This window comes from Porphyrobacter sp. CACIAM 03H1 (assembly GCF_002215495.1).
Classification (GTDB): Bacteria; Pseudomonadota; Alphaproteobacteria; order Sphingomonadales; family Sphingomonadaceae; genus Erythrobacter.
The window spans coordinates 1-332,216 of sequence record NZ_CP021378.1 but is presented as its reverse complement, the minus strand read 5'-3'; the positions used below and the strand labels follow the sequence as shown (position 1 = coordinate 332,216).

326 protein-coding genes, 3 tRNA genes and 3 pseudogenes are annotated in these 332,216 nt (G+C 66.8%); 173 read left to right on the top strand and 159 right to left on the bottom strand.

The genetic code is table 11. The features are described 5' to 3' along the window. The 3 genes and pseudogenes from CBR61_RS17120 to rfbB all read left to right on the top strand — a co-directional run. Positions 1-375, top strand: a pseudogene (locus CBR61_RS17120) (hypothetical protein); the annotation flags it as partial. Continuing rightward, a complete protein-coding gene (locus tag CBR61_RS01610; RefSeq protein WP_233996804.1) occupies positions 372-548 on the top strand; it encodes a sugar nucleotide-binding protein in 177 nt (58 codons plus the stop codon). The pseudogene CBR61_RS17120 and the gene CBR61_RS01610, both read left to right, overlap by 4 nt. Continuing rightward, complete coding sequence (gene rfbB / locus CBR61_RS01605; RefSeq protein WP_088912798.1) at positions 541-1,587, top strand: dTDP-glucose 4,6-dehydratase; 1,047 nt, start codon at positions 541-543, stop codon at positions 1,585-1,587. The genes CBR61_RS01610 and rfbB overlap by 8 nt, the downstream gene beginning before the upstream one ends. Positions 1,588-1,808: 221 nt before the next feature. Here the strand turns inward: rfbB and CBR61_RS01600 are convergent, their stop codons facing one another. The 4 genes from CBR61_RS01600 to CBR61_RS01585 form a co-directional block, all read right to left on the bottom strand. Further along, positions 1,809-2,399, bottom strand: a complete 591-nt coding sequence (locus CBR61_RS01600; protein ID WP_157696463.1) for a hypothetical protein — start codon at positions 2,397-2,399, stop codon at positions 1,809-1,811. Positions 2,400-2,644: 245 nt separating this feature from the next. Beyond that, positions 2,645-3,451 (bottom strand): enoyl-ACP reductase FabI, encoded by an 807-nt coding sequence (fabI, locus tag CBR61_RS01595; RefSeq protein ID WP_088912796.1) that lies wholly within the window; start codon positions 3,449-3,451, stop codon positions 2,645-2,647. Continuing rightward, positions 3,452-4,339: a YihY/virulence factor BrkB family protein gene (locus tag CBR61_RS01590; RefSeq protein WP_088912795.1), complete on the bottom strand. Its 888-nt coding sequence runs from the start codon at positions 4,337-4,339 to the stop codon at positions 3,452-3,454. 21 nt (positions 4,340-4,360) lie between these two features. Continuing rightward, on the bottom strand, positions 4,361-5,332 hold the full coding sequence (locus CBR61_RS01585; RefSeq protein WP_088912794.1) for a DnaJ C-terminal domain-containing protein: 972 nt from the start codon (positions 5,330-5,332) through the stop codon (positions 4,361-4,363). A 121-nt stretch (positions 5,333-5,453) separates the two neighbouring features. Between CBR61_RS01585 and pdxH the strand changes: the two genes are divergently transcribed. Continuing rightward, positions 5,454-6,110, top strand: coding sequence for a pyridoxamine 5'-phosphate oxidase (gene pdxH, locus CBR61_RS01580; protein ID WP_088915389.1), 657 nt, complete (start codon positions 5,454-5,456; stop codon positions 6,108-6,110). 8 nt (positions 6,111-6,118) lie between these two features. Beyond that, positions 6,119-6,913, top strand: coding sequence for a PhzF family phenazine biosynthesis protein (locus CBR61_RS01575; protein WP_088912793.1), 795 nt, complete (start codon positions 6,119-6,121; stop codon positions 6,911-6,913). Here the strand turns inward: CBR61_RS01575 and CBR61_RS01570 are convergent. Beyond that, entirely contained in the window at positions 6,904-8,043 is a 1,140-nt protein-coding gene (locus CBR61_RS01570) for a serine hydrolase domain-containing protein (protein ID WP_088912792.1), read from the bottom strand. The genes CBR61_RS01575 and CBR61_RS01570 overlap by 10 nt on opposite strands. A 35-nt stretch (positions 8,044-8,078) precedes the next feature. Here CBR61_RS01570 and CBR61_RS01565 point away from each other — a divergent pair, with 35 nt between their 5' ends. Then, entirely contained in the window at positions 8,079-8,426 is a 348-nt protein-coding gene (locus tag CBR61_RS01565) for a hypothetical protein (protein WP_088912791.1), read from the top strand. On the opposite strand, the gene mnmA is transcribed toward CBR61_RS01565, so the two are convergent. Further along, a complete protein-coding gene (mnmA, locus tag CBR61_RS01560) occupies positions 8,423-9,595 on the bottom strand; it encodes a tRNA 2-thiouridine(34) synthase MnmA (RefSeq protein WP_088912790.1) in 1,173 nt (390 codons plus the stop codon). The genes CBR61_RS01565 and mnmA overlap by 4 nt on opposite strands. A gap of 143 nt (positions 9,596-9,738) precedes the next feature. Here mnmA and CBR61_RS01555 point away from each other — a divergent pair, with 143 nt between their 5' ends. The 6 genes from CBR61_RS01555 (at position 9,739) to CBR61_RS01530 (ending at position 17,211) form a co-directional block, all read left to right on the top strand. Next, positions 9,739-10,188, top strand: coding sequence for a hypothetical protein (locus CBR61_RS01555; RefSeq protein WP_157696462.1), 450 nt, complete (start codon positions 9,739-9,741; stop codon positions 10,186-10,188). Next, positions 10,185-10,484: a DUF1153 domain-containing protein gene (locus CBR61_RS01550; protein WP_088912788.1), complete on the top strand. Its 300-nt coding sequence runs from the start codon at positions 10,185-10,187 to the stop codon at positions 10,482-10,484. The genes CBR61_RS01555 and CBR61_RS01550 overlap by 4 nt, the downstream gene beginning before the upstream one ends. Positions 10,485-10,611: 127 nt before the next feature. After that, positions 10,612-10,884 carry a GlsB/YeaQ/YmgE family stress response membrane protein gene (locus CBR61_RS01545; RefSeq protein WP_088912787.1) on the top strand — a complete coding sequence of 91 codons (273 nt, stop codon included), beginning with the start codon at positions 10,612-10,614 and terminating at the stop codon, positions 10,882-10,884. Between the two features lie 195 nt (positions 10,885-11,079). Next, entirely contained in the window at positions 11,080-12,270 is a 1,191-nt protein-coding gene (locus CBR61_RS01540) for an efflux RND transporter periplasmic adaptor subunit (RefSeq protein ID WP_088912786.1), read from the top strand. 79 nt (positions 12,271-12,349) lie between these two features. Further along, positions 12,350-15,871: an efflux RND transporter permease subunit gene (locus CBR61_RS01535; protein WP_088912785.1), complete on the top strand. Its 3,522-nt coding sequence runs from the start codon at positions 12,350-12,352 to the stop codon at positions 15,869-15,871. Between the two features lie 47 nt (positions 15,872-15,918). Further along, positions 15,919-17,211 (top strand): DUF445 domain-containing protein, encoded by a 1,293-nt coding sequence (locus tag CBR61_RS01530; protein ID WP_088912784.1) that lies wholly within the window; start codon positions 15,919-15,921, stop codon positions 17,209-17,211. A 6-nt stretch (positions 17,212-17,217) separates the two neighbouring features. On the opposite strand, the gene CBR61_RS01525 is transcribed toward CBR61_RS01530, so the two are convergent. The 6 genes from CBR61_RS01525 to sucC form a co-directional block, all read right to left on the bottom strand. Then, positions 17,218-18,093, bottom strand: a complete 876-nt coding sequence (locus CBR61_RS01525; RefSeq protein ID WP_088912783.1) for an energy transducer TonB — start codon at positions 18,091-18,093, stop codon at positions 17,218-17,220. 112 nt (positions 18,094-18,205) lie between these two features. Beyond that, positions 18,206-19,066: an energy transducer TonB gene (locus CBR61_RS01520; protein WP_088912782.1), complete on the bottom strand. Its 861-nt coding sequence runs from the start codon at positions 19,064-19,066 to the stop codon at positions 18,206-18,208. 87 nt (positions 19,067-19,153) lie between these two features. Beyond that, entirely contained in the window at positions 19,154-20,023 is an 870-nt protein-coding gene (locus CBR61_RS01515) for an energy transducer TonB (protein ID WP_157696461.1), read from the bottom strand. A 72-nt stretch (positions 20,024-20,095) separates the two neighbouring features. Next, positions 20,096-21,025, bottom strand: coding sequence for an electron transfer flavoprotein subunit alpha/FixB family protein (locus CBR61_RS01510; RefSeq protein WP_088912780.1), 930 nt, complete (start codon positions 21,023-21,025; stop codon positions 20,096-20,098). Positions 21,026-21,146: 121 nt separating this feature from the next. Next, positions 21,147-21,896: an electron transfer flavoprotein subunit beta/FixA family protein gene (locus CBR61_RS01505; protein WP_088912779.1), complete on the bottom strand. Its 750-nt coding sequence runs from the start codon at positions 21,894-21,896 to the stop codon at positions 21,147-21,149. A 156-nt stretch (positions 21,897-22,052) separates the two neighbouring features. Then, positions 22,053-23,252 (bottom strand): ADP-forming succinate--CoA ligase subunit beta, encoded by a 1,200-nt coding sequence (gene sucC / locus CBR61_RS01500; RefSeq protein WP_088912778.1) that lies wholly within the window; start codon positions 23,250-23,252, stop codon positions 22,053-22,055. 112 nt (positions 23,253-23,364) lie between these two features. Between sucC and CBR61_RS01495 the strand changes: the two genes are divergently transcribed. Next, positions 23,365-24,141 carry a 3'(2'),5'-bisphosphate nucleotidase CysQ gene (locus tag CBR61_RS01495; protein WP_088912777.1) on the top strand — a complete coding sequence of 259 codons (777 nt, stop codon included), beginning with the start codon at positions 23,365-23,367 and terminating at the stop codon, positions 24,139-24,141. Between the two features lie 170 nt (positions 24,142-24,311). Here the strand turns inward: CBR61_RS01495 and CBR61_RS01490 are convergent, their stop codons facing one another. Further along, complete coding sequence (locus tag CBR61_RS01490; protein WP_088912776.1) at positions 24,312-25,010, bottom strand: OmpA family protein; 699 nt, start codon at positions 25,008-25,010, stop codon at positions 24,312-24,314. A gap of 201 nt (positions 25,011-25,211) precedes the next feature. Between CBR61_RS01490 and CBR61_RS01485 the strand changes: the two genes are divergently transcribed. Continuing rightward, positions 25,212-26,516 carry a hemolysin family protein gene (locus tag CBR61_RS01485; protein ID WP_088912775.1) on the top strand — a complete coding sequence of 435 codons (1,305 nt, stop codon included), beginning with the start codon at positions 25,212-25,214 and terminating at the stop codon, positions 26,514-26,516. Between the two features lie 126 nt (positions 26,517-26,642). On the opposite strand, the gene CBR61_RS01480 is transcribed toward CBR61_RS01485, so the two are convergent. From CBR61_RS01480 to CBR61_RS16970, 9 genes are all read right to left on the bottom strand, one after another. Beyond that, positions 26,643-27,059 carry a DUF3035 domain-containing protein gene (locus CBR61_RS01480; RefSeq protein ID WP_088912774.1) on the bottom strand — a complete coding sequence of 139 codons (417 nt, stop codon included), beginning with the start codon at positions 27,057-27,059 and terminating at the stop codon, positions 26,643-26,645. Next, positions 27,052-27,588 (bottom strand): signal peptidase II, encoded by a 537-nt coding sequence (lspA, locus tag CBR61_RS01475; protein ID WP_088912773.1) that lies wholly within the window; start codon positions 27,586-27,588, stop codon positions 27,052-27,054. The genes CBR61_RS01480 and lspA overlap by 8 nt, the downstream gene beginning before the upstream one ends. Next, positions 27,585-30,677: an isoleucine--tRNA ligase gene (ileS, locus tag CBR61_RS01470; RefSeq protein WP_088912772.1), complete on the bottom strand. Its 3,093-nt coding sequence runs from the start codon at positions 30,675-30,677 to the stop codon at positions 27,585-27,587. Before ileS ends, lspA begins: the two co-directional genes overlap by 4 nt. A 110-nt stretch (positions 30,678-30,787) precedes the next feature. After that, positions 30,788-31,729 (bottom strand): bifunctional riboflavin kinase/FAD synthetase, encoded by a 942-nt coding sequence (locus tag CBR61_RS01465; protein WP_088912771.1) that lies wholly within the window; start codon positions 31,727-31,729, stop codon positions 30,788-30,790. Further along, a complete protein-coding gene (locus tag CBR61_RS01460) occupies positions 31,729-32,250 on the bottom strand; it encodes a dihydrofolate reductase (protein WP_088912770.1) in 522 nt (173 codons plus the stop codon). Before CBR61_RS01460 ends, CBR61_RS01465 begins: the two co-directional genes overlap by 1 nt. Then, on the bottom strand, positions 32,247-33,314 hold the full coding sequence (locus tag CBR61_RS01455; protein WP_088912769.1) for a 5-(carboxyamino)imidazole ribonucleotide synthase: 1,068 nt from the start codon (positions 33,312-33,314) through the stop codon (positions 32,247-32,249). Before CBR61_RS01455 ends, CBR61_RS01460 begins: the two co-directional genes overlap by 4 nt. Next, positions 33,314-33,805, bottom strand: coding sequence for a 5-(carboxyamino)imidazole ribonucleotide mutase (purE, locus tag CBR61_RS01450; RefSeq protein WP_088912768.1), 492 nt, complete (start codon positions 33,803-33,805; stop codon positions 33,314-33,316). The genes CBR61_RS01455 and purE overlap by 1 nt, the downstream gene beginning before the upstream one ends. Next, positions 33,805-34,491 carry a 2,3-diphosphoglycerate-dependent phosphoglycerate mutase gene (gpmA, locus tag CBR61_RS01445; RefSeq protein WP_088912767.1) on the bottom strand — a complete coding sequence of 229 codons (687 nt, stop codon included), beginning with the start codon at positions 34,489-34,491 and terminating at the stop codon, positions 33,805-33,807. The genes purE and gpmA overlap by 1 nt, the downstream gene beginning before the upstream one ends. A gap of 35 nt (positions 34,492-34,526) precedes the next feature. Further along, entirely contained in the window at positions 34,527-34,676 is a 150-nt protein-coding gene (locus tag CBR61_RS16970; protein WP_172835906.1) for a hypothetical protein, read from the bottom strand. Positions 34,677-34,765: 89 nt separating this feature from the next. On the opposite strand from CBR61_RS16970, the gene CBR61_RS01435 reads away from it, so the two are divergent. From CBR61_RS01435 to CBR61_RS01395, 9 genes are all read left to right on the top strand, one after another. Continuing rightward, a tRNA-Thr gene (locus CBR61_RS01435) sits at positions 34,766-34,840 on the top strand. A 126-nt stretch (positions 34,841-34,966) separates the two neighbouring features. Beyond that, positions 34,967-35,404, top strand: a complete 438-nt coding sequence (locus CBR61_RS01430) for a hypothetical protein (RefSeq protein WP_088912765.1) — start codon at positions 34,967-34,969, stop codon at positions 35,402-35,404. 162 nt (positions 35,405-35,566) lie between these two features. Next, on the top strand, positions 35,567-37,384 hold the full coding sequence (locus CBR61_RS01425) for a glycoside hydrolase family 15 protein (protein ID WP_088912764.1): 1,818 nt from the start codon (positions 35,567-35,569) through the stop codon (positions 37,382-37,384). A 92-nt stretch (positions 37,385-37,476) separates the two neighbouring features. After that, complete coding sequence (locus CBR61_RS01420; RefSeq protein ID WP_088912763.1) at positions 37,477-38,241, top strand: SDR family NAD(P)-dependent oxidoreductase; 765 nt, start codon at positions 37,477-37,479, stop codon at positions 38,239-38,241. 99 nt (positions 38,242-38,340) lie between these two features. Continuing rightward, positions 38,341-39,309: a thiamine pyrophosphate-dependent dehydrogenase E1 component subunit alpha gene (locus tag CBR61_RS01415; RefSeq protein WP_088912762.1), complete on the top strand. Its 969-nt coding sequence runs from the start codon at positions 38,341-38,343 to the stop codon at positions 39,307-39,309. Then, the gene (locus CBR61_RS01410) at positions 39,309-40,295 is read left to right on the top strand and encodes an alpha-ketoacid dehydrogenase subunit beta (protein ID WP_088912761.1); all 987 of its coding nucleotides are present in this window, start codon (positions 39,309-39,311) and stop codon (positions 40,293-40,295) included. The genes CBR61_RS01415 and CBR61_RS01410 overlap by 1 nt, the downstream gene beginning before the upstream one ends. Continuing rightward, positions 40,295-40,531 carry a biotin/lipoyl-containing protein gene (locus tag CBR61_RS01405; protein ID WP_088912760.1) on the top strand — a complete coding sequence of 79 codons (237 nt, stop codon included), beginning with the start codon at positions 40,295-40,297 and terminating at the stop codon, positions 40,529-40,531. The genes CBR61_RS01410 and CBR61_RS01405 overlap by 1 nt, the downstream gene beginning before the upstream one ends. A 5-nt stretch (positions 40,532-40,536) precedes the next feature. Continuing rightward, the gene (locus CBR61_RS01400) at positions 40,537-40,923 is read left to right on the top strand and encodes a nuclear transport factor 2 family protein (protein ID WP_157696460.1); all 387 of its coding nucleotides are present in this window, start codon (positions 40,537-40,539) and stop codon (positions 40,921-40,923) included. A gap of 94 nt (positions 40,924-41,017) precedes the next feature. After that, positions 41,018-41,881, top strand: a complete 864-nt coding sequence (locus tag CBR61_RS01395) for a sterol desaturase family protein (protein ID WP_088912758.1) — start codon at positions 41,018-41,020, stop codon at positions 41,879-41,881. 288 nt (positions 41,882-42,169) lie between these two features. Here CBR61_RS01395 and CBR61_RS01390 read toward each other — a convergent pair whose 3' ends face one another. Then, positions 42,170-42,790 (bottom strand): M23 family metallopeptidase, encoded by a 621-nt coding sequence (locus CBR61_RS01390; RefSeq protein ID WP_088912757.1) that lies wholly within the window; start codon positions 42,788-42,790, stop codon positions 42,170-42,172. An 87-nt stretch (positions 42,791-42,877) separates the two neighbouring features. After that, entirely contained in the window at positions 42,878-45,142 is a 2,265-nt protein-coding gene (locus CBR61_RS01385) for a DUF305 domain-containing protein (RefSeq protein ID WP_088912756.1), read from the bottom strand. Between the two features lie 279 nt (positions 45,143-45,421). On the opposite strand from CBR61_RS01385, the gene CBR61_RS01380 reads away from it, so the two are divergent. Beyond that, entirely contained in the window at positions 45,422-46,453 is a 1,032-nt protein-coding gene (locus CBR61_RS01380) for a serine hydrolase (protein ID WP_088912755.1), read from the top strand. Positions 46,454-46,547: 94 nt separating this feature from the next. Here the strand turns inward: CBR61_RS01380 and CBR61_RS01375 are convergent, their stop codons facing one another. Further along, positions 46,548-46,835: a hypothetical protein gene (locus CBR61_RS01375; protein ID WP_088912754.1), complete on the bottom strand. Its 288-nt coding sequence runs from the start codon at positions 46,833-46,835 to the stop codon at positions 46,548-46,550. Positions 46,836-47,062: 227 nt separating this feature from the next. On the opposite strand from CBR61_RS01375, the gene polA reads away from it, so the two are divergent. Beyond that, the gene (gene polA, locus CBR61_RS01370; RefSeq protein ID WP_088912753.1) at positions 47,063-49,915 is read left to right on the top strand and encodes a DNA polymerase I; all 2,853 of its coding nucleotides are present in this window, start codon (positions 47,063-47,065) and stop codon (positions 49,913-49,915) included. 24 nt (positions 49,916-49,939) lie between these two features. On the opposite strand, the gene CBR61_RS01365 is transcribed toward polA, so the two are convergent. Next, positions 49,940-52,246, bottom strand: coding sequence for a CDC48 family AAA ATPase (locus tag CBR61_RS01365; protein WP_088912752.1), 2,307 nt, complete (start codon positions 52,244-52,246; stop codon positions 49,940-49,942). A gap of 473 nt (positions 52,247-52,719) precedes the next feature. On the opposite strand from CBR61_RS01365, the gene CBR61_RS01360 reads away from it, so the two are divergent. From CBR61_RS01360 to CBR61_RS01340, 5 genes are read left to right on the top strand one after another with little or no spacing between them, the layout of a single operon-like run. Next, a complete protein-coding gene (locus tag CBR61_RS01360) occupies positions 52,720-53,442 on the top strand; it encodes a CoA transferase subunit A (protein ID WP_088912751.1) in 723 nt (240 codons plus the stop codon). Further along, complete coding sequence (locus CBR61_RS01355; protein WP_088912750.1) at positions 53,442-54,353, top strand: hypothetical protein; 912 nt, start codon at positions 53,442-53,444, stop codon at positions 54,351-54,353. Before CBR61_RS01360 ends, CBR61_RS01355 begins: the two co-directional genes overlap by 1 nt. Continuing rightward, the gene (locus CBR61_RS01350; RefSeq protein WP_088912749.1) at positions 54,350-55,003 is read left to right on the top strand and encodes a CoA transferase subunit B; all 654 of its coding nucleotides are present in this window, start codon (positions 54,350-54,352) and stop codon (positions 55,001-55,003) included. Before CBR61_RS01355 ends, CBR61_RS01350 begins: the two co-directional genes overlap by 4 nt. Next, on the top strand, positions 55,003-55,887 hold the full coding sequence (locus CBR61_RS01345) for an alpha/beta hydrolase (protein WP_088912748.1): 885 nt from the start codon (positions 55,003-55,005) through the stop codon (positions 55,885-55,887). Before CBR61_RS01350 ends, CBR61_RS01345 begins: the two co-directional genes overlap by 1 nt. Positions 55,888-55,890: 3 nt before the next feature. Next, a complete protein-coding gene (locus CBR61_RS01340; RefSeq protein ID WP_088912747.1) occupies positions 55,891-57,042 on the top strand; it encodes a CaiB/BaiF CoA transferase family protein in 1,152 nt (383 codons plus the stop codon). Here CBR61_RS01340 and CBR61_RS01335 read toward each other — a convergent pair. The 7 genes from CBR61_RS01335 to hisS all read right to left on the bottom strand — a co-directional run bounded on the left by CBR61_RS01335 (position 57,039) and on the right by hisS (position 65,587). Continuing rightward, positions 57,039-58,232, bottom strand: a complete 1,194-nt coding sequence (locus tag CBR61_RS01335; protein ID WP_088912746.1) for a DUF418 domain-containing protein — start codon at positions 58,230-58,232, stop codon at positions 57,039-57,041. The two genes, CBR61_RS01340 and CBR61_RS01335, sit on opposite strands and share 4 nt — an antisense overlap. 22 nt (positions 58,233-58,254) lie before the next feature. After that, the gene (gene metK, locus CBR61_RS01330; protein WP_088912745.1) at positions 58,255-59,502 is read right to left on the bottom strand and encodes a methionine adenosyltransferase; all 1,248 of its coding nucleotides are present in this window, start codon (positions 59,500-59,502) and stop codon (positions 58,255-58,257) included. A 98-nt stretch (positions 59,503-59,600) separates the two neighbouring features. Then, positions 59,601-61,217, bottom strand: coding sequence for an apolipoprotein N-acyltransferase (gene lnt, locus CBR61_RS01325; protein WP_088912744.1), 1,617 nt, complete (start codon positions 61,215-61,217; stop codon positions 59,601-59,603). A 5-nt stretch (positions 61,218-61,222) separates the two neighbouring features. Beyond that, complete coding sequence (locus tag CBR61_RS01320) at positions 61,223-61,972, bottom strand: DUF4167 domain-containing protein (protein WP_088912743.1); 750 nt, start codon at positions 61,970-61,972, stop codon at positions 61,223-61,225. 262 nt (positions 61,973-62,234) lie between these two features. Continuing rightward, entirely contained in the window at positions 62,235-63,056 is an 822-nt protein-coding gene (gene prmC, locus CBR61_RS01315) for a peptide chain release factor N(5)-glutamine methyltransferase (RefSeq protein WP_088912742.1), read from the bottom strand. A 112-nt stretch (positions 63,057-63,168) separates the two neighbouring features. Then, complete coding sequence (gene prfA / locus CBR61_RS01310; RefSeq protein WP_088912741.1) at positions 63,169-64,236, bottom strand: peptide chain release factor 1; 1,068 nt, start codon at positions 64,234-64,236, stop codon at positions 63,169-63,171. 115 nt (positions 64,237-64,351) lie between these two features. Further along, on the bottom strand, positions 64,352-65,587 hold the full coding sequence (gene hisS, locus CBR61_RS01305; protein WP_088912740.1) for a histidine--tRNA ligase: 1,236 nt from the start codon (positions 65,585-65,587) through the stop codon (positions 64,352-64,354). 129 nt (positions 65,588-65,716) lie between these two features. Between hisS and ppa the strand changes: the two genes are divergently transcribed. Then, positions 65,717-66,247 (top strand): inorganic diphosphatase, encoded by a 531-nt coding sequence (gene ppa / locus CBR61_RS01300; RefSeq protein WP_088912739.1) that lies wholly within the window; start codon positions 65,717-65,719, stop codon positions 66,245-66,247. 242 nt (positions 66,248-66,489) lie between these two features. Here the strand turns inward: ppa and CBR61_RS01295 are convergent, their stop codons facing one another. Further along, entirely contained in the window at positions 66,490-66,867 is a 378-nt protein-coding gene (locus CBR61_RS01295) for a hypothetical protein (RefSeq protein ID WP_088912738.1), read from the bottom strand. 253 nt (positions 66,868-67,120) lie between these two features. Here CBR61_RS01295 and lptB point away from each other — a divergent pair, with 253 nt between their 5' ends. The 6 genes from lptB to trmB all read left to right on the top strand — a co-directional run bounded on the left by lptB (position 67,121) and on the right by trmB (position 71,935). Continuing rightward, positions 67,121-67,900: an LPS export ABC transporter ATP-binding protein gene (gene lptB, locus CBR61_RS01290; protein WP_088912737.1), complete on the top strand. Its 780-nt coding sequence runs from the start codon at positions 67,121-67,123 to the stop codon at positions 67,898-67,900. A 123-nt stretch (positions 67,901-68,023) separates the two neighbouring features. Continuing rightward, positions 68,024-69,523 carry an RNA polymerase factor sigma-54 gene (gene rpoN, locus CBR61_RS01285; RefSeq protein WP_088912736.1) on the top strand — a complete coding sequence of 500 codons (1,500 nt, stop codon included), beginning with the start codon at positions 68,024-68,026 and terminating at the stop codon, positions 69,521-69,523. Positions 69,524-69,727: 204 nt separating this feature from the next. Beyond that, positions 69,728-70,423, top strand: coding sequence for a response regulator transcription factor CtrA (gene ctrA, locus CBR61_RS01280; protein ID WP_086737421.1), 696 nt, complete (start codon positions 69,728-69,730; stop codon positions 70,421-70,423). A gap of 245 nt (positions 70,424-70,668) precedes the next feature. Further along, the gene (locus CBR61_RS01275; RefSeq protein ID WP_088912735.1) at positions 70,669-70,875 is read left to right on the top strand and encodes a DUF2945 domain-containing protein; all 207 of its coding nucleotides are present in this window, start codon (positions 70,669-70,671) and stop codon (positions 70,873-70,875) included. A gap of 3 nt (positions 70,876-70,878) precedes the next feature. Next, positions 70,879-71,202 carry a hypothetical protein gene (locus CBR61_RS01270; RefSeq protein ID WP_199797450.1) on the top strand — a complete coding sequence of 108 codons (324 nt, stop codon included), beginning with the start codon at positions 70,879-70,881 and terminating at the stop codon, positions 71,200-71,202. Between the two features lie 31 nt (positions 71,203-71,233). Then, positions 71,234-71,935, top strand: a complete 702-nt coding sequence (gene trmB, locus CBR61_RS01265; protein WP_088912734.1) for a tRNA (guanine(46)-N(7))-methyltransferase TrmB — start codon at positions 71,234-71,236, stop codon at positions 71,933-71,935. Positions 71,936-71,938: 3 nt separating this feature from the next. On the opposite strand, the gene CBR61_RS01260 is transcribed toward trmB, so the two are convergent. The 3 genes from CBR61_RS01260 to CBR61_RS01250 all read right to left on the bottom strand — a co-directional run bounded on the left by CBR61_RS01260 (position 71,939) and on the right by CBR61_RS01250 (position 74,798). Further along, complete coding sequence (locus CBR61_RS01260; RefSeq protein WP_088912733.1) at positions 71,939-72,970, bottom strand: endonuclease/exonuclease/phosphatase family protein; 1,032 nt, start codon at positions 72,968-72,970, stop codon at positions 71,939-71,941. Then, on the bottom strand, positions 72,971-74,317 hold the full coding sequence (locus CBR61_RS01255; protein WP_233996802.1) for a metal-dependent hydrolase family protein: 1,347 nt from the start codon (positions 74,315-74,317) through the stop codon (positions 72,971-72,973). It abuts the gene before it with no gap. Between the two features lie 76 nt (positions 74,318-74,393). Beyond that, a complete protein-coding gene (locus CBR61_RS01250; protein WP_088912732.1) occupies positions 74,394-74,798 on the bottom strand; it encodes a hypothetical protein in 405 nt (134 codons plus the stop codon). 144 nt (positions 74,799-74,942) lie between these two features. Here CBR61_RS01250 and CBR61_RS01245 point away from each other — a divergent pair, with 144 nt between their 5' ends. Further along, the gene (locus CBR61_RS01245; RefSeq protein WP_088912731.1) at positions 74,943-75,443 is read left to right on the top strand and encodes a DUF892 family protein; all 501 of its coding nucleotides are present in this window, start codon (positions 74,943-74,945) and stop codon (positions 75,441-75,443) included. 45 nt (positions 75,444-75,488) lie between these two features. Here CBR61_RS01245 and CBR61_RS01240 read toward each other — a convergent pair whose 3' ends face one another. Next, entirely contained in the window at positions 75,489-77,762 is a 2,274-nt protein-coding gene (locus CBR61_RS01240; protein WP_088912730.1) for an NADP-dependent malic enzyme, read from the bottom strand. Between the two features lie 152 nt (positions 77,763-77,914). Here CBR61_RS01240 and mutS point away from each other — a divergent pair, with 152 nt between their 5' ends. Further along, a complete protein-coding gene (mutS, locus tag CBR61_RS01235) occupies positions 77,915-80,578 on the top strand; it encodes a DNA mismatch repair protein MutS (protein ID WP_233996801.1) in 2,664 nt (887 codons plus the stop codon). Between the two features lie 26 nt (positions 80,579-80,604). Then, positions 80,605-80,991, top strand: a complete 387-nt coding sequence (locus tag CBR61_RS01230) for a hypothetical protein (RefSeq protein ID WP_088912729.1) — start codon at positions 80,605-80,607, stop codon at positions 80,989-80,991. Positions 80,992-81,013: 22 nt separating this feature from the next. On the opposite strand, the gene CBR61_RS17035 is transcribed toward CBR61_RS01230, so the two are convergent. The 5 genes from CBR61_RS17035 to gluQRS form a co-directional block, all read right to left on the bottom strand. Further along, positions 81,014-81,499: a hypothetical protein gene (locus CBR61_RS17035; RefSeq protein WP_199797449.1), complete on the bottom strand. Its 486-nt coding sequence runs from the start codon at positions 81,497-81,499 to the stop codon at positions 81,014-81,016. 86 nt (positions 81,500-81,585) lie between these two features. After that, complete coding sequence (locus CBR61_RS01220) at positions 81,586-82,455, bottom strand: 3-hydroxyacyl-CoA dehydrogenase NAD-binding domain-containing protein (protein WP_088912728.1); 870 nt, start codon at positions 82,453-82,455, stop codon at positions 81,586-81,588. 76 nt (positions 82,456-82,531) lie between these two features. Continuing rightward, positions 82,532-83,107, bottom strand: a complete 576-nt coding sequence (locus CBR61_RS01215) for a cob(I)yrinic acid a,c-diamide adenosyltransferase (protein ID WP_088912727.1) — start codon at positions 83,105-83,107, stop codon at positions 82,532-82,534. Between the two features lie 13 nt (positions 83,108-83,120). After that, a complete protein-coding gene (locus tag CBR61_RS01210) occupies positions 83,121-83,351 on the bottom strand; it encodes a hypothetical protein (protein ID WP_088912726.1) in 231 nt (76 codons plus the stop codon). 25 nt (positions 83,352-83,376) lie between these two features. Then, positions 83,377-84,207 (bottom strand): tRNA glutamyl-Q(34) synthetase GluQRS, encoded by an 831-nt coding sequence (gene gluQRS / locus CBR61_RS01205; protein ID WP_088912725.1) that lies wholly within the window; start codon positions 84,205-84,207, stop codon positions 83,377-83,379. 142 nt (positions 84,208-84,349) lie between these two features. Here gluQRS and CBR61_RS01200 point away from each other — a divergent pair, with 142 nt between their 5' ends. From CBR61_RS01200 to CBR61_RS01170, 7 genes are all read left to right on the top strand, one after another. Next, complete coding sequence (locus CBR61_RS01200) at positions 84,350-84,958, top strand: HNH endonuclease (RefSeq protein WP_088915385.1); 609 nt, start codon at positions 84,350-84,352, stop codon at positions 84,956-84,958. Positions 84,959-85,309: 351 nt separating this feature from the next. Then, a complete protein-coding gene (locus CBR61_RS01195; RefSeq protein ID WP_088912724.1) occupies positions 85,310-86,680 on the top strand; it encodes a glycoside hydrolase family 16 protein in 1,371 nt (456 codons plus the stop codon). A 170-nt stretch (positions 86,681-86,850) separates the two neighbouring features. After that, positions 86,851-87,786, top strand: coding sequence for a ribose-phosphate pyrophosphokinase (locus CBR61_RS01190; RefSeq protein WP_088912723.1), 936 nt, complete (start codon positions 86,851-86,853; stop codon positions 87,784-87,786). After that, the gene (locus CBR61_RS01185; RefSeq protein ID WP_088912722.1) at positions 87,786-88,142 is read left to right on the top strand and encodes a ribose-phosphate pyrophosphokinase; all 357 of its coding nucleotides are present in this window, start codon (positions 87,786-87,788) and stop codon (positions 88,140-88,142) included. Before CBR61_RS01190 ends, CBR61_RS01185 begins: the two co-directional genes overlap by 1 nt. Continuing rightward, positions 88,129-88,734: a hypothetical protein gene (locus CBR61_RS01180; protein WP_088912721.1), complete on the top strand. Its 606-nt coding sequence runs from the start codon at positions 88,129-88,131 to the stop codon at positions 88,732-88,734. The genes CBR61_RS01185 and CBR61_RS01180 overlap by 14 nt, the downstream gene beginning before the upstream one ends. Continuing rightward, positions 88,731-89,501 (top strand): histidinol-phosphatase, encoded by a 771-nt coding sequence (gene hisN / locus CBR61_RS01175; RefSeq protein ID WP_088912720.1) that lies wholly within the window; start codon positions 88,731-88,733, stop codon positions 89,499-89,501. The genes CBR61_RS01180 and hisN overlap by 4 nt, the downstream gene beginning before the upstream one ends. Positions 89,502-89,596: 95 nt before the next feature. Beyond that, positions 89,597-90,796 (top strand): glycosyltransferase family 87 protein, encoded by a 1,200-nt coding sequence (locus tag CBR61_RS01170; RefSeq protein ID WP_088912719.1) that lies wholly within the window; start codon positions 89,597-89,599, stop codon positions 90,794-90,796. Positions 90,797-90,800: 4 nt separating this feature from the next. On the opposite strand, the gene CBR61_RS01165 is transcribed toward CBR61_RS01170, so the two are convergent. Genes CBR61_RS01165 through CBR61_RS01150 form a run of 4 tightly spaced genes read right to left on the bottom strand, consistent with a single transcriptional unit; the run spans position 90,801 to position 94,315 of the window. Then, a complete protein-coding gene (locus CBR61_RS01165) occupies positions 90,801-91,184 on the bottom strand; it encodes a copper resistance protein CopC (protein WP_088912718.1) in 384 nt (127 codons plus the stop codon). Positions 91,185-91,208: 24 nt separating this feature from the next. After that, positions 91,209-92,183 carry a copper resistance protein B gene (locus CBR61_RS01160; protein WP_088912717.1) on the bottom strand — a complete coding sequence of 325 codons (975 nt, stop codon included), beginning with the start codon at positions 92,181-92,183 and terminating at the stop codon, positions 91,209-91,211. Further along, positions 92,180-93,886, bottom strand: coding sequence for a copper resistance system multicopper oxidase (locus CBR61_RS01155; RefSeq protein ID WP_088912716.1), 1,707 nt, complete (start codon positions 93,884-93,886; stop codon positions 92,180-92,182). The genes CBR61_RS01160 and CBR61_RS01155 overlap by 4 nt, the downstream gene beginning before the upstream one ends. Positions 93,887-93,892: 6 nt before the next feature. After that, positions 93,893-94,315: a MerR family transcriptional regulator gene (locus CBR61_RS01150; protein WP_088912715.1), complete on the bottom strand. Its 423-nt coding sequence runs from the start codon at positions 94,313-94,315 to the stop codon at positions 93,893-93,895. A 76-nt stretch (positions 94,316-94,391) separates the two neighbouring features. On the opposite strand from CBR61_RS01150, the gene CBR61_RS01145 reads away from it, so the two are divergent. Both CBR61_RS01145 and CBR61_RS01140 read left to right on the top strand, forming a co-directional pair. Continuing rightward, positions 94,392-95,141, top strand: a complete 750-nt coding sequence (locus CBR61_RS01145; RefSeq protein WP_088912714.1) for a glutaredoxin family protein — start codon at positions 94,392-94,394, stop codon at positions 95,139-95,141. Positions 95,142-95,429: 288 nt separating this feature from the next. Continuing rightward, positions 95,430-95,858: a hypothetical protein gene (locus tag CBR61_RS01140; protein WP_088912713.1), complete on the top strand. Its 429-nt coding sequence runs from the start codon at positions 95,430-95,432 to the stop codon at positions 95,856-95,858. Here CBR61_RS01140 and CBR61_RS01135 read toward each other — a convergent pair. The 5 genes from CBR61_RS01135 to CBR61_RS01115 form a co-directional block, all read right to left on the bottom strand. Further along, positions 95,855-96,757 carry a hypothetical protein gene (locus tag CBR61_RS01135; RefSeq protein ID WP_088912712.1) on the bottom strand — a complete coding sequence of 301 codons (903 nt, stop codon included), beginning with the start codon at positions 96,755-96,757 and terminating at the stop codon, positions 95,855-95,857. The two genes, CBR61_RS01140 and CBR61_RS01135, sit on opposite strands and share 4 nt — an antisense overlap. Next, complete coding sequence (locus CBR61_RS01130) at positions 96,754-99,867, bottom strand: fimbria/pilus outer membrane usher protein (protein WP_088912711.1); 3,114 nt, start codon at positions 99,865-99,867, stop codon at positions 96,754-96,756. The genes CBR61_RS01135 and CBR61_RS01130 overlap by 4 nt, the downstream gene beginning before the upstream one ends. A gap of 91 nt (positions 99,868-99,958) precedes the next feature. Next, positions 99,959-100,723: a molecular chaperone gene (locus CBR61_RS01125; protein WP_088912710.1), complete on the bottom strand. Its 765-nt coding sequence runs from the start codon at positions 100,721-100,723 to the stop codon at positions 99,959-99,961. A gap of 195 nt (positions 100,724-100,918) precedes the next feature. After that, complete coding sequence (locus tag CBR61_RS01120; protein WP_088912709.1) at positions 100,919-101,470, bottom strand: fimbrial major subunit CsuA/B family protein; 552 nt, start codon at positions 101,468-101,470, stop codon at positions 100,919-100,921. Positions 101,471-101,512: 42 nt separating this feature from the next. Further along, entirely contained in the window at positions 101,513-102,064 is a 552-nt protein-coding gene (locus CBR61_RS01115) for a hypothetical protein (protein WP_088912708.1), read from the bottom strand. 548 nt (positions 102,065-102,612) lie between these two features. Here CBR61_RS01115 and rpmI point away from each other — a divergent pair. The 11 genes from rpmI (at position 102,613) to CBR61_RS01060 (ending at position 113,817) form a co-directional block, all read left to right on the top strand. Beyond that, complete coding sequence (gene rpmI / locus CBR61_RS01110; RefSeq protein WP_026092007.1) at positions 102,613-102,816, top strand: 50S ribosomal protein L35; 204 nt, start codon at positions 102,613-102,615, stop codon at positions 102,814-102,816. Between the two features lie 47 nt (positions 102,817-102,863). Then, a complete protein-coding gene (gene rplT / locus CBR61_RS01105) occupies positions 102,864-103,223 on the top strand; it encodes a 50S ribosomal protein L20 (RefSeq protein WP_086737378.1) in 360 nt (119 codons plus the stop codon). Between the two features lie 132 nt (positions 103,224-103,355). Further along, on the top strand, positions 103,356-104,285 hold the full coding sequence (locus CBR61_RS01100) for a helix-turn-helix domain-containing protein (RefSeq protein WP_088912707.1): 930 nt from the start codon (positions 103,356-103,358) through the stop codon (positions 104,283-104,285). Between the two features lie 91 nt (positions 104,286-104,376). After that, positions 104,377-105,477, top strand: coding sequence for a phenylalanine--tRNA ligase subunit alpha (pheS, locus tag CBR61_RS01095; protein ID WP_088912706.1), 1,101 nt, complete (start codon positions 104,377-104,379; stop codon positions 105,475-105,477). Beyond that, positions 105,474-107,864, top strand: coding sequence for a phenylalanine--tRNA ligase subunit beta (pheT, locus tag CBR61_RS01090; RefSeq protein WP_088912705.1), 2,391 nt, complete (start codon positions 105,474-105,476; stop codon positions 107,862-107,864). Before pheS ends, pheT begins: the two co-directional genes overlap by 4 nt. Further along, positions 107,861-108,613, top strand: coding sequence for an SDR family NAD(P)-dependent oxidoreductase (locus tag CBR61_RS01085; RefSeq protein ID WP_088912704.1), 753 nt, complete (start codon positions 107,861-107,863; stop codon positions 108,611-108,613). The genes pheT and CBR61_RS01085 overlap by 4 nt, the downstream gene beginning before the upstream one ends. Beyond that, complete coding sequence (locus tag CBR61_RS01080; RefSeq protein ID WP_088912703.1) at positions 108,610-110,130, top strand: peptide chain release factor 3; 1,521 nt, start codon at positions 108,610-108,612, stop codon at positions 110,128-110,130. The genes CBR61_RS01085 and CBR61_RS01080 overlap by 4 nt, the downstream gene beginning before the upstream one ends. Positions 110,131-110,253: 123 nt before the next feature. Beyond that, positions 110,254-111,123, top strand: coding sequence for an alpha/beta fold hydrolase (locus CBR61_RS01075; protein WP_088912702.1), 870 nt, complete (start codon positions 110,254-110,256; stop codon positions 111,121-111,123). A gap of 241 nt (positions 111,124-111,364) precedes the next feature. Beyond that, positions 111,365-111,928 carry a pyridoxamine 5'-phosphate oxidase family protein gene (locus CBR61_RS01070; protein WP_088912701.1) on the top strand — a complete coding sequence of 188 codons (564 nt, stop codon included), beginning with the start codon at positions 111,365-111,367 and terminating at the stop codon, positions 111,926-111,928. Positions 111,929-112,110: 182 nt separating this feature from the next. After that, entirely contained in the window at positions 112,111-112,449 is a 339-nt protein-coding gene (locus CBR61_RS01065; RefSeq protein WP_088912700.1) for a P-II family nitrogen regulator, read from the top strand. A 45-nt stretch (positions 112,450-112,494) separates the two neighbouring features. Further along, entirely contained in the window at positions 112,495-113,817 is a 1,323-nt protein-coding gene (locus CBR61_RS01060) for an ammonium transporter (RefSeq protein WP_088912699.1), read from the top strand. A gap of 272 nt (positions 113,818-114,089) precedes the next feature. Here CBR61_RS01060 and CBR61_RS01055 read toward each other — a convergent pair whose 3' ends face one another. From CBR61_RS01055 to CBR61_RS01040, 4 genes are read right to left on the bottom strand one after another with little or no spacing between them, the layout of a single operon-like run. Continuing rightward, positions 114,090-115,679, bottom strand: a complete 1,590-nt coding sequence (locus tag CBR61_RS01055) for a GMC family oxidoreductase (protein WP_088912698.1) — start codon at positions 115,677-115,679, stop codon at positions 114,090-114,092. Positions 115,680-115,703: 24 nt separating this feature from the next. Beyond that, on the bottom strand, positions 115,704-116,666 hold the full coding sequence (locus CBR61_RS01050; RefSeq protein WP_088912697.1) for a sterol desaturase family protein: 963 nt from the start codon (positions 116,664-116,666) through the stop codon (positions 115,704-115,706). Continuing rightward, positions 116,659-117,066, bottom strand: coding sequence for a hypothetical protein (locus tag CBR61_RS01045; protein ID WP_088912696.1), 408 nt, complete (start codon positions 117,064-117,066; stop codon positions 116,659-116,661). The genes CBR61_RS01050 and CBR61_RS01045 overlap by 8 nt, the downstream gene beginning before the upstream one ends. Before the next feature lie 11 nt (positions 117,067-117,077). Further along, positions 117,078-117,509 (bottom strand): TIGR01244 family sulfur transferase, encoded by a 432-nt coding sequence (locus CBR61_RS01040; protein WP_088912695.1) that lies wholly within the window; start codon positions 117,507-117,509, stop codon positions 117,078-117,080. 259 nt (positions 117,510-117,768) lie between these two features. Between CBR61_RS01040 and CBR61_RS17250 the strand changes: the two genes are divergently transcribed. From CBR61_RS17250 to CBR61_RS01005, 7 genes are all read left to right on the top strand, one after another. Further along, positions 117,769-118,542 (top strand): cold-shock protein, encoded by a 774-nt coding sequence (locus CBR61_RS17250; RefSeq protein WP_088912694.1) that lies wholly within the window; start codon positions 117,769-117,771, stop codon positions 118,540-118,542. Positions 118,543-118,675: 133 nt separating this feature from the next. Further along, entirely contained in the window at positions 118,676-119,875 is a 1,200-nt protein-coding gene (locus CBR61_RS01030) for an aspartate aminotransferase family protein (protein ID WP_088912693.1), read from the top strand. Next, a complete protein-coding gene (gene argF / locus CBR61_RS01025; RefSeq protein ID WP_172835905.1) occupies positions 119,872-120,822 on the top strand; it encodes an ornithine carbamoyltransferase in 951 nt (316 codons plus the stop codon). Before CBR61_RS01030 ends, argF begins: the two co-directional genes overlap by 4 nt. 54 nt (positions 120,823-120,876) lie before the next feature. Beyond that, positions 120,877-121,776, top strand: a complete 900-nt coding sequence (locus CBR61_RS01020; protein WP_088912691.1) for an Hsp33 family molecular chaperone HslO — start codon at positions 120,877-120,879, stop codon at positions 121,774-121,776. Between the two features lie 86 nt (positions 121,777-121,862). After that, positions 121,863-122,285: a DUF3617 domain-containing protein gene (locus CBR61_RS01015; RefSeq protein ID WP_088912690.1), complete on the top strand. Its 423-nt coding sequence runs from the start codon at positions 121,863-121,865 to the stop codon at positions 122,283-122,285. 45 nt (positions 122,286-122,330) lie between these two features. Next, a complete protein-coding gene (queC, locus tag CBR61_RS01010; protein ID WP_088912689.1) occupies positions 122,331-123,023 on the top strand; it encodes a 7-cyano-7-deazaguanine synthase QueC in 693 nt (230 codons plus the stop codon). Positions 123,024-123,073: 50 nt separating this feature from the next. Beyond that, entirely contained in the window at positions 123,074-124,633 is a 1,560-nt protein-coding gene (locus tag CBR61_RS01005; protein ID WP_088912688.1) for a spinster family MFS transporter, read from the top strand. A gap of 236 nt (positions 124,634-124,869) precedes the next feature. Here CBR61_RS01005 and CBR61_RS01000 read toward each other — a convergent pair whose 3' ends face one another. The 4 genes from CBR61_RS01000 to CBR61_RS17090 form a co-directional block, all read right to left on the bottom strand. Continuing rightward, complete coding sequence (locus tag CBR61_RS01000) at positions 124,870-126,015, bottom strand: OmpA family protein (protein ID WP_088912687.1); 1,146 nt, start codon at positions 126,013-126,015, stop codon at positions 124,870-124,872. 169 nt (positions 126,016-126,184) lie between these two features. Continuing rightward, on the bottom strand, positions 126,185-127,051 hold the full coding sequence (locus CBR61_RS17270; RefSeq protein WP_157696459.1) for a DUF2793 domain-containing protein: 867 nt from the start codon (positions 127,049-127,051) through the stop codon (positions 126,185-126,187). After that, positions 127,048-127,284 carry a hypothetical protein gene (locus CBR61_RS17095; RefSeq protein WP_233996799.1) on the bottom strand — a complete coding sequence of 79 codons (237 nt, stop codon included), beginning with the start codon at positions 127,282-127,284 and terminating at the stop codon, positions 127,048-127,050. Before CBR61_RS17095 ends, CBR61_RS17270 begins: the two co-directional genes overlap by 4 nt. Before the next feature lie 39 nt (positions 127,285-127,323). Next, complete coding sequence (locus CBR61_RS17090; RefSeq protein WP_233996798.1) at positions 127,324-127,527, bottom strand: hypothetical protein; 204 nt, start codon at positions 127,525-127,527, stop codon at positions 127,324-127,326. A 275-nt stretch (positions 127,528-127,802) separates the two neighbouring features. Here CBR61_RS17090 and CBR61_RS00985 point away from each other — a divergent pair, with 275 nt between their 5' ends. Then, a complete protein-coding gene (locus CBR61_RS00985; protein WP_088912686.1) occupies positions 127,803-128,072 on the top strand; it encodes an usg protein in 270 nt (89 codons plus the stop codon). Positions 128,073-128,110: 38 nt separating this feature from the next. Here CBR61_RS00985 and spt read toward each other — a convergent pair whose 3' ends face one another. Both spt and CBR61_RS00975 read right to left on the bottom strand, forming a co-directional pair. Then, positions 128,111-129,337 carry a serine palmitoyltransferase gene (gene spt / locus CBR61_RS00980; RefSeq protein WP_088912685.1) on the bottom strand — a complete coding sequence of 409 codons (1,227 nt, stop codon included), beginning with the start codon at positions 129,335-129,337 and terminating at the stop codon, positions 128,111-128,113. A 14-nt stretch (positions 129,338-129,351) separates the two neighbouring features. Then, complete coding sequence (locus CBR61_RS00975) at positions 129,352-129,594, bottom strand: acyl carrier protein (RefSeq protein WP_088912684.1); 243 nt, start codon at positions 129,592-129,594, stop codon at positions 129,352-129,354. A gap of 134 nt (positions 129,595-129,728) precedes the next feature. Here CBR61_RS00975 and CBR61_RS00970 point away from each other — a divergent pair, with 134 nt between their 5' ends. Continuing rightward, positions 129,729-130,304, top strand: coding sequence for a Pycsar system effector family protein (locus CBR61_RS00970; protein ID WP_172835904.1), 576 nt, complete (start codon positions 129,729-129,731; stop codon positions 130,302-130,304). Positions 130,305-130,307: 3 nt separating this feature from the next. Here CBR61_RS00970 and CBR61_RS00965 read toward each other — a convergent pair whose 3' ends face one another. Both CBR61_RS00965 and CBR61_RS00960 read right to left on the bottom strand, forming a co-directional pair. Next, positions 130,308-131,237, bottom strand: coding sequence for a hypothetical protein (locus CBR61_RS00965; protein ID WP_088912683.1), 930 nt, complete (start codon positions 131,235-131,237; stop codon positions 130,308-130,310). A gap of 85 nt (positions 131,238-131,322) precedes the next feature. Continuing rightward, entirely contained in the window at positions 131,323-131,685 is a 363-nt protein-coding gene (locus CBR61_RS00960; RefSeq protein ID WP_088912682.1) for a response regulator, read from the bottom strand. Between the two features lie 95 nt (positions 131,686-131,780). Here CBR61_RS00960 and CBR61_RS00955 point away from each other — a divergent pair, with 95 nt between their 5' ends. From CBR61_RS00955 to CBR61_RS00935, 5 genes are read left to right on the top strand one after another with little or no spacing between them, the layout of a single operon-like run. After that, the gene (locus tag CBR61_RS00955) at positions 131,781-132,017 is read left to right on the top strand and encodes a DUF3572 family protein (protein WP_088912681.1); all 237 of its coding nucleotides are present in this window, start codon (positions 131,781-131,783) and stop codon (positions 132,015-132,017) included. Further along, positions 132,014-132,634, top strand: coding sequence for a hypothetical protein (locus CBR61_RS00950; protein ID WP_088912680.1), 621 nt, complete (start codon positions 132,014-132,016; stop codon positions 132,632-132,634). The genes CBR61_RS00955 and CBR61_RS00950 overlap by 4 nt, the downstream gene beginning before the upstream one ends. Positions 132,635-132,637: 3 nt before the next feature. Then, complete coding sequence (locus tag CBR61_RS00945; RefSeq protein ID WP_088912679.1) at positions 132,638-133,093, top strand: RidA family protein; 456 nt, start codon at positions 132,638-132,640, stop codon at positions 133,091-133,093. Further along, entirely contained in the window at positions 133,090-133,818 is a 729-nt protein-coding gene (locus CBR61_RS00940; RefSeq protein ID WP_088912678.1) for a glycerophosphodiester phosphodiesterase family protein, read from the top strand. Before CBR61_RS00945 ends, CBR61_RS00940 begins: the two co-directional genes overlap by 4 nt. Further along, on the top strand, positions 133,815-134,963 hold the full coding sequence (locus CBR61_RS00935; protein WP_088912677.1) for a GNAT family N-acetyltransferase: 1,149 nt from the start codon (positions 133,815-133,817) through the stop codon (positions 134,961-134,963). Before CBR61_RS00940 ends, CBR61_RS00935 begins: the two co-directional genes overlap by 4 nt. Here CBR61_RS00935 and CBR61_RS00930 read toward each other — a convergent pair. Further along, the gene (locus CBR61_RS00930; protein ID WP_088912676.1) at positions 134,948-135,268 is read right to left on the bottom strand and encodes a hypothetical protein; all 321 of its coding nucleotides are present in this window, start codon (positions 135,266-135,268) and stop codon (positions 134,948-134,950) included. The two genes, CBR61_RS00935 and CBR61_RS00930, sit on opposite strands and share 16 nt — an antisense overlap. A 276-nt stretch (positions 135,269-135,544) precedes the next feature. Here CBR61_RS00930 and dksA point away from each other — a divergent pair, with 276 nt between their 5' ends. The 6 genes from dksA (at position 135,545) to kynU (ending at position 140,580) form a co-directional block, all read left to right on the top strand. After that, the gene (gene dksA, locus CBR61_RS00925) at positions 135,545-136,003 is read left to right on the top strand and encodes an RNA polymerase-binding protein DksA (RefSeq protein WP_088912675.1); all 459 of its coding nucleotides are present in this window, start codon (positions 135,545-135,547) and stop codon (positions 136,001-136,003) included. A gap of 189 nt (positions 136,004-136,192) precedes the next feature. Then, the gene (locus CBR61_RS00920) at positions 136,193-136,570 is read left to right on the top strand and encodes a PilZ domain-containing protein (RefSeq protein ID WP_088912674.1); all 378 of its coding nucleotides are present in this window, start codon (positions 136,193-136,195) and stop codon (positions 136,568-136,570) included. A gap of 69 nt (positions 136,571-136,639) precedes the next feature. Next, a complete protein-coding gene (locus CBR61_RS00915; protein WP_088912673.1) occupies positions 136,640-138,103 on the top strand; it encodes an ABC transporter substrate-binding protein in 1,464 nt (487 codons plus the stop codon). A 5-nt stretch (positions 138,104-138,108) separates the two neighbouring features. Beyond that, on the top strand, positions 138,109-138,531 hold the full coding sequence (locus CBR61_RS00910; protein ID WP_088912672.1) for a DUF4112 domain-containing protein: 423 nt from the start codon (positions 138,109-138,111) through the stop codon (positions 138,529-138,531). Positions 138,532-138,568: 37 nt separating this feature from the next. Continuing rightward, a complete protein-coding gene (locus CBR61_RS00905) occupies positions 138,569-139,360 on the top strand; it encodes a tryptophan 2,3-dioxygenase (protein WP_088912671.1) in 792 nt (263 codons plus the stop codon). After that, complete coding sequence (gene kynU / locus CBR61_RS00900) at positions 139,357-140,580, top strand: kynureninase (protein ID WP_088912670.1); 1,224 nt, start codon at positions 139,357-139,359, stop codon at positions 140,578-140,580. Before CBR61_RS00905 ends, kynU begins: the two co-directional genes overlap by 4 nt. Before the next feature lie 112 nt (positions 140,581-140,692). Here kynU and CBR61_RS00895 read toward each other — a convergent pair whose 3' ends face one another. The 12 genes from CBR61_RS00895 to CBR61_RS00840 form a co-directional block, all read right to left on the bottom strand. Further along, positions 140,693-141,592: an SDR family oxidoreductase gene (locus CBR61_RS00895; protein ID WP_088912669.1), complete on the bottom strand. Its 900-nt coding sequence runs from the start codon at positions 141,590-141,592 to the stop codon at positions 140,693-140,695. 11 nt (positions 141,593-141,603) lie between these two features. Further along, positions 141,604-142,812, bottom strand: coding sequence for an acyl-CoA dehydrogenase family protein (locus tag CBR61_RS00890; protein ID WP_088912668.1), 1,209 nt, complete (start codon positions 142,810-142,812; stop codon positions 141,604-141,606). Positions 142,813-142,866: 54 nt separating this feature from the next. Next, positions 142,867-143,622, bottom strand: a complete 756-nt coding sequence (locus tag CBR61_RS00885; protein ID WP_088912667.1) for a ThuA domain-containing protein — start codon at positions 143,620-143,622, stop codon at positions 142,867-142,869. Position 143,623: 1 nt separating this feature from the next. Then, the gene (locus tag CBR61_RS00880) at positions 143,624-144,391 is read right to left on the bottom strand and encodes an SDR family NAD(P)-dependent oxidoreductase (protein WP_233996797.1); all 768 of its coding nucleotides are present in this window, start codon (positions 144,389-144,391) and stop codon (positions 143,624-143,626) included. Positions 144,392-144,393: 2 nt separating this feature from the next. After that, a complete protein-coding gene (locus CBR61_RS00875; RefSeq protein ID WP_088912666.1) occupies positions 144,394-145,548 on the bottom strand; it encodes a thiolase family protein in 1,155 nt (384 codons plus the stop codon). After that, entirely contained in the window at positions 145,545-145,970 is a 426-nt protein-coding gene (locus tag CBR61_RS00870; RefSeq protein WP_088912665.1) for a Zn-ribbon domain-containing OB-fold protein, read from the bottom strand. The genes CBR61_RS00875 and CBR61_RS00870 overlap by 4 nt, the downstream gene beginning before the upstream one ends. A 24-nt stretch (positions 145,971-145,994) precedes the next feature. Then, positions 145,995-147,077: an acyl-CoA dehydrogenase family protein gene (locus tag CBR61_RS00865; RefSeq protein ID WP_088912664.1), complete on the bottom strand. Its 1,083-nt coding sequence runs from the start codon at positions 147,075-147,077 to the stop codon at positions 145,995-145,997. A 6-nt stretch (positions 147,078-147,083) separates the two neighbouring features. Then, on the bottom strand, positions 147,084-148,325 hold the full coding sequence (locus CBR61_RS00860; protein WP_088912663.1) for a cytochrome P450: 1,242 nt from the start codon (positions 148,323-148,325) through the stop codon (positions 147,084-147,086). Positions 148,326-148,423: 98 nt separating this feature from the next. After that, on the bottom strand, positions 148,424-148,801 hold the full coding sequence (locus CBR61_RS00855; protein WP_088912662.1) for a limonene-1,2-epoxide hydrolase family protein: 378 nt from the start codon (positions 148,799-148,801) through the stop codon (positions 148,424-148,426). Then, complete coding sequence (locus tag CBR61_RS00850; RefSeq protein WP_088912661.1) at positions 148,798-149,565, bottom strand: ThuA domain-containing protein; 768 nt, start codon at positions 149,563-149,565, stop codon at positions 148,798-148,800. The genes CBR61_RS00855 and CBR61_RS00850 overlap by 4 nt, the downstream gene beginning before the upstream one ends. Beyond that, the gene (locus tag CBR61_RS00845) at positions 149,565-150,575 is read right to left on the bottom strand and encodes an NADP-dependent oxidoreductase (RefSeq protein ID WP_088912660.1); all 1,011 of its coding nucleotides are present in this window, start codon (positions 150,573-150,575) and stop codon (positions 149,565-149,567) included. The genes CBR61_RS00850 and CBR61_RS00845 overlap by 1 nt, the downstream gene beginning before the upstream one ends. 106 nt (positions 150,576-150,681) lie before the next feature. Next, entirely contained in the window at positions 150,682-152,823 is a 2,142-nt protein-coding gene (locus CBR61_RS00840) for a molybdopterin-containing oxidoreductase family protein (protein WP_233996796.1), read from the bottom strand. 133 nt (positions 152,824-152,956) lie between these two features. On the opposite strand from CBR61_RS00840, the gene CBR61_RS00835 reads away from it, so the two are divergent. Further along, the gene (locus tag CBR61_RS00835) at positions 152,957-153,961 is read left to right on the top strand and encodes an NADP-dependent oxidoreductase (protein ID WP_088912659.1); all 1,005 of its coding nucleotides are present in this window, start codon (positions 152,957-152,959) and stop codon (positions 153,959-153,961) included. 96 nt (positions 153,962-154,057) lie between these two features. On the opposite strand, the gene mobA is transcribed toward CBR61_RS00835, so the two are convergent. Genes mobA through CBR61_RS00820 form a run of 3 tightly spaced genes read right to left on the bottom strand, consistent with a single transcriptional unit; the run spans position 154,058 to position 155,331 of the window. Continuing rightward, positions 154,058-154,597: a molybdenum cofactor guanylyltransferase gene (gene mobA, locus CBR61_RS00830; protein ID WP_088912658.1), complete on the bottom strand. Its 540-nt coding sequence runs from the start codon at positions 154,595-154,597 to the stop codon at positions 154,058-154,060. Then, entirely contained in the window at positions 154,575-154,916 is a 342-nt protein-coding gene (locus CBR61_RS00825; protein WP_088912657.1) for a putative quinol monooxygenase, read from the bottom strand. Before CBR61_RS00825 ends, mobA begins: the two co-directional genes overlap by 23 nt. Before the next feature lie 4 nt (positions 154,917-154,920). Beyond that, the gene (locus CBR61_RS00820; RefSeq protein ID WP_088912656.1) at positions 154,921-155,331 is read right to left on the bottom strand and encodes a nuclear transport factor 2 family protein; all 411 of its coding nucleotides are present in this window, start codon (positions 155,329-155,331) and stop codon (positions 154,921-154,923) included. 128 nt (positions 155,332-155,459) lie between these two features. Here CBR61_RS00820 and CBR61_RS00815 point away from each other — a divergent pair, with 128 nt between their 5' ends. Further along, on the top strand, positions 155,460-156,269 hold the full coding sequence (locus tag CBR61_RS00815) for an SDR family NAD(P)-dependent oxidoreductase (protein ID WP_157696458.1): 810 nt from the start codon (positions 155,460-155,462) through the stop codon (positions 156,267-156,269). Positions 156,270-156,488: 219 nt separating this feature from the next. Here the strand turns inward: CBR61_RS00815 and CBR61_RS00810 are convergent, their stop codons facing one another. After that, positions 156,489-157,265: an SDR family NAD(P)-dependent oxidoreductase gene (locus CBR61_RS00810; RefSeq protein ID WP_088912655.1), complete on the bottom strand. Its 777-nt coding sequence runs from the start codon at positions 157,263-157,265 to the stop codon at positions 156,489-156,491. Between the two features lie 203 nt (positions 157,266-157,468). On the opposite strand from CBR61_RS00810, the gene CBR61_RS00805 reads away from it, so the two are divergent. After that, on the top strand, positions 157,469-159,088 hold the full coding sequence (locus CBR61_RS00805; protein WP_088912654.1) for an FAD-dependent oxidoreductase: 1,620 nt from the start codon (positions 157,469-157,471) through the stop codon (positions 159,086-159,088). A gap of 82 nt (positions 159,089-159,170) precedes the next feature. Here CBR61_RS00805 and CBR61_RS00800 read toward each other — a convergent pair whose 3' ends face one another. From CBR61_RS00800 to CBR61_RS00790, 3 genes are read right to left on the bottom strand one after another with little or no spacing between them, the layout of a single operon-like run. Beyond that, positions 159,171-160,505: an aromatic ring-hydroxylating oxygenase subunit alpha gene (locus tag CBR61_RS00800; protein ID WP_088912653.1), complete on the bottom strand. Its 1,335-nt coding sequence runs from the start codon at positions 160,503-160,505 to the stop codon at positions 159,171-159,173. Further along, entirely contained in the window at positions 160,505-161,767 is a 1,263-nt protein-coding gene (locus CBR61_RS00795) for a cytochrome P450 (RefSeq protein ID WP_088912652.1), read from the bottom strand. Before CBR61_RS00795 ends, CBR61_RS00800 begins: the two co-directional genes overlap by 1 nt. Then, a complete protein-coding gene (locus tag CBR61_RS00790; protein ID WP_088912651.1) occupies positions 161,767-162,354 on the bottom strand; it encodes a carboxymuconolactone decarboxylase family protein in 588 nt (195 codons plus the stop codon). The genes CBR61_RS00795 and CBR61_RS00790 overlap by 1 nt, the downstream gene beginning before the upstream one ends. A gap of 140 nt (positions 162,355-162,494) precedes the next feature. On the opposite strand from CBR61_RS00790, the gene CBR61_RS00785 reads away from it, so the two are divergent. The 3 genes from CBR61_RS00785 to CBR61_RS00775 are packed head-to-tail and all read left to right on the top strand — an operon-like array spanning position 162,495 to position 164,722. Continuing rightward, entirely contained in the window at positions 162,495-163,787 is a 1,293-nt protein-coding gene (locus tag CBR61_RS00785) for a cytochrome P450 (RefSeq protein ID WP_233996795.1), read from the top strand. A gap of 15 nt (positions 163,788-163,802) precedes the next feature. Continuing rightward, entirely contained in the window at positions 163,803-164,204 is a 402-nt protein-coding gene (locus CBR61_RS00780) for a putative quinol monooxygenase (protein ID WP_088912649.1), read from the top strand. Further along, entirely contained in the window at positions 164,201-164,722 is a 522-nt protein-coding gene (locus CBR61_RS00775) for a nuclear transport factor 2 family protein (RefSeq protein WP_157696457.1), read from the top strand. Before CBR61_RS00780 ends, CBR61_RS00775 begins: the two co-directional genes overlap by 4 nt. Before the next feature lie 96 nt (positions 164,723-164,818). On the opposite strand, the gene CBR61_RS00770 is transcribed toward CBR61_RS00775, so the two are convergent. After that, positions 164,819-165,169 carry a nuclear transport factor 2 family protein gene (locus CBR61_RS00770; protein WP_088912647.1) on the bottom strand — a complete coding sequence of 117 codons (351 nt, stop codon included), beginning with the start codon at positions 165,167-165,169 and terminating at the stop codon, positions 164,819-164,821. A 124-nt stretch (positions 165,170-165,293) separates the two neighbouring features. On the opposite strand from CBR61_RS00770, the gene CBR61_RS00765 reads away from it, so the two are divergent. Together CBR61_RS00765 and CBR61_RS00760 are read left to right on the top strand one after the other, a co-directional pair. Further along, on the top strand, positions 165,294-165,827 hold the full coding sequence (locus tag CBR61_RS00765) for a carboxymuconolactone decarboxylase family protein (RefSeq protein ID WP_088912646.1): 534 nt from the start codon (positions 165,294-165,296) through the stop codon (positions 165,825-165,827). Further along, positions 165,824-166,189, top strand: a complete 366-nt coding sequence (locus CBR61_RS00760; RefSeq protein ID WP_088912645.1) for a hypothetical protein — start codon at positions 165,824-165,826, stop codon at positions 166,187-166,189. Before CBR61_RS00765 ends, CBR61_RS00760 begins: the two co-directional genes overlap by 4 nt. Positions 166,190-166,277: 88 nt before the next feature. On the opposite strand, the gene CBR61_RS00755 is transcribed toward CBR61_RS00760, so the two are convergent. Together CBR61_RS00755 and CBR61_RS00750 are read right to left on the bottom strand one after the other, a co-directional pair. Next, the gene (locus tag CBR61_RS00755) at positions 166,278-166,796 is read right to left on the bottom strand and encodes a VOC family protein (protein ID WP_088912644.1); all 519 of its coding nucleotides are present in this window, start codon (positions 166,794-166,796) and stop codon (positions 166,278-166,280) included. A gap of 1 nt (position 166,797) precedes the next feature. Next, positions 166,798-168,390: a fatty acid--CoA ligase gene (locus CBR61_RS00750; RefSeq protein ID WP_088912643.1), complete on the bottom strand. Its 1,593-nt coding sequence runs from the start codon at positions 168,388-168,390 to the stop codon at positions 166,798-166,800. Positions 168,391-168,476: 86 nt separating this feature from the next. Here CBR61_RS00750 and CBR61_RS00745 point away from each other — a divergent pair, with 86 nt between their 5' ends. Next, positions 168,477-168,884, top strand: coding sequence for a PaaI family thioesterase (locus tag CBR61_RS00745; RefSeq protein WP_088912642.1), 408 nt, complete (start codon positions 168,477-168,479; stop codon positions 168,882-168,884). On the opposite strand, the gene CBR61_RS00740 is transcribed toward CBR61_RS00745, so the two are convergent. Both CBR61_RS00740 and CBR61_RS00735 read right to left on the bottom strand, forming a co-directional pair. Then, complete coding sequence (locus CBR61_RS00740) at positions 168,881-169,420, bottom strand: nuclear transport factor 2 family protein (protein WP_088912641.1); 540 nt, start codon at positions 169,418-169,420, stop codon at positions 168,881-168,883. The two genes, CBR61_RS00745 and CBR61_RS00740, sit on opposite strands and share 4 nt — an antisense overlap. Next, positions 169,417-170,418 (bottom strand): NADP-dependent oxidoreductase, encoded by a 1,002-nt coding sequence (locus CBR61_RS00735; protein WP_088912640.1) that lies wholly within the window; start codon positions 170,416-170,418, stop codon positions 169,417-169,419. The genes CBR61_RS00740 and CBR61_RS00735 overlap by 4 nt, the downstream gene beginning before the upstream one ends. 146 nt (positions 170,419-170,564) lie before the next feature. Between CBR61_RS00735 and CBR61_RS00730 the strand changes: the two genes are divergently transcribed. After that, the gene (locus CBR61_RS00730; protein WP_088912639.1) at positions 170,565-171,512 is read left to right on the top strand and encodes an SDR family oxidoreductase; all 948 of its coding nucleotides are present in this window, start codon (positions 170,565-170,567) and stop codon (positions 171,510-171,512) included. 740 nt (positions 171,513-172,252) lie between these two features. Next, the gene (locus tag CBR61_RS16685; RefSeq protein WP_157696456.1) at positions 172,253-172,840 is read left to right on the top strand and encodes a HEPN domain-containing protein; all 588 of its coding nucleotides are present in this window, start codon (positions 172,253-172,255) and stop codon (positions 172,838-172,840) included. Positions 172,841-172,854: 14 nt separating this feature from the next. Here CBR61_RS16685 and CBR61_RS00725 read toward each other — a convergent pair whose 3' ends face one another. The 3 genes from CBR61_RS00725 to CBR61_RS00715 form a co-directional block, all read right to left on the bottom strand. Further along, on the bottom strand, positions 172,855-174,084 hold the full coding sequence (locus CBR61_RS00725; RefSeq protein ID WP_088912638.1) for an aromatic ring-hydroxylating oxygenase subunit alpha: 1,230 nt from the start codon (positions 174,082-174,084) through the stop codon (positions 172,855-172,857). Positions 174,085-174,223: 139 nt separating this feature from the next. Beyond that, on the bottom strand, positions 174,224-176,647 hold the full coding sequence (locus CBR61_RS00720; protein ID WP_088912637.1) for a TonB-dependent receptor: 2,424 nt from the start codon (positions 176,645-176,647) through the stop codon (positions 174,224-174,226). Between the two features lie 213 nt (positions 176,648-176,860). Continuing rightward, positions 176,861-178,174, bottom strand: coding sequence for an aromatic ring-hydroxylating oxygenase subunit alpha (locus CBR61_RS00715; RefSeq protein ID WP_233996794.1), 1,314 nt, complete (start codon positions 178,172-178,174; stop codon positions 176,861-176,863). A gap of 130 nt (positions 178,175-178,304) precedes the next feature. Between CBR61_RS00715 and CBR61_RS00710 the strand changes: the two genes are divergently transcribed. Beyond that, the gene (locus tag CBR61_RS00710) at positions 178,305-179,084 is read left to right on the top strand and encodes an SDR family oxidoreductase (RefSeq protein WP_088912636.1); all 780 of its coding nucleotides are present in this window, start codon (positions 178,305-178,307) and stop codon (positions 179,082-179,084) included. Positions 179,085-179,115: 31 nt separating this feature from the next. Next, positions 179,116-180,360, top strand: a complete 1,245-nt coding sequence (locus tag CBR61_RS00705; RefSeq protein ID WP_157696455.1) for a spinster family MFS transporter — start codon at positions 179,116-179,118, stop codon at positions 180,358-180,360. A gap of 82 nt (positions 180,361-180,442) precedes the next feature. On the opposite strand, the gene CBR61_RS00700 is transcribed toward CBR61_RS00705, so the two are convergent. Further along, positions 180,443-181,222 carry an SDR family NAD(P)-dependent oxidoreductase gene (locus CBR61_RS00700; protein ID WP_088912634.1) on the bottom strand — a complete coding sequence of 260 codons (780 nt, stop codon included), beginning with the start codon at positions 181,220-181,222 and terminating at the stop codon, positions 180,443-180,445. Then, a complete protein-coding gene (locus CBR61_RS00695) occupies positions 181,222-181,869 on the bottom strand; it encodes a glutathione S-transferase family protein (RefSeq protein WP_172835903.1) in 648 nt (215 codons plus the stop codon). Before CBR61_RS00695 ends, CBR61_RS00700 begins: the two co-directional genes overlap by 1 nt. A 129-nt stretch (positions 181,870-181,998) precedes the next feature. On the opposite strand from CBR61_RS00695, the gene CBR61_RS00690 reads away from it, so the two are divergent. Together CBR61_RS00690 and CBR61_RS00685 are read left to right on the top strand one after the other, a co-directional pair. After that, positions 181,999-182,505 carry a PH domain-containing protein gene (locus CBR61_RS00690; protein WP_088912632.1) on the top strand — a complete coding sequence of 169 codons (507 nt, stop codon included), beginning with the start codon at positions 181,999-182,001 and terminating at the stop codon, positions 182,503-182,505. After that, complete coding sequence (locus CBR61_RS00685; RefSeq protein WP_088912631.1) at positions 182,502-184,049, top strand: PH domain-containing protein; 1,548 nt, start codon at positions 182,502-182,504, stop codon at positions 184,047-184,049. The genes CBR61_RS00690 and CBR61_RS00685 overlap by 4 nt, the downstream gene beginning before the upstream one ends. On the opposite strand, the gene CBR61_RS00680 is transcribed toward CBR61_RS00685, so the two are convergent. Continuing rightward, complete coding sequence (locus CBR61_RS00680) at positions 183,995-184,312, bottom strand: GNAT family N-acetyltransferase (protein WP_088912630.1); 318 nt, start codon at positions 184,310-184,312, stop codon at positions 183,995-183,997. The two genes, CBR61_RS00685 and CBR61_RS00680, sit on opposite strands and share 55 nt — an antisense overlap. 53 nt (positions 184,313-184,365) lie before the next feature. Here CBR61_RS00680 and CBR61_RS00675 point away from each other — a divergent pair, with 53 nt between their 5' ends. Then, positions 184,366-185,385, top strand: coding sequence for a threonine aldolase family protein (locus CBR61_RS00675; RefSeq protein WP_088912629.1), 1,020 nt, complete (start codon positions 184,366-184,368; stop codon positions 185,383-185,385). A 26-nt stretch (positions 185,386-185,411) separates the two neighbouring features. After that, complete coding sequence (locus CBR61_RS00670; RefSeq protein ID WP_088915379.1) at positions 185,412-186,335, top strand: DMT family transporter; 924 nt, start codon at positions 185,412-185,414, stop codon at positions 186,333-186,335. A 47-nt stretch (positions 186,336-186,382) separates the two neighbouring features. Here CBR61_RS00670 and CBR61_RS00665 read toward each other — a convergent pair whose 3' ends face one another. Then, positions 186,383-187,222, bottom strand: a complete 840-nt coding sequence (locus CBR61_RS00665; protein ID WP_088912628.1) for an NAD(P)-dependent oxidoreductase — start codon at positions 187,220-187,222, stop codon at positions 186,383-186,385. A gap of 129 nt (positions 187,223-187,351) precedes the next feature. Between CBR61_RS00665 and pepN the strand changes: the two genes are divergently transcribed. From pepN to CBR61_RS00605, 12 genes are all read left to right on the top strand, one after another. After that, on the top strand, positions 187,352-190,012 hold the full coding sequence (gene pepN / locus CBR61_RS00660; protein WP_088912627.1) for an aminopeptidase N: 2,661 nt from the start codon (positions 187,352-187,354) through the stop codon (positions 190,010-190,012). 4 nt (positions 190,013-190,016) lie between these two features. Then, on the top strand, positions 190,017-190,766 hold the full coding sequence (pgeF, locus tag CBR61_RS00655; RefSeq protein WP_233996793.1) for a peptidoglycan editing factor PgeF: 750 nt from the start codon (positions 190,017-190,019) through the stop codon (positions 190,764-190,766). A gap of 229 nt (positions 190,767-190,995) precedes the next feature. Continuing rightward, positions 190,996-191,559: a ubiquinol-cytochrome c reductase iron-sulfur subunit gene (gene petA, locus CBR61_RS00650; RefSeq protein WP_088912626.1), complete on the top strand. Its 564-nt coding sequence runs from the start codon at positions 190,996-190,998 to the stop codon at positions 191,557-191,559. A gap of 67 nt (positions 191,560-191,626) precedes the next feature. Beyond that, positions 191,627-193,003 (top strand): cytochrome b, encoded by a 1,377-nt coding sequence (locus tag CBR61_RS00645; protein WP_088912625.1) that lies wholly within the window; start codon positions 191,627-191,629, stop codon positions 193,001-193,003. A gap of 54 nt (positions 193,004-193,057) precedes the next feature. Continuing rightward, a complete protein-coding gene (locus CBR61_RS00640; RefSeq protein ID WP_088912624.1) occupies positions 193,058-193,915 on the top strand; it encodes a cytochrome c1 in 858 nt (285 codons plus the stop codon). 97 nt (positions 193,916-194,012) lie between these two features. After that, the gene (locus tag CBR61_RS00635) at positions 194,013-194,564 is read left to right on the top strand and encodes an adenine phosphoribosyltransferase (RefSeq protein WP_088912623.1); all 552 of its coding nucleotides are present in this window, start codon (positions 194,013-194,015) and stop codon (positions 194,562-194,564) included. A gap of 142 nt (positions 194,565-194,706) precedes the next feature. Continuing rightward, the gene (locus CBR61_RS00630) at positions 194,707-197,541 is read left to right on the top strand and encodes a monovalent cation/H+ antiporter subunit A (protein ID WP_088912622.1); all 2,835 of its coding nucleotides are present in this window, start codon (positions 194,707-194,709) and stop codon (positions 197,539-197,541) included. Beyond that, positions 197,538-197,921 (top strand): Na+/H+ antiporter subunit C, encoded by a 384-nt coding sequence (locus tag CBR61_RS00625; protein ID WP_088912621.1) that lies wholly within the window; start codon positions 197,538-197,540, stop codon positions 197,919-197,921. The genes CBR61_RS00630 and CBR61_RS00625 overlap by 4 nt, the downstream gene beginning before the upstream one ends. Then, entirely contained in the window at positions 197,918-199,435 is a 1,518-nt protein-coding gene (locus CBR61_RS00620) for a monovalent cation/H+ antiporter subunit D (RefSeq protein WP_088912620.1), read from the top strand. The genes CBR61_RS00625 and CBR61_RS00620 overlap by 4 nt, the downstream gene beginning before the upstream one ends. Continuing rightward, a complete protein-coding gene (locus CBR61_RS00615; protein ID WP_088912619.1) occupies positions 199,432-199,920 on the top strand; it encodes a Na+/H+ antiporter subunit E in 489 nt (162 codons plus the stop codon). The genes CBR61_RS00620 and CBR61_RS00615 overlap by 4 nt, the downstream gene beginning before the upstream one ends. Beyond that, positions 199,913-200,182, top strand: a complete 270-nt coding sequence (locus CBR61_RS00610; protein WP_088912618.1) for a K+/H+ antiporter subunit F — start codon at positions 199,913-199,915, stop codon at positions 200,180-200,182. Before CBR61_RS00615 ends, CBR61_RS00610 begins: the two co-directional genes overlap by 8 nt. Then, a complete protein-coding gene (locus CBR61_RS00605; protein ID WP_088912617.1) occupies positions 200,179-200,601 on the top strand; it encodes a Na+/H+ antiporter subunit G in 423 nt (140 codons plus the stop codon). The genes CBR61_RS00610 and CBR61_RS00605 overlap by 4 nt, the downstream gene beginning before the upstream one ends. Here the strand turns inward: CBR61_RS00605 and sdhD are convergent. From sdhD to panC, 3 genes are all read right to left on the bottom strand, one after another. Next, entirely contained in the window at positions 200,598-200,984 is a 387-nt protein-coding gene (sdhD, locus tag CBR61_RS00600) for a succinate dehydrogenase, hydrophobic membrane anchor protein (protein WP_088912616.1), read from the bottom strand. The two genes, CBR61_RS00605 and sdhD, sit on opposite strands and share 4 nt — an antisense overlap. Positions 200,985-201,139: 155 nt before the next feature. Continuing rightward, positions 201,140-201,213: transfer RNA gene (locus CBR61_RS00595), tRNA-Gly, on the bottom strand. Between the two features lie 55 nt (positions 201,214-201,268). Continuing rightward, positions 201,269-202,129, bottom strand: a complete 861-nt coding sequence (panC, locus tag CBR61_RS00590; RefSeq protein WP_088912615.1) for a pantoate--beta-alanine ligase — start codon at positions 202,127-202,129, stop codon at positions 201,269-201,271. Positions 202,130-202,226: 97 nt separating this feature from the next. Here panC and CBR61_RS00585 point away from each other — a divergent pair, with 97 nt between their 5' ends. The 7 genes from CBR61_RS00585 to CBR61_RS00555 all read left to right on the top strand — a co-directional run bounded on the left by CBR61_RS00585 (position 202,227) and on the right by CBR61_RS00555 (position 211,729). Next, a complete protein-coding gene (locus CBR61_RS00585; RefSeq protein WP_088912614.1) occupies positions 202,227-203,084 on the top strand; it encodes a division plane positioning ATPase MipZ in 858 nt (285 codons plus the stop codon). 4 nt (positions 203,085-203,088) lie between these two features. Continuing rightward, positions 203,089-203,400: a J domain-containing protein gene (locus tag CBR61_RS00580; RefSeq protein WP_088912613.1), complete on the top strand. Its 312-nt coding sequence runs from the start codon at positions 203,089-203,091 to the stop codon at positions 203,398-203,400. A 170-nt stretch (positions 203,401-203,570) separates the two neighbouring features. Continuing rightward, complete coding sequence (gene pgmG / locus CBR61_RS00575; RefSeq protein WP_088912612.1) at positions 203,571-204,986, top strand: phosphoglucomutase/phosphomannomutase PgmG; 1,416 nt, start codon at positions 203,571-203,573, stop codon at positions 204,984-204,986. A gap of 47 nt (positions 204,987-205,033) precedes the next feature. After that, positions 205,034-206,749 (top strand): Hsp70 family protein, encoded by a 1,716-nt coding sequence (locus CBR61_RS00570; RefSeq protein ID WP_324616821.1) that lies wholly within the window; start codon positions 205,034-205,036, stop codon positions 206,747-206,749. Next, the gene (locus CBR61_RS00565; RefSeq protein WP_088912610.1) at positions 206,746-208,326 is read left to right on the top strand and encodes a hypothetical protein; all 1,581 of its coding nucleotides are present in this window, start codon (positions 206,746-206,748) and stop codon (positions 208,324-208,326) included. Before CBR61_RS00570 ends, CBR61_RS00565 begins: the two co-directional genes overlap by 4 nt. Positions 208,327-208,409: 83 nt before the next feature. Beyond that, positions 208,410-209,213: a DUF2059 domain-containing protein gene (locus tag CBR61_RS00560; RefSeq protein ID WP_088912609.1), complete on the top strand. Its 804-nt coding sequence runs from the start codon at positions 208,410-208,412 to the stop codon at positions 209,211-209,213. A 38-nt stretch (positions 209,214-209,251) separates the two neighbouring features. Beyond that, positions 209,252-211,729, top strand: coding sequence for a ligase-associated DNA damage response DEXH box helicase (locus CBR61_RS00555; RefSeq protein WP_420705710.1), 2,478 nt, complete (start codon positions 209,252-209,254; stop codon positions 211,727-211,729). 120 nt (positions 211,730-211,849) lie between these two features. Here the strand turns inward: CBR61_RS00555 and CBR61_RS00550 are convergent, their stop codons facing one another. The 4 genes from CBR61_RS00550 to CBR61_RS00535 form a co-directional block, all read right to left on the bottom strand. Next, complete coding sequence (locus CBR61_RS00550) at positions 211,850-212,281, bottom strand: ExbD/TolR family protein (protein ID WP_088912608.1); 432 nt, start codon at positions 212,279-212,281, stop codon at positions 211,850-211,852. Between the two features lie 30 nt (positions 212,282-212,311). Beyond that, positions 212,312-212,842, bottom strand: a complete 531-nt coding sequence (locus CBR61_RS00545; protein WP_172835902.1) for an ExbD/TolR family protein — start codon at positions 212,840-212,842, stop codon at positions 212,312-212,314. Positions 212,843-212,968: 126 nt separating this feature from the next. Beyond that, positions 212,969-213,739, bottom strand: coding sequence for a MotA/TolQ/ExbB proton channel family protein (locus CBR61_RS00540; protein WP_088912606.1), 771 nt, complete (start codon positions 213,737-213,739; stop codon positions 212,969-212,971). A 75-nt stretch (positions 213,740-213,814) separates the two neighbouring features. Further along, positions 213,815-214,495 carry an energy transducer TonB gene (locus tag CBR61_RS00535; RefSeq protein ID WP_088912605.1) on the bottom strand — a complete coding sequence of 227 codons (681 nt, stop codon included), beginning with the start codon at positions 214,493-214,495 and terminating at the stop codon, positions 213,815-213,817. A 450-nt stretch (positions 214,496-214,945) separates the two neighbouring features. Here CBR61_RS00535 and CBR61_RS00530 point away from each other — a divergent pair, with 450 nt between their 5' ends. Together CBR61_RS00530 and CBR61_RS00525 are read left to right on the top strand one after the other, a co-directional pair. After that, positions 214,946-215,758 (top strand): hypothetical protein, encoded by an 813-nt coding sequence (locus tag CBR61_RS00530; RefSeq protein WP_088912604.1) that lies wholly within the window; start codon positions 214,946-214,948, stop codon positions 215,756-215,758. A gap of 84 nt (positions 215,759-215,842) precedes the next feature. Continuing rightward, positions 215,843-217,171 (top strand): homoserine dehydrogenase, encoded by a 1,329-nt coding sequence (locus tag CBR61_RS00525; RefSeq protein ID WP_088912603.1) that lies wholly within the window; start codon positions 215,843-215,845, stop codon positions 217,169-217,171. A gap of 4 nt (positions 217,172-217,175) precedes the next feature. Here CBR61_RS00525 and CBR61_RS00520 read toward each other — a convergent pair whose 3' ends face one another. Then, positions 217,176-217,859 carry a hypothetical protein gene (locus CBR61_RS00520; RefSeq protein ID WP_088912602.1) on the bottom strand — a complete coding sequence of 228 codons (684 nt, stop codon included), beginning with the start codon at positions 217,857-217,859 and terminating at the stop codon, positions 217,176-217,178. 20 nt (positions 217,860-217,879) lie between these two features. After that, entirely contained in the window at positions 217,880-218,530 is a 651-nt protein-coding gene (locus CBR61_RS00515) for a hypothetical protein (RefSeq protein WP_157696453.1), read from the bottom strand. A gap of 51 nt (positions 218,531-218,581) precedes the next feature. Between CBR61_RS00515 and glpX the strand changes: the two genes are divergently transcribed. Both glpX and CBR61_RS00505 read left to right on the top strand, forming a co-directional pair. Next, a complete protein-coding gene (glpX, locus tag CBR61_RS00510; protein ID WP_088912600.1) occupies positions 218,582-219,598 on the top strand; it encodes a class II fructose-bisphosphatase in 1,017 nt (338 codons plus the stop codon). Between the two features lie 110 nt (positions 219,599-219,708). Beyond that, complete coding sequence (locus tag CBR61_RS00505) at positions 219,709-220,701, top strand: glycosyltransferase (RefSeq protein WP_088912599.1); 993 nt, start codon at positions 219,709-219,711, stop codon at positions 220,699-220,701. Between the two features lie 49 nt (positions 220,702-220,750). On the opposite strand, the gene CBR61_RS00500 is transcribed toward CBR61_RS00505, so the two are convergent. The 5 genes from CBR61_RS00500 to groES all read right to left on the bottom strand — a co-directional run bounded on the left by CBR61_RS00500 (position 220,751) and on the right by groES (position 225,287). After that, a complete protein-coding gene (locus tag CBR61_RS00500) occupies positions 220,751-221,941 on the bottom strand; it encodes a zinc-dependent alcohol dehydrogenase (protein WP_088912598.1) in 1,191 nt (396 codons plus the stop codon). Continuing rightward, positions 221,941-222,603: an SRPBCC family protein gene (locus CBR61_RS00495; protein ID WP_088912597.1), complete on the bottom strand. Its 663-nt coding sequence runs from the start codon at positions 222,601-222,603 to the stop codon at positions 221,941-221,943. Before CBR61_RS00495 ends, CBR61_RS00500 begins: the two co-directional genes overlap by 1 nt. Positions 222,604-222,761: 158 nt before the next feature. Next, on the bottom strand, positions 222,762-223,169 hold the full coding sequence (locus tag CBR61_RS00490) for a host attachment protein (RefSeq protein ID WP_088912596.1): 408 nt from the start codon (positions 223,167-223,169) through the stop codon (positions 222,762-222,764). A gap of 145 nt (positions 223,170-223,314) precedes the next feature. After that, complete coding sequence (groL, locus tag CBR61_RS00485) at positions 223,315-224,946, bottom strand: chaperonin GroEL (protein WP_088912595.1); 1,632 nt, start codon at positions 224,944-224,946, stop codon at positions 223,315-223,317. A 53-nt stretch (positions 224,947-224,999) separates the two neighbouring features. Then, positions 225,000-225,287 (bottom strand): co-chaperone GroES, encoded by a 288-nt coding sequence (gene groES, locus CBR61_RS00480; protein WP_088912594.1) that lies wholly within the window; start codon positions 225,285-225,287, stop codon positions 225,000-225,002. Between the two features lie 211 nt (positions 225,288-225,498). On the opposite strand from groES, the gene CBR61_RS00475 reads away from it, so the two are divergent. Next, positions 225,499-226,362 carry a mechanosensitive ion channel family protein gene (locus CBR61_RS00475; protein WP_088912593.1) on the top strand — a complete coding sequence of 288 codons (864 nt, stop codon included), beginning with the start codon at positions 225,499-225,501 and terminating at the stop codon, positions 226,360-226,362. Here CBR61_RS00475 and CBR61_RS00470 read toward each other — a convergent pair. The 7 genes from CBR61_RS00470 to CBR61_RS16680 form a co-directional block, all read right to left on the bottom strand. After that, a complete protein-coding gene (locus CBR61_RS00470; RefSeq protein WP_088912592.1) occupies positions 226,359-227,744 on the bottom strand; it encodes an MATE family efflux transporter in 1,386 nt (461 codons plus the stop codon). The two genes, CBR61_RS00475 and CBR61_RS00470, sit on opposite strands and share 4 nt — an antisense overlap. Before the next feature lie 153 nt (positions 227,745-227,897). After that, positions 227,898-228,548, bottom strand: coding sequence for a hypothetical protein (locus CBR61_RS00465; protein ID WP_088912591.1), 651 nt, complete (start codon positions 228,546-228,548; stop codon positions 227,898-227,900). A 93-nt stretch (positions 228,549-228,641) separates the two neighbouring features. Continuing rightward, a complete protein-coding gene (rplL, locus tag CBR61_RS00460; protein ID WP_088912590.1) occupies positions 228,642-229,019 on the bottom strand; it encodes a 50S ribosomal protein L7/L12 in 378 nt (125 codons plus the stop codon). A 72-nt stretch (positions 229,020-229,091) separates the two neighbouring features. Beyond that, entirely contained in the window at positions 229,092-229,607 is a 516-nt protein-coding gene (gene rplJ / locus CBR61_RS00455; RefSeq protein ID WP_088912589.1) for a 50S ribosomal protein L10, read from the bottom strand. A gap of 325 nt (positions 229,608-229,932) precedes the next feature. Beyond that, a complete protein-coding gene (locus tag CBR61_RS00450; protein ID WP_233996790.1) occupies positions 229,933-230,175 on the bottom strand; it encodes a helix-turn-helix domain-containing protein in 243 nt (80 codons plus the stop codon). Continuing rightward, complete coding sequence (locus CBR61_RS00445) at positions 230,175-230,723, bottom strand: DUF2975 domain-containing protein (protein ID WP_088912587.1); 549 nt, start codon at positions 230,721-230,723, stop codon at positions 230,175-230,177. Before CBR61_RS00445 ends, CBR61_RS00450 begins: the two co-directional genes overlap by 1 nt. A 26-nt stretch (positions 230,724-230,749) precedes the next feature. Continuing rightward, entirely contained in the window at positions 230,750-230,887 is a 138-nt protein-coding gene (locus CBR61_RS16680; protein WP_157696452.1) for a hypothetical protein, read from the bottom strand. 427 nt (positions 230,888-231,314) lie between these two features. Here CBR61_RS16680 and rpoB point away from each other — a divergent pair, with 427 nt between their 5' ends. From rpoB to CBR61_RS00350, 19 genes and pseudogenes are all read left to right on the top strand, one after another. Next, positions 231,315-235,505, top strand: coding sequence for a DNA-directed RNA polymerase subunit beta (gene rpoB, locus CBR61_RS00440; protein ID WP_088912586.1), 4,191 nt, complete (start codon positions 231,315-231,317; stop codon positions 235,503-235,505). Between the two features lie 70 nt (positions 235,506-235,575). Further along, a pseudogene (rpoC, locus tag CBR61_RS00435) lies at positions 235,576-239,728 on the top strand (DNA-directed RNA polymerase subunit beta'); the annotation flags it as partial. Between the two features lie 323 nt (positions 239,729-240,051). Further along, entirely contained in the window at positions 240,052-240,492 is a 441-nt protein-coding gene (locus CBR61_RS00430; protein WP_088915376.1) for a DNA-directed RNA polymerase subunit beta', read from the top strand. Positions 240,493-240,532: 40 nt separating this feature from the next. Beyond that, the gene (gltX, locus tag CBR61_RS00425) at positions 240,533-241,891 is read left to right on the top strand and encodes a glutamate--tRNA ligase (RefSeq protein WP_088912584.1); all 1,359 of its coding nucleotides are present in this window, start codon (positions 240,533-240,535) and stop codon (positions 241,889-241,891) included. 495 nt (positions 241,892-242,386) lie between these two features. After that, complete coding sequence (locus CBR61_RS00420; protein ID WP_157696451.1) at positions 242,387-242,632, top strand: helix-turn-helix domain-containing protein; 246 nt, start codon at positions 242,387-242,389, stop codon at positions 242,630-242,632. Between the two features lie 277 nt (positions 242,633-242,909). Further along, complete coding sequence (locus CBR61_RS16675) at positions 242,910-243,959, top strand: hypothetical protein (RefSeq protein ID WP_157696450.1); 1,050 nt, start codon at positions 242,910-242,912, stop codon at positions 243,957-243,959. Continuing rightward, complete coding sequence (locus tag CBR61_RS00410; protein ID WP_088912581.1) at positions 243,940-244,560, top strand: thermonuclease family protein; 621 nt, start codon at positions 243,940-243,942, stop codon at positions 244,558-244,560. Before CBR61_RS16675 ends, CBR61_RS00410 begins: the two co-directional genes overlap by 20 nt. A gap of 164 nt (positions 244,561-244,724) precedes the next feature. Beyond that, entirely contained in the window at positions 244,725-245,513 is a 789-nt protein-coding gene (locus CBR61_RS00405) for a type IV toxin-antitoxin system AbiEi family antitoxin (protein ID WP_088912580.1), read from the top strand. Between the two features lie 4 nt (positions 245,514-245,517). Then, positions 245,518-246,435, top strand: coding sequence for a nucleotidyl transferase AbiEii/AbiGii toxin family protein (locus CBR61_RS00400; RefSeq protein ID WP_088912579.1), 918 nt, complete (start codon positions 245,518-245,520; stop codon positions 246,433-246,435). 487 nt (positions 246,436-246,922) lie between these two features. Beyond that, entirely contained in the window at positions 246,923-247,114 is a 192-nt protein-coding gene (locus CBR61_RS00395; RefSeq protein WP_023836545.1) for a helix-turn-helix transcriptional regulator, read from the top strand. Between the two features lie 44 nt (positions 247,115-247,158). Continuing rightward, positions 247,159-247,680, top strand: a complete 522-nt coding sequence (locus CBR61_RS00390) for a hypothetical protein (protein WP_157696449.1) — start codon at positions 247,159-247,161, stop codon at positions 247,678-247,680. Then, a complete protein-coding gene (locus CBR61_RS17085) occupies positions 247,604-248,269 on the top strand; it encodes a YbaK/EbsC family protein (protein ID WP_233996789.1) in 666 nt (221 codons plus the stop codon). Before CBR61_RS00390 ends, CBR61_RS17085 begins: the two co-directional genes overlap by 77 nt. Further along, positions 248,266-250,110 (top strand): type IV secretion system DNA-binding domain-containing protein, encoded by a 1,845-nt coding sequence (locus CBR61_RS00380; protein WP_088912576.1) that lies wholly within the window; start codon positions 248,266-248,268, stop codon positions 250,108-250,110. The genes CBR61_RS17085 and CBR61_RS00380 overlap by 4 nt, the downstream gene beginning before the upstream one ends. Continuing rightward, positions 250,110-252,857: a MobF family relaxase gene (gene mobF, locus CBR61_RS00375; protein ID WP_088912575.1), complete on the top strand. Its 2,748-nt coding sequence runs from the start codon at positions 250,110-250,112 to the stop codon at positions 252,855-252,857. Before CBR61_RS00380 ends, mobF begins: the two co-directional genes overlap by 1 nt. 223 nt (positions 252,858-253,080) lie before the next feature. Continuing rightward, a complete protein-coding gene (locus CBR61_RS00370) occupies positions 253,081-253,959 on the top strand; it encodes an ArdC family protein (RefSeq protein WP_088912574.1) in 879 nt (292 codons plus the stop codon). 116 nt (positions 253,960-254,075) lie between these two features. Next, positions 254,076-255,002 (top strand): DNA methyltransferase, encoded by a 927-nt coding sequence (locus CBR61_RS00365; protein ID WP_233996788.1) that lies wholly within the window; start codon positions 254,076-254,078, stop codon positions 255,000-255,002. Continuing rightward, positions 254,999-256,654 carry an Eco57I restriction-modification methylase domain-containing protein gene (locus tag CBR61_RS00360; protein ID WP_088912572.1) on the top strand — a complete coding sequence of 552 codons (1,656 nt, stop codon included), beginning with the start codon at positions 254,999-255,001 and terminating at the stop codon, positions 256,652-256,654. Before CBR61_RS00365 ends, CBR61_RS00360 begins: the two co-directional genes overlap by 4 nt. Further along, positions 256,635-259,226: a DEAD/DEAH box helicase family protein gene (locus tag CBR61_RS00355; protein ID WP_233996787.1), complete on the top strand. Its 2,592-nt coding sequence runs from the start codon at positions 256,635-256,637 to the stop codon at positions 259,224-259,226. The genes CBR61_RS00360 and CBR61_RS00355 overlap by 20 nt, the downstream gene beginning before the upstream one ends. Positions 259,227-259,279: 53 nt before the next feature. Beyond that, positions 259,280-261,031 carry a DUF262 domain-containing protein gene (locus CBR61_RS00350; RefSeq protein WP_088912571.1) on the top strand — a complete coding sequence of 584 codons (1,752 nt, stop codon included), beginning with the start codon at positions 259,280-259,282 and terminating at the stop codon, positions 261,029-261,031. 271 nt (positions 261,032-261,302) lie between these two features. Here CBR61_RS00350 and CBR61_RS00345 read toward each other — a convergent pair whose 3' ends face one another. The 6 genes from CBR61_RS00345 to CBR61_RS00325 form a co-directional block, all read right to left on the bottom strand. Continuing rightward, complete coding sequence (locus CBR61_RS00345) at positions 261,303-262,340, bottom strand: hypothetical protein (protein WP_088912570.1); 1,038 nt, start codon at positions 262,338-262,340, stop codon at positions 261,303-261,305. 1 nt (position 262,341) lies between these two features. Further along, positions 262,342-262,560, bottom strand: coding sequence for a KTSC domain-containing protein (locus CBR61_RS17030; protein ID WP_199797448.1), 219 nt, complete (start codon positions 262,558-262,560; stop codon positions 262,342-262,344). A 5-nt stretch (positions 262,561-262,565) separates the two neighbouring features. Beyond that, positions 262,566-264,470, bottom strand: a complete 1,905-nt coding sequence (locus CBR61_RS00340; RefSeq protein WP_199797447.1) for an ATP-binding protein — start codon at positions 264,468-264,470, stop codon at positions 262,566-262,568. Beyond that, positions 264,457-265,659: an SIR2 family NAD-dependent protein deacylase gene (locus CBR61_RS00335; RefSeq protein WP_088912569.1), complete on the bottom strand. Its 1,203-nt coding sequence runs from the start codon at positions 265,657-265,659 to the stop codon at positions 264,457-264,459. The genes CBR61_RS00340 and CBR61_RS00335 overlap by 14 nt, the downstream gene beginning before the upstream one ends. 127 nt (positions 265,660-265,786) lie before the next feature. Further along, positions 265,787-266,989: a tyrosine-type recombinase/integrase gene (locus CBR61_RS00330; RefSeq protein ID WP_088912568.1), complete on the bottom strand. Its 1,203-nt coding sequence runs from the start codon at positions 266,987-266,989 to the stop codon at positions 265,787-265,789. 177 nt (positions 266,990-267,166) lie between these two features. Beyond that, positions 267,167-267,253, bottom strand: a tRNA-Leu gene (locus CBR61_RS00325). A 361-nt stretch (positions 267,254-267,614) separates the two neighbouring features. Here CBR61_RS00325 and CBR61_RS00320 point away from each other — a divergent pair. Together CBR61_RS00320 and phoU are read left to right on the top strand one after the other, a co-directional pair. Beyond that, the gene (locus tag CBR61_RS00320) at positions 267,615-268,586 is read left to right on the top strand and encodes a complex I NDUFA9 subunit family protein (RefSeq protein ID WP_088912567.1); all 972 of its coding nucleotides are present in this window, start codon (positions 267,615-267,617) and stop codon (positions 268,584-268,586) included. A gap of 169 nt (positions 268,587-268,755) precedes the next feature. Then, positions 268,756-269,421 carry a phosphate signaling complex protein PhoU gene (gene phoU / locus CBR61_RS00315; protein WP_088912566.1) on the top strand — a complete coding sequence of 222 codons (666 nt, stop codon included), beginning with the start codon at positions 268,756-268,758 and terminating at the stop codon, positions 269,419-269,421. A 24-nt stretch (positions 269,422-269,445) separates the two neighbouring features. Here phoU and CBR61_RS00310 read toward each other — a convergent pair whose 3' ends face one another. Then, complete coding sequence (locus tag CBR61_RS00310) at positions 269,446-270,945, bottom strand: porin (protein ID WP_233996786.1); 1,500 nt, start codon at positions 270,943-270,945, stop codon at positions 269,446-269,448. A gap of 223 nt (positions 270,946-271,168) precedes the next feature. On the opposite strand from CBR61_RS00310, the gene CBR61_RS00305 reads away from it, so the two are divergent. Genes CBR61_RS00305 through arsB form a run of 4 tightly spaced genes read left to right on the top strand, consistent with a single transcriptional unit; the run spans position 271,169 to position 273,544 of the window. Then, on the top strand, positions 271,169-271,507 hold the full coding sequence (locus tag CBR61_RS00305) for an ArsR/SmtB family transcription factor (protein WP_088912564.1): 339 nt from the start codon (positions 271,169-271,171) through the stop codon (positions 271,505-271,507). Continuing rightward, entirely contained in the window at positions 271,507-271,977 is a 471-nt protein-coding gene (locus CBR61_RS00300) for an ArsI/CadI family heavy metal resistance metalloenzyme (RefSeq protein ID WP_088912563.1), read from the top strand. Before CBR61_RS00305 ends, CBR61_RS00300 begins: the two co-directional genes overlap by 1 nt. Positions 271,978-271,997: 20 nt before the next feature. Further along, positions 271,998-272,489 carry an arsenate reductase ArsC gene (locus tag CBR61_RS00295; protein ID WP_088915374.1) on the top strand — a complete coding sequence of 164 codons (492 nt, stop codon included), beginning with the start codon at positions 271,998-272,000 and terminating at the stop codon, positions 272,487-272,489. After that, the gene (gene arsB, locus CBR61_RS00290; protein ID WP_088912562.1) at positions 272,489-273,544 is read left to right on the top strand and encodes an ACR3 family arsenite efflux transporter; all 1,056 of its coding nucleotides are present in this window, start codon (positions 272,489-272,491) and stop codon (positions 273,542-273,544) included. Before CBR61_RS00295 ends, arsB begins: the two co-directional genes overlap by 1 nt. 40 nt (positions 273,545-273,584) lie before the next feature. Here arsB and CBR61_RS00285 read toward each other — a convergent pair whose 3' ends face one another. The 6 genes from CBR61_RS00285 to CBR61_RS00260 all read right to left on the bottom strand — a co-directional run bounded on the left by CBR61_RS00285 (position 273,585) and on the right by CBR61_RS00260 (position 281,258). Next, positions 273,585-274,652: a M14 family metallopeptidase gene (locus CBR61_RS00285; protein WP_088912561.1), complete on the bottom strand. Its 1,068-nt coding sequence runs from the start codon at positions 274,650-274,652 to the stop codon at positions 273,585-273,587. Then, positions 274,649-275,896: a DUF3526 domain-containing protein gene (locus CBR61_RS00280; protein ID WP_199797446.1), complete on the bottom strand. Its 1,248-nt coding sequence runs from the start codon at positions 275,894-275,896 to the stop codon at positions 274,649-274,651. Before CBR61_RS00280 ends, CBR61_RS00285 begins: the two co-directional genes overlap by 4 nt. Then, the gene (locus CBR61_RS00275) at positions 275,893-277,329 is read right to left on the bottom strand and encodes an ABC transporter permease (protein WP_088912560.1); all 1,437 of its coding nucleotides are present in this window, start codon (positions 277,327-277,329) and stop codon (positions 275,893-275,895) included. The genes CBR61_RS00280 and CBR61_RS00275 overlap by 4 nt, the downstream gene beginning before the upstream one ends. Then, positions 277,326-278,045 carry an ABC transporter ATP-binding protein gene (locus tag CBR61_RS00270; protein WP_088912559.1) on the bottom strand — a complete coding sequence of 240 codons (720 nt, stop codon included), beginning with the start codon at positions 278,043-278,045 and terminating at the stop codon, positions 277,326-277,328. The genes CBR61_RS00275 and CBR61_RS00270 overlap by 4 nt, the downstream gene beginning before the upstream one ends. A 20-nt stretch (positions 278,046-278,065) precedes the next feature. Next, entirely contained in the window at positions 278,066-280,219 is a 2,154-nt protein-coding gene (locus CBR61_RS00265; protein ID WP_088912558.1) for a TonB-dependent siderophore receptor, read from the bottom strand. A gap of 160 nt (positions 280,220-280,379) precedes the next feature. Further along, on the bottom strand, positions 280,380-281,258 hold the full coding sequence (locus CBR61_RS00260) for a dienelactone hydrolase family protein (protein ID WP_088912557.1): 879 nt from the start codon (positions 281,256-281,258) through the stop codon (positions 280,380-280,382). Positions 281,259-281,406: 148 nt separating this feature from the next. On the opposite strand from CBR61_RS00260, the gene CBR61_RS00255 reads away from it, so the two are divergent. Both CBR61_RS00255 and CBR61_RS00250 read left to right on the top strand, forming a co-directional pair. After that, positions 281,407-283,581, top strand: a complete 2,175-nt coding sequence (locus CBR61_RS00255; protein WP_088912556.1) for a PQQ-dependent dehydrogenase, methanol/ethanol family — start codon at positions 281,407-281,409, stop codon at positions 283,579-283,581. Between the two features lie 25 nt (positions 283,582-283,606). After that, positions 283,607-284,713 carry a WD40/YVTN/BNR-like repeat-containing protein gene (locus tag CBR61_RS00250; protein WP_088912555.1) on the top strand — a complete coding sequence of 369 codons (1,107 nt, stop codon included), beginning with the start codon at positions 283,607-283,609 and terminating at the stop codon, positions 284,711-284,713. On the opposite strand, the gene CBR61_RS00245 is transcribed toward CBR61_RS00250, so the two are convergent. From CBR61_RS00245 to CBR61_RS00210, 8 genes are all read right to left on the bottom strand, one after another. Further along, entirely contained in the window at positions 284,710-285,111 is a 402-nt protein-coding gene (locus CBR61_RS00245; RefSeq protein ID WP_088912554.1) for a VOC family protein, read from the bottom strand. The genes CBR61_RS00250 and CBR61_RS00245 overlap by 4 nt on opposite strands. Positions 285,112-285,187: 76 nt before the next feature. Further along, positions 285,188-285,613: a hypothetical protein gene (locus CBR61_RS00240; RefSeq protein ID WP_088912553.1), complete on the bottom strand. Its 426-nt coding sequence runs from the start codon at positions 285,611-285,613 to the stop codon at positions 285,188-285,190. A gap of 67 nt (positions 285,614-285,680) precedes the next feature. After that, positions 285,681-286,547 carry a formyltetrahydrofolate deformylase gene (gene purU / locus CBR61_RS00235; protein WP_088912552.1) on the bottom strand — a complete coding sequence of 289 codons (867 nt, stop codon included), beginning with the start codon at positions 286,545-286,547 and terminating at the stop codon, positions 285,681-285,683. A 1-nt stretch (position 286,548) separates the two neighbouring features. Further along, on the bottom strand, positions 286,549-287,562 hold the full coding sequence (locus CBR61_RS00230) for an NAD(P)H-dependent flavin oxidoreductase (protein WP_088912551.1): 1,014 nt from the start codon (positions 287,560-287,562) through the stop codon (positions 286,549-286,551). Between the two features lie 11 nt (positions 287,563-287,573). Continuing rightward, positions 287,574-288,758: a formate-dependent phosphoribosylglycinamide formyltransferase gene (gene purT, locus CBR61_RS00225; protein WP_088912550.1), complete on the bottom strand. Its 1,185-nt coding sequence runs from the start codon at positions 288,756-288,758 to the stop codon at positions 287,574-287,576. A 42-nt stretch (positions 288,759-288,800) separates the two neighbouring features. Beyond that, a complete protein-coding gene (locus CBR61_RS00220; RefSeq protein WP_157696448.1) occupies positions 288,801-289,649 on the bottom strand; it encodes a GGDEF domain-containing protein in 849 nt (282 codons plus the stop codon). 337 nt (positions 289,650-289,986) lie between these two features. Then, positions 289,987-290,676 carry a helix-turn-helix domain-containing protein gene (locus CBR61_RS00215; protein WP_088912548.1) on the bottom strand — a complete coding sequence of 230 codons (690 nt, stop codon included), beginning with the start codon at positions 290,674-290,676 and terminating at the stop codon, positions 289,987-289,989. Between the two features lie 103 nt (positions 290,677-290,779). Then, complete coding sequence (locus CBR61_RS00210) at positions 290,780-292,051, bottom strand: aspartate kinase (RefSeq protein ID WP_088912547.1); 1,272 nt, start codon at positions 292,049-292,051, stop codon at positions 290,780-290,782. A 51-nt stretch (positions 292,052-292,102) separates the two neighbouring features. Here CBR61_RS00210 and ubiG point away from each other — a divergent pair, with 51 nt between their 5' ends. After that, positions 292,103-292,840: a bifunctional 2-polyprenyl-6-hydroxyphenol methylase/3-demethylubiquinol 3-O-methyltransferase UbiG gene (gene ubiG / locus CBR61_RS00205; protein ID WP_088912546.1), complete on the top strand. Its 738-nt coding sequence runs from the start codon at positions 292,103-292,105 to the stop codon at positions 292,838-292,840. Here the strand turns inward: ubiG and CBR61_RS00200 are convergent. From CBR61_RS00200 to CBR61_RS00180, 5 genes are all read right to left on the bottom strand, one after another. Then, positions 292,821-293,201: a hypothetical protein gene (locus CBR61_RS00200; protein WP_088912545.1), complete on the bottom strand. Its 381-nt coding sequence runs from the start codon at positions 293,199-293,201 to the stop codon at positions 292,821-292,823. The two genes, ubiG and CBR61_RS00200, sit on opposite strands and share 20 nt — an antisense overlap. After that, positions 293,191-294,228 carry a glycerophosphodiester phosphodiesterase family protein gene (locus CBR61_RS00195; protein ID WP_088912544.1) on the bottom strand — a complete coding sequence of 346 codons (1,038 nt, stop codon included), beginning with the start codon at positions 294,226-294,228 and terminating at the stop codon, positions 293,191-293,193. The genes CBR61_RS00200 and CBR61_RS00195 overlap by 11 nt, the downstream gene beginning before the upstream one ends. Beyond that, positions 294,207-294,554, bottom strand: a complete 348-nt coding sequence (locus CBR61_RS00190) for an arsenate reductase (protein WP_088912543.1) — start codon at positions 294,552-294,554, stop codon at positions 294,207-294,209. Before CBR61_RS00190 ends, CBR61_RS00195 begins: the two co-directional genes overlap by 22 nt. 13 nt (positions 294,555-294,567) lie before the next feature. Beyond that, positions 294,568-295,041, bottom strand: a complete 474-nt coding sequence (gene ruvC, locus CBR61_RS00185; RefSeq protein ID WP_088912542.1) for a crossover junction endodeoxyribonuclease RuvC — start codon at positions 295,039-295,041, stop codon at positions 294,568-294,570. Positions 295,042-295,137: 96 nt separating this feature from the next. Next, positions 295,138-295,881, bottom strand: coding sequence for a YebC/PmpR family DNA-binding transcriptional regulator (locus CBR61_RS00180; RefSeq protein ID WP_088912541.1), 744 nt, complete (start codon positions 295,879-295,881; stop codon positions 295,138-295,140). Positions 295,882-295,961: 80 nt separating this feature from the next. On the opposite strand from CBR61_RS00180, the gene CBR61_RS00175 reads away from it, so the two are divergent. Then, complete coding sequence (locus CBR61_RS00175; protein WP_088912540.1) at positions 295,962-296,663, top strand: type II CAAX prenyl endopeptidase Rce1 family protein; 702 nt, start codon at positions 295,962-295,964, stop codon at positions 296,661-296,663. Between the two features lie 16 nt (positions 296,664-296,679). On the opposite strand, the gene CBR61_RS00170 is transcribed toward CBR61_RS00175, so the two are convergent. From CBR61_RS00170 to CBR61_RS00155, 4 genes are all read right to left on the bottom strand, one after another. Continuing rightward, positions 296,680-297,135 carry a GNAT family N-acetyltransferase gene (locus CBR61_RS00170; protein ID WP_088912539.1) on the bottom strand — a complete coding sequence of 152 codons (456 nt, stop codon included), beginning with the start codon at positions 297,133-297,135 and terminating at the stop codon, positions 296,680-296,682. A 5-nt stretch (positions 297,136-297,140) separates the two neighbouring features. Further along, positions 297,141-297,488, bottom strand: a complete 348-nt coding sequence (locus CBR61_RS00165; RefSeq protein WP_172835901.1) for a heavy metal-binding domain-containing protein — start codon at positions 297,486-297,488, stop codon at positions 297,141-297,143. An 83-nt stretch (positions 297,489-297,571) separates the two neighbouring features. After that, complete coding sequence (locus CBR61_RS00160) at positions 297,572-297,808, bottom strand: DUF2312 domain-containing protein (protein WP_088912538.1); 237 nt, start codon at positions 297,806-297,808, stop codon at positions 297,572-297,574. 83 nt (positions 297,809-297,891) lie between these two features. Next, complete coding sequence (locus CBR61_RS00155) at positions 297,892-298,203, bottom strand: DUF1244 domain-containing protein (RefSeq protein WP_088912537.1); 312 nt, start codon at positions 298,201-298,203, stop codon at positions 297,892-297,894. A 65-nt stretch (positions 298,204-298,268) separates the two neighbouring features. On the opposite strand from CBR61_RS00155, the gene pyk reads away from it, so the two are divergent. Continuing rightward, positions 298,269-299,729 (top strand): pyruvate kinase, encoded by a 1,461-nt coding sequence (pyk, locus tag CBR61_RS00150; protein WP_088912536.1) that lies wholly within the window; start codon positions 298,269-298,271, stop codon positions 299,727-299,729. A 22-nt stretch (positions 299,730-299,751) separates the two neighbouring features. Here pyk and CBR61_RS00145 read toward each other — a convergent pair whose 3' ends face one another. Continuing rightward, on the bottom strand, positions 299,752-301,371 hold the full coding sequence (locus CBR61_RS00145; RefSeq protein ID WP_088912535.1) for a ShlB/FhaC/HecB family hemolysin secretion/activation protein: 1,620 nt from the start codon (positions 301,369-301,371) through the stop codon (positions 299,752-299,754). A 182-nt stretch (positions 301,372-301,553) separates the two neighbouring features. Between CBR61_RS00145 and CBR61_RS00140 the strand changes: the two genes are divergently transcribed. The 13 genes from CBR61_RS00140 to CBR61_RS00080 all read left to right on the top strand — a co-directional run bounded on the left by CBR61_RS00140 (position 301,554) and on the right by CBR61_RS00080 (position 314,089). Continuing rightward, positions 301,554-302,936, top strand: a complete 1,383-nt coding sequence (locus tag CBR61_RS00140) for a FecR domain-containing protein (RefSeq protein ID WP_172835900.1) — start codon at positions 301,554-301,556, stop codon at positions 302,934-302,936. Between the two features lie 19 nt (positions 302,937-302,955). Beyond that, a complete protein-coding gene (locus CBR61_RS00135) occupies positions 302,956-305,313 on the top strand; it encodes an EAL domain-containing protein (RefSeq protein WP_088912533.1) in 2,358 nt (785 codons plus the stop codon). 90 nt (positions 305,314-305,403) lie between these two features. After that, positions 305,404-305,736 carry an I78 family peptidase inhibitor gene (locus tag CBR61_RS00130; protein WP_233996785.1) on the top strand — a complete coding sequence of 111 codons (333 nt, stop codon included), beginning with the start codon at positions 305,404-305,406 and terminating at the stop codon, positions 305,734-305,736. Next, positions 305,733-306,122: a RidA family protein gene (locus CBR61_RS00125; protein ID WP_088912531.1), complete on the top strand. Its 390-nt coding sequence runs from the start codon at positions 305,733-305,735 to the stop codon at positions 306,120-306,122. The genes CBR61_RS00130 and CBR61_RS00125 overlap by 4 nt, the downstream gene beginning before the upstream one ends. Positions 306,123-306,133: 11 nt before the next feature. Beyond that, positions 306,134-306,721 (top strand): DUF1214 domain-containing protein, encoded by a 588-nt coding sequence (locus CBR61_RS00120; RefSeq protein WP_233996784.1) that lies wholly within the window; start codon positions 306,134-306,136, stop codon positions 306,719-306,721. Then, positions 306,718-307,251, top strand: a complete 534-nt coding sequence (locus tag CBR61_RS00115) for a DUF1254 domain-containing protein (RefSeq protein WP_088912530.1) — start codon at positions 306,718-306,720, stop codon at positions 307,249-307,251. The genes CBR61_RS00120 and CBR61_RS00115 overlap by 4 nt, the downstream gene beginning before the upstream one ends. A gap of 54 nt (positions 307,252-307,305) precedes the next feature. Continuing rightward, positions 307,306-308,451 carry an acyl-CoA dehydrogenase family protein gene (locus tag CBR61_RS00110; protein ID WP_088912529.1) on the top strand — a complete coding sequence of 382 codons (1,146 nt, stop codon included), beginning with the start codon at positions 307,306-307,308 and terminating at the stop codon, positions 308,449-308,451. A 17-nt stretch (positions 308,452-308,468) separates the two neighbouring features. Further along, complete coding sequence (locus CBR61_RS00105) at positions 308,469-308,846, top strand: VOC family protein (RefSeq protein ID WP_088912528.1); 378 nt, start codon at positions 308,469-308,471, stop codon at positions 308,844-308,846. After that, positions 308,843-309,901, top strand: coding sequence for an enoyl-CoA hydratase/isomerase family protein (locus CBR61_RS00100; protein WP_088912527.1), 1,059 nt, complete (start codon positions 308,843-308,845; stop codon positions 309,899-309,901). Before CBR61_RS00105 ends, CBR61_RS00100 begins: the two co-directional genes overlap by 4 nt. Before the next feature lie 103 nt (positions 309,902-310,004). After that, positions 310,005-310,802 carry an enoyl-CoA hydratase-related protein gene (locus tag CBR61_RS00095; protein ID WP_088912526.1) on the top strand — a complete coding sequence of 266 codons (798 nt, stop codon included), beginning with the start codon at positions 310,005-310,007 and terminating at the stop codon, positions 310,800-310,802. Between the two features lie 26 nt (positions 310,803-310,828). Next, a complete protein-coding gene (gene mmsB, locus CBR61_RS00090; RefSeq protein WP_088912525.1) occupies positions 310,829-311,713 on the top strand; it encodes a 3-hydroxyisobutyrate dehydrogenase in 885 nt (294 codons plus the stop codon). A gap of 1,235 nt (positions 311,714-312,948) precedes the next feature. Next, a complete protein-coding gene (locus tag CBR61_RS00085; protein ID WP_088912524.1) occupies positions 312,949-313,167 on the top strand; it encodes a hypothetical protein in 219 nt (72 codons plus the stop codon). A gap of 403 nt (positions 313,168-313,570) precedes the next feature. Continuing rightward, positions 313,571-314,089: a hypothetical protein gene (locus tag CBR61_RS00080; protein ID WP_157696446.1), complete on the top strand. Its 519-nt coding sequence runs from the start codon at positions 313,571-313,573 to the stop codon at positions 314,087-314,089. A gap of 324 nt (positions 314,090-314,413) precedes the next feature. Here CBR61_RS00080 and CBR61_RS16670 read toward each other — a convergent pair whose 3' ends face one another. The 4 genes from CBR61_RS16670 to CBR61_RS00065 all read right to left on the bottom strand — a co-directional run bounded on the left by CBR61_RS16670 (position 314,414) and on the right by CBR61_RS00065 (position 317,696). Beyond that, on the bottom strand, positions 314,414-314,617 hold the full coding sequence (locus CBR61_RS16670; protein WP_157696445.1) for a hypothetical protein: 204 nt from the start codon (positions 314,615-314,617) through the stop codon (positions 314,414-314,416). A gap of 210 nt (positions 314,618-314,827) precedes the next feature. After that, positions 314,828-315,418: a TetR/AcrR family transcriptional regulator gene (locus CBR61_RS00075; RefSeq protein ID WP_172835899.1), complete on the bottom strand. Its 591-nt coding sequence runs from the start codon at positions 315,416-315,418 to the stop codon at positions 314,828-314,830. A 770-nt stretch (positions 315,419-316,188) separates the two neighbouring features. Beyond that, a complete protein-coding gene (locus CBR61_RS16665; protein WP_157696444.1) occupies positions 316,189-316,572 on the bottom strand; it encodes a hypothetical protein in 384 nt (127 codons plus the stop codon). Between the two features lie 683 nt (positions 316,573-317,255). Next, complete coding sequence (locus tag CBR61_RS00065) at positions 317,256-317,696, bottom strand: response regulator transcription factor (RefSeq protein ID WP_157696443.1); 441 nt, start codon at positions 317,694-317,696, stop codon at positions 317,256-317,258. 429 nt (positions 317,697-318,125) lie between these two features. Between CBR61_RS00065 and CBR61_RS00060 the strand changes: the two genes are divergently transcribed. The 4 genes from CBR61_RS00060 (at position 318,126) to CBR61_RS00045 (ending at position 323,798) form a co-directional block, all read left to right on the top strand. After that, positions 318,126-320,177: a TadE/TadG family type IV pilus assembly protein gene (locus tag CBR61_RS00060; RefSeq protein WP_233996783.1), complete on the top strand. Its 2,052-nt coding sequence runs from the start codon at positions 318,126-318,128 to the stop codon at positions 320,175-320,177. A gap of 35 nt (positions 320,178-320,212) precedes the next feature. Continuing rightward, positions 320,213-320,782 (top strand): TadE/TadG family type IV pilus assembly protein, encoded by a 570-nt coding sequence (locus CBR61_RS00055; RefSeq protein ID WP_172835898.1) that lies wholly within the window; start codon positions 320,213-320,215, stop codon positions 320,780-320,782. Beyond that, on the top strand, positions 320,779-321,447 hold the full coding sequence (locus tag CBR61_RS00050; RefSeq protein WP_088912517.1) for a hypothetical protein: 669 nt from the start codon (positions 320,779-320,781) through the stop codon (positions 321,445-321,447). Before CBR61_RS00055 ends, CBR61_RS00050 begins: the two co-directional genes overlap by 4 nt. Positions 321,448-321,617: 170 nt before the next feature. Then, positions 321,618-323,798: an EAL domain-containing protein gene (locus tag CBR61_RS00045; RefSeq protein ID WP_088912516.1), complete on the top strand. Its 2,181-nt coding sequence runs from the start codon at positions 321,618-321,620 to the stop codon at positions 323,796-323,798. Positions 323,799-324,200: 402 nt separating this feature from the next. Here the strand turns inward: CBR61_RS00045 and CBR61_RS17080 are convergent, their stop codons facing one another. From CBR61_RS17080 to CBR61_RS17190, 3 genes are read right to left on the bottom strand one after another with little or no spacing between them, the layout of a single operon-like run. After that, a complete protein-coding gene (locus CBR61_RS17080) occupies positions 324,201-324,437 on the bottom strand; it encodes a hypothetical protein (RefSeq protein ID WP_233996782.1) in 237 nt (78 codons plus the stop codon). Next, positions 324,438-324,584 (bottom strand): twin-arginine translocation signal domain-containing protein, encoded by a 147-nt coding sequence (locus tag CBR61_RS17075; protein WP_233996781.1) that lies wholly within the window; start codon positions 324,582-324,584, stop codon positions 324,438-324,440. A gap of 45 nt (positions 324,585-324,629) precedes the next feature. After that, on the bottom strand, positions 324,630-324,752 hold the full coding sequence (locus CBR61_RS17190) for a hypothetical protein (protein ID WP_267890703.1): 123 nt from the start codon (positions 324,750-324,752) through the stop codon (positions 324,630-324,632). Positions 324,753-325,062: 310 nt separating this feature from the next. Between CBR61_RS17190 and CBR61_RS00040 the strand changes: the two genes are divergently transcribed. Continuing rightward, on the top strand, positions 325,063-325,551 hold the full coding sequence (locus tag CBR61_RS00040) for a hypothetical protein (protein WP_157696441.1): 489 nt from the start codon (positions 325,063-325,065) through the stop codon (positions 325,549-325,551). Here the strand turns inward: CBR61_RS00040 and CBR61_RS16655 are convergent. From CBR61_RS16655 to CBR61_RS00025, 4 genes are all read right to left on the bottom strand, one after another. After that, positions 325,548-325,715 (bottom strand): hypothetical protein, encoded by a 168-nt coding sequence (locus tag CBR61_RS16655; RefSeq protein ID WP_157696440.1) that lies wholly within the window; start codon positions 325,713-325,715, stop codon positions 325,548-325,550. The two genes, CBR61_RS00040 and CBR61_RS16655, sit on opposite strands and share 4 nt — an antisense overlap. 207 nt (positions 325,716-325,922) lie before the next feature. Further along, entirely contained in the window at positions 325,923-326,375 is a 453-nt protein-coding gene (locus CBR61_RS00035; RefSeq protein ID WP_157696439.1) for a hypothetical protein, read from the bottom strand. A gap of 603 nt (positions 326,376-326,978) precedes the next feature. Continuing rightward, the gene (locus CBR61_RS00030; protein ID WP_172835897.1) at positions 326,979-327,398 is read right to left on the bottom strand and encodes a PilZ domain-containing protein; all 420 of its coding nucleotides are present in this window, start codon (positions 327,396-327,398) and stop codon (positions 326,979-326,981) included. A gap of 820 nt (positions 327,399-328,218) precedes the next feature. Further along, positions 328,219-328,578, bottom strand: a complete 360-nt coding sequence (locus CBR61_RS00025) for a PilZ domain-containing protein (protein ID WP_157696438.1) — start codon at positions 328,576-328,578, stop codon at positions 328,219-328,221. Between the two features lie 665 nt (positions 328,579-329,243). Here CBR61_RS00025 and CBR61_RS00020 point away from each other — a divergent pair. The 4 genes and pseudogenes from CBR61_RS00020 to CBR61_RS00005 all read left to right on the top strand — a co-directional run. Continuing rightward, positions 329,244-329,885 carry a response regulator transcription factor gene (locus CBR61_RS00020; protein ID WP_233996780.1) on the top strand — a complete coding sequence of 214 codons (642 nt, stop codon included), beginning with the start codon at positions 329,244-329,246 and terminating at the stop codon, positions 329,883-329,885. A gap of 488 nt (positions 329,886-330,373) precedes the next feature. Next, positions 330,374-331,279 (top strand): glucose-1-phosphate thymidylyltransferase RfbA, encoded by a 906-nt coding sequence (gene rfbA, locus CBR61_RS00015; protein WP_088912511.1) that lies wholly within the window; start codon positions 330,374-330,376, stop codon positions 331,277-331,279. After that, positions 331,276-331,821: a dTDP-4-dehydrorhamnose 3,5-epimerase gene (rfbC, locus tag CBR61_RS00010; protein ID WP_088912510.1), complete on the top strand. Its 546-nt coding sequence runs from the start codon at positions 331,276-331,278 to the stop codon at positions 331,819-331,821. The genes rfbA and rfbC overlap by 4 nt, the downstream gene beginning before the upstream one ends. After that, positions 331,818-332,201, top strand: a pseudogene (locus CBR61_RS00005) (SDR family oxidoreductase); the annotation flags it as partial. The gene rfbC and the pseudogene CBR61_RS00005, both read left to right, overlap by 4 nt. Positions 332,202-332,216 lie beyond the last annotated feature (15 nt).

The window sequence follows — 332,216 nt, the reverse complement described above, 5'->3', positions numbered from 1 at the left end:
GATCCGTCCGCTCACCACGGCCGACTACCCGACGCCCGCGCGGCGTCCGGCCTTCTCGCTGCTCCTGTTGACGCGCATTCCGCTGATCCGTCCGCTCACCACGGCCGACTACCCGACGCCCGCGCGGCGTCCGGCCTTCTCGCTGCTCTACCCGACGCCCGCGCGGCGTCCGGCCTTCTCGCTGCTCGACTACCCGACGCCCGCGCGGCGTCCGGCCTTCTCGCTGCTACGGCCGACTACCCGACGCCCGCGCGGCGTCCGGCCTTCTCGCTGCTCGACTACCCGACGCCCGCGCGGCGTCCGGCCTTCTCGCTGCTTGGGCGACACCCGACGCCCGCGCGGCGTCCGGCCTTCTCGCTGCTCTCGGCCTGTTGACGCGCATTCCGCTGATCCGTCCGCTCACCACGGCCGACTACCCGACGCCCGCGCGGCGTCCGGCCTTCTCGCTGCTCGATTGCCGCAAGACGCGTGCGACGCTTGGCGAGGAAGCGGTTCACTGGCGCAGCAACCTGCGCCTGATGCTCGAAGAGGAAACAAAGCTTGGCTAACCTACTCGTGACCGGCGGTGCCGGGTTCATTGGCGGCAATTTCGTGCATTACTGGAACGCGAAGCACCCCGAAGACCGGGTGATCGTGCTCGATGCGCTGACCTATGCCGGCAACCGCTCGACCACGCAAGACGCGTGCGACGCTTGGCGAGGAAGCGGTGACATCCGCGACACCGAGCTCGTGGAGCGCCTGCTGCGCGAGCACGGGATCACCACGCTGGTGCACTTTGCCGCCGAGAGCCATGTCGACCGCTCGATCACCGGGCCCGATGCCTTCATCGACACCAACATCCTTGGCACCAACAGCCTGCTCAAGGCCGCGCGCGCGGTCTGGCTCGCGGGCGACGGCATCCCCCACCGCTTCCACCACATCTCGACCGACGAGGTGTTCGGCTCGCTGGGTCCCAGTGATCCGGCGTTCAGCGAGACCACGCCCTATGCGCCCAACTCGCCCTACTCGGCCTCGAAGGCAGCCTCGGACCACCTTGTGCGCGCCTATCACCACACCTTTGGGCTCGAGGTGACGACGAGCAACTGCTCCAACAACTACGGTCCCTACCAGTATCCCGAGAAACTCATCCCGCTGTTCCTCCTGAACGCGCTCCACGGTCGCAATCTGCCGATCTATGGCGACGGGATGAACGTGCGCGACTGGCTGCACGTCGAGGATCACTGCCGCGGGATCGAGGCCTGTCTGCTCAAGGGCCAACCGGGCGAGACCTACAACATCGGCGGCGGGGCGGAACTGCCCAACATGACCGTGATCGACACCATCTGCGCCGAGGTCGACCGCGCCTTCACCGAGATCGACGGCCTCGCCGCGCGCTATCCCGACGCCCCGGCAGCCAAGGGCGAGCCCACCAGCAGCCTCAAGACCTTCGTCACCGATCGCGCCGGCCACGACCGCCGCTACGCCATCGATGAAACCAAGGCTCGGGCCGAACTCGCCTATGCGCCGGCCCACGGTTTTGAGGATGGTCTGCGTCAAACGCTGCGCTGGTACCTCGACAACGAAGCCTGGTGGCGCCCGCTGCTCTAGAGGGCGGCGTTCGCTCATTAATCGAATGAGCCCAGAACCGCTTGCGGCAAATCATAGACGATGCTGCGTAAATTTTGGCAGATTAAAGACTCTTTTGGTATAGCTGAGAGAGGCCGATTTAAGGCCTGGGCATAGCCTTTACCCCTGAAGACGGTGTAATCGTCGATTCTTATAAAATAGACTCCAGGCTGCAAAGTGTCTTGAGACTAAAGGCTATTCCTTCAAATGTCTTCAAAGCTGTTGGTCTCTTCGGCTACTGGCTGTCCAATTTGCCTCAAGCGTCGATCACGCTCGTCCCGAAGATCTCTCAGCGTTTCCTTGATCTGCCTCCCGAGCATGCCTTGATACCGCCCCACCAGATATTGATTTGCTATCGGCACGTTGCGCGAGCCCGAGCCAAATGGACTGCTCGAGTTTGCGTAAATCAGATTCGCTTGCTCAGCTTCTGCAGTCGCTAGGCGACGCTCCCGCCAGAACAACATGGCCAGCCGTTCGACCAAAAGCGACTCCAACGCAGTCTCGGGTTCGTATTCTGCAACGAGGTCCGTCAGCAGGCGGGTAAAGACCTCGTAATTCTCGTGGTCAGCGATGAAACGATTGCTCAGTATGCCGTGCCTCAAGGCATTGGCGCTACTTGCAGCCCGCCCTTCCGGCGAAGATGGTCCTGTGCTTCGTGCTGCATTTCGGCGATTGGCTTCTATCTGTCGTCTGCTTGTCATCCCCCGTTTCAAGCACGCCGTTGAAATCGCGTCGACTCGTATTTGCAATCTGTTGGGGATTTGTCCGCTTTGCCGCTGCAGCTTCGCCGCCAACCGGCCACAGCGTTATGCAACATAAGGCTGACCCAAAGACTATTGGACCGGCTAACGAACCAAACGAACCCAATTGCCACTAAACCTATCAGACAATGGAGGTTTTTGGCATCGATAGGAACTTCCTGCAAGCGCCCGGAGCGTCACTCCGATGACTGTCGGAGACCTTGACCCAAGAGGCCTCGCGCAGACTGAAGAGTTCAGAGTCAGGAAGTGCGGCATGACCTGCTCAAGCGAAGCAAGTTTCACCCTAGCGCGATATCCGGCGCGTCTTCCTGCTTCATCCCGACCACGTGATAGCCGGCATCGACATGGTGGGTCTCGCCCGTGACGCCCGACGACAGGTCGGACAGCAGGTAGAGTCCTGCGCCGCCGACATCCTCGATGGTCACGTTGCGGCGCAGCGGCGCATTGTATTCGTTCCACTTGAGGATGTAGCGGAAATCACCGATCCCGCTCGCGGCGAGCGTCTTGATCGGCCCTGCGCTGATCGCGTTGACGCGGATGTTGCGCGGTCCGAGATCGTTGGCGAGATACTTGACGCTGGTCTCCAGCGCTGCCTTGGCGACGCCCATGACGTTGTAATGCGGCACGACCTTTTCGGCGCCGTAGTAGGACAACGTGAGGATCGCGCCCCCGCTTTCGGGCATCATCGCCCCAGCACGCTGGGCGATCGCGACCAGCGAATATGCCGAGATGTTCATGGTGTTGAGAAAATTCTCGAGGCTGGTGTCGACATACTTGCCGCGCAGCTCGTTCTTGTCGGAATAGCCGATCGCGTGGACGACGAAGTCGATCGTCTCCCACCGTTCCTTGAGGGCGGTGAAGGCAGCATCGAGCGAATCCATCTTCGACACGTCGCATTCGAAGGTGAAATCGCTGCCCAGTTCGGCCGCGAGCGGGATCACCCGCTTGGCGAGCGCCTCGCCCTGATAGGAAAAGGCAAGGCTTGCGCCCTGTTCGGCGAGCTTCTTCGCGATGCCCCAGGCCAGTGACTTGTCGTTGGCGAGCCCCATGATGAGACCGCGCTTGCCTGCCATCAACCCGTTCATCTACGCCTTCTCCTCGCTTGCCTCGCCCGCGCGCCTGTCAAGCCCCTCCGGCGCCAGCGCCGCATTCAGTTCCGCGCCGATAACGAGGCCAAGCCCGACAAGCCAGAAAAACAGCAGCGTCACCATGCTACCGGCAAGGCTGCCATAGGTGAGGTCATAGGTGAAGACGCTGCGCAGCACGATCGGCAGCGCCGCGGCGACTGCCAGCCACCACAGCGCCGTGAACAGCGCGCCGGGCCATTTGGGGCATCGGCGGCCGCGGAAGGCGGGCGGGGTGAGCGTCACGAACAGCACCCACAAAGATGCCGCCAGCCCCAGCGCCGGCACGATCCGCGACAGACGCAGCGTGCCGATCCATTCGCCGAGCTGCGGGAAGGCGGCAGCGATCACTTCCTGTGCGCCGCCGATCATCACCTGCGCGAACAGCGACAGCATCAGCACCACCACCGCGGCAAGGATCAGCCCCGCAGACAGCAGCCGCGTGCGCCAGAACGCCTGCACGCTGCGCACACCATAGGCGCGGCGCAGGATGTCGCGGATGGTCTCGATCAGGCTCGACACTGTCCAAAGCCCGACGGCGCCGCCCGCCCAGAGCAGCCAGCCCGAACGGGCGTAGATCACGTCCTCGGCCACCGGCACGATGGTGTCGGCCACCGATTGCGGCATCGCCTGCGCGACCGAGAGGATGATCGTTTCGGCATTGTCGCGCCCGCCGATCAGGTCGAACAGCGCCGCGCCGAGGATGAAGAAGGGGAAGATCGCCAGCATGCCGAGATAGGCGAGGTTGCCGGCGTGGATGAACCCGTCGTTGAAGGTGTCGGTCGCCACCTGTCCGACCACGGCCCAGAACCGGGGCCGCAGATTGGAGGGGGGTGGGGTGTCGCCCATGATCAGCCTCGCGCCCGGCCGCTACAGGCCGAACTTCTCCCGTGGCCGCGCAGTGTCGATCCAGCCCTCGAGCCGCTCGGTCAGCGGGCCGAGGTCGGCAGGGAGCTGGATTTCCAGCGTCACCAGCTGGTCGCCGCGTTCGTGCTTGCCGTCGACGAGCCTGGCGTTCTTCTTCGTCCAGCCCTTGCCGGCGAGGCGTAGCACCGTGCCGCCCGAGCTGCCCGGCCGGATCGTCAGCATCACCGCACCATCGACCGTGGGGCACTTGACCTTGGCCCCGCGCACCGCCTCGTCGAGGGTGATCGGCAGGTCCATGCGGATATTGTCGCCCTCCCGGCGGAAGAAGGGGTGGGAGCCGACCTCCACCATCACGATCCCGTCGCCATTGCCGCCGGGGCCGGGGTGGCCCTTGTCCTTGAGGCGCATCATCGTGCCGTCCTCGACACCGGCAGGCAGCTTCAGGCTGATCGCCTTGCCGTCGGCGAGGGTGATGCGCTGGTCGCGGCCGGCGGCAGCATCGACGAAAGGCACCGCAAGCCGGTACTGGATATCCGCGCCGCGCTTGGGCGGGGGCGGCGGGGGCTGGCGTCCGAAGCCGCGCCGCGGCGGCGCCTGCTGGCGGTTGCGTCCGCCGAACAGGCCTTCGAACAGGTCGCCGAGATCGACATCGTCGCCCCCGAACCCGCCGAAATCGCCACCCCCCGGCCCGCCGCCATAGCCGCCGCGGCTGTAGCCGGGCCGCGCGCCCATGCCGGCGAAGGGATTGGCGGGATTGCCGTCGGCATCGATCTCGCCCCGGTCGAACTGCGCGCGCTTGGCCTTGTCCGACAGCAGGTCATAGGCGCGTGTCACCTCAGAGAACTTCTCCGCCGCCTTGGGATTGTCCTTGTTGCGATCAGGGTGCAACTCCTTGGCGAGCTTGCGATAGGCGCTCTTGATGTCCTGCTCGGACGCCGTGCGGGGAACGCCAAGAGTGCTGTAAGGGTCGCGCATGGCGTATTAGCTAGGTGAGACAGCGGCCTCGCGCAAGCCGCGGGCGAAATTGCATGTCCTGCACTTTCATCGCCAGCCTTGCGCGCCTATGTCCCGCGCGGATCAGCAAGGACATTCGCGCATGAGCAGTGCCACCCCCCTCGACGATGCCCAGTTGGCCGACAGCGTGCTGCCGGCGAGTGTCGATCCCTTCGACCTGTTAGAGGAATGGTTCGCCGCCGCACAGGTGGGCGAGATCAACGATGCCAACGCGATGGCGCTCGCCACCGCCACCCCCGAGGGTGCGCCCTCGGTGCGGATGGTGCTGCTGAAGGGCCACGGCAAGGGCGAGATCGCCGGGGGCGGCTTCACCTTCTTCACCAATGCCGAGAGCCGCAAGGGCGGGCAGATCCGCGCCAATATGCAGGCCGCGCTGCTGTTCCACTGGAAGAGCCTGCGCCGCCAGATTCGCATCGAGGGCCCGCTGACCGAGGTTAGCCCCGAACGCGCCGACGCCTATTTCCACTCGCGCCCTTACAAGAGCCAGGTCGGCAGCGCCGCCAGCGACCAGTCGCGTCCCCTGCCCGAGCGGCAGGCCTATATCGACCGGGTGCAGGAAATCTGGGCCGCGCACGAGGCCGAGGGCAAGGTTCCCCGCCCGCCGCACTGGACCGGCTTCACCCTCTCCCCCCGCCGCATCGAGTTCTGGATCGACCGCGACAACCGGCTGCACGACCGGCGCGAATTCACCCGTTCCGGCCCTGACGCGCCGTGGTCCGACACGCTGCTTTATCCTTGAGGCCCCCCATGCCCCAGAAGATCCTCTACTGGCACGTCGATGCCTTCAGCGCGCAGCCCTTCGGCGGCAACCAGGCCGCGGTCATGGTGCTGGACGAGTGGCTGCCCGATGATGTGCTGGTGAAGATCGGGGGCGAGAACCTCTTCGCCGAGACCGCCTTCGTCGTGCGCGACACCAGGGGCGCGGCTGACTGGGAGCTGCGCTGGTGCACGCCCACTTATGAAATCGCCCTGTGCGGCCATGCAACGCTGGCGAGCGGACACGTCCTCTTGCAGCGCGACGGCGGCGAGCGGATCACCTTCCGGACCCGCAAGTCGGGCATTCTCGAGGTGGTCAGGGCCGGTGACGGCTACGAACTGGCGCTCCCCGCCATCGCAACCGCCCCGCGTGACTACCCCGAGGCGGTCGCCCTGCTCGGCGCGCAGCCGCTGGAGGTGTGGCGCAACGACAGCCGCTACAACATTTTCCTGTTCGAGAGCGAAGCGGCGATCCGCGCGCTCGATCCGGATATCCGCGGGCTGGGGGCACTGGGCACCGACCAGTTCATCTGCACCGCGCCGGGCGACAGCACCGACATCGTCAGCCGCGTCTTCGTGCCCGGCGGCGGGGTGGACGAGGACTCCGTCACCGGTTCCGCCCACGCCGTGCTCACGCCCTATTGGGCGAAGAAGCTGGGGCGCGACAGCTTCACCGCGCACCAGGCCTCGCAGCGCGGTGGCGACCTCACCCTGCGCCTCGACGGCGACCGGGCGTGGCTCGGCGGACCCTGCGTCACCGTGGTCGAGGGCGCTTTCTACCTCTGAGGGTAAAGCTCCAGCACGTCCGCGGCCTGCTGGAGCATCGCCTTGCGCTCCTCGGTGTTCGAATGGCCGAGACGGACCAGTGTCACGCGCTGCTCGGGCGAGACGAGCACATACTGCCCGACGTGCCCGATCAACGAGAACAGGCTGGCGGGCGCGCGGTCGGGGAACAGGGGCTGCTCCTCGCCCTCGGGCAGTTTGCGGTTGAGCCAGATCTGGAAGCCGTAATTGGCCCGCGCCGGGCTGGGCGTCACCATCGCCTCGACCCAGCGCTGCGGCACGAGCTGCTCGCCGCCCGGGGCGCGGCCCTTGAGGCGCAGCATCTCGCCGAATTTCGCCCAGTCGCGTGCGGTGGCGTGCATCAGGCTGCCGCCGATCAGCGTGCCGCTGGCGTCGAATTCGGGCACCATGCTGTCCATCCCCAGGGGTGCGAACAGGCGTTGCTGGAGATAGTCCGCCACCGCCTTGCGCCGCGCCTCAGGCCGGTCGCTCGTCGTGAGCGCCCGCGCCGCGATGTCGGCGAGGATCACGCTGGTGTTGCTCGAATATTCGAACTGCTTGCCCGGCTCGGCCTCGAGCGGCTGCTCCTCGGCCCAGCGCGCCATGTCGTCGCGGCCGTCGAGGAAGATCATGCGGACCTCGGATGATTCGTAGGGCGGATCGCCGCTTTCCGTGTGCCTGAGGCCCGAGCGCATCTGGAGCAGCTGGCGCACGGTAATCTCGGCGCGCGGGTCGCCGGGGCGCTGCCACAGCGGAACGGGGGCGGGCGCATCGAGCGCCAGCAGGCCGTCGGACACCAGCATCCCGATCAGCACCCCGGTGACGGTCTTGGCCATCGACCAGCTGACAAAGCGCGTGTCCTTGTCGTAGCCCGGCGCGTAGCGCTCGGCGGCGATCTTCCCGTCGGCCATCAGCACCACGGCGCGGGTCTCGCCCACGTCCGGAGCGGTGAAGAGATCGTCGATCTCCCGCGCGAGCTGGTCCTTGGGCGCGCCCGCATCCGCGGTGACCGCCCCGAGCGCGGCCTCGGTGAGGGGTGCCTCGGCGGGCGGAGTGGCTCCGCAGGCGGCGAGCATCAGCAGGGCTGGCGCGAGGCAGGTCGCGCGGTTAAGGACGGCGGCTGGCAGGGTCATCGCGCCCTCATTTCCCGAAGCAACAAGGCTTGGCAATGGCGAAATCACCCGCAGGCTCGTCCTCCCGTCCGCGCTGGGGCCTGTGGCTGCTCGCGATCCTCGCGCTGGCGATTGCCGGGACGGCCTGGGCCTTCCGCGAACCCATCAACGGCTACGGCAGCATCGCCTCGGCCTATTCGGCCCGGGTCGCCTGTTCGTGCCGCTTCGTCGCCGGGCGCAGTCTTGAGGATTGCGCCAAGGACAAGTTGCCGGGCATGGAGGCCGTCACTCTGGTCGAGGACGTGGAGGCGAGGAGCGTCACCGCGCGTTTCCCGCTGGTGGCGCAGGCGACCGCGACATACCGCAAGGGCTATGGCTGCGTGCTGGAGCCCTACGAGAGCTAGGTTTCGACCTTCTCGGTCGTGTCGATCCAGCCGCCGCCGACCACGCGCTCGCCGGCGTAGATCACCGCCGCCTGTCCTGGGGCGACGCCGAACTCGGGTTCGGCGAAGCGGATCCTCACCGCCCCGCCGTCACCCAGCTGTCCTTCGAGCGTCACCGGCACGGGCCTGGCAAGGCTGCGGACCTTCGCGGTCAGCAGGGCATCGGGCAGGGGGCCGATGCGGTTGGTCTCGGTGAGGTGTGCGGCGGTTACGGCGAGCATGCGCTTGGGCCCGACCCGCACCTCGCGCGACGCGGCGTCGAGGCCGATCACATAGAGCGGCTCGGGCTGTCCGCCGATCTCGAGACCCTTCCTCTGGCCGACGGTGAAATGGACGATACCCTTGTGATCGCCAAGCTTCTCGCCGGTGGCGGCATGGACGATCGCGCCGGGAGCCGCGCCCTCGGGGCGGACCTTGGTGACGATCTTCGCGTAATCGCCATCGGGCACGAAGCAGATGTCCTGCGAATCCGGCTTGGCCGCATTGCGCAACCCCGCCGCCTCGGCGAGCGCGCGCACCTCCGTCTTGGGCATGCCTCCAAGAGGGAAGCGCAGGTATTCGAGTTGCGCCTCGGTGGTGCCGTAGAGGAAATAGGACTGGTCGCGCGCCGGATCGTGGGCCCGGTGCAGCTCTAGGCCGCCACCCGCGCCCCGCACCCGGCGCACATAATGCCCGGTCGCAAGGCAATCTGCCCCAAGCTCGCGCGCCATGCGAAACAGGTCGGTGAACTTGGGCCCCATGTTGCAGCGGATGCAGGGGACCGGGGTGCGCCCGGCGAGATAATCGTCTGCGAACTGTTCGACCACTTTCGCGCGAAAGGCGCTTTCGTGATCGAAGACGTAATGCGCGATCCCGAGCCGGTCGGCCACGGCGCGCGCGTCGCGAATGTCGTCGCCCGCGCAGCAGGCGCCCTTGCGGCCTGTCGCCGCGCCGTAATCGTAGAGCTGGAGGGTGATGCCGATCACCTCCGCGCCGCTCGCGTGGGCCAGCGCCGCGACCACCGATGAATCGACCCCGCCGCTCATCGCGACGACGATTCGGCAATCGGCGGCGGGGCGGGGCAGATCAAAAAGGGCGGCGGCCTTAGCCGCGGCCATCGAGCCGGTTTCGGGAGGGGCTGGGGTATCCATGAGTGCCGCCGCATATAGCGAGGGCGGGCCCGTTTCGCCAGTGCGCCTCACCCTCTTGCTCTTGCCGGATCCGCCCGCACTAATCCTAAGCCGAAGTAAATGGCAGCTTTACGGGATTTTGACGCACACGGCTTAGAAGCTGGATGATGTTCGAGAAACCAAAGCCACCCCATGGGCATTCCGGCGCCCCTGTCGGCGGACTTACCGCCGAGGAGCGGGCGCGTCTGCGCGCTCTTGCCGGATCCGGCAGAGACGAGCGATTCGGCGTCCGTCCGGCGCGGCGCGCGGGCGATGCCATGCGCGCTCTCGAGTGGAGCGAGCTCACCGCTCGCCTTAACGCCGCGCGCGACCTGCGGCTGCTGCTGCGCAGTGAGGCCCATGCCCCGATCGAGGCGGTCGCGGCCAGCTTCGGCGATGCCGCTGCGAGCTACTTCGCGCTTCTCGACCAGAGCGAACCTCGCCTTAACCATGATAGTTTAGGGCAATTGAAAGGACCTGGTGCCAACATCGCTAGCAACGATGTGAACCGCCCGGGTCACGCCAAAGGACTTACCTCCGACGCGCCCCGCGGCGATGCGAGAGACACGAAATGATTGAGAACCAGGACATTCGCCCCGCACATGTCATCGGCCCACTCGGAGAGCCGCTGACCCTCGCCGACCTGCCTTCTCCCGACACCAAGCGCTGGGTGGTGCGGCGCAAGGCCGAAGTCGTGGCCGCCGTCAACGGCGGGCTGCTGACGCTCGACGAGGCGCTAGCGCGCTATGGCCTGACGCTCGAGGAATTTGCCTCGTGGCAGCGTGCGGTCGACCGTTCGGGCATGCACGGGCTGCGCGTCACCAAGATCCAGCACTACCGCGACCTCTACGAGCGCCAGCTCAAGTACTGATCCCTGCAAGCAGTCCATGCTTCGGCCCGCCGCCCTTCCGGGGCGTTGCGGGCCGCTGTCGATTCGTGCCACATTCCTTGCGCGGGGGCGCGCCTCGGTGGCGCGGCCGGAACGGGGAGTGACCGGAATGCTGGGATTCATCTGGTTCATCGTGATGGGCGGCGTCATCGGCTGGCTGGCCAGCCTGATGATGAAGCGCGATGCCTCGATGGGCATCATCGCCAATATCGTCGTCGGGATCGTCGGTTCGTTCATCGGCAACGGGCTTTTGTCCTTCATCCTCGGTGGCGGGCGAATCGGCGCCTGGCCGCCGGACTGGTCGGGGGTGTTCGGCGCGCTGGTGGGCGCGGTGATCCTGCTCGGCATCCTCAACCTAATTCAGCGCGGCCGGATGCGCTGAATCGCGGCTGAACCCGGCACACAGGGAACCTGACGCGCCTGTCCTTCGTCTAGGCTGAAAGTCATCGGTCGATGCACGCATTGCGGTGCAGCACGTGCTATTCTATCAGCCGTTGCTCTTGGTGACTTATACGAGTAATACACTCGGGGGCAGGGCGCGCGCCGCGTGACCCTTGCCCGAGCGAGGACGCAGTCGATGAATTACGAGACGACGATCAGGGCCGATGCCGCAGACGGGGTTGCGACCGAATATGTCGGTGCGCGCACGCTCGCCGCGCCGGCGATCCCGCGCTGGCTGATCGTCGGCGGGCTTGGCCTCTTTGCCCTGCTGCTGGCAGTCGCTGCGTGGTTCGCGCTGGCGGGCGGCGAGCCCGTGGCGGTGGACGACGACAATTCGCAGGCCCCTTCGGTGACGGTGGTCACTCCCGGCCGCACCACCGTGGCTGGCGAGATCGAAGCGCCCGGCACGCTTGCCGCGCGCCGTCCTATGCCGGTCGGCGTGGTCGGTGAAGGCGGGCAGGTGCTGCGCGTCACCGTCGATGCGGGCGACTGGGTGCAGCAGGGCCAGGTGCTGGCGGTGATCGACCGCTCGGTGCAGGTCCAGCAGGCCGAGGCTCAGGCCGCGCAGATCGAGGTCGCGCGGGCCGATGCCAATCTCGCCCAGGCCAATCTCGACCGTGCGCTGCAACTGGTGGCGCGCGGCTTCGTCTCCAAGGCCGATGTCGACCGCCTGACCGCGACCCGCGATGCGGCCGTCGCGCGGGTCAAGGTCGCGCAGGCGCAGCTCGCCGAGCAGCGCGCGCGCAACCAGCGGCTCAACATCCTCGCGCCGGCGACCGGCTATGTCCTCTCGCGCGCGGTCGAGCCCGGCCAGACCGTCGGTGCGGGCACCCCCGCGCTGTTCACCATCGCCAGCGGCGGCGAGATGGAGATGCTGGCCCAGCTTTCGGAAGAACAGCTCGCCAAGCTCTCGGTCGGCACCATGGCGACGATCACGCCGGCCGGGTCGGACCAGCGTTTCTCGGGTCAGGTGTGGCAGATCGCGCCGGTGATCGACCAGACCTCCCGGCAGGGCACCGCGCGCATCGCGCTGAGCTTCGCCCCCGAACTGCGCCCCGGCGGCTTTGCCACCGCGCGCATCAACAGCGGCAGCTTCAGCGCGACCGTGCTGCCCGAAAGCGCGGTGCTGGCCGACGACAAGGGGAGCTTCGTCTATGTCGTGGGCGAGGACAACAAGGCCGTGCGCCGTCCGGTCAAGACCGGCGCCGTCACCGCCAACGGCATCGCCATCACCGAAGGGCTGAACGGCACCGAACGCGTGGTGCTGCGCGCCGGCGGGTTCCTCAACCCCGGCGAATCCGTCAATCCGCAGCCCCTGAAGAAATAAGGCATCCATCCCCGCCGCGGTTCGCCGCGTAACTCTGTGCGGGGACGGCCGAGAACGGCGAACAACAGGCAGGAACATCATGGCACTCCGCGACATCTCGGCCTGGTCGATCCGCAACCCGGTGATCCCGCTGGTGTTCTTCACCGGCCTGCTGATCGCCGGGATCGTCAGCTTCATGCGGATGGACGTGACCAACAACCCGGATGTCGATTTCCCGGCTGTGATCGTGCAGATCGCGCAGCCCGGCGCCTCGCCGACCGAGATCGAGAACCAGATCACCCAGCGCGTCGAGAGCGCGTTGCGCTCGATCGCCGGGGTCAACTCGCTCCAGTCGACCGCGCGCGAGGGCAGTTCGCAAACCTTCGTGGAGTTCGAGATCGGCACCGACCTGATCGAGGCCGTGAACGAGGTCGAGACCGCGATCGACGGGGTGCGCGGCAGCCTGCCCGACGGCATCCTCGAGCCGCAGGTGCGCAAGGTCAACGTGGTGGGCGAGCCGATCGGCTATGTCGGGGTCGAGGCCAACGACATGACGCTCGAGCAATTGAGCTGGTTCGTCGACGATACCGTCGCCAAGCGGCTGCTCAAGATCGACGGCATGGCCGAAGTCCAGCGCATCGGCGGCGTCGACCGGCAGATCGAGGTGATCCTCGATCCGGCCAAGATGCAGTCCTTCGGCGTCACCGCCTCGCAGATCAACGCGGCGCTGCGCCAGTCGAACCTCGATGCGGCCGGCGGTCTCGCCGAGATCGGCGGCACCCGCCAGTCGCTGCGCGTGCTGGGCAATTCGGACACCGCCTACCAGCTTTCGCAGACCCAGATCCAGCTCGGCGGGGGGCGCACCGTGCGCGTCGCCGACATCGCCAAGGTGCGCGACGGCTATTCCGAACGCACCTCGATCAGTGAGGTGAACGGCAAGGAGGTCGTGAACTTCCTGATGAACCGCGCCCGCGGCGCATCGGACCTCGCGGTCTATGACGCCGCGCTCGAGGAGATGGACAAGATCGAGGCCGAGAACCCGGGCGTGAAGTTCATCAAGTTCTCGACCAGCACGACCTACACCCGCAGCCAGTACAAGTCCTCGATGTGGGCGCTGGTGGAAGGCGCGGTGCTGGCCGTGGTCGTGGTGTTCCTGTTCCTGCGCGACTGGCGCGCGACCTTCATCAGCGCGGTCGCCATCCCCCTGTCCGCGATCCCGACCTTCTGGTTCATGGACCTGCTGGGCTTCAATCTGAACTTCCTGTCGCTGCTGGCGCTGGCGCTGGTGGCGGGGGTGCTGGTCGACGATGCCATCGTGGAGATCGAGAACATCGTCAGGCACATGCGGATGGGCAAGACCGCCTACCAGGCCTCGATCGATGCCGCCGACGAGATCGGTCTGCCCGTGGTCGCCACCAGCTTCTGCATCGTCGCGGTGTTCCTCCCCGTGGGCCTGATGCCGGGCGTGTCGGGCCAGTTCTTCCAGAACTTCGGCATCACTGTGGTTGTCGCGGTGCTCATGTCGCTCGCCGTCGCGCGCATGATCACGCCGCTGATGGCGGCCTATTTTCTCAAGTCGAAGGGCCATGCCGAACATGGCGAGGGCCCGGCGATCGACGCCTATATGCGCGTGCTGTCCTGGACGCTCGACACCGGCCGGATGGCTGTGCGCCGCGCCGGGCTGACGGGGCCGCGCCGCCGGGCGCTCTATGTGCCCGCGCTGCTGCTGACGGTGATTGCGCTGCTGATCGTCCCGGCGCTGACGATGTTCGAACTGGCGAGCGGTTCGGTCACCGGCGCCTGGAAGGGCCTTATCGGGCTGGGCGTCCACAAGGAGATCGCCGCCGCCGTCGAAGCCGATACCAACGCGGTCGTGAACACGATCGTCGCCAAGGTGTTCGAGGTGGTGATCGTCCTGCTCGTCTCGCTGCTGTCTTTCCTCGCCGCCCTCCTCGCCTTCAAAGCGATTGAGGCGCCCGCCCGCGGCGACAGCGGCCTTGCCCGCGCGACCCGCTGGATGACCGCGCGCTTCTACGATCACCGCGTGTGGATGCTCGGCATCGGCTGGTTCTCGCTGCTGATCACCATTGTGCTGTTCGGCCAGATCCCCGGCCAGTTCCAGCCGACCATCGACGACGAGAACAGCCGGGTCGAGATCGAGATGGTGCCCGGCACCACGCTCGCCGAGACCAAGCGGGTGGTCAACACCGTCGCCAACCGCCTCCGCCAGGAGCCCGAGGTCGAGCGCCTGCTCGAACGCATCCGGCTGGGCGACACCTCGTCTATCTTCCTCAAGCTGCGCGATGACCGCCAGCGCACCTCGATCGAATTCGAGCGCGAACTGGCGCCCGAACTGGCGCGCTTCCCCGATGCCCGGGTGCGCTTCCAGTCGCAGTCCGGCGGGTTCGGCTCGGGCCGCGACATGACGGTGATGCTTGCGGGCAGCGATCCCGTGCTGCTCGACCAGACCGCCGCGCGGCTGGTCGAAGAGATGAAGGGCCTGAAGTCGCTGGTCGCCCCGCGCATCAGCGCCGACCTCAACCGACCCGAGATCATCATCACCCCGCGTGACAAGATCGCCGCCGAACTGGGCGTCACCACCGCTGCCCTGTCGCAGACGATCCGCATCGCGACGCTGGGCGAGATCGAGCAGAACGCGGCGCGCTTCTCCCTGTCTGACCGCCAGATCCCGATCGTGGTGCGCCTGTCGGAAGAGGCGCGCACCGATTTCCGCACGATCGAGAACCTTCCCGTGCCGCTCGCCAACGGTGGCTCGGTGCCGCTCAGCCGCGTCGCCGACATCACCTTCGGTTCCGGCCCGACCGCGATCCAGCGTTACAACCAGAACCGCCGCGTGCTGGTGGGGGCGGACCTTGCCGCGGGCGTGCTCAAGGGCGAGGCGCAGGCGCAGATCGATGCCCTGCCGGTGCTCCAGGACCTGCCGCTCGGCGTGATCCGCGACGTGGTGGGCGAGGAGGAATGGCAGGCCGAGCTGATCACCAACCTCATCATCGCAATCATCGCGGGCGTGCTGCTGGTCTTCGCGGTGCTGGTGCTGCTCTACAAGCGCCTGATGAGCCCGCTGGTCAACATGACCTCGCTCGCGCTCGCGCCGCTGGGCGGGATCCTGCTGATCTGGCTGCTCGGCCAGCCGCAATCCATGCCGGTCTATATCGGCATCCTGCTGCTGCTCGGGATCGTGTCCAAGAACTCGATCCTGCTGATCGACTTCGCGATCGAGGAGATGAACAAGGGCGTCGGCAAGCTCGAGGCGATCCTCGATGCCGGGCACAAGCGTGCCCAGCCGATCGTGATGACGACCGTGGCGATGACGGCGGGGATGGTGCCGGTGGCGCTGTCGCTGTCGGGCGACGGGGCGTGGCGCCAGCCGATGGGCATCGTGGTGATCGGCGGTCTGGTGCTCTCGACCATGCTGACGCTGCTGATCGTGCCGGCGGGCTTCAGCCTTGCCGACGGGTTCGAGAAGCGCGTCGGGCCGTGGCTGCGCTCGCGCCTGCTGACCTACAAGCCGGGCGACGAGAGCCGCGGCATCGAACGCACGCCGGAGTTGCCCTTCCCCGGCCTTGCCAACCGCCCGGCGGGCGGCGAGCCGGCCGAGTGACGGGAAAGGGGTGACGGACCGGCCCCAAGCGGGCTAAGGCCGCTCTCATGGCAACGCGTCTCTCGAGGCCCCTGACCTTCGGCGCCCAGCCGCTCACTGTCGACCGCGCGAAGCGGATGCGCTGGACGGCGACGGGCATGCTCGCCGCGATGGCGGTGATCTTCGTCGCCACCCACGGACTCGCGGTCACCGGCCACCCGGCCTGGGGCTATGTCAACGCCTTCGCCGAGGCGGCGATGGTGGGCGGTCTGGCGGACTGGTTCGCCGTCACCGCGCTGTTCCGCCATCCGCTCGGCCTGCCGATCCCGCACACGGCGATCATCCCCGAGAACAAGGACCGCATCGCCGACACGATGGCGGCCTTCCTGCGCGAGAACTTCCTCACGCCGGCGGTGGTGGCGCGGCGTATGTCGGCGATGAATGTCGCCAAGGCGGCAGGCGAGTTCCTCGCGGGCTCACCCGGACGGGGCGGGCAGGACGAACGCTCGCGCATCACCAGCGGCGCTGCGGAATTGCTCGCCGAAGTGCTCGAATCGCTCGATCCCGACCGGCTCGGCAATCAGGTGAGGAGCGGCCTTGCGGGGCAGCTCGCCAAGCTCGACATCGCCCCGCTCGCAGGCCGGATGATCGAGAGCGCGATGGTCGACAAGCGCCACCAGCCGCTGATCGACGGCTTCGTGCGGTGGGCCGGCCTGACGATCGAGGACAACGAGGAGACCCTGCGCGAGATCATCCACCAGCGGGTGTCGGGCGTGCTGCGCTGGGCGGGGATCGACAAGACCATCTCCTCGAGCGTGCTCGACGGGCTCTACAAGCTGCTCGCCGAGGTGCTGGTGAACCCCGATCACCCCCTGCGCGCCAAGATCGAGGAAGGGCTGGCGAAGCTCGGGCAGGACCTGCAGCACGACCCCGAGACCCGCGCCAAGGTCGAGGACATGAAGCGCGATCTCATCGCCAATCCCGCCGTCGCGGTGTGGTGGACCGGGGTGTGGGAGCGTATTCGCCAGTCGCTGATCCGCCGCGCCCGCGATCCCGAAAGCGGGATGGGCGAGGAAATGCGCGCGATGCTCGCCGAGCTCGGCCAGGCGCTCCAGCAGGACGCGCGACTCCAGCACCAGATCAACCGCTTCGCCCGCCGCACGATGGTGGGCGTCGCGACCCGCTATGGCGACCAGATCGTGCGGCTGGTGTCGGAGACGGTGAAGCGCTGGGACGCCACCACCATAACGGGCCGCGTCGAGGGCGCGGTGGGCCGCGACCTCCAGTTCATCCGCATCAACGGCACGCTGGTGGGCGGGCTCGTCGGCATGACGTTGCACTTTCTTACGACGGTGCTCTAGGCTCCGTCACCGCATCCGGTAGGTGATCGAGGTCGCGTAGAGCGAGCGGAACGGGGTTCCGTTGGCATCGCGCGCCGGATCGAACTGCGCGCGCTGCATCACCTCGCAGGCGGGACTCTCGAGCCGCTCGGTCTTGGTCGCGCTGATGATCGTGCAGCTCTCCACCGACCCGTCTGCCGCAACGATCACCCGCATCCGCATGATCCCCTGCTCGCCCTGCATCCGCGCATCGCGCGGATAGTTGGCGACGATCCGGCGTGTGAGCGCCTCTTCGTTCCGCCAGCGTGGCCCGTTCTGCGCCGTGAGGTGGCGCTCGGGATCCAGCCCCCAGTCGCGCAGCAGGTCGAGCGTGCAGGCATTGAGCGCCGCGAAGGCCGCGTCCATCGGACCGGTCTCGAGCCGCACCGTCCGCCCGCCCTGCGCGAGTTCGAGGAACACCGCCTGCTTGCCCAGCGTCGGGTCCAGCTGCGGCAGGCCGGGCTTGCCGGTCTCGCCGGTGACGTTCTGCTCGGGCTCGCCCCGGTCGGGCCGAAGGTTGGAGAAGATCACCCCCGGGCCGTAGCTGCCGACCGTTCCGGTGAAGGGCGTCGTCGCAAAGGGCGTCTGCGTCTCGGAAAAACGGACATCGGTGCGCGCGAGGCTGCGGAAGCGGTCGAAGCCGGGGCCGGCGACCGTCACCCCAGCCTCGGGGGCGGGCCAGTATTGCTGGAAGGCGAGGAAGTGCGTGTCCTTGCCCTCGCCGAAGAGGCGCGTGAGCAGGCATTTCTCGTCGGCGTAATCGAGGTTCCACGAACCGTTCGGCTGGAGCACGACCGGATCCGCCGCCAGCGTGGGCGTGGTGGCAGTGGCGAGGGCGGCAAGGGTGGCAAGCGTGCGATGCATGGGGAGCCTCCGGCAGGGGAGGCAATCGTGCCGCAGCCCTGTTACCGAATAAAGTCCTTTGCGACGAAGCGCTTGCGCTGCTCGCGACAGGCCTGCCTCCCTGGGGCACACCTCAATCCGTGGGACCCGTCCCCAACGTGAGGGCATTTCTCCGCCTGTCCTTGAAGCTCGCCGTGTAGGCGGCGCGGACCGGCTTGCCCTCGTCATCGAGCGCGGGCGCGAAGCGGGCCTTGCGCATGATCCGGCAGGCGCGGTCGTTCGGCGCCGCGCCGGTGGTGCCGTAGACCACGGTGCAATCTTCCGGCTGCCCCGCCTCGTTCACGATCACGCGGACATGGGCGATCCCGTCGGTATGGGAATACCAGCGCCAGTGCTCGGCGAAGGAGTTGCCGATGCCGCGGCGCACGGCGGCTCCGTTGAGCAACCGGGGCCCGCTCGTCACGTCGCCGAACCGCGCCACATCGAGGCCCCAGCTTGCCGCTAGGCCTCGCGCGCAATCGTCGAGCGCGGCGACCACCTCGCCCAGAGCGCCGGTTTGGAGGCGCAGCCTCTGCCCGCGCTGGGCGAGCGTGACGACTTCCTCGGCATCTGACGCCTCCGCTCCGCCGCGCGCGAGGTCGATGCCGGACAGCTTGAGCCCGGCACCGAACCCGTCTACTTCTCCCAGAAGCGGGATTACACGGACGGGGGGTGCGGCGTCCGCGAGATCGAGTTCGGCCCGGGTCTCGTCGGTGAAGTCGGTGATCGCCGGTCCGGCGAGCGTGACGTGCACACGGTCACCCGGCGCCATGCGGTCCAGCATCAGGATGTGGCGGGCATCGCCCTCGCCGAAGACCCGGCTGATCCGGCAGCGGTTCCCGTCGCTCTCGCGCTGCCATGCGGCGCTCGGCAAAAGGAGCACGGTCTGCGCGGCGGCCACCCCCGGAAGGGCGGCGAGCAGCAGCGGCACGAGAATCCGAATGGTGCGACCCATGGGAAACCTCCGTTGATGATTGAAAGTTACCGGAGGTCTATCATGTTTTCAAGAGCTTGATAGGCACCCTTCCGTGACGGATGCACCTCACGACATGGTGAAGCTGATCCCGTGGAAGTAATAGGAGGCGACCGGCTCGCCTGCCGCGTTTCGCGCCGGTTCGAAGCGCGCCCGCTTCATCAGCCCGAGGCAGACGGCGTCGTCGAACAACTGCGGCTTGTTGCTCTCGGTTACGAAGCAGGAGCTTGCCCGCCCTTCGCGATCGACGGTGAGGCGCACGGTCACTCGCCCTTCCATCTGGGCGCGTGCGAGCCAGCCGGGGTAGTCGACCGCGGTGAGCCAGCTATCCGGCTTGATGGCTACGGGCGGCTTGGCCTCACCGGTGAGCGGACGCCCCGCTTCCGACAGTATCCCCGAAAGCTTCGCCCCGCACAGTCCGAGCACGCCGAAGGTTTCCAGCATCGGGCCTATCGCGAGCCGGATCGGCTGGCGGATCGAGGTCCTGAGATCGAGCGTGGTGATGGCGTTGGCATCGCCGATGTCGAAGCCGAGGTCCGGCGCCTCCTCGTCGCCGTCGCGCTGCATCTTCGGCTGCCTGACCGTCACCCCGTACATGGTCAGCACCGGGCGGCCCTTGCTCGATTCGGCGGCGATGTAGCTGCGAATGAATTCCGGATTCTCGCCGAACCGCACATGGATGCCGGCGCCATAGGGGTTGCGCAGCGGCTGGCCGATCAGGGTGACGTTGTAGATCGGTTCGAGTCCGCCCTGCTCGATCCACAGGGTGGTGCGCTGCTCGCCCTCGCCGAATTCCCGACTGGCACGGCAGCGGTCCTCGTACTCGCGCAGTTGCCAGGGGGAGGCAGGCTCAAGCAGCAGCCTTTCGGCAGCGGTGGCCGGTGCAGCGAGGATGGCTGCGGCGGTCGCGGCGAGACAGGAAAGTCGGATGATGCGCACGAAAAACCCCCGGCAGCCGCGCAGCTTGCCGGGGGTTTCTTGCAATATCAAGTCATTGCGGGAGCCCGCGCCTCAGAGCGCGTTGGTGAGCTCCGGCACGGCGGTGAACAGGTCGCCGACAAGGCCGATGTCCGCGACCTGGAAGATCGGGGCGTCTTCGTCCTTGTTGATGGCGATGATGACCTTGGAGTCCTTCATCCCCGCAAGGTGCTGGATCGCGCCCGAGATGCCGATGGCGAAGTAGACTTCGGGGGCGACGATCTTGCCGGTCTGGCCGACCTGGTAGTCGTTGGGGACATAGCCCGCATCGACCGCCGCGCGGCTCGCGCCGATGGCGGCGCCGAGCTTGTCGGCGAGCGGGGTGATGGTCGCCTCGAAGGTCTCCGCGTCCTTGAGGGCGCGGCCGCCCGAGACGATGATCTTCGCGCTGGTCAGTTCCGGACGCTCGCTCTTGGCGATTTCCGAGCTTACGAAGCTCGAGGTGCCCGCGTCGCCCGGGCCGCTGACGGCCTCGATGGTGCCCGAGCCACCCTCGGTCGCGGCCTTCTCGAAGGCGGTGCCGCGCACGGTGAGGACCAGCTTGGCATCGGTCGATTCGACGGTGGCGATGGCGTTGCCGGCGTAGATCGGACGGGTGAAGGTCTTGGGGCCTTCGACTGACAGGATCTCGGAGACCTGCATCACGTCGAGATGGGCGGCGACGCGCGGGGCGACGTTCTTGCCCTGCGTGGTGGCGGCTGCGAGGAAGGCGTCGTGGTGGCCCATCAGCTCGGCAGCGAGCGGGGCGACGTTTTCGGCAAGGCCGTTGGCATAGGCCGCGTCGTCGGCGACGTGGACCTTGCCCACGCCCGCGATCTTGGCGGCAGCCTCGGCGACCGCGCCGCAATTGTGGCCGGCGACCAGCAGGTGCACTTCGCCCAGCTTCGATGCGGCGGTGACGACAGCCAGCGTCGCGTCCTGCAGCTTGGTGTTGTCATGTTCGACGAGAACCAGAGTCTTCATCTCGTTATCCTCTTTCAACCGTTCGGCCTGAGCTTGTCGAAGGGCCGCACTTCCTTTTTCCCCGCGCGCCTCAAGAAGGACGGTGCTTCGACAAGCTCAGCACGAACGGGGGTGGTTCAAATCAATCGGCGATGCCGAGGGTCTTGAGCTTGCCGACCAGTTCGGCGACGTCGGCGACCTTGACGCCGGCCTGGCGCACGGCGGGTTCCTGCACCTTCAGCGTCTTGAGGCGCGGGGTGAGGTCGACGCCGTAATCGGCGGCGGTCTTGGTCGCGAGCGGCTTCTGCTTGGCCTTCATGATGTTGGGCAGCGAGGCGTAGCGCGGCTCGTTGAGGCGCAGATCGGTGGTGACGATCGCGGGGAGGGCGAGCTTCACGGTCTGGAGGCCCCCGTCGACTTCGCGCTTCACGGTGACCGAGTCGCCCTCGACTTCGACGGTGTTGGCGAAGGTGCCCTGCGGGCGGCCCATCAGGGCGGCGAGCATCTGGCCGGTCTGGTTCGAATCGTCCGAGATCGACTGCTTGCCGAGGATGACGAGGCCGGGGGCTTCTTCGTCAGCGATGGCCTTGAGGATCTTGGCGACGGCCAGCGGCTCGACCTCTTCCTCGGTTTCCACCAGGATCGCACGGTCGGCGCCCATTGCCAGCGCGGTGCGCAGGGTTTCCTGCGCCTTGGCCGGGCCGATCGAGACAGCGACGATCTCGGTCGCCGCGCCCTTTTCCTTGAGGCGGATGGCTTCCTCGACGGCGATCTCGTCGAAGGGGTTCATGCTCATCTTGACGTTGGCAAGATCGACGCCCGTGCCGTCGGCCTTGACCCGCGGCTTGACGTTGTAATCGATCACCCGCTTGACGGGGACGAGGATCTTCATGGGGCTTGTCCTTCCTCTCAAAGAATCACGTGACGCACTTCGCGCCTTGGCCGCCCGCCTAGCTTGCGTTTACGTAAACGTCAAGCGAGGCGGGCTGCAATCAGGCCGGGCGAGCGTGATACGCGGCCACGCTCGCCCGGGATGTCGAGGCCCGTGTCAGGCCGCCTTCTTCACTTCCGCGACGATCTTCTTCGCCGCATCGCCGAGGTTGTCGGCCGGCACGATCGCGAGGCCCGAATTGGCGAGGATCGCCTTGCCCTCGGCCACGTTGGTGCCTTCGAGGCGCACCACCAGCGGGACCTGGAGGTTCACGTCCTTCGCTGCCTGCACGATGCCGTTGGCGATCACGTCGCACTTCATGATCCCGCCAAAGATGTTGACGAGGATGCCCTCGACTGCCGGGTCCTTGAGGATGATCTTGAAGGCCGCCGTCACCTTCTCGGTGGTGGCGCCGCCGCCCACGTCGAGGAAGTTCGCCGGGAAAGCGCCATTCAGCTTGATGATGTCCATCGTCGCCATGGCGAGGCCCGCGCCGTTCACCATGCAGCCAATGTTCCCGTCGAGCTTGATGTAGGCGAGGTCGTATTCGCTGGCTTCGATTTCCGCCGGGTCTTCCTCGGTCTCGTCGCGCAGGGCTTCGATGTCGGGGTGGCGGTAAAGGGCGTTGCCGTCGAAGCTCATCTTGGCGTCGAGCACCAGCAGCTTGCCGTCTTCGCTTTCGACCAGCGGGTTGATTTCCAGCATTTCGCAATCGGTGGCGAGGAAAGCGTCGTAGAGCTGCTTCGCCAGCTTCTGCGCCTGCTTGTTGAGATCGCCCTGGAGCTTCAGCGCGAAGGCCACCGCGCGGCCGTGGTGCGGCTGAAAGCCCTGCGCCGGGTCGACGGTGAAGGTGGTGATCAGCTCGGGCGTGTCATGCGCCACGGTCTCGATGTCCATCCCGCCCTCGGTCGACACGACGAAGGCGACGCGGCCGGTGGCGCGGTCGACCAGCAGCGAGAGGTAGTATTCCTTGGCGATGTCGACGCCGTCGGTGATGTAGAGGCGGTTGACCTGCTTGCCCGCTTCGCCCGTCTGGATCGTCACCAGAGTGTTGCCGAGCATTTCCTTGGCGTGAGCTTCCACTTCATCGAGGCTCTTGGCGAGGCGCACGCCGCCCTTGGCGTCGGGGCCCAGTTCCTTGAACTTGCCCTTGCCGCGGCCACCCGCGTGGATCTGTGCCTTCACGACATAGAGCGGCCCGGGCAGCTTCTTGGCGGCCTCAACCGCTTCTTCGACGCTGAGAGCGGCATGGCCGGCGGGCACCGCGATGCCGTGCTTGGCGAGCAGTTCCTTGGCCTGATATTCGTGAACGTTCATTGCGTATCGATCCCTTCAATGCATTCCTGGGGAGAGGTTCGTCCACGCGGGGCCTAAGCACGGATCGTCCCTCTTGAAAAGTGCCCTGTGCAGGGGCAACAGCAAGCCTCTCATGATTGACAGGGCGCACCTTCAGACCATCGTCCGCGAGGCGGGCAGGATCGCCCTTTCGCGCTGGCCGGGGTCTGGGCACGCGCTGCACAGCTGGGACAAGACGCCGGGCAATCCGGTGAGCGAGGCCGACCTCGAGGTCGACCGCTTCCTCAAGCGCGAGCTGCGCCGGCTGCTACCATCCGCCGCGTGGCTTTCCGAGGAAACCGCCGACGACAAGCTGCGCACCCGGAGCGGCCTTATCTGGCTTGTCGATCCGATCGACGGCACCCGCGATTTCGTGCGCGGGCGCGATGGCTGGGCGGTTTCGGTGGCGCTGGTAAGTGCCGGAAAGCCGCTGATCGGAATGCTCGCCGCGCCGGCCCGGGGCGAGGAGTGGATCGCGGTGGCGGGGCAGGGCGCGACGCTCAACGATGCCCCCATCACGGCGAGCCGGCGCACCGAATTCGCCGGCGCCCGCGTGCCGACCCACAGCTTGCCCAAGGAGGACAGCGATCTCGTCGCGGTCGAGCAGCCCAACTCGATCGCGCTCCGGATCGCGATGGTGGCCGACGACCGAGCCGATCTGGTGGCGACGCTGCGCTGGGGCTACGAATGGGACATCGCCGCCGCGACCCTGATCGCGCGCGAGGCGGGGGCGGAGGTCACCGACGCCTTCGGCCGGCCGCTCGCCTACAACAAGCACGACCCGCGCGATTTCGGCGTGCTGGTGTGCTCACCCGCAATCCATGCGGCGGCGGTCGAACGGCTGGCGGAACGGGCGAGGGCGCTGCGCTGAAACGGGCCGCCCGTCAGGGCGACCCGCAAGGCCGAACGGCCGCTCGCAGCGACGCGACCTTGAGGTCGCATGAGCGAGGATTTCGCGGGCCGGAGGGCGCGCGCAGCCGAACAACCAAGACGGGCCGCCCACCGGGGGCGACCCGTCCAGAATTCACGTAATTCCCTCGATCAGCGGCCCGCGCGCGCGGCGTTCACGTCGTCCTGGCTGACCGGGATGATCTTGATCTCGACCCGGCGATTGAGCGGCTCGTTGACGTTGTCGCCGGTCTTCACGCGAAGGTGATCGTAGCTCTCGCCGAAGCCCCTGGTCGCCATGCGCGCCCGCGCAACCCCGCGCGCGGCGAGATAGTCGGCGACGGCCTGGGCGCGCTGTTCCGACAGGCGCTGGTTGGTCGCCGGCGAGCCGGTGGTGTCGGTGAAGCCGTAAACGTCGATCAGGCTGTTGGGATACTTGATGAGCGTCTCGGCGACCGAGTTCAGCGTGTCGTAGAAGCCGGGATTGATCGCCGCCGAGCCGGTGGAGAAAGTCACTCCGTCGGGCAGGCGCACGAGGATCGCGTCCTGATCACCCACTTCCTCGACATCCACGCCGCTGCCCGCGGTCTGTTCCTTCAGCTCGCGGATCTGGTCGTCGTACTGCTTGCCGAGGATCGCACCGGCCGAACCGCCGATGCCGGCGCCGATGATGCGCCCGGTGTCCCCGCCGATCGCCCCGCCCAGCAGATAGCCGAGCGTGCCGCCGAGACCGGTCCCGATCGCGGTGCGGGAGACCTTCTTCTCGCCGGTGTTGGGGTCGGTGACGCAGGCGCTCGTGCCCAGCAGCGCGACGGCTGCGGTGCCCGAAAGCAGGATACGTGAAATGTTCATGACGTTGCCTCCCTCTTTACTCTTCGCGACGATGCCATGTCGCCTCAGCGGCGACAAGCCGTCGATCCGGCGCGACGCTAAGGTTCTTGAAAGTCCTTTCCTTGACCCATGTTGAACAAACCCGCCACGCCGTGCGCCCGCGCGGCTCGTTGCACTGTTGCAAGGCTGGCAAGCGACCCGGATTGTGCTAGCGCGAAGGGCGTGACACCCTTTCCCTGGACAGATCTGTTCATCATCCTCGCGCTCGTCGTGCTCAACGGCGTGTTCGCCATGTCGGAGCTGGCGATCGTCTCTGCCAAGACCAGCGCGCTCGAGGCGAAGGCGGAAGCAGGATCGACGTCGGCGCGCATCGCGATCACGCTCGCGGCGGACCCGGGCAAGTTCCTCTCGACCGTGCAGATCGGCATCACGCTGATCGGGATCATCGCCGGCGCCTATTCGGGCGCGAGCCTCGGCGGCCCGGTGGGCGAGCGGCTTGCGGCGTTGGGGGTTCCCGAACGCTACGCCGACGAAAGCGGCTTCGCGCTGGTGATCGCCGTCACCACCTATCTCAGCCTGATCGTCGGCGAGCTGGTGCCCAAGCAGCTGGCGCTCCAGGCGGCGGTGCCGGTCTCGCTGGTGATGGCGCGCCCGATGGCCTTCCTCGCCAAGGCCGCAGCACCGCTGGTTTGGGTGCTCGATTCGAGCTCCGCCGCGATCATCCGCCTGTTCGGCATCCGCAGCGGCGACGAGGGCCGCGTCACCGCCGAGGAACTGCGCATGATCTTCGCCGAGGCGACCCGGTCGGGCGTGATCGAGGCGGAGCAGCGCCAGATCCTCACCGGCGTCGTGCGCCTTGCCCAGCGACCGGTGCGCGAGATGATGACCCCGCGCACCGAGGTCGACTGGATCGATGCCGATGCCGACGCGGCGGAGATGCGCGAGACGATCGAGGAAAGCACCCACTCGCTTCTGCCGGTCGCGGAAGGCTCGCCCGACACGATCCTCGGCGTCGTCAAGGTGCGCGATGTGCTCGCCGCGCTGGTCGCCGGTCGGCCCGTCGCGCTGCGCGCAATGATGCGCAGGGTGGAGGTCGTCCCCGATCAGCTCGACGCGATGGATGCGCTGCGCGTGCTGCAATCCGCCGAGGTGGCGATGGCGGTCGTGCACGACGAATACGGGCATTTCGAAGGCATCGTCACCCCCGTCGACCTGCTCACCGCGATCGTCGGCAACTTCGCCAGCGACAGCGACGACGGCGACCTGCCGAGCGTGGTGGAGCGCGAGGACGGATCGCTGCTGGTCTCCGGATCGCTCTCGGCCGATGCGCTCGCCGACCGGCTGGGGCTCGATTACGGCGAGGACCGCGAGTTCGGGACGGCGGCGGGCTATGCCCTGTCGGTGATGAAGAAGCTGCCGCACGAAGGCGAGCACTTCACCGACCAGGGCTGGCGTTTCGAGGTGGTCGACATGGACGGCCGCCGCATCGACAAGCTGCTGGTGAGCAAGGTGGTCGAGGGGGACTGAGAAGCAAGCCTCAACCCCGTTCGTGTCGAGCGCAGTCGAGACACCTGACCGGGCCTCTCGACTGACGACGAAGTCCGCAGTTCATCGTGAGCCTGCCGAAGGGCTCGAGGCGAACGGATGTTGCTGTCAGGCGCTCGGGATTACGGTCGAAGCCGACTGGCCGTCACCTTCCGGCGCCGCGATGATGTCGCGGGTGACGCGGCCCTTGGCGACGGTGTTGGTCCCGGTGTCGCCGACCTGCGAGCGGATGCTCGGCGCGGCGCTTCCGGCACGATCAAGCACGCTCGCCTCGACCCGGCTGCGCGGCGCGGGGCCGCCGAACAGGGCTTCGAGCGCCTGTTCCGAGGCGGTGCCTTCCGCGGGGCGCGGGGCGCCGGGTGCGGGCGGGGTGAGGGTGAAATCGGGCGGAACCACCAGCGGCGCCTGGCGCTGCACGGCGAACTCGTCGGGACGCGCGCGGTTGAACACCCCGCCGCCGCCGCCGCAACCCGCCAGCATCGCGGCCGCGCCGGCCAGCAGGATCAGGGGTGCCATCTTACGCATTGTGTTGCTCTCCATGGGGCGCGTCCCCGGTTTCGGTGTCGCCCTTGTCGCGCACCAGCAGGCTGCGGGCAAGGATAATGACGACGCCGAGGGTAATCGCGGCGTCGGCGATGTTGAAGATCAGGAAGGGGCGGAAGTCCCCGATGTGGAAATCGGCATAGTCGATGACATAGCCGAGGTCATAGCGGTCGCGGATATTCCCCAGCGCCCCGCCGAGGATCAGCGCCAGCCCGACGATGTCGGCGAGGGCCTTCTCGCGCATCATCCACACCAGCACCACCAGCGCGATGGCCGCGGTGAGCGCGACCAGCAGCCAGCGGGTCTCCATGTCGTTCGCCTGGAACATCCCGAGCGAGATGCCGCGGTTCTCCATGTAGGTGAGGTCGAAGAAGGGCAGCAGGTCGATGTGCAGCACGCGGCGCAGGTCGAGCGGGCCGATCACCCAGAGCTTCACCGCCTGGTCGATCACCGCCACGAAGGCGGCAAGCGCGAGGCCGATCACGCGATTTCGGGTGAACAGCCCGCTCATGACCCGACAACCGCATCGCAACGGGTGCACAACGACCCCTCGACGGCCACGTCGGGCAGGTGGCGCCAGCAGCGGCCGCACTTGTGGTGGCTGGTCTTGGTCACGATCACGGCCTCGCCCTGCCCGCGGGTGACTGTCGCGGTGATGAACAGTTCGGCGAGCTGTTCGTCGGTGATGCCGTCCGGCACGGCCGCTGCCGGGACGACCACTTCGGCCTCAAGGCTCGAACGGATGGTCTTGTCACGCCGCAGCGGCTCGATCGCTTCGTTGACCTGGTCGCGCAGGGCCCTGAGGGCGTTCCACTTCGCGCGGTCGGCGACGACGCCGGGGATGCTCGGCCATTCGAGCAAGTGGACAGAGCCGCGCTGGCCCGCGTCATCCGCCTCGCCATCCTCGGGATAGCGGCTGAGCCACACCTCCTCCGCCGTGAACACCAGCACCGGCGCGGCGTAGCGCACCAGCGCGTGGAACAGCAGGTCGAGCACGGTGCGATAGGCGTTGCGCGTGGTGCTCTCCGGCCCGTCGCAATAGAGCGAGTCCTTGCGGATATCGAAGAAGAAGGCGCTGAGGTCCTCGTTGCAGAAATCGACCAGCAGGCGGGTGTAGGTGTTGAAGTCGTAGGCCTCCGCCGCCGCCTTCAGCTTCCCGTCCAGCTCGCTGAGCAGCGAGAGGACGTAGACCTCCAGCTCCGGCAGCTCGCCCGCGTCGCTCCAGTCGCCCACGAACCCGTCGAGCGCGCCGAGCAGATAGCGGAAGGTGTTGCGGAGCTTGCGATACTGGTCGCCGACGCCCTTCAGGATCTCGTCGCCGATGCGGTGATCCTCGGTGAAGTCGACGCTCAGCGCCCACAGCCGGATGATGTCCGCGCCGTAGGTCTCCATCACCTTCAAGGGATCGACCGTGTTGCCGAGGCTCTTGGACATCTTCTTGCCCTTGGCATCCATCGTGAAGCCGTGGGTGAGAACCTGGTCGTAAGGCGCGCGGCCGCGGGTGGCCGAGGATTGCAGCAGCGAGGACTGGAACCAGCCGCGATGCTGGTCAGAGCCTTCGAGATAGAGGTCGGCGGGCCATTGCAGGTCCGGCCAGCGCCCGCTTTCAAGCACGAAGGCATGGGTGCAGCCCGAATCGAACCACACGTCGAGAATGTCGGTGACCATCTCGAATTCTGCCGGGTCATGGTCCGGGCCGAGGAAGGCCGCCTTGTTGGCGCTGTTCCACGCGTCCATGCCTTCCGCGTTCACCGCCGCGACGATGCGGGCGTTCACGGCGGGGTCTTGCAGGTAGGAGCCGTCGGGCCGCACGAACAAAGTGATCGGCACGCCCCAGGCGCGCTGGCGGCTCAGCACCCAGTCGGGCCGGCCCTCGACCATCGCGCCGATGCGGTTGCGGCCCTTTTCGGGGATGAATTTCACCCGTGCGATCTCGGCGAGGGCTACGTCCCTCAAACTCCGTTCGGGCTGAGCCTGTCGAAGCCCTGCACTTTCTTCAGCACCGTCGGTTGAAGAGAAGGACAGCCGTTGATCCTGCGGATCAGCTACGCTTCCGACAAGCTCAGGGCGAACGGTTTTCTGATCCATCGGCACGAACCACTGGGGCGTGCAGCGGAAGATCACCTTGGCCTTGGAGCGCCACGAATGGGGGTAGGAGTGCGCATAGTCCGCGCTCGCCGCCAGCAGGGCGCCGGCTTCGGCGAGGTCGGAGCAGATCGGGCCGTCGGGCGCGTTGAACTTGGGGTTGATGACGCTCATGCGCCGCTCATCCGCGCCGCCGAGCCAGCCCCAGTCGTCGCGGTAGCGCCCGTCGTCCATCACCGCGAAGACCGGGTTGATGCCGTTCGCCTTGCACAGCTCGAAGTCGTCCTCGCCATGATCGGGCGCCATGTGGACGAGGCCGGTGCCGCTATCGGTGGTGACGAAGTCGCCGGGAAGCAGCGGGCGCGGGGCCGCGTAGAACCCGCCGAGATGGTGCATCGGGTGGCGGGCGAGGGTGCCGGCGAGGTCTGCGCCTCTAAAGGTTTGCTCTATGTCGACAGCTACTATTGATGCATTCGGAGGCATTGTCTTCGCTTCGACCTGCCTCACCACATCGGCTTTCAGGCGGCTTGTAAAGCTCTCGACAAGGTCTCGTGCCACGAAGAACCGCGCCCTCTTGCGAGATGACTTCTTTATCTCCTCGATCATTTTGCGACGAATGCGTCCCGAACGATCAGATGTGTCGTCCGGCAGGTTGTCCGGATCCAAGAGGCCAGCGGCAAAATCGTACTCTATGGAGCACAAGGCGTACTCAACCTCGGGCCCATAGGCCAAAGCCTGGTTCACCGGGATCGTCCACGGCGTCGTCGTCCAGATCACCGCGTGGGCGCCGACCAGTTCGGGGATCGGGCTCTCGACGATCTCAAAGCCCACGTCGATCTGGGTCGAGGTGATGTCTTCGTATTCGACCTCCGCCTCGGCCAGTGCGGTCTGCTCCACGGGCGACCACATCACCGGCTTCGAGCCGCGGTAGAGGTTCCCCGCCTCGACCAGCTTGAGCAGCTCGGCGACGATCACCGCCTCGCTCTCCTTCTGCATGGTGAGGTAGGGGTGGTCCCAGTCGCCCATGATGCCGAGGCGCTTCAGCTGCCCGCGCTGCACGTCGACCCAGTGCTGCGCATAGGCACGGCACTCGTCGCGGAAGGCCTTCACCGCCGCCTCGTCACGCCCCTTGCCGGTGAGGACGGGCTTGGCTTTCTTCTCCTTGCGGTACTGCTCCTCGACCTTCCATTCGATGGGGAGGCCGTGGCAGTCCCAGCCCGGCACGTAAGGCGCATCGCGGCCCAGCAGGTTCTGGGTGCGGCAGACCATGTCCTTGAGGATGTGGTTGAGCGCATGGCCGATATGCATGTCGCCATTGGCGTAGGGCGGGCCGTCGTGGAGGATGAACTTTTCCCGGCCCTTCCGGCTCTTGCGCAGCGCGTCATAGAGGCCAATCGCTTCCCAGCGCGCGGCAATGCCCGGCTCCTTCTGGGGGAGGCCGGCCTTCATGGGGAAATCGGTCTTCGGCAGGAAGACGGTGTCCCGGTAATCGCGCTGCGTGGGTTCGTCGGACATATCGCGCGGGGCCTTAGCCTTTCATCCCGCAACTGCAAAGGCTCGTCATTGCGAGCGGCGGAGCCGCGCGGCAATCCAGAGCGCATCGCGTGTCGCCCTAGATTGCCGCGCTACGCTCGCAATGACGAGGAAAGCAACCGCCGCGCCTCGGCGCAATCCTTGTCCATCTGGGCGATCAGCGCCTCGAGGCTGTCGAACTTCGCCTCGCCGCGCAGGTAGTGGTGGAAGGCCACCTCGATCTCCTGACCGTAGAGGTCGCCGGCAAAGTCGAAGAAATAGGGCTCGAGCAGCTCCTTGGGCGGTTCGAACTGCGGGCGGATGCCGATGTTGGCGGCGCCCTTCAGCACCTCGCCCGTGGCGAGTATGCGGCCCGTCACGGCGTAGATGCCGTATTTGGGGCGCAGGTAATTCTCCACGCCGAGATTGGCAGTGGGATAGCCGATGGTGCGCCCGCGCTTGTCGCCATGTTCGACGATGCCGCGGATCGCGAAGGGCCGGGTGAGCAACCGCGCGGCCTCCTGCGGGTCGCCGTCGCGCAGGGCCTGGCGGATGCGGCTGGAGGAGACGACCTCTCCGCCCTCGGCCACCGCGTCCACGACCCGCGATTGCAGCCCCAGCTCGCCGCCGAGGGTGCGCAGCAGATCGACATTGCCCTTCGCGCCCTTGCCGAAGGTGAAGTCACCCCCAGTGACCACGCCGTGTGCGCCGAAGCGGTCGATCAGGATGCGCTGGATGAAATCCTCCGCGCTCGTCCCGGCGAGTTCCGCGTCGAAGTGGAACACCAGCATCGCGGTCGCGCCTGCCGCCAGATACAATTCCTGCCGCTGCTCCAGCGTCGTCAGGCGGAAGGGCGGCACATCGGGGCGGAAGAAGCGCACCGGGTGGGGATCGAAGGTGGCGATGATCGAGGGGCGGCCCTCGGCGTGTGCCCAGCGGATCGCCTCGCCCGCAACCGCCTGGTGCCCGCGATGGAACCCGTCGAAATTGCCGAGCGCGATCACGGCGCCCCGCAAGGGCTCGGGCATCGTCTCGCGGTGATCGAGCCAGCGCATCAGCCCTGCGCCCCCGCCCGCCGGAACGTCAGGAAGGAGAAGGCGGGGTGTGCGCCGTCTGCCGCATGATCCTCGCGCGCGGTCAGCACCCATTCGCGGCCCGGCTCGGCCATGAAGGTGTCGCCCGCGTAGTCGGCATGGATCTGGGTGAGTTCGATGCGGTGTGCGAGCGGCATGAACACGTCGTAGATCGCCGCCCCGCCGATCACCGCCACCTCGCCTGTTGCGTTCCCCTCGGCCGCCAGCGCCAGCGCCTCCTGGACCGACCCGGCCATCGCCACGCCTTCGGGCGCGAAGCCCTCGCGGCGGGAGAGGACGATGTGGCGGCGCCCGGGGAGGAGGCCGGGCAGGCTCTCGAAGGTCTTGCGGCCCATGATCATCGGGAGACCAAGTCCTTTTTGGCCCATCGTCAGCGCCTTGAACCGCTTGAGGTCGGCGGGCAGGCGCCAGGGCAGGTCGCCCTCGTTGCCGATCGCGCCATTGGCGGCGCGGGCGTAGATCAGCACGATTTCGGGCGTCATTTCAGCGCGTGCCCGACGCGGGTGACATGGCCCATCTTGCGCCCCTCGCGCGCTTCGGCCTTGCCGTAGAGGTGGAGGTGCGGCTCGCCGGGTTCGGCGAGGATCATGTGGGCCTTCAGCGCATCCTCGCCGACGATGTTGCGCATTTCGATGCTGGCGAAGCGGGTCTTGGTGCCCCCCAGCGGCAACTCGCAGATCGCGCGGATGTGGTTCTCGAACTGGCTCGTGGCCGCGCCTTCGATCGTCCAGTGGCCGGAATTGTGGACCCGCGGGGCCATCTCGTTGAACACCGGGCCTTCGCGGGTGGCGAAGAATTCCAGCGTCAGCACCCCGACATAGCCGAGCGCCTCGGCGACCCTTGCCGCCAGTTCGCGCGCGGCGGGGACCTGCGCCTCGACCAGCGCGCCCGCCGGGAGGATCGACTGGGCGAGCATCCCGCCCTCGTGAAGATTGGCGGTCGAATCCCAGAACCGCACCTCGCCATCGGCCCCGCGCACGAGAATGACCGAGAACTCGGTCTCGTACGTCACGAAGCCCTCGTAGATGCAGGTCACACCCGGGAAGACGGCCGTTCCGGCCTCGACCACCGAGCGTACCCGCCACTGGCCCTTGCCGTCATAGCCGTCGCGCGCGGTCTTGAGGATGCCGGGGGTGCCGACCGCGGCGATGGCGGCGGCGAGATCTTCGGCACTCTCCACCGCCCGATAGGGCGCAGGCACCCCGCCGAGTTCGGCAGCGAAGGCCTTCTCGCGCAGCCGGTCCTGCGCCACCTCGAGCGCGCGGACGGGGCAGGCCAGCAGCGGTTCGGGCAGGGCCGCGACGGTGGAGACGGGCACGTTCTCGAATTCCCACGTCACCACATCGCAGGCCGCGGCGAATTGCCCGAGCGCCGCAGCATCGTCCCACTCGGCGGTGATGAAGCCCGAGCAGGCATCGGCCGCGACATTGTCGCCCTCGGGCGCGAAGCCGACGACCCGGTAGCCGAGCTGCAAGGCGGCGACCGCCATCATCCGGCCCAGCTGCCCGCCGCCGAGGATGCCGATGGTGGAACCGGGGGGAAGCATCAGTCCTCCGGCACCTCGCCCACGCCCGCGCTCTTCGCGGCGCGCCAGTCCTGCAGGCGTTCGGAGAGATCCTCGTCCGAGAGCGCCAGGATCGAGGCCGCCAGCAGCCCCGCGTTCTTCGCCCCCGCCTCGCCGATCGCCAGCGTGCCGACGGGAATGCCGCCCGGCATCTGCACGATCGAGAGCAGGCTATCCATGCCGCTCAATGCCTTCGACTGCACCGGAACGCCCAGCACCGGGAGGTGCGTCATGCTGGCGATCATCCCGGGCAGGTGAGCCGCGCCGCCCGCGCCGGCGATGATGACGGAGAAGCCCTCGCCCTCGGCGCCCTTCGCGAAAGCGACCATCCGGTCGGGCGTGCGGTGGGCCGAGACGATCCGCGCCTCGTGGGGCACTTCCAGCTCGTCGAGCACCTCGGCGGCGGCCTTCATGGTCGGCCAGTCGGACTGGCTGCCCATCACGATCGCGACCTTCCCCCCGATGGCGTCCATCACGCGTCCTTCAGATAGTGGCGTTCACCTGCGACCCGGTCGCCATCGAAGTCGTAGACGATCGGCTGGCCGGTGGGAATCTCGAGGTCGGTGATGTCCGCGTCGGAGATGCCCGAAAGGTGCTTCACCAGCGCGCGCAGGGAATTGCCGTGGGCGGCGATGATCACCGTCTCGCCGCGCGCCAGCACGGGCAGGATGGTGCTTTCCCAATAGGGCAGCACGCGCTCGATCGTGAGCTTTAGGCTCTCGGTCGAGGGGATCGCGATCCCGGCATAGCGCGGGTCGCTGGCGAGATCGAATTCGCTCCCCGCTTCCAGCACCGGCGGGGGAATGTCGAAGCTGCGGCGCCAGATCTTCACCTGATCATCGCCGTGCTTGGCCGCGGTCTCGGCCTTGTCGAGGCCGGTGAGGCCCCCATAGTGGCGCTCGTTGAGCCGCCAGTCCTTGACCTCAGGGATCCACAGCCGCCCTGCCGCCTCCAGCGCTAGGTGCAGCGTCTTGATCGCGCGGGTCTGGAGCGAGGTGAAGGCATAAGTCGGCAGCACGCCCTTCTCGCGCAGCAGGTGACCGGCGGCGGTGGCCTCGGCGACGCCCTTTTCGGTTAGGTCGACATCCCACCAGCCGGTGAAGCGGTTTTCGAGGTTCCACTGGCTCTGGCCGTGGCGGACGAGGATGAGCTTGGGCATTGTCGCTTTCCGTCAGTGCGGTTGAGGGCGGGGGGTTAGCTTTCGTCCGAGCGAATGGGAAGCGATTCCGTCACATCCGAATCGCCCATCGCCCGCGCCTGCGCCTTCCTGCGTCGCAGGTTCTCGCGCAGCTTGGCCGCGAGCCGCTCTTCGCGTGACATATTCTTGCGAGGGTCTTCACTCATGCGAAACGCATTGCCGATATGGGAGCACAGCTTCAACCCCCGCTTGACATTGCGGGGAGGCGCGACAATAGGGCGCGCCTGTTTCCGGCGCTGCTGTAGCTCAGTGGTAGAGCGCACCCTTGGTAAGGGTGAGGTCGGGAGTTCAATCCTCCCCAGCAGCACCATATTTCATGACTTTAGCCCAATCTGGGGCGTGTCCCTTCATATCGTTCGTTAACCATGCCAGCCTTCGCGGGGAGAGTCGCGGCGCGTCAAGGCGCGACCGGGGCCGGTTGGGGCAAGAGGTCGATATGTCGGGTGTCGCATCGCGCTATGTCGCGTCGTTCTTCGTCGAGCTGTTCAGCGAATTCCTGCGCTTCGGCGTTCACCAGAACGATCTCACCGTCGAGGAGGTCGCGATCATCTGCCTCGTCGCCTCCGAGAGCACCCGGGAGCTCAGGAAGGACCCGTTCCTAACGCGCACCTTCGCGAACGAGGATGCCGCGATCCCCGACGAGGCCCGGCCCGCGGTCAGTCTCAAGTTCATCTACACCAGCCTAGGCATGAGCCGCGAGACCACACGGCGGCGGGTCAACGGCCTCGTCGCGCGCGGCTATCTGAGGCGATCGGGCCGCGGCTTCCTTTTTCCGGCGCAGATCGGCGACGCCGATTACACCTTCGAGATCCGTGGCTTCCTCAATCGGAAGATGAAGGATCTGAACTCCTACCTCGCCAGAATCCCGGACTGACCGGCGCCGCCGAACACTGTGGTGCGCCGACACCTGCCCAAGGAACGGCGCTGAGGATCGGGGCACCGGGGCCGCGCGCCCCGGACCTGCGGCTCGCCGTGTCCCCGCCACCACTCGCGGCGGATGGCGGGTGCGGCTTTTGACCACCGGCCCCAGGCCCTTATGCCACCGGGCGTGGCTTCCCCGGCGACCCCCGACCTCGAACTCTGGCCGATCGGCAATTGCCAGATCAGCGCGCTCGTCGACCGCGAGGGCGCGATCGTGTGGGCCTGCGTGCCGCGCGTCGATGGCGATCCGGTGTTCTGTTCGCTGATGAACGGCGCGAACCGCGAGGACGGCGTCTGGCGGATCGAACTGGTCGGGCAGGTGTCCGCCTCGCAGTCCTATATCCGCAACACCCCGATCCTCGTCACCCGCCTCGAGGCGGAGGACGGCAGCGCCGTCGAGGTGCTCGATTTCTGCCCGCGGCACGAGGGCAAGGGGCGGATGTACCGCCCCGTGGCGATCGGGCGGATCGTGCGGCCGGTGGCGGGATCCCCGCGCATCCGCGTGGTTCTCACGCCGATGCGCGACTACGGGGCCGCGCGGGCCGAGACCACCCACGGCACCAACCACATCCGCTATCTCACCGGCCCCCAGGCGCTGCGGCTCACCACCGACGCACCGGTCGGCTACGTGCTAGAGGGGCGCCCCTTCCGGCTGGAGGCGGACACGCATTTCTTCCTCGGCCCCGACGAGCCCTTCGGCGGCCCCCTGCGCGAGGAAATCCGTCGCATGGAGCAGGCGACGCGCGATTACTGGCAACGCTGGGTGCGGGGCCTCGCGACACCCGTCGAATGGCAGCCCGAGGTTATCCGCTGCGCCATCACGCTGAAGCTGTGCCAGCACGAGGAGACCGGCGCGATCGTCGCCGCGCTCACCACCTCGATCCCCGAGGCGCCCCATTCGGAGCGGAACTGGGACTACCGCTACTGCTGGATCCGCGATTCCTACTACACCGTGCAGGCGCTCAACCGGCTGGGCGCGCTGGATGTGCTGGAGAAATATCTCGCCTATCTCAGGAACATCGTCGATGCGGCCAAGGGCGGGCAGATCCAGCCGCTCTATTCGGTGATGGGCGTATCCGAACTGCACGAGACCGCCGCGCCCGCGCTGGCGGGCTATCGCGGGATGGGGCCGGTGCGCGTGGGCAATGCCGCCTACCAGCAGGTCCAGCACGACTGCTACGGCCAGATCGTGCTGCCGACGGTGCAGGGCTTCATCGACCAGCGCTTGCTGCGCATCGCCGACGAGCGCGATTTCGAGAGCCTCGAGGCGGTGGGCGAGATGGCCTATGCGATGCACGACCAGCCCGATGCGGGCCTGTGGGAGTTCCGCACCCGCAAGGAGGTGCACACCTATTCGGCGGTGATGAGCTGGGCCGCCTGCGACCGGCTGGCGATGGCCGCCGACTGGCTCGGCAAGACCGACCGCGCCCAACTCTGGCGCGCGCGGGCCGACGCCATCCGCGCGACGATCGAGGCCGAGGCGTGGGTTGATGGAGGCGAGGACGGCGGCCACTACGGCGCCAGCTTCGAGAGCGACTATCTCGATGCGAGCCTGCTCCAGATGGTCGAACTCAGGTTCCTCGCGCCCGACAACCCGCGCTTCCTGTCCACCTTCGCCGCCGTGGAGGAGCAGCTCAGGCGCGGCGATTTCATGCTGCGCTATGCTGCCGAGGACGATTTCGGCCTGCCCGAGACCGCCTTCAACGTCTGCACCTTCTGGCTGATCGAGGCGCTGCACCTTGCCGGTCGCAGCGACGAGGCGCGCGGGCTCTTTTCGACCATGCTCAGCCACACCACCGCCTCGGGCCTGCTGAGCGAGGACATCGACTTCGTCACCGGCGAATTGTGGGGCAATTTCCCCCAGACCTATTCGCTGGTCGGCGTGATCAACTGCGCGGGCCTGCTCTCCAAGCCGTGGAGCGACGTGCGCTAAAGCGGCGGCCACCCCGTCAAAATTGACGATACGCCCCACCCGCCCGCTGGGCTATCCCCTCGGATCACAAGCACAAGCCGGGGAGAGGCGCGATGGATCTGGGACTGAAGGGCAAGAAGGTCATCATGAACGGCGGGGCCCACGGGCTCGGCCTCGAATCCCTCAAGCTGTTCGCCGCCGAGGGTGCGGATGTCGCCTTCTTCTCGCGCAAGGAAGACAAGATCGAGGCCGCCAAGGCCGCGATCGACGCTGCAGGCCCCGGCAAGGTCTTCGCCGAAGTCTTCGACATGGCGAGCGGCACCGAGGCCTACCAGGCGTGGCTGGAAAAGGCCGTGGCCGAACTCGGCGGCTGTGACATCTTCGTCCACACCGCCAGCGCCTCGGGCACCGGCGGCGCGGGCGACTGGCAGGCGTGTCTCGACATGGACCTGAAGGGCGCGGCCTATGCGGTCGAGACCCTCACGCCCCACCTCGAGAAGTCGGGCACCGGCTCGATCGTCATGCTGTCCTCGACCGCCGCGCTCGAGACCTTCATCGCCCCCAACCCCTTCAACGCGATCAAGGCGGCGCTGATCACCTATGCCTCGCAGCTCAGCCAGGCGATGGCGGCCAAGGGCATCCGCGTGAACACCGTCAGCCCGGGCGCGATCTACTACAAGGGCGGCAACTGGGAGATCATCGAGGAGCACATGAAGCCGCTGTTCGATGCGACGCTCGCCAAGATGCCCACGGGCCGCTTCGGCGAGCCGGTCGAGGTCGCCAAGGCGATCGTCTTCGTGGCGAGCCCGGCGGTGCCCTACATGACCGGCGCGAACATCGTGGTAGACGGCGGCTTCACCCAGAGAGTGCAGTTCTAACAGAGCAACCCCCTTCGCCTCGAGCGTCGTCGAGAGGCATGCAAGCGGGGTGTCTCGACTTCGCTCGACACGAACGGAACCTTGGAAGGTAAGGAAGACATGGCGCAGATCGACCGCGACAAGCTGCTCGACATCTACACCCGCACGATGAAGGTGAACCGCACCGACGAGAAGTTCCGCGAGCTGCTGATGGGCGGCAAGGTCGCGGTGATGTATTACTGCGTGCGCGGGCAGGAGCTGGTCTCGGCCGCGGCGATGGCGGCGCTGGAGAAGGACGATTACGTCGTCTGCACCTATCGCGGGCAGGGCGAGCAGACCGCCAAGGGCATCCCGATGGAGAAGTGGTGGGGCGAATGCCTCGGCAAGGCGACAGGCACCTGCAAGGGCAAGGGCGGCACCATGCACATCACCGATCCCGAGACCGGCATCATGGTGACGACCGGCGTGGTCGGCTCGGGCCTTCCGATCGCCAACGGCCTCGCCATGGCGAGTCAGAACAACGGCGACGGGCGCGTGACCCTCGTCAGCTTCGGCGACGGTGCGGCCAATATCGGCGGCTTCCACGAAGCGATGAACATGGCCCAGCTCTACAAGCTGCCGGTCGTCTTCCTGTGCCAGAACAACCGCTACGGCGAGCACACCGCCTATGCCGACCACACCGACAGCCCCAACATCGCGAGCCGCGCGGCGGGCTACGGGATGCCGGGGGTGACGGTCGACGGCAATGATGTCCATCAGATCTACCCGGCGGTGAAGGAAGCGGTCGACCGCGCCCGCCGCGGCGAGGGGCCGACGCTGGTCGAGGCCATGTGCTACCGCATGATGGGCCACTTCTTCGGCAGCGACTTCAGCTACATGCCGCCCGAGCACATCGCCGAGATGAAGGCCGAGGACCCGCTGCCCAAGCTGCGCAAGGTGATGCTCGACTACCAGTTCACCGAGGAAGAGCTGGACGCGATCGTCGCCGACATCGATGCCCAGATCAACGCAGCGGTCGAACACGCGCTCGCCGCCCCGCTGCCGGATACCGACGAAATCTACAAGGACGTGCTGGAGGAGACCGCCTGATGGCCCAGATCACCATGACCCAGGCGCTGAACCTTGCGATCGACGAGGCGATGGCGGAGGATCCGGGCGTCTTCTGCCTCGGCGAGGACGTTTCCGCCAAGCAGGGCGGCGGGGTGTTCAAGGTCACCGCCGGCCTGACCGAGAAATATGGCGAACACCGCATCCGCGCGACGCCGATCTCCGAGACCGCCATCGTCGGTGCGGCGGTGGGCGCGGCGCTCGCCGGGCAGCGGCCTATCGCCGAGATCATGCTGATGAACTTCGTCGGCGTGTGCATGGACCAGATCGTCAACCACGCCGCCAAGCTTCGCTTCATGAGCGGCGGGCAGACCCCGTGCCCGATCGTGATCCGCACCACCACCGGCGTGGGCGTCGGCTTCGGCGGGCAGCACTCGGACATGCTCGAGGCGTGGTTCGCGCACGTCGCGGGCATCCATGTGGTGACGCCGTCCAACCCCGCCGACGCGCGCGGGCTGATGCGCGCCTCGATCGACGCCAATGACCCGGTGATCTTCATCGAGAACATCCTGTGCTACGGCCTCAAGGCGGAAGACCCGGGCCCGGGCTACCGCGTGCCGCTCGGCAAGGCGGCGGTTGCGCGGGAGGGGACCGACATCTCGATCATCACCTATGGCCGCACCGTGCTCGACGCGCTCGCGGTGGCCGAGGACCTCGCCAAGGAGGGCATCAGCGTGGAGGTCGTCGACCTCCGGACCATCGCCCCCTACGACGAGGCGACGGTGCTGGCATCGGTTCGCAAGACGGGCCGCGCGCTCACCCTGCACGAGGCGGTGCGGCCCTTCGGCACCGGGGCGGAACTCGCCGCCAACATCCAGGAGAAGTGCTGGGACCAGCTCAAGGGCCCGGTGCGGCGCATCGGCGGGACCTTCTCGGCAGTGCCCTTCGCCAGCCACCTCGAACAGGCGTGGATCCCGACCAAGCCGCAGATCGTCGAACAGATCAAAGCCTCTCTCGGAAAGCTCTAATGGCCACGGAAATCCGCATCCCCAAGCTCGGCATGAGCGCCGTCGAAATGACCCTCGTCGAATGGATGTTCGGCGATGGCGAGCGGGTCGCGAAGGGCGACATCATCTACACCGTCGAGACCGACAAGAGCACCACAGAGATCGAGGCCCAAGCCAGCGGGATCATCCACCCCACCGGCGAGGAAGGCGCGGTCTACAAGGTTGGCGATCTGATCGGCACGATCGAGGAGGGCTGATCATCGTGGCTAGTCCCCGGGAAATGCTGGCGAAGGTCTACGCCACCGCCGGCACCCGCGACTGGGACGCGGTCGAGGCGCTGATCCACCCCGACTTCGTGCTCTACGAGGCGAACTCGCTGCCCTTCGCGGGCGAGTGGCGGGGCAGGGACGCGCTCCAGCGCTGCGCCGCCGCCATGTACGGCACCTGGGCGAACACCCACCTCGAGATCCTCGACTGCACCGGGGGCGAGACCCATGCGGTGATGGTGATCCGCCTCACCATGCACCCCAAGGACGGCTCCGAGCCCTTCACCCAGACGATCTGCGAGGCCGGCACCTTCGAGGACGGGCTCCTGAAGACCCTGAGCATCCACTATTTCGACGCCGCCGAGGTCGCCGCCCGGGCGTGACCGGCGCCCCCTCTCGACGCCCTGCGCAGAATGGCGTATTCTCCGGCTCCGGGACGCGGCCCTACAGCGTGGGGCCAAATTGGGGTGCGATCCGGTGAAACAGTCTCTCGTCAACCTTCTGCCGCCCGCGACGCTTGCGGCGATCCTCGCCTTCTGGGGCCTCGCGCCTGCCGGCCTTGTCGAGCAACCCTGGACGCTCCCGCTGGTCGCGGTCACCACCATCGTCTTCGTCCAGCTGCTCGAGCTGGTGTTCGAGCGGCACGAGGGCTGGCGCATCAACCGCACGGAGCTCGCGACCGACATCTTCTACACCGCCTTCGGCTTCCTCGTGATCGGCTATCTCTCCGACACGCTGGTCAACTCGCCCCTGCGCGAACTGAAGGCGGATTGGGGCATCGGCACCCCCTGGCTCGCCGAGCTGCCCTTCCTCGTGCAGGTCATGGTGGTGCTGTTCACCTTCGAGTTCGGCCAGTACTGGATGCACCGCGCGATGCACAACTGGACGCCCCTGTGGCTGACCCACGCACCGCACCACCACGTGACCCAGCTCAACGCGATGAAGGGTTATATCGGCAATCCGATCGAGCTGTTCCTGATCAGCCTCGGGGTGACCGCGCTGCTCGATGTCGATCTCAACGCCCTGTTCGCCAGCTTCACCGTCGGGGGCGCCATCGCGACCTATGCCCACGCCAACGTCAAGGCCGATCCGCCGATCTGGTACGGCTTCTTCTTCACCACCATCCGCAACCACTCGCTGCACCACACCGCCCTCAGCTACGAGGACACGCGCTGCAACTACGGCAATTCGGTGATCTTCTGGGATAGGGTGTTCGGCACCTACAAGGAAGGCGAGAGCGCGATTGTCGGGCAGGACGATCGCAAGCGGCTGTCGATCAAGGAGCAGTGGCTCTTCCCCTTGCGCCCGTGGCTCGAGAAGAAGCAGGCGGCGGAAGGCTAGGGCGAAGTTTACAAAGTTGACACTGTAAACTTCGATTTCCTACGGGATTTCGGGTGACATTTCAGCGTGTTGCTCGGCAAAACCGAAGTTGACACCGTGTTCTGCGTTTTCTCGCCCTGACGGGGAGCTGGACAGCCTTGCGCGGCGATGGCGCGCGGCATCGACAATGCGAAAGAACCGCCCGAGGCTAGCGGGAAGCCCGCCGGTAGGAAAGCGCGAGAAAGGTCGGGTTTCGGGAGTGCCGGCCGCTGGCGCAAAGGGCGGATCATGCCCGGCTTGCGGCCGGCCTCAGGGGGTGGCTCCCATCGCCTTCTGGTCCCAGCGGATCTGGAGCGGCGTGGCACCGCGCGAGGCGCCCACGTGGACGTGGGGTGCATAGGAAGGGCCATTGTTGCCAACCCGCGCGACCACCTGTCCCGCGGTGACGCTGTCTCCCGGCGCGACCGCAAAATCGGTGAGGTGCGCCATCAGGATCACCGCCCCGCCGGGGGTCCGGATCTGGAGCAGGCCTGCGGGCGGCTTGCCTCTCGTGCCGGGTTCGTTGACCCGGGGATTGGGCAGTAGACCGACGATCACGCCGTCGGCCGGGGCGAGCACCTCGGCGCCCCAGGAATACCAGTCCTCGTTGCGTTTGCCGTCGGTCCGGTAGAGCCGGCCGAAGCCGCGGCCCGCGCCGCGCGTGTCGCCGATGATCTGGCAATCCGTGCCGAGCGCATCGCCGGCGATCGCCTCTTCCCCCGCCGCGTGATCGCCGCAGACGAAGGGTTCGCGGAACAGGGGGTGGAGCAGCACGGCCTCGACCGGCCCCTCCGGCTCGACGGCCACCGGCGGCTGTTCGAAGACCGCGCGCGGGGGCGGCTGCGGATCGCTGGCGGCGAGGGAGAGCAGGACTATTGCGAGCATCACCATTTCTCTCCCGTCGCAACCCTCGTCACGGCGGCCCCGGCACCCCCGCCACCCCGGGTTTTGCCCGGGCGGCGGGGCGTCGGGAGCGCCCTAGCCCCCCTTGCGGCTCGCTTCCGCCGCTTCGATGGTGGCAGCGTCCCACGTCACGCGGGTCTGGGTCTGGGGGTTGAAGCGGTTGTCCTCGAACTTGGCGGCCTTCGCGGCGGCGATTTCGGCCTCGGTCAGGTGCTCGGACGGGGCGAGGGCGAAAACGTCGATCCCGCGGCTGATCTCGGTGCCGTAGATGTGGCCGCCGTACCAGTAGACCGACCAGTAGCCGCCCAGCACCATCTGCTTCATGTCGATCGGCCCGCGGTCGAAATAGGCGATCTCCTTGGGATTGGCGCTGTCGGTGAAGTCCATCACCGAAAGGCCGCCCTGGTACCACGCCTGCGCGAACAGATCGCGGCCCGGGACCGGGATGATCGAGCCGTTGTGCGCGACGCAGTTTTCCTTGTCGGTCTGGGGTGCGGGCATCTTGTAGTGGGCGCGGAACACCAGCTTGCCGTCGACGATGTCGTAGATCGCGTTGGCACCCCAGGTCTTGGGGTCGCTCGCCTTGCAGCGCGGACGCCCGCCGCCGCCCCATTCGTCGGTGAAGATCACCTTCGTGCCGTCATTGTTGAAGGTCGCCGAGTGCCAGTAGGCAAAGCCGGTGTCGGTGACGACGTCGATGCGCTTGGGGTTCAGCGGATCGGCGATGTCGAATAGGATGCCGTTGCCCGAGCACGCGCCCGCCGCCAGCTTCAATGCGGGGAACACGGTGATGTCGTGGCACTGGTCGGTGCGCGAGGTGTTCTGGGTGCCGTCGCCGTGGTCGCCGCCCTTCCACAGGCCGGCGATCTCGCCGGTGGTCTCGTCGGCGAAGACGCGGGGGCTCTTGACGATCCGGGCCTTGGAGGGGTCCGCCACCGGAATCTCGATCACGTCGATCGAGAACAGCGCGGTGCGCGTGTCGCCCGGGGTGCCGCCGATGCAGCCCGCCAGTTCCTTCTCGTCGCGGATGCCGGCGGTGCCCGAGTTGTAGACGATGAGGCGCGTGTCGTCGGCGCTGACGATCGAGTGGGTGTGGCTGCCGCGGCAGGTCTGCACCCCGCCGACCTGCACCGGGCGGGCGAGATCGGAGATGTCGAAGATGCGAAGGCCGCGGAAGCGTTCCTCGTTGACCTTGCCCGGGGCGCCCTCGAGCCCGCAGTCGATCCGCCCGCGGGTCTGCTCGACGCTCATGACGAGGATGTTGCCCGCCACCGACACGTCGCCCTGCCCGCCGGGGCACACGACAGAGCTCATCAGGTTGGGCACGCCGTCGGCGCCGAGCTTGTAGATGTTGAAGCCGTGATAGGAGCCCGCGACCATGACATCGCCGAAGAAGGCCATGTCGGTGTTGGCGAAGTCGAGCAGCGGCGAACGCTCGGCGAATTCGGTGAGGTCTTCCTCCTCCCGCGCGGGCGGGGTGGCGGCCGGAGCGGTCCCGGCGGCGGGCGCGGGCGCGGCTTCGGCCTTCTCCTCCTTGCCCTTCTTGGGCGGCACCGGCGGGCGCAGGTCGGCGGGGTTGGCGGGGTTGAAGAAGCCCGCGGGCTTTCTCAGGCTCGCAACCTTGGTGAGGCCCATGATCGCCTCGCCGGCATTGTCGAAGCCCGCCGCAAGGCCCGAGCGCGGATCGCTCGAAAGGCTGGCGAGCAGCTTGTCCATCTTGCCGATCTCGGCCTTCTGCTCGCTCTCGACGTCGCCGACGAACTGGAACAGCACCGGATCGGCGGCGGTGCCGTCCTCGTCGAGCAGTGTCTCCACCATGTCGAGCGCGCCGTCGTGGTGGGCGATCATCAGGGTCAGGAACTTCCGGTCGAAATCGGTGCCCTTGGCCGCAGCCAGCGCCCTCATGTCCTCGGGCGAGGCCATGCCCTTCATCATGTGGTGCATGTGGTGGCCGTGGCCCTTCATCGCCGGGTCCTCGACCGGCTCGCCGCGCTCCTTGAGCCAGGCCCGCATGAAGGCGATCTCGTCGGCCTGCGAGGATTCGATCCGGCCGGCGATGGTCTTGAGTTCCTCGGTGTTGGTGCGGTCCTTGACCAGCTTCGCCATGTCGACCGCCTGCTGGTGGTGGACGATCATTTGCTGCATGAAGGCGACGTCCGACGGCGTGTAGCTCGCCTGCGCGAGCTTGGTCGCCTCGTCGGCGGAGAGCGTCCTGCTCGCCTTGCCCGGCGCGCCCGGCTGCACGATCGGAACGCTCTGCGCATGGGCGAGGCCCGAGGCGGAGAGCAGCAGGGCGGCAACGACGGCGCGCGCGGCGGCGCGGGTGGCGGTATCGGTCATGGATGGTCCCCTTGGATCGGTCTTGACCGCCAGACTGCCGCAGCCCCGCGTGCAGTCAAGTGCCTCCGAGGTGCCGCAAGAGCCCAATCGACGAACCTGCTATCATGGTCGAGCAAGGGCTTGCCGTGTCGCCCCGCGCCGACCGGCGGTGCGGCGAGCCGGTCGTGGGCGGCGCACCGTTCATCGCAAGCGGCAAATTGCCCCCTTGCCGCGCCGAGTCGGGCGTGGATAAGTCCGGCCGTTAAGCCCGCCGCAACCCTGTTGGAGTATTCTTTGCGCATGGCACGCCCCCGCTTCCTCGCCGTCCTGACCGGCCTTGCCGCCTCGCTCGCGGCGCTCGCCAGTCCGGCAGCGGCGAGCCAAGACGAGCTCCAGGCCACCTTCGACAGCACCTTCGGCACCCAGGTCCGCCAGCCGCAGAGCTTCGATGCGATCTACGCTTCGAGCTTCGAGCAGCGCATCGCCGATCTCGCCAATCCGGCGATGGGCCGCATCGGCGTTGCCGCCATTGACCTTGCCACGGGCGAGGAAGTGATGGTGCTCGGCGACCAGCTGTTCCCGATGGCCTCGACCAGCAAGATCGCGGTCGCCGCGACCTTCATGGAGCTGGTCGAGCAGGGCCGCTATTCGCTCACCAGCGAATTCCCGCTGATGATGCCCGTCGCCTCGGCCAAGTTCTCCTCGGCCCGCGCGCCGGTGCGTCCCGGGCAGTACATGCCGGCGATCGACCTGATCGAGATCATGATCACCCGCTCGTCCAACCCCGCCACCGACGCGCTGCTGGCGGCGGTCGGCGGGCCGCAGGCGGTCAACGCATGGATGCAGCGCAAGGGCATCGCGCCCTTCTCGATCAATCGCGACATCGCCACGCTGGTGCGCGACGACGGCGAATACAACCCCGCGACCCACATCGACACCCGGGATGCCGCCACCCCGCGCGCGATGGTGCGCCTGCTCGCGGGGCTCTACCGGGGCGAGTATCTCTCCGACGAGAGCCGCCGGGTGATCCTTTCCGCCATGAGCCGCACCGTCACCGGCAAGCGCCGTATCCCGGCGCATATCCCGCTCGAGGCGCGGGTCAGCCACAAGACCGGCTCGCTCAACAACACCTCGAGCGACATCGGCCTGATCGAATGTCCCGACGGGCGGGTGATCGCGGTCGCGATCTACGTCACCGGGCAGGGCAGCAAGCTCGCCCGCGAGGAGCGGATCGCCGCGATTGCGCGTGCGCTCTACGATGGCTTCGCGGTCAAGGCCCAGGCCAACCCGACCCGCAACTGGGCGAGCGCCCCCTACGCCACCGGCGGCTGACGCCCTTCCTCGCGGATAGCGGCCATGAAAAAGGGCGGCGCCTCGCGGCAGCCGCCCTTTTCCTTTTCCGTCCGCGGTGGCGGGGAGCGCCGGATTACTCGGCGGCTTCCTCGGCTTCCGCAGCCACGTTGGCGGCGTCGGCGGCGATTTCGTCGGCGGTGCGCTCGGCCGAGGCAGCGGCGCCGTCGGCAGCCGCTTCGACGTCGGTCGCGGTTTCGGTGGTCGCGCCTTCGATGGCTTCGCCCGCGCTGTCGGCATTGGCTTCGGCGTCGGCGGCCATCGCGTCGACGGCTTCTTCGGTTTCGGTTTCGGTGTTGTTGCTGCACGCGGCGAGGCCGAGCGCCGAGGTGGCGATGGCGGCAGCGAGGATGATCTTGCGCATGATGTGTTTCCTTATGTTCCTGCGGATGACACGCGACCCTTGCAGACGGGCGCGGCGACCGGGTTCTCTCTCGTCCGGTTCGTGTGCCAAGCTAGGGACGGGGCAGGGGCGTGACAAGATCAAATGAGGCAAGGCGCCTCAATCTTGCCGCAATTCGGCCACAATTCACACAAGAGGCGCCCGCCCAAACCTCTACCCGCACCCGCCCGCGCCTGCTAGCAGGCGGCATGGCCGATAAGCAGCATCTCTATCTCGTCGACGGTTCGTCCTACATCTTCCGGGCCTATCACCGCCTGCCGCCGCTGACGAACCCCGCAGGCACACCGGTTGGTGCGGTCTACGGCTACACGACGATGCTGTGGAAGCTCGCCGCCGATCTCGACGCGGCCGACGGCCCCACGCACCTCGCGGTGATCCTCGATGCGAGCGGCGTGAGCTTCCGCAACGAGCTTTACGAACACTACAAGGCCAACCGCCCCGAACCGCCCGAGGACCTGAAGCCGCAGTTCCCGCTGATCCGCGACGCCACCCGCGCCTTCAGCCTGCCCTGCATCGAGGTCGAGGGGCTGGAAGCCGACGACCTCATCGCCTCCTACGCCCGCGAGGCGCAGCGCCGGGGGTGGGACGTGACCATCGTCTCCTCCGACAAGGACCTGATGCAGCTGATCTCCGAGGTGGACGGCCCGGACGGTCCGGCCCGCATCGACATGCTCGACACGATGAAGAACCAGCGCATCTGGCTCCCCGAGGTCGAGGAGAAGTTCGGCGTCGGCCCGGAACTGGTGGGCGATGTGCTGGCGCTGATGGGCGATTCGGTCGACAACGTGCCCGGCATCTTCGGCATCGGCCCCAAGACCGCGAGCAAGCTGATTGCCGAGCACGGCTCGCTCACCGCCGCGCTCGATGCTGCCCCCGCGATGAAGGCCGGCAAGCTCAAGGAGCGCCTGATCGAAGGGCGCGGCGATGCCGAGCTTTCCAAGATCCTCGTCACGCTCAAGGAAGATTGCGACCTCCCCCAGCCGCTCGAGGAGATGAAGCTCGGCCCGGTCCCGCCCGCGCCGCTCGCGGCCTTCCTGACCGAGCACGGCTTCACCTCGCTGCTGCGTCGGCTGGATGCGGGGGCGGGGAGTCCGTCGCCTTCGGTGCAGCTCAATCCGCCCAAGCCCACCACCGCCGGGGCGAACGGTGCCGGGGCAGGGGAGGCGAACCGCCAGCCTCTCCCCGATTTCGCCGCGATCGACCACGCGGCCTACGAGACGGTGCAGACGATGGAGCGGCTCGAGGCGTGGATCGCGCGCGCCCGCGCCGCGCAGATGGTGGCGGTCGACACCGAAACCACCTCGCTCGATCCGATGCGCGCCGGGCTGTGCGGCATCAGCCTTGCCCTCGGCCCCAACGATGCCTGCTACATTCCCCTCGGCCACGGTGGCAGCGACATGTTCGCCGAGCGCCCCGAGCAGATCGAGGAGGCCGCCGCGCTCGCCGCGCTGAAGCCTCTGCTCGAGGACCAGGCGGTGCTCAAGGTGTTCCAGAACGGCAAGTACGATCTCAACATCCTCGCCCGGCGCGGGATCGCGGTCGCCCCCATCGACGACACGATGGTGATCAGCTTCGCGCTCGACGCAGGCCGCTCGGAGGAAGGCATCGGCGGCGGGCACGGGATGGACGAGCTGTCGCAGCGCCACCTCGGCCACACCCCGATCCCGTTCAAGGACCTGTGCGGCACCGGCAAGAAGGCGATCGGCTTCAACGAGGTGCCGCTCGAGCGCGCCACTGCCTATGCCGCCGAGGATGCCGACATCACCTGGCGGCTCCATTGCCACCTCAAGCCGCGCCTCGCCATCGAGGGCGGCAGCCGGGTTTACGAGCGCGTCGACCGCCCGCTGATCCCCGTCGTCGCCCGCATGGAGCGCGAGGGCATCAAGGTCGACCGCGCGCGGCTGGCGAAGCTGTCGGAGGAATTCTCGCGCGAGATCGCCCGGCTGGAGGGCGAGATCCACGCCGCCGCCGGGCAGGAGTTCACCGTCGGCAGCCCCAAGCAACTGGGCGACATCCTGTTCGACAAGCTCGGCTACCAGGGCGGCAAGAAGGGCAAGAGCGGGCAGTATTCGACCGACGTGACCGTGCTGGAGAAGCTCGCGGCGGAAGGCGCGCCCATCGCCCGGCTGGTGCTCGAATGGCGGCAGCTGGCGAAGCTGAAGTCGACCTATACCGATGCGCTTCAGGAGGCGATCAACCCCGATACGGGCCGCGTCCACACCAGCTACTCGCTCGTCGGCGCGCAGACCGGGCGGCTGTCATCGACCGATCCGAACCTCCAGAACATCCCGATCCGCACCGCCATCGGCCGCCAGATCCGCGAGGCCTTCGTGCCCGAAGCCGGCAACGTCCTGCTGGCGGCGGACTATTCGCAGATCGAACTGCGCCTCGCCGCGCACATGGCCGATGTCGCGAGCCTCAAGGAGGCCTTCGCCCACGGCGAGGACATCCACGCCCGCACCGCGCAGGAGATGTTCGGCGAGGTGACGCGCGACACCCGCGCCCGGGCCAAGACGATCAACTTCGCGATCCTCTACGGCATCAGCCGCTGGGGCCTCGCCGCGCGGCTCGAAGTCGAGCCGGACGAGGCGCAGGCGATGATCGACACCTATTTCCAGCGCTTCCCGGGCATCCAGAGGTATATCCACGAGACGCTCGAGAGCGTGCGGACGCGCGGCTATTCCGAGACGCTGTTCGGCCGCAAGACGTGGTTCCCGCGGATCAATTCCAAGAACCAGGCCGAACGGCAGGGCAGCGAGCGCGCCGCGATCAACGCGCCGATCCAGGGCACCAGCGCCGACATCATCAAGCGCGCGATGGCGCGGATGCTGCCTGCCTTGGCCGAGGCGGGGCTGCACGATGTGCGGATGCTGCTGCAGGTGCACGACGAACTGGTGTTCGAGCTGCCCGAAGCCCGCGTCGAGGCCGCCACGCCGATCATCCGGCAGGTGATGGCCGAAGCCGCGCTGCCTGCGGTGGAACTGACGGTGCCGCTCGGGGTCGAGATCGGCACCGGGCTGTCGTGGGACGCGGCGCATTAGGCACCGCGCGCGCGGAAGCCCGCATCAATCGTGCTTTTTCTCCCGCGTCGGGGTCAGCATCTCGGGCGAGAGGAAGCCGATCGGCTGCACCGCCGCCGCGCGCTTCTTCAGCTCGCCGCGCATCTTGAGGTATTCGCTCTCCATCTCGGGCGTCACCGTGGCGCGCGAATCCTTGAGCGCGGCGGCGAAGTCGCGGCCCTCGACCGCGCTCACCTCGCCCCCCACGCGGCGCAGGGCGGCTAGGCCCGCACGGCGCACGAGGTCTTCGAGGTCCGCCCCGGTGAAGCGGTCGGTCTCGGCGGCAAGGCCCGCCAGATCGACATCCTCGCCCAGCGGCATCTTCGCCGTGTGGATCTTCAGGATGTGCTCGCGCCCAGCCTTGTCGGGGGTGCCCACATAGACCAGCTCGTCGAAGCGGCCGGGGCGCAGCAGGGCGGGATCGACGAGCGTCGGCCGGTTGGTGGCGCCGATCACCACCACCGATTGCAGCTCCTCCAGCCCGTCCATCTCGGCGAGGATGGTGTTGACCACCCGCCCCGTGACCTGCGGCTCGCCCTGCCCGGAGCCGCGCGCGGGGACCAGCGAATCGATCTCGTCGATGAAGACCACGCAAGGCGCGACCGCGCGGGCGCGGGCGAAGAGGCGGGCGATCTGCTGCTCGCTCTCGCCGTACCATTTCGACAGCAGGTCGCTGGATTTCATCGAGATGAAGTTCGCCTCCGCCTCCTTGGCGACGGCCTTGGCCAGCAGGGTCTTGCCGGTGCCCGGTGGGCCGTAGAGCAGGAAGCCCTTGGCCGGGCGGATGCCGAGGCGGCGGAAGGCGTCGGGGTTCTTGAGGGGAAGCTCGATCCCCTCCTTCAGCCTGTCGACCGAATCGCCCGCACCGCCGATGTCGTCCCAGCCGATGTTCGGCACCTGCACCATCACCTCGCGCATCGCCGAGGGCTGGACGCGCTTGAGGGCGGAGAGGAAATCGTCGCGGGTGACGCACAGGTCTTCCAGCACCTCGGGCGGGATGGTGCGTTCGTCGAGGTCGAGGCGCGGCATGATACGGCGCACCGCCTCGATTGCGGCCTCGCGGGCCAGCGCGGCGATATCCGCGCCGACGAAGCCGTGGGTGACGCGGGCGAGTTCGTCGAGGTCGACGGCCTGCTCAAGCGGCATCCCGCGGGTGTGGATCGCGAGGATCTCGCGCCGCCCGCGCTGGTCGGGGACGCCGATCACGATCTCGCGGTCGAAGCGGCCCGGACGGCGCAACGCCTCGTCGATGGCATCGGGACGATTGGTCGCTGCGATGACAACGAGGTTGGCACGCTGCTCCAGCCCGTCCATCAGCGTCAGCAGCTGGGCGACGAGGCGCTTCTCCGCCTCGCCCGGCACCTGGGTGCGCTTGGGAGCGATCGAATCGATCTCGTCGATGAAGATGATTGCGGGTGCGGCGCGGGTCGCCTCCTCGAACACCTCGCGCAGGCGCTTCTCGGATTCGCCATAGCCCGAGCCCATGATCTCGGGCCCGTTGATGGTGAAGAACTCGGCGTCGCTCTCGTTCGCGACGGCCTGCGCAAGGCGGGTCTTGCCGGTGCCCGGCGGGCCGTGGAGCAGCACACCCTTGGGCGGCTCGACCCCGAGGCGGATGAAGAGTTCGGGATAGCGCAGCGGCAGCTCGACCATCTCGCGCAGGGCGCGGATGGTCTCCTCCATCCCGCCGACATCGTCATAGTTGACGACGGCGCGGCCATCGCGCGGTTCCTCGAACTCGGCGCGCAGCTCGACCTCGGTGTTCTCGTCGATGTGGACGATGCCCTTGGGGCTGGTCGAAGCCACGGTGAGGCGGATCTGGGTCAGGGCATAGGCCGGCGCGCGCAGCAGCTGGCGCACGTCGGCGGGCATGTTCTGCACCGGCTGCTGGCCGGTGGTGGCGACGAGGTCGCCGGCGACCAGCGGGCGGCGGAAGAAGTTGCGCTTCAAGGCCTGGGTCGGCCCCTGGAGCCGCATCTCGCGCTGGGCGGGGGCGAAGACCACGCGGGTGGCGGGGCGCGATTCGCCGCGGGCGATCTCGACATGCTCGCCCGACCCCCCTTGCGCATTGCCGCGCTGCAGGCCGTCGAGGCGCACCACGTCGAGCGCATCGTCCTCGGGGTAGGCGGCCATGGCGATCGCGGCGGTGACGCGCTTGCCCCGGATCTCGACCACGTCGCCCTCGGTGATCCCGAGCTTCTGGAAGGCGCTGCGCGGCATCCGCGCGATCCCGGCGCCGGATTCCTCCTGCCGCGCAGGGGCGACCTGGAGCCGGACGGTGCGGGCGGGGGCGGCGGTTTCGGCGTCGGCCATCGGGCGTTCCTGTGCTGGGGTTGCAGGACCGATAGCTAGGAAGCGCGCCAATCGAATGCAATCGGCGGCGCGGCGGGCGGGGCTGGTGGCCGGACCGCAGGCAAGAAAAAAGCCCGGCACGAGGCCGGGCTTGAAAAGTTTGGGAGAGGATGCCTGAAAGGCAGCTTCTTAATGGCGCAAACCGGGACATTGTGCAAGTGCGAAAGATACCCGGAAAGATGCAAAGAACGCAATCAAGTGCCTTAACGATGCAAGTTTGTGCGCAAACTTGCAAATTGCTGCCTATTTTGGTGGCAATCGCTCAAAGAGTGGGCACGAATGGCGCCTCCAGACCCTATTGCATCGCAACATGAATCGCGATTCGACTTTGTCGTGCGCGCGGGCGTGACAGCCTCGCCGGAACGCACTAATCACTGCCTGTCCCCGAGAGAGGGATCGTCCTTGCACGATACAACAGATAGCAGGCAGGCCCGATGACCAAGCTCTATCCCGATGCCGCCAGCGCGCTCGAGGGCGTGCTGCGCAACGACATGCTGATCGCCGCCGGAGGCTTCGGCCTTTGCGGCCTCCCCGAAAGACTGCTCGACGCGATTCGCGACAGCGGCGTGACCGGCCTGACCTTCGCCAGCAACAATGCCGGGATCGACAACGAGGGCATCGGCAAGCTGCTGCGCACGCGGCAGGTCAGGAAGATGATCAGCTCCTATGTCGGCGAGAACAAGGAGTTCGAGCGGCAGTATCTGGCCGGCGAGCTGGAAGTCGAGTTCTGCCCGCAGGGCACGCTGGCCGAGCGGATGCGGGCCGGGGGCGCGGGCATTCCCGGCTTCTACACCCGCACCGGCGTCGGCACCGAGGTCGCCAAGGGCAAGGAGCACAAGGACTTCCCCGATCGCGACGGGGTGATGCAGACCTATATCCTCGAACACGGCATTTTCGCCGACCTGTCGATCGTCAAGGCGTGGAAGGCCGACGAGACCGGCAACCTCGTGTTCCGCAAGACCGCGCGCAATTTCAACCTGCCCGCCGCGACCTGCGGGAAGATCTGCGTGGCCGAGGTCGAGGAGGTGGTGCCGGCGGGCAGCCTCGATCCCGACCAGATCCACCTTGCCGGCGTCTTCGTGAACCGCATCGTCTGCGGCGCGCCCTACGACAAGAAGATCGAGTTCCGCACCGTGCGGGAACGGGAGGCCGCGTGATGACGAAGCGCAATCTCGTGCTTCTGCCGCTGCTGGCCCTCGCCGGGACAGCCTTGAGCGGCTGCGTGGCGGTGGCGATCCCGGCGCTGGCCGGGTCGGCACTCGCGGGCCGCGAGATCGTCGGCCCGGGCGATGAAGACGACGCGGCGCGGCAGGCCCCGAGCCCTGCACCCGCTCCGGCTCCCGTGGCGGCTCCCGCCCCGCCGCGCGCGCCTGCGCCGGTTGCTTCGGCACCGGCGGCCGCCTCGCCTGCCTCTGCTCCCGCGCCCGCCGTGGTGGCTGCGGCTCCCGCGCCCCAGCCCGCGGCCGCGGAAAACACCCCCGCGACCGACACGACCCGCACCACCGGCTTTGCCCGGCTGGTCCGCTATGGCCGCGCCGTGTCGCTCTCCCGCGGGCCCGAGACGGGGATGCTGTCGGCCATGCTCAGCGATCCCTACGCGCTCGACGGCCAGCGCCGCCGCTGTGCGCCCGGCGTGCAGCCGGTGGTCCTGATCGACCTCGATCCTGCCGGCGGGGTCTTTGCGGTGCCCGCGACGCCCGCCCGGCGGCAGAGCACGATCCTCGGTTTCGCCGTGCTGCGCGAGGCGCGCGTGGTGATCGCATGGATCTCCGATCTCCCGGTCGAGCAGTCCGGCGCCCTGCGCGACGCGCTCGCGCAGTCGGGCCTTGATCCGCGCGGCGAGGACATCATCTCGCTGCGCCGTGACGAGGACAAGCAGACCCGGCGCGAGAGCCTCGCGGCGACCTCCTGCATCATCGCCATCGGCGGCGACGAACGCCCCGATTTCGACGACCGTTTCCGCTACCTGAAGACCCCCGAAGCCGGCGCGCTGCTCGAGCCGATCATCGGCGACGGCTGGTTCTTCACCGATCCGCTGCTGACCGCCGAGGGAGACACGGCACCATGACGACGACGCTTGCCCCCGGCTGGACCCGCGACGACATGGCGGCGCGCGCCGCCCGCGAATTGAAGGACGGCTATTACGTCAACCTCGGCATCGGCATCCCGACGCTGGTCGCCAACCACATCCCCGAAGGGATGATGGTGACGCTCCAGAGCGAAAACGGGATGCTCGGCATCGGGCCGTTCCCCTATGACGACGAGGTCGATCCCGACCTCATCAATGCGGGCAAGCAGACCATCAGCGAGCTGCCGCACAGCGCCTATTTCGACAGCGCGACGAGCTTCGCGATGATTCGCGGCGGGCATATCGACCTGACCGTGCTGGGTGCGATGGAGGTGGCGGAGAACGGCGACATCGCCAACTGGATGATCCCGGGCAAGATGATCAAGGGCATGGGTGGGGCGATGGACCTCGTCGCGGGCGTCAAGAAGATCATCGTGGTGATGGACCACACCGCCAAGGACGGGACGCCGAAGTTCATCCCCGCCTGCACCCTGCCGCTGACCGGCGCGGGGGTGGTCGACATGATCATCACCAACCTCGCCGTGTTCCAGCGCCCCGCCAAGGGCGAGCCCTTCCGCCTCATCGAGATGGCGCCGGGTGTCACCGCAGAGGACATCGCCGCCACCACCACCGCCCATTACGTGGTCTGATGCTGCGTGCGGCGGCGCTTGGCGTTCTCGCGCTTGCAGGGGTGATCGGCGGGATGCTGGCCTTCGTGTCCCCGCCGCGGCTGCTGTCGCATTACGACCGGCTGGCGGGCGGGCGCGAGGGCTCGTACCCGGCGGCGGAGGGCGTGCCCTTCGGCAGCCACGGGCAGAGGCTCGACATCTGGGCGCCCAACGACATGGCGAAGGCGCCCTTGCCGGTGGTGATCTTCTGGTACGGCGGCGGCTGGGCCAAGGGGGATCGCACCTCCTATGCTTTCGCCGGGCGCGCGCTGGCGAAGGCCGGATTTCTCGTGGTCATCCCCGATTACCGCAAGGTGCCGCAGGTGCTCTTTCCCGCCTTCCTCGAGGACGGGGCCGAGGCGGTGGCGTGGGTGGAGGACAACATCGCCCGCTATCGGGGCGATCCGGCACGGGTGGCGGTGATGGGCCATTCGGCGGGAGCCTGGCAGGCGGTGATGCTGGCGCTGGATGCCGAGCGGCTGGCGGCGGCAGGGGCTGACCCTGCGACCATCAAGGCGGGCGTGGGCCTCTCCGGCCCCTACGACTTCCACCCCTTCACCTCCGAGCGCGCCATCGCCGCCTTCAGCCAGTGGCCGCGCCCGGAGGAGACCCAGCCGATCGCCTTCGCCCGCAAGGATGCGCCCCCGCTGCTGCTCGTCACTTCGGACGGCGACGAGACGGTGCGGCCGAAGAACGCCAACAACCTCGGCGCGCGGCTGCGCGAACTCGGCGCGCCGGTGGAGGTGAGGAACTACGGCCCGCTCGATCACGAGGAGGTGGTGATGGCGCTCTCGGTGCCGTTCCGGGGCAAGGGGCCGGTGCTGGCGGACAGCGTTGCCTTTCTGAAGCGGCATCTGGGGGAATAGGTGATGTGGTTCCCTGAACCACGCAACCCCGACGCGCCGCTGGCGGGGCTCAAGGTGGTCGAGCTCGCCCGCGTTCTGGCGGGGCCGTTCTGCGGGCAGATACTCGCCGATCTCGGCGCGGACGTCATCAAGGTCGAAAGCCCGGAGGGCGACGGCACCCGCCTCTGGGGCCCGCCTTGGGTCGAGCGCACCGATGCGCAGGGCAAGGTCCACCGCGAGGCCGCCTATTACCACGCCTGCAACCGCGGCAAGCGTTCGATCATCGCCGACTTTGCCAAGGCCGACGATCTCGACCGCGTGAAGGCCCTGATCGCCGGGGCGGACGTGGTGATCGAGAACTTCAAGACTGGCAGCCTCGCCAAGTTCGGCCTCGACTACGCTGCTTGCGCCGCCGCCAATCCGGGCCTCGTCTATTGCTCGATCACCGGCTTCGGCCTCACCGGCCCCCGCGCGCACGAGGCGGGTTACGACTTCGTGGTGCAGGGGATGAGCGGCTTCATGTCGCTGACTGGCGAGCCCGAGGGGCATCCGGTCAAGATGGGCATCTCGATCAGCGACCTATCCACCGGCGTCTGGGCGGCGAACGGTATCCAGGCCGCGCTGTTGATGCGGGCGCGCACGGGGAAGGGCCAGCAGGTCGACATCAGCCTGATGGATTCATCGGTGGCGCTGCTGTCCAACCAGGCGACCTATTTCCTCACCACGGGCGAGAACCCGCCGCGCATGGGCAATGCCCACGCCCAGGTCGCGCCCTACGGGGTCTTCGCGGTGAGCGACGGGCACGTGATCCTCGCGCCCGCCAATGACGGGCTGTTCCACAAGCTGATGGACCTGCTCGGCCTCGCGCATCTCAAGGCCGATCCGCGCTTCCTCGCCAACGGCGACCGGACGGCGAATGCCAAGGCGCTGGACGCGGAGATCGCTGCGGCGACTGCCTCATGGACCAAGCAGGGCCTGCTCGACGCCTGCCACGCGGCAGGGGTTCCGGCCGGCCCGATCAACCGGCTGGACGAGGTATTCGCCGACCCGCAGGTGGTGGCGCGGGGCCTCAGGGTGGAACTCGGCGGGATGCCGGGGGTACGCAGCCCCTTCGTCTTCTCCGATGCCGAACTGGCGCTCGACCGGCCCTCGCCGATCCACGGGGAGCACGGTTAGGCGAGCGCCCTTGCGCCTGCGCGCCACAGCCGCTCGAAGGGCCCCTGCCCCAAGCGCGCCAGCCACGGCGGCGACCACAGCAGCATTGCCGCCACCGGCACCAGGGCGAGCGCGACAGCCTGCCAGCGGGTGACATTGCCGAACAGGCCGAGGCCCCAGCTGGCGAAGATCGCCGACAGGATCACGCTGGTCATCAGATAATTGGTCAGCGACAGCCTGCCCGCCGCGGCGAGCCTTGCGGTCAGGCCCTTGTCCCTCGTGAGGAAAGCCATTGCCAGCGCGGCGTAGCTCGTCGCCAGGGCGACATCGAAGGGGGCGGAGAGCACCAGCGCCACTGGCCCCACCAGCGCGGCGGGAAAGCCGCTCGCGACCAGCCAGCCGGCGAGTGCCAGCAGCCCCGGCAGCGCCACCAGCGCGGCGAGGCCCGCCAGGCGCTGGAGGCGGAAGGTGCGCCACTCGCCCTTCAGCATCCCGCCCCGCCACAGCCCCATGCCGAGCGCGATCGCCGCCAGGTTGAGCGGCAGCGAGGCCACCAGCGCCGTCATCTGACCCGGGATCCCGAGGCTGCGGCGCACCACCCGCTCGCCCAATCCCTCGCGCCCCTGTTCGAGCAGCATGGCGATGGTCGCCGTGTCGCGGCCGAACTGGCGCTCGGCCCAGAGCAGCGGGTCGGAACCCCATTGCTCCATGTAGAACATGACCAAGGGGGTCCCCAGCGCTGTCATGCCGAGGGCCAGGTGGATGCAGACAAGGCCGAGGGCGACCTTGACGAGCGCCTGCGCGGAAAGCCCCGCCAGCAGCGGCAGGGCCAGCCCCGCGAGTGCGTAGGCGCGCAGCACGTCGTTGCTGGCGAAGAGGATCGCGTGGGCAAGGCCGATCGCGAACAGAACGATCATGCGGGCATAATGCGCCCGCCACGGCCTCGCTCCCCCGCGCTCGATCAGGATCAGGCAGCCCGCCCCGAACAGCATCGCGAACAGGGTGCGGAACTTGTCCTCGATGAAGACGAAGCTTCCCAGCCACACCCAGTAATCGGCGGGGCCGGTGGCGCCATAGCTCATCGGGTTGTAATAGGCGGGTGCCGGCAGGGCGAAGGCGAGGACGTTCATCCCCACGATCCCGGCCACCGCGATCCCGCGCAGCGCATCGAGCGCGAGGATGCGGTCAGGGGGCGGTGAGGGTGCCGTCATGGACAGCACCCTTAACCGAAAATCAGGCGAGCGCAGCCTTGAGATCGTCGACCAGGTCGAGCCGCTCCCACGGGAAGAAGTCGCCCTCGGCGGTGCGGCCGAAATGGCCATAGGCGGCGGTCGGCTGGTAGATCGGCTTGTTGAGGCCGAGATGCGTGCGGATCGCGCGCGGGGTCAGCCCGCCGAGCTTGGCGATGCCGAGGATCGCCTGTTCGATCTTGTCGTCGCCGACGGTGCCGGTGTCATGGGTGTCGACATAGAGCGACAGCGGCTCCGACACGCCGATCGCATAGGCGATCTGGATGGTGCAGCGCGTGGCAAGGCCCGCGGCGACCACGTTCTTGGCGAGGTAGCGGGTGATGTAGGCCGCCGAACGGTCGACCTTGGTCGGGTCCTTGCCGCTGAACGCGCCGCCGCCATGCGGGGCCGCGCCGCCGTAGGTGTCGACGATGATCTTGCGACCGGTCAGGCCCGCGTCGCCATCCGGGCCGCCGATCTCGAAAGCACCCGTCGGGTTGATGTAATACTTGGTCCCGCGCAGCAGCACGGGCGGGATCACGTCCGCGACGACCTTCTTCACATAGGCTTCGAGCTCGGCATACTTGGCCGGGTCGGCATGGTCGCCGGTCAGGCAGTAGCCCTGCTTGTGCTGGGTCGAGACGACCACCGCGGTCGCAGCCACCGGCAGCGAGCCTTCGTAGCGCAGGGTCACCTGGCTCTTGGCGTCGGGTTCGAGGAAGGGCGCGGCGCCCGAGTGGCGGTCGGCGGCCATGCGCTCGAGGATCTTGTGACTGTAGTAGAGCGTGGCCGGCATCAGGCCCGGGGTCTCGTCGGTGGCGTAGCCGAACATGATGCCCTGGTCGCCCGCGCCTTCATCCTTGTTCGCGCCCGCGTCCACGCCCTGCGCAATGTGGGCGGACTGGCCGTGAAGGTTGTTCTCGAAGCGGAAGGACTCCCAGTGGAAGCCCTCCTGTTCGTAGCCAATGCGCTTCACCGTCGCGCGAACGACCTGCTCGATCTCCTCCTTGGCGCCCGGAGCCCAGTAGTCGTTGTCCTTCCACTCCTCGCGGCCGTGCTCGTAGACGCCCTTGCAGCGAATCTCGCCCGCCAGCACCACCAGCTGGGTGGTGGTCAGGGTTTCGCAGGCGATGCGCGCCTCGGGGTCCTTCGACAGGAACAGGTCGACGATGGCGTCGGAAATCTGGTCGGAGACCTTGTCGGGATGGCCTTCCGACACGCTTTCGGAGGTGAACAGGTAGTTGGTGCGCATGAATTCCCCCGGGGGCTGAAAGTGCGGTGCGACGCGGGGGAAGATGACCTTATAGAGATATAAGGAAACCTTTATGTCCCGCTGTGTCGCTGTCCGCCCTAGCCGCGCGCGCGGGCAAGCGCAAGCACTCTCGGCAGGGCGAGGCCCAGCGCGATCAGCAGCGCCGCCCAGGCCAGCGTCAGGCCATGGCCCCACCGCGCGAACAGCGTCGGCGGAGCGGCGGCAGGGACGAAGCCTTCGAGCTTGTCGGCCTTGCCCATGCCGATCGTCCCGCGCACCACGCCGTTGGCGTCGATCACCGCGCTGATCCCGGTGGTGGTCGAGCGCAGCACCGGCAGCCCCTCCTCGATCGCCCGCATCCGCGCCTGCGCGAGGTGCTGTGGCGGTCCCCACGCGCCGAACCAGCCGTCGTTCGAGGGGTTGAAGATGTAATCGGGGCGATTCGCGTCCTCGGCGACCGCGCCCGAGAAGACGATCTCGTAGCAGATCATCACCCCCGCCTTGCCGTGCTCGCCAAGATCGAGCGTGCGCGGGCCGGGGCCGGGGAGATAGTCGATGCTCCCCGCCACCAGCCGCGACAGGCCGAGCGGTTCGAGGATCGGGCGCATCGGCAGGTATTCGCCATAGGGCACGAGGTGCGCCTTGTCGTAGCCGCCGACAATGGCGCCCGCGCCATCGATCGCCATGACCGAATTGCGCGCGCTGACGGCCGCAGGGATGCCATCGGGACGGACGCCGATGTTGAGATTGACCACGCCCGTCAGCAGGGTCGATTGCGGGCCGATCACCTTGCCGATGCGCTTGCGGGCGAGCACCGGATCGCCGCCCGCCGTCATCTGGAAATAGTAGCGGTCCGGGTAGCCCTCCTCGAGATAGTCCGGCACCGCGCTTTCCGGCCACAACACGATGCGCGACTGGTTCTGGCCGGGCGCGGTGAGGCGGGTGAGGCGCGCGAACTGCTCCTCGAACTTGGAGCCGTCGTTGATCTCGGACTGCGGGATATGGGGCTGGACGAGGGTGTATTCGACCGGGTCGGCGGGCTGCGTCACCTCGACATGCAGGCTCGGCGCGACCATCAGCGCGGTGAGGGCCAGAGCACCGCCGGCAGAAATCAGCCAGCGCCGCGAGGCGAGCGCGGCCAGCAGCATCGCGGCGATCAGCAGCGCCAGTCCGGACAGGGCATAGGTGCCGGTGAAGGGGAGCAGCCGCGCCATCCCCGGCGTGTCCCACGTCCCCAGCAGCATCAGCCCCACGGGCGGCCAGGGGTAGCCGGTGAACACCCAGCCGCGCAGCCATTCGGTGACGATCCACGCACCCGCCAGCACCAGTCCGAAGGCCCACAGCGGACGTTTCCGCGCCAGCCCGTGCGCGGCGAGCGCGGCGAGGGCGGGATACCACGCGAGGTAGATGCACAGGAGCGGCACCGCGAGCCACCCGAGGAATTCGGGCATCTTGGCCTGATGGGTGAAGGCGGTCGCGATCCAGTTGTTGGCGAGCGTCAGGTGCGCCCAGCCGAACCACCAGCCGCGCCACAGCGCCTGCCGCCAGCCTTCGGCGGAATGGATCAGCCACACGAACCCCGCCAGCGCGGCGAGGCCCAGCGGCCAGAGGTGCAGGGGGGGATAGGCGCAGGCTGCGACCAGCCCGAGCAGGATCGCCGCCAGCGCAGGCCGGCGCTGCGCCAGCGCGGGCACTGCCGCCAGCCGCTCCATCATGAACCTTACTCGACGGTTTCGAGCGCGCCGCTGTCACCGCCCGCGTCGTCACCGCGGATCGAGGGCGGGAGGATCGAGCTGTCGATGCCGCGCTGTTCGCCGGCGCCATCTGCGTCAGGCGCGCCCTTGCGGGGCTTGCGGCCGCGGGCGGGCTTCGCATCGCCGCGTTCGCTGCGCTCCGGACGCTCGGCGCGCTTCTCGCTGCGCTCGGGCCGGTCGGTACGATTGCCGTCACGCTCCTTGCGCGGCTGGCGCCGCTGGCCGCGCTGGCGCCCCTCGCCGCGATTGTCGTCACGCTCGTCGCCACGGGTCTCGCCGCCATCCTCGGCAAGGAAGCTCTCGCCTTCCTGCCCCGGCTCGCCCTCGGTCACGTCGGCATTGCCGGCCGTGTCGGGCTGCTCGTAGGGCGAGCGCGTCGGCGTGTCGCCGCGGCGGCCGAAGTCGAAATCGTCCTCGAAGTCCTCAGTGCTTTCGCGCTCGTCATTGCGCCGCTGCCCGCCGCCGCCGCGCTGTTCGTCCTGGCGGGCCTTGTTGTCGGCGATCACGCGGAAGTAGTGGTCGGCGAACTGGAGGTAGTATTCCATCTGCACCCGGTCGCCGTTGTGCTGGGCGTCCTGGGCGAGCTTCTTGTACTTGTCGAGCATCTGCGGGGCATTGCCGCGCGCCCGGCTGTCGATCCGGTTGAGCTGGGCGCCATTGCCGCCCTGGTTGCGGTTGCCGCGACCGCGACGCCGGTTGTTGCGATTGTTATTCAAGGAAAACGTTCCTTATCAGCGACCTGGCGCGAAAAAATCCACTGCACCCGCGGTCTGAAGACCCCTTGCCCATGCGCCACGCCTGGCCGTGCCGAGACGTGCCGCGTGCTCCGCGCTGCCGCTGCCGGGGGCTTACCCTGACGGCCGTCTCAGCTGAGTTTAGGAGCTTGGCCCAGCGGTTTGCGCCCTTCGCAATCCATCTGGCCTGACACCGACGTAGCGATGCAAAAGGGGTTTGCCAAGCCTTTGCCGCGCTTTTCTCTCACGTCAGGATCAGCGCGCGGGGCCGCCCGGCAAGGTCGCGGCGCAGCTCCACCGCAAATCCCGAGGCCTGCGCGAGGGCCCCCACCGGCTCGGCCTGATTCGCGCCGATTTCCAGGATCGCAGCCGCCTGCGGGTTCATCAGCGCGCGCAGCTGGGGGATGAGGATGCGGTAATCGTCGAGCCCTTCCGGCCCGGCGAAAAGTGCGCCGGCGGGCTCGAAGTCGCGCACCTGTGGGTCGAGCGCGGCGGTGTCCTCGACATAGGGCGGATTGCAAAGGATCAGGTCGAATGTGCCGAGGTCGTCGGCCCACCCCGCCACGCGCCAGTCGTGTAGGCGGAACGCCGCGCGCTCGGCCAGCCCGAGCGATTCCGCATTCCCTTCGGCAACGGCCAGCGCCCCCGGCGAGGCGTCGATGCCCACCCCCTGCCAGGCGGGCCGGTTCGCCAGCACGGCCAGCAGCAGCGCCCCTGTGCCCGTGCCGAGGTCGATCGCGCGGCCCTCCGGCCCCGTCCGCTCCAGCGCCGTGTCGACCAGCGTCTCGCTGTCGCCGCGCGGGATCAGGGTGGCGGGGCTGACGGCGAGGTTGAGGCCGAAGAACTCCGCCGTTCCGGTGATGTAGGCGACCGGCTCATGCCCCGCGCGCCGCTCCACCAGCGCGGGGAAACCCTCCGGCGCGGGGTCGCGCATCGCCTTCAGCAGCATGTCAGAGCGGGTCAGGCCCAGCGCGTGCGCCATCAGCAATTCGGCATCTAGCCGCGCCGTGTCGCTGACGGTGGCGAGCGCCTCGGCAGCAGCGCGGATGGCTTCGCCGACGGTCATAGCCGAATCCGCGGTCGGCGATTTCCGGCTCCCGTTCGCCTCGAGCGAAGTCGAGAGGCCGCTACGCCATGTGTCTCGACTACGCTCGACACGAACGGGGTGGCAAAGCGTTTCACTCGGCCAGCGCCGCCAGCCGCTTGCCCTCGTCCTCGGCGATCAGGGCGTCGACCAGTTCGGCGAGGCCCGGCCCGGCGAGCACTTCCTCCAGCTTGTGCAGCGTCAGGCCGATGCGGTGATCGGTCACGCGGCCTTGCGGGAAGTTGTAGGTGCGGATGCGCTCCGAACGGTCGCCGCTGCCGACCATCGCCTTCCGCGCCTCGGCCTCGGCGCCCTGGGTGGCCTCGCGCTGGGCGTCGTAGAGGCGCGTGCGCAGCACCTGCATCGCCTTCTCGCGGTTCTTGTGCTGGCTGCGCCCGTCCTGGCAGGTGACGACCGTGCCGGTCGGCAGGTGGGTGATGCGCACCGCCGAATCGGTGGTGTTGACGTGTTGGCCCCCGGCCCCTGAGGCGCGGTAGACGTCGATCTTGAGGTCCTTGTCCTCGATCTGCACGTCGACCTCATCCGGTTCCGCCAGCACCGCGACGGTCGCCGCCGAGGTGTGGATGCGCCCCCCGCTCTCGGTGACGGGGACGCGCTGGACGCGGTGGACGCCGCTTTCGAACTTCAATTTGGCGAAGACGCCGGTGCCGGTGACGTTGGCGATGACTTCCTTGTAGCCGCCGATGTCGCTGGCGTTGATGCTGACGGGTTCGACCCGCCAGCCCTGCTCGGCGGCGTAGCGTTCGTACATCCGGTAGAGATCGGCGGCGAACAGCGCGGCCTCGTCGCCCCCCGTGCCGGCGCGGATTTCGAGCATCGCGGGCTTGGCGTCGGCGGAATCGCGCGGCAGCAGCGCGATGGCGAGGCGACGTTCGAGATCGGGGAGGCTGGCCTTGAGGTGGGCAAGCTCCTCCTCGGCCATCGCCTTCATCTCCGGATCGGCGAGCATCTCGGAAAGCCCCGCCATCTCCTCGCGCGCGGCCTTCACCTCGGCGGCGATCTTGGCGACCGGCTCCAGCTCCGCATAGTCGCGGCTGGCGCGCACGAAGGCCTCGCCCTCGAGCGTGCCCGAGGCCATGCGCGCTTCCAGCTCCGCAAAGCGGTGCGCGATCTGGTCAAGGCGTTCGGGGGGGATTTGCATTTCCAAGCTCTCTTAATCGTCATGCTGAACTTGTTTCAGCATCCGTTTGTCCGTTTCGGGCCGCAGTGGATGCGGCGCGATGGACCCTGAAACAAGTTCAGGGTGACGAGGGGCGCTACCGATGGATGCCAATCACCCCCAGCACGTCGACGGCGAGATCATCTCCTGAGTAGCGGTGCTCCAAATTGGGCTGAAGCGATAGAATTACCCGGTGGGGGCGCTTCATGGCTTTGTCGTAGCGTTTCCTCGGCGAGCCTGAGGCGACGAGTTCTGCCGAGTATCCCGCAGAACGGACCGCACGCACGTGTCCAATCGCCTCGGCAAGCCGCGCATCATCCTCAACCACAATGATGAGGTCGGCAGGCTCCTCCTCCCGCGCCCCCACCAGCATCGCCAGCCGCTCGATCCCTGCCGCCCAGCCAACGGCAGGTGTCGGCGCGCCGCCAAGCGATTCCATCAGCCCGTCATAGCGCCCGCCGCCGAGCACCGTGCTCTGCGAGCCGAGCGCAGCCGCCGAGGCGCTGCTTTCGTCGGGGATGAACTCGAAGGCGGTGTGGCGGTAGTAGTCGAGGCCGCGCACGAGGCTTTCGGCGCGCACCCACTTCACGCGCGCCGCATCCAGCCCGCTGGTGACCGCCGCGAAGAAGGCGCTCGCCTCTTCCGACAGGAAGGCGTCGATCCTCGGCGCGTCGGCGAGGAAGGGCCGGTCGCGCGGGTCCTTGGAATCGAGAATCCGCAGCGGGTTCTTTTCGAGCCGCTCCTGCGACTCTTCCGACAGCTCGCCCTTCACCGCGCGGAAGTAGTCGATCAGCGCCGCCCGCCACGCCTCGCGGCTGGCCGCGTCGCCGAGCGTGTTGAGGTGCAGGGTCACGTCGTGGATGCCCAGCTCCTTCAGCAGCTGATCCGCCATCGCCAGCAATTCGACATCCGCCTGCGGTTCGCCCGCGCCGATCACCTCGGCGTCGATCTGGTGGAACTGGCGGTAGCGGCCCTTCTGCGGGCGCTCGTAGCGGAACAAGGGCCCGTGGGTCGCGACCTTCAGCGGCGCATATTGCTGCCAGCCGTTGGTGAGGAAGGCGCGCGCGATCCCCGCCGTGAACTCCGGGCGCAGGGTCAGGCTCTCCCCGCCGCGGTCCTCGAAGGAATACATCTCCTTCGACACCACGTCGGTCGTCTCGCCCAGCGAGCGCGCGAACACCTCGGTCTTCTCGAACACCGGCATTTCCACCCGGCGGAAGCGGTAGAGGCGGCGCACACGCTCGAAGGTTTCGACCACGAAGGCGAAGGCCTCGGCCTCGGCGCCGAAGATGTCCTGGGTGCCGCGGATGGCCTGCGGGGTTTTCTTGCTCATGACGCCCGCGCGATTAGGCCCACACAGCCCCTTTCGCAATCCTGTGACACGCATTAAGGGCGGCGCAAAGTCGCGTTCCAACCTCTCCGCCGCAAGCGAAAACGCGCGGCCAACCACAAGGGAGAACCCATGCGCATCGACAAGATCCCCACCGGCGTCAATCCGCCCGACGATCTCAACGTCATCATCGAAGTGCCGACCGGCGGGGAGCCGGTGAAGTACGAATTCGACAAGGAAAGCGGCGCGCTGTTCGTCGACCGCATCTTGCACACGCCGATGCGCTATCCGGCCAATTACGGCTTCGTGCCCCACACGCTCTCGCCCGACGGCGACCCGCTGGATGCGCTGGTGATCTCGCGCTCGCCCTTCATCCCCGGCTGCGTGGTGCGCGCTCGGCCGATCGGCGTGCTCAACCTCGAGGACGAACAGGGCGGCGACGAGAAGCTGGTCTGCGTGCCGGTGAACGAGACCTTCCCCTATTACGCCGACGTGATCGAGACGAGCGACCTGCCGAGCATCATCTTCCAGCAGATCGAGCACTTCTTCACCCACTACAAGGACCTCGAAGCCGAGAAATGGGTGCGCGTGGGCAAGTGGGGCAACGCCGCCGAGGCGCGCCAGATCACCATCGAGGCGATCGAGCGGTACGCTGCCAAGTAGTCCCGCCGCTTTGCGCGGTTGAGTCCCGGGTGCTGCTCCCGTGGCTTGCGCCACGGGGCGCCTGCGGCTCGGGCGCGTGCGCTCGCGGCCGCTTGCGCGACCTAACTCAGTGCTGTCGCATCAATGAAGTGTAGTTCTCGGTCGCTCTGGCGACCGCAAGGCCGAATGGCCGCCCGCAGGCGATGAGGCCCGGAAGGGCCTGAAGCTCGCCGAGGACGCGGGCCCGGATGGGGCCGCGAAACTCAAAAGACGCTCAGGATCATCCTGAAGATCAGCGTCAGGCCGAAGGGCAGGCCGATCGCCAGCGCCCACAGCGTCATCACGTCGCGGCGAAAGGCGGGTGCCATCGCCGGGTCGGTCCCCTGCTCGTCGTCGAGGTCGGCCCAGCGTTTCTCGAACCAGCGGCACACCGGGATGATCCCCGCCACCAGCACGATCAGCGCGAGATAGGGCAGCGCAGTCGAGGAACCCTCGGACAGCGCCTTCACGGTCACGAAGATCTGCAGCGCGGTGTAGACCAGCAGGCCGTAGGCGACATGGTCGCTCATCGCCTTGCGCCAGTCGCGCGCCCCGTCCGCAAGGATGGCGCGTCCCCCGATGCGCCGTTCCGAATTCGCCATGTGTGCCGCTCCCCGACGGTCTGTGTTCATGCAGGCAGTATCGCAAAGCCGTCTTCAAGTTGCAACATCTGCCTCCCGCGCGACACAATGTTGCGCCCGGCGCAAGAGGGGCGATGCAAGCCTTTCTAATCGCCCGCTTGTTGCCCGCGCGGTTCGATGTTTGCGCCCGATTGCCGCAGGGCTAAGCAAAAATCCTGCCAAGTGCGTGTCGAGTCTTTCGCGCCCGGACAAGGCTGCTAAAGATGGCAGGTACATGAGCACGACCACCCTCCCTGACGCCCCCCGCGAGGCCGATCCTGTCCAGCCGACCGGCAGCGGGCTCGAGGTGATCTCGATCGCCAAGAGCTACGACAAGCGCGCGGTGTTGACCGACATCTCGCTGAGCGTCGCCAAGGGCGAGGTGCTCGGGCTGCTCGGCCCCAACGGCGCGGGCAAGACCACCTGCTTCTATTCGATCATGGGCCTGGTTAAGCCGGATTCGGGCCGCATCCTGATGGACGGCGAGGACGTGACCAAGCTGCCGATGTATCGCCGCGCGATCCTTGGCCTCGGTTACCTTCCGCAGGAAACGAGCATCTTCCGCGGCATGACGGTGGAACAGAACATCGCCTGCGTGCTCGAACTGGTTGAGCCGGACAAGGCGACCCGCGCGAGCGAGCTGGAGCGGCTGCTCTCCGAATTCGGCCTCACCCGCCTGCGCGAATCGCCCGCCATGGCGCTGTCCGGGGGCGAACGCCGCCGCTGCGAGATCGCCCGCGCGCTGGCGGCCAAGCCTTCGATCATGCTGCTCGACGAGCCTTTCGCCGGCATTGATCCGCTCTCGATCAGCGACATCCGCGACCTCGTGAAGGATCTGAAGCAGCGCGGCATCGGGGTGCTGATCACCGACCACAACGTGCGCGAGACGCTCGACATCGTCGATCGCGCCTGCATCATCTACGGCGGGCAGGTGCTGTTCGCCGGATCCCCGCAGGAACTGGTTGCCGACGAGAACGTGCGGCGGCTCTATCTGGGTGAGAGCTTCACGCTGTGATGCTTTCTACTTCCGTCCGCCCGGAGCTTGTCGAAGGGCTGCTTTTTCTTCCTCGATCGTCAGTCGGAAGAAGAAGGACAGTGCTTCGACAGGCTCAGCACGAACGGATTTAGGGTGTAGTCCGTGGCATTAGGCCCCCGCCTCGATATCCGGCAGACGCAATCGCTGGTGATGACGCCGCAATTGCAGCAGGCGATCAAGCTGCTGGCGGCCTCCAACCTCGAGATCGAGACCTTCATTTCCGAGGCGCTCGAGGCCAATCCGCTGCTCGACACCGGCGGGCCGGCGGACCCCGGGGCAGAGCCCGAGCGGATCGAGATCGCCGCGCCTGCGGGTGAGGAGGCGACCGCCGACCAGCTGATGCTGGCGGGCGGGGGCGAGGGCGACGCGCCGCTCGATCTCGCCGCCGTCGACCGCGATTTCGACACCGGCGACGGGGCAGGTCCCTCGATGCGCGATGCCGAATGGGGCGCGGCGGGGGGCACGGGCGGCGACTTTGCCGAAACGCCCGACTGGGAGCAGCTGCGCGCGGCCGAGGTGACGCTCGTCGAGCACCTCGAGGGCCAGATCGGCGCGCTCACCCGCGATGCCCGCACCGCCTTCATCGCCCGCCACATCATCGGCCTGCTCGACGAGGCGGGCTACCTTCCCGCCACGCTCGAGGACATCGCCGAGGACTTGGGGGTCGAGCTCTACGAGGCCGAGGCGGCGCTCGAACTCGTCCAGTCGCTCGACCCATCGGGCGTGGGCGCGCGCAGCCTTGCCGAATGCATCGCCATCCAGGCGCGCGAGGCCGACCGCTACGATCCCTGCATGGCGGCGCTGATCGCCAATCTCGATCTCGTCGCGCGCGGCGAGGTGGAGCGGCTGAAGCGCCTGTGCCGGGTGGATGACGAGGACTTCGCCGACATGCTGCGCGAACTGCGCGGCTACAACCCGCGCCCGGGCCTCGCCTTCGCGCCTTCCGAGACCGGCACCGTCGTGCCCGACATCCTCGTCAGCGCCAATGCCGCCGGCGGGTGGGACATCGCGCTCAACGAGGAGACGTTGCCCCGCCTGATCGTCAACCGCGGCTACTATCTCGAACTCGATGCCGGGGCGACCAGCCGCGAATCGCAGAGCTGGCTCAAGGAGAAGCTCGCCGATGCGCACTGGCTGATTCGCGCGCTGGACCAGCGCCAGAAGACCATCCTCAAGACCGCTGCCGAGATCGTGAAGCAGCAGGACGGCTTCTTCCGCCGCGGGGTCGCCGAACTGCGCCCGCTCACCTTGCGCGAGGTGGCCGAGCAGATCGGGATGCACGAAAGCACCGTCTCCCGCGTCACCAGCAACAAGTATCTCGCCTGCGCGCGCGGGACCTTCGAACTCAAGTATTTCTTCACCAGCGGGGTGGCCTCGGCCGACGGCGAGGGGGCGTCCTCGGCGGCGATCAAGGCGCGGATCAAGGCGCTGATCGATGCCGAGACCGCCGAGAACATCCTGTCCGACCAGCAGCTTGCCGAGATGCTGCAGAAGGAAGGCTTCGATCTCGCGCGGCGCACCGTGGCGAAATACCGCGAGGCGATCGGTCTCGGATCGAGCGCCGAGCGGCGGCGGGCGAAGAAGCTCGCGGGGGCCAGCTAGGCGTTCATGCGGAGGCCGGCCGGGCGAGGCAAAAGGCTATCATCGCCGCGCCTATCACCACCCGGCAGTGTGACTCGAAAGACTCACTCCAAAAAGTTAACGACCTAAACCTCTTATTAACCTTTTTTGGTGAGAAGCAGCGTGGTTAACAGGCGGCAACCTCTCCTAAGCGGGGGTTACCAGGGGTAAGACAGGGGTACAGCAATGCGCGTTCTGCTCATCGAAGACGAACCGACCACCGCCAAGGCGATCGAGCTGATGCTCACCACCGAAGGCTTCAACGTCTATTCGACCGACCTCGGCGAAGAGGGTTTGGACCTCGGCAAGCTCTATGACTACGACATCATCCTGCTCGACCTGAACCTGCCCGACATGCACGGCTACGACGTGCTGAAGAAGCTGCGCGTCGCCAAGGTGCAGACCCCAGTGCTGATCCTTTCGGGCATTTCCGAGATGGATTCGAAGATCCGCAGCTTCGGCTTCGGCGCCGATGACTACGTCACCAAGCCGTTCCACCGCGAAGAGCTGGTTGCCCGCATCTATGCCGTGGTGCGCCGTTCGAAGGGCCATTCGCAGTCGGTCATCCGCACCGGCAAGCTCGCCGTGAACCTCGACGCCAAGACGGTCGAAGTCGATGGCGCCCGCGTGCACCTCACCGGCAAGGAATATGCGATGCTGGAGCTGCTCTCGCTCCGCAAGGGCACGACGCTCACCAAGGAAATGTTCCTCAACCACCTCTACGGCGGGATGGACGAGCCCGAGCTCAAGATCATCGACGTGTTCATCTGCAAGCTGCGCAAGAAGCTGTCGCTGGCCTGCGGCGGCGAGAACTACATCGAGACCGTGTGGGGCCGCGGCTACGTGCTGCGCGACAGCGAAACCGAGGTCGAAGCGGCGTGATTTGTTGCGAGGGCGCCTCCGCGCCCTCGTCCCCGGCGAATTTCCGGCGCCATGCGCCGGATCGCCTGCGGCTCGCGCCGTGCGCTCGCGGCCCTTCGGACCGACCCGCTTCCCGTAATCACCGTGAAACGCCCGGGGCCTTGCTTCCGGGCGTTTCGTCTTGATTGCGGCCCGGCTCGGGGAACGCTCCGGAACGGCGCATCCGGGGTTCTGTTGCTTCTTCGACAGCAGAAGGAGCAGCAGCAATGGCCGACGATCTCAAGGCAGGCGACAAGGTAACCTGGTCCAGCCACGGCGGCACGGCGCACGGCAAGGTGGTGAAAAAGCTCACCTCCGAATGCCACATCAAGGGCCACAAGGTCGCCGCCTCCAAGGACGATCCGCAATATCTGGTCGAGACCGACGAGGGCAAGCAGGCCGCCCACAAGCCCTCGGCGCTCAGGAAGGCCTGAGCCGTGGCGGACAAGACCTTCACCCCGACCCACCGCATGGCCTCGGCAGCGCGGCACGGATTGCGGCTGCGCGAGAAGTTCGGGCGCGGCGGGACCGAGGTCGGCGTGGGCCGCGCGAGGCAGCTCGCCAATCGCGATCCCGTCAGCGCCGAGGACGTCAAGTCGATGAAGAGCTACTTTGCGCGCCACGCGGTCGACAAGGACACGAAGACGCACGAATGGAGCTCTGACAAGGATCCGAGCGCCGGTTACATCGCGTGGCTGCTCTGGGGCGGGAACGCCGGGAAGGACTGGGCGGAGCGCAAGGCGAAAAGCCTCGAGGATTGACCCCCGCGCGGGCCGATGCCAAGCGCCCGGCATGACGGCGTTCAAGGAAGGCGATCCCACCACCATCGCGCGGCTCTATGGCCGCAGCGTGGGCAAGAAGCTGCGCAAGTACCAGCAGTCGCTGGTCGACAATCTCCTGCCCCAGATCGCCGTGCCGGCCGAGGGGGCGGTGACATCCGAAGCCCTGTTCGGCGACGACCGCCCGCTCCATTTCGAGATCGGCTTCGGCGGGGGCGAACACCTCGCCTATCGCGCCGACCTGCTGCCCGATCACGGCTTCATCGGCGCCGAGCCCTTCGTCAACGGCGTGGCGCAGGCGCTGACCCACGTCGCCGACCAGCGGCTCGCCAATGTCCGCCTCCACCACGGCGACGCGCTGGAAGTGCTCCAGCGGATCCCCGACGGCGCGCTGACGATGCTCTACCTGCTTCACCCCGATCCCTGGCCCAAGGCGCGCCATGCCAAGCGCCGGATGATGAACGACGGTCCGGTGCGCCTGTTCGCGCAGAAGATGAAGCCCGGCGGAGAGTTCCGCTTCGGCACCGATCACGCCGTCTATCTGCGCCATGCGCTGATGGTGATGCAGCGCCACACCGACCTGTTCGAATGGGTGGTGGAGAAGCCCGCGAACTGGCAGGTCCGCCCCTCCGGCTGGCCCGAGACCCGCTACGAGCACAAGGCCCGCACCGTCTACGGCCACGAGGTCTGGTATTTCCGCTTCCGTCGGCGCTGAGGCCTAGCCCGCGGGGGCCGGTTCGATCGCGTAGGTGACGACATAGGCGTCGTGGTCGGACAGCCTGCCGCCTGAATCCGGCCCGTCGAACCACGCCTCGATCCGCATCGGGCGCAGCGCGATGGTTGCGCCATTGTCGTAGATCTGCAGGTCCTGCGTATCGAGCCAGGGTTCGTCCCCGTCGAAGCTCATGCGAATATCGCAGGACGGCAGCGCCGGGTCTTCGCGCGCCTCGAGGCAGTAGCGGCGGGCGAGCTGGTAGCCGTTCTGGGTCTCGAAGGCATCGAGCCGCGCAGGGCTGCGCCGCATGTTGAAATCGCCCGCGATGATCAGCGGGCTGGCGATGGTGCTCACCCGGTCGAGGAAGGCAGCCAGCTCTGCCGACTGGGCGTTGTGCGCCGCGAGGTGCTTTTCGGGCGGCGCTTTCGAGGCGCCTTGCGAGTTCATGTGCGTGGTGGCGATCTCGAAGGGATCGGCGTAGCCGGGGACCGCGATCCGCACCAGCAGGATGCCCTTGTTGGCGAGGCAGTCGAGCCCCGCGCAGCTCGTCGGGCCGTAGGCCTGGCTGAATGCGGCGGTGATCGGATAGCGCGAGGCGACGGCAAGGCCGCTGCCCATGAAGCGGATGCCCCATTCGCCGTTGAGGACGTTGCGTTTGCGCAGCACCGGATCGCGGGTGCGCGGCAGGCCGGAACGGGTCCGGGCACGCGGGCCGAGGGCAAAGTGCGGGTGCGGGGTGGCCGATGCGGTGCGCAGGGCCGAGGTGCTGAAGGCTTCCTGGAACACGATCACGTCGGGCAGCTCGCCCGCCTGCTCCATCCGCGCGAATTCGGCGGTGATGGCTTCCAGCGAGGGTCTGCGCCCGGTACGCGCGGGCCAGGTCAGGCCTTCGATGTTGTAGGTCATCACGCTGATCGTCGCCGGGCCCGGGCCGTCCGCTGCGGGCACGGCCCCGGATGGCGGCGGCACGGCGGGATAGGAGACGCAGCCCCCCGCCCCGAGCGCGAGGGCCAGCGGCCAGAACCCGCGCCGCATTCAGCGCGCGCCCTTCACGATCACGCCGTCCTTCATGATCACGGTGAAGTTCGCCGCCGGATCGCCGATCAGGTCGATGTCCGCGAGCGGATCGCCGCGCACCAGCAGGAGATCGGCGAGCGCGCCTTCCGCGACCACGCCGAGCCGCCCTTCATAGGGCGTGCGCGGGCCGGACAGGGCGAGCAGCTCGGCGTTCTGCGAGGTGACCAGCTTCAGCAGTTCGGCCGGGGTGAAGAAGGGCTTCAGCCGCAGGATATAGGCGTTCTGCCGGGCGTTGAGATCGGGCTCGAACAGGAAGTCCGTGCCCCAGGCGAGCTTCACCCCAAGCCGCTTGGCCATCGGCCAGACGATCTGCTGCCCCTCGATCACCGGCTTGCGCTTCTCGCGCCGCTTCGGATCCATCGCCTCGGTCGATTCGACCAGCATCTGCCCCGACAGCCAGATGCCCTTTTCGGCCATCAGCCTGAGCGTATCCTCGTCGAGCAGGTTGCCGTGCTCGATCACCTTGACCCCGGCCTCGATCGCGCGGCGCACCGACTTGGGGTGGTAGGCGTGGACGGTGACATAGGTGTTCCAGTCCGAGGCGGCATCGACCGCGGCCTTCATCTCGTCGAGCGTGTATTGCGTCACGTCGAGCGGGTCATACTCCGAACTGGTGCCGCCGCCCGCCGCGATCTTGATGTGGCTCGCCCCCATCCTGAGGTTCTCGCGCACCGCGGTCAGCACCTCGTCGCGCCCGTCGGCGATGACGCTCGCCCAGACTTCCTCGGCCTTGGACATCTTGCCCGAAAAGCGGCGGGAGGGTTCGCTGGGATGACGCAGGTCGGCATGGCCCGAGGTCTGGGAGATCATTGGTCCCGACGGCCAGATGCGCGGGCCCATCACCTTGCCGCTGTCGATCAGGCGCTTGAGCATGAACGACGGCCCGCCCACGTCGCGCACCGCGGTGAAGCCCCGCAGCAGCATTGCGCGCGACTGTTCGGCGGAGAGCTGCACGATTTTCTCAAGGCTCATGTCGGGCGCGGCCATCTGCGCGGGCGAGAGGCTGTTGAACATCATGTGCACGTGGTTGTCGATCAGCCCGGGCATGAGGGTCTGGCCCGTCCCGTCGATCACCGTGGCATCGGGCGAGGCGGGCGCGGCATCCGGTCCGATCGCGGCGATGGTGTTGCCGCGCACCACCACGGTGGTGGGGCCGGAGAGTTGGTCGGCGGTTCCGTCGAACACGCGGACATTGGCGAAGATGACCTCGGGTGCCGGCGCGTCCTGCGCCGCCAGCGGGGCGGCCGTGGCCATCACCGCGCTCCAGAGCACCGCGAGCGCCCCGCGCCGGAAAGCTGTCAGCATGTCGTTCTCCCCTCGCCCTTGTTGCGCGGGACCATGTCACGATATCGCAGGAAAGCCAATGCCTTGCCGGCGGCGTTCACATTCGGTCGGCGCGCGCCTGCCTGGTCCGCCACCACGGCAGCACCGCGAACACCGCCTGCCCCGCGAGGCCGAGCAGCGCGTGCGGCTGGCGCAGCCCGGCGAGCCATTGCGCCGGCGTCTGGCCGGTCGCCGCCCCCAGCGCGCATTCCGCCGCCAGCAGCAGCGCGAAGGCGAGGCCGCCCGTCGCCAGCGCCTCGCCCGCGCCGGCGATGCCGAAGCGGCGCGTGACCCAGCCTGCCGCGATCCAGCTCGCCGCCAGCATCACCGGCAGTTCCAGCGCGGTGGCCGGGAGCAGCCCGACCAGCGGCGCGAGCCACAGCACCCGCACCGTGCCCAGCACGAAGCCGAGCGCGAAGACGATCCCCCAATACGTCAGCGCCGCCCGTCCCGCCTTCGTCATCCCGCCGCTCCTTTCGGCCTGCCGCAGCCGGCCCGCACCTCGTCCGGTCCGCGCAAGGATAGCACACACAGGTCAGATCATCGCCGCCTGTCGCCCGGCAGTGTCGCTCCCGGGGGCGCAACCCTTTCACCGGAGACGACCGACATGACCATCTCGACGCTCAAGGACCTCTACATCGACCAGCTGCAGGACCTCTACAGCGCCAACCGCCAGGCCCTGCAGGTCACCCGCGAGCTGCACGACACGGCCCAGTCGAACGAGCTGCGCAAGGCGCTTTCCGCCGGGGCCGAGGGGATCGAGGAAGGGATGCAGCAGCTCAAGTCCCTGATCGAGAATCACGACGCCAACCCCCGCGGCGAGCACTGCAAGGGCATGGAAGGCCTCGCCGCCGAGGCCCGCGCGCACGGGGTGGAGGCCGATTTCTCCGACGAGGACGTGCGCGATGCCTCGATCATCGCCCAGTACCAGCGGATGACCCATTACGGCATCTCGGGCTACGGCACGGCGGCCGCCTTCGCCCGCAGGCTCGGCCTCGAGGAGGACGCCGGGGTGCTGGCGCAATGCCTCGAAGACACGCGCGGCGGCGACAAGAAGATGACCGCGATCGCCTCGGGCGAGGTCAACCCCGCCGCTGCCGAGGCCTGATCCGGCAGGAGGGCGCGCCCGGTCCCGCGGCCGGGCGCGCCGTTCTCAGCCCACCACGCCCGCGCCGGCCAGCACCGCGAGCGTCAGCACGTCGGGCGCGCTTGCCGTCATCGGCACGATCTGCACCGGCTTTTCCATCCCGATCAGCATCGGGCCGATGGTGGAGTTGCTCCCCAGCTCGCGCAGCAGCTTGGCCGACAGGTTCGCCGATTGCAGCCCCGGCATGACCAGCACGTTGGCCGGGCCCGACAGGCGGCTGAAGGGATAGAGCGCCATCACCTTGGGGTTGAGCGCCGCGTCGGGGGCCATCTCGCCTTCGTATTCGAAGCCCGGATCCTCCTTGTCGAGGATCGCCACCGCCTCGCGGATGCTGGCGAGCCACTGGCCTGAAGGGTTGCCGAAGGTCGAGTAGCTGAGGAACGCCACCCGCGGCTCGTGCCCCATTCGGCGGGCGACCGCGGCGGTCTCGCGCGCGATGTGCGCCAGTTCCTGCGCGTTGGGCCGCTCGTTGATCGTGGTGTCGGCGAGGAAGGTCGTGTGGTTCTTGCCGATCATCATGTGGATGCCGAAAGGCAGCGCGCCTTCCTTTGGATCGAGCACCAGGTTCACCTCGCGCACGGTCTGGGCGAAGGTGCGGGTCATGCCGGTGATGATCCCGTCGCCGTGGCCCAGCGCGACAAGCAGCGAGGCGAAGACGTTGCGGTCCTGGTTGACCATGCGCCGCACGTCGCGCTCGGTGTAGCCGCGCCGCTGGAGGCGCTTGTAGAGATAGTCGACCATCGCCGGCACGTGCTCGCTGTCGGCGGAGTTCTGGATCTCGAAACTGCCCGGATCGCTCACCGAAAGCTGGTGGAGCTTGTCGACCACCGCCTTGGTGCGGCCGACGAGGATCGGGATGCCGTAGCCGAAATCGCGGAACTGGATCGCGGCGCGCAGCACGACCTCCTCCTCGGCCTCGGCGAAGACCATCCGCTTGGGATTGGCCTTGGCGATCTCGTAGACGCCCGAGAGCACCGAGGTGGTGGGGTTGAGCCGCGAGCGCAGGGCGACGCGGTAGGCCTCGAAATCCTCGATCCGCGCGCGCGCCACGCCCGAATCCATCGCCGCCTTGGCGACGGCGGAGGAGACGACCTCGATCAGGCGCGGATCGAAGGGGGCGGGGATGATGTAGTCGGTGCCGAACTTGTGGTTCTTGCCATAGGCGAGCGCCACTTCCTCGGGCACCTGCTGGCGGGCGAGCTCGGCGATGGCCTGGGCGGCGGCGACCTTCATCTCCTCGTTGATGGTGGTCGCCTGCACGTCGAGCGCGCCGCGGAAGATGAAGGGGAAGCCGAGGACGTTGTTGACCTGGTTGGGGAAGTCCGAACGGCCCGTGGCGATGATCGCGTCGGGGCGCACGGCCTTGGCCTCGTCGGGCATGATCTCGGGCACGGGGTTGGCCATCGCAAAGATGATCGGCCGGTCGGCCATCTTCTTGACCCACTCGGGCTTGAGCGCCCCCGCCGCCGACAGGCCGAGGAAGATGTCCGCGCCCACCAGTGCCTCCTCGAGGCTGGTCGCGCTGGTGGCGACCGCGTGGGCGCTCTTCCACTGGTCCATGCCCTCGCGTCCCGGGGTGATCGGGCCGGAGCGGTCGCACATGATGACGTTGTCGTGCTTGACCCCCATCGCCTTGACCAGCGCGGTGCAGGCGATGGCCGCCGCGCCCGCGCCGTTCACCACCACCTTCACGTCCTTGATGTCGCGCCCGGTCAGGTGGCAGGCGTTGAGCAGGCCCGCCGCGGTGATGATCGCGGTGCCGTGTTGGTCATCGTGCATCACCGGGATCTTCATCCGCTCGCGCAGAGCGGCCTCGATGATGAAGCACTCGGGGGCCTTGATGTCCTCGAGGTTGATGCCGCCGAAGGTCGGCTCCATCAGGGCGACCGCGTTGATGAAGGCTTCCGGGTCCTCGGTGGCGAGTTCGATGTCGATGGAGTCGACGTCGGCGAAGCGCTTGAACAGCACCGCCTTGCCCTCCATCACCGGCTTGGACGCCAGCGCGCCGAGGTTGCCAAGGCCGAGGATCGCGGTGCCGTTGGAGATCACGGCGACGAGGTTCGCCTTGGCGGTGTAGCGCGCGGCGAGCGAGGGATCGGCGGCGATCGCCTCGACCGGCACGGCCACGCCCGGCGAGTAGGCCAGCGACAGGTCGCGCTGCGAGGTCATCGGCTTGGTGGCGACGATCTCGAGCTTACCCGGGCGGATCGTCTCGTGATAGAACAGCGCCTCGCGCGCGGTGAAGCCGCCCCGGTTCTGTCCCGCGTTTTCCTCGGCCATGGTGCCCGATCCCTTCTGCTTTCCCCAAGGTCAATCGCGCCTCGCTTAGCGCCGGCGAGGCCGATGCGATAGGTCGTTTATCGCACCAGGTTCGGGGAAAGCTGCAAGTGCCGACATTCCCGAATCGGACCGCATGGGGGTAGGCGAGGGGGATGGCCGCGCTCGACGATCCGAAACCCACCCCGATGATGGCGCAATATCTGCGCCTGAGGGAGGAGGCCGGGGACGCGCTGCTGTTCTACCGTATGGGCGATTTCTTCGAGCTGTTCTTCGAGGATGCCAAGCGCGCCGCCGCGATCCTCGACATCGCGCTGACGACGCGGGGCGAGCATGGCGGGCAGGCGATCCCGATGTGCGGGGTGCCGGTGCACTCGGCGGAGAGCTATCTTGCGCGGCTCATCAAGGCGGGCTGCCGCGTCGCCATCGCCGAGCAGGTCGAGACGCCGGAGGAAGCCAAGGCGCGGGCGAAGCGCGAAGGCCTGCCCTCGTCCAAGGTGCTGGTCGGACGCAGCATCGTGCGGCTGGTGACGGCCGGCACGCTGACCGAGGAAGCCCTGCTCGAGCCGCGCCGCGCCAACGTGCTGGTGGCGCTGGCGGAACTGCGCGAGGCGGTGGGGGTGGCGGCGGTCGACGTCTCGACCGGCGCGATGGTGCTGGAGGAATGCGCGCCCGATCACCTCGGTGCAGTGCTGGCGCGGATTTCTCCGAGCGAGGTTGTGGTGCCGGAAGACTGGCCGCACGGCCCGGACGAGGCGATTTTCCGGCCCCGCTCGACTTTCGCCAGCGATGCCGGGGCGGAGCGGTTGAAGGCCGTCCACGGGGTGGCGACGCTCGATGCCTTCGGGGCGTTCAGCCGCGCGATGCTGGCGGCAGCGGGCGGGCTGGTGAGCTATCTCGACCATGTCGGGCGCGGCAATCTGCCGCTGCTGCTCCCGCCCGTGCTGCGCGAGAGCCGGAGCACGATGGCGATGGACGCCGCCACGCGGGGGAGCCTCGAGATCCTCGAATCCGCGCAAGGGGGCCGGGCAGGGAGCCTGATCGGCGCGGTGGACCGCTGCGTGACGGGAGCGGGCTCGCGGCTGCTGGCGGAGGACCTGTCCGCGCCCCTGCTCGATTCCGCCGCCATCGAGGCGCGGCTCGCACTGGTGCAGTTCTGGCGCGACCGGCCCATCGAGCGGGCGCAGCTGCGCGATATCCTGCGCGCCATCCCCGATCTGGGCCGCGCGCTCGGGCGGGTGGTGGCGGGGCGGGGTTCCCCGCGCGATCTCGGCCAGCTGCGCGATGGCCTTTCCGAGGCGGCGCGGCTCCACCACTGGCTGGCGGGTGCGCCCGATGCGCCTGCGCTGCTGGAGAAGGTCACCGCGCGCCTGACCGGCCACGGCGCGCTCACCGATCTTCTGAGCCGCGCGCTCGTCCCCTCGCCGCCGACCGAGCGCGGCAATGGCGGCTTCATCGCCGACGGCTACGACGCCGCTCTCGACGAATTGCGCGCCACCTCGGGCGACGCGCGCCGCGCGATTGCGGCGATGGAGGCGCGCTACCGCGAGGAAACCGGGATCGCCTCGCTCAAGATCCGCCACAACGGGGTGCTGGGCTATTTCATCGAGGTCGGCGCGCGCCATGCCGATGCGCTGATGGCGCCGAACAGCGGCTTCACCCACCGCCAGACCATGGCGGGCGCGGTGCGGTTCAACTCCGTGAAGCTGCACGAGGAAGCCGCCCGTATCGCCGAGGCAGGCGGCCATGCGCTCGCCTGCGAGGAAGCGCATTTCGGTACGCTGGTGGCCGAGGTGGTCGCCGCGCGCGAGAGCATCGCCGCGACCGCCGCCGCCCTCGCCCGATTGGATGTCGGCGCGGGCAATGCCGAGCGGGCGGCGGAGGGCGACTGGTGCCGCCCGGAGATCGCCGAGGATGCGGGCCTCGCCATCACCGGCGGGCGGCATCCGGTTGTCGAGGCGGCGCTGGCGAAGTCCGGCGAGCGGTTCGTGGCCAATGACTGCCACCTTTCCGGCGACAACCGGCTGTGGCTGATCGGCGGCCCCAACATGGGCGGCAAGTCGACCTTCCTGCGCCAGAACGCGCTCATCGTGCTGCTGGCGCAAGCGGGGGTCTTTGTGCCTGCATCGGCAGCCCGTGTCGGCCTCGTCGACAGGTTGTTCAGCCGGGTGGGCGCGGCCGACAACCTGGCGCGGGGGCGCTCGACCTTCATGGTCGAGATGGTCGAGACCGCCGCCATTCTGGCGCAGGCGACGGATCGCAGCTTCGTGATCCTCGACGAGGTCGGGCGCGGGACATCGACCTATGACGGCCTCGCGCTCGCTTGGGCGGTGGCCGAGGCAGTGCATTCGCAGATCGCCTGCCGCTGCCTGTTTGCCACGCATTATCACGAACTTGCGCGCCTCGCCGAGACCTGCGAGGCGCTCTCGCTCCACCACGTCCGCGCGCGCGAGTGGCAGGGCGATCTGGTGCTCCTCCACGAAGTCGCCGACGGGCCGGCCGACCGCTCCTACGGCCTTGCCGTCGCGCGGCTCGCCGGAGTGCCCGCCCCGGTGGTGGCGCGGGCCAAGGCGGTGCTCGAGAAGCTCGAGGCGACCCGCGAGGCGACCGGCGGCATCGCCGCGGGGCTGGGCGACCTGCCGCTCTTCGCCGCGATGCGCGCCCCCGAACCGGCGCAGGCGACGCCCGAACAGCAGCTCGCCGAGGCGCTGCGGGCAGCCGATCTCGACGCGCTCAGCCCGCGCGAGGCGCTCGACCTGCTCTACGAATGGAAGCGCGCCCTGCCCACGGCCGCGGGGCGCGCCTCAACCAAGGCTTAACCGCGTTCCTGCTAGGGCACGCGGCCATGTACAAGGCCGTGTTCCAGAACAGCAAGGTCGCGCTCCTTTTTGCGGGGATGACCATCCTGAGCGCCGTCTCGATGGTCGGCACCTCGGAAGACAGCGGCGTCGTGGGCCGCGTCACCGGCTTCGTCGAGGCCAATAGCGATCGCCTCGCCAGCTCGGGAAGCGAGGCGCAAAACGGCGGCGGGGAGGGCGAGAGCGCCGCTGCCGAGCCTTCGGTCTTCGGCGACTATACGCCCGCAAGCCAGCCGGCCGCAGCTGCCCCTGCCGCCGCCTCCGCACCCGGCGGCAACCCGATGACCGCGCCGCTTTCCTCGACTGCGCGGATCGACAACAGCCAGCCGAGCTTTACCGGCAGCGGCGAGGAAATCGCGTCCGAGGCGGAGTGACGCGCTCGCTTCCGGCAGGCGTTCAATCCTCCTCGTCGTCGGGCAGGTCCTCGCGCAGCACGTCATCATCGTCGCGCTGTTCGGCTTCCTCGAGCAGCCTCACCTCCTCCATCAGGCCCTCGCCGTCGAGCAGATCCGTTTCCTCGGCGCTGTCCTCGCCGTCGGCTATCAGCCACTCGTCGTCCTCGTCGTCGGTGGTCTCGCCGCCGTAGGTGCCTTCCTCGTCGTCGTGGTTGGGCTCGCCGGCATAGGCCGACATGTCGATCCGGCCTTCGCCTTCCATGCGGCGCATTTCGTCCACGAGATCGCCCTTGCTGGACGGGGCCGGGTCATAATCCGGGGAGTCGGGCTTGGTGCTTTCCAGCGGGCTCGACGTGCGGCTGTCCTCGCGCCGCGCGGCATCGGCCACGTCCTGCGCCTGTGCGCCCTTCGGGTCCTGCTCGTCGTTGTGAGTTTCCGGCGGAAGGCCCTCGGGATGACCGGGGATCGCGGCGTCGGGCTTGGGCATGGGAGTTCTCCTTCCCGCTGCCTAACCCGCGAACGGCACCGATTGTTGCCCGCCCTTGCGCCCGGACGCACCGGGCTTGCGCCGGATCAGCGCGTCGGGACCGGTGCCTCGCCCGAATAGTCGTAGAAGCCGCGCCCCGTCTTGCGGCCCAGCCATCCGGCCTCGACATACTTCACCAGCAGAGGGGCCGGGCGATACTTGCTGTCGCGAGTGGTCTTGTAGAGCACCTTGATGATGTCGAGACAGGTGTCGAGCCCGACGAAGTCCGCCAGTTGCAGCGGGCCCATCGGGTGATTGAGGCCGAGGCGGCAGCCCTTGTCGATATCCTCGATACCCGCGGTCGATTGGCCGAGGACGAAGACCGCCTCGTTGATCATGGGGAGCAGGATGCGGTTCACGACGAAGCCGGGTTCGTCCTGCGAGAGCACCACTTCCTTGCCGAGCCCGCGCGCAAAGGCGGTGACGGCGTCGGCGGTGGCTTTCGAGGTGGCAAGGCCCGGGATGACCTCGATCAGGCCCATCACCGGCACCGGATTGAAGAAGTGGAGGCCGATGAAGCGCGCCGGGTCCGGCGAGTGGTTGGCCATGCGGGTGATCGGGATCGACGAGGTGTTCGACGCCATGATCGCGTCGGCGGCCAGCACCTTGCCCGCTTTCTCGAAGATCGCGTTCTTGATCTCCTCGCGCTCGGTCGCGGCCTCGATGATGAGGTCGGCCTCGGCAAAGGGGGCATAGTCGCCGACGGGGGTGATGCGGGCGAGCAGCTTTTCCGCTTCGTCTGCCTCGATCTTGCCGCGGCCCATGAGCTTCACGAGCGCCTTCTCGACCGCCTGCTTGCCCGCCTCGGCGCGGGGCAGATCGACGTCGGTGAGCATGACGTTCATGCCCTGGGCGGCGACGGTCTGGGCGATGCCGGTTCCCATCTGACCGGCGCCGATGACGGCGATGTTGCGCATGAGGCCTGTCCTTCGCAAGTGCAGCAAAGCAGCCGCCCTAGCGGGGAAGATGTCGGCTGGCTAGCAGCCTATTTGGCTAGCGATTGGCCCCGGGAACCCACTTCACGTCCGCCCGGCCATCGTCATTCGCCACGCGGGCGAGGACGAAGAGCAGGTCGGAGAGGCGGTTGATATAGGCGAGCGCGGCCGGGTTGACTGCATCTTCGGCCGCCAGCGCGACCATCGCGCGCTCTGCGGCGCGGGTGGTGGCGCGGGCGACATGGACGCGCGCTGCCGCCTCGCTCCCGCCGGGCAGGACAAAGCTGGTGAGGGGTTCGAGCCGCTCGTTGAGCTCGTCGATCCGGCCCTCGATCCATTCGGGCTGGGAGGGCACGATCCGCAAAACCATCTCAGAAGGGGTGAAATCGCCGTCGGTCGAAGGCGTCGCGAGGTCCGCGCCGAGATCGAACAGGTCGTTCTGGACGCGGGTCAGCAGCGCCCGCTCCGCCTCGCCTTCGAGCGCGCAGATCGCGAGGCCGATGGCGGAGTTCGCCTCGTCGACCTTGCCCATCGCGGCGATCCGCGCGGAATGCTTGGGGCAGCGCGAGCCGTCGACGAGGCCCGTCGTCCCGTCATCCCCGGTGCGGGTGTAGATGCGGTTGAGTTTGACCATCGCTGGCGAAGGGTCAGCGCGAGACCGCGAGAATGATCGCCACCACCACGATGGCGAGACCCTGATACTTGATCCGCGCGAACATCGCCTTGTTCTGGGCGAGCTGCATGTCGGTGGCGGTGGTGCCCTCGCCGGTTTCCAGGTCGATCTTGGTGGTCTGGAGGAAGGCCACCACCCCGCGGATCAGCGAGAAGGCGGTCAGCCCCATGAGGACGACGAGCACGGCGACGAGAAAATAGGTCATGGGCCCCTAAATGGACGCTCCGGCCTCAGGTTCCAAGCCGGAAATGTTGCAACCTCAGTTGTGCCGCAAGCATTCGCCCGTCCTCGCCGCCCTCGCGCCGCTCGGCCAGGGCGGGGGAGCCGCGGCGCTTGGCGAGCTTCTCGCCGTCCTCGCCGAGCAGCAGCGGGTGGTGGTGCCATCGCGGAACGGGAAGGCCGAGCAGCGCCTGGAGCGTGCGGTGGACGTGGCTGGCGGCGAAGAGGTCCGCGCCCCGCGTGACCAGCGTGACGCCGTCCGCCGCATCGTCGAGGGTGACGGCGAGGTGATAGCTCGCGGGCAGGTCCTTGCGCACCAGCACGACATCGCCGAGCCCGGAGAGGTCCGCCGCCTGCGCCCCCGCCAGCGCATCCTCCCAGACCAGCGGGCCGGTTTCGGCGAGGGCCTTGTCCGCATCGAGCCGCCACGCGGTAGGCCGGGCGGGATCAGGCGGGCGGCGCTTGCAGGTGCCGGGGTAGATCGGGCCATCGCTGCCCTCGACCGCTCCCGCATCCTCGATCTCCTTGCGGGTGCAGGTGCAGGGATAGAGCAGGCCCCGCGCCTTCAGCGTCTCGTCGGCGGCGGCGTAGCTGGCGAGGCGGGTGGACTGGGCGGGGACCTCCTCCCACTCCAGCCCGAGCCACTCCAGATCGCGCCTGAATTCATCCGCCAGTTCGGGGCGCGAGCGGGGCCCGTCGATGTCCTCGATCCTGAGCAGGAAGCGCCCGCCCGCCGCCTTCGCCAGATCATGCGCGACGATCGCCGAGAGGGCATGGCCGAGGTGCAGCCGCCCGTTGGGGCTGGGTGCGAAACGGGTCACGGTCGGGGTGCGGCGATCCATCGCAGCCCCATGCCACACGACATATCCTTGCGCTATCCACAGCCTATCCACTGCCTGTCCCTGTGGATAGCCGCCCTGTCACGGGTTTGACTCTTTGCCCTGTCAGGTCAGGATGGAGGGCAATCAGGGAGGAACGCGCGCCGTGTTCAATGCCGAACTGATCGAGAAAGCTGCCCGGTTCCGCGGGGTCGAGGAGGATCCGACCCGCAACCTTTCGGCCTGTCCGGCGCTGGTCCTGAACTCCGACTACACTCCGCTGTCCTACTACCCGCTCAGCCTCTGGCCGTGGCAGACCGCGATCAAGGCGGTGTTCCTCGACCGGGTGGACATCGTCGCAAGCTACGACCGCGAGGTGCACTCCCCCAGCTTCGAGATGAAGATCCCGAGCGTGATCGCGCTGCGGCAATATGTGCGGGCGAGCGAGTTTCCCGCCTTCACCCGCTTCAACGTGTTCCTGCGCGATCGCTTCCAGTGCCAGTATTGCGGCAGCCACGAGCACTTGACCTTCGACCACGTCACCCCGCGCCGGCTGGGCGGGCGCACCACTTGGGAGAACATCATCACCGCCTGCGCGCCGTGCAACATGAAGAAGGGCGGGCGGACGCCGAAGCAGGCGGGGATGGCGCTCCACCAGGCTCCGATCCGTCCGACCAGCTGGCAGTTGCAGCAGGCGGGCAAGATGTTCCCGCCGGGCTATCTCCACGAAACTTGGCGCGACTGGCTCTACTGGGACGTCGAACTGGAAGCCTGACGCGCTAGCCGTGCCTCGGCCATATCGACCGGGTCGGGGCCCGGTCTCGCTTCCCTTTGTCCAGGTCCAGGCCAAAAGCGCATCCCGGGTTTGGCTCCGCGGAACCGGTTTATTCCGGCATCCCTGAAGCCGAACCCGCTCAACAACGATTCGCTGCGTTCATTATCAAAAGATATGAACACCGAGCTTCTAAGTAGAAGCTGAGACGAGCCGTTTATCAAATGATCATTTCAGACTGAATTTCTCGTTCCTAACTTAGGATAGGACTCAGCTCATCCTGTTTTTAACATGGATTGCATTGACGGTTAAGGAAAGGGCGTCATCACCAAGGGGCAACAGGAGTATGCCCCCATGAAGCGTTTGTTCTCTCTGGCAATCATGGTTTCGATCCTCGGTGGGTGTGGGGGGGACGAGACCGCGCCGCCTGCCGCCATGTCCGCGCCGGAGCCGGTGGCGGCACTGGCTCCCTCCGGCGACAAGTTGGCCTCGCTGAGCGGCACTCTCCCCGAGGGCGCGACCACCACGACCAATCCCTTCGCCGCCTTCGATTTCAAGAACGGCACGGCCTACCCCGCCAAGGCTGCGGTGAGCATCGGGACGGTCAGCGTGCCCGTGGGCGCGACCGAGGCTTTCGTTCCCGTCCGCATCAATCGCCATACCCCCAACACCGTGATCGTGCGGGTGATGACCCGCAACGGATCGGGAACGCTTGCGGGTCTTGAGGGGCGGCACTTCCAGCGCACCGCCACAACCCTGTTCTTCCGCCCCGGCGACGCGCTGGAGCAGACCTTGCGCATCCCGCTCGTGAACATGGATGCCGGACGGAACTTCGACATCATTCTGCCCGAAGGCGTGGTCGGTGGGGGGGTGATCAACTCCTCTGCGAAGGTGACGGCCGTCGTCGGGGCGAAGCCGGGGGTGGCGAAGACCGCGGGGTTCCGCGCGGCGCGCACCTTCGCACCCACCGGCGCGCTTTCCTACCAGCTCGATCCGGCCAAGGTGACCTGGAGCGACGCGGGCGGGGCGGACGTGTGGCGCACCCGCCTGCCCCACGGCCGGACCCAGCCCGCCAACAACGAAAGCGGGCTCTATCTCGATCCGGTGCTGCACCCCACCGCGCTGGCGCCCTTCGCCATCGAGAACAACGAGGTGGTGATCCGCAGCCAGCACCTCGTCAGCCCGATCTTTCACGACAGCAAGTACTGGAACCACGGTGCGGCGATCCTCACCGGCCAGCGCATGCCGACGACGCAGGTCCAGTACGGCCAGTACGAATGGACCGCGATGATGCCCAACCGCCGCGGCGGCTGGCCCGCGCTCTGGCTGCTCCCCGCGAGCGGCGCCTGGCCGCCGGAGATCGATGTCTATGAGGGCTTCGGCTATTCGAGCGGCTGGAACTTCGCCCGCAACATCTCCGGCAACATCCACGGCGGGGCGAACGGCACGCGGAGCTTCACCGCGCTGATGCAGGTCAATGCCGCAAATGCCTACGGGATCAGCGGCTTCGACACGAGCTACCACCGCTTCGCCGTCGACATCGCCCCCGATTTCATCACCTGGTTCGTCGATGGGAAGGAGACCTACCAGACGGTCAATCCGTTCAAGGGCGTCACCTGGTTCCCGCTGATGAACGTCGCGGTCAAGCACGGCACAGCCGAATACACCGGCGGCACGGCCGAGATGCGGGTGCGATCCTTCGCGGTCTGGAAGGTGCCGGGCTGAGGCACAGGCGCCCGGCAGCCTCCGGAAAGGGGGCGGGCGCGGCGGCGGGTTCTCCTTTGCCGCCGCCGCGCCCCGATTGCCCAGCGGACGAGAACCGGCGTTCATTGCGTTGCAATTCCATGACGCGGCGCTAGGCGAGGTGCATCACGCGCCAACGGGGATTCGCAGCGATGAAGATCATGTCCGGCAATTCGAACCTGCCGCTTGCCCGCGCCATCGCGGCCTATCTCGAGATCCCCCTGACAGACGCCAGCGTGCGGCGCTTCTCGGACGAGGAAGTGTTCGTCGAGATCCACGAGAACGTGCGCGGGGAGGACGTGTTCGTCGTCCAGCCGACCAACTTCCCGGCGAACGACAACCTCATGGAACTGCTGATCTGCATCGACGCGCTGCGCCGCGCCTCGGCCAAGCGGATCACCGCGGTGGTGCCCTATTTCGGCTACGCCCGTCAGGACCGCAAGCCCGGCCCGCGCACCCCGATCTCGGCCAAGCTGGTGGCGAACCTGATCACCGAAGCGGGGGCCGACCGCGTGCTGGCGGTGGACCTCCACGCCGGGCAGATCCAGGGCTTCTTCGACATCCCCACCGACAATCTCTATGCCGCGCCGGTCATGGCCGCCGATATCCAGGCCCGCTATGGTGACCAGCAGCTGATGGTGGTCTCGCCCGACGTCGGCGGCGTGGTGCGCGCCCGTGCGCTGGCCAAGCGGCTCGACAACGCCCCGCTCGCCATCGTCGACAAGCGCCGCGACCGACCGGGCGAGAGCGAGGTGATGAACATCATTGGCGATGTGGAAGGCCGGCACTGCATCCTGATCGACGACATCGTCGATTCGGGCGGCACCCTCGTCAACGCTGCCGAGGCGCTGCTCGAAGGCGGGGCCAAGTCCGTCGCGGCCTACATCACCCACGGCGTGCTGTCGGGCGGCGCAGTGGCGCGGATCAACGGGTCGAGCCTCAAGGAGCTGGTGATCACCGATTCGATTCGGCCCACAGAGGCCGCCGAAGCTTCCGACCGCATCCGCATCCTCCCCATCGCCCCCTTGGTGGGCGAGGCGATCCGGCGGATCGCGGACGAGAGCTCGGTCAGCTCCCTCTTCGACTGATGTTCGATCCGCTCGAGGTGCGCGGGCTGCTGATCGAAGCGGCCCGCGCACGCGAGACCTTTACCTATGGCGCGCTGCTGAACCTGCTCGGCCACACCTTCACGCGGCCCTTGATGCGCCAGATGTGCAAGGTGCTCGACCGGATCGACGAGGACGGGCGCGCGTGCGGAGAGCCGGGCCTCGCCGTGCTGGTGGTGCGCCAATCGGACGGGCTTCCCGGGCAGGGCTGGTTCGTCACCCGCACGGGCATCCACGACGACCTGCCGCTGGAGTGGGAGGGCCCCGAGGCGCGGCGTTACACCGAGGCTCGACAGGCCGAAGCCTTCGATTATTGGGTTGCCCGTGGAGACGCATGACGACCGCAACCGCACCACGCGCCGCCTGCATCTCGCAAGCGGCGCGCTGATCGGTGCCTTCCTCGCGCTGCACCTCGGCAACCACCTCGCGATGCTCTCGGGCCAACAGGCGCATATTGCGGCGATGACGGCGCTGCGCCCGTTCTACCGCCATCCCGTCGCCGAGACGCTGCTGATGCTGGCGCTCGCGTTCCAGCTGGCGAGCGGCCTCGCGATGATCTGGCGCACCCGCGGCGAGCGGCGGCGCGGGCTGGCGCGGTGGCAGGCGATATCGGGCGCGGTGCTGGCGCTGTTCGTGCTCAACCATGTCGGCGCGGTGTGGGCGGGGCGGCTGCTGCTGGGGCTCGACACCAACTACCACTTCGCTGCCGCGGGCATGCATGCCGGTTATGCGGCGTTCTTCGTGCCCTACTACTTCCTCGGCGTCGCCGCGCTGTTCGTTCATGCCGCCTGCGCGCTCGCTTGGCGGGTGCGGGGCCGGGCGGTGCCGGTCTGCGTCGCGGCGATCGGTATCGCTCTTGCAGCCGCTTTCGTCGGCGTTATGGCAACGGACCCGGCGATCCCGCCGCGTTATTTGGAAAGCTTCCCATGACCGATAAGGATCTCGCCCTCGCGCTGCGCCTTGCCGACGCGGCGGGCGCGGCCATCCGCCCCCTGTTCCGCGGCCAGTGGACCGAGGAACGCAAGGCCGACCGCAGCTTCGTCACCGAAGCCGACCGCGCCGCCGAAGCCGCGATGCGCGCGCTGATCGAGGAGGCGTTCCCCGCCGACGGCATCATCGGCGAGGAATACGGCACCCGCAACGAGGGCGCGGGGCGGCAATGGGTGCTCGATCCGATCGACGGTACCACCAGCTTCATCGCCGGCCGCCCGATCTTCGGCACGCTGATCGCGCTCTTGCAGGATGGCTGGCCGGTGCTCGGCATCATCGACCAGCCTGTGAGCGGCGAGCGCTGGGTGGGCCGCATCGGCCAGCCGACCCTGTTCAACGACAAGCCCGCGCAGACCAAGCCGCTGAAGGACCTTGCCGACGCGGTGCTCGCCACCACCAGTCCGCACCTCTTCACCAACGAGGAGGCCGACGCCTTCATGTCGGTCGCCAAGACGGTCGCGGAAAAGAAGATCGTGTTCGGCGGGGACTGCTACAATTACGGCCTCGTTGCCTCGGGCCATGTCGACATCGTGATCGAGGCGGGATTGAAGCTTCACGATTATGCCGCGCTTGTCCCGGTGGTCGAAGGCGCTGGCGGGATGATGAGCGACTGGCAGGGCAACCCGCTCGATGCCGGGTCCGACGGCACCGTGATCGCGCTCGGCGATCCGGCGCGGCTCGAGGACGTGCTCGAGGCGATGGGCTGAGGTCGGGCGGCTGGCCCAGCGAAAACAGGGTTAGCACTTCCTAAAGAGGCGCGCGGCTAAGCCGGTCCCCGACAGTTTCAGGGGACCGAGACGCGATGCACGCCTTCCTGCGCGACGCACACTGGCTGAACGCCCGGCGCGCGCGCGCCTATGCGATGATGCTCGCGCTCGCCTTCCTGGCGATGCTGACGGTCAACTACCTTGCGATCTACAAGGACGGGACGGATTTCCAGGCCTTCTGGTCCGCCGCGCGCATCCTTGCCGATCAGGGACCTGCGGCGGCCTTCGATCTTGATCTCCAGCGCGCGGTCCAGAAGCAGGCGGGCTTCGATGCGATGATCGCCTATGTGAACCCGCCGCCTTTCCTGTTCTTCGTGTTCTGGCTGGCGTTGCTGCCCTTCGGCGCGGCGTGGATCGCGTGGACTGCGGTGACTTTCGCCATCTGGTTCGGCGCCATGCACCGCGAATACCGGGGCGATCTCACCTGGCCGCTGCTGGCCTTTCCCGCCGCCTTCCTCGCCGCGGCCCATGCGCAGAACGGCTTCGTCACCGGCGCGCTGCTGGCCGGTGCGGTGCTGGCGCTGCGCCGCTCGCCGTGGCTGGCGGGGGTGTTGCTCGGGATGCTGGTGATCAAGCCGCACCTCGCGTTGCTCGCGCCCTTCTGGCTGCTGGCGCGGGGCGACTGGAAGGCGATTGCGGGCGGAGTGCTGGGGGCGGGCGGCATGATCCTCGCCAGCCTCGCCGTGTTCGGCCCGGCGGCGTGGCTCGCTTATCCCGAGGTGTTCGAGGTCAGCCGGCAATTGATGGCGCAGGGACAGAGCGTGTTCTGGCTGCGCATGACCACGCCCTATGCCGCCCTGCGCTACTACGCCACGCCCGAGGCGGCGATGGTGGTGCAGGCCGCCATCACGCTGGCGATGCTCGCGCTGACCATGATCTTCGCCCGCCGTACCCGCGACAGCCTTGCGAGCGGGGCGCTGATGCTCGCGGCCACTGCGGTCGCCTCGCCCTACCTGTTCTCCTATGACCTGCCGTTCCTCGCCGTGCCGGTGTTCTGGCTGATCGCCGATGGACGCGCGCGCGGCTGGCGGCCCTGGGAGAAGCTGCTGGTGGCCGGACTCTACCTCGCCCCGCTTGCCACCCGCGCGGCGGCGCTGCCGCTGGAGATCAACCTGATGCCGATCCCCGCGCTGGCGATGGTCGCGCTGATCTGGAACCGCGGGTCGATCGAGGGCGCGCGGGTGCCGGGAGAATGGCGTCCCGCGTCCGAAGGCAGGCTAGCCCAGCCGGCGTGAGCGGTCAGCTCACCACGAACTCCACCTTCCCGCTCATCGCGTGACCATCGCCCGCGGCGGCCTGCCAGCGCACCTCGTAGGTGCCCTTCGGCAGGGCCTGCTTCAGCGAGAGGGTCATCGTCTTGCCGTCGGGCGACCAGCTGGCGGTGAAGTTGCGGATCGGCATTTCGCCATGGTTGGCCATGCCTGGCATCGCGGTCATGACGATCGCGGCGGCGGCCTTGGCCGAATCGACCTTCTCGCTGAAGGTGAGGGTGACCGTCTTCGGGGCCTTGGCCTTGGCCCCCGCCGCCGGGGTCGATGCCGTCAGCTTGACGTGCGCCATCACCGGCGCGGACGGGGCGAGCGCGGCGAGGGCGAGAGCGGCGAGAAGGGCAGGGATACGCATGGGGGGTAACGTCCTTCGTGTTGATCAGAACCAGAAACGGATGCCGGCGACGAGGCTGGTGGCGGAAGGGTTCTCGCCGCGCAAGCGGGCATAGTCGGCGCCCTGTCCGGTGCGCCAGGATTGCTCGATGCCGATATAAGGCGCGAACTCGCGCCGGAACTCGTAGCGCAGCCTTGCGCCCACCTCGATCTGGTCGAGGCCCGCGCCGATGCCGAGCTGGGGAATGTTCTGCGCCGAAAGGTTCGCCTCGATCCTCGGCTGGAGGATCAGGCGCTGGGTGATGCGCTGGTCGACCTCGGCCTCGATTCGCGCCGTCAAATCGCCCCGGTGGGAGAGGAAAAGCGCGGCGTCGATCTCGAACATGTAGGGCGCAAGGCCTTGCACCCCGATGACGGCATGGGTGGTGTCGGGCCCGGCGATGTCGTGGCGGATACCGGCCTGAAGATCCCAGAAGGGCTTGAAGGCGCGGGCATAGAGCGTCTGCACCTCCGCGTCCTCCGGGTTCGCGCCCCACTCGCCTTCGCCCTCGGACTTGAACCACAGCCGCTCGGTCGGGCCGCCGTAATAGCCCTGTATGTCCCAGAGGTAGAGGTCCGCGCCTTCGCGCACCTGCGCTTCGATCCGGTCGCCCTGGAACCAGAACACCGGGAAATCGCCGTGGGTGCGGCGCAGGTCCGCGCGCGAGGCGGTCATTGCCTCGGGTCCCCAGATCGCATCGGCAGCGCGCGGCGGCCCGTTGCCGGCCTCGAGCGGAGGCGGTGTCTCCATCGCCGGGCCGGGGGAGGGGTCTGCTTCGGCATCGCCCATGTCGTGACCGGCGTGCGGGTCGGCCTGAGGAGCGCTCATGTCATGGCCCGCGTGCGGGTCAGTCGCCGGTTGCGGCATGTCGTGCCCGGCGTGTTGGTCCTGCTGCGGTGCAGGCGCGGGTTCATGGTGCTGATGTTGCGCGGCGAGCGGCGCAGCGCCCGTCAGCGCGAGCAGGGCAAGCGCGACCTTCATGCCTCCGGCCCCATCACCGTCACGGTCTGCATCATCCCGCCATGCATGTGGTAGAGCAGGTGGCAGTGGAACGCCCAGTCGCCCGGCTCGTCGGCGGTGAGATCGAACTGCGCGCTCGCGCCCGGCTGGACGATGACGATGTTCTTGCGCGGCTGGTGCGCAGGTGTCTCGCCGTTGACCAGCGTGAAGAACATGCCGTGCAGGTGGATCGGGTGCGCCATCATGGTGTTGTTGACGAGCTTGACCCGCACCCGCTCGTTCCAGGCGAAGCGGATCGGCTTGTCGGACACGGCCGAATACATCTCGCCGTCGAACGACCACATGTAGCGTTCCATGTTGCCGGTGAGGTGCAGCTCCAGCAGGCGCGACGGTTCGCGGGTGTCGGCATTGGGCTCGAGCGCCGACAGCATCCGGTAATTGAGCACCCGGTGCTCCACATCGCGCAGGCCAAGGCCCGGATCGCCGAGCTTGTCGACCGGGGCCATGGAGACCATGTCGATCCCCGGCCCTACCTTCACATCGGGCGGCAGCAGCAGCGTGTCGCGCATCTTCATGCCGTCCATCGAGTGACCCGAACCATGATCCCCGTGGTTCATCCCCATGTCGCCCATGTCGAGCAGCGGGGGCTTCCTCGGCGGGGGAATCGCCGCCCGCGCGCCGGGGCGGCTCGCCAGAGTGGCGAGCGCGAGCCCCGAGCGGTCCATGCTCTCGGCGACGATGGTGTAGGCCTCGGCACGCGGCTCCACGATCACGTCGTAGGTCTCGGCCGTGCCGATCTGGAACTCGTCGACCTCGACCGGCTTCACGTTCTGACCGTCGGCCGCGATCACCGTCATGGGAAGGCCTGGAATGCGCAGGTTGAAGAAGGTCTGTGCCGCGCCGTTGATGACCCGCAGGCGGATGCGCTCGCCGGGGGTGAACAGGAACTCCAGCCCCTCCTTCGGCCCACGCCCGTTGGCGAGATAGGTGTAGGTGGAGCCGGTGACGTCCGCGATGTCGGTCGCGGGCATGCGCATTTCGGCCCACATCCGGCGGTCGGCGGCGGAGAGGGGGTAATCGTCCGCCCAGCTGGTCTGCTGGTAGTTGAAATAGCCCTCGCCCTTGCGCAGCCGGTCCATGATGAAGTGCGGGTGGAGCGGGGTGAACTCGCTCAGCAGCAGGATGAACTCGCGGTCGTATTCCACCGGCTCCGCGCCCGCCGGGTCGATGATCAGCGGCCCGTAATGGCCCTGCTGTTCCTGAAGCCCGGAATGGCTGTGATACCAGTAGGTGCCCGTCTGACGGATCGGGAATTCATAGGTGAAGGTCTGCCCCGGCTTGATGCCCGGAAAGCTGATCCCCGGCACGCCGTCCATGTGGAACGGCAGCAGCAGGCCGTGCCAGTGGATCGAGGTGTCCTCATCGAGGTGGTTGGTGACGTTGAGGCGGACGTTCTGGCCTTCCCGCAGGCGGATCAGCGGCCCCGGTACCGAGCCGTTGACGGCGATGCCGTGGCCCTTGCGGCCCTGCACGATGCGCCGTCCCTCGCCGACCGACAGGTCGATGATCGGCCCCGACACCGTGTCGAAGCCGACCCGGATCGGCGTGCCGCCGTGGCGGCGATGCACCGAGTGGCCCTGTGCCCATGCGGGCATGGCCGCGAAGGCAGAGGCGGCGCCGGCGGCACGGACGAAGCCGCGGCGGGAGATCGGGGAAAAGGTCATGGGGTCCTATACGCGGCGGGTTCGCGCCTGGTTGCTGCCCGAGCCGGTACCGGCCGGCATGCTGAACGCAGTGAGAATCGGGCATGGTCCGTCTTCGCCCCGCGCGCAGTCGGCAGCTAGGCTCTTGAGCGCGGCGCGCATGGTTTTCAGGGTCGCGATCCTCTCGTCGATTGCGGCGATCCGCGCTTCGGCGAGCGCGCGCGCGGCGGCGCGGTCGTCCGGATCGAGCCCCAGCAGCGTTGCGATCTCCTCGAGCGTGAAACCCGCCGTCTGCGCCGCGCGGATCGAGCGAAGCCGTTCGAGATCGCTTTCGGTATAGCGCCGCACGCCATTCCCGCGCGGCGGCTCGGCGAGCAGGCCGCGGCGTTGATAGAACCGGATGGTCTCGACCGAGACACCGCCTTCACGTGCCAGATCGCCGATTTTCACATTTGCCTCTTGAAACCGTACTACAGTACGGGACTTATATACGGGTCATCCGATAGGTATCAAGGGAAGAATCGAGATGAAATCCGCACCCCGGTCCGCCGTCCTCCACCGCATGGTGATGCCCGGGCACACCTGCCCCTATGGCCTCAAGGCCCGCCACCTGCTGCGCTCGCGCGGCTACGAGGTGGAGGATCACCACCTCGCCACCCGCGAGGAGACCGACCGGTTCAAGGCCGAGCATGGCGTGGCGACCACCCCGCAGACCTTCATCGATGGGGTGCGCATCGGCGGCTACGACGATCTGCGGCGGTTCTTCGGCCTCAGGGTCGCCGACCCCTCGGCCACCACCTACCGCCCGGTGATCGCCCTGTTCGCGATGACCGCGCTGATGGCGATGGCGGCGGGCTATGCAGCGGACGGCACCGTGCTCTCCATCCGCGCAGGCGAATGGTTCGTCGCCTTCTCGATGTGCGCGCTGGCGTTGCTCAAGCTCCAGAATGTCGAAAAGTTCGCGACGATGTTCCTGAACTACGACCTGCTGGCTGCGCGCTGGGTGCCTTATGCGCGGATCTATCCCTTTGCCGAGGGGCTGGCGGGCGTGCTGATGGTGGCGGGCGCGCTCCACTGGGTGTCGGTCCCGGTCGCGCTGTTCATCGGCACGATCGGCGCGGCGAGCGTGTTCAAGGCGGTCTATCTCGACAGGCGCGAGCTCAAATGTGCCTGCGTCGGCGGAGACAGCAACGTGCCGCTCGGCTTCGTCTCGCTTACCGAGAACCTGATGATGATCGCGATGGCGATCTGGATGCTGCTTGCCTACGGGATGTAGTGCGCTGATGCCGCCGTTCGCCGCTGCCCTGGCAAGCGGCCAGCCCTGCCTCTCCGACGCGTTCGCAACCGGCGTGGCAGATCGGATCGGACTGCGCTGCGGCGGGACAGGAAAACCTTCCGGGGCCCGGCTGTCCCTCGGCGGCACAGCGCCGCGAAAGCTTGGCCGCGGCAATTGCTAACAAGGTCTTAAAGGCGGCAAGGTCGCGCCGTTCTGTCCTCCGCATGGGCTCGCGCCTGATCGGCACTGGGCAGGACAGGCCATGCCGTTCCTTTGGGAGGCCGAGCGATGCCGCATCCGTACCCCGCCACGCAGCGCCCCTCGCGGCACGTCGGCGTGTCCGCGCTTGCGCTGGCGCTTGTGCTGGTTCTCGCGTGCGCGCCCGGACCGGTGGCGCGCGCCGGAAACGGCTTGCAGTGGCGGCTTGAGGCCAGGGTGCCGGTGATCTGCGCCATCCTCGATGTGGAGACGCCCGCCGACCGCCCGGCTAGCCTCGCCGTCACCACGACCTGTAACGCGGAGCGATACCAGCTGCTGCTCCACCCGCCCGAGGGACAGGCCGTCTTGCGCACGGCGCGCAGTTCAGCGGGAGTGGTGCAGATCGGTGCCGGCACGGTCACGATCACCAGCACACGCCCCGGCCAAGCCCTCACCACCATCGAGCTCGATGCGCCCGTGAGCGCCGGCCCGATCGCCGTGACGCTCCAGCCGCTTTAGTAGGCGGTGTAGAGCAGGGTCAGCACGTCGCGGTAATCGCCCGCGAAGCGGTCGGTGCCGGGGGCGACCTCCAGCACCATTTCCTCGCGCAGGGCCAGCAGTCCGCGGAACGGGCGGTTGATCTGCGCGCCGGCGGACAGGTTCACCGGCACCCCGTCATAGGTCAGCCGGTAGGGAATGGCGCGCAGCGGGCCCTGCACGGTGTGGACCAGCCGGCCGCGGTTCTGCGACTGGATGGTGATGTTGACCGCGGCGTTGCTCTGGTAGAACACGTTCGTGCGGATCACCGAGCCCGCGCTCACCTCGCCGAAACTGAGGTCGCGGCTCGTCGCCCCCTGTTCGGCGAGGAACCGGATCGCGGGGCGCACCGTGATCGCGAACAGCACCGCCTGCGGGAGCCCGTCGCCGACCTGCACCAGCACGGTGCCGCGATACTCGCCTGCGGCGGGAAACTGGCCGGCGCTGAGCTCGAACAGGTCGATCGTCACCGCCTCGCCGCGCACCAGCCGCCCGCGGGCGTTGCCCGCCAGCACGAAGCGGGTGACATTGGCCTGCGAAACGAGGTTCGAATTGAGCTGGACGAGGCCCAGCTGGTCGCTCCCGTTCGCGAAGACGAAGGCCGCGCCCGATTGCGGGGTGATGACAACCGGCGCACTGTTGCACCGCGACGGGATGTCGCTGTCGGCGGCCTGAAGGGTGATCTGGAGCACGGTGCGGTTGGCCTGATTGGGATCGTAGCTCTGCCCGCTCGCCTGGCGTCCGGTTATGCGGTAGCCGTCGGGGCACCCGCCACCGCCCTGGCCCTGCGCCAGCACCGCCGCCTCGCCCAGCGCGCCGGCCCACAGCAGCAGGCCCAGAACCGCGCTGCACGCGCGCCGGGCGATCCGCGAACCGATCATGGTGCAACCTCCATCGTCTGCGTGCCCATCCTGATGATCGCGGGCGCGGATTTGTCGATCGTGAATTCGTACACCAGGTCCCCGCCCACCAGTTCGACCCGATAGCGTCCCTCGGCAAGTTTCGAGAGCACCGCGCGGCCGGCCGCATTGGTGAACACCCCGCTGGTTTCGCCCGTGGCGAGGTTGCGGACCACGCCGTCGGCAAGCTTCACCGGCGCGCCGCCCGGCAAGACGAAGGTGACCAGCGCCGAGCGATAGGCATCGCTCCCGATGGTGAGCTTCACCCCGCTCAGGGCCCCGGGCTCGCTGAGATATTCGCCGGGGCCGATGTCATAGCCCGGCGGCGCGCCGAGCACGCTCACCCGGACATTGTCCGGCCGGTAGCCCGAAAGCTGGCTGACGATGGCAGGCCCCAGCGCATTGCTCTGCCCGGCGCGCCGCCCGACGCCGCTGGTCTCGACCTCGACCCGCGCGTCCTTGAGCGAGGGGTGGCGATCGACCATCACGAAGCCGCGCCCCGGGTTGCGTCCGATCCCGAGCTCGCCGTCGGCAAAGGCAAGACCCGATTGCAGACGGAAATTGACCACGTTCTGGTCGCGCATTCCGCTGCCCCCCGCCGCGCGGGTGCCGACCATCTCGAGATCGAGGTTGAAGCGCGAATTGGCGAAGCGCGCCTGCCCGGTGAGGCGGTCGAACAGCGGGGCGTGTTCCGCGATCATCCCGTAATCGAATTCCGGCACGGTGATGTCGCGCACCCGCCGCGCCTCGAGCCGGGCCTGGCGGGTCACACTGTCGTAGCTTGCGGTCGAGAAGTGGTTGCGCCCGAGCGGGATTGTCAGCGTTGCCAGCACGCCCCGGTCGCTGCGCCCGCCGATGTCGGTGTAACGCGCCGTCGCCGAGGCCAGCACCCGCCCCAGCGACACCTGCACGCCGCCGAAGACGGCGAGGCTGGACGGGCCGGGGGCGTGGGTCTCGAGGTAATTTCCGCCGAGCGAGAGCGCTAGCCGTTCGGTGAGACTCAGCCGGTAATCGAGCGCCATGTCGATCTTGACCGGATCGGGGGCGAGCGATTGCGAGAGCCGCCGGTAATCGGCCGTGCGATAGTCGAACCGGACGTTGAGCTGGCTGTCGAGATCGGACAGCCGCAGGGGATCGCCGCGATAGGCGAGGCTGAGCGCATAGCCGAGATCGCCGCTGGCGACGTCGTGGCTGGCGCTGCCGCCCAGGAACAGCGCGCCCCCCGGCGCGAGGGTGGCGAAGGTCACGCCGAGGTTCTGGTAATCCTCCATCACCGCGAAATGCCCGCCTGCGGTTGCCACATCGCTGAAGCCGCGCGCGAATTGGCCGGTCAGCAGGGGCGTCGCGGAATAGGCGAAGCCGCCCGCCGAGGGCTTGCGCATCATCCCGGCGGTGACGTTGAACTCGCTGATGCCTGCGCCCAGCAGCTCGATGTCGTTGGCGAGTGTGAAGCTGTCGATCTCGCGCCGCCCGGTCGCGTCCTCGACGATGATCGCGATGTTGGTCGACAGCGAGAGCGCGGGGATGCGGTTGAGATCGACCGGCCCGGCATTGACCTCGAGCGCCTGCACCAGCGCGCCGTTGGCATAGATCTCGATCCGCGCCGGGCGTTCGAGCACGAACTGGCGGCGGCCCGTGGGGCGGATGTTGCGCAGGGGTTGCAGGGCATCGTAGCGCCGTTCGAGCGCGATGCCGGCGACGTCGGCCTCGCCCGCGATCACCGGCAGGCCCGCCACCAGATCCCCGGCGGCGAGGCGCAGCGCCGTACCTTCGAAGTCCTTGAAGGCCACCAGCCGGTCGCGCTCGAACCGGCGCTGCGCCTTGTCGGCGAGGTCGACCAGACCCCCGAACAGGAGATAGGCCCCCGTCTCGCGCCCGCCGATGTTCACGAAGCCGGCAAAGTCGTAGAGCAACCGGGTGTCGCCATCGGGATCGCTGAAGTCGTGCGAGCCCACGAGGTTGCCGGTTACGCCGAGGGCGAGGCCTGCGGGCCGGACGCGCGCGGCCGCGCCGAGATCGACATCGCCGGTGAAGGTGAAGGTCTGCGGCCCCACCGCCCCGGGCGCGAGCGCGAGCGTGATGGTGAGATTGGCGGGATCGTAGGTGGCGGTGATGCCGAGCTCCTGGAGCCGCGCCAAGGGCAGGAACTGGCCCGCCTCGCGCCGCAATTCGGCGCGCGGCGCGGCGGCGAGCTTGCCGCCGAGCGCACGTTCGAGCGAAGCCGCCTCGATCCCGCGCAGCTCGCTCACGGTGAGTTCGGCGTTGACCAGCGCGAGGCGGTTGCCGTCGAGCACGGGATGCATGGTGATCCGGCTGACCCGCTGCGTGCGTGGGCCGGAGGGCGCCAGCGGCTGTACCGGATGGGACGCAGGGGCAAGTGTCGTCCCCGAGGGCGGGGGTTCGGGGGGCGCGGGCGGAATGTCCCGGGCCGCTGTGTCCGCCACGAGCGGCAGCGCTGTCTCGACGGGCGCGGTTGCCTCGCGCAGCGCCGGGGCCGCAACGTCCCGCGCCGGAATCAAGCGCGACCGGCCGGCATTGCGCACCACTCTGTCGGCCCAGTCGACGAGGCCGCCGAACAGGGCATGGCCCTTGCTTCTGCGCCAGCGCGACCCGGGCCTGTCCTCGTCACCGGCGAGGGACGCGATCCGTGCCCCCACGGCCTCGGGCACCAGCGCGAGGTTGAGCGTGAGGTTGGAGGGATCATAGGTGGCGACGATGCCGAGTTCCTGGAGCCGCGCCACCGGCAGGAACTGTCCCGCCTCGCGCCGCAGCTCGGCGCGCTGCGCGGCCGGCAGCCTGTTGCCCAGCGCGCGTTCGAGCGAACCGGCCTCGATCGCGCGCAGCTCGATGATGTTGAACTCGGCCGTGACCTGATCGAGCCGCGTCCCGTCGAGCATCGGGCGCATGATGAACAGGCTGACGGGCTGCGTCTGCACGGCGATCGTCGCCGGGGTTGCGGCTGCATCGGGCGGGGGCGGCAGCGGCGGGGGAGGCGGGAGGTCCGCGGCCCCGGCGAGGCTCTCGGGCGCGGCCCAGGCGGCGCCGCTTGTCGCGGTCAGCAGCGGCGCCAGCATCAGCCGGCCGCGCCTCATGCCGATCTGTGAGCGGCCCCCGCGCCCCACGGCTCAGACCGTCGTCACCGGCCGGGCCCGCGTCCTTGCACCCGTGCCGGGCAGGCCGGCCTCAGCTCTCACCGCGCAGCAGCCGGACTTCGACCGGCCCGTTTGCCGCAGCCGTGCCTGCCTCGGGCGTCGCGGCGAGCGGAATCGCGAATTCGCGGGAGGCACCGGGCGGGACGATCGGGTTGCTCACCAGGGTCGACAGCTCGTCAGGCGTCACCTGGACCCGCGCCGCGCCAACCCGGTATTCGAGCACCTGCCCGGTCAGGAAGCCGTAGTCGTTGCCGCTGTTGGCGACCTTGAAGCGCAACGTCCCCTCCGCCGCACTCGCTTCGCTCACCGCCAGCCGCGCCCGCGCGCGGGGCGGCTGGACATAGACGGCAACGCCGAAATTGTAGGTGAACTGGATCCCCGTGCCCTCCAGCTTGTTCACCGGCACCTCGGTGACCTGCACCACGAAGGCTTCGGCCGTCTCGCCCAGTGTGCCGACATACTGGATGCGGATTGCCTGCGACTGGCCTGCGGCGATCTGCACCTGCGGGGGGAAGGTGATGAACTCCTCCTCCGCCGGCTCGAAGGTCTGCTCGCCGTTGGCGGCAACCACCCGGCGGAACACTTGGATCTCGACAGGGAGCGGTTCCTCGCGGATGTTGTTGATGGTGATGGTGGCGCTGTTCTGGCCGCGATCGGGCTGCAGGAACACCCGCATCGGCGTGACCTCGTAGGCCCGCACCGCACCTGCCAGCGCGAAAGCCGTGGCGAGCGCCAGAACGATCCATAGCAAGCGCGTCAGCCCTTGCCCGAAAACGACCTTGCCCGATTGCGTCATGCGCCCGTCCGTTACCCGATCTTGTTTTTGCGAACGGGTCCCGCACCGCCGAAGGGTGCGGTGCAGCAGGGACCCTCGTCCCAGCCCTTATTGTAAACAAGATTTAACTTACATCGGGGGCACAAAAAAAGTGGTGGAACCCGGCGGGCTCCACCACTTCCTGTGGGTCCTGACGGGGCCGTGGCCCCGCAAGGATCAGATCGCGGTGACGGTGATCGTCACGGTGTCGCGGTAGTTGCCCGCGTAGACGGTGGTCCCCGGCGCGCCGTTGCCGCCGGTCGCGCCGAGCACGCCGAAAGCCTGGAAGCTGACGTTGCCGGTTTCGCCCGCAAGGAAGGCGGTGCTGCCGCCGAAGGTCCCGCTGACCGGCGAGGTCAGCTGCTGGGCCGAGAACGACAGGCCCGAGTTGCCGGTGTGCGCCATGTTGAAGCGGATGCGGCGGGCGTTGTCGGTCGTGGCATTGCCGTCGAGCGTCAGGTAGCCGTTGTTCTGCGAGGTGATCGTGCGGGTGAAGCCGTTCACGCTGTTGCAGCGGTAGGTCGCCTCGCCGGCAGCGACATCAACCGTGCTGCTGGTGGCAACGGCGGCCAGTTCACCGAAGTCGACGGCGATGGTCGAACCGCTCGAATTGTACACGCCGCACGACGGCGCGACCTGGGCGTTGAGGTTGTAGGTCAGGCTCTGGGCCGAAGCTGGCACGGCGGCGAAAGCGGCGATCCCGGCAGCGAGGAGGGCAATCTTCTTCATCGGTCTGGTCCTTTTGTGGGTGGTCTTGAACAAGTTGGTCGGTCAGTTGGCGGTGACCGTGATCGTCACCGTGTCGCGGTAATTGCCCGCCAGCACGGTCGTGCCGGGCACGCCGTTGGCGGCAGGGGCACCGCGTACCCCGAAGGCCTGGAAGGTGATTCCCCCGGTCTGTCCGGCAAGCCAGGTCGGATTGCCGGGGAAGCTGCGGCTCAACGGCGCAGTCAGTTGCTGGGTCGGGAAGCCCATGCCGCTGCCGCCGCCGTGCTGCATGTTGAAGCGGATGCGGCGGCTGGCATCTGTGGTCGGATTGCCATCGAGGGTCAGCCAGCCGTTGTTCTGCGAGGTGATGGTGCGGGTGAAACCGGTCCGCCCGTTGCAGCGATAGGTGGCGCTCCCCGCTCCGACACTGACGGTCGCGGTCGTGGCAACATCGGCCAACGAGCCGAAATTGACGTCGATCACCGTGCCCGACGACGAGTAGACCCCGCAGCGCGGCGTCACTTGCGCATTCATCTCGTAGGTGAGGTTCTGGGCACCCAGCGGCGCAGCGGCAAGCGCGGCAAGGCCGGCGACCGGGATAACGGAGGTTCGCAAGATCTGGTCCTCTTCTGGCGTCTCAGTTGGCGGTAATGGCGTGGCGGGCGGCGTCGCGGCGGTCGCTCGCGCGCGTCGTCGGCCGGGCATGTGAGTTAAGGATGCGGGTTAGCCTCCGGCCTGCGACGGCACGCGCCGCATCTGATGCGCGCGCAGCGCCGGTCAGCCGGTTGAGATACATGTGCGACACCCCTTTGTGATCCCGGAGCGCTGAAGGATCAGGCACTTGGCCTTGATCCCGGCGTAGCTCGGCGAAATCGTTCGTTGGGCGTCAACTAACCCGGAGATGGTAAATTAAGGGTTTATCGGAATTGGGCTTGGTGAATTTCCCTACAGGATCCCCGATGGAACGGGCCTTGCGTTCACCATGACTGCCCCCGTCGCACCCGGCGCCGCACCATCTGCGATCCATGCCTCGGCGCCATATGCCTTGCCTTTCGCGTCCTTCCCGCCTAAGCGCGCGCACTTCACCGACACGAATCAATCAGCCAGCCTGGCGACAAGGGCTGCCATGGCCGGTTCCGACGTGTCTCTTGCAGGAGATGAAAATGCCCAAGCTGAAGACCAAGAGCGGTGTGAAGAAGCGCTTCAAGATCACCGCCACCGGCAAGGTCAAGCACGGCGTCGCTGGCAAGCGTCACCGCCTGATCAGCCACAACGCGAAGTATATCCGCACCAACCGCGGCACCTCGGTCCTGTCGGCCAATGACACGCCGACGATCAAGAAGTGGGCGCCCTACGGGCTGGATTGATGCGAGCGGCCATCGGCCCCGACATCTCAAGATAAGGATATACTGATATGGCACGCGTCAAAAGGGGTGTTACCACCCGCGCCAAGCACAAGCGGATTCTGGACCAGGCCAAGGGCTATCGCGGTCGCCGCAAGAACACCATCCGCATCGCTCGTCAGGCGGTCGAGAAGGCCGGGCAGTACGCCTACCGCGACCGCAAGGTGAAGAAGCGGACCTTCCGTGCTCTCTGGATCCAGCGCATCAACGCTGCCGTCCGTATGGAAGGCCTGACCTATTCGCAGTTCATGCACGGCATCAAGCTGGCCGGCATCGAGCTCGACCGCAAGGCAATGGCCGATCTCGCCATGAACGAAGGCGGCGCCTTCAAGGCCGTGATCCAGCAGGCGAAGGCGGCTCTGCCGGCGTAAGCCTTCCGCGGCTCCGGCCCGGCACGCAGATCAGGGGCAGGTTCCCGCCGGGAGCCTGCCCCTTTCGCGTGCGCCTTGTAGAAACCCGTCACGCCTCTTGTATAACTGCGCCAACTGCGGCTATCTGCACCCATGGGGGATGGAGATAACCAGCGTGCCGCGCGGCGCTTTGCGTCGCTTCAGGCCTATCGGCTCTCGGCCGAGTTCCGCGAACCGCCGCCCGAGTTCGCGGGCTGCTTCACGACCTTCTATCACCTGACGCTCGACCTTCCCGAAGGCGCGGCGCGGGTGGCCGATTACCTTCAGCCCGAATGGGCCAACATCCGCTTCTTCTGCGGCACAGCGCCTGAGGCTGAAATCGCCGCAAGCCGGGTGAGCGGCGCGCGTTTCGTCGGCACCGGGCCGAGCGCGCTGCCCTGCCGCTTTGCGCTGGGCCCGGTGCGGATGTGGGGTGTGGGCTTCCTCCCGCTGGGCTGGGCCCGGTTCTTCAATGCCGATGCGAGCGCCTGCGCGAACATCGTCTGCGACGGCGCCGCGCACCCGGCTTTCGCCCATTTCGCAGGTCTCACCGAGGTGCTGTGCGACCCCGAGGCAACGCTCGACGAGCAATATGACGCGATCGTCGCCGCCATGACCGCCGCGATGCGCCGCAACCGCGACGAGCCGCGCATTGCGCGCGTCCACGCCGGGCTGGTGAGCGGCGATCACGCCTCGGTCCACGATCTGGCAGACGCCTGCGCGATGAGCATCCGCACGCTTGAGCGGATCTGCGCGCGCTATTTCGGCTTCTCGCCCAAGCTGCTGATGCGCCGTCAGCGATTCATGCGCAGCCTGACGACCTTCATGCTCCACCGCGGCACCCGCTGGACCGAGGCGATGGATGCCCACTACCACGACCAGGCACAGTTCACCCGCGAGTTCCGCGAGTTCATGACCATGAACCCGAGCGAATATGCCGCGCTCGACCATCCGATCCTGACCTCGTTCATGGAGGCCCGCGCGCGGGTCTGGGGAAGCGCGGCGCAGACGCTCGACCCGCCGCCGCCCCCGACGCCGCGCTGACCGCGCCGGCGCGGCACTGGCGCTTTGCAATCCGGGCGATTTGCCGCTAGCGGGCGGCGGCGAAATCCCGCGGGCAGACCATTCGAAAACCATGACCGACATCACATCCCAGACACAGGCCGCGCTCGCCGCGATCGCGGCGGCTGACAGCCTCGATGCGCTCGAGGCCGAGCGGCTCGAAACGCTCGGCAAGAAGGGCTGGGTGAGCCTCGCCCTCAAGACCCTGGGCGGCATGAGCCCCGAGGAGCGGACCGCCGCCGCGCCTGCGATCCAGTCGGCCCGCGCGAGCATTGCCGAGGCGCTCGACGCCAAGAAGGCCGCGCTCGAAGCCGCCGCGCTCGAGGAGCAGCTGGCGCGCGAGACGGTGGACCTGACGCTTCCGGCACAGGTCGCTCCCAAGGGTTCGGTGCACCCCGTCTCGCAGGTCATGGACGAGCTCGTCGAGATCTTCGCCGACCTCGGCTTCGCGGTCGCCACCGGCCCGGAGATCGAGGACGACTGGCACAACTTCACCGCGCTTAACATGGACGAGACTCACCCGGCGCGGGCGATGCATGACACGTTCTATTTCCCGGACAAGACGGCGGACGGGAAGGACATCCTCCTGCGCACCCACACCTCGCCGGTGCAGGTCCGCGCGATGATCCAGCAGGGCGCCCCGATCCGCGTGATCGCCCCGGGTCGCGTCTATCGTTCCGACAGCGACGCGACCCACACCCCGATGTTCCACCAGGTCGAAGGCATGGTGATCGACAAGGGCATCCATCTCGGCCACCTCAAGTGGACGCTGGAGACCTTCTTCAAGGCCTTTTTCGAGCGCGAGGACATCGTGCTGCGCCTGCGGCCCTCCTACTTCCCCTTCACCGAACCGAGCGTCGAAGTCGACGTGGGCTACTCGAACGAGGGTGGCCGCCGGGTCGTCGGCGGGCACGGCGATGCGCCGGGCCATGCGTGGATGGAGTTGGGCGGCAGCGGGATGATGAACCCGCGCGTTCTCGCCGCCGGCGGGCTCGACCCGCAGGAGTGGCAGGGCTTCGCCTTCGGCCTCGGGATCGACCGCATCGCGATGCTCAAATACGGGATGAACGACCTGCGCGCCTTCTTCGACGGCGATCCGCGCTGGCTGGCGCATTACGGCTTCTCGCCCTTCGACCAGCCCACCTTGTCCGCCGGCGTGGGAGCGCGTGCATGAAGTTCTCGCTGACCTGGCTCAAGGACTACCTTGAAACCGACGCCACCGTCGCGGAGATCTGCGACGCGCTCAACGCCATCGGCCTCGAGGTCGAGGGGGTGGAGGACCCGGCGGAGAAGCTCGCCGGTTTCCGCGTCGCCAAGGTGCTGACCGCCGCGCGCCATCCGGATGCCGACAAGCTCCAGGTGCTGACGGTCGACACGGGCGAGGGCGAGCCGCTGCAAGTCGTCTGCGGCGCGCCCAATGCCCGCGCCGGGATGAAGGGCGTGCTGGGCCTGCCCGGCGCGATCGTGCCCGCCAACGGCATGGTGCTGCGCAAGAGCGCGATCCGCGGGGTCGAGAGCAACGGCATGATGTGCTCGACCCGGGAGCTCGAACTGGGCGACGATCACGACGGGATCATCGAACTGCCCGACGATGCGCCCCTCGGCACCAGCTTTGCCGACTACCACGGCTCCGACCCTGTGATCGAGGTCGCCGTGACCCCCAACCGCCCCGATTGCATGGGCGTCTACGGCATCGCCCGCGATCTGGCGGCGAAGGGTCTGGGGACGCTGAAGCCGGTCGCCATGCCCGCCTTCACGGCGAGCGGCGCGTGCCCGGTCGATATCCGCACCGACGATCCGCAGGGCTGCCCGGCGTTCTATGGGCGGGTGGTGAAGGGGGTGCGCAATGGCCCCTCGCCCGACTGGCTCCAAGCGCGCCTCAAGAGCGCGGGCCAGCGCCCGATCTCGCTGCTGGTGGACCTCACCAACTACCTGATGCTCGGCTTCGGACGTCCGGCGCACGCCTACGATCTTGCCAAGCTTTCGGGCGCGGTGGTGGCCCGCCGCGCCAAGGACGGCGAGCAGGTGCTGGCATTGAACGAGAAGACCTACACGCTCGACAGCGAAATGGTCGTGATCGCCGATGATGCGGGCGTGCACGACATCGCCGGGATCATGGGCGGGGAACATTCGGGTGTCTCGGACGAGACCACCGACGTGCTGCTCGAAATCGCCTATTTCGATCCCGCGCGCATCGGTGCGACCGGGCGCAAGCTGGGCCTGTCGAGCGACGCCCGCACCCGTTTCGAGCGGGGCGTCGACCCTGAGTTTCTGGACACGGGTCTCGACCTGCTGACCGGCCTGATCGTGGAACTTGCAGGCGGCACGCCGAGCGAGGCGGTGCGCGCCGGTTCGCCCCCGTCGCAGGCCAAGGTCGTCGCCTTCGACCCGGTCCTTACCACCCGCCTCGGCGGTGTGGAGGTGCCCGAGGGCGAACAGAAGCGCATCCTCGAAAGCCTCGGTTTCAGCGTCGGCGCGGACTGGCAGGTCACCTGCCCGCTGCGCCGCCACGACATCGAAGGCCCGGCCGATCTGGTCGAGGAAGTCGTGCGCATCCATGGCCTCGACAAGGTGGCGAGCGTCGCGCTTCCGCGTGTCGAGGGTGTCGCCCGGCCGACCGCCACCTCGCAGCAGAAGCTTGAGCGCGGCCTGCGCCGTGCCGCTGCCGCCAGCGGCCTCAACGAGGCGGTCACGTGGTCCTTCCTGCCTGAATGGGCCGCGAACCACTTCTCCGACGGCAACGACACCCCCTGGGTGCTCGCCAATCCGATCAGCGAGGACATGAAGGCGATGCGCCCCTCGCTGCTTCCGGGCCTCCTCATGGCGGCCAAGCGCAACGCCGATCGCGGCGCGGCCTCCTCGCGCCTTTTCGAGATCGGGCGGCGCTATTTCCGCGGGACCGATGGCCTCAGCGACGAAAAGCCGACGCTCGGCATCGTGCTCGCGGGCGAGAAGATCCCGCGCGGCTGGCAGAGCGGCAAGGCCAAGAGCTTCGACGCCTATGACGCCAAGGCGCTCGCGCTCCAGCTGCTCGAAGCCGCCGGGGCTCCGGTGGCGAACCTGATGGTGATGGGCGAGGCGGGACCGCAGTTCCACCCCGGCCAGTCGGCGACGCTGCGCCTCGGCCCCAAGGTCGTGCTGGCGCGCTTCGGGATGGTGCATCCGGCGACGCTCAAGGCCTTCGACGCCGACGGGCCCATCGCCGCGGTCGAGCTGTTCCTCGACGCGATCCCGGCGAAGAAGGGCGCGGCCTTCGCGCGTCCGGGCTTCACGCCGCCGGCATTGCAGGCCGTGACCCGCGATTTCGCCTTCCTCGTCCCGGCAACGCTGGCGGCGGGCGACCTCGTGCGCGCGGTGCAGGGTGCGGACAAGGGGTTCATCACCGCCGTGCGCGTGTTCGACGTCTTTGCCGGGCAGGGCGTGCCGGAAGGCAAGAAGTCCATCGCCGTCGAAGTCACCCTCCAGCCGGGCGAGACTTCTTTCAAGGACGCCGACCTCAAGGCCATCGCCGATAAGGTTGTCGCCGCCGCCACCAAGCTGGGCGGGGAGCTGCGCGGATGACCAGAACTGCTTTCGTGACCGGTGCCACCGCCGGGATCGGCCTTGCCACCGTGCGCCGCCTCGTCGCGGACGGCTGGCGCTGCGTCGCCACCGGACGGCGGCAGGAGCGGCTCGACGCGCTGGTCGCGGAGCTGGGCGCGGACAAGGTCCATGCCCTTTGCTTCGACGTGCGGGACACGGCCGCGCTCGATGCCGCGCTGGCTTCGCTCCCCGAGGCCTTCCGCGAGATCGACCTGCTGGTCAACAACGCCGGCCTCGCGCAAGGGCTGTCGCCCGCCCAGAACGCCAGTCTCGACGACTGGCAGACGATGATCGACACCAACATCACCGCAATGGTGGTGCTGACCCGCAAGCTGCTCCCCGGCCTGATCGAGCGCAAGGGCGCGATCATCGCCATTGGCTCGGTCGCGGGGAGCTACATCTATCCGGGCGGCAACGTCTATGCCGGGTCCAAGGCCTTCGTGAACCACTTCACGCTTGCTCTGCGCGCGGACCTCCACGGCACCGGTGTGCGCGTGACCAGCATCGAGCCGGGGATGGTCGAGACCGAGTTCACCCTCGTGCGCACCGGCAGCCAGGAAGCCAGCGACAAGCTCTATGCCGGCGTCAACCCAATGACCGGCGAGGACATCGCCGATACCATCGGCTGGATCGCCAGCCTCCCGCCGCATCTCAACATCAACCGGATCGAGCTGATGCCGGTCAACCAGGACTTCGCGGGCTTCCGCGTCGCACGCGACAACCAGTGACCTCCAATCGCCGCACCTTCGCGATCATCTCGCACCCTGACGCAGGGAAGACTACACTGACCGAGAAGCTGCTGCTCCAGGGCGGCGCGATCCACCTTGCGGGCGAGGTCAAGGCGCGCGGGGCGGCGCGGCGGGCGCGGTCGGACTGGATGAAGATCGAGCAGCAGCGCGGGATCTCGGTCACGTCCTCGGTGATGACCTTCCAGAAGGACGGGATCGTCTTCAACCTGCTCGACACGCCGGGTCACGAGGACTTTTCCGAGGACACCTACCGCACGCTGACCGCCGTCGACAGCGCGGTGATGGTGATCGACGCCGCCAAGGGCATCGAGCCGCAGACCCGCAAGCTGTTCGAGGTGTGCCGGTTGCGCTCCGTCCCGATCCTGACCTTCGTCAACAAGGTCGACCGCGAGGGCCGCGACCCCTTCGAGACGCTGGACGAGGTCGCCGACATGCTGGCGCTCGACGTCTCGCCGCAGATGTGGCCCATCGGCATGGGCGGCGAGTTCGAGGGCCTGCTCGATTTCGCCACCGAGACCGTCAGCCGTCCCGAGGGGCCGAGCCGCGAGTTCCTCGGCACCCGCGACACCGCGGCGATCCCCCAGCGCTTCGCCGACGAGATCGAGCTGGCGCGCGGCGGCTATCCGGAATTCGACCTCGAGGCCTTCCGCCACGGCGACCTCACCCCGGTCTACTTCGGATCGGCGCTCAAGAACTTCGGCGTCACCGAGCTGATCGACGCCATCGCCCGCTTCGCGCCCCCGCCGCGCCCCCAGCCGGCGGGCGAGGAGCAGATCAGCCCGGAGCGCGACGAGGTCACCGGCTTCATCTTCAAGGTCCAGGCCAACATGGACCCCAATCACCGCGACCGCATCGCCTTCATGCGGCAGGTTTCGGGCACCTTCAAACGGGGAATGAAGCTGACGCCGAGCGGGCTGGGCAAGCCCATCGCGGTCCACTCGCCGATCCTGTTCTTCGCGCAGGACCGCGAGCTTGCCGACACGGCCGAGGCGGGTGACATCATCGGCATTCCCAACCACGGCACCCTGCGGGTGGGCGATACCCTTTCCGAGCGCAACCAGGTCCGCTTCACGGGCCTGCCCAACTTCGCGCCCGAAATCCTGCGCCGCGTCCAGCTCAAGGACCCGACCAAGACAAAGCAGCTGCGGAAGGCTCTCGACGACCTGTCGGAGGAGGGCGTGATCCAGGTCTTCTACCCCGAGATCGGCTCCGCCCACATCGTCGGCGTGGTCGGCCAGCTTCAGCTCGAGGTGCTGATCAGCCGGCTCGAGGCGGAATACAAGGTCGAAGCCGCGCTCGAACCGTCGCCCTTTGCCACCGCGCGCTGGATCAAGGGAGACGCCAAGGCGCTGGACGGCTTCGCCAGCTTCAACCGCGCCAACCTCGCCAAGGACCGCGACGGGGACCTCGTGTTCATGGCCAAGAGCCCGTGGGACGTGAGCTACCAGGTGGAGAAGAACCCGGAGCTGACCTTCTCGGCCACGAAGGAACGGTAGAACCCGCCCCCGTTCGCCTCGAGCGAAGTCGAGAGGCTTGATCGGGGTGTCTCGACTGCGCTCGACTCCAACGGGAGCGCGGGTGACTTGCCCAAAGCGCAAGCTTTGGCCAAAGCATCATCCATGCAGACCGCCGGCCCGACCTCGCAGACCTTCATCTCCCAGCGCCTTCGCCTCAACTACCTCGACTGGGGCGGGCGCGGAAAGCCGCCGCTGGTGCTCGTGCATGGCGGGCGCGACCATGCCCGCAGCTGGGACTGGACCGCCGAGGCGCTGCGCGAGGACTACCATGTCATCGCCATGGACCACCGCGGGCATGGCGATTCCGACTGGGTATCGGACGGGGTCTATTCCGCCGCCGACATGGTCTACGATCTTGCCCAGCTGATCCACCAGCTCGGTGTCGGGCCGGTCAGGATGGTGGCGCATTCGATGGGCGGGAACGTCGCGCTGCGCTATGCCGGGGCCTTTCCCGACATGGTGACGAAGCTCGTCGCGATCGAGGGTCTCGGCCCCTCGCCCGAATGGCGCGAGAAGCAGCGCAGCCAGCCCTATCCCGAACGCCTCGCCGAATGGATCGAGAAGAAGCGCAAGGCCGCCGGGCGCACCCCGCGCAAATACGAGAGCATCGAGGCCGCCTTCGCCCGCATGATCGAGGAAAACGCCTACCTCACCGAGGATCAGGCCCGCCACCTCACCGTCCACGGGGTCAACCGCAACGAAGACGGCACCTATAGCTGGAAGTTCGATCCGCATCTCAATGTCTGGCCGGTCGAGGACATCGGCGACGAGTTCATCGAGCAGTTGTGGGGAGCCATCACCTGCCCGACGCTGCTGCTCTACGGGGCGGACTCCTGGGCTTCCAACCCGGAGAGGGACGGACGGATCGCCCACTTCAACACCGCGAGGGTGATCGAGTTCGAGAAGGCGGGCCACTGGCTCCACCACGACCAGTTCGACCGCTTCATCGCGACCTTGCGCGATTTCCTGTAAGGGCCCCGCGAAGTTTACAAAGTTGACACTGTAAACTTCGTAATCCTACAGGAATTTTCTCTATAATTCAGTGTGATAGGGCGCAAAACCGAAGTTGACACTGTGCACGGCGATTGCGTGTCCTGCCGGGGCGTCGACAATGCGAAAGAGCCACGCGCAGCCTAACGCGCCCCGGCCGCTGTAGGAAAGGCTCCTGTCGCGTCCGCGCACCTGTGCTAGAGCTGGCGCGAGGAGGGTTCGCATGGCCGATTTCACCGACACGCTCACCGAGAAGCACATCGCCATGATCGCCGCCCAGCCGGTGTTCTTCGTGGCGACAGCGGCGGCCGAGGGCCGGATCAACCTCAGCCCCAAGGGCTATGACGCCTTCCGCGTGATCGCGCCGGACCGGGTCGCCTATCTCGACCTCGGCGGGTCGGGGAACGAGACCCATGCCCACCTTGCCGCGGACGGGCGCATCACGGTGATGTTCTGCAACTTCCGGCAGCCGGCCCTGATCCTGCGGATCTACGGGCGGGGGGCGCCCGTCCTCCCGCAGGACGCGGGCTGGGATGAGCTCGCCGGCCATTTCACCATGATCGCCGGCACCCGCCAGATCTTCGACATCGCGGTCGAAAGCGTGCAGTCCTCCTGCGGCTGGGGCGTGCCCTTCATGACGCTCGAGGGCGAACGCGAGACGCTGAAGAAAGCGCACCGCCAGTCCGATCCGGCGGCATGGACGGCGAAGATGGCCGCACGCACGCGCAGCATCGACGGCCTTCCGACCCGCGCCACCGACAGGTTCATCGCCGACGCCGAGGGCTAGCGGCGCAGTTCGTCGCCAAACTTGCTCATAAGTTAATCACATGATGAAAAATTAGGCACGTATTCTACCGCAGGTGCGAAGAAACGCGCTGATTCCATTGCGTCAGATGCGTTACACAAATCTGGCACGCTTGTTGCTGTGTCTCCGGTGGCCGGAAAAATCCGGCGCAACAGGGGCCACAGATGAAGTTCATCATCGCCATCATCAAACCGTTCAAGCTCGACACCGTGCGCGAGGCCCTGAGCGGCATCGGCATCGCCGGGCTGACCGTGACCGAGGTCAAGGGCTTCGGCCGCCAGAAGGGCCAGACGGAAATCTACCGCGGGGCCGAATACTCCACCAACATGCTTCCCAAGGTGAAGCTCGAGATTGCCGCCAGCGACGAGATCGCCGCGCAGGTGGTCGAAACCATCCAGCAGGTCGCCAACACGGGAGCGATCGGCGACGGCAAGATCTTCGTCCTCGATCTCGCCTCGGCAACCCGCATCCGCACCGGCGAGTCCGGCGAAACCGCGCTCTGAGGGGGCAAGTCCATGAAGCGTTTTCTCGTTAACACCGCAGCCTTCATGACGGGGGCTGTGCTGCTGGCCGCGCCCGCGCTCGCTGCTGCTCCCGCGGCCGAGGTGGCCGAAGTCGTCGCCGAAGTGGCCCAGGCCGCGCCCGCCGTGCCGAACCCCGGCAACAACGGCTTCATGATGACGGCGACCGTCCTCGTGCTGCTGATGATCCTGCCTGGCCTCGCGCTGTTCTACGGCGGCCTCACCCGCTCGAAGAACATGCTCTCGACCATGACCCAGATCGGCGCGGCCGCCTCGCTGGCGATGCTGGTGTGGGTGATGTGGGGCTACGGCCTCGCCTTCGGTCCCGAAGGCAACGAATGGATCAGCTGGGGCAAGTTCTTCCTCGCCGGGGTCACTCCGGATTCGACCGCGGCGACCTTCACCGACGAGGTCATCAGCGAATACATCTTCATCAGCTTCCAGATGACCTTCGCCGCGATCACCGCCGCGCTGGTGCTGGGATCGGTGGTGGAGCGGATGAAGTTCTCGGCCACGATGGTGTTCACGCTGGTCTGGCTGACGATCGTCTACTTCCCGATTGCCCACATGGTGTGGGAAGCGCGCGGCTTCTTCTTCGCGATGGGCGCGCTCGATTTCGCCGGCGGCACGGTGGTGCACATCAACGCCGGCATCTCGGCGCTGGTCGCGGCCTTCATCCTCGGCAAGCGCCGCGGCTATCCCAACGAGCCGATGCCGCCGCACAGCCTGACGCTGACCATGGTCGGCACGGGCCTGCTGTGGGTGGGCTGGTTCGGCTTCAACGCCGGTTCGGCGCTGGAGGCCAACGGCTCGGCTGCGTTGGCGATGATCAACTCCTTCGTTGCCACGGCGGCGGGCGGCCTCTTCTGGATGCTGACCGAGCGGGCCATGGGCCACAAGGGTTCGGCGCTGGGCTTCTGCTCGGGCGTGATTGCCGGCCTCGTCGCGGTGACCCCGGCGGCGGGCAACTCGGGCCCCTTCGGCGCGATCCTGCTCGGCGCGGTCGCCTCGATCGTCTGCTACTTCTTCGTCGCCAAGGTGAAGCCGGCGCTCGGCTATGACGATGCGCTCGACGCTTTCGGCATCCACGGGGTGGGCGGCATCGTCGGCGCGATCGGCACCGCCATCGTCTACGCCCCCGGTCTGGGCGGCCCGGGCGGCGAGGACTACGACATGGTCTCCCAGCTCGGCGTCCAGGCCTTCGCCTCGGCCTTCACCATCGCCCTCGCCGCGGTCGGCACCGCCATCGCGATCTTCATCGCCAAGGCCGTCACCGGCCTGCGTGTGGACGAGGAAAGCGAAGTCAACGGCCTCGACATCTCCGAACACGGGGAGCGCGCCTACAACTAATCTCCAGTTTGGCGGGGGGAGGCCTCTCTCTCCCTCTCCCCTCCCCCCGCCTCACCTTGTTCCTCCTGCGAACGAACAGACTGAATATGGCCGGAGCCGCCCAGAGCGTCTCCGGCCTTTTTTTGTTTGAGTTTCTTGTTTGCGACCCCGCCTCCGCGGGGTCGTCCTCGGCGAGTCTCAGGCCCTGCGGGCCTGATCGCCTGCGGCTCGCGCGCGCGTGCGCTCGCGGCCCGTCCTTCGGCGGGCCGGATCAGCGCGCCTACTGCGGTGGGTTAGACCCGCTCCGCCTGCATGACGAAGTCGGCGCATCTTTCGCCGATCATGATGCTCGGCGCGTTCGTGTTGCCGCTGACGATCTTGGGCATGACGCTCGCATCGGCCACCCACAGGCCATCGAGCCCGTTGAGCCTGAGCGTCGGATCGACCACCGCATCCGCATCGCTCCCCATACGGCAGGTGCCGACCGGGTGATAGACCGTGTCGGCGCGGTTGCGGATCAGTTCGTCGAGCGCGGCGTCGTCATGGAGGTCGACCGGATGGCGGTCCCTCGGCCCGAAGGCCTGCATCGGCGGCGCCTCGGCGATGCGGTGCGACAGGCGCACGCCGGCGCGCATCACGGCCATGTCGCGCTCGTCGTCGAGGAAGTTGGGGTCGATCACCGGTGCGGCCGCCGGATCGGCGCTCCCGAGGCGCACCGTGCCCCGGCTTTCCGGGCGCAGCACGCAGGCGTGGAGCGAGAAGCCGTGCGCCTTCACCTTCTCGCGCCCGTGATCCTCGAGTACCGCGGGGACGAAGTGCCACTGCACATCGGGGGCGGGGCTGTCGGGCATCAGGGTCAAGAACCCGCCCGCTTCGGCATAGCAGGTGGTCATCACGCCCGTGCGCTTCAGCCGGTGCTCGACCATCGCGGCCGCCATGCGCAGCGTGCCCTTCAGCGTCCCGCCGATCAGCACGTTGCTCTCGGTCTCCCAGCCGGAGACGTAATCGATATGGTCCTGGAGATTGCCGCCGACGCCCGCGCGGTCGAGCACCACCTCGATCCCGTGCGCCTTGAGATGCGCGGCGGGTCCAATCCCTGACAGCATCAGGATCTGGGGCGAATTGAACGCCCCTGCGGACAGAATGACCCCGCGACGGGCGAGCAACGACTGGACAACGCCCCCGCGACGAACCTGCACCCCGGTGACACGCCCGCCCTCGATCAGCAGCTTCTCGACCAGCGTATCGGTGCGCACGGCGAAGTTGCCCGCGTCGCGGATCGGCTCCACGTAGGCGCGCGCCGCCGACCAGCGTTCGCCCTTGCGCTGGGTCACCTGGTAGAGGCCGAAGCCCTCCTGCCGCTCGCCGTTGAAATCGGGATTGGTGCGCAGCTGCAAGGCTGCCGCCGCATCGACGAAGGCGTGGGAGGCGGGGTTGGCGTGCTTCTGGTCCTCGACGAACAAAGGCCCGCCCGCGCCGTGGAAGTCGTCGCCCCCGCGCTCGTTGGCCTCGGCGCGCTTGAAGTAGGGGAGCACGTCGTCATAGGCCCAGCCGGTCGCACCCTCGGCCGCCCAGTTGTCGTAATCCCAGCGGTTGCCGCGGATATAGACCATCGCGTTGATCGCCGAGGAGCCGCCAAGGCCCCGCCCGCGCGGCTGGTAGCCGGTCCGCCCGTTCAGGCCCTTCTGTGGAACGGTCTCGTACTTGTAGTTCGACTTCTCGGGGATGAAGGGCATGAAGCCCGGCGTCTTGATCCAGACGTTGTCGTTGGTGCCGCCCGCTTCCAGCAGACACACCCGGCGCGTGCCGTCCACCGCGAGCCTTCCGGCGACGGCGCTGCCGGCACTGCCACCGCCGATGACGATGTAGTCGAAACTTTCCATGATCTCTCCCTTTGGCGGCAGAGACTAGAAAGCTTCGCGGGCCTCCGCAATCGCGTTTCGATCAGCTACCGAACTTGCGAGTGGCGCAGCCTGTGCGCCGGTCCGCGCCTGCCATTTGGCGCGGATCATGTCGCTGGTCTCACGGCTGCCGTCATGGCTCCAGCCGGGTTCGCGCAGCAGGTAGGACAGCTTGTGCCGCCACGGCGCGCGGGCAATGTCGGCGAGCATCCCGATCCATTCGTGAAACACCGCCCACAGCAGGTTGAAGCTGCCGAGCTGCTTGACGATCCCGTAGCGGATCTTCTCGTCGTCGACCTCGGGCGTGAAGGTGCCGAACATCCGGTCCCAGACGATGAACACCCCCGCGTAGTTGCGGTCGAGATAGCGCGGGTTGGTGGCGTGGTGGACGCGGTGGTGGCTGGGCGTGTTCATCACCGCCTCGAACCACGCGGGCATCCGCTTGATCGCCTCGGTGTGAATCCAGAACTGGTAGATGAGGTTGAAGCCCCCGCAGATCGCGATCATCGCCGGATGGAAGCCCAGCAGCACCAGCGGCACCGCGAAGAGGAAGCCGAAGGTCAGCGATCCGGTCCAGGTCTGCCTGAGCGCGGTCGACAGGTTGTAGTGCTGGCTGGAGTGGTGATTCACGTGGCTCGCCCACATCCAGCGGATTCGGTGCCCGGCGCGGTGGACCCAATAATACTTGAGATCGTCGAGCACGAAGCACACCGGCCAGGCCCACCCCACCGCCCACCATTCAGGTCCGAAGTCGAAGATGCGGTATTCGTAGGCCTTGATGAACAAGGCGAGCGCAAAACCGCCGAGCAGCGCGCCCGCCACTGTCGAACCGAGGCCGAAGGCAAGGCTGACGAGCGTGTCCTTCGGCTCGTAGGCCTCGGGCGCGCGGAATTTCGCCCAGATCATCTCGGCAAGCACCGCCACCACGAACAGCGGCACGGCATATTGGGTGGGGCTGAAGTCAGGCATCCTGCCGCCCGTCTATCCGATTGATCGCCGCGGCCCAAGCCTGGGCGTCGGAAAGGGCGAGGGAGAGGGTGCCGAAGCGCCGCTCGCCCGGGTCGACGACGAGCGTGCCGCCCGATGCCTGCGCCTGTGCTGCGGGGCCGAGAATGCGCCCCGCGAAACGGTTGCCGTGGCGACGGATGACCATGATCCGCCCCTCGGCGTCGCGGGCCAGCGCGCCTGCACCCTCGGCATCCCACGACCAGGTGACGGGATCGAACCCGTCCTCGACCTCGCCCGCGGCATGGCGCACGGCATCCTCGCTCTCCAGCCGCGGCGTTCCGCCCAGCTTCATCCACCAGGCGAGCCCGGCCAACGCGAGGATCGCGGCGAGCGAACCGGCGGTCTGGACCAGCAAGTCCACAGGCAGGCGCCTCAGCGCGCGGCGAGCATGTCGATCATGGTGCGAATCGGGCTCACGTCGTAGCCCGCCTGTGCAGCGGCGCGAGCGATGGCGTCAGGGTCCTCGCCCAGCTTCGCGCTCGCCAGCGCCCACAGCAGGGTCGATCGCGTGCCCGAGCGGCAATAGGCGAGAATCGGGCCCTCGGCCTGCTCCATCGCGGCGATCATGGCGTCGACCTGCGGCTCGCTGAAGCCGGCGTGGCCGACGGGAATCGCAACATAGTTGAGCCCCGCGGCGGCGGCGGCGGCTTCGATCGCGTCACTCTGGGGGGCGGAGGGCTCCTCGCCGTCGGGGCGGTTGTTGACGATGGTCGTCACGCCCTGTGCTGCTGCGGCAGCGATATCCTCCAGCGCAAGTTGCGGGCTGACCAGCATATTCTCGTTGATGCGGCGAAAATCGCTCATGGTTTGTCCTGCTTTTGACCGGGCCTCTTGCCCCGTTCATGCCCAAAGCCCGGCCCTTGCACAAGCATCGCCGGCCGGGCGTGGCGCGATGCCGATGGCGGGCCGGTAATTTCGTTCGCAAAGCAAGCTTTTGTGCGCTATACCTTCAGGAACGTGCGCTCCGGACCACAAGATCGGCGCGTCTGTGTCCGGTGCGGCTCACTGTCCACGACATCGGCACAATGGAGGACGGGCAGTGTGGCAAGGTACGTACTGATCTATGGGTTACGATAGGGGACGCCGGCGCGGCCGCGACAAGCGCGACGGTTTCGGCGAAGATGGCTTCGATCCGTTTGGCGGCGGGATGGACGGTTTTCCGCCCCCGCGCGACTTCGGCGACCGCGGCGGCGACCGTTTCGGCGGTGGTGACCGCTACGGCGGCGGCGGCGGCGGCGATCGCTACGGCGGTGGCGGTGGCGGCGGCCCGCGCGGCGGTGGCGGCGGCTTCGGCGGCGGCCCGCGTGGCGGCGGTGGTGGCGGTGGCGGCGGATTCAGCCGCATGCCCGCCCAGATCGTCGGCACCGGCAAGGGCACGGTGAAGTTCTTCAACAGCCAGAAGGGCTTCGGCTTCATCCAGCAGGAAGGCGGCGGCGAGGATGTGTTCGTGCACATCTCCGCAGTCGAGCGTGCCGGCCTCGAAGGCCTCGCCGAGGGGCAGGAGCTCCAGTACAACCTCGTGGACCGCGGCGGCAAGGTGTCGGCGCAGGACCTCCAGGTCGTGGGTGACGTGATCGCCGTGGCGGCCAAGCCCGCCGCACCCCAGCGCGAGCTGACGGGCGAGCGCGCCAAGGGCACAGTCAAGTTCTTCAACGCGATGAAGGGCTTCGGCTTCCTCGTGCGCGATGACGGCCAGCCGGACGCCTTCGTCCACATCAGCGCGGTCGAGCGTTCGGGCCTTTCGGGCATCAACGAGGGCGAGCGCTACGAATTCGATCTCGAAGTCGATCGACGCGGAAAGTACTCCGCCGTCAATCTGGCACCGATCGAAGGCTGACCCGGCCGCAACCCGATCCCCGCGGTTTGACCATGGGGAGCCGGAAGATTAAACGGAATGCAGATGGCGGCTCTGGATCAGGGCCGCCATTTGCGTTTCAGACCCCCGAATCTCATTCTCAGGAAACAGCATCATGTCGATCACTCCGCTCATGCCCGTCTATCCGCGTTGCGGTGTCCGGCCGGTGCGCGGCGAGCACTGCCATCTCATCGACGAGGACGGCACCCGCTACCTCGATTTCGCGAGCGGCATCGCGGTCAACCTGCTCGGCCACTCGCACGAGGGGCTGATCGGCGCGATCCAGCGGCAGGCGGCGACGCTGATGCATGTCTCCAACCTCTACGGCAGCCCGCAGGGGGAGAAGCTGGCGCAGATGCTGGTCGACACCACCTTCGGCGACACGGTGTTCTTCACCAATTCGGGCGCGGAAGCGGTCGAATGCGCGATCAAGACCGCGCGCGCCTATCACCAGAACGCGGGCGATGCCGGCAACCCCGAACGCTACGAGCTGATCACCTTCCACAACGCCTTCCACGGGCGGACGATGGCGACCATCAGCGCCTCGAACCAGACCAAGATGCACCACGGCTTCTCGCCGTTGCTGGACGGGTTCAAGTACGCGCCCTTCGACGATCTGGAAGCCGCCAAGGCCCTCATCGGTCCGCACACGGCGGGTTTCCTCGTCGAGCCGATCCAGGGCGAGGGCGGCATCCGCCCCGCGTCGGCCGAGTTCATGCAGGGCCTGCGCCAGCTCGCCGACGAGCATGACCTGATGCTGGTGCTCGACGAGGTGCAGTGCGGCGTCGCGCGCACGGGCAAGCTCTACGCCTACGAGCATTACGGGATCGAGCCCGACATCATGGCGACCGCCAAGGGCATCGGCGGCGGCTTCCCGCTCGGCGCCTGCATCGCCACCGAGAAAGCCGCGCGCGGCATGACCTTCGGCACCCACGGATCGACCTATGGCGGCAACCCGCTGGCGATGGCGGCGGGGACGGCGGTGATGGAGGCCGTGGCGAACGAGGCCTTCCTGAGCGAGGTTGCCGAGAAGGGCGAGCGCCTGCGCGCGCGGCTCGAACAGTTCATCGGCAACTACCCCGAGCTGTTCGAGCTGGTGCGGGGCAAGGGCCTGATGCTCGGCCTCAAGATGAAGATGGAAAGCCGCCCCTTCTATGTGCACCTGCGCGACAACCACCAGCTGCTGACCGTGGCCGCGGGCGACAACACCATCCGCATCATCCCGCCGCTGGTGATCGGCGATGCCGAAATCGACGAGTTCTTCGACAAGCTGTCCGCCGGTGCGGCCACCTTCAAGGTGCCCGAGGCGGCATGAGCGGCGCACGGGGGCGGATGCGGCACTTCCTCGACCTCGGCGATGCCGGGGGCGATGCGATCGCGGCCATGATCAATGACGCGCTGGACCGCAAGGCGGCGCGTTCCGGGCTGCCCAAGGGTGCGCCCGATGCCGACGCGCCGCTTGCGGGCCGCGTGCTGGCGCTGGTGTTCGAGAAGAACTCGACCCGCACCCGCGTCAGCTTCGACATCGCGATGCGCCAGCTGGGCGGCACGGTGCTGCTGCTCGATTCGGCTTCGAGCCAGCTGGGACGGGGAGAGACCATCGCCGACACCGCCCGCGTGCTCAGCCGGATGGTTGACGGCATCATGCTGCGCACCGACGATCACGCCAAGATCGAGGAGATGGCGGCCCACGCGACGGTGCCGGTGATCAACGGCCTCACGGACATGTCGCACCCCTGCCAGATCGTCGCCGACCTGCTGACGGTGATCGAGCACGGCAAGGCCCTGCCCGGGCTGGAGGTTGCGTGGTTTGGGGACGGGAACAACGTGCTCCACTCGATCCTCGAGGCGGCGGGGCTGATGAAGTTCAACGTCCGCGTCGCGACCCCGGCCGGCTACGAACCCGATCCCGCCTTCGTCGCACTCGCGCGCGAGCGCGGGGCGGTGGTCACGCTGACGCAGGACGCTGCCGCCGCCGCGCGCGGGGCGGACGTGATCGTCACCGACACCTGGATCTCGATGGGGCAGGCCCACGCCGAGGCGAAGCTCGCGGCGATGGCGCCCTATCAGGTCAATGCCGACCTGATGGCGCTGGCCAAGCCCGACGCGGTGTTCCTCCACTGCCTCCCGGCCCATGTCGGCGAGGAAGTCAGCGAGGACGTGTTCGAAGGCCCGCAGTCGGTGGTGTTCGACGAGGCGGAGAACCGCATCCACGCGCAGAAATCGGTGCTGTTGTGGAGTTTCGGGTTGCTCGGCGACTGAGCGCGATCAAGCGGGGTCTTTCGCCTGACACGAAGTATCCCCATATGGCGCGTCATGGCTGACACGACCGATATTGCCGAGACCTTCGCCGACACGCTGATGGGCTTCACCCTGCCGGGGCGCAATGCGCGCGGGCGGATCGTGCGGATGGACAGCGTGCTGGAGCAGGTGCTCTCGGCCCATGACTATCCCGCGCCGATCACGCATCTGCTGGGCGAGGCGCTGGTGCTGGGCGCGCTGATGGGCGGGCTGCTCAAGGGCGAAGAGGCGCAGATGACCATGCAGGCCCAGACCCGGGGCGGGATCGTGAGCCTGCTGGTGTGCGACTATCGCGCCGGCGCGGTGCGCGGCTATGCCGAGTTCGATGGCGAGCGGCTGGCCGCGCTGGGCGCGAACCCGAGCCTTTCGGCGCTGTTCGGGGAAGGCTATCTCGCGATCACCTTCGAGACCGAAGGGCGCCAGCGCTATCAGGGGATCGTGCCGCTCGAGGGCGACAGCCTCGCCGAGGCGTGCGAGAGCTATTTCGGCCAGTCGGAACAGATCCCGACGCTGATCCGGGTCGCCAGTCGTGCAGGCGCGGGCGGACGGACGGCGGCGGGCCTGCTGGTCCAGCACCTGCCCGACGGCGAGGAGGGGCGCGAGCGGCTCCACGTGCGGATGGATCATCCCGACTGGGAGCACGTCGCCGTAATGGCGGGCTCGATCAGCCACGACGAGCTGCTCGATCCGGAGCTGTCGCTCGAGGCGATCGCCTGGCGGCTATTTCACGAGGAGGAGGAAGTGCGGGTGCTGCCCGGCGCGGCGCTTTCGCGCGGATGCCGCTGCACCGCGGCGCATTACGAGGCGATCATCGCCCGCTTCCCGCCCGAGGAACAGGAAGACATGCGGGGCCCCGACGGGGTGATCGCGGTCGACTGCGCCTTCTGCTCGAAGACCTTCGCCCTCGCGATCTGATCCTTCGTCGAAAAGGCCGGGCATTTTCGTACCCGAAGGCCAATTTTTGCAATTCGCAGCTGCCGAAAGCTGGCAAGAGGAACGGGATGACCGACGCAAACACAACCCGGATACGCAGGCTGGCGCCGTGGGGCCTCGCGGCTGCCGGTGCGGCGCTGTGCCTCGCCGTGCCTGTGCTCGCGCAGGGGGCCGGGCTCGCCATGCTCGGCACGCTGACCAAGGGCGAATGGACGATCAAGCAGCGCGGCGGCGCGGCGGACCGGAAGATCTGCCTCAAGTCCGGGGCCGAGCTGATCCAGCTGATGCACCGCGAGAGCGGCTGCAGCCGTTTTGTGGTCGAAGACGACGCGGCGCGGGTGACGGTGCAATACACCTGCCCCGGCAACGGCTATGGCCGCACCAGCATCCGCCGCGAGACGGGCGCGCTCGTGCAGCTCGAAAGCCAGGGCATTCACGACGGGATGCCGTTCCAGATGACCGCCGAGGCCCGCCGCACTGGGCCGTGCTGAGGCGGCTCCATTGCCTTTGCCCGCCGCCGTGTTAGGGCCGCGCGCATGAGTGAACCGGGACAAACCAAGCCCTTGGCCGTGGTGCTGCTGTCGGGCGGGCTGGATTCGATGGTGACGGCTGCGCTGGCGCAGGAAGCGGGCTTCGCCGTCCACGCGCTGACGGTCGATTACGGACAGCGCCACAAGCTCGAGCTGCAATCGGCCGCGCGCATTGCCGGGAAGCTGGGCCTTGCCCGTCACACCCAGATCGCGCTCGACCTGCGCGCCTTCGGCGGCTCGGCGCTCACCGATGCGATCGATGTGCCCAAAGGCGGGGTGGGGGACGATATCCCGGTAACCTACGTGCCGGCGCGCAACCTCGTGTTCCTCGCGCTGACCACCGCCTGTGCGGAGGCGGCGGGGGCGCGCGACGTGTTCATCGGGGTCAATGCGCTGGACTATTCGGGCTATCCCGATTGTCGGCCGGAATTCATCGCCAGCTTCGCCGAGACCGCGCGGCTCGGCACCAAGGCGGGGGTGGAGGGCGCACCCTTCACGATCCACGCGCCGCTCCAGCACATGACCAAGGCGGACATCGCCCGCGAATGCGCGCGGCTGGGGCTCGATCCGGCGTGGAGCTGGTCGTGCTACGACCCGACGCCCGAGGGGCGCGCCTGCGGGCTGTGCGATTCCTGCCGCTTGCGGAAAAAGGGTTTTGCCGAGGCGGGGATTGTCGATAGCACCGCCTACAACGCCTGAAAGGGCGGGCCCGTCCGGGCCATGGGACTATCCGAGAGAGGGGATCAGCTTTGACCGAGGACACGACGGCTGCCGCCAGCCGCAGCGAACAACCTGCATCCGCCTACAGCTGGTATGTGCTGGGCGTTCTGGTGGTGGTCTACATCCTCAACTTCATCGACCGGCAGATCCTCTCGATCCTCGCCGTCGACATCAAGCGCGACCTCGAGTTGACCGACGGACAGCTGGGCTTTCTCGGAGGCGCGGCCTTCGCGGTGTTCTACGCGCTGTTCGGGGTGCCGCTCGGCCGGCTGGCGGACCGCTGGCACCGGGTGCGGCTGCTGACGATCGGTCTGGTGCTCTGGTCGACCATGACCGCGCTGTCGGGGCTGGCGCGCAATTACCTGACGCTGTCGCTCGCCCGCATGGGCGTCGGGGTGGGCGAGGCGACGGCGAGCCCGACGGCCTATTCGCTGATCTCCGACTATTTTCCTTCGCGCCAGCGGGCGACCGCGCTCGCGATCTATTCCTCGGGCCTGTATCTCGGGGGAGGGGTGTCGCTGCTGATCGGCGCGAAGATCTCGCAGCTCTGGGACGCGGCCTATCCGGGCGGCGGTCTGGCGGGGCTGGTGGGATGGCAGGCGGCGTTCATCGCCGTGGGCGTGCCGGGGCTGCTGCTGGCCGTGTGGGTGGCCTCGCTGCGCGAGCCTGTGCGTGCGCCGGATCCGGGCCGGACGGGGGGGCGGCACCCGCTGGCCGACTTCTTCGTCGACCTGTCGATGCTGCTGCCGCCGCTCACCTTCTACCACGCGATGCGGCGCGGACCGAAGGCGCTTATCGTCAACATCGCCATGGCCGCGGCGATGACCGCGCTTGCGCTGGTGATGATCGAGCTGACCGGCAACCTGCCGCAATGGTCGGCGATCGCCTTCGGCTATTATGCGGTGTTCTCTTGGGCCGCGACCCTGCGCCGGCATGACCCGGCGACGTTCAGCCTGATCTGGGGAACGCCGGCCTTCATCTGCACCGCGCTCGGCTACGGGCTGGTCTCGCTCGGCGCCTATGCGCTGGCCTTCTGGGCGGCGCCCTATGCCGAGACCGTGCTCGCGCTGCCGAAGGCGGAACTGGCCCTCGTGCTGGGTGGCAACGGCGCCGTGTCGGGCTTTCTGGGGGTGATCCTCGGCGGGCGCATGTCCGACTGGCTGCGCGCCCGCAATCCTTCGGGCCGGATTCTCGTGATCATGTTCGGCATTCTCGCCCCGGTGATCCCGATCTGGGTCGGCTTCACCACCGAGAGCGCGCTGGTGTTCTACCTGATGAACTTCCTGGCCGGTATGTTTGCCGCGACCGCCCTGGGCGCAGCTGCCGCCACGACGCAGGATCTTGTCCTGCCCCATATGCGGGGCACAGCCACGGCGTCATTCTTCCTGGCGACGACGCTCGTCGGGCTGGGGCTAGGGCCTTACATGGTCGGCCAGATCTCGGAGCTGAGCGGGAGCATGCGGACCGGCGTGCTGTCGCTGATCGGGGTGGCGCCGATCTCGCTGGCGCTGCTGATCTGGGCCTATCGGGCCCTGCCGCAAGCCGAAGCGACGATGGCCGAGCGCGCGGCGGCCGCCTCGGCGGCATAGCCAACGGGGCGTTCCACACACACACAAGAAAGCGCGCCGCAGCGCGGGGCTCACCCGTGCTGCGGCGCGTTTTTCCGTGTCATGCCGTTGTGCGCCCATCGGTCGATAGGGATGCGCTGTCGGTGGAGTCTGCAAACAAGGTTGCGACACGCGCTCCCGTGCCCGACCATGCTCCGGCCAACAAAAAAGGGGCCGGATTTCTCCGGCCCCTCTTTCTGTAGCCTGGAAGGCTGGGCTTACATGCCCGAGCCCGGACCGTAGGTCACCTCCACGCGACGGTTCTGCGCTTCGCGCACGCCGTCGGCGGTCGGGACCCGCGGCTTGGTTTCGCCGAAGGCCTGCCCGGTGATGCGGGCAGCCGGGATACCACGGCCGGTCAGGTAGTTGCGAACCGAGGTGTTGCGACGCTCGGCCAGCCCTTCGTTGTACTTCGCGCTGCCCGCACGGTCGGTGTGACCGGCCAGCATGACGCTCGCAGTGCCGCAGTTCGCATAGGCGGTGACGGCGCTGTTGAGGATGCCGGCGGCTTCCGCAGTGATGTCCGACTTGTCGAAGTCGAAGAACACGATGTACGGGCCCGTGTTGCACGGCGCCTTCGGCGGCGGCGGGGGCGGCGGGGGAGGCGGCGGCGGGGGAGGCGGCGGCGGGGGCGGCGGGGGCGGCGGCGGCGGAGCCGGCTCTTCACCACCGAAGTTGTAGGTGATGGTGCCGAGGACCGAGTGGCTGGTCAGGCTCGATTCGAGCGGACGTCCAATCGTGTCCACAATGCCGATGTCCGGCATGTTGAAGTAGCGATACTTGAGGCCAATATCCCACGATTTGCTTAGCGGAGCTCGAATGCCCGCAAGAAGCTGCCAAGCGAGGCCGGTGTCTGAGTCATCGTATGCGCCCGGACCGCGTTGGTCGAACTGAGCGTTCATATCCACTCGGGCAACGCCGATACCGCCGCCAGCGAAAGCCTGAAGGCCGTCATCCGAACCGAAGTCGAACAGGCCGTTGAGCATGAAACTGAGCGCGTTAATCTCCCAAAGAGCCGGAGCGGTTTGGTTTGTTAAACGACCATTACGACCGCCCGGGCTACCGATCGGGTCGATCTGAAGTCCCTGCCGTCCAGCAGCGACGTCGTCCACGTTGGCTGCGCGGTAACTTGCTTCGGCTTCAAGGCGAAACGCACCGAAATCGTGACCTACGATGGCGCCAAAATCGAACCCCGTGTTATAATTTGCTCGAGCGTCGTCGGGTGCGCCATTGACGTCGATGTCCTGATCTTCGACGAGCATGACGCCGCCGTTACCCTCGATGTACCATTGGCCTTCACGAGCCATGGCAGGCGTAGCTAGCGCAGTCGACGCCAGCGCCGCCCCAATGATGAGTTTGCGCATTTCCAAATTTCCCCTTTGCGTTAGACTTGAGGCACCCGGCGTCTCTATCTTTTCCCCCGACGCGAGGCAAGCGATCAATGCCTCTCCGGTGTTGCAAGAATGTCGCGTTAAAGCGGCGCATTAGAAAATACTTGCAGAAAAGGGGCGTGTTTCCGCCGTTTTTCGAAGATCAGGATGCGGCCGGTCCGAGTATCCCGATTGCCATCAGGGCCTGAATCAGCCCCGCCAGCGCGGCCCGCGCCTCGGTGTCCACGACCGCCCCTGCCGAGGGCATGACAGGGGCTGTCGCGACCTCCCATTGCGACCGGAACATGATCGTCCGGACGGCATCGCGATCGAACAGGAGCATGCCCTCGGCCGGTGCTACGAAGTGCCAGCCACCGCCGATCAGGATGGCAATGCTGTCTTCGTGGCCCGCCCAGGCGCCCGTGGCCGTGGCGGTCACCCGAAAGGCTCGCCCTCTGCAGCAGCGGCCGGCGGTGCCGGGCGGGACGCGATGACCGCTCGGGCGTGGAGGGCATCCAGCAGGCCGAGTGCCTGGTTGACGAAGAACTCCTTCTGCGCCTGACCGGCAGGCATGGCTGTGCTGGGGGCTGCGCAGGCTTTCCGGCTCGGCCGCCGAGAAGAGCTGCGCCTGCGCCCCGTTGCGGAAGCGGACGCGGTGCAGCGAGGGTTCGAACAGGGGCTTGTGCCCCGGCCAGCAGATTGCCAGCAGCCCGCTCTCGCCTTCCACCATCACCGCGCGCGCCTCGGCCAGCGAGGACGAGACCAGCGCGATCCGGGCGTCGGGATTGGCATCGGCGATCATCCGCACCCACTCGGCGCCCGAACGGGTCTTGCCGAAGCCGCGCCCGGCCATGATCATCCAGATGCGCCAGTCACCCTCGGGCGGGAGCTGGTTCTCGGGCGCGGTGTATTCCCACAGATAGGCGAAGCTGTTGCGCTCGTTCCGGTCCAGCGCCTCGGTGACCTGGCGGCGCAGCTTGTCCCCGTCTTCCGAGAAGTCGGAGATCATGTCGTTGAAGGGGCCGGTCATAGGCCCCTGGCTTCCGCGGCGGCCCGCTGGCGGGCGATGCGCTTGCGGATGTCCTCGATCTTGCGGTCGATCGAGGCGCGCACCTCGGCGGCGCTGACATCCTGCACCTCGCAGGCCCCGCGCGCGGCGGTGTTGCGGTGGGCCGCCAGCAGGCGGATGGAGTTGGCGAAGTCGAACTTGCCGTCATCGGCGGTGCGTGCGTCGCCTTCGCGCAGGTGACGCACGACGTCCATTTCGAGGTGCAGATAGCCTTCCGCGAGGGCAACGAGCCACTAGCGGGCGAATTCGGGTTCCTCGCGCCGCACCTTGTAGGCGCGGCTCACGCTGATCCCGGCCTTTTCCGCCGATGCGGTGACGTTCGAGCTTTCGGCGAGGTGATCGAGGAACAGGCGGCGCCAGTTGTTGTTGATGTGCCCGCTTTCCCCGGCCTTCAGGCCCGGGCGGATGACGATGCGCTTGCCGGGCGGTTTGGCCATGGCGGATACTCCTGGACCGCAGACACGGAAAAGGCGGCGCTCCGGTCCGGAGGGCCGCCCTTGGGCGAATCGCAATTTTCCGATGATGCCTTCTGATAACCAGATAGCGTCACGATGTCAAGAAAAATCACCAATCCGGTTATCTGGCAGAATGCGGAAGGGGGTCGCGGCACGCGCCTGCCGGAGAAGTGGTCTGCGGTTCCCCATTGACCGCAAACAGGAATATGCGATTTTTCGAGGGCCCCCTTCCTGTCATGTCAACGAAAGGAGAGGTGATGACAGATCGCGCGTTCCTGGCCCAGATGGTAGGCTACGGCCTGTCGACGGTCGAGATCCACTACTGGATGCCCGATCACCGCAACCTGCTGCAGCGGTTCGTGATGCAGCAATACGACGTGGCACCGCAATTTCCCGAGCTCGACCGGTTCCTCGGCTTCTGGCGGCGCGAGATCGACGCGGTGCTGCATTCGGTGCGGGTGGCGCACAAGCACCTGATCGGCCCGCAGGAATGGCGGGCCGTCGACGGGATCATTTCGATCCACTGAACCGAAAGGGCGGGGCGATCGCCGCCCCGCGCCGCACCTCAGATAATCCCGATCGCCTTGCCGGCGCGTTCGAAAATGCCGAGGATGGTCTGGACCTGTTCGGCAGAATGCTCTGCGCACAGCGAGCAGCGCAGCAGGGTCATGCCCGCCGGGGTCGCCGGGGGACGGGCCAGATTGACGTAGAGGCCTTCCTTCAGGAGCGCCTCCCACATCATCGCGCCGCGTTCCAGATCCGGCATGATGACGGCGATGATCGCGCTCTGGGGCTCGTCGGTGCCGAGCTTGAAGCCGAGATCGCGCAGGCCCTTGTGAAGGGTGCGGCTGTTCTCCCACAGATGCGCGCGCTTGTTGCCGCCGTGCATCAGCTTGCGGATCGAGGTGGCCGAGCTCGCCATCACGCTCGGCGGCAGGGCGGCGGTGAAGACGTAGGGACGGCACACCAGCCGCAGCACCTCGAACTTCGGGTGGTTCGACACGCAGAAGCCGCCGACCGTGCCGACGCTCTTGGAGAAGGTGCCGATGATGAAATCGACCTGGTCGAGCACGCCCTGCTCCTCGGCGACGCCGCGGCCGTGCTCGCCGATGAAGCCCATCGAGTGCGCCTCGTCGACCAGCACCATTGCCCCGTGGGCCTTGGCGATGCGGACCATCTCCTTGAGCGGGGCGACGTCGCCCATCATCGAATAGACGCCTTCCAGCACAACCAGCTTGCCCGCGCCTTCGGGGATGCGCTTCAGGCGCTTTTCCAGCGCCTCGACGTCGTTGTGCTTGAACGGCACGACCTCGGCCTTGCCCATCGCGCAGCCATCGTAGATCGAGGCGTGACTGTCGATGTCGAGGATGATGTAGTCGCCCTTGCCTGCCAGCGTCGAGATGATCCCGAGGTTGGCCTGATAGCCGGTCGAGAAGACCATCGCGTGGTCCATGTCGTAGAATTCGCGCAGCGCCGCCTCGACATCGCGGTGGTCGCGGAAGGTGCCGTTGAGGACGCGGCTGCCGGTGGTGCCGGCGCCGAAATCCTCCATCGCCTGCTTGCCCGCGGCGATGACGTCATCGTCGAAGGTCATCCCCATGTAGTTGTAGGTGCCGAGCAGGATCGTGTCGCGCCCGTTGCATATCGCTTGCGTGGGCGAGAGCACCTTTTCCATGACGAGGTTGAACGGATCCTCCACCCCTGCGGCAAGCAGCGCCTCGCGAGTCTGGATGATGGGATCGAACTTGGCGAGCAGATCGACCGGCTCAGTCTGGGCAAGGGTGTCGTTCATAGCAGTTGCCATTATCAGCTATCCTGCAGCTTGTGGACTGCCGCCACCAATTGGCCCCAGTTTTCGATCTCGGCCTGCTGGTTCATGCTGATGATGATGTCGAATTCGTCCTCGATCGCGGCGACGAAATCCATCACCGTCAGGCTGTCGAACTCGAGATCGCCGGCAAAGGTGGTCGCATCCTCGATGGCTATGCCTTTCTTGTTGAAGGGCTCGACGAGATTGCGGATGGCGGCATCGACGTCTGCGGGGCTCATGGCGGGTCTGCTTTCTTCGGATCGGTTGTCGCGCGGGACTTAGCCCGGTATTACGGCTGCAAAGCGGCGGATGATGCAGCTTGTCAAGTTTTCGCCGCGCCCATCCGGGATGCGGCAGCCGATCCGGGGGGATGATGGCTGAAGAACCCGTGCAGTCCGAAACGCCCAAGGCCGCGCCTTCGCTGCCTTCGCCCTCCGGCTATTCGAACCACGCGATCCATCTGGTGCGCACCGCGCAGCAGATCAACCTCGCCCTGAGCCAGATGGCCGACCAGAAGGCCTCGATCCTGATGGGGGCGACCTTCCTCGTATTCACGATCGCGGTCGGACAGGCGCGGGGCGGGACGCTGCCCGTCTCGCTTGCCGTCCTCGCCCTGTTCGCCTTCATCTCGGCGATGTGCGCGGTGTTCGCGGTGCTGCCTTCGGTGAGCAGTCCGGCGTCGGCCAAGCTCAATGACGGCGTGCCCAACAAGCTGTTCTTCGGTTGCTTCACCCACATGGACGAGGGCGAATGGGCCGAGAGCATCCTCGATGAACTCCACGCCGACGAAACCGTGTTCCGCACCATGCTGCACGACATCTACCAGAACGGGCAGGTGCTCCAGCGCAAGAAGTACAAGTACCTCGCCTATGCCTACAAGAGCTTCATGGCCGGGCTCGTGCTGACGGTGATCACCTTCGCACTGGAATATGCGCTGCCGATCGCCTGAGCGTCAGTTCTGCAACTTGATCCGGCAGTCGCTCTGGTCGGCCTCGCACTGCGCCGCATAGGCCGCGACCACGGCCCGCGGCACCCGCACCTGGAACGCGCCCGGGCCGAGGCTGTAAAGCCCTTGCAGATAGGCGCGGTCGAAATCCGTGAGCGCCTGCGGGGCCACGTCCGGACCATCGGCAAACAGGCTCAGCATCGAGGGCAGGCCGATGCCGCCGAAATCGATCTGGCGGCGTGGCATGCCGAGGATGTGGAGCGCGGCATGATCGGCGATCTGCCCCAGCGTTGCGCCGCCGAGTTGGTTTGCATCATACATCACCACCGACAGGGTCTTTGGGCGGTAGGTGGACGAGGCGGTGCGGGACGCCGCAGTGCTCTGCGAGACGACGAGGCCGAGGTCGTTGAAGGTCACTCCTTGCGCATTGGCGGTGGCAAGCATGCTCCACCACACCACCGGCCGTTTGCCGCGCACCTCGCTCTCGATCCGGCGGGTGTGCACATCGCGGAAGGGCAGCACCCCCACGAGATCGAGCCGCTTGCTCACCAGCCGCTTGTACATCCCTTCGGGGTCATCGACCACGATCACCACCGCATTGGCCCGGCATCCGGCACGCGGTTCTCCCAGGCCGAGTTCGAGCGAGGTGGCAAGGATGCGATCGGCCACGAAGCGGGCCTGCTCCGGTTCCAGCCCTGCTACCTCGATGCACAGCGGCTGGAAAAAGCGCGGCATGGATTCGACAACGCTAAGGCGCTCGGTCATCTGCCGCAGGTTGTCCTTGAACACCTGGCGCGCCATCTCGCGCTGGCTGAGCACTTCGATCTCGGTGCTGTCCTGTTCGAGTCGGCCAGCCTGATCGCGGGCAGACAGCGCGGCGGGATGGGTCAGCACCGCCGCAGCAAGAGCAAGAATCCCGAGGGCTGCGGCGCGCATTCGAACCTCCCGTAATATGCTAATTTATGTAGATAATTTTAGCGACGGAAGGCTGAATGGCCCATGAACTCCGGTCCCTGACCGCTCACACCAGGGCGTTCACCGCGCTCATGAACGGTCCGATCGACACCGGCTTCGACAGATAGCCCTCGGCCCCTGCCGCGCGGATACGTTCCTCGTCACCCTTTGCGGCGAAGGCGGTCACCGCGAGCACCGGGATGCCGGCCAGCCGCCGGTCCCGCTTGGCGGCCTCGATCAGGTCGACGCCGGAGATCCCGCCGAGCTGGATGTCCATGATGATGAGATCGGGCGAGACCGCGCGCGCCGTGTCCAGCACCTTGTCGCCCTCGGCCACCGGCTCCACATCAAAGCCGTTGGCCCTGAGCACATCGCAGAACAATTTCCGGTTGAGGTCATTGTCCTCGACAACCATGATCCGCTTTGTCACTGAACGCCCCGCTTTTCGCCCGTTCCGTCAGTTACCCGCAGCCGAAGGACAGGACAATCCCGCATCGTCCCCCATCCGAGCCCGCATATCCCGAAATGCTGGCGCTCGCCGCGCTCGGCTGGGTGCTGGAATCCGAGGATCGCGCCGCGCGCTATCTTGAACTTACCGGTCTCGATCCCGATTCTCTGCGGACCGGTCTCGGCGATCCCGTGATCCTCGCCTCGGCGCTCGAATTTCTCGCCAACCACGAACCCGATCTGATCCGCGCGGCCGAGGCCCTTGCCGTCACGCCCGAGGAACTGGTCGCCGCCAAGGACGCTCTGACAGCATGACCCGCCCCCTGATCATCTCCGATTGCGACGAAGTGCTGCTGCACATGGTCGCGCCCTTCAAGGACTGGCTGGAGGCGAGCCAAGGCGTCAGTTTCCACCTCGAAGGCCACAATTTCGCCGAGGCCCTGCGCTGGCAGGACAGCGGCGAACTGCTCGCCCCGCCCGATATCTGGAAGATGCTGCGGCTCTTCTTCGACAACGAGATGGACTCGCAGAAACCGATCGCCGGCGCGGTCGAAGGGATCAACACGCTGGCCGAAAAGGCCGACGTCGTGATCCTAACCAACCTCGTTGACCATCACCGCGATGCGCGGGCCGAGCAGCTCGCCAAGGTCGGGATCAATGCCCGGGTGTTCACCAATCAGGGCCCCAAAGGCCCCGCCCTGAAGGCGATCATCGACGAGTATGCCCCCACCCGCGCGCTGTTCATCGATGACCTCGCCCAGCACCACGCCTCGGTCGCCGAAATCACGCCGCACGTGACGCGGCTCCACCTGTGCGGCGAGCCGATGATCGCCCATGCCATCGATTGCGCCCACAAGGCCGGCCACGCCCATTCGCGGATCGACCGCTGGGACGAGGCCCTGCCGTGGCTGCTTGAACAACTGGAGGACTGAAACATGAGTTACACCGCACGCCTCGCCGAACTCGGCATCACCCTTCCCAAGGCCGCCGCGCCGGTCGCCAGCTATGTGCCGGTCGTGGTGCATGGCGGCATCGCCTATGTCTCGGGCCAGCTGCCCTTCGTGGAGGGAGCAGTCGTGACAGGCCGGCTGGGTGATGATGTCGACGTCGAAGCCGGAAAGGCTGCGGCGCGCGCCTGCGGGCTGATGATCGTGACCCAGCTCCAGGCGGCAGGTCTGCTCGACCAGGTCGAGCGGGTGGTGAAGCTCGGTGCCTTCATCAACTGCACCGCCGATTTCACTCAGCAGCCGGAAGTCGCCAATGGCGCCTCGGACCTGATGGAGCAGATCTTCGGCGGCGCCGGCCAGCACGCGCGGGCCGCTGTCGGCGTGCCCGCCCTGCCGCGCGGAGCGGCGGTCGAAGTCGATGCGATTGTCGCGCTGAAGGCATGACGGCAAGGCCAGCTCCCGACTGGCTGACCGCGTGGGAATATGCCCACCGCGGACTGCACGGCGCGGGCGTGCCCGAGAACTCGCGGGCCGCCGCCGAGGGCGCGATCGCGCGCGGCATGGGGATCGAATGCGATATCCAGATGAGCCGCGACAACGTGCCGCTGGTGTTCCACGACCGGGAGCTCGACCGCCTCACCAGCGAACGCGGGAAGGTCGCCGCTCGCGCCGCTGACGATCTGTGTCGCATTCCCCTGCTCGAAACGCAGGGGACGATCTGGCGCCTGTCCGAACTGCTCGATCTGGTCGCGGGCCGGGTGCCGATCCTCGTCGAGGTCAAAGCCCAGCCGCATCTCGCAGTGGCCGAATCCTGTATCGCCATTGCCAAGGTGCTGGCGGATTATACGGGGCCGCTGGCGGTGATGAGCTTCGATCTCAGGGTGGGCGAATGGTTCGCGAAGAACGCGCCGGAGGTGGTGCGCGGTCTGGTCGTCACCGACACGCTCGATCACGGCTACCGCCATGCATGGCGTGCGCCCCATGCGCTCGAGCGCGCGCGTCCCGATTTCCTTGCCAGCGACGTGCGCGACATTCCCAATGTGCTCGCCAGCCTGTGGCGCGAGAGCGGGCGGGCGCTGCTGACCTGGACGGTGCGCTCCGTAGAAACGCGGGAGCGGGGCCTTGCCCATGCCGATGCGCTGATCGCGGAAGGGGCGGGGCTGGCGTGAGTTCCCCGGAGCTGACGGTGCGCATCGCCTCCTCGGTCGGCGCGTTCGACGCGGCGGATTGGAACGCGCTGGGCGGCAACGACAACCCTTTCGTCTCCCACGAATTCCTCACCGCGATGGAGGATTCGGGTAGCGTCGGCCCCGGAACCGGCTGGGAGCCGGCGCCGATCGCCATCACCGACGATGCGGGGCGGTTGCTGGCCGCGATGCCCTCCTACGCCAAGGGGCACTCGCAGGGGGAATATGTCTTCGACCATAGCTGGGCCGATGCCTGGCACCGCGCGGGCGGGCGCTACTATCCGAAGCTCCAGATCGCGGCGCCCTTCACCCCAGCCACGGGTCCGCGCCTGTTGCTGAGCGATGAGGGTCTCGCCCCGCACTTGCTGAAAGGCGCGGAGGCGGTATGCCTTCAGAACAAGCTGTCCAGCGCCCACGCGACCTTCATCGATCCCGCGCAGCTCCCGCTTTTCGAGGAAGCGGGATGGATGCCGCGCGCCGATATCCAGTTCCACTGGTTCAACCGCGGCTATGCCAGCTTCGAGGATTTCCTCGGCGCGCTGTCCTCCCGCAAACGCAAGGACCTGCGCAAGGAGCGCGCCGCCGCGGTAGAGGGCCTGACGATCCGCCACCTCACCGGCCGCGACATCGGCGAGGAGCACTGGGACGCCTTCTGGGTCTTCTATCAGGACACCGGCGCAAGGAAGTGGGGTAGCCCCTATCTGACTCGCGAGGCCTTCAGCCTGCTGGGGGAGCGGATGGGGGACCGGATCGTGCTGATCCTCGCCTATGACAGGGCCGAGGCGATTGCCGGGGCGCTCAATTTCGTGGGCAAGGATGCGCTCTACGGCAGGTACTGGGGCTGCACCCGCGAGGTGCGCTTCCTGCATTTCGAGCTGTGCTACTATCAGGCGATCGACGCCGCCATCGCGCGGGGTCTGGCACGGGTCGAGGCCGGGGCGCAGGGCGGGCACAAGCTGGCGCGCGGCTATGAACCGGTGCAGACTTGGTCCGCGCACTGGATCGCCGATCCGGGCTTTCGCGCGGCGGTCGCCGATTTTCTCGAACGCGAACGCGCCGGGGTGGCGAGCGACCAGCTCTATCTTGGCGGTCGCACGCCGTTCAGGAAAGATCAGGCGGCGCGCTGACGGCCCTCGGCGAGCCATTGGCGCGCGCGGCGCTGGGCTTCGGCGATCTCGCGGGCGGTCATCTCTTCCGAAATGTCGGCGCGGCAATGGGCGGCTTCCTCATGGCCGCGCGCGGCGGCGAGGTTGAACCACTTGTGCGCCTCGATCAGATCGCAGGGCGCACCGTTGCTGCCCGTCGAGAAAGCGACGCCGAGGTCATAGCAGGCTCCCGCATCGCCGCATCCCGCTGCGGCCAGCCAGGCCCCGAGCTGGTTTTCGCCGGCATTCTCGCGGGAGAGGTTCGTCCCGATTGCGATGATGTTCATGTCTGGTCCCCGTCTTTACCGGATCGCCCCCCTCGGCGTCCTTCCGTGGTCGGAGAAGTGCGGCAATTATGGTCAAAAATTAGTTAACGCGATTTGCGCCTTCGGTGCGCGCGCTTTTGCCCCCGCCTCGCTGCCAAAGCCGCTTGTGCCCCTCGGGGGCCTTCCCTATAGGGCCCCCAGTGCTTTCCGCTTGCTGGGACCAAGTGAGCCGATGAAAATATTCAGGGCGTCAGGACGCGATGGTCTTCCCAGCGGCTCACGGGACGAGAGAGCTTGATGCCAACCACCGCGTCTGACGACATCGATATCCTCGAAAAGGCCAAGCGCCTTCTCGCACCGGACTATGTCCCGGGCGAGGACGAGGAATACATGAACGAGCGCCAGCAGGCCTATTTCCGGATGCTGCTGATCGAATGGAAGCGCTCGATCCATTCCGCCGCCGGACAGACGTTGCAATCGCTCCAGGACGGGCCGATCCGCGAGGCCGACCTGACCGACCGCGCCTCGAGCGAGACGGACTGGGGCATCGAACTGCGCACCCGGGACCGCCAGCGCAAGCTCGTCGCCAAGATCGACGCTGCGCTGCGGCGGATCGATTCCGGCGAATACGGCTATTGCGAGGTCACCGGCGATCCGATCGGCCTGAGGCGGCTGATCGCCCGGCCTGTCGCCACGATGACGGTCGAGGCCCAGGAAGCCCACGAGCGGCGCGAGAAGGTCTCGCGCGACGACTGATATCAACAGGGCGGCCAAGACCTGTGCCGCCTTGGGACGCCCTGCAACAAGCGGGGCCCGCGAGGGGCTCGGTTTACCGCGCGTTAACCGCGAATGGCCCACCTTCGACATTGCAATGCCGCGTCGACGGGTGATCCATGACGCGGCAACAGGTCGACTGATTTTGGCGCTGAGGAGGCGATCCGCATAATGACGGGGGTTGAGACACGCAGTGTCGCGCGCGACAGCCTTTTCCTGCTGGCCGACATCCGCATCGAGCAGGGCGCCGAAGTGCATCGCGTCCGGGTGCGCAATCTGTCGGATGGCGGGATGATGGGAGAGGGGCACCTGCGCGTGCAGCGCGGGCATCGCGTGTCGGTCGAGCTGCGCAACATCGGCGCTGTCGGCGGCACGGTGGCCTGGGTGCAGGACAACCGTTTCGGTGTCGCCTTCGATGAGGAGGTCGATTCCCAGAAAGCCCGCCGCCCCCTTCAGGCCGCCGAGGATCCGGCCGCGGCCATCATCCAGCCCTCCAGGGCCCATCGCGCCCCGCGCCCGCCCGAGCCGAGCCAGCTCCGCAAGATCTGAACGCATTCCGGGGAAGGCATCGCCCCGCCAAGCTGACCGCCCCGCAGCAACCTGCTAGACACGGGCCTGATGCGATTCTGGCTGCCCCTGATTGCCGCTCTGGCGCTATCCGCCTGCGGCCCCTCGAACGGCGGAGGGGCGGTCGAAGTGGCCATCATCGGGGCGCCCGACAGTCTCTATCAGGAAGGCGTCCGCCTTTCCCTTCCGGCCCAGCACATCCGCGGCGCGACCGTCGAGGGACTGGTCGCGCTCGACCAGGCCGGGCAGGTCGTACCCGCCATCGCCGAGCGCTGGATCGTCACCGAGGACGGCCTCAGCTACATTTTCCGCCTGCGTGACAGCACCTGGCCGGACGGCGACGAGATCACCGCCGTTGAGGTGCGCCAGCAGCTGCGTCAGGCGCTCACGCGGGTGCGCGGCACCTCGCTGGGGCTCGATCTAGCCAAGGTGCGCGATATCCGCGCGATGACGGGCCGCGTGATCGAGGTCCGCCTGACCTCGCCCATGCCCGATTTCCTGCGTCTGCTGGCCCAGCCCGAGCTCGGCCTCGTCAAGAACGGCAGCGGCGCCGGGCCGATGGTGCTGTCGCGTGACGAGACGGACGACACCGCGCGCCTCACTGCCCTCCCGCCCGAATCACGCGGCCTGCCCGCGCGGGAGGACTGGGAGGCCGTTGCCCGCCCTGTCGCGGTTCGGGCCCTGTCGGTCACGGATGCGGTCGGCGCCTTCTCCCGCGGGGACGTCGACCTGGTGCTGGGCGGCAGCATCGTCAATTTCCCCCAAGCCGAGGCCGGACCGCTGTCGCGCGGGACGATCCAGGTCGATCCGGCCATCGGGCTGCTGGGGCTGACGGTGCGCCGCGAGACCGGCCTTCTGGCCGATCCGAAGCGGCGCGAGGCACTGTCGATGGCGATCGACCGGGCCGCGCTGATCCAGAGCTTCGGCCTTAACGGCTGGCGCCAGAGCAGCTGGATCGTCCCGCCCGCGTTCTTCGCCTCGGCCCCCTATCCGGAAGACCGCTGGGACGGCGCCTCGATTGACGAGCGCCGCGCTGCCGCCGCCGCCCGGATCAGCGCCTGGACCGCCGCCGGGAACGAGGCGGTGGTGCGCGTGGCGATGCCGCGCGGCCCCGGGGGCGACCTGCTCCTGCGCCAGCTGGCCGAGGCATGGGACACCATCGGTGTCACCACCCGCCGCGCCGCGCCTGGCGAGGCCGCCGATCTGGAGCTGCGCGACACGCTGGCGCGCTATTCCTCGCCGCGCTGGTTTCTGAACCAGTTCCACTGCAGCCTCGATGCAGGGCTGTGCGCGCCGCGGGCAGACGCGCTGGTGCGCGAGACCCTTGCCGAACGCGATCCGGCGCGCCGCGAGGAGCTGCTCGTCGAAGCCCATGCCGCGCTGGTCGAACGCGAGATCTACATTCCCCTCGGCGCGCCCGTGCGCTGGTCGCTGGTGCGCGGCTCGATCCGCAACTATCTGCCGAACCCATGGGGTCTCCACCCCTTGTTCCCGCTGTCCCAGCCCACCACATAACGGGCATGGACAAGACCATGCACCGCCGCCCCGAACCCATGAACTTCGCGCTGCCGACCGGAACCGACGCCGCATCGGTGCGCGCCCGCGTGGTGATGATGGAGCGGCTGCTCGAACGCAGCTTCACGATCCCCGGCATCAACATGCCCGTCGGCCTCGACGCGCTCGTCGGCCTCGTGCCGGTGATCGGCGAGGTCGTGACCGCGGCGATGGGGGCCTACATCGTGTGGGAGGCCAAGAACCTCGGCGTGCCCAAGTGGAAGCTGGCGCGGATGGGCGCGAACGTGCTGTTCGACACGGCCATCGGCGCGATCCCGCTGATCGGCGATGCCGCCGACCTCGTGTTCCGCTCCAACACCCGGAACCTGCGCATCCTCCTGAAGCACATCGACAAGCACCATCCCGAGACGCGGGTGATCGACCGGTAGTTTCCTCCGGCGCGCTCGCGCGCTAGGGACAGCGGCCATGAGCGCCGATGTCACCTATGCGAGCTATCTCGATCTCGACCGCATCCTTGCCGCGCAGCATCCTGCCTCGGCTGCGCATGACGAACTGCTGTTCATCATCGTGCATCAGGCGAGCGAGCTGTGGCTCAAGCTGTGCCTCCATGAACTGACTGCGGCGCGCGAATGCATCGAGGCCGACGACCTCAGGCCCGCCTTCAAGATGCTCGCGCGGGTGGCGCGGGCGCAGCAGCAGCTGATCCAGAGCTGGGACGTGCTCAGCACCATGACCCCGCATGATTACTCCGCGATCCGCCCACATCTGGGCGCCTCGAGCGGGTTCCAGTCGGCGCAGTACCGAATGATGGAATTCATGCTCGGCGGGCGCGACGGCAAGCACGTGCGGCTGCACAAGTCGAATGCCGACTGGGCCGACCGGCTGGAGGCGGAGCGTGGGCGGGCGAGCCTCTATGATGCGGCGATCCGGCTGCTGGCGCGGCGCGGCTTCGCCATCGACGCGACCGTGCTGGGGCGCGACCCGGCGACCCTCTATGCGCCCGACGCCAGTGTCGAGGCGGCCTGGGCGGCGATCTACCGTGATCCCCAGCCGCATTGGGACCTCTATGAACTCGCCGAGAAGCTGGTCGATCTCGAATACCACTTCCAGCGCTGGCGCTTCGGGCATCTGAAGACGGTCGAGCGCATCATCGGCTTCAAGCGCGGCACCGGCGGCACCCCCGGCGTGCCCTATCTCGAAGGCGTGCTGAAGCAGGCCTTCTTCCCCGAGCTACTGAGCGTGCGGACCGCTATATGACACCCGAACAGCGCGCCGCCGAATTCGACGCCGCCGATCCGCTGGCGGGCTACCGCGAGCGGTTCATCCTGCCCGGCGGGGTGATCTATCTCGACGGCAATTCCCTGGGTGCCCTGCCCAAGGCGACGCCCGCGCGTTTGCAGGCGGTGATCGAAGGCGAGTGGGGCGAGGGCCTGATCCGTTCGTGGAACAGCGCGAGCTGGTTCGACATGGCGAGCCGCATCGGCGGCAAGATCGCGCCGCTGGTCGGGGCCGCGCCGCATGAGGTGATCGCCTGCGATTCGACCAGCGTGAACCTGTTCAAACTGATCGCCGCTGCCCTGGCGATGCGGCCCGGGCGCAAGGTTGTGCTCTCCGAACCCGGCAACTTCCCGACCGATCTCTACATGATCGCCGGGCTCGAGGCGCAGGGTCTCGCCGAGCGCCGGCTGGCGGAACGGGACAAGCTGGCCGGGGCGCTGGGTGATGATGTCGCACTGCTGCTGCTCACCCACGCGCATTACAAGACCGGCGCGCTCCACGACATGGCCGCCCTGACCCGTGCCGCGCATGAAGCGGGGGCGCTGGTGCTGTGGGACCTGTCGCACTCGACCGGTGCACTGCCGGTCGATCTGCGCGCGGCGGGCGCAGATTTCGCAGTGGGCTGCGGCTACAAGTACCTGTGCGGCGGCCCCGGCGCCCCCGCCTTCGCCTTCGTCGCCGAGCGGCACCAGGCAGACTTGCAACAGCCTCTGACCGGCTGGTTCGGCCACGCCGCGCCCTTCGCCTTCTCCGACGACTACGCCGGCGCGCCGGGGATCGAGCGGCTGCAATGCGGCACGCCGCCGGTGCTGGGGCTCGCGGCGCTGGAGGTGGGGGTGGATCTGATCGCCGAGATCGGCGTCGCGCGGCTCTACGGCAAGTCGCAGGCGCTCTCGGAGTTCTTCCTCGAATGCCTGATGGCGCACGGGGTGGACCTCGAACTGGTCAGCCCGCCCAAAAGCGGCGAGCGCGGCAGCCAGCTCTCCTTCCGCCACCCGGAGGCCTACGCGATCTGCCAGGCGCTGATCGCGCGCGGGGTGATCGGCGATTTCCGCGCGCCCGACGTGCTGCGGCTGGGCTTCGCGCCCGCCTATCTGAGCTTCGCCGACATCGCCGCCGCCGCCCGCCATCTCGCCGAGGTGCTGGCAAGCGGCGAGTGGCAGCGGGCTGAGTTCAACGAGCGCGCGGCGGTGACCTGACGAATATCGTCCGGCCCGCAGGGCCGCGAGCGCACGCGCGCGAGCCGCAGGCGCCCCGTAGCGAAGCGAAGGGAACCGCGCCGAGGACGAAGGCGCGGAGGCGCCTTCGCAATCAAACGGTTCTTTCGGCTTTGTCCTTCTCGTTCGTGCCCTTGATCATGGCACGCATCTGCTCCCACTCGGCGTCGCCGAGCGCATGGAGCATCGGGTAGAAGGTTCCGCCGGTCGCCTGGAAGCCCGCGCCGTCGATGGCGATGGTCTGCCCGTTCACGTATTCCGCGCCCGGACCCATCAGGAACACCGCGAGGTTCGCAAGCTCGTGCATCTCGCCCGCGCGGCCCATCGGGTTCATCGCGTTGTTCGAATTGCCGCCCGAGCCGCCGGGATTGAGCCGCGCGCTCATCCCTTTGGTCGGGAAGAGGCCCGGGGCGATGGCGTTGAAGCGCAGGCCATAGCGTCCCCACTCGGTGGCCAAGCTCTGGGTCATGGCGTTGATCGCGGTTTTGCTCATCGCGGAAGGCACCACGAAGGCGCTGCCCGACCACACCCAGGTGGTGAGGATCGAGAGGAAGCTCGCCTTCTTCTTCTCCGCGATCAGGCGCTTGCCGATGTCGAGCGTGACGTAGAAGGTGCCGCGCATCACGATATCGGCGATGGCGTTGAAGCCGTTGACCGAAAGGTCCTCCGTGCGGCTGATGAAGTTGCCCGCGGCGTTGTTGACGACGCCCGTCAGCGCGCCGCCATCGGCCCAGATCGCATCGACCATCGCATGAATCGCGTCCGCGTCACGGATGTCGCAGGCCATCCCGACGATCTTGCCGCCGTGCAGCTTCGTCAGCTCCTCGGCGGTCTCGTCGAGCTTCCCCTGACGGCGGCCGCAGATGTAGACGGTCGCGCCAAGCTTGAGGAAGGCCTCGGCCATCTCGCGCCCGAGGCCGGTGCCCCCGCCGGTCACGAGGATGCGCTCGCCCGCCATCAGGCCATCGCGGAACATCAGCTTGGATACGTCCATGATCTGTCCTTTCAGAGACCGAGCACGGTCTTGGCGATGATGTTCTTCTGCACCTCGTCCGATCCGCCGAAGATCGTCGAGGCACGGTTGTTGAGGTATTTGCCCATGGCGGTCTGGGCATATTCGCTCCCCACCGGCTCGGGCGCCTCGTTGCCGTAGAGCGGGCGCTCGAGCGGCAGTTGCAGCGCGTCGGGGCCGAGCAGTTCCAGCCGCAGCACATCGACCTTCTGGCCGATATTGGAGCCGAGCAATTTCACCAGCGAGGTTTGCGGCCCCGGCGCGCGGCCCTTGGCGAGTTCGGCGAGGATGCGCAGTTCGGTCACCTCCAGAGCCTCGGCCTCGAGCCGCACGCGGGCGAGTTTGTCGCGGAAGCGCGGATCGTGGGCGATTGCGCCGTTGACCCCGGAAGGCTGGGTCTGCGCAAGGGTCTCGAGCCGGTCGATCGACTGGAGCAGGCGCGGGGCGTAGCACGATCCGCCGCGCTCGTTTTCGAGCAGGAACTTGGCGATCGTCCATCCGGCGCCTTCCGCGCCGATACGGTTCTGGGCCGAGGTGCGCGCATCGGTGAAGAACACCGCGTTGACCTCGTGATCGCCCGACATCGAGTGGATCGGGGTCACTTCCACCCCTGGCTGATCCATCGGCACCAGCAGGAAGCTGATCCCCTGCTGCTTCTTCACCGTGGCATCGGTGCGCACCAGCGCGAAGATCCAGTCGGCGTGGTGGGCATGGGTGGTCCAGATCTTGGAGCCGTTGATGACATATTCGTCGCCCTCCAGCCGGGCCGAGGTCTTGAGGCTGGCGAGGTCCGACCCGCTGCCGGGCTCCGAATAGCCCTGGCACCAGTAGTCGTCGCCCGAGAGGATGCCGGGCAGGAAGCGGGCCTTCTGTTCGGGCGTGCCGAATTCGCAGATCACCGGGCCGACGAGGCGCAGGCCGAGGATCGCGAGGGCGGGCGCGCCGGCAAGCGCGCATTCCTTCTCGAAGATGAACTTCTGGGTCGGCGTCCAGCCGGTGCCGCCGTCCTCCTTGGGCCAGTGCGGGGCGACCCAGCCCTTTTTATAGAGGATGCGGTGCCACTCCATCCCGATGTCGGGCTCGACGAAAACGCCCGGCGTGCGGCGCGCGCCATCGCGCAGCCGTTCGGGCAGGTTGTCCTTGAGGAAGGCGCGCACTTCCTCGCGGAACGCCAGATCCTCGGGGGTGAAGTCCAAGTCCATTCTATTCAATCCCACTTGCGATCCCGCAGGTACGGCCTTCAGCCCCTGCCAGCTTCAGTCCCCGTCTCGCATGGCCCAGCGGATCGTGCGCCGCAGCAGGTCATAATAGACGTCGTAGTTCCAGGCGCACATTTCCTTGTGCGGGTAGAAATCGGCCATGCCCGGCAGGTCGTAGTGCCCGCGGCAATGGCCCAGCGCGTTGTATACGATCTGCCCCGCGCCGATATCCCTCGTATAAACGATAGGGACGGTGGTCTTTTCCCAGTTGGCATCCACGAAGCCGGTCGCCTCGCCCTCGAAGGTGGTCTGCATCAGCGTGTCGATGGGCGCGGTGGTTTTCGAGAGGTAGAGCTCGTCCACCACCTCGAAGTCCGCGATGCCGCGGGTCAGCTCGTGATCCTTGTTGACCACCTCGACCGGGAACTTGCCGATCGGCGGGTGCGCCTTGAACTGGGTGCCGAGCATGTCCATCACGTCGGGCCGGGTTTCGGGCGCGTCCACCAGCCCCTCGGCGGTGAAGACGAGGATCGAATTGGTGCCGTGGAGCGCCATCCACTTGCCGCCCTTGTCCAGCCATGCCTTCAGCTGCGCGGCCTGTTCCTCGGTCGGCATCAGATCGCAGGTATAGGTGATGAGGAAGCGGCACTGGTCGAGCCGCTCGAGCCCCGAATAGTCGCAGGCGACCGTGGTGCGGATATGCGGGTGTTCGGCGAGGAGCTTCAGGATCTCGAGCCGCGGGTAGTCGATATCGTGATACTTGCCGGCCGTGATGAAGTGCGCGTCGATGCGGGTGGCGGGTTGCTCTGCCATGTCAGCTCCTGATGCTCCCGCCGCCGTCGACGGTGAGGTCGCAGCCGGTGGTGAAGCTCGCCTCGTCGCTGGAGAGGAAGACCACCGCGCGGGCAACCTCCTCGGGCTCGCCGATGCGGTTCATCGGGTGGGTGGCGGCGAAATTGGTCTCGATGTTTTCGGGCGTGTCGGCGCCCGAGAACTTGTAGCGGTTGTACATCGGCGTGCGGATCGCGCCGGGATGGACCATGTTGACGCGGATCGGCAGGCCGCGTTCTGCCAGATCGAGCGCGACCGATTGGGTGAGGCCCCTGAGGCCGGTCTTCGACGCGCTGTAGGCGGCGACGAAAGAGGCCGGGCGCAGCGCGATCATCGAGCCGATGTTGACGATGGCGCAGGGCTCGCCGCTCGCTTCCATCGCCGGGATCGCGGCGCGCATCCCGTAGAAGGGGCCGTTGAGGTTGATGTCGATGGTGCGCTCCCACACGTCGAGCGCGCCGTCGGGGACATTGCCAGGCTTGGAGATGCCGGCGATGTTGCACAGCACGGTGAGCTTCCCGAAGCGCCCGCGCGTCGCCGATACCGCCGCTTCCCATTGCCTGAGATCGCGCACGTCGAGCTGGCACGCCGCCGCGCGCTCGCCCAGTTCGGCAGCGAGGCCTTGGGCCTTTTCCAGCTGCACATCGCCGAGCATCACGCTGCCGCCCTCGGCCACGATCAGGCGCGCAACCGCCGCCCCGATCCCCTCGGCGCCGCCGGAGACCAGCGCCACCTTGCCCTGCATCCGCATGGCTATTCGCGCTCCAGGATGGCGACGCCGGAAAGACCGGGGGCGCCGTAGACATGGCTGTAACCGAAGCGGGGCTTGCCGGGCACCTGCCGCTCGCCGGCGCGCTGGCGCAGCTGGGTGACGTTCTCGTAGACCTGCCTGAGGCCCGATGCCCCGATCGGCTCCCCGCAGGCGAGGCAGCCGCCGTCGGTGTTCACCGGCAGCTTCCCGCCGTGGATCTCGGTCCAGCCATTGGCGAGCCATTCCTCCTGCTCGCCGTCCTTGCAGAAACCGTTTTCGGCCATGTGCATGATCTCGGCGCCGCTTTCGGTGTCCTGCAATTGCGCGACGGAGATGTCCTCCGGCCCGATCCCGGCCTTCTCGAACGCGGCCTGCGAGGCGAGCACGGTGGGCTTGCCGCCCTCCTCGATGCTGATGCCGGCCTGGAACACCTCGAAGGAATTGGGCGGCCGGGTCTTCACCGCCACGGCGCGGATCTTGACCCCGTCCGCGCCCAGCTCCTTCATCTTCTTCTCGGACGCAAGGATCAGCGCCACGGCGCCCTCGGCGGGCGAGCAGAACATGTACTTGGTCAGCGGATCGTTGATCATCGGCGCGTTCATGATCGTGTCGAGATCGACCGGGCTGCGCCGCCAGGCGTGGGGCGTGATCGTGCCGTTTCGGAAGGCCTTCTCGGCCACCCGCCCGAGCGTCGTGCGGCTGATGCCGTGGAGCTGCATGTAACGCTGGATCTTGAGCGCGAAGAACTGCGTCGTCAGCATCATGCCGGTCTGGCCATACCATTCGGGCAGGCCATAGTCGGACGGCTTGGCGTTGAACGCGCCGCGCGGATGCTTGTCGAAGCCGACCGCCAGCGCGAGGTCATACATCCCGCTCGCGATCGCCTGCTGCGAGGCGGCGAGCGCGCTGCCGCCGGTGGCGCAGCCGTTGGCGACGTTGGTGAAGGGAAGGCTGGTCAGCCCCAGCTCGTTGACCATGATATCGGCATTGCCCGCAGCCGCCGAGCCGCCATAGGCGCACTCGATGTCGGGCCATTCAAGGCCAGCATCCTTCAGCGCCTCGCGCACGGCATAGACGCCCTGCTCGCGGCCCGAGCGGCTGTCGGTGCGGCCGAAGGGATGGATCCCTGCGCCGATGATGTAGACGTTCTCGCTCATGCGGCCTGACTTTCTGTTTGGGCGACGGGGCGGAAGGCGAAGGTGTCGTAACGCGCGTTGAACGGCACAATGCAGAATTCGAGATCCATGCCGAGGTGCAGGTCTTCCAGCCGCGCATCGACGATGCGGCTTTCGACGATCACCTCGCCGGGCAGTTCGACATAGCCGAGGAGATAAGGCTGGAAATCGGGCGGGCCTTCGCCCGGGCCGGAGCCGGGGCCCTCATAGGGTTCCTTGGGCAGGAAGCCCTGCGAGGTCCACGACCACAGCTTGCCCCGCCGCGAAAGCTTGTAGGGCTCCACGCCTTCGGCCGCATCGCCGACCGGCATCGGGAAGACGATCTGCCCCGAAGGCAACCTGCCGCCCATCAGATGAGGCTGCGCCCCGTCACTCCACAGGTTCGGGTCGATCTTTTCGCCCATTGTTCAGTCCCCTCCAGCAGGCCGTCAGGCGGCCAGCGCATATTCCGCAAGCACGGTGTCGACGTCGCCGAACAGGCGGGCGAGCAGCAGCACGCGCTTCAAGGCGTGGCCGATGGCAAGTTCGTCGGTGATGCCCATGCCGCCGTGCATCTGCACCGCCTCGCGGGCGATGGCGTCGACATTCTCGCCGATGAAGGCCTTGGCCCCTGCGGCAGCGCGCTGCCACTTTGCTGCATCACCCTTGTCGGTCAATGCTGCGCGGTAAAGCATTGAACGCGCTTGTTCTTCGCGAGCGTAGCAATCGACAAGCCGGTGCTGCAAGGCCTGGAAACTCCCGATGGCCACGCCGAACTGCTCGCGCTCCTTCACGTAGGCAAGCGTATCGTCGAGCAGGCGCTGGCCGAGGCCCACCATTTCCGCCGCCGCATAAAGGCGAATGTCGGCCGCGATCGCTTCGAGCGCAGTCGGATCGAGCGTGAGCCGCGCGGCGGCGGGCGTGCGGGTGAGCTTGATCTCGCCCGCGATGCTGCCGTCCGCCAGGCGGTAGGGCCGCACCTCCAGCCCGGCCGCATCCTTGGGCACGAGGAAGCAGGCCGTCTCTCCGCCTAGGTCGGCGGTGACGATGAACAGGTCTGCCATCAGCGCGCCCATCACCATCGTCTTCTCGCCGGTGAGGGTGAAGCCGTCCCCGGCGGCGTCGGCCTTCATCCCCTTGGCCTTGAGGCTGTAGCGCTGGCCGCGCTCGGTCCAGGCGAGGGTGGCGATGGTGGTGCCGGACAGCACCTCCTCCAGCACCGCGCCCGCTCCGCCGCGTTCGAGCAGCAGCACCGGGAGGATGCCATGTTCGAGCAGCGGATCGGGCGAATTGGCCTTGCCGATGGCTTCAAGCACCAGCGCAAGATCGGTCGACGACCCGCCCATGCCCCCCGCATGCTCGCTCGCTGACAGCGCAATGAGCCCCATCTCGGCCAGCTGCTGCCAGCGCGCGCGGTCATAGCCCGCGGGCGAAAGCCGCAAGCGGCGGCGCGCCTCGACATCGATCGGCGCCGCGAAGCGCTCGACCGAGGTCACGAACATCTGCTGTTCTTCGGAGAGGTCGAAATTCATGTGGGGTCAGGCTTTCCGCGTGAAGGTGATCGGCAGATGGGTCACGCCGCGCAGCAGGATGTTGGGGAGGATGCGGATCGCGCCCTCATCGGCGACGGCGAAGTTGTCGAGCCGCTCGAGCAGCTCGTCGAAGGCGACCAGCATCTCCTTGCGGCTGAGCATGTTGCCCACGCACATGTGCGGCCCCTTGCCGAAGCTCAGATGGGTGCGGGCGTTGGCGCGCTCGATGTCGAACTTGTCGGGATCGGGGAACTTGGACGGGTCGCGGTTGGCGGCCGCATAGCGCAGCTGCACCACGCTCCCCGCCGGGATCTTCATGCCGCCAAGCTCGGTATCCTGCTTGACGATCCGCCACATCCCTGCCGTCGGCGTCTCGTAGCGCAGCGCCTCCTCGACAAGGTTCATGATGACCTTGGGATCGCGCCCGCCCGCCGCCGCCTTGGCCTTTTCCATCTGGTCTGGATTGCGGATCAGCTGGAGCAGACCGCCCGCCAGCGTCGAGGTGGTGGTCTCGTTCCCCGCCACCATGAACTGCTGCATCAGCGACATGATTTCGGGGTCCGAGAGCGGTGTCTCGCCCTCGACCCGCGCCTCGACGAGATCGGTCAGCAGGTCGTTCCCGCCATTCGCCTTGCGGTCGTCGATCAGCCCCTTGATGTAGTGCTGGAACTCGACGAGGCTGCGCGCGCATTCCTTCTTGCGCTCGAAATCGACCATCTGGCTGAAGCGGTCGACCGCCGCGTCCGACCACGCCTTCACGCGCTTCGGATCATCCTCCAGCCCGATCTGCCCGGCGATCATCGCCACCGGCAGCGGCACGCCGAATTCCTCGACGAATTCGCATTCGCCCCGGTCGGCGAAGGCCTCGATCAGCTCGATCGACTTCTGCCGCATGTCGGCCTCGATCGCGTTCACGCGCGGGGCCGAAAAGGCGAGGTTCACGAGCTTGCGGTTGCGGGTGTGGACCGGGTGATCGGCGGTCAGCAGGGTGGGGAGATCGGGCCAGCCCTCGGCGAGGATCGCCTGGATCTCCTCGTCCGCCTCGCGACCCATCAGCGCGGTGAAGTCGTTGGAGAAGACCTCGGGCTTTGCCGCCGCCTCGCTGCACAGGTCGTAGGAATAGACGACCCAGGTGTTCATGCCCTCGAGATGCTCGATCGCCACCCCGGCCTCGTGCACGGCACGATAGTGATCGAAGGGATCGATCAGCGTTTCGGGGGCAAAGACATTGCCTTGGGGCTTGTTCATGTGATGCGGCTCCGCCACCTTGGATATGGTGTGACAAGCCTAGCGGCCCTCGCGCCCCCGATGCGATGCGCGTTTGTGTTAGGGTTGCGCGAAGCCGTTCATCCGCCGGCGAATTCGCGCTGGAATTCAAGCATGTCGAAGTAGTCCCGCCAGGCCGCGATGCGCCCGTCGGTTCCGATCTCGAAGGTGCCCATCACCCGGATCGCGGCGCGGCGGCCGTCCTTGAAGTGGAAGATGTCGGTGCGCTCTGTGAGCACGGTGTTCCCGCTGGCCGCGATGGCGTGGGTCTGCCAGTCGCAGCGCGCGACATTGGCGAGGAAGCCCTCGACCATCGCGCGCATCGCCGTGGTGCCGTGGATCGGCTCCATCGGGATATTGTGATAGACGATATCCTCCGCGCACAGCGCCAGCATCGCCTCCACGTCGCAGGCGTTCCAGTGGCCGATGAAGGCTTCGACGGTCTGTTGGGGCGTCATGCGGTTCCTCCCGAGGTGTAGTCGAGCGCCTGCCGCAGCATCCGGCGCACATGAGGGTTGGCGTAGGTTGCCGGGCCGTCGCCGAATTGCAGATAGACGAGCGGGGCGGGGCAGGTGCGGCTCTCCCAGGCGACGCAGTCGCTGCCCGGCGGGTGGTCCCAGCCTTCGTTGCTGAACATCGCGCCTGCCACGGCCTGCGCGGCGGAGTAGAAATTGGCAGCCGTGAAGGCGAAGCCCTCGGCGCGCACCAGCGGGATGAAGGCGCTCTCGTCGATGGGGCAGAGGTAGAGCTCGTCGGTGACGGGGAAGCTCTCGGGCAGGCCCCGCGTGACGGGGTGATCGACAAGGATGCGCGCCTCGTAGGTTATGTCATGGCGATAGCCGGAATCGGGGCCGTGCGCGCCCGGCTGGTAGTGGAACTGCCCGCCGAGCCAGTGGTGCCACTCCGGCCACTCGGCCCACCCCGCCAGCGCATGGTGCATCGCGACCGCGCCCCTGCCGCCGGCGAAGCGCCCGGCGAGCGCCTCGCGGAAAGCAGGCGAGGGCGGGCGCATCGTCACCGTCCCTTCGCCGAAGCTGTAGCCAGCCATGTCGTATAACAGCAGCGCGTCGGCGGCGCGGATGGCGTCCGCCGCGTCAGCCTCGCCGCCTTCGGGGTGGACCAGATGGGTGATTTCCCACTCGCCCAGCGCCGCCAGCAGTTCGTCGAAAGGTCCCGCCTCGTAGGGGTGCCCCCCTGACAGCACGAGCAGCGAACGGGCCATCAGGCGATCTTGAGGATCATCTTGCCGTCATTCGTCCCAGCGAACAGCCGCATGAAGCTGTCGAAGGCGTTCTCCAGACCCTCGTCGATGTGTTCGTCGATGGTGAGTTTGCCCTGCGCCGCCCAGACGCCCATCTGCGCCGCGCCCTCGGCGAAGCGCGGGACGTAGTCGGCGACCAGCAGGCCCCGGATGTGGGCGCGCTTGACGATCAGCTGCCACAGGTTGCGGATGCCGCGCGGCTCGGTGTTGTATTCGCTGATCAGACCGCACAGCCCGACGCGTGAGTGCAGGTTCAGGTTCATCAGCCCGGCATCGAGGATGATCCCGCCGACATTCTCGAAGATCACGTCGACGCCGTCGGGGCAGGCCTCGGCGATGGCCTTGGTGAGCGCGGCTTCATCCTTGCCGCGATAGTCGATGGCGGCGTCGAAGCCGTATTTCTCGGTGAGCCGCGCGCACTTGGCAGGTCCCCCCGCGATCCCGACCGCGCGGCAGCCATGGATCTTGGCGAGCTGGCCGACGAGGCTGCCGACCGCGCCCGCTGCACCGGTCACCAGCACGGTCTCGCCCGCCTTGGGCTCGCACACCTCGAGGAAGCCGAAATAGGCCGTCATGCCCACGGCGCCGAAGATCGAGAGGTAATTGGTGACACTCGGCACGAGGCTCGGGTCGATCGGCTGAGTGAGGCCGCCCGCGACGCCGATGGAATAGTCCTCGAGCGCGTTGAGCCCCATCACCCACTGGCCGGGTGCGAAGCCTTCCGCTCGGCTTTCCTCCACGACGCCGATGGTGCTGGCGCGCACCGGATCGCCGAGCGGGATCGGGGGCATGTAGTTGCCCTCCGCATCCATCCACCCGCGCATCGCCGGATCGAGCGAGGCATAGTGGTTACGGATCAGGAACTGGCCTTCCTCGAGCGCCGGGGTCGGCTCCGTGACGAGTTCGAAGTCCTCGCGCACAGGTGTGCCATCGGGACGGCGCTGGAGGAGGAAGCGGCGGTTCTGGGGCAAGAGAAAACTCCGTTCGTGCTGAGCCTGTCGAAGCACTGTTCTGCTTCCGGCAACGGTTCAAAAGGAAGTGCGGCCCTTCGACAAGCTCAGGGCGAACGGCTGTTGGCTAAGCAGGCTCCAGCCTCACCGGAATGGCGCTTTGCAGGGATTGCCCGGTAATCGGATCGTAATCGACCACCTCGCTGACCAGCCGGTTGGTCGAGGAGCCGCGTTCCCGCACGTCGTCCTTCCCCGCATCGGCATCGCCATAGGCGTGGGCCATCGAGACGATCCCGCGCCGCACCTTGTCGCTCGCCTTCACGACGCCGTGGATCGTGGCGTGGGGGGAGGTGATCGCCACCAGCCCGCCTTCCTCGAGCCCCAGCGCGGCGATGTCGTCGGGGTGGATGAAGGCGGGGTTGGTGGTGGTCTTGGCCTGCAGCTTCTTGAGCGGGTGGCCGATCGAGTTGAACCGTGTCTTGGAACGCCGCGAGATCAGGCGGAAGTCGAAGCCCTCGCGCGCCTTGCGGTTCTCGGCATACTTCAGGATCTCCGAAGGCATCGCGCCCACCGCCAGATCGAAGCGGTGGAACTCGCTCTCGTCCACCGGCTCCACCAGCGGGTGCTTCTCGGGATACATCACCGCCGCCCCGCCGTTCGCCTTGCAGTCCGCGCGAACCTGGCTGGGGGGCACGAGGCAGCCGGTCACCGCCAGATCGAGGAACTCCTGCTTGGTCGGCTTCCGGTCCATCGGCAGCGGGCCGCCGGCGAGCATCATCTGGATGCCGAGGTGCTTGGCGAGCGTCCAGAACATCTCGTATTCGTCGATCACGTCACCCGGGGGCGCGACCACCGCCTCGGTGTAGCGGGCATAGGGTTCCTCGTGCCACCATTCGGAAAGGCTGGTGATGTCCTCGCGCTCCAGACACTGCGAGGGCGCGAGCACCACGTCGGCACGCTTGGCACTGGCGCTCATCCACGGGTCGATCTGCACGAACAGCTCGAGATCGTCGAGGGCGCGGACCATCTTCGCCTGATCGGGGAAGCCCACGACCGGATTGCCACCGACCGAGATCAGCGCGCGCACCTGGCCTTCGCCGGGGGTAAGGATTTCGTCCGCGAGGACGTTGCAGGGCATCTCCCAGCCGAGGTGGCCGAGGCCGCGGAAGCGGGACTTGGGCATGCCTTCCGCGCCGAACATCGGCACCGGCGGGCCGACCTGCGCGCGGCGGGCGGTCTGGTAGGGGCTGAAGACGCCCGGGATCGCGGCCTTCTCGCCCTCCTGCTTGAAGCGCGCGCAGATGGTGTTGAGGCAGACGACGAGATATTCGGTGAGCGTCCCGTTGCCCGCCATCTCGGGGCCGGTGCCGGTGACGGCGCAGCCCTTGGTGCCGCCCGCGAACATCCGCGCGGCCGCGACCAGCTGGTCCTTGTCCAGACCCGCGCGTTCGGCGGCGACCTCGGGCGGGAAGGCCTTCACCGCCTCGGCCAGCTCGTCGAACCCGTCGACATGGGCGGCGACGAAATTGCGGTCGTAGAGCCCCTCGGCGATGATGACGTTGAGCATCCCCGCGAGCATCGCCGGGTCCTCGCCCGGCTTCACCGGCAGGTAGATGTCCGCGAGCCGCGCCACATCGCTCTCGCGCGGGTCGGCGACGATCAGCTTCATGCCTTCCGCCTGCTTGTCGCGGATGCGGCGCGAGGGGCTGAAGGGCGGCACCCCGCCAACGGGCGAGTAATGCGAGACGATAGGGTTGTTGCCGATGAAGAAGGCGACGTCGCTTTCCGAGAAGGTGTTCGGCCCCGCCATCCACTTGCCGTAGCGCGCGGTGGTGAAGACCTTGGCGGGCTGGTCGAGCGTCACCGAGGTGTAGAAGTTGCGGCTCCCCACCGCGTTGGCGAAGGACAGTGAGGCGGCCATCGCAGCCGAGTTCTGGAAGCCGCCCGAACCCATGAACACCGCGACCGAATGGGGGCCGTGGGTGTCGATGATGCGGCGGAGCTCGGAGGCGACATGGGCGAGAGCCTGGTCCATCGGGGTCGAGACGAACTCGCCGGCCGCGTTGCGAACGAGGCTGTGGTGCAGCCGGTCTTCCGAGTTGTGGCTGTCGGGCAGCTCGCGGCCCTTCATGCAGGTGTAGCCGCCATAGGCCGGATCGTCCGGATCGCCGCGGACCTCGACGACCTTCCCGTCCACGACGTCGACTTCCATCGCGCAGTTCGCATGGCAGAAACGGCAGAAGGTCTTGTGAGTCTGAACGCCCATCATGTCTCTCCCCAGAGTAGCCGGGAGACTACCACAGGGGCGAGCACGCTCGACTGACACTTTTGTCCGTGGAGGCGGCTCGTCCGCGCCCGCAATAGGGCAGGCAAGTTGCATTCGAATTTCGGGGAGATACCTGATGCCCACCACCACCCGGCAATGGCTGTTGAACGGACACCCGCGCGGTCGCGGGATCGAGATCGAGAACGACTTCCGGCTGGTCGAAACCCAGCTTCCCGATCCGGGCCCGGGCGAGATGCTGCTGAAGACCCACTATCTCGGCTTCGATCCGGCGCAGAAGGGCTGGATGGAGAACATCGCCGATTACGTCGCCCCGATGAACATCGGCGATGTGATGCGCGGCAGCGGGATCGCGGAGGTGGTCGCATCGAACGGCGGGCGCTTCGCGGTCGGCGATCTCGTGTTCGGCACCACCGGCTGGACCGAATACCTCGTCACCGACGGCAAGGATCTGACCAAGGTCGAGACCGAGATCTCGCCCACCGCGGTGCTCTCGGTGCTCGGGACCACGGGCCTCACCGCCTATTGCGGGCTGTTCAAGGTCGGCAAGCCCGTGGCGGGCGACACCGTGCTGGTTTCGGGCGCGGCAGGCGCGACGGGGAGCATCGTCGGCCAGCTCGCCAAGATCGCCGGGTGCCGCGTGGTCGGCATCGCCGGCGGCCCGGAGAAGTGCGACTGGCTGGTCAGGGAAGCGGGCTACGATGCCGCGATCGACTACAAGGCGGGCGGGGTGAAGGAGCAGATCCGCCAGCTCTGCCGGAGGGGCGTCGACGTGATCTACGACAATGTCGGCGGCAAGATCCTCAATGACATGCTCGCCTGCATCGCCACCGGCGCGCGGGTGGTGATCTGCGGCGGGATCAGCCGCTACGAGACCGGCACGCTCCCCGCCGGCCCCGAGAACTACTTCAACCTCGTGTTCCGGCGCGGCACCATGGCGGGTTTCATCGTGCTCGACTGGGCGAGCGAGTTCCCCGGCATCCGCAAGCGGCTGGAAGGCTTCGTCAAGGACGGCTCGCTGAAGTACCAGGAGGATATCCAGCACGGTTTCGAGAACGCGCCGCAGACCTTGCAGCGCCTGTTCACCGGGCAGAACCGCGGCAAGCAGATGCTGAAGCTCTAGATTTCGCTCGTCATTGCGAGCCGCAGGCGAAGCAATCCATGGACTGACGTGCAGGCCTTGGATTGCCGCATCGCTTCGCTCCTCGCAATGACGAAGTTACGGTAGATCTTCGGGGAAATTGACGTTCATCAGCGGTGCGGGCAGATCGACCCGCCGTGCGGCCACGTGGTCGGCGAAGCGGTAGAGCGACCTTCCGCCCCCGGCCAGAAACGCCTCAAGCGCCGGACCGGCATCGACCGGCCACAGCCCCACCACCGGTTGGCTTTCCACGATCGCCGCGCCTTCGCCCGCCAGCGTGGCGGCGAGATCATGCGGCAGGTCGGGCACGTCCACCCCGGCGGAGAGGACATGGGCAAACCCCCGCTTTTCCGCATGGCGCAGCGCCGCGGCGAGGCCGCCGAGCGGGCCGAGCCCGGCCTCCGGCCAATCGGGGAGACAGGCGAATCCCGGCTCCTCGCGCCCGCATACCACCAGCGCGTCGCACTGGGCGGCGAGGGCTGTGGCCACCCGGTCGATCAGCCGCGCGCCTTCAAAGAGCGCCTGCGCCTTGTCGCTGCCAAAGCGCCGCGCCTGACCGCCGGCGAGGATCGCGCCCAGATACAATGGCTTGGGGTCAGTCGAAGGCCTCTGTGGCATTGCCTTGCGCATTGTAGACGGGCCCTTCCGCGTCGACCCGGTACTTGCGGCTGACCGCAGCCGTGATCCCGAACCGGCCGATGTGATCGCGCATCCCGGTGTAGGCCGGATCGCGGAAATGGGCGGCGAGCGCCTCCTCGCTTTCCCACTCCTCGAACACGTTGACGCGGGCCGGGTTCATCGAACAGGCGCTCCAGTCGTAGTGGATGCAGCCCTTTTCGGCGAGCGCCGCCTCGATATGCGGACGTGCCGTGCGCAGGGCCTCCTCGCGCTGGGCCGGGTCGAGATCGATCTGGGCGGAAATCAGGATTTTCGCCATGTTTTCAGCCCTCCACGCCGAATTCGGCGACGATGCGGAACGCGCGCGAGGTGAAGCGCCACTGGCCGTCCACCTTCGCCAGCCTGTCCTCATACAGGCCGCCGACATGGCGCGCCTTGCCGTCCTTGGGCTTGAGGATCTCCTGCGTCTGCACCCGCGCTGTCGCGGTGTCGCCCTCGACCGCGATCATGCAGGGCACGCAGTGGAAGCTCACCGCCTCCAGCCCCCCCATCGCCCCGTTCCAGAAGGCGACGATCGCCTCCTTGCCGTGGGTCTTGTGCCCCATCAGGTCCCAGTCGGCATCATCGGCCCAGACGCTCGCCCAGGTCGCGGCGTCGAAACGCACCACGCCGTCGGCATAGGTGCCGTTGAGTTCATGGATCGCCACGCGATCCTCGAGGGGTCCTGTGAACATGGCTCGCTCTCCCTGTTGTCGGAGGCGGCTATCGGCCCCGCGGGGCGCGCACGACAATGCCCACTTTTGGGAAGGGTGAGCCGCCCCCTGACCGTGTTACCCCTCTCGCCCGAGAGAGGAGACAGATCATGGGGCAGTTGGAAGGCAAGACCGCCGTTATCCTGGGCGCGGCGTCGGAGGGCAACATGGGTCAGACCATCGCCCGCCTGTTCGCCAAGGAGGGCGCGAAGGTGATGGTGGCAGGCCGCAAGGAAGCGCCGCTTGCCGCGCTGGCCGCTGAAATCGCAGGGGAATACACGCTTTGCGACATCACCAGCCGGGCCGAGGTCAACGCCATGGCCGACAAGGCCCGCGACACCTTCGGGCGGGTCGACATCGCGATCAACACCACCGGCTGGGGCCTGCTCGCGAGCCTGCTCGAGATCACCGAGGAACAGCTCGACCAGATCGTCGCCCTGCAGTTCAAGGGGGTCCACCACTTCCTCCAGGCCTTCGTGCGGATCATGAGCGAGCAGCAGCCGACCGGCGGCTCGCTGATCTCGCTGTCCTCGGCGACCACCAAGGCGATCATCACCAACCACGCCGCCTATATCGGCACCAAGCGCGGCAGCGAGGCGCTGATCGAGTGCGTGGCAAACGACTACGGGCACCTCGGCATCAAGGCCAACACGGTGTCGCCCGCCTTCACCGACAGCCCGATGACCCACGAGAGCTTTCAGGTGCCGGGCCTGACCGACGCCTTCCTGCCGCGCTATCCGATGGGCCGGCTCAACACCGTGGACGATGTCGCCCATGCCTGCCTGTGGCTGTGCACCGATCAGGCCTATGTCACGGGCGCGAACATCCAGCCCAACGGCGGGCTGATCATGCGCGGCAATCCGCAGGCGTCGGATGTCGCCGCGGCAGTCGGGGCGGCGATGGCGAAGCTCCAGGGGTAAGGGCGAAGTTTACAAAGTTGACACTGCAAACTTCGCATTCCTACAGGAATTCCGCTTTCCGATCATGGGTTTGCGGCGCAAAAGCGAAGTTGACACTGTGTTTTGCGTTTCCCTGCCCGATCGCGGCGCGCTGACGATGGGAAAGAGCCGGCCGCAAGCGGCAGGCCCATGTCCTTATCGCACCTGCGGCGAGTAGGAAAACGGCAGCGGCGCGCGCCTTCAATATTGCGCCGTGCCCCCGTCGACGCTGATCTGCGCGCCGGTGATGCCTGCGCCCGCCTTGCTCGCCAGCAGCACCGCGACCGCGGCGATTTCCTCGACCTCGTTGGGGCGCTTGATCGCGGCTTCCTGCGCGAACATCGTCACCATCTCCTCGAACTCCATGCCCATCGCCTTGGCGGTCGCGGGGCCGTTGTTCTTGATGATGTCGGTGATGACGAGGCCGGGGCAGATCGCGTTGACCGTGACGCCCTGCGCGCCGACTTCGCGCGCCAAGCTCTTGGTCATGCCGTTCACCGCGTGCTTGGCGGCGCTGTAGGCGGTCAGCACCGGCTTGCCGTGCTTGCCCTCCATGCTGGAGATGTTGATGATCCGCCCGTCCTGCTTTTCAAGCATGGTGGGGAGCGCGCGGCGGGTGGCCCAGAAGGTCGAATAGACGTTCCACTTCATCGCCTCGTCGAAGGCGTGATCGGAGAGGTTCACCAACGGCTGCAGGTCGCCCGCGCCGCCCGCGTTGTTCACGAGGATGTCGAGCGTGCCGAAATGGGCGATGACGTGATCGACGAAGCCTTCGAGATCGGACTGGCTCATCACGTCGCCCGCGACGAAGATCGCCCGGTCGCCCGCCCCCAGCTCCTCGAGCACCTTCGCGCCCTTCTCGGCATTGCGGGCGAACAGCGCGACGCTTGCGCCCTCGGCCAGAAAGGCCTCGGCGATCCCACGCCCCATGCCCGCCGTGCCCCCGGTGATCGCGGCGATCTTGCCTTCGAGTTTCATTGATTGCCCTCTCTCTCGTCATTGCGAGCCGTAGGCGAAGCAATCCATGGACAGGCATTGCTTCCGGGCGCGACGGCAGTCCATGGATTGCCGCGTCGCCCTTCGGGCTCCTCGCAATGACGAATAGAAGGGACTGAGCGCCGAGGCACCTTGCCAAAATGACGGGTTGCCGCGCTGCCGCCCGAAGGCGTCTAACCTCATCCATGAGCGAAGTGGATGTGATCATTCTCGGAACGGGCGCGGCCGGCATGGCAGCGGCGCTGGCGGCACATGAAGCGGGCGCGAAGGTCGCTCTGGTCGAGAAGTGGGACCGGATCGGCGGCACCTCGGCGATCTCGGGCGGGGTGATCTGGGTGGCGGACAATCCCAGGATGCGCGCCGCCGGCATGGCCGACAGCCGCGCAGAGGCGCTCGCCTATTTCCGCAGCCTCGATCACGGCGATCTGGTGGACGAGACGCTCGAGGCTTTTGTCGACAGGGGGCCGGAGGCGCTCGCCTTCCTCGAGGATGCCGGCGCGCTCAGCGTTTCGGTGCTGCCCGGCTATCCCGACTACTACCTCGATCGCCCCGGCGCGAAGCCGCAAGGCTCGCGCGCGCTCGACCATGATCTGTTCGATCTGCCCGAACTCGGCGACTGGGCGGCGAAAATCTACGCGATCGAGGAACCCAAGCCGCTGATGCTGCGCGAGACCCCGCTCGGCGGCGCGAGCGCGATGCCGCCGCTGGAGGTGCTGGGCCAGCGCATGGCTGCGCGGCAATGCGGCTTCGGGCAGGCGATGGTGGCGCGGCTGCTCAAGGCATGCCTCGACCGGGGGATCGAACCGGTGCTCGGGGTGGAGACGCACCGGCTGGTCGGGGACGGCGAGCGGATCACGGGGATCGAAGGGACGAAGGACGGAGCGCCTTTCGCGCTGCCGGCAAGGCGCGGGGTGATCGTCGCCACCGGCGGCTTCGAGTGGGACACCGAACTGCGCCAGACTTTCCTGCGCGGCCCTGTCACCGCCCCTGCCAGCCCGCCCACCGGCACCGGCGGGGGATTGAAGCTGGCGATGGCAGCGGGCGCAAAGCTCGGCAACATGACGAGCGCATGGTGGGCGCCCACCCTCGTCACGCCCGACGCGCCCTGGGCGAGTGGCGAGCAGCGCGCGCAGATCATCCTGATCGAGCGCACCGTGCCCCATTCGATCATGGTCAACCGGAGCGGGCGGCGGTTCTGCAACGAGGCGGCGAATTACTCGGCATTGGGCGGCGTGTTCCACCAGTTCGATCCGGCCAATTACGACTATCTCAACCTGCCCGCATACCTCGTCTTCGACGCGCAATATGCGGCGCGCTATCCGCTGGGGACGCGCCAGCCGGGACAGCCCATGCCGGAATGGGTGATGCGTGCGGATACGCTGGAAGGGCTGGCCGCGCAGATCGGGGTCGATGCGGCGGCGCTCACCGAAACCGTCGCGCGCTTCAATGTCCATGCCGACGAAGGCCACGACCCCGATTTCGGGCGGGGAACGAGCGCCTATGACCATTTCTACGGCGACCGTTCGCGGGAAGGTACGGCCGTTACGCTCGGCGCGATCCGCGAGGCGCCGTTCTATGCGGTGGAGATCGCCTCAGGGCTCCTCGGCACCAATGGCGGCCCCCGCACCGACGGGCAGGCGCGCATCCTCGGCCATGACGGCGCGCCGATCCCGGGGCTGCTGGGGGCGGGCAATGCCATCGCCTGCCCGACTGGGGGGATCTATGCGGGCGCGGGCGGGACTTTGGGGCCGGCGCTGACCTTCGGCTACATCGCGGGGCGCACGGCGGCGCTGGCGAACCTCTAAATCCGTTCGTGTCGAGCGAAGTCGAGACACCCGTCAGCGTGCATAGGGCATCTCGACTGCGCTCGATGCGAACGGGCGTGGGTCAGAATTCCCCCAGCCACCGGTCGATCGTGTCGTGGAAGAACCGCACCCGCGCCTCCTGCCCGGCGAGATGCCCGCCCCTGTAGCCCCGCGAGCGCAGGCCCTTCTGCTGCTCGCTCCAGATGCTCACGTCCTGATCGATGCCCGGGCCGCATGACAGCTCGCCCACCACCCCGCGCTGGTGCGGGACGGGCACGGTGCGGTCGACCTCCTGCCCCATGGAGTAGGCGTAGTAGCGGTCCACTCCCTCGGGGAACCAGGTGAAATACCACATGTCGAAGAAGCACCGCTCCGGGTCGGTCGGGTGCGGATCGGCGCGCAGCCAGATGCAGCCGTCGGGCTTCAGGCTGAAGCTGATGTTGGGGAAGATCGTGTAGTGGAAATGGTCGGTCAGCTGCGCGTCGTGGAAGTGGCCGAAGTCGTAGCCCTTCTCCGCCCCCTTCGCCCGCTTGGCCCGCTGGAGCGCCTCGCGGGTGCGCAGCGGATCATCGCGGAAGTCCTCGGGGTCGAGGCCCCAATAGGTCAGCTCCGTCCGCATCATCTCGAGCACGGTGTCGGTATGGCCGCGCAAGGAGCGTGACGGCCGCGATCCCGGCATGAACATCCGCGCATGGCCGTGGGGGGCGTAGAGATCGAACTGGCAGTCCTTGTAGCTCTGCTCCATCACGAAGCGCGTCTGCGGGTGGACGAAGGGCAGGTGGTAGCTCTCGTTGAAATTGTCCTGCACGCACTTCCAGTTCCAGTCGCCCTCGAGCGTCACCCAGTGCGTGCGGTGCATGGCCTCCATGTTGTAGAGCGCCAGCTGCGGGCCGACAGGGCCGAGGTGGTCGGCGAGCGGCGGGGCGGCGGGATCGAGGTTGACCCACACGAAGCCGGCGAAGACCTCGCACCGCACTTCCTCCAGCCGCACCTTGCCGCAGGGATTGCCGCCCGCGAAATCCTCGGGGCAGGGGACGAAGTTCAGCTCGCCTTCGCTGGTGAAGCGCCAGCCGTGATAGGAGCAGGCGAGGCGCTTGGAATGGCCTTCCTCCTCCATCACCAGCCGTTTTCCGCGATGCGGGCAGACGTTGTAGAAGGCGCGCACCTGCCCGTCCTCGCCCCGTGTGACGAGGATCGACTCCCTCCCGATCTCGTAGGTGAAGAAGTCCCCCGGCCTCGCCACCTGCCGTGCGAGACCGCCGATCAGCCACGCCTTGGTCCAGATGCCATCCCATTCGCGCGCCATGAAGTCATGGCTCCAGTAGCGGCTGCCCTCGATCGGCCTGTCCGACAGCGCGGGCATCGGCTGCGGCGTCACGTCGATCCGCTGCGGGGCGGGCTGGAGCAGCGTCGCCATCACCGCTTCTTCGGTTCGAAAGTGATGTGGAGCTGCTTCAGGCTGCGCAGCAGGAAGTGCGGGTGGTAGGTGAAGTCGTTCTTGCCTTCGGCGAAGTCCATGTCCTCGAAGCGGTCCACCACTGCCTGGAAGCCCCAGGTGAGCTCTCGCCTTGCCAGCGGCGCGCCGAGGCAGTGGTGCGTGCCCGACCCGAAGGCCATGTGCGCGCCCGCCTTGGGGCGGTCGAGATCAAGTTTCTCGGGGCACTCGAAGAACCGCTCGTCGCGGTTGGCCGCGCCGTAGCGGACGTTGACCACCGAGCCTGCGGGGATCGTCACCCCGGCGAGTTCGACGTCCTTGTGGGTGAAGCGCATGAGGCTCTGCACCGGGCTTTCGAGTCTGAGCACCTCCTCGACGAAATTGCGCATATACTTGTCGGGATCGGCCTTCAGCTTGTGCCAAACATCCTTGTTCTCGATCAGCAGCTTCATCCCCGCCGCGAGCGCGTTGGTGGTGGTTTCCGATCCGCCGACGAAGGTATCGGCCATCATCTCGGCGTGGAGTTCGTTGTCGTTGAGCGGGCGGCCCCAGCCTTCGATCACCGTGTTGACCAGCACGGAGATGAGCGAGCCGTCCGGCTCCTTGCGCAGGCGTTCGAAGATCGGCTGGAAGTAATGCTGCGCCTCGATCTCGCGGTCGACCATCTCGAGGTGCTTGTCCTCGGGCAGCATCAGACTGATGCGGTGGAAGAAGGCATCGGTCCAGCCCTTGATCTTCCACATGTCCTCGCGCCTGGCGCCCATCTGCTCGCCGATGATGAACAGCGGCAGCGGCACGCAGAACTGGCGTACCCAGTCGCAGTGCCCGTCATCGAGAAATCCGTCGATCAGCTCGTAGGCGAGGGTTTCGACCCGCGGGTCGATCTCCTTGATGCGGCTCGGCTTGAACGCCTCGTTGAACATCGCGCGCATCTGCTTGTGATTGGGATCGTCGCGCCCCGCCAGCGTCGGCGCGGGGAGCCAGCCCTTCTCCTTGAAGCGCTGGGCCACCTTGCGCCCGCGCTCCATATCGGTGGGGCTGGCGCGCATCAGCTCGTTGGCGGCGGTCGAGGGGAAGCGGTCGGGGTCCATCAGCACCTCGCGCACGTGGTCGTAGCGGCTGACGACCCAGATCTGCGTGCCGGGGATGTTGTAGACCGGGGCCTCGTCCCTCAGGGTCTTGTAGGCGTCATAGGGGCACTGCTGGAGTTCGGGATCGAACAGGTTGATCGTCGGCTGGTTCATCAGCGCACCTGGATCTTGTCTGCGCCCCACGGGGCAATGGTCTCGGCGGTCCGGAAGGCTTGCGGAAGCTCCTCGACCATGTGCCATGTCGCCGCGAGCCGGCCGAAGCCGACGAAGAAGGCCACCGTCATGCCGAGTTCGACGATCTGCGCCTCGCTGAAGTGCTGGCGCAGCTCGTCATAGACCGCATCGTCGATGGCGAGGTGATCGGTCGCCATCAGCTCGCCGTAGCGGATCGCGGCCTTCTCGGCGGCGCTGAGGTTCTCGGCCTCCTGCGGGCGCTCCAAGGAGCACACCAGCCCCTCGGTCACGCCGTCAGCCACGGCATCCGAATAGCGGATCGCCATGCAGCTCCGGCACTGGTTGAAGAAGGCGACCCTCAGGCGCACCAGCTCCACCAGCCGCTCGGGCAGGGTGCGGTTGCGCTTCAAGGCCCCGCCGAAGCCCATCAGCCCCAGCGCCTGCTCGGGGCAATGCGCGAAATAGCGGGTGAGGCCCTGTTCCAGATCGGTCAGGTTGTCGGGCTGGATCGCGGCGACGAGGCGCGCGTCCCATTGCTCGGCCGGCAGTTTGGCGATGCGGCTCACGTTGCTCTCCCCATGCGGCCGGGCCCTCACAATTTAGCCCGTTTCCGTAAGGGCGAGGCTGCGTGACAAGGTCTCAAGGAGCAATTGGCGGATTCGCTAAGCGAGGCGCTACCGCGTTGGGAGAGGCGGATTTGCGAGGCGTGAAACCGCGCGATTTGGCAGAGGTCGACCTGTTCGCCCCGGGCGCGCAGGAGCACTGGTATGATGCCTATGCGATCCTCCACGAACAGGCCCCGGTGCAGCGCCTTCCCGGCGAGGGGCTGACCCCGGGCACCGACGCCTTCGTCCTCACCAAGTACGAGGACATCAGCCGCGTGGTGAAGGACTGGGACCGCTTCCCCCCCACGCTCTCGCTGCTGGTCGCCCATATCCAGGCCTCGGGGCAGATGCCCACGCATATTCCCGATATCGACGCGATGGTCGCGAGCATCGTGTCGCTGCGCCCCACGCCCGATCTGTGGCGCGCGCACCGGAAGGAGCTGACCGATCCGTGGGTCGGCCCCGGCTGCACCCGCCACGCGGGGATGATCGCGGGCCATGTCGACGATCTGATCGCGGGGATGCTGACGAGGGCGCGCGCGGGCGAGCCGGTCGATTTCGTCGCCGATTTCGCGCGTCCCCTGCCGCAGCGGGTGATGGCGAGCGTGCTCGGTTTCCCGCAGGAAGACATCCCGCGCCTCGAACAATGGGGCAATGCGCAGGTCATGTCCTATGTGATCGGGACCACCCACAAGAACATCCTCACCCCTGAACAGTCGGCGGAAAAGTTCCGGCTGCTGGCGGGAATGAAGGAATATGTGGCGGAGCAGACCTGCGAGAAGCGCGCCCGCCCGCAGGACGACATGGTGAGCTTCCTCACGCAGGTCGAATACCAGGCGCTCGGCCGCAAGCTGACCGACGACGAGATCAACGGCGTGGTCTATGCCATGGTGATCGGCGGGCTGGAGACAACGCAATATGCGCTCGCCGAACAGGCGCAATTGCTGTGCGAGCGGCCCGGGATTTTCGGCACGTTGCGCGGCGACCGGAGCGCGATCCGCACCTTCATCGAGGAGGGGATGCGGCTGCGCTCGCCGACGCAGGGGCTCTCGACCCGCATCTGCGCCCATGACGAGGTGTTCCAGGGCGTGGAGGTGCCTGCCGGCTCGATGCTCCACCTGCGCTGGGCCGCCGCGAACATCGACGCTGACGAGTTCGAGGACCCGCTGGAGCTGAAGCTCGACCGCAAGGCCGCCACCCGCCACCTCGCTTTCAGCCAGGGGCCGCGCTCGTGCCCGGGATCGAACATCTCGCGCCTCGAACAGATGATCGCGTGGGACAGGCTCGCCGACGCCTTCGCCGATCTCGCCTACGCGCCGGGCAACGACTTCCGCCACCAGGGCGGGATCATGCTCGGCATCTACCGCCTGTTCCTGAACCTCACACCCGCCTGAACGGAGACCCTACGCATGGCCACGCTGCTCGCGCATATCCAGATCAAGCCCGGCAAGGAGGACAAGTGGGAGGCGATCATGCGCGACATGGTCCACCACACCTTCGGCACCGAGGAGGGCGTGATCCGCTACGAATACTGGAAGGGGCAGGAGCCGCTGTCGTACTACTGCCTGCTCAGCTTCAAGGACAAGTGGGCCTTCTACCATCACCAGGTGTCCGACCATCACGAGGGCCACGACTTCGCCGACGTGCTGGCGGGAATCAAGCTGGAATATGTCGATCCGGTGGAGGGCGCGGGCGGGGGTCTGCCGCACACCGCCGATCCCGCGCTGCCCGACGACGCCAGCGATGCGATGAAGACCGCGCAGGAACGCTTCCCCCTTGCGATCCCGGCATGGTGGGGGGCACGCGCATGAACCTCGAGGCGAAAGTGCAGGAACTGCTCGACCGGCAGGCGATCCACGATCTCATCGCGCGCTATTCGCGCACATTGGACTGGCTCGACGACGAGGGGCAGACGGGGTGCTACTGGCCCGACGCGGCGATCGACTACGGCTTCTTCAAGGGCACCGCGGCGGAGTTCGTGCCGGTGGTGATGCAGGTGGAACGGTCAACCGGGCGGCGCTGGCACTTGCTTTCGTCACTGGCCGTGAAGCTCACCTCGCCCACCACGGCGGAGGGGGAGTGCTACGGCGTCGCCTGCGGCTTCCGGCGGGAGAACGACGCGGAGCCCTACAAGGGCAACATGTACGGAGGGCGCTATCTCGACACCTACGAGAAGCGTGGGGACGAGTGGCGGATCGCGAGCCGCCGCTACATCATGGACTGGACGCTGCCCATGCCCGACCAGCCCGACGCCTCGCCGCGGGCCGATTTCCCGCTGCCGATGCTGGATTTGCGCGAGAGTGGCCACCCGGATTACCGGGCGATGTGACGCCTTCCTTCGTCATTGCGAGCGCAGCGAAGCAATCCAGAGCGTCACGCGAACCGCCCTGGATTGCCGCGGCCTTCGGCCTCGCAATGACGAAATCTACTCCGCCGGGTCCATGTAGTCGCGGTAATAGGTGAGCTTCCCGGCCTCGACCTTGTAGATGCCGACCCCGCCGCGGGGCGCGTGGCCTTCCATGTGCATCGTCCAGCGCGCCCACACGGCGTGATCGTCCCCACAGATCTCGTCGACGGTGAAGTGCACCTTCCGGTCCCCCATCTCCTTCACCATTGTCGTCATGAAGCCCATGATCGCCTCGCGCCCGCGATACTGGCCCCAGATCGGGTCCTCGAGAAAGGCATCCTCGGCGAAGAGATCGACCAGTTTCGTATAGTCGCCGCTGTCCTGGATGCGCCAGAATTCCTCGATCACGCGCTGTGCTTCGCCGGGCATGGTGCTTCTCCCCTGAGGTTGTTCGCGCAATCTGCCACGGCCACCGCGCCCCGCCCGCCTGTGAAAATGGCGAGGCCGCCGTAACGGCACCCCCTGTTATTCTCGCCGGCGAAGGAGAGGCCCGATGTCGACCATCCCCCGCGTATCCTCCGCCATTCCCGGAGAGCCGCCGCACTTCGGCAGCGTGCTGGCCCACCAGCCGGAGATCGCGGCGAGCTTCTTCGCGCTCTATGGCCGGTTCTGGGGATCGGACGTGCTCTCGGCGCGGATCAAGGAAGTCGCGCGGATGCGCAACGCGCGGGTCACGGAATGCGGGTTCTGCCGCAATGTGCGCTTCGACAAGGCGCTCGGGCAGGGCCTCGGCGAGGAGGTGGTGGACGACATCACCGACGGCTACGAGACGAGCGCCAAGCTGACCGAGGCCGAGAAGGCGGCGCTCAAGTTCACCGACGCGCTGATCCACGATCCCGAACTGCTGAACGGTGACGCGCGCGCGGCCCTGCAGCGCCATCTCACCCCGGTGCAGATCGCCGAACTCGGACTCGGGGTGACGCTGTTCCTCGCGCTCGCCAAGGCGCTGATCACGATGGGGCTGGAGCCGGAGCAGATGGACCGCACCGTGCTGCCCACCCCCGCCGTGCTGGAGGCGGCCGCATGAGCGCCGTCTGCGCCGCGCTGGCCGCCGATCCTGTGCTCGCCAGCCACTATGCCGATTTTCGCGGGAAAACCGAGGCCGCGCTCGATCCCGCTCTGGTGGCGCTGGTGCGGCAGGCGGTGGCGGCGGTGCACGGGATCGAGGCTGCACCCGACGAGAGCGGCCTCGACGAAGGCACGCGGCTCTGCCTCGCCTATGCGCGGCGGATGCCCTTCGAGCATACCGCGATCACCGATGCCGAGGCGGCGGCGGTGGTGGCGCACTTGGGGGAGGGGGGCTTCGTCGCCTTCTCGGTGCTGGCGGCGCTGGCGGATGCGGAGTGCCGCGCGGAGTTAGTCGATCTGCCCGGGCTGGCGGGGAATTGACGCGCCCTGGTCCGTTCGTGTCGAGCGAAGTCGAGACACTCTGGCGCTGAGGCCTCTCGACTTCGCTCGAGGCGAACGGCGTGTGTACCTAACCCAACTCCCTGATCAGATTGCTGCCGTCCCACCCCTGCGCGGCGGCGGCGACGAAATCGTAGAACCCGGTCAGCTCCGGCGTCGGCTCATACAGCTCCAGCATATGCCCGAGGCTCGCGCGCGTATCGACGAAAGCGAAGGCCGTGCCGGTCTGCGTCACCGAGAGCTGGGCGAGCGGTGCGCCCTCGTTCGCGAAGCGGGCGATCTCGGCTTGCAGATCATCCACGAAAAGCGCCGCATGGTGCAGGCCCTCCGTTGCGGAGCCGTAGGGAAACATGTCGTGCAGCGCGCTGTCGTCGGGGTTGTGCTGCATCACCAGCTCGACCATCACGCTGCCCCACTGGCCATAGGCGCTGGAGTGGTCGAAGGGCCGCTCCACCCCGAGATGCACCGAGGACGCGAGCGCCACGTGCCGCAGGACGAAGAACGGCCCCGATCCGAACCGCCGGTGATGCGCCGCCGCCGCTGCCTCAAGGTCATTGACCTTGTAGGCGAGCTGCCGGATGGCGAGCACCTCAGTTGACCGCCCGGTCCTTGCCCACCCAGTAGGGCGCGCGCAGTTCGCGGCGCAGGATTTTCCCTGAGGGGTTGCGCGGCAGGGCGGGGATGAAGTCCACCGACTTGGGGCACTTGTAGCCCGCGATCAGCGTGCGTGCGTGGGCGATCAGCTCGGCCTCGGTCAGTTCCTCGCCCGCCTTGACGACGACGCAGGCCTTCACCGCCTCGCCCCACTTGGCGTCGGGCACGCCGATCACCGCGACGTCCGCGACCTTGGGGTGCGAATAGAGCGCGTTCTCGACCTCGGCGGGGTAGACGTTCTCCCCGCCGGAGATGATCATGTCCTTCACCCGGTCGTGGATGTAGAGATAGCCGTCCTCGTCGAGGTATCCCGCATCCCCGGTGCGCAGCCAGCCCTCGGCATCGATGGTGGCGGCGGTCGCCTCGGGGTTGTTCCAGTAGCCGCGCATGTTCTTGGAGGATCGCGTCGCGATCTCGCCCACGGTGCCTGCCGGGACTTCGTTCCCCGCCTCGTCGATCACCTTGATCTCGACGCCTGCAAGCGGCTTGCCGACACTCCGCATCCGCACGCTGCCCTCGGGCACGTGGTCCTCGGGATCGAGCGCGACGATGGTGCCGCTGGTCTCGGTCATGCCGTACATCTGCACGAAGCCGCAGCCCATCACCCGGATCGCCTCGCGCATCAGTTCGAGCGGGATGGGGGAGGCACCGTAGGTGACGTATTTGAGGCGGCTGAAATCGACCTCGTTCACGCGCGGGTGGTTGAGCAGGATCTGGAGCGCGGCCGGCACGAGGAAGATCTTCGAGATGTTGAAATTCTCAATCAGATCCAATGCCTTGGTCGGATCGTACTCGGGCAGGACGATGGAGTTCGTCCCCGCCACCATCGTGCCGATGCCGGTGCCGGTGCCGCTGATGTGGAAGCAGGGCATGGCGAGCAGGGTGACGTCGCCCGGGATCGGCTCCTGCCAGGTGCGCATCTGGTCGCCCGCCGCCGTGCCGTCGCGGCTGGAGAGGATCGAGCCGTGGGTGATCACCGCGCCCTTGGGCTTGCCTGTGGTGCCCGAGGTGTAGAGCTGGAGCGCATCGTCTGCGGCCCGGATCCGGTGCGCCGGGGGCTTGGCCGGAAAGCCGTCGCGCCAGGTGCGGTAATCGGTGCCGGGATAATCGGGCGCGTCGATGCCGATCACCTGTTCGACATGGGGGCATATCGGTCGGATCTGGCCGAGCACCTCGGCAAAGCCCTCGCCCACGAACACCACGCGGGCCTGCGAATTGTCGAGCACATAGGCGACTTCCGGCGCGGCGAGGCGCCAGTTCACCGGCGTCATCACCGCGCCCACGCGGTTCGCGCCGAGGAAGGCCTCGAAATAGAGCGGGTGGTTCTTGCCGAGAAAGGCGACGCGGTCGCCCGGCTTCACCCCCAGCGCGAGAAGGCCGTTCGCCACCCGGTCGGCGCCCTCGTCGAGTTCGGCGAAGCTCAACTCCTCGCCGGCATAGGTGAAGGCGACCACATCGCCCTGCATGCGGGCGTGTTCGCGGACGACGTCGCAGAAGCTCTCTGCGGCCAGTGCTGTGATGTCTCCCATGCGGGAGGGATACCCCGCGTCCGGCTCCGTGTCATTGGCACAATTCATAGCGGGCGCAGGGCTGCGCGGCGGGGTAGGGTGGCGGGATGGACATTCCTTCAGGCTTCGAACCGGCGGGCTTCACCCCGGGCTTTCTCGACCACGGCGGGCCCCATTATCTCGGGCCGGCGTTCGAGGGCGTGCGGGTGGTCGGCCTCCTCATCTGCCCGCACCACATCAACTACCAGGACGCAGCCCACGGCGGCGTGATCTCGACTTTCGCCGATGTCGCCCTGAGCCATGCGGTCTACGACGCCGAACGCCCCCGGCTCGCGCCCTCGACGGTGACGCTGACGGTCAACTACCTCAGCGGCGCGAAGCTGGGCGACTGGCTGGAAGCCCGCGTGCGGATCGACCGGCTGGGCGGGCGCACCGCCTATACGTCCGGCGGGGTGTGGCGCGGGGAGGAACAGATCGCGACGATGTCGGGCGTCTTCGCGATCAGGCGGCCCTAGCCCAGCCACTGCCGCACGGCAGCCGTCGAGGGATCGCGCTCGTCGTGATAGCCCGCCGCACCTTCGGGGGTGTTCGACAGGTCCGCGCCCTCCACAACCCGGAACTCGCGCCAGTCGTAGAGGCCGGTGCGCTGGGCGATGCGCCATTCGCCGCCACGCTTCTCGAAGCGGTCGACATAGCGCCCCGCCACGACGCCCGAATAGATCATCCCCTTGTCCGGGAAGGCCGCCGTCATCGGGTAGCCCGGCGGGATGGTGTGCATCGCCGTCATGTAGGTCTCGGTGTGGCAGACCTCGGCGCTCTCGAAGCCGAAGATCGTCTGGCCGAGCTGGTGCTGGGTCGCGAGGCATGGGTCGATGATCGCGCGCGCCTGCTCGACGAAACCGCGCCAGTCGCCCGCGACGAGGCCGAAGCGGAAGGTCGCATCGGGGTGGAACAGCCGCTCCATCATCCCCCAGCGCCGCCGGTCGATGGCATGGGCATAGGCTGCGAGAATGTCGCGGATCGCCTCGCGGTCTTCGAGTGTACCTGTCATGGTTCCAGCTCCACGATCACCTTGCCGATGTTCCCGCCGGTGAAGAGTTTGGCATAGGCCGCGAGGGTGTTCTCGAGGCCCTGCGTCACGTCGTAGGGCATGACGAGTTTGCCCTCCTCGGTCCATGCGCGCAGGCGGCGGGTGAGGGCGGGGCCCTCGTGCATGAAGTCGGGCGAGAAGAAGCCCTCGATCCGCAGGCGCCGCATCAGCACCTGATCGAACTCGCGCGGGGCGGTGCGGGTGCCGGCGGTGTAATCGGCAAGAAGGCCGCACACGGCGATGCGGCCATAGTGGTTCATGTGGGTGAGCACCTGATCCAGCAGCGGCCCGCCGACATTGTCGAAATAGACATCGAAGCCGCCGGCTGCATCGAGCTGCGCACCGACGTCGCCGGCCTTGTAGTCGATGGCGCCCGCGATCCCCAGCTCGCCGGTCAGGTAAGCGCACTTCTGCGCCCCGCCCGCGATGCCCCATGCCTCGCAGCCGAGCAGCTTCGCGATCTGTACCGCAAGGATGCCGGTCGCGCCTGCCGCTGCCGAGACCAGCACCCGCTCGCCGGGCTTTGCCGCGCCGGTCGTCTCCACGCCCCACAGCGCGGTCCAGCCGTTCATGCCGAGCGGCCCGAACCACGCGCGCCGGTCGGCGACGGTGGGATCGAGCAGGATCGCGCCCGCCATCACCGCATCGACCGTGCTGACATCGGCCCACTGCCCGAAGGCGCGCACCAGATCGCCCTCATCGAATCCATCCGCGCGGCTCTCGATCACCTCGCCCAGCACCAGCCCCGTCATCGGCCCGCCCACCGGGAGCGGCGGCTGGTAGCCGTCCTCGCGATCGGTGAGCCACATGCGGGTGCCGGCGTCCATCGACAGGTGGGTGTTGCGGATGCGGATCTGGCCGTCCGACAGGGGGACGAAATCCTCCTCCACGAGGTCCAGCGCGGCGGCGAAATCGGTGCCCTCGGGGCGGCGTGCGATGCGCCAGATGCGGTTGTCCATGCTGGCCTTGTCCGGCGGGTGCGCCGCTACGGCAACCCCGCCTTTTCGCTAGGGCTTCGGGCGCGCGCGCTATCACTTTGGCGCGGTGCGCGGGGGCGGGGGGCTTCCTAGTCTCGGGCCACATAACAAGAGGGGAGAGACACGAAATGGCACTCATCACGGTGATCGGCGCGAGCGGCCGTCAGGGCCTCGCGCAGGTGCGCCAGGCGCTCGCCGCCGGCTACGATGTCCGCGCGATCTCGCGCCGTCCGGATGCGCTGGAGGGCGCGCCGGTCGAGGGTGTGGAGCGGGTCGAGGTGCGGCCGATGGACCTCTACGACACCTCGACCTTCGCCGCCGCGCTCGAGGGCAGCGACTACATCTTCTACACCCACCCCCTGCAGGCCCGCGCCGACCGCGCCTATCTCGTCGGCGAGGTCGGCAAGGTCGCGGCGCATCTCGGGGTGAAGCGGGTGGTGTGGAACACCTCGAGCTGGATTCCGGACAAGCCCGGCGATGCCTTCACCTATGCCGGCAACACGGCGGGCATCAACGCCCTGTGGCGCAGCGGCGCGCCGGGGACGGTGTTCGGCTCGGTGCTGTTCATGGACAACCTCCTGACCAACTGGGCGCGGCCCTTCATCGTCAACGAGGGGCGCTACGTGTACCCCCATAACCCCGCGCTGGAGGCCAACTGGATCAGCCTCGACGATGTCGCGCGCTTCATGCTGGCGAGCCTCGAGCGGCCCGACATGGAGGGCGCCTGGCTCAACATCGGCGGGCCGGAGCGGCTGGTCGGCAAGCAGGTGACCCAGTGCCTCTCCGAGGCGCTCGGCAAGCCGATCAAATACGATCCCTGCACCCCTGCCGAGTTCGGCCGCTACCTCGTCGAGGCGGCGGGGGACTCCATGCCCGAGGCGATGCGCGCCGACTTCGCCAAGGGGATCGAGGACTTTTACGAATACAACAACACCGCGCCCACCAAGCCCTTCGCGGTCGACATGGACCACGTCTACGAACGCTTCCCCGAACTGGAGGGCAAGCTCGAGACGATGGGCGCGTGGACCAAGCGGCAGGACTGGGGCGAGAGCAACTACCGGCCGGCGTTCGGGTAAACCATCTCGTCATTGCGAGCCGCAGGCGAAGCAATCCAGGGGCTGACGCCGCAAGCATAAGCAGTGTCGGATCATGGATTGCCGGGTGGCGCCCCGCGCCGTCTTCGACTCCGCCTGCGGCTCCTCGCAATGACGACAATGAAGCAAAGCGGACAAAGCGGACACCGTGTCCGCTTTGCGCGTCTCCGATTTCACCAATAAATACAGATATTCACACCCGCTTTCAACACGCGGACGGACAGGGAAGCGGGGCCTTGTTCGCGCCTCGAGGATCCACCGGCCTCGCAGGCCGGACGCAACGATGGGAAAGAACCGGGGCGGAGTGTAGCGGTTGTCGGGCGTGTAGGAAAACGGCGAGACCCATTCCCCCCTCGTCACCCCGTGCTTGACACGGGGCTTGGCTCACTAACCTGCAGACGAAACAGAAGAGAAGCCAAGCCCCGGATCAAGTCCGGGGCGACGATTGAGGGAATGGCGGCTTCAGCCTCGTTTGGACGAGCTATAGGGCTATTGTATCGAGGAAACCCAATCCGACCGAAGCATTACCCACTTTCGGGTAGGCGCCAAAAAACGACGAATGGCCAGGCTTCATCGTCCGGCCCTATCCTTTCTGAGCGCCTCCGCCCTTTTTAGAGGCTCTGCTCAAGGGAAGCGGATCTTCCCGACTTTGACTTCCGCGATTACGGTGAGATAGCAATACGTTGAGTCAGTTGACGTCTGGGTGCGCAGAGTATGTCCAAATGACCATTGAGATTGATGTCACTGGTCACCCCGGCCCGAAGAAGCAATGTCACATTGCCTTCGACAGTGCCAACGCCTTTTATGAGTGTGCGCTGCGATGCGCAGAGCCGGTTATCGATCCATTCAATCCTGCCAGCAAAGTCGCCCCGGCTTCGCCCACAATCGCGAATATCGCATTTGCATCTGAGCTTTACATCAAAGCCCTAATCATTGCACGGGGTGACAAAGTCCCGAAAGTTCATAGACTTGATAAGCTGTATAATTCACTGCCTAAACCTCAACGACAAAAAATACGAAAGCGCTACGCCCAAATAGCCGGAGTTGGAGCTTTAACACTTCGCCAACATCTTGTTGAGCTCTCGAATGCGTTCGAGGATTGGAGATACATATTTGAGCACACGCGGCACGTTAGGCTTGATAGGCTATTTGCATTGGCTAGAGCGCTTTACGATGTCGTGCGCGATGAGAAGCCCGAATGGACTGTCACCAAATACCTTGATGGCCGGATCAAAGCTGGCCCGAAAGAAGGGATTCTATCGACCACTAACCTTGGAGGCGGCTTCATGGTGCAGACGCGGATCGTATAATCCGAGAAGTAAGACTACTCCGCCGCCTGCCGCTGCTCTGCGGCAAAAATCCCCACCAGTTCCTCGTCGCTCGCGTCCACGAGGCGCTTCACCCACTGGTGGAAGACCTGCCCGCCCTTCTCGTTGCGGCCGAACAGCACCTCCTTCATCAGCCCTGACGCGAGCGCCTGCTGCTGGCGCTTGCCCGTCGCATAATCCTCGTCGCGGACCACGATTTCGAGGAAGTTGAACTGGTCGTGCGCGGCCTGGACCTGCTCCGGGGTCTCGGGCTGGTTTTCCATGACGTAGAATTGGGTGGTGAAGCTCTCGCCCACCTTCTCGCCCGGAAACAGCTGGCTGATCATCGCCCCGCGCTGGCCGCCGCCGTAGAAGCTGGCGATCGAGATGTGCGGGAAGATCGTCCACACGCCCTGCACCAGCACTTCCTGCGGCAGCTCGTCGTCGCTCATCGCTTCCAGATCGAGCTGCTGGTCGTCGTCCCCCTGCACCTTGATCGCGAACTTCGACGGGGTCGACAGGCGCTGGTGGGGGCCGAAGGCGAAGTAGTTGGCGCGGTTGTAGAAGTCCGCCCCGAAGGTGTCCTTGTGGAGCACCGGCAGGTGGTAGAAATCGAGATAGCCGTCATAGGCCGTTTTCCAGTTCGGCCCGGCCAGCGTGCGCTGCGAGAACAGCGTCCAACCGTCGAACTCGAAGGCCTTGAGCAGCGCGTCATAGCCGCACAGGTAATCGGCGATCGACAGCTTCGAATGCGGGTCGAGCGTCACCCAGATCAGCCCCGCGCTCTCGTAGACCGGGAACTTGGTCAGGCAGTGCTGGCTCTTGTCGATACTGCCGAAATCCTTGGCGTCGGCCACGCCGATGAGGTCGCCGTCGGCCTTGAAGGTCCAGCCGTGATAGCCGCAGGTGAAGCGGCTGGCATTGCCGCAGCCGCTCGCCAGCGGGTTGCCGCGGTGGGTGCACATGTTGAGGAAGGCGCCCATGCTGCCGTCCTTCTGGCGGCTCAAAAGCAGCGGCACGCCGCAGATGTCCATCGCCTTGAAGTCGCCGGGATTGGGAAGCTCGCACGAGGGCGCGACCATCAGCGGCAGGCGGCGGAAGATCTGCCGCTTCTCGGTCTCGAACAGGTCGGGGTCGGTATAGGCGCTGGCCGGAACACGCACGACCTCGTCGGCATATTCCATCGTGTCGGCCGCGCCGTGGGCGACCAGATTGCGGGTCATGGCGACCAGCGTTTCGCGTGACATGGCGGTTCCTCCCTCGGGCTCTGGCCCTTTTGCCGGAGCATCCGCCTTCCGCCCCGGCGGGACAATGCTCACTTTTGGCAAAGCGAAGGGGCGGACCGTCGCCGGCCCGCCCCCACGTGCTCCCCCGTTGCGGAGCGGATCAGAACTTGAAGCTGACTTCGGCGAAGACCTGCCGGCCGCGGTTCTGGGTCATGATGAAGTCGTCACCCACGCCCGGCTGCAGGAACGGACGCCCGCCGCTGGTGATCACGAAGATCTCGTCGGTGAGGTTCTGCGCGACGAGCGACAGGCGCCACTTGCCGTCCGGGTGGCCGATCGCGACGTTGGCGTCGAGCAGCCAGAAGCTCGGCTGGACATAGTCGTTCAGCGTCGCCTCGTCGGTGATGTAGCCATCGTTGTAGGCCGCGTTCCCGGACAGGAACAACTCGAGGCTGTCGCTGAGCGGGATGGTCCAGTCGGCCGCGATGTTCCCCGCCCACTCCGGCGCCTGGCTGCCGCGGCGACCGTTGAGGTCGACCGTCGAGATGCCGAGCGGCTGGATGAAGGTGTCGGTGTACTGCGCGTCGAGATAGGACAGGTTGGCCGAGAGGCTCAGCCCGTCCACCGGCGTGTTCCAGCGGCTTTCGAGATCGACACCCTTGGTGGTCAGCTCGCCCGCGTTGCTGGTGACGAACTGCACCGTGACCGCGTTGAAGTTCTGCACCTGGAGATCGGTGAAGACGTAGTAGAACGCGGTCGCGTTGAGGGTGAAGTCGCGGTTGGCCCACTGGGACTTGAAGCCCACTTCGCCGCCGATCGCCTCTTCCGACTGGAAGATCAGCGAACCGAAGTTGCCGGTCGCCGCCGCCTGGCTGAGGCTGTTCGACGGCAGCGCCGAGTTGTCGATCCCGCCCGACTTGAAGCCGGTCTTGAACGAGGCGAAGATGTTGAGATCCTCGTTCGCCTGGTAGCGCAGAGTGACTTCGGGCGAGAAGTTGTCGTCGGCAAAGTTGATCGGGCCCGAGAAGAAGCCCGGCCGCACGAAGCCCGGCCCCTGCAGGAAGGTGTGGACGTAAGGCACCGAGATCGTCTGCACCTTCTGCTCGTCGGTCCAGCGGATCCCGCCCGAAAGCTCGAGCTTTTCGGTGAGGTCGATCATCACGCTACCGAAGAACGAGAGCGCCTCGGTCTTGGTTGTGTGGATCTTGTCCCAGTCATAGGTGAAGCCGGTCACCGGGTCGGGCCCGAGGAACGAGATGTTCACGCCCTGCTGCGAGGTGTCGAAGATGAAGGTGCGGTCTTCGTAGAACGCGCCGAGCATGAAGTTGAAGGCGCCGTCGAAGTCCGAGGCGAGGCGCAGTTCCTGGCTGTACTGCTCGAGCCGGTTGATCGGGTCGGACGAACCCGCGCCGCCCGGCAGGCGGGTGCCGTTGGGGCCAGGGAAGAAGCCGCCGTAGGAATAGGCGTCGTAGTCGATCGCATCCATGTTGAGCAGGCCCGTGACCGAGGTCAGGGTCAGCGTGTCGGACAGGTCGAGATCGAACTGCAGGCGGCCGAACCACACTTCGGTCTCGCCGAAAGGCACGCCGTTGCGCCCGTTGGCGGGCGAATTGCCCGGGACCGGCCCGGCAAGCTGGCGCGCCGCGTCAGTCAGGTAGTAGCGCTGGTCGAAGGCGTTGCAGTCATAGCCCGCCGGGATGCGCACCGCGCCGCCCAGCAGGAACACCGAGTCCGCCACGCCGTTGGGGCCGCAGTTGACCTCGGCCGTGCCGATCGCGCCGTCGTTCTCGTTCTTGGTGTATTGCAGCTTGAAGTTGGCGCGGAACCGGTCCGCCGGGTTCCAGTCGAGCGTCAGGCGGGCGATGAAGTCGGTCAGCCCGCGTTCCTGGTTCACCGCCGGCGTGTTGGGCTGGAGGATCTGGAACTCGTCGATGTCGTTGAACTGCGCGGCCACGCGGATGCCCAGCGTGTCGGTGATAGGGCCCGAGATGTAGCCCGAGAGCAGGTAGCCCTTTTCCTCGAACTCGTAGTTGGCGCGCATCCCGACTTCCCAGTCGGAGGTCGGGTTGGCCGAGCGCAGCGAGAGCACGCCGGCGGTGGCCGACTTGCCGAAGAACAGCGACTGCGGCCCGCGCAGCACGTCGATCTGCTCGACGTCGAAGAAGCCGGCCTGCACGAGGCGCATCGAGGAGACGACCACGCCGTCATATTCGAAGGCCACGGCGGAATCGAACGCCGCCGAGATGTTCGACGAGCCCACACCGCGCAAGCTGAGCTGGCCGCCCGAGCCCGAACCGCCGACCTGCACGTTGAGGGTCGGCACGCGGCTCACCACGTCGGCGACCTGGTCGATGTTGTACTTCTGCAGCGTCTCGCCGCCGATCGCGGTGACGGTGACGGGAACTTCCTGGAGAGTTTCGTTCTGGCGGCGGGCCTGGACGACGATGACCGGCATGGCATCGGCCTCCGCCGAGTCCTGAGCCAGCGCGGTGCTCGGCACTGCGGCGAGCCCGCCAAGCGCAGCACCGCACATCAGCGCGCGGCGCATTGCGCCGGATGCAATTCGGGCACGGAATGTGTTCATGTTCCTCTCTCCCCATCGGGCCGCGGCTCCCCCGCGTGCCCTGTTCTTCCCCAACCCTCGGGCGCTCTCCTCACGCACGTCGGCCAAAGCCTTTGGGTATGGCGTGCAGGTGTATGGAGCCCAGCCAAGCGCACCATCAGCAAAAGCGATAGTGACCCGCGCAAACTGCGACAAAAACGCCACATCGCCCCTTGAAAGCGCGATGCCGTAACGTCATTCGGCGGCGTCGCGGGCCTGCGAAGCCTCGCGTACCATCTGCGCGGCGCGCGGATCGTTGGGCCACACCCACTCCGGTCCGATCACCTGTTCGACCCTGAGATGGGCCGGCACGTTGGCCTCGCCAATCATCCGGTCGAGGCTCTGGTGGAAGGCGTAGATCCGGGCCTCCTGATAGGACAGCGGCACGGACCGGAACGCCGACCCCTGCATCGAATGCTGGATCGCCTCGCCGAACTGGGTGTCCTCGAGAATGATCCGGCTCATCTGCCGCCCGTTCGGCTGCGCGGCATCGGGTACGGTCCAAAGGTCGGGCGCGGGGGCATCGCCCCAGTCGAGCGCCATCGTCACCAGCTCGAGCCGGGTGGTGCCGAGCGAGGTCGGCCAGAACAGCAGCGGCGGCACGAAGTAGTTTGACAGCGGCGACACCCAGTTCGGGAACAGGGTGTAGCTCTGGGTGCAGCTGCGTCCGAGCTCGCCGACGGTCGCGATTGGCTGCCAGCCGGGCGGGCTGTCGATCGCGCGCACGTGTTCGCGGTCGGTCTGGCGCGGCGGGGGCGCGAGCATCCGGGCGTGGCCGTTGGGATAGAGCGTGTTGAGGTTGCGGGTCGAATCCACCAGCGGCGCGACCGTGGTCGGGTGGATGAAGGGCACATGGTAGACCTCCATGTTGGCCTCCATCGCCACCTTCCAGTTGCACTTGAGGTCGAAGCTGTGCCGCGCGGCGAGGCGGATGCGGTCGAAGGCGAACTCCTCCCACTCGCGCGCGAGAGGCCCCATCCAGTCGAGGAGCGGCATGGCGCCTTGATCGAAATTGACGAAGATGACCTTTCCGAACAGCTCGCAGCGGACCGGCAGCAGGCCGCGGCACGACAGGTCGAAATCTTCCGGGAAGTCGCGCCGCTCGGGCACGCCCACGAGGCTCCCGTCGGTCTTGTAGGTCCAGTTGTGATAGCCGCACATGAGCCGCGAGGACTTGCCGCGATCCTCGGTGACAACCGGCGCGCCGCGGTGGCGGCAGGTGTTGTGGAAGGCGCGCACCTTGCCGTCCATGCCGTGCACGATCACGATCGGATCGCCCGCATTGTGCCAGCGCATCCAGCAGCCGCGCTCGGGGATTTCGTCCATGTGCCCTGCGAAGAGCCAGCTCTTGCGGAACACGTGCTCCATCTCGAGCGCGAAGTATTCGGGCGAAGTGTAGCGGCCTGCGGGCATATCGGGGAGCGCCGGGAAGCCTTGCGGAGGGGCGGTGCGGCGGCCCTCCCATTCCATCAGCGCCTTCAACCGCGCGACTTCTTCAGCGTCCATCATGCCGCCTCTCCCTCGGGCGGGAGAATACATCGCACCGCGCCGCCCGCGCCCTCGCGCTTTCGACAGTGGCGGGTGGCCCCGCGCCCGATAGGCTGGCCGTTACAGAACAGACGCTTTTGGGAGAGAGCAGATGGCGGGACGTGTGGCGGGCAAGGTCGCGCTCGTGACGGGCGGGGCGATGGGGCTGGGCAAGGCCGATTGCGAGGCGCTGGCGCGCGAGGGCGCCAAGGTGATCGTCACCGACCGCGAGGTGGAGCTTGCCCACCAGGTCGCCGATTCCATCGGCGGCGACGCGATGGCACTGGACGTCACCAGCGAGGACCAGTGGATCGAGGTGATGCGCGCGGTCGAGGAACGCCACGGCGGGCTCGACATCCTCGTGAACAATGCCGGCAACGTGATCTTCGAGAGCATCGAGGATTGCTCGCTCGCCCACTTCAGGCTGCACCTCGACATCCACGTGGTCGGCACCTTCCTCGGGTGCAAATATGCCGTGCCGCTGATGAAGCACCGCCACCTGCAAGTGGGCGGGGGCGGCTCGTCGATCATCAACATGGCCTCGACCGCGGCACTGATGGGCTATGGCAACATCCCGGCCTATGCCGCCGCCAAGGCCGGGATCGCGGGGATGACCCGCTCGCTCGCGGTCGATTTCCAGGACAAGGGCTACGGCATCCGCGTCAACGCGCTGGCGCCCGGGGGCATCGAGACCCCGATGGTGATGGGCGTCTCGGGCCGCGCCGGGCAGACCCCGATGGAGATCCCCGACGGTCCGCTCGATGCCAATGCGCTCGGCCATCCGAGGGACGTGGCCGGCTGCGTGCTCTTCCTCGCCTCGGACGAGGCGCGCTTCCTCAACGGCCTGACGATCCCGGTGGACAATGGCCTCTGGGCCAGACCCCATCACTGACGGGAGCAAACCCGGCGCATACCGTTGGTATGTGCTTGCTCTGCTGACGCTGACGAGTGCGTTCAGCGTCGCCGACCGGCTCGTGTTCTCGATCCTGATCGAGGACATCAAGGCCGAGTTCCGGCTTTCCGATTTCGAGCTCGGCCTGCTGGGCGGGCTCGCCTTCTCGCTGGTCTATGTGCTCGCGGGCTTCCCGGCGGCGCGGCTGGCCGACCGCTCGGTGCGCAAGAACATCGTGGCGGCGGCGATCGCCTTCTGGAGCGTGATGACCGCCGCCTGCGGCATGGCGGCAGGCTTCTGGACCCTGTTCCTCGCGCGCACCGGCGTCGGCGTGGGCGAGGGCTGTTCCGGACCTTCCTCGCAGAGCCTCGTCGCCGATTTCTTCACCCGGGGCGAGCTGGCGAAGGCGATGGGCTTTCTCACGCTCGGCTCGACGATGGGCACGGCGATGGGCCTCGTCGTCGGCGGGCAGCTGGCCGAATGGTTCGACTGGCGTTGGGCCTTCATCCTGATGGGCCTGCCCGGGCTGCTGATCGGCGGGGCGCTTTATCTGACGGTGCGCGAACCGCTCCGGGGCCGCTATGCCCCCGAGGGCACGGACATGACGCAGCTGCCGCTCGGCCGGACGGTGGCGAGCCTGCTGACCAACCGCGTCTTCATGGGGCTGGCGCTGGGCTGGGCGGTGCAGATCATGATCGGCTATGCCCTCGCGTTCTGGATGGCGGCGGTGATGCTGCGCCAGTTCCCGATCTCCACCGGCGATGTCGGCCTCTATCTGGGCTTCACCTTCTTCCTTGGCGGCATCCCCGGGCCGATCCTCGGCGGCTTCGTCACGCACTGGCTGACCCTGCGCGACGAACGGTGGCGGGCGTGGCTTCCGGGCGCGGTGAGTCTCGGCTGCGTCGTGCCGCTGGCGCTGAGCCTCACCTCGGAAAGCTTCGGCGCGTTCCTCGGCTGGTTCGGCGTGGCCTATGCAATCTATGTCGCGAGCCAGGCGGGGATCCTGTCGGGCATCCAGGCCGCGGTGGAACCCGCGAGCCGGGGCTTCGCGGTCGCGATCGCGCTGTTCTTCAACAACCTCGTCGGGCAGGCGCTGGGGCTGGCGGTGATCGGCGCGGCCAGCGATGCGCTGGCGCCGGCCTACGGGACGAGCGCGCTCGCGGTGGCGGTGTTCGCCGTGTGCCTCGCCTCGGGCCTCGCCAGTCTCGCGATCTTCGTGTGGACCGCCGCGCAGATGGGGCCGAGCGGCTACCTGGAGAAGATGCGGAAGGGCTGACCGCCCCCGCCTGTTCGTGTCGAGCGCAGTCGAGACACCAGCCGGGGCCTCTCGACTTCGCTCGAGGCGAACGGAAAGTGCTTCAAAACCCCGGATGGATCGCCAGCGCCGCCCCGTCGACCAGCATCTCCGCGCCGGTCATAAAGGGGCATTCGTCGCTCGCGAGGAAGGCAATGGCGGCAGCCGTTTCGGATGGGTCGGCGAGGCGGTTCAGCGGCGAGGTCTTGGCGACGGCCGCGATCAGGCCGGGGGTCTGGACCTCGGCGGCTTCGAGAATGCCGGTCATGGTCGCGCCCGGGATCACGGTGTTGCAGCGGATCGCAAGGCCCTGCTGGGCGCACCACGTTGCCACCGATTTCGACAGCGCGCGTACCGCCGCCTTGCTCGCCGAATAGCCGACGTCGGTCGGCAGCGGGGCGATGGCGGTGGTGGACGCGATGTTGACGATCGCCCCTTTCGCCCCGCCCGGATTGTCGCGCATCGCGGCAATCGCGGCGCGGCATCCCGCCATCGTGCCGGAAAGGTTCACCGCCAGCACCCTGTCCCACGCGGCGAACATCGCCTCGTCATCCAGATCGCCGATCCCCGCGCCAGAGACCATCCCGGCGTTGTTCACCAGAATGTCGAGCCGCCCGAAAGTCTTCACGGCCTGTGCCACGATCTGAGGCCAGAGCGCGGGGTCGGACACGTCCTGCAACGCGAAGTGCGCCCCAGCCTCGGCGCACAGCGCCGCCCCGCGGCCTTCATCAAGGTCGGTCCCGAGCACCTCGGCCCCGTCGCTCCGCAGTCGCCGCACCGTCGCCGCGCCGATCCCGCTCGCGCAGCCGGTGACGATCGCGACCTTCCCCGACAGGTCGGGCATTACTCGGCCTGCTGCCAGATCGCGGCGCAGGGGCGCTGGTTATGCGTCGCCACGAAGCGGGCGAGGTTGTCGGTGCCCTCGGGCAGCTTCCAGCCCACGGTGAAGCCGAAATTGGCGAAGGCGAAGATCAGCAGGTCGGCGAAGGTGAAGCGGCCGAGCGCGATGTGGTCGCTCACGCCGAGATAGCTGTCGAACAGCCGCCACTTCTCGTCGGCCATCGCCGAGAGTTCCGCCCCCGCTTGCGAAGAGACGACGCTCATGCGTGGCTCGAACATCGGGCGGCCCGCCCCGGCGCGGAAGCCCATCGTCATCGGCACCACCACCTCCTGGTCGAACAGCCGCGCCCACTTGCGCACCGTGGCACGCTCCACCGGGCTCTCGCCGAACAGGTTGGGCGCGGGGTGCATCTCCTCGATGTATTCGCAGATCGGCCAGCTTTCGGTGAGGCACGTGCCGTCATCCAGTTCCAGTGTCGGGGTGGTGCCCTGCGGGTTCTTCGCCATGTAGCCGGAATCCTGCCGGTTCTGGCCGGTGATGATGTCGTAATGGACGCGGGTGAAATCGCGCCCCTCCTCGAGCCCCTTCTCGACCATGAACATCCGCACGAGGCGCGGGTTGGGGCCGAGGCTGGAATGAAGCGTGGTCATGGTGCTCTCCCGATTGGATTTGCGGAAGGTTCTACGGGGCCGGGCGCGGGCCGTCGCCCTCATAAATGCGCTAGGGGCGGCGCGAAAACCGGCTTGCGCGGCGAGGCTGTATTGCGCAGATAAGGCACCATGGACCAGACCCCCGTGCCCCAGCCGCTCGACGACGACGGCGAGCTGACCAAGCTCCACCCCAACTACGCCCACGCCCTGCGCGTGCAGACGGGGCTGACCGCGATCCCCTTCCTGATCGGGGCGCTGGTGCTCGAACTGGTGTTCCGCGACGAGGGCCTGTTCCCGAGCGGCGTGATCGCCGGGCCGGTGCTGCTGATCGCGCTGGTCCTGATCCTGCGCATTCCCGCCCGCCGCTACGGCTCGCGCGGTTACCAGATCAGCGCCGACCGCCTGCGGGTGGTGCGCGGGTTGCTGTTCCGCGCGGACACGGTGGTGCCCTTCGGCCGGGTGCAGCATATCGACGTCAACCAGGGCCCGCTCGAGAGGTTCTTCGGCATCGCCACGCTGACCTTGCACACGGCGGGCAACCACAATGCCTCCGTCTCGCTTCCCGGCCTCGGCGAGGAGCTGGCGCGCGAGATGCGCGAGTCCATCCGCGGGCATATCCGCCGGGAGACGATGTGAGCGAGCCCCGCCGTACCGCCCCGCTCAGCGTCGCGCTCGGCGCGGTGGGGGCGATCCGCAGCGCGGTGTTCCCGGCCCTCGCCATCGCCTTTTCCGGTGTCGGCGGCGACGGGCGCTTCGCGCTGGCGCTCGGGGTCGGCCTTGCCGCGGCGGCGATCGGCACCGCCTTCAGCTGGCTCGGCTGGCGGCGGCTCACCTACACCATCGGCGAGACCGACATCCGGGTCGAGAGCGGCATCCTGAGCCGCGCGGCGCGTTCGGTGCCCTTCGAGCGTATCCAGGACGTCAGCCTCGAGGCCAAGCCGCTGCCGCGCCTGTTCGGGCTGGTCTCGGTCAAGTTCGAGACCGGGGCCGGCGGGGGCGAGGACGTGGCGCTCGAATATCTCACCGCCGCCGAGGGCGAGGCGCTGCGCCGGCTGGTGCGCGAGCGCCGCGAGGAGGAAGCCGCCGCTGCCGCCGGAGAGGGCGCCCCTGTCGCGGCCACGACCGTGCCCGAGGAGGGCGAGGTGCTGTTCGCGCTCGGGCCGGGGCGGCTGCTGACCTTCGGCCTGTTCGAATTCTCGCTCGCGGTCTTCGCGGTGCTGGGCGGCGCGCTGCAATACGTCGACAACGTCACCGACATCGACGTGTGGAACGTCGACCTGTGGCGCAGCTGGCTCGAGGAACAGGGCACTGCCGTCGCCAGTCTCGGGCCCTATGCGCAGGCCGCCGGCGCCGTCGCGGGGCTGATCGGGCTGGTGCTGATCGGCTTCGGGACGGGCGTGGTGCGCACGATCCTGCGCGACTGGGGCTTCACCCTGACCCGCTCGGCGCGCGGCTTCCGGCGGCAGCGCGGGCTGCTGACCCGCACCGACGTGGTGATGCCCGCCCACCGCGTGCAGGGGCTGGTGATCGACACCGGCCTGGTGCGCTACCGCTTCGGCTGGCGCTCGCTGAGCTTCGTCAGCCTCGCGCAGGATGACGAGGGCGAAAGCCATGTGGTCGCGCCCTTCGCGCGGATGGAGGAGATCGCCCCGATCGTGCAGGCAGCAGGGTTCCGGCTGCCCGACGATGCGACGGCGTGGCAGCGCGCGGCCAAGCAGCATCGCACCGACAAGGCGGTGCTCGATTCGGCGCTGTTCTTCCTCGCGGCGATTCCCGTCGCGATCTTCGCGCCGCCGGGCCTGTTCCTGATCCCGCTCGGGATCGGGGTGCTGGCGGTGGGCGCGAACCTCTATGCCTGGGAGTTCCGGCGGCACGCCATCGACGACAAACAGGTCTATGCCAGCCACGGCTTCCTCTCGCCCACGCAGGCCATTGCCACGCGGCTGAAGCTCCACTCGGTCGAGATCGCGCAAGGCCCGCTGGCGCGGGTGCGCGGCTATGCGACGGTGCATCTCGGGCTCGCCGGAGGGAGCTTCGCGATGCAGGGCGTGCCGCTCGATCAGGCCCGCGCTTTGCGCGCGGCGGTGATGGAGACGATCACCGCGACCGATTACTCGCGGCTCGATCAGGCCTCGAGCGGGGCCCAGTCCGGGTTTTCGGAAAATTTCCTCGCCACGTAGGAGCAATCGGGGCGGATCAGGAAGCCCTGCCGCCGCGCGTCCTCGACCAGCCGCTCGGTCAGCGCCGCCGCCACGCCGCGCCCGCCGATCGCGCGCGGCACGATGGTGTGCGCGGCGATGCGCACCTCCTTGCCGTCGCGCTCGCCGCCGGCTTCCCATTCGAGGTAGCCCTGCTCCACCGCGCCCTCGACCGCCGCGACATAACGCCCGCCGGTTCCCTGAACGTGGTGAGTGATTGTCAGGTCTGCGCTTTGTTCGCCCATGTCTCGCTGCTCCCGCTTGTCACGCCCGAATGTGCGGTTAAGGGCGTGAGCCGATGACCCTTGCCAAGCCCTTCCTGTCCGACAACGCCGCCGCCGTCCACCCCGCGCTGTGGGAGGCGATGCGCAAGGCCGACGAGCCGGACAATCCTTACGACGGAGACCGGCTCTCGGCCGAGCTCGACGCCCGCTTCACCGCGCTGTTCGGGCGCGAATGTGCCGCGCTGTGGGTGGCGACGGGGACGGCGGCGAACTGCCTCGCGCTCGGCACGTTGTGCGCGCCCCACGGCGGGGTGGTATGTCACCGCGAGGCGCATATCGAGGTCGACGAGGGCGGGGCGCCCGGCTTTTTCCTTCATGGCGCCAAGCTGATGCTGGCCGAAGGCGAGGGCGCCAAGCTGACCCCGGCCGACATCGCCGCGCTGATCGATCCGATCCGCAACGATGTCCACCAGGTCCAGCCCCACGCCGTCGCGATCACGCAGGCAAGCGAATACGGCCGCACCTACAGCCCTGCCGAACTCGCGGCGCTCGGCGCCTTCGTGAAGGAGCGCCGCCTCGGCCTCCACATGGACGGCGCGCGCTTCGCCAATGCCGCGGCCTTCCTCCGCGGCAGCGCGCAAGAGGCGGCGCGGGCGGCAGCGGGGGCGGTCGACAGCCTCGCCTTCGGCTTCATCAAGAACGGCGGCATGGGCGCCGAGGCGGTGGTGCTGTTCGATCCCGAACGCGCCGCCGAGGTCCGTTATCGCCGCAAGCGCGCCGGGCACCTGCAATGCAAGGGCCGCTATCTCGCCGCGCAGATCATCGCAATGCTGGAAGACGACCTGTGGCTCGCCAATGCCGCCCACGCCAATGCCGCGGCGCAGGAGGTGGCGGCGGGCTGCGGCGAGCGGCTGCTCCACCCCGTGGAGGCCAACGAGCTGTTCGTGCGCCTCTCCCCCGCCGAGCGCGAGGCGCTGCGGGCGCAGGGCTTCGCCTTCTACGACTGGGGGCCGGATTCGGCACGTTTCGTCACCGCGTGGAACACCCGCGCCGAGGACGCGGCGGCGCTCGGCAAGGCGATCGCCGCGCTGTGAACCTCGCCGCCGCGCCCGCCCCCTCGATGCTCAGCCCCAAGGTGCTGGTGCCCTTCATGCTGACGGGCACGATCTGGGGATCGACCTGGTTCGTCATCACCGGCCAGATTTCGGACGTGCCCGCCGCCTGGGGCGTGTTCTACCGCTTCATGCTGGCAACCCCGGCGCTGTTCCTTCTGGCTATGACGATGGGCAACCGCCTGAAGCTGAACCGGGCGGAGCACCTGCTGGCGCTGGGCGTCGGGATCGCGCAGTTCTCGGGCAATTTCCTGTTCGTCTATCATGCCGAACAGCACATCACCTCGGGCATCGTCGCGGTGATGTTCGCGCTGCTGATGGTGCCCAATGCGATCTTCGCGCGGGTGTTCATCGGCGAGAAGGTGCAGGGCGGCTTCATCGGCGGCAGCCTTGTCGCCATCGCCGGGGTGGCGCTGCTGCTGGTGCACGAATGGAACGCCGCGCCGCTCGGGGGCAATGTCGGTCTGGGGATCGTCCTGGCGGTGGGCGGGATGCTCGCCGCGTCGATCGCCAACGTGGTGCAGGCCAACCCCACGGGTCGCGGGGTGCCGATGGTGAGCCTGCTCGCCTGGGCGATGCTCTACGGGACGCTGTTCGATCTCGGCTATGCTTTGCTCACCGCCGGCCCGCCGCAGATGCCGGGCGCATGGCAGTTCTGGGCGGGGACGGCCTATCTCGCGATCATCGGATCGGTGGTGACCTTCCCGCTGCACTACAACCTCGTTCGCGAGATCGGGGCGGGGAAAACGGCCTATAACGGCATCGTCACCGTGTGCGTGGCGATGCTGCTGTCGACCCTGTTCGAGGGATTTCGGTGGGACGCGCTCTCGGCGAGCGGGATGGCACTGGCCCTCACCGGCATGGGGCTGGCCTTGCGGGCGCGGCGGGTGAAGGCGGTGCAGGTGCAGCAGTCGGGCGCGCTACGGAGGTAGGATGCTGATCGGCCCGCAGGGCCGCAAGGGCGAATGCCCGTCGCGCCTTATGGCGCGGTAGCCAAGGGCGCGGATGCGCCCGCCGGCGCTTGAGGCGAAAACAAGGACGCCAGCCCCTCGACATAGGTCGGATATCTCGGCGACCACCCCAGCACCCGCTTCGCCTTGCCGTTCGCGACGCGGCGGTTCTCCATGTAGAAACCGCGCGCCATGTCGGAGAGGTTGGCGTCCTCCAGCGATTCCAGCGGCGGGAGGGGCAGGCCGAGCAAGCGGCAGGCGTGTTCGGTCACGGCGTTCCCGCTGCACGGGTAATCGTCGCCGAGGTTGTAGGCCCCGGCCGGCGCATCCTGCGTGAGCGCAGCGACCACCCCGCTCGCGATGTCGTCCACATGGACGCGGCTGAAGACCTGCCCGGGGAGGTCGATCCGCCGCGCCTTGCCCTCTTTCACGCGGTCCAGCGCCGAGCGGCCCGGCCCGTAGATCCCGGGCAGGCGAAACACCCGCGCGCCCATGTTCAGCCATGCGAGGTCGGCATCGGCGCGGGCATTCCTGCGGCCCTCTCCGCTCTGCGCTATGGTCGGGGTCGCCTCGTCCACCCAAGCGCCCTCGCGGTCGCCATAGACGCCGGTGGAGGAGAGGTAGAACAGCTCCTTGCCCGCAAGCGCCTCGCCATAGGCCTCCAGCACCGGATCGCCCCCGGCGCGCTCCGGCGGGACGGAGGAGAGCACGTGGGTGGCCTCGCCCAAGGCCGCCAGCACCGCATCGCGGTCGGCAAAGGCGATGTCGCCCGCGCTTCCGGTGGCGCGCACCTGCCAGCCCTTTGCGTGCATGGCGACGGCGATGCGCGTTGCGGTGTAGCCGAGGCCGAAGATGAGAAGGTGCGCCATGCCTTACTAGTGCCGTTCGCCTCGAGCGGATGCAACGCACAACCGCAGGTTGAACTCGAGAGGCCTGTGCGTCCAGCGGTGCGCTTTGTGTCTCGACTGCGCTCGACACGAACGGGTAGAGAGTGACCTATGGATATCGCCACCACCCCCACCACCCCCGAAGGCAACCCCGAACTCGCGGACGCCGCCCCCACCCCGCACGAGCCGCCGGTGATCCGGCGCGAGGATTACCGGCCCTTCGCTTGGGTCGTGCCGACGACGAAGCTGGACTTCCGCCTCGGTCTGGAGGCGACCCGCGTAACGGCGACCCTCGCGGTCGAGCGCAACCCCGCCGCCGATCCCTCGCCCGAGCTGCGCCTCAACGGCGACAGCCTCACCGCCGAGAGCGTGACGGTGGACGGCGCCCCGGCCGATTGGCGCATGGATGGTCCCGATCTCGTCATCACCCTGCCGGGCGCTGCTCACACGGTCGAGGTCGTCACCACCATCGACCCCAGCGCCAACACCCAGCTCATGGGCCTCTACGCCTCGAACGGGATGCTCTGCACCCAGTGCGAATCGGAAGGCTTCCGCCGCATCACCTTCTTCCCCGACCGGCCCGACGTGCTCTCGACCTATGCGGTGCGGATGGAGGGCGACAAGGCGCTCTTCCCGATCCTGCTGTGCAACGGCAACCGCGTGGCCGAGGGCGAAAACACCGACGGCACCCATTGGGCCGAATGGCACGATCCCTGGCCCAAGCCCTCCTATCTCTTCGCGCTGGTCGCGGGGGATCTGGTGGCGAACAGCAAGCCCTTCACCACCCGCTCGGGCCGCATCGTCGAGTGCAATGTCTGGGTGCGCGCCGAAGACCTCGCGCGCACCGACCACGCGCTCGAATCGCTCCACCGCTCGATGAAGTGGGACGAGGACGTGTTCGGCCGTGAATACGACCTCGATCTCTACAACATCGTCGCCGTCAGCGATTTCAACATGGGGGCAATGGAGAACAAGGGTCTCAACGTCTTCAACACCAAATACGTGCTCGCCGACCCCGACACCGCGACCGACGCCGATTTCGACGCCGTCGAGGGCGTGATCGCGCACGAATATTTCCACAACTGGTCGGGCAACCGCGTGACCTGCCGCGACTGGTTCCAGCTCTCGCTGAAGGAGGGCTTCACCGTGCTGCGCGATCAGCTCTTCTCGCAGGACATGCGCGGCGAGGCGGTGAAGCGGATCGAGGATGTGCGCATCCTGCGCGCGGCGCAGTTCCCCGAGGACGCGGGGCCGCTCGCCCACCCGATCCGGCCCGATTCCTATCGCGAGATCAGCAACTTCTACACGGCGACCGTCTACAACAAGGGCGCCGAGGTCATCCGCATGATGCGCTCGATGGTGGGCGAGGCGCGGTTCCGCGCCGGGTGCGATCTCTATTTCGACCGCCACGACGGCGAGGCGGCGACCTGCGAGGATTTCGTCAAGGCGATCGAGGACGGGGCGGGCATCGACCTCACCCAGTTCCGCCGCTGGTACGCGCAGGCCGGCACGCCGCGTGTCGCCGTCACGCAGGCCGTGGAGGGCGACAGTCTGAAACTCACCCTCCGGCAGACCGTCCCGGTCACCCCCGGCCAGCCCGACAAGCTGCCGATGCCGATCCCGCTCAAGGTCGCGGTCCATTCGCGGCAGGGCGCGACGGGGGCGGAGCAGGTGCTGGTGCTGGCGCAGGAGGAGCAGAGCTTCACCCTGCCGCTCGCCGGGCCCGATCCGGTGGTCTCGATCAATCGCGGCTTCACCGCCCCGGTGGTGATCGAGCGCGATCTGGCGCGCGAGGACCTCGTGTTCCTTGCTGCGCATGACGATGATCCCTTCGCCCGCTCGGAAGCCCTGCAGGAACTCGCCGTCGGGCACCTGGTGGCCACCGCCTCAGGCACCCTGTCGGCGGACGAGCAGGCCGCGGCCGAAGCGGCGATCATCGGCGCTTTCCGCTCGAGCCTCGCCGACAATGCGCTCGAGGACGCGATGCGCGGCGAGCTGATGGTGCTGCCGTCCGAGACCTACCTGTTCGAGGCCATGGCCACGGGCGAGCGCCTCGCCGATCCCGGCGCGATCCATGCCGCGCGCGAGGGGCTGAAGGCGGCCATCGGCACGGCGCTGGCGGGCGAGCTTGCGGCGCTGCACGCGCGGGCCTCGGCGGTGGCGCACGACGATCCGGCAGGCCGTGGCGCGCGCAAGGTCAAGACCATCGCGCTGGGCCTCATCGCCGCCGCCGATCCGGCGAAGGCGGGGCAACTGGCGGCAGCGCAATATGACGCGGCGGACAACATGACCGACCGGCAGGGCGCGCTGATGGTGCTGTGCGGGCTCGACACGCCCGCGCGCGAGGAGCGGCTCGCCGCCTTCTACGAGCGCTACAAGGGCAACGCGCTGGTCGTCGACAAGTGGTTCACCCTGCAGGCGCTGTCGCTCCATCCGGATGTGATCGCCCATGTGCGCAAGCTGGCCGAACACCCCGACTTCACGCTGAAGAACCCCAACCGCGTGCGCTCGCTGCACATGGCCTTCGCGGGCAACCCCAAGGCGTTCCACAAGGCCGACGGGGAGGGCTACCGCATGGTCGCCGACGTGATCCTCGCGTTGGACCCGATCAACCCGCAGACCGCCGCGCGCTTCGTGCCCTCGCTCGGGCGCTGGCGGCGGCTCGAGCCCGGGCGGGCGGCGCTGATGAAGGCGGAGCTGGAGCGGATCCTTGCGGCGGGCAACCTGTCGCGCGACACCTTCGAGCAGGTCAGCCGCTCGCTCGAGGGCTGAGGCGGTGGACTTCCAGATCGAAACCGCCGACCTGCTGGCGGGCGTGCCCCACGGCTTCTTCGGCAGCGCCGGGGGTGGGCACCAGTTCGGATCCGGCGGGCCGGGGGAGGGCGCCGAGGTCCGCGCGTTGCGGGCAGCGGCGGCCGAGGCGATCCTGCCCGGCGGACGCCTTGCCGCGCCGCACCAGGTCCATTCGCCCGATGTGGTGACAGTCACCGCAGCGTGGGACGATGCCGCCGAGGGCCGCCCCGTCGCCGATGCCGTGGTGACCGCAACGCCGGGCATCGTGCTCGGGATCGTCACCGCCGACTGCGGGCCGATCCTGTTCTCCGACCGCGAGGCGGGCGTGATCGGCGCCGCCCATGCCGGCTGGCGCGGCGCGGTGGACGGCGTCCTCGAGAACACCGTTGCGGCCATGGAATCGCTCGGCGCGCGGCGCGAGCATATCGCGGCGGTGCTCGGCCCCACCATCGCGCAGCCGAGCTACGAGGTCGATGCGCCCTTCCGCGCCCGCTTCCCCGCCGATGCCGATCGCTTCTTCGCCCCTGCGCCCGAACGCGAGGGCGTGGCCCGCTGGCACTTCGACCTGCCGGGATTCATCATGGCCCGGCTTCGCGCCGCGGACCTCGGGAAAATTGCGGATCTGGGCCGGGATACATTCTCCCAGGTCGCGCGTTACCATTCCCACAGGCGCTCCACCCAGGCGCGCGAGGCGAATTATGGTCGGCAGATCAGCATGATCGCGCTGCCCTGAGGTCGCCTTGCACGGCGGCGAACGCGCCTTGCTTAAAACACGGTTGGAAATTCGCAGGATTGCCGTTAATTGCCCCGCGCAAGTTTCGGGTGAGGTGCGCTCCACGGGCGTTCGCCGGGCCTGAAGCAGGGACCAATCGACGGATCGGGATCCGGGGCCTCGCCCCGCACTGGAACACCACGCCGCGCAGGCCAATCCCGGCGCGGCAAAACGAGCAGGGTAAGAAGAAATGGCGACTGATACGGCCGCGACCAACGACCTCAACCACCCTGAAGGCGTGCGTCGCCGCGACTGGATCCACATTGCCGCGCTGAGCACCGCGGGCGTCGGCGGGGCTTCGGTCCTGTTCCCGCTGGTCAGCCAGATGGCCCCCTCGGCCGACGTGCTCGCCGCGAGCACCACCGAGGTCGATGTCGGCGCGATCCAGCCGGGCCAGAGCATCAAGGCCACCTTCCGCAAGCAGCCCCTGTTCGTGAAGCGCCTCACGCCCGAGGAAATCGCCAAGGCCAAGGCCGATGACGGCGCCGACATGCGCGACCCGGCGACCCTCGCCGAGCGCACCAAGGCTGGGCACGAGGACATCCTCATCACCATGGGCGTGTGCACCCACCTCGGCTGCGTGCCGCTGGGCGCGGCCGAAGGCGAGAACAAGGGCGAATTCGGCGGCTATTTCTGCCCCTGCCACGGCTCGCACTACGACGTTGCCGGCCGCATCCGCAAGGGCCCCGCGCCGCTCAACCTGATGGTGCCGGAATACACTTTTGCTTCCGACACCGTCGTCCGCGTCGGCTGAGCTTTCGTATCTGAACGATAACGATAATCGTCCGTTTCCCTAACACCGATCAAGCCGAGAGAACGCCATGAGTTTCGCCTGGGCCAAGCAGTATGAACCGCAGTCCGCTTTCACCAAGTGGCTGGACGAGAAATTGCCGCTTCCGCGGCTCGTCTACAACGCGGTGGGCGCCGGTTATCCGGTGCCGCGCAACCTCAACTACATGTGGAACTTCGGCGTGCTCGCCGGCTTCTTCCTGGTGGTGCAGATCGTCACCGGCGTCGTCCTCGCCATGCACTATGCCGCGAACGCGCAGGTCGCCTTCGGCACGGTCGAGCACATCATGCGCAACGTCAACTACGGCTGGATGCTGCGCTACGCCCACGCCAACGGCGCGAGCTTCTTCTTCATCGTGATCTACCTGCACATCTTCCGCGGGTTCTTCTACTCGTCCTACAAGGCCCCGCGCGAGATGATCTGGCTGCTGGGCGTGGTGATCTTCCTGCTGATGATGGCCACCGCCTTCATGGGCTACGTGCTGCCGTGGGGCCAGATGAGCTTCTGGGGTGCGCAGGTCATCACCGGCCTGTTCAGCGCGATCCCGCTGGTCGGCGAGCCGCTGCAGGTGTGGCTGCTGGGCGGTTTTGCCCCCGATAACGCCGCTCTGAACCGCTTCTTCTCGCTGCACTTCCTGCTGCCCTTCGTGATCGCGGGCGTCGTGATCCTGCACATCTGGGCGCTGCACATTCCCGGCTCGTCGAACCCGACCGGCGTGGAAGTGAAGCAGGAATCGGACACCGTGCCGTTCCACCCCTACTACACGGCGAAGGACGGCTTCGGTCTCGGCGTCTTCCTGATCCTGTTCGCAACCATGGTGTTCTTCCTGCCGAACGCGCTGGGCCACCCCGACAACTACATCGAGGCGAACCCGCTCTCGACCCCGGCGCACATCGTGCCCGAATGGTACTTCTGGCCGTTCTACGCGATCCTGCGCGCCTTCACCGGTGACCTCAGCATCCCCTTCACCGGCATCGTGCTGATCCCGGCCAAGCTGCTCGGCGTGATCGCGATGTTCGGCTCGATCCTGCTGTGGTTCATCCTGCCCTGGCTGGACAAGAGCCCGGTGCGCTCGGGCCACTACCGCCCGCTGTTCCGCAAGTTCTTCTGGTTCGGCCTCATCCCCTGCATGATCGCGCTGTTCATCTGTGGCGGCGCGCCGGCGGAGGAGCCCTATGTGGTGATCAGCCAGATCGCGACGGCCTACTACTTCCTGCACTTCCTGGTGATCCTCCCGATCGTCAGCCAGATCGAAGTGCCCAAGCCGCTGCCGTTCTCGATCACCGAAGCGGTGCTCGGCGGGACCAAGCCCGGGAGCACCTCGGGCGGCGGCACGGTCGATCCCGAAAGCGTTGTCGAGGGTCTGCCCGGCACCGCCACCGATGGTTCGCTGCAACCGGCCGAGTGATCGGCCGGGAACAGCCCCCAGCAATCTGAACCGATAACGAGAAAGAGTTCGGACATGTCTATTCGTCTCGGCGGCATCCTTGCAGGCCTCGCCATCACCCTGGTGCTGGTGCTCTGGTCGCTCCTGCCCGGTGCCTACAACTACGCCTTCGGCCCGGCGCCGGAGAAGCAGCCGTCCTATGCCTTCTACGAGCACGGCCATGGCCCGGAAGGCGGCTTCTCGTTCGACGGCCCCTTCGGCAAGTGGGACTACGCCCAGCTGCAGCGCGGCTATCAGGTCTACAAGGAGGTCTGCTCGGCCTGCCACAGCCTGAAGTTCGTCGCCTTCCGCAACCTGCAGGAGCTCGGCTACACCGAGGCCGAGGTTGACGCCGAGGCCGCGGCATGGACTGTGCCGGGCATCGACCCCGCGACCGGCGAGACGACCACCCGACCGGGCGAGCCGACCGACTACTTCCCGATGCCCTTCCCCAACGCGATCGCGGCGGCGGCGGCGAACAACAACGCCATTCCGCCCGATCTCTCGCTGATGACCAAGGCACGGCACGACGGTTCGAACTACGTCTATGACCTGCTGACCGGCTATGGCGAACCCGATCCGGAGAAGGCCGCCAAGGTCGGCTTCGAGACGCCCGACGGTCTCTACTTCAACAAGCACTTCCCGAACGTGAACATCGCGATGGCCCCGCCGCTCGCGGTGGACGGGCAGGTCACCTATGCCGACGGCACCAACGCGACCATCCCGCAGATGGCGACCGACGTGGCCGCCTTCCTGACCTGGACGGCCGAGCCTTCGCTGATCCAGCGCAAGCAGACCGGCTGGTTCGTGCTCGGGTTCCTGCTGTTCGCGACCGTGCTGGCCTTCCTCAGCTACAAGCAGATCTGGGCCGGGGTGAAGCCGAAGAAGGGCTGATCCGCCTCACCCAGGGCGAAATGTTCAGGCGCCCCGTCATCCCTTGCGGATGGCGGGGCGCTTGTGCATTTAGGCCTGCGAAAGGGGCCCGCCGATCATGACTGCACCACATCTCTCTCCTGCAGAGCTCAAGGCGCTTGTCCGCACGGTGCCCGATTTCCCCCATGCCGGGATCCAGTTCCGGGACATCACCACGCTGATCGGCCACCATCAGGGCATGGCGGCGAGCGTCCACCACCTCGCGCAGCTGGCGGCCGCGGCGGGGGCGCACAAGATCGCCGGCATGGAAGCGCGCGGCTTCATCTTCGGCGCGGCGGTGGCGGTTCAGCTCGGGGTGGGCTTCGTGCCCGTGCGCAAGCCAGGCAAGCTGCCGATCGAAACCATCGGCATCGAATATGCGCTCGAATACGGCACCGACCGGCTGGAGATGGACCCGGGTGCGGTCGAGCCGGGGGAAAAGGTGGTGATCGTCGACGATCTCATCGCCACCGGCGGCACCGCGCTCGCCTCGGCCGAACTGCTACGCAAGGCGGGGGCGGTTATCGAACAGGCGCTGTTCGTGATCGACCTGCCCGACCTCGGCGGGGCCGAGCGGTTGCGGCAGGCAGGGATCGCGGTCGCGGCGCTGATGGAATTCGAGGGCGACTGAGCCGCCCGGCTCGCGCCGGGAACCCCGCAGGGCCGGTTTGGGTTGTGCTCTTGAACGGCTGTCGTCTATGCCTGCTGCGGGTCGCCTGCCGCGTCCCGCCTCTCGCGCAACTGTCACACGCAAAGGACCACCGGGACCGCCAATGGCTATCGCCTTGACGCTTCTTGCGCTGGTCGCGCTTCCCTTCGTTGCGGCGCTCGCCATCGCGCTGACCCACGGCGCACCGCGCGTTGTCCATTCGGGGATCGCGGGTGTGGCGAGCGCCGCCGGCCTTGCACTCCTCGCCAGCCTCGCCGCGCCGGTGCTGGGGGGCGAGGTGCCCGCCGCCTCGTGGGCCTGGGTCCCCGCGCTTGGCATGGACCTTACCCTGATGGTCGATCCGCTGGGCTGGATGTTCGCCCTGCTGATCGTCGGGATCGGCCTCCTCGTGGTGATCTTCGCCCATTTCTACCTCTACAAGGACGAGGACACCGGGCGCTTCTTCGCCAGCCTGATGCTGTTCCAGGGCGCGATGCTGGGGATCGTCATCGCCGGCAATGTCCTGCTGCTGCTCGTCTTCTGGGAGATGACGAGCCTGGCCTCGTTCCTCCTGATCGGCTTCTGGCAGCACAAGCCCGAAGCCCGGCAAGGCGCGCGCATGGCGCTGGCGGTGACGGGGGGCGGGGGTCTCGCGCTGATCGGGGGGATGGTGCTGCTGGGGATCGCCGCCGGCTCCTTCGATCTCGCCACGATCCTCTCCCGCGGCGCCGAGGTGAAGGCCTCGCCGCTCTATCCCGCGATCCTCGGCCTGATCCTCGTCGGCTGCTTCACCAAGTCCGCGCAGTTCCCGTTCCACTTCTGGCTGCCGCACGCGATGGCCGCGCCGACGCCGGTGAGCGCCTACCTGCACTCGGCGACGATGGTGAAGGCGGGCGTCTTCCTGCTCGCGCGCCTGTGGCCGGTGCTGGCGGCGACCGAGGCCTACACGACGATCGTCACCACCACCGGCCTTGCGACCATGCTGCTCGGCGCGGGGGTGGCGCTGTTCCGGCACGATCTGAAAAGCATCCTCGCCTATTCGACCATCTCGCAGCTGGGGATGCTGGTGATGCTGCTGGGCTTCAGCCTCGAGGCCGCCGCGATGGCTGCGGTGCTGCACATCCTCAACCATGCCGCCTTCAAGGCCGCGCTGTTCATGAGCGCCGGCATCGTCGAGCACGAGACCGGCACGCGCGACATCCGCCGCCTCGGCGGGCTCGCCAAGGCGATGCCGATCACCGCCCTCGTCGCGACGCTCGCCGCCGCCTCGATGGCGGGGCTGCCGCCGCTCGGAGGGTTCATCTCCAAGGAGCTGATGCTCTACCAGACGCCCAAGCTGGCGCTGTTCGGCCTCCCCTGGTTGCTGCCGGTGCTGGCGACCCTCGGGGCGACGTTCTCGGTCGGTTACTCGCTGCGTTTCGCCGCCCACCTGTTCTTCGGTGCCCCGCGCGAGGCGGAGCCCTTCGCCCGGGCGCATGATCCTTCCGCCGGGATGTGGGGCGGCCCCGCGCTGCTGACGGTGCTTGCGGTGCTGCTCGGCCTCGTGCCCATGACCCTCGCCGCCCCGCTGGTGGGCGCTGCCACCGGAGCCGTGACGGGGAGCACCGCTCCGCTCGTCGAGCTGGCGCTGTGGCACGGGCTCAACCTCGCGCTGATGCTGAGTCTGCTGGCGGTGGCGGGCGGGGCAGCGCTGCTGTGGCTCCACAAGCCGCTGCTGGCGGCGTGGGAGGCCACCCCGCTCCCCGACGCCAAGCGCATGTTCGAGGCGTTGATGGGTTTCGCCGACACCTGGGTGCGCAAGGCGATCGTCGCCACCCATACGCCGCGGCTCCAGACGATGCTGCTGGCGAGTTTCACCGTGATCGTCCTCCTGATCATCGACGGCGCTGTCACCGCTGGCGGCGTGCTGACGGGCACGCGCGCGCTGCTGCCCGCCACCCCGCCCGCGATCATCGCCTGGGCGCTGCTGATTGCGGCGACGGCGGCGGTGGTGAACGATTCGCGCAACCGGCTGCGCGTGCTGATCTATCTCAGCGTCATCGGCCTGATCGTCAGTCTCGCCTTCGTGCAGTTCTCCGCCCCCGACCTCGCGCTGACGCAGATCTCGGTCGAGGTGGTGACGATCCTGCTCCTGCTGCTCGCCCTCAACCTCCTGCCAAAGGCCCCGCCGCTGCTGTCCTCCGCGCCGCGCAAGTGGCGCGACGGGGCGCTGGCGGTGACGGGGGGCGTGCTGGTGGGCGGCATCGCCTGGGCCATGCTGACCCGCGACCCGGGGCCGAGCATTGCCGCCTATCACCTCGCCAACGCCAAGCCCGGCGGCGGGGGGACAAACGTGGTCAACGTGATCCTCGTCGATTTCCGCGCCTTCGACACGCTGGGCGAGATCATCGTGCTCGGCATCGCCGGGCTGGGCATCTTCGCCCTGCTCGATACAGCCGCGACCGGCGCGGCCGGCGCGCGGCTGCGGGCGTGGCGCGAGGACATGCCGCACTCGCCCGAGCGGCACCCGATGATGCTCGTCGCCGCCAGCCGGATCATCCTGCCGCTGACGCTGACCGTGGGCATCTACCTGTTCCTGCGCGGCCACAACCAGCCGGGCGGCGGCTTTATCGCCGCGCTGGTGGTGGCGATCGCCTTCCTCGTCCAGTATCTCGCCGCCGGCTTCGACTGGTCCGACAAGCGCCTGCCTTTCGGCGAGCACCAACTGATCGGCTGGGGCGTTCTGGCGGCAATGGCGACGGGGCTGGGCGCGATGGCGCTCGGGGTGCCGTTCCTCACCAGCTGGTTCGACTATTTCAGCCTGCCGCTGATCGGCAAGTTCGAGCTGGCGAGCGCGATGCTGTTCGACACCGGCGTGTTCCTCACGGTGCTCGGCGCCGTGATGCTGGCGCTGGCGCAGCTGAGCCATGTCGGCCAGCGCGCCGCCCGCGCCGCCCAGGCGGAGGAGGGCGCGCAATGAGCCACGAATTCCTCGTGGCGAGCGCGATCGGCGTGCTGGTGGCAGGCGGCATCTTCCTCGCCCTGCGCGCGCGCACCTTCCAGGTGGTGCTGGGGCTGACCCTGTTCTCCTATGCGGTGAACCTGTTCCTCTTCGCCAGCGGCCGGCTGGTGCTGGGCCGTCCGCCGATCTGGGACCAGGCGGTGACCGAATACACCGACCCCCTGCCGCAGGCGCTGGTGTTGACCGCGATCGTCATCACCTTCGGCATGACCGCCTTCGTGGTGATCCTTGCCCTGAGGGGCTTCCTGGAGACCGGCAGCGACCATGTCGACGGCGATTCGGTGCCCTGCGACACGCAGGACGGCCTTGCCGCCGACAGCGAGGAGACGCGGCTGTGAGCCTTGCCGTCCACCTCCCGATCCTGCCGATCGCGATCCCGGCGCTCGCCGCGCCTGTCGCGCTGCTGGCGATGCGGCGGCGGCGGGCGCTGGCGGTGGGCCTCGGCTTCGGCTCGTGCCTCGCGATGCTCGTCACCGCGTTGGCCCTGATGGCGCGTGTCTCGGACGGCACGATCCTCGCCTATGCGCTGGGTGACTGGCCCGCGCCCTTCGGCATCGTGCTGGTGGCCGACCGGCTGGCGGCGATGATGCTGGTCCTGACCGCAAGCCTCGCGCTCATCGCGCTGCTGCACGCCGTGGTCACCCGGGCCGACCGCAAGGGGTGGCATTTCCACCCGCTGTTCCAGTTCCAGCTGATGGGCCTGAACGGCGCCTTCCTGACCGGCGACCTGTTCAACCTCTTCGTCTTCTTCGAGGTGCTGCTGATCGCCTCCTACGGGCTGATGCTGCACGGGCAGGGGCCCGCGCGGCTCAAGGCGGGGGTGCAGTATGTGGTGGTGAACCTCGTCGGCTCGTCGGTGTTCCTGATCGCGCTGGGGATGCTCTATGCGCTCACCGGCACGCTCAACATGGCCGACATGGGGCTGCGGGTCGCCGCGGTTCCGGCGGCGGACCAGGGTATGCTGCGGATCGCCGGGCTGCTGCTGGTGAGCGTTTTCGCGCTGAAGGCGGCGGTGGCGCCGCTCCATCTGTGGCTGCCGCGCACCTATGCGGTCTCGACCCCTGCGGTGGCGGCGCTGTTCGCGATCATGACCAAGGTCGGCGTCTATGCGATCATCCGCGTGGTCCCGCAGGTGTTCGGCGAGGGCGCGGGGGCGGCGGCCTGGGTGCCCGCGCCGTGGATGTTCCCGGCGGCGCTGGTGAGCGCAGGGATCGGTTTTGCCGGCGTGTTCGTGGCGCGCAGCCTTTCCGAGCAGGCCGCCTATGCCGTCATCGGCTCGACCGGCACGCTGCTGATCGCGGTTGCCGCGTGGACGCCCGAAAGCCTCGGCGCCGCGCTCTATTACCTCGCGCATTCGACGCTGGCGGGCGCGGCGCTGTTCCTGGTGGCGGATGCGGCGGCGCGGCGGCGCGGGGCCTTCGGCGATGCCGCAAGCCCCGGCCCCGCCTTCGCCGGGCGCGGGATCGCGGCGATGCTGTTCATGGCCGCCGCCATCGCCGCGACCGGCCTGCCGCCGCTTTCGGGCTTCATCGGCAAGCTGCTGATCCTCCAGTCCGTCGCCGCGCTTCCCGACTGGGGCTGGGCCTGGGGCGTGATCCTCGGCACGACCTTCATCGGCGTGATCGGCTTCGCCCGCGCTGGCAGCGCCGTGTTCTGGAAGACGGGCGAGGGTGAAGCGCCCGCCGCCCGCACGTACCGCACCGACTTCGCCGCGCCCGCTCTCGCGCTGGTGCTGCTCGCGGCGCTCTCTGCGGGTGCGGGCTGGGCGAGCGCCTATGCCGGGGCAGCGGCGGCGCAGGTGCTCGATCCGGCGCGCAGCGCGGCGGTGGTGCTGGCGGAGGCGACGCCATGAATCGCCTGCTCCCCCATCCCGGCCTGTCCGCCCTGCTGGTTGTCATGTGGGTGGTGATGGTCAACGACCTGACCTACGGCACGCTGTTCCTGGGCCTCGTGTTCGGGGTGCTGGTGCCGATCTTCACCGCGCCGTGGTGGCCGGGCCGCCCGCAGGTGCGCTTCGTACCGGCCATCGCCTATTGCGGCGTGGTGCTGTGGGACATCCTCGTCGCGAACTTCCAGGTCGCAGCGATCATCCTGTTCAAGCCCTCGCACGCCCTGCGCCCGGCGTGGCTTGCGGTCCCGCTCGAGCTTGCCAGCCCCGAGGCGATCACCGTCTTCGCAGGCACGATCAGCCTGACCCCCGGCACGGTCTCGGCCGATGTTTCGGCCTGCGGCAGGTTCCTGCTGGTCCACGCCCTCCACGCGCCCGATCCGCAGGCCGAGATCGTCAAGGTCAAGGCGCGCTACGAGGCGCGGCTCAAGGAGATCTTCCATGCTTGAGGGGGCGCTCGCCTTCGGCTTCGCGGCATTGGGCCTCGCGCTGGCGCTCAACCTGTGGCGCCTGTTCAAGGGCCCCGGCGTCGCCGACCGCATCCTCACGCTCGACACGATGGTGATCAACGTCATCGGCCTGATCGTGCTGGCGGGCATCGCGGGCGGGAGCGGCACATCCTTCGAAGCGGCGCTGCTGCTGGCGATGGTCGGCTTTGTCGGCACGGTCGCCTATGCCAAGTTCCTGTTGCGGGGGGACATCATCGAATGAGCGGCGCCGTCTCCTTCGCCGAGATCCTCGCCAGCGCGCTCATCGTGCTGGGCGGCGGCTTTGCCCTGGTCGGGAGCTGGGGTCTGGTGCGCCTGCCCTCGCTGATGGAGCGGCTGCACGGGCCGACCAAGGCGACGACCCTGGGGCTGGGGGCGATGCTGGTCGCCTCGGTCGCGTGGTTCCAGCTCGCGCTCGGCACCTGGACGACGCACGAGCTGCTGATCTCGGTCTTCCTGTTCGTCACCGCGCCGATCAGCGCGAACATGATCGCCAAGGTGCACCTCCACCGGCTGCGGCAGGGCGAGGCGGGCGCGGAGCCCGGCCCCGCCGGCGCGCCCGCGCCGCCGCCGGGCCGCGCCGACTGGGCCACGCACGAGGCTCCGCATCTCGGCACGCCGGGCGATTTCGAGGGCGACTAGGCGGGCACCAGCACGATCCGCGCAAGGCTGATCAGCGCGAACAGCGCGCCGGTCCACGTCAGCGTGTGCATCGTCGCAAGGCTCGCAATGCGGGCGACCGGGGCGTGGACGTAATCGTCGATCAGCTCGTTCAGGCCGTATTTGACGTGCCAGAAGGTCAGGCCGATCAGCAGCACCATCAGCAGCGCGTTGAGTGGATGGCGCAGCCAGCCCGTGACCGCGCGGTGCGACAGGTCCGGCAGGAGCAGGACAATGGCGGTGAGCAGCCAGGCATAGAGCACGATCAGCGCAAGCGAATTGAGCCGCACCGCGATGAAGTCCTCCGCGCCGCCCTTGCCGGGGTCGAGCCGGTGCGTCTCGTGCCGCGTGTCCTGCTTTGCCATGTGTCTCGTCCCGCTCGCCGTGCCGGGCGCTTCCCTAGGCCGGGCGCAGGACCGGCGCGCTCACATAGGTGAAGCGGGGGCGAAGCGGAGCCGACCGCCGAAGCGCGCAGCGCCAGCCGGTCGCGGAGGTTACAGGATTATCGGGAAGGGAGGGCTGGAGCGGGTAGCGGGAATCGAACCCGCATAGCCAGCTTGGAAGGCTGGAGCTTTACCACTAAGCTATACCCGCTCGGGCTCAGGACGCGCCCATGCCACCTGGGGAGGGCGCGCGTCAACACTTCTGGTCAGGCGCGGGCCACCGCGAGGTTGTCGATCAGCCGCGTGCCGCCGATCCGGGCCGCCACCAGCAGCCGCGCCGGATCGCTGCCGAGCGCATCGAGCGGTTCGAGCGAGCGGCTGTCGGCGAGGACGGCGTAATCGACGCTGGCAAAGCCCGCCGCGATCAGCTCCGCCTCCATACGCGCAAGCGCCCCGGCCGCATCTGCGCCGCCACCGATTGCGCTCGCAGCCTCGCGCATCGCGCGCGGGAGGGCGGCGGCGGCGGCGCGCTGGTCGGGCGAGAGGTAGCGGTTGCGGCTCGACATCGCGAGCCCGTCAGCCTCGCGCACTGTCGGCACGCCGATGATGCTGTCGACATGGGGCCGCGTCAGATCGAGGTCGCGTGCCATCGCCCGGATCACGGCGAGCTGCTGGAAATCCTTCTCGCCGAAGAAGGCAATGTCGGGCTGGACCTGGTTGAAGAGCTTGCACACCACGGTCGCCACCCCGTCGAAATGCCCGGGGCGCGCTGCGCCGCAAAGGCCCTCGCTGACCCCGGCGACGCTGACATTGGTGACGAAGCCCGCAGGATACATCGCCGCCACGTCCGGCGCCCACAGCAGGGCGACGCCCTCGGTCTCCAGCATCGCGGCATCGGCGGCAAGCTGGCGGGGGTAGGCATCGAGGTCCTCGTTCGCGCCGAACTGCTTGGGATTGACGAAGATCGAGGCGACGACGTGGTCGGCCTCGGCCTTGGCGCGGCGCACCAGCGTGAGGTGGCCCTCGTGCAGCGCGCCCATCGTCGGGACCAGCGCGATCGTCGCATCGCCGACACGCAAATGTGCCAAAGCGGTTCTCAACATTTGCAACGTCTTGACCGTTTGCACCGTCAGGCCTCCAAGGATAATGCCGAAGCACGCCCTAGCGGCGCCAGCTGTCCCATTTCAAGCCGCTCCGCCGAGAGACCCGCGCGAGAAAACCGCCATGCCGCCCGCCCAGCCCCCGCAGCCTCAGCCGGCAACGCGCTCCCTCAGGAAGGGGCAGGCGCACCGCATCGTCTTCGCCAACGAGAAGGGCGGCACCGGCAAGTCGACCACGGCGGTCCATGTCGCGGTGGCGCTGTCCTATCTCGGCGCGCGGGTGGCCTCGATCGATCTCGATCCGCGCCAGCGCACCATGCACCGCTATATCGAGAACCGTCTGGCGACGCTCGAGAAGCGCGGCCTGACGCTGCCGACCCCGGCCTGCGAGGTGTTCCGCGGCAACGGCACGGGCGACCTGATGGCGATGATCCGCCGGCTCGAGGCCTCGTGCGATTTCCTGATCATCGACAATCCCGGGCGAGACGATCCCTATGCCCGCATCGCGGTCGAGCACGCCGACACGCTGGTCACGCCGATGAACGACAGCTTCGTCGATTTCGACCTGATCGGCCAGGTCGATGCCGAGACCTTCAAGGTCAAGAAGCTGTCCTTCTTCGCCGAGCTGATCTGGGAGGCGCGGATGAAGCGCAGCCGGATGACGATCGAACAGCAGCGCCCCGAGATGGACTGGATCGTGGTGCGCAACCGCACCGGCCATGTCGAGGCCAGGAACCAGGCGCGCCTGCACAAGGCCCTGAACGAGATGGCCAAGCGCGTCGGCTTCCGGGTCACGCAGGGCCTTTCCGAACGCGTGATCTACCGCGAGCTCTTCCCCTCGGGCCTGACGCTGCTCGACAAGGGGCACCTGGGCGAGCTCGGCACCAGCCACCTCATCGCCCGGCAGGAGCTGCGCGCACTGGTCAAGGCGCTGGCCCTGCCGCAGTTCAGCCGCGAACAGGGCGAGCTGGAACTGGCCTGAACCGATGCTGCGCGCGCTTGTCCTGATCGCCGCCGTGTGCATCTTCTGCCGCTGGGCCTTCGGCAAGTGGCCGTGGGATTTCCTGCGGCCCGCGCCGACCCGGAGCCAGGCGATATTCCGGGCACGCAAGCTGCTGGGTGTCGCGGCCGGGGCGGAACGCGATGAAATCATCGCAGCCCACCGCCGCCTCACCGCGCTGGTGCATCCGGACAAGGGCGGGACGACCGCGGCGATGCAGGAAGCCAATGCCGCCCGCGATCTGCTGCTCGACGAGCTGCCTCATCCGCGCGACGGGCGGCCGCCCGACGATACCTGACCGAGCATCGCACGGTTGACACAATCGCGAGGCAGGGGTTTGGCAGGAAAGTGGACTGTGCGGGGGAATGTCCGGGCCGGCCGCTCCGTTGAAAGGACGGGCGCCCGATCCCTGCCGATACACCAATAGCCCGATCATCGCCCCGAAGCGGGCAAGGAGAACCCTCGATCATGCAACACAATTTCCACCCCACCGTGCTGCGCGAATACGACATTCGCGGGATCATCGGCGAAACCCTCGGCGCGGATGACGCGCGGGCGATCGGCCGGGCCTTCGGCACGCTGCTGCGCGAGGCGGGGGGCAGGACCGTGGCGGTCGGCTATGACGGGCGGGTCAGCTCGCCGATGCTCGAGCATGCGCTGATCGAGGGACTGACCGCGAGCGGGTGCGACGTGGTGCGGATCGGCATGGGGGCAACCCCGATGCTCTATTACGCCGAAGCCTCAGCCGAAGAGGTGGATGGCGGCATTCAGATAACTGGCAGCCACAATCCCCCCAATTACAATGGCTTCAAGATGGTATTTCTGGGGCGCCCGTTCTTCGGCGCCGATATCCAGAAGCTCGGGAAGCTGGCTGCGGACGGGGCCTTCGCCAGCGGCACCGGCGAGGTGACCGCGCGCGACATCCTTGGCGAGTATGTCGAGCGCCTGCTCCAGGGTCTGGCCGGGACCGACGCCGGCAAGCTCGAAACCCTGCGCGTCGGCTGGGATGCCGGCAACGGTGCCGCGGGCCCCGCTCTCGAGGCGCTGGCTGCCCGACTGCCGGGCGAACATCATCTGCTCTTTACCGAAGTCGACGGACATTTTCCCAACCACCATCCTGATCCGACAGTAGAGGCCAACCTGACCGATCTTCGCGCGCTCGTCGCCGAGAAGAACCTCGATTTCGGAGTGGCTTTCGACGGGGACGGCGACCGCATCGGCGCGATCGACGGCGAGGGGCGGGTGATCTGGGGCGACCAGCTCCTGATGATCTATGCCGAGGACGTGCTGAAAACCCGCCCCGGCGCGACGGTTATCGCCGACGTGAAGGCCAGCCGCGCGTTGTTCGACCGCGTCGCCGAACTCGGCGGGCAGCCGCTGATGTGGAAGACCGGCCACTCGCTGATCAAATCCAAAATGAAGGAAACTGGCGCGCCGCTCGCCGGCGAGATGAGCGGGCACGTGTTCTTCGCCGACGAGTATTACGGCTTCGACGACGCGCTCTATGCCGGGGTCCGGCTGCTCGCCGCCGCGGCGCGGCTCGGCAAGTCGGTGACCGAGCTGCGGGGGAGCATCCCGGCGATGCTCAACACCCCCGAAATGCGCTTCCAGGTCGACGAGAGCCGCAAGTTCGCGGCGATGGAGGAGATCGCCGGGCGTCTTACCGCCAATTCCGGCCCCGAGGTCGAGAGCGTGAACACCACCGACGGCGTGCGCGTCAACACCGCCGACGGCTGGTGGCTGCTGCGCGCCTCGAACACGCAGGACGTGCTGGTCGCCCGCGCCGAGAGCGACAGCGAGGCGGGGCTCGAACGCCTGCTCGCGCAGATCGACGCGCAGCTTGCCCTCTCGGGGCTGGAGCGCGGCGAGAGCGTCGGCCACTAGCGCCGGGAACCGCTGCGATTCCAATTGCCTGACTGCGGGCCTGCGCTATGACGGCTGGAATGCTCGTGGGGATCGATCTTGGCACCACCAACAGCGCGGTCGCGCTGTGGCGGGACGGTGCACCCGAGCTCGTGCCCAATGCGCTGGGCAGGATGCTCACCCCCTCGGCGGTCAGCCTGTCGCGCGACGGGCAGAGCTGGGTCGGGGAAGCCGCGCTCGACCGGATGGCGACCCATCCGGCCGACACGGTGACCAGCTTCAAGCGGATGATGGGCACCGCCTCCACAGTCACGCTGGCGGGCACCACGCTGACGCCGGAGGACCTTTCGGCGATGGTGCTGCGCAGCCTTGCCGACGATGTCGAGGCGGCGACGGGCGAGCGGCCCACCGCGGCGGTCATCACCGTGCCGGCCTATTTCAACGAGCGCCAGCGTCGCGCCACCCGGCGGGCGGGCGAGATCGCGGGGCTCGAGGTCAGGCGCCTGATCAACGAGCCGACCGCTGCGGCGCTCGCCTTCGGCCTCGCGGACCGGGGCGACCGCGAACCCTTCCTCGTCTTCGATCTCGGCGGGGGCACCTTCGACGTCTCGATCGTCGAGATGTTCGAAGGGATCGTCGAGGTGCGCGCCTCGGCGGGGGACAACCGCCTCGGGGGTGACGATTTCGACGCGGTGCTCGTCCGGCTGGCGGAGCCGCTGCTGGACGCGGGCGTGCTAGAGGGCCTGCCCGCCGACCGCCGCCACGCCCTGCTGACCCTCGCCGCCGAACGCACCCGCCGCGCGCTCACCACCGCCGAGGAGGCCGAGTTCACCGTGGTGGTCGATGGCGAGGCGCTTTCCACCCGTGTCACCGCCGAAGCCTTCGAGGAGGCCGCCGCCGGGCTTGTGAAGCGCCTGCGCGATCCGGTGATCCGGGCGCTGCGCGACAGCCATATCGACGTGAAGGCCCTGTCCGACATCGTGCTGGTCGGCGGGGCGACGCGGATGCCGGTCGTCAGGAAGGCGCTCACCCGGATGTTCGGACGCTTTCCCAACGCGACCGTCCACCCGGATCACGCGGTGGCGCTCGGCGCGGCGATCCAGGCGGGGCTGCTGTCGGGTGGCGGGGGGCTCGAGGAGATCCGCATCACCGACGTCGCGCCCTTCGCGCTCGGGGTGAACACCTCGACCCGCGACGCGCATGGCCGCTTCCACGACGACATCTTCGCACCGATCATCGAGCGCAACACCCCCGTGCCCGCCAGCCGCATGGAGCGGTTCTTCACCCTCGGCGACAACCAGCGCCAGGTGACTTTCGCGATCTACCAGGGCGAGGCGCGCGACGTGAAGAAGAACGTCAAGCTCGGCGAGCTGACCGTGCCGGTGCCCCCGCGCCCCGCCGGGGAGGTGGGGGTCAACGTGCGCTTCACCTATGACACCAGCGGGCTGCTGGAGGTTGACGTGGCGGTGCCGGAGACTGGCCTCACCCGCAATCTCGTGATCGTCGACGAGGAGGACCGGCGCAGCAAGGGCGACATCGCCGAGAGCCGCAAGCGGCTAGAAAAGCTCAAGGTCCACCCCCGCGAGGAGGCCGGGAACGTCGCCTTGCTGGCACGGGCCGAGCGGGCCTTCGAGGGCTTCACCGGCCATGTGCGCGACGTGATCGGGCAGGCCCTGACCGAATTCCAGGGCGCGCTCGACAGCCAGGAGCCGCGCCGGATCGCCGATGCGCGCGAGGGCCTCGCCCGGCTGCTCGACGAGATCGACGCCCGCTCTCCGCTATGAAGGCCGCCGCCTTCCCGTGGAACCGGCTCGGGATCGCCCCGACCGCCGACACGGGCGCGATCCGCAAGGCCTATGCCGATGCCCTGCGCGCGATCGATCCCGATGCGGACATCGCCGGCTTTGCCGAGCTTCGCCGCGCCCGCGACGAGGCGCTGTGGCTGGCGGCGCATGGCGACGGGGAGGGGGCGGAGGAGGAGGAGGACAGCTATGGCCTCGGCGATTGGGATGACGATGCGGTAGAGGCATGGGACGACAGCCCGGCCGCGCTGCACCCCGATCCGCTCGCACCGGTCGATCCCGGCGTCATGCCCGCACGCAGCGAGGCGCAGCAGCGCGCCGAGGCGGCGTGGAACGCGCTCGTCGGCGTGCTCTACCCCGATGGCGCGGCGAGCGAGGAGGCCGTCACCCATGCCGAGCTGGCCGAGGGCCTTGCCGCGCTCGATACCCTGATCGCGCGCGCTGAGGAGGCAGACCTTGCCGAGCACGACGCGCTCGACAGCGGGCTGGCCGAGCTGTTCGCCAGCACCTGGCCGCGCTCGGCGCCCTTCGTCGAACCGGCCAATGCTGCGTTCCACTGGCTGGACGAATCCGGCCATCTCGAGGAACGCTGGGCACTGCGCTTCCTCAACCAGCGCCTCAAGGGGATGCGCTTCCACGAAAAGGTGCGGCAGGCCGACCATCCGCTCCACCGGGCATGGGTGGAGCTGTCGCGCCCGGGCCGGGCCAGCTGGCGCGACCGGCTGCGGGTGAAGCGGCTCGACGTGCACAAGCTGCTGACCAGCATCCGCGAACGCTATCCCGAACTCGAGGCGCATCTCGATCCCGAGCGGGTCGCCTCGTGGGACGGCGGCAGCGCCAGTCTCGGCGAGGGCCGGACCAGCGCGGGGCGCGGCTTTGTCGGCGCGCTGGCGGCGGTGCTGCTGGTCTTCGCGCTGGCGCGGGTGGCGGTAAGCCTGATGGCGATCATTGTCCCCGGCGGGGACGCGCTGGCAGAGGCCGATCCCGCGCAGATCGATGCCGGGGTCGTGGCAATCTTCGGGCCGGGTAAGGGGATGGCGGCGGTGCGCGCCGCCGATCCGGCCTTCGCCGAGGAGCTAGGACTCGTGCTCGGCCAATCCCCGAGTGAGGCGCTGAATATGGTGCGCCTGAAGGCGCTCGGATCGGCCGAGGTCGCCGATGCCGATGCCTTGGCGGTGCGGATCGACCTCAAGGCCATCTGGTTTGCCGCCGCGCAGCGCCAGTCGGACGAGGCCTGCCGCAAGGTCGCAAGGGGCGATCTTCTGGGTCTGCGGCTCGAACTCCTCTACTCCGAGCGCGCCCGCGAACAGGCGCTGCTGCGCCAGCTGCTCGAGGCCCGCGTGCTCGGCGTGACGCCCAGGGGCGGCGAGACACGCTATGCCGTGCCCGGCTGGCTCGCCGCCGAGACGCTGCGGCTGAGCGGCCTCTCGCAGGAGGCGCTCGTCGCGGCGCTGGCCGATCCCGACAGCCCCGACAGGTGCAAGGCGGAAAGCGCGCTGGTGGAGGCGGTGCGCGCTGCGCCCGGGCGGGTGCCGGTGGAGGTTCTCAAGGGCCTGTGAACCGCTCCCGTGCCGCCGGGCTGGCGGCGGCACGCGGCTTGCGGCACAAGGGGCGCACATTTCTTCACAAGGGGAGCAAGGATATGATTCGTCGCCTTTTCATCGGCATGGCAGGGGCCGCCGCGCTCGCGCTGGCCCCGCAGCCGCTCGCCGCCCAGGCCGACCCTTCGGCGCAGGAGATGGATCAGGCGATGGCCGCGCTCGGCGCGATGTTCCCGGCCGAGCCGCTCACCCCCGAACAGGAGGCCCGCCTGCCGCAGACGCAGCGCATCATCAACCGCGTGATCCCCGAAGGCACGCTCGGCGAGATGATGGGCGGGATGTTCGGCAAGCTGCTCGGCCCGATCCTCGGCGCGGCCGGCGCGCCTGCGATCGACGCCGTGGTGGAGGGCACGGGCCTCGGCGCCGACACGCTCGATCTCACCCCCGAACAGTCCGAGGAACTGGCCCGCCTGTTCGACCCCGCCTATGCCGAGCGCCACGCGCGCGAGGTGGCGCTGATGCCTGCCCTGATGCGCGACATGATGACGGTGATGGAGCCGACCATGCGCAAGGCCATGTCCGAGCTCTACGCGATTCATTTCACCCAGAAGGAACTCGACGACATCGAGGCCTTCTTCCAGACCGACAGCGGCACGGCCTATGCCCGCAAGAGCTTCACCATGTCGAGCGATCCGCGCATCATCAGCGCGACGATGGAGTCGCTGCCGCAGATGATGGGCGCCTTCGCCGGCATGGAGCAGAAGATGGCCGAAGCGGTCGCCGATCTCCCCGCCAAGCGCGGTTTCGACGCGCTCTCCAAGGCCGAGCAGGAGCGGGTCGCCGCGATCACCGGCCGCAGCGTCGTCGAGATCAGGGAAGGCCTCGTCGCGCGCGACGCCGAATAGGGCGGGCAAGGCTTGTGAGGCGGGGGCGGAGCGGCCACATTGCCGCCGTGACCGCTCCCGACCCTGCCGACATTCCCCTGCCGCCTGCCATCGCCGCGTGGTTCGCGGGGCGCGGCTGGCGGGTGCGGCGGCACCAGCGGGAGATGCTGGCCAAGGCGCGCGCGGGCCGCCACGCGCTGCTGGTGGCCGATACCGGCGCGGGCAAGACGCTCGCCGGGTTCCTGCCGACCTTGTGCGACTTCGGGGGCGCCGCGCCGCCGGGGGATGGGCTGCACACGCTCTACGTCTCGCCGCTGAAGGCGCTGGCGCAGGACGTGAAGCGGAACCTTCTGACCCCGATCGAGGAGATCGGCCTGCCGATCCGGGTGGAGACCCGCAGCGGCGACACGCCCTCGGACCGCAAGAAGCGCCAGCGCGAACGCCCCCCGCATATCCTGCTGACCACGCCCGAGAGCCTCTCGCTGCTGCTCTCCTATCCCGAAAGCGCCGATCTGTTTGGCGGGCTGAAGCGGGTGGTGATCGACGAGGTCCACGCCTTCGCCACCGACAAGCGCGGTGACCTGCTGGCGCTCAGCCTTGCGCGGCTCCACGCCATCGCCCCGCAGGCGCAGCGGGTGGCGCTCTCTGCGACCCTCGCCAACCCCCGCGACTTCCAGGAATGGCTCGCGCCGCAGACCGGCGAGGCAGGCGAGATCGCCGCCGCCGACCTCGTCATCGGCGAGGCAGGCGCGGAGCCCGAGGTCGAGATCCTCCTGCCGCAGGAGGAGCGGGTGCCGTGGGGCGGGCACGCGGGGCGCTGGGCGGTGCCGCAGCTGATCGAGGCGATCAAGGCCAACCGCACCACTCTGGTCTTCACCAACACCCGCTTTCTCGCCGAGTTCATCTTCCAGTGCCTGTGGGAGGCGAATGACGACAATCTCCCCATCGGCATCCACCACGGCTCGCTCTCCACCGAGGCAAGGCGCAAGGTCGAGGAGGCGATGGCGCGCGGCGATCTGAGGGCGCTGGTGTGCACCGCGAGCCTCGATCTCGGGATCGACTGGGGGGACATCGACCTCGTCGTGCAGATGGGCGCGCCCAAGGGCTCGTCGCGGCTGCTCCAGCGGATCGGGCGGGCCGGGCACCGCCTCGACGTGCCGAGCCGCGCGGTGCTGGTGCCGGGCAACCGCTTCGAGTTCCTCGAGGCGATGGCCGCGAAGGAGGCGGTCGACGAGGGCCAGCGCGACGGCGAGGCCTTCCGCCCGGGGAGCCTCGACGTGCTCGCCCAGCACGTGATGGCCTGCGCCTGTGCGGGGCCGTTCCACGAGGACGCGCTGCTGGCCGAGGTGAGGAGCGCGCTGGCCTATAGCTGGGTCGACGAGGTGACGTTCCAGCGGGTGCTCGGGTTCGTCTCCAACGGCGGCTATGCGCTGAGGGCCTATGACCGCTTCCAGCGGATCGTGCGGGGCAAGGACGGGGTCTGGCGGCTCGCGCACCCGAACCAGGCGCAGCGGCACCGGATGAACGCCGGGATCATCGTCGATTCCGAGATGCTGACCGTGCGCTTCCGCAACGGCCGCAGCCTCGGCAAGGTGGAGGAGCGGTTCGCCGCCCAGCTCTCGCCCGGAGACACCTTCTTCTTCGCCGGCATGAGCCTGGAAGTCGAGGGCGTGAAGGACATGGACGTTACCGTGCGGGCGGCCAAGAAAAGCGCGACAATTCCGTCGTATGGCGGGTTGCGCCTGCCCCTCACCACGCATCTTTCCACGCGGGTGCAGGCGCTGCTGTCGGACCGCGCCGGATGGGGGCGCTTCCCCGACGATGTGCGCGAGTGGCTGGAAATGCAGGATTACCGCTCGCGGCTTCCGGCGCCCGGCGAACTGCTGGTCGAGAGCTTCCCCCACGGCGGCAAGCACTACACCGCCTATTACACCTTCGAGGGCTGGAACGCGAACCAGAGCCTCGGGATGCTGATCACCCGGCGGATGGAGGACCGGGGTCTGCTGCCCGGCGGGTTCGTGGCGAACGACTATTGCCTCGCGGTGTGGGGGCTGAAGCCCGTCACCGACCCAGCGCCCCTGCTGTCGCCGGACATCCTCACCGGCGAGTTCATCCAGTGGGTCACCGAAAGCCACCTGCTGCGCCGCGCCTTCCGCGAGGTGGCGGTGATCTCGGGCCTCGTCGAGCGTCAGCATCCGGGGCAGAGGAAGACCGGCAAGCAGGTCACCTTCTCGACCGACCTGATCTACGACGTGCTCAGGAAATACGAGCCGGATCATGTGCTTATCGAGGCCGCCTGGGCCGATGCCCGCTCGCGCATGACCGATGTGGGGCGGCTCGCCGATCTGCTCGAGCGCTCCGAGCGCGAGCTGGTCCATGTCACCCTCGACCGCGTCTCGCCACTGGCGGTTCCGGTGATGACGATGATCGGCCGCGAGGCGTTGCCGCAGGGGGCGGTGGACGACGAACTGCTGCTCGAGGCCGAGGGTCTGATCGCCGCCGCGATGCGGCCGGACGAGCCGGTCGAGGGGGATTGAGGTCCACACCGGCACCCCCTGAGGCGCCCTTCAGGCAAAGAAAAAGGGCGCCGCGAAACCTCGCAGCGCCCTCTTACGACCTGTCGTCGGGTGCGCGACGGCACCGCTACGACAGGGCGATCACTTGTCGAACACGCGGTACTTGTCGTTGCCCACGAAGCCGAACTTGGTCACGCCCGAGGCCTTGATGTCCTGCAGCACGCGGGCCGACAGCGCATAGCTGGCGAGCGCCTCGGGCTCGAACTGGAGCTCCGGTTCGACCGCCATTTCGGTGGTCTGGCGGAGGGTGTCCACCAGCTGGCCTTCGCTGATCGGCGTGCCGTTCCAGAGGATCTGGTCGTCCGGGGTGAGGACCACCTTGTTCTTGACCGGATCGATCGGCGGCGGCGTGTCGTTAGGTTGCGGCTGCGGCAGGTCGATGTCGACCGAGTGGGTCGCCACCGGGATGGTGATGATGAACATGATCAGCAGAACGAGCAGAACGTCGATCAGCGGCGTCATGTTCATGTCCATCATCGGCTCGCCGTCGAGCTTGCCTCCAGACATACCCATGTCAGTTACTCCTTAGGTTCGCTTGGACGATCAGCCGTTCGGATCGACGGGGTTCGAGATGAACCCGACGATCGGATAGCCCGCCATCTGGATGTTGTAGATCGCGCCCGCCACGCACTTCCACGGGGCGTTGACGTCGCCGCGGATGTGGACCTGGGGCACCTGCTCGGGATCCTTCATCAGTTCCTCGGCACCGCCGGCACGCTTCACGATCGCGTCGAGCCGGTCGAAGGCGCGCTTCTGCAGCTCCTCCGAGCTCACCGGGGTGAGGTTGTTGAAATAGATCCGGCATTCCCCGTTTCGCGAGGCGCCCGCGAAGCCCGGCTCGCCGGCCGAGCGCCCGGCATCGTCGGTGGTGCTGACGGTGAGCTGCAGGTTCTCCACCTTGTCCTTCGATTCCTCGGATTCGAAGACGGGGATCTCCAGCTTCTCGATCGTCTGGATCGCCACCGGAACCGCGATGAGGAAGATGATCAGGAGAACCAGCATCACGTCCACCAGCGGCGTGGTGTTGATGTCGGACAATGGGGTATCGGCCCCGCCTCCCGTAGAAATCGCCATTGTGAATTCCTAGCCTGTCAAAACTATGACTTGGTGTGCCGGCCCGGCCGTGTTCCCGCGAGGGGTCTGGCCGGGCAGCGGCGGGAACGGGCAGGGCCCGCTCCCGCCATCATGCGGCAATGACGATCAGGCCTTGGTGGCCGGAGCGGCCGCCGGCTTCGCGGCGGGCTTGGCCGCCGGAGCCGCCTGAACCGCCGGCTTCACCGCGCCGTTCGAGTTCATGTAGGCGAGCAGGTCGTTCGAGAAGGTGCTGAGCATCGCCGCGATCTTGCGGTTGCGGCCCTGCAGCCAGTTGAACGCGAGCACTGCGGGCACCGCGACGAGCAGACCGATCGCGGTCATGATCAGCGCTTCACCGACGGGGCCGGCGACCTTGTCGATCGAGGCGTTGCCGGCGATGCCGATGTTGATCAGCGCGCGGTAGATCCCGATCACGGTGCCGAGCAGACCGACGAACGGCGCGGTCGCACCGACGGTCGCGAGGAACGCGAGACCGCCGTTGAGCACGGCGTTGATCGAATCTTCCGAACGCTGGAGCGAACCGTGCATGTAGTCATGCGATTCGAGGGCGTCGGTCATCTTGCCGTGGTCTTCCTGGGCCTTGACGGCGTCGTCTGCGAGCTGGCGCCAGGCGCTGTCCTTCTCCAGCTTGGTCGCGCCTTCCTTGAGGCTCGACGCGCGCCAGAACTGGGTCCGCACCACGTTGTACTGCTTCATGATCTTGTTCTGCTCGAAGAGCTTGGTGAACATGATGTAGAACGAGCCGACCGACATGATGATCATCACGGCGAGGATCGACCAGGCGACCGGGCCGCCTTCGCGCATGGCTTCGACGAAGCCGAACTTGTTTTCGGGCGCTGCTTCCCCAGCGGCGGCGGCGAGAAGGTAAAGGTTCATTGCGAAAGTCCTCTTGAAAGAATTTGTCTAAGGGTTCCGCCAGCCGGGACCCTGCCCGGCTGCCGGCCCGATTGATCAGTTCAGCTTGTAGGTAATGCGGGTGGACCAGCTGGCGCTGATCGGGCTGCCGTCATCGTCGAGCGCGGGGTCGAAACGGCCGTAGCGTTCGAGGTCCTTGCACGCGGCGCTGTCGAGGATGTCCGAACCGCTCGACGAGGTGACCGAACAGCCGGTCGCCCTGCCGTCGGGAGTGACGGTCACGCGGACACCGACGGTCCCTTCGATCTCTTCCTGCGCGGCACGACGCGGGTAGTTTTCCTGGATGCGCGCGGCCCAGCTGCGCTGGTTCTTGGGCTGCACCCCGCGCGCCTTGGATACCCGGGGCGGTTCCGGCGGGCCCGGAGGCGCACTCGGAGCCGTGCTCGGCTGGCGGAACACCGGCGCCGGCGGCGGCGGATCCTGACGGGTTTCCATCTGCGGCGGATTGGGCGCGATGTTGAACGGCGGCGGCGGCGCGACCGGCGGCGGCGGCGACGTCGGCTCCGGCATTTCTTCCGGCGGCGGCGGCTCCTCCTCGGGCGGCGGCGGCTCTTCCGTGACGTCGACTGTCGTCACGCGTTCGACCATCTCCTTAACGGCGTCGACGGCAAGGAACAAGACCATGCCCGTGCCCACGAGGCCGACGATCGACAGAGCGATGATCAGCGACACGAGCTTGGGCCCGGTCAATCCTTGTTGTTGGCTAGCGTAGGACATCCAGCGCTTTCTCTCCAATTACTCGCCGACCGTGAGATCGGCACACTCCCCGCCCCCCGGCCGTGACGGTCGGAGAGCGGATCCCGGTCATTTCGGTCCTCCCACGCCGGGAACGAAAGCGCGGGCGTGCGCAATCTGCCGCATCGCCCGAATTCTCCCCGGCTGGCACGCGTTGGGCTTAGGGAGCCCAGCACGCAACCTGAACTGTTCCCGCGGCAATGTCCCCAGTCCCGCGCAATCAGCCTGTCGGGCTTTAACGGGCATCCCCTAGCCGATCAAACGCTTTTGCGGTTCAGTGCGGATTCACGGTGCACCTTGTGCAATAATGGAGCCGGAAAGCCCGTGGCGGCGGTCTGCGTGAGCGCGCCGCGGTGCGGAAAGGTAAAGGGTAGATTAATGTCGTTTTTCAACACTCTGAATGTTCGCACAGTGCTTCTGGCCGGGTGCCTGATGATACCGGTGACAGGGCTTGCGCAGACCCCGCCCGCGCCTGCCGCCGCGTCCCCCGAGGGGCCCACTTATGCCGATCTGGCGACACTTTCGGAGGCTTCGACGCTGGTCGTGCGGGCCCAGATTCGCCGCCAGACCGCCCTCAAACCCGAGCGCGCGCCCGGCCTCGCGCCGGGATTCGCGCGCCTCTACATCGAGGCCGACACCCTCGCCCTGATCGCCGGACGCAGCGGGGTGGGGAGCACGCTGGCATATCTCGTCGACGTGCCGCTCGATGCCAAGGGCAAGGTGCCCAAGCTCAAGAAGCGGGAATTCCTGCTGTTTGCCAAGCCCGTGGCCGGCCGTCCGGGCGAGGTCCAGCTGGCCGGCCCGAGCGCCCACCTTGCCTACACCCCCGCGCTCGAGGCGCGCCTGCGCCCGATCCTGACCGAGTTCTACGCCGCCGAGGGCCCGCCGCCGCGGATCACCGGGATCAGCGATGCGCTGGCGGTGCCGGGGACGTTGACGGGCGAATCGGAGACGCAGATCTTCCTCGCAACCGACAACCGCTCGCCCGTCTCGATCACCGTGCTGCGCCGTCCGGGCCAGCGGGTGCAGTGGGGCGTCTCGTGGGGCGAGATCATCGATTCGGCCGCGCGCCCGCCCGCGCCGGAGACCCTGCGCTGGTATCGCCTCGCCTGTTCGCTGCCCGCGCAGCTGCCGAGCAACGCCAACCTCGCCCGCGATCCGGCCGAGCGGCGGCTGGCGGCGGGGGACTATGCCTTCGTGCGCGAGGCGCTGGGGTCGTGCGAGCGGCGCATCACGCAGGGGTGATCCGCGGGCTGGCGAGGCGCATCGGCGCTTGACCGCGCGCGCTGCACGGTTAAGCGCGCCCTCGCGTCACCAAGGGAGGGCCGCTTGACCACCACCGCACCGCCTCGCACCGCGCCGCTGCGCATCGGCATTGCCGGGATCGGCACCGTCGGCGGCGGGGTGATCCGCCTGCTCGATACCAACGCGCACCTCATCGCCGCGCGCGCCGGTCGCCCGATCGAGGTGGTCGCCGTCTCCGCGCGCGACCGCGGCAAGGATCGCGGTGTCGACATCGCCCGCTTCGCCTGGGAAGACGACATGACCGCGCTCGCCCGGCGCGAGGATGTCGACGTCGTGGTGGAACTGGTCGGCGGTTCGGACGGCCCGGCGCTCGCCTGCTCGCGCGCGGCGCTGGGGGCGGGCAAGGGCCTCGTCACCGCCAACAAGGCGATGATCGCGCATCACGGGCTGGAGCTGGCGCAGCTGGCCGAGGCGAACTACGTCGCGCTGAAGTTCGAGGCAGCGGTTGCGGGCGGCATCCCCGTCATCAAGGGCCTGCGCGAGGGTACCAGCGCCAATGCGCTGACCAAGGTCTACGGGATCCTCAACGGCACCTGCAACTACATCCTCTCCGAGATGGAGGCGACCGGCGCCGATTTCGCCGCCGTGCTGGCCGAGGCGCAGCGCCTCGGTTTTGCCGAGGCCGATCCGGCCTTCGACATCGAGGGCGTGGACGCGGCGCACAAGCTCGCGATCCTCGCCAGCATCGGCTTCGGCACGCGGGTCGATTTCGCGGGCGTGCGCGTCTCCGGCATCACCCGGGTGCGGGCTGCCGACATCGCCCAGGCCGACGCGCTCGGCTTCGTCATCCGCCTGATCGGCGAGGCGGACGTGGAGGAGACGCCCACTGGCCCGCGTTTGCTCCAGCGCGTGCGCCCCTGCCTCGTCGCCAAGGGCCACCCGCTGAGCGCGGTCGACGGCCCGACCAATGCCGTGGTCGCCGAGGGCAATTTCTCGGGCCGCCTGCTGTTCCAGGGCGCGGGCGCGGGCGACGGGCCGACCGCGAGCGCGGTCGCCGCCGACCTCATCGACATCGCCCGCGACGAGGTGGGTGCGCCCTTCTCGATCCCCGTCGCCCAGCTCGCCGCCCTGCCGCCCGCCGAACCCGGCGACCGCACCGAGCGCACCTATATCCGCTTCATGGTCAAGGACCGCCCCGGCGTGCTCGCCGAACTCACGGCAGCCCTGCGCGATGGCGATGTGTCGATCGAGAGCCTGATCCAGCAGGGCCGCTCGCAGAGCGGGGGCGAGGTGATGGTGGCGATGGTCACGCACGAGGGGCCGGAACGCTGCGTCGCCAAGGCGCTGGCGCTGCTCGAAGGCTCGGAGAGCCTGTCGGGCGAGCCGCTGGTGCTGCCGATCCTGCCGCTCTAGCCGCTCAGTCCCCGCGCGGCGCCTCGGGCAAGCCGAGGTCTGCCTCGACCCGGCGGCGGGTCTCCTCGTCGAGCGGGGCCATGTCGTCCTCGACCGGGGGGAGGCCCTGCGCCACGCGGTCGGCGTCCGATCCGGCAGGCGGGGTCTCGATGCCCTCGACATCGATCATCAGCGCCGGGGGCTTGGGGCAGGGCGGGATGAAGCAGCCCTTGATGGTGATCATCGCCGCCATGCCGCGCGGCAGGCCACTGCCGTCGACATCGGGCGTGGCCGGCCCCGGGGTGCGCGCGGCATAGGCCTTGAGCCACTCCTCGCGGCTGCCGCTGTAGAGCTGGTCGGTCGGCACGGCGAGTTCGCGGCACACGACGATCTCCCCGGCGACGACCCCTGCCTCGCGCTGGTCCTCGCATTCCTTGAGCACGGCCTCGTTGGCCGCTTCGGGGGCGGGCGGGGGGACGAGGATGTCGATCTGCTGCGGCGGCGCGCCGCTGGTCGGCGCGTCGGGACCGAGGTCGATAGGGATGCGTTCGGGCTCGGGCGTCGCCGGGGACGAGGGACGCTGCGGCGCGCGGGTCCGCTGGTCCGGGAGCGGCAGGCGAAGGGTCTGTTCGGGCGGCACCTGCGGCCCGACCGGCACCTGCGGTTCGGTCGCCACCTGGGCGGCCAGCGCGGCGATGAAGGCCAGCATGGGCACGCCCGCCCGCGCCTTCAGCCCTTCTTCTTCGGGCGGGGCGGCACCGTGGTCTTGATCCCCGCAGCCTCGCGCCGGGCCTTCTCCTCCTCCTCGGTCAGCTCGCGCTCCTCGTTGAGCGGGGGCAGGCCGCGGGCGATGCGATCGGCGTCGGAACCCGCGGGGGCCGGCGGCAGGACCTCGAAGTCGACGATGTAGGCCGGCGGCGGCACGCCCCCGAAACCGATGCCCTTGCCGTTGTCGGGGATGCCGAATGCCTCCGGCGCGCGCGGTGCGCCCTTGAGCATGGTCTCCTGCGCGTAGCGTTTCTGCGTCTCGGCGCGGTTGCCGGTGAGACCGGTGCCGTCATTGCCGACCACCCGGCACACCACGATCTCGCCGTTGATCGCGGCGGCTTCCTCGTCATCCCGGCATTCGCGCAGGTCCGCCTGGCTCGGCTCGTTGCGCGGCACGGTGACCATCAGGTTGACGCGCGGGGGCTGCTGCGGGGCGGGCGCGGCGGCCGGCGCTGTCGCACCGCTGTCATCCTGCGCCGCCACAGGCGCGGCGGAAATCATCGTCCATCCGAGCGTCAGCGCCGACAGGGCGTGACGAAAACAGGGCAGGACCGGCGTGGCATTGCTCGACAAACCCGTCTCCATCCGCTTAAGCGCCGGGGGCAATTTCATAGGTGGCTGCGTGCAGCATGCTCACCAGACCAACAGGGGGCTGAATTTCCCATGAACTCCGCGACCGATACCCAGCTTGATGTGGCCGCACAAGCCGCCAGCGACAATGCCATCCAGCGCGTGCTGGTGCTCGAGATGGTGCGCGTCACCGAAGCGGCGGCGATTGCCGCGGCGCAGCTGGTCGGGCGCGGCGACGAGAAGGCGGCGGATGCTGCCGCCGTCGCGGCGATGCGCAAGGCCTTCGACAACCTCTACATCGACGGCACCGTGGTGATCGGCGAGGGCGAGCGCGACGAGGCGCCGATGCTGTTCATCGGCGAGAAGGTCGGCATGGGCAAGGGCCCGAAGATCGACATCGCGCTCGATCCGCTCGAAGGCACCACCATCACCGCCAAGGCCGGCCCCAACGCGCTCGCCGTGCTGGCGGCGGCGGAGGAAGGCTGCCTGCTCAACGCGCCCGACGTCTACATGGACAAGCTCGCGGTCGGGCCGGGCTATCCCGAAGGCATCATCGACCTCGCCAAGTCGCCGACCGAGAACGTCATGGCGGTCGCCAATGCCAAGGGCGTGAAGCCGTCGGACATCAACGTCTGCGTGCTCGACCGCCCGCGCCATGCCGAGCTGATCGCCGAGCTGCGCAGCATCGGCTGCGGGGTGGTGCTGATCGGCGACGGCGACGTGGCCGGCGTGATCGCGGTCACCGACGAGGAGACCACGGTCGACATGTACATGGGCCAGGGCGGCGCGCCCGAGGGCGTTCTTGCCGCGGCGGCGCTGCGCTGCGTCGGCGGGCAGTTCAACGGCCGCCTCGTGTTCCGCAACGATGACGAAAAGGCCCGCGCCCGCAAGTGGGGGATCGAGGACCTCAACCGCATCTACAAGCTCGAGGACCTCGCCAAGGGCGACTGCATCTTCGCCGCGACCGGCGTGACCGACGGCTCGCTACTCGACGGCGTGAAGCGCCGCCGCAAGCCGACCGGCGAGACGATCCTCACCACCGAAAGCGTGGTGATGCGCGCGTCGAGCGGCACGGTGCGCTGGATCCGGGGCGAGCACCGGATCGGGTAAGCGGCGGGGAAGAGCCGCCGCAGCCCTCGGCACGTCTGTCGGGGTGCGTGTAATGCCAGTTTGCACCCTGCATTGGGGCTCTCCTCATGCAGAAGGTGCACGGGTAGTCCATGGACCGTCCCTCACCGCCTTCCTTGGCCGCCGAGCCGCTGCCAATCAGCTATATCCTGCCGATCGCGGCCGCCTTTCCGCAGACGCGGGCACTGACCGGCTATCTGCGGCGACTCAGCCGGCAGGTGGACGAGGTGATCGTCGTCGACGGCTCTCCCGCTGATGTCTTCGAGGCGCACGATGCGGCCTGGAGCGGGCACGTTCGGCACTTGCGGCCTCTATGTCCCACCCCCAACGGCAAGGTCGGTGGGGTTGTCACCGGGATCTTCGCTGCGCGCCACGAGCATGTGGTGATCGCCGACGACGATGTGCGATACCGCCGCGCGGAGCTCTCGCGTCTTGTGGGATTGCTCGCGCAGGCGGATGTCGTGCGACCGCAGAACTGGTTTCATCCGCTCCCCTGGCATGCCCGGTGGGACACGGCGCGAAGCCTCCTGAACCGTGTCTCGGGCGGCGATTGGCCCGGCACACTGGGGTTGCGCCGGTCACGATTCCTCGCTGCCGGTGGCTATGCCGGCGATGTTCTGTTCGAGAACCTTGAACTGGTCCGCACGATCGAGGCGGTAGGCGGCCGGGAGATCGTGGCCTGCGATCTGTTCGTGGTCCGCCGTCCGTCCACCACGGCGCATTTCCGCAACCAGCGGGTGCGGCAGGCCTACGACGAACTTGCCCGGCCGCACCGGCTTGTCGCCCAGTTGGCAATTTTGCCGCTGGCGGTGGCCCTGACCCGAAAGCGAAGGTTCGGCGCACTTGCGTTGCTTGCCGCCGGATCGGTGGTGGCAGCCGAGGCCGGCCGGCGCAGGGGCGAGGCGCGGGCCGTGTTTCCCCCCACCAGCGCGCTGTGGGCGCCTGCATGGATCGCGGAACGGGCGGTCACGGCGTGGCTGGCACTCGGCACACGGCTGCTGCTGGGCGGCGTGCGTTACCGTTCGGGGCGTCTCGCACGCAGCGCAACGTCCCGGGCAGCTCTGGCGGCCCGCCACGCGCGCTGACGGGTTGCGCTTCGTCCGGCCGAGCGGGCGCGCCCCGCCCCGGGCCGCCTCAGGCGGTGCCTGCCGCCATCCCCGGCTTCAGCACCACCTTGGTCCAGCTGTCCTGTGCTTCCTTGAAGCACTTGTAGCCGTCCGCCGCCTCCTCCAGCGGGAGGCGGTGGCTGATGAGGAAGGTGGTGTCGATCTCGCCTCCCTCGATCTTGGCCAGCAGGTCCGCCATGTAGCGCTGCACATGGGTCTGGCCGGTGCGCAGTTGCAGGCCCTTCTCCATTACCGCGCCCAGCGGGAACTTGTCGGTCATCCCGCCATAGACGCCGGGCACCGACACCCGCCCGCCGAAGCGCACGGCGAGGATCGCCTGCTTCAAGGCGCTGGCCCGGTCGGCGCCGATGCCGACCTTCTGCTTGGCGATGTCGATCACGTTGTCGACCGCGAAGCCGTGGGATTCCATGCCGACCGCATCGATCACCGCATCGACCCCGATCCCGCCGCTCATCTCCATCAGCGCCTCGCGCACGTCGGTGAGGCGGAAGTTGATGGTCTCCGCGCCGAGCTGCTTGGCCAGCTCCAGCCGGTGGGGGTAGTGGTCGATCGCGATCACCCGCGCCGCGCCCATCGCGATCGCCGACTGGATCGCGAACAGGCCCACCGGCCCGCAGCCCCATACCGCGACCGTATCGTCGGGCTGGATCTCGGCGTTCTCGGCCGCCATCCACCCGGTCGGGAGGATGTCGGAGAGGAACAGCACCTTCTCGTCGTCGAGGTGGTCCGGCACCACGATCGGGCCGACATCGGAGAAGGGCACGCGGACATATTCCGCCTGCCCGCCCGAATAGCCGCCGGTCATGTGCGAATAGCCGAAGATGCCGGCCATCGGGTGGCCGTAGAGCTTCTCGGACATGTCCTGCTTCTCGACCGGGTTGGAGTTCTCGCAGGCGCTGAACTGGGTGATGCGGCAGTGGAAGCAGCCGCCGCAGCTGATGGTGAAGGGCACCACGACGCGCTGGCCCATCTGCAGGGTGCTGTCGGTGCCGGTCTCCACCACCTCGCCCATGAATTCGTGGCCGAGGATGTCGCCCGGGCGCATCGCCGGAATCACGCCGTCATAGAGGTGCAGGTCGCTGCCGCAGATCGCGGTCGCGGTGACGCGGATGATCGCGTCGCGCGGGTTGACGATCTCGGGATCGGGGACGGTCTCGACGCTGACCTTCTGGGTGCCTTGCCATGTCAGAGCGCGCATCAGCGGGCCTCCTTTTCTGTCGGTAGGTCGGCGCAGGTGCGCGCCGAGGTGGCGATCTCGCCGGCTTCCATCAGCATCTTGAGCCGCTTGAGATCGTGCCGCGCCTGCAGTTCGGGGCTGCGGCGCGCCAGGGTGGCGATCATGTCGCCGATCACGCCGCCCTTGGGCTTGTAGGCGACGATCAGGCCGACCCGGGTGCCGCGGTCGCCGGGCGCGTCCTCGAAGGTGACGCGGCCCTCGGTGTCGATCTCGCTGTCTTCGGTGGAGCGCCACGCGATCAGCTCGCCGTCGACCTCGCGGGCGATCCGCGTGTCGACCGCGTAGACCTTTCCGGCCGGCGCACGGATGTGCCAGGTGTTGTGGCCGGGCTCGCCGCCGGGCTCGATGCGGTCGAGGTTCGCCATGAAGCGCGGCAGGTTCTGGAAATCGCGCCAGAAGGCGAACAGCTCGGCCCGCGGGCGGGCGATGGTGACGGTGCGGCCGACCACGTGATAATCGCCGAAGCTGGCGCGGCGGGCGGTGTGGCCGGGGGCGCTGTCGTGCTCGCCGCGCATCTCGCGCCGCTTGCGTGCGGCTGCGGTGCCCACCGCCAGAGGGATGGCGGCAAGGCCGATCCCGGCAAGGGCGAAATAGGGCCATTTGGCTGGGCTTTCGTGGCGCATGGTTCCTCCGGGGGCTGGGCATGGACGCAGGCTGGCGCGATCCATGTACGAGGCCGGAGGATGGCACGCGCAGGGGGCGCTGCCCGTAACCTGCATTATCCGCGAAGCACGCGCTGACCGGCGGGAGGCGCAGCCCGTCCCGCCGGACGCACGTCCGGTTATGGTGCGGCGATGATCGCGGCTTCGATCCGGTCGGTGGTCTGGCCCGTCAGGGTCTTGGCAATCTCGCCCACGAGACGGTCGGTCAGTTCGGTGTGATAGTGCTGGCGCATCTCGCCCAGCGTCTTCGGGTCGGCGATGACGAGCAGGGCTTCGATATCGCCGGCGATCGCCCGGGCATTGAGCCATTCGGCCGCCGCCGCGCCATGGGCAAGCTCGCCGAGATCGGTGCTGTCGGGCTTTCGACCGGAATCCTGATGCCGCACCCCGGCGCTGAAATTGGTGGGGTCGAGTTCGGGCTTGCCTTCCTCCGACAGCTTCGGCTCGAACATCTGGCCCGCGTTGCGAAACAGCGTGAAGTGCTCGCCGTCAACCAGAGCGATGTGGGCGTTGTGAGGCAGTTTCATGGTGGGCGTCCTTCGTTGTCGTTTTGCGTGATCGCCCCCGAATGCGGACAGCCTAACAGAAAAGCCCCGGAGGCGTGAACCTCCGGGGCTTCCTGTTGTCGGACCGCAAGGTCAGCCGAGCCCTTCGACAGGGCTCAGGGCATGCTTAGAAGCCCATGCCGCCCATGTCGGGCATCGCGGGGGCGGCCGGCTTGTCTTCCGGACGCTCGACGATGGCCGCTTCGGTGGTGATCAGCAGGCCGGCGACCGAGGCCGCATCCTGCAGCGCGGTGCGCACGACCTTGGTCGGGTCGATCACGCCGGCCTTCACCAGGTTCTCGTAGGTGTCGGTGGCAGCGTTGAAGCCCTGCGTTTCGTCATTCTCGCGCAGCAGGTTGCCCGCGACGACCGCGCCATCGTGGCCGGCGTTCTGGGCGATCTGCTTGATCGGGGCGGTGATCGCCTTGCGGATGATGTCGATGCCGCGGGTCTGGTCTTCGTTCGCGCCCTTCAGCCCTTCGAGAGCCTTGGTGGCGTAGAGCAGCGCGGTACCGCCGCCCGGAACGATGCCTTCTTCCACCGCAGCGCGGGTCGCGTGGAGCGCGTCGTCGACGCGGTCCTTGCGCTCCTTCACTTCGACTTCGGTCGCACCGCCAACCTTGATCACGGCCACACCGCCAGCGAGCTTGGCCAGACGCTCCTGGAGCTTCTCACGGTCATAGTCGCTGGTGGTGTTGTCGATCTGGGTGCGGATCTCGGCGACGCGCGCCTTGATGTCGTCAGCCGAACCGGCGCCATCGACGATGGTGGTGTTGTCCTTGTCGATCGAGACCTTCTTGGCCTGGCCGAGCATGCCGACGGTGACGTTTTCGAGCTTGATGCCGAGGTCTTCGCTGATCATCTCGCCCTTGGTGAGGATCGCGATGTCCTGCAGCATCGCCTTGCGACGATCGCCGAAGCCCGGAGCCTTCACAGCCGCAACCTTCAGGCCGCCGCGCAGCTTGTTGACCACGAGGGTCGCCAGCGCTTCGCCTTCGATGTCCTCGGCGATGATCAGCAGCGGACGGCCCGACTGCACCACGGCTTCGAGGATCGGCAGCATCGACTGCAGGTTCGACAGCTTCTTCTCGTGGATCAGGATGTAGGGGTTATCCAGTTCCACGGTCATCTTGTCGGGGTTGGTGATGAAGTAGGGCGACAGGTAGCCGCGGTCGAACTGCATGCCTTCGACGACATCGAGCTCGAACTCGAGGCCCTTGGCTTCCTCGACGGTGATCACGCCTTCCTTGCCGACCTTTTCCATGGCTTCGGCGATCTTCTCGCCGACTTCACGGTCGCCGTTGGCCGAGATGATGCCGACCTGCGCGATTTCCGAGCTGTCCGACACGTCCTTCGAGCGCGACTTGAGGTTTTCGACGACGGCGATCACGGCCTGGTCGATGCCGCGCTTCAGATCCATCGGGTTCATGCCGGCCGCGACCGACTTCATGCCTTCGGTCACGATCGCCTGGGCGAGCACGGTGGCGGTGGTGGTGCCGTCACCGGCAGCATCGTTCGCCTTCGAGGCCACTTCGCGCAGCATCTGCGCGCCCATGTTCTCGTACTTGTCCTTGAGCTCGATTTCCTTGGCGACGCTCACACCGTCCTTGGTGATGCGCGGCGCGCCGAAGCTCTTGTCGATGACGACGTTGCGGCCCTTGGGGCCGAGGGTCACCTTGACGGCGTTGGCGAGGATATCGACGCCGCGCAGAATGCCTTCACGGGCTTCGCGGCCGAACTTCACGTCCTTAGCAGCCATTTCGTTTCTCCTGAGATTGGGTTGTTCTTGAAAAGGAAGAAGGGGTCAGGCGGTCAGCCGACGATCCCCATGATGTCGCTTTCCTTCATGATCAGCAGGTCTTCGCCGTTGATCTTGACTTCGGTGCCCGACCACTTGCCGAACAGCACGCGGTCGCCAACCTTGACGTCGAGCGGGATGCGGTCGCCGTCGTCGTCACGGGCGCCGTCGCCCACGGCGATCACTTCGCCTTCGCTCGGCTTTTCCTGGGCGCTGTCGGGGATGATGATGCCGCCAGCGGTCTTCTGGTCGGCTTCGATGCGACGGACCACGACGCGGTCGTGCAGCGGACGAAATGCCATGTGTATGACCTTTCCTGAATTGGACTAGGGGTTGCTTGGCACTCTCCCCTCGAGAGTGCCAACGAGCGGCCATTTGGTCGCAGGGCGGGAATGAATCAAGCCCCGTTCAGGCAAAAAATTTCGCGGGCCGTGCGTTTTTAGGGGCGGGGTGGCCAGCGCGGGCGGGCTCGGTTATCCAGCCCCGCACATTCCCAAGGAACCACGCCGCACGATGACTGCCCCCAAGCTTCCGCCCCGCCTGTCCGCCACGCTGAGCGAGGAGATCAACGTCGCCGCCGAGGCGTGGTTGTGGCTCAAGACCAACCTTGCCCATCTGACCGGCGCCATGGCGGTGCTCGTCATCGGCGTGATCCTCGCCCGCGTGCTCTCGAAATGGGCCGACCGGGCGCTGACCGGATCGGAGCGGATCGAGCCGACCGTGGCGCGCTTCCTCAGCAACATCGTCAAATATGCGCTGTGGGTGGTGGTGGCGATCACCGTGCTCACCCAGTTCGGGGTGCAGACCACCAGCATCATCGCCGCGCTTGGCGGCCTTGCACTGGCTGTGGGCCTCGCGCTGCAGGGCACGCTGTCGAACGTCGCGGCAGGGGTGATGATCCTCATCCAGCGACCCTTCCGCGTGGGCGAGGCGATCGCCGCAGGCACCGTCAACGGGGTGGTGCAGGGGATCGGCCTGTTCACCACCGAGGTGCTCCAGCACGACGGGCTCTACGTGATGGTTCCCAACAACGAGCTGTGGAACAAGCCCATCGTCAACTTCTCGCGGATGCCGACGCGGCGGTTCGAGCTGCTGATCGGCATCGGCTATGACGACAGCATCGAGACCGCGCGGGCGGAACTGCTGGCGCTGGCGGGGGCCGATGCGCGGGTCCTGGCGGAGCCCGCGCCGGTGGTGTTCGTCTCGGCGCTGGCCGACAGCGCGGTGACGATGGGCCTCAGGGTGTGGTGCAACACCTCCGACTATCTCGCCCTGTCATGGGCCCTGACCGAGGCGGCCAAGCAGCGGTTCGACGAGAAGGGCATCACCATCCCCTTCCCGCAGCGCGAGGTGCGGGCGCTTCCGGTGAGATCCTAACCCCGCGTCAGCCCCAGCGCGTCGCGCCGGTGCCAGCGCCAGATCAGCCCGGCGGCGGCGAAGAACAGCCCCGTCGCGAGCCCGATCCACACCCCCGTCCCCTCGAGCGGGGTGAAGAAGCCGAGCCCCAGCGACAGGCCGATGCCGGGCAGCCAGTAGGAAAAGATCGCGATCCACATCGGCACGCGGGTGTCCTGCAAGCCCCTGAGCGCCCCCGCGGCGACGGCCTGCACCCCGTCGGCCAGCTGGAAGATCGCCGCCAGCACGAGGTATTGCAGCGCGAAGCCCACCAGCGCGGCATTGGCGGCGGCGTCGGGATCGACATAGATGCGCAGCAGCCATTCGGGGGCGAGGATCATCGCGCCGGCGGTGAGGCTCATGAACCCCGCGCCGATCGCCAGCGCCACCCATCCCGCCCGGCCCGCGCCGAGCGGATCGCGTGCGCCGAAGTGGTAGCCGACCCGGATCGCGGCGGCCTGTCCGACGCCGAAGGGCACCTGGAAGGCGAGGCTGGCAAGCTGGAGCGCGACCGTGTGCCCTGCCAGCTCCGCCGCGCCGAAGCGCCCCATCAGGAAAGCCGCCGCGCCGAAGATCCCCGCCTCGGCGGTGATGGTGAGCGCGATCGGCGTGCCGATGCGGGCGATCTGTTTCAGCCGGGCCCAGTCGGGCGACCAGAGCCGCCCGAATATGCGATAGCGGTGCAGCCGCGGGTCGAGCCGGATCGCCAGCACATAGGCGCCGAGCGTGAAGAACGCGGTGATGATCGTCGCCACCGCCGCACCGGCAAGGCCCATTGCGGGCGCACCGAGCTCGCCGAAGATGAAGGCGTAGTTGGCAATCGCATTCACGAAGATGCCGAGCCCGGTGATCGCCGTGGCGAAGATCGGGCGGCCCAGCGCCGAGACGAAGTTGCGCAGCACCGACGACAGCAGCATCGGCACCATCGAGAACACGATCACGGTGTTGTACTGGTTGGCGAGCGCGATGATCCCCGGCTGCTGGCCCGAGACGCGCATGATCGGATCGAGCATCAGGCACAGCCCCGTGCCGCCGATCCCCGCGATCACCGCCAGCCACAGCGCCATGCGCACCGAGCGCCGCACCGGCCGCAGCGCAGACGCGCGCGCGCCGACCGCCTCGGCGATCAGCGGCGCGACGGCTCCGGTCAGGCCCGTCAGCGCCCACAGCACCAGCCCGAACAGCGACACCGCCAGCGCCGATGCCGCAAGCTCCTGTTCGCCGAGGCGGGCGATGAAGATCACGTCGACGGCATAGGTCAGCATCTGCAGCAGGTTGGCAGCCGCCAGCGGTCCCGCGATCCCGAGGGTCGCGCGCAGTTCCTGCCCCCAGCCGGGCGTTTCGAGAGTGATGGCCTGTTGCATGGTCGTATCGGTGCTTGCCGTCAGGCAAGCCGGCCCGGATAGGCGCAGGGGTGATTCGGGGAAAGCGTAAAAGCCGCAAGCGGGTGCCGGTGCCGCTTCCCGGGATGGGGCGCACTCCCGACTCCGTGATCGGCGCCAACCCCGCCTGCGGCCTCAGTCGAGCCACTTGCGGCGGCGATGGGTGTCGTCGACCCGGCGCGCGGCGGGGCTGACGGCCAGTGCCACCATGACGAAGCCGATCTGGAGAAGATAGAATCTCTCGCCCAGCACCCCTGCCACCATCAGACCCGTCGTGCCCAGCATCCCGAGCGTCGCGGCGATGCAGATGAAGAGGAAGATGTTGTAGCGGCGGTGCTTCTCGGCGACCGGCAGCGGCACGCCTCCGCGCTGGCCTTCCGCCAGCCGCGCGGCCACGCGGCGCCGCCAGCGTCGCAAGGCGCGTTCGTAAGCCACGTCGTTGGCGAGGTTGAGCGCCAGCAGCGGCACGATCATCAGGAGCACCGCCGCCGGCATGGCTATGCCGCTGATGTGCGAAGGCAGGAACCACCCGAGCAGCATCGGGACGCCGATCAGTGCGGCGAAGATCGTGCTATGGCTGGGCAGGGTCACGAAGCCCGGTCCCAGCAGGCGCTCGACGATGGCGTTACCCTCGGCCTCGAGCATCGCCGCCTCGTCGGAGAGGATGTGGTACGGGGTGCCACCGGGGCCGTAGAACAGCCAGCCGGCCTCGCTGTCGCGGATCCAGCGCGAGATCCTGGCGCCCTGGGTTTCGCGGAAGATCTGCTTTTCCTGTTCGCTGCGCATTGCCCCAAGCTACGGCAAACAGGTAAAAAAAGGGCGACGCCATCGCTGGCGCCGCCCCTTTTGCGTCGATCCGAAAGATCGGCGACGAAGAGCTTACTTGAGCTCGACGGTGCCGCCGGCTTCCTCGATCTTCTTCTTGATGTCTTCGGCTTCAGCCTTCGACACGCCTTCCTTGACGGCCTTCGGCGCGCCTTCGACGAGCGCCTTGGCTTCGGTCAGGCCGAGGCCGGTGATGGCGCGGACTTCCTTGATGACCTGGATCTTCTTCCCGCCGTCGCCGGTCAGGATGACGTCGAATTCGGTCTGCTCTTCGGCAGCCGGGGCATCGACAGCGCCGCCCGGGGCGGCAGCCACGGCGACCGCGGCAGCAGCGGAAACGCCCCACGCTTCTTCAAGCGCCTTGGCGAGTTCGGCAGCTTCGAGCACGGTCAGCTGCGACAGTTCTTCAACAAGCTTGGCAATATCGGCCATGATGGTTCACTCCAAAATTGTGGCGGGACGAATTTGTCCCAACAGATTGTTTCGTCTGGCGAAAAGCGTCTCTTACGCTGCGTCCTTTTCCGCGTAGGCGGCGAAAACACGGGCGACCTTGGCAGCGGGGGCGGTGACGACCTGGGCGATCTTCGTCGCCGGGGCGTTGACCAGACCGATGAGCTTGGCGCGCATCTCGTCGAGGCTGGGCATCGTGGCGAGCGCCTTGATGCCGGCTTCGTCGAGCACGACCGAACCCAGCGACCCGCCGACGATTTCGAGCTTGTCGTTCGACTTGGCGAAATCGACAGCGGCCTTGGCAGCCGCGACCGGGTCCTTCGACCAGGCCAGCCCGACCGGGCCGGTGAGCATGTCACCGAGCCCGACATAGTCGGTGTTCTCGAGGGCGAGCTTGGCGAGACGGTTCTTCGCAACCTTGTAGGACGCACCAGCTTCGCGCATCTTCCCGCGCAGGTCGGTGGACTGGGCCACCGTCATGCCGAGGTTGCGGGTGACGACCACCACGCCGACCTCGGAGAAGACCGCATTGAGCTGGGCAACCGCGTCGGCTTTCTGCGAACGATCCATGCCATACTCCTTCACATTTGATCGCGGCGGGAATGGCTCCCCGGTCGCGACCGGCTACGTTGTGTCCGCGCGCGGAAGCCATGCGGCTCCGACGCGCGGGCGAGTCCGTCGATAGGGAAGGAGGGTGTGCCATCGGGCACGTGCAAGGCGTCCACGTTGGCGTGGGCCCCTCGCGTAAATCTCGTTTCCCCGTCTAGGCTGGAGATTAAGACCGGCAGATCCCGGTCACCAACTGTCTCGGACGGATGACGCGGCAAAGGCACGAGGCCCGCCGGTCGGGGCGGGCCTCTATAAGAACGCACGGCAAAGTCAAGCCGATTGCGGTTCAGCTCTCCTCGGCGCGGTATCCCAGCAGGTCGCCCGGCTGGCACTCCAGCTCGCGGCAGATCGCGGCGAGGGTGGAGAAGCGGATCGCCTTGGCCTTGCCGGTCTTGAGGATCGACAGGTTGGCAAGGGTGAGGCCCACGCGCTCGGCCAGTTCGGTCAGCGTCATGCGGCGGGCGTAGAGCAGGTCGTCCAGTTTGACCATGATGCGGGCTCCTTCGATGTCGTCCATGCTGGGGGGCATCACACGGTCCCTTCCAGATCTTCGCGCATCGCCGCGCCGTGGCGGAACACCCGGGCGAGGATGAACAGGACGAGCACCATGAGGATGCCGGTGATGTCGAAGGCGTCGCCTTCTAGCCGCAGGTCGACATCGTCGAGCTCCTGCGCCCACTCGGCGATCACCAGCGCCAGCGCGACCAGCGGCCAGGTCAGCAGTTGCGAGGCGAGCAGCAGCCAGGCCATCGCGCTCAGCCGCTCGGCATTGACCGGGACGAAGGGATCGCCCGCGCTCACCGTGTCGATGATCGCGCGCAGCTTGCCGAAGAACACGAACAGCGCCGCGAGGATCATGAACATGATGCCCAGCAGCCCGATCAGCGGCAGCATCGGGATTTCGCCGAGCGGCATCGGGCTGCCCGCCCTGACCCCTTCGAGCACCGCGTCCTCGAAGAAGATCAGGGCCGGCACGGCGATGGCGAGGGCAAGGGCGCCGACGGCCATTGCCGCCTGGAGCAGGATCGTCACGACCTTGCCTGACAACAGCAGCAGGTCGTTTCCGGGAGCGTTCATGGCAGGTCTCCTTGGCGGATCGCGGTTCAGGCGCTGACCGGCAGGTCGATCGCGGCCGGCACGGCGGCCTCGGCCGGCGGGACGGTGACGATCGCGCCGATCGACGCGAGCGAGAGGGCGAGGGCGGCAATGGCGGCGAAGGCCGTGTTCTGGAAGCGGGTCATATCGTTTTCCTTTCGGGGGCACATCGTGATTCGATAAGGAGTGTCTAAACCGAGTCGCGGCTTATCGTCAATCAATAATATTGAAAAACGATATTGGCCGCGTCGTTTTGCGGTAAGGCCTTAGCGCCGGCGCTCCACCGGGCGCACCCGCATTGACATCGCCGGGGGGCGCTCCTACATCGCGCGCTCTTGCCCGCTTCGAGCAAGACCGATTCATGCGCGGGGATCGGTCACCGGATGGAAGCGGCGACAGGCCATTTATCGCGACGCACATTGGGAGGCTGCTGCCGGCACCGCTTGAAAGGCGGAGTTGGGCATGCGGCTTTTGCGCGTTGCACATGGCCCCCCTTTCGCGTGGAACGAAGCGATTTTTCCCGTCCGCGCGAGCACCTCTCGCGCGGCCCAATTGAAGAGGCACGACCCCTCCATGGCCACCAAGGCGAAGCCGCCCGTCACCCGCAGCCGCAAGGCGCAAGGGACCGCCAAGAAGCGCATCCGCAAGATCTTCGGCGACATCCACGAAGTGGTGCAGATGCCGAACCTGATCGAGGTTCAGCGCGAAAGCTACGAGCAGTTCCTGCGCTCGGACAAGGCCACGGGCTATGTCTCGGGCCTCGAGAAGACCCTGCGTTCGGTCTTCCCGATCCGCGACTTCGCCGGCACCGCCGAGCTCGACTTCGTGCATTACGAGCTCGAGGAGCCCAAGTACGACACCACCGAGTGCCGTCAGCGCGGCATCACCTATGCCGCCCCGATGAAGGTGACCCTGCGCCTCATCGTGTTCGAGGTGGACTCGGAAACCGAAACCCGCTCCGTCCTCGATATCAAGGAGCAGGACGTCTACATGGGCGACATGCCGCTCATGACCGAGAACGGCACCTTCATCATCAACGGCACCGAGCGCGTGATCGTCTCGCAGATGCACCGTTCGCCGGGCGTGCTGTTCGACCATGACCGCGGCAAGACCCACTCCTCGGGCAAGCTGCTGTTCGCCGCGCGCGTGATCCCCTACCGCGGCTCGTGGCTCGATTTCGAGTTCGACGCCAAGGACATCGTCAACGTCCGCATCGACCGCAAGCGCAAGCTGCCGGTCACCGCGCTGCTCTATGCTCTCGGCCTCGATGCCGAGGACATCCTCGGCTATTTCTACAACACCGTGACCTGGGAGCGCGCCAAGGACGGGTGGAAGATCCCCTTCGTGGCCGAACAGTGGCGCGGCGCCAAGCCGGCCTTCCCGCTGGTCGATGCCGCCACCGGCGAGGAAATCTTCCCCGCCGGCCAGAAGATCAGCCCGCGTGCGGCCAACAAGGCCGCCAAGGACGGCCTGACCGAACTGCTGCTTCCCACCGAGGAAGTCGTCAGCCGCTATGCCGCCGCCGACATGATCGACGAGAGCACCGGCCGCATCTACATCGAAGCGGGCGATGAAGTGACTCTCGAGCACGTCGAGACCCTCGACAAGGCTGGCGTCGACCGCCTGCCGCTGCTCGACATCGACGAGATCAACACCGGCCCCTGGATCCGCAACACGCTCAAGGCCGACAAGGCCGAGAACCGCGACGAGGGCCTAGAGGCGATCTACAAGGTCATGCGTCCGGGCGAACCGCCGACGAAGGAAACCGCCGAGGCGCTGTTCGAAGGCCTGTTCTTCGATGCCGAACGCTATGACCTTTCTGCCGTGGGCCGCGTGAAGCTCAACATGCGTCTCGGCCTCGAGTGCGAGGACACCGTCACCACGCTGCGCAAGGAAGACATCCTCGCGGTGGTGAAGGAGCTCGTCGGCCTCAAGGACGGCAAGGGCGAGGTCGACGACATCGACAACCTCGGCAACCGCCGCGTGCGTTCGGTGGGCGAGTTGCTGGAGAACCAGTACCGCGTTGGCCTGCTGCGCATGGAGCGCGCCGTGAAGGAGCGCATGAGCTCGGTCGACGTGTCGACCGTGATGCCGAACGACCTCATCAACGCCAAGCCCGCCGTGGCCGCCGTGCGCGAGTTCTTCGGTTCCTCGCAGCTCTCGCAGTTCATGGACCAGACCAACCCGCTCTCGGAAGTCACCCACAAGCGCCGCGTTTCGGCGCTCGGGCCTGGTGGTCTGACCCGCGAGCGCGCCGGCTTCGAAGTGCGCGACGTTCACCCGACGCACTATGGCCGCATCTGCCCGATCGAGACGCCGGAAGGCCCGAACATCGGTCTGATCAATTCGCTCGCGAGCTTCAGCCGCGTCAACAAGTACGGCTTCATCGAGACCCCCTACCGCAAGGTCATCGACGGCAAGGTCACGGGCGACGTGATCTACCTGTCGGCGATGGAGGAGCAGAAGCACACCGTCGCGCAGGCCTCGGCCGAGCTCAATGAAGACGGCAGCTTCGTGGAAGAGCTGGTTTCGGCGCGTCACAACGGTGACAACCTGATGGCCCCGCGCGAGCACATCACGCTGATGGACGTCAGCCCCAAGCAGCTCGTCTCGGTCGCGGCCTCGCTCATTCCGTTCCTGGAAAACGACGACGCCAACCGCGCGCTGATGGGCTCGAATATGCAGCGTCAGGCCGTGCCGCTCGTGAAGGCGGAAGCGCCGTGGGTCGGCACCGGCATGGAAGAGACCGTGGCGCGCGATTCGGGCGCTGCGATCGCGGCCAAGCGCGGCGGGATCGTTGACCAGGTCGACGCTACCCGCATCGTGATCCGCGCGATCGGCGATGTCGAACCCGGCCAGTCGGGCGTCGACATCTACACGCTGCAGAAGTTCCAGCGTTCGAACCAGAACACCTGCATCAACCAGCGTCCGCTGGTGAAGGTGGGCGACGTGATCGAGGCCGGCGACATCATCGCCGACGGCCCCTCGACCGATCTGGGCGAGCTGGCGCTGGGCAAGAACAGCCTCGTCGCGTTCATGCCCTGGAACGGCTACAACTACGAAGACTCGATCCTGATCAGCGAACGCATCGTGAAGGACGACGTCTTCACCTCGATCCACATCGAGGAGTTCGAGGTCATGGCCCGCGACACCAAGCTCGGGCCGGAGGACATCACCCGCGACATCCCGAACGTCGGCGAGGAAGCCCTGCGCAACCTCGACGAGGCGGGCATCGTCTACATCGGTGCCGAAGTGCACCCGGGCGACATCCTCGTCGGCAAGATCACCCCCAAGGGTGAATCGCCGATGACCCCGGAAGAGAAGCTGCTGCGCGCGATCTTCGGCGAAAAGGCGAGCGACGTGCGCGACACCTCGCTGCGTCTACCCCCGGGCGTCGCCGGCACGGTGGTCGAGGTGCGCGTGTTCAACCGTCACGGGATCGAGATCGACGACCGTACCCGTGCGATCCAGAACGAGGAAATCGAACGCCTCCGGAAGGACGCCGCGGACGAGCGCAACATTCTCAATCGCGCGACCTACAACCGCCTGCGCGACATGCTCGTCGGCCAGACCGCTTCGGCCGCGCCGAAGGGCCTGAAGAAGGGCATCGAGATCACCGAGGCCGTTCTCGAGGATGTCGAGCGTCACGAATGGTTCAAGTTCGCGGTCGCCGATGACAGCCGTCAGGCGCAGATCGAGGCGGTGAAGAGCCAGTACGACGAAGCCGTCGCGCTGATCGACGCCAAGTTCCACGACCGCAAGGAGAAGCTGGAGCGTGGTGACGAACTCGCCCCGGGCGTGCTCAAGATGGTCAAGGTCTTCGTCGCGGTGAAGCGCAAGCTGCAGCCGGGCGACAAGATGGCCGGCCGTCACGGGAACAAGGGTGTGATCAGCCGTATCCTGCCGGTCGAGGACATGCCGTTCCTCGAGGACGGGACGCCGGTGGACCTCGTGCTCAACCCGCTGGGCGTGCCTTCGCGTATGAACGTCGGGCAGATCTTTGAGACGCACCTCGGCTTTGCCGCCCGCGCGCTCGGCCACGAGATCAAGGGCATGCTGGAGGAATGGCGCGCCGCCAACCCGAACGCCGCGTCCGACTATGCGGGCGTTGCCCCGCCTGCCGCGGTGCTCGAGCGTCTGAAGGACATCTACGGCGAGCAATATGTCGAGGATCTCGAAAGCCGCTCGACCGCGGATATCGTGGAACTCGCGGGCAACCTTGCGGCCGGTGTGCCGATGGGGACCCCGGTGTTCGACGGCGCGCGCGAGGCGGACGTTTCGGACATGCTGGTCAAGGCGGGGATCGATTCCTCGGGCCAGAGCGTCCTCTATGACGGCCGCACCGGTGAGGCCTTCGACCGCAAGGTGACCGTGGGCATCATCTACATGCTGAAGCTCCACCACCTTGTCGACGACAAGATCCACGCCCGTTCGATCGGCCCCTACTCGCTCGTCACCCAGCAGCCGCTGGGCGGCAAGGCGCAGTTCGGCGGCCAGCGCTTCGGGGAAATGGAGGTGTGGGCGCTCCAGGCCTACGGCGCGGCCTACACCTTGCAGGAAATGCTGACGGTGAAGTCCGACGACGTGGTCGGCCGCACCAAGGTCTACGAGGCGATCGTCAAGGGCGACGACACCTTCGAGGCCGGCATTCCGGAGAGCTTCAACGTGCTCGTGAAGGAAATGCGCAGCCTCGGCCTCAACGTCGAACTGAAGTCGATCCTCGACGAGGACGACGACGGCGAGATGCTGGAGGCAGCGGAATAAGGGGCGCGGGGGCCACACGGCCCCCCGCCACCGCCGCACACGAATTTCATCCCCCTAAGGGAACACAGTCATGAACGACCTGACCAAATTCACCAACCAGCTGGCGAAGCCCGAAACCTTCGACCAGATCCAGATCGGCATCGCCTCGCCGGAGCGCATCCGCTCGTGGTCCTATGGCGAGATCAAGAAGCCCGAAACGATCAACTACCGCACCTTCAAGCCGGAGCGTGACGGCCTGTTCTGCGCGCGCATCTTCGGCCCCGTGAAGGACTACGAGTGCCTGTGCGGCAAGTACAAGCGCATGAAGTACAAGGGCGTCGTCTGCGAAAAGTGCGGCGTCGAAGTCACCGTGACCAAGGTCCGCCGCGAGCGCATGGGCCACATCGAGCTGGCCGCGCCCGTCGCGCACATCTGGTTCCTGAAGTCGCTGCCCTCGCGCATCGGCCTGCTGCTCGACATGCAGCTGAAGCAGCTCGAGCGCGTGCTCTACTTCGAAAGCTACATCGTCACCGAGCCGGGCCTCACCCCGCTCGAGAAGTACCAGCTGCTCACCGAGGATGAACTCCTCGAGGCGCAGGACGAGTATGGCGAAGACGCCTTCACCGCCGACATCGGCGCCGAAGCCGTGCGCACCATGCTGATGCAGCTCGACCTCGAGGCCGAGCGCGACGCGCTGATGGACGAGCTCGCCACCACCAAGTCGGCGCTCAAGCCCAAGAAGATCATCAAGCGCCTCAAGGTCGTCGAAAGCTTCATCGAATCCGGCAACCGTCCGGAGTGGATGATCCTCGAAGTGATCCCGGTCATTCCGCCCGAACTGCGCCCGCTGGTGCCGCTCGACGGTGGCCGCTTCGCGACCTCGGACCTCAACGACCTCTATCGCCGCGTCATCAACCGCAACAACCGTCTGAAGCGCCTGATCGAACTGCGCGCGCCGGACATCATCGTGCGCAACGAAAAGCGCATGCTGCAGGAAGCGGTCGACGCGCTGTTCGACAACGGCCGCCGTGGCCGCGTCATCACCGGCGCCAACAAGCGTCCGCTGAAGTCGCTCTCCGACATGCTCAAGGGCAAGCAGGGCCGCTTCCGCCAGAACCTGCTCGGCAAGCGCGTCGACTATTCGGGCCGTTCGGTGATCGTGACCGGTCCGGAACTCAAGCTGCACCAGTGCGGTCTGCCGAAGAAGATGGCGCTCGAGCTGTTCAAGCCGTTCATCTACGCCCGCCTCGATGCCAAGGGTCTTTCCATGACCCTCAAGCAGGCCAAGAAGTGGGTCGAGAAGGAGCGCAAGGAAGTCTGGGACATCCTCGACGAGGTGATCCGCGAGCACCCGGTTCTCCTGAACCGCGCGCCGACGCTGCACCGCCTCGGCATCCAGGCGTTCGAGCCCGTGCTGATCGAGGGCAAGGCGATCCAGCTTCACCCGCTGGTCTGCTCGGCCTTCAACGCCGACTTCGACGGTGACCAGATGGCGGTCCACGTGCCGCTGTCGCTGGAAGCCCAGCTCGAAGCGCGCGTGCTGATGATGTCGACCAACAACATCCTCTCGCCCGCCAACGGCAAGCCGATCATCGTGCCCTCGCAGGACATGGTTCTGGGGATCTACTACCTCTCGATGGAGCGGCAGGAGAAGCACCCCGAGTTCATCGAGGAAGCCGACGGCACCAAGATCGAGAAGCTCCCGCGCTTTGCCGACATGGCCGAAGTGCACCAGGCGCTCGAGACCAAGGCTGTCACGCTCCACACCCGCATCATCGCCCGCGTTCCGCAGGCCGACGAGAACGGCAACGTGGAAATGAAGCGCTTCGTCACCACGCCGGGCCGCATGCTGATCGGCGAGTGTCTGCCGAAGAACCACAAGGTGCCCTTCGACATCATCAACCGCCTGCTCACCAAGCGCGAGATCGGCGACGTGATCGACCAGGTGTATCGTCACACCGGCCAGAAGGACACGGTGCTGTTCGCCGACGCCATCATGGCGCTGGGCTTCCGCCACGCGTTCAAGGCCGGGATCAGCTTCGGCAAGGATGACATGATCATCCCCGACGCCAAGGAGAAGCTGGTCGAGGAGACCAAGGAACTGGTTGCCGGTTACGAGCAGCAGTACCAGGACGGTCTCATCACCCAGCAGGAAAAGTACAACAAGGTGATCGACGCCTGGTCGAAGTGCGGTGACATGGTCGCCGACGCGATGATGGCCGAGATCAAGGCGCAGCCGATCGATCCCGAGACGGGCAAGGAAGCCCAGATCAACTCGATCTACATGATGAGCCACTCGGGTGCGCGTGGTAGCCCGGCGCAGATGAAGCAGCTCGCGGGGATGCGCGGTCTGATGGCCAAGCCTTCGGGCGAGATCATCGAGACCCCGATCATCTCGAACTTCAAGGAAGGTCTGACCGTTCTTGAATACTTCAACTCGACCCACGGCGCCCGCAAGGGCCTCGCGGACACCGCGCTGAAGACCGCGAACTCGGGTTACCTGACCCGCCGTCTCGTCGACGTGTCGCAGGATTGCGTCATCGTCGAGGAAGATTGCGGCACCCAGAACGCGCTCGAAATGCGCGCCATCGTGCAGGGCGGTTCGGTGATCGCCTCGCTCGGCGAGCGCATCCTCGGCCGCACGGTCGCGGAAGACATCGTCAACGCGGCGACCGGCGAAGTCATCGTTCCGGCGGGCACCCTGCTCGACGAATCGATGGTCAAGGCGATCGAGGCGGCGGAAGTCCAGTCGGCCAAGATCCGCTCGCCGCTGATCTGCGAAGCCGAACAGGGCGTTTGCGCGACCTGCTACGGCCGTGACCTCGCCCGCGGGACCCCGGTGAACATCGGCGAAGCGGTGGGCGTCATCGCGGCGCAGTCGATCGGCGAGCCCGGCACCCAGCTGACGATGCGGACCTTCCACATCGGCGGCGCGGCGCAGCTCAACGAGACCTCGCACCTCGAGGCGATCTCGGAAGGCCGTGTCGAATACCGCGACATGCCGACCATCACCGACAAGCAGGGCCGCATCCTCAGCCTCGCCCGCAACGGCGAGCTGGCCGTGATCGACGCCGAAGGGCGCGAGCGCGAGATGCACAAGGTGCCCTACGGGACCGTCCTCAAGTTCAAGGACGGCGACCATGTGAAGGTCGGCGATCGTCTCGCCGAGTGGGACCCGTTCACCCTGCCGATCATCACCGAGCAATCGGGCGTGGTGAAGTATCAGGATCTGGCCGAGGGCGTCACGCTCGAGGAGCAGGTCGATGATGCCACCGGGATCGCGCAGCGCGTGGTGACCGAGAACCGCGCCACCGGCCGCAAGAAGAAGGAGGACCTGCGTCCGCGCCTGACCCTTCTGGCCGAAGGCACCGGCGAGACCGAGGCGGCACGCTACATGCTCGCCCCGGGCACGACCCTTTCGGTGGCGGATGGCGACACGGTGCAGGCGGGCGACATTCTCGCCCGTGCGAGCCGCGAAGCCGCCAAGACCCGCGACATCACCGGCGGTCTGCCGCGCGTGGCCGAGCTGTTCGAGGCGCGCATGCCCAAGGACGTCTCGATCATCGCCAAGATCTCCGGCCGGATCGAATTCGTCCGCGAGTACAAGGCGAAGCGCAAGATCGCGATCATCCCCGAGGAGGGCGAACCCGTCGAGTACCTGATCCCCAAGACCAAGGTGATCGACGTGCAGGAAGGCGACTACGTGAAGAAGGGTGACACCCTGATTTCCGGCTCGCCGAACCCGCACGACATCCTCGAGGTGCTGGGCGTCGAGGCGTTAGCCGAATATCTCGTCAACGAGATCCAGGAAGTCTACCGCTTGCAGGGCGTGAAGATCAACGACAAGCACATCGAGGTGATCGTTCGCCAGATGCTGCAGAAGGTCGAGATCACCGATGGCGGGGACACCACCCTGCTGCCCGGTGAGCAGGTCGATCTGGCAGAGATGCTCGAGATCAACGCCAAGCTGATGCAGAGCGGCAAGGGCAAGGCGCCCGCGCAGGGCACCCCGGTGCTGCTCGGCATCACCAAGGCGAGCCTCCAGACACGCTCGTTCATCTCGGCGGCCTCGTTCCAGGAAACCACCCGCGTGCTGACGCAGGCGGCGGTCGAAGGGAAGAAGGACACCCTGATCGGGCTCAAGGAGAACGTGATCGTCGGGCGTCTCATCCCCGCCGGGACGGGTGCGGGCATGAACCGCCTGCGCGTCACCGCCAACAGCCGCGATGCGGCGCTGAAGGCGGCGTGGAAGCGCCAGCAGGATGCGCTCGCCGCTTCCGGCCAGCGCGAGGTCGAACCGGCCGCCGACGCGATCGGTTCGGAAGAGAAGATGAAGGCCGCGATGGCCGCGATGGCGGCCTCCGCCCCCGCAGCCGACGTCGAGGATGACGGCGAAGAGTAAGACCTCGCCCGCCACGATCGGCCTTGCACAGCCCCGCCGGAGTTCGCGCTCCGGCGGGGTTTTGCTTTCGGGGCAGCGGGCGCATTTTTCGATATTGCAAATCACTCGCAACTAGGTAGAAGAGGGCGTGCACGCATGACCCTATCTGACCGTAAGCGAGGTATGATGCCCCACCCCAAAGCCCCCACCGACGCCGCCCGCAAGACCATCGCGGCCCTCGCCGTCCCGCCGCGGGTGGAAAGGCTCGGGCCCATCGCGGGGCGCTTCATCCATGCCCTGCGGCTGATCGCGGTGCATGACCGTGTCGGCCGCGATCCGGTGCCCGAACTGGCGGCGCGCCTCGGCTCGGTCGAAGTCGCGGCCAAGGCGCTGATCCTCGCCCAGGCGATCGCCGCGACCTGGTCCGAGAACATCGCCGTCTCGCGCTTCTGCTGCCGCCTGCTCAGCCACGACGAGACGACCATCGGCGCCTTCGTCGATGCGGCGGCCGAGGGCGACCGGCGCGGCTTCGAGGCGGCGCTCGACGGGCTGGTCCGTGCCGATCGCGCGCACCGCCTGTGGGATGCTGCACTGGCGCTCGCCGCAGCCGAGATCCGCGCCCTCTGATCGCTTGCGGGGCGGGGCGGGGCGCTCTACCGCTTCCGCCATGACGACCACCCGCTTCGCCCCTTCGCCGACCGGCCGGCTTCACGTCGGCAACATCCGCACCGCGCTCCACAACTGGATGCTCGCGCGGCAGGCAGGCGGCACCTTCATCCTGCGCATCGACGATACCGACGCGGAACGCAGCCGCGAGGAATATGTCGAGGCGATCCGCGCCGACCTTACCTGGCTTGGTCTCGGCTGGGACCGCGAGGAGCGGCAGTCGGCGCGCCTTGATCGCTACGAAGCCGCCTTCGAGGCCCTGCGCGCGGCTGGGCGCATCTATCCCTGCTACGAGAGCGCGCAGGAGCTCGACGTCAAACGGAAGATCCAGCTCTCGCGCGGCCTGCCGCCGATCTACGACCGCGCTGCGCTGACGATGACCGACGAGGCACGGGCAGCGAAGGAGGCAGAGGGTATCCAGCCGCACTGGCGCTTCCTGCTCGACCACGACGAGCCCATACGCTGGGAAGACGGCATCCGCGGCACCCAGAAGTTCGACCCGGCACAGCTATCCGACCCGGTCGTCCGCCGCGCCGACGGGTCATGGCTCTACATGATGCCGAGCGCCGTCGACGACATCGACATGTGCGTGACGCAGGTGCTGCGCGGCGAGGACCACGTCTCGAACACAGCAGTGCAAATCCAGATCTTTACCGCACTTCATGCTGCAGGTTTTGCTGCAGCCGACGGTGCAGCAAAGACGCTTCCCGCTTTCGCTCACGAGGCGCTGCTGGTGGGGCGCGAGGGCAAGCTGTCCAAGCGCCTCGGCTCGCTCGCGTGCGATGCCCTCCAAGAGCGCGGGATCGAACCCGAGGCAATCATCGCCCTGCTTGCGCGTCTGGGCACGTCACAGCCGGTCGAACCGATCGTCGACCGCGCGCAACTGATCGCCGGCTTCGACCTTGCGACCTTCGGCCGCGCGCCCGCGAAGTTCGACGAGGACGATCTCGAGCGGATTAACGCCGGCATCGTCCACCAGCTTCCCTACGAAGCGGTCGCGCCCCGCCTGCCCAAGGGGATGGATGCAGCCGGCTGGCATGTGGTCCGTCCGAACCTCGCCCATGTCGCCGAGGCGGCGGAGTGGTGGCGACTGGTCACCGGCCCGATCGGTCAGCGGGAGTTCGCGGATGATGACAGGGCATTCCTCGCCGAGGCGGCGCGAATGCTGGCATGGGGCGAGGAACCGTGGGCGGCGCTCACCGCGGCGCTAAAGGAGACGACGGGTCGCAAGGGCCGCGCACTGTTCCTGCCGCTGCGTCAGGCGCTGACCGGCATGGATCACGGCCCGGACATGAGCGAACTGCTACCGCTGATCGGCGAGACGGAAGCCCGAGCAAGACTGACCCGCGCCGCCGACTGAGGGGTTGTAATCTGCCATTTGATTGACGATGGTGCCAGAAGAGGACAAACAAGTAAAAAGTAAGTATTTGATATACTTATCATATATACATTTCGAAGATTGAAATTCCACTTGCCATGCCCCCAAGTCTGAATTGCTTAGAAGATTTGGGTCTCTAATCACTGTTTCAGGCACATTCATCATGTAGCACGATGTATCGTTCCAATGCAAGTTTTTTGGTTCGATTTATTTGTGGCTCCTTGTTGCAATACGTACCCGTTTTGTGTCCTCGCAGTTCGATCGCGCCATGGGATGGTGCCTTCGGCCATGAGCCGCTGATCGTGCTCCCCCAGTCGGAGATCTGTCGAAAAGGGCAAAGTATCGGCGGCGTGCCCGCTGGCAGATTGATTTGCCCTCAGAGCCTGATGTTCAGCCGCCACAATGCGAGGTGATCCCCCGCAGGGTATATTGCGGGTTTATACCTTGCAGGGTATAGGGTGGCCAGCGGAGGCGGTGATGGATCAGCTCGTAAGACTGCCGAGGCAGCTAGGTGCAATCATCCAGAGCGCGCGCGTGCGGCAGGGAATGACCCAGTCAGACCTGGCCGGCATTTCCGGCACACAGCAGAAGACCATATCAGCCATCGAGAACGGCAGCGTTGGAGTAAAGCTCGGCACGCTGCTCCGCGTGATCGCGAACCTCGATCTCGATATCAAGATCGGGCCGCGAGAGCGTGGCCCTTCCATCGAGGATGTCTTTTAGGGCCATTCAGTGGCTTTCCCCTGCAACCCATTCGCGCGCCTTTAGCGGCGTTCCGCGCAAGCTACGACGCCACCTGGCGACGTTAAGAGATACAAAAGGTCAGTGCGCTACATAGAAACTCGCACGATATCTGAGCTGTAGATATCAACGGTGCGCATAACCCCAGACGTAGCGACGGGCCATGACACGATCTCAGCACGGCGATTTGGCGAAACGCTATCTTCTGGAGGACCTGCCTGGCGCGTCTCAATTGGGCGCTCGCTTGAACGGGATCTTGTTGAAGATCGATTCCGGCGAGCAAGTGACCGCGTTACAGCGACAGTTTCTTGTCTCCACGGGTCTTCATGCACTCTGCGCCTTGGCTGATGGCAAGATCAATCAGGGAGAGTTTTCCTCCCGGGCCGAGCAGGAGCATGCAGTACGCATCGAGGAAGCTTCGGCGAAGGCTGTGAAGGATGCTGCTGAAAGGGCGGCGTGCGATGAGGCAAAAGCCGCTGCGATCAAGGAGACCTTTGCCGCTATGGCGAACGATCCTGTGCTTCGGCGAAAGCGTGAAGCACGGGAACTGCGACAGCGCTTCGACATAGGATATGTCGAAAGCGAGGACTATCCGCGCGTGATGGCGCTTCTCAGGCAAGTCGCCAATCGGCAACGCCTCAAGGCCGAGGACGTCGCATGGCTGAAGACCGAGGCCGATGACTGCTGGACAGACGCGCTGCAGAGAGCCTTCCACGAATTGGAAGCGGAAGCTCTGACGAAAGCATGGCAAACCAGCGGTGATCCCTGGGACGCTGTGAACGCGAGTGCGCATTGGCGCAAGGCAGACCGCCCGGAGGAAGCCTTGCGCCTGACCGAGGCAGCGCGGGCGCAGATCGGGCCAAACCCCAAGCTAATCTCGGCCTTGGCAACAACGCGCGGCGGAGCAATGCGTGACCTGCGCCGCCTCGACGACGCAAAGGCATTGGCATGCGAAGCGCATGGATTGACTCCGAGCGACTTCAGGCCCTGCACATTGTTGGGCGCAGTCCACATCGAGCTTGGTGACCTCCAGGCAGGGCGCGAATGGTATGCCAAGGCCGAGAGCCTTGGCGCATCGCGCCAGGCGATCGACAATGATTTGCGCAGTCTGCTGCCGCGCTTGTCCACTGAGGAACGGCAGCGCATCCGCGAATACCTGCTTCGCCACGATCCTCAGCGCTTTGCCTGGCTCCGGCGTTGGCCCGGCACCGGTCAATCGCCTTCGCATCCAGAGTCCGCGCACTCGATCAAGAGCAGAAACGACAACGCATTTGTGGAGGCTGGTCAGCATGATCATCGTACCCGATGATCCAGGTCCTGCGGGTCCTGAAGATGTGTTCAAGGCGGCCGTCCGAAAAGTCTTCGACGGTGATGGCTTTCTGGCAAGCGTCTGGCATCCCTACCGCCAGGCCTGGGTCGAGCGCGTTCCGTTCCGCTTTGCGTTCATCGACGCGCCCGAAATGGAGCAACCATTCGGTCAGGAAGCCAAGGACTTTCTCGCCGGTCTCATTGCAGGCAAGGAGCTCCGGCTCGACCCAATCGGCAAAGCGTCGACCGGTTACCTCCCCATCGACCAATACAAGCGGTTCTTATGCATGGCATTCCTGACCGAGCAGATGGATGCCGGGGCGGTTGACTATTTCCACCAAGGCAAGCGGGGCGGCGGATCGGTCAAGCGCGCGCGCCCCGTCACGCGCAACATCGAGCTCGAAATGATCGTGAACGGTTGGGCGTGGGTGGCCGAACAATACACGTTTGATCGCGAGAATGAGTATTTTGCGGCGCAAGACGATGCACGCCGTGATCGGCGAGGCCTTTGGGCAATGGACAATCCCGAGCCGCCGTGGAGCTTCAAGCGTCGGCAGAGACGTCGGAGCAAGGTGTTTGAGGGACAGGGTCAATTGATCTGACTCGAGATTGCCGAGTTTGCCGCGCGCACCTCGATCTGTGGGCCAGCGAGAGCTGGAGCGCCAGCGCGTTGGTTTATCAATAGCAGAAAATGCTAAGTCTGGCTTAGCGAAATTGATCAAACTTAAACTCGACGTTGGTTTGAAAATGTGCCATAAGACTAAGCATGGCTACGCGTTTTGAGGGAAAGCTAAACCAGTTGCAGCAAAAGCTCCCCGAGGGGCTGCTGGTGGATGCTGCCTGGCTGGAAGCTCAAGGCTATTCTTCCGCACTCCGCAGCCAGTATGTGCATGCAGGATGGCTCCATAGCCCCGCGCGGCGCGTCTATCGCCGAACCCAATCCCAGCTGACCTGGGAACAGGTCGTCATATCGCTTCAATACCTCATGGACCTGCCGCTCACAGTAGGGGGGCGCACTGCGCTCGAGGAGCTTGGCTACGCGCATTACCTCTCCGCGCAGATGCGCGAGGTTCACCTGTATGGACCGACCCGCGCCCCGACCTGGCTGGACCACCTGCCCCTCGATATAGACTTCCGGTGGCACAACAGCCTGCGTTTGTTTCCGGGCGATGCTGATGCCCCCGCAGCGCCGCAACCTGTGATGTACAGTGCCGCCGGGATGAGCCTCCCAATACGATATTCCAGCAAGGAGCGTGCGCTGCTCGAACTTCTCGACGAGCTCCCGAACCGCGAAAGCTTCCACCAGGTCGATATGCTGATGGAAGGCATGACCGACCTCAGCCCGCGCCGGTTGCAGACCCTGCTCGAAGCCTGCGCCAGCGTGAAGGTGAAGCGGCTTTTCTTCTTCTTTGCCGACCGGCACCGCCATGCCTGGCGATCGCGGCTCGACATGGAGCGGGTCGATCTAGGGGCGGGCAAGCGCGTTCTCGTGAAAGGCGGCAAGCTCGATCCCACATACCAGATAACCGTCCCGTCTGACCTGGGAGGTCAATGAGGGAATGCCTTTCCTTGATACCTACCGGCAGCAAGTCGCGCTCCTGATCCGCACCATCCCTTTTGTCGCCAGGAAGCAGGCATTTGCCCTGAAGGGCGGGACTGCGATCAATCTGTTTGTGCGCGACATGCCGCGCCTGTCTGTCGACATTGATCTGACCTATCTGCCGGTCGAGGACCGCTCCACATCGCTCAAGGCCATAGATGCCGCCATGATGCGAATTGCAGAGCAGATTGGCGGCGGCATTCCAGGCGCGAAGATCAATCCGTCCCGCTCTGCTGGCGACGACATCGTCACCAAACTGATCGTCCGTTCCGGGGATGTGCAGATCAAGATTGAGATCACGCCGGTATTGCGCGGCACAGTCTACGAACCTGCCATCACGCCTGTGGTGGCAAGGGTCGAAGAGGAATTCGGCTTTGCCGAAATGCAGGTTGTCTCCTTTGCCGATCTCTATGCCGGCAAGATCGTCGCGGCTCTTGATCGCCAGCACCCGCGCGACCTGTTTGATGTGCGCGACCTTCTCGCACACGAGGGCATAGGGGACGAACTGCGCCGGGCATTCCTTGTCTATCTCATAAGCCATAATCGGCCGATGGCAGAGATCCTCGCCCCCGCACGAAAACCACTGGCAGAGGAATACGCGCGGGGGTTTGTCGGCATGACCATCGAGCCAGTCGACCTTGCCGAACTTGAAGCCGCGCGCGAGGCGCTGATCACTGCGATGGTCGGTGAAATGCCCGAAGCTCATCGGCATTTCCTGGTCGGCTTCAAGAAAGGCACGCCCGATTGGGACCTTCTCGGCATACCTGGAGCTGACAAATTGCCTGCCGTTCTTTGGAAGCGACAGAACCTCGATCGACTTCCTGACGGGAAGCGAAATGAACTGATATCTGCCTTGGAGAATGTGCTGTTTGCCTGACCGTGTGCGTGGCTCGCTTGTGCCAGACCATGCAGGCCGGATGCCCGACTTTCGCCGCTGCCAAGGCTCGCAACCGATACTGTTTACGTCGCCAAGGAGGGCTCGGCGAAGCCTGGGCTCGTGACGATAGATGGGCGCAACCGAGTCGCTCAGATTCCGTCCGCAAACGTCGCCATAATGCGGCGCTGCTGCCGCTGATCACCGACGAAATCCAGCCTTGGCTGCCCGCTCATGGGAACTGTGCCCAACTCGATGCGTCCCGGTGCGTCCATAGCCGTCCACGCGTCAAATAGAACGGTTTATGATCCCGTTTTGTTCTTTCCTACAGCCCGGCGTCGCACATAGCTTCTGAGGGTCACTGAAGCTCAGGCAGAGGTGTCGGGTTGAATGAATGATCGCCGTGCGGCTCGCCGTGCGGCGGCCAACCCACCACTCCGGAGGGGAGTGCGGCGCCAGTGACAGAACCTTGAATGAAGAGGAATCTGTCATGTCGAATACCGAACTGATTACCTGCCAGGAGGTCCTGCGCCTCACTGGTATCCGCAGCCGCTCCACCATCTGGAGGAAGATGCGCAAAGGGGGCTTCCCCCACCCTGTCGACATCGGCGGCGGACGCATTCGCTGGCGCGCCGCCGACATCTCGGAATGGATCAACGCCCTTCCGCTGCGCCGCTACTGACCCCCTCATTTGGCGGGCCGTGGCCCGCAGAAAGCATCCCCACCATGTCCATTTTCTCCATGTTGGAAGCCGCCTTGCGCGCGGAAGGCTGGGCGCTCGTTCGCGCCCCGGTCAGTGACCGATACAAGTCTCTGACAGAACTGCTGATCGACGATTACGTCAGGCGGCTCAGCCGCCCGGGCCTCGATGGCAGCTGCTACCGCAACTTCATCGCCGACTGGCTCTACTTCGAACGACCCATGATCGATCGCTTCAAGGGCGAGGAATTCTCGGCCCAATTTGAAGGTCCCCTGGTCGCTATCGGCGACAAGACATACCCGCTCGGCGGGTTCATTCTCCACAATCTCCAATGGGCCCGATTGTCCCCTGAAGATGCTTTCGATTTGCGCGAGGCACTGCGTGTTGTGGTCGATCGGTCAGTGCGCAAGTGGATGCAGGACAAGGACCTCACATTCGTCCCCGCGCTTCCTGAAAAGCCGTTCCCCGACCGTGCTGCCGCCGACGCTGAAGCCGAGCGTCAGATCCGCGCATTCGCGCGCTTCGAGCGGCCACTTGGGGAAATCTAGTGATGCACAGTCAGGACTATTCACCGGAACCTGTGAAGGGCCACGATGCGATGCATCGGGCCCGGAAAAGGGATACACACCCCACGCACGCGTGCAGCGAGGATTTCTGCGGTTTTCGGGGCGCGCGCAAAGCGCGCTCGTTCAGCGCAGCCACCACAAACGTCGCAATTGCGCCATTTCCAGCGCGCGCTTCGAGCGCGCGCGGGAGGTCGTGATGGCAAGCTTCATCAAGCGGACCATCCGCCTCAATCCTTCGCAGGCAAGGACGCTTACCGGCTTCGCAAACCGGCGCGGTCTGTCGGAATATGCCTTGCTGCTGAAGGTCATCGATGCAGGCTTCCTTGCGCTCCTGCATGGCGCCGACCGGGAGACCGATCTCGCCGAAATGGCCAGCGTGATCGGGTCGATATCAGAGCGCCTTGCCGATGCCGAACGGGTGCTTGACCGCACCCTGTTCACGGCCTGCGCAGCCTATGCCTATGCGCGCAGTTCGGCGCTCGGTGGTCGCACATCTGACGAGGCGATCGCCGCTGAAGCGCGGGCCGCATTCGAGCGCCAGCGCAAGCTGGCCGGGGAGGGCGAGCGATGACCGCCGGTACCGATTTCGTCACTCGTGCCCACGCGCTGTGGCGCGTGCGCATGGCCCAATGGCAGCAGCGCTTCGGGTTCTTTGCCCGGCTCGTTCTGCTGTCCGGCGGGGCCGGCGCAATCATCGCGCCGCAGTTCGTCATGAACGCCGCCGAGCTCAAGGTCTCAGGCCAATGTCTGGGGGCCAGGCTGCTCGTCATGCTGGGCGAGATGGCGGGCAAGGACCTGATGATGAACGTGTCGCTGGAGGGACGCCGTTTTACCGTTTCAGCGGCTGCTTTTGCCAACGAGCCGCTGATCGCAGGCACCTTCTCCAAGGCCGTAACCCTGCTCATCATCGGGGCAATTCTGGGGTGCGCGTTGGGATTGCTGGCGGCCTGGCTGCTCCAGCGCACCATGTCCGCACAGGGGCAGGATACGCTGGCCGACCGGGTGATCGGCGGGACCCGTCTGGCGCGCCAGGAAGATGTCGCAGCACAGACGCGTTTGCTCGCTGGAAGCCGTGCCCTGCAGATCGGCCCGGTCCCCATTCCGCAGCGGATCGAGACCCGGCACTTCGCCTTTCTCGGTACCACTGGCAGCGGCAAGACCACCGTCTTGCGGCAGATGCTCGACGGCATCGAAGCGCGTGGGGAAGCGGCCCTCGTCTACGACACCTCGGGCGAGTTCATCGCCCACTATTACAACCCCGCGCGCGGCGACATCATCCTCAACCCATTCGATGCCCGCTGCGCGTTCTGGTCGCCTTTTGACGAGATATCCCACCCCGCCGATGCCGACCGCATCGCGCGCCAGCTGGTCTCTGAAACCGGCAGCCAGGATGACGATGTGTGGCTCGAGACGAGCCGCATTCTGGTGGCCAACATGATGCGGTCCTTGTGGGCGGAGAAGAACGGCAGTCTCGAGGCTCTGCTCGATGCCTTGCAGGTCAAGAGCAAGGAGCAGTTGAAGGCTTGGCTGGGCCATACATCCTCGGCCCGAACCTTTGCCGATGATGCCGACCGCGCCACCGGCAGCGTGCTCTTCATGCTGGCGAAGGCCGCGAACCTGATCCAGTTCCTGAAGGTCGAACAGCAGAATGCGACGCGCTTTGCCTTCCGGGATTTCATCGTCGGACTGGACCGGATCGAGGGGGCCAAGCCCTGGATCTTTGTCCCGCGCAAGGAGGACTATTTCGAGGCCGCCAAGCCGCTGATGGCCTGCTGGCTCGAATGTGCTGCGAGCGCGGTGCTCGGGCTTTCGCCATCGCCCGATCGGCGCATCTGGTTCGTGCTCGATGAGCTGGCCGACCTTCCCCGCGTCGAGAACCTTGCCCGCCTTCTCCCCGAAGGCCGCAAGTTCGGGGCGGCGATCGTGCTCACCTTTCAGGCGCTGGGTCAGATGCGCCATCGCTACGGCGACAACATCGCCGAGGCCATGCTGGCCTGCTGCAACACCAAGCTGTTCCTGCAGACCGTTGACCGCGAAACCCGCCAGTGGGCCAGCGAGACCATCGGCCAGTGCGAGGTCGAAATGCGGGTCGCCACTGACACCTTGATGATCGGCAAAGAGGTGCCCCGCACCGCCATTGCCACAGAGCGCCAGTTCCGCGCGGCTGTGCTCGAAAGCGAACTGCGTCTTCCCCCGCATCAGGGCTTTCTGCTGCTGCCTGATGGCCTGCCGGTTGCGCGGATCGGGCTTACTGCCGAGCACATCACGCGGCGGGGCTCGCCGCGCCAGCCTGCCTTTATCGCGGGCGATCCGGCGAGCACCCTGTGGAGCCGGGTCAGCGCGATTACCGTCCCTTCTGCCTCTGAACCGGAGTCAGGCACCAAGGCAGGACCAGAGGCGGGACCGGTGTGATGGTGGCTTCGGTCTCTGCCCTGACCAGCGCCGGGCAGGCAGCCAGCTACTACGAGGCTGACGACTACTATGCCGAGGGCGGCTTTGCTCCCTCGGAATGGTTCGGAGAGGCCGCCGCATCGCTGGGCCTCTCCGGTGAGGTAGACCGCGTGGAGTTTGCCGAGCTGCTCGAAGGCCGCGTTGCCGGGCAGCAGCTTGGCACTACCCGTGATGGCCAGGTCGAGCATCGGCCGGGCTGGGATATCACCTTCTCCGCGCCCAAGTCGGTCTCAATTATGGCCGAGGTTGCCGGCGACAAGCGGCTGATCGCTGCGCATGCCGCAGCCGTCAAAGCCGCGCTGTCCCATGTAGAACAGCATATGGCGGCAACCCGCGTGCGCGAGGGCGGGGAGGTGCGGCGCGAGGAAACCGGCAACCTCGCCATTGCCACCTTCCGCCATGCCACGAGCCGCGCTCAGGACCCGCAGCTCCATACCCATGCGGTGATTCTCAACGCGACGCAGGACAAGGATGGCAATTGGCGCAGCCTCGAGCCGCGTGCCTTCTACCAGCTGCAAAAGGAGATCGGCGCAATCTATCGCCAAGAGCTGGCGCATGGTGCTGCGCAGATCGGTTACCGGATTGAGTCTGGCAAGGACGCGATGTTCGAGATTGCGGGCGTGCCTGACAAAGTAATCGAGGCGCTCAGCCAGCGCACCGCCGCGATCGATGCGCGGCTTGCCGAGCGCGGCACGAGCCGGGAGGAAGCGAGCGCCGCGGAGAAACAGATCGCGGCGCTCGATACCCGCGAGGCGAAGAGCCACACCGACCACAAGACCCTGCAGGTCGAATGGCGCGCGAAGGCAGAAGCGACAGGCTTTGGCGAGGCAGCGCAGGCGCGCGTCATCGCAGAGGCCGAAGAGCGGGCAAAGGCAGGCGAACTGGCGGCGAGCCCTGACATCCTTGCAGTGCGCGCTGTCGCTTGGGCTGCTGCCAAGCTGTCCGAGCGGCAGGCCGTGTTCCCGGCCAGCACGCTGGCGCGTGAGGCGGGCGACTATGCCTTTGGCAGGATCAGCCACAGCGCCATCAGCGCCGCCATTGGCCAAGCGGGCGAGCGTGGCGCGCTGGTCCCACGCGTGTTCCTTGACCGGCGCGGGGCGGAGTTTGCAGGCTTCACCACGCCCGACGCCATTGCGACCGAGCAGACCATGCTGCGCCTTGAAGCCGCCGGGCGCGCCGTGGCCGCTCCGCTGGCATCGCCGCTCGCCGCTGCGCGGGCAGTTGAGCGCGCCGCGCGGCAATCCGCACGCGCGGGCTTTGCCTGGACGGATGATCAGAAGCGAGCGACTGCTGCGCTACTCACCTCGCGCGACCGTTTTACTGCAGTTCAGGGCTATGCGGGGACCGCCAAGACGACGACCGTACTGGCGACCTATGCCCGCGAGGCAGCGAAGAGCGGACTTGCTGTGACGGCGCTCGCGCCGACTGCATCGGCAGCCACCGTTCTGGGAGAAGCGCTTGGTCTGCGCAGCGATACGGTCGCGCGGCACCTTGTCTCACCCGAGGGCAAGGGGCTGGGCAAGGGTGCGGTCTGGATCGTCGATGAGGCTTCGATGCTCTCGGCGCAAGATATGGCGGCTTTGATGGCCAGCGCCGACAAGGCCGGTGCGCGGCTTGTGCTGGTCGGCGACGTCAGGCAGCTCGGATCGGTCGGTCCAGGCGCGGCCTTTGCCCAGTTGCAGCAGGCTGGCATGGCCACCGCGAAACTCGCCAGCGTCGTCCGCCAGACCAATGCCGACACCCGCGAAGCCGTCATGGCGTCAATCGAGGGCCATGCCGGCAAGGCTCTGGCCGCGCTGGAGCGCGGCGGAGGCGACGTGATCGAAGATGCAAGCAGGGATGCCTGTCTAGCGACGATGGCACAGCGCTATGTTGCCTTGAGTCCTGCGGAGCGCGCGCGCACTCTTGTGATCGAGCCGTCGCGTGACGGGCGCGACACCCTCACCATCATGATCCGCCAGCAGCTGGCGCAGCGCGGCGAGCTATCATCCGCCGCCGTCCGGTTCGAGGCGCTTGAGGCCAAGGGCCTGACCCGCGCTGAAACCCGGCAGGCCGCAAGCTATGCCATCGGCGATGTCGTCCGCTTTGCCCGCGACTATGCCGACAAGGGCGTGACGCGCGGGGCCGCCTACCGGGTCGAGCGCATTGATCCGGAAAAGGCCGCGATATCATTGAAGTCCGCCGACGGCTCAGCCATCGACTGGCGGATGCGCCAGTGGGGTTCGGGCAAGGTGGAGGTGTTCGAGCCAAAGGCGATGGAGCTTCAGGCGGGCGACCGGGTGCAGTTCACCCGCAACGACCGCGAGGCCGGACGCATCAACGGGCTGCGCGGCACCGTCACCAGTATCGATCCCGAGCGGCAGCAGGCAACCATCGCGCTGGCCAATGGCCGCGAGCAGCGGCTTGATTTGACCGACCCCCGCGACGCCCATCTGCGCCATGCCTATGTCCAGACTGCCCACGCAGCACAGGGCCAGACCGCCGAGCGTGTCCTGATCCACGCCGACAGCCGCTCTGCCAATCTGGTCGATCAGAAGATGCTCTACGTCGCGCTCTCGCGCGCAAAGTCCGAAGCCATTGTCGTCACCGACGACAAGGCGCGGCTGATCCGCGCGATCCATGAGCGCGCGGGCGAAAAGCAGACCGCAATGGAGGTGAGTGCGCCAGAGGCGTCCAAGGCGAAGTCCCTGGGAGCTGGTCTCGGCTGATCGTGTGATGCGTAAACGCAGGGCCATGGCATCCTTCGCCCTGTCATTGGAATGAACTGCTCCCTCTCGTGACAGGCCGTGCCGGGCGGGATCAACAGCCTGCCCGCTCCATTCGGGCTTCGCCCTCCCGTGTTGGCTGTTCTGCGCTTCGCGCTGACCCGCCCGGCCATCCGGCCCGTCCCTTCATCCGCGTTCCCAACGACAGGACGAAGGATTTACCACCATGGCCAGCTCCGCAACCGCCAGCATCTACGACACAATCACCAACCAGATCGTCGCCGCGCTGGAGCGCGGCACCGGCGACTACACGCTCCCCTGGCACCGCAGCAGCGCCCCGCTGACCCGGCCCATCAATGCGGTCACCCGCAAGGCCTATCGCGGGGTCAATGTCCTCGCCCTCTGGGCCAGCGCTGAGGCGCAGGACTTCGGGCATGGTCTCTGGGCGACCTATCGCCAGTGGCAGTCGCTGGGCGCGCAGGTCCGCAAGGGCGAAAAGGCCTCGCCGATCGTGTTCTACAAGGTGCTGGACAACGCCGAGGCCAGCGAAGACGAGGCGCGCGAAAACGCAGGCCGGATCTTCGCGCAGGGCTCGCATGTGTTCAACATCGCGCAGGTCGAAGGCTATGCCTTGCCCGAGGTGCCGGAAGCCGAGACCTTCGATCCCATCCCCGATGTCGAGACCTTCATCGCTGGCACCGGGGCTGCCATCCGCGTTCAGGGCGAGAGTGCCCACTACACGCCGTCCACCGACACGATCACTATGCCCGACCGCGAGCGGTTCTTCGCCACCGACACCGCCAGCGCCGAGCAGAACTGGTATGCCATCCTGCTCCACGAGCTGGTCCACTGGACCGGGGCCGATCACCGTCTCGCCCGTACCTTTGGCAAGCGCTTTGGCGACGAGGCCTATGCCATGGAAGAGCTGGTCGCCGAGCTTGGTTCAGCCTTCCTGTGCGGCGACCTCGGGCTGTCGGTCACCCCGCGCCCCGATCATGCCTGCTACCTCGCAAGCTGGCTGAAGGTTCTGAAGGGCGACAACCGCGCGATCTTCACCGCCGCCAGCGCGGCGGCGAAGGCTGCGGAATGGTTGGGCGATGAGTGACACCCCCTCAACTAGAGCATATGGAATCCCCATTCTACCGAATTTTATCGTCAGACCAGGAGCTTGCTCTGCACGAAGCTTGCACCAATTGCCTAGCTGCGTATCATGTCCCCCCAATGGAAACTGAGGTTCACCCGCCCCTTTCGTTCGCCGCAAGCCGGGCCGCTGCAGGCCTGTCGCTAGAAGAGACGGCACGCGAGTTCGGCGTGCCGCTTGCCACCATCGCCGAATGGGACCACGGTACCTCGACACCCCCTAGCCATGTGCTGCGCTCGCTGGAAATGATCGGGCGCTTTTGCGTAGAAGGCAGGGAAACGACGGCCTTCCAGGCTCCCCAATCATTGACTGCGCCAATGTCTGTTCCGAAAGCCATCCCGAGCCCCATGTCCGCCAGCAGCGACCTCATCAAATCCAAGCAGCGCGTGGCAGATCATGGCGAGGTGTTCACGCCGCCTTGGCTGGTCGAGAGGATGCTCGATCTGGTGAAGGGCGAGACCGAGCGGATCGACTCCCGCTTTCTCGAACCTGCGTGTGGCAGCGGCAATTTTCTTGTTCCGATCCTCCAGCGCAAGCTGGCGGCGGTGGAAGCCAAGTACGGCAAGATCGCGTTCGAGAAGCGTCACTATGCCCTCGTAGCGCTTGCCAGCCTCTATGGGATCGAGCTGCTGGACGACAACATTGCCGAATGCCGCGCCAACATGCTCGATGTTTTCGCAAAATATCTCGGCCTCGCCGAGGATGATGACCTTTGCCGCTGCGCCAGCCACTTCCTTTCGACCAACCTCATCCATGGTGACGCGATGACGATGAAGAATTCGGACGGTGGGCCGATCAGCGTCGTCGAGTGGAGCTACATCGGGAAAGGCAAGTTTAACCGACGAGACTTCCGGCTCGACGTGCTCACCGGCATGGCCAGCTTGCGCGAGGAGCGCTCACTGTTTGCCGGGCTAGGCAATCACGAAATCTTCCAACCGACCAAGAGCTACCCGCCAATGACGGTGCGCGAGCTGGCGGCACTGGACCGTGCGGAGCTGCAAGGATGAACGAACAGGTGGCTTTCGGGCTAAAGGGCCGCAACCCTGATGTGCTCAGCTGCATTGCCAACCTGTCGAACGACGAAGTTTTCACCCCGCCTGAGTTCGCCAATCGCATGCTCAAGACCTTGGAGCAGGCATGGGCGGCCAGCAATGGCGGCGCGAGCATTTGGGCCGACAAGACCGTCACATTTCTCGATCCTTTCACCAAGTCAGGTGTGTTCCTGCGCGAGATATCCACACGGCTGATCGCAGGGCTGGAAGGGCAAATCCCGGATTTGCAAGAGCGCGTCGACCACATCCTGACCAAGCAGGTGTTCGGCATCGCCACCACGCGCATCACGTCATTGCTGGCGCGTCGGAGCCTGTATTGTTCGAAGCATGCTGCCGGTCCGCACAGCGTTACCCGCAGCTTCGGCGATAATGATGACGGCAATATCTGGTTCGAACGTACCGAGCATGTACGCGAGGGAGATCGTTGCCGCTTCTGCGGTGCGAGCGGTGAATTGCTCAGGCGCGGCGCGGACGAAGAAAACTACGCATATGCGTTCATCCATACAGACAACATCAAGGTTCGCTTGGGCGAGCTCTTCGGAGGCAAGATGCAGTTCGACGTTATCATCGGAAATCCGCCCTACCAGCTCGATGATGGTGGCCATGGAACCAGTGCCGCGCCAATCTACCAAAAGTTCGTCGAGCAAGCCAAGGCGCTTGAGCCCCGCTTTCTGACAATGGTCATTCCGTCGCGGTGGTTTTCTGGCGGCAAGGGTTTGGACGACTTTCGTGAGTCCATGTTAAAGGATGATCGGCTGCGCACGATCGATGATTTTCTCAGTGCCGCCGATGTTTTCCCCGGTGTTGGGTTGAAGGGCGGTGTCTCTTACTTTCTTTGGGATCGCGAGAATCCGGGGCCTTGCAAGGTTACCACGCGATTCCAAGGTTGGGATGACTCAACGGCGACCCGCCCTCTACTTGAAGAGGGAGCCGAAATCTTTATCCGGTTTAATGAGGGACTTTCGATCCTTCGCAAGGTGATAGCTCACGAGACCGGCCAAAGGGTTAGTCTTGCATTACCTGACGAGAAACGCTTCGATAAGCTTGTCAGCTCAGCGCGGGTCTTTGGCTTCCGCACGTTCTTCAAAGGAAAGCCGCGGAAATCCCCGGGCGATCTGACCATTTATCAGAATGGCGGCATAGGTTATGTTCGCCCTGAGCAAGTTACCTCCGGGCAGCATCTGATCGATAAGTGGAAGTTGTTTGCTGGCTATGCCGCGCCGGGTACAGGCAACAAAGACACCTACCCTCACCGGATCATCAGTACACCGTTCGTCGTTGGGCCAGGGACTGTTTCGTCTGAGACATACCTCAGCATCGGCCCATTCGAGACAAAGCAAGAGGCCGAGAGTGCCCTGTCCTATCTCTCTTGTCGACTTACGCGGCTGCTGATCCTTCTTCACAAGTCCTCCCAGCACGTCACCCGAAAGGTCTATACATTTGTTCCCACCCAAGAATGGAACCGACGATGGACTGACGCTGAACTGTATGAAAAATATCGCTTAACCGATGAAGAGATTGCGTTCATCGAGAAGATTGTAAGGCCAATGGACGTGTTCTCCGACTTGCTCGGAGATGTTGTCGTAGATGACGATCCCGATGCCTAAGCCGACCATTGACGAAATCTTGCTTCCGAAGCCCGATGGTCGTCTGCGCATCTATGCTTGGACGCCTAACGATCCGCCGCCCGCTTATGCCGGCCTGATCAAGGTCGGGCAGACCACGCAGGCCGACGTCAATGACCGCATCCGCCAGTCGCAGGGACAAATGCAGCAGGCCTACACGCTCCATGTCGATGAAGTGGCGGAGCGCGCAGACGGCTCTGCCTTCCGCGACAGTGATGTGCGCCGCCGTCTAATCGAAAAGGGCTTCGAGAACGTCACCATCGGCTCTTCGCGTGAATGGATGCGCTGCTCGCCCGCAGATGTGCAGAGCGCCATCATCGAGCTACAGGAGGGGCTGAGTTTCCAGTCCGCGCGGAACGAAACCTTTCCTATGCGCCGCGAGCAGGCGGAGGCGGTGGAAGCCACCTACGATTACTACCAGTCCCGCTGGGCGGAAGATCCTAAGGCAGTCCCGCGTTTCCTCTGGAACGCCAAGATGCGTTTCGGCAAGACCTTCACCGGCTATCAGCTGGCGAAAAAGCTGGATGCCAAGCGCGTGCTGGTCGTCACCTTTAAGCCCGCAGTCGAAGATGCGTGGGAAGCTGATCTCAATAACCACGTCGATTTCGAGGGCTGGAAGTATCTCTCTCGCAATGCGGAGGGTGATCCGCTCGCCGTGCCGAAGGACACGCCGCTTGTCTATTTTGGGTCCTTTCAAGACCTGCTTGGCAAGGATCGATATGGCAACATCAAGGCACGCAACGAGTCGATCCATGTCATCAATTGGGATCTCGTGATTTTCGACGAATACCATTTCGGTGCATGGAGAGAGTCGGCCACATCTCTTTTTGAAGACGAAGAGAAGGCAGTCGAGCGAGTGGAGTCGCTTCTCGAGGGCGGCAAAGTCAGTGAGACCAAGCTGGCCGAGCAGACCGCAGACCTACAACAACCACTCGAAAGCGAGGCCGACTTTCTTCCGATCACCTCGCGCGCGTTCCTCTATCTTTCCGGCACCCCGTTCAAAGCGCTAGCCACGGGCGAGTTCATCGAAGAGCAGATTTTCAACTGGACCTACACTGACGAACAGCGTGCCAAGGCTACATTTGCTGCTGAACGTCCGGCGGAGCGAAACCCATATGCCGCGCTGCCACAAATGCAGCTGCTGACCTACCAGATGCCGGACGAACTGCTGGCTATCGCGAGCGGCGGCGAGTTCGACGAATTCGACCTCAACGAGTTCTTCAAGGCGAGAACTAAGGGAGTGATCTCGGAGTTCGAGCACAAGGACGAAGTGCAGCGTTGGCTCGACATCATTCGTGGGCAGGATTTGGCCGAGAGCTATGTCAGCTTGAAGACCCACGCCTCTCCGCCGTGGCCTTATTCGAACGGCCAATTGCTCCCATGGTTGCAGCACAGCTTTTGGTTTCTGCCCAGCGTTGCCGCTTGTTACGCTATGCGCGATCTTCTTTCGGCACGGCACAACGTGTTTTGGCACGACTACAATGTGATCGTGGCAGCAGGCCCGAATGCTGGGATGGGCCCTGATGCTCTACTTCCGGTGCGGCGCGCGATTGGTAGTGGGTACCAAACGAAGACGATCACCCTGTCATGCGGTAAGCTGACAACAGGGGTGACCGTGCCCCAGTGGTCGTCGATCCTGATGCTTCGCAACCTCAAGTCGCCCGAGACCTACTTCCAAGCGGCGTTCCGGGTACAATCGCCCTTCTCGATTAAGAACCCAGAAGGGGACGATCCCAATCGCGAAGATGTGTTGAAGCCCGTCTGCTTCGTGTTCGACTTCGCTCCAACGCGGGCGCTTCGTCAAATCACCGATTACGGCATTGGCTTGTCGCCGAGCGAGCCTAACCCGGAAAAAGCGGTGGCGGACCTCGTCTCGTTTCTGCCGGTGCTTGCCTTCGATGGCTCCGTGATGGTGCAGGCTGATGTGGACTTCATTCTAGACTACGCCACGGCAGGCACTACTGGCACGCTGCTCGCCAGAAAGTGGGAATCGGCGATGCTTGTTAACGTCGATAACGACACGCTGCGCCGGGTCCTCGCTAGTGCAGAAGCCATGGCGGCTGTTGAGCGGATTGAGGGCTGGAGTGCGCTAGGCAACAATGTAATCGAGACGATTGTAAACAAGAGCGAAAAAATCAAGGACCTCAAGAAGAAGGCCAAGGAAGCCGATCTCTCCGAGAAAGAGAAGAAGGAGCTGACTAAGGAGGAGAAGGCTTACAAGTCGCTGCGCAAAAAGGTGCAGGACAAACTTATCAAGTTCGCGACCCGCATTCCGGCCTTTATGTATCTGACCGATTTCCGTGAGAACACGCTGGTGGACGTGATCACCAAGATCGAACCAGACCTGTTCCGCACCGTGACCGGTCTAACCGTTGGCGACTTCAATCTGCTCGTCGACCTTAAGGTATTCAACACAGAGCGGATGAACGCCGCTGTGTTCGCCTTCCGCCGGTATGAGGATGCGTCGCTGCGCTATACCGGCATCGATACCCATGAAGGATTGACCCGGATTGGCGGCTATAACACTGTTGTAGCGAGAGAATCAGCCCGCTAAGCTCTTTACGGGCCGAAGCAATTCTCGCTCGGACACGCTTGGGAGGACCGCTGATGTACAAGCCAGGGGGCACGATCGCTGCAGCGCTGGAGAAGATCCAGTGCAAGTCCTACGTGCTGCCTGCAATCCAGCGTGAGTTTGTCTGGAAGCCTGAGCAGATCGAGCGTCTCTTCGACAGTCTGATGCAGGGCTATCCCTTCGGGACCTTCCTGTTCTGGACGGTGAAACCAGAAACCAGCGGCAGCTTCAAATTCTACGACTTCGTTCTGCACTACCATCAGCGGGACGCTGCGCATTGTCCGGAATTGCCGACCTTGCACAACCAAACGGTCACCGCCGTGCTTGACGGCCAGCAACGCTTGACCGCCCTGAACATCGGCTTGCGCGGCTCCATGGCCATGAAGCTTCCGAGCAAGTGGTGGAACAATCCCGATGCCTTTCCCAAGCGCACGCTTCGGTTGAACTTGCTGGCATCGCCCGAGCCCGATGAGGATGGGGTCGTATACGACTTCCGCTTCCTCGATGATGCCCAAGTTGAGCGCGATGAAAGTGCGCTATGGTTTCCTGTTCCTGATATTCTGGGAATGAAGGGCGGACCGCCGATGCTTGCCTGGCTGGTGAGCAAAAAGCTTGAAGGGGAGGATCTCAACCGGGCCTACACCATCCTCGATCGGTTGCACCAGGTCGTCCATATGGACCAGCGCGTGTTCTATTATGAAGAGGAGAGCCAGGACGTCGAGCGGGTGCTCAACATCTTTATCCGCCTCAATTCCGGCGGGACGGTGTTGTCATATTCCGATCTTTTGCTGAGCATAGCGGTCGCGCAGTGGAAGAAGATCGATGCGCGCTCCGAGATCCATAACCTGGTCGACGAGATCAATCGCATCGGTACTGGGTTCACGTTGAGCCAGGATTTCGTCCTCAAGGCTGGCCTGATGTTGTCCGACATCGCATCGGTGGGTTTCAAGGTCGAGAACTTCACCCAGGCCAACATGGTAAGGCTCGAGGCCAATTGGCCCGAGATACGCGCCGCTCTGGTCCGCACGGTCGAACTTGCCGCAAGCTTCGGCCTCAACGGGCAGACGCTTCGCGCGGACAGTGCGCTGCTGCCGATTGCCTATTATCTTTATCGCCGCAAGGCGCCGGCCAACTACACGCTCAGCAATCAGTTCGCGGCGGATCGTGCAGTCGTGCACTCATGGCTCATCAGATCCCTACTCAAGGCATCTGGTATTTGGGGGAGCGGCCTCGACACGCTCCTCACGGCATTGCGCGAGGTCATTCAGCAGTCGGGAGGAGAGAACTTCCCTGCTCAAGCTCTTGAGCAAGTCATGGAGGCTCGGGGCAAATCCCTTTCGTTCTCGCCTGCCGAAGTCGACGACATGCTCACGATGCAGTACGGCGACAAGCGCATGTTCGCGCTGCTTTCGATGCTGTTTCCCTTCGTCAACCTGCGGAACCAGTTCCACATGGATCATGTGTTTCCGATTTCACGGTTCACAACAGCGAAGCTGCGAAGAGCGGGCATCGCCGAGGAGCGGATTGCTGACTATATCCGGATGGCGAATGAGCTTCCGAACCTGCAGTTGCTCGAAGGAACCGTGAATGGCGAGAAGCGCGATACTTTGCCCAGTTCATGGCTCTGTACCCATTACCCAAACACGGGTGATCGGGATCACTACTGTACGATGCACGACCTCGGGGACGTGCCTGATACGCTTGAAGGCTTTCCGGAATTCCACAATGCGCGGCGTGAGCGCCTGCGGGAGCGGATTAGCTCTGTTCTCAGTGTGGCGATGCCCTGAACGGTTTGTCCGACATATTGGCGCGCTACCCTATCGGCCAACCTGCTCTAACCGCTGGCGTGGACCGGGCATGTGGTCACAGCCTATCCGGGTGACAATCAGGAGCGGTAGGAAATAGAGCGGGAGATTCTGTAGGAAGCGCTCTGTCCCGTATGACCGGGGTGCTACGGCGCGGAAGAAGCGGCCCAAGCCGCACTGCGTCGTTCAATGGTCCGACTTTCAAGGCGGCTAGCAACTTGAAGGCATTGCAAATAGGGGTTTGCTGGCCACATCATGAGCAAAGATCTGTTATTTCCCGCTCTATCAGACGGAAGCGTTCCTTGACCTCTTCTCCGGCATAGAATGCAAGCATGTCCTCCTTGGTGAGCGTCCCCTCAGATAGGAACTTGATGAGGTAGCGCTGATTGAACTCGGCGAGCAGAATGCCTTTCTCGATCTGCGAGAGGATTTGCTTCATATTGTCGATATTGGCGGTCACAAGTTGCTTTACCAACGCCATCTCGCGTGCGTCCTTGATCAACCGATTCACGATTATCTTGAGTACGTCGGTGTCGAGATCCAAGGTTTTCGCGTTGAGCGCAATGTCGCGCGCAAGCATGTAGGCAATTGCGAGGTTCCGGTAGTCACCTTTTTGGGAGTCGATAATCGCAATCATCCCGACTCCTGGAAGTAGCTTTAAATCTTGAACAGCGGCGAGAATGCTGTTGTCAACGAGGGAGGCGTCGAAGACGATAATCCCAACTTGGCCATCGCGATTGGCCTGCGCTTCGAGTAGCTGACTCCAGGCGGTATCCGCCTTCTTGGTGAAGACATCCTTGGTCTGGATGTCACCCAGACGAATGCTTTTGTCGAACTTGCACTCGATCGCGATCCGCTTGCCGCTGTCACCGGCCAGATGGCAGACGATGTCGCCGGTCTTATTTCGGCGGATCTTGCCGGCACGGTCGCCGGTTAGCTCGATTCGGTCGTTGATCTTCTGGCGATCGAAAAACTCGGACAGAAAGTCGGCGATGTCGGTCTCGGCGAGCACGCCCTTGACCGAAGATCGATAGAATAGCTCCTTCTTCATGTCGAAGATCAGCTTGAGACTTTCGAGTTCAGTCCCGAGCTCGTTCGCGGTTCTAGACAGAAAGCTCGAGAGCCGGTCCTCCATCAGCGCGAGAACGCCGATATAGAGCGCCTTGTGAAGCTGCTCGTCGCGATCAGCGGCAGCCACCTTATTGAAGAACTCAAACAGGATCTTGTTGTCGACCTCAAAGGCACCGAACTGAACGCGACAATTTTTCTGATCGAGGGTGACGAGTGGCATCTTAGATCCGGCTATAACGATAGTGACCCTTGATGGACGCAGCGAGGAATTCCCCCTTTGATCCGGCCTGATCGAAGGCCTGAGCGATCTGCAGCGGCACATCATAATAATGATAGCGGCTGCCGTTAAGAAATTCGACCTCGAGCAGTAGCTGATCCTCATCATAGCGGATTGCGGCGATATTCGATGAAGAGAAGGGGCCAAATTCGTGCCAGGCCATGTATGTTAATCCTTCTTTGCTGGAGTGTGGACCGGGTTCTGCTGGAGCCAGGTCTCAACAAAATATCGATAGTCTGCCGGAACATGGGCCTTGAGGTTCCAGCCGCCCGGCGTCATCGAGTCTTCAGGCGCCACCTCGTCGCAAATCAGCGGATCTTGGCTGTCGGGACGGCGATCGCGGGGTGGCGCCTGAATCATGGTACGCATCGGCAGCCGAACCGCTTCGCCTAAGATGATCGCCTCACCGGTGCGCAGAACCGGTAACATGCTTGTAAGGCCCTCAAGGTTGTCTGAAAGCGCACTGGTTACATGCGAGCGATCGGTGGAATTACTCAACCGCATCGCGAAGAAAGTGCCGCACTGCGACAGGATCGTTGGGTTTATCTCAGCTGGGCGCTGACTGACAATCATCGCCCCAATGCCGTATTTGCGGCCTTCTTTGACGATGCGCTGGGTCGCGACAGAAGCTGCGCTGCTCCCGTCGTCGCCAAGATAACTGTGCGCTTCTTCCATTACGACGAGCAGCGGACGCTCTCGCCCGCCCTCCGACAGGTTCCGGGCCCAAAAGAGGCCATCGTAGAGAACGCGTAAAATGTTGCCGATGATGTCGTTCGTCACGGTTGAGGGGATGCCCGACAGGTCGAGGATAGTGATCGGCTTGTCGCTGCCAAGCCATTGCTGCACCAGATCGGAGAGCGTCTTCTTCGTCTTGCCGTCAAGATCGGGATGCCAGTCGCCCGCCTTCAACAAAAAGTCGTAACGGGCGACGCGGAGCCGAGCACCCAACGCCTCGAGCGGCCCCCGGATGTTTAACACATCCGGAAGCCAGTTGATCTTCTCTGGATCGTTCGCGACGCTTTTGACTTTGCGAAAGCGGGGAGGAATGCCTGCTTGAGCATCGCCCACGATCTTCGCGTTGGAGGCGTCAAGCTCAAAGGCCCAGTTTGCCTGATCCGCCGGGCTCGCACCACCAGTGCTGAAATAAGTGCCGAACTCCCGGCAATAGAGCTCGTACCAGAGTTTGTTCAGCGAGAATGGGACAGGACTGTCGGCGGTAATGGTGGCGGGGTCCACCCCCGCGATGGGCTGGACTGCCAGGCTCGCAATCTTGGCGGCGAGGATTTCCTCTAGGATGATGTTACGGGCCTTGCCATCAGGCGGGAGACTCCCGAATGTCACCCTCAAAAGTTCGTCGAAACTAAGGGCCCAGAAGGGTATGCACAGAAGGTGTTCGTTGGCCTTACGGCCGTCGGGGCTGATCTTGAAGATGTTCGCGCGATCGCCGAGTGCTTTCCCGTATTCGCCGTGTAGATCGAGCACGACGATCCGCGCCGATGGAAAGCGGCTCTCGTCTGACAAAACATTAAGAAGCCCCGCTACCGTAGTCGACTTGCCCGAACCAGTTGTGCCTACAACGGCGCTGTGGCGGGTCACCAGCTTGTTGACGTCGACCAGCGCATCGATTGACTCGCTGCCCGCCACATGGCCGACGCGGACGAGGTGATTTTGCTTGTCCGACCGGCCATAGATCGCCTGAAGATCAGCCTCGGATACGAGATGAACCTCGTCCTCGAAGGTTGGATACTGCGAGATACCGCGCTGGAACCGGCCTGTCCGATAGCCCTCGCCGATCAGCTGGACCGTCATCCATCGCAGGCCATTGGGCATGGAGAGGGCCGCCTTCTCCGGGACCGCACTTGCTCCAACCTGGGATACGATGCCGTATAGATCAACATAACCTACAGGGATTTTGACAAAGCTACCGATCTGGCCGATCTTGTGACCCTGACCTTGGACGAAACTAAGGCCCGAAAAGCGGTCCGATGTCAAAGTGACGCTGACCGTCGTGCCGCTAACATCCTGGACCGTGCCGATGACGGTCGCCCGGTCGGCACTATCAGGCCGGATCATCGCTCATCCCATCTCCTGAAAGGCCACGCAGCAGCATGCCGAGCGCGGCGAAGTCTCCGAGCCGCAGGGTAACCTTGTCGCCATCATTCACAAGGATGCTGGACGGCAACGCAAGATCATCGGCCCCCTCACCCGACCACTCACCGAGCGTGCGGCCGATGATCGCCTTGTCGAACCCGAGAAGGCTCAGATTGGGCGTCGCCAGCGCGCACTGGCGCGCGAGCTTGTAATTCACCCACTCAAGCTCGCCAAATAGGCAAGCGAAGACATGTGCTGTTGGATTGACTTCAAGGCTGCGGCAGATGACGTCGTTGATATGCTCGTCTGCGAATGAATAGCCGCAGATGAACAGCAACGATGACGGCGCGAGTAAGAAGGCCTTCAAGCGATCGAGCATCGCGAGATACGGCATCTTTCGGCTCTGATCATACTTGAGGTGCGACGGGTAGATCAGATAGCTCTGCTTATCGGTTTTCTCGTCGCTGCGCACGACATCGGTCTTGCCTTCAAGACGCCAGTTGAGGGATCCGTGGATCTTCCAGAGCCGAGTCCAGCGCGGCGGAAGCAAACCCTCATCCTCGACAGCGCCAAGGTCAAAGAAGGCCTTACGCGCACCGATGAAGCCGTCGAAATATGGCGCCGAGCTCTCCTCAAGCGCCTGCTCCATCAACAAGTCGTAGTTTGTCGTAAACAGATGCACCGGCCGCTCGCGACGGATCGAGCGACTCCAAATTGCGAGGTTATGATAGGGGCTGTCTTTGGCGGGAAGCTCGCGTCGGACCTCTTTGGATATGACGCCGCAGACTTTGTTGTCGAGGGCAATTAGCTCATCAGCGGTCAGTCCCCGCACATCGCCGCCGCCGGCGACGCTTGCGAATACGCGGATTCGGCTAAGCAGGAGCTCAATATTGCCACCATCGCCGCCGTCATCGGTAACGATCTTGACGATTTTGTCCCAGGTCGACGGGCTCGCGGGGTCCTTGCTGGAAAGCTGCTCCGCGATCGCCTTCGTCAGGCCCGCTACGTCCCAGATCAGCGGGTCCGTTACGGTCTTTCCATCCTCCACCCGTTCATTTACCCGAATCGACAGTGGGCACCCCGCACCCAGGAAAAAGCCTACCGGCTTGCGGTTCTGCGACAGGGCTTGTTGAATGAAGCTGATCTGACGAGCCGGATCATGTTTATGCATCTTACCCCTTCGCCGTCGTTCATTTTCTGACAGGGATAGTCTGTCCGTTATCCTCCAATGGTACAACAGAGTTCGGAAAAAAAGAAGGTTTTTCAAGTGCCGAGGGAGTGCCGCCACACATGATTGCCTAATCGGGAGCTTTGCCTTTCCTCCGATCATCGAGATAGTCGCTCCACCATTGCGCCATCTTGACCCGCTCATCCCAGTACTGGCCCCGATTGTAGGTGCCACGAATGGCGTTGCTGTCGCCGTGGGCCAGCGCGCGTTCGATGGCATCGGGGTGCCAGAGCCCGCTTTCGTTGAGCAAGGTGGATGCCGTCGACCGGAAACCGTGGGCCGTCATCTCGTCCTTGCTGAAACCCATGCGCCTAAACGACGAGTTGATGGTATTCTCGCTCATCGGGCGCAGCCGGGTGTGGAAGGCTGGGAAGATGTAGCCTTGCCCCCCGGTGATGGACTTCAGCTCTTTGAGAAGTGCGAGAACTTGGCGCGACAGAGGCACGGCGTGAGTGCGCCGCGCCTTCATCTTGCCTGCGGGGATCGTCCAGATTGCCTTCTCGAAGTCGATTTCCTGCCACTCGCCGTGCCGCATCTCACCCGGTCGGACGAAAATGTGTGGGGCAACCTTTAGCGCCAACTTCGTGATCGGGTAGCATTCGAACGCATCGATGGCACGCAACAGCTCGCCCAGCTTTTCCGGTTCGAGGATGGCTGCATAGTGGCGCGCTTGGGGGGTCAGCAGTGCACCCTTGAGGATGGCCGTCGGGTCTGTGGTGCAGCGGCCGGTGGCCGCGCCATAGCGGAATACCCGGCTCGCGAAAGAGCGGCACTTCTTGGCGGTCTCACGATTGCCTCTTGCCTCCAGCTTCTTGAGCGGGGCGAGCATCATCTGCGGGTCAACGTCCGAAATCGGCATGTGCCCGATCGCCGGCTTGAGCAGATCGAGGAACCAGCGTGCCTTGAGGAGCGTGGCCTCGGCGCGGCCTTCGCCGACCATCTTGTTCTCGATGTACTCGCGGGCGACCGACTCGAAGGTGTTGGCGGCGCTGATCTTGGCCGATGCCTTGTTCTTCTTTCGCGTCAAGGCAGGGTCTTCGCCCTTGGCAATACGCAGCCTGAGCTCGTCGCGCTCGAGGCGCGCCGCCTGAAGACTAACTTCGGGCCAGGCGCCAAGAGCTATCCTCTTTTCTTTGCCGCCTACGTAATACTTCAGCCGCCAGAGCTTCGAGCCGTTGGGGAAGATTTCTAGGTAGAGGCCGCGCTCATCGGCGCGCTTGTAGGCGGTAGCACCGGGCGAAAAAGCTCGGATTTGCAAGGCTGTCAGTGACATTTGGGGGCATGACCTTTCGCCAGAAAGGGGCATGTGGGGGCATATGCCCCGCTCCATGCCCCTGATTGTGGGGGCACGGCCTGAAACAGCGTGAAACACGCGGCATCAAAATCCAGCCAAAAATGGCAGATTTCTGCGGTTTTTTCAAGATTCTTGATGCCACTCCCGCAGGAGTTTTGGTGCCCAGAAGAGGACTCGAACCTCCACGCCCTTGCGAGCGCCGCCACCTGAAGACGGTGCGTCTACCAATTCCGCCATCTGGGCACGGATGCCTGCCGGTCATCGCTGCCGGGAGGCTGGGTAGGCGCGGGCCTCTAGCGGGGGGCGGGGGGTGCTGTCAATGCTAACCTCGCCTCGAGTTGCGTTACGTGCGCTTCACGTGAAACCGGCGTCGCGGCGATGGGTCATAAGGTGCCATCGGGGGCCTTCCCGGGTCTGGCCGGTCCGGAACGGGCCGAGGCCGCGGGCGCGACGGGGCGGGTCGCAGCTGCGGTCGGCACCCCGGCGAAGTGGTGCCCCGGGTCGCCGCCCGCAGCCCGTAGCCCCCAATCGGAACCCTTGCCTCTGCGCTCGCATTATCGCAAAGCGCAGCCCCGAAACGCCAAGCCACGGATCGAGCACTCTCATGCCCTCCTCCCCCACCTCCTCCCCGCTGTCCGGCCAGCTGGTCACGATCTTCGGCGGCACCGGCTACATCGGCAACTACGTTGCTCAGAGCCTTCTCGCCCGCGGTGCTCGCTTGCGCCTTGCGAGCCGCGCGCCGGGCAAGGCGCAGAGTCTGAAGCCGCTCGCCAATCTCGGCCAGCTCCAGCTCATGCCCTGCGACATCACCCGCGAGGAGCACGTCGCCGCCGCGCTCGAGGGCGCGTCTTATGTGGTCAATCTCGTCGGCGCGTTCAGCGGCGATCTCGGAAAGCTGATGGGCGAGGCTCCGGGCACCATCGCCCGGCTGGCCGCTGAGCGCGGGATCCGGGCGCTGGTCCATGTCAGCGCGATCGGCGCCGATGCCGCCTCTCGAACCGCCTATGCGCGCGGCAAAGCCGCAGGCGAGGCCAACGTCGCCGCCGCCTTCCCCGGAGCGACGATCCTGCGGCCCTCGATCGTGTTCGGCAAGGACGACAACTTCATCAACCTGTTTGCGGGGATGATCGAACTGCTTCCCGTCCTCCCCGTGTTCGGCCCCGAGGCGAAGCTCCAGCTGGTCTACGCCGACGATGTCGCGGAGGCGGTGGCGGTTGCGCTGGAACACCCCGAGCAGCACGGCGGTCGGACCTACGAACTGGGCGGGCCGGAGCAGCTCTCCATGATGGAGATCCACCGCCGCATCGCCGCCGCGCAGGGGCGCAAGCGCACCTTCCTCGCCGTGCCGGACGGCCTGTCTGCCACCTTCGCCGCTCTGCCGGTAACGCCGATGACCCGCGACCAGTGGACGCTCCTCAAGCCCGGCAGCACGGTCGCGCCGGGAGCCCTCGGCCTCGTCGACCTCGGGATCGAGGCCCGGCCGCTCGGCCTGTTCCTCGACAAGTGGATGCTGCGCTACCGCAAACACGGCCGCTTCGGCGCGGCAAACGAAAGAGCCAAGGCGTACAAGGCCTAAGGCGCGGCGGGGCTCCCTCCCGCCCGAGGATCCGCTCGCAGCCTGCCTGGCCCCGACAGGTGTGTGCAGTTACCCTGCCACGGCTTGCCGTGGGAGGGCAGTCCGGCACGCCTTCGAAGAGAACTGTCACAAAACTTGCACATTGTAAGAAAACTGTCATAATCCGGCGATGGCGCACCCCGTAATCGACCGCCCCCATACGGTTTCCTCGTATAACCTGCAGCTTGCGGAAGTCCGGTCGATCATCAACCGGATGGCCGACGAGGCGCAGGCGATGCTGTCCGGCGCGCTCCATGCCCTCTGCAAGGCCGACAGGGTCGCGGCGATGCAGGTGGTGGCGCAGGACAAGGCGATCGACGAACTCGAACGGTCGCTCGAGAGACGGGCCCTGCTAATCATCATGTCTCGTGCGCCGATGGCGGAGGATCTGCGCTACCTGATGGCCGCGATCCGGATCGGCAAGATGCTCGAGCGGACCGGCGACCAGGCCAAGCGCATTGCCCGGCGGCACGAGGAGGTCGACCTTGCCGTTCTTGGGCCGCGTTTCCCGCTGCTTAGGGCAATGGAGCGCCATGCCGGCGAGATGGTGGCAAAGGCGATCGCCAGCTTCAACGAGGGTTCGCGGGAGCTTGCCGGCGAGGTCATGTCCTCCGACGCCGAGCTCAACGCGATGAACGACGCGCTGATCCGTGCGTGCCGCGAGGCGATGGACGAAGGCACACTCGGCAGCGGTGACGGCCTCCAGCTGATCCTGATCGCCAAGCAGCTGGAACGGGTCGGCGACTACGCCACCAAGATCGCCGGGGACGTCGCCTACATGCTCACCGGCGAATAGCCCCCGGCCACCGCAGGTGCCGGGTCAATAGTTCCACTGCGCCTGCACCCGCAGGATTTGCCCTTCGGCCTGCCCGAGCCGGCGCTCGTCCGCCTCCTTGCGCGAGGCCCAGCCATAGGTGGTGGTGATCTCCAAGGCGGGGTCGAGCTGGAATTCGAAGCCCAGTTCCAGCTCCTCGGTCTCCAACCGCGGCGCGTTGACCGCGGCCTTGAAGCCGCCGCGGTAATACTGCCAGCGCGCGAAGGGATAGAAGGGGCCGATCGGCGAGTCGTCGATCTTGCCCATCAGCTGGACATAGCCGCCAGTCAGCGGACGTTCCTCGATCCGGCCCGTGGCTGGGACGAATTCTGGGCCCGTGCCCCAGTTCCATTCCCCCTGCACGCCGATCGGGTTGGGGTAGAGGATCGCGTGGATCAGCGCGCGGTTGTCCTTGAATCCGGCGGCGCTCAGCCCGCCGGTGCGGATTTCCGGCCGGATGCGGTTCCTCATCACCGACCCGCCGATTTCGAACACCTGCCCTTCCAGCCCGAGCCCGTCGAGTTCGAAGGGCCAGGTGGCAAGGCCCACGAGCATCACGTTGTCGTCGGCTTCGGTGCGGTTGAGGCCCTGCCCGTTGAAGGCACCGAAGCCGAAGGCGCCGTAATTTCCGAAAAGCTTGTGCCCGTCCTTGGCGAGCCGGTCCCAGATCGCCTGCACCTTCGGCGGGGTGTAATAGGCGACGATACCGAGATCGCGCTCGCCTGCGGCGGCGCTGTTGATGCCGTCGGTGCGGTCAAGCGCGAGGCGGTTGGACGAGGACTGCATGTTCTCCCAGCCATAGGGCACCTTCGACTGGCCGAGCCGGATGCGGAAGGACTTGTCGTCGAAGGGGAAGACATCGGCATACATGTCCCGCAGCGAGACCGTCCCTTCGCGCCGCTCGCCGACCGACTGGTTCGAGACCGAAGCGGCGAAATCCGGCTGGAAGTAGAGCGAGACATGATCGTTGAGGTCGCCCTGGATGATCATGCGCAGCCGGCGGAAGCTGAAGTTGCTGTCGGCATTGATCGCGCTGTCATGGATCGAGCGCAGGCGCGAGATGCCGGCGGGCGCGTTCGAATCGCCGGAGATGATCTGGTTGAAGCGCAGCTGGGTATAGCCGCGCAGGCGCAGCTTTTCGTACCACGCCTTGGGTTTGGCCGGAGCAGGTGCAACGGCGAGGCGGATCTGGCCCGCGTCTGCCGGCGGCGTGATCGTCGCAGGGGACGGGGCCGGGGTCGGGCTTGCGATTGCCACTGGGGGCGGCGAGGCGGCGGGTGCGGCCGAGGGCTGGGGCGGGGCTGCACGGGACCGGTCTGCCTGAAGCGCCTCGACCATCGCTTTCAGCTCGTCGATCTGGCGCTGGAGGTTGGCGATCGTGCGCGCCTGATCGGCTTCGCTCGGCACAGGACCGGCGCTGGCGGCGGCAAGGGCCGGAGCGCTCGTTGCCGCCAGCAGGGCGGCGGCAGACGCGATGATGGCGCCGCCACCGGACATTCGTATCATGACAAAGCTGCCTTCGCACTCGCCGGTTTCGACATGAGCCGACTGCGGCAGGCGACTATGTCCATTTAGCGTCAATTATGTGACAAATGCGACCATTCGTTCCGTACCCTCGTCAAAGTGCCCCGCTGCAGATTCCGGCGGGTCGTGCCGCCGGACCGCAGGATTTGACGCCGCTCCCAAAGTTTGATAATTCTACCATTATAGAACTATGGGAGCGCCTCTGTTGCAGGCAGAAGCCGTCATCCGCGCGTTGGGCGCGCTCGCGCAAGAGCATCGGCTCGCCGCCTTCCGCCTGCTCGTGCAGGCCGGGGCCGAGGGTATTCCGGCCGGCGTGCTCGCCGAAAAGCTCGGCGTGCCGCCCTCCTCGATGAGCTTCCACCTTGCCCAGCTCGCCAACGCGGGCCTCGTCACCCAGCGGCGCGAGAGCCGGTCGATCCTCTATTCGGCCGACTACGGCGCGATGAATGCGCTGATGGGCTACCTCACCGAAAACTGCTGCGGCGGCGCGGCTTGTGCCGATGCCGTCGCTTGCGAACCTGCAACCAACCGGAAGAACGCCTGATGAAACGCTTTCACCTCCACGTCGGCGTGACCGACCTCGATGCCTCGATCGCCTTCTACACCCACCTCTTCGGCGCCGCGCCGAGCGTGGTGAAGGCGGATTATGCCAAGTGGATGCTCGAGGACCCGCGCATCAACTTCGCGATCTCGATGCGCGAGGGGGCGACGAAGGGCATCGAGCACGTCGGCTTGCAGGTCGAGGACGAGGGCGAACTGGCCGAGGTCTATGCCCGCCTCAAGGCCGCCGACCGCCCTGTGCTGGAGGAGGGCGCGACCACCTGCTGCTATGCAAAGTCGGAAAAGAGCTGGATCGCCGACCCCGACGGGGTTGTGTGGGAGGCCTTCCTGACCACCGGCGGCAGCACCACCTATGGCGGCAGCCCCGATCTCGAACAGCTCGCCAATGCCGATGCCGCGGCGGGCGCGTGCTGCGTGCCGCAGAGCGCGGCCGCGGCGCCGTCCTGCTGCTGAACCCGACCGCGGGGGCGACCATGAACATTCTGGTGCTGTGCACGGGCAATTCCGCCCGCTCGATCCTTGGCGAGGCGCTGTTCGACCACCTCGGGCAAGGTCAGGTCCGGGCCTTCAGCGCGGGGAGCAAGCCCAAGGGCGTGCCGCACCCCGGCGCGCTGCGGCTGCTCGAACGCCGGGGGATCGACACCGCGCCGTTGCGGTCGAAGAGCTGGAACGAGTTCACCGGCCCCGACGCTCCGCCGATCGATCTGGCAATTACCGTGTGCGGCAATGCTGCGGGCGAGGCTTGCCCGGTGTTCATGGGCAGCCCGCTGAAGGCCCATTGGGGTCTCCCCGATCCTGCCGAGGTGACCGGCAGCGAGGCCGAGGTCGACGCCGCTTTCGAGGAAACCTGGCGGCTGCTGGAAATGCGGGTGCGGGCGTTCCTCGCGCTCGACCGGGCGGCGATGGACAAGTCCGCCCTGCAGGCAGCCCTTGCCCGGATCGGCGCGATGGAGGGGGCGGCGTGATGAACGAAGCGACCTCGCCGCTCGGCCTGTTCGAGCGGTATCTTTCGCTGTGGGTGCTGCTCGCGATCCTTGCCGGGCTCGGCTTGGGACTTGTGGCGCCCGATGCGGTCGGCGTGCTGGCGGGGCTGGAATATGCCTCGGTCAACCTCGTCGTCGCGGTGCTGATCTGGGCGATGATCTTCCCGATGATGGTCGGGGTCGATTTCGGGAGCATCAGGGACATCGGCAGGAAGCCGAAAGGTCTGGTCATCACGCTGGCGATCAACTGGCTGGTCAAGCCCTTCACCATGGCGGCGCTGGCGGTGCTGTTCTTCGACTATCTCTATGCCGGCCTGCTGCCCCGCGCCGACGCACAGGAGTATATCGCCGGGCTCATCCTGCTGGGCGCGGCCCCCTGCACCGCGATGGTCTTCGTATGGTCGCAGATGACCCGCGGCGATCCGGCCTACACACTGGTGCAGGTCTCCGTGAACGACCTCGTGATGATCGTCGCCTTCGCCCCGATCGTGGCGCTGCTGCTGGGCGTCACCGATATCGTGGTGCCGTGGGAGACGCTGCTCTTGTCGGTGGTGCTTTACGTGGTGATCCCGCTGGCGGCAGGGGCATGGACCCGCGCCCGCGTGATCGCAGGCCACGGCGGCGATGCGGCGGCGATCGATGGCTTCACCGCGCGATTGAAGCCATGGTCGATCATCGGCCTGCTGGCGACGGTCGTGCTGCTGTTCGCCTTTCAGGCCGGGACAATCATCGCCAATCCCCTGCTGATCGCGCTGATTGCGGTGCCGATCATAATCCAGTCCTACGGCATCTTCGCCGCTGCCTATGCCTGGGCCTATGCGTGGCGGGTGCCTCATGCCATTGCCGCACCCTGCGCGCTGATCGGCACCTCGAACTTCTTCGAGCTGGCGGTGGCGGTGGCCATCGGGCTGTTCGGCCTGTCGAGCGGCGCGGCGCTGGCGACGGTGGTCGGCGTGCTGGTCGAGGTGCCGGTGATGCTCTCGCTGGTCGCCTTCGCCAACCGCACCCGCGCCCGCTTTCCCGAAAGCACCGCCTGACGGGGCGGCCGCTGCCGGCATCGCCCCCTGTCCGGCGCGCTCAGAAGCCGTCGGTGGGGAGCGCGATCGTCACCACGCCGTCGCCGGGCTCGACCGGCGGGCCGGTGATGCCGTAGAGCGCATGGCCGTCCACGGGGGAAAGCAGCCGTTCGATCTCCTTGCCGGCGTAGTCGCGGATGATGCCGACCAACTCACCCTTCTTGAGTGCGCGGGGGCGGGCGTCGACGGGGTGATAGACGCCCGCATGGCCGGCCGCGAGCGCGGTGGTGCCCTCGAACAGCCGGGTGGGCGCGGGGGCCGCTTGCACCGGTGCGTCACTCATGCCGAGGATCGCCAGCGCGTTCTCGACCCCCGCGACGATCGCGGCCACATGGGCCTCCTCGCGGCTGCCGTTCTGGCCGATCTCGACCAGGATCGTGGGCTTGCCCATCGCCACGCCCTGCCGGTTGAGCGAGCGCCCGGTGTCGATCTGCGCCTGCGTCTGCATCGCGTAGCGCACGATGTTGGGAAAGCCGAAGCCCTGCGCCACCTTCAACGCCAGCGGGAAATCGGTCGCGAGCGGCCCGCCGTAGACGCCGATGAAAGGGTCGAGGAACTCGGCCCCATCGCCGCTGTGCACGTCCATCAGGAAGTCGCTGCGGGCGACCACCTCGCGCGCGATGAGATCGGCGATGCGTTCGGTCTGGGTGCCGTCCGCCTTGCCGGGGAAGACGCGGTTGAGGTTCTTGCGGTCGACCGGATTGACGTTCGGCGAGCGGCCCTCGAAGCCCGGGATGTTGGCGACGCGCACCAGCACCAGCGTGCCGAATAGGCGCGCGGGATCGACCCGCTCGGCGAGCCGCTCAGCGGCGAGGATCGAGGCGAATTCGAAGCCGTGGACACCCGCCACCACCGCCAGCACCCGGCCTTCGCGGGCGCCGTGGATGACGCTCACGGGGATGAAGGTCGACCCGTCGCTGCCTTCGGGCACGGGGATGCGGAAATCGGCGCGGGTGCCCGGGGCGACGGTCTCTCCGGCGATGACGAAAGGCGCCGGGTCTTCCGCTGCGGCGAGCGCCGGGGCGAAGAGCAGCAGCAGGGCGGTGCAGATCAGGCGGGCAAGGCTCATGGCAGGGGCCGGTAGCGCGGCAGCCCCTCGAACACCACCGGATCATAGGGCGGATCGCGGAAGAAGAGCGGATAGTGGAACGCGCGCAGATCGGCATGGAAGGCGCGCACGTGGTCTTCATAGGCGATCATCGCGCGCGTGTCCGTCCCCGCGAGCCGCTCGAACCCGCGTTCGACAAGGGCCGCAGGCGAGAGCAGCGCTGCCCACCCCGCCGCTGCATCGCGGGCGAGACGGCCCTTGCGATAGGCCGTCACGATCGGCTCCGCCTGCTGATCGCCGACCTGCTGGAAGGCGTAATACCACTTCCACTCGAAGGGCTTGGCGACTTCTCCGAGCGGCCGCCATTCGGGATGCCGGGCGAGGAAGGGTTCCATCGTGGCGGCCTTGGGCTTGTCCCAGGCATCGTTCACCGCCTCGCGCTGGAGCATCAGGATCTCCGCCCCGTCGGGCACGGGCACCGCGGTCTCAATCGCCGCGCGCGAAACCGCCGGGACGAGCAGGGCGAGCGCCAGCCACAGGCCGACCAGTGCGGCGAGCAGAACCGGCGGGGGCGCGGCGAAGCGACCGATGGCGACCACGATCAGCCCCCAGACCGCGAGCCCGCCGATCACCAGCCCGCTGGCGGCGAGAGCCTTCGAAAGACCCGCACCCTCGATCCCCGCGCCGATCCAGAAGGGCAGCAGCAGCGCGAGCGCCAGCCCGCCGAAGCGCACCGCGGCACGCGGGCGCCACAGGCGCTGCGGGGCACCGGCGGTCGCCACCAGCAGATCGTGCCGCCCTGCCACGCGCTCACCGGCGCGCAGGTCGTGGAGCAGCAGGATCAGCAGCAGCGGCGCGATGGTCGCCGCCAGAAAGGCGAAATCAAACCGCCCGATCAGGCCGAAATCGGCGTTCTTCGTGTCGGCCTCGTGGATCTGCCCCTCGAGCGCCAGCATCCGCACCCGGTGGAGCCAAGGCGCGGTGTCGCGCTGGCCGAGCGCGGCGAAGGCGAAGTCCGACGGCGGTGCATAGGCAAGGTGGAAGGCGGCATAGGCCGCGCCGCCCCATTCCTCCTGCTTGGAAATCGCGTCGGCCCGGTCGCGCGCGTCCTCCTCGAGCAACGCGGCGATGGTGGCGCGCTGTTCGCGCACCTCGGCGATGCCGAAGCCCGTCGCCGCGGCCGAGAGCAGCAGCGCGAGCGCCAGCCACAGCAGCGCCCCCCGGTCGCGCAGCAGGAAGCGCGCCTCGCGCAGCAGGCCGCTCATGGCGCGAGCCTCCGTGCGCCGGCCACGATCGCGCCGCCCAGCACCGCCAGCCAGCCGAGCAGCAGCAGCAGCGGCAGGGCGGCCCGGGCGGCGCGCGCCTCGGCCGGGTCGGGCACGAAGCGAAAGGAATCGAGCAGGCGCCACGATGCCGCATTGATCCGCGTGCGCTTTTCCGCCTCCGGGTCGGAACTGCGCGCGGCATCATCGGCATAGGTGAGCGCGGTCGCGTGGAGATCGTTCAGCCCCTGCACGAAATCGAAGCGCAGCGCCTCGCTTTCGCGCAGGAAGCGGTGGTGGGTCGCAAGGTCGGTTCCCGCCAGCGTGCGCGAGGCTGCGCCGACCGCGAGCGTCGGCGAGGCGAGGCCGAACCATGTCACGATCCGCGCCTGCGCCGCCTCGCGCTCCATCCGGCGTTCGGCGTAGGTGTTCATCAGGGCGGTGAGTTTGGCTTCGGAATGGCTGGCCACCACCCCGCGCCAGTTGATCGGCAGTTCCTCGACGCTTTCGGACTCGTATTGTTCGAGCACCTGCTTCTTGAGCGCCTCGAAGGCCGGGTCGGCGGCATTGTGCCCGTCGCCCAGCTTGCGTTCCTCCGCCAGCATCACGAGATCGCTCTCGATCTTGCCGGGGGCGTCGATCGCGGCGCTGGCGGCGTTGATGCCGATGCGCGGGACGATCAGCGCGACCATCAGCCACAGCAGCACGAGCACTCCGAGCGCGACGCTGCGCTGGCGCACCCACAGCGAGACCGCCAGCACCAGCGCTGCCCACACGGCGAGGTAGAGCGCGTAGCCGCCGACCAGCAGCCCCGCCGCAAGCGGGGATTCGCCGCCCGCGAGCGACAGGCCCGCCAGCACCGCGACCGGTAGCAGGAACAGGCCCGCCACCCCTGCCAGCGCGAGCGCCTTGCCGCCCGCAATGGCGAGGCCCGCCTGCCCTTGCGCCAGCAGCACCGAGAGCGTTCCGCTCTCGCGCTCGCGCAGCACCACGCCGTGGCCGATGATGATCAGCAGCAGCGGGATCAGCAGCTGGTAGAGATTGGCCGGCGTTAACGCCGCAAAGCCGCCGAGGTCCGCAGCCGCGCGGGTGTCGGCGAACATCGCGGTGTTCTGGCGGTGCCCTTCGAGGAAGATCGACTGCCCGGTGACCGCATCCACCCCCGGATCGAAGGCGGCGAGCGGCGGGGGCGTGCGGAAGGCGTAGTGGCCGTAGTGGACCATCCGGTGCGGATGGCGGTCGGGCTGGGAGAAGAAAGTTGCCTCGGCACTCGCCTGCCGCACCGTGCGGCGCTCGGCCTCCTCGGCGAGGCGCAGCGCCGTCAGCACGCTGGTCGCGGCGAGCAGCACGGCGACGATCAGGGCGGCGACCAGCACAACCCGCGAGCGCGCCCACAGCCGCCATTCCTCGCGGGCGATGCGCAGCGGCGCGCTCATGCCGCCTCGCGTGCGGCAAAGGCGGCGTGGACGGTCTCGGTGTCGATCCGCGCGCCGGGCTCCGCCTCGAAACTTCCCACCAGCCGTCCGGCGCGCAGCAGGCCGACGCGGTCGGCGACCTGGCACGCGCCATAGACATCGTGCGTCACCATCAGCACCGTGCGCCCCGCTGCCGCCAGCGCCTTCACCATCGCGTGGAATTCGTCGATCGCCACCGGATCGAGGCCGGAGGTCGGCTCGTCGAGCAGCAGGATCGGGGTGTCGCGCAGCAGGGCGAGCGCGATCGCGGTCTTCTGGCGCATCCCCTTGGAATAGGACTGCATTCGCCGCCCGCGCGCCTCGACCGGGAGCGCGACCTGGTCGAGCGCGGCGTCCATCGCGGCGCGGTCGACCCGGCGCCCGGCCAGATCGAGGAAATAGCCGAGGTTCTCGTATGCATCGAGATGGCCGTAGAGCGCGGCGGCTTCGGGCAGGTAGGCGATGGCGCCGCGCGCTGCCTCGATATCCTGCGTGACCGGACGACCCGCGACCAGCACCTCGCCGCCCGAGGGGGCAAGGAAGCCGAGGAAGGTCAGCAGCGTCGTCGACTTGCCCGCGCCGTTGCCGCCGAGCAGGGCATAGACCTCGCCCGGGGCGACTGCGAAGGAGACGTCGTTCAGAACGGTGGTCCCGTCGCGGACCAGCGACAGCGAACGCGCTTCAAGAGCAGGCGGCATCGGCGGTTCTCCGGGCGGGGTCAGAAGGCGAAGCTGGCGATGACGCGGGCGTTGCGCGGCGTGCCGGGCTGCACCCAGAGCTGCGAGAAGGAATTGCTGTACCAGGTGGTGTCGAACAGGTTGTCGACATCCACTCGCAACCGCACGCCTTCGGTCAGCTCGGCTTCCGCGAACAGGCGGGCGAGGGTGTAGTCGGGCAGTTCGAAGGTCGTGCCGACCTCGCCCAGCCGCTCGCTGACGTGCAGCACCCCGCCGCCGAAGCGCACGTCGCGGCCGGCCACTTCCGTCGAATAGGCGAGCTGGACGCTCAGCGTGTGTTCGGGGATGTTGAGCAGCCGGTCACCGGCGCGGATCAGCTTGCCGAAGTCGGGGTCGGCGACGTCGTTCTCGATCTCGGCATCGACATAGGCATAGGACACCCACAGATCGAGGCCGGGGGCGAGCTCTCCCTCGAGGTCGAATTCAAAGCCGCGGCTCTGCGCCTCGCCGCCCGCGACAGTGAAGCCGGCATTGACCGGGTCGGCGACGAGGATGTTGCCCTGCTGGATCGAGAAGACGCTCGCCGTGGCGGTGAGGCGGCCGCTGGCGGCGGCATACTTGATCCCGCCCTCGAGGCTTTCCGACAGGTTGGGATCGAAGGGATTGCCCGTGAAATCCGCGCCCGACAGCGGGCGGTAGTTTTCGCCATAGGTGGCATAGATCGAGATCTCGGGGGTCGCCCGCCACACCGCGCCGACCTGCGGGCTGAAGCGGTTCTCGCCCGCCTCCCGCACCCGCCCGTTGGCACGGTTGGTGAGGCGCTGGTCGTAATCGTCATAGCGCCCACCGACGCGCAGTTCGAAGGTCTCGGAGATACCGACCTGATACTGGGCATAGACGCCGGTCGCGTTCTGCACCTCGACCTGGTTGGTGAGCGGGGCCAGGGTTGCGAGCGGGAAGCGGCCATAGACGGGGTTGAAGATGTCGATCGCCTGAAGCTGCTGCTCGGTCGGGTTGCTCGCCAGCGTCGGCCCGCGCGCCCGCAGGAACACCTGATCGTTCTCGAAGCGGTCGGTATCCGCGCCGATCAGCACGCGGTGGGTGACATCGCCGGTGGTGAAGTTGCCCGCCAATTCGGCGCGGGCGACGAAATAGGTCGCATCGTAATCGCGCAGGCGGCGCTGGCGGGTGAGTGTGCGCCCGTCGCGCAGCAAGCGCTGGCGGCTGGCGGTCAGCTCGGCCTCGGTCGAGGTCCCGAGCAGCGAGGTGTCGCGATAGTTCACCCCGACGAGCGCGCTCCAGTTGTCGTTGAAATCGTGCTGCAGCTCGATCTGGTGGCCGAGCACCTCTGCGACGTTCGGCCCTTCGCCGGGCTCGCCAAGAAAGCGGCTGCGCGGGATCACGCCGAGCTGGCCGTTCACCGCCACGACGCCGCGGTCGAAGGGGACCTCCTGACGGGCATATTCGAGCTCGTAGACGATCCGGGTCGCCTCCCCGAGCTTCACCGCGACCGAGGGCATGAAGCCGTAACGCTCGGTCTCGACCGTGTCGCGGAAAGAGCCTGCGTCCTCGTAGAACCCGGCGAAGCGCACGCCGACGGCATCGCCCAGCGTGGTCTGGAGGTCGGCATCGGCGCGGTAGGTGTCGAAGGAGCCGGCAAGCAGGCGGATCTCGCCCGCACTCTCGAAGCGGGGGCGCTTGGTTACGAGGTTGACCGTGCCCCCCGGCTCGCCGCGCCCGAACAGCGCGGCGCGCGGGCCTTTCAGGATCTCGACCGCCTCGATCCCGGAAAGGTCGCGCGGTCCGGCGAAACCGCGCCCGGCATTGAAGCCGTTGACGAGGTAGTTGCTCGGCAGGTTCTCGTCACCCACGAAGCCGCGCACCGCGAAGCTGTTCCACAGCCCGCCGAAATTGTTCTGCCGCGCGACCGAGGCCGCAAGGTCGAGAGCGGAATTGAGGTCGAGCGCGTTGATGTCGCGCAGCTGCTGCGGGCCGATCACCTGCTCGGCCTGCGGCACCTCGAGCGGTTCGAATTCGCCGCGATAGGCCGGGCGGGTGGCGGTGATCAGGATGTTGTCCTGGGTTTCGCTTTCGCTGGCAGTGTCGGCGCTGTCTTCCGCAGCGAGCGGGGCATGGATGAAGGGAAGCGCGGCACCCGAAAGGGTGAGCGCCAGCAGGGCACGGCTCTTGGTCATGACAGGTCCGGACGAAAGGGATGGGAAGGTCGCATGGCGAGAGCCATGAAACTTTATCACATGACCTATGCGCTTCGCCGACCCGAGTCAATCTGCCTTGTCACGGGAGTCCGACCCTCCGCCCGTCCCGCTCGAACGGGCGAGAGGACCGGGGCGGGAATTAGGCCAGTGCCCTCGCGTAGAGCGCCTTGAGGTCCGCCTCGCCGCGCGCGGCGGCGGTGGCGTCGTAGGCGGGGCTGTCGGACACCATCCAGCCGTGATTGCCGGGATAAACGGTGACGATCGCGTCGACATCGGCGGCCTTGGCGGCCTCGGCAAAGGTGGTCTTGTCGGCGGGGTCCTTGGCGTCATCGTCCTGCGCCACAGCGATCAGCAGTGCGGCATCGACTTCGCCGAGGACCTTGTGCGGGCTCATCGGGGCATCGGCGCGCACCAGCCCGCCACCGTGGAAGCTCGCCGCCGCCTTGATGCGCGAAGGCACGGCGGCCGCGCTCCAGACAGTGAAGGGTCCGCCCATGCAATAGCCCTGCGTCCCGATCCCGCGCGCCTGATCGACGCCCTCCTGCCGGTCGAGCCAGTCGGTGATCGCCTTGGCGTCGCGCATGATCGTCTCGGCATTGAGCTTGCCGCGCCACGGACCGACCTTCTGGAAGCCGCCTTGCGCAATGAAGGCGGCGAAATCGGCGAACTGTTCGCCGGTGACGTCGCGGTAATAGGGGTTCACCACCAGCACCGCGTAACCGGCGCCCGCCAGCTTGCGGGCGATGTTGCGCTTGGCCTCGCGGATGCCGGCAATGTCCGGCCACAGGATCACCGCGGGATGGGTGCCGCTTTCGGGCTGGACGAGAAAGCCGTCCATCCGGCCATCGGCGGTCTCGAAATTGACACCGCGCTCCTTGAGGCCGGGGAGGGGCTGGGCCAGGCTCTCGCTTTCACCGCTCGCGCAGGCGGCCAGCGCCGCCGCGCCGGTGAGCGCGCCGAACTGGCGGCGGCTGACAGTCGCCCGCGCCCATTCGGCCAGCTTGCTTTCATCGCACATCGAAATACTCCTCTCGCGCATCCCTCGCCGCGCTGCCGGTTCTGGCCCGGGCGGGCGCGATCCACAAGCGGGAATGGACAAGCCGTTCTGTGCGCGGCAACATGCGACAAAAGAGGCCGGTGCAAGGCCTCAGGGGAGAGCGGGATCGATGGAATTCAAGCGATGGGCGCTGGGGGCTGCGCTGTTGCTGTCAGCAGGCACGCTGGCCAATTGCAGCCAGATTTTCGGTGAAGACGGGAGCGGCGAGGGGATCACCGCCGCGATGCTGGTGTCGGCCGACGGCGATGCCGCCAACTGGATCAGCCACGGGCGCACCTATTCCGAACAGCGCTATTCCCCGCTGGAGGGTATCAACCGGGAGAATGTCGGCCAGCTAGGCCTGGCCTGGTATGCCGACATGGACACCGGCCGCGGGCAGGAGGCGACGCCGCTCGTCATCGACGGGAGGCTCTATCTCACCACGGCCTGGAGCAAGGTAAAGGCCTTCGATGCGACCACGGGCGAGAAGCTGTGGGAGTATGACCCGCAGGTTCCCGGCGAGACCGCGGTCAAGGCGTGCTGCGATGTCGTGAACCGCGGGCTTGCGGCCTGGGGCGACAAGCTGTTCTTCGGCACCCTCGATGGCCGCCTGATCGCGCTCGACCGCGAGAGCGGCAAGGTGGCGTGGGAGACGGTCACCGTCGACCAGTCCAAGAGCTACACCATCACCGGCGCGCCGCGGGTGATCGACGGCAAGGTGATCATCGGCAACGGGGGCGCGGAGTTCGGGGTGCGCGGCTTTGTCGCGGCCTATGATGCCGAGGACGGGGAGCAGCTCTGGAAGTTCTACACCGTCCCCGAAGGCGGGCCGGGCGAGGACGCGCCGGCGCATCTCAAGAAGGCGGCGGCCACATGGAACATGGACGTCCTCGGCGCCAATGACGCGATCGGCGGCGGGGGGACGGTGTGGGATTCGATGGCCTACGATCCCGATCTCGACCTGCTCTATATCGGGGTCGGCAACGGCAGTCCGTGGAATCGCGCCTACCGCTCGCCCGGCAAGGACGGGACAGGGGAGGGGGACAACCTCTACCTCTCCAGCATCGTCGCGATCCGCCCTTCGACGGGCGAGTATGTCTGGCACTACCAGACCACGCCCGGTGAGACCTGGGACTTCACCGCCACCCAGCACATCATGCTCGCCGACATGGAGATCGACGGGAAGCCCCGGAAGGTGCTGATGCAGGCCCCCAAGAACGGCTTCTTCTACGTGATCGACCGCGAGACGGGGCAGTTCATCAGCGCCAAACCCTATGTGACGGTCAACTGGGCGACCGGCATCGACCCCAAGACGGGCCGACCGATCGAGAACCCGGAAACACGTGTCGACAAGACCGGCAAGCCTGCGCTTGTCACCCCCGGCGCGCTGGGCGGCCACAACTGGCACCCGATGGCCTACAGCCCGACCGAGAACCTCGTCTACATCCCGGCCTTCGAGGCGGGGATGATGTATGCCCCCGAGGCCAACTGGAAGCCCGATCGCGCACGCGGCTTCAATGCCGGGTTCAACCTCGGCGCGGGCGACCTGCCGCCCGACGGGGGCTTCCGCAAGCAGGTCGCGGGCACGCTGCGGGGGATGCTGGTGGCATGGGACCCGGTGGCGCAGAAGGCGCGCTGGACGGTCGAGCACCCGGGGCCGTGGAACGGGGGGCTGCTGGCGACCGGCGGCGGCCTCGTCTTCCAGGGCACCACAGGGAGCGAATTCAACGCCTATGATGCTGGCACCGGCAAGAAGCTGTGGAGCTTCGCCGCCCAGACCGGCGTGGTCGCGCCGCCCGTCACCTACACCGTGAACGGGGAACAATATGTCGCCGTGCTGGCCGGCTGGGGCGGGGCCTATGCCCTGTCGGTCGATGGCGACATCATCGCGCGCAAGGCGCCGGTGCGGAACATCTCGCGCCTGCTCGTCTTCAAGCTCGGCGGCACCGCCAAGCTGCCGCCCGAGCCCGCGCTCGCCGACCTGCCCCTCGACCCGCCGCCAAGCACCGCCGCGCCGGAGGTCATCGCCGTCGGGCAGGCCAAGTACGGCCGCTACTGCGCCGTCTGCCACGCGCCGGGCGCGGTCGGCTCGACCGTGCTCCCGGACCTGCGCCGCGCCGGATCACTCGAAAGCGCGCAGGCGTGGAACGCGGTGGTCGAGGGCGGCGCGCTCAAGGACAACGGTATGGCGAGCTTCAAGGGCTCTTTGTCGAAAGACGAGATCGAGGCGATCCGCGCCTATGTCATCAAGCGCGCCAACGAAGACAAGGCGCTGGAGGCGGGGAAGAAAATCGCCCGCCGATAGCGCCCGGCCACAGGGGGCGCACGCCATGACAACACGTATCGCCGCCGCGCTCGCCGCGCTGGCCATCACCGCGCCGCTTGCCGCCGAGCAGGCCCCCGCGCCCGCATCCGCCGCCGCGCCTGCTCAGGCGGGCGAATGGCGCACATTCACGACCGAAGCCTATCGCGGCAAACGGGACTCGGTCAGCTTCGTCGATGCGGACCACGGCTGGTACGGCACCGGCGCGGGCGATCTCTTCGCCACCAGGGACGGCGGCGCGACGTGGGAGAAGGTCGCCAGCCGCCCCGGCACGTTCGTGCGCGCGGTCGGCTTCGTCGACCGGATGAACGGCTTCATCGGCAACATCGGCACCGATTACTACCCCGGCGTCACCGACACGACCCCGCTCTATCGCACCCGCGACGGCGGGCGGACATGGGAGGCGGTCGATACCGGCGCGGCGACCATCAAGGGCGTCTGTGCGATCGACATCCTGCATACCCGCCGCATCTATCAGGGCGAGTTGCAACCGCGCACGGTGATCCATGCCGCCGGCAGGGTCGGCGGGCCGACCGGCATCCTGCGCTCGGTCGACGGGGGCGAGACGTGGAGCGTGATCGACATGACGCCGCACGCAGGAATGATCCTCGACATCAAGTTCTTCGACGAAATGACCGGCCTCGTCTTTGCCGCCACCCATCCCGATCCGGCGCAGGCCGAGGGGCTGGTGCTGCGCACTGAGGATGGCGGCAAAACGTGGAAGGAGGTCTACCGCTCGGGCCGCCCCTTCGAGCTGATCTGGAAGGCCAGCTTTCCCGAAGGCGGCGCCACCGGCTACGCTACCGTACAGTCCTACGATCCCGAACGCGCCACCCAGCTCGTCATCCGCAGCGACGACAGAGGCAAGACCTGGCGCGAGATAGAAATGGCGCAGGACAAGACCGCGCGCCAGTTCGGCATCGGCTTCGTCTCGAAGGACGTTGGCTTCGTCGGCACTGCCGCTGGCGGCTTCGCGACGAAGGACGGCGGCCAGACGTGGGAGCGCGTGCCCATTGCGCGGGCGGCGAACAAGTTCCAGGCCGTACCGACAGGGGCAGGGGTCAGGCTCTACGCCATAGGCACCGAGGTGCAGGCGACCGATCTCCCGCGCTAGCTAGCGAAGAAGTTCAGCTCGAGCAGCACGTTGTTGGGATCGGCGGTGAAGATCTGCCTCAGGCCGATCGCGGGGATGTCGTTGACCCGGTAATCCGCCCCGCGGGCATCGAGCCGTGCCTTCACTTCCTCGAATTCCCCGCAGCGCAGTGCGACATGATGGATCGCGCCGGTTTCGGCGCCGGGCGTCACGGCGCGCTCGAAGGTGCGCGGGCAACCCACCGCGTTGAGGTGCAGGATCGCCTGCCCGCCCGCGTCATACATCCACCGCGCGTTCTCGGGCGTCAGCGGCGGCGGGCCATCGCGCTCCTCGAGATCGAGCAGTTCGGCATAGAAGCGCGCGGTCTCGCCAAGCCGGTCGGTGATGATGTTCACATGGTCGAGGCGCTGGACGATCATGCAGGCCAGAATGCCCCGCCGCGCCCGGCACCGCAATCCGCGAAATGAGCGGGCGCACAGCCCGCCCGGTGATGCCTCACATCGCGGCGGTGACCGCGAAGAGGCCGAGGCCGGAGATCATCAGGCCAGGCGCGAAAGGCACGGTCTTGAAGCGCATCGTCGCCCCCGCCATTCCGACGATCAGCATCGCGATGACGATGAAGGCGAGATATTCGCCCGGGCCTTCGAACCACGGCAGGAAGGCGATGCCGATCTTGACCAGCCCCGCCGGTGCCCGCATCGCGGCGAACAGGGCGAGCCATGTCACCAGACCGCCGATCCAGAACAGCCACGGAAGATCGAGCGGATCGGGCCGGAACAGGCCGATCACGACTCCCGCCACCAGCACCGCGAGGGAGCCCCAGTTCGGCAGCGTCCCGGTGCGCAGGTTGACGACCAGCACCGGCAAGAAAACCACCACCAGCGCGATCAGGCGCAGAATTTCCCATGACAGTGCGGGCATGAACGATCTCCTTGCCCCGGCAATGCCATTAACCATTTAACATAGTGTGAAAGCGGCTTCTTCCGGCCTAGCCGCGGAACACCACCGTGCGCCCGCCATTCATCAGCACGCGCTCGGCCGCGAACAGCCGCACCGCCTCGGCGAGCACGCGGCGTTCGATGTCGCGGCCCTTGCGCACCAGATCCTCCGGGCTGTCGGCATGGGTGATGCGCTCGACATCCTGGTGGATGATCGGGCCTTCGTCGAGATCGGCCGTCACGAAGTGCGCCGTCGCGCCGATGATCTTCACCCCGCGCGCGTGGGCCTGGTGATAGGGCCGCGCGCCCTTGAAGCCGGGGAGGAAGGAATGGTGGATGTTAATCGCGCGCCCGGCGAAATGCGCAGAAAGTTCGTCCGAAAAGACCTGCATGTAGCGCGCCAGCACCACCAGCTCGGCACCGGTCTCCTCCGCCAGAGCGCGCAAGCTTGCCTCGGCGGAGGGCTTGGTCTCGGGCGTGACGGGAATGTGGTGGAAGGGGATGTCCCCGATATCCACCCGGATTGCGGCTTCGCGGGGATGGTTGGAGACGATCGCCACCGGATCGATGGCCAGCTCGCCCGTGCGCCAGCGGTAAATCAGGTCGACGAGGCAGTGGTCGAACTTGCTGACCATGATGATGGTGCGGCGCGGGCGATCCTCGCGCGCCATCTTCCATTCCATCCCGAATTCGTCCGCCAGTGCGGCGAAATCGTTGCGCAGCCCGTCTGCGGTCGAACCGTCGGGATCGAAGACCACGCGCATGAAGAAGCGGTCGGTCCCGCCGCTTTCCGCACGGTCGTTGAATTGCTGCGCGTCGAGGATGTTCGCGCCCCGCTCGAAAAGGAAGCCGGTGACCCGCGCGGTGATGCCGGGCCGGTCGGAACAGGCGAGGGTGAGGACGAGGGGCTCGGCCATCTTATCGGGCGAGCGCCGCCTCGCACTGTGCCATCAGCTCGGCGATGATGTCGGCAGCGGGTTCTTCCCTGGTGACCATGCCGACCGACTGCCCGGCCATGACCGAGCCGTTCTCGACATCGCCCTCGATCACGGCGCGGCGCAGGGCACCGGCCCAGAAGTGCTCGATCTGGAGCTGGGCCTCGGCCATGTCGATCCCGCCTTCGTCGAGCAGGGCCGCGACTTCGCGCTGCTTGGCGGTGAATTCCTCGGTGCCCTTGTTCTTGAGCGCGCGCACCGGGATCACCGGCAGGCGCGGGTCGACCTGCACCGAAGCCACCGCCTCGCGGGCCGAGGCGCGGAAGAAGGCCTTCTTGAAATCGGGATGGGCGATGCTCTCGGTCGCGCAGGCGAAGCGCGTGCCGAGCTGGACCCCGGCCGCGCCCATCTCGAGGTAGGAGGCAATCGCCTCGCCCCGGCCGATGCCGCCGGCGACGAAGATCAGGTGCTCGGCCGCGAGTTCGGGCAGGATTTCCTGCGCCAGCACGCTGGTGGAGACCGGGCCGATATGGCCGCCCGCTTCCATCCCCTCGATCACCAGCGCGTCCGCCCCGGAGCGCAGCAGCTTCTTGGCGAGGGCGAGGGTGGGCGCGAAGCAGATCACCTTGATGCCGCTGTCATCGGCCTTGATCGCCTCGACAGAGCCCTTGGGCGGGATGCCGCCCGCGAGCACCACGTGGGTCACGCCATGCTTGCGGCACACTGCGATGAGATCGAACAGCGCCGGGTGCATGGTGATGAGGTTGACGCCGAAGGGGCGGTCGGTGAGCGCCTTGGTCGCGGCGATCTCGGTGTCGAGCAGCTCGGGGGTCATCGCCCCGCAGGCGATCACGCCGAAGCCGCCCGCGTTGCTGATCGCGGCGACGAGGTTGCGCTCCGACACCCAGCTCATCGCGCCGCACAGGATCGCGGTCTCGCAGCCGAGGAAGTCGGTGCCGCGCTGCATGAGCGCGGCGGTCTTGGGATAGGTTTCCATGGAGGGCGCGCTTAGTCGCCCGGCGGCGAATAGACAATCTGCATCGCGCTCGCCGCCTGCTTGGCAAGCTCGACCGCTGCGGGGGCGTCGGCCGCGCGGGCCAGCGCCACGCCCATGCGGCGGTAAGGGCGGGTAACGGGCTTGCCGAAGATCCGCACGTCGGTGTCGCCCAGCGCGAGCGCGTCGGTCAGCCCCTCGAAAGCGAAGGCGTCGCTGTCACGGTCGGCAAGGATCACGGCGGAGGCCGCAGGGCGCGCGGCGATGCTCTCCGGCACCGGCAACCCGAGGATCGCGCGGGCGTGGAGGTCGAACTCGGTCAGGTCCTGCGAGGCGAGCGTCACCATGCCGGTATCGTGCGGGCGGGGGGAAAGCTCGGAGAAGATCACCTCCTCGCCCCGAACGAAGAACTCCACCCCGTAGAGCCCCCAGCCGCGGCCATCGCCTTGCAGCGCCATGACGACCTTGGCGGCCATGTCCTGCGCCTTTGCAAGCGCGGCAGGGCTCATGGCGGCGGGTTGCCAGCTCTCGCGGTAGTCTCCGCGCTCCTGCCGGTGGCCGATCGGAGGGCAGAAGGCGATGCCGCCTGCATGGCGCACGGTCAGCAGCGTGATCTCGTAGTCGAAGGCGATGAACTGCTCGCAAATCACCCTGGCCCGGTCGCCGCGCATGTTGGCGACCGCATATTGCCACGCGGCTTCCAGCGCCTCGGGCGTGTCGACCTTGCTCTGGCCCTTGCCCGAGGAGGACATCACCGGCTTCATTACCAGCGGATAGCCGATGCGTTCTGCGATGGCCTGCGCCTCGGCGTAGCTTTCCGCATAGTCGTATTGCGACGTCACCAGCCCCAATTCGCCCGCCGCCAGATCGCGGATCGCATCGCGGTTCATGGTCAGCTGCGCGGCGCGGGCCGAGGGGACGATGGTGAAGCCCTCGGCTTCCAGATCGGCGAGTATCTCGGTGCGGATCGCCTCGATCTCGGGGACGATCAGGTCGGGGCTGTGCTTCTCCGCCGCCGCCCTCAGCGCCGCGCCGTCGAGCATGGAGAACACCTCGCGGCCGTCTGCCACCTGCATCGCGGGGGCATCATCATAGGAATCGCAGGCGATCACCCGCGCCCCGAGGCGCTTGGCGGACATGACGAATTCGCGGCCCAGCTCGCCCGAACCGAGCAGCAGGATGGTGGCAATGTGGCTCATCGAGGCGGGTTTACCTGCGCCGCACCGCGAGTCCAATCGGGATTACGCTGCCCGGCGGTGCCCGGCCACAGCCACCTGCCGCCCGCCGCCCGCTCGCGCCAGCACCAGCCCAAGTTCGGCTTCGCGCAGCGTCCAGTCGACGGTACATTCGACCCGCGCCAGACCCGCGCTCGCGGTCAGCTGCGGCGCCTTGGCCGAGGCCGGGGCGGCGAGGCCCGCGAAGGTCGCGACCACGTCCTCGGCCCATTCGCGCGCCCCGCGCGAGGTCATCTCCGGAAGCAGCACCGCGAACCGCTCTCCATCGAGCTGGGCAAGCTCGTGCCCCGGCAGGGCCATCGTTTCGAGAAACTTGGCAAAGCCCCACACCACCTCGTCGGCGGTGCGCTGGCCGTAGCGCATCAGCAGCGCGCGCATCCCGTCGACCGCGAAGACCGCGATCATCTGCCCGCCGCCGTGGGCGAGATGGCGCCGCAGACTGGCACAGAAGGCCTGGCGGTTGGCAAGGCCGGTGAGCGGATCGGTGATCGCGCGGGCGTGAAGCTCGCCTTCCAGGCTGCGCAGCTGCTGGATCGAGCGCATCAGGCACAGCGCCCCGTCGGGCGTCCCTGCCTCGTCCAGCATCGGCTTGAGACTGAGCGCGTACCAGCGCTGGCATCCCGTCTCGCGGCAGGTGTCGTGCTCGGGGCAGGCGATCACCGGGAACTCGATCCACCCTGTCTGTCCGCGCCCGGCCAGGGTGGCGGCAACATGTTCGCCAAGGAAGGGGGCATGGTCGCGCTCCGCAAGGTCGGTAATGTGGGGAAGCAGGAGCGCGGCGGAGCAATCGATGCCCAACTCTGATATGTTGGCGGACGCGTGGATGATGAACCCCTGTCGGTCCAGCCTGATCACGATATCGCCGGAGGTCTCCTCCAACAGTCCGTGCAGTACATGCCCTTCGACGTCACTCAGCCCGATTTTCATGCCGACAGTGCCCCAGCGGTCCAACGAAAGATTCGCCAACTCGCTCCTAGTCAGAATTACTTGGTAACTAACGAAACGCGAATAGAAGAAAACTACCCCTGGTTTCCCGGATGCAAAGCATTCAATTGTTAGTTCTGTGAAGTTACTTGACTAAAAAACGAATCGCCTCCGAGTTCCGTTTACCATATTTTCCCAACGGATCAGTCCCTCCAATACGTATTGGGCGCAGTAAGTAGGGGTTTCTAAGCGCGGGAACCACTGCGGATCAAAGTTCTATCATGATCCGGACACCCGCCGGCGAGGTGCCGCAAGCTTCGGCGATGCGATGGCGGCACTCCTCGATCACCGCGTCGATCTCGCGCGAAGCGGGGCCGAGCGACAGTTGGGCGGGATCGACTCCCAGCGCGGCGGCGATCGCGTCGAGCCGTTCGGGCAGAGGGCGGGCCTTACCCTTCTCCCAGGCCCAGACCGTGGGCTTGCTGACCCCGAGCGCGGCGGCGACATCGGCAAGGGTCAGGCCTGCCTCGCGCCGCAATCGGTTGAGCCGGGTGCCGAGCGCATCGCCGCTCGCGAAGGGCTGTGCGGATGCGGCTGGCGCAGGGCTCAGCGTGCGGGTCGGCACGCCCGGAGCGAAGCCCTGCAACTGCGCGGCGGCCAGCGCCGCGGGGCCAATCGCCTCAGCGAAGGCGCAGCCGTAGAGCCGCTCGGATTGCCACACCACGGTCGCGATGACCCCGCCCGCCTCAGGCAGGTTGAGCGCAAGTTGTTCGCCCACGGCAAGGTCGAGGCCGCTTTCGAGCAGCAGCCCTGTCGAGGAGATGTTGTGGATCGTGACGTTCGCTTCGCCCGCGCCCATGACGAAGCCGCTGGTTTCGAGCCGCAGCGCCCGCCGGGGGGCGCTTCGCCCGCCTTCGTCCGGGCTGGGTTGGTGATCGAGGTGTGCCTTTATGGCCATGCTGTGCGACTCCGCGCCCGTAACTGGGCGCGCGCACACTCTGGCCCTAAAGGTTAAGGCGATGTCACCTGAATTGGTTAACTGAGATAGACCGGCCTACCGATCAGCTAACCGCGTCGAGGCCGTAGGCCGTGTGCAGCACGCGCACCGCGAGTTCGGTCTCGTCCTCGTCGATCATCACGCTGATCTTGATCTCGCTGGTCGAGATCGCCTGGATGTTGATGCCGCGGTCCGAGAGCGCACGAAACATCGAGGAGGCAACGCCTGCGTGGCTCTTCATGCCAACGCCAACGACAGAGATCTTGGCGATCTTGCTGTCGGTGATGATGCGGTTGAACCCGATCGCGTCGCGGCGATCCTCGAGCAGCGCCTGCGCGCGGGCGAGGTCCGATTGCGGGACGGTGAAGGTGACGTCCGTCTCGCCCTTGTCGCGCCCGACGTTCTGGATGATCATGTCGACATTGATGGAGGCCGCGGCGAGCGGCTCGAAGATGTTGGCCACCGCGCCGGGCCGGTCGGGCACGCGGGTGAGGATCACCTTGGCCTCGTTCTTGTCATGCGCGATCCCGGTCACAAGCTGGCGTTCCATCTCACCCTTCTCCACCAATTCGTCCATTTCCTCTTCGGAGACGATCATCGTCCCCGGCAGGTCGTCGGCGGGCGGCGCGCCCTCGCCGATGAAGCTCGAAAGCACCTGCACGCGCACCTTTTCCTTCATGGCAAGGCCGACCGAGCGGGTCTGGAGCACCTTGGCCCCGACGCTGGCGAGTTCGAGCATTTCCTCGTAGGTCACCGCCTTCTGCTTCTTCGCCTTGGCGACGATGCGCGGGTCGGTGGTGTAGACGCCGTCGACGTCGGTGTAGATGTCGCAGCGGTCCGCCTTGATCGCGGCGGCCACCGCCACCGCCGAGGTGTCCGAGCCGCCGCGCCCGAGCGTGGTGACGCGGTTATCAGCAGAAAGGCCCTGAAAGCCCGGGATCACAGCGATCTCGCCCGCTTCCATCGAGGCGATCAGCGCGTCTGCATCGATCGATTCGACCCGCGCCTTGGCATGGGCCTCGATGGTGTGGATCGGCAATTGCCAGCCGAGCCAACTGCGCGACTTGCAGCCCAGCGCCTGCAGCGTGAGCGCCAGCAGCCCGCTGGTGACCTGCTCGCCACTCGCCACCACGACGTCATATTCCGCAGGGTCGTAAAGCGGGTTGGCCTCGCGGCAGAAGTTGACCAGCCGGTCGGTCTCGCCCGCCATCGCGCTGACGACCACCGCGACCTGATCGCCGCGCGCGGCCTGCGCGCGCACGATGTTGGCGACGCGGCGGATGCGCTCCGTCCCGGCCATCGAGGTGCCGCCGAATTTCATCACGATCCGTGCCAAGGGGTCCTGCTCCCGCTGGTGAGTGTCCGCGCGCGCTGTTAGGAGGGCTTCATGGGAAACGCAAACATCTCGAATGTTACCATTCGCCCCGAAGAGGCGGATTTTTTCGCAAAGCTGGCGCGCGACTGGTGGAATCCCAAGGGGCCGATGGCCTCGCTCCATCAGGTCAACCCGGTGCGCCTCGCCTTCCTCCGTGAGGCGATCGACGCGCATTGGCCGGGTGCCGCGCGCGAGGCGCGGCCGCTGGCGGGCAAGTCGGCGCTCGATATCGGCTGTGGGGCGGGGCTGCTGTGCGAGCCTCTCGCGCGGCTCGGTGCCGCCGTCACCGGTGTGGACGCGTCGGCGGAGAATGTTTCGGTGGCAGCGGCCCATGCCGAAGGAATGGGGCTCGACATCCGCTACATGGCGGGCGAGGTCGCAGGGCTCGACATCGGCACTTTCGATCTCGTCACCTGCGTCGAGGTGATCGAGCATGTCGCCGACAAGGCGGCGTTCCTCAAGAACGTGGCGGCGCGGCTGGCACCGGGCGGGCTGCTGGTCATGTCCACCCCCAACCGCACCGCGGCCAGCAGGGTGCTGCTGGTCGGCGCGGCGGAGGCGGTGGGCTATGTGCCCAAGGGCACGCACCACTGGGACGATTTCATCACGCCCGAGGAACTCGAGGCGCTGCTTGCCGAGGTCGGACTCACGGTGACGGCAAGGCGCGGCATCGCGTGGCGGCCGGGCAAGGGGCTGCACCTCTCGGACGACATGGCACTCAACTACATCCTCAGCGCGCGGGCGGGCTGATCCTCTCGCGCCGCTCGGCCAAGGCAGCCAGCGCGAACAGGCCGAGCAGCGCGGCGACAGGCAGACGGTAGCCGTGGCCGCTGTTCCCGGCGACCCACGCGAGCATGAAGCCCAGCCCGCCGACAAGCGCCAGCGCTGCACCCCACCGGCGCTGCAGGGCCGCACCGAGGCTTCCCAGCGCCACAACCACAGAGGCGGCCGTGACCTGAAGGAAGGTCGCGTTCTCGCGCGAGCCCTGATCCGTGACGGCCAGCACGATCATCCCCACCGCGAAGGCTGCCCACAGCGCGGCGTGAAGCCACAGCACGACCCGCGCGCCGAGCCGGATCGCCCGCGGCGCGAAGCCGGCCTCACCGCCCATCGAGCAGCCCCACCAGCTCCTTCACGTTGTCGGTGAAGAACCCGTCCGCCCCGCTGGCGATGGCGGCGCGGAACAGGCTGCGCCAGTCGCCCTCCGCCGCCGGCCCGCCGGGGCTGCGCAGCGCTTCGGGAAGGAAGCCGTTCTCCTTGCGCAGGGTCCAGGGGTGGACCTTCAGCCCCGCCTTGTGGGCATCGGCGACAAGCGTGGTGGTCGTGCCCTCTGGCGTGACGACATGGCCGAGGAACGGCCCGATGCCGTCGGCATAGGTTGCCACCTCCGCCAGCCCCGTGGGTGTCATCATGTCGGCCCAGCGCAGGCCCTGCTCGTCATAGGGCCCGCCTTGCGGGCCGATCAACAGGATCAGCCTCGTGTCGACCAGCTTGTTCAGGCGCTGGAGCGGGCGCACCTCGAACACCTGCACGAAAACCGGGGCATCCGCCTTGTCGAGCCCGAAGCGCCTGAGATCGCGCACCAGCAGATCGACGCTGTCGATGCCCTCCTGCTCGAGCAGCACGGTGGGGTGCTTGAGTTCGGGATAGAGGCCGATGACCCGCCCGGTCTCGGCCCCCTTGGCGCGGGCGAGTTTCACGACTTCCTCGAAGGTGGGGATCTGGTAGAAACCGTCGAAACGGGCATTGGCGGGGCGGATTCCTGCCGCCCGCTCCTTCACCCGCAGAGTGCGCAATTCGGCGAGGGTGAAGTCCTCCGCGAACCAGCCGCTCAGTGTCTGCCCCTCGATGGTCTTGGTGCGTCGCCGGTCCTCGAACTCGCGGCGCGAGGCCACATCGGTGGTGCTCGACAGCTCGTTCTCGTGGCGCGCGACGAGGACGAGGTCCTTGGTCACGACGAGATCGGGTTCGATGAAGTCCGCGCCCTGATCGATCGCGCGTTCGTAGGCGACCAGCGTGTGCTCGGGCCGCTCGCCGCTTGCGCCGCGATGGGCGATGACGATCGGGCGATCAGCGGCGATGGCAGGGTCGGGCAAGGCGAGGGCCAGCGCCGCGATCAGAGCAAGGCTGCGGACCATTCTTCCTCCTTGAACCCCACCAGCACGCCGCCCGCATGCTCAGCAATGGGCCGCTTGATGACGCTCGGGTGCTGGACGAGCAAAGCGACAGCCGTGTGACTGTCAGCGGCCTTCGCCTTGTCCTCCTCGGAAAGCCCACGGAAGGTCGTGCCCTTGCGGTTCACCACCGCATCGAGCCCCGCGGCCGCAATCCACGCGGCGAGCTTCGCCGGATCGGCGCCCTCCTTCTTGTAATCGTGGAAGGCGTAGGCCTTGCCCTGCGCGTCGAGCCAAGTGCGGGCCTTCTTGACCGTGTCGCAATTGGGGATGCCGTAGAGGTGGATCATCGCTTCTCTCCCTTCACATTCGCGGACCCAGATGCGCGTCGGCAATCGCCACCGCAAGCGCGTCCGCCGCGTCGCTTCCGGCGATCTGCACGCCGGGGAGCAGCACCTTGACCATCGCGGCCACCTGCGCCTTATCCGCCCCACCGGTGCCGGTGACCGCCTTCTTGACCAGCCGCGCGGCGTGTTCGTTGACCGGCAGCCCCGCCGCCCCGCAGGCCGCCAGCACCGCGCCGCGCGCCTGCGCGAGCTTGAGGGTCGACTGGGGGTTCTTGTTGACGAAGATCTCCTCGGCGGCTGCGCGGGCCGGGCGATGTTCGGCGATCACCGCGGCCAGCCCTGCTGCAAGCGCCGCCAGCCGCTCAGGCATGGGCGCGGCAGGATCGGTCTTCACCTGCCCGTTGGCGACATGGACGATGCGCGCGCCCTCGGCGCGGATCACCCCCCAGCCGGTCGAGGACAGCGACGGGTCGAGCCCGAGGATCAGCACCTTGCGCTCACAGCCCGATCGTCAGGCCGATGCGCCAGACGGCGGCGAGCAGGAAGGCGCTGCCGAGAGCAATCGCCAGCAGCCATTCCCAGCGTTTCAGCCCAGCTTCTCCATCACCTCGTCGGGGATCTCGTAATTGCCCCAGACGGTCTGCACGTCGTCATCGTCGTCGAGCGTGTCGATCAGCTTCATCAGCGTGCCCGCGACTTCCTCGTTGACCTCGACGCTGAGCACCGGCTTCCACGCCAGTTTCACGTTGTCGGCCGGGCCGAGCACCTTTTCGAGTTCACCCGCAACGCCGTGGAGCGCATCGGCGGCGGTCCAGATGGTGTGGCCGTCCTCGGAGCTTTCGACGTCGTCGGCGCCCGCCTCGATCGCGGCTTCGAGAACCTTCTCCTCGTCGCCCACCTCGGCCTTGTATTCGATCAGCCCGCGCCGCTCGAAGCCGTGGCTCACCGAGCCTTCGCTGCCGAGGTTGCCGCCGTTCTTGCTGAAGGCGGTGCGGACATTGGTGGCGGTGCGGTTGCGGTTGTCGGTCAGCGCTTCGACGATCAGCGCGACGCCGCCGGGCCCGTAGCCCTCGTAGCGCATCTCGATATAGTCCTCGCCGCCCGCCTGGCTGGCCTTGTCGATGGCGCGCTGGATGTTGTCCTTGGGCATCGACTGCGCCTTGGCGGCATTGACCGCGAGACGCAGGCGCGGGTTCATGTCGGGATCGGGCATGCCCATCTTGGCCGCCACCGTGATCTCGCGCGAGAGCTTGGAGAACATCGCCGCGCGTTTCTTGTCCTGTGCACCCTTGCGGTGCATGATGTTCTTGAACTTGGAATGGCCTGCCATTGGACGAACTTCACCGGATTGATGGGGATGTGAGTGCGGGCCTTACTCCGGCAGGCGCGGCCGATGCAAGGGCGGGCGCGATGACCTTTCGCGCACGGATCGCCGATGCCGGCCGCTTCGCGCTGCGCCCGACCTTCGTCGCGCAGCCGATGGCGTGGGGGCCGGCGGCGGCGCTCGCATTGCTGGCGCTCCTCGTGCTCGATCTGGCGCTGGGGCTGCTGGCGATGGGCATGGCCGAGGGGCTGGACAGGCTCGTGCCCATCCTGCCCGAGCCCATCGAGGAAGACATCACGCTTGCCGAGGACGCCTTCCTCTCGCTGCTGCTCGCTCCGCTGCTGGAGGAGCTGCTGTTCCGCGGCTGGCTTAGCGGACGGCTCGCCGCGCTGCATTTCGCGCTCTACGGACTTGCCGCGCTGGCGCTGTTCATGGCGAGCCTGTTCGCAGGCCCCGGCGCGGCGACGGCTCTGGCACTGGCGGGGGTGGGGGCGGTGATCGCGGGCCTCGTCCACTGGAGCCGCACCCGCCACCGCGACCGCGAGGTGCCTGCGTGGTTCATCAGGCACTTCGGCAAGTTGGTGTGGGGATCGACCCTGCTGTTCGGGCTCATCCACCTTGGCAATTACGAGCCGCTGAACCATCCCCTGGGCGTGCTGGTGGTGATGCCCCAGACCATCGGCGGACTGCTGCTCGCCTATACCCGCACCCGGCTGGGTCTGACGGCGGCGGTGGCCCATCACAGCGCCTTCAACGTCGTCGCGCTGGTGCTCGATTACCGCTGGTGAGGGCGAGCCCCCCCCCTCACGGCGCGATGTCGAAATGGAGCGCTGTGATCTCCTCCGAGGCGAGCTTGCGGTAGAGCCTGCGCGCCGGTTCGTCCTCGGGGACGATGTCGGCCTGCACGAAGATCGTCCATGCGCCGATGTCGCGGGCGATGGCGCGCAGGGCGTCGATCAGGGCGGTGGCGACGCCCTGCCGCCGCACCGCCTCCAGCACGGCGAGGTCGTAGATGTAGATCTCGCTGCGGGCCTGTTCGAACTTGGGCAGGACATAGGCGGCGAGCGCGCCGACCGGCCCGCCGTCTGCCTCGGCCATCAGCGCGATGTGGTCGGGATTGGCGAGCCAGTCCGCCGCCCACCTATCGGAGGGAAGGGCGGCGGCATAGCTCTCCGGGTCCTCGAACACGTCCGCGAACAGGGCGTTCATGGCCCGGAAGCCTGCGACGTCGCCGGGGGCGAGGCGACGGACCGCAGCCATTGCGTTCAGACCCTGACCGCCGTCCCGCTGGCGCTGACCATCAGCATAGAGCCGGTGTCGCCGATCACCTCGTAATCGAGATCGATCCCGACCACCGCGTTCGCGCCGCGCGCGGCGGCTTCGGACTGCAGTTCCTCGATCGCCTGGTTGCGCGCATCGGCAAGGATCCGCTCGTACGAGCCCGAGCGCCCGCCGACGATGTCGCGGATATTGGCGAACAGGTCGCGGAACAGGTTCGCACCGACGATCACCTCGCCGGTGACGATGCCCATGTATTCCTGGATCGGGTGCCCCTCGAGCGTCGGGGTGGTGCTGACGATCACGCTGCGCGCGTCTTTCCAGGGGGATGCCATGCCGTCTCTCCTCTCAGTGCTGTGTTAACGTCATAACACAGCGAGATGACGTTGCAATGACGCTCCGCCGCGCGCGCGGCGGATCACGCCATCCCGAGCGCGGTCTTGTAGGTCTCGAGCAGCATGTCCTGCTCGCTGCGATCGTCGGGCTTCATCTTCCTGAGGCGCACGATCTGGCGCATGATCTTGGGATCGTAGCCGACGGCCTTGGCCTCCATGTAGACGTCGCGGATGTCGTCGGCGATGCCCTTCTTCTCTTCCTCTAGCCGTTCGATGCGCTCGATCAGCAGGCGCAGGCGGTCGTCGGTGGCGTCGGCCATGGGAATGTCTCCATCAAAAAACGAGAATCGGTTGGTGGGACCCGATAGCCAGCCGCCCCGGGCGATTGAACCGCTGCGGAAAATTATTCCTGTGCGTTCTTGGCCATGCTGGCCTCCATCCGGGCGAGCTGTTCCTCGGTCGCGGGGGACTGGCGGGTCGCTTTCCATTCCGGGCTCGGCATCCCGTGGATCACCTCGCGCGCCTGCTCCTTGTCGCCGGGATAGCCCGCATCGCGGATCCAGTCGGCAAGGCAGTTGCGGCAGAAGCCGGCGAGCCCCATCAGGTCGATGTTCTGCGCATCGTGGCGGTGCCTCAGGTGGCGCACCAGCCGGCGGAAGGCGGCGGCGGCCTGGGCGTCATCGAGCGCGTCGAGCGGATCGGCATTGCTATTCATCGCGGCTTTTCCTTGAGTTGAAATGCGCCTGTGCCATAGGCTCTCCCCAAGAGGGATAGCCAATAATGTCACGACGGATCGACCCGCGCGGCCGCAAGGTCAAGATTCTCGCCACCATCGGCCCGGCGAGCCGCTCGCCCGAGATGCTGGAACGGCTGGTGCGCGCCGGGGCGGATGCCTTCCGCCTCAACATGAGCCACGGCAGCCACGCCGATCACGAACCCGTGGTGGCCGCGATCCGCGCGCTGGAAAAGCAGTTCGCGCGCCCGATCGCGATCCTCGCCGACCTTCAGGGGCCCAAGCTGCGCGTCGGCACCTTCAAGGACGGGCAGGCGGTGATCCGCCATTCGGGCCACTTCGTGCTCGACCGCGACGAGACCCCGGGCGACGAGAGCCGCGTGTGCCTGCCGCATCCCGAGCTGTTCGGCATCATGGAACGCGGCCAGCGCCTGCTGATCAACGACGGCAAGATCCGCCTCAAGGTGCTCGAGGCCGATGACAGCCGCATCCTGTGCAGCGCCGAAGTCGGCGGGGTGATCTCCGACCGCAAGGGCGTCAACGTCCCCGATGCCGAGGTGCCGATCCCGGCGCTGACCGAGAAGGACCGCCGCGACCTTGCCTTCGCCACCGAGCAGGGGGCGGACTGGATCGCGCTCTCCTTCGTGCAGCGCCCCGAGGACATCGCCGAGGCGCGAAAGCTCATCGGCACCCACGGCACCGCGATCTGCGCCAAGATCGAGAAGCCCAAGGCGGTCGACCGGCTCGATGCGATCATCGAGATGGCCGACGGCATCATGGTCGCGCGCGGCGATCTGGGCGTCGAGCTCGAACCCTACGAGGTGCCGCCGCTCCAGAAGATGATCGTCAACACCGCGCGCCGGGCGGGCAAGCCGGTGATCGTGGCGACGCAGATGCTCGAAAGCATGATCGAGAGCCCCTCGCCGACGCGGGCCGAGGTCTCCGACGTGGCGAACGCGGTATATGACGGGGCCGATGCGGTGATGCTCTCGGCCGAAAGCGCGGCCGGGCAGTGGCCCGAGGAATCGGTCGCGATGATGGACCGGATCGCGGTGCAGGTGGAGCGCGACGAGGGCTACAAGGCCCGCGTGCGCTTCCTCGACACGCCGCCCGATGCGACGACCTCGGATGCGCTCGCCCATGCCTGCATGACCATCGCCGACACGGTGCCAATCAGCGCGATCACCGTCTTCACCACCAGCGGCTCGACCGCGCGGCGGGTGGCGCGGGAGCGGCCCGCGACGCCGATGCTGGTGCTCACCCCCTCGACCCGCACCGCGCGCCGCGTTGCCCTGCTGTGGGGCGCGCACGCCGTCGCGACCAAGGACATCGGCAGCTTCGAGGAGATGATCGGCAAGGGCAAGCGCATGGCGCTGCGCCACAAGTTCGCTGCGGCCGGGGCAAAGCTGATCGTGCTCGCGGGCGTGCCCTTCGGGACCCCGGGGGCAACCAACCTGCTCCATGTCGTGACCCTGACGGGCGACGAGCTCGACAAGCACAAGGCCTGAAGGGCGGGGCCATCTGCCCGGTTCAGAACGACTGCACGATCCTGAGGTTGAGGCGCGGCGAATTGTCGCCGGTGTCGTAACGCTCCTCGGTGAGCGGCACGGCCACCTCGAAATCGAGGTCGAGATCGCGAGTGATGTCGGTGCGCAGCCCCGCCCCGCTCGAGGCGAGGGTGCCGCCGCCCAGACCGCCCCCAAGGTTCGAGACCGTCCCCCCGTCGGCAAAGGCATAGAGCTGCAGGTGCCGCACGCCGCCCAGGGCGCGGGGCCAGTCGTAACGCAGCTCCGCCGAACCGGCGACGCCCTGGTCGCCGACCCGCTGCGCGAAGTCGTAGCCGCGCAGGAACTGGGTGCCGCCGAGCACGAAGCTCTCCCCGATCAGCAGCGGCGCGCTCGAAAATTGTCCCGTGGCGGCGAGCGAGAGGCTGACCCGCGGCACGATCCCGCGCCGCCAGTTGAGCCACCATGTCAGGGTCGTGAAATCGGGCGCGGCATCGAAGCGCGAGGCGAGCGGATCGCTCGTCCCGGTCGCGCCGAGCACCGGAAGTCCCTGGCTGACCGTCGCGCGCCCTTGCAGGCTGCCCCCGGCGAGCGGGCCGTAGCCGTAGAAGCCGAGCCGCGCGAGCGCGATGCGGTCGTGGCGGGCAAGCTGCCCGAAGGCGTCCTGGCGCAGGTCCTGCACCTCGCCGCTCGCTTCGAGCCACAGGCTGTGGGCCGAGCCGCGCATCAGCGGGTGACGCAGGCGCAGCCCTGCCTGCCACGCCTCGCCCAGCAGGCCGCGGCCCGCCAGATAAGCGCCCGGTTCGGTGCGCGACCACGAGCCGAAGGCACCCACGCTCGTGCCGGCATCGTTCACGATCACGGTGTAGCGCGCGCTGAAGAAGGCCAGCTCCTCGGGATCGAACGGGGTCGCCGAAATGCTGAGATCGACCCGGTCGCGCGGGGAGATGAGGCCGTTGGCGTCGAAATCGATGCGCGCCCGCACCGGACCCAGCGGCTTGGTGCCGTCGGTCGCGACAAGCACGCTGCCGCCGGCATCGCTGCGTGCGGCATCGACCACGAGGATGCGGCGCGTGCCTTCGCGCTCGAAGCGGGTCGAGCGGATCCACACCCCCGGGAGATCGTCGGCAAGCAGCACCTCGCGCTGGAGGGCGGCGAGCGTGACGGGGCCGCCGCCGACTAGCCGTTCGAGCTGGCGGCGGATCGCGGGATCGTCCGACCCCTCGATCCGCAGGCCATCGACGGTGCCCTCGTCGATCCGCACCCGCAGCGTCCCGCCGACCAGCGCCTGTTCGGGGATCCACGCGGAGGCGAGGACGTAGCCCTCCTCGCGCGCTCGCGCGGCGATGGCGTCGGTCAGGCGCACCATCTCCGTGCGGTCGAGGGGGCGTCCGGCGAAGGGTTCGATGACCCGGGCAAAGGCAGCGCGGTCCATCGCCACCAGCCCATCGATGATGATCGCGCCGACATCGACGGTGCCGCCGTCGCCGCTGCCGGCGGCCGGCATGTCGAGCACCGGCTGCACCTCGATCCGGACCTTGTCGGGAGGAGGCAGCTGCAGCTCGTCGCGGTTGGCGAGTCCCTGGGGATTTGTCCGGTCGAGCGCATCCTGCGCCGCCAGCGGACTTGCCGCCAGCAGCACCATGACGCTTCCCCAAAGATTAACCGGTCGCAGGATCAAACGGCACCCACAAACAACGAGTGGGCCGTTCCCCTACAACGCAAAGGTTAACCAAGTCCCATCGCAAGACCCTGTTAACCATGGGCTTAAACAGGATGTCCTCAGTTCCTGTGCAATTGTTAAGCACGGAGAAACATATGCGCATCGTGACACGCATCCTGTTGCCGCTACTTCTGCTGCTCTTCAGCGGCACCCCGGCGCTTGCCCAGAGCGGCCCCTGGACCGTCAGCGAGGTCAAGGGCGTCGTGACGGTCGTCGATGCGCGCGGACAGCGTCCCGCGACGGTCGGGACCGCGCTTGCCGCCGGCGCCACGATCCGCACCGATTCGCGGGCCTCGGCGGTGCTGGTCCGGGGCGAGGAATTCGTGACGATGCGCCAGAACGCCCAGCTGCGCATCGCGCCTGCCGAGCGCGAACGCGGGATCATCCAGATCCTTCAGGATTACGGCAGCGCCCTGTTCAACATCGGCAAGCAGCCCAACCCGCACTTCGGCGTGGAGACACCCTATCTCGCGGCGGTGGTGAAGGGTACGACCTTCGTCATCACGGTGAGCCGCGAGGGCGCCAGCCTGCAGGTCACGGAAGGCGCGGTCGAGACCTCGACGCTCGACGGCGGCGCGCGCGACCTGATCCGTCCGGGCGCCGTGGCGATTATCGCGGCCGCCGATCCGCTGCGGATGGTGGTCGAGGGCGAGGGCCGGCGCGTGATCGATTCGCCCGCGCGCTCGGCTGGCGGCGCGAGTGCGGGATCGCCACCGCCGGCGGCCTCGCTGCGACCCGCCGCCTACGAGCCCTCGGGCGCGTATGATCGAGGCCGCCCGCGAATCGGGGAAGCGATCCTCAGCACGCCGCGCGATCTCGGCGAGGTGACCGGCGGCTTCGTCTCGGGCGAGGTGGTGGTGCTGGCCGCGGCCGTGGTGGCCGACAACACCGGGCGCGGCAATGCGGCGCCGGTCGGCAACTCGCGCGGGCGCGCCGATGATGGCGTGGTCTGCGCCAACGGCACCTGCGGCGCCGGAGGCGACCGGGGCGGCGGCTCTGGGGGCAACGGCAACCCGGGCGGTGGCGGCAACGGCAACGGGAACCCCGGCGGCGGCGGCGGCAACGGCGACGGCAACCCCGGTGGCGGCGGCAACGGAAATGGCAGCCCGGGCGCCGGCGGTGGCAACGGCAACAGCAATCCCGGCGGCGGCGGTAATGGCAACGGCAACCCTGGCGGCGGCGGCAACGGCGACGGGAACCCTGGCGGCGGCGATAATGGCAACGGCAACCCCGGCGGCAGCGGCAACGGCGACGGCAACCCCGGCGGCGGTGGTAATGGCAACGGGAACGGGAACCCCGGCGGTGGCGGCAATGGCGACCGCAATCCCGGCGGCAGTGGCGGTAACGGCGGTGGCCGTGATCCGGGCAACGGCAATCCCGGAGGCGGAGGCAATGGCGGGGGCAATGGCCCGCGCGGCCAGTCCATCCTCGTGACCGAGCCTGGCCCCGTGCTCACCGATATGGCGGTGGCCTACAGCCAGCGCTGATGCCGGCGGCCCGACACGCATGAAGCTGCCTCGCCTCTCTCCCGCCCTTGCTGCTGACAGGCTGCGCTCCGACAGCCGGCGCATCAGCCTGCTGATGGTCTGCGCCCTGGCGCTGGTGATCGCCGCCGCGACCCTCGGCGGGGCCTTCCGCAGCACGGAGAACCGCATTGAGGAACTGAGCTTCGCCCTGCTCGGCCGGGACGCGGGAGGGCAGGTCCATGTGGTCGAACTCGACGCGGCGAGCATGGCCGCGATCCGCCGCTGGCCCTGGCCGCGCGAACACTACGCCCGGGTCGTGCGCGCGCTCGACGCGGCAGGGGTGCGCTCGATCAGCTTCGATGTCGATTTCTCGAGCACCGGCGATGATGCCGGAGACAAGGCCTTCGCGCAGGCCATCGCGGAGTCCACCGCCCCCGTCGCCCTGCCGACCTTCGCGCAGAAGGCTGCCTTCGGGGACGCGCGCAAGCTGGACTCGCTCCCCATTCCGGTGCTGCGCGAACACGCCCATCTCGCCTCTGTCTCGGTCGCGCCCGATGCCGATGACGGCCACGTCCGGCGGATGCCGCTCGGCACGGTGACGGGCGGCACCGCACGCCCCTCGCTCTCGGCCTTCGTCGCCGGCGAGGCGGGGGTCGTCGACCGGAAGTTCCCGATCGACTTCGCCATCGATCCCGCGACCATCCCGCGCCACAGCTTCATCGCCATCGAGAACGGAATGATCCCGCCGGGCAGCCTTGCGGGCAAGGACGTGATCATCGGTGCGACCGCGATCGAGCTGGGGGATCGCTATGCCGTGCCGGGTTACGGGGTGATCCCGGGCGTGGTCATCCAGGCGCTGGCGGCAGAGACGCTGGGGCAGGTCGTGCCGGTCTACGGCTCGTGGCCCCTGCCGCTGATCGCCTCGGCGCTGCTCGCACTGGTAACGCTGGCGGCGCAGCGGCGGCGCGCGGTGCTGGTGCGGAGCGGGGCCTTTCTTGCCGCGCTGCTGGCGGCTTGGCTCGCTGCGCGTGTCATGGCCGGCGTGTGGTTCGAGATCGTTCCCGCGCTCGCGCTTGCCGCCGCGGCCGGTGCGATCCGCTACATGATCATCACCCAGCGGATCGCTGCGCTCGGTCGCCAGGTCGATGCGGAGAGCGGTCTGCTCAACCGCCTCGGCCTCGCGGCACGGCCTGCGGCGGCCGCGGATCGTTTTCTGGTGGCGGCCCAGATCGACGAGTTCGACGCCCTCAAGCTCGCTGCCGACAACGAGGGGATCGGCATTCTGCTCAACCGCATCGCCGAAAGGCTAAAGGTCGCGAGCGGGGTGGACAAGGTCTATCGCTCCGAGGATCGCACGCTGGTGTGGATCTCGCCCCTGCCGATCGACGAGCTGGAGTCGCAGCTCTCGGGCCTGCGCGCGCTGATGCGCAGTCCCTTCGAGATCGCCGGGCGCAGGCTCGGCGTGTCCCTGACCTTCGGCGTGGCCGATCACGGTATCGCCGACCCGGCCTCCCATGCCGCCCATGCGGCGAGCCTCGCGCGGCGCGCCGGCAAGTTCTGGCGGCTCCACACCATCGAGGCGGGCGAGACGGTGTCGCAGCAGTTCTCGCTGCTCGGCGAGCTCGACGAGGCGCTGCGCAGCGGCAGCATTACCGTGCTCTACCAACCCAAGCTCAATCTCGCCACGCGCCGGATTGACGCGGTCGAGGCGCTGGTGCGCTGGAACCATCCCGAGCGCGGGTTGCTCCCGCCCGATTGCTTCATCCCGCTGTTCGAGGAACGCGGCCGGATGGACGAGCTGACCCTTGCCGTGCTCGCGCAGGCGCTGGCCGATGCATGGGGATGGCGCGAGCAGGGCCTTCCGATCGGCGTGGCGGTCAACATCTCGGCCGCATTGCTGACGTCCGAGAGCTTCGCCGAGCGCGCGCTGGACCTTGTCGCGCAGACCGGCACGCCGACTGACCAGATCACCTTCGAGGTCACCGAAAGCGCCCAGTTCGAGGATACCGAGGCCGCGATCGCGACGCTCCACCGCTTCCGCGCTGCCGGCATCCGCATCTCGATGGACGATTACGGCACGGGCCAGTCGGCGCTGAACTACCTCAAGCTGCTCCCCCTGTCCGAGCTCAAGATCGACCGGATGTTCGTGGCCCAGGCCCATGTCGACAAGGGCGATGCGATGCTGGTGCGCTCGACCGTGCAGCTGGCGCACGAACTGGGGCTGAAGGTCGTGGCCGAGGGGGTGGAGCAGGCCGCGTGCCTCGAATTCCTCGGCAAGATGGGCTGCGACTATGCGCAGGGGTATCTCGTCGGCCGGCCGCTCCCCGCCGGCGATCTGGCGGCACTGGCGGCAACCTCGATGCCCGCCGCCCGGGCCCCCGCTGCACGCGCGGCCTGACCGCCTCCCGGCTTGCATCGCGCCTGCGGCCTGATAGCTATGCAGGCCGACAGGCCGGATCCTGCCGGCGGATGCAAGGGGAGAGAGCGGATGAGGACAGCAGCAGCAGCGCGTGCGGCGGTGGCGGGGCTTGTCGGCATGGGTCTGACCGGCTGCGTCGTGAGCATCTCGGACAACGCCCCCGACCAGGCCGAGGCGGTGCCGCCTCCGCCGGTGCCGATGGTGTGCAATGCCGAGAAGGCGCAGTATCACGTCGGGCATGACGCGACCCAGGCGATGGGCGAGGCGATCCTCAAGGACAGCGGCGCGCGCACCCTGCGCTGGGGCCCGCCGAATAGCGCCTGGACGATGGACTACCGCCAGGACCGCGTGAACGTGCGCTACGACGAGAAGATGAAGATCACTGGCGTCACCTGCGGATGAGCGACAGGCTGCGGACAACCTCGGGCTCGCCCTTCGAGGCGACCTTCGGCTTTGCGCGCGCGGTGCGCGAGGGCAACCGCATCGTCGTCGCCGGAACCGGCCCGGTCGAGCCCGACGGTTCGGCCACGCTGGGCGGTGCCAAGGCGCAGGCGGAGCGGTGCTGCGCGATCATCGTCGCAGCGATCGAGGAACTGGGTGGCTGCGCGGCCGACGTGGTGCGAACCCGGATGCTGCTCACCGACCCGGCCGATCAGGATGCGGTCGGCGCGGTCCATGCGCGCTTCTTCGGTGCGGCGCGGCCGGCGGCGACGATGGTGGGGGTGGCGTGGCTGTGCCGCCCGGAATGGCGCGTCGAGATCGAGGCGGAAGCGGTGATCCCCGGGTGATGCGGCGGTCGTTGTCATATGGTGCCGCGGTCATTGTCGGTGCGTTGCTGGGGCTTGGCAGTGCGCTGTGGATCGCCGGGCTGTGGCCCGAGGGGCGCAAGCTCGCCTTCGGCGATGTCGATGTCGGCGGCTGGCGCAGCGACTTTGCCGTAGGTTCCGAGGCGGCGGATCCTTACACCCGCGCCCGCGTCGCCCGCCATGGCCTGCTGGCACTCGCCAAGACCGAGGCGGTCTACTTCACCCGCGCCCTCGACGATACCGGCGCCCCCCTGCGCGAGGCGTGCACCTACCGCCTGTCAGGCGGACCCATGCCCGCAGGGTGGTGGTCGGTGACGCTCTATGACGCAGCGAGCATGCTGCCGGCCAACACCGACAATGCGCTCAGCATCGATGCAGAACAGGCCGGCGCCGGGACCTGGGAGGCGATCATCGCTCCCGAGCGGCCCGGCAACGGCGCGGCATGGATATCGAGCCGGGAAGCTGGGACCTTCGATCTGACCCTGAGGCTCTACATGCCCGAGCCGGCATTGCTTGCCGAGCCCGAGCAACGTCTCGATCCGCCCCGCATCGCCCGCCTGTCCTGCGAGGGGCGGCCATGAAAACTTGGGTCGGTCCCCTAGTCGTGCTGCTCGTCTGCGCCGCCGCGGTGCACGCACTGACGCTGCACCTCGCGCCCGGGTTCATCATGGACCGCGCGATGGCGGCGCTCGAGGCGCGCGGCGTGGCGCTCCATGCCTTCACCACGCCGAATCGGGTGACGCCGCAGAGCCAGAGCATCGTGCGCTCCTCGCCCGATCTCTACTACTCGCTGTGCCGCTTCGATCTCGACCGCCCGGATGCGAGCCTGACCGTGCGGATGGCGGCCTGGCCCGATTACCAGTCGCTGTCCTTCTTCGATGTGCGGACCGACAATTTCGTGGTCCTGCGCGGGACGGGCAAGGCGGTCGCAGTGCGGCTGCTGCCGCCTGGAAGCGCTCCCGCGGCAGGGGCAATCGTCAGCCCGACGGCCCGCGGCGTGATCCTGATCCGCCGCCTCGCGCCCGATGCGGAGCGCTTCGCGGCGGCGGGGGAGGCGGGCAAGGGCGATGCCTGCGACCTTGTCCTGCAACCTGCGGGCACCAGCCCCTAGCAAAAAGTCCGCCAGCCTTTTCCAACCTCGCAAACCCCGTTAGAGGCCTAGGCCATGCACGGACAATTCCAACTCACCGACGATCAGCTGGCGATCCGCGAGGTCGCGCAGCGGTTCACCGCCGACAATATCACCCCCTTCGCCGCCGAGTGGGACGAGAAGCACATCTTCCCGCGGGAGACGATCCAGAAGAGCGCCGAACTCGGCTTCGGCGCGATCTACGTTTCCGAGCAATCGGGCGGGATCGGCCTCGGGCGACTCGAAGCGGCGCTGATCATGGAGGCCATGGCCTATGGCTGTCCCTCGACCAGCGCCTTCATCTCGATCCACAACATGGCCTCGTGGATGATCGACCGCTTCGGCGGAGAGGCGGTGAAGGCGAAATATCTGCCCAGCCTTGTCACCATGGAGAAGATCGCCAGCTATTGCCTCACCGAACCGGGTTCCGGCTCGGACGCGGCGGCCCTCAAGACGACCGCACGGCGGGACGGCGATCATTATGTGCTGAACGGCACCAAGCAGTTCATCTCCGGCGCGGGCGCCAACGAGATCTATGTCGCGATGGTGCGCACCGGCGAGGACGGGCCCAAGGGCATCTCCTGCATGGTGATCGAAAAGGACATGCGCGGCGTCAGCTTCGGCGCGCAGGAGAAGAAGCTCGGCTGGCACTCCCAGCCGACTGCGCAGCTGATTCTCGAGGACGTGCGCGTGCCGGCCGACAATCTCGTCGGTGCCGAGGGCGAGGGCTTCCGCATAGCGATGATGGGGCTCGATGGCGGGCGGCTCAACATCGGGGCCTGCTCGCTGGGCGGGGCGCAAAGGTGCCTCGACGAGGCAATCCGCTACACCAAGGAGCGCAAGCAGTTCGGCCAGGCGGTCGCCGATTTCCAGAACACCCAGTTCATGCTTGCCGACATGGCGACCGACCTTGAGGCGGCGCGTGCGCTGCTCTACCTCGCCGCCGCCAAGGTGAACCACAATGCACCCGACAAGACGCGCTTCTCGGCGATGGCCAAGCGCCTAGCTACCGACAACGGCAGCGCCATCGTCGACCGCGCGCTGCAGCTGTTCGGCGGCTATGGCTACCTTCAGGATTATCCCATCGAACGCTTCTGGCGCGACCTCAGGGTACACTCGATCCTCGAAGGCACTAATCAGGTCATGCGCATGGTCGTGGGCCGCGATCTGCTGCGCCAGTGAACGGCACGCGGCTTGCTATGACGACGCTGATAGTGCCCGATTACGACGCGGGGATCGCCTTCTGCGTGGATGCGCTCGGGCTCGATCTGGTCGAAGACATCGATATGGGCGGGGGCAAGCGCTGGGTGGTGGTCGGCGGGAGGGACGGCGGTCGGCTCCTGCTTGCTCGCGCCGCCGATGACGCGCAAGCCGCCTCCATCGGCAAGCAGGCCGGCGGGCGTGTGGCCTTCTTCGTGCATACAGGCGATTTCGCGGGCACCCATGCACGGCTTGTCGATGCCGGCTTGAAATTCGAGGACGCGCCGCGCCGGGAGAGCTACGGCACCGTCGCCGTCTTCAGCGACCCCTTCGGAAATCGCTGGGATCTGATCGAACCGAAAGACATTGGGCAATGACCGACGACGTCCTGATCTCCACAGACGGCCCGATCGGCCACATCAGCCTCAACCGGCCCAAGGCGATCCATGCCCTCACGCTCGACATGTGCCACGCGATGACCGCGGCGCTCGCCGCCTGGGCGAATGACGACAGCATCAGGGCGGTGATCCTCGACCATGCCGAGGGGCGGGGCTTCTGCGCGGGCGGGGACATCGCCTTCCTGCGCAATTCTGCCCTGAACGACGGCGGGGTGTCGGGCCGCAGGTTCTTCCATGACGAATACCAGCTCAATCACCTGATGTTCACCTACGCCAAGCCCATCGTCGCCTTCATGGACGGGATCACGATGGGCGGCGGCGTTGGCATCTCGCAGCCCGCCAAGTATCGCGTGGCGACCGAGAACACCCGTTTCGCCATGCCCGAGGCCGGCATCGGCCTGTTCCCCGATGTGGGCGGCGGCTGGTATCTCTCGCGCCTAGGGCGCCGGCTCGGCCAGTTCCTCGCGCTGACCGGAGCACGGCTCGACGGGGCGGAGTGCCTGTGGACCGGGCTCGCCACGCACTACGTGCCGCACGAGATGCTCGAGGACATCAAGGCGCGCATCCACGATCACCCTGACCGGATCGCGGGCATCCTTTCCGAACCCGTCGGCACACCGCCCAAGGCACGGATCGAGGCGAATGCAGACAAGATCGCCAAGCACTTCGCCTCTGACCGTTACGAGGACATCCTTGCCAGCCTCGAGGCGGCGGCCAATGCGGGCGACGACTGGGCAATGAAGGAGCGCGACACGCTCGGCACCAAGAGCCCGCAGACCTGCAAAGTCGCGTTGCGCCAGCTGGCGACAAGCGCCAAGCTCTCCGACTTCGCCGACAACATGCGGATGGAATACCGGATCGCCAGCCGCGTGCTGACCCGACCCGACTTCGCCGAGGGCGTGCGTGCGGTGATCGTCGACAAGACCGGCGACCCCAAGTGGAACCCGGCCACCCCCAAAGGCGTGACCGAAGACCTGCTCGATGCGATCTTCGCGCCCCTGCCCGAAGGCGAGGAGTGGGTGCCGCTCGCCTAACCAATCCGTCATTCCCGCCGAGACGGGAATCCAGCTAGGCTTGATTGCAAGCCGCCAACTCAGACAGGCCCCTGCCTTCGCAGGGGCGACGAGGAAGTCAGACATGGCCACATACGAAACCATTCTCGTCGAGACCGATGCCCGCGACACCAGGGGCGTCACGCTCATCACCCTCAACCGCCCGCAGGCGCTGAACGCGCTCAATTCGCAGGTGCTCGCCGAGCTGATCGATGCCTTCGCCGCCTATCAGACCAACGCGACGCAGCTTTGTGCGGTGCTGACCGGCAGCGGCGACAAGGCCTTTGCGGCGGGTGCGGACATCAAGGAAATGGCCGACAAGCCGGCGGCAGATTTCTACCTCGACGATTTCTTCGCTCCGTGGACTAGCGAGATCGTCAAGAAGACCCGCAAGCCGTGGATCGCCGCGGTGAACGGCTTCGCGCTGGGGGGCGGGTGCGAGCTGGCCATGATGGCGGATTTCATCATCGCTTCTGACAAGGCCAGGTTCGGCCAGCCCGAGATCAAATTGGGCGTTGCCCCCGGCATGGGCGGATCGCAGCGGCTGACCCGCGCCATCGGCAAGTCGAAGTCGATGGAGATGTGCCTCACCGGCCGGATGATGGACGCCGAGGAGGCCGAGCGCAGTAACCTCGTCGCGCGCGTGGTGCCGCATGAGGAACTGATCGCCGAAAGCCTCAAGACCGCCGCCACCATCGCCGCCATGCCGCCTATGGCGACGATTGCGAACAAGGAGATGGTGAACTCGGCCTTCGAAATGACGCTCCACCAAGGCCTGATCGTCGAGCGCCGGATTTTCCAGATCCTCACCGCGTCCGAGGACAAGGCCGAGGGCATGGCCGCCTTCGTCGAGAAGCGCGAGGGGCAGTGGAAGGGCCGGTGAGCCTGCCACAAGGGGAGACAGCAGCCATGAAAATAGCCTTCATCGGCCTCGGCAACATGGGCGGCGGGATGGCCGCAAACCTCGTCAAGGCGGGCCACGAGGTTCGCGCTTTCGACCTTTCCGAAACCGCTCTCGCCGCCGCGCGCGAGGTGGGGTGCGACACCTTCGCCACCGCCAGAGAGGCCTGCGAGGGTGCCGAGGCGGTGGTCTCGATGCTGCCCAACGGCGCGATTGTCAAACAGGTGTACTGGGACGATGTGATCGGCCATGCGCCCGAAGGTGCGATCATGATGGACTGCTCGACCATCGACGTCGCCACTGCGCGCGAGGTGATCTCCGTCACCGAGGCTCACGGCTACCAAATGGTCGACGCGCCGGTATCGGGCGGCATCGCAGCGGCGGCGGGCGGCACGCTCACCTTCATGGTCGGCGGCAGCGACGAGGCTTTCGCCCGCGCCCAGCCGATCCTCGCTGCGATGGGCAAGGCGGTGATTCACGCGGGCGGGCCCGGCACCGGCCAGGCTGCCAAGATCTGCAACAACATGCTGCTCGCGATCCACATGATCGGCACCTGCGAGGCCTTTGCCATGGCGCAGAAGCTCGGGCTCGATCCGCAGACCTTCTACGACATCTCGAGCGTCTCAAGCGGCCAGTGCTGGTCGATGACTTCCTACTGTCCCGTGCCGGGCGTCGGCCCGGTTACGCCCGCCGACAACAGCTATCAGGGCGGGTTCGCTGCAGGGTTGATGCTCAAGGACCTCAATCTGGCGATGGAAGCGGCGGCAGGGGCGGGGGCCAAGGTCGAACTAGGCGAACACGCCCGCGCGATTTACGAGGAATTCGCAAGGGAAAATGCGGCGATCGATTTTTCGGGCGTTATCATGAGCATATCGCGCGCCGGACAGGGCTGAGATTGGCTGCGACACGAAAGCACTGCTCTGGGTGCATGTCCGCAGGCCTGGCCGCCTATGTACCGGTCAAGCTCTTTCTGCTGCCCCGGCTTGCCATCATCGCGGCTCGGCTGCATGCCGATGAGGCGCATGAGGCCGGTTCGCGGCGCGCCCCTGTACAGCTCGCACTTTTCCCTCGGATTCAATCGGAGAGCTTGAGACTGGTGCCGGCACCGGGCGCCAGGCAGCTCTTTGCCTTGGCTCCCGCTGCATTGGGGAGATGGGCGTGAGCTCATTTACTGCCTGTTAGGCGAACTGGTGTAGATCGCAGGCCGTCGGGGGAAGCGTTTGCGCTTCTGAACCAGCCAATGACCCGACAACTTCCATCTTGGGCCGCCAGCTTCTGTGCCCTAGCCAAATCCTCAGACTGGCGGCCCCGCTTTCAAGTGCTGTCGCAGGTCTTGCCCTCGGCGCGGCAATCACCCCTGAGCCATGGCCTCGAGACCGCACTTTTCGAACAGGCAAGGCGCCTGATACACCGTTCTTCCATTGCCGTGCAGCAAGCGGGCTCGAGCACTTTTGCAGTTGGAGAGGAGTTGCGGACAAACTTGCGGCGCCTTGTGCAGAAATTTGGACGTCAAGCAAAACGGGCCTATAGCCGACTCTTGCTCGTGTGGGACGGGAGGGGAACCGCAACCGCAAAGGAGCAGTCCAGTGGATGTCCCAGAAGCGAGGTTTTCAGCCACATCCTGTTCGTCAGACCCGAGTTTATTGCCAAGCGCCGCGGTGCCGCTCGAAGCTGGTCGCGCGCGATCGCGTCCGTCGGGCGAGACGTCCCGCGACCGAAGCGTGCCATCGTTCGAGAGGCTCGTCATGTGTGCCGAACTCGAGCTTCGTCGTCGAAAGGTGCGCGCACGCTCCTTACCGCGCGAACTGCTTGGCGATCCGGCCTGGTCCATGCTCCTCGACATGTTTGTGCGGGAACATCGGGGGCAGAAAACCTCTACTGCACGGGCGTGCCGTGCTGCCATTGTGCCGCAGGCAACAGCGCTTCGCTGGCTTGCGGTGCTTGAAAGCCAAGGCCTTGTCCTACTGACAGCGGATGCAGGCCGTGGCGGTGCCAGATTTGTGACCCTGACGAGCAAGGCGCATCGGGCCCTCAGCGCAATCCTCGGCACAGGCCTGCCTTAAGCTTTTTCCGAAAGGGGAGACGCGTCCACCGGGAACAAAGATGTGCGATATGCATATCTCTTTATATGCTTGCCGATATCTCGCATCGCATGACCATGATCATCGACGATCTGGAATCGTCGGGTAATCTCGTGTCCGCTGCACATGTCCAGATGGCGCTTGATGCTCTTTGTGTGAATGGGCCGAGCAAATCGCTTGGCGGCGCACCCTTTGCTCCGATCGTCACGGCTCGGGTGCTGAGCACGACCGGCACCCCGGCGGGAGATGAGCCCGATGACTTCTGAATATTCGGCCTATTGAGCCAACTTGACTTTTAGCCTGGAGACGAGCGCATGAGGACACTTTCTTCCTGCAGTTGGTCTGCTGTCACGAAAGCCTGTGGCCTGTCCATCTGGCCCGCTTGCCTGTGAGCCGATGGTCAGAAGTGGCAATGACGTTCCGCTCGCGGGGCGGTCAATGTGATCTGCAGTGATGGGCGGGCGCCCGATCTGCTGGCTTGATTGTCCCACGCCCGTCATGTTTCTGTCACGGATGATTGAGGCGGCGTGACGGGCCGCGAGGGTTGCTTCGGTATTCGCGCGCCCCGATAGCAGCGAAGATGCGCCCTACGTGTTTTCCCGATGCCAGCCCCTACACATTCTCAAGATCGATCGCCCAAATGCCGGGGACAGTCTGTGGTGAGTGTCAGTGTCGATTCCAGCTCTTTTGCTCCGTGATGAGCCGGCCGAACGCCGCGGCGATGAGCGCTGGCGCGTGCGTTTGGGGGCACTGCGAGCCGACTCACATGACAGCTCCCCAGACCTGACCATTCTGAACGTGTCAGCCACTGGCTTGCTTCTCCAGACCGAACATGCCTTACCCTCGGGCGTGTGCCTTATCGTTGAGCTGCCGAATTCGGTTCCGAAGTTCTGCAAGGTTGTCTGGAGCAGCGGCAGACTTCACGGCACCGCTTTCTCGGAACCTCTGGACCCATCAGAACTCCAGGAGCTTGTGGTGTTGAGCCTCACGAAATCGGCACTTGCTGGTGCAGGATACACGGGCCGCAGCCAAGTGGGCGCTCTTTTGGCGGTGGATGACGACGTCCTTTCGCCAGACGATGCAGCCGAGGCATTGTCCCTTGCCACCAAGGCGAGGATAATTCTGGGTGCCAGCAGTCTGTTGTGGGTGTTGATCGGATTTAGCCTGTTCGGGCTTCTTGCCGAATAGTCGGTGCACTGGCGCAGCCTGCGGCCTGAAGTGATTGCTGCGCGGCCAAGCAAGTACGGCCTCGATCGCTCTACTGCCGCGTCTAGCCGTTCGCATTGAAGTGGAGGAACATGCTGACACGCCCGCGCAGCGGTTGTTTGTGCGGGCTCAAGATGCAAGGTGCAGCAGCTTGCTGGGCTGCTATTGAAGCATCTTCGCAAGGGCGCTGGCAGCTGCGGCGGCGAGTTCGCTCCCACATTTGCTGGTGCACGTGATCCCCCTTTCTTAGGGAAGTCGCAATGTCCGCTCGGGCTAGCCGGGGGTAGCCGGGCCTTGCCCTGGTCATCAGCCAATGTCCTTTTCAACGCGTGAACATTCGGGGTCACCGAGTTTCTCGAGCGCTGCGCTCAGATCGATCCCGACAAACGGCAGATTGAGCTCGTCAGATATGGCCAATGCCTGTGCAACCAGTGCTTTGAGCCGCCTCGTGTCTTCGAGCTTGCGCGAAGGCGGCGCCGCTGCAGGATCGCGTCTCGACTCGATCCGCATGGTGGCACTGCTGTTACGATGAGTTTCGCACTCCTTCGAAGACATTATCGTTCCTTGTGCTTTCAGCGGATCCTGCCGTGCCCAGGCCGGTTCTTGGGCGGCGCGAGGTTCCCGTCCGTGCGAAGAAGTGAGCCCTTGATCCACAAGCCCGCAGCGAAAGAGTAACCGGGCGAGGCCAATCGGCCATCCCGGACAGCGGCTGAGATAACCTTAAGACGATTCGTGAGTATGCGGGGGGGTTATGCCGAGTGCGGTTCCTATCCTTTTCAATGCATGGCCGATAAAGGCATCCTGCTCGCCGGGATCGAGGTCGAGCGTTCCCATTGCGTCACTTGCCAACAAGCTGACAGCGCCGTGCAGGCTGGACCACGCGAACAGGGCTTCTTGATCAAGCACCTTTGGGTCGGCCATTCTTCCCCGCGCGGCGGCCACCCGCCTGAGCGCGTCGCGAAGGACGTTGAAGGCGTCCCGGGCGCCCCGCATCATTTCGCTGTGGACCATCGGATCGGGGAGGCTGCCTCCGAACATCAGCCGGTACTGAAGCGGCTGCGTGAGTGCAAAGCGAACATAGGTGAACCCCATCTGTAGCGCATCTGCGCCGGGATTGTCCGTGATCGGCGCACCGCGCAGGGCTGCAGCAAAATCGACGAACGCCCTTCGCACGATTTCGGCCAGCACATGGTCCCGGCTCTCGAAGTGCCGATAGGGAGACTGATGCGAGACCCCAAGCCGCCGCGCCACCTCGCGAAGGCTGAGCTTCTCGACGCCGGCGGAGGTGATGATGGCGAGCGCTTCACGCACGCAGGCTTCTCGCAGATCCGAACACGGGCTGGTCTCTCCCTGACTACTCATGTTCTAAAGCCTGACCTGCGTCGCTGGTTCGCTGTTGGCGACGAGGCAGGGTCAACCTGATCTCGTTGAAGATGACGCAGGGCGGTCCGCTTCTTTGCCGGCACCCTTCGCCGGTCTGACTGCAGGCGTTGTTGGGGGCAACGCCGATCAGCGGACAGACCGTCGATCCGATTGGCTGCGGCAAATTGGTTTGCGAAGGCGACGCCGCGAGGTCCATGGTGGTCGATCAGCCTGTATTCCCCATCTGGTCGCTCAGTGCCGATGGACAGGCAGTGACACGTGTCGACTATGTCACCGGGCACACATTGTCCGGTCCTGTCCCTGATAAGGAGAGACATACGAAGTTGCTCCTGAGGCTTGGCCGATTGTGCAGGTCCTCGTGCATGATCTTCGACCTTGACGATGTGCTTGGTCGCACAATATCGTTCTCGTTGACAGTGTCAACGTCATCGACAACGCGGCGCAGGAGGCAGGTCCCTCGCCGCATGAGGGACAGGTGGAGCCATTCACCTGCTGCCGCCCGGCTAGACCCGTAGCGGGCAAGACAGGAACGCTAGGGCTGCAGGTGGGAGCGTGAGCCGGTCTGCTCATGTTAGCGACTGCGGATCGGACATATCCTCGCCTCGCCCGCGAAGTGCCAATTCTCTGGGGCAGTCGGGCACATTGGGCCGCCGACGCTGTCGCATGCCGCTATTGTGGGGTGAAGGAGGCAGTCAGAGTCAGGGACTGGGCTTTGCGTGCCTGAATGCCTGAGCCATCTCCCTGATGTTGTGTTCAAGCAGATCCGATATTTTGCATTCCGCAAGATCGCTGATCGAAAAGGAGATCTGGTTGCTCACTAACAGGTTGCGGGCTGTCAGCGCGCTGACCCAGCGTGTCACGAGTGCGGAGCTTGCATTCAGTTCATCGGCCACTTGAGCAATCGTGCATGACGAGCCTCGACGATGCGCGACATAGGCGAGCAGAAGGATGTCCCATCCCGGTTCGCCGAGTAGATCGGGGTCGATCGTGAGGTTGCGCAGCTTGCGTTGGGACAGAATCCGCTCCGCCTGACACAGCAGAGGGTCAGCGCCAAGACCTTGGAATTCTTTGGCCAAATCCATGAAACAACTTCCGCGCTTTTCTTTGCCCGAGAGGGCCGAATGAGTGCCGTCGACCTGCCGGAGGTGTAGGCAAGCGCGCATGCAGACCTTTCTCCGCCATGACAACTCATCAGCGATGAGCAACAGTGCAGCGTTGCAGGACCTGCGCGACCATCGAGTCGGCCGCGCAGATCAGCCCGCTTAGCAGCGCTGTTAGTCTGTCCTCGCCTGCTCGGTTTTCGTTTTCTTTAAAAGAGATTAACATAGTGATCAGGGAAGTGCTTTAGATCGGGTGAAAGCCGATCAGCGGCAGGGCTTGAGCCGGACTGCCCGTTGGTAGCAAGGAAGCGTGATGGACGGGAGGCGCTTTGCGGTCAGCTTGGTACCCAGACGTAGCGAGCCTCGAAGGCTGGCTTGCGCTTTCTTTTGGTCGGTTCCGGATTGCGTGAGATGAAGCTGCGCTTGCGCAAAGCGAGCCAGCCCCGGCCTCCGGCAGTTGCAATCCTGCTTTGTCCCTTCAGACCGCCGCACAGCAATTCGAGCAGTCAGCCGCGCCCGAGTTTGGGATGTATTGGTCAATACCGGGCTCGTCAGCGAACGTGGCTGGCTGGGCCGCGGCGCGCGCACGAGGCTTGCGGGCAGGCAGGGACAAGCGGCATTGAGGAAAGGAGCGCCATCAAGATGGCTTGCGTGCCAAGGCGATCCTAGGCGACCTCGGCGAGTTGTCCTCCGCGCAGGCCATGCGCCCCCCTCGTCTTGTCGGGCGCGTTGATCGCGCGCCGCTGGGCGAGAGCAAGGTCGGCACTGAGGGCAAGGTCGCGCAGGTTGAAGGGTTTGACGATGTAGTCGATTGCGCCCTGGCCGAGCGCTCGATCGATCATCTGCTCCGATGCGACGGCTGTGACGAATATGACGGGAGTGCTTGATGCCAGCCCGAGGTGCTGCACGGCTGCGAGGATATCGAAGCCTGACCGCATGGGCAATATGAGTTCGCTCAGCACGAGGTCTGGTCGGAAGCGACTAATCTCCCGAACTGCCACTTCACCGTCTCTTGCACAAACCACTTGGTGGCCTCTGCGTTCGACATAAACTGAGATGATCCTGGATGCGCAATCGTCGGCTTCTGCTAGCAATATGCGCGCCATGATTTGCCTTGCTCCCTCGTAGTGCAACGGGGGTAAGCGTTAACCTGCCATGGTGAACAATCTGTTTCACGCCCCGTAGTCCAGTGCAAGTAAGATGTGGCCCGGCGCCGGCAATCCGGGGCCGACCCGGCGAGCCATTGCTGCTGAGCGCCCTCCGTGACCTCTGCGAGCGGCTTCGGTCGCTATTATCTTGGGCGTACTTGCCATGATGACGGCGCGTGTGACAGCGTCAAGTTTGTGTTCACGATCTTGCAGCCGTTCTCGGGGTGGTAACCACCTTCTTACCATGAGTCTGGCGATTTTACTTACCAGACTGATAAATAGGAAATTTCTTCATCCGGTCTAAAGAAGCACCTTCGCGCGATGTGGCTGAGGCCAATCCTCGCAACCCGTGCGACGGCAGTGTAGGACAGGACAACGCGGATGGTGTTGAGCTATTTCTCCGGACGGCCTTTTGCCAGGGCTCTCCTGCTGGACAAGAGCGCGAATACCCTCGCGATGACTGCTGCGGCGATAGTCCCTTTGGTTGCCATGATTGGCGGCGCGGTCGATCTGAGCCGCATCTATCTCGTCCAGTCCCGCCTTCAGTCCGCTTGCGATGCAGGCGCACTTGCCTCAAGGCGTGCGATGAATGGTCTTACGTGGAACGGCGCGAGCGAGCAGGTCGCAGAAAACTATTTCAACTTCAATTTCCCGCAAGGAAGTTACTCGACGGGTGATTTGTCGGTTGAATATTCGGCGAATTCAAGCGGCGTTGTAAATGGTGAGGCGACCGTTCAGGTCCCCATGACCCTCATGCGCTTCTTCAACTTCGAGAATCGTGACGTGTCAGTGTCGTGTTCGGCAGATCTCAACCTGCCGAACACCGACGTGATGATGGTGCTCGACACGACGCTTTCAATGAATGACCCCAACCCGGGAGACAGTATTCGTCGGATCGATGCTCTGACGAATGCCGTAACTTCGTTCTACAACACGCTCGAGGCAGCAAAACCGGAAGGTGCGCGTATCCGTTACGGCTTCGTGCCTTACTCCCAGACTGTCAACGTCGGCATGCTGCTTCATCGCGACTGGATCCAGGATTACGGGACCTACGACTCGCGTCGTCCTGACGGTGTGCATACCTGGGAATCGGGGGGCAACCCGAGCAGCACTGTATCGCAGACCACTTCGACATTCCTGAGCGGCACACGCACCGACCGGCCGCGCTACCAGGCCCCCTCGGAGAACTGCCCTACGAGCCTACCGCGAGAAAACTGGAGCGATACGACGACGAGCTGGAGTGCATGGGAACCCTCATCAACCGCGCTACCCCGCTCCCGCACGCGGATCCGGACCCGCAACGGCACCGAATTCATCATCCAGCGCGACTCCAACGGCAATTGCTGGATCACGCCTCGCGACTGGAATGATTATCGCGAGCAGCAGACGGAGACCGTGCGCGAGAACACCAACACGGGCGGCACCACGACCAACACGGCACGCCACTGGATCTACGAGCCGATCCAGTACGATCTGCGTCCTCTCAAGGGTTCGGGATCGGGCGACGCCGTGGTGTCGGGCGGAAGTTTTTCTGCTCCGGTCAATGACAACCAGACCGACCGCACCATCAGGTGGCCGGATGGTGACAGGGCCTGCATCGAGGAGCGCGCGACCCGGCGCACCAACGAGACCTTCCTCACACCGCGATACGACATGGAGGTTGACCTGGTTCCATCGCGCACTGACCCGGACACGCAGTGGAAACCCTATCTGCCGGCGCTTGTCTATGCCCGGAATGTCGGGTCTGGCAGCCGCGAGACCGAGCAGCGCGTAACCACAAACCCGCTCACCAATGGTCAATGGGTCTTCAGCGGTCTTTCAGCGACCATCACACGGCAGATGAGCCTGACGACGACCTACAACTACTTCAATCCCTTCGGTTCAAACTTTGGCATCTATGAGGGTGCATGCCCCTCTCCCGCCCGGAAGATGGGCGAGATCACCCTGCAGCAGCTGCAATCCTACATGGGTTCCCTGCGGCCGCAGGGCTATACCTACCACGAGATCGGTATGCTGTGGGGGCTGCGGCTGATCTCGCGGGAAGGCCTGTTCAGTGCCGAACACCGCGTCGCGGATTCGGGCGGCGCTGTCCAGCGGCACATGATCTTCATGGTTGACGGGCAGAAGGATACGCGCCCCTTCACCTATTCGGCCTGGGGCATCGCGGCGGTTGCGCGCCGTCGCACACCGACAGGGAGCTTTCCTTCCCGCACGATGGAAGACAGTGTCTCCGAAAGCCGTCTTGCCGAGCTGTGCGAGGTCGCCAAGAACAACAAGAATATCACCTTGTGGGTCATCGCCTTCGGCACGGACCTTGATGAACTGCTGATCAACTGCGCATCACCGGGACGTGCGTTTGAAGCCCGCAACGCGGCCGAACTGACCGCGACCTTCTCCCAGATCGCCACGCAATTGGCCGAACTGAGGCTGACCAGCTGATGGCTTTGCCCCCTGACAGCACATGGCGCAGGCTGGTGTCTGACGTCTCCGGGGCAACGATCGTGGAATTCGCGGTCGTTGCTCCCGTTTTCCTGGGCGTGCTAATGTTCATCTTCGACATCGCCTACTTGGTTTATGCCCGTGCCCAGCTGACCGGGTTGGTCAATGCGGTTGGCCGCGCCTCAACGCTTGAGACGGCCAACGACGAGACACGGTCCGACATGGATGCCCGCCTGACCGAACAGATGCGTGAGCTGGTCCCGCACGGTGAGGTTGAATTCGAGCGCGTCTCGTTCAACAATTATGGTCTGGCGCAGGCCCGGGCGGAACCGTTTGTCGACACCAACGACAGCAATGACTGTGATGCCGGTGAGAGCTTCCTCGACCTCAACGGCAACGGACGGCATGATCTTGACGGTGCCCGTGTGGGTGGGGGAGGTGCACGAGACGTGGTCATCTACACCGTCACCTTGACATATGATCGCCTGTTCCCTGTCTCAGCCCTGATTGGACTTGATCCGTCGGTCGAGGTGCAGGCTCAGACCTTACTGAAAAATCAGCCTTTCGATCTTCAGGCGCAGCCAACGACGCGGGTATGCACATGAGACGCAAGGAAAAAATGCCACCAGGTTTCGCGCGCTACCTGGGCCGGCTGGGCAAGGACAGCGAGGGTCTTGCGCTTACCGAGTTTGCTTTTGCGCTGCCCTTGCTGCTCATCTTGCTGTCCTTCGGCATCGAGCTTGCGAATTTCGTGTTCGCGACCAAGAGGATTGGCGATCTTGCCGTTCTTGTTGCCGACAACGCTTCGCGGATGGGGACTCGCAGTGCGGGTCTCAGCATTCATCAGATCTCGGAAGCGGAGATCAACGACGTCTTCATCGGTGCAGAACTTCAGGCCAACATGGGTGACCTTGCCGAGAACGGCAGGATCATTCTGTCGAGCTTGCAGCGCAATGCGCAGGGCGGGCAGTGGATAGCCTGGCAGCGCTGCTTCGGCCAGAATCCGGTCGGATCAGCATATGGTGTCGAGGGTGATGGGGCGAGTGGCACCGGCTTTCCTGGTATGGGGCCGGCCGGCAATCAGGTGCAGGCGGCAGCCGGCACGGCGGTCATGGTTGTCGAGATCTATTACAATTACGAGCCTGTAATCCCCATAATGAGCATCCCACCGCAACCGATCAGCGAGATGGCCGTATTCAACGTGCGAGAAAGTCGCGATCTCAATGCACCGCGTAATGCTGAAGGTGTGGAAGTATCCGTCTGCGATTAAGGGCCATGGCCTTGGCCATGTGCTCACAGTTGTTCAGGCTAAAGATTGCCCTCGGTAGGATTTCGGCTAATGCCGCATGGTTTCGTGGCATGGTGACATAATTCAGAGAAACGAAATCTACATAAGTCCGACTTCATGATTTCATTACCTTAATGTGAAATCATGACACCATGGTCAGGAAACTGAAAACTATTGCCGGGTTAGGCTGGTCACGAGGGCCGAGTTCCGCTCAGGAAACTGAGGGGAGCGCGGCCAATCTCGCCATCGCGCTCGCGCAATCCGAGGCCGCAATCTTGTGGTCGACCGACGCGGATGGCAGGATTGCCTCGATCCATGCGCCTGCACTGGCTGCCCTCGGGGTGCAGTTGGCGGACGTGTCGGGCAAGCGCATCACGAGCGTGTTCGAGGATGCCCCGAGTGACAGCGCGATCTCGCAGCAGCGATCATTGTCTCTCAAGCTGAGCGCGCGCGCCAAGATCACCAATCATATCGTGCGCTGCGTGAATAAGAATGAGGAGGGGGCGGGCGTCTGGCTTCAGCTGAGCGGCTTTCCTCATTATCTCGGCGACCAGTTTGTCGGATATCTCGGGCATGCTGCCGATGTCACCCATCTGATCGTCGACCACCAGACGAAGATGCTGCAGGAGAAATTCGACGAAGTAACGAACTTTTACAATGCTGCCCACTTTGGCAAGCGCTTCGATGCGGCCTTCAAGAGCCTCGCGCATGCCGAGCGGCCGTGTGCGCTGGTCGTCATGGAAATCGACCGCTTCCAACATGCCTGCGAGCGCTACGGTATTGGTCATATGGACTGCGTGCTGGCCGAGATGGGCAACCGTCTGAGGTCGGCATTGCGCCATCGCGGGGAAGTGGGGCGCATTGCCACAGAGCAGTTCAGGATCTTCATGCCCGATGTGGATGATCGGGGAGATCTTGCTGAGTTCGCGGAGCACGCGGGCAAGTTGCTTTCGCAGCCGTACCGGGTCCATGGACGCCGGATCCAGCTGAGCGTGTCGATCGGCATTGCCATGGCTCCCTATGACGCGGTGACGACCACGGAGCTGGTCGATGCGGCCAACCTTGCACTCAGGTCGACCAAGCAATCAGGGGGGGGCAGCTACAGCATATTTTCCGCGGAACTGGCCGAAGAGGCGTCGCGTCTTGTCCGGATCGAGCAGGAGCTCGAGGGGGCAATGGAGCGCGGTGAATTCGCTCTGCGCTATGCCCCGCTGATTTCGGCCGGCAGCAACGAGGTTTGCGCGTTGCGCGCCGAGGTCTGCTGGAACAGTCCCGAGCTTGGCGAGGTCCTGCCGGACATCTTCTGGCCGATGATCGAAAGCTCGGGCGCATCCGGGGACTTTGGCGAGTGGATGCTGCGCCAGGCTTGCGAGGATGCTTCCGCCTGGCCGGGCAATCTCAGCCTTGCCATTTCTCCGCCCCGAGGGTTCCTGAAGGACCCGGATTTCCGGAAGATAATTCTTGCTGCTGCCAGCGATGCCTCGTTCGATCGTGCGCGCATTGAGCTCGAAATCAGCGAGGAATTCCTCTCGGCAGATGCCGAGATGGCGAAAAGGCTCGGCGATGATCTGGATGCTGTCGGCGTCAGGTTGGTTGCAAGCGATTTCGGCGTGGGCAATTCCGCAATCGCGCTGCTTGCCGATTTCAGCTTCAAACGGGTTGAGATCTCGCCGAGATTTGTGCGTGACTGGGTTCTGCAGCCCGAGCGCACCAATGCGATCCTCGGCGCGATTGTCAGCATCGCGCGGTCCTTTGGCGTTCCGGCTTCGATCAGGGAGGTCGATGCACTCGATGTCCTGGATGCGGTCATCGCCAGCGGGATCGAGGTCGTTCATGGCGGCGTCTTTTCAGCACCGCTCGATCAGGCCCAGATCGTCGATGAGGGTTCTGTGGTGCTCCAGACATTCAGGCCGAGAGGATTTGCCCGCCAGAGAGCCGAGCGGATGACCGTGTTGCGCAAGATCGGGCTGGTCCATGACGACCACTACTACGAGGTGTTGCTGAAGAACATTTCACGAACCGGCGCCAAGATTGCCGGTATCGCGGGCGTTCCGGTCGGCACGGAAGTGGTTCTGGATCTCGGCAATGGGCAACTTGCAGTGGCGAGCGTGGTCAATACGGACGAGAAGAGCCAGGGTGTGCGCTTCGAGGTTCCGCTGGTCTCTGATGGCAATGGAGGGCTGATGACCCGCCATCGGATTTCGCCCTATACCTTGGCAGAGGCTGGACTTCCGGTAGCCTCCCTGAGCGGTGATCATGAAGCGCTTCGTGCCTGGAAGGACGCCAAGAAGGGTAAGCCCAGCTTCGTGCAATTGCAGCTCACGCACCTTTGAGGCGCTGCGGCGCGAGGGCCGGCAGGGCGAGCAAGGCCTCGCCCCGTGATGCCCTTTCAAGGTGAGCGGTCATGGCGCCGGGATGCGACGAACAAGGCCGGAGCGCTTTGTTCCTGGAACGAAAAGAGGCCCCGCGTTAAGCGGGGCCAGGACCGAAGATCCGATCGGGTACCGAACTCCTCGAGACGCGGATCAGGACATATCTGATTCGGGCGACACGTGCGAGACAGCCATCACTTGTTTGCCGCGGCGCTGGTGTGGGAACGTCAGTGTCATGCGGCGGTTGTTGCTGCCTGTCTCATGAACCCCAGATCGGGGCTTGCGAAACTGCCAGTATTCGGCGCGACCGACGGGGGCTCCGAGGCCGCCACCCCCAGCCACTGAGCAAGCGTGGCAGAGTATTCATCCACCGAGGTTGTCGGCAGCAATCGTCCGCCACCGACCTGTCAGCCGCTGATCATCAGGCGTGCGCAAGACCGTGTTGGCAAGTGATGCGCGGGACAGGGCAATTCCGGCAGCCTCTTCCGAGCCAACCTCGCCCCTGATGGCGGCATAGCGGGCGTAGTTTTTGGCATCGAAGGGGATGAGAGTGTTGCCATGGTCATTGTCGCCATAGAGGGAGATACCAACGAGCGCCATCTAGCCGCCGCTGCTTTCGATGGCGGCGGCCTCGGCAGGGCCCGCAAGGCCCATGGCATAGGAGGAGGCTGCCCCCATTATCGCCAGCTGGCTGGAGCGTTGTAAAAAAGCGCGTCGCGAGATTGCGTTGGCCTTGCCGATGAACATGTTTGATTGCCCTACTGGACTGCCTCTTGCGAGGGTGCAGCCGGTTCATTTCTGGATCAGGTAGTCGGTTGATGCGAGGATCAGCATCGCGCCGATATGGACGCGGCGGATGCGATCCTCGTTGGAGCTTGCGGCCGTCACAGGCACGTCGTCCAGCGGCCGCGCCACTCGCGAAGCTGCAGGCGGAGCGGCGTGATGGGAGTAGGTCCTGACCTTCGCATTGCGCGCCCGGCAAGGTTGTGCTGCCGCCGCCAAGTATCAATCCAAACTATTGATTCGGCGGCTTGCGGTCAGCCGGAAGCACTGCTTCGGGCATTTCTGTCGGGGCTCTAGCCCCCAAAGCCCGGAGGATTCGCCGCTACGCAACAATACGGGCATGCACGCGCGCGAAGCTAAATTTACCACACGTAGGAACCGGAGATCGTCAAGTAGGTTGGTTCCCTAGGGGGAACTTCCGACTAACTTGGAGGAGGCAGTCTTGAGAACACAGCTTGCCGAATATCAGCCCGAAGGCCACACGCCGACAGCTTCGATTGGGCAGCAGGACCGGCGACAGACGATTGCCGACCGCATGGAGGCCCTTGCTATCGAGCTGCGGTCATTCTCGGATGACCAACTCTCCGTCATTCCCACCCAGGCCACGCTTGCTGGGCTCGCCGCGAAGATTTACTCGGCGCGGCGCAAGGTTGACGAGATTTTCGACATGACGGGATTTGCAGTCAGCCCCGCGTGGGACATGATGCTGGACCTGTATCAGGCCAGGGTCACTGGCAAGAAGATCTCGGTGACGAGCGCCTGCATTGGTGGCGGCTGTCCCACCACAACGGGATTGCGTTGGCTTCAGGTCATCGAGAACATGATGCTGATCGAGCGAAAGCCCGACCCTGAGGACAAGCGGCGCACGGTCATCCAAATGACCGATGGCGGGAAGGTTAAGGTGGAGCGCGCTCTTACGGCCTTCCTCTAATCGGCCTTGCTGCGCATGAGAGGCGCGTGTCCGCGGACGTCCGCATCACAGCGCCTCTCGAGGGTGTCGATCACCATCTGGAGCTGCGCGGCGCACAAGGCCTCGCCCGCTTCATCGAGGCGGCTCAGGATCTGTTCAAGATCTGCAAGAATGACGGCGGACACGCTTCTCCCCTCTTGCGAATGCCGCGAATTGCCGGCCCTCCCTGAGCCGGATACAACGATAGCGTTTGATTAAGGCTATTGGCGGATATCTACAAGTCTCGCAAAGGTTTGCACACGCTGTGTGTCGCAAATTCGCAACAGTTGGACCCGAATGGTGCCTGACGCTGCCTTGGCTTCCAAGCGGGAGGGGCCATTTCCACATTCAAATCAGACAACTGCGAAAAGTTTAGGCGGCCGGCTCGAGTTGAACGGGGCTGCGCGGGGAACGGAAGGTAGCGTTCTCGCGACATCTGGCTCGGCGCGGGGCGGCGTCGCTCTGCCGGCGATGTGCTCGACGACTGCAGTGTAAAGCGGGGATGCGAAGAAAAATCCGGATCTCTCCCGGTCAGTCCAGATGGCGTATGCGCCGAGCGCCTCGGTGCCCTCGAGCTTGACACAGTAAATTCGGCCGACCTGGATCGAGACGAACCCGTCAAACTGCAATTGGCAACCGGTCTCCGAGATATCAACCATGATGGCGGAACATTTCAGCCCGCCTGAATCCTGAAGCTGCACCGGCCGCCTCAGGCATCTCCTGAGGGTCTGGCGCTCGTCGATCGCGACGGCGCTTGCAGTGCGTTCGCGAACCCCGCTGAGCGGCGGCGTCATCGGATAATTCATCGGTTGGTCTCCTCAAGCTCCTGCGACCCCGATGCAGAGGCCGTGCCGGAACATCACTGCAGGTTCTGACCAGCGGGGCGCTACCCCCTACCGATCCCGACCACGCCTGGTGACCTCGCCGAGCCTCATGCTTCGATTGACTTGCCTAACGCTGACCCATGGAGAAACCCTTAATGACGGTAAACTGACATGCCTGCCCGGGCGGGGAAGACCGTGCGGGAACAAGGCTGATCGGGAGGGAGAGAAAGAAGCCGTACGTAAGTCACGTTGGTTCTCTTACCCGCCGCCTGCAACCGGTGAAGGTCTGTCCCGGTCGGCTTGGCTGTGCTCGCAGTTCCGACCATACTCGGCAGATCAGGCGAGCCGTGGCTCTTGCAGGCGAGGCATGGCCAGGCAGTTGCGCCTCGCCATCCTCTGTAGGATCATGGGTGGGCAAGGACGGCGGCATGTCCCCCCAAGCCCGCCGGTGCTCAGGGACATGAGCGAGCGGATTTCCGGGGCCCTTGCTCGCCAGCGATCCTCCCGCTGCGCCTTGGGCTGCCTTGCGAGATCCGGTATGGCTCTCGAGATGTCGCTTCCATGGCCGCGCCGGTTAACTCGCATTCAGCAGCCGTGCCCCGACGTCTCATCGGGGACGAGGCGCAAGGCGCTGCGCGCGTCGCTGGAAATCTCCTGCTCCGCCGTTGGCCGCTCATCGGCTGCGATCCGGTTGCGGTCGAACAGCGACGTGAAGCGAAGCCCCACCTGGTTGTTTCGCGACCAGACCACGCGTCCGATAACGTGGACAGATGCGCCGAACCTGACACTGATGACGCGCTCGCGCTTGATGCGATCAGCAAGTTGCAGGCTCGCCATGCAGCCGGCAAAGGAAATGTTCTCGATCGTGGCGGGATAGACGTTCCCCGTGGCACCTCTCAGCGTCACGGCGATGAAGGTCCGATGCCGCTCGAAAGCCCGCTCATCCTGCTCGAAGCCTTCCGCGGCGAGGTTGCGGCGGTTTATGTCACAGATATTTCGAACCATGATCCAGCCTGTCTGCACGTTGGTGGCTTACCCTCGCACCCTCCGCGGGGTATGATCATCCCTGATGTGCTAAGAGAAGGTAAAGCTCGCGTGTCTTGAGTGGATGCCGGCGCGAGCGCGAGAAAATGTCTCCTGGGAGAAGCGTGCCGAGGATGCCCGGGAAAAACTTTCGGCTCAGCGAAGATACTGATGTCGTTGGTTTCGAGGGTTTAAACCAAATCCCCTAATCATGTACTGGTCATCAGGAGCGAGCCTGTGCGGTTCACTCCGACACAAGGTTGGCCGCCAGTCCCCTACCAGATGCACCCACGGACGGCTGGCGGCCAATTTTCCTACAGTCACTTCGAACCTCCGGGTCGCCCGCAGATCCTGCAGCGCATGCGCAATAGCAGGGATCTCGACATCGGCCTGTCGGTCCAAAGTGCTTGCCCAAGGGCCGCTTGCGCCATGCAGGTGAGGCGGGCCGGCGCGCGCGGCGGATCATGGCTGCAACCTCCCTGAACTCTTTGGGCCCATACCTCGCGCGCGAAAGCTCTGGTGTGTGCGGCGGCTATCTGTCGCGGCATGTGGCCGGCGAGACGCGGTGGCAGCGGGCATGAAGCCGGTTCACCCGCGCTTTCATCATTCTTCGTTGCTGATGAGCTGTGCCCCAGGAGGAGCCCCGGTTAATGGCGCTCACGCGCCGACCTGCAGCGAAAGCCCCGGCCTGCAGCAGGACCCATCACGCGGTCCAGGTGTCCGGCCGACCTAGCCGACCCCAATCATTGGCGGGTGACAGGCTTCTCGACCCCCGGGGAGGAGAAATCCCGCTGCGGAGGTTTCAGACGCCCGGCGTGGGCAAAGGGTATCTGCGCACCAGCCCGTTGAGAACGGCGGGGTGAACGGGAAGTGTCAATTGCATTCCAGCGCGGCCGCGGTCGATCCAGACCGCGTAACACTGCAGGTTGCAATGGGCTTCTATCTCGATCGAGAAGATCGAATAGGTCGTAATCTCATGGCGCGGATCGAATGCGATCATCAATCCGTCCTCGGCCATGTTGACAATGCTGGCGGGCACATTCCGGCCGTTTGCGTCCTTCAGGACGACCGGCACGTTCATCACGAGCCGGGCGCTCCAGCGACGATCGGCTGGGCGTCCCTTCGCTTGGGGATCGCCAGTGGAGTTCCTCACGCTCGTCATCTGTGTCCCTGATCCCTCAACCTTCGTGTGCATATGGCCATGTCACTACAAGCTCTAAGGTAAGGTTAACCGAGCGAGCGTTCATGGCGCTTGATTAATGGTGCGGGGCACTGCCGATCGTCCAGGCGAGACTGTGGCGCCCAATTGTCTACCGCGCGGCGCGACGGGTTTGCCGATATCAGCAATCGCGGTAAAGACTGGGCCTAAGGACCTTTTCAGGCCAGTTCCGGCCAATGCCGCTGCGAAAGCCTTGCGGCATCCGGCCCCCCGACCTTGGAGACCTGCCGCGCGCGGGGGCCTTGTGCCTTCCGCTGTCAATGCATCTCGAGTCCGGTACCGATGTTCGGCAGTGGGCCGCCCGCAAGACCATGCTCATCTGCGATGTGGTCGATCAGGCCCTGCACATGACCGACCGCGACCCAATCCCTCATGCGAGCGAAGTCTGCCTGGAGTGCGTGCAACCACAAAATCTCTCTTTTGGTAAGCATCCACTCTTCCTTCCATTTCGGAGGGAATATGCCACCGAATAGGATGATTGTCGATAATGGATCTTTTCAGGCCCCGCGTTTCGCACACCCGCCCATAAGTAGAGCTACGGATTAACTTCTTTTCTGTTTACCATGTTTACGCATGGCAGTGTGTGGAGCATGGAAAAGGGGAATGCCATGCAACACGAACACGATACTTCTTCCAGCATGCCGCTGCACTTCGTCGAGGCCGACATTCAGGTCAGGGCCGAGCTGGTACGGGTTGGACGCTCTGTCGGGCGGCATTGCGAACTGTACAGCGACTACTCGGAACTTTCGGTTCACCCGCCGCGCGCTGGGATCATTTTCGTTCGCGACTGCCCTCAGATCGGCGGCGTCGGGTTCGCTTTGGAGCGCCTCATGTCTCTGGGCATTTCCCTGCCGGTTGTGGCGATGGACGTCGAGCCGTCGCCCGGCCGCGTGGTTGAGGCGATCAAGGCGGGCGCGCTCGATTACCTGTCCCTGCCCCTGCGCCCCGAGCGCCTTGCGTCCTGTCTTTCACGGATCGGTCGGGAAGCGGCCCAGGTGAGCCAATGGCGCCAGCGCGTCATTCACGCTCAGCGCCGGCTTGCCGCGCTGTCGGAGCGCGAGCGTGAGGTGCTTGATGCGTTGACTGCGGGTAACTCCAACAAGGACATCGCACGGCAGCTTCACATCAGTCCACGAACGGTCGAGATCCACCGCGCGAACATGATGAACAAGCTCGGCGCTCGCCACGCCGCCGAGGCGATCCGCATGAAGATGGAATCGACCATGGGGCGTTTGACCCTCGCCGCCTGATCCCTTGTCCGCAATCGGGTCTGCCCCGCTGTCCGCGCGACTCTTGTTTTGCGTGGCCGCAGGCGGGGCGATCCCCGATTGCGGGAGAGGAGAGGTCTCCGAGCTATTCCTCTGTGCCTGCTGCCGACGTTGTAGCCAGAAGTCGGCCGCCGCGGGAGAACGGGGAACGTCCCGCCGGCAACCTGCATCTCCCTGCGCGATGTCCGTCCCATCGGTCCTGTCGCTTCGAACCTTCATGATGCCGGCAGGAGCGGAAGGAATCGCCCTTGCACGGTATTGCGCAAGCGATCGTTTCCGCGGCAAAGAATCCGGCAGCGATGGCCCCGGCTGCAGTTGTCAGACCGCGGAGCAGGAGCCGCCTCTTGGTCGGATCCACGGCCTGCTGCGTTGGACCCCGTGCCATAATGGGTGCCGGTTCAAGCTTGTCCTTGACCACAGATTGCGCAGATGCCAGCCGCAGTGCGGGACCGGCGACCAAAAGGCAGCAGATGACATTGTCCGAGGGGCAGATAACAAGACGCGGCATCATTCTCGCGGGTGGCTCTGGCACTCGGCTTTATCCGCTGACACGCGGTGTTTCGAAGCAGCTGATGCCTGTGTTCGACAAGCCGATGATCTACTATCCGCTGAGCACGCTGATGCTCGCGGGGATGCGCGAGATCCTGATCATCACGACGCCTGACGATGCCGCGCAGTTCAAACGGGTGCTCGGTGACGGGTCGGACTTCGGGGTGTCGCTGTTCTATGAGGTGCAGCCCAGGCCCGAGGGCCTGGCGCAGGCGTTCCACATCGGTGCGGATTTCGTGCGCGGCGGGTCGAGCGCGCTGATCCTCGGCGACAACATCTACTACGGCCACGGGCTTCCCACGCTGCTGCAGAACGCCAATGCCCGGCCCGCCGGCGCGACGGTGTTCGCCTACCGGGTCAATGATCCTGAGGCCTTCGGGGTTGTCGAGTTCGACGCGGCCGGCAAGGCGATCTCGATCGAGGAGAAGCCGAAGGTCCCCAAGTCGAACTACGCGGTGACCGGCCTCTATTTCTATGACGAGACCGTGGTGGACCGCGCGCGGGATATGAAGCCTTCGGCGCGCGGCGAGCTCGAGATCACGGATCTCAACCGGCTTTACCTCGAGGAAGGGAGCATGTCGGTTGAGATCATGGGGCGGGGCTTCACCTGGCTCGACACCGGAACCCATGCCTCGCTGCTCGATGCGGCGACCTATGTGCGCATCACCGAAGAGCGGCAGGGACTCAAGATCTGCTGCCCCGAGGAGATTGCCTGGCGTCAGGGCTTCATCACTGCCGACCGGCTGCGCGAGATTGCCGAGCCGCTGCGCAAGTCGGGCTATGGCGAGTATCTCCTTGCCCTGCTGACCGAACAGGAGCCGGGATGAAGATTATCGAGACCGCCCTGCCGGGGGTGCTGATCATCGAGCCCCGGGTATTCGGTGATGCGCGCGGCTTCTTCATGGAGACCTGGAACGCACAGGCCTTTCGCAAGGCGGGCCTCGACCTGCAGTTTGTTCAGGACAACCACAGCCGCTCGCAGAAGGGTGTGCTGAGGGGGCTGCACTTCCAGAACCCGGGTCCGCAGGGCAAGCTGGTGCGGGTGACGAAGGGGGCGGTGTTCGATGTTGCGGTCGACCTGCGCTGGTCATCGCCCCATTTCGGCAAATGGGTGGGTGTTGAGCTGAGTGCCCAGAACCAGCGGATGTTCTGGGTGCCCGAGGGCTTTGCTCACGGCTTCCTGACGCTCGAGGACGACACCGACTTCCTCTACAAGTGCACCGCGCCCTATGCGCCGCAGTCGGAGCACACGCTGGCGTGGGACGATCCTGCGGTCGGGATCGAGTGGCCCGCCATCGGCATGGCGCCGATCATCTCGGACAAGGACGCGCGCGGGCTGTCGCTTGCCAATGTGCTGGTGTTCCCATGAGAGTGCTGATCACCGGGGCTGGTGGCCAGCTTGGCGGGGCGCTGCAGCGGCTTGCGCCCGCGTGGGCCGAGATCAGCGCGATCGACGTTGCCGACTGCGACCTCACCGATGTGCCGATGCTCACCGCAAGGCTGGTGGTCGAAGCGCCCGAGCTGATCCTCAACGCGGCCGCATACACCGCGGTCGACAAGGCCGAGAGCGACGAGGAGACCGCGCGTGCGATCAACGCCGGCGCGGTCGCCGTGATGGTCGAGGCCATGGCCGGGACCGGCGGCAAGGTCGTGCACGTGTCGACCGACTACGTCTTCGACGGCACCTCCTCCACCCCCTATGCGCCAGACGCAGCCCGCAATCCCCAGTCCGCCTATGGCCGCACCAAGGCTGAAGGCGAGGAT

Coding starts and splice junctions, on each gene's coding strand:
- CBR61_RS01530 (WP_088912784.1), top strand. CDS start 15,919: ATGGCAACGCGTCTCTCGAGGCCCCTGACCTTCGGCGCCCAGCCGCTC.
- CBR61_RS00825 (WP_088912657.1), bottom strand. CDS start 154,916: ATGGCGAAAATCCTGATTTCCGCCCAGATCGATCTCGACCCGGCCCAG.
- gluQRS (WP_088912725.1), bottom strand. CDS start 84,207: ATGGATCGCCGCACCCCGACCGTGACCCGTTTCGCACCCAGCCCCAAC.
- CBR61_RS01125 (WP_088912710.1), bottom strand. CDS start 100,723: ATGACGCAATCGGGCAAGGTCGTTTTCGGGCAAGGGCTGACGCGCTTG.
- CBR61_RS00885 (WP_088912667.1), bottom strand. CDS start 143,622: ATGGCAGAGCAACCCGCCACCCGCATCGACGCGCACTTCATCACGGCC.
- CBR61_RS00750 (WP_088912643.1), bottom strand. CDS start 168,390: ATGGGAGACATCACAGCACTGGCCGCAGAGAGCTTCTGCGACGTCGTC.
- CBR61_RS01190 (WP_088912723.1), top strand. CDS start 86,851: ATGAAGATCATGTCCGGCAATTCGAACCTGCCGCTTGCCCGCGCCATC.
- CBR61_RS01555 (WP_157696462.1), top strand. CDS start 9,739: ATGATGTTCGAGAAACCAAAGCCACCCCATGGGCATTCCGGCGCCCCT.
- CBR61_RS01210 (WP_088912726.1), bottom strand. CDS start 83,351: ATGACCTATTTTCTCGTCGCCGTGCTCGTCGTCCTCATGGGGCTGACC.
- mnmA (WP_088912790.1), bottom strand. CDS start 9,595: ATGGATACCCCAGCCCCTCCCGAAACCGGCTCGATGGCCGCGGCTAAG.
- lptB (WP_088912737.1), top strand. CDS start 67,121: ATGAGCACGACCACCCTCCCTGACGCCCCCCGCGAGGCCGATCCTGTC.
- CBR61_RS01380 (WP_088912755.1), top strand. CDS start 45,422: ATGGCACGCCCCCGCTTCCTCGCCGTCCTGACCGGCCTTGCCGCCTCG.
- CBR61_RS01135 (WP_088912712.1), bottom strand. CDS start 96,757: ATGATCGGTTCGCGGATCGCCCGGCGCGCGTGCAGCGCGGTTCTGGGC.
- phoU (WP_088912566.1), top strand. CDS start 268,756: ATGGCGCACCCCGTAATCGACCGCCCCCATACGGTTTCCTCGTATAAC.
- CBR61_RS00065 (WP_157696443.1), bottom strand. CDS start 317,696: ATGGCGCGCATATTGCTAGCAGAAGCCGACGATTGCGCATCCAGGATC.
- CBR61_RS00630 (WP_088912622.1), top strand. CDS start 194,707: ATGGCTATCGCCTTGACGCTTCTTGCGCTGGTCGCGCTTCCCTTCGTT.
- CBR61_RS00780 (WP_088912649.1), top strand. CDS start 163,803: ATGGCCACGCTGCTCGCGCATATCCAGATCAAGCCCGGCAAGGAGGAC.
- pheT (WP_088912705.1), top strand. CDS start 105,474: ATGAAGTTCTCGCTGACCTGGCTCAAGGACTACCTTGAAACCGACGCC.
- CBR61_RS00405 (WP_088912580.1), top strand. CDS start 244,725: ATGGCTACGCGTTTTGAGGGAAAGCTAAACCAGTTGCAGCAAAAGCTC.
- CBR61_RS00175 (WP_088912540.1), top strand. CDS start 295,962: ATGACCTTTCGCGCACGGATCGCCGATGCCGGCCGCTTCGCGCTGCGC.
- rfbA (WP_088912511.1), top strand. CDS start 330,374: ATGACATTGTCCGAGGGGCAGATAACAAGACGCGGCATCATTCTCGCG.
- CBR61_RS00505 (WP_088912599.1), top strand. CDS start 219,709: ATGGACCGTCCCTCACCGCCTTCCTTGGCCGCCGAGCCGCTGCCAATC.
- petA (WP_088912626.1), top strand. CDS start 190,996: ATGGCGACTGATACGGCCGCGACCAACGACCTCAACCACCCTGAAGGC.
- CBR61_RS01455 (WP_088912769.1), bottom strand. CDS start 33,314: ATGCTTCCCCCCGGTTCCACCATCGGCATCCTCGGCGGCGGGCAGCTG.
- CBR61_RS01510 (WP_088912780.1), bottom strand. CDS start 21,025: ATGAAGACTCTGGTTCTCGTCGAACATGACAACACCAAGCTGCAGGAC.
- arsB (WP_088912562.1), top strand. CDS start 272,489: ATGAACGAAGCGACCTCGCCGCTCGGCCTGTTCGAGCGGTATCTTTCG.
- CBR61_RS00250 (WP_088912555.1), top strand. CDS start 283,607: ATGACAACACGTATCGCCGCCGCGCTCGCCGCGCTGGCCATCACCGCG.
- CBR61_RS00865 (WP_088912664.1), bottom strand. CDS start 147,077: ATGAATTTCGACCTCTCCGAAGAACAGCAGATGTTCGTGACCTCGGTC.
- CBR61_RS00975 (WP_088912684.1), bottom strand. CDS start 129,594: ATGAGCCCCGCAGACGTCGATGCCGCCATCCGCAATCTCGTCGAGCCC.
- CBR61_RS00430 (WP_088915376.1), top strand. CDS start 240,052: ATGCCCCACCCCAAAGCCCCCACCGACGCCGCCCGCAAGACCATCGCG.
- CBR61_RS00700 (WP_088912634.1), bottom strand. CDS start 181,222: ATGCCCGACCTGTCGGGGAAGGTCGCGATCGTCACCGGCTGCGCGAGC.
- CBR61_RS01275 (WP_088912735.1), top strand. CDS start 70,669: ATGGCCGACGATCTCAAGGCAGGCGACAAGGTAACCTGGTCCAGCCAC.
- CBR61_RS01185 (WP_088912722.1), top strand. CDS start 87,786: ATGTTCGATCCGCTCGAGGTGCGCGGGCTGCTGATCGAAGCGGCCCGC.
- CBR61_RS00265 (WP_088912558.1), bottom strand. CDS start 280,219: ATGACCAAGAGCCGTGCCCTGCTGGCGCTCACCCTTTCGGGTGCCGCG.
- CBR61_RS00320 (WP_088912567.1), top strand. CDS start 267,615: ATGCCCTCCTCCCCCACCTCCTCCCCGCTGTCCGGCCAGCTGGTCACG.
- CBR61_RS00720 (WP_088912637.1), bottom strand. CDS start 176,647: ATGAACACATTCCGTGCCCGAATTGCATCCGGCGCAATGCGCCGCGCG.
- CBR61_RS00920 (WP_088912674.1), top strand. CDS start 136,193: ATGACGGGGGTTGAGACACGCAGTGTCGCGCGCGACAGCCTTTTCCTG.
- CBR61_RS01075 (WP_088912702.1), top strand. CDS start 110,254: ATGCAGACCGCCGGCCCGACCTCGCAGACCTTCATCTCCCAGCGCCTT.
- CBR61_RS01565 (WP_088912791.1), top strand. CDS start 8,079: ATGGCGAAATCACCCGCAGGCTCGTCCTCCCGTCCGCGCTGGGGCCTG.
- CBR61_RS01050 (WP_088912697.1), bottom strand. CDS start 116,666: ATGCCTGACTTCAGCCCCACCCAATATGCCGTGCCGCTGTTCGTGGTG.
- pheS (WP_088912706.1), top strand. CDS start 104,377: ATGACCGACATCACATCCCAGACACAGGCCGCGCTCGCCGCGATCGCG.
- CBR61_RS00030 (WP_172835897.1), bottom strand. CDS start 327,398: ATGGTTCGAAATATCTGTGACATAAACCGCCGCAACCTCGCCGCGGAA.
- CBR61_RS01335 (WP_088912746.1), bottom strand. CDS start 58,232: ATGACGGCACCCTCACCGCCCCCTGACCGCATCCTCGCGCTCGATGCG.
- lnt (WP_088912744.1), bottom strand. CDS start 61,217: ATGATGGAGCGGCTGGCGGCAGTGCCCGCGCTGGCGCAGCGCCGGCCT.
- gltX (WP_088912584.1), top strand. CDS start 240,533: ATGACGACCACCCGCTTCGCCCCTTCGCCGACCGGCCGGCTTCACGTC.
- groES (WP_088912594.1), bottom strand. CDS start 225,287: ATGGCATTTCGTCCGCTGCACGACCGCGTCGTGGTCCGTCGCATCGAA.
- CBR61_RS00195 (WP_088912544.1), bottom strand. CDS start 294,228: ATGGTCCGCAGCCTTGCTCTGATCGCGGCGCTGGCCCTCGCCTTGCCC.
- CBR61_RS00730 (WP_088912639.1), top strand. CDS start 170,565: ATGGCACTCATCACGGTGATCGGCGCGAGCGGCCGTCAGGGCCTCGCG.
- CBR61_RS00045 (WP_088912516.1), top strand. CDS start 321,618: ATGGTCAGGAAACTGAAAACTATTGCCGGGTTAGGCTGGTCACGAGGG.
- CBR61_RS00050 (WP_088912517.1), top strand. CDS start 320,779: ATGAGACGCAAGGAAAAAATGCCACCAGGTTTCGCGCGCTACCTGGGC.
- purU (WP_088912552.1), bottom strand. CDS start 286,547: ATGGCCGAGCCCCTCGTCCTCACCCTCGCCTGTTCCGACCGGCCCGGC.
- CBR61_RS01525 (WP_088912783.1), bottom strand. CDS start 18,093: ATGCATCGCACGCTTGCCACCCTTGCCGCCCTCGCCACTGCCACCACG.
- CBR61_RS01160 (WP_088912717.1), bottom strand. CDS start 92,183: ATGAAGGTCGCGCTTGCCCTGCTCGCGCTGACGGGCGCTGCGCCGCTC.
- CBR61_RS00095 (WP_088912526.1), top strand. CDS start 310,005: ATGGCCACATACGAAACCATTCTCGTCGAGACCGATGCCCGCGACACC.
- CBR61_RS01085 (WP_088912704.1), top strand. CDS start 107,861: ATGACCAGAACTGCTTTCGTGACCGGTGCCACCGCCGGGATCGGCCTT.
- CBR61_RS00835 (WP_088912659.1), top strand. CDS start 152,957: ATGCCCACCACCACCCGGCAATGGCTGTTGAACGGACACCCGCGCGGT.
- CBR61_RS00580 (WP_088912613.1), top strand. CDS start 203,089: ATGCTGCGCGCGCTTGTCCTGATCGCCGCCGTGTGCATCTTCTGCCGC.
- pyk (WP_088912536.1), top strand. CDS start 298,269: ATGTCACGACGGATCGACCCGCGCGGCCGCAAGGTCAAGATTCTCGCC.
- CBR61_RS00020 (WP_233996780.1), top strand. CDS start 329,244: ATGCAACACGAACACGATACTTCTTCCAGCATGCCGCTGCACTTCGTC.
- CBR61_RS00300 (WP_088912563.1), top strand. CDS start 271,507: ATGAAACGCTTTCACCTCCACGTCGGCGTGACCGACCTCGATGCCTCG.
- CBR61_RS00955 (WP_088912681.1), top strand. CDS start 131,781: ATGCTGGCGCTCGCCGCGCTCGGCTGGGTGCTGGAATCCGAGGATCGC.
- CBR61_RS01360 (WP_088912751.1), top strand. CDS start 52,720: ATGACCAAGCTCTATCCCGATGCCGCCAGCGCGCTCGAGGGCGTGCTG.
- CBR61_RS00470 (WP_088912592.1), bottom strand. CDS start 227,744: ATGCAACAGGCCATCACTCTCGAAACGCCCGGCTGGGGGCAGGAACTG.
- lspA (WP_088912773.1), bottom strand. CDS start 27,588: ATGAGCGGGCTGTTCACCCGAAATCGCGTGATCGGCCTCGCGCTTGCC.
- CBR61_RS00710 (WP_088912636.1), top strand. CDS start 178,305: ATGGCGGGACGTGTGGCGGGCAAGGTCGCGCTCGTGACGGGCGGGGCG.
- CBR61_RS01490 (WP_088912776.1), bottom strand. CDS start 25,010: ATGAACATTTCACGTATCCTGCTTTCGGGCACCGCAGCCGTCGCGCTG.
- CBR61_RS00295 (WP_088915374.1), top strand. CDS start 271,998: ATGAACATTCTGGTGCTGTGCACGGGCAATTCCGCCCGCTCGATCCTT.
- hisN (WP_088912720.1), top strand. CDS start 88,731: ATGACCGATAAGGATCTCGCCCTCGCGCTGCGCCTTGCCGACGCGGCG.
- CBR61_RS01000 (WP_088912687.1), bottom strand. CDS start 126,015: ATGCGCAAACTCATCATTGGGGCGGCGCTGGCGTCGACTGCGCTAGCT.
- trmB (WP_088912734.1), top strand. CDS start 71,234: ATGACGGCGTTCAAGGAAGGCGATCCCACCACCATCGCGCGGCTCTAT.
- mutS (WP_233996801.1), top strand. CDS start 77,915: ATGGCCGCGCTCGACGATCCGAAACCCACCCCGATGATGGCGCAATAT.
- CBR61_RS16665 (WP_157696444.1), bottom strand. CDS start 316,572: ATGGATTTGGCCAAAGAATTCCAAGGTCTTGGCGCTGACCCTCTGCTG.
- metK (WP_088912745.1), bottom strand. CDS start 59,502: ATGCGCACCAACTACCTGTTCACCTCCGAAAGCGTGTCGGAAGGCCAT.
- rplT (WP_086737378.1), top strand. CDS start 102,864: ATGGCACGCGTCAAAAGGGGTGTTACCACCCGCGCCAAGCACAAGCGG.
- CBR61_RS00815 (WP_157696458.1), top strand. CDS start 155,460: ATGGGGCAGTTGGAAGGCAAGACCGCCGTTATCCTGGGCGCGGCGTCG.
- CBR61_RS01375 (WP_088912754.1), bottom strand. CDS start 46,835: ATGCGCAAGATCATCCTCGCTGCCGCCATCGCCACCTCGGCGCTCGGC.
- CBR61_RS01385 (WP_088912756.1), bottom strand. CDS start 45,142: ATGACCGATACCGCCACCCGCGCCGCCGCGCGCGCCGTCGTTGCCGCC.
- CBR61_RS00085 (WP_088912524.1), top strand. CDS start 312,949: ATGCTTGCCGATATCTCGCATCGCATGACCATGATCATCGACGATCTG.
- prfA (WP_088912741.1), bottom strand. CDS start 64,236: ATGCAAATCCCCCCCGAACGCCTTGACCAGATCGCGCACCGCTTTGCG.
- CBR61_RS00160 (WP_088912538.1), bottom strand. CDS start 297,808: ATGGCCGACGCCACCGACGACCGCCTGCGCCTGCTGATCGAGCGCATC.
- CBR61_RS01130 (WP_088912711.1), bottom strand. CDS start 99,867: ATGAGGCGCGGCCGGCTGATGCTGGCGCCGCTGCTGACCGCGACAAGC.
- CBR61_RS00260 (WP_088912557.1), bottom strand. CDS start 281,258: ATGTGCGATGAAAGCAAGCTGGCCGAATGGGCGCGGGCGACTGTCAGC.
- pdxH (WP_088915389.1), top strand. CDS start 5,454: ATGAGCAGTGCCACCCCCCTCGACGATGCCCAGTTGGCCGACAGCGTG.
- CBR61_RS00985 (WP_088912686.1), top strand. CDS start 127,803: ATGACAGATCGCGCGTTCCTGGCCCAGATGGTAGGCTACGGCCTGTCG.
- CBR61_RS00890 (WP_088912668.1), bottom strand. CDS start 142,812: ATGGACTTGGACTTCACCCCCGAGGATCTGGCGTTCCGCGAGGAAGTG.
- CBR61_RS01240 (WP_088912730.1), bottom strand. CDS start 77,762: ATGGCCGAGGAAAACGCGGGACAGAACCGGGGCGGCTTCACCGCGCGC.
- CBR61_RS00565 (WP_088912610.1), top strand. CDS start 206,746: ATGAAGGCCGCCGCCTTCCCGTGGAACCGGCTCGGGATCGCCCCGACC.
- rpmI (WP_026092007.1), top strand. CDS start 102,613: ATGCCCAAGCTGAAGACCAAGAGCGGTGTGAAGAAGCGCTTCAAGATC.
- CBR61_RS00215 (WP_088912548.1), bottom strand. CDS start 290,676: ATGGCCATAAAGGCACACCTCGATCACCAACCCAGCCCGGACGAAGGC.
- rfbC (WP_088912510.1), top strand. CDS start 331,276: ATGAAGATTATCGAGACCGCCCTGCCGGGGGTGCTGATCATCGAGCCC.
- CBR61_RS01570 (WP_088912792.1), bottom strand. CDS start 8,043: ATGACCCTGCCAGCCGCCGTCCTTAACCGCGCGACCTGCCTCGCGCCA.
- CBR61_RS01245 (WP_088912731.1), top strand. CDS start 74,943: ATGACCATCTCGACGCTCAAGGACCTCTACATCGACCAGCTGCAGGAC.
- CBR61_RS16685 (WP_157696456.1), top strand. CDS start 172,253: ATGACCATTGAGATTGATGTCACTGGTCACCCCGGCCCGAAGAAGCAA.
- CBR61_RS16680 (WP_157696452.1), bottom strand. CDS start 230,887: ATGACCCGCTTCCAGAACACGGCCTTCGCCGCCATTGCCGCCCTCGCC.
- CBR61_RS00180 (WP_088912541.1), bottom strand. CDS start 295,881: ATGGCAGGCCATTCCAAGTTCAAGAACATCATGCACCGCAAGGGTGCA.
- CBR61_RS01140 (WP_088912713.1), top strand. CDS start 95,430: ATGCCGCATCCGTACCCCGCCACGCAGCGCCCCTCGCGGCACGTCGGC.
- CBR61_RS00240 (WP_088912553.1), bottom strand. CDS start 285,613: ATGCCCGCACTGTCATGGGAAATTCTGCGCCTGATCGCGCTGGTGGTG.
- prmC (WP_088912742.1), bottom strand. CDS start 63,056: ATGACCGTCGGCGAAGCCATCCGCGCTGCTGCCGAGGCGCTCGCCACC.
- CBR61_RS01545 (WP_088912787.1), top strand. CDS start 10,612: ATGCTGGGATTCATCTGGTTCATCGTGATGGGCGGCGTCATCGGCTGG.
- CBR61_RS00200 (WP_088912545.1), bottom strand. CDS start 293,201: ATGGGCGGTGAGGCCGGCTTCGCGCCGCGGGCGATCCGGCTCGGCGCG.
- CBR61_RS00475 (WP_088912593.1), top strand. CDS start 225,499: ATGACTGCCCCCAAGCTTCCGCCCCGCCTGTCCGCCACGCTGAGCGAG.
- CBR61_RS00640 (WP_088912624.1), top strand. CDS start 193,058: ATGTCTATTCGTCTCGGCGGCATCCTTGCAGGCCTCGCCATCACCCTG.
- CBR61_RS00500 (WP_088912598.1), bottom strand. CDS start 221,941: ATGCGCGCTCTGACATGGCAAGGCACCCAGAAGGTCAGCGTCGAGACC.
- dksA (WP_088912675.1), top strand. CDS start 135,545: ATGCCAACCACCGCGTCTGACGACATCGATATCCTCGAAAAGGCCAAG.
- sucC (WP_088912778.1), bottom strand. CDS start 23,252: ATGAACGTTCACGAATATCAGGCCAAGGAACTGCTCGCCAAGCACGGC.
- CBR61_RS00645 (WP_088912625.1), top strand. CDS start 191,627: ATGAGTTTCGCCTGGGCCAAGCAGTATGAACCGCAGTCCGCTTTCACC.
- CBR61_RS01415 (WP_088912762.1), top strand. CDS start 38,341: ATGGCGCAGATCGACCGCGACAAGCTGCTCGACATCTACACCCGCACG.
- CBR61_RS00550 (WP_088912608.1), bottom strand. CDS start 212,281: ATGGGTATGTCTGGAGGCAAGCTCGACGGCGAGCCGATGATGGACATG.
- CBR61_RS01060 (WP_088912699.1), top strand. CDS start 112,495: ATGACGGGGGCTGTGCTGCTGGCCGCGCCCGCGCTCGCTGCTGCTCCC.
- CBR61_RS00335 (WP_088912569.1), bottom strand. CDS start 265,659: ATGCATAAACATGATCCGGCTCGTCAGATCAGCTTCATTCAACAAGCC.
- CBR61_RS01255 (WP_233996802.1), bottom strand. CDS start 74,317: ATGCTGACAGCTTTCCGGCGCGGGGCGCTCGCGGTGCTCTGGAGCGCG.
- CBR61_RS00665 (WP_088912628.1), bottom strand. CDS start 187,222: ATGGCGCACCTTCTCATCTTCGGCCTCGGCTACACCGCAACGCGCATC.
- CBR61_RS00230 (WP_088912551.1), bottom strand. CDS start 287,562: ATGGAAACCTATCCCAAGACCGCCGCGCTCATGCAGCGCGGCACCGAC.
- CBR61_RS00420 (WP_157696451.1), top strand. CDS start 242,387: ATGGATCAGCTCGTAAGACTGCCGAGGCAGCTAGGTGCAATCATCCAG.
- argF (WP_172835905.1), top strand. CDS start 119,872: ATGAGCGGCGCACGGGGGCGGATGCGGCACTTCCTCGACCTCGGCGAT.
- CBR61_RS00540 (WP_088912606.1), bottom strand. CDS start 213,739: ATGAACCTTTACCTTCTCGCCGCCGCCGCTGGGGAAGCAGCGCCCGAA.
- CBR61_RS00190 (WP_088912543.1), bottom strand. CDS start 294,554: ATGATCCACCTCTACGGCATCCCCAATTGCGACACGGTCAAGAAGGCC.
- CBR61_RS00855 (WP_088912662.1), bottom strand. CDS start 148,801: ATGACGCCCCAACAGACCGTCGAAGCCTTCATCGGCCACTGGAACGCC.
- CBR61_RS00465 (WP_088912591.1), bottom strand. CDS start 228,548: ATGCGCAGCGAACAGGAAAAGCAGATCTTCCGCGAAACCCAGGGCGCC.
- CBR61_RS00285 (WP_088912561.1), bottom strand. CDS start 274,652: ATGAGCCTTGCCCGCCTGATCTGCACCGCCCTGCTGCTGCTCTTCGCC.
- CBR61_RS01535 (WP_088912785.1), top strand. CDS start 12,350: ATGGCACTCCGCGACATCTCGGCCTGGTCGATCCGCAACCCGGTGATC.
- CBR61_RS00445 (WP_088912587.1), bottom strand. CDS start 230,723: ATGAACGCTCCCGGAAACGACCTGCTGCTGTTGTCAGGCAAGGTCGTG.
- CBR61_RS17090 (WP_233996798.1), bottom strand. CDS start 127,527: ATGGCCAAACCGCCCGGCAAGCGCATCGTCATCCGCCCGGGCCTGAAG.
- CBR61_RS01480 (WP_088912774.1), bottom strand. CDS start 27,059: ATGCGTAAGATGGCACCCCTGATCCTGCTGGCCGGCGCGGCCGCGATG.
- CBR61_RS01165 (WP_088912718.1), bottom strand. CDS start 91,184: ATGCGTATCCCTGCCCTTCTCGCCGCTCTCGCCCTCGCCGCGCTCGCC.
- CBR61_RS00135 (WP_088912533.1), top strand. CDS start 302,956: ATGAAGCTGCCTCGCCTCTCTCCCGCCCTTGCTGCTGACAGGCTGCGC.
- CBR61_RS00820 (WP_088912656.1), bottom strand. CDS start 155,331: ATGTTCACAGGACCCCTCGAGGATCGCGTGGCGATCCATGAACTCAAC.
- CBR61_RS17270 (WP_157696459.1), bottom strand. CDS start 127,051: ATGACCGGCCCCTTCAACGACATGATCTCCGACTTCTCGGAAGACGGG.
- CBR61_RS01170 (WP_088912719.1), top strand. CDS start 89,597: ATGCACGCCTTCCTGCGCGACGCACACTGGCTGAACGCCCGGCGCGCG.
- CBR61_RS00520 (WP_088912602.1), bottom strand. CDS start 217,859: ATGCTGGCCTTCATCGCCGCGCTGGCCGCCCAGGTGGCGACCGAACCG.
- CBR61_RS01155 (WP_088912716.1), bottom strand. CDS start 93,886: ATGACCTTTTCCCCGATCTCCCGCCGCGGCTTCGTCCGTGCCGCCGGC.
- purT (WP_088912550.1), bottom strand. CDS start 288,758: ATGAGCCACATTGCCACCATCCTGCTGCTCGGTTCGGGCGAGCTGGGC.
- CBR61_RS01520 (WP_088912782.1), bottom strand. CDS start 19,066: ATGGGTCGCACCATTCGGATTCTCGTGCCGCTGCTGCTCGCCGCCCTT.
- CBR61_RS01405 (WP_088912760.1), top strand. CDS start 40,295: ATGGCCACGGAAATCCGCATCCCCAAGCTCGGCATGAGCGCCGTCGAA.
- CBR61_RS00965 (WP_088912683.1), bottom strand. CDS start 131,237: ATGCGCGCCGCAGCCCTCGGGATTCTTGCTCTTGCTGCGGCGGTGCTG.
- CBR61_RS00680 (WP_088912630.1), bottom strand. CDS start 184,312: ATGGGCGAACAAAGCGCAGACCTGACAATCACTCACCACGTTCAGGGA.
- CBR61_RS00860 (WP_088912663.1), bottom strand. CDS start 148,325: ATGAACAAGCCCCAAGGCAATGTCTTTGCCCCCGAAACGCTGATCGAT.
- hisS (WP_088912740.1), bottom strand. CDS start 65,587: ATGAGCAAGAAAACCCCGCAGGCCATCCGCGGCACCCAGGACATCTTC.
- sdhD (WP_088912616.1), bottom strand. CDS start 200,984: ATGGCAAAGCAGGACACGCGGCACGAGACGCACCGGCTCGACCCCGGC.
- CBR61_RS00165 (WP_172835901.1), bottom strand. CDS start 297,488: ATGGCATCCCCCTGGAAAGACGCGCGCAGCGTGATCGTCAGCACCACC.
- CBR61_RS01020 (WP_088912691.1), top strand. CDS start 120,877: ATGGCTGACACGACCGATATTGCCGAGACCTTCGCCGACACGCTGATG.
- CBR61_RS00970 (WP_172835904.1), top strand. CDS start 129,729: ATGGCTGAAGAACCCGTGCAGTCCGAAACGCCCAAGGCCGCGCCTTCG.
- spt (WP_088912685.1), bottom strand. CDS start 129,337: ATGAACGACACCCTTGCCCAGACTGAGCCGGTCGATCTGCTCGCCAAG.
- CBR61_RS01410 (WP_088912761.1), top strand. CDS start 39,309: ATGGCCCAGATCACCATGACCCAGGCGCTGAACCTTGCGATCGACGAG.
- CBR61_RS00930 (WP_088912676.1), bottom strand. CDS start 135,268: ATGAACATCATCGCAATCGGGACGAACCTCTCCCGCGAGAATGCCGGC.
- CBR61_RS01250 (WP_088912732.1), bottom strand. CDS start 74,798: ATGACGAAGGCGGGACGGGCGGCGCTGACGTATTGGGGGATCGTCTTC.
- pepN (WP_088912627.1), top strand. CDS start 187,352: ATGGATATCGCCACCACCCCCACCACCCCCGAAGGCAACCCCGAACTC.
- CBR61_RS00670 (WP_088915379.1), top strand. CDS start 185,412: ATGCTCAGCCCCAAGGTGCTGGTGCCCTTCATGCTGACGGGCACGATC.
- CBR61_RS00745 (WP_088912642.1), top strand. CDS start 168,477: ATGGACATTCCTTCAGGCTTCGAACCGGCGGGCTTCACCCCGGGCTTT.
- ppa (WP_088912739.1), top strand. CDS start 65,717: ATGCGCATCGACAAGATCCCCACCGGCGTCAATCCGCCCGACGATCTC.
- CBR61_RS00775 (WP_157696457.1), top strand. CDS start 164,201: ATGAACCTCGAGGCGAAAGTGCAGGAACTGCTCGACCGGCAGGCGATC.
- CBR61_RS17095 (WP_233996799.1), bottom strand. CDS start 127,284: ATGGACGTCGTGCGTCACCTGCGCGAAGGCGACGCACGCACCGCCGAT.
- CBR61_RS01495 (WP_088912777.1), top strand. CDS start 23,365: ATGATTGACAGGGCGCACCTTCAGACCATCGTCCGCGAGGCGGGCAGG.
- CBR61_RS00870 (WP_088912665.1), bottom strand. CDS start 145,970: ATGGGCGAAAAGATCGACCCGAACCTGTGGAGTGACGGGGCGCAGCCT.
- CBR61_RS00275 (WP_088912560.1), bottom strand. CDS start 277,329: ATGAGCGCGCCGCTGCGCATCGCCCGCGAGGAATGGCGGCTGTGGGCG.
- CBR61_RS01540 (WP_088912786.1), top strand. CDS start 11,080: ATGAATTACGAGACGACGATCAGGGCCGATGCCGCAGACGGGGTTGCG.
- CBR61_RS01585 (WP_088912794.1), bottom strand. CDS start 5,332: ATGCGCGACCCTTACAGCACTCTTGGCGTTCCCCGCACGGCGTCCGAG.
- CBR61_RS00725 (WP_088912638.1), bottom strand. CDS start 174,084: ATGTCACGCGAAACGCTGGTCGCCATGACCCGCAATCTGGTCGCCCAC.
- CBR61_RS01460 (WP_088912770.1), bottom strand. CDS start 32,250: ATGACGCCCGAAATCGTGCTGATCTACGCCCGCGCCGCCAATGGCGCG.
- CBR61_RS00355 (WP_233996787.1), top strand. CDS start 256,635: ATGACGATCCCGATGCCTAAGCCGACCATTGACGAAATCTTGCTTCCG.
- CBR61_RS00245 (WP_088912554.1), bottom strand. CDS start 285,111: ATGATCGTCCAGCGCCTCGACCATGTGAACATCATCACCGACCGGCTT.
- rplL (WP_088912590.1), bottom strand. CDS start 229,019: ATGGCCGATATTGCCAAGCTTGTTGAAGAACTGTCGCAGCTGACCGTG.
- rpoB (WP_088912586.1), top strand. CDS start 231,315: ATGGCCACCAAGGCGAAGCCGCCCGTCACCCGCAGCCGCAAGGCGCAA.
- gpmA (WP_088912767.1), bottom strand. CDS start 34,491: ATGCCCAAGCTCATCCTCGTCCGCCACGGCCAGAGCCAGTGGAACCTC.
- CBR61_RS01390 (WP_088912757.1), bottom strand. CDS start 42,790: ATGGTGATGCTCGCAATAGTCCTGCTCTCCCTCGCCGCCAGCGATCCG.
- CBR61_RS00130 (WP_233996785.1), top strand. CDS start 305,404: ATGAGGACAGCAGCAGCAGCGCGTGCGGCGGTGGCGGGGCTTGTCGGC.
- CBR61_RS00330 (WP_088912568.1), bottom strand. CDS start 266,989: ATGTCACTGACAGCCTTGCAAATCCGAGCTTTTTCGCCCGGTGCTACC.
- CBR61_RS01015 (WP_088912690.1), top strand. CDS start 121,863: ATGACCGACGCAAACACAACCCGGATACGCAGGCTGGCGCCGTGGGGC.
- glpX (WP_088912600.1), top strand. CDS start 218,582: ATGAACTCCGCGACCGATACCCAGCTTGATGTGGCCGCACAAGCCGCC.
- kynU (WP_088912670.1), top strand. CDS start 139,357: ATGACACCCGAACAGCGCGCCGCCGAATTCGACGCCGCCGATCCGCTG.
- CBR61_RS01355 (WP_088912750.1), top strand. CDS start 53,442: ATGACGAAGCGCAATCTCGTGCTTCTGCCGCTGCTGGCCCTCGCCGGG.
- CBR61_RS00625 (WP_088912621.1), top strand. CDS start 197,538: ATGAGCCACGAATTCCTCGTGGCGAGCGCGATCGGCGTGCTGGTGGCA.
- CBR61_RS01590 (WP_088912795.1), bottom strand. CDS start 4,339: ATGGGCGACACCCCACCCCCCTCCAATCTGCGGCCCCGGTTCTGGGCC.
- CBR61_RS01430 (WP_088912765.1), top strand. CDS start 34,967: ATGTCGGGTGTCGCATCGCGCTATGTCGCGTCGTTCTTCGTCGAGCTG.
- groL (WP_088912595.1), bottom strand. CDS start 224,946: ATGGCTGCTAAGGACGTGAAGTTCGGCCGCGAAGCCCGTGAAGGCATT.
- CBR61_RS00125 (WP_088912531.1), top strand. CDS start 305,733: ATGAGCGACAGGCTGCGGACAACCTCGGGCTCGCCCTTCGAGGCGACC.
- CBR61_RS00380 (WP_088912576.1), top strand. CDS start 248,266: ATGACCGCCGGTACCGATTTCGTCACTCGTGCCCACGCGCTGTGGCGC.
- CBR61_RS00105 (WP_088912528.1), top strand. CDS start 308,469: ATGACGACGCTGATAGTGCCCGATTACGACGCGGGGATCGCCTTCTGC.
- CBR61_RS00850 (WP_088912661.1), bottom strand. CDS start 149,565: ATGGCCCGTTCGCTGCTCGTGCTGTCAGGGGGGCACCCCTACGAGGCG.
- CBR61_RS00035 (WP_157696439.1), bottom strand. CDS start 326,375: ATGAATTATCCGATGACGCCGCCGCTCAGCGGGGTTCGCGAACGCACT.
- CBR61_RS01350 (WP_088912749.1), top strand. CDS start 54,350: ATGACGACGACGCTTGCCCCCGGCTGGACCCGCGACGACATGGCGGCG.
- CBR61_RS00910 (WP_088912672.1), top strand. CDS start 138,109: ATGGACAAGACCATGCACCGCCGCCCCGAACCCATGAACTTCGCGCTG.
- CBR61_RS01550 (WP_088912788.1), top strand. CDS start 10,185: ATGATTGAGAACCAGGACATTCGCCCCGCACATGTCATCGGCCCACTC.
- polA (WP_088912753.1), top strand. CDS start 47,063: ATGGCCGATAAGCAGCATCTCTATCTCGTCGACGGTTCGTCCTACATC.
- CBR61_RS00545 (WP_172835902.1), bottom strand. CDS start 212,842: ATGGCGATTTCTACGGGAGGCGGGGCCGATACCCCATTGTCCGACATC.
- CBR61_RS00795 (WP_088912652.1), bottom strand. CDS start 161,767: ATGAACCAGCCGACGATCAACCTGTTCGATCCCGAACTCCAGCAGTGC.
- CBR61_RS00940 (WP_088912678.1), top strand. CDS start 133,090: ATGACGGCAAGGCCAGCTCCCGACTGGCTGACCGCGTGGGAATATGCC.
- CBR61_RS00805 (WP_088912654.1), top strand. CDS start 157,469: ATGAGCGAAGTGGATGTGATCATTCTCGGAACGGGCGCGGCCGGCATG.
- CBR61_RS00675 (WP_088912629.1), top strand. CDS start 184,366: ATGACCCTTGCCAAGCCCTTCCTGTCCGACAACGCCGCCGCCGTCCAC.
- CBR61_RS01055 (WP_088912698.1), bottom strand. CDS start 115,679: ATGGAAAGTTTCGACTACATCGTCATCGGCGGTGGCAGTGCCGGCAGC.
- mobA (WP_088912658.1), bottom strand. CDS start 154,597: ATGCCACAGAGGCCTTCGACTGACCCCAAGCCATTGTATCTGGGCGCG.
- CBR61_RS00410 (WP_088912581.1), top strand. CDS start 243,940: ATGATCATCGTACCCGATGATCCAGGTCCTGCGGGTCCTGAAGATGTG.
- CBR61_RS01145 (WP_088912714.1), top strand. CDS start 94,392: ATGAAATCCGCACCCCGGTCCGCCGTCCTCCACCGCATGGTGATGCCC.
- CBR61_RS00280 (WP_199797446.1), bottom strand. CDS start 275,896: ATGAGCGGCCTGCTGCGCGAGGCGCGCTTCCTGCTGCGCGACCGGGGG.
- CBR61_RS00025 (WP_157696438.1), bottom strand. CDS start 328,578: ATGACGAGCGTGAGGAACTCCACTGGCGATCCCCAAGCGAAGGGACGC.
- CBR61_RS00905 (WP_088912671.1), top strand. CDS start 138,569: ATGAGCGCCGATGTCACCTATGCGAGCTATCTCGATCTCGACCGCATC.
- CBR61_RS01040 (WP_088912695.1), bottom strand. CDS start 117,509: ATGAGCGATTTTCGCCGCATCAACGAGAATATGCTGGTCAGCCCGCAA.
- CBR61_RS01345 (WP_088912748.1), top strand. CDS start 55,003: ATGCTGCGTGCGGCGGCGCTTGGCGTTCTCGCGCTTGCAGGGGTGATC.
- CBR61_RS00915 (WP_088912673.1), top strand. CDS start 136,640: ATGCGATTCTGGCTGCCCCTGATTGCCGCTCTGGCGCTATCCGCCTGC.
- CBR61_RS00635 (WP_088912623.1), top strand. CDS start 194,013: ATGACTGCACCACATCTCTCTCCTGCAGAGCTCAAGGCGCTTGTCCGC.
- CBR61_RS00740 (WP_088912641.1), bottom strand. CDS start 169,420: ATGACAGGTACACTCGAAGACCGCGAGGCGATCCGCGACATTCTCGCA.
- CBR61_RS01230 (WP_088912729.1), top strand. CDS start 80,605: ATGTACAAGGCCGTGTTCCAGAACAGCAAGGTCGCGCTCCTTTTTGCG.
- CBR61_RS01425 (WP_088912764.1), top strand. CDS start 35,567: ATGCCACCGGGCGTGGCTTCCCCGGCGACCCCCGACCTCGAACTCTGG.
- ubiG (WP_088912546.1), top strand. CDS start 292,103: ATGGGAAACGCAAACATCTCGAATGTTACCATTCGCCCCGAAGAGGCG.
- CBR61_RS00400 (WP_088912579.1), top strand. CDS start 245,518: ATGCCTTTCCTTGATACCTACCGGCAGCAAGTCGCGCTCCTGATCCGC.
- CBR61_RS01295 (WP_088912738.1), bottom strand. CDS start 66,867: ATGGCGAATTCGGAACGGCGCATCGGGGGACGCGCCATCCTTGCGGAC.
- CBR61_RS01120 (WP_088912709.1), bottom strand. CDS start 101,470: ATGAAGAAGATTGCCCTCCTCGCTGCCGGGATCGCCGCTTTCGCCGCC.
- CBR61_RS00875 (WP_088912666.1), bottom strand. CDS start 145,548: ATGAGCGAGAACGTCTACATCATCGGCGCAGGGATCCATCCCTTCGGC.
- CBR61_RS00115 (WP_088912530.1), top strand. CDS start 306,718: ATGAAAACTTGGGTCGGTCCCCTAGTCGTGCTGCTCGTCTGCGCCGCC.
- CBR61_RS00695 (WP_172835903.1), bottom strand. CDS start 181,869: ATGACCACGCTTCATTCCAGCCTCGGCCCCAACCCGCGCCTCGTGCGG.
- CBR61_RS00950 (WP_088912680.1), top strand. CDS start 132,014: ATGACCCGCCCCCTGATCATCTCCGATTGCGACGAAGTGCTGCTGCAC.
- CBR61_RS00765 (WP_088912646.1), top strand. CDS start 165,294: ATGTCGACCATCCCCCGCGTATCCTCCGCCATTCCCGGAGAGCCGCCG.
- CBR61_RS01065 (WP_088912700.1), top strand. CDS start 112,111: ATGAAGTTCATCATCGCCATCATCAAACCGTTCAAGCTCGACACCGTG.
- CBR61_RS00370 (WP_088912574.1), top strand. CDS start 253,081: ATGGCCAGCTCCGCAACCGCCAGCATCTACGACACAATCACCAACCAG.
- CBR61_RS01030 (WP_088912693.1), top strand. CDS start 118,676: ATGTCGATCACTCCGCTCATGCCCGTCTATCCGCGTTGCGGTGTCCGG.
- CBR61_RS01465 (WP_088912771.1), bottom strand. CDS start 31,729: ATGCGCTGGCTCGATCACCGCGAGACGATGCCCGAGCCCTTGCGGGGC.
- CBR61_RS00585 (WP_088912614.1), top strand. CDS start 202,227: ATGCCGCCCGCCCAGCCCCCGCAGCCTCAGCCGGCAACGCGCTCCCTC.
- CBR61_RS00490 (WP_088912596.1), bottom strand. CDS start 223,169: ATGAAACTGCCTCACAACGCCCACATCGCTCTGGTTGACGGCGAGCAC.
- CBR61_RS00155 (WP_088912537.1), bottom strand. CDS start 298,203: ATGAATAGCAATGCCGATCCGCTCGACGCGCTCGATGACGCCCAGGCC.
- CBR61_RS00395 (WP_023836545.1), top strand. CDS start 246,923: ATGTCGAATACCGAACTGATTACCTGCCAGGAGGTCCTGCGCCTCACT.
- CBR61_RS00605 (WP_088912617.1), top strand. CDS start 200,179: ATGAGCGGCGCCGTCTCCTTCGCCGAGATCCTCGCCAGCGCGCTCATC.
- CBR61_RS01260 (WP_088912733.1), bottom strand. CDS start 72,970: ATGCGGCGCGGGTTCTGGCCGCTGGCCCTCGCGCTCGGGGCGGGGGGC.
- CBR61_RS01100 (WP_088912707.1), top strand. CDS start 103,356: ATGGGGGATGGAGATAACCAGCGTGCCGCGCGGCGCTTTGCGTCGCTT.
- CBR61_RS00365 (WP_233996788.1), top strand. CDS start 254,076: ATGGAAACTGAGGTTCACCCGCCCCTTTCGTTCGCCGCAAGCCGGGCC.
- CBR61_RS00535 (WP_088912605.1), bottom strand. CDS start 214,495: ATGTCCTACGCTAGCCAACAACAAGGATTGACCGGGCCCAAGCTCGTG.
- CBR61_RS00760 (WP_088912645.1), top strand. CDS start 165,824: ATGAGCGCCGTCTGCGCCGCGCTGGCCGCCGATCCTGTGCTCGCCAGC.
- CBR61_RS00340 (WP_199797447.1), bottom strand. CDS start 264,470: ATGATCCGGCCTGATAGTGCCGACCGGGCGACCGTCATCGGCACGGTC.
- CBR61_RS00530 (WP_088912604.1), top strand. CDS start 214,946: ATGATACCGGTGACAGGGCTTGCGCAGACCCCGCCCGCGCCTGCCGCC.
- CBR61_RS00100 (WP_088912527.1), top strand. CDS start 308,843: ATGACCGACGACGTCCTGATCTCCACAGACGGCCCGATCGGCCACATC.
- purE (WP_088912768.1), bottom strand. CDS start 33,805: ATGGACGCCATCGGGGGGAAGGTCGCGATCGTGATGGGCAGCCAGTCC.
- mobF (WP_088912575.1), top strand. CDS start 250,110: ATGGTGGCTTCGGTCTCTGCCCTGACCAGCGCCGGGCAGGCAGCCAGC.
- CBR61_RS00450 (WP_233996790.1), bottom strand. CDS start 230,175: ATGCCCCCCAGCATGGACGACATCGAAGGAGCCCGCATCATGGTCAAA.
- CBR61_RS01420 (WP_088912763.1), top strand. CDS start 37,477: ATGGATCTGGGACTGAAGGGCAAGAAGGTCATCATGAACGGCGGGGCC.
- CBR61_RS01340 (WP_088912747.1), top strand. CDS start 55,891: ATGTGGTTCCCTGAACCACGCAACCCCGACGCGCCGCTGGCGGGGCTC.
- CBR61_RS17035 (WP_199797449.1), bottom strand. CDS start 81,499: ATGCCCAAGCCCGACGCCGCGATCCCCGGTCATCCCGAGGGCCTTCCG.
- CBR61_RS00690 (WP_088912632.1), top strand. CDS start 181,999: ATGGACCAGACCCCCGTGCCCCAGCCGCTCGACGACGACGGCGAGCTG.
- CBR61_RS00800 (WP_088912653.1), bottom strand. CDS start 160,505: ATGGCGACGCTGCTCCAGCCCGCCCCGCAGCGGATCGACGTGACGCCG.
- mmsB (WP_088912525.1), top strand. CDS start 310,829: ATGAAAATAGCCTTCATCGGCCTCGGCAACATGGGCGGCGGGATGGCC.
- CBR61_RS00615 (WP_088912619.1), top strand. CDS start 199,432: ATGAATCGCCTGCTCCCCCATCCCGGCCTGTCCGCCCTGCTGGTTGTC.
- CBR61_RS00560 (WP_088912609.1), top strand. CDS start 208,410: ATGATTCGTCGCCTTTTCATCGGCATGGCAGGGGCCGCCGCGCTCGCG.
- CBR61_RS00880 (WP_233996797.1), bottom strand. CDS start 144,391: ATGCGGATGCAGGGCAAGGTGGCGCTGGTCTCCGGCGGCGCCGAGGGG.
- CBR61_RS17080 (WP_233996782.1), bottom strand. CDS start 324,437: ATGGCGCTCGTTGGTATCTCCCTCTATGGCGACAATGACCATGGCAAC.
- CBR61_RS00350 (WP_088912571.1), top strand. CDS start 259,280: ATGTACAAGCCAGGGGGCACGATCGCTGCAGCGCTGGAGAAGATCCAG.
- CBR61_RS01575 (WP_088912793.1), top strand. CDS start 6,119: ATGCCCCAGAAGATCCTCTACTGGCACGTCGATGCCTTCAGCGCGCAG.
- CBR61_RS00610 (WP_088912618.1), top strand. CDS start 199,913: ATGCTTGAGGGGGCGCTCGCCTTCGGCTTCGCGGCATTGGGCCTCGCG.
- CBR61_RS00945 (WP_088912679.1), top strand. CDS start 132,638: ATGAGTTACACCGCACGCCTCGCCGAACTCGGCATCACCCTTCCCAAG.
- CBR61_RS01070 (WP_088912701.1), top strand. CDS start 111,365: ATGGCCGATTTCACCGACACGCTCACCGAGAAGCACATCGCCATGATC.
- CBR61_RS01220 (WP_088912728.1), bottom strand. CDS start 82,455: ATGCGCAACATCGCCGTCATCGGCGCCGGTCAGATGGGAACCGGCATC.
- CBR61_RS01195 (WP_088912724.1), top strand. CDS start 85,310: ATGAAGCGTTTGTTCTCTCTGGCAATCATGGTTTCGATCCTCGGTGGG.
- CBR61_RS00570 (WP_324616821.1), top strand. CDS start 205,034: ATGACGGCTGGAATGCTCGTGGGGATCGATCTTGGCACCACCAACAGC.
- CBR61_RS00255 (WP_088912556.1), top strand. CDS start 281,407: ATGGAATTCAAGCGATGGGCGCTGGGGGCTGCGCTGTTGCTGTCAGCA.
- CBR61_RS00170 (WP_088912539.1), bottom strand. CDS start 297,135: ATGGCTGCGGTCCGTCGCCTCGCCCCCGGCGACGTCGCAGGCTTCCGG.
- pgmG (WP_088912612.1), top strand. CDS start 203,571: ATGCAACACAATTTCCACCCCACCGTGCTGCGCGAATACGACATTCGC.
- CBR61_RS01505 (WP_088912779.1), bottom strand. CDS start 21,896: ATGAAGATCCTCGTCCCCGTCAAGCGGGTGATCGATTACAACGTCAAG.
- CBR61_RS17075 (WP_233996781.1), bottom strand. CDS start 324,584: ATGTTCATCGGCAAGGCCAACGCAATCTCGCGACGCGCTTTTTTACAA.
- CBR61_RS00310 (WP_233996786.1), bottom strand. CDS start 270,945: ATGATACGAATGTCCGGTGGCGGCGCCATCATCGCGTCTGCCGCCGCC.
- CBR61_RS01365 (WP_088912752.1), bottom strand. CDS start 52,246: ATGGCCGACGCCGAAACCGCCGCCCCCGCCCGCACCGTCCGGCTCCAG.
- CBR61_RS00810 (WP_088912655.1), bottom strand. CDS start 157,265: ATGAAACTCGAAGGCAAGATCGCCGCGATCACCGGGGGCACGGCGGGC.
- queC (WP_088912689.1), top strand. CDS start 122,331: ATGAGTGAACCGGGACAAACCAAGCCCTTGGCCGTGGTGCTGCTGTCG.
- ileS (WP_088912772.1), bottom strand. CDS start 30,677: ATGTCCGACGAACCCACGCAGCGCGATTACCGGGACACCGTCTTCCTG.
- CBR61_RS17250 (WP_088912694.1), top strand. CDS start 117,769: ATGGGTTACGATAGGGGACGCCGGCGCGGCCGCGACAAGCGCGACGGT.
- CBR61_RS00360 (WP_088912572.1), top strand. CDS start 254,999: ATGAACGAACAGGTGGCTTTCGGGCTAAAGGGCCGCAACCCTGATGTG.
- CBR61_RS00270 (WP_088912559.1), bottom strand. CDS start 278,045: ATGCCGCCTGCTCTTGAAGCGCGTTCGCTGTCGCTGGTCCGCGACGGG.
- CBR61_RS00145 (WP_088912535.1), bottom strand. CDS start 301,371: ATGGTGCTGCTGGCGGCAAGTCCGCTGGCGGCGCAGGATGCGCTCGAC.
- CBR61_RS17030 (WP_199797448.1), bottom strand. CDS start 262,560: ATGGCCTGGCACGAATTTGGCCCCTTCTCTTCATCGAATATCGCCGCA.
- CBR61_RS00110 (WP_088912529.1), top strand. CDS start 307,306: ATGCACGGACAATTCCAACTCACCGACGATCAGCTGGCGATCCGCGAG.
- fabI (WP_088912796.1), bottom strand. CDS start 3,451: ATGAACGGGTTGATGGCAGGCAAGCGCGGTCTCATCATGGGGCTCGCC.
- rplJ (WP_088912589.1), bottom strand. CDS start 229,607: ATGGATCGTTCGCAGAAAGCCGACGCGGTTGCCCAGCTCAATGCGGTC.
- CBR61_RS16670 (WP_157696445.1), bottom strand. CDS start 314,617: ATGCGGATCGAGTCGAGACGCGATCCTGCAGCGGCGCCGCCTTCGCGC.
- CBR61_RS00895 (WP_088912669.1), bottom strand. CDS start 141,592: ATGGACGTATCCAAGCTGATGTTCCGCGATGGCCTGATGGCGGGCGAG.
- CBR61_RS00840 (WP_233996796.1), bottom strand. CDS start 152,823: ATGATGGGCGTTCAGACTCACAAGACCTTCTGCCGTTTCTGCCATGCG.
- CBR61_RS00515 (WP_157696453.1), bottom strand. CDS start 218,530: ATGAAATTGCCCCCGGCGCTTAAGCGGATGGAGACGGGTTTGTCGAGC.
- CBR61_RS00770 (WP_088912647.1), bottom strand. CDS start 165,169: ATGCCCGGCGAAGCACAGCGCGTGATCGAGGAATTCTGGCGCATCCAG.
- CBR61_RS00715 (WP_233996794.1), bottom strand. CDS start 178,174: ATGATGGACGCTGAAGAAGTCGCGCGGTTGAAGGCGCTGATGGAATGG.
- CBR61_RS00735 (WP_088912640.1), bottom strand. CDS start 170,418: ATGGACAACCGCATCTGGCGCATCGCACGCCGCCCCGAGGGCACCGAT.
- CBR61_RS01215 (WP_088912727.1), bottom strand. CDS start 83,107: ATGGTCAAACTCAACCGCATCTACACCCGCACCGGGGATGACGGGACG.
- CBR61_RS16970 (WP_172835906.1), bottom strand. CDS start 34,676: ATGAGTGAAGACCCTCGCAAGAATATGTCACGCGAAGAGCGGCTCGCG.
- ctrA (WP_086737421.1), top strand. CDS start 69,728: ATGCGCGTTCTGCTCATCGAAGACGAACCGACCACCGCCAAGGCGATC.
- CBR61_RS00345 (WP_088912570.1), bottom strand. CDS start 262,340: ATGCCACTCGTCACCCTCGATCAGAAAAATTGTCGCGTTCAGTTCGGT.
- CBR61_RS00495 (WP_088912597.1), bottom strand. CDS start 222,603: ATGCGCCACGAAAGCCCAGCCAAATGGCCCTATTTCGCCCTTGCCGGG.
- CBR61_RS00390 (WP_157696449.1), top strand. CDS start 247,159: ATGTCCATTTTCTCCATGTTGGAAGCCGCCTTGCGCGCGGAAGGCTGG.